This window comes from Enterococcus sp. AZ079 (assembly GCF_050547255.1).
Classification (GTDB): domain Bacteria; phylum Bacillota; class Bacilli; order Lactobacillales; family Enterococcaceae; genus Enterococcus_D; species Enterococcus_D casseliflavus.
Map to the genome: position 1 here is coordinate 1165990 of NZ_CP172955.1, position 324011 is coordinate 1490000.

286 protein-coding genes, 1 tRNA gene, 2 rRNA genes, 2 pseudogenes, 4 riboswitches and 3 other annotated features (2 of these 298 only partly in view) are annotated in these 324011 nt (G+C 42.5%); of the genes and pseudogenes, 213 read left to right on the plus strand and 78 right to left on the minus strand.

Translation table 11 applies throughout. The features are described from left to right. The 6 genes from IGJ15_RS05730 to efp all read left to right on the plus strand — a co-directional run. On the plus strand, positions 1-357 hold the end of the coding sequence (locus IGJ15_RS05730) for a glycogen/starch/alpha-glucan phosphorylase (protein WP_430599339.1). Its footprint begins 2097 nt before the window's first position; the window shows 357 of its 2454 coding nt (coding positions 2098-2454); its start codon lies off the left edge, out of view; it ends in the stop codon at positions 355-357. Positions 358-438: 81 nt separating this feature from the next. Further along, positions 439-1200 (plus strand): hypothetical protein, encoded by a 762-nt coding sequence (locus IGJ15_RS05735; RefSeq protein WP_231434817.1) that lies wholly within the window; start codon positions 439-441, stop codon positions 1198-1200. Between the two features lie 424 nt (positions 1201-1624). After that, positions 1625-4633 carry a WxL domain-containing protein gene (locus tag IGJ15_RS05740; protein WP_231434816.1) on the plus strand — a complete coding sequence of 1003 codons (3009 nt, stop codon included), beginning with the start codon at positions 1625-1627 and terminating at the stop codon, positions 4631-4633. Positions 4634-4995: 362 nt separating this feature from the next. Next, on the plus strand, positions 4996-5565 hold the full coding sequence (locus IGJ15_RS05745; RefSeq protein ID WP_430599340.1) for a DUF2179 domain-containing protein: 570 nt from the start codon (positions 4996-4998) through the stop codon (positions 5563-5565). Between the two features lie 103 nt (positions 5566-5668). Then, entirely contained in the window at positions 5669-6607 is a 939-nt protein-coding gene (locus IGJ15_RS05750; protein ID WP_233784951.1) for a cation diffusion facilitator family transporter, read from the plus strand. 74 nt (positions 6608-6681) lie between these two features. Next, positions 6682-7242, plus strand: a complete 561-nt coding sequence (efp, locus tag IGJ15_RS05755; protein WP_005229668.1) for an elongation factor P — start codon at positions 6682-6684, stop codon at positions 7240-7242. A 59-nt stretch (positions 7243-7301) separates the two neighbouring features. Here the strand turns inward: efp and IGJ15_RS05760 are convergent, their stop codons facing one another. Next, the gene (locus tag IGJ15_RS05760; protein ID WP_121260985.1) at positions 7302-8513 is read right to left on the minus strand and encodes a chloride channel protein; all 1212 of its coding nucleotides are present in this window, start codon (positions 8511-8513) and stop codon (positions 7302-7304) included. 92 nt (positions 8514-8605) lie between these two features. Then, positions 8606-8678, minus strand: a riboswitch (Fluoride riboswitch). Between the two features lie 231 nt (positions 8679-8909). On the opposite strand from IGJ15_RS05760, the gene IGJ15_RS05765 reads away from it, so the two are divergent. Further along, entirely contained in the window at positions 8910-9602 is a 693-nt protein-coding gene (locus IGJ15_RS05765) for a hypothetical protein (protein WP_005229673.1), read from the plus strand. 86 nt (positions 9603-9688) lie between these two features. Here the strand turns inward: IGJ15_RS05765 and IGJ15_RS05770 are convergent, their stop codons facing one another. Together IGJ15_RS05770 and IGJ15_RS05775 are read right to left on the minus strand one after the other, a co-directional pair. Then, positions 9689-9967 carry a GIY-YIG nuclease family protein gene (locus tag IGJ15_RS05770; RefSeq protein WP_005229675.1) on the minus strand — a complete coding sequence of 93 codons (279 nt, stop codon included), beginning with the start codon at positions 9965-9967 and terminating at the stop codon, positions 9689-9691. Then, positions 9957-10691, minus strand: a complete 735-nt coding sequence (locus IGJ15_RS05775) for a tRNA1(Val) (adenine(37)-N6)-methyltransferase (RefSeq protein WP_005229677.1) — start codon at positions 10689-10691, stop codon at positions 9957-9959. Before IGJ15_RS05775 ends, IGJ15_RS05770 begins: the two co-directional genes overlap by 11 nt. A gap of 137 nt (positions 10692-10828) precedes the next feature. On the opposite strand from IGJ15_RS05775, the gene IGJ15_RS05780 reads away from it, so the two are divergent. Further along, entirely contained in the window at positions 10829-11464 is a 636-nt protein-coding gene (locus tag IGJ15_RS05780) for a lysophospholipid acyltransferase family protein (RefSeq protein WP_005229679.1), read from the plus strand. A 53-nt stretch (positions 11465-11517) separates the two neighbouring features. Here IGJ15_RS05780 and IGJ15_RS05785 read toward each other — a convergent pair whose 3' ends face one another. The 3 genes from IGJ15_RS05785 to anmK all read right to left on the minus strand — a co-directional run bounded on the left by IGJ15_RS05785 (position 11518) and on the right by anmK (position 15204). Beyond that, positions 11518-12609 carry a DUF871 domain-containing protein gene (locus tag IGJ15_RS05785; RefSeq protein ID WP_231434813.1) on the minus strand — a complete coding sequence of 364 codons (1092 nt, stop codon included), beginning with the start codon at positions 12607-12609 and terminating at the stop codon, positions 11518-11520. A gap of 117 nt (positions 12610-12726) precedes the next feature. After that, positions 12727-14022 carry a PTS sugar transporter subunit IIC gene (locus IGJ15_RS05790; RefSeq protein WP_231434812.1) on the minus strand — a complete coding sequence of 432 codons (1296 nt, stop codon included), beginning with the start codon at positions 14020-14022 and terminating at the stop codon, positions 12727-12729. Positions 14023-14043: 21 nt separating this feature from the next. Beyond that, a complete protein-coding gene (gene anmK / locus IGJ15_RS05795) occupies positions 14044-15204 on the minus strand; it encodes an anhydro-N-acetylmuramic acid kinase AnmK (RefSeq protein ID WP_231434811.1) in 1161 nt (386 codons plus the stop codon). Between the two features lie 254 nt (positions 15205-15458). Between anmK and IGJ15_RS05800 the strand changes: the two genes are divergently transcribed. Genes IGJ15_RS05800 through IGJ15_RS05810 form a run of 3 tightly spaced genes read left to right on the plus strand, consistent with a single transcriptional unit; the run spans position 15459 to position 22892 of the window. After that, on the plus strand, positions 15459-16580 hold the full coding sequence (locus IGJ15_RS05800; RefSeq protein WP_231434810.1) for an exonuclease SbcCD subunit D: 1122 nt from the start codon (positions 15459-15461) through the stop codon (positions 16578-16580). A 2-nt stretch (positions 16581-16582) separates the two neighbouring features. Then, complete coding sequence (locus IGJ15_RS05805) at positions 16583-19711, plus strand: AAA family ATPase (RefSeq protein WP_231434809.1); 3129 nt, start codon at positions 16583-16585, stop codon at positions 19709-19711. Positions 19712-19727: 16 nt separating this feature from the next. Beyond that, positions 19728-22892, plus strand: coding sequence for a DEAD/DEAH box helicase (locus IGJ15_RS05810; protein WP_121261001.1), 3165 nt, complete (start codon positions 19728-19730; stop codon positions 22890-22892). A gap of 47 nt (positions 22893-22939) precedes the next feature. On the opposite strand, the gene IGJ15_RS05815 is transcribed toward IGJ15_RS05810, so the two are convergent. Continuing rightward, entirely contained in the window at positions 22940-23674 is a 735-nt protein-coding gene (locus tag IGJ15_RS05815) for an HAD family hydrolase (RefSeq protein ID WP_231434807.1), read from the minus strand. 244 nt (positions 23675-23918) lie between these two features. Here IGJ15_RS05815 and IGJ15_RS05820 point away from each other — a divergent pair, with 244 nt between their 5' ends. The 5 genes from IGJ15_RS05820 (at position 23919) to pepF (ending at position 30542) form a co-directional block, all read left to right on the plus strand. Next, a complete protein-coding gene (locus tag IGJ15_RS05820) occupies positions 23919-25655 on the plus strand; it encodes an ABC transporter ATP-binding protein (protein ID WP_142968251.1) in 1737 nt (578 codons plus the stop codon). A 709-nt stretch (positions 25656-26364) separates the two neighbouring features. After that, the gene (spxA, locus tag IGJ15_RS05825; RefSeq protein WP_003127030.1) at positions 26365-26763 is read left to right on the plus strand and encodes a transcriptional regulator SpxA; all 399 of its coding nucleotides are present in this window, start codon (positions 26365-26367) and stop codon (positions 26761-26763) included. Between the two features lie 152 nt (positions 26764-26915). After that, a complete protein-coding gene (locus IGJ15_RS05830) occupies positions 26916-27566 on the plus strand; it encodes an adaptor protein MecA (RefSeq protein ID WP_430599341.1) in 651 nt (216 codons plus the stop codon). 100 nt (positions 27567-27666) lie between these two features. Then, entirely contained in the window at positions 27667-28656 is a 990-nt protein-coding gene (locus IGJ15_RS05835) for a competence protein CoiA (protein ID WP_231434805.1), read from the plus strand. A gap of 68 nt (positions 28657-28724) precedes the next feature. After that, positions 28725-30542 carry an oligoendopeptidase F gene (gene pepF, locus IGJ15_RS05840; RefSeq protein WP_430599342.1) on the plus strand — a complete coding sequence of 606 codons (1818 nt, stop codon included), beginning with the start codon at positions 28725-28727 and terminating at the stop codon, positions 30540-30542. 130 nt (positions 30543-30672) lie between these two features. On the opposite strand, the gene IGJ15_RS05845 is transcribed toward pepF, so the two are convergent. Next, the gene (locus IGJ15_RS05845; RefSeq protein ID WP_005229705.1) at positions 30673-31329 is read right to left on the minus strand and encodes a ClpXP adapter SpxH family protein; all 657 of its coding nucleotides are present in this window, start codon (positions 31327-31329) and stop codon (positions 30673-30675) included. Positions 31330-31437: 108 nt separating this feature from the next. Next, complete coding sequence (locus IGJ15_RS05850) at positions 31438-32013, minus strand: CYTH domain-containing protein (protein WP_016610835.1); 576 nt, start codon at positions 32011-32013, stop codon at positions 31438-31440. 196 nt (positions 32014-32209) lie between these two features. Between IGJ15_RS05850 and IGJ15_RS05855 the strand changes: the two genes are divergently transcribed. The 4 genes from IGJ15_RS05855 to mgtE are packed head-to-tail and all read left to right on the plus strand — an operon-like array spanning position 32210 to position 35967. Continuing rightward, complete coding sequence (locus IGJ15_RS05855) at positions 32210-32878, plus strand: GTP pyrophosphokinase (protein WP_005229708.1); 669 nt, start codon at positions 32210-32212, stop codon at positions 32876-32878. A 5-nt stretch (positions 32879-32883) separates the two neighbouring features. Further along, positions 32884-33681 (plus strand): NAD kinase, encoded by a 798-nt coding sequence (locus IGJ15_RS05860; protein ID WP_026008090.1) that lies wholly within the window; start codon positions 32884-32886, stop codon positions 33679-33681. 4 nt (positions 33682-33685) lie between these two features. After that, positions 33686-34585 (plus strand): RluA family pseudouridine synthase, encoded by a 900-nt coding sequence (locus tag IGJ15_RS05865; protein WP_034858411.1) that lies wholly within the window; start codon positions 33686-33688, stop codon positions 34583-34585. A gap of 17 nt (positions 34586-34602) precedes the next feature. Then, positions 34603-35967: a magnesium transporter gene (gene mgtE / locus IGJ15_RS05870; RefSeq protein ID WP_010749430.1), complete on the plus strand. Its 1365-nt coding sequence runs from the start codon at positions 34603-34605 to the stop codon at positions 35965-35967. 56 nt (positions 35968-36023) lie between these two features. On the opposite strand, the gene IGJ15_RS05875 is transcribed toward mgtE, so the two are convergent. After that, positions 36024-36860 (minus strand): AraC family transcriptional regulator, encoded by an 837-nt coding sequence (locus IGJ15_RS05875; RefSeq protein WP_010749431.1) that lies wholly within the window; start codon positions 36858-36860, stop codon positions 36024-36026. A gap of 144 nt (positions 36861-37004) precedes the next feature. On the opposite strand from IGJ15_RS05875, the gene IGJ15_RS05880 reads away from it, so the two are divergent. Next, a complete protein-coding gene (locus IGJ15_RS05880; RefSeq protein ID WP_010749432.1) occupies positions 37005-38756 on the plus strand; it encodes an ABC transporter ATP-binding protein in 1752 nt (583 codons plus the stop codon). Further along, a complete protein-coding gene (locus tag IGJ15_RS05885; protein WP_060792246.1) occupies positions 38743-40524 on the plus strand; it encodes an ABC transporter ATP-binding protein in 1782 nt (593 codons plus the stop codon). The genes IGJ15_RS05880 and IGJ15_RS05885 overlap by 14 nt, the downstream gene beginning before the upstream one ends. A 61-nt stretch (positions 40525-40585) precedes the next feature. On the opposite strand, the gene IGJ15_RS05890 is transcribed toward IGJ15_RS05885, so the two are convergent. Continuing rightward, entirely contained in the window at positions 40586-41227 is a 642-nt protein-coding gene (locus tag IGJ15_RS05890) for a copper homeostasis protein CutC (RefSeq protein ID WP_015509972.1), read from the minus strand. A 102-nt stretch (positions 41228-41329) separates the two neighbouring features. On the opposite strand from IGJ15_RS05890, the gene IGJ15_RS05895 reads away from it, so the two are divergent. The 5 genes from IGJ15_RS05895 to IGJ15_RS05915 all read left to right on the plus strand — a co-directional run bounded on the left by IGJ15_RS05895 (position 41330) and on the right by IGJ15_RS05915 (position 46704). Further along, entirely contained in the window at positions 41330-42172 is an 843-nt protein-coding gene (locus IGJ15_RS05895; protein ID WP_231434804.1) for a methyltransferase domain-containing protein, read from the plus strand. A gap of 353 nt (positions 42173-42525) precedes the next feature. Then, positions 42526-43029 carry a tRNA (uridine(34)/cytosine(34)/5-carboxymethylaminomethyluridine(34)-2'-O)-methyltransferase TrmL gene (gene trmL, locus IGJ15_RS05900; RefSeq protein ID WP_015509970.1) on the plus strand — a complete coding sequence of 168 codons (504 nt, stop codon included), beginning with the start codon at positions 42526-42528 and terminating at the stop codon, positions 43027-43029. A gap of 17 nt (positions 43030-43046) precedes the next feature. Next, positions 43047-43700, plus strand: coding sequence for a histidine phosphatase family protein (locus IGJ15_RS05905; protein ID WP_015509969.1), 654 nt, complete (start codon positions 43047-43049; stop codon positions 43698-43700). 20 nt (positions 43701-43720) lie between these two features. Next, positions 43721-46375 (plus strand): SF1B family DNA helicase RecD2, encoded by a 2655-nt coding sequence (gene recD2, locus IGJ15_RS05910; protein ID WP_231434803.1) that lies wholly within the window; start codon positions 43721-43723, stop codon positions 46373-46375. A 101-nt stretch (positions 46376-46476) separates the two neighbouring features. Beyond that, complete coding sequence (locus IGJ15_RS05915) at positions 46477-46704, plus strand: hypothetical protein (RefSeq protein WP_005229738.1); 228 nt, start codon at positions 46477-46479, stop codon at positions 46702-46704. A 103-nt stretch (positions 46705-46807) separates the two neighbouring features. Here IGJ15_RS05915 and IGJ15_RS05920 read toward each other — a convergent pair whose 3' ends face one another. Together IGJ15_RS05920 and IGJ15_RS05925 are read right to left on the minus strand one after the other, a co-directional pair. After that, positions 46808-47431: a response regulator transcription factor gene (locus IGJ15_RS05920; RefSeq protein WP_010749438.1), complete on the minus strand. Its 624-nt coding sequence runs from the start codon at positions 47429-47431 to the stop codon at positions 46808-46810. Further along, on the minus strand, positions 47428-48537 hold the full coding sequence (locus tag IGJ15_RS05925; RefSeq protein WP_375354794.1) for a sensor histidine kinase: 1110 nt from the start codon (positions 48535-48537) through the stop codon (positions 47428-47430). The genes IGJ15_RS05920 and IGJ15_RS05925 overlap by 4 nt, the downstream gene beginning before the upstream one ends. Before the next feature lie 86 nt (positions 48538-48623). Here IGJ15_RS05925 and IGJ15_RS05930 point away from each other — a divergent pair, with 86 nt between their 5' ends. From IGJ15_RS05930 to IGJ15_RS05940, 3 genes are read left to right on the plus strand one after another with little or no spacing between them, the layout of a single operon-like run. Continuing rightward, positions 48624-49556 (plus strand): ABC transporter ATP-binding protein, encoded by a 933-nt coding sequence (locus tag IGJ15_RS05930; RefSeq protein WP_015509966.1) that lies wholly within the window; start codon positions 48624-48626, stop codon positions 49554-49556. A gap of 14 nt (positions 49557-49570) precedes the next feature. After that, positions 49571-50716 carry an ABC transporter permease gene (locus tag IGJ15_RS05935; protein WP_231435424.1) on the plus strand — a complete coding sequence of 382 codons (1146 nt, stop codon included), beginning with the start codon at positions 49571-49573 and terminating at the stop codon, positions 50714-50716. After that, on the plus strand, positions 50703-51875 hold the full coding sequence (locus IGJ15_RS05940; RefSeq protein WP_231435426.1) for an ABC transporter permease: 1173 nt from the start codon (positions 50703-50705) through the stop codon (positions 51873-51875). Before IGJ15_RS05935 ends, IGJ15_RS05940 begins: the two co-directional genes overlap by 14 nt. 54 nt (positions 51876-51929) lie before the next feature. On the opposite strand, the gene IGJ15_RS05945 is transcribed toward IGJ15_RS05940, so the two are convergent. The 3 genes from IGJ15_RS05945 to IGJ15_RS05955 form a co-directional block, all read right to left on the minus strand. Then, positions 51930-52901 (minus strand): diacylglycerol/lipid kinase family protein, encoded by a 972-nt coding sequence (locus IGJ15_RS05945; protein WP_153883785.1) that lies wholly within the window; start codon positions 52899-52901, stop codon positions 51930-51932. A gap of 472 nt (positions 52902-53373) precedes the next feature. Continuing rightward, on the minus strand, positions 53374-53619 hold the full coding sequence (locus IGJ15_RS05950; protein ID WP_074932921.1) for a spermidine/putrescine ABC transporter permease: 246 nt from the start codon (positions 53617-53619) through the stop codon (positions 53374-53376). A gap of 16 nt (positions 53620-53635) precedes the next feature. Further along, a complete protein-coding gene (locus IGJ15_RS05955; protein WP_153883784.1) occupies positions 53636-54157 on the minus strand; it encodes a hypothetical protein in 522 nt (173 codons plus the stop codon). Positions 54158-54546: 389 nt separating this feature from the next. On the opposite strand from IGJ15_RS05955, the gene bsh reads away from it, so the two are divergent. Continuing rightward, the gene (gene bsh, locus IGJ15_RS05960; RefSeq protein WP_153883783.1) at positions 54547-55521 is read left to right on the plus strand and encodes a choloylglycine hydrolase; all 975 of its coding nucleotides are present in this window, start codon (positions 54547-54549) and stop codon (positions 55519-55521) included. Positions 55522-55581: 60 nt separating this feature from the next. Here bsh and IGJ15_RS05965 read toward each other — a convergent pair whose 3' ends face one another. Further along, complete coding sequence (locus IGJ15_RS05965) at positions 55582-56109, minus strand: FUSC family protein (RefSeq protein ID WP_034858419.1); 528 nt, start codon at positions 56107-56109, stop codon at positions 55582-55584. Between the two features lie 390 nt (positions 56110-56499). On the opposite strand from IGJ15_RS05965, the gene IGJ15_RS05970 reads away from it, so the two are divergent. Next, the gene (locus tag IGJ15_RS05970; RefSeq protein ID WP_118215482.1) at positions 56500-57198 is read left to right on the plus strand and encodes an Ig domain-containing protein; all 699 of its coding nucleotides are present in this window, start codon (positions 56500-56502) and stop codon (positions 57196-57198) included. A 174-nt stretch (positions 57199-57372) separates the two neighbouring features. Here the strand turns inward: IGJ15_RS05970 and IGJ15_RS05975 are convergent, their stop codons facing one another. Continuing rightward, the gene (locus IGJ15_RS05975; protein WP_231435428.1) at positions 57373-57825 is read right to left on the minus strand and encodes a hypothetical protein; all 453 of its coding nucleotides are present in this window, start codon (positions 57823-57825) and stop codon (positions 57373-57375) included. A gap of 505 nt (positions 57826-58330) precedes the next feature. Between IGJ15_RS05975 and IGJ15_RS05980 the strand changes: the two genes are divergently transcribed. Next, positions 58331-58840: a QueT transporter family protein gene (locus tag IGJ15_RS05980; protein WP_231435430.1), complete on the plus strand. Its 510-nt coding sequence runs from the start codon at positions 58331-58333 to the stop codon at positions 58838-58840. Positions 58841-58924: 84 nt separating this feature from the next. On the opposite strand, the gene cbpA is transcribed toward IGJ15_RS05980, so the two are convergent. Continuing rightward, positions 58925-59563, minus strand: coding sequence for a cyclic di-AMP binding protein CbpA (gene cbpA, locus IGJ15_RS05985; RefSeq protein WP_005229762.1), 639 nt, complete (start codon positions 59561-59563; stop codon positions 58925-58927). Between the two features lie 155 nt (positions 59564-59718). On the opposite strand from cbpA, the gene rpmG reads away from it, so the two are divergent. The 4 genes from rpmG to IGJ15_RS06005 all read left to right on the plus strand — a co-directional run bounded on the left by rpmG (position 59719) and on the right by IGJ15_RS06005 (position 62334). Continuing rightward, a complete protein-coding gene (gene rpmG, locus IGJ15_RS05990) occupies positions 59719-59871 on the plus strand; it encodes a 50S ribosomal protein L33 (protein WP_005229764.1) in 153 nt (50 codons plus the stop codon). Positions 59872-59883: 12 nt separating this feature from the next. Beyond that, complete coding sequence (gene secE, locus IGJ15_RS05995; protein ID WP_005229766.1) at positions 59884-60054, plus strand: preprotein translocase subunit SecE; 171 nt, start codon at positions 59884-59886, stop codon at positions 60052-60054. Between the two features lie 118 nt (positions 60055-60172). Next, positions 60173-60715 carry a transcription termination/antitermination protein NusG gene (nusG, locus tag IGJ15_RS06000; RefSeq protein WP_005229769.1) on the plus strand — a complete coding sequence of 181 codons (543 nt, stop codon included), beginning with the start codon at positions 60173-60175 and terminating at the stop codon, positions 60713-60715. Between the two features lie 128 nt (positions 60716-60843). Then, the gene (locus IGJ15_RS06005; protein WP_430599345.1) at positions 60844-62334 is read left to right on the plus strand and encodes a DUF1576 domain-containing protein; all 1491 of its coding nucleotides are present in this window, start codon (positions 60844-60846) and stop codon (positions 62332-62334) included. Between the two features lie 152 nt (positions 62335-62486). Here the strand turns inward: IGJ15_RS06005 and sdaAA are convergent, their stop codons facing one another. After that, on the minus strand, positions 62487-63359 hold the full coding sequence (gene sdaAA / locus IGJ15_RS06010) for an L-serine ammonia-lyase, iron-sulfur-dependent, subunit alpha (RefSeq protein ID WP_081118463.1): 873 nt from the start codon (positions 63357-63359) through the stop codon (positions 62487-62489). 14 nt (positions 63360-63373) lie between these two features. Continuing rightward, a complete protein-coding gene (gene sdaAB, locus IGJ15_RS06015; RefSeq protein ID WP_201705083.1) occupies positions 63374-64039 on the minus strand; it encodes an L-serine ammonia-lyase, iron-sulfur-dependent subunit beta in 666 nt (221 codons plus the stop codon). Between the two features lie 317 nt (positions 64040-64356). On the opposite strand from sdaAB, the gene rplK reads away from it, so the two are divergent. From rplK to rplL, 4 genes are all read left to right on the plus strand, one after another. Further along, entirely contained in the window at positions 64357-64779 is a 423-nt protein-coding gene (rplK, locus tag IGJ15_RS06020) for a 50S ribosomal protein L11 (RefSeq protein WP_005229787.1), read from the plus strand. Positions 64780-64879: 100 nt separating this feature from the next. After that, a complete protein-coding gene (gene rplA, locus IGJ15_RS06025) occupies positions 64880-65569 on the plus strand; it encodes a 50S ribosomal protein L1 (RefSeq protein WP_005229790.1) in 690 nt (229 codons plus the stop codon). A 63-nt stretch (positions 65570-65632) separates the two neighbouring features. Next, positions 65633-65759: a sequence feature (ribosomal protein L10 leader region), on the plus strand. Positions 65760-65824: 65 nt separating this feature from the next. Beyond that, positions 65825-66325 (plus strand): 50S ribosomal protein L10, encoded by a 501-nt coding sequence (gene rplJ / locus IGJ15_RS06030; protein WP_016610861.1) that lies wholly within the window; start codon positions 65825-65827, stop codon positions 66323-66325. 61 nt (positions 66326-66386) lie between these two features. After that, complete coding sequence (rplL, locus tag IGJ15_RS06035) at positions 66387-66758, plus strand: 50S ribosomal protein L7/L12 (RefSeq protein ID WP_003127081.1); 372 nt, start codon at positions 66387-66389, stop codon at positions 66756-66758. Between the two features lie 116 nt (positions 66759-66874). Here the strand turns inward: rplL and IGJ15_RS06040 are convergent, their stop codons facing one another. Together IGJ15_RS06040 and IGJ15_RS06045 are read right to left on the minus strand one after the other, a co-directional pair. Then, complete coding sequence (locus IGJ15_RS06040) at positions 66875-67048, minus strand: hypothetical protein (protein WP_005231922.1); 174 nt, start codon at positions 67046-67048, stop codon at positions 66875-66877. Positions 67049-67196: 148 nt separating this feature from the next. Beyond that, positions 67197-68216, minus strand: coding sequence for a branched-chain amino acid aminotransferase (locus IGJ15_RS06045; RefSeq protein ID WP_311902337.1), 1020 nt, complete (start codon positions 68214-68216; stop codon positions 67197-67199). A gap of 210 nt (positions 68217-68426) precedes the next feature. Between IGJ15_RS06045 and IGJ15_RS06050 the strand changes: the two genes are divergently transcribed. Next, the gene (locus IGJ15_RS06050) at positions 68427-69395 is read left to right on the plus strand and encodes a pyridoxal-phosphate dependent enzyme (protein WP_175496481.1); all 969 of its coding nucleotides are present in this window, start codon (positions 68427-68429) and stop codon (positions 69393-69395) included. A 199-nt stretch (positions 69396-69594) separates the two neighbouring features. On the opposite strand, the gene IGJ15_RS06055 is transcribed toward IGJ15_RS06050, so the two are convergent. The 3 genes from IGJ15_RS06055 to IGJ15_RS06065 are packed head-to-tail and all read right to left on the minus strand — an operon-like array spanning position 69595 to position 72783. Then, the gene (locus tag IGJ15_RS06055; protein ID WP_121261039.1) at positions 69595-70419 is read right to left on the minus strand and encodes a TPM domain-containing protein; all 825 of its coding nucleotides are present in this window, start codon (positions 70417-70419) and stop codon (positions 69595-69597) included. Further along, complete coding sequence (locus tag IGJ15_RS06060; protein ID WP_311902342.1) at positions 70416-71537, minus strand: TFIIB-type zinc ribbon-containing protein; 1122 nt, start codon at positions 71535-71537, stop codon at positions 70416-70418. The genes IGJ15_RS06055 and IGJ15_RS06060 overlap by 4 nt, the downstream gene beginning before the upstream one ends. A gap of 16 nt (positions 71538-71553) precedes the next feature. Continuing rightward, a complete protein-coding gene (locus IGJ15_RS06065) occupies positions 71554-72783 on the minus strand; it encodes an SPFH domain-containing protein (protein WP_010749514.1) in 1230 nt (409 codons plus the stop codon). 283 nt (positions 72784-73066) lie between these two features. Here IGJ15_RS06065 and dnaX point away from each other — a divergent pair, with 283 nt between their 5' ends. The 13 genes from dnaX (at position 73067) to IGJ15_RS06130 (ending at position 83537) form a co-directional block, all read left to right on the plus strand. Next, positions 73067-74788 (plus strand): DNA polymerase III subunit gamma/tau, encoded by a 1722-nt coding sequence (dnaX, locus tag IGJ15_RS06070; RefSeq protein ID WP_015509951.1) that lies wholly within the window; start codon positions 73067-73069, stop codon positions 74786-74788. 20 nt (positions 74789-74808) lie between these two features. Next, a complete protein-coding gene (locus IGJ15_RS06075) occupies positions 74809-75123 on the plus strand; it encodes a YbaB/EbfC family nucleoid-associated protein (RefSeq protein WP_005229811.1) in 315 nt (104 codons plus the stop codon). A gap of 14 nt (positions 75124-75137) precedes the next feature. Beyond that, positions 75138-75734: a recombination mediator RecR gene (gene recR / locus IGJ15_RS06080; RefSeq protein WP_005229813.1), complete on the plus strand. Its 597-nt coding sequence runs from the start codon at positions 75138-75140 to the stop codon at positions 75732-75734. 20 nt (positions 75735-75754) lie between these two features. Further along, positions 75755-76402 (plus strand): dTMP kinase, encoded by a 648-nt coding sequence (gene tmk / locus IGJ15_RS06085; RefSeq protein ID WP_005229815.1) that lies wholly within the window; start codon positions 75755-75757, stop codon positions 76400-76402. A 32-nt stretch (positions 76403-76434) separates the two neighbouring features. Then, positions 76435-76764, plus strand: a complete 330-nt coding sequence (locus IGJ15_RS06090; protein WP_005229817.1) for a cyclic-di-AMP receptor — start codon at positions 76435-76437, stop codon at positions 76762-76764. 14 nt (positions 76765-76778) lie between these two features. Beyond that, positions 76779-77711, plus strand: coding sequence for a DNA polymerase III subunit delta' (gene holB / locus IGJ15_RS06095; RefSeq protein WP_015509950.1), 933 nt, complete (start codon positions 76779-76781; stop codon positions 77709-77711). Between the two features lie 29 nt (positions 77712-77740). Then, the gene (locus IGJ15_RS06100; RefSeq protein ID WP_005229821.1) at positions 77741-78541 is read left to right on the plus strand and encodes a PSP1 domain-containing protein; all 801 of its coding nucleotides are present in this window, start codon (positions 77741-77743) and stop codon (positions 78539-78541) included. Positions 78542-78560: 19 nt separating this feature from the next. Then, complete coding sequence (locus IGJ15_RS06105; protein WP_026008088.1) at positions 78561-78908, plus strand: DNA replication initiation control protein YabA; 348 nt, start codon at positions 78561-78563, stop codon at positions 78906-78908. 70 nt (positions 78909-78978) lie between these two features. Further along, entirely contained in the window at positions 78979-79839 is an 861-nt protein-coding gene (rsmI, locus tag IGJ15_RS06110; protein WP_015509949.1) for a 16S rRNA (cytidine(1402)-2'-O)-methyltransferase, read from the plus strand. Positions 79840-80010: 171 nt separating this feature from the next. Beyond that, positions 80011-81228, plus strand: coding sequence for an ammonium transporter (locus IGJ15_RS06115; protein WP_430599347.1), 1218 nt, complete (start codon positions 80011-80013; stop codon positions 81226-81228). 16 nt (positions 81229-81244) lie between these two features. Then, positions 81245-81586: a P-II family nitrogen regulator gene (locus tag IGJ15_RS06120; protein ID WP_005229830.1), complete on the plus strand. Its 342-nt coding sequence runs from the start codon at positions 81245-81247 to the stop codon at positions 81584-81586. Between the two features lie 150 nt (positions 81587-81736). Next, positions 81737-82861, plus strand: a complete 1125-nt coding sequence (gene dinB / locus IGJ15_RS06125) for a DNA polymerase IV (protein ID WP_005229832.1) — start codon at positions 81737-81739, stop codon at positions 82859-82861. 19 nt (positions 82862-82880) lie between these two features. Beyond that, the gene (locus tag IGJ15_RS06130; protein ID WP_016610941.1) at positions 82881-83537 is read left to right on the plus strand and encodes a DNA alkylation repair protein; all 657 of its coding nucleotides are present in this window, start codon (positions 82881-82883) and stop codon (positions 83535-83537) included. Between the two features lie 137 nt (positions 83538-83674). Here IGJ15_RS06130 and nrdG read toward each other — a convergent pair whose 3' ends face one another. Further along, complete coding sequence (nrdG, locus tag IGJ15_RS06135; RefSeq protein ID WP_005229836.1) at positions 83675-84271, minus strand: anaerobic ribonucleoside-triphosphate reductase activating protein; 597 nt, start codon at positions 84269-84271, stop codon at positions 83675-83677. A gap of 83 nt (positions 84272-84354) precedes the next feature. Next, the gene (nrdD, locus tag IGJ15_RS06140; protein WP_034869343.1) at positions 84355-86550 is read right to left on the minus strand and encodes an anaerobic ribonucleoside-triphosphate reductase; all 2196 of its coding nucleotides are present in this window, start codon (positions 86548-86550) and stop codon (positions 84355-84357) included. 287 nt (positions 86551-86837) lie between these two features. On the opposite strand from nrdD, the gene IGJ15_RS06145 reads away from it, so the two are divergent. The 6 genes from IGJ15_RS06145 (at position 86838) to IGJ15_RS06170 (ending at position 93682) form a co-directional block, all read left to right on the plus strand. Continuing rightward, positions 86838-87602: an ABC transporter ATP-binding protein gene (locus tag IGJ15_RS06145; protein WP_005229848.1), complete on the plus strand. Its 765-nt coding sequence runs from the start codon at positions 86838-86840 to the stop codon at positions 87600-87602. After that, positions 87592-89646 (plus strand): ABC transporter permease, encoded by a 2055-nt coding sequence (locus tag IGJ15_RS06150; protein WP_311902353.1) that lies wholly within the window; start codon positions 87592-87594, stop codon positions 89644-89646. The genes IGJ15_RS06145 and IGJ15_RS06150 overlap by 11 nt, the downstream gene beginning before the upstream one ends. A 188-nt stretch (positions 89647-89834) precedes the next feature. Further along, positions 89835-90917, plus strand: a complete 1083-nt coding sequence (locus IGJ15_RS06155) for a M42 family metallopeptidase (RefSeq protein ID WP_005229852.1) — start codon at positions 89835-89837, stop codon at positions 90915-90917. Positions 90918-90926: 9 nt separating this feature from the next. After that, complete coding sequence (locus IGJ15_RS06160) at positions 90927-91712, plus strand: DUF975 family protein (RefSeq protein ID WP_311902356.1); 786 nt, start codon at positions 90927-90929, stop codon at positions 91710-91712. A gap of 206 nt (positions 91713-91918) precedes the next feature. Further along, a complete protein-coding gene (locus IGJ15_RS06165) occupies positions 91919-92659 on the plus strand; it encodes an MBL fold metallo-hydrolase (protein WP_016610950.1) in 741 nt (246 codons plus the stop codon). Positions 92660-92677: 18 nt separating this feature from the next. Then, on the plus strand, positions 92678-93682 hold the full coding sequence (locus IGJ15_RS06170) for a lipoate--protein ligase (RefSeq protein ID WP_311902359.1): 1005 nt from the start codon (positions 92678-92680) through the stop codon (positions 93680-93682). A gap of 45 nt (positions 93683-93727) precedes the next feature. On the opposite strand, the gene proS is transcribed toward IGJ15_RS06170, so the two are convergent. Both proS and IGJ15_RS06180 read right to left on the minus strand, forming a co-directional pair. Then, on the minus strand, positions 93728-95161 hold the full coding sequence (gene proS / locus IGJ15_RS06175; protein WP_015509942.1) for a proline--tRNA ligase: 1434 nt from the start codon (positions 95159-95161) through the stop codon (positions 93728-93730). Positions 95162-95201: 40 nt separating this feature from the next. Next, positions 95202-95406, minus strand: a binding site (T-box leader). 96 nt (positions 95407-95502) lie between these two features. Continuing rightward, complete coding sequence (locus tag IGJ15_RS06180; RefSeq protein WP_430599348.1) at positions 95503-97344, minus strand: hypothetical protein; 1842 nt, start codon at positions 97342-97344, stop codon at positions 95503-95505. A 178-nt stretch (positions 97345-97522) separates the two neighbouring features. Here IGJ15_RS06180 and IGJ15_RS06185 point away from each other — a divergent pair, with 178 nt between their 5' ends. Next, positions 97523-98041: a S24/S26 family peptidase gene (locus IGJ15_RS06185; RefSeq protein ID WP_016610953.1), complete on the plus strand. Its 519-nt coding sequence runs from the start codon at positions 97523-97525 to the stop codon at positions 98039-98041. A 62-nt stretch (positions 98042-98103) separates the two neighbouring features. On the opposite strand, the gene IGJ15_RS06190 is transcribed toward IGJ15_RS06185, so the two are convergent. Genes IGJ15_RS06190 through IGJ15_RS06205 form a run of 4 tightly spaced genes read right to left on the minus strand, consistent with a single transcriptional unit; the run spans position 98104 to position 101338 of the window. Further along, positions 98104-98784, minus strand: coding sequence for an energy-coupling factor transporter transmembrane component T (locus IGJ15_RS06190; protein WP_142974132.1), 681 nt, complete (start codon positions 98782-98784; stop codon positions 98104-98106). Next, positions 98711-100123 carry an ABC transporter ATP-binding protein gene (locus tag IGJ15_RS06195; protein ID WP_311902366.1) on the minus strand — a complete coding sequence of 471 codons (1413 nt, stop codon included), beginning with the start codon at positions 100121-100123 and terminating at the stop codon, positions 98711-98713. The genes IGJ15_RS06190 and IGJ15_RS06195 overlap by 74 nt, the downstream gene beginning before the upstream one ends. Further along, on the minus strand, positions 100120-100722 hold the full coding sequence (locus IGJ15_RS06200) for an ECF transporter S component (RefSeq protein ID WP_010749530.1): 603 nt from the start codon (positions 100720-100722) through the stop codon (positions 100120-100122). Before IGJ15_RS06200 ends, IGJ15_RS06195 begins: the two co-directional genes overlap by 4 nt. Next, complete coding sequence (locus tag IGJ15_RS06205; RefSeq protein WP_128489234.1) at positions 100715-101338, minus strand: YkoF family thiamine/hydroxymethylpyrimidine-binding protein; 624 nt, start codon at positions 101336-101338, stop codon at positions 100715-100717. The genes IGJ15_RS06200 and IGJ15_RS06205 overlap by 8 nt, the downstream gene beginning before the upstream one ends. A 93-nt stretch (positions 101339-101431) precedes the next feature. Beyond that, positions 101432-101531: riboswitch (TPP riboswitch) on the minus strand. 321 nt (positions 101532-101852) lie between these two features. Here IGJ15_RS06205 and IGJ15_RS06210 point away from each other — a divergent pair. Continuing rightward, positions 101853-103391, plus strand: coding sequence for a zinc ABC transporter substrate-binding protein AdcA (locus IGJ15_RS06210; protein WP_270290214.1), 1539 nt, complete (start codon positions 101853-101855; stop codon positions 103389-103391). 66 nt (positions 103392-103457) lie between these two features. Further along, complete coding sequence (locus IGJ15_RS06215; protein WP_311902374.1) at positions 103458-104468, plus strand: plasmid pRiA4b ORF-3 family protein; 1011 nt, start codon at positions 103458-103460, stop codon at positions 104466-104468. A 90-nt stretch (positions 104469-104558) separates the two neighbouring features. Here the strand turns inward: IGJ15_RS06215 and IGJ15_RS06220 are convergent, their stop codons facing one another. Continuing rightward, positions 104559-105674, minus strand: coding sequence for an NAD(P)/FAD-dependent oxidoreductase (locus tag IGJ15_RS06220; protein WP_333719307.1), 1116 nt, complete (start codon positions 105672-105674; stop codon positions 104559-104561). Between the two features lie 118 nt (positions 105675-105792). Here IGJ15_RS06220 and recQ point away from each other — a divergent pair, with 118 nt between their 5' ends. The 15 genes and pseudogenes from recQ to IGJ15_RS06295 all read left to right on the plus strand — a co-directional run bounded on the left by recQ (position 105793) and on the right by IGJ15_RS06295 (position 125589). Beyond that, complete coding sequence (recQ, locus tag IGJ15_RS06225; RefSeq protein ID WP_010749536.1) at positions 105793-107559, plus strand: DNA helicase RecQ; 1767 nt, start codon at positions 105793-105795, stop codon at positions 107557-107559. A 56-nt stretch (positions 107560-107615) separates the two neighbouring features. Beyond that, complete coding sequence (locus IGJ15_RS06230) at positions 107616-108035, plus strand: GNAT family N-acetyltransferase (protein WP_060793049.1); 420 nt, start codon at positions 107616-107618, stop codon at positions 108033-108035. Positions 108036-108092: 57 nt separating this feature from the next. Beyond that, entirely contained in the window at positions 108093-108836 is a 744-nt protein-coding gene (locus IGJ15_RS06235; protein WP_430599350.1) for a MurR/RpiR family transcriptional regulator, read from the plus strand. A gap of 542 nt (positions 108837-109378) precedes the next feature. Further along, positions 109379-109744, plus strand: a complete 366-nt coding sequence (locus tag IGJ15_RS06240) for a hypothetical protein (RefSeq protein ID WP_016610961.1) — start codon at positions 109379-109381, stop codon at positions 109742-109744. Positions 109745-109788: 44 nt separating this feature from the next. Next, positions 109789-112121 (plus strand): annotated as a pseudogene (locus IGJ15_RS06245) (WxL domain-containing protein). 302 nt (positions 112122-112423) lie between these two features. Next, positions 112424-114569: pseudogene (locus tag IGJ15_RS06250) on the plus strand (glycoside hydrolase family 3 N-terminal domain-containing protein). Positions 114570-114791: 222 nt separating this feature from the next. After that, complete coding sequence (locus tag IGJ15_RS06255) at positions 114792-115793, plus strand: LacI family DNA-binding transcriptional regulator (RefSeq protein WP_311902386.1); 1002 nt, start codon at positions 114792-114794, stop codon at positions 115791-115793. Between the two features lie 13 nt (positions 115794-115806). After that, positions 115807-116733, plus strand: coding sequence for an ROK family protein (locus tag IGJ15_RS06260; RefSeq protein ID WP_430599352.1), 927 nt, complete (start codon positions 115807-115809; stop codon positions 116731-116733). Between the two features lie 48 nt (positions 116734-116781). Next, entirely contained in the window at positions 116782-117729 is a 948-nt protein-coding gene (locus tag IGJ15_RS06265) for an ABC transporter permease (protein ID WP_016610970.1), read from the plus strand. Positions 117730-117741: 12 nt separating this feature from the next. Further along, the gene (locus IGJ15_RS06270; protein ID WP_005236529.1) at positions 117742-118617 is read left to right on the plus strand and encodes a carbohydrate ABC transporter permease; all 876 of its coding nucleotides are present in this window, start codon (positions 117742-117744) and stop codon (positions 118615-118617) included. Positions 118618-118635: 18 nt separating this feature from the next. Beyond that, entirely contained in the window at positions 118636-120279 is a 1644-nt protein-coding gene (locus tag IGJ15_RS06275; protein WP_311902390.1) for an ABC transporter, read from the plus strand. A 13-nt stretch (positions 120280-120292) separates the two neighbouring features. Beyond that, on the plus strand, positions 120293-120871 hold the full coding sequence (locus IGJ15_RS06280) for a hypothetical protein (protein ID WP_311902392.1): 579 nt from the start codon (positions 120293-120295) through the stop codon (positions 120869-120871). A gap of 164 nt (positions 120872-121035) precedes the next feature. Continuing rightward, positions 121036-122664: a PTS transporter subunit EIIC gene (locus tag IGJ15_RS06285; protein ID WP_142974124.1), complete on the plus strand. Its 1629-nt coding sequence runs from the start codon at positions 121036-121038 to the stop codon at positions 122662-122664. After that, entirely contained in the window at positions 122664-123995 is a 1332-nt protein-coding gene (locus tag IGJ15_RS06290) for a 6-phospho-alpha-glucosidase (protein ID WP_034858513.1), read from the plus strand. Before IGJ15_RS06285 ends, IGJ15_RS06290 begins: the two co-directional genes overlap by 1 nt. Before the next feature lie 220 nt (positions 123996-124215). Next, entirely contained in the window at positions 124216-125589 is a 1374-nt protein-coding gene (locus tag IGJ15_RS06295) for a gluconokinase (protein WP_311902395.1), read from the plus strand. Positions 125590-125607: 18 nt separating this feature from the next. Here IGJ15_RS06295 and IGJ15_RS06300 read toward each other — a convergent pair whose 3' ends face one another. Next, positions 125608-126348 carry a MurR/RpiR family transcriptional regulator gene (locus tag IGJ15_RS06300; RefSeq protein WP_167822031.1) on the minus strand — a complete coding sequence of 247 codons (741 nt, stop codon included), beginning with the start codon at positions 126346-126348 and terminating at the stop codon, positions 125608-125610. A gap of 150 nt (positions 126349-126498) precedes the next feature. On the opposite strand from IGJ15_RS06300, the gene IGJ15_RS06305 reads away from it, so the two are divergent. The 5 genes from IGJ15_RS06305 to IGJ15_RS06325 all read left to right on the plus strand — a co-directional run bounded on the left by IGJ15_RS06305 (position 126499) and on the right by IGJ15_RS06325 (position 130693). Further along, complete coding sequence (locus IGJ15_RS06305) at positions 126499-127251, plus strand: IclR family transcriptional regulator (RefSeq protein ID WP_026008086.1); 753 nt, start codon at positions 126499-126501, stop codon at positions 127249-127251. A 110-nt stretch (positions 127252-127361) separates the two neighbouring features. Further along, a complete protein-coding gene (locus IGJ15_RS06310; RefSeq protein ID WP_005229908.1) occupies positions 127362-128009 on the plus strand; it encodes a bifunctional 4-hydroxy-2-oxoglutarate aldolase/2-dehydro-3-deoxy-phosphogluconate aldolase in 648 nt (215 codons plus the stop codon). 1 nt (position 128010) lies between these two features. Next, the gene (locus IGJ15_RS06315; protein ID WP_430599355.1) at positions 128011-129009 is read left to right on the plus strand and encodes a PfkB family carbohydrate kinase; all 999 of its coding nucleotides are present in this window, start codon (positions 128011-128013) and stop codon (positions 129007-129009) included. A gap of 12 nt (positions 129010-129021) precedes the next feature. Beyond that, entirely contained in the window at positions 129022-129864 is an 843-nt protein-coding gene (gene kduI, locus IGJ15_RS06320) for a 5-dehydro-4-deoxy-D-glucuronate isomerase (protein ID WP_005229915.1), read from the plus strand. A gap of 22 nt (positions 129865-129886) precedes the next feature. Beyond that, the gene (locus IGJ15_RS06325; protein ID WP_005229917.1) at positions 129887-130693 is read left to right on the plus strand and encodes a gluconate 5-dehydrogenase; all 807 of its coding nucleotides are present in this window, start codon (positions 129887-129889) and stop codon (positions 130691-130693) included. Positions 130694-130950: 257 nt separating this feature from the next. Here the strand turns inward: IGJ15_RS06325 and IGJ15_RS06330 are convergent, their stop codons facing one another. From IGJ15_RS06330 to IGJ15_RS06350, 5 genes are all read right to left on the minus strand, one after another. Beyond that, on the minus strand, positions 130951-131622 hold the full coding sequence (locus IGJ15_RS06330; RefSeq protein ID WP_016621185.1) for a rhamnogalacturonan acetylesterase: 672 nt from the start codon (positions 131620-131622) through the stop codon (positions 130951-130953). Between the two features lie 10 nt (positions 131623-131632). Beyond that, positions 131633-133021 (minus strand): glucuronate isomerase, encoded by a 1389-nt coding sequence (gene uxaC, locus IGJ15_RS06335; protein WP_086295511.1) that lies wholly within the window; start codon positions 133019-133021, stop codon positions 131633-131635. A gap of 20 nt (positions 133022-133041) precedes the next feature. Further along, on the minus strand, positions 133042-134553 hold the full coding sequence (locus IGJ15_RS06340) for a UxaA family hydrolase (protein ID WP_142964784.1): 1512 nt from the start codon (positions 134551-134553) through the stop codon (positions 133042-133044). A 12-nt stretch (positions 134554-134565) separates the two neighbouring features. Beyond that, a complete protein-coding gene (locus IGJ15_RS06345; RefSeq protein WP_311902411.1) occupies positions 134566-135969 on the minus strand; it encodes a tagaturonate reductase in 1404 nt (467 codons plus the stop codon). A gap of 73 nt (positions 135970-136042) precedes the next feature. Beyond that, positions 136043-137023, minus strand: a complete 981-nt coding sequence (locus tag IGJ15_RS06350; RefSeq protein WP_430599357.1) for a LacI family DNA-binding transcriptional regulator — start codon at positions 137021-137023, stop codon at positions 136043-136045. A 162-nt stretch (positions 137024-137185) separates the two neighbouring features. Between IGJ15_RS06350 and IGJ15_RS06355 the strand changes: the two genes are divergently transcribed. After that, positions 137186-139399, plus strand: coding sequence for an AraC family transcriptional regulator (locus IGJ15_RS06355; protein WP_430599358.1), 2214 nt, complete (start codon positions 137186-137188; stop codon positions 139397-139399). Between the two features lie 59 nt (positions 139400-139458). On the opposite strand, the gene IGJ15_RS06360 is transcribed toward IGJ15_RS06355, so the two are convergent. Continuing rightward, the gene (locus IGJ15_RS06360) at positions 139459-140346 is read right to left on the minus strand and encodes a carbohydrate ABC transporter permease (RefSeq protein ID WP_311902415.1); all 888 of its coding nucleotides are present in this window, start codon (positions 140344-140346) and stop codon (positions 139459-139461) included. Between the two features lie 259 nt (positions 140347-140605). Between IGJ15_RS06360 and IGJ15_RS06365 the strand changes: the two genes are divergently transcribed. The 12 genes from IGJ15_RS06365 (at position 140606) to IGJ15_RS06420 (ending at position 152474) form a co-directional block, all read left to right on the plus strand. Beyond that, positions 140606-141574, plus strand: a complete 969-nt coding sequence (locus IGJ15_RS06365; protein ID WP_005229934.1) for an ABC transporter permease — start codon at positions 140606-140608, stop codon at positions 141572-141574. Positions 141575-141589: 15 nt separating this feature from the next. Beyond that, the gene (locus tag IGJ15_RS06370) at positions 141590-142267 is read left to right on the plus strand and encodes a YesL family protein (RefSeq protein WP_311902416.1); all 678 of its coding nucleotides are present in this window, start codon (positions 141590-141592) and stop codon (positions 142265-142267) included. Positions 142268-142432: 165 nt separating this feature from the next. Further along, positions 142433-143554 carry a glycoside hydrolase family 88/105 protein gene (locus tag IGJ15_RS06375; RefSeq protein ID WP_412045790.1) on the plus strand — a complete coding sequence of 374 codons (1122 nt, stop codon included), beginning with the start codon at positions 142433-142435 and terminating at the stop codon, positions 143552-143554. Then, the gene (locus IGJ15_RS06380) at positions 143551-144867 is read left to right on the plus strand and encodes a glycoside hydrolase family 28 protein (protein WP_005229941.1); all 1317 of its coding nucleotides are present in this window, start codon (positions 143551-143553) and stop codon (positions 144865-144867) included. Before IGJ15_RS06375 ends, IGJ15_RS06380 begins: the two co-directional genes overlap by 4 nt. Then, entirely contained in the window at positions 144864-145754 is an 891-nt protein-coding gene (locus IGJ15_RS06385; RefSeq protein ID WP_311902418.1) for a dienelactone hydrolase family protein, read from the plus strand. The genes IGJ15_RS06380 and IGJ15_RS06385 overlap by 4 nt, the downstream gene beginning before the upstream one ends. Next, positions 145715-146632: a pectinesterase family protein gene (locus IGJ15_RS06390; protein WP_221693409.1), complete on the plus strand. Its 918-nt coding sequence runs from the start codon at positions 145715-145717 to the stop codon at positions 146630-146632. Before IGJ15_RS06385 ends, IGJ15_RS06390 begins: the two co-directional genes overlap by 40 nt. Then, complete coding sequence (locus IGJ15_RS06395; RefSeq protein WP_311902419.1) at positions 146629-147075, plus strand: DUF4064 domain-containing protein; 447 nt, start codon at positions 146629-146631, stop codon at positions 147073-147075. Before IGJ15_RS06390 ends, IGJ15_RS06395 begins: the two co-directional genes overlap by 4 nt. Continuing rightward, entirely contained in the window at positions 147072-148664 is a 1593-nt protein-coding gene (locus IGJ15_RS06400) for a glycoside hydrolase family 43 protein (protein WP_311902420.1), read from the plus strand. Before IGJ15_RS06395 ends, IGJ15_RS06400 begins: the two co-directional genes overlap by 4 nt. Positions 148665-148667: 3 nt before the next feature. Then, the gene (locus IGJ15_RS06405) at positions 148668-150161 is read left to right on the plus strand and encodes an extracellular solute-binding protein (RefSeq protein WP_015509909.1); all 1494 of its coding nucleotides are present in this window, start codon (positions 148668-148670) and stop codon (positions 150159-150161) included. A gap of 149 nt (positions 150162-150310) precedes the next feature. Next, a complete protein-coding gene (locus IGJ15_RS06410) occupies positions 150311-151144 on the plus strand; it encodes a sugar phosphate isomerase/epimerase family protein (RefSeq protein ID WP_156235906.1) in 834 nt (277 codons plus the stop codon). Between the two features lie 165 nt (positions 151145-151309). Then, a complete protein-coding gene (locus IGJ15_RS06415; protein WP_194193763.1) occupies positions 151310-152182 on the plus strand; it encodes a VOC family protein in 873 nt (290 codons plus the stop codon). A gap of 64 nt (positions 152183-152246) precedes the next feature. After that, positions 152247-152474, plus strand: coding sequence for a hypothetical protein (locus tag IGJ15_RS06420; protein WP_005229963.1), 228 nt, complete (start codon positions 152247-152249; stop codon positions 152472-152474). A 92-nt stretch (positions 152475-152566) separates the two neighbouring features. On the opposite strand, the gene IGJ15_RS06425 is transcribed toward IGJ15_RS06420, so the two are convergent. The 3 genes from IGJ15_RS06425 to IGJ15_RS06435 all read right to left on the minus strand — a co-directional run bounded on the left by IGJ15_RS06425 (position 152567) and on the right by IGJ15_RS06435 (position 155749). Further along, a complete protein-coding gene (locus tag IGJ15_RS06425; RefSeq protein WP_311902421.1) occupies positions 152567-153838 on the minus strand; it encodes a hypothetical protein in 1272 nt (423 codons plus the stop codon). Between the two features lie 196 nt (positions 153839-154034). Then, the gene (locus IGJ15_RS06430) at positions 154035-155261 is read right to left on the minus strand and encodes an Ltp family lipoprotein (RefSeq protein ID WP_333719295.1); all 1227 of its coding nucleotides are present in this window, start codon (positions 155259-155261) and stop codon (positions 154035-154037) included. A 405-nt stretch (positions 155262-155666) separates the two neighbouring features. After that, a tRNA-Leu gene (locus IGJ15_RS06435) sits at positions 155667-155749 on the minus strand. 195 nt (positions 155750-155944) lie between these two features. Here IGJ15_RS06435 and IGJ15_RS06440 point away from each other — a divergent pair. The 4 genes from IGJ15_RS06440 to IGJ15_RS06455 all read left to right on the plus strand — a co-directional run bounded on the left by IGJ15_RS06440 (position 155945) and on the right by IGJ15_RS06455 (position 160539). Next, a complete protein-coding gene (locus tag IGJ15_RS06440; protein WP_311902423.1) occupies positions 155945-157057 on the plus strand; it encodes a hypothetical protein in 1113 nt (370 codons plus the stop codon). Beyond that, positions 157054-158268 carry an ABC transporter permease gene (locus IGJ15_RS06445; protein WP_333719294.1) on the plus strand — a complete coding sequence of 405 codons (1215 nt, stop codon included), beginning with the start codon at positions 157054-157056 and terminating at the stop codon, positions 158266-158268. Before IGJ15_RS06440 ends, IGJ15_RS06445 begins: the two co-directional genes overlap by 4 nt. 10 nt (positions 158269-158278) lie before the next feature. Beyond that, a complete protein-coding gene (locus IGJ15_RS06450) occupies positions 158279-159154 on the plus strand; it encodes an ABC transporter ATP-binding protein (protein ID WP_074535217.1) in 876 nt (291 codons plus the stop codon). 167 nt (positions 159155-159321) lie between these two features. Continuing rightward, positions 159322-160539 (plus strand): pyridoxal phosphate-dependent aminotransferase, encoded by a 1218-nt coding sequence (locus tag IGJ15_RS06455; protein WP_005229975.1) that lies wholly within the window; start codon positions 159322-159324, stop codon positions 160537-160539. A gap of 55 nt (positions 160540-160594) precedes the next feature. On the opposite strand, the gene IGJ15_RS06460 is transcribed toward IGJ15_RS06455, so the two are convergent. Beyond that, positions 160595-160774: a hypothetical protein gene (locus IGJ15_RS06460; RefSeq protein WP_005229977.1), complete on the minus strand. Its 180-nt coding sequence runs from the start codon at positions 160772-160774 to the stop codon at positions 160595-160597. 159 nt (positions 160775-160933) lie between these two features. On the opposite strand from IGJ15_RS06460, the gene IGJ15_RS06465 reads away from it, so the two are divergent. The 5 genes from IGJ15_RS06465 to IGJ15_RS06485 all read left to right on the plus strand — a co-directional run bounded on the left by IGJ15_RS06465 (position 160934) and on the right by IGJ15_RS06485 (position 168276). Then, positions 160934-161779: a helix-turn-helix domain-containing protein gene (locus tag IGJ15_RS06465; protein WP_015509901.1), complete on the plus strand. Its 846-nt coding sequence runs from the start codon at positions 160934-160936 to the stop codon at positions 161777-161779. Between the two features lie 68 nt (positions 161780-161847). Further along, a complete protein-coding gene (gene nagA / locus IGJ15_RS06470; RefSeq protein WP_194193768.1) occupies positions 161848-162993 on the plus strand; it encodes an N-acetylglucosamine-6-phosphate deacetylase in 1146 nt (381 codons plus the stop codon). A gap of 123 nt (positions 162994-163116) precedes the next feature. Further along, on the plus strand, positions 163117-163956 hold the full coding sequence (locus tag IGJ15_RS06475; RefSeq protein ID WP_311902425.1) for an SDR family oxidoreductase: 840 nt from the start codon (positions 163117-163119) through the stop codon (positions 163954-163956). Between the two features lie 195 nt (positions 163957-164151). Beyond that, positions 164152-164853, plus strand: coding sequence for an ABC transporter ATP-binding protein (locus tag IGJ15_RS06480; RefSeq protein WP_430599359.1), 702 nt, complete (start codon positions 164152-164154; stop codon positions 164851-164853). Beyond that, on the plus strand, positions 164854-168276 hold the full coding sequence (locus tag IGJ15_RS06485) for an FtsX-like permease family protein (RefSeq protein WP_311902426.1): 3423 nt from the start codon (positions 164854-164856) through the stop codon (positions 168274-168276). A gap of 44 nt (positions 168277-168320) precedes the next feature. On the opposite strand, the gene IGJ15_RS06490 is transcribed toward IGJ15_RS06485, so the two are convergent. After that, a complete protein-coding gene (locus IGJ15_RS06490) occupies positions 168321-168920 on the minus strand; it encodes an FUSC family protein (RefSeq protein ID WP_005231932.1) in 600 nt (199 codons plus the stop codon). A 98-nt stretch (positions 168921-169018) separates the two neighbouring features. Between IGJ15_RS06490 and IGJ15_RS06495 the strand changes: the two genes are divergently transcribed. Then, positions 169019-169981 (plus strand): aromatic acid exporter family protein, encoded by a 963-nt coding sequence (locus IGJ15_RS06495; protein ID WP_311902427.1) that lies wholly within the window; start codon positions 169019-169021, stop codon positions 169979-169981. Positions 169982-170013: 32 nt separating this feature from the next. On the opposite strand, the gene IGJ15_RS06500 is transcribed toward IGJ15_RS06495, so the two are convergent. After that, positions 170014-170970 (minus strand): Gfo/Idh/MocA family protein, encoded by a 957-nt coding sequence (locus IGJ15_RS06500; RefSeq protein WP_311902428.1) that lies wholly within the window; start codon positions 170968-170970, stop codon positions 170014-170016. Positions 170971-171093: 123 nt separating this feature from the next. Here IGJ15_RS06500 and IGJ15_RS06505 point away from each other — a divergent pair, with 123 nt between their 5' ends. The 12 genes from IGJ15_RS06505 (at position 171094) to IGJ15_RS06560 (ending at position 180988) form a co-directional block, all read left to right on the plus strand. Further along, positions 171094-171597, plus strand: a complete 504-nt coding sequence (locus IGJ15_RS06505) for a hypothetical protein (RefSeq protein WP_005229993.1) — start codon at positions 171094-171096, stop codon at positions 171595-171597. A 32-nt stretch (positions 171598-171629) separates the two neighbouring features. After that, entirely contained in the window at positions 171630-172640 is a 1011-nt protein-coding gene (locus IGJ15_RS06510; RefSeq protein ID WP_311902438.1) for a M15 family metallopeptidase, read from the plus strand. Beyond that, on the plus strand, positions 172637-173242 hold the full coding sequence (locus tag IGJ15_RS06515; RefSeq protein WP_311902429.1) for a glycoside hydrolase family 73 protein: 606 nt from the start codon (positions 172637-172639) through the stop codon (positions 173240-173242). The genes IGJ15_RS06510 and IGJ15_RS06515 overlap by 4 nt, the downstream gene beginning before the upstream one ends. 20 nt (positions 173243-173262) lie before the next feature. After that, complete coding sequence (locus IGJ15_RS06520) at positions 173263-173940, plus strand: hypothetical protein (RefSeq protein WP_010749577.1); 678 nt, start codon at positions 173263-173265, stop codon at positions 173938-173940. An 82-nt stretch (positions 173941-174022) separates the two neighbouring features. Beyond that, a riboswitch (purine riboswitch) is annotated at positions 174023-174120 on the plus strand. A 76-nt stretch (positions 174121-174196) separates the two neighbouring features. After that, positions 174197-174778: a xanthine phosphoribosyltransferase gene (locus IGJ15_RS06525; protein WP_010749578.1), complete on the plus strand. Its 582-nt coding sequence runs from the start codon at positions 174197-174199 to the stop codon at positions 174776-174778. Continuing rightward, positions 174778-176082: a nucleobase:cation symporter-2 family protein gene (locus tag IGJ15_RS06530; RefSeq protein WP_010749579.1), complete on the plus strand. Its 1305-nt coding sequence runs from the start codon at positions 174778-174780 to the stop codon at positions 176080-176082. Before IGJ15_RS06525 ends, IGJ15_RS06530 begins: the two co-directional genes overlap by 1 nt. Before the next feature lie 328 nt (positions 176083-176410). Further along, the gene (gene purE / locus IGJ15_RS06535; RefSeq protein ID WP_077453801.1) at positions 176411-176899 is read left to right on the plus strand and encodes a 5-(carboxyamino)imidazole ribonucleotide mutase; all 489 of its coding nucleotides are present in this window, start codon (positions 176411-176413) and stop codon (positions 176897-176899) included. Further along, a complete protein-coding gene (gene purK / locus IGJ15_RS06540; RefSeq protein ID WP_015509893.1) occupies positions 176883-178010 on the plus strand; it encodes a 5-(carboxyamino)imidazole ribonucleotide synthase in 1128 nt (375 codons plus the stop codon). The genes purE and purK overlap by 17 nt, the downstream gene beginning before the upstream one ends. 13 nt (positions 178011-178023) lie before the next feature. Continuing rightward, positions 178024-179322 (plus strand): adenylosuccinate lyase, encoded by a 1299-nt coding sequence (gene purB, locus IGJ15_RS06545; protein WP_005231933.1) that lies wholly within the window; start codon positions 178024-178026, stop codon positions 179320-179322. A gap of 82 nt (positions 179323-179404) precedes the next feature. Further along, complete coding sequence (locus tag IGJ15_RS06550) at positions 179405-180097, plus strand: helix-turn-helix domain-containing protein (RefSeq protein WP_010748054.1); 693 nt, start codon at positions 179405-179407, stop codon at positions 180095-180097. 35 nt (positions 180098-180132) lie between these two features. Continuing rightward, on the plus strand, positions 180133-180867 hold the full coding sequence (locus tag IGJ15_RS06555; RefSeq protein ID WP_311902439.1) for an IS3 family transposase: 735 nt from the start codon (positions 180133-180135) through the stop codon (positions 180865-180867). A 16-nt stretch (positions 180868-180883) separates the two neighbouring features. Beyond that, positions 180884-180988 (plus strand): IS3 family transposase, encoded by a 105-nt coding sequence (locus tag IGJ15_RS06560; RefSeq protein ID WP_311902430.1) that lies wholly within the window; start codon positions 180884-180886, stop codon positions 180986-180988. A 208-nt stretch (positions 180989-181196) separates the two neighbouring features. Here the strand turns inward: IGJ15_RS06560 and IGJ15_RS06565 are convergent, their stop codons facing one another. The 3 genes from IGJ15_RS06565 to IGJ15_RS06575 form a co-directional block, all read right to left on the minus strand. Next, entirely contained in the window at positions 181197-183245 is a 2049-nt protein-coding gene (locus IGJ15_RS06565) for a penicillin-binding transpeptidase domain-containing protein (protein WP_311902431.1), read from the minus strand. Between the two features lies 1 nt (position 183246). Further along, on the minus strand, positions 183247-183852 hold the full coding sequence (locus IGJ15_RS06570; protein ID WP_074932671.1) for a DUF1054 domain-containing protein: 606 nt from the start codon (positions 183850-183852) through the stop codon (positions 183247-183249). Between the two features lie 100 nt (positions 183853-183952). Continuing rightward, on the minus strand, positions 183953-184387 hold the full coding sequence (locus IGJ15_RS06575; RefSeq protein ID WP_016611022.1) for a hypothetical protein: 435 nt from the start codon (positions 184385-184387) through the stop codon (positions 183953-183955). A gap of 214 nt (positions 184388-184601) precedes the next feature. On the opposite strand from IGJ15_RS06575, the gene purC reads away from it, so the two are divergent. The 19 genes from purC (at position 184602) to IGJ15_RS06670 (ending at position 209961) form a co-directional block, all read left to right on the plus strand. After that, entirely contained in the window at positions 184602-185327 is a 726-nt protein-coding gene (gene purC, locus IGJ15_RS06580) for a phosphoribosylaminoimidazolesuccinocarboxamide synthase (RefSeq protein WP_081116641.1), read from the plus strand. After that, positions 185318-185590: a phosphoribosylformylglycinamidine synthase subunit PurS gene (purS, locus tag IGJ15_RS06585; protein ID WP_010749587.1), complete on the plus strand. Its 273-nt coding sequence runs from the start codon at positions 185318-185320 to the stop codon at positions 185588-185590. The genes purC and purS overlap by 10 nt, the downstream gene beginning before the upstream one ends. Beyond that, positions 185587-186264, plus strand: coding sequence for a phosphoribosylformylglycinamidine synthase subunit PurQ (purQ, locus tag IGJ15_RS06590; RefSeq protein WP_010749588.1), 678 nt, complete (start codon positions 185587-185589; stop codon positions 186262-186264). The genes purS and purQ overlap by 4 nt, the downstream gene beginning before the upstream one ends. Further along, positions 186257-188485 carry a phosphoribosylformylglycinamidine synthase subunit PurL gene (gene purL / locus IGJ15_RS06595; RefSeq protein ID WP_270275789.1) on the plus strand — a complete coding sequence of 743 codons (2229 nt, stop codon included), beginning with the start codon at positions 186257-186259 and terminating at the stop codon, positions 188483-188485. The genes purQ and purL overlap by 8 nt, the downstream gene beginning before the upstream one ends. Then, complete coding sequence (gene purF / locus IGJ15_RS06600; RefSeq protein ID WP_016611027.1) at positions 188470-189894, plus strand: amidophosphoribosyltransferase; 1425 nt, start codon at positions 188470-188472, stop codon at positions 189892-189894. Before purL ends, purF begins: the two co-directional genes overlap by 16 nt. A gap of 115 nt (positions 189895-190009) precedes the next feature. Next, entirely contained in the window at positions 190010-191056 is a 1047-nt protein-coding gene (purM, locus tag IGJ15_RS06605) for a phosphoribosylformylglycinamidine cyclo-ligase (protein WP_010749591.1), read from the plus strand. Continuing rightward, complete coding sequence (purN, locus tag IGJ15_RS06610; protein ID WP_016611029.1) at positions 191053-191637, plus strand: phosphoribosylglycinamide formyltransferase; 585 nt, start codon at positions 191053-191055, stop codon at positions 191635-191637. Before purM ends, purN begins: the two co-directional genes overlap by 4 nt. Then, entirely contained in the window at positions 191630-193165 is a 1536-nt protein-coding gene (gene purH / locus IGJ15_RS06615) for a bifunctional phosphoribosylaminoimidazolecarboxamide formyltransferase/IMP cyclohydrolase (protein WP_074932659.1), read from the plus strand. Before purN ends, purH begins: the two co-directional genes overlap by 8 nt. A gap of 16 nt (positions 193166-193181) precedes the next feature. Then, positions 193182-194468: a phosphoribosylamine--glycine ligase gene (purD, locus tag IGJ15_RS06620; RefSeq protein ID WP_311902434.1), complete on the plus strand. Its 1287-nt coding sequence runs from the start codon at positions 193182-193184 to the stop codon at positions 194466-194468. Positions 194469-194637: 169 nt separating this feature from the next. Further along, positions 194638-195552 carry an aldo/keto reductase gene (locus tag IGJ15_RS06625; protein ID WP_213336599.1) on the plus strand — a complete coding sequence of 305 codons (915 nt, stop codon included), beginning with the start codon at positions 194638-194640 and terminating at the stop codon, positions 195550-195552. Between the two features lie 210 nt (positions 195553-195762). Next, positions 195763-196740, plus strand: coding sequence for a GMP reductase (guaC, locus tag IGJ15_RS06630; protein WP_005230038.1), 978 nt, complete (start codon positions 195763-195765; stop codon positions 196738-196740). A 121-nt stretch (positions 196741-196861) separates the two neighbouring features. Further along, the gene (gene wecB, locus IGJ15_RS06635; protein ID WP_010749597.1) at positions 196862-197962 is read left to right on the plus strand and encodes a non-hydrolyzing UDP-N-acetylglucosamine 2-epimerase; all 1101 of its coding nucleotides are present in this window, start codon (positions 196862-196864) and stop codon (positions 197960-197962) included. A 390-nt stretch (positions 197963-198352) separates the two neighbouring features. Beyond that, positions 198353-198524: riboswitch (M-box (ykoK) riboswitch) on the plus strand. Positions 198525-198711: 187 nt separating this feature from the next. Next, the gene (mgtA, locus tag IGJ15_RS06640; RefSeq protein ID WP_010749598.1) at positions 198712-201303 is read left to right on the plus strand and encodes a magnesium-translocating P-type ATPase; all 2592 of its coding nucleotides are present in this window, start codon (positions 198712-198714) and stop codon (positions 201301-201303) included. Positions 201304-201737: 434 nt separating this feature from the next. Further along, positions 201738-202847 (plus strand): pyruvate dehydrogenase (acetyl-transferring) E1 component subunit alpha, encoded by a 1110-nt coding sequence (gene pdhA, locus IGJ15_RS06645; protein WP_005231936.1) that lies wholly within the window; start codon positions 201738-201740, stop codon positions 202845-202847. 2 nt (positions 202848-202849) lie between these two features. Then, positions 202850-203827: an alpha-ketoacid dehydrogenase subunit beta gene (locus IGJ15_RS06650; RefSeq protein ID WP_005230047.1), complete on the plus strand. Its 978-nt coding sequence runs from the start codon at positions 202850-202852 to the stop codon at positions 203825-203827. A gap of 25 nt (positions 203828-203852) precedes the next feature. Beyond that, positions 203853-205499, plus strand: a complete 1647-nt coding sequence (locus IGJ15_RS06655; RefSeq protein ID WP_142974095.1) for a dihydrolipoyllysine-residue acetyltransferase — start codon at positions 203853-203855, stop codon at positions 205497-205499. A gap of 7 nt (positions 205500-205506) precedes the next feature. Beyond that, entirely contained in the window at positions 205507-206913 is a 1407-nt protein-coding gene (lpdA, locus tag IGJ15_RS06660; RefSeq protein ID WP_005230052.1) for a dihydrolipoyl dehydrogenase, read from the plus strand. A 110-nt stretch (positions 206914-207023) separates the two neighbouring features. Beyond that, positions 207024-207277, plus strand: a binding site (T-box leader). Between the two features lie 50 nt (positions 207278-207327). After that, the gene (locus tag IGJ15_RS06665) at positions 207328-208599 is read left to right on the plus strand and encodes an O-acetylhomoserine aminocarboxypropyltransferase/cysteine synthase family protein (RefSeq protein ID WP_333719247.1); all 1272 of its coding nucleotides are present in this window, start codon (positions 207328-207330) and stop codon (positions 208597-208599) included. A 162-nt stretch (positions 208600-208761) separates the two neighbouring features. Beyond that, a complete protein-coding gene (locus tag IGJ15_RS06670) occupies positions 208762-209961 on the plus strand; it encodes an MFS transporter (protein WP_325843841.1) in 1200 nt (399 codons plus the stop codon). A gap of 72 nt (positions 209962-210033) precedes the next feature. On the opposite strand, the gene IGJ15_RS06675 is transcribed toward IGJ15_RS06670, so the two are convergent. Then, positions 210034-210558: a type 1 glutamine amidotransferase domain-containing protein gene (locus IGJ15_RS06675; protein WP_201689339.1), complete on the minus strand. Its 525-nt coding sequence runs from the start codon at positions 210556-210558 to the stop codon at positions 210034-210036. Positions 210559-210746: 188 nt separating this feature from the next. Between IGJ15_RS06675 and IGJ15_RS06680 the strand changes: the two genes are divergently transcribed. From IGJ15_RS06680 to IGJ15_RS06690, 3 genes are all read left to right on the plus strand, one after another. Continuing rightward, positions 210747-211652 carry a hypothetical protein gene (locus IGJ15_RS06680; RefSeq protein ID WP_430599370.1) on the plus strand — a complete coding sequence of 302 codons (906 nt, stop codon included), beginning with the start codon at positions 210747-210749 and terminating at the stop codon, positions 211650-211652. A 207-nt stretch (positions 211653-211859) separates the two neighbouring features. Further along, positions 211860-212132 carry a UPF0223 family protein gene (locus tag IGJ15_RS06685; protein ID WP_140966325.1) on the plus strand — a complete coding sequence of 91 codons (273 nt, stop codon included), beginning with the start codon at positions 211860-211862 and terminating at the stop codon, positions 212130-212132. A gap of 8 nt (positions 212133-212140) precedes the next feature. Next, positions 212141-212908, plus strand: coding sequence for an inositol monophosphatase family protein (locus tag IGJ15_RS06690; RefSeq protein ID WP_430599371.1), 768 nt, complete (start codon positions 212141-212143; stop codon positions 212906-212908). Positions 212909-213043: 135 nt separating this feature from the next. On the opposite strand, the gene glf is transcribed toward IGJ15_RS06690, so the two are convergent. Further along, positions 213044-214171 carry a UDP-galactopyranose mutase gene (gene glf / locus IGJ15_RS06695; RefSeq protein WP_430599372.1) on the minus strand — a complete coding sequence of 376 codons (1128 nt, stop codon included), beginning with the start codon at positions 214169-214171 and terminating at the stop codon, positions 213044-213046. A gap of 234 nt (positions 214172-214405) precedes the next feature. Here glf and IGJ15_RS06700 point away from each other — a divergent pair, with 234 nt between their 5' ends. The 26 genes from IGJ15_RS06700 (at position 214406) to IGJ15_RS06825 (ending at position 248162) form a co-directional block, all read left to right on the plus strand. After that, complete coding sequence (locus IGJ15_RS06700; protein WP_430599374.1) at positions 214406-216838, plus strand: glycoside hydrolase family 3 C-terminal domain-containing protein; 2433 nt, start codon at positions 214406-214408, stop codon at positions 216836-216838. A 91-nt stretch (positions 216839-216929) separates the two neighbouring features. After that, positions 216930-217940 carry a glycosyltransferase family 2 protein gene (locus tag IGJ15_RS06705; protein WP_333719242.1) on the plus strand — a complete coding sequence of 337 codons (1011 nt, stop codon included), beginning with the start codon at positions 216930-216932 and terminating at the stop codon, positions 217938-217940. A 193-nt stretch (positions 217941-218133) separates the two neighbouring features. After that, complete coding sequence (locus IGJ15_RS06710) at positions 218134-220518, plus strand: glycoside hydrolase family 2 TIM barrel-domain containing protein (RefSeq protein WP_430599376.1); 2385 nt, start codon at positions 218134-218136, stop codon at positions 220516-220518. 10 nt (positions 220519-220528) lie between these two features. After that, a complete protein-coding gene (locus IGJ15_RS06715; protein WP_430599378.1) occupies positions 220529-223090 on the plus strand; it encodes a family 78 glycoside hydrolase catalytic domain in 2562 nt (853 codons plus the stop codon). Further along, positions 223087-224661, plus strand: a complete 1575-nt coding sequence (locus IGJ15_RS06720; RefSeq protein ID WP_430599380.1) for an MFS transporter — start codon at positions 223087-223089, stop codon at positions 224659-224661. Before IGJ15_RS06715 ends, IGJ15_RS06720 begins: the two co-directional genes overlap by 4 nt. An 81-nt stretch (positions 224662-224742) precedes the next feature. Next, positions 224743-227814 (plus strand): glycoside hydrolase family 3 C-terminal domain-containing protein, encoded by a 3072-nt coding sequence (locus tag IGJ15_RS06725; RefSeq protein ID WP_430599382.1) that lies wholly within the window; start codon positions 224743-224745, stop codon positions 227812-227814. Further along, positions 227811-228272: a hypothetical protein gene (locus IGJ15_RS06730; RefSeq protein ID WP_430599384.1), complete on the plus strand. Its 462-nt coding sequence runs from the start codon at positions 227811-227813 to the stop codon at positions 228270-228272. Before IGJ15_RS06725 ends, IGJ15_RS06730 begins: the two co-directional genes overlap by 4 nt. Positions 228273-228468: 196 nt before the next feature. Beyond that, positions 228469-229170: a LytR/AlgR family response regulator transcription factor gene (locus IGJ15_RS06735; RefSeq protein WP_087627605.1), complete on the plus strand. Its 702-nt coding sequence runs from the start codon at positions 228469-228471 to the stop codon at positions 229168-229170. Between the two features lie 27 nt (positions 229171-229197). Then, positions 229198-230535, plus strand: a complete 1338-nt coding sequence (locus tag IGJ15_RS06740) for a sensor histidine kinase (RefSeq protein ID WP_087627604.1) — start codon at positions 229198-229200, stop codon at positions 230533-230535. A 127-nt stretch (positions 230536-230662) separates the two neighbouring features. Beyond that, positions 230663-232501 carry a translational GTPase TypA gene (gene typA, locus IGJ15_RS06745; protein WP_005230064.1) on the plus strand — a complete coding sequence of 613 codons (1839 nt, stop codon included), beginning with the start codon at positions 230663-230665 and terminating at the stop codon, positions 232499-232501. Between the two features lie 240 nt (positions 232502-232741). Continuing rightward, on the plus strand, positions 232742-234109 hold the full coding sequence (rlmD, locus tag IGJ15_RS06750; RefSeq protein WP_115232445.1) for a 23S rRNA (uracil(1939)-C(5))-methyltransferase RlmD: 1368 nt from the start codon (positions 232742-232744) through the stop codon (positions 234107-234109). Positions 234110-234533: 424 nt separating this feature from the next. Then, a complete protein-coding gene (locus IGJ15_RS06755) occupies positions 234534-236195 on the plus strand; it encodes a phosphoenolpyruvate carboxykinase (ATP) (protein WP_430599387.1) in 1662 nt (553 codons plus the stop codon). 73 nt (positions 236196-236268) lie between these two features. Beyond that, entirely contained in the window at positions 236269-236697 is a 429-nt protein-coding gene (locus IGJ15_RS06760; protein WP_074932636.1) for a VOC family protein, read from the plus strand. Between the two features lie 335 nt (positions 236698-237032). After that, complete coding sequence (locus tag IGJ15_RS06765) at positions 237033-237863, plus strand: prenyltransferase (protein WP_333719236.1); 831 nt, start codon at positions 237033-237035, stop codon at positions 237861-237863. 107 nt (positions 237864-237970) lie between these two features. Continuing rightward, the gene (locus tag IGJ15_RS06770; RefSeq protein ID WP_010749609.1) at positions 237971-238663 is read left to right on the plus strand and encodes a response regulator transcription factor; all 693 of its coding nucleotides are present in this window, start codon (positions 237971-237973) and stop codon (positions 238661-238663) included. Next, positions 238656-239639 (plus strand): sensor histidine kinase, encoded by a 984-nt coding sequence (locus tag IGJ15_RS06775; RefSeq protein WP_142974086.1) that lies wholly within the window; start codon positions 238656-238658, stop codon positions 239637-239639. Before IGJ15_RS06770 ends, IGJ15_RS06775 begins: the two co-directional genes overlap by 8 nt. A 93-nt stretch (positions 239640-239732) precedes the next feature. Next, positions 239733-240491: an ABC transporter ATP-binding protein gene (locus IGJ15_RS06780; RefSeq protein ID WP_010749611.1), complete on the plus strand. Its 759-nt coding sequence runs from the start codon at positions 239733-239735 to the stop codon at positions 240489-240491. 3 nt (positions 240492-240494) lie between these two features. Further along, a complete protein-coding gene (locus IGJ15_RS06785; RefSeq protein WP_333719235.1) occupies positions 240495-242468 on the plus strand; it encodes an ABC transporter permease in 1974 nt (657 codons plus the stop codon). A 323-nt stretch (positions 242469-242791) separates the two neighbouring features. After that, positions 242792-243484 carry a M23 family metallopeptidase gene (locus IGJ15_RS06790; protein ID WP_333719234.1) on the plus strand — a complete coding sequence of 231 codons (693 nt, stop codon included), beginning with the start codon at positions 242792-242794 and terminating at the stop codon, positions 243482-243484. A 128-nt stretch (positions 243485-243612) separates the two neighbouring features. Further along, on the plus strand, positions 243613-244164 hold the full coding sequence (locus tag IGJ15_RS06795) for a CDP-alcohol phosphatidyltransferase family protein (protein ID WP_430599389.1): 552 nt from the start codon (positions 243613-243615) through the stop codon (positions 244162-244164). 141 nt (positions 244165-244305) lie between these two features. Next, positions 244306-245289, plus strand: a complete 984-nt coding sequence (locus IGJ15_RS06800) for a serine hydrolase domain-containing protein (RefSeq protein WP_430599391.1) — start codon at positions 244306-244308, stop codon at positions 245287-245289. A 288-nt stretch (positions 245290-245577) separates the two neighbouring features. Then, positions 245578-245727 carry a hypothetical protein gene (locus IGJ15_RS06805; protein ID WP_430599392.1) on the plus strand — a complete coding sequence of 50 codons (150 nt, stop codon included), beginning with the start codon at positions 245578-245580 and terminating at the stop codon, positions 245725-245727. 371 nt (positions 245728-246098) lie between these two features. Next, complete coding sequence (locus tag IGJ15_RS06810; protein WP_333719231.1) at positions 246099-246401, plus strand: antibiotic biosynthesis monooxygenase family protein; 303 nt, start codon at positions 246099-246101, stop codon at positions 246399-246401. A 59-nt stretch (positions 246402-246460) separates the two neighbouring features. Continuing rightward, on the plus strand, positions 246461-246925 hold the full coding sequence (locus IGJ15_RS06815; protein WP_333719230.1) for a hypothetical protein: 465 nt from the start codon (positions 246461-246463) through the stop codon (positions 246923-246925). A gap of 48 nt (positions 246926-246973) precedes the next feature. Next, positions 246974-247432 (plus strand): DUF3788 domain-containing protein, encoded by a 459-nt coding sequence (locus IGJ15_RS06820; protein WP_333719229.1) that lies wholly within the window; start codon positions 246974-246976, stop codon positions 247430-247432. Between the two features lie 316 nt (positions 247433-247748). Next, entirely contained in the window at positions 247749-248162 is a 414-nt protein-coding gene (locus IGJ15_RS06825; protein WP_034858575.1) for a VOC family protein, read from the plus strand. 88 nt (positions 248163-248250) lie between these two features. Here IGJ15_RS06825 and IGJ15_RS06830 read toward each other — a convergent pair whose 3' ends face one another. Continuing rightward, positions 248251-249135, minus strand: coding sequence for a LysR family transcriptional regulator (locus IGJ15_RS06830; RefSeq protein ID WP_015509864.1), 885 nt, complete (start codon positions 249133-249135; stop codon positions 248251-248253). Between the two features lie 211 nt (positions 249136-249346). On the opposite strand from IGJ15_RS06830, the gene IGJ15_RS06835 reads away from it, so the two are divergent. The 3 genes from IGJ15_RS06835 to IGJ15_RS06845 all read left to right on the plus strand — a co-directional run bounded on the left by IGJ15_RS06835 (position 249347) and on the right by IGJ15_RS06845 (position 251671). Then, positions 249347-250444: an alpha/beta hydrolase gene (locus tag IGJ15_RS06835; RefSeq protein WP_074535249.1), complete on the plus strand. Its 1098-nt coding sequence runs from the start codon at positions 249347-249349 to the stop codon at positions 250442-250444. A gap of 122 nt (positions 250445-250566) precedes the next feature. Beyond that, positions 250567-251079 carry a cyclophilin-like fold protein gene (locus tag IGJ15_RS06840; protein WP_333719228.1) on the plus strand — a complete coding sequence of 171 codons (513 nt, stop codon included), beginning with the start codon at positions 250567-250569 and terminating at the stop codon, positions 251077-251079. A 22-nt stretch (positions 251080-251101) separates the two neighbouring features. Next, positions 251102-251671 (plus strand): sugar O-acetyltransferase, encoded by a 570-nt coding sequence (locus IGJ15_RS06845; protein ID WP_153884054.1) that lies wholly within the window; start codon positions 251102-251104, stop codon positions 251669-251671. A 78-nt stretch (positions 251672-251749) separates the two neighbouring features. On the opposite strand, the gene IGJ15_RS06850 is transcribed toward IGJ15_RS06845, so the two are convergent. Continuing rightward, complete coding sequence (locus IGJ15_RS06850; RefSeq protein WP_005230116.1) at positions 251750-253204, minus strand: flotillin family protein; 1455 nt, start codon at positions 253202-253204, stop codon at positions 251750-251752. Positions 253205-253229: 25 nt separating this feature from the next. Beyond that, complete coding sequence (locus tag IGJ15_RS06855; RefSeq protein WP_428208048.1) at positions 253230-253775, minus strand: NfeD family protein; 546 nt, start codon at positions 253773-253775, stop codon at positions 253230-253232. Positions 253776-254077: 302 nt separating this feature from the next. Here IGJ15_RS06855 and IGJ15_RS06860 point away from each other — a divergent pair, with 302 nt between their 5' ends. Continuing rightward, positions 254078-255265, plus strand: a complete 1188-nt coding sequence (locus IGJ15_RS06860) for an IS110 family transposase (RefSeq protein WP_010748508.1) — start codon at positions 254078-254080, stop codon at positions 255263-255265. Positions 255266-255803: 538 nt separating this feature from the next. Continuing rightward, positions 255804-255932: a hypothetical protein gene (locus tag IGJ15_RS06865; RefSeq protein ID WP_005236316.1), complete on the plus strand. Its 129-nt coding sequence runs from the start codon at positions 255804-255806 to the stop codon at positions 255930-255932. 78 nt (positions 255933-256010) lie between these two features. Here the strand turns inward: IGJ15_RS06865 and spxB are convergent, their stop codons facing one another. The 3 genes from spxB to IGJ15_RS06880 form a co-directional block, all read right to left on the minus strand. Beyond that, entirely contained in the window at positions 256011-257744 is a 1734-nt protein-coding gene (gene spxB, locus IGJ15_RS06870) for a pyruvate oxidase (protein WP_333719227.1), read from the minus strand. A gap of 127 nt (positions 257745-257871) precedes the next feature. Further along, the gene (locus IGJ15_RS06875) at positions 257872-258564 is read right to left on the minus strand and encodes an N-acetylmannosamine-6-phosphate 2-epimerase (protein WP_010749630.1); all 693 of its coding nucleotides are present in this window, start codon (positions 258562-258564) and stop codon (positions 257872-257874) included. A gap of 180 nt (positions 258565-258744) precedes the next feature. Further along, positions 258745-259230: a MerR family transcriptional regulator gene (locus IGJ15_RS06880; protein ID WP_005230125.1), complete on the minus strand. Its 486-nt coding sequence runs from the start codon at positions 259228-259230 to the stop codon at positions 258745-258747. Positions 259231-259367: 137 nt separating this feature from the next. Between IGJ15_RS06880 and IGJ15_RS06885 the strand changes: the two genes are divergently transcribed. Both IGJ15_RS06885 and IGJ15_RS06890 read left to right on the plus strand, forming a co-directional pair. After that, the gene (locus IGJ15_RS06885) at positions 259368-260846 is read left to right on the plus strand and encodes an MDR family MFS transporter (RefSeq protein ID WP_010749631.1); all 1479 of its coding nucleotides are present in this window, start codon (positions 259368-259370) and stop codon (positions 260844-260846) included. Then, positions 260843-261550 carry a DUF4811 domain-containing protein gene (locus tag IGJ15_RS06890; protein WP_005230129.1) on the plus strand — a complete coding sequence of 236 codons (708 nt, stop codon included), beginning with the start codon at positions 260843-260845 and terminating at the stop codon, positions 261548-261550. Before IGJ15_RS06885 ends, IGJ15_RS06890 begins: the two co-directional genes overlap by 4 nt. Before the next feature lie 134 nt (positions 261551-261684). Here the strand turns inward: IGJ15_RS06890 and IGJ15_RS06895 are convergent, their stop codons facing one another. From IGJ15_RS06895 to IGJ15_RS06905, 3 genes are read right to left on the minus strand one after another with little or no spacing between them, the layout of a single operon-like run. Next, positions 261685-262839 carry a pyridoxal phosphate-dependent aminotransferase gene (locus IGJ15_RS06895; protein WP_115232426.1) on the minus strand — a complete coding sequence of 385 codons (1155 nt, stop codon included), beginning with the start codon at positions 262837-262839 and terminating at the stop codon, positions 261685-261687. Positions 262840-262856: 17 nt separating this feature from the next. Beyond that, positions 262857-263579, minus strand: a complete 723-nt coding sequence (locus tag IGJ15_RS06900; RefSeq protein ID WP_005230134.1) for an amino acid ABC transporter ATP-binding protein — start codon at positions 263577-263579, stop codon at positions 262857-262859. After that, a complete protein-coding gene (locus IGJ15_RS06905; protein ID WP_123833723.1) occupies positions 263572-265053 on the minus strand; it encodes an ABC transporter permease subunit in 1482 nt (493 codons plus the stop codon). Before IGJ15_RS06905 ends, IGJ15_RS06900 begins: the two co-directional genes overlap by 8 nt. Before the next feature lie 415 nt (positions 265054-265468). On the opposite strand from IGJ15_RS06905, the gene IGJ15_RS06910 reads away from it, so the two are divergent. From IGJ15_RS06910 to IGJ15_RS06930, 5 genes are all read left to right on the plus strand, one after another. Continuing rightward, positions 265469-266131, plus strand: coding sequence for a 2,3-bisphosphoglycerate-dependent phosphoglycerate mutase (locus IGJ15_RS06910; protein ID WP_123833724.1), 663 nt, complete (start codon positions 265469-265471; stop codon positions 266129-266131). A gap of 103 nt (positions 266132-266234) precedes the next feature. Then, the gene (locus IGJ15_RS06915) at positions 266235-266501 is read left to right on the plus strand and encodes an ACT domain-containing protein (RefSeq protein WP_005230142.1); all 267 of its coding nucleotides are present in this window, start codon (positions 266235-266237) and stop codon (positions 266499-266501) included. Between the two features lie 8 nt (positions 266502-266509). Next, on the plus strand, positions 266510-267859 hold the full coding sequence (locus IGJ15_RS06920) for a PFL family protein (RefSeq protein WP_005230144.1): 1350 nt from the start codon (positions 266510-266512) through the stop codon (positions 267857-267859). A 140-nt stretch (positions 267860-267999) separates the two neighbouring features. Next, complete coding sequence (locus IGJ15_RS06925) at positions 268000-269592, plus strand: TPM domain-containing protein (protein ID WP_333719321.1); 1593 nt, start codon at positions 268000-268002, stop codon at positions 269590-269592. 216 nt (positions 269593-269808) lie between these two features. Then, positions 269809-270426, plus strand: coding sequence for an HAD-IA family hydrolase (locus tag IGJ15_RS06930; RefSeq protein ID WP_005230151.1), 618 nt, complete (start codon positions 269809-269811; stop codon positions 270424-270426). 62 nt (positions 270427-270488) lie between these two features. Here the strand turns inward: IGJ15_RS06930 and IGJ15_RS06935 are convergent, their stop codons facing one another. Then, the gene (locus tag IGJ15_RS06935) at positions 270489-271370 is read right to left on the minus strand and encodes a helix-turn-helix domain-containing protein (protein WP_142973289.1); all 882 of its coding nucleotides are present in this window, start codon (positions 271368-271370) and stop codon (positions 270489-270491) included. Between the two features lie 246 nt (positions 271371-271616). Between IGJ15_RS06935 and IGJ15_RS06940 the strand changes: the two genes are divergently transcribed. Genes IGJ15_RS06940 through IGJ15_RS06955 form a run of 4 tightly spaced genes read left to right on the plus strand, consistent with a single transcriptional unit; the run spans position 271617 to position 276229 of the window. Then, complete coding sequence (locus IGJ15_RS06940; RefSeq protein ID WP_142973290.1) at positions 271617-273158, plus strand: sugar ABC transporter ATP-binding protein; 1542 nt, start codon at positions 271617-271619, stop codon at positions 273156-273158. After that, positions 273158-274183 (plus strand): ABC transporter permease, encoded by a 1026-nt coding sequence (locus IGJ15_RS06945; protein WP_430599395.1) that lies wholly within the window; start codon positions 273158-273160, stop codon positions 274181-274183. Before IGJ15_RS06940 ends, IGJ15_RS06945 begins: the two co-directional genes overlap by 1 nt. Continuing rightward, a complete protein-coding gene (locus IGJ15_RS06950; RefSeq protein ID WP_333719223.1) occupies positions 274183-275205 on the plus strand; it encodes an ABC transporter permease in 1023 nt (340 codons plus the stop codon). Before IGJ15_RS06945 ends, IGJ15_RS06950 begins: the two co-directional genes overlap by 1 nt. Continuing rightward, positions 275192-276229: a rhamnose ABC transporter substrate-binding protein gene (locus tag IGJ15_RS06955; protein WP_333719222.1), complete on the plus strand. Its 1038-nt coding sequence runs from the start codon at positions 275192-275194 to the stop codon at positions 276227-276229. Before IGJ15_RS06950 ends, IGJ15_RS06955 begins: the two co-directional genes overlap by 14 nt. Before the next feature lie 49 nt (positions 276230-276278). On the opposite strand, the gene IGJ15_RS06960 is transcribed toward IGJ15_RS06955, so the two are convergent. Next, entirely contained in the window at positions 276279-277136 is an 858-nt protein-coding gene (locus IGJ15_RS06960; protein WP_333719221.1) for an AraC family transcriptional regulator, read from the minus strand. A 153-nt stretch (positions 277137-277289) separates the two neighbouring features. Between IGJ15_RS06960 and rhaM the strand changes: the two genes are divergently transcribed. Next, positions 277290-277622, plus strand: a complete 333-nt coding sequence (gene rhaM / locus IGJ15_RS06965; protein ID WP_074535264.1) for an L-rhamnose mutarotase — start codon at positions 277290-277292, stop codon at positions 277620-277622. A gap of 191 nt (positions 277623-277813) precedes the next feature. Here the strand turns inward: rhaM and IGJ15_RS06970 are convergent, their stop codons facing one another. Together IGJ15_RS06970 and IGJ15_RS06975 are read right to left on the minus strand one after the other, a co-directional pair. Beyond that, the gene (locus IGJ15_RS06970) at positions 277814-279265 is read right to left on the minus strand and encodes an ATP-binding protein (RefSeq protein ID WP_430599458.1); all 1452 of its coding nucleotides are present in this window, start codon (positions 279263-279265) and stop codon (positions 277814-277816) included. Beyond that, positions 279255-279923 (minus strand): response regulator transcription factor, encoded by a 669-nt coding sequence (locus IGJ15_RS06975; protein ID WP_430599396.1) that lies wholly within the window; start codon positions 279921-279923, stop codon positions 279255-279257. Before IGJ15_RS06975 ends, IGJ15_RS06970 begins: the two co-directional genes overlap by 11 nt. A gap of 170 nt (positions 279924-280093) precedes the next feature. Here IGJ15_RS06975 and IGJ15_RS06980 point away from each other — a divergent pair, with 170 nt between their 5' ends. Together IGJ15_RS06980 and IGJ15_RS06985 are read left to right on the plus strand one after the other, a co-directional pair. Then, positions 280094-281893 carry a penicillin-binding transpeptidase domain-containing protein gene (locus IGJ15_RS06980; RefSeq protein ID WP_333719220.1) on the plus strand — a complete coding sequence of 600 codons (1800 nt, stop codon included), beginning with the start codon at positions 280094-280096 and terminating at the stop codon, positions 281891-281893. Positions 281894-282091: 198 nt separating this feature from the next. After that, complete coding sequence (locus IGJ15_RS06985; RefSeq protein ID WP_311957269.1) at positions 282092-283132, plus strand: CAP domain-containing protein; 1041 nt, start codon at positions 282092-282094, stop codon at positions 283130-283132. 118 nt (positions 283133-283250) lie between these two features. Here IGJ15_RS06985 and IGJ15_RS06990 read toward each other — a convergent pair whose 3' ends face one another. Next, complete coding sequence (locus IGJ15_RS06990) at positions 283251-284276, minus strand: AraC family transcriptional regulator (RefSeq protein ID WP_185933025.1); 1026 nt, start codon at positions 284274-284276, stop codon at positions 283251-283253. Positions 284277-284443: 167 nt separating this feature from the next. On the opposite strand from IGJ15_RS06990, the gene IGJ15_RS06995 reads away from it, so the two are divergent. From IGJ15_RS06995 to IGJ15_RS07005, 3 genes are all read left to right on the plus strand, one after another. Beyond that, positions 284444-285382 (plus strand): PTS transporter subunit EIIC, encoded by a 939-nt coding sequence (locus IGJ15_RS06995; protein WP_430599398.1) that lies wholly within the window; start codon positions 284444-284446, stop codon positions 285380-285382. A gap of 78 nt (positions 285383-285460) precedes the next feature. Further along, positions 285461-285733 carry a hypothetical protein gene (locus IGJ15_RS07000; RefSeq protein WP_430599400.1) on the plus strand — a complete coding sequence of 91 codons (273 nt, stop codon included), beginning with the start codon at positions 285461-285463 and terminating at the stop codon, positions 285731-285733. Positions 285734-285752: 19 nt separating this feature from the next. Beyond that, positions 285753-288344, plus strand: coding sequence for a family 78 glycoside hydrolase catalytic domain (locus IGJ15_RS07005; protein WP_430599401.1), 2592 nt, complete (start codon positions 285753-285755; stop codon positions 288342-288344). Positions 288345-288468: 124 nt separating this feature from the next. Here IGJ15_RS07005 and IGJ15_RS07010 read toward each other — a convergent pair whose 3' ends face one another. The 6 genes from IGJ15_RS07010 to IGJ15_RS07035 form a co-directional block, all read right to left on the minus strand. Beyond that, entirely contained in the window at positions 288469-288843 is a 375-nt protein-coding gene (locus tag IGJ15_RS07010; RefSeq protein WP_050790971.1) for a hypothetical protein, read from the minus strand. A gap of 54 nt (positions 288844-288897) precedes the next feature. Further along, positions 288898-289062, minus strand: coding sequence for a hypothetical protein (locus IGJ15_RS07015; protein ID WP_005236285.1), 165 nt, complete (start codon positions 289060-289062; stop codon positions 288898-288900). A gap of 447 nt (positions 289063-289509) precedes the next feature. Beyond that, positions 289510-291789, minus strand: a complete 2280-nt coding sequence (locus tag IGJ15_RS07020; protein WP_430599402.1) for an ABC transporter permease — start codon at positions 291787-291789, stop codon at positions 289510-289512. 1 nt (position 291790) lies between these two features. Next, positions 291791-292483, minus strand: a complete 693-nt coding sequence (locus tag IGJ15_RS07025; RefSeq protein WP_430599403.1) for an ABC transporter ATP-binding protein — start codon at positions 292481-292483, stop codon at positions 291791-291793. 97 nt (positions 292484-292580) lie between these two features. Continuing rightward, positions 292581-293189, minus strand: a complete 609-nt coding sequence (locus tag IGJ15_RS07030; RefSeq protein ID WP_005236276.1) for a response regulator transcription factor — start codon at positions 293187-293189, stop codon at positions 292581-292583. Further along, positions 293179-294951: a sensor histidine kinase gene (locus tag IGJ15_RS07035; RefSeq protein ID WP_430599404.1), complete on the minus strand. Its 1773-nt coding sequence runs from the start codon at positions 294949-294951 to the stop codon at positions 293179-293181. Before IGJ15_RS07035 ends, IGJ15_RS07030 begins: the two co-directional genes overlap by 11 nt. A 371-nt stretch (positions 294952-295322) precedes the next feature. On the opposite strand from IGJ15_RS07035, the gene IGJ15_RS07040 reads away from it, so the two are divergent. The 4 genes from IGJ15_RS07040 to holA all read left to right on the plus strand — a co-directional run bounded on the left by IGJ15_RS07040 (position 295323) and on the right by holA (position 299821). Further along, positions 295323-295964 carry a helix-hairpin-helix domain-containing protein gene (locus tag IGJ15_RS07040; RefSeq protein ID WP_333719215.1) on the plus strand — a complete coding sequence of 214 codons (642 nt, stop codon included), beginning with the start codon at positions 295323-295325 and terminating at the stop codon, positions 295962-295964. 93 nt (positions 295965-296057) lie between these two features. Continuing rightward, complete coding sequence (locus tag IGJ15_RS07045) at positions 296058-296555, plus strand: ComE operon protein 2 (protein WP_005236270.1); 498 nt, start codon at positions 296058-296060, stop codon at positions 296553-296555. Then, on the plus strand, positions 296527-298770 hold the full coding sequence (locus IGJ15_RS07050; RefSeq protein WP_430599405.1) for a DNA internalization-related competence protein ComEC/Rec2: 2244 nt from the start codon (positions 296527-296529) through the stop codon (positions 298768-298770). Before IGJ15_RS07045 ends, IGJ15_RS07050 begins: the two co-directional genes overlap by 29 nt. A 31-nt stretch (positions 298771-298801) precedes the next feature. Continuing rightward, on the plus strand, positions 298802-299821 hold the full coding sequence (gene holA, locus IGJ15_RS07055) for a DNA polymerase III subunit delta (protein ID WP_333719213.1): 1020 nt from the start codon (positions 298802-298804) through the stop codon (positions 299819-299821). Between the two features lie 52 nt (positions 299822-299873). On the opposite strand, the gene rpsT is transcribed toward holA, so the two are convergent. Beyond that, the gene (gene rpsT / locus IGJ15_RS07060; protein ID WP_005230162.1) at positions 299874-300128 is read right to left on the minus strand and encodes a 30S ribosomal protein S20; all 255 of its coding nucleotides are present in this window, start codon (positions 300126-300128) and stop codon (positions 299874-299876) included. A 236-nt stretch (positions 300129-300364) separates the two neighbouring features. Between rpsT and IGJ15_RS07065 the strand changes: the two genes are divergently transcribed. Together IGJ15_RS07065 and IGJ15_RS07070 are read left to right on the plus strand one after the other, a co-directional pair. Next, positions 300365-301420, plus strand: coding sequence for an inorganic phosphate transporter (locus IGJ15_RS07065; protein WP_005236263.1), 1056 nt, complete (start codon positions 300365-300367; stop codon positions 301418-301420). A gap of 12 nt (positions 301421-301432) precedes the next feature. Then, positions 301433-302056, plus strand: coding sequence for a DUF47 domain-containing protein (locus tag IGJ15_RS07070; RefSeq protein ID WP_430599407.1), 624 nt, complete (start codon positions 301433-301435; stop codon positions 302054-302056). A 76-nt stretch (positions 302057-302132) separates the two neighbouring features. Here the strand turns inward: IGJ15_RS07070 and IGJ15_RS07075 are convergent, their stop codons facing one another. The 3 genes from IGJ15_RS07075 to IGJ15_RS07085 all read right to left on the minus strand — a co-directional run bounded on the left by IGJ15_RS07075 (position 302133) and on the right by IGJ15_RS07085 (position 304473). Then, the gene (locus IGJ15_RS07075) at positions 302133-302966 is read right to left on the minus strand and encodes an undecaprenyl-diphosphate phosphatase (RefSeq protein WP_005230172.1); all 834 of its coding nucleotides are present in this window, start codon (positions 302964-302966) and stop codon (positions 302133-302135) included. Positions 302967-303114: 148 nt separating this feature from the next. Continuing rightward, a complete protein-coding gene (locus IGJ15_RS07080) occupies positions 303115-303819 on the minus strand; it encodes a histidine phosphatase family protein (protein ID WP_005230175.1) in 705 nt (234 codons plus the stop codon). Positions 303820-303852: 33 nt separating this feature from the next. Continuing rightward, positions 303853-304473 (minus strand): MBL fold metallo-hydrolase, encoded by a 621-nt coding sequence (locus IGJ15_RS07085; protein WP_005230178.1) that lies wholly within the window; start codon positions 304471-304473, stop codon positions 303853-303855. 98 nt (positions 304474-304571) lie between these two features. Here IGJ15_RS07085 and IGJ15_RS07090 point away from each other — a divergent pair, with 98 nt between their 5' ends. From IGJ15_RS07090 to IGJ15_RS07100, 3 genes are all read left to right on the plus strand, one after another. Continuing rightward, complete coding sequence (locus IGJ15_RS07090) at positions 304572-304985, plus strand: GNAT family N-acetyltransferase (protein WP_333719212.1); 414 nt, start codon at positions 304572-304574, stop codon at positions 304983-304985. Positions 304986-305265: 280 nt separating this feature from the next. Continuing rightward, on the plus strand, positions 305266-305802 hold the full coding sequence (locus tag IGJ15_RS07095) for a hypothetical protein (RefSeq protein WP_016611127.1): 537 nt from the start codon (positions 305266-305268) through the stop codon (positions 305800-305802). Positions 305803-306059: 257 nt separating this feature from the next. Then, on the plus strand, positions 306060-308552 hold the full coding sequence (locus tag IGJ15_RS07100) for an ATP-dependent DNA helicase (protein ID WP_333719211.1): 2493 nt from the start codon (positions 306060-306062) through the stop codon (positions 308550-308552). 91 nt (positions 308553-308643) lie between these two features. Here IGJ15_RS07100 and IGJ15_RS07105 read toward each other — a convergent pair whose 3' ends face one another. Continuing rightward, positions 308644-309135, minus strand: coding sequence for a YajQ family cyclic di-GMP-binding protein (locus IGJ15_RS07105; RefSeq protein ID WP_005230187.1), 492 nt, complete (start codon positions 309133-309135; stop codon positions 308644-308646). 153 nt (positions 309136-309288) lie between these two features. On the opposite strand from IGJ15_RS07105, the gene IGJ15_RS07110 reads away from it, so the two are divergent. The 15 genes from IGJ15_RS07110 to IGJ15_RS07180 all read left to right on the plus strand — a co-directional run. Next, positions 309289-310224 carry a YitT family protein gene (locus tag IGJ15_RS07110; protein WP_005230189.1) on the plus strand — a complete coding sequence of 312 codons (936 nt, stop codon included), beginning with the start codon at positions 309289-309291 and terminating at the stop codon, positions 310222-310224. Positions 310225-310298: 74 nt separating this feature from the next. Further along, on the plus strand, positions 310299-310628 hold the full coding sequence (locus IGJ15_RS07115; RefSeq protein WP_005231940.1) for a metal-sulfur cluster assembly factor: 330 nt from the start codon (positions 310299-310301) through the stop codon (positions 310626-310628). Between the two features lie 756 nt (positions 310629-311384). Further along, a complete protein-coding gene (locus IGJ15_RS07120; protein ID WP_081117258.1) occupies positions 311385-311702 on the plus strand; it encodes a DUF2500 domain-containing protein in 318 nt (105 codons plus the stop codon). A gap of 540 nt (positions 311703-312242) precedes the next feature. Continuing rightward, positions 312243-313316 (plus strand): alcohol dehydrogenase catalytic domain-containing protein, encoded by a 1074-nt coding sequence (locus tag IGJ15_RS07125; RefSeq protein WP_430599459.1) that lies wholly within the window; start codon positions 312243-312245, stop codon positions 313314-313316. Positions 313317-313340: 24 nt separating this feature from the next. Then, a complete protein-coding gene (locus tag IGJ15_RS07130; protein WP_015509814.1) occupies positions 313341-313643 on the plus strand; it encodes a PTS sugar transporter subunit IIB in 303 nt (100 codons plus the stop codon). 2 nt (positions 313644-313645) lie between these two features. Then, positions 313646-314902, plus strand: coding sequence for a PTS transporter subunit IIC (locus tag IGJ15_RS07135; protein WP_005236230.1), 1257 nt, complete (start codon positions 313646-313648; stop codon positions 314900-314902). A gap of 62 nt (positions 314903-314964) precedes the next feature. Further along, the gene (locus IGJ15_RS07140) at positions 314965-315405 is read left to right on the plus strand and encodes a PTS sugar transporter subunit IIA (RefSeq protein WP_081117255.1); all 441 of its coding nucleotides are present in this window, start codon (positions 314965-314967) and stop codon (positions 315403-315405) included. 164 nt (positions 315406-315569) lie between these two features. Next, complete coding sequence (locus tag IGJ15_RS07145) at positions 315570-317339, plus strand: PTS sugar transporter subunit IIA (protein ID WP_430599460.1); 1770 nt, start codon at positions 315570-315572, stop codon at positions 317337-317339. Next, positions 317305-317856 carry a class II aldolase/adducin family protein gene (locus IGJ15_RS07150; RefSeq protein ID WP_333719207.1) on the plus strand — a complete coding sequence of 184 codons (552 nt, stop codon included), beginning with the start codon at positions 317305-317307 and terminating at the stop codon, positions 317854-317856. Before IGJ15_RS07145 ends, IGJ15_RS07150 begins: the two co-directional genes overlap by 35 nt. Positions 317857-317981: 125 nt before the next feature. Further along, the gene (locus IGJ15_RS07155) at positions 317982-319022 is read left to right on the plus strand and encodes a galactitol-1-phosphate 5-dehydrogenase (protein WP_333719206.1); all 1041 of its coding nucleotides are present in this window, start codon (positions 317982-317984) and stop codon (positions 319020-319022) included. 209 nt (positions 319023-319231) lie between these two features. Next, positions 319232-320170 carry a dihydroorotate oxidase gene (locus IGJ15_RS07160; protein ID WP_333719205.1) on the plus strand — a complete coding sequence of 313 codons (939 nt, stop codon included), beginning with the start codon at positions 319232-319234 and terminating at the stop codon, positions 320168-320170. Positions 320171-320235: 65 nt separating this feature from the next. Next, on the plus strand, positions 320236-320757 hold the full coding sequence (locus IGJ15_RS07165; protein WP_430599408.1) for a GNAT family N-acetyltransferase: 522 nt from the start codon (positions 320236-320238) through the stop codon (positions 320755-320757). Positions 320758-320896: 139 nt separating this feature from the next. Beyond that, positions 320897-321082, plus strand: coding sequence for a hypothetical protein (locus IGJ15_RS07170; protein WP_005230211.1), 186 nt, complete (start codon positions 320897-320899; stop codon positions 321080-321082). Positions 321083-321622: 540 nt separating this feature from the next. Continuing rightward, positions 321623-323182, plus strand: a 16S ribosomal RNA gene (locus tag IGJ15_RS07175). 229 nt (positions 323183-323411) lie between these two features. After that, a 23S ribosomal RNA gene (locus IGJ15_RS07180) occupies positions 323412-324011 on the plus strand (it continues 2315 nt past the right edge of the window). The 16S and 23S rRNA genes sit together here, the layout of an rRNA operon.

The following is a 324011-nucleotide window of genomic DNA, read 5'->3' on the forward strand; positions in this document are numbered from 1 at the left end:
GATCCAGTCTTGCAACGGGTGGTCAATGCCTTTATTGATGGGACGATCCCGAATATTCAAGTTGAAGGTCGGGAAATCTTTGATTCCCTTTTGAAATACAATGATGAATACTTTTTATTAAAGGATTTTCATGCCTATTGTGACGCGCAGCATCGGGTAGATAGTGCCTATCAGGATACGCAACGTTGGCGTAAAGTCAGCCTAATGAATATTGCGAATGCAGGCAAATTTTCGGCAGATGAAACGGTGCGAAATTATGCTGCAGATATTTGGCAGATCGATCCATTATTTGCCCATGTCAAAGAACCGAATGCAGCAAGCTTGACTGAGACGGTGCCTCCAGCCGAATTTAGCTGAAGTGTCCTCATCTGAAATGGTGTAGTCTTTCGTGAAATTCTCCTTAATTTATGGTATGATGAAAAAAATGCATGTAAGAGGATGAGTACAGTGGCAAATTATTTAGATGTGAAACGAAAACACTTCCGTTTTCCTGCTTATGATGATACAGATGGTGTGAAGCTGCAATCCGAGCATCGCCCCGCATTCAGTAAAGCAGATGATTGGATTTTAACCGAAATCAAAGATTCCGTGAGTCATTCTCACAAGGAAGAAAATCAATCTTTGCAGCGTAAAGTGCAGTCCAGCCAACGCGATCGGGGGCACAATGTTCGTCAAAAAGAAGAGCTTGCCAATCACCGTGCCAACTTGCCTCAGTACGGAAAACGTCCAGTGAAAGAGCAGATGCCAACAGGAAAAACCAACTTTTTTGGCAAAGAGGCGAACCATTCTTCTTATCAAGTGACCAGTAAGAAGGAAAAAGCTGAGGTTCCTGTTTCTTCGAAAAAAGAATATTCGGGGCGCTCTTATTTCGTGCCTAAATATATTCCTGCATCGATTATTCCAGATGAGCAAAAACCTGAAATTACGCCGAACGATTTGATGGATGCAATGGCAAAAAAACAAGAAAGTTATTTGTTGTTTGATACTGAACCAGCAGCTTATCAAGTCAAAGAAGAAAATGATCCGACCGTCAAAAAATTCAATCGCCACCCCTCTGTTGGGATGACACGCAGTGAGTTTCGAGCCAGCAATAAAAAAAATGGTGAGAAAAAACGTTCCGTTTTAGATCGATCATTAAAAGGAATGATTGAAGACGATCAACAAGAAGAATCTTCAAATGGCTATTTTCGTTCTAAATAGCAGTGACAGTTACTCTTAATAGAAGTGGTCCTTTGAGCATAACGATGAATGATTTCAGCTAGATGGCTAACATCTAGCTGTTTTTTTTGTGTGCCGAAACTATCGATTTCACAAAGTGATTAGTTGAAATACATTTTTCACCGCCTGAGGAATATTCTGATTTTACTAAGCAATAGCGTGGGCTATAGAATAAAGTGAAACGATCAAAACCATCGTTATTTATAATGTTTGTTATTTTAATTGGCGATTTTTTTTGTCATTTAAAATCGATGGCAAGTCAAACGGTGGCAGGACAGTGGTTTTCTGATCAGCTGCAATTGAAAAAGGGAAGCAAGCGTCCTGATGGCTAAAGCTGCTCTTTGGGAAGGCCTGATCCTTGATCGATTTCAAGGGAAAGATACGCTGAAAGGTGGGGCATCAACAAATGAACAAGAAAAAGAGAAAGGTATATTTCACCATCATTATTGGCTTACTTGGAGGACTCTACTTTTTTTCAACCATGAGTGTGTTTTCTTCAAACGTTTTCTTTGCTGCGCAGCTGGAGGAAAAAACGGTTGCGAGTGAATCATTCGATCTGATACGAGAGCAAGAGGCTGAGGAAAGAGTTGCCATTTATTTTGATGAATCAACGAAATCCGGGACTGTAGGAGACCTGTTACTGGTTGCGTTTCATACGGACCGTCCCATTAGTGAAATAGCGATCCGATTGCCGAAAGCTGCGGTTATTGCTGAAGAGGAGTTGCCAAAGGGAGTCAAGATCACGCCACTCACTGAAGAGAACGGTTGGAAACTAATGATCGATACTCCTAGAAGTGATTTTTTGGTTCCATTGATAGTTGATGCAGCAGGATCGTTTCCATTTGAAGCAGCAGATTCAATGATAATGCTTGAAATAAAAGAAGCACGGGAGACAAACCCTACGGACACACAAGAGGATGAGCAAACTGATTCGAGTGACTCCACTGGTCAATTGGATCATTTGGATCAAGAGGATCGAGAAGATCAAGTAGCAGAAGAGAAGGAAATAGAAAGCCAGCTTCCTGAGGCATCAGCATCTGATCCTGGCAATCTTTATCTTTTAGGCGACGACGTAAAAAAAAGAGGAGTTGCCAATTGGGTCGAATTTATGGCTGCAATGGTCGATCCGACGGTCAATTATATTTATTTGACAGCCAGTTTTCAAACGAACGATAATCCTCGTTTGGGCATTACGGGAATTGACGGCTGGAGCAGCAGCGTCAATCCTAATGGCGGATTAGCCTATGTTTATATCAATGCCAGGGAAGTCTCAAGAACGTTAATCATCGATGGCCTCGACAAATATCAGATGGATCTTAGAGCCGTAGCGATCTGTTTTCGCGATTCCAGTGTCAATCCAGACTCCCCGTGGGACATTACTTTGCAAAATTTGAAACTCTACCATGGAAACTTTTGGGGGGCAATTGAATACCATGATTTGAATATGTCAAATCAGCAGCGTTCAATCATTCGGTACCACAATCTTAACCATACGGGCAATCAGTTGTTTTACGGGTTGCACTCTCGAGCCAGCTTTTCTGGACATTCGGTTTCACACCAAACGCCTAGATATACCTCAGACTTCAATGCTTCTTGGACGATTCACACAAATACTCAGGCGAATTTTGAAATCAACCAAATAGAGCTTCGTGAGGGAGCAAACGTCGAAATGTCGACGATCAGCTCAGGAAATCTTGATTTTTATAATACAAATGCGCGTCTCGTATTAGGGGATAATGCCCGACTATCATTAAATGCCAACGGTTCAGCTGGTGAAGCAGGCGGTGCTAATATTCGCTTTGTCGCTGGCAATGGACGCATTGAGTTAGGAAAAGGCGCGGAATTGGCACTAAATACACAAAACAACAGCCCAGCAGTCATCACATCAGGCACGCCCCATGATATTCGCTTAATGGAAAAAAGTCGCTTGTCGGTTGCTGCTGCAAACCGAACGTTGTACAGTCATATTTTCTGGTTAAGTGCCAATACGCATGTCACCTTAGAAGACAGCAGCACCTTAGAGGTTGAAGCAACAAATCAAAATACAACCGCAAATATCTTCCACTTCTCTGGCACGACTGGCAATCTCAACGTAGGCAAAGATGCTACCTTAGATATTCGTTCGGACAGCCCACAGGCTGTCCAACGGCTACTTTTCTTTACCGGTGCCAACAATCCCGCAAGATTGACGATCGACGATGCCAAGCGTGTCAATTTGCAAAGAACCCGCGCCATAACGACCACCACAAATGGTCTAATTGAAGGGGGAGGAATCACTGCAAAGAATCAGGCGATTCGCCAGTGGCGGCATGGAAATACAGGAGAGACAGTTGATTTTCAGTGGCAACCGATTCTGTCCATGACTGCGGCGATTTCAGGAACCAATACCAATGTGACCAACGTATCTTCGCTAAATGAGGAAACAAGTCGAGGGTTTGCCGCGCAGTTTGCTTCTCGTTCGCAACGGTTATTGTTTGAGAACATACCAGACGTCACGGTGACCATCGATCCTTTGACAGAAGATAGAACCTTACCTAATGCCTATACGATTTCGGGAACCGCCAATCCTGGTAGCTACCTTCGATTCCAAAGAGAGGGACTGATGCCAGAACCGACGCTTGAAACGACAGTCGATAATGCTGGCAATAGCACGTATTTTCACAGCCAAGCGGATGAAAACGGGCATTATTTACTTGATCTATCTGATTTAGAACCTTTCCAGTATTTTACTCAAGGTGAGGTGGTCACCGCTCAGGCATTTCTTGATGGCAAATGGGCAGAAGCATCAACCACTGTGGAACCCATTGGTGACGTAGACCCAAAAGATCCCCTTGATCCTGATCAACCGATTCTACCTGAAAATCCACCCTTGATACCAGAAAATCGCGGGTTTATCAGTATAGACTTTGTTTCACAATTCGATTTTGGTACAGTACCGATTCGCTCGTCGACAAGCCGCTATCCGGCGCTTCCGCAACGAATTTCTTTAGTGGATGATCATGAATCAACCGAACGACCAAACTACATTCAGGTTTCCGATCGTCGATTTCTTCAAAAGGGCTGGACCTTGAGTGCCCGATTATCAGAGGAAGGGTTCGTTAGCACGGATGCGTTTAAGCACCACTTAAAAGGAGCGAGTGTGCATTTGACGAATATTGAAATGGTTACCTCTAGAGAAAATCCCTCTGAAGCACCAGACTACTTTGATGCAATCGAGCTGGGACCGCAGAACCAAGTGATTGCACGTGCCAATGAAAAGCAAGGGGCGGGAACTTGGATTCAACGCTATGGAAACGAGGATACCATGCAAAAAAGTGTCGAGCTGGAAATCCCTATTGGCGCGAGGCCGCAAGCAACAAGTTATCAAGGAACCATCCATTGGGAGCTGAGTTTCGTACCTGGTGCTGACGAATAACCCCTTGGAAAACAAGTAAGTATGTTCTGCAATCGTGAATATGATCGAACACTGTAAAAGTTGATCAGACAAAAAGAAGTCCATTTGCCATTGGACTTCTTTTTTGTCTGAAACAAACGAGTAGTGGTTTACACTACTTTTCCCACTTTGGTAGATACGCTTTTCAATCAATAGAAGTGAGTGAAACCACAGGTAGTGTATCGATGAGCAAAATCATAACATGGTAGCCATCAACAAAATCACCTAAGCACTGTGTCTTCTCCAGCATAAATTTTATTTAGCTATTTTAGTAATTAAATCCTGCTCAAATATTTTAATTTTCGCTTGCCTTTTGATATGCTAAGAACAAGGGGGAATCAAAGATGGAAGTTGATCTACAAATGCTGGCGATGATTTTCTTTATCAATCTCGCCTATGTCACATTGAACACACTGCGATTTTTATTGACAATGAAAGGGTATCGCGTGATTGCCTCATTAGTGAGTATGATCGAAATCACGATCTATATTTTAGGCTTATCTATGGTATTGGATCGTTTGGATAACCCGCTGAATCTCTTGTTCTATGCACTAGGCTATGCTGCAGGAGTCAGTATCGGGATCAAAATCGAAGATAAGCTGGCTCTGGGCTATACAATGGTCACAGTGATCCTACCTAGTAATACGGATGAAGAAAAGAGTTTGCCGAAGATTTTGCGACAAGAGGGTTATGGTGTGACACAAAGCTTTGGTGAAGGATTGGAAGGCCCGCGACTGATTTTAGAGATTCTTTCCCAAAGAAAAAGTGAGAAAAAGCTCTATCAAACGATCAAAGCGGTGGAAGAGCGAGCGTTTATCATCAGCTATGAACCCAAGTATATTTCGGGCGGTTTTTGGACCAAAAAAATCAGCCGTAGAGAGGCGAAGTTGAAAAAGCAAGCACCTGTTGATTGAGGAACTAGAGGCAGCTTGATCCATTCGTGAAGAATAGTTGCATAATAAGCAGGGAGTTTATTGATGAGAGGAAGCGTTAGGTGTGGAAAAGAAAGCAAATGGCATGATGGCGGTCATCGCTGCACTGATCTCAAACATTTTGGTAGCGATCAGTAAGTTTGTCGGTTATGCCTTGAGCGGTAGTGCGGCCATGCTGAATGAAAGCATTCATAGTGTCGTGGATTGCAGCAATCAGATCTTTTTATTGATCGGTGATAAACGGGCAACAAAGGGACAAAGTGAACTGCATCAGTTTGGTGAAGGTCGGGCGAAATATTTTTTCAGCACGATCGTTGCGATGATGCTCTTCTTTGGTGGGGGCGCATTAGGCGTGATGGAAGCAGTGGAAAAGCTGCTGCATCCCGCCCATGAAGTCGGCAATACTTGGTTAGTGATCGCTATCTTGATCTTCGGGATGATCGTTGAAGGAAGTTCGTTGTGGATCGCAATCAAGGAGATCCGCGAGCTAAACGTCGAACGTCAACCAATCTATCGTTTTTTGAAAGAAAGTCGGCATAGTGAGATTTTGATCATTTTCACAGAAGACTTTTGTGCGGTGATCGGTCTGATGATCGCACTGATCGGAACGGTTTTAACAATGATTACCGGGAACGCATTTTTTGATGCCTTCAGCGGCTTATTGATTGGTCTTTTATTGATGGTAGCAGCGATCTTCTTAGCCCGCGAATTTTACAGTCTACTGATTGGGGAAAGTGTTACTAAACGTGATTTAGCGGTGATCAAACAAGCGTTTGAACGTCCCGATGTTGATCGCTTGATCGATGTGAAAACAGTCCATTTAGGGCCAGCAGAAATTTTGATTGCAGCGAAAGTCGATATTGCCGCAAAACAAGAAGAGGTCGGCTATGAGATCGTTAATGAGATCGAAGCCGAGATTCGACATCAAATGGCAGATAAAAAAGTCTATATTTATATTGAAACGGATGAGTACGATCCTCACTACATGGAAAAGCGGCGCAAACTTGTGCGACCTTCCCACTGATTTAGCTAGAATAAAGCTGTTTTTTTTGATACAATAGACAAGGATTATCACATAGTGAAGGAGATTTCAAAATTATGATCAATGCAAGTGACTTAAGAGCTGGAATGACGTTTGTTCAAGACGGCAAACTTATCAAAGTATTAGATGCCAGCCACCACAAACCAGGTAAAGGAAATACGGTTATGCGTATGAAATTACGTGACGTTCGGACTGGTTCTACTTACGATACAACCTTCCGTCCAGAAGAAAAATTTGAAAAAGCGCATATCGATACGAAAGCTGTACAATACCTATATACAATGGACGATACCGCATTCTTTATGGATCTGGAAACCTATGAACAATATGAAATTCCAGTTGAAGTGGTTGAAGAAGAAATGAAGTTCATTCTAGAAAACATGGAAGTAAAAATTCAATTCTTCGGCAGCGAAGTAATCGGCGTGCAATTACCTTCAAGTGTAATCTTGAAAGTTGTTGAAACACAGCCATCAATCAAAGGGGCAACTGTGACTGGTTCAGGAAAGCCAGCAACGATGGAAACGGGCTTAGTTGTCAATGTTCCTGACTTTGTTGAAGAAGGCGAAATGCTAGAAATCAATACAGCTGAAGGTACTTATTTAAAACGTGCAAAATAGCAAAAAAACCGCGACTTGTTCGCGGTTTTTTCTTTGCTCAAGTTGTGTTTAGAAGTGGCTCATTGTCCTTTTGCCGATCTTTTTTGTAAAGGATAGATACTATAAGGTTTACTGATAAAGTAGGCGACGGAGCAGACGATCACAAAGAAGGGTAGATTTTGAAAGCCAAAGACTTCTCCACCAATAAAGATCGGTGCAAATAAGGTGCTAGTGGCGCTGCCAAAAACACTGGCATAGCCTAGTGCTGCTACCAGTTCGATAGGCAGTCCGAACAGTGGCGCCAACACGACCCCCAAAGAAGAGCCAATCGCAAACAAAGGGGTGACTTCTCCACCCAAAAAACCAATGCTGATGGTTAATACGGTCAACACCAACTTAAGCAGCCAATCATAAGAATAGATCGGTTGCTTCGTGAAACTCGCGCTGATCAAATTTGTTCCTAAGCCTGAATAACGCCCTTGATACAACAAAACAAAAAGCAAGACTAACGCCAATGCGCCAATCCCAATACGCCACAGTGGATTCGGGAAGCGCCGCTTCATGATGCGTTTCATCGTTTCTAAACATCCCGCAAAGCTGCCGCCAACCATACCAAAAATCAACCCAATCACAAGTAATTTCAGAAAAACAGGTATCGTCAAATCGACGGATTGAGGCAACATAAGACTAAATTTTTCTAAGCCTAACCATTGAGAAGTCGTACTAGCAGTGAAAGCAGCCAGCAAAGCAGGTAAGAGGGCATGATGACTGAATTTACCGATGACAAGCACTTCCAATGCAAAGAACGTCGCAGCGATGGGGGTTTCAAATAAACCAGCAAATCCCGCAGCCATCCCAATCATGATCAGGGTGCTGGCGTACTTTTCTAGTCGCACCCAATTTCCTAAACGATTGGCGATGGTGGCACCTAACTGAACCGCAACTCCTTCTCTGCCTGCGCTTCCTCCAAATAAATGCGTCAGCCAGGTTCCCACCATTACAAAAGGAATCAAACGCAGCGGAATATCTTTTTCTTCTTCCTGCCCGACTAAAAACACTAAGTTCATTCCTTGAGGACTCCGATCGCCATACTTTTGGAAAAGGTAAGTAAAGCAAATACCGATAATTGGTAAGAAGAGAATCAATGGCAAAAAATGACTTTCACGGAAGGCACTTAAGAACAGTAAAATTTTGCCAAAGAAAGTGTCAACAGCTCCAGCAAGCACCCCAATCACCAGACTGAGCAAACCTAATGCAGTCAGTTCAAAATACGTTGTTTCTTGTTTCTTCATTTCTATCACGATCCTTTAAAAAAGATAGGAATAATGCTCTTGCAACTATGACGAACGAGTGAAAATAAAAAATGACTACTACACACTAAAAAAAAGTGGTAGAAGTCATTAGCAAAATTGCGGTTTCAGTAAGAACTGAGGGAGACATTCATTCCCTATTAGCATCAATATTATCTGATAAAACCCTCGTTTTGTCAATGGATGCTGGTCGTGAAAAGCAATCCAACGAATACTTATCTTTTATACATACTTATGGTAAAATTAATTTCATAAGAATTTACATGTGAATTGAGCGTCGGAAGAGTCAATGGCAAGAAAAGGGATGAAAGGACGATCCTTCTACTGGTTGACCAAGGGGAAAACAGTGGGTAGTGAGGAATCGAAGGGGAAAAAAGAATGATTGCATTTATGACGATCGAAAAATGGCTGCAAAGTGAGCGTTTTTACTATGTGATCCTACCAATTCTCATGGTGGTTGGTCTGATCGCATTATTAGGGTTCCTGATGGTTCTGCTTTATCGAGAAAACCGTAACCCGAAAGTGACGCTATTGCTTGGCGGCATAGTCGTTGCGTGTCTGCTAGGCTTTTTTATTGGAGATCAAGTGTATGGTGAATTCAAAACGTATAATGCGCTGATCACACCGAATATCCGAGACCGCGAAAAAATGTTTTTAGGCTATAAATATTACGAATCTGATACTACAGCAGTTTATCAGCGCATCCAAAGCAATAAAGCGATTGAAACTTTAGGGATCTATCAAGCAGTACCAGTGGAACGGGCGATTGAATTTCTTGGATCTGCTCATAACTCCGTATATTTTAAAATGGGCGCCCAGGTTTATTATGCTCGCTATCAACCGACATTTGTGGAAGAGGAAACAACGGCTAAGCTGCAGGGGGTTCAATACCATTTGACTGATCCTTCCTTTGAAACGATCGGCTTCTATTCCGAAACCAACAACTATTTGACGGCAATTACGATTCCAAAGTCTCAAGAAACCCTCGAATATCAATCCGTCGATTCTGTGATCCCGAAAGAATTTGGGAAAAGTCAAACCCAATGGGCGTTACCAAATAGGAATGAATAACCATAAAAGAAAACTACCTAAGTCACGAAAGAAAGCTCCTTCAAGCAGGAATCTTCCGTGCGCAGGTAGTTTTTTTGTATGCTTGCTCAGATAACATTACTCTCGCTATGGCTGCTCAGGTAGTCCTCTTTCTTTTTGCGAGACAATTTTTTGAAGGCGGCTTCTGCTTGAGTGGCTTCACTGCGAGTGGAAAAGCTTTCCGCATGGATCATTTGTAATGGTCTGCGACTAGCAGGACGGGTATATTTTGCTCCGATCCCTTTGTTGTGCTCTAATAAGCGGCGGCTCAAATCAGTGGTATAACCACCGTAGAAGGATTGATCGTTGCAACGCAACACATAAAAATAATGATTCTCAGCAGCCATAGAGCATCGCCTTCACTTCGGGACTATAGGCACCCGTTTCATCATAGGTAATGAGAGGGGAATCAATTTTAAAGCCATCCGCCTTGCCATCCTTGATTCCTTCAATCAATAAAATATTGGCCTCTTTGCCTACTTTCGGATAGACGAAGCGGACGCGCTTTGGTGCGATTCGATGGGCGCGCATATGGTCCAAAATATCGAGAAAGCGATCCGGGCGATGAACCATCGCAAACCGTCCGTTCATTTTTAACGCTTTGCTAGCGGTTTGGATCACTTCATCTAAAGTTGTGGTGATCTCGTGCCGAGCGATCGCTAAATAGGGATTCGGGTTTTTGATCGCCGTCGGTACATTTTTAAAATAAGGGGGATTGCAGACCAATAGATCGACGGAATCAGGCTTGATTTTTTGAAAGAGGTTCTTCAAGTCCAAAGGATAGACCGTCAGCTGGTCTTGCAAGTCGTTTAATTCGATACTGCGCTGCGCCATATCCGCTAAGCGTTCTTGCAATTCGATTTGATAAATATGAGCGGTCGTTTTTTTGCTGATAAATAAACCGACTGCGCCATTCCCTGCACAAAGGTCAACGATTACGCCTCTTTTTGGCACTCTAGCGTAATTTGCTAATAACACAGCATCTAATGAAAAAGAAAAAACTTCGGAACTTTGAATGATCTTGATGTCATCGGCATACAATTGGTCGATGCGTTCGTTCGGTTGCAACATGAAGCATACTCCTGTTCTAAATTCATTTCAATGTATTATACTACGATTAAGAATAATGGGAAACGCTAAAAAATGCTTGTCATTTAAACCGTTTTTTTGCATACTTGAATAGGAGAGAAATAGAAAGGAAAATGAGTATGTTTTTTCGCTTTATGCGCGGTGTGGTTCGCGTAGTATTATTTTTGATCAACGGCAATGCTCGTTATCAAAACAAAGAGGTTTTACCTAAAAATGAAAACTACATTTTAGTGGCTCCTCACCGAACCTGGTGGGATCCATTGTACCTAGCAGTGGCTGCTCGACCAAAGAAATTTAGTTTTATGGCGAAAGAAGAGCTGTTCAAAAACCCGATTTTACGGTTCATTTTGATCCATGCCAATGCTTTTCCAGTTAAACGAGACAAACCGGGACCGAGCGCGGTAAAGACGCCAGTCAAAATTTTGAAGGAAACGGATCTTAGCTTGATCATGTTTCCAAGTGGTACGAGACACGCAACGGCTTTAAAAGGCGGCATGGCGTTGATCGCAAAAATGGCTAAGGTCAAGATCGTTCCCTCTGTTTATCAAGGACCGCTGACGTTAAAAGATCTTTTTAAACGCAAGCGAGTAACCGTCCGCTTTGGGGAGCCCATTGACATCAGTGACATCAAAAAGATGGACAAAGAGGGCTTGGCGGAAGTCGAACGGCGCATCCAGGGTGCATTTGACACACTGGATCAAGCGATTGATCCGTCATTTGTTTATCAAATCGATGAGTCCAAAAGAGAAGATTAATACCTAAGAAAAGCCGCTGATCCTTTTGTGATCAGCGGCTTTTTTCTAAAGAGTTAATCCAATAATTCGAAAGCAAATTTGGTCCACGGTTTTAAATATTCCAACAAAGGCAGCTCGTCACTTGAAATGGCGCCGACTTTGTTTTTCCGTGTGTCTTGGTGAGGGGTCAAAACGATCTGCAATTCGTTTTTGTATTGGCCAAAGGTATCATTGCCGATAACGATGTCCCCATAGGCAAAAGGTTCTTGGTTTGTATGAGGGAGGTTTTCGATGGGACGGTACTTCACCCGTGATTGTGTGGAACGAGCGACTAACGCATTACTGTCACCACGCCGAAAATGATTGGTTTCGGCTAATATTCTTCGTTCGATTTCGCTGGCCTCTGCTTCTACGAGAACGCCAAAGGTCAGCTTGTAACGATCGATCGCCGCCAGAGCTTTCAGCTCTGCATCCGACGCATAAGCATTGCCGATAATCACGGTATCGATCAACCCAGAAGCAAAAAGCAGCTTCCCTTGCAGCGCCAATGGTAAATCTCGACAAGATTCTAAGGTCGGTAAGCCATCATTGACTTCCCAAGGGCCGATTTTGGCTGATTGACTAGTGATGAAGGCGGCTGTTTTCAACCCATATTTTTTAAAACGTTGACTGCAGCTGCGGAAAAAAGCATCCGTTAAGCCTGTGCCTCGTTGGGGGTAAAAATTGTGGCAGCCATATAAAAAAGGTTCATTGGCTTGATAAGAAAGGATATTTTCTAAATAGTTCACATCATTACTCATATTCAATTCAATCACCAAGCCAAATGGATTAAAGGTCAGCTGGGCTTCTTTACTGCCATCAAACCCTTGATCCAAGCGGATACCGTCCGCGCCTAATTCTGCAAAGAAGCTAAGATCGTCATAAGAGATCGCCAGATCACTAAAAACAGCAGGCGAAATATCTAATATCGTTTCAAAGCCAAGGTTCTTGGCAAAGCCGATAATCGAAGAGAATTTTTTTCTGACGGTCTCTTTGCCTTCACTGACTTCTAGCATACTCATAAATAAGCGAGAGTAACCAAGGGCAGCAGCTTTTTTTAAATAGTCTTGATCCAGTAAAGGATCACTATGGTCGGGGTAAATCGAAAGGCCAATTTCTCGTTTCAATGGTTTTCCTTCTTTCTAAAAAACCGCACGAAACACCTCTTGGCATTGGAAAAAGCTGGTGAGGAAGGCTTCTTCTGTTTGTCTTGGTGGGTGCTTCGTACGACCTTTATTTACACATTATTGTGCGACTGGTTGATTTTCTTTTTCCAATTCGTTTTTGTCGTAGATTTTTACGAATGGGTAATAGATCAGGATCGATAAAAGAATCAAAAGAACATTCAGCACGATCGCACGCCAATCGCCGCCAGTCGCTAAGAAAGCGCCAATTGGTCCAGGCAATGTCCAAGGGGCATTGACCGTAACTGCATTGACTAAACCAGCTGAGGTAGCGACCCACGCAATGACGCCATTGATCAGTGGTGCAATGATGAAAGGTGGGATCAAGATTGGGTTCAAAACGATCGGTGTACCGAAAATCAGTGGTTCGTTGATGTTGAAAATAGCTGGAATCAAGGCTGTTTTTCCTAGTTTTGAACCGAATTCCGATTTGGTGCGAAACGCTAACAAGATAGCCAAACCAATCGTTGAACCAGCCCCACCGATCCAGATGAACCATTGATAAAATGGTTCGGCTGCGATATTGGGAATCATATCTCCTGAAGCAAGCGCAGTCGTATTTCCTTCCAATAACTGCAACCATAATGGACGAGCCAGTGAACCAACGATAGAAGCACCATGGATCCCGAATGACCAGAAGAAGGTCGTCAAGAAGGTGATCAAAAGCACACTTGGCAAGGTGTCTGCGGCACTGACTAAAGGATCAACGACTTTTGCCACGATCGTGTGCCAGTCAAAGCCGATATAGTAAGTGATCGCACCCATTCCTAAAATAATGACTAAGGTAGGGGTCAAGGCTTCGAAAGAACGAGCGACTGCAGGTGGGACTTGTTCTGGCATCGTGATTTTAAATTTCGATTTGTCCGTTAACCGATAGATTTCAACGGCAAGAATCGAGGTGATGATCGCCACGAACATACCAGCACTCCCTAAATTGGCCATTGGCAAGACAAAGCCGACCGTTCCAGCAGCATCCAAGGCTTCTGCTGGGATATTGACAGGGGTGAAGGTCAGTAAGAAGGCGGTCGTAGCTAGGATCCCGCCAGAAAGACCATCAAGCTTATAAGAGCGAGAAAGACTGTATCCGATCCCGAATGCCGCATACAAGCTCATAATGTACATCGTCATTCGATAAGGCAATAAGATCGTTGAGGCATTGCTAGACAAGAATTGATAGATGCCCCAACTTTGAGGCAGCGGTGGAAAGGCTAAAATCATAAAGAACGAACTGACGATGATCAATGGCAAGGTTGAAACGATCCCGTCACGAACCGCCCGCAAGTGACGCTGGCTGCCAAGTTTTTCCATCGGTCCTGCCAAATGGCGCTCGATGAATTGAGTGAATTTATCTAACATGGTTTATCCTCCTAAGGTGTTTTACATTTTTGCTTCCCATGGATTCGGAATGATTTTCCCTAAAATCACGCCTTGGGCTGCCCCGGTTGCTGCAGGGGCATTATTGACACGGCTGTGAAGGGTTTCATTTCCTAAGATGGCAAAAGCCACCGCTTCTTTGGCATCGTTGGAACCGCCAATGTCATCTTGTGTTCCAACGGCTACTGATTCTGGTAAATAGCCTTGGATCAGTTCAATCAGCAGATGATTGTGGGCACCACCGCCCGAGAGAATCACTTCCAGATCGTTTGTTCCCAACTGAGGAAAAATGAACCGTTGGTAACTGTCAGCGATGGAAAAAGCGGTGAAATCGGTTAAAGTCCTCACCAAGTCTTCAGGGGCTGCTTCGGGATACTTGGTCAATAACTGCTGCACAAAATGTTTTCCAAAAAGCTCACGCCCGGTGCTTTTCGGCGGTTGCTGGGACAAATAAAAATGAGTTCTTAATTCCTTTTGCAAGGTGGGTATAATTGCTCCCGCACGGGCTGTTTCACCAAACGCATCATAAGGCTGACCGAATAGCTGAACCATTAATTCATCGATGACCATGTTTCCTGGACCTGTATCAAAGGCATACAGCTCGTTTAAGCTGCCACTTTTTGGTAGTACAGTAACATTGCCGATGCCGCCAATATTTTGCAGCAAACGATTTTTGGTGTCTGATTGATAGAGCAGATAGTCTGTATAAGGAACAAGAGGGGCGCCTTGACCACCAGCAGCCATATCCATCACTCGAAAATCGGCGACGACTTTCGTTTGTAAGCCATAAGCGATAATTGAAGGTTCGCCAATTTGCAAGGTGCTGTTTTTCGCTGGGTCAGCATCGGGGGAGTGCCAGATCGTTTGTCCGTGGCTGGCAACAAAATCAATGCTTTTTTCTTCAATACCAGCTTTTTGGCAGAGGATTTGACACGCTTTCAAAAATTCATACCCTAATTCAGTATTTAATTGGCAGATGAGGGGAACATTTGATTCCACCGGATCACAAGCGGTTTTTATTCGCTCCTTCAATTCTTCACCAATGGGCAGCGTGATCATTTCCATCAGCTTTACGTCAGTTTCGGTGCCGCTGCCATTGATTTTTACTAAAGCAGCGTCGATCCCATCCAAACTGGTTCCTGACATGAGTCCTATTGCAAGCATAGCGTTTCTCCTTTCTTTTAGAATAGTGATGAAAGCGATTGTTGAATTCGATTTCACACTCATTGTAAATGAAGTGTAATTATATTTCAAGATATAAATTTATAATTGAAAAAACATTTCAACATAATGATGTCAGGTGTTCGCTCTTTTTATCAAAAATGAGTGGTAAGTGAAATTTCGCTGGCAGAGAGATGTCTAACGATCAGGGAAAGTGGTATAATGGTTGGAAGGATATTTTTTAAGAAGGTGAAGAAATGCGCTTTATACATACAGCTGATTGGCACATCGGAAAAAAACTACATGGCTATGATTTGCTGGAGGACCAGCGAGCAATTATCGATCAAATCATTGCGATCGCTTTAGAAGAAAAAGTCGCTGCCATCGTCATTGCAGGTGATCTGTATGATCGTTCCGTTCCCGCTGTCGATGCAGTCAAATTATTGAATGAAAAAATCGCAGAAATCAATCTAACGAATGAACTGCCTTTATTGGCTATCTCAGGAAACCATGATAGCCCAACGCGGCTAGAAACCGGTAGTCAGTGGTTTCAACAAACACGCTTTTACCTGTCCACCAGCATCGAACAAAGTTTGCACCCGGTTGAGTTTGACGATACACAGTTCTTTTTACTGCCTTATTTTGAACCGATCGAGGCGCGCTTGTTTTTTGATGAACCATTAATGAAGATTTCTGATAGTGTCCAAAGAGTCATTGAGGAGATGACCAAGCACTTTGACTCGTCCAAAAAGCAAGTGCTAGTGACCCATTTTTTTGTGGCGGGTTCTAGCCAAACAGATTCAGAAACAAAAATTCAAGTTGGCGGATTGGACAGCGTACCGACCACCGCTTTTGCGCCATTTGATCGAGTCGTTTTGGGGCATTTACATGCCAATACCGCCCTGAAACATCCGAAAATCGGGTACAGTGGCTCTCCGCTGAAATTTTCCCTTTCTGAACGGACGAACCAAAAAGGGGTCTATCTTGTGGATACTGTAAAAGACACCAATGAATTTATTCCCCTCACACCAAAAAGGGATATCCAGCAACTGACGGCTTCCTTTGAGGAGTTGATCGATCCGGTTTTTTACCGTGATCTAAATCGTGAGGCGTTTTGGCATTTTCTGCTGACGGATCGTGCTGTGATTCCAAATATGATGAATCAGTTGCGAAAAATCTATCCATTTATTTTGTCTGTCGAACGGTTGAATGGACGAGAACAGACGAAAAAAAGACAGCTAACCACACGAGAAACCGACCCGCAGACCTTGATCAGTCATTTTTTTCAAGAAATGACGGGAGATTCATTGCTCGATGCACAAACCAAATGGATCGAACAAGGATTAAATGAAGCATTTGTCGTGGAAAAGAGGGAATAGTCATGCAACCGAAGTCTTTACAAATGAAAAATTTTGGTCCATTTATTGATGAAAAATTGGATTTTAGTCAGCTGCAAGCTGGCGGTTTGTTTTTGATCAGCGGCAAAACGGGTGCAGGAAAAACGACGATTTTCGATGGCATGACGTTTGCCTTGTTCGGTGAAACATCGGGGAATCTGCGCTCAGGAAAAGAAATGCGCTCGATGTTTGCTTCACCAACCGAAGAGACCAGCGTCACGTTTACTTTTGAACATCAGCGTTTTACCTACCAGATCCAACGGAAACCGGAACAGACGTTAGCAAAAAAACGTGGTGACGGGGTCACCAACCAAACGGCAAAAGTCCAGTTGACGATTTTTGACGCCGAGGGCAAAGAGAAAAAGCAAATCAGTAAACGGACAGAAGTTGATGCGTTTATCAAGGATCTGCTGCAGCTGGATGCCAAACAGTTTTTTCAAATCATGATGTTGCCGCAAGGAGAATTTCGTAATTTTTTGATTGCCAGCAGCAATGAGAAAGAACGCGTTTTACGGAATTTATTTGGCACGGAAATGTATCAACAATTTAATGAATGGTTGAAAGAGCAAGTCAAAGCACAAAGTAAAAAGCTTGAGCATCAGCAGCTGGTCGCCTCACAAATCATGGAGCGCTTTGAATGGGAAGAAGCGCAGGAGGTTTTAACGGTTGCGGAAGGTCTGACTTTGTGGGCGCAGGATTTAGAAAAACAACAAGCGCAGCTTCAGCAATTATTGCACAAAAAAGACCAAGCGATCCAAGAAATGAAAGCTGCGCAAGATGCTTTTTACCGTGCAAAAGAAATTGAAAATGCACGGATCGAATGGCAAGGTCTACAAGAAAAAGCCCGAGAGCTGCATGCTAAAAAAACCGAGATTGCTCAGAAAAAAGCACAGTTGAACCAGTTGGTGTGGGCGCTTGAACATCAAGAAATCATGCAGCAAAAAGAAGAACGAGTGAAAGAAGCACAGCAAGCTGCTCAGCAAATCAACGAAACAAAGCAGCAGTTGCAAGAAATTCAGCAGCAACAAGTAAGCTGGCAAGACCAACGAGCGTTGATTGACGGCATCAAGAAAAAACAGGAAGCTGCTAGTCAAAAAGTTCAACGAATCCAGCAGCAGATCCCGCTAGCACAGCGTACACAAGCGCAGCAAGAAGAAGTGGCGCAACTTGAAAAAGCCGCACAACAACAGACCACCGAATTAACGAAGATAAACCAAGCGCAAGCAAGTGCCAAAGCGCAAGCGCAGCATCTGGTAGAAGAAATCGAAACCTTGCGAGGGTTTCAAACAGAAGCGGTGAAATTGGTAGAAACGCAGGCTCTGGTCGAAAAATGGCAGCAAGCAAAAGCGCAGTTTCGTGAAGCCGAGCAAAAAGCAGGGGAACAGCAACAAATTCATTCGGAGTTAGTTCTTGAACAACAGCAATTAGCAGCATCCTTGCTGGAGCTGCAAAAAACGTTAAAACAAGAAACCAGTCAAAATGCTCGAATGCAAATTGCTCGGCTTCGTCTATTACTGGAAGAAAATGAACCCTGTCCGGTTTGCGGATCATTGGATCATCCGAATACACAGGAGCACACGACCTATCGCATCGAAGACATCATTGCCAGTGAACAAAGACTTGAGCAAACACAAGAAAAATTGACGAAGATCCAGCAGCAAGTATCGGCAAATCAAACGCTGCAGGAGCAAGCCACATTGCGAATCAGCGAATGGCAAGCCACCAGTGTTGCTGCGCAGAAGCAAGTGGAATTCGCTTGGACTGCAGTTCAACAGGCATTTGCTACCTTGCAGCCGTTAGAACACCAAGAGGCGATTACCGAGGAAACGACGGTAGCGGAACTAAAGAAACGGCAATCTTTCAATCAACAAAAAGCCGCTTCTTATGAAGACGCACAGAAGAAACATCAGGCAGTAAATGAGAAATTAGCAACGTTAAATGAGTCCTTTCAGCAAGTCAGTGAGCAAGCGAAAAAAGCCCAAGAAGCGCGTCAGCTTGCGGAGGGGAAATTGGCTTCTTTACAGGAACAACTTGCAGGCGCAACGTATGAACAATTACAAGCAGATTTAACAAAAACCAATGGTTTACTGAGGGAATATACGCAACAAATTGAGGCTGATGCCCGACAAGAAGCGCAGCTAAACGAGCAGCAAGCGATTCTTTCAGAGAAGCTGAAAAATCTGCAGCAATTTTTTGAAGAAAAGCAAGCGGCTAAGACAAAAGCAGAACAAAGACTGACGCAGCGACTCCAAGAAGCTGGTATGACGGAGGAAACGATGCGGGAATTGATTGCCCAAGCCGCTCAAACAACCGTTCTCTCAGAAGAAATCAAAACCTATGAGCAAGAAACGGTGTTTGTTCAGCAACGGCTAGCATTGTTAGATGCACAGTTAAAAGAGCAAGCTGCGATAGATTTAAACCAATTGGAAGCTGACTACCTTCAGTTGCAGACCGTGATGGAGGAACTACAGCAAGAAACAGTTCGCAAACAGGAGAAAGTCAACGTCAATCAACGGTTGTTTGACGAGCTGCAGGTCATTTATCAGCAAAATGTCGAAGAACTGGCCCAATTAGGCCAACTTCAGCAGTTGGCAGAAACCATCAACGGCGAAAACGTCAAAAAAACCAGCTTGGAACGGTATGTACTGCAGCAATTTCTGACAGAGATCTTAGAAGTCGCCAATGAACGCTTGGCTCGGTTGACTCGTGGCCGCTATCAATTTGAATTAGCGGATAAAGTCGGGAGCTATCGAAGCTCAACAGGCTTAGAAATTGACATATATGACGATAATGCGGGACAAGTCAGAAGAGCTCATACACTTTCAGGCGGCGAAAGCTTTATTGCTGCCTTAGCGTTGGCGATCTCTTTGGCGGATGTGATCCAGCAACGAGCTGGTGGGATCGAGATCGAAGCCCTCTTTATTGATGAGGGCTTTGGATCGCTTGATGAAGAATCATTGGAAATGGCGATGGAAGCATTAGAAATGATCGAAAATGAAGGGCGCATGATTGGGATCATCAGTCATGTTCGAGAACTGCGGGCAAGAATCCTGCAGCAAGTTTTCGTAGAAACTAACGGCAGCGGGCAAAGCCGGATCCGAATAAAAGAATAAGGAGAGGAGGGCTATTATGAAGTGGAGTATTCCAGAAAAAGTAATTGAGCGTGGCAGAACGTATGTCAACGAAGATCGCGTCTTATCTGTCACACCAGACAAAGAAAAAAATGTGTGGCACGCAGAAGTATTGGGGACAGAATTGTATTTAGTGACCTTAGATGCTACAGCCAAAGAGGTAGATTATTGCCAATGTCCGTACTGGGAAGAGCATCATTATTGCAAACACACGGTGGCAGTCGAACTTTATCTACGCAAACAAGGGAAAACACGAAAAATCAATGAGCAAACCCCCATCAAAAAAGCCTTTTCTGCTTCAGAGATGTTTTCCAACGGCTTTGCCCGCTTAGGGAGCGAAAAAGAAACGAGCCAACCCTTACAGGTTGAATTTCGGATAGATACCATCGCCACCAATCCTTACCATCAAGAAATGGATATCTTAGGGATTTCCCTCAAAGTCGGCCATCGTGGCACCGCACGGACCTATGTCGTTAAAAACATTTATAAATTTTTGCAGATGTACCAAGAAAACAAGCAGTACGCAGCGAATAAGCAGCAGACCTTCTTTCTATCTGCGGATGCCTTTGATGAGAAAAATCGAGCCTTGTTGAATCGATTGGCAGGAATCGCGCAAACGCAACAGTTAATCGGGCAAGCAGGTATTCAGATCAGTGGTAAACTTGACAAAAAGTATTTGCTGCTACCAGTTGAGTTCGGCAAAGAATTGTTGTTACAGTTAAACGAAGTCTATACGCAAATAACCATTGGTGAAACAAAAGTCAATGAAGCCGATTTTCAAATCGGTGAACCTTTGTCGTTTTCAGTCACAAAACAGGAGGATCATTTTCCGCTGGAATTCGTGAAAGATTTTGACCATTTACTTAGCTATTATAATTGGGGTCTGCTGGATGGAACCTTTTATGAACTGACTGTCGAACAAAAGGAAATCTATGTCACGATGCAACAGTTGTTTAAACGATTTGAACAGCCAGTCATCGACTATCCGAAAGAAGAACTAGCGAATCTTTTTATGAAAGTATTGCCTTATTTGCGAAAAATCGGGCGTGTCCAAGTAGCACCTGAAGTTCAAAATGAAATCGAAGAGTCTGAATTGAAAGCTGTCTTTTCGTTACGGAAAATCAAAGGACAAGTCGATTTACAAGTAGACTTCACTTATGGAGAAGTCGTTTTTTCAAGTGATGAAAAACATCACTATATGCCAGAAAATCATCCCGAGATTTTACGTGATTTTCAACAAGAAGCACGAATTGAAGCGATTATTGAAACCTTTGGCTATCAAGCGAGCACTAAAAATTGGCAAAAAAGCTTACCTGCGGGGGAACAACTTTATACCTTTTTTACAAGGGAGATCCCTGTTTTAAGGCAATTAGGTGAAGTCCGTATCGGCAAGAAGCTGCGGGAACTTTACCTTGACGCCCAACACCATCGACCAGAAATCGTTATCGAAGAAAATGGTTCTTGGTTGGATATCAAGTTTGATGTCAGCGGCATTCAAGAGTCAGAGATCAATGAGGTCTTGCGCAGCCTGTTACAGTCTGCACAATTTTATACCACAGAAAATGGGCAAGTCCTTTCATTGGAATCGGAAGAGTTTCAAGAAGCAAGTGCTGCCCTGAAAAAATTGCGTCTTTCACTAGAAGCGAAGGATGGGGCGATCCAAGTTCCTTTGAATCAAGGGCTGCTCCTGCAAGAGCAGTTTGCTGATCAAGCCAGCTTTAGCGCCGGTTTTCAGCAAATGACGGAAGACTTGATCCACCCAGAAAACTTTGAGGCGCAGCTGCCAGAAAACTTGCATGCTGAGTTGCGGCAATACCAAGAAGTTGGCTTCCGTTGGCTAAAAATGTTGAGCCACTATCAATTTGGCGGTATCCTTGCCGATGAGATGGGGTTAGGGAAGACCGTTCAGACGATTAGCTACTTACTTTCAGAAAAACAAGAGAAACAAAAATTAAATGCGCTGATCGTGGCACCTGCCAGTCTAACATTCAATTGGCAGCAAGAAATCAAACGGTTTGCGCCGACGATTTCCGCGTCTGTCATCAGCGGAACGAAAGAAGAGCGCGAAGGGCAGATGGCGCAGCCAGCGGACGTCCGCATCACTTCTTATGCAAGTTTGCGGCAAGACATTGATGCCTATCAAGCATTAGATCTGACTTGTTTGATTTTAGATGAAGCGCAAATGGTCAAAAACAGTGCGACCAAAACGGCACAGGCCTTGCGCTCCTTGGAAGTTCCACAGCGGTTCGCCCTCAGTGGCACACCGATCGAGAACAATTTAGAAGAATTGTGGTCCTTGTTCCAAATGATCATGCCAGGCTTTTTCCCGAACAAGCAAAAATTTAAAGAACTTTCCACGCAAGAAATTGCGAAAATGATCAAACCCTTTATTTTGCGAAGAGACAAAAAATCCGTGCTGCATGATTTGCCGCAAAAATTGGAAACAAATTATTACAGTGTTTTAACAGAAGAACAAAAGAAAATCTATTTGGCGTACTTGCGGCAAATGCGGGAAGAAATCGCGCAAATGGATTCTACGTCTTTTCGTAAAAATCGAATCAGTATCTTAGCTGGTTTGACTCGACTGCGGCAAATCTGTTGTGACCCACGATTATTCGTGGAGGATTATGAAGGGTCTTCTGGGAAACTTGAACAGGTCAAAGATTTACTCTTAGCAGCCAAAGAAAATGGACGTCGTGTGCTGCTATTTTCTCAGTTTACTAGCATGCTTTCGATCATTGAAGAAGAGCTAGCACAAGAAGGGTTTGAGTCCTTTTACTTGCGAGGCAGCACACCGCCGCAAGATCGTTTGACGATGGTCGATGCCTTCAATAGTGGAGAAAAGGACGTCTTCTTGATCTCGTTAAAAGCAGGAGGAACAGGACTGAATCTGACCGGCGCAGACACCGTGATCTTATACGATTTGTGGTGGAACCCGGCGGTGGAAGAACAAGCCGCTGGACGAGCCCATCGGATCGGTCAAAAAAATGTTGTCGAAGTCTGGCGAATGATTGCTGAAGGAACCATTGAAGAACGAATGGATGCGTTGCAACAAGAAAAACGTGAGCTTTTCCAAAAAGTGATCCAAGGCAATGAAACACAGCTTCAACAAATGACAGAAGAAGATATTCGCTTGATATTGAGTATCGGCGAAGAAAGTTAGCCAATCAAAAAGATGGACCTGCCGCAGGAGCGAAGGTCCATCTTTTTTTAGTTATACATGTAAGCAGGTACTTGCATCAGTGTGTCAATACTGTCTTGCAGCTGTGAAAAAGCGGTGATCGACACATCTGGCAATTCTTCCAATCCATTAGGGGCCTGACGGAGACGATGATTGAACCACAAGGCTTGCCAACCGGCTTTCTTACAGCCCACTACGTCATTATCAAAATTATCACCAACGTACAGTGTCGTTTCTGGATCAAGAGCAAAGTCGGTTTCTGCCAATTGGAAAATTTCAAGTTGGGGCTTTTGATAACCAGTTGCTTGTGAAATGATCATATGCTCTGGTTTGATCCATCGAGTCAGTTGCAACTGATCCAATTTTTTTTGCTGGTGGTCAGTGGGACCATTGGTAATAATTCCTAGTTTGACTGGCAATGTGGACAAATAGTTCAAAGTTGACTCAACTTCAGGATGCAGCGTGATGGCATCTAGTTCATGTTCATAACACAGCTGAAATTTACAGCTTTCTTCCATTGTAATAGGTAAGTACCCTAAATCCGTTAATGAATGGGTCAGTCGAAAATAACGAAAATGATCTAGCGTCCATTCATTTGCCAATACCCGTCCAAACTGCTCATCACTGTGCACCCGAAACCGTAAGTAAAGAGCAGTTAAATCTTTGTGGGCTATTTGTGGGAAACATGAGGTTACGGCATTACGAAATGGTTGTTGCTGGTCATATAAGGTATCATCGACATCAAAAAGAATACTAGTGATCAAAAAAGACACGCCTTTCAGAGTTAGTGAAAATTTTCAGTTTGTTTTCGAATCAATCATAAGCCATTATTTCTGTAAAAAAAAGAGGAAAATCCCTGCAAAATAAAGGTTTTATTTACTGTTTTTAGAAATCCGCGTCTTCATAGGTTTTCAAAATTATAGTGAATTTTACCCATTTTCACATGTTTCTCATTTTGCATTTCTACTGAGAGTTGCTTATAATGAAAGCTATTGAGGAGGGGGAAATGTGTTAAAAAGGTTTTTTCGTTATTATCGACCGTATCGGTCACTATTTATACTCGACTTTACTTGTGCGGTATTTGCTGGTTTATTGGAACTAGCCTTTCCAGTTGCCGTCAACCAAGTAATCGATAAGATCATGCCTCAGAACAACTTTCGCCTAATACTGTTGGCATGCTTAGGCTTGTTCTTGTTTTATGTGATCAATACTGTGTTGCAATATATCGTGGTTTTTTATGGTCATAAACTTGGGGTCAATATTGAAACTGATATGCGTCAAGAGTTATTTCGACATCTGCAAACGCAATCTTTTGAATATTATGATAATCAAAAGACTGGCAAGCTGATCAGTCGATTGACTACGGATCTCTTTGAGATTTCTGAAGTCGCTCACCATGGTCCAGAGGATGTTTTTATTACCATTATGACTTTGGTCGGTTCATTCCTATTGATGTTAAATATGCATGTTCAATTAGCTGTGGCAACATTTGCGTTGATTCCCTTGATTACGATCGCCTTGGTTTTTTTCAATAAGAAAATGACCAAAGTCAACACACAGATCTATGATAATCTCGGTGAGTTCAACGCCGGAGTGGAAGCATCTGTCAGTGGCATTCGAGTGACACAATCATTTGCCAATGAAACGTTTGAACATAAACGTTTTGACGGGTTAAGTGAGATTTATCGGCAGTCTAAAATCCTTTTTTATAAGGTAATGGCAATCAGTTCAGCGTACAATTATTTCTTGATTCGGTTGATCAACTTGTTTGCTCTGATCTTTGGTGCCTACTACGTGATTCGTGGCGAACTGACGAACGGTCAGTTCGTAGGGTTTATTTTATTGTCAAATGTCTTTGTTAGACCAATCGAGAAGGTTAATACGATGATCGAAAGCTATCCGAAAGGAATCGCTGGCTTCAAACGCTTGACCGAAGAGTTGGATAAAGAACCGACGATCAAAGACAAGCCAGGCGCACGGGCAGTAACTTCCTTAAAGGGAGACATCGTCTACCATGATGTTTCTTTTTCCTATGCGGATGCGACGAAAGTCTTGAATCACATCGACTTGTCGATCAAAGCGGGTGAGACGATCGCCTTCGTTGGACAAAGTGGTTCGGGGAAAACAACGTTATGCAACTTGTTGCCGCGATTTTATGAAGTCACGGAAGGCGCCATTACGATCGATGGCATCAATATTCAGGAGATGACCTTGGCATCTTTACGTCAGCAGATTGGTACGGTGCAACAAGATGTTTTTCTTTTCCCAGGAACGATTCGAGAAAATATTGCTTATGGCAAACTTGATGCAACAGAAGAGGAGATTTTAAAGGCTGTCAAATTGGCACACTTAGAAAAAGTCATTGATCAAATGACGGATGGCTTGGATACGGTCATCGGTGAACGAGGCGTCAAATTATCCGGTGGCCAAAAGCAGCGAGTAGCGATTGCTCGGATGTTCTTGAAAAACCCGCCGATTTTGATTCTAGATGAAGCAACTTCAGCGTTAGATACCGAAACGGAACAAGTGATCCAAGAATCATTGAATTCTTTGGCAGATGGGCGTACAACCTTGATCATTGCCCATCGCCTCGCAACGATCAAACATGCGACACGAATCATTGTCGTTAGTGAGAAGGGGATCTTAGAAGAAGGAACCCATGAAGAGTTGATGGCGAGAAAAGGGCATTATCGTGCATTGCATGATGCTCAATTCGCTCGTGACCGAGACCCAGCACTTGCTTAGAAGAAAGACATAGTAAACGATCAGTTCAAGAATAGTACAGTCTATTATGCTTTGTCAGTGACCAAGCAACAAATTGGCTGGCTTCTTGGATTGATCGTTTTTTACTGAGTTTTTTGTGAGAAACCCTTTTCATTTATAAGCAGATGTTCATTTCTGCTGCTGTTTTATAGCAGATTATGACAGAAATGCTTCTATGGTTTTCTGATTAAAAAGGAATGTGATACAATAAAACCAAGAAGAAAGAGAGTGGTTGCGATTACTCGTACAAAAAAATAACATCCATTTTCCTTGTAGCGCGATCGTTTCTCGGCAAAGGAAGGATAGTGAAAAAGTTCTTTTGAAAACGATTGAGCGATGGCCTTGGTTTTTCTCTCATTTTTTGATTACATCTGTAATTGTCGAAGGGAAATAAAAAAACGTTGCCTTCTGTTAAAAGAATATTTTAATATTCTGACATCTTTTTGATACACCTTTGACACACTGTTGTATAAAAGGAGTAATATTAAAAAAAAATTTGAGTTTTCTCATTTAAAAATAAACTTTTTGAAGGAAACCTTTTGCCTTAAAGGTTTCGCTTTTAATATAACTTTCGAGTTTTATTAAAAAATATGAGATTTAGACTAGATTTTTTTTAGTTAAACCTGTATAATTGAAATCAAGCGAGGGAACAGGACTTGCTTGATTGAAAATTAAAAAGGAGAGATGCACGTTGTTGACACTATACACTTCCCCAAGTTGCACATCTTGTCGCAAAGCTCGTGCGTGGTTACAAGAGCACGAAATCCCTTTTGTTGAAAGAAATATTTTTTCAGAACCGTTAAATATTTCTGAGCTTAAGGCAATTCTACAAATGACAGAAGATGGCACAGAAGAAATTATTTCCACCAGATCCAAAGTATTCCAAAAGTTGAATATGGATCTAGATGACCTGCCCCTAAAAGATTTATTGACACTTGTTCAAGAAAACCCAGGATTATTGCGTCGTCCGATCATGATTGATGAAAAACGATTGCAAGTTGGGTTCAACGAAGATGAAATTCGTCGGTTCTTACCTAGGGATGTTCGCCAACTGGAATTAAGACAAGCGCAATTAATGGCAGGATTATAAATTTGACTTCATCGACTCGCTTTCTCTTTGAAAGTGAGTCTTTTTTTGAGTTTTTATGTTTTTCTTAAGAGGATATTCGTTTTCTCTTTACTTTTTATCAGGTTTCGATACAATGAACCTATAGTGAGTAGCAAAAGTGAGGTGTAGCTAATATGGAAATGGAACATATCAATGAGAACACCATTCGTGTATTGATCAAAAGTGAAGACTTAGCTGCGAGAGGCATCACTTTTCTTGACCTTCTAGGAAATCACAATGAAATTGAAAACTTCTTTTACAGTATTCTTGAAGAAGTTGATATTGACGAAGAATTTAAGGGCAGTGAAGCTGTAACTTTCCAAGTCTTGCCTAAAGGCGATGGGTTAGAATTGTTTATTAGCAAAAATCTTCCACCAGAAGGAATGAAAAATTTTGATGAGATGAATGATGAAGCGAATGAAGACATTACCGACATGTTGAAAAAGCATGTGGCGGCTCAATTACAAGAGTCGGAGCAAGCAGAAGACATCGGCAATCGTTTTGTATTCGAGTTGTTGCGATTCGAAGATATGATTCAATTGGCATCCGAAGTATATTTGGATTCCGTTGCAACCAATCTTTACCAAATGGGTAACCATTATTATATTGAAATTCGATTCATGGATGTAGAGGTTACTGATATTGAAGTGGAGAACGCACTTTCTTATTTGATGGAATTTGCCCAACGGACATCAGTGACGCCAGAGGTTTTATCTGAATATGGTCAGTTGATCATGGAAAACGATGCACTTGAATTGACTCGTTTCTACTTCAAAAATGATTAATGAATGAAATTCATTTCCAGCCAAGAACATGTTGCTAATGTTCTTGGCTTTTTCAATTGTGTTTGATGAAAATGGCGTATCTTTTATTGAGGTGAGTTAGATGCTGAAAGCATTGAACCAAGGAAAAGAAGTCATTGCAGCGAAAGGGAGAAAGAAAGCATCAGGTCCTTTTTATTGCCCAGGGTGTCACCAAGAAGTGACTTTGCGGCAAGGAACCAAACGACAGCCCCACTTTGCCCATCAAGCAACTGCTGATTGTCAGACTTACAGCGAAGGGGAGACGAAGGAACACTTGGAAGCCAAACAACTATTGTTTGAATGGTTTCAAGATACAGGGATTGAGATCGAAGCTTTTTTGCCTAAACTCCAACAGCGTCCTGACCTTTGTTATAAGAATATCGCCATTGAAGTACAGTGTTCTTCCCTCAAGTTTTCACGATTTCTTGAAAGAACCAGCACGTATTTAGCAAACGGCTATCGACCATGGTGGATCTTAGGGGAGAAATTGCATCCGAAACGCCAATGGTCACTTTTGGCAAAAGCCTGCTGTAGTTATCAGGCAACTGGTTTTTGTTTGTGGCTGATTGATACGCAAAATCAATCCTTAATGAAGTTAGAACAAATCAACTGGCACTATCAAGAAGGAGTCAGCAGTCAACAAAGCGATGCTCGAAAAGGGGCGCCTTACCATAAAGAAACACTTCGCCCTTTGTGCAAAGGACAAAGATCAAACCATCACCGTCCTCCTGAGTGGCTTGCTGCAGACTATCAGGTGTGGTTGATACAAAAACTGCGAAAGAACCTGCCAAAAATCCGTATGATCCAAGAAATATTGTATCCGTTAAAAGGCAATGTCTCCCAGCTGCCTATGTGGTGCTATTGTGCAAGCAGCTTTGGCATTTTATTTGAGCATCGAATATTGGTTTTTCGCTTTCTTTATTTAAGTGACTGTCCACTTCGTTTTGATCAATGGGTGGCACGGCTGCGGCAGCTGGATTGGCAATGGCAATTCCCGTTACTGGATCAACGGGAAATTTTGCGTGGACTCTTTCAAGAATGCCAATATTTAGAAAATTCGGTTTCTTTTTAAGCCAATGATTTGGTTTCACTGAAAAGTATGATAAGATATTTTTAACCAATGAACAAGGAGTGAAGGGAATGTCAGAAACAAAACAATTACCAGCACGTGAATCGATTCCAGTCGAAAAAACGTGGGACTTAACGAAAATCTATGCCGATGATGCGGCTTTTGACATAGAATTTCAAGAGATCCAAGCACAAGTCAAAGAAGCAAGTCGTTACCAAGGCACTTTAGCCGATGGGCCGCAAGCCTTCTTATCCGCATTAGAATTTGTTTTAGCGCTTTCTCGTCGTTTAGAGAAACTCTATGTATACAGTCATTTGAAAAACGATCAAGATACTGCCAATACGACGTATCAAGGCTTGTATGCAAAAGCAAGTAACTTAGTTGCGCAAGTAAGTGAAGCCGTTGCTTGGTTTGATCCTGAGCTATTGACAATGTCTGATGAAACGATTTGGGGCTATTTCGATCAAGAGCCGAAACTAGCTGTTTATCGTCATATGATCGAAAAAACCATCAACGAACGTCCACATGTCTTGCCAGCGGAGCAAGAAGAGTTATTAGCTGGTGCTGGCGAAATTTTTGGGGCACCTGGCAACATTTTTTCTGTTTTAAACAATGCTGATTTGGATTTTCCAGTAGTTGAAGACGAAAACGGGGAAAAAGTGCAGTTATCTCATGGTGTATACGGTGAGTTGATGGAAAGCACGGATCGGTCTGTCCGTGAAGCAGCCTTTAAAGGTCTTTATGGTGTCTATGAGCAATTCCGCAATACCTTTGCCCAAACATTAAGCACCAATATCAAAGCCCATAACTTTAAAGCAAAAGCCCGCAAATTTGATTCGGCACGGCAAGCCGCTTTGAGTGCCAACCACATTCCTGAAAGTGTCTACGATACATTAGTGGATGTCGTCAATCAGCACCTGCCATTGTTGCATCGTTATATGGCATTAAGAAAACGCCTGTTGGCTGTCGATACGTTGCATATGTATGATGTTTATACGCCGATTTTAGGGGAAGCACCCATTCGATATACCTATGAAGAAGCGGTCGAAAAAGCGAAAGAAGCGTTAAAACCATTAGGTGAAGAATACCTTGCGGTGGTTGAAGAAGCCTTCAGCAATCGGTGGATCGATGTCGTTGAAAACAAAGGCAAACGTAGTGGCGCGTATTCTTCTGGTGCCTATGACACGCTGCCATATATCCTGATGAACTGGAATGATCGATTGGATCAACTCTTTACTCTTGTTCATGAAATGGGACACAGTGTGCATAGTTACTTTACACGTAATAACCAGCCTTATGCCTATGGCGATTATTCGATCTTTTTAGCGGAAATCGCTTCAACCACCAATGAAAATATTTTGACAGAGTATATGCTGCAGACTGAAACAGATCCACGGGTCAAAGCTTATGTCTTGAATCATTTTCTCGATGGCTTCAAAGGAACGATTTTCCGTCAAACGCAATTTGCCGAGTTTGAACACTTCATGCACGTGGAAGATGCGAAAGGAACACCGTTGACCAGTGAGTTCTTAAGCGAGAACTATGCCGAGTTAAATGCAAAATACTACGGACCTTCTGTTGAAAAAGATCCTGAGATTCGTCTTGAGTGGTCACGCATTCCGCATTTCTATTACAATTACTATGTTTACCAGTATTCAACCGGATTTTCGGCAGCTTCTGCTTTAGCGAAGAAAATCTTAGCAGGTGAACCAGATGCCTTAACCAACTATTTGAACTATTTGAAAGCTGGACGCAGTGATTATCCAATCGAAGTCATGAAAAAAGCGGGCGTCGATATGACAAAAGCAGATTATATTGAAGACGCGATGAAAGTATTTGAGCAACGCTTGAATGAATTGGAAGAACTCGTCAAAGAAATTGAAGCATAATTGAAAAGCGAACCAATCCGTGAAGGATTGGTTTGTTTTTTTGTTTGTCCACAATAAAAAACGCTCCGCAGCGAGCCAAATACAAGATCATCGTTTGGCTCGCTGCGCAGCGTCGCTATTGAATAGGGTTTCATAAAAGAATCAACCCGCGATCAATTTCATGAATAGTGGAAAGTTTTGGTGCTTTCAAAGACTGAGCTTTTTGTAAAAATGTATCGAGTTCTGTTGCTGTACCACAGACGAGCGGAAGACTTCTCAGTTCCTCTGATCCTTCTAAAAGGACCCCATATTCTTCTTCACTTGAAAAATCATACACCACAGCAGAGGGTGTGATCGTGATGCCCATATCTTTGGCTACACGCTGATCGGTGGCAAAGTTCTTTTTCACTAGCTCAGAGGATCGATCTTCTAGGAACATCTCTAAATCACCATTCGTTTCAGAAAATAATTCTTTCACTAAGGCATCGCTATATTCTTGTCTTTCGATCCCTATCCGTTGTTGCAGTTTCAACAAGAAATCCCGCGCAATTTTTTTTCCTTGCAACTGAGCTGCCTTATAGTCCAGTGATGCAGCATAGATTTGGTTGGTCTGTTCATTTCGCAAGACCAAATCCGTCTTATTCATGGACAAATAGTCCATTGAGACACCTACGGAAAACAAGTTAACGAAAGGTAGGATCTGCAAATGGATTTTTTTGCGGCTGGTGTTTAATTTATTGAGAATCTCTTTTTCGATATCATAACAAATAGGCCCAATCGGATTAATAAATAAAAACAGTTCGATCATTTGAATCTCTCCCCAATTAAGATTCTTTTGTACCTTGAAAAACAAAATAAGTATGTTTTATTAAATATAGCAAAAAAACGCGAAAAAAGTAAGCAAAAGGACAGCTTACTATGATTTTTCTTCAACGGCTCGGATGATCTTGTTTTTCGCTGGTCGGTAAGGAACGCCAAAGAGACGTAACAAGGAGTGAAAGGCATCTTTCCCTTTAATCGGTTCGTTGACTTCTAACTCCAACTCATAATCATGCTGTTGACCATACCAGCTTTCATCTAACGCGAGCAATCCTTCTTCAATCGGAAATTCCGCCCGTTTCGTTTTTAATGCTGCGATCATACGTAACGTGTCAGGCTCGATACCTGCCGCTCTTAGGCGCTGAGCAACGATACCCGTAGGTAGAATTTTTTCTGAAGCAATCAATGAAGCTGCGGACGTTTTCGTTAAAGGATCAGTCGTCTCTAATAACCCGTGCTCAATGGGGGTTTTTAGCGTTAATTCCGCATTGGTAGCAGTCGTGCGAATACGCAAGCCGAATTGCTTTTCCCGCAGCTTATGATCTGCCGTATCAAAATAGTAGTTGGTTTGTATCTTAAATGCTTCTTCTGACAAATTGTAATAAGCAAGCAACTGGTGGTATTCTTTTTCCGTCAACATCGTTTTATATTCGATCTCTATTTGTTCGCCCATCGTTTCTCACTCTCTTTCTGTTGCAACCATAGTGTACGCTGTTTCAGCTATTCCGTCAAAGAAACCAAACAAAGAAAAGCTGAGACGTTGGGGGAGAGACAAAAAATCTTTTGTTTCTGCTCTTCTGTTCATTCAGTTTTATTCCAAGAGTATGGTAGAATAAGAGGTATGTTATGAACAGAATCGAGGGAGAAGAATGATTCGAGATTGGGAAGAATTCTTAGCGCCTTATGAACAGGCGGTTTCAGAATTAAAAGTAAAATTAAGAGGCATACGAAAACAATATAGGGAACAAAACAAGCATGTTCCCATTGAATTTGTCACTGGGCGGGTCAAGCCAGTGGATAGCATTTTAACGAAAAGTAAATTACGTGGGATTGCTTTGGATCGGCTTGAAGAAGAGATGTCTGATATCGCTGGATTACGAATCATGTGTCAATTTGTGGAAGACATTCACCAAGTCGTTGAACTCTTACGAACACGCAAAGACATGAAAGTGATCATTGAACGGGACTATATCACCAATAAAAAAGCCAGTGGCTACCGTTCGTATCATCTAGTGATCGAATATCCCGTTCAACTGATCGACGGGGAAAAAATTATTTTAGCTGAGATTCAAATTCGGACACTAGCGATGAATTTTTGGGCAACGATCGAACATTCACTAAACTACAAATACCAAGGGGAATTTCCCGCTGAAATCAGTGAACGGCTGCGTCGGTCGGCAGAAGCCGCCTATCAGCTAGATGAAGAAATGTCCAATATCCGTGAAGAGATCCAAGAGGCACAACGGTTATTTTCACATGGGAAAGGCAAGCGAGGCGGACATGATCAGAACCCGTTGCCAAAGGGGGAAACGGAATGAAAGGTATCCGCGTGGCAATCGTCCATAATCAAGAAAGCAAGTCGGTAGAAGTGACAAAGCGTTTAACTACGCTTTTAGAACAATCTGAAAATAAGATCGATCAAGACAATCCTGAATTAGTGATTTCTGTTGGGGGAGATGGCACGCTCCTTTCTGCTTTTCACTTGTACAATCATAAGTTGGACCAAGTGCAGTTTTTAGGCGTCCATACGGGTCATCTCGGCTTTTACACGGACTGGCGAGATTATGAATTGGAAGAACTAGTCGAGTCATTATGCAATGACCATCAAAAAAGCGTCAGCTATCCGTTATTAGATGTTCGTATCACGTATGCGAATGGAAAATCAGACAAGCATTTCCTTGCATTGAATGAATCAACGATCAAGCGCGGCAATCGCACGATGGTTGCCGATATTTCTATTAAAGAAGACCTCTTTGAAAAATTTCGCGGCGATGGCTTATCGATTTCAACGCCCACCGGCTCCACTGCTTATAACAAGAGTGTTGGTGGGGCAGTCTTACACCCAAGTATCAATGCCTTTCAATTGGCAGAGATTGCTTCGTTGAACAATCGTGTCTTTCGGACCCTTGGTTCGCCGATCGTCGTGGGTCACCATGAATGGGTCAAAGTACAACTGCAGCAAAGCACCGACTATTTAGTAACGATCGATCAGTTTACCATCGAACAAGAAGAAATCGATGCTATCTATTACCGTATTGCCGATGAACGGATTCATTTTGCGTCTTATCGGCATATGCATTTTTGGAATCGGGTCAAAGATTCCTTTATTGGAGAAGAATAAACCCATGGAATTTACGTATTACTATACTGGACAAGGACAGCAAGTCAAATATTTTTTGAAGGAACAAGGGGTGTCCAAAGGACTGTTAGCAAAAATCAAATTTCAAGGCGGAAAGATATTTGTCAACGATCACGAGCAAAACGTCTTGTTTTCTTTGGCGCAAAATGATAGGGTAACTATTGTAATTCCTCCTGAAGGAGAACATGAGACGATGCTGGCTGACCCGACACCGATTGAGATCGTGTATGAAGATGCCCATCTGTTAGTCGTGAATAAACCGGCTGGCATCTCATCAATTCCTGCGCAATATCATCCGACTGGCACGATGGCCAATCGCGTTAAGGCCTACTATCAAGCGCAGCACTATGAAGATCAAGTGATTCATGTTGTCACGCGGTTAGACCGTGACACATCAGGATTGATGCTTTTTGCAAAACATGGGTTTGCCCATGCGAAGCTGGATAGCCAGTTGCGAAAGAAGCAGGTCGTAAAAAAATATCAAGCCCTCGTTGCTGGTGAACTGCCCGCACTTTCTGCCCATGGTGAGATTGAGCTGCCGATTGCTAGGGACCTGACTTCACTATTGAAACGCAAGGTCAGTGACGAAGGAAAAGAAGCACGGACGGAGTATTGGCTAAAACAACGCAATTCAGATTGCGCTTTAGTTGATATTCAGTTACACACAGGCAGGACACATCAAATAAGGGTCCATTTTTCTGCGATCGGTTGTCCCTTATTAGGAGACGAGATGTATGGCGGTACAATGGCTCTTGGGATCAAACGACAAGCATTACACTGCTGTCAGCTGCAATTTCAGCATCCCTTTACGAATGAACCGTTGGCTTTTAAGCTGCCCTTACCAGCAGACATGGCCGCTGTTTGCTCAGCCATGGATAGGCAATAACAAATGAGGTGAAGAGATTGGATGAAAATCAAGAATTAACCGAACGGTTTGATCAACTGAATCAAGCATTAAAAGACAATGATATCCAGGGATTTCGTGAGGCATTCTTGGATCTGCATATCTACGAGCAGGGGCAATTCTACCAATCTCTAGAAGCAGCCGATCGACAAATCGTCTATACGTATCTATCGCCGAAAGAATTAGCAGACATGTTTGACGTCATTGAAGAAGATGATGAACACATGGTGGACTATCTTTCAGAGATGCGCCCCGCCTATGCGGCTGATATGTTGGCGCAAATGTATACCGATAATGCGGTTGACCTGCTGAATACTCTGGATAAAAAACAAACAGCGAAATATTTGAGTTTGATGACCGCTGAAGCTGCTAGCGAAATCAAAGAGCTGCTGCACTATGAAGATGAAACTGCTGGATCGCTGATGACTACCGAGTTTGTTTCCATTGTTGCCAACCAAACGGTTCGTTCAGCGATGTATGTCTTAAAAAATGCCGCAGATGTTGCCGAGACGATTTACTATATTTACGTCGTGGATACTGATAATAAGCTTGTGGGCGTTATTTCTTTAAGAGACTTGATCATCAATGATGAAGATACCATGATCGCTGATATTTTGAACGAGCGGGTGATGTCGGTCCATGTTGGAGATGACCAAGAGGATGTCGCTCAGACCTTCCGAGATTATGACTTTCTTGCATTGCCAGTCACTGATTATGACGATCACCTATTAGGGATCGTGACCGTCGATGATATCATCGACGTTATCGATGATGAAGCAGCCAGTGACTACTCTGGATTGGCAGGGGTCAATGTGGAAGAAGTCAGTGAGAACCCGATCAAAGCGTCTTCGAGACGCTTGCCTTGGCTTATCACCTTACTCTTTCTCGGAATGGCCACCGCCAGTCTGATCAGTCATTATGAAGAGTTGGTCAGCGAAGCAAGTATTCTCGCTGTCTTTATCTCACTGATCACTGGGACCGCCGGTAATGCTGGTACCCAATCCTTAGCCGTAGCCGTTCGTCGTCTGGCGATCAATGACGACAAAGAAAACAGCTTTATGAAGACGGTAGTTGGTGAAGTGCTGACAGGACTGTTCACAGGTGCCATCACGGGGTTGACGATTTTTGCTATCGTAGCTGTCTGGAAACAAAATCCGATTCTAGGGTTTGTGATTGGGATGGCGATGATGTGTGCCATCACAGTAGCCAACTTAGCGGGAAGTTTGATCCCGATGCTGATGGACAAGCTGGGGTTTGATCCAGCAGTGGCAAGTGGTCCGTTTATCACGACCCTTAGCGATTTGACCAGTGTTTTGATCTATTTCAACATTGCCAGTCTTTTTATGAACTATTTTATTCAATGAACAAAAAAGAGCAAGCCGATGATTCTTCATTCGAAGGAAGGTCATCGGCTTGCTCTTTAATTTTTTGGTTTTGGCAATACCCCAGAAGGAGAGACACCATAAAGTTTTTTAAAAGACTTGCTAAAGTGATAAGCATCCTGATAGCCCACAGCAGAGGCGACTTCTTTGATCGTGAGGTTTTCATTTTTTAACATGTCTTTGGCACGCTTTAAGCGAATCTCAATCAAGTAGTTGATGGGACTGACACCCGTCGCCTCTTTAAAAATCTTTGAAAGGTACGTCGGGCTGAGAAATTGATCCTGTGCGAGCTTCTCTAACGTGATTTCTTCTTTGTAATGATTTTCCAAGTAATAGACCGTATAGTTGACGATCTGTTGTTGTCGTCGTTGGCTTTTGGAAAGGTAAGGCACGACATTGATATGGTCTTCATTTAGTCCACGTAAAATGTAGACGAGCATCTCCATCAAAACAGCCTTTTGCATCAATTGAAACTCATCCCGCTCTTCACTGCTTTCTCTCACCAACTGCCAGGCTTTTTCCAAAACTTGATGATGGTATTTGCCTAGCTCCAACAAGGGGTGTTTGTTCGGGAAAAAATTCCGTTTAAACCCTTCCAAAGAAATATTTTTCAAACCAATATGCAGCTGATGGGAGCGAGTGCCCTTTGGCTGCAATTCGCAGTGATCGACGCCAGGATTGAAAAGCATGACGCTGCCAGCACGGATTTTTTTCGCTGGTTCTTTTTCAAAATAATAGGTACTTTCTCCTTCTAATAAGACGCTGATTTCTAAAAAGTCATGATGGTGCATTTCTCCATGACTTTCTGATTGCGTCCATGGGTCAAAGAGATAGATGATTTCTGGATTAAACGTGCGAGGGTTAACTAAATTCATGGCTGATTCACTCCAATTGGGTGCTTATTTCCTGTAAAAAAAGGGAATGGTGCTTCTTACTAATATTTTACATCAAAATGAGTAAGAAAAACCATTCAAATCGCTTTTCAAAACGCTAAGCTTAACAACGAGAGGGGGAATTAGATGAGTAATACACAATGGATCTGGCGCTATGCCAAAAAGAACCGGGGAAAAATCATATTGGCAGTCCTGTTTTTAGTGATCAATGCAGCGCTGATCATTGTTAATCCGTACTTGGGAGGAATGGTGATCGATGATGTCATCAATCAGCAAAAAACGCACTTATTGATTCCATTATTGTTGATCATGATCGCAACGACCGTCATTCGTACCATTGTCCGCTACAGTTATCAAATTTTATTTGAACGGGTCGGGCAAAATACGCTATACGATTTACGGGAAGATTTGTATCAGAAGCTGCAAGAATTGGATTTCGACTTTTTCAATCACACTCGTGTGGGAGATATTATGGCACGGATGACTGGTGATACCGATGCCATTCGCCACTTTGTTTCTTGGGTGACCTACAATATCGCTGAATGTATCTTGTGGTTCTTTTCAGCGGTGGTGGTTATGAGCTTCATTGATTGGAAATTGATGTTGGCGCTGGTGGCTGTCACACCGATCATATTTCTGTTGACCAATCGCATGTCTAAGAAAGCACACCCGTTGTTTTTTGACATTCGTGAGAGCTTTTCGCGCTTGAATTCAATGGTGGAAGAAAATATCGGCGGCAATCGAGTGGTGAAAGCTTTTGCTCGTGAAAATTTTGAGATTGAAAAATTTCGCTCTTACAACGAAGATTTTAAGACCCGCAATATGGCATCTGCCAAAGTATCCCGTACCTATCTGCCATGGCTTGATGGCTTAGCAGGAAGTTTGTCAGTCATTGCCTTGATTTTGGGTGGGATCTTCGTTATCAACGGCGAGATGACATTAGGGGATCTTGTTGCGTTTAATGGCTATCTTTGGATGTTGAATAATCCTATGCGCATGAGTGGTTGGTTGATCAACGATGTTCAGCGATTTTCTGCAGCCTGTATCAAAATTCGGCAAATGTTGGCGCAAGAATCGAAAATTCCTGTTCATCAACAAGAAAAATTAGAGCCAATCAAAGGATTTGTAGAGTTTAAAGATGTTTCCTTCCACTTTTCGGATGATCCGAATCAAAATGTGTTGGAAAACATCAACTTCAAAATTGGCCCTGGCCAAACGTTAGGGATCTTAGGGGAAACTGGGTCAGGGAAAACGACGTTAGTGAATTTGGTTGGACGCTTTTATGATCCCACTGAAGGGGAAGTATTGATTGATGGAAAAAACGCCAAAGAGTATCCCGTGCGCCAAATGCGGGAAAACATTTCAATGGTGATGCAAGATGTTTTCTTGTTTTCCAATACCATCTCCGACAACATTGCTTTTGGAAATCCTTTAGCTGATGAAGGCTTTATTCGGCAAATGGCGGTAGTCGCTGATGCAGATACCTTTATTTCTCGGATGCCTCAAGGCTATGAAACGATCGTGGGCGAGCGAGGTGTGGGGCTTTCTGGCGGACAAAAACAACGGATCTCCCTAGCACGGGCCTTAGCCAAAGATCCATCGATCTTGATTTTGGATGATACGACGTCTGCCGTCGATATGGAGACAGAATCGAAGATCCAACAGGAGCTGACAAAATTAACAGGAGAGAAAACGACGTTTATCATTGCGCATCGAATTTCCTCTGTTCGAGAAGCCGATCAGATTCTGATGATGGAAAAAGGACGAGTCGTTGAACAAGGGACCCATGAAGAACTTGTCAGTCTGCGGGGCAAATACTACGAAGTGTATCAAAAACAATTAGGCTTGTCAGGAGGTGAAGACGATGGCGAGAAATAAATTTGATGTGGATGAGGAATTAGACCAGGAGTTTAGTTGGAAGGATTTCAAACGCTTGTCACAATATGTCGTTCCTTATAAAAGAAGTATTGCCAAAGTCCTATTTACGATCATTCTGGCAAACTTAGCAGGAATGTTGGCGCCCGTTTTCACAAAGATCGCGATCGATTCATCGATTCCTGAGAAAAATGTCAACCAATTGCTGCTTCTAGGAGCTGCCTTTCTAGTGACCTTGATCGTTATCGGCGTCTGCATGCGTTACCGTATCTACCATATCACGAATATTGGTCAAGACGTATTGAAGGATATGCGCTTTGATATTTTTGAACATCTGCAGCGACTGCCTTTTTCTTATTTTGATACAAGGCCCCACGGCAAGATCTTGATTCGCATCGTAAACTATATCAATACACTGAGTGACCTATTGAGCAACGGCCTGATCAATTTGATCTCGGATGTTTTCAACGTCATCATCACCTTGATCTTTATGTTTGCGATCGACTTCAAATTGACCTTGTATTCCCTTGCGTTGCTGCCAATTTTGTTCATCATGGTGATGGTGATCAAGAATAACCAGCGCAAAGCCTATCAGGTGTTGAGTAATAAACAATCCAATCTAAATGCTTACATTCATGAAAGTATTGCTGGTATCAAGATTACTCAATCCTTTGCGCGAGAAGAAGAAAATGCTGAGATCTTCCAAGAAGTCAGCAATGATTACCGGACTTCATGGATGAAAGCTGTCAAAATTCAGTTTCTGATGTGGCCAGGGGTGCAAAACATTTCAGTCATTACGACTTGTTTGATTTATTTTGTCGGCATTCGTCAGATCGGTGTCGATGTCAGCACAGGTACTCTGATCGCTTTTATCAGTTATATCAATAATTTCTGGAATCCAGTCATCAATATCGGGAATTTTTATAATTCTTTGATTACAGCAACAGCCTATCTTGAACGGATTTTTGAAACGATGGATGAAGTCCCAGATATCGAAGACAAACCTGATGCAAACGTATTGCCGACGATGAAAGGGACCGTTGATTTTGAACACGTGACCTTCCGATACGAAGAAGGCAAAAACATTCTTTCTGATGTTAACTTCCACATTGAACCTGGGGAAAGTATTGCTTTGGTTGGTCCTACTGGTGCAGGGAAAACCACGATCATCAACTTGCTGAGCCGCTTTTATGATGTCAATGAAGGCAGTGTTAAAGTGGATGGGATGGACGTTCGTGACGTGACGCTGGAATCGCTGCGCTCACAAATGGGGGTCATGCTGCAAGATACCTTTATTTTCTCAGGAACGATCATAGAGAATATTCGCTATGGAAAATTAGATGCGACAGAAGAAGAGATCATCGAAGCAGCGAAGATCGTCCGTGCCCACGACTTTATCACGGAGTTGAAAGACGGCTATCAAACCGTCGTCGAAGAACGAGGAAGTACTTTATCTGCAGGGCAACGGCAACTGATTTCCTTTGCCCGAGCGTTGTTGGCTGATCCAAAAATTTTGATCTTAGATGAAGCGACCTCAAGTATCGATACGAAGACAGAAGAATTGCTGCAAGAAGGATTGTTGAAGCTGTTAGAAGGCAGAACCTCATTTATCATCGCTCACCGATTATCCACGATCAAAAATTCTGATCGAATCTTTTACGTGGCAGGGGGGACGATCGCTGAATCGGGTAACCATGATCAGCTAATGGCACAAAAAGGCTTGTATCACCATTTGTATCAATCACAATACGACTTATTGCAAGCCATCTAAAAGAATCCCTACAAACGATAGAAGCGCATCGTTTGTGGGGATTTCTTTGTGTCCTTCAAGCTCAATCGTTAAGGTCAACGATTCTGGTTCCATGAACTTCTTTTACACCTAGTGTATCGGCAACTTCTTGGGCATTTTCAAAGGAAATGCCACCGCCAGGTAAAATCGTTAAACGCTCACCAGCATAGGCGATCAATTCTTTCAGACGATCGAAATTTGCTTCGATTGGAGTGCCTGCAGCACCACCATGGGTCAAAATCCGCTGTACCCCATGCTCAGCTAACCAATCGATCGCCTTGAATTGGCGCGCTGCAGGAATCGCGTCGAACGCCATGTGAAAAGTAACCTGCAAGCCTTCTGCGGTTTCTAACAGTAGCTCCAATGCTTCTTCGTCCAACCAGCCGCTAGGTGTTAAGCAACCTAGAACAACGCCGTCTGTTCCTAATTTTTTTGCTTCGATCAAGTCGGTATGCATGATTTTCAGTTCTGTATCATTGTAAACAAAATCACCACCCCGAGGTCGAATGATCGTCATAACGGGTATTCCTTTTTCGCCAGCATATTGCAGAACTTCTTCTTGCACGCCGGTACTTGGTGTTGTTCCGCCGACTGCTAAATTATCACAGAGTTCGATGCGCTTTGCACCTCGGGCGATCGCTAAGGGAATATTGGTATAGTTTTCTGCACAAAATTCTTTTAACATGATTTACCTCCATTAGATGGGTGTTCAATTGATTTGTTATTCTATCCACTAGCATTCTACCACAAGAATATGCTAAAGTAGAGCAGAGATGAGGGAAGTTGAATGTTAAAAAAAATCGATCGCGGGCGCCTTTTTTTAAACGCCCATTATCACTTGTTTGAATGTCCATTGTGCCGCCAAGCATTTTTCCCGACCGAAAATGGCTTGGTTTGTCCAAATCGTCATCGATTTGACTTATCAAAGAAAGGCACACTTTTCTTTTTGGATCATCAAGTCAAAGCAGATTATGATCAAGCACTGTTTTTGCCGCGTCAACGAATGATCGCTAGCGGCATGTATGCACCAGTCATTGAATGCATCAAAGCAGCTTTAGGGGATGCTAAGCATCTTTTAGATGTTGGCTGCGGGGAAGGCAGTTTTCTGGCTCAGCTGGTCAATGAAAAGACTCAGGCGGCTGTCGGCTTTGATATTGCCAAGGACGGAGTCTATCTAGCAACCAATCAAAACGTACCAGCTTTTTGGTGTGTAGCGGATCTGACCAACCTGCCGTTTGCTGAAGCGAGCTTTGATACGATTTTCAATCTATTTTCGCCGTCAAATTATGGGGAGTTTAACCGCATTTTAAGAAAAGGCGGACAGCTGATCAAAGTGGTCCCTGCGGCGGATTATTTAAAAGAACTACGAGCCGCTTTTTATCCTGACGATGAAACAAAACAACAGTATTCGAATGAACGGGTCGTTAGCAAATTTTTTGAACACTATCCCAACGCATCCCGTCAAAGAGTGACGCATGTTTTTGCGATCCCTGAAGAAAATCGTCAAGATTTACTTGCCATGTCCCCGTTAGAGTGGGGGGCTTCGGAGGAACGCAAAGAAAAGCTGCGACAAACCCCTTTGACACAGATTACGGTTGATGTTGAGGTGTTGATTGCGAAAATTTCCTGAAAATATTTTGAACTTTTTTGTTATTTACTCTTGCAATCATGCCATGGGAGTGATATATTGTTCTCAAGTCATTTTTCATTGGTTTTTATCAGGTTCCTGTTCTGATAAAAGTTAGTGAAAAGAGCTTCACTAACGTAACGACTCGCAGTGATCGACACCGAGTTGGTACGTTTTTTTTATGCCCAAAAAAGCGCCCAAAAAATGTTGTTTCTAGAAAAACAAGCGTGCCAAAATATGGTACTATAGAAGTTATTGAAGTAGTTATTGAGCATGTAATGGAAAACGTAACGTTTAACGACACAAATCAATGCGAGAACCGATCGGCAGTATCCGATCGAAAGGAGTTTTTATCTATGAATCACATCGTTCTTTTTGAACCTCAGATCCCAGCCAATACGGGGAATATTGCACGGACGTGTGCAGCAACAAATACTCATTTACACTTAATCGAGCCTTTAGGCTTTTCAACGGATGACAAGCAATTGAAGCGTGCTGGGCTTGATTATTGGCACGATGTCAATATTACCTATCATAAAGATTTAGCTGCTTTTATGGACTTTTTAGGAGCGCGTCCGTTGTACCTGATCTCGAAATTTGCCAATCGCGTGTATTCTGATGTCGATTACACCGCCGATGACGATCAGTTCTTCATTTTTGGGAAAGAAACGACGGGGCTTCCAGAAAGCTTTATGCGTGAGCATGCCGAAAAATGCTTGCGGATCCCTATGAATGATGAGCACGTTCGTTCCCTAAATCTATCAAATACGGCGGCCTTGATCATTTATGAAGTTTTGCGGCAGCAAGGATTTCCGCAGTTGGAATTGACGCATCATTACGAGAACGACAAATTAGACTAAGAAGCGAGGCTTTTTCGATGCAATTATACTTTACCCGTCACGGAAAAACAGAGTGGAACCAAGCACGCCGCTTTCAAGGAATGCTGGGGGATTCGCCGTTATTGCCAGAAAGTTATGACGAGATCAAATTACTCGGTGATTATCTGGCAGCTATTCCTTTTGAGAAGATTTACTCAAGTACATCTTTGCGAGCAAAAGTGACTGCCCAAGAGATCCAAGCAAGACTCCAACACCCTGTTGAAATCATTTATAATGAGAACCTGCGAGAAATCGGACTCGGTGAATTGGAAGGTCGGTCCATCGATGAAATGCATGAGAAGTATCCCCAGCAACTGACTGATTTGCGTAATCACCTGGATCGATACGATCCCAGTGCCTTTAAAGGTGAGCCGATCCAAGAAACATTGAGCCGAATCGAGACCGTCGTCATGGATGCGGTGATGCAGCATGAAGGCCCATTATTGTTCGTCGGTCATGGAGCATCCTTTACGGCTGCTATACAGTGGCTTGCAGGCAAACCATTAGCCGAATTAAGAGAGCAAGGTGGATTAGTCAATAACAGCGTTAGCTTATTAGAGACGAATGAACAAAAAGTATTGCCTTTTGAACTAAAAGTTTGGAATGAAGCAAGCTTTTTAAGCAATCAGGCAGGATTAGACGCTTTATTGTAAACCATGAAAGGAGCGGCACCATGATTCCAGAAAGAACGTTTTTTGTCGGCCATGTTGCCGCCATCTTTTTCCAGAATCCCAGCAATTTTTATAAAGTACTATTAGTTAAAGTCACTGAGAATAATGCCGACTACAAAGACTCGGAGATCGTCGTTACTGGTAGTTTCGGCGAAATCCAAGAAGAGGAAAAGTATCGGTTTTTTGGTGAGCTGGTCAATCATCCCAAGTATGGCGTCCAGTTGAAGGCCGAAAGCTACCAACAAGAACAACCAACCTCTGAACAAGGGTTGATCGCCTATCTTTCAGGAGAAAAATTTCCTGGGATCGGCAAGAAGACCGCTGAAAAAATCGTTGATCTTTTAGGAGAAGAAGCGATCGACCGGATGCTGGAAGAACCAACATTGTTGGAGCAGATTCCAGGATTGAATGAAAGTAAGCAGAAAATGATTTTAGATACCGTTCGGCAAAATCATGGGATGGATCAAGTGATCGTTGGCTTGAGCCGTTATGGTTTTGGTAGTCAGATTTCTTTTGCAATCTACCAAGCCTACAAAAATGAAGCATTAGCAATTATCGAAGAAAATCCTTACCAGCTGGTGGAAGACATTGAAGGCATTGGCTTTAAACGCGCAGATGGCATCGCTGAGCAGCTAGGGATCGAAGCTTCGTCACCGCAACGGTTTCGAGCCGCAGTCTTGCATCAGATCTTTGCCCAATCCTTGCAGACGGGTAATACCTTTATCCACGCCCAGGACTTGTTAGAGCAGACACTGCGTTTATTAGAGACGAGTCGACCTATTGAGATCGCGCCAGACGACCTGGCCTCAACGATCATTCAGTTAGTGGAAGAAGGAAAAATCCAGCAAGAAGAAACTCGTTTATATGAAAACAGTTTGTACTTTTCTGAGTGGGGAATCGCTAGTTCCATCGAACGCTTGCTTTCCCGCAAAAAAGAGATCGTGTATCCTGAGAAAAAAATCAGCAAAACGCTGCGAAAAATTGAGAAGCATCTAGGCATCACCTATGGTTCTTCGCAAGAAGAAGCAATCAAAGAAGCCATCCGTTCGCCATTGTTTATTTTGACAGGAGGACCTGGTACTGGGAAAACGACGGTGATCAATGGGATCGTACAATTGTTTGCTGAATTGAACGATTTGGACTTAGAACCATCAAAATACAGCGACGAAACCTTTCCGATTCTCTTGGCAGCACCGACTGGTCGAGCCGCCAAACGAATGAACGAAACGACTGGCTTGCCAAGTGGTACGATCCATCGTTTGTTAGGCTTGAACGGACGTGAAAAAGCGCCATCGATCAGTCCAAAAGAATTAGAAGGCGGCTTACTGATCGTCGATGAGATGTCTATGGTGGATACATGGCTGGCGAATACCCTCTTTAAGTCGATTCCTACGAATATGCAAGTGATTTTTGTGGGGGATAAAGATCAGCTTCCTTCTGTGGGACCAGGGCAAGTCCTTCATGACTTGCTAGCGATCGCTGCGATCCCGAAACAAGAATTGACGGAAATCTATCGTCAAGGCGATGGGTCAAGTATTATTCCACTCGCCCATGCCATAAAAAACGGGCAGCTGCCTGCTGATTTTACACAAAACCAAAAAGATCGTTCTTTCTTTGCGTGTGATGCTTACAAAATCGAACCGTTGATCGCTCAAATCGTGAAACGGGCAAAAGACAAAGGCTATACGCCGCAAGATATTCAAGTGTTGGCACCGATGTATCGTGGGGCAGCGGGTATCGATGCCCTTAATAAAATGATGCAAGAGATTTTTAACCCCAATGATGGGACCAAAAAAGAGGTGACCTTCAATGATACGGTGTATCGTATCGGCGATAAGGTCTTGCAGTTGGTAAACTCTCCTGAAGATAACGTGTTTAATGGCGATATGGGTCAAATCGTTGGGATCACTCTAGCCAAACAGTCGGAAGACAAGATCGACGAGCTGGTCATTCAATTTGATGCCAACGAAGTGACCTATAAGCGGAATGAATGGAACAAGATCACGTTATCCTACTGTTGTTCGATCCATAAATCTCAAGGCAGTGAATTTCAAATGGTTATTTTGCCGATGGTTCATCAATACCAACGTATGCTGCAGCGCAATTTGCTATATACTGCTGTGACCCGCAGCAAAGAGATGCTGATTTTACTTGGTGAACCACAAGCGTACCAAACTTGTGTCAACCACGAATCTGCGACTCGTTTAACGACGCTGAAAGAACGCATCAATGGCACAGAAAAAATGACGCCGTTGCAACGAGCAAAATTGGCCCAATTTGAAGAAGCCGATGATCCATTTTATGATGATTCCTCTGTTGACACGAAAGTAAAAACGTCTTCGACGAAGATAAAGGAGCAATCCAGCACTGAAGTTACTGCTAACAAGCAAGCGGTAGAAAAGACCTCAGATAGTGGGCTTGATTTGTTTGCTTTTGCCGAGACGGAGCCGTCAGCATCAAATCAGACAGAAACGGCAAAGCCTCTGTCAGGGGATAAGGTTCTAAGTGAAGGGACTACGGGGGAAGAAGCACTCATCGAAGAAACGCCGAACGATGGTGTATTGACTTTAACGATGGTCAAAAAGCATTTAGTGGATCCAATGATTGGCATGAAGGATTGTTCTCCATACGACTTTATGCCCACAAAAAATGGTTGATTCAAAGATGAGAAAATACTAAAAAAGGGTCGTTAGTGAGCGCTTTCTTTTGGTTTTTTAGCTTCTTATGCTAAGCTAAAATCAAAAGGAGGCGTTACGTTATGGCGAAAGAAACCGAAGATAAATTAGCAAAATTAGCAAAAGAATCTGGCAACGACTTTAAAAAGTTAGATGAGATGGAAAAAGAATTCAAATTGGATGAAAGTCCTGAGTCAGAACGAGGCGATCGGGAAGAATCTGGCTTAGAAAAAACGTTAGATAAGGCACCGATTTTTCCGCCTAACACACCGAATAATCCAACGAATCCTGGCAGTCCTGGAAATCCATAGCTTGTCCACCAAAAAACTACGACAGTCGGATATTCGAATAGAAAACAAAAAGCCTGAAGAATGCAGCTTCGCATTCTTCAGGCTTTTTTGCAATCGATGAGGTTTACTTTAAATGCTGATAATAATAGATCGCTAATTGCGTGCGATCCCGCAACTCCAGCTTTTCTAGTAATTGACTGATGTAATTACGAATGGTTCCATCACTTAGATACAAGGCATCGGCGATTTCTTTATTATTTTTACCCGCTGCTACTTCTTTGATGATCGCAAGTTCACGTTCGCTAAAAGATGCTTGATTATCTATCGCTGGTTGGTTCTTCATCATTTGCGTGAAGGTCTCGACGATCTCATTCCCAAACACGACTTGCCCATTGTATGCGGCTTTGACAGAAGGGATGATCGCTTGCAGGTTCTGTTTGATCAAATATCCTTTGACACCGATAGAAAAGGCTTCACGAATGTATTCTTGATCTTTGAAGGTGGTCAAAAGCAAGAGGATCGCTTGCGGAAATTTAGCCAGTATTTCTTTGGCAGCAGCGATCCCAGTTTGTTCCGGCATACGGATGTCGGTCAACAAAACATCCGGACGATGGGCTTCGTAAAGAGCAATGGCGTCTTTGGCACAATGACCGATACCCAGCACCTGAATCTCTTCTGTACTTTCAAGAATGGTTTGTAACGAGGTCGTCACAAACGGGTCATCATCAATAATGACTACAGTAATCATTGGTGTTCCTCCTTTGGTAAAATGATCGTCAACTGAAAGCGTTGGTTTTCTTGTAAAATATGAACTTGACCTTGCAGCTCCTGGACCCGTTGACGCATCGTCTTCAGACCGATTCCGCTGTTTGCAGTTTGGGGTGAATTGACGTCCTCGTTGGTGATTTGCAAACGGTAAAAGGCGGGCAGCGTGCGAAAATGCACGACAACGGTTTTGGCATGACTGTGTTTGATGCTGTTGGTCAAGGCTTCTTTGATGACCATTAAGAAACAGTTTTGCTGTGCTTCGCTCAATCCTTCAAACAAGTTTCCTTCAATCGTTATGGAAGAGGGGAAATCAGCAATCAGAAACTCTATGGCTTGCGGAAAAGAAATCGATTTTTCATGGAGATCATGAACGCTTTGCCGAATGCGATCCATCCCAGTGTGAACCGTTGCACTCAAATTTGCTAACGGCACATTTAATTTCGGCTCTTGATTGATCATTTCAAGCGCACCAATTTGTAAAATGGCACTCGAAAGTAGATGGCCGACATTGTCATGGATATCTCGCGCGATTCGATTTCGTTCTTCCGCGATTTGTAAGGCTAATTTTGTCTCTTGTGAGAGGGCTAATGCTTTGTTTTGTTCCGATAACTGCTGCTGCTTTTCCCAATGGGTATCTTTTGAAGCAATATATTTTTTCTCAAGATCGATCATTCGCTGCTCTTTTTTTCGTAAATAAAAAGCGAAAAGCAGTAGCAGGATGATAAAGGCGAGCTCAGTGGGTGAATGGTTGCCAACCGTCGAAATCAACAAGAAACCTAATAGGAATAAACCATCATCTTGTCTTTCTTTTGGAGCGATCACCCGCATCATTGCGGGCAAAAAGAGGGCAAGCGCTGGCCAAAAGGCACATAGCAGCAACAGAATAACTTGAAAAAACCAGCTTGGTTTCTTAGGCAGCAAATAACTGACGCCAGTAAATAAAACAGCGATCAGCAGATAGATGACTTGCACAGCAACAAATCCTTGGTTTACCAATAAGAACAATGAGATAGCGAGGAAAAAGCCCGCTTCGGTGAGTGGTCGATAGTTCGTCATAGGAGACTCCTTCATTGTGACAAATGTCATGGTTGGTTTAGCCAATCGTCACTAGTTACTTTCCTTGAACTTTATTATAGTCAGATTAACAAGAAATTTGGAAGGAGTTTTTCATCATGATTATCGAAATTGATAAATTAGTAAAACGCTATGGTGATTTTGTGGCATTGAACCATTTTGATCTGCAAGTTCAAGAAGGAGAAGTTTTAGGATTATTGGGACCAAACGGGAGCGGAAAATCCACCGCCATCAACTGTATGCTCTCTTTGTTAAATTATGACAAAGGGACCATTAAACTGTTTGGATCAATCATGACGCCGGAAAATTATGCCGTCAAGGCAATGATTGGCGTCGTTCCTCAAGATGTTGCCGTCTTTGAAGAACTTAGTGTGCAAGAAAATATCGATTACTTTTGCGGTTTATATGTTGCTGACAAACAGAAACGCCAAGCCTTGATCGAAGAAGTGATTCAATTAGTGGGATTGGAAAATTTTGTGACGTTTCACCCAGGCGAGCTCAGCGGTGGGTTGAAGCGACGATTGAATATCGCCTGCGGGATCGCTCATAAGCCGCGCTTGATCTTTTTAGATGAACCCACGGTAGCGGTCGATCCTCAAAGTCGGAACAAAATTTTGGAAAGTATCAAAGAACTGAATCGTCAAGGAGCGACGATTGTTTATACGACCCATTACATGGAAGAGGTGGAGATTCTTTGTGACCAGATCGTGATTATGGATCAAGGACAGGTGATTGCTAAAGGAACCAAGGAATCTCTAAAAGATATGGTACGGACAGCGGATCGTTTGACCATCGATATCCCTTTACTACCTGAGCCTGTATTGACAACGATTCAGCAAACCATTGCTTCTGATGGGATCGCCTATAAAAACGGTCAGCTTGAAGTAACAACGACGGAGCTGAATACAGTTTTATTACCGATTCTGACACTCTTACAAGCAGAGCATATCACTTATGGAAAAATTGCAACCAAAGAAGCCACTTTGAATGATGTCTTTTTAGAGATTACGGGCAAGGAATTGAGAGACTAAAGGAGGGAATCACAATGTTTTGGCATTTTTATAAATACCGCACAAAAGTGCTGCTGCGAAATAAATCCATGCTGTTTTGGACGTTGGCGTTTCCTATCCTCTTAGGTCTAATGTTTATGGCTGCCTTCGGGGAGATCGATCAAGCGGGCAATCTAGAAACGATCACAACGGGGATCGTAAAGACTGGAGATCAAACAGCGCTTTCGGAAAATTTTTCCACCGTCCTTGAACAAGTAAAAATCAATGAAAAACCATTATTTGAACTCGAGGAATTACAAGAGACAGAGGCAGCTGAGAAGTTGACTGCTGGTGATTTAGCTGGGTATTATTTGATTGATGATGAAACCATTTCTCTGCATGTGGGCCAAGCGGGCATGAGCCAGTCGTTGATGAAAAACGTAATGGATCAATTTTTACAACGCACAGCGATCATTGCTAGTAAAGCGGCAGAACTTGAGAGCCTTGATCTGGCGCCAATTCTATCGGCTTTTGAGCAGGAAGCGACTTTTCAAGAAGTGAATGCTGATCGTGACATGAGTTTCAAAAGTTTCTATTTCTTTACGTTGATCGGGATGGCGATCCTCTACGGGACGATGTGGGGTGTCCGCAATGTCCAGGATCAGCAAGCCAATCAATCTGCGAATGGTATTCGGCTTTCCTTGATACCAAGGAAACGGACATTGGTTTCAAGTGCGAATTTAGCGGCAAGTTTTACGATTGTGTTAGTCGAAATCTATCTTATCTTAGCCGTCTTTCGTTTTGTCTATCAAGTAGATTTCGGACAACGTTGGCAGTGGTTACTGCTGGTTGCCGCATTAGGATCATTGTGTGCGATTTTGCTAGGGACATTGATTGGGAATTTGACACCAAAAATGAATTTGGTGCAAAAGGACGGAATTTTGATTTCCGTGACGATGGCGATGAGCTTTTTTGCCGGGATGATGGGCTCGGAACAGATCAAGTATTGGCTCGATCTGCATGTGCCACTGTTGGGGCAAGTGAATCTCGTCAATTTGATCAGTGAAAGCCTGTATCAATTGTACTACTATACAGATTTGACTAGCTTTTATACCAATCTTCTATGGCTGACTGGCTTTATCGTCCTATTTGCCATCGGGAATGCTTGGATCGAAAGAGGGGTACGCTATGACGCTTTATAAAACGATTTGGACTTTGCTTAAAGCAAATAAGTCGAACTTACTGATTGGGGTATTGATCACTGTTGTTGTCACATTCTTTTATGCACAAAGCATCGATGTCGAAAACACCTCTTTGCAAGAGGCAAAAATTGCTTTGATCAGTGAGGAGGAGTCGCCTGTCGTGGATGGTCTCCGAGCCTATTTAAAAGAAAAGCAAACCTTGGTCACGTTGGATGGCACCTCGCAAAAAGAAATTGATGATGCGCTTTATTTTAATCGTGTAAACATCGTCATGCATGTGCCAGCAGATTTCACTCATCAAGTTGAGGCAGGCAAGATGCCGACGATCGAGATTCAAAGTCGACCAGATGCCTTTTCTAAAACAGTCGTCACTCAGCAAGTGAACACTTTTTTACAAACAGTCCTTTTGTTTCAGGAGGAAGGTAAAACCGTCGCAGCGGCGATAGAACAAGCGCAATCTGCATTGGCGGTCACAGGGGATGTGAAGCTGAGTGCAGAGTATGGGCAGCGAATGAAAAAGCTATTGACTGGCATGACCTTTAACTTATTGTCTTATGGGCTCTTTCTCTCGGTATTTAGCGGGTTTGGCGTGATCAATTTGGCATTCAATCGCAAAGAAATCAGCAAGCGAAACCAGAGTGCACCACTTCCGAAGCGTGTATTGCAGCGGAAAATCCTTCTAAGTTTGATCAGCTACTCGCTACTTTTGACCTTCGGCTTTCTACTACTGATGGTGTTATTAGTGATTCGCACGTCTTGGGATACAGCAGCCTGGTACCACATTTTGAATACGTTCTTGTTTTTATTGCCAGTTATCAGCTTTTCAGCTTGTGTCACTTCCCTGGTGAAAAACTCAGAAGCGATCGGTGGGATCAGCAATATCTTCATAACAGGAAGTTGTTTTGTCGGTGGCGTCTTTGTATCCGCGAATTTCCTGCCAGATATCGTCAATAAAATTGCAGCGTTTACGCCAACCTACTGGTTTGTACAAAATAATACATTGATCAGTGAAACCCTCACTTATAATCAAGCGTTCACGGAATCCTTTTGGTTCAATGGCTTCGTATTAATTGCTTTTGCTGCCGTGTTTTCAATGCTCCAATTTATTTTGGGAAGAGAAGGAAGCCGTCGTTGGCAATACCACTCGGCGAAAAATTGATGATCGAACGTATAGAAAAACGATACAAATCAGCAGCGATTTGTATCGTTTTTTTTATGGGCACCAGAATAGTTGTGAAGCCGTGGTAAAGGTAATATCAAAGGGGCGTTGCCCCATTTCCTCGCCATCTTCTTGTCCATGTTGAGGAACGGTGGAGATGATTCTCAGCTTCGAAGTGGAAAGATGGTGAAAGTAACGTGAATTCATGTGTTTCTTTCGCATCAGTAAGCCGATCAGCCAAAAAATCTTAAAAAGCGACACACGTTCGACAAGAACGAAATCAAACTTTTTCTCTTTGACTGAAGCAGTTGGGGCAATCGCCACACCGCCGCCAAAGTAAGGATGATTGGTCGTGGTACATAAAAAAGCTTTTTTGTAACTGAACTGCTGCCCATTGCACTCAACTAAGATCGGGAAGCCTTTTTGGCGAAACAAAACCCGAATAATCGCAGCGATATAGGAAAAGGAGCCAAGATTAAACTTATTTAGATTGCTTTTTGCCACAGAGTGATTGGTGGTATAGACGATTGCCGCATCAAGACCAATACCGACATTGTTAAGGGCAATGCCATTTTCTTCTTGGATCTGCTCCTCATAACGGATAATGGTCAATTCTTGAGGTTTAGTAGTACCAGCAATTTTCCAAAATGCTTTTTCTGGTTCCCGCGGCAACTCGATACTCCGAGCAAAATCATTTCCTGAACCAGCAGGGATATAGGCAACGGGGATTTGTTGTTGTTCAAGTTGTAACTCTGATACTACTTGGTGCAACGTTCCATCACCGCCGATAACCACCAATAATGGATAAAGCATCTCGCCATTTTCTAAATAGACCTCATCCCAAGGAATGAGTCGTTCTTTTAAGAGTTTTCGTGTGATCGTTCGTTCATCACCTGGAGACTTTGTTAAATAGACTTGATGGGGGAAACGATGTTTTTTTACAATTTTTTGCACACGTTCCACCGCTTTTTTTCCTCGTCCACTGCCTGAGGCAGGGTTCACGAGGAAGTGATAATAATAGTTCATTTTATGAATAGCTCCATATCGTTTTTTCGTTCAATGCGATTAATTATAGCATGTTTCGACAGAAGGAGGGGGGACGATGCCTGAAAAAAAGAGCAAAAAAATAGATTCGACGATTGTGCTTTCTAGGTTCTCAAAGGTTCTTATGTCCACTTTGATCCTCAGGTAACGATGCCCATCGCCGAATCCTATTCAATTAGTAAGGAGTAACTCAAATTCCCACATCCTTTGTCTTTTATTCTAAGTTGACAACAATTCTTTTCTTGCAGAACCTGCTTCGTCTGCTTTACTGGGAATCCTTGCTCCTTACACTTACAGTATAGCAGGTTTTCCTATTTTAGCAATCGCTTACAATGTTTACTTTGTGCTTTTTAAAGAATTTTAAACTTTCTAAATGAAAGGTAAAGAAAAAAAGCAAAATCGATGGACAAACGATTTTGCTTTTAAAGTTTACGGCTCGAGGAGCCACGAAAGATTATTTTTTGGGATTTTTCACGAAAGTTAAAAGTAAAATTGGAATCACCAAAAATATAATCGCATTATTGATTATCAGCACATCTGAATTATTAAAATTTAATGGATTATTTTGCCAAGTTTGAATCATAAATCCCAGTAAATTATGAGTGTGAGCAATATAAAACAGAGCAGAAGTGCCTATCACATTTAAAATAATCGCGATAATGCTTAAGATTCGTACCAGTTTAATTAGTACTTTTTTCATCGCATTTCTCCTTTAATTATGGCTGCATTTCTGGTAAATTACCGAAAGCTTCTGTTAGTTTTACAGAGTCCTCCAAAATATCCATATAGATATCGTGATAGGCCCAGCCGTCACCTAAATCAGCAGCTTCAATTGCTTCTGTAGTCGTTTGTAATTCTCTCATCAAATCAGTATAATTGCGCATGATAGAGGTGTAGGCTGTTAAGTGATACGTGTCAGGATTCGCAATATAACCCTCCACTTCTGCAATCATTTCAGCGTACGTATCGGATAATTTTTCAAGTTGTACTTCTAAATCGTCAGCAGACACTTGATTCGCTTCGCTGTCAGTTTCTTCTTCAGAACTTTCACTGATGTCGGCATCAGAATCATCAGTTTCGTCTGAATCATCTATCTCTTCATCATCTTCAGATGGCGCCGTCGTGGTTTCTGTTGTTTGTTGTGAGGATTCGACAGTATCACTTTCCGCGTCTTCACTCGAGCAGCCAGCCATAAATAAGGCCGTTACCAACACAAATCCAAATAGAGTCTTTTTCATTTGTTTATCCCCTTTGTTCAAAGAAAACTATAATTTCTTTTTATAATTTTCGATGAATTAGTATTTTTGTATTGTAAAAAAAGAACGGTTACCATTCTTTCCTAATACTCTATCTATTTTACATTTAAGCACTTCTTAAATAAAGAATTATTCCGATTTTTAATCATTATTTAACAATGTATACGTGATAATGTTGTTAAATTTGAATAAATTTGCGCTTTCATCGGTGGGAGGACTTTCAAGGTAGCTGATTTTTGTTGTTTTGTAGTATTAAAACAATCATAATATATCTAACTATTTTTTTATTAATATTTCTTCCGTTTTACTTGTTAAAAAAATGCGATAGGAGTAAATTAAAGGTGTAAAAACTTATTTTAGGAGGAATTAGGATGTGTACTGCGCTAACGTATGTAACGAAGGATCATTATTTTGGCAGAAATTTTGATTACGATGTTTCTTATAAAGAAGTGGTGACCATTACTCCGAGAAATTACCAATTGAATTTTCGCAAAGTAAGTGAAATAGATCACCATTATGCGATGATCGGGATTGCTGCTGGAGTCGCTGAATACCCACTCTATTATGATGCGGTCAACGAAAAAGGCTTAGGTATCGCTGGTTTGAATTTTCCAGAAAATGCTGTATACAATGAGTTTCAAGAGGGGAAAGAAAACGTCACGCCTTTTGAATTCATCCCATGGTTACTAGGACAATGCGCTACCGTGGAAGAGGCAAAAGCCCTGTTGGCGAAGGTTAATCTGGTAAAGATCAATTTTAGTGAAGAACTACCATTATCGCCATTGCATTGGATGATTGCTGATAAAAAAAGTGCCATCGTTGTTGAGAGTATGAGTGATGGTCTTCATATTCATGAAAATCCGGTCGGGGTCTTAACGAATAATCCACCATTTGACTACCAGTTATTCAATTTGAATAACTACCGTGTGTTATCATCGAAAACACCAGAAACGCATTTTTCTGACAAGCTGGATTTTGATGAGTACAGTCGTGGAATGGGGGCCTTAGGTCTGCCAGGAGATCTTTCTTCGATGTCTCGTTTTGTCAAAGCGGCATTTACCCGATTGAATTCCGTTTCTGGAGAATCTGAATCCGAAAGCATTAGTCAGTTTTTCCATATTCTAGGTTCTGTCGAACAGCAAAAAGGACTATGTGATACTGGAAATGAAAACTATGAATACACGATTTATACTTCTTGCTGCAATACAGACAAAGGGATCTATTACTATCGTACGTATGAAAATAGTCAAATCGTTGCAGTTGATATGAATAAAGAAGATTTGGAAGGCAATGTACCGATTTCTTATCCATTAGTTGAAGACCAACAAGTATTTTTCAGTAACTGATCCATTTTTAAAACCCCATCTCAATGCCGTTTTGAGATGGGGTTCTTTTTCTGCTTTGTTTCAAACCGAATCGCTCTGACTCGGTGTTGTCTTCGTTTGTGCAGTGCGTTTATTGGGAAATGGGAAAAAGCGATTCACCAGTATGGCGATCGTCATGCCTATAAAGCTGTCAATAATCCGATTAAAGGCATACAAGTATGATTCAGTTTGAGGAATCATGAATAAAATCGTCAATAGTGTGGCACAAGCACCAACTGTTCCCTCGGAGTAATCAAATTTGACCAATAAAGCGATCATCAACATGATCACTAAAGGGATCGCAATGATTTGTATAACGGACGAATGTCCGAAAAAGTTAAATATCGCAATACAAAACACAGAAGCGATTGCACCGAAGCTGTTGCCGGCAATCCGATGTTTCCCGTATTTGACGGTGTTTTCATGGTCTTCTCGTAATGTGAAAACAGCTGTGATCGTCGATACAACATACGTTTCACGATTCAGAAGAAAACTAATCAAAATACAAAGAAATACACTAATGCCAGTTTTTACATTTCTTAAGCCAAAGGTCAATCCAAATAATTTCAATCATGCCATCCTCTCAAAACAATTTCAACGAAATAGATTATACCATATCGCAAGCACTCATATTTTAGATTTTCAGAAAAATGAACAACGATTCTTTCATCGTGCGTTGAGAGGTAAATTCTACCAGTAGTCGAAAAGCTAGTTTTATCCTATGCACTTATCAACTTTGAGTATTGAAAGGAATACAATAAGTAAACCTAACTTAAAATGAATTGATTTTCGCATTCCTCGTTTAAAGCTCCTTTCCATTTCCATGAGTGATCCTTCTTTTGATTATTCAGTCCTGTTATCATTTATATAAGTTGTTTTGATAAAAAACTACTTATTGTTTATAAAAAGTTTGTTTTTTAGATATTATATTGAGATAATCAAAAATAAGGAGGGGATAAAATGAAAAAAGTTTCTGTATTACTTGTTTTCTTACTTGGTTTTGTTGTTTTTCCAGTGACAGTTTTCGCTGCTTCTTCACCGAGCGTGAGCTATCAAACGAATGTCCAGTCTCAAGGGTGGCAATCATGGAAAACAAACGCTCAGACGTCAGGGACTACAGGAAAAGGGAAGCGACTTGAAGCAATCAAAATAAAAATTACAAACGAAAAATATAAAGGAAGTATTGAATATAAAACATCCATTCAGAAACAAGGATGGGAAAAATCTTTTAGAAAAAATGGTGCCCTATCTGGTACAAGCGGTAAGGGGCAGCGTTTGGAAGCGATCCAAATCAAACTTACCGGTGAGATCGCTAAGTATTATGATGTCTATTATCGAGTCAATGCACAACAATTTGGCTGGATGGGCTGGGCAAAAAACGGGCAGTCCTCAGGAACTTCTGGCTTTGGTTTTCAATTGGAAGCAATTCAGATCAAGCTGGTAAAAAAAGGTGGGAAAGCACCTGGAACGACGAATAATGGCTTTCGAGATGGACTGAAAAAATATGTAGATAAACGGGGCAAAGGGTTGATCAAAGGGTCAAAACAAAAGATTTATCACCTACCGGGCAGTCAATACTATAAGAAAACGACCAGTCCGATTCGTATGTTCAAGACAGAGGTGGAAGCTTACAAAGCGGGCTTTCGACCTGCTAAATAGAGAAGGACTCAGTCAATGTGTACACAATCGGGCACTTGAAACTGGTTCGATCACTATAAATAATTCCTTCCCCTCAGCGGGAAAGGAGTTTTTTATTCCATAGTATTTTTTGCTAGATATGAGGATTCACAAAGTAAGTTTACTGGCTGCCCGCTTTATAGGCTGATCCTTTTTTTAGCGAGGTGTCAGCACAAAGCTACCATCTTCATCGTTCATTCCTTCAATAAATGTAAAAATAATATTTTTACCATCTCTTTCAAGGAAGAAGTAGGACATCTCAGTTTCATATTCTGGATCTTGCATCACTAGCTGATTGTCTTCAAGGGTATAGTTGTAGGTATACTCGAATTCTTCCCAGACTACCCCATCAAAAACTACTCCAAGCTCTTCCAGTTCATCATCTTCTTCTGATTGTAGCGAGCTATTATCAGTACCAATAGTAAGATTCGTTTCACTAAATGTGGCTGTCATCACTGCATACTCACCATCATCATCATCTATCTCAATAAGCCAGTCATTTTTTTGTAAGTCTTCTTTTGTGATATTTTCATTACCATTACCATTTCCACAACCAACAGCTATGACCATCAGAAGGAGAGTTGTTAAGTTTATCGTTATTTTTTTCATTATTACACCTTTTATTCCGTTTATTTTTGTTTATATGAGTATATTGTAACATATTTATTGCGTACCTCGTTAAAGTAAAAAAATATGATTATCCATCACGTGATTTGCGACATCGATTACAAGTGCTTCTCTCCCTTCTTTTTTTAGTTTTGCTATCTGAAAGATCAGCATGACTAGCGGTACTTTTTTATTAGTAAGCGTAGGCTTTGCAAGAGTATTTCTCATTGAGTTTGCTTTCCAAAAGTATGCTTTTATTGGAAGCCAAAAAGAAAAGCTACCCCATGAGCCGTGACTAGCTTGTGTAAGTAGAATAAAGAAGCACTGAATGAATGGCAATCGGTGAGAAACTTGACTTAGAAAAAGCTTTTAAGGTGATTTAGAAAAGGATTTGGCTGGTTTAACATTGATATATGGCTATTAATGTGTATAATAAGTACTTGTGCGAAGCGCACCGCGGTTCATCAACCATCCCGCGTAATCAAAACTCGGAGAAAGTAGGGATCAAATGGAAAAATCAACAAATCTAACCAATCAACGTTTGCGTGTCGTCGCAGCCAATGGGATCATTATGGCACTTTATGTTGCTGTAACGGTTCTGGTCGCACCAGTCGCCTCAGGAGCGATTCAATTCAGAATATCTGAAGGGTTGAATCACTTAGTCGTTTTCAACAGAAAATTGATGTGGGGTGTCGTCGGTGGGGTCGTTGTGTATAACTTGTTCTTTGGAATGGGGATCTTGGATGTCGTATTCGGCGGTTTCGGAAGCTTTTTAGCCTTAGGAGCAACTGCCTTGGTACATAAGAAGATTCCAAATGTTTTCTTAAGACTCGCATTTAATACAATTGTTTTTTCATTAAGCATGTTCCTGATTGCGATTATGCTAAACATCACCTTAGCATTACCTTTCTGGCCAACCTTTGCAACAACGGCATTGAGTGAATTTATCGTGATGACGATCACTGCACCTGTGATGTATATCACCAATCGTGCCGTTCGTTTCGATAAGCGCGTTTAAAAAAAATCTTGTTTTTTGCTTTGATGGTTCTCAAAAAACAAGAAAAAAGATCATTCCTTTCTTTTTTAGGAATGATCTTTTGTTTTATTCTGCTTTTAGGTCTTCGATCTCCACAACTTTGAAATTTTTTGCTTCCAGTTGAGAAACGATCTTGTCGCATAATTCTTTTGATGTGTTCGCTGGTAAAGTGATCATCGTACGACGGATAAATTCATCTTTACCGATATCCAGTGTGATACAGCTGGCAATACTGCTGTATTTTGCGATTATTTTTGCGATGACTGCTAAGTCGCCTTGTTGACCAGTTGATGCGATCGTCAACACATAGCTTCCTTGCTCAACACTCCATGACTGTGACAACATGTTCAACAAAGAACTGTGTGTCAAGATGCCATAAAATTGATTGTTTTCATCTAATACAGCAATATAAGGCAATTCTTTGATCGTAAAGAAAACGTTAAAGAAAGAAGAATTGACATAAATAAATTTGGTCGCATTTTTTAGTAGATAAGTGACTGGCAAAGTCATGTCGCCGCCGTTTGCTTTGTGGCGATAAATGTGCATTTTATAAATATTTCCTCTGAAAATCTTGCCTGATTCATCTAGGATAGGCACACAACGATAACCAGATTCTTCCAAAATTGCCAGCGCTTCTTCTAAAGTAGCTGTTTCTTTTACCGTTGTTAAATCGCGTTTTTTGTAAACCATTGTTTTTAATAACATAATTTTCCCTCCCAAATACCCATTTAACACCATTATCATACCACAAAATTAGAAGAAACTATATTTTTACGACAGAAAATCAAAAATTGACACATTCTTAAATAAATGGTATTTTTAGTGTTGGAAAACTTTATAAAAAGGGGGAGGACACTAAGATGGCAACAAAAAAAGCTGCTTTGGCTTGTTCTGTCTGCGGATCCCGCAACTATTCAAAATCAGTCAGTGAAGGTAAAAAAGGCGAACGCCTTGAAATCAACAAATTTTGCAAGTATTGTAATCAATATACGTTGCATCGTGAAACGAAGTAAGGAGGGAATCAAATGAAATTTTTGAAAAATGTTGTTGAAGAAATGAAAAACGTTTCTTGGCCATCGAAAAAGCAATTACGTAAAGATACCTTTGTGGTGATTCAAACAACCATTATTTTTGCATTGATGTTCTTTGTGATGGACACACTGATTCAAACAGTCTTCAATTGGATCCTAAAGTAAGACTTCTTACTGATAGCGCTAGTCATTTATCGCAAATCATGCTATAATCGCTTTGAGGAAAAACTTCGGTGCAGCTGAGGTTTTTTTATTTTACAAAAAGATGGGGAGTCCGAAAAAAATGGAATCTTTTGAAAAAAATTGGTATGTACTGCATACGTATTCTGGCTATGAAAACAAAGTAAAAGCGAACCTAGAGTCACGTGCACAAAGCATGGGTATGGGTGATTATATTTTCCGTGTCGTCGTTCCCGAAGAAGTAGAAACAGAAGAAAAAAACGGCAAAACCAAAGAAATCGTTCATAAAACATTTCCTGGCTATGTATTAGTTGAAATGGTCATGACGGATGAATCTTGGTACGTTGTACGTAATACTCCTGGGGTAACAGGTTTCGTTGGTTCCCATGGTGCAGGAAGCAAGCCAGCGCCTTTATTACAAGAAGAAATCAATTCAATTTTACGTTCGATCGGTATGAGCACTCGGACAGTTGAACTGGAAGTAGAAATTGGCGAAACCGTCAAAATCATCGAAGGTGCGTTTTCTGGTCTAGAAGGACAAGTAGCAGAAATCGATGAAGAAAAACAAAAACTAAAAGTGAACATCGATATGTTCGGTCGTGAAACGAGTACAGAACTTGATTTTGAGCAAGTAGATAAGATTTAACTACTGGATTCACTAGCAAGAATGACTCTTTTACGGTAAAATAACAGTAATGAGAATAAAGTGGACCAATTCGTTGGCCCACTTTTTTTCTCAAAATCAGTAAGCGCTTTATAAGAGGAAGGGGTCCTATGTCAAAACTAGTCACTTTTTTTAGAGTAAAGTTTCACAATGATTTTCATCCCCATGGTAAAGGGATGATCTCTGTACATAATGGATATAGCTTGTTATTTCTTTTCAATTTGCTGCTATTTTTCTTTGCTATGTTGTTTTTTGATCCAATGGTGGCAATCGAAGAGCTCAAGTTGATTTTGTTTTCGGAAAGTCATTTAGTCACCGATTATATTGCCATTACCTCGGTAGGGACGGCTTTGTTAAATAGCAGTCTGATGACCTTTGTAGCGATCTCGATTTGCTATCACTATCGGGTACCGATCACGGGCGGTGCAGTCTCTGCGATCTTCATGGTGACTGGCTATGGCTTTTTTGGAAAAAATCTCCTGAATTTTATCCCAATATTTTTAGGCGTCCGCCTGTATTCGTATTTTATGAACGAACCACTGAAAAAATTTCTGTTGATCGCCCTCTATGGGTCATCGGTTTCCCCAATCGTCAGCTATTTTGCTTTCAATGATTCCTTACCACCATACTTTAGTCTAGTGATGGGGTATGGCATTGGGATCTTCACCGGTTTTTTGATGGTTCCTATGGCCTTATACTTTCAAGCGCTGTTTCAAAGCGTCAGTCTATACAGTGCGGGATTTACTTCAGGGATGCTATGTACACTGGTCGCTGCCATCTGCCGAATGTTTGGCCTAACGATCGAGCTGCGAACAATGGTGTCACAAGAACAGCAACCGCGTTTGATTTTCATGATGCTGGTTTTAGGAAGTATGCTCGTAGGCTATGGTTCGCTGATGGCGATCAAGAAAAAACGATTGAATATGCGAGCGATTTGGTCGCATAGTGGCAAAATCGAACGCGATATTTTACGTGATACCGGCGTCTACAATACCATGATCAATATGGGGTTAATGACATTCTTACTAGTGGCTTACGTTGTCAGTATTGGTGCGGTTTTAAATGGACCTGTCATCGGTGCGATCTTTTGTGTCATCGGCTTTTCTGCTTGTGGCTCTCATGTCTTTAACTCACTCCCTTTATTGGCAGGAGTGACGATCGCCAACCTATTGAGTGTGTATACTATCAACGAGACGGTCACAGTCACATCAGCGATTTTTGGGATGATGCTCTGTGCAGTAACGAATGCCTATGGCTGGAAAGGGGGCTTGGTGGTTGGCTTTGTGCACGCCTCTATGGTACTGAATATTGATTTCTTACATGGTGGCTTGAACTTGTATAACAACGGTTTTTCTGGCGGGTTAGTCGCCATGATGATCATTCCCTTGTTGGATCTCAGCAAACAGCTCTGGCAAAAATCAGCCGATCAGGCACAAGCTACCCAGGAAGAAAAACCACAAATGGACTTGAAAGCACAAGAAAGCGAGCAGCCATTGGTCACGTTGGATCAAACAGAAGGGAAACCTAAATTTTCCGAGCCTGTGAAGGTATTAAAACCCGTTGCCCCAAAGAAACACTATAGGGTCGGCGAGTGGGAGTAGAAAAACCGCCAATGTCATTTGTTACTTGTTTAACAAACGGGGGTTACTTGTCTTTTCGTCGCTGGAAATTATGGGAAAATGAAAACCAACCAAAAACAAGCAACGATTGGTTGTTCTTGGTTGGTTTTTATTCGTGTTCGTTTCTAAAAAAATCAACGATTGGCTTCTAAGATTTCTGCCTGCAAGCGTTGAGCAGTCGGTGTCATGGCTAGACCGCCTTCAGCCGTTTCCTTGAAAATGCTAGGCATTTGGCGACCGACTTGATACATCGCTAAGACCACTTCATCAGGTGGGATAACACTTTCGATTCCTGCCAGTGCCATGTCGGCAGAGATAAAGGCTTGGGAAGATCCCAGGGCATTGCGCTTCACGCATGGGACTTCGACTAAGCCCGCGACAGGGTCACAAATCAAGCCCATCATATTTTTGAGGGTGATCGCCACCGCTTGAGCCGCTTGGTGAGGGGTGCCACCTTTTGCACAAACCAAAGCCGCCGCAGCCATTGCGCTAGCAGAACCGATCTCCGCTTGACAACCGCCTTCGGCACCGGAAATCGAGGCATTGTTGGCAATCACCAGACCAAAGGCGCCGGCTGTAAACAAAAAGTCGACTTGTTGCGCTCGAGTCAGTGCCAAACGTTCACGCACGGCCATCAATACACCAGAAACAACACCCGCACTACCGGCAGTCGGAGTGGCGCAAATCAAGCCCATTTTCGCGTTGACTTCATTGACTGCAATGGCATTTTGGACCGCTTGTAGAATGGTTTCTCCGCTTAAAAAATCACCGGCAGCAAGGTAGTCGTTCATCCGTGTCGCATCGCCACCGGTCAATCCCGTCACCGATTTAACACCAGAGACACCTTCAGCGACTGATTGTTCCATAACAACTAAATTCTTTTCCATGATTGCAAGGATCTGTTCGCGACTTCGGCCAGTATTTTCTGCTTCGATCGCAATCATCATCTCTGCAACGGACGGATAATTTTTACTCTCTGTTACTAATTCTTCTATTGTATAGAACATGTGCCTTTTCTCCTTTAATCAAAATACGCAGCGCTGTAAACGTGTGGCAAAACTTTGATTTGTTGCGCCAGCTGATCATTGCGCTGATCGACTTCGATGATCATGATTGCTTTATCACCGACAGCTTCTCTTGTAACGGTCATCGTACCGATATTGATTTGAGCCTCTGATAGTAAATTGGTTACTTTCGCAATCATTCCTGGAACATCTTGATGGACGATCACATAAGTTGGCGTACCCAGCGTCAGAGAAATTTTGAAGCCGTTAAGCTCTGAGATTTGAATATTACCACCACCAATCGAGATACCAGTGACGGATAGTCTGTGGCTACCTTTTGTCAAAATCATCTTGACCATATTTGGATGTTCCGCTTTTTCTTTTTTAGGAACGAATAGGACTTCGATCCCTTTCTCATAAGCGATTTTTAAAGAGTCTGCTAGGCGAGCGTCATCTGGCTCCATGCCTAAGAGACCGCCAACTAACGCAATATCGGTTCCATGACCGCGATAGGTTTTGGCAAACGATTCATACAACAGGATATCTACACTGTCTGGCTGTTCGCCAAAAATACTGCGAACGATTTTTCCAATCCGGGCAGCACCGGCTGTATGAGAACTGCTGGGACCCACCATGATGGGTCCGATTATATCAAATACACTGCGGTATTTTAATTGTTCCATTTTTTTCACCTCGATAGTAGTAAACGAATAGGGAAGAATTCCAGTAGTAGTGTAGCATAAAAAATGAGAGAATGAAAAAAGCAGACCAAAAGCAAGGGATTTTTATTTATTTTTTTAGCGAAGGAATAACGAAAAGCGCTGGTGAGTATTTTTTCGAAAAAAACAGCTGAAAAACCTTGAATTATTCCTTAAAGATGCTATAATATTCCAGTGTGCTTTCGTCACACGTTTTTTGTGTGTGCACATGAATCACCAAAGTGGGAGGAGAAATTTGGATCTCCAATTAACCACATCACGGACTCAAGGAGGTATGTCTCGTGGCAAAAAAAGTAGAAAAAATCGTTAAATTGCAAATTCCTGCAGGTAAAGCAACACCAGCTCCGCCGGTAGGTCCTGCGCTAGGTCAAGCGGGTATCAACATCATGGGATTCACTAAAGAATTCAATGCTCGTACAGCTGATCAAGCAGGTTTGATCATTCCAGTAGTGATCTCTGTATACGAAGACCGCTCATTTACTTTCGTTACAAAAACACCACCAGCAGCAGTATTGTTGAAAAAAGCAGCAAACGTTGAAAAAGGTTCAGGCGAACCAAACAAAACAAAAGTTGCAAAAGTTTCACGCGATCAAGTAAAAGAAATCGCTGAATTGAAAATGGAAGACCTAAACGCAGCTGACGTTGAAGCAGCAATGCGCATGGTTGAAGGAACTGCACGAAGCATGGGGATCACTGTAGAATAATTACAGCCCTAAGGAAGTAGCTTCTCAGTCGGCTTCATATTGAAAAATATGGGACACGTGGGAGGTTCTACCGTTATAACCACATCAAGGAGGAAACAAAATGGCTAAAAAAAGCAAAAAAATGCAAGAAGCATTGAAAAAAGTTGATGCTACAAAAGCTTATTCAGTTGAAGAAGCAGTAGCTTTGGCAAAAGAAACAAATATTGCAAAATTCGACGCAACGGTTGAAGTTGCTTACAAATTAAACGTAGACCCTAAAAAAGCGGATCAACAAATCCGTGGCGCGGTTGTATTACCAAACGGTACTGGTAAAACACAAACAGTTTTAGTTTTTGCTAAAGGCGATAAAGCCAAAGAAGCAGAAGCAGCTGGTGCTGATTTCGTTGGTGACGACGATATGGTTCAAAAAATCCAAGGTGGCTGGTTCGACTTTGACGTTGTTGTTGCAACGCCTGACATGATGGCTACTGTTGGTAAATTAGGTCGTGTATTAGGCCCTAAAGGTTTGATGCCTAACCCTAAAACTGGTACAGTAACAATGGACGTAACAAAAGCAGTTAACGAAGTAAAAGCTGGTAAAGTTACTTACCGTGTTGACAAAGCTGGAAACATCCACGTACCAATCGGAAAAGTTTCTTTTGAAGATGACAAATTGATCGAAAACTTCAAAACGATCCATGAAACATTGTTGAAAGCTAAACCTTCAGCAGCAAAAGGTCAATACATGAAAAATATCTCAGTTACAACAACATTTGGACCTGGGATCCATGTAGAACAAGCTTCTTTCTAATTTATTACAAAAATTTAAAACTTTTATTGACTTGACTGCCTTATCTATGGTAAGGTAGTCAAGGTTAAAAGTTTAACTGTACCGAAGACAGTAGGTGGCATTTGCCTTAATTTCCTACCGAGGACGTTTATTGAGAACCTTCAATAGTCCCTCTATGTCTACGGTGGCATAGAGTTTTTTATTGTCTTTTTTTAAGACAAAGGAACCGTTCGTTTCGAAGAAACTCTTCCATCAAAATCAGGAGGTGAAATATAAATGAGTGAAGCAGCTATCGCTAAAAAATCCGCGATCGTTGATGAAGTGAGTGAAAAATTCTCTGCAGCCGCATCTGTAGTCGTTGTTGACTACCGTGGACTAACTGTTGATGAAGTAACTCGCTTACGTAAACAGTTGCGTGATGCAAACGTTGAGATGAAAGTTATCAAAAACTCAATTCTTTCTCGTGCTGCTGAAAAAGCTGGTCTAGAAGGTTTAGGTGAAGTATTCACTGGTCCTACTGCCGTAGCATTCAGTAACGAAGACGTTGTTGCACCTGCAAAAATCATTAACGATTTCGCAAAAGACGCAAAAGCTTTAGAAATCAAAGGCGGTATCATCGAAGGCAAAGTTTCTTCATTGGAAGAAATTACTGCATTGGCGAAATTGCCAAACCGCGAAGGACTTCTTTCTATGTTGCTATCTGTGCTACAAGCACCTATCCGCAACGTGGCTTACGCTGTCAAAGCAGTGGCAGAAAAAGAAGAAGATGCAGCATAATTGCCGCATGATTTTTCAGTATTAAAAAACTAAACTACTTACTTAAATGGAGGAAAACAAAATGGCATTGAACATTGAAAACATTGTCGAAGAGCTAAAAGGCGCGACAATCTTAGAATTAAACGATTTAATTAAAGCTATCGAAGAAGAATTTGGCGTATCTGCTGCAGCTCCTGTAGCTGTAGCTGGTGGAGCTGGCGATGCTGGTGCTGCTGAAGAACAAACTGAATTCACTGTAGAATTGACTGCAGCTGGCGATCAAAAAGTTAAAGTTATCAAAGCAGTTCGTGAAGCAACTGGCTTAGGTTTGAAAGAAGCGAAAGCAGTCGTTGACGGAGCTCCTTCAGCAGTTAAAGAAGGTATCTCTAAAGACGAAGCTGAAGCATTGAAAGCAGCTTTAGAAGAAGTTGGCGCTTCAGTAACAGTTAAATAATTTTTCTTAGTGTCAAATCCATTCGTATGAAGGGGTTTGGCGCTTTTTTTAATAAATGAAATCCCTGCAAAAGGAATAAGCAGCGATCCCCGTTTCTTACTAGCGAGGATCACTGCTTATTTTTTTCTAAATTGTTGGAATAAGAACACAAAAATAAAAAAGAAAAATGCTTCCCACAATGTTGTGGTCCAGCTAAAACTGCGGTTGATACCAAAAACGAGATTACCGATATTGGAAACCACCAAATACAATGCTGTTGCTAGCAAAGAATAGCCGAGTCGTTTGCCCATCATTACGCCTCCCTTTGCTATGATTGTAACAAGTCAAAAGAGTTGTGGCAATCAATTCTAATGTAGTGATGATAAATTGATCGATAGAAAGAGAAAAACCGAACGATCACAACGGATCGTTCAGCTGAAGAGGATATACACGGTTCGCTTAACCCAATGGGACGTCAAAGATCCAACCAGTTGGTGCGGCAATGTCTCCGAATTGAATGCCGGTCAATTGGTCATACAATGCTTTGGTTTGTGGACCAACTTCCGTTTCGCTATAGAACACATGGAAATCCTCACCGTTTTGGATCCCGCCGATCGGAGAAATAACAGCAGCTGTTCCGCAGGCACCCGCTTCGACAAAACGATCCAGCTCATTGAGATAAACATCACCTTCAACCGGGGTCAATCCTAATGAATGTTGCGCTAGATGCAGCAATGAATATTTTGTGATACTTGGCAAAATAGAAGGAGATTTTGGTGTCACAAATTCATTGTCAGCCGTGATCCCGAAAAAGTTGGCAGAACCGACTTCTTCGATTTTGGTATGTGTTTCTGGATCAAGATAGATGCAGTCGGAAAATTTCCGTTGATGGGCTTCGTATCCAGGCAATAAACTCGCCGCATAATTTCCGCCGACTTTGGCTGCACCAGTACCATTTGGTGCCGCGCGATCATAATCAGAAACAATGAAATTGGTCGGTGTCAATCCGCCCTTAAAGTAAGGTCCGACAGGCATACAAAAAACCGTAAAAATGTACTCTGGTGCTGGACTGACACCGATGTTTTCTCCGACGCCAATCAATAGCGGACGAATATACAAGGTGGCGCCGCTGCCATAAGGCGGAACATATTCCTGATTTGCTTTTACAACTTGTTTTACCGCATCTAAGAAGAAGTCCTTAGGAACCTCTGGCATGCGCAGACGATAGGCACTGCGGTTCATCCGTTTGCTATTTTCGTCTGGACGGAATAAATTGATGCCGCCATCTTTTCTTCGGTAGGCTTTTAGTCCTTCAAAACATTGCTGTCCATAATGAAGAGCGGTTGAGCCCTCGTGGATATGCAGATAATTATCCTCGGTAAGTTTGCCTTCATTCCAAGAACCGTCTTTCCATGTTGCCAAAAAACGCCATGGCGTTTTGATATAAGAAAACCCTAAATTTGACCAATCGATTGTCATTCGTTCACACCCTTTTTTAATTTTTCTAAGTATAGCACTTCAGAAAAGAAATGTCATTATTTTCTGAAAATTCTTCTGTAAGAATATTTGGTGACATTAACGTGTAAAGAAAGGGGAAGTGATCTTTGCTTGTACGAGTTCCCCAGTTTGTTTTTCTACAAGTTCTGTGCTTCAATGAGAGTATAAAAAAACAAAAAAGGGGGAACGTTTGTGATTGAGGAAGTGTTGACGGACAGTCAGGGGATCGCTGCTGCGTATCGACGATTGAAACCAATCATGATCCATACACCACTTGCACCAAGTAATATTTTAGGCAAAGAAAAAGAGGGCACGATATTTTTGAAATTAGAAAATCTACAGCGTACCGGCTCCTTTAAAGCGCGGGGGGCGTATAACAAGCTCGCTTCATTGACTGATGCAGAAAAACTTCGCGGTGTCATCGCCTGTTCTGCAGGAAATCATGCGCAAGGTGTTGCTCTCGCAGGATCGTTACTGGGGATCAATGTCCGAATCTTTATGCCATTAACGGCTGCTAAAACAAAAATAGAGGCGACAAGAAGCTATGGCGCACAAGTCGTTTTAGCAGGAGAGACGTTTGATGAAACCAAGCAACTGACAGTAGACGCCATGAAAGACAGTGGCGAAGTTTTTGTCTCTCCCTTTGATGATCGGGCAGTAATGGAGGGGCAAGGAACGATTGCGATCGAACTGTTGGAGGATCTTCCAGATGTTGATAATGTCATTATTCCCATCGGCGGTGGTGGGTTGATCGCTGGGATGGCTTTAGCCTTAAAAGAACTTCGTCCAGAAGTCAAAATCATCGGCGTTCAATCCTATGGCGTTTATGGTATGATCGCCTCGATCTGGCAGCAAAAGCTGGTAGCCAATCGCCGCAGTAGAACGATCGCCGATGGCTGTGATGTTGCTTTAGCAGGGGAGCTGACCTATGATGTTTTAAAGACCCGTATCGATGAAACGGTCTTAGTTGAAGAATCCGACATCGAACAAGCGATCCATTACTTGGCTTTGAAGGAAAAAGTCATTGCAGAAGGTGCTGGTGCATTAAGTACAGCGGCGATTTTAAGCGGACAAATCGATCATTTACTTCGAGGAAAGAAAACTGTGGCATTGGTCTCCGGCGGCAATATTGATTTCTCTGTGTTTAAGGAAATGATTTGAATAAAAAGCATACTCAAGTAAAATCGATGAGGTACATTTGAAATTATCAAAAGGATCTCTATATCTTTACCGGCGATAGGGTCAAAATCATTGTGACGATAGCTAAAGGATCTTGTCGATTCATGGTATGAATAGCAGCAAAAAAAAGAGTTCCCGTTTGAAGGAACTCTTTTTTACATTCAAAAGAACTATTTAACGATTAGAAACTGCGTCCGCCGCCGCCGAAAGTACCGCCGCCAGAAGAGTGGGTCGTACTGCCGCCTCCGCCGCCAGAAAAACCGCCACCACCGCCGCCTCCGCCATTATTCGAAGGACGGGGGATGCGTCTGGTTGTGACAAAGGAGTTGACTAAGCGATCTTCTTTTTGGGTCAGATCAATACTTGATTTTTCTAGATAGTTAAATTTGTAGCCGCCCATTTTTAATTGGTAACGGGATTTAACAATGATGAAAAAGGCGATACTGATCACTGCTGCGATTGCTAAGCAAATAGCAATTTCTAGTGGCGTCATCACTTTGTAATAAGTAATTTTTCCAGTATCACGATCGATACGATAGTGATCGGCAGGAACACCTGCTTCCACAAAACCAGCTGCTTTTTGCAGATAGACCAATGCCGCTTGGTAATAATTTCCCTCTGCCATCTGGTCAAATACCGCATCAAGAAGATTGTCTAGACGTGAATCGGTGAGGTAATCGATCATATTTCCAGAAGTCGAAACGTGAAATTTACGTTGCGACATATCGATCACCAAAGCGGATCCATTGTTGTCGTTGCCGATCCGTCTTGAAAGATATCGATTAGTATACAACTCGATATCTCCCGTGTTGCTGTTCGTTGTTTGAATAAACACTTCGCCTTTGATTTTCGCATTCAGCGCTTCTGCTTCTTCATTCAACTTCTGGATTTCTTGTTCGGTAAAAAGTCCAGCGTGGTCTGCGACTGTCTCTTCGGCTGCGAAGGCGGGCAGGGTGGTGAAGAAAAAGCCAACCAGCAGAAGCAACAAATAGGATAGTTTTTTCATAAGAAATACGCTCCAATCAATGCGAGGATGGTCGTTGCCGCGAAAATTGCGCCACTGACGATTCCCAAGCGTTTGTAACTGATTGGTAAAACACCGCTAACTTTTCCTGTTTGCCCATTCATCGCATAATAAAAGGCACTCTTGCTTTCATCATCGGCTCGATAGGTCACTAGCCATACAGGAAGCAAAACGTAATTGTTTTCTTCTTTTGTTAGATTGATGGATCGATTGTTGCGTTTAAAACTAGTATAGCCATTGACGGTACCTGCTAACAGGTTTTCAGCATACCCCGATAATTCGTTTTTGACTTCGTCGGAAAGATCAATGTATTCAATGTCTCTTTTTTCTGCTTGGAAGCCGGCTAAATACTGACTGCGAAAATTAACAGCTTTTTCAAGGGGAAACGGCTGAACGCCAGTTACCATTTTTTGTTGGACGTTTTTTGACAGCGCATGCTTGAGCAATTCATTCACCTTGATTTTTCCTCGTCGCAAGACATCGTATTGTTTGTGTTCAGTATATTCAATATCACCAACGCGCCAAATACGCAAGGAGGTACCCATTCCTGAAAGGGAGCCGTTCATCTCGGCATCGACGACCCAATAAGGGAAGTATACGCCAGTCAATTTCTCTACTTGTGCTTGGTCGAAGAAATCCCGTGGGACGAATTTTTTCTTTTGCGCCCATTCTAAAAACTTTTGCGTTGCTTCTTCTTTTTCGATCGCAAAGGGAAGGACTTTGTTTGGCAAAAATTCTCCCGAAAGCCGTCCAGATAAAACGACCGGGTTATGGCAAAAGTAGCAATAGGTTGCAGCTGTAGTCGCATCCGTCACGATTTCAGCACCGCAGCTGGGGCAGGTGAAAAGGTCCATCTGTCCCGCTTGTGCATTGGCTTGTTGCTGCACTTCTTCTTCAAGGCTCGGCTCCGTCACTGAGGCAGCCGTGGCATCTACAGAAGAATCAGCGGCCATTTGCGCTTCTTTTTGCTTTTCTTCAAAGGCAGTGACTTCGTCTTCAGTAAAAATACTCAGACAAAATGGACAATGAAATTTTTGATCGCCAGGATCAAAGGTTAAAGCGCCCCCGCAATTGGGGCACTTATGTGTGATAACATCCATCAGCAATCCTCCTCAATTAGTCTACTGGGACACCTTTGAAAGGTTTGCCGCAATTCGGACAGAATTTTGGAATGCCGTTGGCTAAATCGATCACTTCACCACAATCGCTGCATTTCATTTTCAGACTTGGTCCATCGCTCGTTGGTTTAGGCGTGCCGCAATTGCTGCAGAATTTACCAGTATTAGATGTGCCGCATTGTGGGCAGTCCCAATGATCTGCGTTGCTTTGTGCAGGTGCTTGTTGCTGCTGCATCTGCTGTTGGTTGTTTTGTGACGCTTGGTTCAAATAACCGCCACCAGCGTTCATCCCCATGCCCATGCCAACAAACCCAGTCGTAGCGCCAGCGGCATTGCTACCGGCAGATTCCATACCACGAGCTACCGAACCTTGAACATAGCCTTCACGAATCGAAGGGTCACCTAACATTGCCCCTTGGTTCCGCATGTTGATCAATTTTACGGAATCATCCGTATAAGAGATGCTTGCGACGGCAACCGAAACGATTTCCATTCCTCGGAGTTCTCGCCAGCTGTCATCAAGAACTGTTCCCATATATTTGCTTAATTCCATGCTCTTAGATGGAACGTAAGAAATTCGTTCGCCATCAGCGGACATTTTGTTGATCGCTGTTTGTAGGGCGGTCAAAAATTCAGCTAAGTACTGCTCGTTGATGTCGTTGATATCGACTTGACTTTTGTTTTTTGGGATCGCATTCGTATAGAACAAAATTGGATCGGTAATTCGTAAGGAATAGTTTCCGTGCGCCCGCAAGAAAAGTTCTGCGTTGTAAAAGTTGTCAAAATAATTCAAAGGCGAGGAAGTACCGAAGCGAATCCCTTTGATTTCTTGTAGATTGATATAAAAAACTTGTTGTTTTTGCGGTGTAACGCCACCAAACTTAAAGCGGTCAAACGTTTCAGAAATCGCATCTTTCAATGAACCGTTTAACATTGAAGGCGCTAATTCGTTTTTCACTGTATAGTAGCCTTCTTCGGCGGTATAATCGATGATTCGCCCGCCATCAACCAATAACATCATCATATTCGGATAGACATGGATCACTGAGCCATCAGTGATGACATCTTCTGTGCCTTTTCTGTTGGAACCGCGTTTGTCATTACGCCGCACTTTGACACCTTTTGTCATTACTGTCGAATCGCTCATATTGTCAGGCTCGATCACCTCTAGCCATTGATCTGCTAATCCGCCGCCAATTGCGCTTGTTGCCGCTTTGATAATACCCATTTTCAGTCCTCCTTTAAATTGTTTTCATCACAATAGATGAACATAGATTCATTATACCATAGGAGGTGAGATTTACGTTATCAGTCTAAAGTTGGAGAGGAGTTTTTCGCAAAATCCATCAATAAACGGTTCGTTCGCAGGTGGATTTGAATAAAAGAGACAAATTGGAGATTGCGGATTAAATTTCCATTTCTTTTGAGATTCCCCCACGCAAACGGTGGTTTTTTTTGCTGATATTACGTATAATAGAAGGTAGCGAATTTTGAAATGAGTGTGGAAAACTATGGCTTATCAAGCATTATATCGTGTTTGGCGTTCTCAGCGTTTTGATGATGTTGTCGGACAAAAAGCAATTACCCAAACCTTAAAAAATGCAATCGATCAAAACCAGATCTCGCATGCCTATTTATTTACGGGTCCTCGAGGAACCGGGAAAACAAGTGCAGCGAAAATTTTTGCCAAAGCCATCAATTGTCCGAACCAGGTCAACGGTGAGCCTTGCAATGAGTGCGATATGTGTCGCTCAATCACAGCAGGGACGCAAGAAGACGTGATCGAAATCGATGCGGCAAGCAACAACGGTGTAGAAGAAATTCGCTTTATTCGTGATCGTGCGAACTATGCACCGACCCAAGCTGAATACAAAGTTTATATCATTGATGAAGTGCACATGCTGTCAACAGGCGCATTCAACGCTTTACTAAAAACATTGGAAGAACCACGGAAAAATGTTGTCTTTATTTTGGCAACAACAGAGCCCCATAAGATTCCAGCAACGATCATTTCTCGAACCCAACGTTTTGATTTCAAACGGATCAATACGCAAGATATCGTGGGTCATTTAGAAACGGTCCTTACTACTAGTGAGATCAATTACGAAGCAGAAGCTTTACAGATCATTGCGCGAGCCGCAGAAGGCGGTATGCGGGATGCCTTGAGTATCACCGACCAGGCGATCGCTTTTAGTGATGGAACCGTAACGACCCAAGATGCTCTTGAAGTGACGGGCAGCTTGTCCTATGAAATGATGGACCGTCTGATGCAAGCTTGCGGGGAAAAAGAAGTTGCCGATGCGTTAGCGACCTTGCGGGAGTTATTAGCCTCTGGTAAAGAAGCCCGACGTTTATTGGAAAACTTGTTGGTTTATTGTCGAGACTTGCTGATGTATCAACAAGCGCCGCAGCTGCTATCTGAAAAGTCGCTGCAATTGACTGAAGCGTTTCAAACACTGGCAAAAAATACCCCGCCAGCAAAAATCTATCACTGGATCACGGTCTTAAACGATACGCAAAATGAAGTACGATTTACGAACAATCCTACGATCTATCTGGAAGTGGCTGTGGTCAAATTAGCCAATGATCCAGAAAGTGCTGCTGTTGCTAGCAATTCAGCTGATAATAGTCAAGAAGTGGCGCAGTTACGGCAAGCATTGCAAAAACTTCAGGCAGAGGTGCAACGACTGCAGGAGAATCGACCGGCAGGTGCCGTTGCGGAAACCACTGCGCCAGTGAAGAAAGCCAAGGCGACCACTACGTTCCGTTTACCAAAGGAACGCGTGTTCCAAGTACTGAAAAGTGCAACGAAGAAAGACTTGGCAAACGTTCGCAATGTTTGGGACGATCTTTTGATGTCTCTTTCCGTGACGCAAAGAGCGATGCTGCATTCCAGTGAAGCAAAAGCTGCCAGCGAATCGGGCGTCGTGATCGCTTTTGACTATGAGATCTTATGCCAGCGAGCAAGTAACGACCAAGAGTTTCAATTGATGATCCATAATCAATTGTCTCGCATGATCAAAGACTACGCCCCACAGGCTGTCTTTATCACAAAAGAAAGTTGGCCAGCACTACGGCAAGAGTTTTTGGCCGGCGGTCAAGCAACGGCAGATTCGGAAATTGAAGTAGACCAAGAAGAGACCGAAGCCGCTCCTGTCGAACCTGAAAATGACGACTTAGTAACAAAAGCGCAAGAGTTATTTGGTGAATTAACCAGCATTGAAGAAAATTAATGAAAATGGAGTGATTGATAATGATGCGAGGCATGGGAAATATGCAAGGCATGATGAAACAAATGCAAAAAATGCAAAAAGAAATGATGAAAGAACAAGAAGCGCTGAACAGCAAACAATTTATCGGCGAATCGACAAATGGCTATGTCAAAGCGACCTTTACTGGCGATAAGACGTTACAAGACATTACTATCAATGAAGCGATCGTTGATGCTGACGATGTGGAAATGCTGCAAGATATGATCATTTTAGCTGTCAATGACGGATTGAAGAAAATTGAAAAAGAATCGGAACAAACGATGGGCAAATACACAAGAAACATTCCGGGTCTATAAAAGGAGAAATGACGGTGCAATATCCTGAACCGATCGCCCGATTGATCGACAGTTACATGAAACTGCCGGGAATCGGACAAAAAACCGCGACACGTTTGGCATTTTATACGATCGATATGAAAGAAGAAGTCGTCAATGAGTTTGCCAAATCGTTGCTTAGTGTCAAACGAGATTTGCACTTTTGCAGTATTTGCGGAAATATAACTGAAGAAGATCCTTGTGAGATCTGTAGTGATCCAACAAGAGACAAAGAAACGATTTTAGTGGTTGAAGAGCCTAAAGATGTCATGGCACTAGAAAAAGTCCGGGAGTATCATGGACTTTATCATGTGCTGCATGGCGTGTTATCCCCGATGGAAGGGACAGGTCCAGAAGATATCAACATTGCATCGCTGATACAGCGGCTGCATGATGATCAGGTCAAAGAAGTGATTATTGCGACCAATGCGACCACGGAAGGTGAAGCAACGGCGATGTATATGTCACGTTTGATCAAGCCTGCTGGTATTAAAGTCACGCGTTTGGCTCATGGCTTATCTGTGGGCAGCGATATTGAATACGCGGATGAAGTGACCTTGCTAAAAGCAGTAGAAGGTCGCCGAGAATTATAAAGATATTGGAGGCAATTAGGGTGAATGGATTGTTTATAACCATCGAAGGACCGGATGGTGCTGGAAAAACCAGTGTGATCGAAGAGTTGTATCCTCGGTTACAGCTTGAAGCAACAAGAAAAATCGTGAAAACAAGAGAACCTGGCGGAGTTAAAATCGCTGAAAAGATTCGTAAAATTATTTTAGATCCGCGAAATGAAGAAATGGATGAGCGGACGGAAGCCTTACTTTATGCAGCGGCCCGCCGCCAACACTTGATTGAGGTTGTCCTGCCGGCATTAAATGCTGGACACATCGTGATCTGTGACCGCTTTGTTGACAGTTCGCTTGCCTATCAAGGAGCTGGACGCCGCATCGGGATTCCTGAGATCGCACGGATCAACGAGTTTGCGACGGAAGGAACGACGCCTGATTTTACCTTGTATCTAGATGTTGACTCTGATACTGGCTTGCGTCGCATCCAAGAAAACCGCGCACATCAATATGACCGCTTAGATTCGGAAGGATTGGAGTTTCATCAACGGGTTCGTCATGCGTATCTTAAGCTGGCGGAAGAAAATCCTGTACGCATTCATAAGATTGATGCTAGAATGGGGTTACAAGAAGTTGTTGAATCCAGCTATTCAGCAATCGTTGAATCGTATCCTGCTTACTTCAAGTCAATCTAGAGTAGGTTGGATAACACAAAGGAGATGGTCCCATGAAATTAATTATGGCAATCGTACAAGACAAAGACAGTAATCGTTTGGCAAATGAGTTTATTGATGCCAATATCCGTGCTACAAAATTATCCTCAACGGGTGGGTTTTTAAAGGCTGGCAACAGTACGTTTATCATTGGTATTGAAGACGATCGGGTACAAGATGCATTAGAATTGATCAAAAAAACCTGTCAATCAAGAAAACAATATGTCTCGACACCGATGTCTTTAGACATTTCCTTAGACGGTCAAGTTCCTTATCCAGTCGAAGTCGAAGTCGGCGGAGCAACTGTGTTCGTGCTACCGGTTGACGGATTCCATCAATATTAAAAAAGGAGCTTTTCATGGAGGAGTTATTTCTACAAGAATATCAGCCTCTTGTTTTTGCCCAACTAAAAAAAAGTATCAAGCATGGGCGCATTGCTCATGCTTATCTTTTTGAAGGGGACAAGGGGACTGGCAAGCACGAATTAAGTCTGTGGCTCGCAAAACGCCTTTTTTGTACCAATGTGCAAGAAGAAGCCCCGTGCGGCACTTGCAGCAATTGTCTGCGGATCGCCCAAGGAGAGCATCCTGACGTCATCCAAATCGAGCCGGATGGGCAGATGATCAAAGTCGACCAGATTCGGCAGCTGCAAGAGGAGTTCTCAAAAAGCGGCTTTGAAAGTCGTCTGAAAATCTTTATTTTGTCTCAAGCTGACAAAATGAACAACAGCGCTGCCAACAGCCTATTAAAGTTTTTGGAAGAACCGGTGGGAAACTTTTTGGCGATTTTAGAAACTGAGAGTTTAGGACGTATTTTGCCGACGATTCAGTCTCGCTGTCAGATCATTCATTTTTCGCAGCTGTCAAAAGAAAAACTACAGGAGAAGCTCCAAGAAGAAGGACTTTCCAAAGAGACGAGTCGACTTCTGAGCCACTTGACGAATAGTTATCATAAAGCAGTTGAAATCTCGCAGAATGAATGGTTTAATGAAACTAAGGATGCTGTTAAGCGTTGGGTGAATTACCTTTTGAAGAAAGACCCGCAAGCATTTATTTTTGTTCAGAAAAAATTATTGGGTCTAGCAAAAGAAAAAAATCAGCAATCAGAAATCTTTTTGCTCTTGTTATTTTACTTTCAAGAGGAACGAGATCGATTGTTGGCACAAGGTTTATGGGGAAAAGAGATCAATCGTGCCATTGAAGCCGCATTGCAAGCACAAAAAAAATTGCAAGCCAATGTGTCTTTCCAAGGAGTGGCAGAACAATTTTCCGTGAAAATCATCTATGGATAAAACGCAGCAGCCGGAAAAGGAGACCAGAGATGATCGAAGTTGTCGGAGTGCGTTATCATGACGTGGGCCAGATTTATTTTTACACACCAAAAAAACAGACCTATACCATAAATGAACAAGTCATCGTGGAATCACAAGATGCCAAATGTCTTGCCACGGTGGTTACAAAAAGCAGAAAAATGAATGAGAGCGATTTGCCTCAAGCAGTCAAACCGATCCTGCGTCGAGCGACGAAAAAAGATTTGGAGCAAGCTGCCGCCAATCAAAAAGCAGCAGACGAAGCGTTGAAAATCGGGAAAGAAAAAATCCGAGCACACCAGCTGCCAATGAAGCTGATTCGGGTGGCATATACCTTTGAGCGCACAAAACTGATTTTTTCGTTCACGGCAGAAAGCCGCGTTGATTTTCGTGAGTTGGTCAAAGACTTGGCAAGTGAATTTCATACACGGATCGAACTGCGGCAAATTGGTGTCAGGGATGAAGCAAAGGCGCTAGGCGGAGTTGGACCCTGCGGTCGCAAACTATGCTGTGCGACGTTTTTAGGCGATTTTATCCCAGTGTCCATCAAGATGGCTAAGGATCAAGGACTCTCCTTGAATCCTGCAAAAATTTCAGGGTTATGTGGTCGTTTGATGTGTTGTCTTAAGTACGAAAGTGAAGAGTATGAGCGTGCAAAAAAAGAATTGCCGGATCGCGGCAAGGAAGTTGAAACGCCAGATGGCAAAGGGCGTGTGGTCGGGCTGGATCTGTTGAGCCGAGTGATCAAAGTCCGTTTGCATGATCGGCAAACACCAATCGAGTATGATTATGAAGAACTAGTGACAAAATAAGTAGGTGACCATAATGAGCATGGACAAACGATCAATATATGACGGATTGAATCAGTTAGAAGTGGAGTTGCAAAATTCCTTGAATAATCTAGCGGAAATGAAGCAGTCTTTGCAAGAAATCGTCGAAAAAAATACGACATTAGAATTGGAAAATCAACGCTTACGTGAACACATTCGTGAGTTGAACCAAGTGGCAGATGCACCCGCTGAATCGGTCAAACAAGAGCTTTCTAAATCACGGATGAATTTAGAAAAGATTTACGAAGAAGGATTTCATGTTTGTTATGACTTATACGGTTCTCGCAGAGAACATGACGAACCTTGTGCGTTTTGTCTAGAAGTGATCTATCGTGAAAGCGGCAAATAGCTGACAGACGAAGCGGTTCGTTAGAAAAAAGATCAGTTTCTGCTGGTCTTTTTTTCGAAAGGAGCAGTACATGCAAAAGCAGCAAAGTTATAAACAAGACACTGGGAAACTGTATCTTGTTCCAACACCGATCGGTAACTTGGAAGATATGACGTTCCGATGTGTCAAAATTTTAAAAGAAGCGGACCTGATCGCAAGTGAAGATACTCGAAATACCCAGAAATTGTTGAATCATTTTGAGATTGCGACACCGCAAAAAAGCTTACATGAACACAATTATAAAGAACGGGTGCCACAGCTGATAGAACAGCTGCAAATGGGCAAGACTATTGCCCAATGCAGTGATGCTGGTATGCCCTCCATTAGTGATCCAGGTCATGAATTAGTCAAGGCGTGCTTGGTCGAAGGAATCGCAGTGATTGCGCTCCCAGGACCTACGGCTGGTTTGACCGCGCTGATCGCTTCTGGCTTATCACCGCAGCCGAATCTTTTTTATGGTTTTTTACCTCGTAAGAAAAAAGAACAAAAGCAAGCGTTAAGTGAATTGGCAAGCCAAAAAGCTACGATGATTTTTTATGAGTCACCGTATCGAATCGCAGCGACGATCGAAACGATGAAAGAGGTATTGGGAGAACGTCAAGCAGTTATCTGCCGTGAATTGACAAAAATCCACGAAGAATATTTGCGAGGGACCTTTTCAGAATTGATTGAATACCTCGACCAACAACCAATCAAAGGGGAATGCTGTCTATTAGTGGAAGGCGCTTCTGAAATCCCTGAAGTCGTTTATGAAGGAAGCTATGCTGAACAGGTGGCAGCCTTGATGGAAGAGGCAGACTTGTCTTCGAAAGAAGCCATCAAAGAAGTGGCTAAACGCAATCAAGTGAAGAAACAGCTTGTTTATCAAGCCTACCATCAATTAGAAACGTAATCATACCGAGAATTCTCTCGGTATTTTTTTGTCTTTTTTCGGACTTGTGTTAAATTATCTGACATCAATAGTTAGCTATTTTCAGAAAATTCACGGTTTTCTCAGAAAAATCTAGATTATTTGAAAATATGATGTTAGGATAGCTAACATAAAGAAAAGGAGGCGTCAAAAATGAACACAGGGAATATTGCATTTATTTTAATTTGTAGCGGCATGGTTTTTCTTATGACTCCAGCATTGGCATTTTTTTACGGAGGATTGGAACGTCGCAAAAACATCCTCAATACCATGATGATGGTGATTTGTACGATGGGCTTGGCGTCTGTGCTATGGGTCGCTTTAGGGTATACCTTATCTTTTAGCGGCACAGGCTCATTTATTGGGAATTTAGATAAAGTCTTTTTCAATCATGTCTCGATGACAGAAGGAGAAGGGATTCCTGAAGGGTTATTTGCGGCCTTTCAAATGATGTTTGCCTTGATCACAACGGCGATCATTACTGGATCTGTCGTGGGCAGAATGCGTTTCTCAGCTATTTTCCTATTTATCGGCTTCTGGCTAGTTCTCGTGTATTTTCCAATGGCACATATGGTATGGGGCGGCGGTTTCTTAGATGCGATCGGCTCGATCGATTTTGCAGGAGGCAATGTCGTTCATATCAGTTCGGGTATCAGTGGGTTAGTCTTAGCGGTCGTTGTCGGTAAGCGGCGAGAATTTCATCAAACCGAATATCGTCCTCATAATATTCCCTTTGTTGTACTAGGTGCTGGCCTTTTATGGTTTGGCTGGTTTGGCTTTAATGCTGGCTCTGCGTTAGCAGCTGATGGTCTAGCGATCCACGCCCTAATGACCACGAATACGGCAGCAGCCAGTGCGATGCTTTCTTGGATGCTGATCGAAAAAATCGTGTTGGGCAAACCGACGATCGTTGGTGCGTGTACTGGAGCCGTCGTGGGCTTAGTTGCCATCACACCAGGTGCGGGATTTGTCTCGCTTTGGTCTTCCTTTATCATTGGCGCTTTAGTCAGTCCGTTTTGCTACTTCTTTATTTCTGTCATCAAACATCGTCTAGGATTAGATGATGCGCTGGATGCCTTTGGCTGCCATGGCGTAGGCGGGATCTTTGGCGGTTTGATGACGGGGATCTTTGCGGATCCAGCAGTGGGGGGACGGTCAGGATTGCTCTATGGCGGCGTTGATCTTTTTCTCGCACAAGCCGAAAGTATCATATTTACGATTCTATTCGCAGGTATCTTATCCTTTGTCATTATCACTTTGATCAAATGGGTAATGCCGATTCGCGTATCGCAACAAGAAGAAGCAGTGGGGATGGATCGGATCGAACATGACGAAACGGCCTATCCTACCTTTATGGGGTTAGACTCTTAAGAGTGGAGGAGCAGTCATGAAAAAAGTTGAAGCGATTATTCGCCAAGAAAAATTAGAAGAACTAAAGGCCGCTTTGGATCAGTCTGATTTGATCAGCGGCATGACAGTCAGTCAAGTGCTGGGCTGTGGCAATCAAAAAGGCCTCAAAGAGTTTATTCGTGGCCAAGAAGTGATCACAACTCTTTTACCAAAAGTAAATGTCCGTTTTGTTTTAGCAGATGAAAAAGTCGATGCGGTGATTGAGCTGATTGTATCGATCTGTCGGACAGATGAAGTCGGTGACGGCAAAATATTCGTCTACCCGTTGGAAGAAGCGATTCGGATTCGCACTAATGAACGAGGGGAAGCTGCCTTATAGTAGAACTTCTTGGACCATGAAGAGGGCCGCAAAAGCAGTGAATGTAGAAGGAAGGACCAATGAAGATTGGTCCTTTTTGCGTGCTTCCCTCGATTCCTTGCTTGATAGGGAACCTCTGTTCGTTTATAATAAGAAGTGAGGTGAACAACGATGTCGGAACTGCAATTTCCCTTAAAAAATGATACGAGCCGCAAAATTATTCATATTGATATGGATGCTTTTTTTGCTTCGGTGGAAGAAAGGGATGATCCAGAGCTTGCCAAGCATCCCCTCGTCATTGCCCGTCACCCAAGTGATACTGGCGGACGAGGAGTGGTCACGACCGCCAATTATCTGGCACGACAATATGGCATCCACTCGGCAATGAGTGCGCAAAAAGCTTATGAGCTTTGTCCGCAAGCGATTTTTAAACCGGGAAATCATCAAAAGTATCGTGAAGTGTCCCAGCAAGTCAGAGAAATTTTTCATCGATACACCGACATCATCGAACCAGTTTCTATTGATGAAGCGTATCTAGATGTCACAGTCAACAAGATCAATTGTCCTTCAGCAATTAAGATCGCTCGTTTGATTCAACGAGACATCTGGCAAGAGACTCATCTGACCTGTTCGGCAGGAGTCAGTTACAACAAATTCTTGGCAAAACTGTCTTCGGATTATCATAAACCACGAGGATTGACGGTGGTGATGCCAGATGAGGCAGTGGCATTTTTGCAACAATTACCCATTGATAAATTTCACGGGATCGGGAAGAAAACTGTTCCGCGGATGCATGAGTTAGGTATTTTTACAGGAGCTGATCTGTATGGCTGGAGTGAGATGGCGCTGATTCGTGAATTTGGCAAAATGGGGTATTCCTTGTATCGGAAAGTTAGAGGGATCCATGATTCCCCAGTTAGTGTGACGAGAGAACGGAAATCAGTTGGAAAAGAGCATACATACGGCAATCCATTAACCAGTGAAGAACAAGTATTGAGCCAGTTACGGGCTATCGCAGAAGAAGTCGAAAGATCACTGAAGCGCACACAAAAACATGGCAAGACGGTCGTGTTGAAAGTTCGTTACAGTGATTACTCTACGATCACCAAGCGAGTGACCTTGCCAACCTATGTTCATAAAAAAGAACAGCTATTTTCCGAAGCAAGTCTGATTTGGGAAGAAATTTTAGGTCTGGAAAAAGGCATCCGTCTTTTGGGGATCACCGTCACAAATCTTGATCCACTGACCTATGAAAATATCGTACTGCCCTTATGGCAACTATCTGACGAGCAGTAGGCTGAAGAGGAGGAGCAAAATGACACTCTATCAAGTATATGACACGATGACAGGATTGGCTAATCAGGAGCGAAGTGAAAAAATGGCCGCCTACATGCGGCATCAGTTTGATTTTTTAGGCATTCCTACGCCGTTGCGCCGCCAGCAGGAGAAAGCGACCTTCAAAGCTGCAAAACAAACGAAAACGGTTGATTGGGACTTTATCGATCATTGTTGGCAAAGCAGCTATCGGGAACACCAATACCTTGCGATTGATTATTTAGTGGTGATGGAGCCGTTTCTAGCGGCCATCGATCTGGCAAAAATTGAACAGCTAGTCATAACAAAAGCTTGGTGGGATAGCGTGGACGCCCTAAGTGAGGTTGTCAGAAAACTAGTTCGCCGACTGCCAGCGTTAAAAGCTGAAATGCTTCGCTGGAGTCTTGAGGAAAATCTTTGGCTGCGGCGAGTGGCAATACTCCATCAACTGCTGCAAAAAGAACAGATGGATCAACCACTGCTTGAAGAGGTCCTCGTCAATAATTTGGGGAGTTCTGAATTCTTTATCAACAAAGCCATTGGTTGGAGCTTACGAGATTATGCCAAGACGAATCCTCAGTGGGTCCAAGACTTTCTGCTTCGCTATCAAACAAGTCTGGCGCCTTTGACGATTCGTGAAGCAAGTAAGTACCTGTAAAAAGCTTGGTCACTGAGTTGATATAACATAAAAAAACACCGTGCATCATCTTTGAAGGAAGAGGAGGTGACCGCCAAAAGTTCGATTTTTTGGTCTAACTTTTGGGGTCACCTCAAGATGCACGGTGTTTTTAGTTTTTAAATTTGTTTTTTGATTTGTTCGTAGCTTGCTTCAGCATCTTTGCACTTTGCCCAGATAACCGCTTTTCCTTGTTCCCGAGATGCAGCAAGATCAATGATTCGTTGATTGCTGCTGCCGCGAAACTGCAAGTTTAAATTTCGTTTGCTCAGTTCAAAACGACCGTCGACTAAAATATCGATTTTGGATAAAAGTTCCAATTTATCGGGTGTTTCCAAAAGCAATTCTTCATAGGTGTAGCCTGACCAGCTCCAAATATCTTTGCTGTGCCCAAATTCAGCACGAACCCGATCAACGACTTTCAGACAGACTGTTGTGTTCAAGAAAGGTTCGCCGCCTAGGAGGGTCAGCCCTTGGACATAATCATGCCGCAGATCTTCGATGATTCGATCCTCTAGTTCTTGCGTAAAAGGTGTACCATAGCGAAAGTTTTGGACCGCTTTGTTAAAACATCCTTCACAAGCAAAGAGACAGCCGCTCACGTATAAACTATTTCGAATGCCTTCACCATCAACAAAGTTGAAGGCTTTGTAATCAGCAATATAATTTTGGCTATATTCTTTGGCTTGCCATTCTTTAGGTTTCGGATTTCTCATAAGAAAACTTCTTTCTATCATGAATTACAGGGATTGGTCTTCAAGAAAAGGAGTGTAGAAGAAATCTAGCACTCCTTTTTCGTTTATTCTTGCAAATGTTTGACCCGGGCAGAAATTTCTTTGTGCCGTCCATTGACCATTGGACGAGCTTGAGGATTTCCAAGATACCCACAGGTTCTTTTGACGACGTCACAACTTTTTGGGTCATGATTGCCGCATTGCGGGCATTCGAAGCCCCGTTCGGTTGGATTGAAATCTCCTTCATACCCACACTCATAACAGTGATCGATAGGGGTATTTGTTCCAAGATAGGCGACCCGATCATAAGCGTAATCCCAAACCGCTTCTAACGCTTTTGGATTTTGCTGCAAGACTGGGTATTCACAGTAATGAATAAACCCGCCAGAACAGTATTTTGGATATTCTTTTTCAAAATCAAGTTTTTCAAATGGTGTCGGATTTTTCCGCACATCATAGTGGAAGCTGTTGGTGTAGTATTCTTTGTCGGTAATGTTTTCAACTTCACCGAATTTTTCGGTATCCAAGCGGCAGAAACGATCAGTCAGGCTTTCACTAGGCGTCGAATACACGCTGAAATGATAGCCGTATTCATCGCCCCAAGCATCTGCATGAGCTTTCAATTCTTTCACGATCGCTAGGGTAAAGGCTTTTGCTTCTGGATCTTGTTCCCATGTTCCACCATAAAAAGCCGAAGCAGCTTCATACAAACCGATATATCCAAGAGAAACAGTAGCACGTTTGTTTTTGAATAGTTCATTCACATTGTCTTTGCGATCCAAACGTTCACCGAAAGCCCCATACATATAAAGGATCGGCGCATTCGCAGGGCTGGCTTCTTTACAGCGCTCCACCCGATAGACAAGAGCATCCTTGACGATTTGCAGACGGTCTTCCAGCAGCGTCCAGAATTTTTCTTGATCACCATTTGCTTCTAAGGCGATCCGAGGAATATTCAATGTTACGACGCCTAGATTCATCCGACCGACATTGACTTCTTCGCCACGTTCGTTTTTCCAGCCTTGCAAGAAAGAACGACAGCCCATCGGCACTTTAAAGCTGCCGGTCAATTCAACCAATTTATCATAATTCAAAATATCAGGATACATCCGTTTGGTGGCACACTCTAAAGCCAGTTCTTTAATATCATAGTTCGGATCGGTAGGGGCCAAGTTGACGCCACGGCGAATACTAAAGATCAATTTTGGAAAAATAGCGGTACGCTTCTCACTGCCTAACCCGTTGATGCGAATTTGGAGAATCGCTCGTTGGATCTCCCGTTCGAACCAGTTGGTTCCTAAACCAAACCCAAGGGAAGTAAACGGCGTTTGTCCGTTTGAGGTGAATAACGTATTGATTTCGTATTCTAGACTTTGCATTGCATCGTAGATATCTTTGCGCGTTTTGCTCTTCGCATAAGCTTCCCGACGTTCAGGCGACTCGATCCATTCTTCGGCATCTTTTAGATGCTTTTGATAATTCAACTCAGCAAAAGGAGCCAATAATTCATCTGTTCGATCAGCAGAACAGCCGCCATATTGACTCGATGCTACGTTTGCAATGATTTGTGAGATTTGAGCGGTGGCCGTTTGGATCGATTTTGGCGATTCCACTTCGGCGTTCCCAATTTTAAACCCATTATTCAGCATGCCTTTAAAATCGATCAAGCAGCAGTTGGTCATTGGGGTGTAAGGATGATAATCCAAGTCATGGTAATGAATGTCGCCTTTTTGGTGAGCATTTGCCACGTGAGGAGGGAGCATTTTCAAACCGATCGATTTTCCTACGATCCCAGCGGTCAAATCACGTTGTGTATTGAACACATTGCTATCTTTATTGGCATTCTCATTGACGACCGATTGATCTTTATTCATCAATTTGTTGATCGTAAAGTTGATGTCTGTGGCTTTGCTGCGCTCGAAATCACGATGGGTCCGATAGTTGATATATTCTTCAGCCAAGGCATACTCGTTTTTTGCTAATAAGATATGCTCGACGATATTTTGGATCTCATAGATTTTTACATTCGTACGAAAACGTTCCGCGATCTCGTGATCGACACTGTCAACGATCTCGGTGATTTTTTCGTGGTCGATGGGAGAAAGCTCGCCGTTGATTTTTCTTAGGGCTTTCACTAACGCATCGTAAATTTTTTGATCATCAAAATCGACAAGCCGTCCATCACGTTTTACGATTTTTAACTGACGCAAAGCGGACTGTCTTTCCAACCCTTGCTCAGGATTTCTCTTAATGTTCATCATTTCTACCACTCCTTATCTTCCTCAATATAATAAAACAAATTGTAGAAATGAGCAACTATATATAGTGGTGAATAAGGGTTGGTAAATTGGATATACACAATATATGGTGTATATTCATTGGAGTGTTTTCTGAGAAAACTGATAAGATTAAGGATTTGGTTGTTCCATGTTTCACATAATGAATAAAAAACTTTTTTAAATTTATTTTTTCTCTGTTTTGAAGCAGAAGTATTCAATGAAAAAGTATGCTACCATAAGGAGAGAATTTTATTAAAGGAGGGTTCTATGTGAAAAATATGATTGATGTGAAGCATCTGACCAAAAGTTACGGCACTCGTTTCAATCAAACCAAAGTATTAGATAACCTTTCTTTTGCAGTGGATCAAGGAGAATTTGTCGGGGTCATGGGGCCCAGCGGCGCTGGGAAAACGACCTTGATGAATCTGTTGTCTTCAATCATGCGACCTAGCTTAGGCTCGATCTATATCGATGGCAAAGACATTACCCGAATGTCGGAAAAAGCCCTCAGTGATTTTCGTCGTCAGCAGATCGGTTTTATCTTTCAAGACTTTAATCTTTTAGAGACGTTGACTGCCAGAGACAATATCTTGCTTCCCCTTGCCATTGATCGCTTGCCCGTAAGTGAAACCCAAGAGCGCATTGAACAAACGGCCAATTTGTTAGGAATCGAGCACTTGTTAGATCGCTACCCAGAAGAATTGTCTGTAGGGCAAAAACAGCGGGTCGCTGCTGCTCGAGCAATCATTAGTCGTCCGGCGGTCCTTTTTGCTGATGAACCCACTGGCGCCCTTGATTCAAAAGCGGCGACAGAATTGTTACGGTATTTAGCGCAAATCAATCAACAAGAGAAAACAACGATCTTGATGGTCACCCATGATCCTTTCACCGCCAGCTACTGCAACCGAATTTTATTCATCCGAGACGGTGTCTTCTTTGCAGAAGTCGTCAAAAAAGGCGGGCGTCAGGAATTTTTCGAAAAAATCATCGATATGCAGGCAACGATTGGAGGCGGTCCGCGCCATGTTGTTTAAAATCGGCTGGCGGAGTTTCTTGCGGCAGTTTCGCAACTATATGGTGTATTTTATTTGTATGATGACCGCCGTGATGATTTTTTATTCCTTTAACGCCTTGATGAATGATCGTCTGCTGAATCAACGGGTCCAGCAAGATATCCGCATTGAAGGGGTTTTAGGATTCGGCAGCAGTGTGGTTGCCTTTGTCGTTTTGTTTTTTATGCTGAGTGCCAATCATTTTTTTCTTAGTCAGCGGCAAAAAGAAATCAGTGTTTACCAGCTTTTGGGGCTGCGGCAAGGTCGTCTGGCTTGGCTGTTGCTGCGGGAAACGTTTCTATTGAACTTTTTCTCTTTAGTGACCGGCATCTTTATGGGGATTATTTTTTCGAAATTTTTTTCTATGATTTTGATTCGAGCGATGGGCTTGAATTTAACGAGTCATTTCTTTAATTCGCCCCAATCGATTTTTTCAACGGTTTTTGTCTTTATCGCGGCGATGATTATTTTGAGTATTCAAGTGATCCTTTTTGTATGGCGTACCCCAATGAGTGAGCTGATCAAGACTGAATACCGCTTACCGATCAAGAAAATGAAAATGACCCCGTTTCGTTCATTAATGGGGGTTCTAGGTCTGATTCTACTGGGGGTAGGCTACTATTTGTCTTTGACCCTGCGGGAAACTTGGACCAACTATATCACGTACACACAAGATTTTTCAGCAATTTTATGGATTCCTTTATTGATTCTGTTTTGTTGTGTGACGGCAACCTATCTTTTTTTTGATTGCTCGTTGCCGGCATTGTTATATTTTTTGAGTAAGCCGAAAAAACGTCTTATCAAAGGGGCGAAACTGATTGCTTACAATAACGTGCGGGCTTACTTGCAAAGAACGTGGAAAAGCTATGCGCTTTTGACGATCATCACAGCGATCGCAATCTCCCTGATCGGGGGAACGATGGGGGTCATCTCATTAAACTATCAAGCAACGAACCGCATTTATCCAACGTCCTTTCAAGTGTCAGAAGAGCAGGCAGATACCTTGCGGGACCTTTTAGAAAAAGCCGATACACCGATTATTGCCGAACAATCGATTCCCTATAAAATGACCAATATGACGGTTCAAACCCGTTACCTTGGAGAGTTGCAAGACGAAAATATTGAAAATATCATGGTGAATCTGGTCGCTTTTTCTGATTATCAGCGTCTGCGAAAACTGGTTCCCGATGCCCCGGAGATTCAACTGAGTACTGATAAACAAGCGGTGCTTTTTGACAGTCAATACGATGTGACTCGTTCGTTTATCACCTATCGCGATGAGGTCAAAATCGGCAATCAACATACGTTCAAACTCATTCAAGCAGAACAGGATTATTTTGGGGATTCTGCCTTGCGCTATTCCTTGCCGAATGTCCTTGTCATCCAAGATTATGCGTACCAGCAAGTTGAGGGCTTCACCTATAGCGTTGCTTATTTACAAACAGACAAGGTGCAAACGGAGAGCTTGACTCAGCTGCTAGATGAAGAGCTGCCGATCGAGTGGACGCATCCTTTGACCTATGAGTTTAGCGATGACCAAAAAAGCGTGCGTTTTTATCCAGAGACTGCCCGAGATTCCACCAGTGAGAATAACCAGATGACCGCATATCGACTGACCTTAGCGAATCGTTTTACAACGATGCGCGGCGTGCGGCGGCAAGCAGGAATCGTTTTGTTTGTGTCATTATTTGTAGGTGTGATCGTTTTGATCACGACATCCAGCAGTTTGATCGTTCGGCAATTTTCAAATACCGAGCGGGAGAAACACAATTACCGATTATTGACCAAACTAGGTTACACCCGAAAAGAAGTACGTAAACTCGTTTACTGGCAAAACATCTGGATTTTTATGCCAGGTACGTTACTGGCGATCTTGCATGCCGTCTTTGCCATTAATACCTTCACCCAAATCATCGACAGTCCTGGGTATTGGGTGGCTCATTTGTTTGCGGCAGTTGCAGCAGTCGTCTATCTATTTGCCTATTTGATTACCGTCAAGCTGTGTCTGCGAATAATTGAAACTTGATTGAATTCTTGATAAAACGATCCTTAGAATTGAAGCGAACCTTGCAAGTTAGACCAAAAAATCTAACCTTGAGGATCACTACAAAACGAGGATCGTTTTTTCATTTAACCAATCTTTTTGTATTTCCCTCTGGCACCAGATTAAGAGAATGGTATAATCATAATCAATGAGACAAAGGAGGAAGCAAGATGGAGAAAAAAGAAGAACAGCTTTTAATAGACCTAACGACTGCACGTGGGGTTCCTGGGAATGAGGAGGAAGTGCGTGAAGTCTTTAAAGAATATGCCAAAGACTTTGCTGAAGATATCTTTTTTGATGGTTTAGGAAGTGTCATTGCCAAACATGTTGGTGATGGCGGTGGACCGAAAATTTTTATATCGGGACATATGGATGAAGTCGGCTTTATGGTAACTAAAATCACAGAAAAAGGCTTTATTGAATTCCAGACCCTTGGTGGTTGGTGGGGGCAAGTGATGCTGGCACAGCAAGTCGAGATCAAAACCAATGAAGGCAAATTGATCCACGGTGTCGTCGGTTCAAAACCACCCCATGTCTTGAGTCCAGAGACTCGAAATAAACCGTATGATATCAAAGATATGTTCATTGATATCGGCGCTTCAAGTGAAGAAGAAGCCAAAGGCTGGGGGATCCGTCCGGGAGATATGATCACCCCTTATATCCAATACAAACGGATGAACGACAGCAAATTTTTGCTAGCCAAAGCATGGGACAATCGAATCGGTACGGCGGTATCACTGCGGGTATTAGAAACCTTGGCATCCGAAGGACATCCCAACTGCTTGTTTGCCGGCAGCGACGTGATGGAAGAAGTTGGCCTAAGAGGGGCGCGAACAAGCACTCACTTAGTGAATCCCGATATCGCGATCGCACTAGATACTGGTACCGCTGGGGACACACCTGGAATGACACCAAAAGAAGCGGATTCTGTGTTAGGCAAAGGCCCACAAGTCTTGATTTTCGATGCTTCCATGATTCCTCACAAGAAATTATTGAATTTTGTGATCGATGTCGCCGAAGAGATGGAAATTCCTTTCCAATATACCGTGATCACTGGTGGAGGAACCGATGCTGGTCAAATGCATTTGACTCGTGATGGGGTTCCTTCGATCGCTATTACCGTGCCAGTTCGTTACCTGCATTCTCATACTTCTGTCATTCATGAGGATGACTACTTCAATACAGTCAAGCTTGTAACGGAAGTGGTTCGCCGCTTAGACGATAAGACCGTTAAAGCATTGCGCAGTTACTAAGGTGAGTCTATGAGATCAAATACAATGATTCGAGAGACCGCCAAAAACTCCTTGCGCGGATTCTGGGGAACGTTCGTCTTAAGTATTTTAGCGACGGTTGCGGTACAAGCGGTGGTCAGCTCGCTTTTTAGTAGTATTGGGACTTCTTTTGGTGCAAACAATGCAGGGAGCTGGATCGATCTGATCTTGGACAATTTTGTCTTCTTTGCGTTTTCGGTAGCGTTGAGTATCATGGCACTCTATCTGGTTCGTGGCAGAGGAATCAAGGTGGCGGATATTTTTCTAGTCTTTGATAAACGTCTGTATGTACCGTTTTTGCTACTAAATTTAGTGAGCGCGCTTTTAAATTATCTTTTGAGTTTTGCGATTTTCTTGCCGCAGTTTGTCTTATCAGGACTCAATCAATATTTGGACTTGGTATTCAATTTTAATCGGGGAATCTCTATTGATGTGGCGATGTTTAATGGCTCCCTGGCTTTTGTGATTGGGACCTTTCTCTCCATCATTTTGTTCTTCTTTTTGTCACAAGTCGTTACTGGTGTGATTCAATTAGCGATCTATCTGCGCTATGATCAACCGGAATTAGGGGTTCTTCAGTCAATTAAAGTGGCCTTTGCGCTCTTGCGTCCACATCTGGGTCAATACATTTGGCTACAGTTATCATTGATTGGCTGGTTTATTCTCGGCTTTTTGGCACTGATGATCGGGATGCTATGGGCAAACGCCTACGCCTATGCAGTCAATGCAGTATTTTATGAGGAATTGATCAATGAACAACGAGCGATGATCAGATAAACAAAAAAGACGACGGCCCATTGGTCTGGCTCCCTGCAGATAGAGTAAAAAACTCATTCATAGGGTTCTACCAATAGACGTCGTCTTTTTCTCGTTTTCTCGATCTTTTTTTGCAAAAAAATGGTCGGATTTTAGTCAAATCAGCTGAGATGTGATAGCATAAAAGAAGTAGAAAACCAGCTTGAGCCAAAGAGGAGGAAACACAAGTGAAAATAACTGTCTTAGGTTGTTTAGGTGCCTATCCGTATAATGGTGAAGGGACTACTGGCTATTTAGTTGAGTCGGAAGGCTTTCATTTGCTGCTTGATGCGGGAAGCACCACCTTGGTCCAACTAGAAAAAATCCTTGATCCTTTAGACTTAGATGCAGTGATTCTGACGCATTACCATCACGATCATATTGCGGATCTAGGGGTATTGCAATACTATTGGCAATTATATCCAGGAAACGAAGAACGCCAGGTTTTGCCAATCTACGGACATGGGGAGGATGCGGTTCATTTTGAAAGCCTGACGATGCCTGGAGTGACTCAAGGAATTGATTACCTCCAAACGGAGTCATTGGAATTGGGCCCGTTTACCATTACCTTTATGAAAACGATCCATCCAGTCACTTGCTATGCCATGCGATTTGTTGAGAAAAGCACAGGCAAGGTTTTTGTTTTTACAGGCGATTCTGGCTACTTAGAATCTTTTGTTCCGTTTGCACAAGGAGCTGACCTGTTTTTGGCAGATACCTATCTTTTTGCAGGCAATGAGCGGCACAAGGCTCATTTTACGTCAAAAGAAGCAGGGGAGATCGCCCATGCGGCGCAGGTAAAAAAATTAATGTTGACGCATTTGCCGCAACACGGTGACTTAGAACAGTTACGAGAAGAGGCTGCACTAGCTGCCAATGGGATCCCCGTTGAATTGGCGGCTGTTCAAAAAATTATTGAAATCATCTAATTAGGAGGAACGAATAGTATGCTTTTTGTACCGAACGAACTGAATGACCCACGCATCAATTTAGCCATCGAGATTTTTCTTCTTCAAGAAATGAAAGTGGATGAACCCATCTTACTTTTTTACATTAATGAACCATCGATTATCATTGGACGCAATCAAAATACGATCGAAGAGATCAATAAGGAGTATGTGGATGAACATGGGATCCATGTCGTTCGTCGGTTCAGCGGCGGCGGTGCAGTCTATCATGATTTCGGGAACTTGAATTTCAGCTTTATTATGCCTGACGATGGGAATTCTTTCAGAGATTTTGAAAAACTGACCAAACCAATCGTCCAAGCTTTGCATGAGATGGGGGTTGAAGGGGCGCAACTAAAAGGCCGCAACGACCTTGTGATCAATGACATGAAGTTTTCTGGTAATGCGATGTACGCAACAAATGGTCGGATGTTTGCTCATGGCACGATCATGTTTGACAGTGATATCAATGAAGTAGTTAACGCCTTGAAAGTCCGTAAAGACAAAATCGAATCAAAAGGCATCAAATCGATCCGATCAAGAGTGACCAACATCAAACCATTCTTGCCAAAAGAGAAGCAAGACATGACGACTGAAGAGTTCCGTCAAGAAATCTTATTGAAGATTTTTGGTGTCGATTCCGTGGAAGACGTCAAAACCTATGAACTAACAGAAGAGGATTGGGTCAAGATCAATGAGATTTCCGATAAGTATTATCGTAACTGGGATTGGAATTACGGCAAATCACCAGCCTTTGATATCGAACGTCGTCATCGATTTCCGATCGGCTCCATCGAAGTTCGTTTAAATGTGGCAGAAGGAAAAATCACAGACGCCAAAATCTTTGGCGACTTTTTCGGTCTAGGGGACATTGCAGATGTAGAACAAGCACTGATCGGTACTCGTTATGCCAAAGAAGATTTGGCACAAGTCATTGCCAACATTGATATCAAAAAATATTTTGGCAACATCACGCCTGAAGATTTTCTTTCATTGATCTATTAATCAAAAAACGAAGCAGCCTTTTCCATCTGGCTGCTTCGTTTTTTATTAGTATGCGCGGGCGATCCAAACGGTGTGTTTGGCAGGTTTGCCGCTGACAATATCGACTGTTTTTTCCATTGGTGCTTCAAACGGAATGTTTCGGGTAGTAAAGCCAGTTTCTTCTTTGATTTTGGCCTCGGTTTCTTCCGAGCCATCCCAACCGATCAAAACAAAACCAGTCACTTTGTCTTCTTGTTTGCACATTTCGATATGGGCTTTTAGTTCATCCAATGTATCGATGTTGGTGTACTCATTATCTTTGTTTCGTTCCTTCGCAGCTGCTAATAAACGTGGAGTCATTGCTTGTAATTCTTGGTCAACAAACGCTTCTAATTCCTCAAGCGCCACCGTTTGCTTGTCAGCTAGGTCACGGACTTTGACCATGACTTTGCCAGCTTCTAAATCTCTTGGGCCACATTCGATTCGCAAGCAAGCGCCTTTTAGTTCCCATTCATTGAACTTATAGCCAGGTGAGTTATCAGAATCATCCAAACGAACACGAATGCCCTTGGCTTTAAAGTTGGCATACAGTTCTTCTAATTTTTCTAAGATGGCTGGATTCTTTTTCCAAGGACCGACTGGTAACAACACAACTTGGGTTGGTGCAATGGTTGGTGGGAAAACTAAACCATTTTCATCGCCATGGGTCATGATCAAGGCACCTAACAAGCGGGTAGAGACACCCCAAGAGGTTGTGTGGGCATGGGTATGCTTGTTTTCTTTCGTTAAATACGTAATATCAAATGCTTCAGCAAATTTTGTCCCCATGTAGTGGCTGGTTCCTGCTTGGACTGCTTTGCCGTCTTTCATCATCGCTTCGATCGAATAAGTATCTACTGCCCCCGCAAAGCGCTCAGATGGGGTTTTTTGTCCACGATAAACAGGGATCGCTAGGAATTCTTCGCAAAGGCGGGCATATTCATCTAAGACTTTCATGGTGCGTTGACGAGCATCTTCTTCATTTTCATGAGCGGTATGACCTTCTTGCCATAAAAACTCTGAGGTACGCAAGAAAGGCAATGTTTTCTTTTCCCAACGAAAGACGTTTGCCCATTGATTGATTTCATAAGGCAGGTCACGGTAGGAGTTGATCCAATCAGAAAAGGCAGAGCCGATCATGGTTTCTGAGGTTGGACGCAATGCCAAAGGTTCTTCCAGTTTTTCGTTGCCGACTTCTGTGACCCAAGGTAATTCAGGGGCAAAGCCTTCGATATGATCCGCTTCCTTCATAAAGAAATTTTGCGGAATCAGCATTGGGAAGTATGCATTGCGAATGCCTTCTTTTTTCAAGAAACGATTGAACTCCTCTTGAATATGCTCCCAAAGTTCGAAGCCGTCAGGACGGAAAATAATGGAACCTTTCACTGGGGAGTAAGCCATCAATTCGGCTTTTTGGATCGTTTGGATATACCATTCTGTAAAATCATTTTTTTGTGTCATTGTTTTTCCTCCTTAAAAAAATAAAAAAGCATCTCGTCCTAAAAAGGACGAAATGCTTGGATTTCGCGGTACCACCTTTGTTGATTATCGATCGGGATAATCCAACTCGTAAAGGATAAGGCCTTTCCACCGACCGTTTTGCGGTCATTGCCATTGGGTAGGTTCATTTTATCAGCGGGTGTCGATTTTTCAGCTGCCATCGACTCTCTAAGACCATCATAAAATTACTATTCCAATGCTTGTTGCTGTTCTTTATCATGCTAAAGCGAAAAAGCGAAAAAAGCAAGAGTTTTTTCGCTTTTTCTTAAAATAGACCGTTTAACGTATCGGAGAAAAGGCAGTCAGTCAAAAGACAGCAGATCCGCTTTAGCGGCAAGTGTTAAACGCAAAAAATGAAAACCATCTGAATCCTCGATACGCATACTTCCTTGATAGACAAGACAAATTTGTTCCAGCATTTGCACATCGGTATGGATCGCCTGTCGTTTTGCTTCATCAGTTTGCAGTTTTTCTGCCTCATCCTCTGTTAAAAGCGGCATTTGACAGTCGATATGCAGCTGTTCTTTTGTGTCAGTCACTTTCAACGAAAGCTTGCGATTTTGAGGATCTGTGACCGAACAGGTGTAGCGGATGGCGTACTCTAAGCAATGGGCGATCAAGGACAGACGATCATTTTCGTCCAATCGTTCCAGTGGTTCCGTGAGGTCATCGCAGGTAAGGGTAATCCTTTTTTGAGCGGCGGTGTGTTGATAATCAGCAAGCAGCATCGTCGTGATCGATTCTTTTTCAACCGCAGGGATCGTTAGCTGCTGCTTGATTTCTTCTTCAATCTCGCAAAGACCTTCGTACGCAGCCGCTAGTTGTTCGTCTTCTAACATGTTTTTAATGGTATGGGTTCTCTTTTTGATGGTTTGTAAAACTTGCTGCCATTGTGCCGTTTGATCTGGACCGATCGCCTGCTGATTTTCATACAATCGCACTTTGATGTCTGCTGTGTCGATCTGCTTATTTTTGCCTTCACTGGCAAAAAAGAGTTCGAGGAACCCATAACAAGTAAAAATAAGTATCAGTAAGAAAAAGATGATCGAGCGCCAATTGATGTCAGATTGCGGGAGGACTAAAATATCCTGGATATACAAGAACCCATGACCGATTGCCGCGACAACGATCCAAGGTGCACAAAGGACATAAAATTGATTCTTTTTTAACGCCTCATAAATCGCCGCAAACGAAGTCACAAAGGTGCTGGTGATATTTAATAAAAACAGATAGTTCATGACGACTGGCAAACTTTGTTTTTGAAAAAGTGCCAAAAACATGGCAGAGATTCCGAAGGAGTAGTGAACAAACAACCATTTCTGATAATACTTACGTACGAAGTGCATGTTTGTGTAGTAAAACCCAATCAAAAACATGGGCGTAATAATCGAAAGAAAATTTAACATAAATGAATTCACGAGGGGAGAAAAAAGCAGTCCGCCCAGCAGATCCCCGAAGCCGGCTTCTAAACCTGCACTTAAAGCAAAGGCGCTGAATAAGATGGAAGATACTTTCAGCTTTCTTTGGTTGATAAAAGAAACGAAGAGATAAAATAAGTTAAGAATACAAATAAATCCGGTAAATAGGAGGATATAGATATTCAAAATTGAAAGACTAAAAACATAACCGATCAATGCATTGGCAGGGCCGAAAAAGACCTCGGCTGGAAAGCCAGAATAAGTGTCGAAAGGACTAGTCACGTAGATCTTCAACGTCTTTCCAACGTAATCCTCTGGCAATGTGATAAAAGATAAGGTTTTGCCAGGATGGTTGAAGGTCAATGAATGTTCGGCAGCTTCATTGGTATAAATTTCTTGATCATCCAGATAGACGGTCATGTGTTGATGATCGCCAATCAGTAGCATCGTTGGATATTTGTATTCATTGGTCATTTTTCGCTGCATGACAAATCGATCATTGGCTTTTACGCTAGGTAAATATTTCACATAACGGCTAATAAAAGTAGAATCAGGATTGTCTTCCGCATAAAAAATCCAATCTTCCTTCTTCTCCACGGTATGGTTATCAGAAGTAGGAGATAAGAAGAGTATAAGAAAAAAACCGATGCTTCCTAGCAAAAATAGAACGAGTAGGATAAAGGGAATCCAACGTTTAAAAAAGAACTTGTTATTTAAAAAAAGCATACTTTTTCTCCTATGTTTTTTAATCGCCTTTAGCATAATATAAATAGTAAAATAAAGTCAAATAATAATCAGAAAAAATACGCATAAAAATTCAATGAATCGTTTTTAAATATTTGAAAAAAATTTAATTATGTTATAGAATCGAAAAAGAAACTGAGCCTTAGAAGGAGAAAAGAAAATGAAACTTTTGCCAAAACAAAGTATCATGCTCTCGCTTTTTGTATTGTTGTTTATGCTGATTTCTGTTTTAGCGGTCGTGATTCCTCATGCGTTTGGTTTCACAATGGCCATTGTTAACAGCGATGCAATGGAACCTACATATTCCGAAGGGACATTACTTTTTGTTAAAAAGGCTTCAGAAGACAATTTGGTCGTTGGTAATGAAGTGACCTATTATGTTGATCACGGCAGACAGATGCGCACACGGCGAATCGTTGCAGTGGGAGAAAACCAATCGGTGCTTTATACGATCGGTGATAACCAAAGCCAGATGGAACCAAAAGAAATCCAAAAAAGCCAATTGATTGGGCAACCCATTTTTTATATCCCTAAAGTAGGGGCTTGGCTCAATCAAACGACGATCCAGCTTTTTAAAAACATGTATTTCCTTTTCGCAATGTATATTTTAGTGACCACCTTGTTTGTAACGCTCTATCAAATCAAATCTGGATCCATAAAAAAATCAATCATCTCTTAGCCATAAGAAGAAAAAAGCCAAAGAAACGGCAGTGTTTCTTTGGTTTTTTCTCTTTTTCCCCTTTATAAGAGCAGTGTTCCAGCGAGGCCGATTATCAGACAAAATGATAGAAAGAGCATATCGGCGAAAGTGATGCGAAATGACTTGGCGTAGGTTCGCTTTGCCTCGCTGTCAAATCCTCTTGAAAGCATCGCAGTCGCCAAGAGCTCAGACCAACGAATCGATTTGACCAGTAAAGGGATCATCATCTTGAATGAAAATGGATTGACGGGGATTCCTCTAGAACGCATGCTATTACGGATATTCTGGTACTCGGCTGGAATGATGGGCGCAATTTGAAACGCAGCGAGCAGACCATAGGCAAAAACGGCGGGGAGTCGCAGCTGTTGCTGCAGCGAATAAATCAGCTCATTGATCGTGGTCGATACACTGAAAGAACTGCCCAACATACCAAAGCAATAGATACGGCTTGCCATGTCAAGTCCATAGCGCATAGCTGCTGCTGAGGAGGAGCCACCTTGGTTGTCCTGGTAGTAAAGGAGTCCGGTGAAAAAGACCCCCACAGCTGCCAAGGTCAATGTAGAAACAAGCAAAAGGCTTTTTTTCAAAGAGCGTTCGTTTACAGAAACAGCAAAGAACAGGACACAGAGTAGCAGATTCAATCTGAAATTATTTTGAAAAGAAACCAGTAAGGCGAGTCCTAAAATGGCGAATAACTTGACTGTCGGGTTGAGGGTGCGCATCTATGTCCTCCTTTTCATAATGATTAAAATCAATGATTTGTGAACAAAATGCTTCCAATAATAAGACATCGTGACTAACGATCAAAACCAAGGTGCCGCTTGCGGCTTTTTCGGCTAACAGCTGCATGACCTGCCAAGCTTGCTTGACATCTTGGCCATAGGTCGGTTCATCCACCAACAGTAATTTGACTGGTCGCTGCAATAAAGCTGCTACTGCCAAGCGTCTTTGCTGGCCTTGGCTGAGTAGAAAAGGGGACTGAGTGCTCTTGTTTTGTAGTCGCAATTTTTCCAGCAGTTTGTCACTCTCGGTTGCTGCACGTCCTTGGCTAAGCTCCTGTGCCACTGTAGCAGCCAAAAACTGGTCCTGCGGATTTTGCATGATCCAGCTGATGGACCGAAAAGGGGAGGGATGCTTCTTGATTGGATCCCCGCACAGGCGAATGGTCCCTGAGTACGTCTGCTGCTGCAAGATCGCTTTTAAAAACGAAGATTTGCCGCTGCCGCTACGTCCGGTGAGCCCAATCATTGTCCCACTATCAAAGGTAAGATTTGGAAAAACAATCGCTTGGTTACGGATCGGCAGGCGAAAATCTTGAAAAGATAGCCGCTCTTTTGCAGAAAGTTTCTTAATCTCAACAGGCGGTAGTGACCTGCGCAGCTCCTGATCGAGTGCGCGCATCTTTTCTTGATCGACGGATCTGAATCCTTCTTCAATCAGCAGCCACTCAGCTACCCAGTCAGCAGTATCTTTGATTTGATGGTCGATCAGTAAGATGCCAATGGCATGTTGCTTTTGGAGCTGTCGCAGTTTTCGAATGATTTTTTGACTTGTGTCAGCGTCCAAATTGGCAAATGGTTCATCCAAAAGTAAGTAGCGACTCTTTAAAATCAGACAACAAGCCAATGCTACTAACTGTTTCTCACCGCCAGACAAGGTCGTAAAGGGCTGATCGGCAAGATGGCTGATCTCGCAAAACGTCAAGGCTTCCGCTACTTTTTTTGGCATGTCGGCTTGGGGAAGACATTGATTTTCAAGACAAAACAGTAGTTCTTCTCGAGGCGTGGCCATACAAAATTGCATATCTGGATTTTGAAACAGTAAGCTGATCGACGTGCTTCTTTCTCGAATGGAAAGCTGGTTTAGCGTTCGGTCATCGATCGTATAGGTTCCTTTTTCAAACCCTTTCTCGTTAAGCCCCGCTAAGAGGTGGAAAAGAGTGCTTTTTCCTGTTCCTGAAGCACCATAGATTCCTTTTGTTTCTCCGGGGGCTAAAGACAGTGTCAGATCAAGCCGTTTTTGATCCACGAAAAAGCAGCCGTTTTTCACGAGCAGGCTCATGCCGCTTCTCGTTTGGCGCTAATGGTTTGGTCTTCAGCAATCGGATAACTGTTGAGAACGCCCATGCGTGTCAGATGATCACAGACGATCTTCACCAAAAAGGCGGAAAAGAATAAAGAAGAAAGCAAGCGAATAATAAAAATCACCACCAACAACTGCCATTGCAAGTCAACGAAATTTGACCGAATGATCCCCCAAAGAAAACTCGTGATCGTGGCGCCAATGGCACCAGTGATCAAAGGGAACCAGCCATAGCGACGGTAGCCACCTAATGCAAAGCCAGCTTCTGTTCCAATCCCTTGTACAAACCCGCTGATAAAAATAATCGGTCCATAAAAATTCCCCATAAACACTTCTAAAAGTGCGGCGATCATCTCAGTGATCGTCGCTGCGCCCGGTTTGCGCAGCACATAGCCAGCAAAAGCCGCTGCCATGAACCAAACCCCGAAAATAAACTCATTCGCTAAAACAGACAAACCAAAGGGTGTTAAAAGCGTACCTAACAACAGCCCAAAATGAACAGCGCCCAAATAGATCACGCCAAAAATCAACGAAGCGATCCCCACCATAATGACATCTTTTAAGACCCATTTAGTCATGCGACACCGCCTTCTTTTTGGAAGGACTGTTGACTGAGACCGTTGCTTCTAACACATAATGGGGAAGATGGTCATGAGCATACGCTAATGCCGCTTCAAAATACCCAAAGAGTTGGTTGGCCGTTCCCGTCAGCATCGTCACATAATGGGCGGAGCGAGGCGCCAAACCATAGGTTTCTGCCAGTTGGACGATGGTGGCGATCTCTTCCATATAATTGTTTTCCCCAAATACATAAAACGAGTATTTACAATCCACGTCAAACGTACCATTCAAAAGATTGCTTGCTTTATTGGGTTGTGCCTGTTCTCCATTCAAAAACGCGTCACCTGCAGAATCGCCAGGACAGCCCTTAGAAAAAGTAAACTCACCCACGAGGTGTGTCTTGGATTCGTAAGCGTTGATAAATAGCCCAGCTGCCGCATCGACAACACTTGGGGCTTCCCCTCGAAAAAGGGTGCTGAACAGATCGGTTTGCTGCCAAACAGCTGTTGTATCCGTCCGCTCAATGCTCGCGACGATTTGTTGCGCAAAGTGGTCTTTCATGGGGTACAAACTTACTCGGCACCCAGTGATATCGATCCCGCCTACGGCACAGGCGATTGGTTCATTTGTCATTTTCTCTTCTCCTCTCGATGGTTTTTCTGTCTACAAAAAAAGCGTTCCTCCTTTTTCTATCCACACGTAGACAGAAAAAATGGGAACGCGAAAAATCATGCGCTGCCACTTCCCTACGTTGGTACTAACCAAATCAGGTTCTAAGGGACCAGACTTACGTCTATCTCAGCATAAAGCGCCCCTAGTGGATAATCTTCTATTCAATTACCCCTAGAGTGTAGCACAGGACCCAGCAAAGGACAATAAAAAGAGATGTTCAACGATTGAAAAAAATCAGCAGAGCAAGTCTTTCAAGGAAATTTCTTCACTGATATCTGTGGTGGTACATATGAAGGTTTTTACATATAAAAAAACAAGTGAAAAAGCGGTTGACAGGTTGCAAATAGTTGTGTAAAGTATAAAACCGATGGTAAAACGTAAACGTTACGTTTTGTTTTTATAAATCGTAATTGATTTATCAGTATTTTACCAAGGGAAAGAAAAAGAGGAAAAATAAAAGGAGTGTAGTTAGAAAATGAAGAAGTTTTTTAAAATAACGATGTTATCAGCAGTAGCCCTCGCATTGGCTGCCTGTGGTCAAGGTGGTTCTGACGCTACGGAGCAGTCAGGAAACGCCTCTTCTGAGAATGAACAAATTCAGGTCATGGCCACGTTTTATCCGATGTATGATTTTACACGCCAAGTCGTAGGGGAGGAAGGGCAGGTCGAATTATTGATGCCCGCAGGCACTGATTCCCACGACTACGAACCTTCTGCAAAGGATATGGCAAAGATCCAAGATGCGGATGTCTTTGTCTACAACAATGAAAACATGGAAATGTGGGTTCCTTCGATTGAAGCTACGTTAAATGATGGCGATGTGACAGTGGTCAAAGCCACAGAAGGAATGGTCTTACTTCCAGGAGACGAGGATCATGATCATGACCACGATCATGGCGATGATGGTCATTCCCATGAATTGGATCCCCATGTTTGGTTAGCACCAAGCTTAGCCATGAAACAAGTAGAGGCGATCCGTGACCAACTAAGTGAGGCTTATCCAGAGAAAGCGACAGCCTTTGCAGAAAATGCTGCGAATTATTTAGCGAAGTTACAAGAGCTTCATGCGTCTTATGAAGAAGCGTTTAGCAATCCAGCGCAAAATCACTTCGTGACCCAGCACGCAGCTTTTGGTTATTTGGCATTGGAATACGGGTTGACCCAAGTACCGATCTCTGGTCTTTCACCAAGCGAGGAACCTTCCGCTTCACGAATCGCAGAACTAAAAGAGTTCGTTCAAGAAACAGGTATCCAAACGATTTACTTTGAAGAAAATGCCAAAGACAGCATTGCACGAACGTTAGCTTCAGAAGCAGGTGTCGAACTGGCTGTCTTGAATCCATTAGAAGGGTTGACCCAAGAACAAATGGATAACGGGGAAGACTATATTTCGATCATGGAACAAAACCGTGATGCCTTGAGAAAAACGACCGATGTAGCAAATGACAAAGAAATAGCGGAAGCCGAAAAAGAAAAAACGGTTTATAACGGCTATTTCGAGGATGCAGATGTTCAAGATCGTCCCTTATCTGATTGGGCAGGAGAATGGCAATCCGTGTATCCATTTTTACAAGACGGAACATTAGACCAAGTGTTTGATTATAAAGCAAAAATGGACAAGAAAATGACGGCTGACGAATACAAAGAGTATTATACGACCGGTTATCAAACAGATGTTGCTCAGATCAAGATCACAGACAATACAATGACGTTTATCTTCGATGATGGTACGAAGAAAGAAGCAAATTATGTGTATACTGGCAAAGAGATTTTGAACTATTCCGCTGGTAATCGTGGCGTACGTTTCTTGTTTGAAAGCACTGACGAAGATGCGGCATTCAAATACATCCAATTCAGCGACCATATGATCGCACCAAGTGCGTCCCATCATTTCCATATCTACTTCGGCAATGATAGTCATGAAGCCTTATTAGAAGAAATGGATCATTGGCCAACCTATTATCCAACTGGGATGAGCGGATTAGAAATTGCACAGGAAATGCTTTCCCATTAAAAAAAAGATTGACAATCCTCGCTCTTTTCGTCAAAGTAAACTTGATAGGAAGGAGCGAGAATTTTTTTGGAAAAAACATTGAAGAAATTAGCGAAAGTGATTGATCGTATGATGGATCACGTTGATTTGTATGGCGGACCAAGTGTGGTTAGTGACGACGATCTTGAACACTACTTAGATCCTGTTTTTTACTTGATCTTTTGCGCGGAAACAGATGGTGGCATGACTAAATTAAAAGACAAAGTCTTTGTCGAATCGGTGTACACCGAAATGCTGCCTCAAGAAGTACCGTACAGTTTAAATTTTCTTCCGTTTGCCAAAACAGCCATTGAAGACTTTTATTACTGCATGTATAAAGAAAAGCATATCACCAAATCACAATACCAAGAAATCGCCTTTGTATTGGCTGAAAAACAACCTATCTTTTTCGCACGGATGTCCAAACCCCAGTTTTGGTCAGCTGAAAAGAAAGAAGCGATGTTAGCGATGATTCAAGACACCGATCCTGAAGAACATGAACTATTGCCTGTTGATGACCCGCGTATTGCTGCAATCTCGCCAAAAATCGTCCCATTTCCAACGAAACATACGGCCTTTGATGAAGCGGCGAATACACCAGTCGCCTATCAGATCCGTATTGATTTAGAAGGATACCGTCCGCCAATTTGGCGTCGTTTGATCATTCCTGCTGGGCTGACCTATGAGCAGCTGCATATGTTGATCCAGATTGCCTTTGAGTGGATGAATCAACATTTGTACTTGTTTATTGCCGGTTCGAAATCGATCGGCTTAGGCAATTCCGTACCAACGGATGCTTCCGGTATTGACGAAGATTTTCAGTATTGCAAGTCCATGACCTACATTTATGATATGGGGGCAGATTGGACGCATAAGATCAAAATTGAAAAAGTGTTGACCGCAGAAGATCACCCAGATCCCGTCGTTCCAGTTTGTATCAAAGCTGTTGGCGATGTTCCGATCGAAGATGCCTTTGATGATGATTTCCGAGAACCACTGGATCGTGAGATCATCAATGAAGTGTTACTCGATTATTGGGAAACAGGAGAATATGTTTAGCGATCAGCTAGATGACTGTACCGTAATTTTGCAAGACTAACAGTGACAACCACCAGACCCTAGCGGTTCTGGTGGTTTTTTAATCTTCTGTCAAAGACGCTTTTTGATATATTCTGTCATCGGTTTTGTGTAGCTCGAGAAGTTTTTGGGTTGAGATCGTCCATCATTGATCCGATTGGCTAGGAGATAACCGATATAAGGCCCGGTCGTTAACCCAGAAGAACCAAGTCCACTGGCGGCGAACAAATTCGTTTCATCAGGCACTTCCCCAAAGAACGGCGCAAAATCAGAAGTATAGGCACGTGTGCCAACGCGCATGGTCATAGGCGTGGCAAAGAGTGCTTCGGGGTCTTCAAGAAAAGTACCGATTCCTGTCATCAATTGCTGCTTGGCAGCTTCCGTAGGCGTCAGATCCCAACCAGCATCATTTTCATGCGTAGCGCCTAATAAAATTTGACCATTTGAGAAGGGGATCAAGTCACCTTCACCCTCTAACATGGCGACTGGCCAATTATCTGTCGGTAAGTTGGCAGCAAAGGAAAGCAATTGGCCTTTTTGCGGACGAATATCAACGTGATACCCCAAAGGTGATAACAAGTCTAACAATCCAGGTCCAGCTGTCAGACAAAGAACCTCTGCCTCAAGGAGTTGATCCTTTACTTTGATTTGCCAATGGCTGTCCTTTCTTAAAATCTCGGCTTTTTCTTCGATAAAAGTGACTTGATGCTGTAAGGCAACTCCTTTTACGTGCGCAAGATAAGCACGACCATCTAAACGACCACCCCCTGAGATCCGTAATGAGGACATTTCCTTTAATAATGGCAGTGCCTCTTTGGTTTGTGGCCCTGTCAGCAAATCGATCTCGCCGATTTCTGGGGCTTCTTTGCGGCGACTTACAGCCAGATCTGCTAGCTCCTGAAGCGCGTTTTCGGGACGCACCACCAACGTGCCACAGGGGGCATAGATGGAATCATCTAATGCAAAATCCCGCACCAATTGTGGGAAAAACGCGGCACCGTCTTGTGCAAGCTGGTACCATTTTTTATTGCGGCGTTTGGAGAGCCAAGGGGAGATGATGCCAGCACTAGCAGACGTTGCTTGCCCGATAAGGGAATCAACGACAGTCACGTCAAATTTGGTTTTATCAAGATAATTGGCGAGGGTCAATCCAATGATCCCACCGCCGATAATCACAACTTTTTTCATAGTAGAAGACTCCTTTGGTTGATTTCAATGAAAAGCGAATAAAAAGCGAAAGTTCTCTTAATGCCGTTTTCTTTGCGTACTTAATTGCGTATAATAAGGAAATGGAAAAGAGGGTATTATGCAAACTATTCAAACAGTCTTAAAAGAACATTTTGGCTATTCACAGTTTCGTGAAGGTCAAGAGACGATTATTCAATCTATTTTAACACAACAAAATGTTTTGGGAATCATGCCTACTGGTGGCGGGAAATCGATTTGTTATCAGTTGCCAGCGCTCTTGCTGGATGGGGTCACCTTGGTCATTTCACCTTTGATTTCTTTAATGAAAGATCAAGTAGACAGCCTCGTTGATATGGGGATCCCCGCTGCTTACATCAATTCTTCCTTGACAGGAGCACAGATCAATCAACGCTTGCAAGAAGCTCGCCAAGGACGAATCAAGCTGCTGTACGTTTCTCCAGAACGTCTGGACTCAGAAGCTTTTCGCTATTCGCTGCGGCAGATGCCGATCGCTTTGTTAGCCGTTGATGAGGCCCACTGTATTTCCCAATGGGGCCACGATTTTCGCCCGAGCTATCTGCGGCTCGCCGAAACGATCGACAATTGGGAACAAAAGCCCACGATCGTAGCCCTTACCGCAACAGCTACGCCCAAAGTTGCCGAAGATATCGAAAACTTACTTTCGATTCCAGCTGAAAATCAAGTCAAGACCGGCTTTGCGCGGGAAAATTTGGCTTTTCAAGTCGTCAAGGATCAAAAAGATACCTACATAACGACGTATTTGAAAATGAACCAAGGACAATCAGGTATTATTTACGCCAGCACCCGCAAAGAAGTGGAACGAATCTATCACCTGTTGAAGCATGAACACGTGTCAGTCGGGTATTACCATGGCGGGCTTTCAGAAGAAGAGCGCTCCTTTTTCCAAGAAGAATTTCTCTATGACCGCCTACAAGTGATGGTAGCCACCAATGCATTCGGAATGGGAATCAACAAAAGCAACGTCCGCTTCGTGATCCATGCCCAGATACCAGGTAATTTGGAGTCTTATTATCAAGAAGCAGGGCGTGCTGGACGAGATGGGGAACCCAGTGATGCGATCTTGCTTTATGCGCCGCAAGACATGCAGATCCAGCAATTCTTTATCGATCAATCCGAATCAGACATTCTTTATCGCCAAAACGAATACTTGAAGTTGCGGGAGATGAGCCAATACGGACATACCCAATTGTGTTTGCAGCGCTATATTTTGCGTTATTTCGGAGAAGATGGTCCCGATTGCGGTCGTTGCAGCAATTGTCTTGATGAAAGAGAACAAGTGGATATCACAGTGGATACACAAAAAGTGTTGTCATGTGTGAAACGAATGGGCGAACGCTTTGGGAAAGCCCTGGTGGGGAAAGTGCTAACTGGCTCAGGCGATCAAAAAGTCAAACAGTGGGGCTTTGAAAAATTACCGACTTATGGATTAATGAAAGATTGGTCCCAAAAGGAAGTCAATCAGCTGATCGATTATTTAACAGCATCAGGGTATCTTTTGCCGTCTGAAGGGCAATACCCGTTGTTAAGTGTGACCAATGCGGGGATTGATGTGTTGCTTGGAAAAGCAAAAGTTTATCGAAAACAAACCAAAGTCAAACAGTTAGTGGTGGATGACGAGCTATTCGATCAACTGCGCACCTTACGATTGAATCTCGCACAAGAACAAAATTTGCCGCCATATGTGGTTTTTTCTGATAAAACACTACGAGAATTGGCGGAAGTTCAGCCAAAAACGCCGATCGAGTTTTTACAGATCAAAGGAGTTGGCCAAAACAAGTTGGATAAGTATGGTGACGCCTTTTTAGCATTGCTTTCTGAATACGAAAAGACGGAAAGTGACTAAAATAGACATTTTTCTAAGATAAGACAAAAAAGACAGCAGGAAGGGACGAAACATCAATGATTACGATTCGACCGGCAGTAGCTGCAGATCAAGCATTTTGGTTTTCTTTGGATACTCACTTACCAACGGAAGTCTTCGCCAAAAAGATAATGGAAAAAACTGCTTATGTTGTAGTTGCAGACGACCAGCCAGTAGGGTTGCTGCGCTACAATTTTTTCTGGGACACGATTCCTTTTTGTACCATGTTAGTGATCGCAAAAGCGCATCAAGGCAAGGGAATCGGGAAACGGTTGGTTACTTATTGGGAACAACAGCAAAAAGCAGCTGGCCATGCGCTTTGCTTGACTTCCACACAAGTCGACGAGCAGGCACAGCATTTCTATCGTAAACTCGGTTACCAAGATGCCGGTGGGTTACTTTTGACAAGTCCTGGATTTGAACAGCCGATGGAATTGTTTCTTGTCAAACAGTTGTGATGTTTCTGCCAGCTTATGGTACATTGATAGGAGAACAAAAAAATAGGAGCGTTTAAGATGTCTTTTTTTGGAAAAATCGATTTCAATGAGTTATCAGAGACCGATCGTGCAATCTATCATTACATGTCCAGCCAAAGTGATAAAATTCCTTACATGCGTGTCCGTGAGATCGCGCTTGAATCCCACACTTCAGCTTCTTCGGTCATGCGCTTTATCCGTAAATTAGGGTACAAAAGCTTTACGGAGTTTCGCACCCAATTTAAAGTCCCTGAATTAGATGCCGTTAGTTTTTATAGCAGCATGAATGTCCTGAATGCTGAACATTTTCCGCGAGATATTGAAGGAAAGATTCGTCGGATCGCAGAAAGAATGTTGGAATGCGACAACATCATTTTTTATGGCATCGGTGCCTCTGGTTCCATGTGTGAATACGCTGCCCGCCGTTTTGCTACGATTGGATTTAATAGCTATGCATTAGTGGATAATACGTACCCCATTTTTGCTAAGTTGAAGCATACTTCGGATAATATGATCGTCGTCTTGTCCATCACGGGAACGACTACCGAGATTATTGAAGTCGTCAATGGGTTTCGTAACAATCCAGACTTCACTACGGTAGCGATCACCAGTGACGCCAATAGCACTCTGGGACGAATGTCCGATTATGTCTTGGACTATTCAGTTGATGTAAAACGCATCAACAAGTATGAAGATTTGACGACGCAAATTCCTTGTCTTTTCTTAGTGGAAGCTTTATCAGAGACGGTTCGTCAGTTTTCGTTAACAGCAGAAGAATTGTAAACGGATTTTTCTCTTTATTCACACGTAAATTAACAAACAGCTTCATTCCATCAAAAGGGATTCCTTTGATGGAATGATTTGGCTGTTTGTTTTTTTATTGTGAAAAAAATAGGTGTAGGTATCGATGGGAATCGACTTGAAAAGTTTGCTGTTTTTAAAAAAAGTAAAGCGACTAGCAAGAGGAACTGAGGGGCGAGACAATGTGTGCAGCAAGAATGACCTGAATTCGTGTCGTTTTCAATAGATTTTTATAGAATGACGCGTATTTTGGAAGAAATGAGCCATGAAAGATAACGGAGATTCACAATATTCACCATTTGATGAAGAATGTGAATTTTATCAAAAGTCAATCAACGATATAATAAATAGAACATGTTTGAAAACCATCGTTTTTGAGATATGTTATTTTATTTTGAGTGATATTTTTAATAAGGCTGATAAACCATGCTTTAAAATGGTTTTCTTCCACATTTCTTGCAAATCCTTTTATAATCTCAAAAACGATGGTTTTTGAAGTGAATTCTATAAAAGGAGGAGGGAGAATGAACATCAAAGGTGCGCGTTTTTTAGCAAAACTTCTAAAAGGCTGTCTCGCCTTATGGGTCGCTTGCAGTTTTCCAATAACAAGCTTCAGCGATGAGCTGCGATCAACCGAAACAGATGGAACCGTGCAGTTTACAGGAGTATATGAACCGCTAGATCCTCCAGAACCATCACCGCCAACAGGACCAGTCCTACGCCCGCCGCAAGACACGGTGAAGCCGGGGGGAGAACTGCCTCAGACTAACACCGTTCAGCGATTGGATTGGGTGATTCTAGGCTGTCTTTTGATAATTATCGCGCTTGACTTATATGTACTAAAACAAATCATTCGAAAAGGAAAAGCTACTTCCCCAAAGTGGGAATAGCGTCCATTTAACAAACAAGAGAATGACATTTAGGAGTGAATGGGATGAACTCATTTTTTCGTAAAAAAAATAAAGAATTACTGGTTTTGCTTATCTTACTCCCTCTGATTATGACGTTCACGATCATGAATGCCGAGACGATTTATTCGTGGACCCCAGAGAATGAGCAAGAGGAGAAATCAGCTGAAGAAGTAATCGGAGAAATCTTCTTTCCAGAAGAATTGATCCAAGGAGAAGTCGATTATGTACTAGATTTTATCTTTTACTCAGAAGATGCCCTTGAAACGGTGGACCTCGCTTTGCCTGAACAAGTAATCATCGATCAGGAAGCATTGATGGAGGGGCTAACTGCTGTAAAAACAGAAAACGAAGGGGTGTGGCAGCTGATCAGCGAGGTCCCACAAACCACCTTTGTCTTACCGATTATTGTGGATACGATCGGAGAATATGAGCTCATCGTTGCCGAGTCTGCGTCACAACGGCTTCTGATAGTGGAAAACACGGTGATCGAAGATACTGATCAAGACGAAGATGAAAATGATTCTGCGGAAGCTGCACAAGAGGAAGAAGGAGACGAGGCTTCGGATGCGGCAGCGAAAGAGGCGGAAGTGGATGATAGAAGTGAGCAGATGGTCGAAGTGACGATTGACAAAAACAATTTTAGAGAACACTTTGATGTCCAAGGCACTGCTACTTACAATGAAGAAACGGGTCTATTAGTCTTGACAGAAGATATCACTTGGTCAGTCGGTTATGTTACCTTAAAAGACAGAATTAGTCTGGATCAGCCATTTACGCTTAAAGGTAGAGCCAATATAGGGTCTAAACCACGTGGTGCTGATGGGATGGCATTTGGCTTTCATAATTCTGAGACTCACATAAGAGGTCATGAGGGCAATGCATTTGGGATCGGTGGACTGAGAGATGCCTTCGCTTTTAAACTAGATAATAATTATAATGATACTCGAGGTCTTTTTGATAGTAATAGGTTTACCGTTGAAAGGGATCCAATACAAGTCGGCGATGCACCCTTTGCTGGCTTTATCTATCATAGGACACCAGTATTACTGGAAACATATATGGGAAATGATGCTCCAGCAGCAAGAACGGGTGCCAGAAATGGGGCAGATGATCCGATCTTGATTGAATATCAGCCAAATAATGAAGGTCGCTGGTTTCAAGTTACGTATAGAGATCGGATTTGGCGACGTGATATCAGTGATTGGCAGCCCGCTGATGTTTCTGCAATGGCATTTATTATAGCCGGCAGTACGGGAGCGAGAAGTGATCGCCATACCTTTTATTTTGAAGAAATGAACTACTACATTGGTACCGGAACCGTCCATGTAAACTATCTGGATCGAGAGACAGGAGAGCCTATTCTTCCTGCGGATACACTGGATCTGCCGTTACGTTTTCTTCATACACTGGACCCCAAGAACCGAGAGAGCGATGAACCCTATCAGTTAGGGTATGACTATTATGGTGTTGAGTATGAAGCAGAACACTTTGACCCAGATACATTTGACATTATGCCGCAGCCGTTCCATCAGGAGGTGACTTTTTTATTTGATCGCGTGCCATCGAACATCAAGATCAATCACATAGATGAAGAAGGGGTAACACTGAGGGAACCAACCTATCAAGGAGAATTCGTAAATGAATCGGTCGATATCCTGCCTGTGGAGATTCCTTATTATCAATATCTTTACGAGCGGGACGGTCAGCCGCTGGAAACAAGAGTCACCCGAGATGAACAAGAATACTGGCTGGTTTATGGTTTAGAAAGTACTCCGCAACCAGTAGATCCTCTTGACCCGGATACGCAAGTAAACCCTGAGAATCCGCCTGAGATTGATGAAGAACAAGGGTTTGTCAGCTTGGATTTTGTTTCCCAATTCCAGTTTGGACAGTGGGCATTCGGTCAGAAACGACGACCTATGATGCCTTACCGCAAAAACTGCTTCATTCGGCTTATCCAAATGATAATCTACGCCCTAATTATGTGCAAGTTTCGGATCGGAGGCGGGAAAATTCTGGTTGGACCCTCCGTGCAACCTTACGAACCCCTTTTGAAAGTGATGAAGGGCATCAACTGAATGGTGCTAGAATTTTGTTAAACAATATCGATGTAGCAACGACTCGAGAGAATGTGTCTGATCCCCCTACGTTTAAACCGCAAGCAACCCTGACTGTTGGACAGGCTGAAGTGATTGCGCAAGCAAATGCCAACGAAGGTAGAGGCACTTGGGTCCAGCGCTTTGGCGATCGAGAAACAATGGATCAAAGTGTGAAACTTGAGGTGCCAGTGAGTGCAGCACCTCAAGCCACGCGATATACAGCAACGATCCTCTGGGAACTTTCCTTTGTTCCTTAAGAATAAAGTAAAAAGAAGCTGCAGCTAGTTGCAGCTTCTTTTTATTAGAATCATGGAAGAGACAATGTCGGATGTATCAGGGGATTCGGTGCGATCCATTTTTTGTGGTACACCTTGTACCATGATGAAGATTTTTCCTTTTTCCCATGAGTTGATCCAAAGTAGGAACACTATCTTTTTTTGAAAACGTTTTTAATTATACTAGATGAAAGGAATAGATACTTTTTTGCTTCTGCTAAGAAGGCGCAAATAGGGCTTTTTTTAAGCAAAAGAAGAGAACCGAATGATTGGAGAGAATAATAGTGGAGACCGTAAAACTAAAAGAACTGATTGACCAAATGACCGTAGCTGAAAAAGTGGGCCAGTTAGTCCAACTGACGCCAGATTTTTTTGCACAAGGAGGAGAAATCACGGGTCCGATGCAGCAATGGCAAATGAGTGAAGACCAATTATTTACGATTGGTTCTGTGTTGGGCGCTCATACTGCTGAACAAGTATATGCCATCCAAACGTCTTATCTTGAGAAAAGTCGTTTAAAGATTCCCCTTGTTTTTATGGCAGATGTTATCCATGGGTATGAAACGATTTTCCCAATTCCGCTTGCCTTAGCCTCTTCCTTTGATGCGCAGTTAGTGGAAGAGGTTGCTAAAGCTTCAGCGAAAGAAGCGGCAGAAGCTGGTGTCCATGTCACGTTTTCACCGATGGCGGATCATGTCAAAGACGCGCGCTGGGGAAGGGTCTTGGAAAGTAATGGGGAAGATCCCACCTTATCTTCTGTATTGACGGCTGCTTATGTACGAGGGTATCAAGGAACTGCTTCCCTTGCAGAAAATAAACAGCGAATTGCCGCTTGTGTCAAACACTTTATCGGCTATGGCGCTGCAGAAGGTGGACGGGACTACCATACCGTTGATTTGTCCGATCTGGAGCTCTATCAGAATTATTTGCCCGCGTTTCAGGCTGCGATTGAAGCAGGGGCACAATTAGTAATGACCTCCTTTAATACGATCCACGGTGTTCCTGCCACCGCAAATCAACCCTTATTGCAGGAAGTATTACGACAAAAGCTGGGATTCGACGGCTTGATCATCTCAGATTGGGCAGCGGTAGCGGAATTGATGGCGCATCGTGTAGCTGCTGATCGAAAGGAAGCCGCAAAGAAAGCTTTTACTGCTGGCGTGGAAATGGATATGATGAGCGATTGCTATCTGAATGCATTGGAACAAATCATTCATGCAGAACCTGAAATGAACGAGCAGCTAAATAAGGCTGTCTTTCATGTGTTAAGCTTAAAAAATAAGTTGGGTCTTTTTGAAGACCCTTTTAGAGGATTAGTGCAGGGCAACTTAGCACCAAAATTAGTGCAGGAAACACGCCACCTTTCACGAGAAGCAGCAAAGAAAACAACGGTTCTTCTGAAAAACCAAGCACTGTTGCCGTTACAGAAAAAACAAAAGGTCGCATTGATCGGCCCCAAAGCAGCTTCGAAGGATCTTTTGGGGGCTTGGTCGTGGATCGGCAAACCGGAGGCTGCGGTCTCCTTAGCGGAGGGTCTTTCTCAAAAAGAAATTGACTTAACTGTCTTATCGTATCCTGATGGGGAAATGCTGACGAGTACCTTTATTGATGAGGCGTGTAAAGTTGCTAAAGAAGCTGAGGTTGTTTTATTGGCTCTGGGGGAAACTAGCGAGGAAGCGGGAGAAGCGGCAAGTCTGACCAAACTTTCTTTATCAAGAAAGCAAGAAGCATTGATTGAAGCAGTAAGTCAGGTCAATCCTAGGATCGCAACGATTCTTTTCTGTGGCAGACCACTAGTTTTGACCGCCATCGAGCCTCTTTGCCAAGCCATCATGATTGCTTGGTTCCCTGGATCAGAAGGAGGCAATGCGTTGGCAGATTTGTTGATGGGCGAGTCTGAACCGCAAGGACGTTTAGCTATGAGTTTTCCTCGAGCAGAAGGCCAATTACCGATGACCTATGCTCAACTCTCTACAGGGCGTCCACTGACTGAAGAGAATAGTGATCAAAAATATATTTCGCGTTATATGGATGAAAAAAAATGAGCCATTGTTTTCTTTTGGCTCGGGGATGGGCTATGGTCGATGCACGATCACCCACACCCAAATCATTAATCCTCAGGAAAAGGATGCACCATTTGAGATCAGCTGCACGCTGAAAAATGAGGGAGATGTGCCGCATACGACGACACTGCAACTCTATAGCAGAGACGATGTTACAGAAGTAGCGCGACCGATGCGGGAATTAAAACAATGGCAAAAAATCCATCTTGCTGCAGGCGAAGAAAGGCAGCATACATTCTATGTTACACCAGAGGATTTTGCTTACGTTCATTCCGATTTCTCGACAAAAAGTGATCCTGGTACGATTTCTTTATACCTTGGCTTTGCTGCTGCCTCAGCGAAGTTGATTGGTACGCTCACGATTTAAAAGCCTTTCGAGGCTTTTTTTTGTAGGTACAACTTGTACCATGATGGCACAGGTTTCAAGTTGCTGGTACAAACGCCAATCAGCCCTAGAATCATTGTGGATGAAAACGTTTTTATATATAGTTGGATTATCAGATGACCAGTGAGGTAACGGTCGTTCATTTTTCCGATAAAATAAAAACGTTTTTATTTTTGCGGGATCAGTTTAGGAGGTGAGGGTCATTTGGCAAATCGAATCACGATCCGAGAAGTAGCGAAAGAAGCAAATGTGTCGATTGCGACGGTTTCCAAAGCACTCAACGGTGTCGATGTTGTTCGCCCAGCTACGAAAGAACGTGTGGTGGCGGCAGCACAACGTTTGCATTATGTTCCCAATTTAATGGGCAAACAATTGAAAAACACGAAAACGAAAATGCTCGGTTTCTACACTACCAGCATGAAAGGGCCTTACTTTAGCGTATTAGTTGAAGCGATTGCCAGAGAGGCAGAAAAACATGGTTATGCGGTCAATGTCTTCTTATCCACGGATAAACGAGTGGTTCTCAATAGTATATTAGGCGGTGTTGTTGATGGCATTATTGGCTTTGAAGATTTTTTAACAAAGCAGGATTTGGCTGCGATGGAACGAGAACAAATCAAAGCCGTCTTTATCGATCGAAACATTCAAGAGAAGAACTTCGGCAGTGTAGTCTTTGATTCTTTCGAAAAAGGAAAAGCAGTCACCGAGTATCTTTTGTCTCTTGGCCACAAAAAAATTGCCTTTATCAGTGGTATCACTGGTGTTTATGATAGTGATGAGCGCTTAAGAGGGTATTTAGAAGCATTAAACGAGGCAGGGGTTTCTAAAAGGTCGGACTATCAATTACAGGGGTTCTTTGAAGAAGAACGAACGAGAGTCCGTGTGCAACAGTTTTTGTTAGAGCAGAAAGATTTACCCACAGCGTTTCTGGCGGGAAATGATCTTAGTGCGATCGGAACGGTCAAGGCGATCCATGAGACCAAGTGGCGGGTGCCAGATGATTTCAGCGTAATTGGTTTTGATGGCATCGATCTTTTGGACTATTTCATGCCTCGGTTGACGACTGTGAAAAATCCAATCCAATTGCAAGGGGTCACGGCAGTCAAACACTTGATCGAAATGATTGAGGAAAATGCCATTGGGATCTCCTACGTTTTACCAGGGGAATTGTGCATCAATCAATCGACAAAACAAGTAAATGAATAATGAGGGTGAAGCAATGTTTATTGGAATCGATGTTGGAGGAACCACCATCAAATATGGTGTGATCTTGAAAAACGGTGAAATTGTCAAAAAAGGACAGATGCCGACGATCCATGAAAAGGAGGGATTTTTGCAATCCATCACAGCATTGATCAAATCATTGCAGCAAGAAGCAATAGTCGATGGTGTCGGGATTAGCGCACCGGGCATCATCCAAAAAGATGGCACGATGATTACAGCAGGATCAATCAAATCCCTTTATGGAATCAATTTAAAGCAAGAAATAGAAGAACGTGTCAAGCTACCGGTCATGGTTGAAAATGATGCCAATGCAGCGGCGATCGCTGAAAAATGGCTTGGGCACGCACAGAACTGTGAGAACTATCTATGCCTTGTCGTCGGTACAGGCATTGGCGGTGGGATCATTGTTAATGATCAGCTCTATCGCGGCAGCCATGGCATGGCAGGTGAATTCGGATGGATGCTGATCGATAGCTTACCTGACCAAGGAAATTTAGAAACTGTTTCCTTGAACCAAAGAGCTGCTGTCGTGGGGGGGCTTTGCCACCAGTACCAGTTGGCACTTCAACAGCTTGGTCGGAGTGATTTCCCTCAAGATGCGGTGGAGATCTTTCAGCGAGGAGCGCAAGGAGAAGTGGTAGCGAACCAAGTGCTTGCACAGTTTTTTCAAGATTTATCGGTGGGCTTGCTCAATTTGATCAGTACATTTGATCCCGAGCTGATTTTGATTGGTGGTGGGATCAGTGAAAATGATGAGTTTATGGCAAGGCTTGAAGAGAACCTCTGTCAGCTAAAAGCTCGCCATGAAAGTATTGGTTACTTAGAAGGACGCACGATTGCACCGATTCGACGTGCAAAATTAAAAAATGATGCAGGTATGATTGGTGCGGTCTATCAGTTGATAAACCAACGAATGAAGTAACTCATTTCCTTCAGATGAAAAAGTAAGCGTTTTAGAAAGGGTGGAACAATGGAATCTAAAGGAGTCGTACTTAAAGCAACCCCAAAGAAAAGAACCTTTTTGCAGAAACTAAAAGGCCAAAGTTTTTATCAAGCAATGGTTTGGCCTGGGATTATCCTGATGATTATTTTTAATTTTATCCCACTATACGGGATCGTCATCGCATTTAAAGATTACTCAGTGCTTGATTCGATCGCGAATGCAGAGTGGGTCGGTACCCAATATTTCCAAGAATTTTTTAGTGATTCAATGTTTTGGACGGTGATGAGTAATACGTTAGGCATCAGCTTTTTTAAACTACTGATTGGTTTTCCAGCAGCGATTGGCTTAGCGGTATTGATCAATGAAATCGTTCATGTGCGCTTGAAGAAGGTTGTTCAAACGGTGTCTTATTTGCCACATTTTCTTTCTTGGGTCATCTTAGGAGGCATGTTTATTACGTGGTTGTCTGATACCGGTTTGGTCAATAATTTACTGTTAGGTGTTGGGTTGATCGATGAACCGATCCGCTTCTTGACTGATCCCGAAAAATATTGGGCGATTGCAGTCATTTCCGATATTTGGAAAGAAGTTGGATGGAATACGATTTTATACATCGCTGCTATGACAGGGATCAATCCAGCTCTTTATGAAGCAGCGAGAATGGATGGCGCCACGAAGTTTCAGCAGATTACTCGGATCACGATCCCTTCGATCCGTCATATTATCGCCTTGACATTTGTTTTGTCAGTCGGTGGGTTATTGGGTTCGAACCTCGATCAAACACTCGTCTTACAAAACCCTGTCAATTATCAGTCCAGTGAAGTCATTAATTCATTCGTCTATAAAATGGGGATTCAACAAGGAGACTTCTCCTATGCGACCGCCGTTGGTCTATTTGTGTCGGTTGTTTCATTGATCCTTGTGGTCGGTAGTCATCTTTTGACAAAAAAAATCAGTGATGAATCAGTCTTTTAGAGGAGGGAAAGTATGAAACAAACATTTTCAAAAGATGAGAAGATCTTCAATACTGCCAATGTGATTTTCATGGTGTTCTTCTTAGCCATCATTGCGTTGCCACTATGGAATATCGTCGCCTTGTCTTTCAATGATGCAACCGATGCCGCAAGAGGGGGGATCTATTTCTGGCCACGGGAATTTTCACTAGAAAGTTACTACACCGTTTTTGAAGATTCTGCGATCTATAAAGCCTTTGTCATCTCAGTTGCAAAAACAGTGATTGGTGTTGTTTTGCATACGGCATTGACGGCGATGGTTGCTTACGGGATGAGTCGTAGAAACTTAATGGGGCGGAAAATCTACATGAACATGGGGATTTTAACGATGTTCGTTTCTGGAGGGATGATTCCTACCTTTCTCTTATTTAAAGAACTCGGCTTGTTAAATAATTTTTGGGTTTACATCATACCTGTTTTATTTTCTTTTTACGACATGGTGATTTTGATGAATTTTTTTCGGAGCATTCCATTTTCGCTGGAAGAATCTGCCATGATGGATGGCGCCAATCCTTTTATTATTTTCGTAAAAATCATTTTGCCATTGTCCCTTCCAGTTTTGGCAACCATCGCATTATTCCACGGCGTCTTTCAGTGGAACGACTACATGACCGCCAATATCTATGTTGATGATCGTAGTTTATATCCTTTACAAATGCTACTATTTCGGATCGTTTCGGAAAATCTATCGCCTGCAGTAGCAACAGGCACCAATGTGGTCAGAAATACGACTTCTCAGTCACTGCAATTAGCAACTATGGTGGTAACGACGGTTCCTGTCGTCGTGATCTATCCATTTTTACAAAAGTACTTTATTCAAGGGATGACTCTTGGATCAGTAAAAGAATAGACAAAAGGAGAGAAAAAAATGAAAGCAAGCAAATTATTTTTAGGGATCGGTCTCGTATGTACATCAGTCATGGTATTAGGTGCCTGTGGTAATTCCAGCAGCGAGTCAAAAGGAGCTGCTGAGGTAGAAGATCTGCCAGAAGCTCGCTTTGAAGCAGACAAAGATACCCCAAGCTGGCAAAAAGACACTGACCATGAAGCGACCTTGAAGTGGTATGTCAACTTTGATTGGTATGCTCAGCCAGGTTGGGGAAAAGATACTGTGACGCGAAAAATCAAAGAAGACATGAATATCAATGTCGAATTTATTTCAGGGAATGATGAGAACCTTAACACGATGTTAGCTGGAGGCGATCTGCCAGATATCATGACCTTCGATAAAAATCTATCTGCTGCCAACGAAGCGACGAAATTTGCTTTACCACTGAGTCTTTTGGCAGAAAAATACGATCCTTATTTCCTAGAACATGCAGCGAAGCCTGAATCTGTTCAATGGTTTACTTTAGAAGATGGCAATATCTATGGATACCCAAGCTTTTCAACGACTGCGCAAGATTATGAGGACGGCAATGTAGTGGGAGATCAAGTCTTCATTGTCCGCAAAGATATTTACGAAGCATTGGGTGAACCTGATATGTCGACGCCCGAAGGATTTTTAGATGCGTTAAAACGGGCAAAAGAAGCATTTCCGACAGCAGATGATGGTGCTGCATTAGTCCCATTTGCTTCGACTGCATTAGATATTTCCAATGGCGGGGATGGCGCTTATGGTGGTACTTTGCAAGATTTTCTAAGCATTGCACCAAGTGTTGATGGGCAATTCAATGATCGAGACGCTGATGAGGAGTATATCACGTGGATCGAGACTTTTAGAAAAGGTTACAATGAAGGATACATCACCAACGACCAATTTTCAGACAATGACAACACGATGAAAGAAAAACTAGGGCAGGGCCGTTACTTTGCTTACTTGCATACAAACACGAAAGGACTCAATGAGTTCATGTCAGACAATAATGCCCGTAATCCTGAACAAACCTATATTGCCGTCGATGGGCCGAAGAATTCGAATGGCGATGATTCCACTTTTACTGGCGGAAATATTGGTGGATGGACACAAACCTTTATCACGACGTCGACAAAAGAACCCCAAAAAGCCATGGAGCTTTTGACCTATTTGGCAAGTGAATATGGCACGATGGTCACGACCTTTGGGATTGAAGGGGAAACATACAACCTCGTAGATGGCGTGGTTGAATACTCAGAGGAAACAGAGGCCTTACGAAATTCGGACATAGCTCGTTTTGACAAGGAAGTTGGGCTAGGTTCTTATTGGTTTGTTGGGAATGACAATTATGCTATCCAAATGGGACAAAAACCAGCTACATCGATTCGTCAGATGGTGGAATGGTCTCAAGATAAGTTAGCACCACGTTTTGAGATCGAAGACATTGATCCTCGCACCGGTTCTGAAGCAAGAAACCTCACTTCCATCAACACAGCAAGAGTGCAAGCGTTGGTCAACTTTATTCAAGCAGACTCTGAAGAAGCGGGACGTCAGATTTGGGAAGACTACTTACAAGAACGAGAAAACAATGGGTGGTCAGCAATCGTTGATTACCGAAATGAGAAAATCGCTGAAAATATTGAAAAACTAAACTAAAGGTGTGTGTGTGATGTTTGCTTTAGAGAGTCGTTTTTATCGTCTTTGCGAAGTTATTTTTCGTATGCTGGTTTTGAATCTCTTGTTTTTGGTGGTGTCGTTTCCGATCATCACGTTTCCTGCAGCTATGCGAGCGGTCGTAGATGCTTATGAACATCCTGAAGCAAAACTGCTACCCCCCTTCTTGAAAAACAGCAAAAACGCATTGTTGAAGACCCTACCATTAGGGGTCTTCAATCTCTTCTCATTTTTATGCGGACTCAGCTTGTGGCGTTCTGCTGCTTTGACGAATTCATTGTTTTTCTCTTTTTTGACCATCATTTTTCTTACATTTTTGTTGTCCTACAACATTAACCTGTATGTGATGCAATCAAAATTGCAAGATCGGCAAAACCTGTTTGACCTTTTTCGTAGTAGTTTTTTCTTTACAATGATGCACTACCATAAAGGGATCGGAATTTTAGTCCTAGCAGCGATCGGCTATTTCTTCACATGGCACTCAGCACCAAGTATCTTCTATCTGTTTTGTCTGTCTGGGCCCTTGTATTTTTATCAAAAAGTGTTGCATCTAAACAGAGTGGATCAATCTTGATTCACTCTTTTTTTGTTGCTTGTATTCGCCACTAGCAAGGAAGTAGATAGGATGAAACATGTTCCAATCTTTGAAACGCATTGAATTGAAAACGTTTGCTATTCTATTAGTAACAAATGTTTCCTATAATGAACCTACAAATCAACTACAAAGGAGTTTCCTCAATGAAAGAAAAAGTGATGGATGCGATGCAGAAATTCTCCAAGGCAATGTTTGTGCCTGTTTTGATTTTGCCGATCGCAGGGATATTGATTGCCGTTGGGAATGTGTTTACAAATGTCCGCTTGCTTGAGCAGTTTCCTTTTTTGGATAATCCGATAACCACCGGTTTTGGTAGTATCTTATCCGCTTCCTTATTACCGATTTTAACCAATTTAGGCATTATTTTTTGTGTTGGGATCGCTCTAGGGTTGGCCAATAAGAAAAAGGCTGAAGCGGGATTTACCGCGTTGTTGGGATATTTCGTCTTCTTAAATGCCATGAACAAATTCATGGAGCTTCGGGGGATGTTGGTTCCAGCCGATGCGCTTCAAGGTTCAGGGCAAGCGATCGTTTTAGGGATCCAAGTGCTGGATATGGGGGTCTTTCTTGGCATCATTTTAGGGATCGTCGTAGCATTGATCCATAATCGTTTTATCGATACGACCTTTAACAACGCCTTTCAAGTTTATGGCGGCGCGCGCTTCGTCTTTATTGTCTTGATTCCGGTCGTCGTGTTATTAGCCATCGTTTCCACGTTTGTATGGCCAGTAATACAAACTGGCATCGACGGTTTAGGCGGCATCATTCAACAAACGGGCAACTTTGGTATCTTCTTGTACGGTACGCTAGAACGCTTATTGATTCCAACTGGCTTGCATCACTTGATCTACACGCCGTTTTTGTATACTTCATTAGGCGGTGTCGCAGAAGTTGGCGGTCAAGTCTTTGAAGGGGCACGAAACATTTATTTTGCGGAAATTGCTGACCCAGCAGTCCGCGTATTATCGCAAAGTGTCATTTGGGACGCTCGTGGGATTTCAAAAATGTTTGGACTGATCGGTGCCTGTTTGGCGATGTATCAAACGGCAAAACCAGAAAATAAAGTCAAAGTCAAAGCCATTTTGATTCCAGCAGTTGTGACTTCCTTTATTGCAGGTGTGACTGAACCAATCGAATTTTCTTTTATGTTCGTGGCACCTGTTTTGTTCGTCATTCATTCTGCCCTTAGCGGCTTGAGCATGGTGGCGTTAAATCTCTTTGGTTCTCGCGCCATCGGACCGAATGGCTTCATCGACTTTCTTTTGTACAACTTGCCCTTAGGGATCGAGAAAACTCGCTGGCCAGTGTACTTGATCGTCGGGGTCGTCTTCTTCTTTCTTTATTACTTCTTGTTCCGTTTTTTGATCACGAAACTGAATTTGAAAACGGTCGGTCGTGAAGAAGATGGGACAGAGACCAAACTGTATTCGAAGAAAGAGTACAAAGAAAAACAACTTGCTGGAGCAGGTGTCGGGGTCATGGCGAGTGACCAAGCCGCCCCTAGTCCAACTAGTGAAACAAGTATCTCAGCAATTATCACCAAAGCGCTAGGTGGCGATGACAATATCAAAACCATCGACAACTGCTATACCCGCTTACGTTTAAAACTAAAGGATCCTGAACTCGTGGATGAAGCACTGCTAAAAGACGAAACACAAGCCAAAGGCGTGATCAAAAATGGTGAAAATGTCCATGTCGTCTATGGGTTGACCGTGCCGAAAGTGCGGGAAGAGTTAGAAAATTATCTGGGAAGAGAAGGAGAGATTGAATGATGAAAAATTTTTCAGTAGTGATCGCAGGGGGCGGCAGTACTTTTACCCCGGGAATCGTTATGATGCTGCTTGACAATCAAGAACGCTTTCCTTTAAGAAAGCTGAAACTATACGACAATGATGAAGCACGCCAAGCGATCCTTGGTGAAGCCCTAGCGATTTTATTAAAAGAACAAGCACCGCAAATCGAATTTTCGTTTACGACGGATCCTGAAGAAGCCTTCAGCGATGTCGATTTCTGTATGGCGCATATCCGAGTAGGAAAGTATGACATGCGGGAAAAAGATGAAAAAGTCCCTTTGCGCCATGGCGTCTTTGGCCAAGAAACCTGTGGACCAGGAGGGATCGCTTATGGGATGCGCAGCATCACTGGTATGCTGGAGATCATTGATTACATGGAAAAATATTCCCCCGATTGTTGGATGCTGAATTATTCCAATCCGGCTGCAATCGTAGCTGAAGCGTGTCGGGTCTTGCGTCCGAAATCAAAGGTTCTGAATATCTGTGACATGCCCGTGGGCACGTTGCGTCGCATGTCGCAAATCATCGGCAAGCAGCCAGAGGAACTAGAAGTTCGCTACTTTGGCTTGAATCATTTTGGCTGGTGGACCAGCGTCAAAGACAAAGAAGGCACGGAGTACATTCAAACCATTCGTGACTACGTTGCAGAACATGGCTATTTGACGCAGATCGAAGTGGATACCCAACATACTGACCCAAGTTGGCAAGACACCCACAAAAAAGCCAAAGACCTCTTGGCGCTCACACCAGAATATCTGCCAAATACGTACTTGAAGTATTATTTATACCCAGATTACGTCTACGAACACATGAAAGAACATCCAGAGTATACGCGTTCCAATGAAGTGATGGAAGGACGGGAAAAACGAGTGTTCGATCATGCCAAAAAGATCACTGCCCAAGGCTCTGCTGAAGGGATCGCCTTTGAGATTGATGCCCATGCAACCTTTATCGTTGATTTGGCACGCGCCATCGCTTTTAATACGCATGAGCGAATGGTCATGATTGTGGAAAACAACGGCGCGATTGCGAACTTCCCAGATGATGCCATGGTGGAAGTGCCATGTATCGTCGGTTCTGATGGACCAGAAGCCCTCGCTCAAGGAAAAATTCCTGCCTTCCAACAAGCGCTCATGTTTCAGCAGGTGACTGTGGAAAAATTAGTGGTCGAAGCATATGTGGAAAAGAGCTATCAAAAAATGTGGCAAGCGTTAAGCCTTTCCAAAACGATTCCTAGCGCAAAAGTAGCCAAAGAGTTGCTCGATGATTTGGTTTCGGAAAATGGTGATTACTGGCCAGGATTGTCTTGATTTGTTTCACATTTGCGAAACATTTGCTGTTTGGATAACTGAAAGAGGAAGATTCTCCAAGAATCTTTCTCTTTTTTGATTTTTGTTGTGGAAGGATAATTCTCTGAAGAAAATCACCACGAAACGTCTTATCAACAAAACGATCAGACAGGTATACTAGAATATGCCACTAACTATGGTAGAATAAAGCTAATTGAATCAGATGAGAGGGAGCAATGCGATGTTTTTAGGGATTGATATCGGCACGACAGCCATAAAATTTGGGGTCATTGAAGATCGGAAAATCATTTACTCACAGTCATTACCAATCAAAACCCATAGCCACGGGTTAAAACAGACCCAATCAGCGACCCAGATCAGTAGCCAATTGATCAGTGGTGTCACAACGATTCCCGCTCAATTAAAAGCGGCAATCACAGTGATCGGGTTCAGTACCGCCATGCACAGTTTGATGCCAGTGGCTGGTGAGACCGCAGAAGAGATTTACATTTGGTCAGACAATCAAGCGAGTCAAACGATGACGGCCTTTCGTCAAACGGATCTGGCGGCAACGTTTTATGAAGAGACAGGGACCCCGATCCATGCGATGTCTCCCTTTGCGAAACTGGCTTATTTTCAAACAAATGGTTCATATTCCAAAGAGACGAAATGGTTTGGCTTAAAAGAACTAGCAATGGCGTTGTTTACCGGACAAGCACGGATCGATTATAGTACCGCATCAGCGACCGGTCTTTTTTCTTTGAAAGAAAAGCAATGGAGTCAAAAGATTCTCAATTATTTATCCCTTTCAAAAGCCCAGTTAGCGCCTTTATGTGCACCGACTGATCGTTTTTTGATTACCGAGGAGATGGCGCAGCGGTGTGGCTTGAAGCCTGAGGTAGAAGTGATGTGTGGGGCTAGCGATGGGTGTTTAGCAGCATATGCTGGCTATATTTCTACAGGGATCCGCAACAGCTTGACGATCGGAACCAGTGCGGCGGTTCGTAAAGTAAGTGAGACCACCGTCTTTGATTGCCAAAAACAAAATTTTTGCTACTATCTGCAAGATGACCTCTATGTCGTAGGGGCACCTTCAAACAATGGTGGCTGTGTCCTTGCTTGGGCAAAAGAGACCTTATCAGAAGATCCTGATGCATTTTATCATTATCTGCCTCAAGTCATGGAGGAGTCGCCGATCGGCAGTAACGGCTTACGTTTTTTCCCCTATTTAAACGGGGAGCGGGCACCTTTTTGGACAAATGAGATCACAGGCGGCTTTTCTGGCTTGACCCTGAAACACAATCGCTCAGACATGTTGCGGGCAGTCATCGAAGGCATGCTGATGAACATCGATTTATTAAAGCAAATGGCGCAGTTGGAAGGGGCAGTCACTGTAAGTGGTGGTTTCTTTCAAACAAAACTTTTAGGTCAAATGACCGCGGATGTGTTGGGGCTGACCTGTTATCTTTCCGATGAAAACGAACCGATATTCGGCTTGTATGATTTATACAAAAGCTCTGTTGTGCGGCAAGATCAGCCAGATGAAAAATTTGTTCCTGATCCGCAGAACCAAGCGCTCTATCAAGAATTGGCAAAAACCTATTTTCAAGCATAAGCAAAAACCAGCAATCCACTAGGGTTGCTGGTTTTCTTTTTCAACATGGGTAAAAGCGTCGACGATATATTCCATCAATAAGAGCAGTTTACCAAAGAAGCTAGTGTACTGGATGTTTTGGGTGTCGTAGGGACGTTCATCGGTCACTTCAAAGGAAAAGGTCGCTAGTTGATTGGCGCGATGATCACCGTTCCCGCAAAACAAAACAGTTGGTATGTGATGTTCATTGGCTAATGCCATCTTTTCCAGCACTTTTTGTGTTTCGCCAGATTTAGAGATGGTGATCAGCATACTGATGTTCTCGATGTTGTTACTAATGATCCCACCTGAGTCAGAAGCACTGACTAATAAGGTTTTGATGCCGTTGACCAGCATTTTTTTGTGGAGGTATTCTGCCACGATCCCAGAAAAACCTGTTGCATAAATCGTAATAAACTTGTCCTTGTTTCGTTCATAGATTTCTTTGATCGCGTCGATCGTATCTGCAATACTGGCAGCGTCAATTTGGTAATCGATGGCGGCTTCAGTGATCGTCTGATTTTTCAAGCGATTCTTTAAGAAGTAAAGTAGCTCTAGATAGCCAGAAAAACCTAATTTTTGCGCAAGCCGCACGATGGTTGCGGGAGAAGTGTAGATTGCTTTAGCGATTTCTCTTAAGGGCAGTCCATCGATCGCAGCGGTATTTGCAAGCAAATAATCAAGAATTTGCAGCTCATTGTCAGTCAATTTTTTTCCTTTGATCAATACATTTAAGTCCATTGTTCGGCACTCCTTTGTCTTGTCTTCATCATACAATGAATAACGACAGAAAGTAAAATGGGAATCGCGTCATGCTGATATATAGGAAAAAGATTGTGCATTTCCTAAAAAGATATTATAATTTCTTATATAGAAAATAAAGGTGGAGAAATGATGACGCAAAAACCATATGGAACCGTACTACTAAAAGCAGCAACCATTTTAGATTATCTCGCAGAAGCGCCAAGTAAACCATTGCAAGAAATTTCAGAAGCAACGAAACTGACCCCATCCACAGCTTTGAAAATATTAGAAACGCTGCAAATGATCGGCTATGTCAAACGCGACAAAGAGAAGAATTATCGCTTAGGGTCTAAGCTGATCAAGTATGCCAATCAAAACATTCAAGAGCTTGATTTAGTGGAAATCAGCTTGCCTTACTTGGAAGCATTGCAGAAAACGGCGGATGAAACGATCCACTTAGGGGTCTTGACTGCCAATGAGATTCTTTATGTCAATAAATTGGAGCCCCACAATCAAACGATCCGCATGTCTTCAAAAGTAGGGATCACAAGACCGTTGTATAGCTCTGCCATGGGGAAAGCCGTTTTAGCGGAGTTTGATGCCCCTCAAGTGGAAGAATATTTGGCAGCAACGCCTTTAACCGCTTATACGGAAAACACCATTACGAATCAGTTGAAGTTGAAGAAAGAATTGGAACAGGCAAAAGAAAACCAAGTAGCGTTTGATGATGAAGAAATGGAACAAGAAATCTATTGCATCGGCGCCTCACTGATAAAGGATCAGGAGATCGTTGGGGCGTTTTCTATCAGCCTACCGAAATACCGCTTGACCCCAGAATACAAATCGACATTGATCGATGCGATTATTGCGACAAAACAGCAAATTGAACAAGCATTATAAACTTTTTAGTGGAAAGCCCTTGCAAATAAAAACGAGAACGGTATAATAAACGTATAAGTTTCTTTATAATAAATACCATTTTCCAAATAGGAAATAAATGGAGGGTCTCAATGAAAAAAGTAGCGAATTTAATGAAACTAAAAGAAAGCGGCGTGATCGCTGTTGTGCGTGGCGCTTCTAAAGAAGAAGCACTACAAGCAAGTAAAGCGATCGTTGCAGGGGGGATCACTGGCATTGAGTTGACTTTTACAGTGCCTCAAGCGGCGGATGTAATCGCTGAATTAGTAGCAACCTTCAAAGATAATCCAGAGGTAGTCGTTGGTGCGGGGACCGTTCTTGATGCAGTGACTGCTCGCTTAGCGATCATGGCAGGAGCACAATATGTGGTAAGCCCAACCTTTGATCAAGAAACGGCTGAATTATGTAATTTATATCAAATCCCGTATCTGCCTGGTTGCATGACCATTTCAGAAATGAAGGACGCCTTAAAAGCAGGCGCAGATATCATTAAACTATTCCCGGGTAGTGCGTATGGACCAAGTATCATCTCGGCCTTCAAAGCGCCATTGCCACAATTAAACATTATGCCGACCGGTGGTGTCAGCTTAGACAACATGCAAGAATGGTTTGCGGCGGGTGTCGTAGCCGTTGGTGTAGGGGGGAATTTGTTAGCGCCAGCAGCAAGTGGGGATTTTGACAAAGTAACAGAAGTAGCGAAACAATATGCGGCAAAATTAAAAGAGATTCGAGGAAAGTAAGATGGCAAACATTCTGACACTAGGAGAAATCATGTTGCGTCTATCGACAACGTTAGGCGACCGAATCGCCCATAGTTCGATGTTTGCTGCCCATTATGGCGGTGGAGAAGCCAATGTTGCGATCTCCTTAGCGAATTTTGGTCATCGCGTTTCTTTTGCTAGTAAAGTGCCTGAGAATACTTTAGGAGATGCCGTTTTTCATCATTTACGAAGCTATGGCGTCGATTGTCGCCACTTGCTTCGTGGCGGTTCCCGACTAGGTACTTACTATATTGAAACCGGTATCGGGGAACGAGCAGCGCGAGTGGTTTATGATCGCGCAGGCTCAAGCTTTGCGCAAATGAAAGAAAATGAGTGGCAATCTGACCTTTTTGATGGGGTTGACATTGTTCACCTTTCAGGGATCACGCCCGCTCTTTCAACGACTTGGCAGACACTTTTACTGACGTTGATCAAAGAAGCGAAAGCAGCTGGTTGTAAAATCAGTTTCGATATCAATTATCGTGGAAAGCTGTGGACGACAGATGAAGCACGCGTCTTTTTGCAAGAAGTACTCCCTTATGTTGATTATTGCTCGGCAGGACAGTTAGATGCCCAAGTCTTTATGGATGTATCAGCTCCAACAGAGGAAGTCGAAGATGACTACTATTATCAAGAAATGCATCGGAAATACCCAAATATCCAGCTCTTTTATTCAACTAGTCGTCAGGTGCTCTCAGCAAGTCACAATCAATTGACAGGAAGCCTATGGCACAACGGCAATTATGTCGTTTCTGCTACCCATGAGATCAATCCAATCGTTGATCGCGTCGGAGGCGGCGATGCCTTTTCAGCTGGTGTCCTACATGGTCTTGTCACGAAGAAACAAGACCAAGAAATCATTGATTTTGCAACTGCAGCATCTGCTTTGAAACATACGATCCATGGCGACTGTAATCAGTTTAGCGCCAATGAGATACAAGAATTTATTGCAACAGGTTCAGGAAAAATTATCCGATAGGAGGAATAAAACATGCAACACATGGAAACACGCTATACCCATAGTCCACTTGATATTCGTCACTATAGTACCGAGGAATTACGCAGAGAATTTTTGGTAGAGAAAATTTTCACACCAGGACAAATCATGCTGACCTATACCCACAATGATCGGATGATCTTTGGCGGAGTGACACCGACAGAAGAAGCGTTAGAAGTGCAATTAAGCAGCGAATTAGGGGTGGAATACTTCTTAGAACGTCGCGAATTAGGCGTCATCAATATTGGAGGACCTGGTGCGATCACGATCGATGGCCAAAAAGAACCAATGAAAAAACAAGACGGCTACTATATCGGCAAGGAAACAAAACAAGTCTTGTTCCACTCAGATGATCCAGCAAATCCAGCGAAATTCTATCTATCTTGCGTGCCAGCACATAAGAAATACCCAAATGTAAAAATCAGTATCGATCAAGTCACACCAATGGAGACAGGCGAGGGCTTGACATTAAATGAACGGAAAATTTATCAATACATTCACCCAAATGTTTGTGAAAGCTGTCAATTACAAATGGGGTACACGATCTTAGAACCAGGCAGTGCTTGGAATACGATGCCAAGTCATACACATGAACGTCGGATGGAAGCATATGTGTATTTTGATTTTGCCAACGAAGACACAAAAGTGTTCCATATGATGGGCAAACCAGATGAAACGAAGCATTTAGTCGTTAGTGAAGAACAAGCAGTTATTTCTCCAAGCTGGTCGATCCATTCGGGTGTTGGAACCAGTAACTACTCATTTATCTGGGCAATGTGTGGCGAAAATATCACCTATACCGACATGGATATGGTGGCAATGGACGACTTAAAATAAAAAGAAAGAGGGTTTATCAATTATGGATTTTTCAATGGATCAATTTCGTTTAGATGGTAAGATCGCATTAGTGACAGGAGCTGTCTATGGGATCGGTTTTACGATCGCTCGTTCATTAGCAGCAGCAGGAGCAACGATCGTTTTTAACAACTTGGATCAAGAATCAGTGGATAAAGGATTAGCAAACTATCGTGAAGCAGGGATCGAAGCCCACGGCTATGTCTGTGATGTAACGGATGAAAAAGCAGTCAACGAAATGGTCAAGCAGATCGAAGAAGAAGTTGGCGTGATCGATATCTTAGTCAATAATGCTGGGATCATCAAACGAATTCCGATGTTGGAGATGTCTGCTGAAGACTTCCGCCAAGTCGTTGACGTGGACTTGAACGCTCCATTTATCGTTTCAAAAGCAGTCTTACCGTCAATGATCAAAAAAGGACATGGAAAAATCATCAACATTTGCTCAATGATGAGTGAATTGGGAAGAGAAACGGTGGCTGGTTACGCAGCGGCTAAAGGCGGCTTGAAAATGTTGACGAAAAACATTTGTGCTGAATTTGGTTCAGCTAACATTCAATGTAATGGGATCGGACCTGGTTATATTGCAACACCGCAAACCGCACCATTACGAGAGATCCAACCAGACGGTTCTCGTCACCCATTTGATCAATTTATCGTAGCGAAAACACCTGCTGCCCGTTGGGGTGAGCCAGAAGATTTAGCAGGACCAACTGTTTTCTTAGCTTCTGAGGCATCAAACTTTGTCAATGGCCATGTCTTATATGTAGACGGCGGTATCTTGGCGTATATCGGGAAACAACCTGAATAAAACAATCAGTAGTAAGGATGGGGACGATTGCAATCGTTCCCTTTTTTATGGTGCAACACCTAAGAAATGCAAGGCTTTAAAAGGTAGCTTGGCGATAAATGGGTTGAAGCAAAGGAATGGCAAACAAATCTTTTAGAAAGAGTGAAAAGCAAAACGCTGTGAAGGAAAATGTTCTTCGCAGCGTTTTGCTTGAGTAGCTCTTTTCAAATCAGGTAGCGTATTTATGTTAGGGGAAGATTCAACACGAACAATGAGTTTCAATCTAAAAGAACTTGTTGTGCAAGCGGTAATGGAGCATTTGTCAAACATTTGGCAACTAATTTGGCGACGGCTGTAGCACCTTGGTTATTCAAATGCGTGTTATCCGTAATGCCGGCTGGATAATTAGGGTGCTGGTTTTTTTCTAAATGAAGAAAATAGGTTTTCGCCTGTTGTGGTTCCAGTGCTGAAAAGAACCGTTGTGTTGCGGCAAAAAGATCCAGACAGACCACATCCAAGGAGGTAGCCAAAGCACGCATTGCTTCTGGGTAAGGACCGACTGCCAAAGGATCAAGTTGCTGTTGGTCCACGTAATGCAAACGAGTGATCGAGGTCAATAGGATCGGTGTCGCTTGCTGCTGGCGTGCCGTTTGCACGAAGGTTGCTAAATTATGCTGATATTCTACAGGTGTCGTACCACGACTATCTGTTTTTTGATCGTTGTGTCCAAATTGAATCAAGAGATAATCACCAGCATATAGTTCTTTTTTTGCCTGCAACAAGCGTCCTTCTTCAATGAAGCTTTTGGAGGAACGCCCATTTTTTGCCAAGTTGACGATTTGATGCTGGGGGAGATAGCGTGAGATCTTTTCACCCCAGCCCGTTTCTGGACGAGCGCTAGGCTCTTTGATCGATGCGGTGGAATCACCGACGATGACGATTTTTTCCATTGTCTTTCTCCTAAAATTTGAAGTAGTTGTTGGCGTTTTGATAACAGACATTTTCTACTAATGGTTTTAGCTGACGAAGATCAGCAGGTGCTTCACCACGTACAACGATCTCAGCAAGCCATTCACAAAAGACGCGTCGGAAATATTCATGACGGGTGTAAGACAAAAAGCTTCTTGAATCCGTCAGCATGCCGACAAAGTTAAAGATCACACTGCCGTCTGCGAATTTCGTCAATTGGTGACGCATGCCTGCGCGGGTGTCGTTATACCACCAGCCAGATCCTAACTGCAATTTATTATTGCCTTCTTGCTGGAAGCACCCCATCAAAGCGACGAGTGCATCATAGTCATTGGGATTTAAGGAGTAGAGAATCGTTTGAGGCAAATGGTCCTGCGCATCAGCAGCGTTCAATAATTTCTGCAAGCTTTGAGTCAGTGGTTGATCATTGATGCCATCGTAGCCCGTATCTGGTCCCAAGCGCTCAAACATTCGTTGATTGCAGTTACGGTACGCATGGACATGCAGTTGCATCGTCCAACCATGTTCGTGATACAGCTTCATCAGTTCAACTAGAACATTGGTTTTGAAGAACGAAACTTCGTTTTCCTCCAAAGATTCTCCAGCTAATGCTTTGGCAAAAATTGCTTCAAGGGATAACTGTTCGTCTGCAGCATACACTAAAGTATCCAGTGCATGGTCAGACAAGCGGCAGTGATGCTGGTGAAAGTAGGTTACACGGTCCCGCAAGGCTCTCAAGAAAGCATCGTAGGTAGTGATCGCGTTTTCGACACTCTTTTCGAGTTTGGTAACATAGGTAAGAAAATTCGGATGGTCGATTTGTAACGCTTTGTCAGGTCGAAAGGTCGGCAAGACCCGAAAACGTTGTTCTGTTTGGCTTAATTGGTGATGATAGTGAAGATCATCGACTGGATCATCTGTGGTGCAAACGATCTCGACGTTACTGCGAGCAATCAAAGCTCTTCGGGTAAAGTCTTTTTGCTGCAATTTTTCGTTGCATAGCCTCCACAAAGTTTCGGCGTTTTCTTCAGTAACGGGAAGATCGATCTCAAAAAATCGCTTTAATTCTAAATGGGTCCAACTGTAAAGGGGATTTCCCACCAATTTTGGCACTGTTTGACACCATGCCAAAAATTTTTCATAATCACTGGCATTGCCCGTAATCGCTTCTTCGGGTACGCCACAAGCGCGCATCAATCGCCATTTGTAATGATCACCACTTAGCCATGCCTCGGTGATAGTTTTAAACGGCCGATCCTCATAGATTTCTTTCGGGTCTAGGTGGCAGTGGTAATCAATGATCGGCAGCTCTTTGGCATAGTCATGGTATAGTGTTTGAGCAATTTCATTTGGCAATAAATAGTTTTCATTTAAAAACATGTCGGACCTCTTTTCTTTGATTATAGTGTCACGCCATTTTTAAAGATGGCGATCTCACGAACGTTGTTGGCTTCATTACGCGTCGGTTTTCCACTGGCAGTATCGATGATCGCTTGAATAAAATCTTCCAGCACGACCTCCATCGGCTCTTCCAACAAGCGACCAGCGTTGAAATCCATCCAGTGGGGTTTCTTATGATAAATCTCTTGATTCGTGGCAACTTTCATGGTCGGCACATAGGCACCAAATGGCGTGCCGCGGCCAGTGGTAAATAAGACGAGTTGACAATCGGCAGAAGCCAGTGCAGAAGCGGCAACAAGGTCGTTTCCTGGACCTTCCAGCAGGCTCAAGCCTGGCTTACGGAGTTTTTCCCCATATTTTAAGACATCGACGACAGCGGAAGTCCCAGATTTTTGGGTACAGCCTAATGACTTATCTTCTAGCGTAGTGATACCGCCTGCCTTATTGCCAGGAGAAGGATTTTCATAGACCGGTTCACCGTATGCAAGGAAATAATCTTTAAAGTCGTTGATTAGATGGAGAATTTTTTCAAAGGTGGCTTCATCTTGTGCACGCGCCATCAAGACTTGTTCAGCGCCAAACATTTCGGGTACTTCCGTCAAGACTGTACTGCCACCTTGAGAAACTAAAAAGTCAGAAAATGCCCCCAACAAAGGGTTGGCGGTGATCCCAGAAAACCCGTCGGAACCCCCACATTTTAACCCGATCTTTAGCTCACTCAAGGGAACGGCTTCTCGTTGATCCTCTTTTGCTGCTTCCAGTAATTCTTCTAATAAGCTTTCGCCGACCGCAATTTCATCGTCGCTTTCCTGTGCCACCATAAATTTGACGCGCTTTGGATCGTAGTCACCCAGGTTTTTCTTAAACTCGGGAACGGTGTTGTTCTCACAACCTAAGCCAAAGACCAAGACGCCACCGGCATTTGGATGATGCACCGCATCAATTAAAATTTGACGGGTGTTTTGATGATCTTGGCCTAACTGGGAGCAGCCGTAGGGATGTTTAAGGATCGTAATATGATCAAAAGTGCCAAGATCTGGATGATTCTTCTTGAAGTTTTCAACAATGATCTCTGCGATGCCATTGATACAACCAACTGTTGGCACGATCAGTAAATCATTACGAATTCCAACTTTGCCGTTTGCTCGACGGTACCCTTGGAACGTCGCAGCCCTTTTTGGATAACGGACGGGATGCAAATCGGGGGCATAGGTGTATGCTAAGGTACCAGAAAGGTTGGTTTTGACATTGTGGGTATGCAACCATTGGCCAGTTTTCACGTCAGCTAAGAGATGTCCAATGGGATAGCCATATTTGATCACGTCTTGTGATTGTGCTAGATCTTTGAGGGCGATTTTGTGTCCTTGTGGAATATCCTCAAAAAGGGTGATCGTTTGGCCTTCAAATGCAAGGGTCGTTTTAGCAGCTAGTGGTTTTAATGCGACTGCGACATTGTCTTTAGGGTGCAATTTCAATAGTTGCGCGGGTGTTTCTGTTAATGTGTTGGACATAAAGATTCTCCTTTATTTCAAACTTGGCTCAGGGGTGTCAATCGACGCAAGTAACTGGCGGGGTCCGTCTTGTTTTAGACATGCGCACATTTCATTGATTGTCTCTGTCATAAAGCTCAGGTCTGCATGCCAAAGTTGCTCATTTTTTAATAGAGCTGCGATCTGTTCTTCTGCTGGTAATTGTTTCACTTGCTGAAATATGGTTGTCACTAGCTCATCATCTTGAAAGGGTCGTGTGAGATAGAAAGTCAGCAATCCTGCCAGTGCGGCAGTGATTCGTTTTGGTACCTGCTGGTTTTGTTGGACATAACGACTTAAGACTGGTTGAAGACGCGCACGGAATTTTGAGACGCTGTTTAAAGCGATCGATTGCAGCTGATGCTTCACATAAGGATTTCTGAAGCGCTCTTTGATTTGGTCCGGATAAGCTGCAAGCTGCGCTTTAGGCAAATCAAGCATTGGAATCAACTCTTCCTGAAAAAGACCATCTAAAAAGGCTGCAAATTCACGGTCGTTCATTACTTCTTCAACGGTTTCTAAACCCGCTAAAAGACCGAGGGGAACCATCGCCGTATGAGGACCATTTAATAAATGTACTTTTTGTTCACGGTAAGGAGTCATATCTTCTGTCACGATCACATTCAACCCAGCTTCTTGCAAAGGGAGCTTTTCGGCTACGCCGTTTCCTTCGATCACCCATAGCATAAAGGGTTCCGCAGTGACCATTACGGCATCCTCATAGCCAAGAACCTCTTGGTATTGTGCCACTTTGTCGCGAGGATATCCTGGAACGATCCGATCGACTAAGCTGCAGCAGAAGGTGTTTTCTTTTTCTAACCAGTTGACGAAGTCTGATTCCAAAGACCATAATGCGGCATATTGTAAGACGATCTCTTTTAGTTTTTCCCCATTCCGATCGATCAATTCACAAGGAATGATCAAAAATCCCTTTTTTCGTAGTTGAAAACGACGATACAAAAGAGCGGTCAGTTTTGCGGGAAAACTTTGGGGAGGGGTATCGTGTAAGGTATCCTCTGGGTGAAACGCAATACCTGCTTCCGTCGTATTAGAAACGATGATCTCAAGTTGCTCGTCTTCGGCTAATGCAAGATAGTCTTCCCATTGCTGATAAGGATTCAGCACTTGATCGATGGTGGAGACGACTTCAAATGTTTGAGATAAAGCGCCATCGACAAGTCCTTCTAAGATAACGGTGTAGAGATTTTCTTGTTGTGCCAACAGCTCTTTCAAGCCGTGATCAATCGGCTGTACCACAACGGCACTGCCGTTAAAAAGACCTTGCTTGTTCATTTGCTGCAGCTGCCAGTTAAAAAAGCCCCGCATAAAATTGCCTTCCCCGAATTGAATCACTCGGGCTGGATAGGTTTGATGGGGTTGTTCGGTAATTTTTTTCATAGAATCCTCCTTAAAAAAATATATATATGCACACGTTAACATTTTTGCGTAAGCGCTCTTGAAAACAAGAGGCTTACAGCGATTGACGAATGATTAACGAGGTATCAAAGAAATGTTGTTTCTCAACTACTTGATTGGCAAATGCCTGCAACAGCAGGGTTGCTGCCAATTGACTCATTTCATAGACTGGTTTGCGGATCGTTGTTAATGGGGGATACGTATAGGGAGAAAAAGAACTATCATCAAAACCGATGATGCCTATCTCCTCTGGGATCTTTCGTCCTGCTTGATGACAGGCATTGATCGCACCGATCGCCATATCATCATTGGCGCAAAAAATCACTTCAGGTGGTTCAGGTAAAGCGAGTAGTTGCTGGGCACCCAGCTGACCGCTTTCCAACGAGTAGTCGCCAGCTACGAAGTATTCTTTCGGGCAGACAAGCTGCTTTTCTTGAATCGCTTTCATAAATCCTTTGCGGCGCTCTCTAGCGGAACCAAAGGAAGCGATCCCTTCGATCATGGCGATCTTTCGAAAGCCTTGTTCAAGCACATAGGTGATCATTTGATAGACCCCTTGGGCATCATTACTAGTGACATTCATCAAGGTTGCATCCTGCAATTGACGATTCAAAACGACGATGGGAATGTTTTTCTTTGAAAGAGCAGCGATAAAACCGTCATCACGATCGCTTTGACTGATCACGATCGCTCCATCGAGGCGATTCGGCTCTTCATCAAATGTATCGGATTGCAATAATTCATGAACCGCCAAAGTATATTCGGATGGTAGGGTATCACTGATTCCTTTGATCACTTCGACTAAAAAGCTATCGGAAGTACCAATGGATAGATGAGAAAAATAAAGACCAATGATATAGGATTTTTGATTCACTAGACTTTTGGCATTGACATTGGGCACATAGTGTAAAGATTCAGCGATGGCTGCGATCTTCTTTTTTGTTTCTGGCTTAATTAATGGGCTATCGTTTAGCGCACGAGAAACAGTTGTATGTGAAACACCAGCGACTTTGGCGATATCTTTGATCGTAACCATAGAAAACCTTCTTCCTTTTTGCTTGATTCAAGCATAGCTTGTTCCCACGAGAATGTCAATACACCAAGGATGCACACGTGAAACATTTTTCAAAATAACATAGGAACTTTTTCTGGGATGTGCTAGTATAAAAGAAGATAGTCAGGTAATGGGAGGGAGTCTATGAAATTCTTTTTAAGCTATCATCAAACGTCCAACTTGTTTTATAAAATATTTATTTTGATTTTTCTAATTGGTAGCGCTTTAATAATTGGGTTTAGTGGGGTCATTTATCATCGAACGTATCAAAACATTCAAGAAACATTTTTGCAAAGTCAACATAATTTGGTCAACCAAGTCAAAGAAAATCTGGATCAAAAAATTCAGATGGTGGAGTATGCCTTTTCTACATACAGTAGCACACAAAGCTTTTCCGATACGATGGAACAGCCGTTTTCTGTGACGAATTATCGACAAGTACGAGAGATCAATTCACAACTGGCTTACATTGGTGTGATGGGGATCGAAAACGCCAGTTACCAATTGGTGAATTTGAACCAGCATTGGAAAATCGAAGAAGGCTCCTTAAAACAAATCGATGATACTGAATTCGCTGCTTTTCAAGCGTTGATCGACAACCAACGCTACTTGTATTGGTTGCCAGAAGATGGCTATTTAAAAATGGTGATGACGCTGCCTGTGTTTCGACAGGAAACCACTGCTTTGGGGATCGCTGAAATCCAAGACCATACCATTGCGCAGTTGGTGGCAGATCATGACGATTCCTTTTTGAATATTTTTCATGCAGACGGACAACTGCTTTTCGATAATGGTGAAGTGATCGATTCTGCCTTACAAGAAACAATGATTGCAGCTGCCCACGGCGATGGCATCTTCACTGACAAAGAAAACAATAAGTATGTGGTCACACAATCGGATTACAATCAGTGGTATCATGTGATCCGCCTGGCGCCTGCTAGCGTTTCACAAGCAATCCGTGAATTAAGAAGCGGTTTGATCGTGATTGGCAGTCTTTTGATCATCCTCTTTTTATTAGTATCCTATCGCATTGCGATCGTGGCTACCTCACCCATCAATCGGATCGGTGAGCTTTTAAAGCCCAAAAAACAAGGTCAGAAATTAGAAGTCAATCAGTTGATTTCCGATATCGACCAGGTCTTACATCAAAACCACGATCTCGCCGTCAAAGTCGAGCATCAAAAGCCCGAATTAGAATCCTTGTTTCTATTAAACTTGTTTCGCGGCTGTATCTCAGAAGAAGATATTCACTTAAAACTGTCACAATTTGGGTATGAAGTATCCAAAACAGAACACTTTGCCGTATTACTGATTCAAATCGATGATTTGTGTGGACGAGAAACAGCGACTATTGATATTTTCTTGCTTGCCATCGAGAATCTCGTTTCTGAGATCATTCCAGCAAATTTTCGTTTTCAACCAATCATCTCCAGTCAAGAAACCCAAGGAACGATTTTAAAGCTTCCTGAATCAGTTGACCAAAAACAAGTATTGACCTATTGTCAAAAGATCCATCAAGCGGCAAAAGATTACTTGAAAATCAAAATAAGTTGTGGGGTCTCACAATCCTACGACCGCCTCGTAGAAACCAAATTAGCGGTTGATAACGCCAAAGAAGCCTTGCACTATCGAATGAATTTAGGGGAAGAAGTCATTATCTTTTTTGACGACATTGCAGCACAATTAGACAATAATGCGATCGTTCAATACCCTAGAGAAGCAGAAAGCACCTTTTTGGATGCGATGCGTAGTGGGGAACTAGCGACCATCAAAGCGAGTTACACGGAAGTCGTACGGGAAATCATTCATGAAAACAAAAATCCGTTGACGATTGAAAGTGCCTTGTTTAAGTTGATCAACAGTATCGTTCAGCTAGGGCAACTTTTAGGAGCGGATCATACCAGCTTGCAGAATAGTCGTAAAGTTTATCAATCCGTGCTCAACCAAACTATTTTGTTCAAAGTTGAGCAAATCATCTATCATGAGTTAGTTTTACCTATCGTTGAAACGACACAAGCCAAAACAGATCGAGAAATTCGCTCCTTGTCTGAAAAGATGGTCTTGATCGTACACCAACAATACGATCAAGATCTCTCCTTAGATAGCATTGCTGAACAGCTACATTATAATGCCAATTACTTAAGTAATGTGTTTAAAAAGGAATTATCCATCAATTTTGCCGATTACTTACAAAACTATCGGTTGCAAATCGCCAAAAAATGGTTGCGGGAAACGGATATGACGATCAAGGAAATCGCAGCCAACCTTCAATATACCAACTCTCAAAACTTCATCCGCTTTTTCAAAAAGAAAGAACAGATGACCCCTGGAGAGTATCGCAAACGATCCAAAGACTAAAAGAAAAAAGCGCTTTTTGATCGTTGATCAAAAGCGCTTTTTTCTTTGCTGCCTGTTGGTTACCCTTTGACGGAACCAACCATTGCACCTTTCACGAAATACTTCTGGACAAATGGATAGGCGATCAACATTGGCAGAGTCGCAACGATGATCACGGCCATTTTTACGGATTGTGCTGGGGGGACAACATCGACACTAGCGGCATCAGCGTTCATCCCGCTGGAGACGATCACGATTTGTCGAAGGAGCACTTGGATCGGCCATTTCGCTGAATCATTGATGTACAAGATCGCTGATTGATAAGTATTCCAATAACTAACAGCGTAGAACAAAGAGATCGTCGCAATCGATGGTAAGGAAAGGGGTAAGATGATACGGAAAAAGACGCCCCAATCAGAGCAACCATCCATTTTTGCGGATTCCTCTAAACTATCAGGAATCCCTTGGAAAAAGTTTCTCATAATGATCATATTATATGCACTGATGGCGCTCGGTAAGATCAATGCCCAGAGAGAATCGATCAAGCCGAGGCTTTGTACCAAAATAAAACTTGGGATCATCCCACCGCTAAACAACATGGTAAATACGACAATAAAGTTGAAGATGCCGCGTCCATGCAAATATTTTCTCGAAAGAGCATAGGCCATAAAAGAGGTCAAGATCATTGAAAGAACCGTTCCGACGATGGTCACGAAAAGGGAAACACCAATACTCGTAAAAATCGTGGGTGTCGAGAGAATATACCGGTAAGCATTTAAGCTAAATTCACGTGGGAGAATGATAAATGTTCGTGTCGCGATCTCAGAAGAAGAAGCAAAGGAGCTTCCGAGAATGTTTAGAAAAGGTAAGAGACACGTTAAGGTGAAGAGTAGTAGAAAGCCAATAATAAATCCTTGAACGACCCGTTCACTTTTCGGGCGGTTCGTTTTTTTCAGGGTTTGTTGCATAGAAAAAACCTCCATCTTTTTTTACTTAAATAGGTACTTCCAACGTATCATGAGGCGGGGACAACGTATATAATCACTTTTACATGTTAAAAAATTCACAATAGCGATAAACGTTGATAAATCAAGGATTTTCCAATTCGATTGAGAAATAATCCTAAAAAATGTATGCCTTTTCAAAGCTGAGAAAATGATTATATACGTTATCTTTTTTTCACGCTTCCATGGGACTATCAAATCAAAAAAATTCGGAGGAACAAGTATGGAAACAAAAGTTGATAATTACTTCTCACCACTTAATGAAGAAGAACAGCGGCTGCGGCTGAAAAAGAAAAAATGGGCGCAAATCAGAAAAAATCGTGCCCTCTATATTATGGTATTGCCGGGGATTTTATATTTTCTTATTTTCCGTTACATACCGATGGGCGGTTTGGTCATCGCTTTTCAAGACTACCAACCATTCTTGGGGATCCTAGGAAGCCCCTTTGTTGGCTTCACTCATTTTATTCGGCTCTTTACTGAAGATACCTTCGTGATGTTGATGCGCAATACACTGATCATGTTTTTCTTAAATATCACGATTTCTTTCCCTTTTCCTATATTATTGGCACTTATGCTAAATGAAGTAAACAATCGCCGTTTGAAAAAAGGGATTCAAACCATCATTTATTTGCCTCATTTTATGTCGTGGGTCATCGTTGTTTCCATCTTCTATGTTTTATTAACGACAGAAGGTGGTGTAATCAATAACATGATCGAAAGTCTTGGTGGCGAACGTATCCCGTTTCTAACAAGCCGCACGTGGTTGCGTCCAATGTACATTTTCCAAGATCTTTGGAAAGGTGCCGGTTGGGGGACGATCGTCTATCTAGCCGCTATTACCAATGTTGATGAACAGCTTTATGAAGCTGCGGATATGGATGGGGCTGGCAAGCTACGAAAAATGTGGCATATCACATTGCCTTGTATTCGTCCAACGATCGTAACCTTATTGATTTTAAAGATCGGTTCGATCTTAGATATGGGCTTTGAGCATATGTTCTTGTTGATGAACTCAATGAACCGTGAAGTTGCCCAAATCTTTGATACCTTTGTCTATACCGCCGGGATTCAAAATGGTCAATTGAGTTACTCGACAGCTGTTGGGCTGTTTAAAGGACTTGTTGGCTTGATCCTCGTTATCTTTGCGAATCGTTTGGCGAAAAAAATTGGCGAAGACGGGATTTATTAAGAAAGAAGGGATCACATGACGATCGAAAAGATCACGAAAATCAACGAAGGATTACTCGCATTTTTGACGCTGATCGCACTTCACTTTCTTTGGCTCAGTGTGACTCTCCTGGGAGGGGTCCTCTTTGGCATTGGCCCTGCGTCGTATGCCATGATGAAATATTATGATCGCTGGCTTCGTCTTCATGAACGACCACCTTTGATCAAAAGTTTTTTCTACTATAGTAAAGAACGGTTCCGACAATCGGTGCTGATCAGTTGGTTGTTTCTGATCATTGCAGCGATCGTGATCACCAACATATTTGCGCCATTTCCATGGTTTATCCAAGTAGCGAATGTCCTCTTTTTGATTGCGTTTCTCTTTTTATTCATGCACGTGTATACCGTCATGGCAGCCACCAACTTTGTGACCGTGTTTGAGATCCTGCGGGGGAGTGTGTTGTTAGGTTTAGGCTATCTGCATTATTCGATCATAAGTTGGACGATTTTGATCGTTGGCTATTTAGTCCTGGGTAGTTATTTCTTGATCGGCCTCTTTCTGATGGGTAGCAGCTTAGTTGGTGGTGTTTTTGCCATTGCTGGTAAAAAAATTCTTCAAGATATCCACCCAATTGAAACAGATCAGGTGGTTTCAAAAACGGCATCGACTACGGAGCAAACCGTTGCCAGCAAAGGAGATGAGGTCATTATCTAAAGAAAACGGCTCAAAGACTTTTACTGGTCCGCAAACAAAACGGTCACTAGAGAACACCTGAAAATAGCAAGACAAGCTGAACCCTCATGAAATATAGCCGGTAAAACGGATTCATTCAAATAGCTCTATGAATTGAGGAGACTACAATAAAAGGAAGTATCGTACATGAAGAACTATTCGGAAATTGCTTTGAACACATTATTTGAGCGCTATGACTACTTATGCAAAGAAAAAATTTATCACGGAAAATGGTCCTATGACATCGGGGTCGTTTTACAAGGCGTGAAAGAAGCCTATGAGCAAACTGGTGACAAACGCTATTTCGACTATATCCAAAACACGATGGATTTTTATATTGACGAAGACGGTTGTATCAAAAACTATCAGATGGATGCGATGAATATCGATTACATCAATAATGGCAAATGTTTATTCTTACTATACAAAGAAACAGGTGCTTCAAAATACAAGATCGCCTTGGACACGCTGTATCAACAATTACAGCAGATGCCAAGAACAAGCGAAGGCGGGTTCTGGCATAAAAAAATCTATCCTTATCAAATGTGGTTAGATGGCTTATATATGGGGGCCCCATTTCTAACAGAATACGCACTGACATTTGAGAAAGAAGAAGCATTGGAAGATGTAATCAAGCAATTCACCTTATGCTTTACTCATACCCTAGATCCAAAAACGGGTCTTTTGTATCACGCGTGGGATGAACAAAAAGTCCAGCCGTGGGCAGATCCTGAGACCGGTTGTTCAAAAAATTTCTGGGGACGATCAATGGGATGGTTCATGATGGCTCTCGCAGATACGATGGTGCTATTAGGGGAATCAGAGCAGAAGAATCCATTAGAAAAAATGTTTGTCTCCTGTCTAGAAGCTCTTGCTAAAGTAAGAGATCCCCAGAAAAAAGTGTGGTATCAAGTCTTAGATAAAGGCAGTGAGCGTGGGAATTATTTAGAAGCATCCGCTTCTTCAATGATTTGTTACGCAACAGCGAAAGCAGTCAAAGCAGGGATCATCGATCAAAAATGGCAAGTGTTTGCCCAAGAGACCTATCAAGGATTGCTTGATGAGTTTGTCTTTTTAACAAAAGAAGGCTGGTTGAATCTGATCAGAAACTGTGAAGTTGCTGGTCTTGGTGGACCAGATGATCGGGATGGTACGTTTGTTTACTATATCAGTGAACCCGTTATCACAAATGATTTCAAAGGATACGGTGTCTTTTTACAAGCGAGTTTACTGCTGCAACCACTAATGGAGGAAGGAAGCAAGAAATGAATATCCAATTGACTACAGCTGATTTACAAGAAAAAGAAGGTCTGTTGACAGAAGCGATTCAAGAAAAAATTGATGAATTGCATCAACAAGGAGGAGGCAGAATCACTTTTTCCGCAGGACGCTATCCGACAGGTGCGCTCTTTTTAAAAAGTAACATTGAACTGCACTTACTATTGGGGGCGACCCTAGTATTTTCTGATGATCCCAAAGACTATCCCGTCGTTGTGTCTCGCTGGGAAGGGGTCAAACGGGAAGTTTATGCCTCTTGTTTATATGCCGAGAATGCGGAAAATATCGCTGTCACAGGACTAGGAATGCTTGATGGACAAGGGCAAAGATGGTGGAAGACCTTTCGGGAAAACCGTGAACAGCTTGCTTATCCACGACCAAAATTAATCAGTTTTGACTCTTGCCAGCAAATTACGTTGAAAGATATCCGTCTTGTCGATTCACCAAGTTGGACCGTCAATCCGATTCTTTGCCAAGATCTAACGATCGATAATCTTCGCATCAAAAATCCAGCGGATTCGCCAAATACGGATGGGATCGATCCTGAATCTTGTAAAAATGTCCGCATCAGTAACTGTCATATCGATGTTGGTGATGATTGTATCGCCATCAAATCAGGAACGGAGGACACCAAAGAACGGGTCGCTTGTGAGAATATCACGATCGTAAATTGCCATATGCTTCATGGGCATGGGGCAGTCGTTCTAGGTAGTGAGATGAGCGGCGATATTCGTAATGTCACCATCAGTAACTGTATTTTTCAAGATACCGATCGTGGGATTCGGTTGAAATCCCGTCGGGGACGTGGCGGAACGATCGAAGATATTCGAGTGAATAACATAGTGATGGATAATGTTATCTGTCCATTCACTTTAAATCTTTACTATTTCTGTGGACCGAAAGGCAAAGAAAAGTATGTTTGGGATAAAAATCCGTACCCGATCACCGAGGAAACCCCTCATTTTCGGAGAATCCATTTTGCAAATATCTCGGCTCGGAATGTTCATGCGGCCGCTGGGTTTGTTTATGGCTTGGCTGAACAATTTATTTCAGATATCACTTTCCAAGATATTGCTGTCTCTATGGCTGAACACCCAATTCCAGGAAAGCCTGCAATGATGACAGGTATCGAAGAGATGACAAAACAAGGCTTTTATATTGGCTGTGGACGGAATATTCAGTTTGATCGTATCAATTTGGAAGGCGTAACTGAAGCGTTCCATATCGAGAATAGTCGGGAAATCACCGTCACACAATCATTTGAGAATCGTCAGCCTCTGGCATTTCAAGGAGATTTTTTGTGAGGGATCCTCAGTTACTACAGCTGCTAGGTCCTGATATGAAAGTTGCACCACAAGTGGTTCAGCAAACAAAAGAGCAAGTGCAAAATTATACCTTGGAACATTTACTTCTACGATTAAATCAAGAAGAGGATGTCCCTGCATACTTTGCTTATCCTAGCTCTCAGCAACCTGTTCCACTCGTTTTGTTCAATCATTCTCATGGCGGCGACTTCACGATGGGGAAAGAAGAACTACGACAAAGTCCGTGTTATATGCAAAAAGAAAGCCTATTCGCGACATTTATGAAGTTGGGCGTCGCCGTTGGGGTGATCGACATGTGGGGCTTTGTCGAACGAAAAAACGGTGAGAATGATAGCTACAAGCGGTTTCTGTTGCATGGCAAAACATTATGGGGACAACGAATCTATGACAATCAACAGTTTTTGACCTATCTTGCTTCCCGCAAAGAAGTGAAACAGTCCGCTATCGCCACATTGGGACTTTCTATGGGCGGTTTGATGAGCTGGTGGTTGGCAGCGCTTGATGAACGGATATCAGTGGTGGTGGACATGGCAGCAGAAGTGGACTATCAAGCATTGATCGAAGAGGACTGTCTAAGCAAACATGGGTTTTACTATTATGTTCCTAATGTGTTGAAAGACTTTACGACTGCGGCCATCCAAAAACAGATCGCACCACGCCCGCGTTTGAGTTTGGTTGGCAAAGAGGATCGTGGCTGCCCCTCAAGCGGCGTCGCTCGTTTGGATCAGCAGCTCGGACAGCATTATGAAGCAATAGGCTATAAGGAGCATTGGCAGGCGTGTTGCTTGCCAGGCGGTCATGAAGAAACCAAGGAGATGAGAGCGCAGTGGATCGAATTTCTAAAACAGCACCTCCTATCAAGCTAAAGGTTAGTAAAGAGCCGCAAAAGGGTGATTTTACGAGTATCCAAGCAGCCGTGCTGGCTGCTGAAGCCTTAAAAGCACCTTGTGAAATCACGATCGCCTCTGGAGTGTATCAAGAACAGGTGAAAATTTATAAAAACCAGCTTACGTTGATCGCGGAACCTAACACGTTCTTATGCTACCACTTGGCTGCCGAGCAAACCGATGAAAAAGGGCAAAAAAGAGGAACGTTTCAAACAGCGACGCTCTTTATCAATAGCCGAGAAGTCTTTGTAAAAAACCTGACCATCATCAATGACGCAGGGTATGGGCAAGCAGTCGGGCAAGCAGTTGCCGTCTATATCGAAGGGGATGACATTCGCTTCGAACGCTGTCATCTCGATGCTTTTCAAGATACCTTGTGCCTGGGTCCATTGCCAAAATATACCAAAGAAGGCGAACCAATGATCAGTCCTTGGCGAAAGACAGTCTTTGACCAACAACAGAGTTTGTTTTTGCATTGCAGAATCAGTGGAACAGTCGATTTTATTTTTGGCGGTGGTTCCGCCACCTTTGAAGAGTGTCGCTTGCATTGTAAAAATACACCACAAACGAACTACGTTACTGCTGCCTCAACCAGCAAACAAGCAAGCGGGTTAACCTTCGATCGGTGCCGAGTGACAGGGGACAAAGCCTATTATTTAGGCCGTCCTTGGCGTAATGACGCCAAAGTCACCTTTTTATCCTGCTGCTTTGATCAACAGCTCGCCCCTTGCGGATGGTCTGATTGGGGAAAAACAGCAAGCCACCAAACGGTCACATTCACGGAGCGAATGTGTTGTTACCAAAGAAGTCCCCAACGTCCTGAATGGGTGACTCTTGAAGGAGTGATAGAAAAATGAGCAAGGCAAAATGGTCTGGCTGGATCGGGATGGTTCTCGCTCTGGTGTTTATGGGCGGCTTTTCCTTGGCGATCAATCAAATGACTGCCCAGCAGTTCGAAGAGATCTTTCAACGTGCGTTTCCCACTATACTGAATCAAATGACGGCAGAAGCAGCATTGGCGCAATTTCAAACACTCGGCGCTTGGTTTGGCTTCACGCTGTTGGCACTCCTGATATTGGTTTCAGTGGCGACGATGCTTGTTCGCTATCGTAATTATCGAAAGCAATCTTGTGCTATTTATTTTTTGACTGGTGTCGTGACATTGATTGGTAGTCAAATGATCGCTTTTCCGATTGCCTTTTGTTTCTTTTTAGCGGCGGGTTTTTGTTTTCTCCATCGCGATGACGGACACAAGAAAAAAACAACGGACGCAGTCAGCAAACAAGGAGGGGTTGCATGAAGGCAATAATTAATAATCCGATTTTAAGAGGGTTTCATCCTGATCCGAGTATTTTAAAAGTCGAGGATACTTATTATTTAGCGGTTTCTTCCTTTGAGTGGTTGCCAGGAATTCAGGTCTACTGTTCTCAAGATCTAGTCAATTGGTCCCATGAAACAGATATTCTGACCAATCAAGTGGATTTATTAGGCAACGCAGCAAATTGCAGCATTTGGGCACCGCAAATCAGTTACGCAAACGGACAATACTATTGTGTCTATACAAATGTTCGCAACACGACACGCCCCTTCAAAGACTGTCGAAACTATCTCATCACGGCTCCTACCATTCATGGGCCATGGAGTGAGCCCATTTACTTAAATGGTAGTGGCTTTGATCCGTCCTTGTTTCATGATCAAGAGGGGCGTATCTGGTTATTGAATGCGCTTTGGGATTATCGTAAGGATACACCAAATAAATCGGTGGGGATCGTGCTCCAAGAATACTCTGAAGCACAAGGCCGCTTGATCGGTGACAGAGTGCCAATTTTTTCTGGAACCCAGCTGGCGAAGACTGAAGCACCGCATCTTTATTACCACAATGAGTGTTATTACTTACTAACGGCAGAAGGAGGAACGGGTGCAGGTCATGCGGTAACAGTTTGTCGTAGTAAAACCATCGCTGGACCTTATGAAGTAGATCCGCATTTTCCCATGATACGTGCCTATCAGCGCGAAGATTCCCCTTTTCAATGTACAGGTCATGGCAGTTTGACGATTGCGCCATCAGGAGAATGGGTCATGAGCTATTTGATGACTCGGCCAGTAGAAGGGGCAGCGATCCTTGGACGAGAGACAGCACTCCAAACTGTCTATTGGGATCACGAAGGATGGCTGCGTCTTAGCAATAACGATACGATCCCAGATCAAACCATCAGGCTCGCTAGCGACGCTCAGAAGCAAAGGGCATCACCTGCTGTTTTTATTGATGACTTTAAAGGATCGTTGCAAAAAGCATGGAACGGTAGACGATTGCTGCCCAATGAAGAGTGGTGCAATCTGAGTGAGCGACCAGGGTATTTGCGATTGATCGGCGGAGAATCGATGCAATCGAACTTTCATAAGCACTTATTGGCGATTCGTCAACAAGACTTTTGTTTTGAAGCTGAAACAGTGATGGAATACCACCCCCAATCGTTCAATCAGATGGCTGGATTGTCGCTTTTCTTAAATGAAGAAAACTATTTGTTTTTCTACGTAACCTATGATGAAAAAGAAGACAAGGTCCTTCGGTTGCTGCGGTGTTGTGAAGGAGAATTTCACTTGTTCCCAGATAAATTGCCCCTCGCTGCTGCAAGTGAGCCGATTGGATTGAAAGTAGTCGGTTCTTATCTAGAAGCCCAATGGTTCTATCGGCAATCACAAACGTGGCATCCCTTTAAAAAGCAAAACATCCAGTTCTTGTCTGGTGGTTTTACGGGGAATTTCATTGGAATCAGTGCCCATGATTTAGATCACTTTGGCAAAAGCTATGCCGATTTTGAATATTTTACGTATCAAGGGAAAGATCCGCTCGATGATGGCTCCCTAAAAATAGAGAAAGAAGGTTAACAAATGAAAAAATTGAAAGTTGCAAGTTTATTATTATGTGCTGGACTGTTTTTAGCAGGCTGCGGCGATGGTGGAGGTTCACCTGAAGGACCAGAAAGCGAAGGGAAATCAAGTATTTCTTGGATGGCGATGCTACATACTGCTTCCCCACCATCTGGAGATGTCACGCAAAAGCTAGAAGAATACACAGGGGTCGAGATCGACTTTACGTGGGTGCCAGATGCTTCAAAAACAGAGCGCTTGAATGCAGCATTGGCGTCGAATTCTTTAGCAGATATCGTTAGTCTGACAGAAATCAATAACACAACCGTCCGCAGCTCACTCGCATCTGGAATGTTCTGGGATGTGGAACCCTATTTAGAAGAGTTCCCGAATTTGGCAGAAATTTCCGAAGATCGGTTAGAGTCTTCTCGAATTGATGGTCGAATCTATGGTGTTCCGTTTTTAAAACCGATCGCTCGTTATGGCGTCCTTGTCAGAAAAGATTGGTTGGATAATTTAGGCTTGGACGTGCCATCGACATTAGAAGAATTAGCTGCTGTCGCCCAAGCCTTTACGGAAGATGATCCAGATGGAAACGGTGCGGATGATACGGTTGGTTTCGTAGAGCGTGATGAGTCCTTTAACGTTGGGTTCCGTTCGCTTTCAGGTTACTTTGGTGCAGACAATTGGTTTACGATCACGGATGATGATGAAGTGATGCCATCCTTTATGCAACCAGAATACAAAGAAGCAATGGAATGGTTCCGTAATATCTATGATAACGGCTGGATGAATTCTGATTTTGCGGTAATGGCGAAAAATGATCAGAAGAACTATATCGTTCAAGGTCGTGGTGGGATCGTATTGAGTGGTTTGCAAGAAGTACGTAACTACATTGATGATGCAGCTGGTACTGATGAAGAGCATATGGAATGGGTCTTGATCAATGATATCGTCCATGAAAATGTGGAACGTCGTATCCTTTCTGATACCAATGGTGGAATGGGCGGCTGGTTAGCCATTCCGAAAAACAATGTTGAAACCGAAGAAGACTTACGTGTTGTTTTGAAATTTATCAATGATTTGATGGACGAAGAGCCGTTTACGTTGATGACGCAAGGGATCGAAGGGGTTCATTATGAAATTGATGATGAGGGTGTCTATGTCCGTTTAGATGATACGAAGTGGCAACAAGAAGTACAACCATTTTCTTCGTCTCGTCCATCAGAATTAGTAACAGTTTTCCCTTCAAGCAACCCATATGTCAACTTAGCCAATGAAAAGATTCGCGAAAATGAAGAGTTTGCGGTGATCAATCCTGCACAATCGCTGACCTCTGAAACCTATGATCGTTCATGGTCAAGCTTGATTGAAGGAATCTCAGACGCTTACTACCAATATATGACTGGGGAAATCGAGATCGATGGGTTTGATACAGCAATCGAAACCTTCTTAAGAAATGGTGGACAGCAAATCATTGACGAGTTCACGGAAGACTATCGTTCACAACAATAAAGGTCACAAAAGGTTCTGATCATCTATTGAGAAGAAATAGATGAAGTGAGGAGCCGCTACTGCTGAATGATTTGAAGACCAAGACCAGTTGAAGTGATTCGCTGCTTGGTCTTCTTTTTGCTTCAAAAGCAGTGAAGAAAGGAGAAGCTATGTTTCAACTAACTGTTCGGGGGCATGATTTAAAGAATTATGGGTCCCCAGAAGAATTAGCGCAAAAAATTGCCGCCCAAAACATTCATAACATTCAATTTGCATTAAATAAATCCTTCCCACAATGGGCAGAGCCAGAGCAATTAAGCCCTGGTTTAGGCCGCTTTTTCAAACGAGTTTTTGGTCAATCTCACGTTCAGGTCGCTTTATTAAGTTGTTATTGTAATCTGATCCATCCTGATCTGGAAAAACGGGAAGCGATTTTATCCAGATTCGAGACCTATCTCGCACATGCCAAATATTTTGATGCAGCTATGGTCGCAAGTGAAACTGGTTCGGTTTTGCCAAATATGGGGTATACCGAGGAAAATTTTAGTGACGTCGTTTTCGATGATTTGGTTCAGGTGATCAAGCGTTTGGTCCAAGTGGCTAAGAGACATCAAGTGATGCTAGGAATTGAAGCGGGCTTGAATCATCCACTATCATCGATCGACCGAATCCAAGAATTGCTGGAACGGGTACCCTCTGACTATTTAGGGATCATCTTTGATCCAACCAATCTGATTACTGCGAAGAACTATCAAGAGCAAGTCGCTTTGACAAGGGAAGCTTTTTCCCGCTTTGGCGATGCCATCGTTTGCTTGCACTTGAAAGACTATCAAGTAATCGATGGGAAAATCAAGGTAGTCCCATTGGGAGAAGGAATGATTGATTATCAACAACTATTGGCCATCACCGCTGAATACAAGCCATATTGTTATGTTGTGTTAGAAGGGACGACCGAAGAAGCGATGCAGCCAGCCATTTCACTGATTGAAGCACTGAAAAAGTGAGCGAGTTGTCTTTGATTGTGACTGATGAGGAAATGCTTTGTTTCTAGGAATCACGGAAGATCACGGAGTCCTTTCCTCAACAAGCAGATTTATTTACTTACTAAAAGTTAGTGTTATACTTAAAGGTACAAGTGAATGTAACTGTTTAGAAAAGAGGAAATAGCGATGAAAATGATTCAATCAACCTATCAAATCGATGCAGCAGCCGCAATTGGCAAAGTCGTTTTAAAAGTAGCAAACATAGAAAAAATGAGCCAGTTTTATTCGGACGTGATCGGCCTGACTTTATTGGAGCAAAGTGTAGATCACGCGCGATTAGGCGTGGGAGCGCAAGAGCTTTTAGTTCTAGAGAAGGTGAGTGATCCGTTGCCTTTGACACGGAAAACAGGCCTTTTCCATACGGCGTTTCTTTTGCCTAGCCGTAAAGACCTAGGAAATATGCTGATTCATTATTTGGAAGTCAAAGCTCCCCTCGATGGGGCCAGCGATCATGGATATAGTGAAGCGTTATACCTGACCGACCCAGAAGGAAACGGGATCGAAGTGTATCGTGACAAACCGATGAGTGAATGGGATATTCGAGCAGATGGTGAGATCGTAGGCGTTACTATCGAAATGGACGCGCAAGGCGTGCTGGGAGCCGCTGACCGATCTCAAACGACCTTTCCAGTTGGCACCACGGTGGGGCATGTCCATTTGAAAGTGGCGGACTTGGCAAAAACAGAAGAATTCTACACCGAAGTTTTAGGCATGCGTTTGACCTCAGATTTTGGTAGCCAAGCAAAGTTTTTTGCTGCTGGTTCGTATCATCACCATATCGGATCGAATATTTGGATGGGAAGAAATGTTCCAGCTATGGAAGAACAAGATCTAGGCTTAGCGTACTTTACGATCGTTTTGCCAGCTTTGGCTTTTTCTACGTTACGAAGTCATCTCAAGGCAAGAGGCGTTTCGTATGAGTTAGAAACAGACAGCCGCTTGCATTTGACTGATCCGAATGGGATCAATCTGATCATCGAAAGAAAGAATCAGCCTTAAGATGGAGGTTTTTTCATTCATGAAATGAGAGAATAACCTATAATCAAGTAAAAGGAGAGCAAGCATGAAAAAAAACGGGGCGGGACAATCACTATTTCTAGCATTATTGATCAGCATGGGCTTATTTTTCTTTGTCCAAGGGAAACAATTAATAGAAAGTGGGGCGTCTCCTGTGATTTTTATTGCTTTTTCGGCTTTTGCAGGAATTATCGGAGTTGGTGTCTATGGTCTTCAAGCAATAATGAAGCAGCATCGGCGCAAAGCCATGGTACCAATCAAAACCAAAAAATAAAGAAACCGGCCAATCTTAAACAGGAAGATTGGTCGGTTTTTTGTTTACGCTAAGAAAAAATGGGAAATTTGGTCTGTCTCGTCCACTACATACTAATTTTCCATGTTTTCAATCGCAAATTCGATCTCATCAGGTAAGAAGCCGTTCCCTTCAAGATGAGCAGCCATATTTCTTTGACGGATCCCTAACACCCGGCGGGATTGATTGGCGCGCCCTAAAGCATGGCGATACCAATCTACGTCAAGGGTCTCTAGTGCCCATTGTGTTTCCTCCGCAGTGAAACCTTCTGTTTCTAACAGTTCTGCCATCTCTTGTTTTGAATAAAAGCGACGATTTCCTTGAGCTCTAACGAGGAAAAAAGCTTCACGTTCTCGTTCTGTCGCATTGTTTTCGCGCTCATAGCGTGCTGCTACAGTCGGGGCGAGATGAAACCCTGCTAAAATCGTTTCCTCGGTCAATTCGTTATCAAACACGTAGGTTCTAAATTGAAAACGATTGTCGTTTTCCAGTTCAAGCCATAGTGATTCAACCAGAAATCGATAACCGACTGGAATCGTTTCATAAACTGCATCGGCAATTTCGTAAAAATAAGCGGAAACGGCTTCGTAAGGAGTCATTATCTCGGGAACGATTTCCGTCGTTTGCCCATTAAACAAAGTGATTGCGGCAGGGTATTTTTCGCCAGCATTCGTAAATGTGAGAATCTCCACTGGCTCATGTTTTGTTGAAAAGACATTCATGGTCACACCGTTCGCCAAATCAATAGCACTCTGCCACTCGATTTCTTGGTCATCGCTTTGTTGGTGTAAGTGTTCAAGTGTATCAGGTGTCAAACCAAGCTTTTCTCGTGTATCTTCATTAATTCCTTCTTCATCGGCAAGAGGACTGTTTGCTCCAGCGGTCACTAGTGCTAAATCCTCTTCGTATTCGTTGAATAATTCTTGCAATTTTGCTCGTCTACTGACGATGATCGGGCTCTCTTCATGGATGGCAAGTAAGGCTTCGATACGGCCATTGCGAGCGGCAACCCAACTGGGCATATCCAGATAGCGAGCTTCGATCGCTTCTTGAGCGAGTGCGATCATTTTTTCCGTGTTTTCAATGAATGCCGCCTTGTGTTTTGAGTTGCTATTGACCTGGTCTAGAAAGGCCAATTCTGCTTCTTTGCCTCGAATCATCAGTTCGAGATTTTCAATACTTAAATCATAAGTAAGATTTTCTGCATGATAGGTATGTTCCCAACCAGCATCTAAAGCTGCCCCGATGCGCTCAGAAAGTTCCTCAGGACTTGCTGAATTTATCGTCCCACATCCTGAAATCAGGGACAGTATTAGTAATAAAGGCAACAAAACTTGTTTTTTCATTTTTCTCCTCCTCGTGAGACTCTAGTAAACCTCGCCAATTTGTACGAATGAACGCATCAGAGCACTTTCTTGGGTATAAACATAGCCACAATATAAGGGACATCAACTGACCCCCAAAGTTAGACCCAAAAACCTAACTTTTTGGGGTCACTACAACAGCATATGGGCATCGTGATGCCCTTTTCTTCGCTAGCTTTTAGTTACCTATGTTTGTCATCGCGTAGTCGATTTGTTCTTCTGAAAAGTCTTCAAAAGTCAATAACCGGCGAATGTTCTCAGGAGGAAGACTCATCAAGGAATGGTAACTATTTGCTTTCTTCAACGCCTGCTCGTTCCAATCAATCGTGAGCTGATCGACTGCCCATTGTGCATCATTATGGGTAAACCCTTCAAATTCTAATTGTTGTATCAATCGTGCACGTGAGAAAGCCATGAGGTTCGTATAGGATTCGGCACGAGCGATCGCTCGTCTTTGTTCTGAAGATCCTTCATTCTCGGTCTGAGTTTGTTCGTCCTTGTTTTGCTCTTGCTGCAAAGCCGTAGCTGCTTCTTGTTTGGCGTTTGCTTCTTGAAGCTGTTGATACACGGTAGTGACCATGTCTTGATCAATGTCATGATCAAAGCCATAGGTCATCACCGCCAGCTGATGTTCATCAGAAGATTGATCGAATCGATTCATAAACATCATTGATTCACGAGGAATATTTACGGCGAGCGCTCGTAAAATCGTTTCATAGAAAGCAGCTTTTTGCTCGTCGGCAGTTTCCCGATTCAGAACAGTAAACCCAGATGCGTACTCCTCATCGGGCATCGCAAAAACGAAGACGTCAACATTCGTTTCGCTTGTGTGGTAAACGGTGGCAGTGAGTCCATCGTCAAGTTTGATTGTGCGATGAAGAGTAAGCGCATCTTCTGTGAGCTGCTGAAGCTGCTCGATATCGTCTGCCAAAAGCCCCAGCTTTTCCCGCGGGTCGGCTTCAGGAATCGTTTCGTTTGCTACCTCTAGTAGACTGTTGAGGTTGTCTTGATTACTGAGAATGATAGGGCTCCGTTCATGAATCGCAGCCAGAGCTTGGCTATAACCAATGCGGGCAGCAAACCAAGCAGGGACATCGATCCGACGCTCCACTAACGCTCGTTCAGCGGTTGCCATCAAATCAATCGTGTGGCTGATCAATTGCTGAAGGTCTTCGTCGGAAGAATCAAGTTCTTCCAAAATAGCCAGTTCGGCTTGGCTGCCTGCAATCAGCAATTCTAAGGTCGCTGGTTGATAATAGGCCCAACCCGTTCCAGACTGGTTTGTATATTCCAGTCGTGCGTCGATGCCAAGCGCAACGGTCTCTGACAGTTCTTCATCTGCCTTCGTGCAGCCGATAAGCAAAATAACGAATGACAATAGGGTGATCAGTATTCTTTTTTTCATTAGACTCCTTCTTTCTATCGAAAGTAACTGAGAAAACGGTCGGCAGAGGTTGGTTCATCTGGGGGAAGGAGGAGGGCAGGTGAATGGAAAAAATGTTGAAAAGATTTCCATCACAAGTTCATTCAAGCAATTGTTTCTGATACGCTAATAAGAAAAAACGGAACATCGAACTAAATTTTATGAATAGTCGTTGTATTATTCATTTTATATGAAAAATAGCGTGTAATGCAACGGAAAAAGAATTTTTATCGGTTTTTTATAATTAGGGAAAGGAAGCTTACTATCAACTTTTGAGGAGTAGGCGCTCAAGATCAAAGCGATCGAAGGAATTCATTGAAGGATCGCCAGGGGGGATCTTTTGTGTAAACAAAAAAACAGCTTCCCACAATGGGGAAGCTGTAAGGATGCGGAAAATGGGATTTGAACCCACACGAGCGATTGCTCACAAGACCCTCAATCTTGCACGTCTGCCATTCCGTCATTTCCGCAAATACTATAGAAGGAAACGCAGGCTAAGGTAGTTCTGTCACGCCGCGTCTAGAAAATATCTTACCTGATTTTCAGCAGGTTTGTCAATAACTTTTCCTCATGCTATTTGAAAGAATTTTCAGACTTTAGATTGCATTTTTTTCCATAAAAGGTATGCTAAAAGAATGAATAATTATTTTTTGAGAGGAGAGCAAATGAACTATTTTAAAAACCAACTGGCAAAAGCTGTTAAGCAGAAAACATTCATCTTCCTACTCATTGGTGCCTTTAGTTTGGGCTGCTGTTTTTCCATTTATTTGAAACTGATGGAACCTGTCAACTTGCCCGCTACCATTACCGCCGAAAAAGCGGAGGCTTCACGGCTTGTTGATCGCTACCAAGCCAATCAGTCGGGCTCGCCTGACCAGCAAGAGGTATATCAACTTTTGCTTGAAAATAATACACTGACCTCACGGCAGTTATCCAACTTGATTATGGAGGAATATGAACGATTTAATCAAACGAGTATTCAAATTGCGGAGCTAAAAAAGCAGATTTGGGCGTCTGAAGTTGATGACAAAGCCTTTTTACCGCCGATGTGGACGATCGAACAAGAGCAAACGGTCTATCAAGCCTTAGCCGAGCAAGAAAAAGATCCGGTTCTCACGGCTGCTAATACCCAGACGGCTGTCGCTTTGGCAATAACGTTTTTACTGAATTTTGGGTTCTTCTTCTGGGCTTTTTTTGCTAGTGACAATTTATTAGAAGAAAGAGAACACTTCTCCTTGATCCGCTCATACCCGCAGATTTTCCCAATTCGGATGGTCAGTAAGGTTTTTGTCAAAACGATCACCAATTTAGGAATCTTGCTCGTGTTTTTCTTAGGCGTCTTTCTTTCAATGAGCCTTCTGGGGGAGTTCGGGGATTGGCAGTATCCAGTAGCCGTCTATCTCAGTGGGGATTGGGTAGCCTTACCTTTTTGGCAGAGCGTTTTATATAGTATGGCTTCTTTTGCCTTGCTGATTGGTTTGATCGAATGCTTAGGTTTTGTCATGAACATGGTCGCAGCCAATCGATACGTCTCTTTCTTTTTACTGGTGCTTTTTTATGGATTCGGCTTGATTCCGATGCTGCAAAAGATCCCTATATTACCAGTTCATCTAGCTGCTATGGATAAATTTTATTCGGGTGCCTTTGCTTTGGGCTCTGGCACTTCTTGGGGCGTCTATGCCAGTTGGCTGCTGACGCTAGTGTGGATCTTCCTTTGTTTAAGCATCATGCTCGTTGCGGATAAACAGAATCGCTTGTTGAGAGGAGGCAAAGGATGAAAGACTATTTTTTCTTTGAATTACGCCAGTTGTTAAAAAGCAAGAAAACCATTGGCCTTTTTTGCTTGCTGCTGATCTACAGCGGCGTTTACAGTTTTTGGCAAAGAGACTTTCGCCCGATTGAACGAGTAGATAAAACAGAAATGCAACAACGCTATACTGTGCGACAAGATTTTCTTGATCAACAAGCAGCCAATCCCTCTGACCATTGGTCGGCATTCATGGCAGTCGAAATGTTTACCCCATGGAATGAAGCAGAAAAACAACGGCTCGACGCGCTAGCCGAGAAAGACTGGCAAGCATACGCACAAAGCACAAGTACTTGGTACCATCTCGCTTTGCAATTTACCGATGAACGAAATATATTTTATACCCCTGATTATTACACGTTTCGAAATTACTATGCTGGGTATGACGGGCGCTTCGGCTATGCATCAACCGCAAAACTGATGGAGGCTTTTAGCCAGCTGCCCAATAGCAAACTCTCTCAAGCAGTCATGGAGCAAAAAACGGGGGTGCAAGCATTACAGCGAAGCTTCACTGAATATTTACCGATTCTATTAATTGCTGTTTCTTTATTTTTGGCGATCGATTGCTTACCAAAAGAACGAAGACATAAATCCCTGTTTCTTTCACTGCCATTATCGGCAGAAGAGATCCTTTGGAGCAAAACGGCAGCATTGATGGTTGGTTCTGCAATCGCAACGCTAGGAACCATGTTCTTTATCTGGTTTGGCTCTGGAATTCAATTCGGCTTTGGTTCCTTGGAACTGCCAGTCACGATTTTATCATCGACCTTTGATGCCCGCTACCCGATCACAGATTTCAATGCTTTTGAGACCCAATCCATCGGTCTTTTTCTAAGTCAATGTTTTCTTGCGACGCTTTTCTTGCAGTTTATCTATTGTCGTGGCATCTTGCTGTTCAGTGCCCTGTTTCGCTCAGAGCTGATTAATCTGCTTGTGGCTGGTTTTTGTTTGCTTTCGCCCTTTCTTTTCCAACGGCGCTGGTTTAGTGCCTACCTTGATAAAACGCTGTATGTCTATCTGTATCAAAATGTGGGACAAGTCCTTTCAGGCTGGACACGCTTTTACTTTGGTTCTGCAGGATTTACGATTGAGAAAGGCTTACTTTTATTAGGCGGGGTTTGGCTTCTGATCGAAATGTGTTTCTTTTTGACGATCCAACGCAAAAAATTTCATTTAGCATAGGAGGAACGATATGTTAGAACTGAAAAATGTGACCGTCACGTATACGAGAAAAGTATTGGATCAACTTTCCGTTGCTTTTTCTCCCGGGGAGATCGTCGGGTTAGTCGCCCCTAACGGCACTGGGAAATCCACACTATTGAATGTGGTGATGAATTTCATCCAGCCGAATGAAGGCGCAGTATTTTTAAACGGCAGTCAAGTATATGTGACCAAAAAATCAGAAGTGGCAGCGCATCAACAAATTTCATTTTTTCCTGACCAAAATGATTTGTACAATGATTTAAGCGGACTCGAGCATTTGAAACTGTATCAGCGAATGTGGCGTTCAGAGGAACGCTTGGTGGAAGAAACGATTGCTCGTTTGCGAATGAGTGATTACATCAAACGCCCAGTGGGAACCTATTCGCTGGGGATGCGGCAACGTCTGTGCTTTGCGATGCAGATCGTGACAGATACGCCATACATGTTGATGGATGAGGTGATGAATGGCTTAGATCCGACAAATGTCGAATTGATCTCCAACGTGTTGAAAGCCTTGCGGGAGCAAAAGAAAGCAATCGTGATCGCTTCGCATATTTTGACGAATTTAGATTCTTACGCGGATCGGGTCTTGTTTTTAAAAGACGGTAAGATCATTCACGAATACCTTGGCCGCAAGTCGTTAGTCAATGAACCGTTGTATGTAAAGACGGATTCGGCGGATTTCTTGGTGGCTTTTCCAGAGTTAACGACAGTGACTATCGATCTGCAAGGGCGGATCTATCTAGTAGAAATCAGCGATCCGCAGTTGCCGCAACGTTTTATCGCAGCAGGAATCACTGATTTTTCGGTGGGGCATTTGGCGTTAAATGAATTGTACTTGAAGTATTTTCCTGAAAATTCCTGAATGAACCAAATTCAGTGGATGAACGCAGGGCAAGCGCTCTCGACCCAGAGGTGAAAAATTTTCGCCACAGTTAAAATTTTTTTGCTATAATAGGTTCAATCTGAAAAGAGATCAACGACGAGAACCAATAACCTGACGTTGACCTATGGTTAAAGGAGAAATGGAATATGAAGAAATTTTCAAAGTCGTCAAAACTTGAAGGGGTCAGTTATGATGTACGCGGCCCTGTTTTAGAAGAAGCTGATCGGATGCAAGAAGAAGGCATCAGTATCTTAAAATTAAATACTGGGAATCCCGCGCCCTTTGGCTTTGAAGCCCCAAATGAAATCGTTAGAGATTTAATCATGAATGTGCGAGAGTCGGAAGGCTATTCTGATTCAAAAGGGATTTTCTCGGCACGTAAAGCGATCGAGCAATATTATCAATTACAAAAATTTCCTGATGTGACCATCAATGATATTTACACAGGTAATGGTGTTTCCGAGCTGATCACGATGTGTATGCAAGGGTTATGTAACAATGGGGACGAAGTGCTCGTGCCGATGCCAGACTATCCCTTGTGGACTGCTTCGATCTCATTAGCTGGCGGAAAACCCGTCCATTATATTTGTGATGAACAAGCAGATTGGAATCCTGATATCGAGGATATCAAAGCCAAAGTAACCAGCAAGACGAAGGCCATCGTCATTATTAATCCAAATAATCCCACCGGCGCCGTTTATCCGAAAGAAGTTTTACAACAAATCGTCGAGGTTGCTCGTGAGCATGACTTGATCATTTTCTCCGATGAGATCTATGACCGTTTAGTCATGGATGATTATGTCCATGTACCGATTGCTACACTAGCACCAGATCGCTTCGTTGTGACGCTAGGCGGTTTGTCTAAGTCTCACCGAGTGGCAGGCTTCCGCGTTGGCTGGATGGTTCTCAGCGGGGATAAGTCCAATGTCAAAGACTATATCGAAGGCTTGAATATGTTGTCTTCGATGCGGCTGTGTTCCAATGTTTTATCGCAACAAATCGTCCAGACTGCATTAGGCGGCTATCAAAGCTCCGATGAGCTGCTGCTGCCAGGTGGTCGAATCTATGAACAAAGAGAGTTTATCTACAAGGCGATCAATGATATTCCTGGATTGTCAGCAGTGAAACCGAAAGCAGCCTTTTATATTTTTCCTAAAATTGATATTCAGCGCTTTAACATTACCAATGATGAACAATTTGTTCTCGACTTTTTACATGAACACCATATCTTGTTGGTGCACGGCGGTGGGTTCAATTGGCAACAGCCCGATCATTTCCGTATCGTCTACCTTCCTAATATGGAAGATTTAAAAACGACTGCTGAAAAAATGACAGAATTCTTGGCAGCGTATCGCCAGAAGTAAGTACATGAAAAAGCACCGCTCCTTCAGCAATCGTGAGGGAGCGGTGCTTATGTTTTTATTCGGTAACTGGTTGACAAATTTTTTTGCTGACAATCATCCGATTGGTAAACTTATCCAGCATTTCAGCACTAGGATCGGTCACTTGAACGAGGACCGAATTTTCATATTCCCGTTCGATGATCCCTTGGTATTTTTTGCCTTCCCATGTAAAAAAGATCGTACTGTCGATCGTCATCTTAACACCTCATTTGAAATTGTGGAAAAATAACAAGACATTCTTGAAATTGCTTTCCTTTTTGTCATTATGTGCTAAAATAAAGAAAATTAAAAATGCGAATTCGCATTTTTGACAAGAAACGTTCGATTTTTTTAGAATTCCCCCTGGAGGACGATTATGAAAAAAAGAGATGAATCTTTTGGTCAAAATATCCGTTCAATTCGGTTGAAACGAAAGATGACCCAGAAGATGTTAGCGGAAGATATTTGTTCGCAAAGTGTGTTAAGTCGTATCGAAAACAACGAAGAGCTGCCCAATGTCTGGGTGATGTATCAAATCTGCCAACGCTTAGGCGTCACCTTAGATCAAGTAATGATGCTTCATTCGGAAGAGATCAACAAAACCAATCAAATCTTTGCCGAGATCGAATCACATTTTGTCCATAAACAATTTCAAGAAATGCGGGAAAAAATGGAAGACAAGGCGATCAAGGATTATTTGTATCTGGATTCAGATATGCAAATGTATTACTACTATCTAGGAAGCTGTGATTATTTCCTCGATCAAAACTATGATGCCGCCCTTGAGGCGCTGAAAAAAGGACTGGCCTATTCCTATCAACAGGATAAGACCAATGTTTCGGTGATGGAAATTCGTATCCTGAGCTGCATGGGTCGTGTCTATAGTGATTTGCTGCAACTGGGTGAGGCGCGTTTTTATTTAGAAAAAGCCTACGATGCCATGCATGCCTTGCCGCCGGAGCGACTGTCCACAGCGCTGACGAAAATTTATTACAACTATGCGGTCTTTTTAAAGGAGCAACAAGAAGACTGTCGCGCGCTAAAAGTAACCAACGAAGGCATTGCCCTAGCAAGAGAGAAAAATAGCTTGTATTTTCTTGAAGAATTGTTTGAACTAAAAGGACAATTGCTTCAAAGACTAAAAGAAGAAAAAGCAGCTGAAAAAAGTTTTCAACTGTATCGTGCCGTCATGGATATTCGCCAATCTGACAAAGTGGTGTAGACCTTTCTTGACTTCTGCTACAAATAAGAGTACTTTTAAGGAAGAAAAGAAATAGAGGAGCGATCAAGATGAATAAATATATTTACGCAGACAAATTCTTTCTGAAATCAGCGGTTCATGGCCCTGGTTACTTGGAGGTCAAGGAGGGAAAATTTGGCGCGATCGTCGATGAAGTCCCTGCTGGTGCAGACGTAGAAGATTATTCAGGCAAATGGGTAGCACCGGGTCTTGTGGATACTCATATCCACGGGTTTATGAACCATGATGTGATGGATAACGATGCAGAAGGCATCAAAGCCATGTCAGAAGGTCTTTTGTCTTGTGGTGTGACATCGTTCTTACCGACAACCTTAACATCCAGCAAAGAACGGTTGCGGGATGTTGCTGAAACCGTTGGGAAAGTCAAAGACGAAGTTACAGGAGCGAAGATCCAAGGCATCTACTTTGAAGGTCCGTTCTTTACTGAAGAACATAAAGGGGCGCAAAATCCAATCTACTTTGGTGATCCTGATATTGATACCTTCCATGAATGGCAAGAAGCTTCTGGTGGAATTATCAAGAAAATCGCCTTGGCTCCTGAGCGCGAAGGTGTGAGTGAATTTGTTTCGCAAGTGACGGAAGAAGGCGTAGTGGTTGCACTAGGGCATAGTAACGGAACGTTACAAGAAGCGCAAACAGCAGTAGAAGCTGGTGCCAGTGTCTTTGTTCATGCCTTCAACGGAATGCGCGGATTAAACCATCGTGAACCTGGAATGGTTGGTGCATTACTTTCATTAAAAGAAGTTTTTTCTGAGTTGATTTGTGATGGCCACCATGTACATCCTCAAGCAGCTGAGATTTTGATGGAAAAAGCTGGTCACGACCATGTGGCCTTGATCACCGACTGTATGATGGCTGGCGGTATGCCAGACGGTGATTACATTTTAGGTGAATTTCCAGTAGTGGTAAAAGATGGCACGGCTCGGATGGAAACAGGCAATCTTGCTGGCAGCATCTTGAAACTAAAAGAAGCCGTGAAAAATGTTGTAGACTGGGGAATCGCTACCCCCCAAGAAGCGGTCATGATGGCCAGCTTGATCCCAGCGATCAGCTGTAACATCGACCACGCTTGCGGCATGATCAAACAAGGTCGTCCAGCAGACTTCATTGTTTTGGATCAAAAAATGAATTTAGCAGCCACTTATTTAGATGGTGTTTGCCGTTACCAAGCATAAAATGAAACAATCTGCTTCAAGAAACAAGAAGAGAGCTTCTCTTGATCTGTTTTTTGAGCAGATTTTTTTGTTTTCAGTTATGATGAAAGAAAAAGGGGATTCTTAGAAGGGGAAGGTGGTAAATTGAAGACGATTTTAGTTACGGGTGCCAACGCTGGCATGGGCTTTGCAACAGCCAAACAATTGGCAGAAATGAGGATGCATGTGATTTTGTATTGCCGTTCTGCCGAACGAGGACAGGCAGCACAGCAACGTTTGAAGGAAGAGACTGGCAATCCAAGCATTGATCTAGTGATCGGTGATTTGGGGTCATTGGCTAGCGTGCGCAAGTCAGCCGCCGAAATCAACGCCCGCTTTGAGAAATTGGATGTACTGATCAATAATGCGGGCATCGTCAATTTAAAAAAAGAGCGAACAGCCGATGGATTTGAACAAATGCTGGGCGTAAACTACGTGGGGCATTTTGAACTGACCCGTCAGTTATTGCCGCTAATAAAACGTGCGGATGCTGGTAGGATCGTTAATGTTGCTTCTGGTGCTTACAAATTTGTAAAGAAAAAGGATCAGCGCTTTTTCGATGTACCGGATTTTTTACCTTGGCGGGAATATGGCCGCTCAAAAAAAGCCCTGATTTTATTTACGGATGCACTTGCCTTTCAATTGCGCAATACGACCGTTACTGCGAATGCCTTGCATCCGGGAGCTGTGGCGACCAGCTTAGGCGTCAGCCGACAAACAGGATTTGGTCAATCTGTCTACAAAATGCTCACGCCTTTTTTCAAAACACCAGAGGAAGGGTCTGATACAGCGATATATTTGGCACTAAGCCCCGAGGTGGCTGGCACTAGCGGGCGCTACTTTGTCGACCGTCAGGCAGTGCCGACGGAGATCCTTGATGAGCGGCAGCAAGCGCAAAAACTTTGGGAAGAAACCCAGCGAAGAATTGCCGACCAAGCACAATGATTGGTTTTTGTTCTTTGTCAATCAAATTAGATGGAAGTGTAAAATCGATTCTGGGACAGAATGAGCATCATTTTGTCTCAGATTTTTTAATTTGATAAAATGAGCTGCTTTTTTGCTGTTTCTTTCGCAGGAATAAGTATGATACACTATTAAGCGAGAAAGCGCATGCGGCGCTGGAATTCTTGGAGGAACATAATGAGTTATATCGAAGTTGTGAAAGAAGTGAAGAAATACACAATGGGCGACACGGTCATTGCTGCTAATGATGGTGTTTCGTTTTCTGTAGAAAAAGGAGAGATCGCACTGATCCTTGGTCCAAGTGGCGCTGGTAAGTCCACCGTTTTGAACATATTAGGCGGAATGGATCAATGTGATAGTGGCAAAGTGATCGTTGATGGAACAGGTATTGCTGGCTTTGATGCCAAACAATTGACGACCTATCGCCGCAAAGATGTCGGTTTTGTCTTTCAGTTTTATAATTTGGTCCCTAATCTGACAGCCAGAGAAAACGTTGAACTCTCAGCACAAATCGTGCCAGAGGCACTTGATGCTGCTGAGATCTTGACCCAAGTTGGGCTTGGTGATCGCTTGGATCACTTTCCAGCGCAATTGTCTGGTGGCGAGCAGCAGCGAGTCACGATCGCTCGTGCTATTGCGAAGAAGCCCAAATTGCTGCTTTGTGATGAACCAACTGGGGCACTTGACTATGAAACGGGGAAACAGATTTTAGCAATTCTAGAAAAAACGGCTCGCGAGACTGGGACGACCGTTTTGATCATTACACATAACAGCGCATTGGCTCCCATGGCTGATCGTGTGATCCATATCAATGATGCAAAGGTCCGCAAGATGGAAAAAAATACTCATCCGATTCCAATTGCCTCTATTTCTTGGTAAATGCCTATGAAAAAAACATTATTACGTTCCAGTTTACGTGAAATTAGGCAAGCACCCGGGCGGTTTTTGTCCATATTAGGCATTATCTTCTTAGGGGTCGCTTTTTTTGTGGGGATCAGTGCAACAGGTCCGAATATGGAACAAGCAGCTGAAGATTACTTTGCTCGCCAGAAATTAGCGGACTTTACGATTGCGTCAACTTTAGGGTTGTCGACTGCCGATCGGGAAATCATTGAAGAAATGCCTGGTGTCACGTCTGTTGAAGCAGAGCAGATCGCCGATATCAATGCCGAAAATCACCGTGCCGTGATCCGTGTCTTTTCCCTTTCGAAGGAGCGGCAAGTCAATCAATATCAGGTGACTTCTGGTCGATTGCCGCAAAAGTCAGGGGAAATTGCTTTGGATCAAGCGGCACAAAGCAGCGGTGGGTTTGCACTAGATGAAACTTTTGAACTGCCAGAAAGCGGTGAAAACCAGCTAGAAACGCACACTTACACGATCGTTGGCTTTGTCAATAGTCCCGAATTTATTGAGAATTTTCATCGAGGCAATAGTACCGTTGGGAATGGGACGGTCGATTACTTTGCAGTAATTCCAGAAGAAGATTTTAAAGAAACTGCGTATGCTAGATTGTTAGTTCGTTTTGATGAGCTATCGCAAGTGGCTAGCTATTCAGAAGCATATCAGACAAAAAGGGATCAAGTAAGTGATGAAGTAGAAGAACAGTTGGCTCCGCGGGCACAAGGACGGCGGCAGGAGTTGATCGATGAAGCCCAACCAGCCATTGATGAGGCCAAAGAACAGATCCGTGATGGCGAAGAAGCATTGCAGCAAGCGCAAGCGGAACTTGACGACGCAACAGAGAAATTGGCGCAGGCGCATCAGGAGTTGACGGAACAAGAAGCAGCTTTTCAGACAGAGATTCAAACTGCCCAAGAGCAATTGAATGGAGAAGCGCAAAAATTAGCTGAGGGGAAACAGGCATTGATCGAAAATCAACGCCTGCTAGATCAAAATGAACAAGCATTGATTCAGCAAGAAGCCCAAGTACAGTCAGCCCAAGCTCAGTTGGCACCCGTTTTGGCACAAAGACCTGAACTGCAAAGGGGCATCCAGCAGGTAGAGGAGCAACTGGCGCTGGCATACCAAGGCATGGATCAAATCAGAAGTGTGGGTCAACTTTCTGCAGAGGAGCAAATGGCCCAGCTGCCTACCGTCTATGCACAAGTAACCGCCGCTCTGGCACAGTTGAACCTGCCGACAGATGTCCTTGGTCCGATTCCTGATCTGGAGGAAATCGATGAAACGATGATTGCTACTATGCTGACGGCAGCTGAAGATACATTGCGTCCACTCATTGCCAAAGGTGAGCAACAACGTGCGCAATTACTTGGGCAAATGGCTGCGATCAATGACCAAGAAGCGCAACTTCAGCAGGCACAACAGCAAGTCAATGCTGGCTGGAGCCAAATCAGAGCTGGGCGCCAAGAATTGGCACAAGCGCAGACCCAGATCACCCAAGGAGAGACGCAGCTGAGCGACGCTCGTGAGACCTTAGCTTCTGAAAAAGCCAAGGGTCAGTCTTTATTAGCTGCTGGTTGGCAAGAATATCGAGAAAACGAAGCAACCCTTCAAGAAAAGCTTGACGAATTTAAAGAAAGAGCACCAAAAGAACGCGAAAAACTTGAAGATGCCAAAAAAGAAGTTGCTGAAAAAGAGCAGGAATTGTTGGATCTAAAACCGGCAGTTTATCGTGTCGCAAACCGCGATGCGAATCCTGGTTATTCAGAGTACCAAGACAATGCGGAACGGGTTTCTTCGTTAGCGACGATTTTCCCAGTTATCTTCTTTTTGATTGCAGCGTTAGTCAGTCTAACCACCATGACGCGGATGATCGATGAAAAACGTAGTGAGATCGGTACATTGAAAGCATTAGGCTATCGTAACTGGGAGATTGGACAGAAATTTTTGCTTTATTCCTCTGCAGCAGGCATCACAGGTGCTGTATTGGGTCTAGCAGTCGGCTTTTCCTTTTTTCCAGCAATCATCATTCAAGCTTATGGACCGCTTTACAATCTCACGGAGTATGAAACCCCATGGTATTTGCGGCTTTCATTGATTGCTGTGGGAGTCAGCTTGCTTTGCACCATCGGTATCGCGTTGCTGGTTTTACGATTTGATTTAAGACAGTCATCGGCTTCATTGTTACGACCAAAGGCACCCAAAACAGGAAAACGAATTCTCTTAGAAAGAATCACCGTTATATGGCGGCACTTAAGTTTTATTCAAAAAGTTACAATGCGAAACCTGTTTCGCTACAAGTCAAGAATGCTCATGACCATCTTAGGGATCGCCGGATGTACGTCCATGATCTTGACTGGATTTGGCCTGAGAGATTCCATCAGCAATATCATTCCTTTACAGTTTGAGAAAATCTGGCAATATCAGGCGGTGATCACCTTTGATGATGAGGATTCGGAAGCAATGAGTGAAACAAAAGCCGCCGCAGAAGATATTGAAGGCTTTGAAGCAGGGTTATTCTTGCATACGGAAAGTCTGACGTTGGCTCAATCGGGGGTCACGCAGCAAGAAGTAACCGTCACCGTGCCAGAAGATCCTGCGGCTTTATCGAGATTTGTCCACTTGAATGATCGGGTTTCAGGAGAAGCTTACGAGCTAGAAGGAGAGGGTGCCATCATCAATGAAAAGCTTGCTAAGTTGTTTGGATTATCGGTGGGTGATACGATAACGTTGACGAATGAAAGCGGCGAAGCATTTGAACTGAATGTGGCTGCAATCGCAGAAAACTACACAGGGCATTTTGCTTATTTGACCCCAGATGCGTATCAAAAGATCTTTCAGGCCGCCCCTTCTTACAACAGTGAGTTATTGAAATTCAGTCAGCGTTTGACGAAATCGGAGGAAGAAGCGATCGCGGCTGATTTGATGGCACAAGACAATGTCATCAATGTTTCCTTCCTCTCAGCTTCAGCGGATGCCTTAGATGACACGACAGCAACCTTGAACATCGTCATCTGGATCTTGATCTCGTCTGCGGGGGCATTAGCCTTTATCGTGTTGTACAACTTGAACAACATCAATATAGCGGAACGCATTCGCGAGTTGTCGACCATCAAAGTATTGGGCTTTTATGATCGAGAAGTGACCATGTACGTCTTTCGTGAAAATATCTTTCTGACGATCTTCGGCATTGCATTTGGTTTATTATTAGGGGTGCTTCAGCATCAATTTGTCTTACAGACCATCGAAGTCGATATCGCCATGTTTTCACCGACAGTCGAACCAATGAGCTATGTGTATGCCGCTGGATTGACCTGCTTATTTTCAAGCGTGGTAGGGATCGCAATGTATTTCAAACTGAAACATGTCAATATGATCGATGCACTGAAAGCCAATGAGTAACAAAAACAGCCTTTTCTCAGAATGATTCTGGAAAAAGGCTGTTTTTATTTTTCTTGTTTTTCTTGTTCGGAAATCTCACCTTGGACTTCTTCTAGCATGGCTTTTAGTTCAAGCTCTTTTTGCCTCAGCACCACCAGATCTTCTTGGATCTCATCCTTTTTCTCTTCCTCAGGTGGTCGAATGACGAAATTGATCGATAGGGCAACTAACGTGCCGATAAAGGTGTCCAATACACGGTCTAAGGCGAAGATGATCGATTCCCCTTGAGGGACACTGGAAGTGATCAAAAGCATCGTCGCAATAGCAGAGATAATGCCAGAATTGTTATTGATGCCATCTGAAAAAACGATGACAAAAATGACTAGCGCTGGCAAGACAAACAATTCGATCAGAAAGTCATTTTGAAAATATTGCTTCGTCAAAAAGTAAAAAATGGCTGTACCGCCGCCGATCGTATTTCCTAATACCCGTGACTTACCAAAAGAGATCGTTGTGGTCAGGTCTTGTCGCAAAGAAAAGACAGCCGACAAGGCAGCAATCAATGGTTGGCCACGATCAAGAAAATGAAAGAGCAGAATACAAAGCATGACAGCAATGGCTGTTTTTATCGTTCGCATACCTAAGCGAAAACGCCCCAGTTTCATGGTCAAATGCCCCCTTTACTTAATCATACCCAAAGCAGTTGAGAAATTCTAGTCTTATTCCTCACAATTTAGTATACTTTTCACAGGAGGTGACAAAAATGAAAATCGGAATGAGGACCGTGAAAACGGCGATTGCTGCTGGTTTATCAATGTTTCTGGCACAACAGATCGGTCTTTTGTATGCGCCAGCCGCAGGGATCATCGCCATTTTAAGCGTCGGTAATACAAAGAAAACGTCACTTTTTACGGGAATCGGGCGTTTGATCTCTTTGGCGATCGCAACGCTCTTAGCTTTTGTCAGCTTCCATTTATTAGGCTTTGGGCCGATAGGATTTGTTCTTTTTCTCTTTCTCTTTATCCCAACCGCTGTCTATTTCAATTTGACCGATGGGATCGTCGTCAATTCTGTCTTGGTGACCCATTATATGATGGAACGTTCGTTTGCTTGGCCACTGATTGGGAATGCTTTTTTATTGATGAGTATTGGCATTGGCTTTGCACTTTTGTTCAATTTATATATGCCAGATGGCGAACGAGCATTGAAAGAAAGACAGCAATTAGTGGAAGAAACGTTTAAAAATCTTTTAAAAGACATGTCGATTGCCTTAACTAAAAAAGAAAAGGCGACGCTTCCCCAGGTCTGCCAAACGCTTTTGGGGGATATCAAGCAAGGCAAACAACAAGCAATGGTGCATAGTGAAAATCAATGGCGAGGAGAAGCCTCCTATTATGAAGAGTACTTTACCATGCGCCAAAGTCAGGCACGCTTACTCTTAGAAATGGTTGACTTATTGCAGTTGTTTTGGGTAGAAGAAGCCTATACAAATGCGTTTCAAGAGTTGCTATCCTTTACTGCCGAGTCCTTTCACGAAAATAACGATGGGAAAGAGATATTGGCAAAAATTGCTGCGCTTTATGAAGATTATCGACAAAAGCCATTGCCCAAAACAAGAGCAGAGTTTGAAAATCGCGCTCAGCTGTTTCAGTTTCTGCAAACCTTTAAAAGTTTTATTGAAATCAAAGCCGACTTTTCTAATCAAATGCAAACAATGGCACGCTAAAAAAAGACTCCTAAAAAGGAGTCTTTTTCATTTTACTGCTGTTCCCAAAAAGCTTGCATTTGATCAAGAACGTCAATGACATCGGTGGTCAAATGGATCGATCCTTCGATCTCGCCATCGATGGCTTTGATCATATTGGCAATTTCATAATTAAGGGCTTGACTGCTTTCGCCAGCTTCAATCACTTCATTTGTTCCATCTCGGAAATGGATCACGGCTTTGTCCGCACGAGGGTATTCATCTACGGTAATGTATCCTTCTTCGAAAGCGACGATACCGGTTTTAGGCATTTTCGCTTGAAAAGTCAGCGTGACACTAGCCATTTCATCGGCTGGATTTTGTAGGATCGTGACTGATTGTTCATCCACACCTGTAGAGAAGGGCTTCATGCTGCTAAACGTCACTTCTGGTGTATCCGTCATGAAAAAGCGGGCAAATGAAACAGCATACGTACCGATATCCAATAAAGCACCGCCGCCTAAATCTGGATTGAAGAAACGATTGCTTGGGTCTGGATCTTTGTAGCTGCCAAATGGTGCTTGGATCATTTTTAATTTTCCTAAGCGTCCGGCATCGATCTCTTCTTTCAACCGAGCATAAACCGGCATATTGAAAATCGTCATTGCTTCTTCTAAGATTAGGTTTTTTTCTTTGGCTAAGGCTAGTTCTTCCGCTAGCTCATCGGCACTGGTGGTGATGGCTTTTTCGCAGAGGACATGTTTTCCTGCCATCAGAGCTTTCATAATAAATTCATGATGAAGATCATTAGGTACTGCAATATAAACAATATCGATTTGCGGATCTTCTAACATGGCATCTGTGCTTTCATAGGCATGGGGAATAGAGTGTTTCTCAGCAAATGCTTGGACTTTAGGGAAACTCCGGGCACTGACCCCATATAGTTCACTTGCTTCATTAGAAAAGCCAGCAGCAAATTGCGTTGCGATATCTCCGAGGCCAATCATTCCCCAACGGTATTTTTTCATCATTGATCATCTCCTTCGTATTTAGTATAACAAAAGAAATCAATTCTTTAAAATAATCAAAAACAATCGCAAAAAGTTTCCATTACGGCTGACTTTCAGTAAAATATAGAAGAGGAGGGATAACATATGCATAATGTATCAATTGCAATTATTTTAAATACCATCATCGAGCAATACGCATCAGAAAAACAGTTTTATGAAACACAATTAGGCATCACCGAGGAGCAATGGGAGGCATGGAAAAATGGCACAATGAGTCTGTCACCTGCTGAAAATCAGAAAGTGAAGCTGCTGTTTTCAGATTATGAATGGATGTTGATCCAAAAAATCATTCGGCAAACCGTCATTTATCCAGAAAAACGCAATCAAGCGGTCGTCGAGTTCAAAAAAATGAAGACTCAAATCGCCAGAACGTGGTTAGCAAGCGATTTAGCGAAAGTCGAATTGTTAACAGAATCTGAAGAAACAGCCCAATACCTTGATTTGAGAGTCAGTATTACGTATGATGAGTGGGGTTATGATGATATACTAAACTTCCGATTGCCCGCTTTTGTTCAGCAGCAAATTCGCAATGAAAAAATCGAACTGTTGGAGTGGGTCAAAGAAAATCTGGAAGAAACTTACAACTAAAGGTAGGATATTTTTTGAAAAAGTATTATGGAATGGCTGCGGCGGCGGGCTTCTTGTTTCTGGTTCTTTTAACCATTCAAGTGAACCGAGTGACCGCAGTCACCCCAACAAAGAGTGCAAGTATCGCTCGTTCAACAGATCAAGCATCAACGGGTGAAACAACAGAAACAAATGAAAAAGAGCCAAATGGGAACACGCAAGAGTCACAAGAACAAGCAAGTGCTAGTGATGAAGTGAACGAAGAGGATTTTCCAACTGTTTCATTGGATGATTGGTCATTGGTTTTGGTAGGCCCAAACAATAAAATCAAAAGCGAAATTGCCCAAAAAGATTTAGGGAAATTGTCGAATGGCTATCTCGTCGATCAACGCATCGTTTCAGCTTATGAAAAGCTGGCAGATGCCGCAAAAGCTGCAGGACATCCTTTGGTGATGGTCTCTGCCTACCGTTCAGTAGCGTATCAAGAGGAGATATTCAATGCCAATGTCAACACCCTGATGAGTCAAGGTCATACAAAAGAAGAAGCAATTCGTATCACGAAACTGACCTTTACTGAGCCTGGCTATAGCGAACACCATACTGGGCTTGCTGTTGATGTTGTGGATCAGGATTGGTATCAAAATCATACAGGAGAACTGCTCAATGAGGGGTTCGGTGATACTGAGGGTGGAAAATGGCTACAAGCTCATGCAAGGGAGTATGGGTTTATCATCCGTTACCCGAAAGGAAAACATGCTATTACGCAAATCGATTATGAGCCTTGGCATCTACGATATGTAGGGGTCGAAGTGGCAATCTACATTGAGGAGCAGGAGTTGACCTTTGAAGAGTTTCTGGAAGAAGCAAAAGAACACATCGCTCGAAAAGAAGCAGAACTGTCCTCTCACGAATGGGAAGATCCTCTGGCAGAGGACTGGATCTATGAGGGTTCTCTTGCTAAAAGTCAAGAAAGCAGTGAGCTTACACAAGATGAGTTGTTGCTGAATGGAGGCAATTTGTTTTCTGAAAATGTGTTTAGTCAGACAAAGGAAGTGAAAAAATGAGCGCAAGACGAAAAAAACAGAAGACTCGTTTCCCATTAGTCTTTCTAGGGTTATTCTTGATTGGGATTGCTTTTATTTTTTCCTTAAATAGTTTGGCAGCCCCCCTTCCCAAAGAGGAAGAAACAAACACGGAAGCCATCTCCCATGAAGAATTTATTGATCGCATCGCTCCTTACGCACAAGAACTGCAAAAGGGCTACGGGATTTTACCAAGTATCATTATTGGACAGGCAATCCTTGAATCAGATTGGGGTCAAAGTTCTCTAGCCAGTGAATACAATAATTTATTTGGAATTAAGTCGTTTGGCCATTCAAAAAAGGTGACATTAGATACCCAAGAGTTTTATAATGGAGAATGGGTCACGATTCAAGGAGATTTTCGTGTCTATGATACTTGGGAAGAATCAATGGATGATCATACGATGTTGTTTGTAAATGGTGTGGATTGGAATCCTGCACTTTATGTAAATGTCTTGACAGCAAACGACTACCGCAGTGCCGCACAAGCATTACAAGATGCAGGGTATGCAACGGATCCGGATTATGCCAGCAAAATCATTCAAGTAATTGAAACCTACCAATTGAATCGATTTGATCAATAAGAAAAGAGAGTTGGCTGCTTATGGAAGAAAAATATATGCCAAAAATCACCACCGATTTGCGCAAAGATATCGTGAAAGTGCCTAAAGTTATTCGAGAGGCTAGCGGTATTCAAATATTTGGAAAACAAATCCGCTCCATTATTTTCACAACGGATATTGCGATCATCCGCAATACAAATGCGGATGCTGTGATTGCGGTCTATCCCTTTACACCACACCCAGCAATTACGAAAGCAATCATCGAAGCAGCGGACATTCCAGTGTTTTCTGGTGTCGGCGGGGGCTTGACCCAAGGATTTCGCTCGTCTTATATGAGCATGTTTGCTGAAGCCCAAGGGTCGATCGGGGTCGTCTTAAACGGACCAACGCCACTGAAAACTGTAGAGCAGGTCTGTAAAGTTGTAGATATTCCCGTTATCAGTACCGTAACGAGTAAGTATACCGAAATTGATGCCAAGCTTGAAGCTGGTGTGAAAGTCATCAATATCAGTGCTGGCAAGGACACAGCAGATACCGTGGCTTTCTTCCGTAAAAAATATCCGAAGCTGCCGATCATCGCAACCGGTGGACCAACCGATGAAAGCATCTTAGAAACGATTGAAGCAGGCGCTAATGCCATCACCTACACGCCGCCGTCCAATGGGGAGCTTTTCAGTAAAAAGATGGAACACTATCGCGATATGGAGAAGCCAGAGTAGGAAATGATCCACAAATGAGAATATTTTTATTTATAAAGGGCATTCCATGCTTGTGTTTTTAATCAAAGACAGGCATAATCGAATCTATCATTTAAAAATTACTTGTATATCGTCGAAATATGGTCGACAGTCTCTACCCGATACCGTAAATATCGGACTATAAGTAAAAATCGTGCCTGTTAGACACTTTTTTTGCTTTGGCAAAAAGAGTGTCTTTTTTTTCAGGATGGAATAGAAAGGAACGAGGAGAGCTAGGATGGAAAAATTAGTTGAGCGTATCAAAACACACGGAAATGTGCTGGGCGAAGGGGTTCTTAAAGTGGACCAATTTTTGACCCACCAAGTGGATTATGAGTTGATGAAAGAAATCGGTGCAGTCTTCGCGGAACGGTTTCAAGGAAGCGGCATCACAAAAGTAGTGACCATCGAAGCTTCAGGGATCGCACCAGCCCTTTATACTGCAGAACAGTTACAAGTACCAATGATCTTTGCCCGTAAAGCAAAGAGTTTGACGATGGATGAAGAGCTGCTGACTGCATCTGTCTATTCCTTTACCAAGCAAGTGACCAGCCAAGTATCGATTTCCAAGAAATTTTTGTCTTCAGAGGATACAGTCTTGATTATTGATGATTTTTTAGCAAACGGACAAGCAGCAAAAGGGTTGATCGAACTGTGTCAACAAGCAGGAGCCAACGTCGTCGGTATCGGTATCGTGATTGAAAAATCATTCCAAAGTGGTCGACAATTACTTGAAGAAATGGGGATTCCTGTTGTTTCACTAGCACGGATCGCCTCATTGTCTGAGGGACAAGTCAGCTTTTTAGAAGGAGATGCCTAATGAAAGAAACGAATAGCCGTTCAGCAGTTTTAGGCTTGCAACATTTGCTAGCGATGTATGCAGGAGCTGTTGCCGTTCCTTTGCTGATTGGAACAGGCCTCGGCTTTAATGAAGCGCAGATGACGTATTTGATATCGATCGATATTTTCATGTGCGGAATCGCTACGCTTTTGCAATTAGTCGTCACCCGCTTTTTTGGGATCGGCCTACCAGTCGTTTTAGGCTGTGCCATCCAAGCTGTCTCCCCATTGATTTTGATCGGCACCAAATCGGGAATCAGTGCGATTTACGGAGCGATCATCGCCGCCGGGATTTTCATTGTTCTGATCGCCGGCATTTTTTCGAAAATCAAAGTTTTGTTTCCACCATTGGTGACGGGAACGGTGATTACCGTCATCGGTTTGACCTTGATTCCAGTCGCCATCACTAAAATCGGTGGAGGGGATGCCGCAGCTGCTAACTTTGGTGATCCAACGAATTTATTGTTAGGTTTTGTAACGATTGCCTTGATCATTGGGGTGCAGGTGTTTGGGAAAGGCTTTATTCGCTCGATTGCCGTTTTGATCGGTTTGATCGGTGGGACTATTTTAGCAGCATTATTAGGCTTGGTGGATCTTTCTGCCATCGCCCATGCGCCTGTGTTTCATTTGCCTCAGCCTTTTTATTTCGGCTTACCAACCTTTGATTTGTGGTCGATCGTTTTGATGATCATTATTTCCATCGTGAGTCTAGTAGAGTCCACTGGCGTTTATTTTGCACTTGGAGATATTACTGAAAAACCGATTACAGGCAATGACTTAAAGCGCGGCTATCGTGCGGAAGGCTTGGCGGTGATCCTTGGTGGGATCTTCAATACATTTCCTTATACTGGATTTTCACAAAACGTAGGTTTGGTTCAACTTTCAGGCATTAAGACTCGTCGCCCGATTTTCTTTTCAGCAATCTTTTTGATCGTATTAGGGCTGTTTCCAAAAGTTGGTGCCATCGCACAGATCATTCCAGAAGCAGTACTGGGAGGCGGCATGTTAGTGATGTTTGGCATGGTCGCTGTTCAAGGGATGCGAATGCTGAGCAAAGTTGATTTTATGAATGACAAGAACTTGTTAGTGATTGCGGTATCGATTGGTTTTGGTTTAGGATTCAATATGATGCCAACCTTATTCAGTCAGATGCCTGAAACCGTTCAAATGTTTACAGGCAATGGGATCGTCATGAGTAGTTTGACAGCCATTGTTTTGAATCTGTTCTTCAATGGATTGCCGAAAGAAACAGACGAAGTGACGGAATTGAGCTTGCAACAGTAAGTTGATTTGATCCAGACGAGGATTCGTCTGGATTTTTTGTATTGTTCCTTTATTTGTCTTATTATCGGCTATCTCACGTGTTGAATACATAACTTTGAGAGAAAAACGAACAATGGTAAGTAAATTTTGTTAATAGTTCGAAAATATTTTGACATTGCTCGGGCAACTCGTTACTATTTAGAGGTGAAAGTGAATGTTAGCAGAGCCGTGTGACTTCGGGATATCTCAGACGCCGCAACGAACTGCTGCTAACAAACTAATTTCGTGAAAAATACTTCTGAGCTTGTTTCAGAAGAAACTAGTAAAAAATCGTTGGAGGGAAAATCAAATGAAACCAGCAGTTGCAGTGATTATGGGGAGCAAGTCAGATTGGGAAACAATGAAGGAGTGCTGCTTGATTTTAGATGAGTTAGCGATACCTTATCAGAAAAAAGTCGTTTCGGCACATCGTACACCAGATTTGATGTTCGAATTTGCCGAAACTGCTCGTGCAGAAGGAATCAAAGTCATTGTCGCAGGAGCAGGAGGAGCAGCTCATTTGCCAGGAATGGTAGCAGCGAAAACAACGTTGCCCGTCATTGGTGTACCTGTACAATCTCGCGCATTAAACGGGTTGGATTCCCTTTTATCGATCGTGCAAATGCCGGGTGGTGTACCAGTAGCAACAACGGCGATCGGAAAAGCTGGCGCAACTAACGCAGGACTACTTGCAGCCCAGATGCTTTCCATGTATGATTTAGAGATAGCGGAGAAATTAGACGCACGAAGAAATACATTAAAAGAAATCGTATTGGAAAGTAGTGATCAACTTGATTAAACCTTTAATGCCCAACGCAACGATCGGAATCGTTGGCGGAGGACAGCTAGGTCGTATGATGGCAATGAGTGCCAAAGAAATGGGCTTTCGGGTTGGCGTTTTAGACCCTACTGCCAATTGTCCAACAGCCCAAGTCGCTGATTGGCATATTGTTGCTGCCTATGATGATGTGTTTGCTTTAGAAGAAATGGCTCGACGTGCCGATGTAATCACCTATGAATTTGAAAATGTCAGTGTTGAAGCATTGAACTCTATTTTGCCTTACTCCCATATCCCTCAAGGCACCGATTTGTTAGCAATCACTCAAGATCGTTTATTAGAGAAGTCATTTTTAGAGGCAAACAATATCGTGATTGCACCTTATGCCACGATCATCAGCCCGACAGACATCCAAGATGCCATCGACAGCATTGGTTACCCTTGTGTATTAAAAACCACTAGAGGCGGCTATGACGGAAAAGGACAGCACGTGCTTTACAGTACGGCTGATTTGGCGCCTTCCATGAATTTACTTCGCGAAGGAACTTGCGAATTAGAAGCATGGATTCCTTTTGAAAAAGAATTATCGATTTTAGTTGCCGGCAATGGAGAAACCTTTACCACTTTCCCAGTGGTAGAAAACATCCACCGCAACAATATTTTGCATCAAACGATTGCTCCTGCGCGCATTGATCCAGAAGTTGCCGAAGAAGCCAAACGGATCGCTCATATTATTGCGAAGGCCTTGGATCTGCAAGGCGTTTTAGCCATCGAAATGTTCTTGACTAAAAGCGGCGGCTTGTATGTCAATGAGTTGGCACCGCGACCGCATAATTCTGGTCACTATTCGATCGAAGCTTGTTCCATGAGTCAGTTTGATGCCCATATCCGGGGGATCTGTGGCTGGCCATTACCAGAAGTGTCATTGCTTTCACCAGCAGTCATGGTCAATGTCTTAGGCGATGAATTGACAGAAACCTATGAGTTGATTGCCACAAAACCTGCTTGGCAATTTCATTACTATGGCAAAGAAGAAGCAAAAACCGGTCGCAAAATGGGGCATATCACTGTTTTGACGGAAGATATTGCAGAAACCACTGAAGAAATCTATCAAACCAATATTTGGGATTAAAGGAGATAAAAACATGTTAGAGCGTTATACAAGACCAGAAATGGGTGCTATTTGGACCGATCAAAATCGCTACCAAGCGTGGCTAGAAGTAGAGATTTTAGCTGATGAAGCTTGGGCGGAATTAGGTGAGATACCAAAAGAGGATGTTGCTTTGATTCGTGAAAAAGCAACCTTCGATATCGACCGTATCTTAGAGATCGAAGCGCAAACGCGACATGATGTGGTTGCTTTTACCCGAGCAGTCTCTGAATCTTTGGGTGATGAAAGTAAATGGGTCCACTACGGCTTGACGTCGACGGATGTTGTTGATACGGCGTATGGCTACTTGATGAAGCAAGCCAACGATTTGATTCGGGAAGATTTAAATCGTTTTGTGACGATCATTGGTGAAAAAGCCAAAGAATACAAACATACCGTGATGATGGGACGTACCCATGGTGTTCATGCGGAACCAACGACCTTTGGCTTGAAATTAGCCTTATGGTATGCGGAAATGAAACGCAATGTCGAACGTTTTGAGCGGGCAGCAAAAGGGGTCGAAGCAGGAAAGATCAGCGGAGCAGTTGGAACCTTTGCAAATATTCCACCGTTTGTCGAAGAGTATGTCTGTGAAAAATTAGGGATTCGTGCACAAGATATTTCCACACAAGTGCTACCTCGTGACCTACATGCAGAGTATTTCTCTGCAATGGCGTTGATCGCAACGAGCATTGAGAAATTTGCCACCGAAATCCGGGGCTTACAAAAATCAGAAACCCGAGAAGTTGAAGAATTCTTCGCCAAAGGACAAAAAGGTTCTTCTGCCATGCCCCATAAGCGTAACCCAATCGGTTCTGAAAATATGGCGGGACTTGCACGAGTCGTTCGCGGCCATATGGTGACAGCTTATGAAAATGTCTCACTGTGGCATGAACGGGATATCTCACATTCATCGGCAGAACGGATCATTATTCCAGATACGACGATTTTGATCGATTATATGTTGAATCGCTTTGGGAATATCGTCAAAAATCTGACTGTTTTCCCAGAGAATATGAAGCGCAATATGAATGCGACCTTTGGATTGATCTACAGCCAACGAGTGATGTTGAAATTGATCGATCACGGTATGACAAGAGAGCAAGCCTATGACTTGGTTCAGCCAAAAACAGCGCAAGCTTGGGATGAGCAAACGGATTTCCGTCCACTATTAGAAGCTGATCCAGCCATTACGGATGTGTTGTCCAAAGCAGACTTAGACGATGCGTTTGATTACAACCATCATTTAAAACAAGTCGACACGATCTTTGAACGTGTCGGTTTAGCCGAATAAGAAAAAAGCCGCAACCTTCAGTGATATGCTCCCCCTATATAGGACACTGAAATATAAAGTGGCTTATATAGGGGGAGTTTGTATGTCTAGAGGAAAAATGAAATTAAGTTCAGAAGAACGGCTAGCTTTTGTAGAAAGAGCTTTAAAAAATGAAGCTAGCATAAACAGCCTGGCCAAAGAAGCACAAGTAAGTTTCAGTACGATAGAAAGGTGGATCACTCTTTATGAGAATGAAGGACCCACAGGTTTACTCCCTACAAAAAGGAATCAATCATACTCAACAGAGTTGAAACTGAATGCGGTCCATGATTATTTAGCTGGAACATATGGTAGCTTAAGAGCTGTCGCCAAGAAATACGGGCTTCGTAACAAAAAACAATTAGAAGACTGGTTAAAGATATATAATACTCATAGAAACTTCAAATCAGAAAGTGGTGGAAGTAGAATGAGTAAATCCAGAAAAACAACATTGAATGAACGAATTAAAATTGTGCATGACTGTATTATCAACGGTCGAGACTATGGGAAAACCGCGATTCAGTACCAAGTCTCTTACCAACAAGTTCGGAACTGGGTGTTGAAATACGACGAGATGGGAGAAAAAGGCTTAGAAGACCGTCGAGGGCAACGAGCGGGAAGTAAACCAGCCAGAACACCCGAAGAAGAAATGCGCGATAAACTGGCTCAACAAGAACGACGGATCAAGTTGCTTGAAATGGAAAATGACCTGTTAAAAAAAGTCAGCGAGTTAGAAAGGAGGCGGGATTTGAATTAGTTCGTCATACGTTTGAATACCAATCGATCAAAGAGCTGCACGAGACAAAAAGCTATCCAATTAACACCATGTGTACCCTGCTCCATGTCACAAGATCGGCCTATTATCGTTGGTTAAAAAATCCCAAACTGCCTGAAGTGGTATTGAATGAACAGTTGGCAGACCTTGTTCGTTATATTTATGAAGCAGACAACGATAAAGGATATCGCAGAATCTGTGAAGATCTCGTGAATGATTATGGCTTTCAAGTGAATGACAAGCGTATTCTTCGAATCTGTCGCAAACTTCAAATCCAATCAACCATCAAGCATTCAGGCAATAGTATCACTAAGGCATCCAAGACTCCGTATCATATTGCGAAAAATTATTTGAATCGAAAGTTCTATGCGGATCAACCGAATCAAAAATGGCTAACAGATGTGAGTGAATTCAAGTATTATGAAGGGGCCGAAGTGAAGAAAATCTATTTGAGCGCTATTCTCGATCTCGCCGATCGTCGCATTGTTTCATTTGTCATCAGCGACAAAAATGATAATAAATTAGTCTTTGATACCTTCGATCAAGCAGTCGCCGCCGAACCAACCGCTCATCCGCTATTTCATAGCGATCGCGGATTTCAATATACAAGTAAAGTTTTTTGCACAAAGCTAAAGAAAGCGAAAATGAAGCAGAGTATGTCTCGTGTCGCCCGTTGTACCGATAATGGTCCAATGGAAGGCTTCTGGGGAATGCTTAAGCGAAAAATATTATCGGCGAAAGTTTATCAGTAGAGAAAGTCTCGTTGAAATGATCGAGAAATACATGAACTATTACAACAATGGTCGCTATCAACGATGTTTGAAGAGCAAAACACCGAGCCAAGTTCATCAAGAATTATTAATGGCAGCTTAATCACTCCCCCTCTTGGACAAGCGAATAGAATAAATCCGCTTAACCAAGAAGGAGGCCAGTCGAGCAAAGTTGAGGTTAAACAAAGTAAAAAACATAAAAACTGCCTACCGAATTTCGGTAGACAGTCGTCAAAATAATTTTATTCTATTTCATTGTCCACTTGACGGGGAGCCCAGCACAGATCCTTGTCTGAAGGTTGCGGCTTTTTTTAATAATGTTCAGCTAAGTAGGTCAATAGCTCAGGTGCTAAACCAGTTGCTGATTGGTTTTCTTGACGATCTTCTAGCATGGAGACCATCAGAAATCCTTGGTCTTGCGAATCAAAGGCAAATAAGAAGCTGTTTTCCTGGCCTTTTTCATCTTGCTTTTCTTTGATTTCAGCTGTTCCTGTCTTAGCAGCTAATGGCATGTTTAATGCTGCCAAGGAATGTGCAGTTCCGTTTGGATCGGAAACAACGGCGGTCAAATCTTGATTGATTTGATCGATCGTTTCTGCTTTAAAGACTTCTTTGTCTTTTTGCTCTGCCTCTTTCACTAAACGGGGATAGACCAGCTTCCCTTGATTCGCAAAGACGGAGTAAATAGCCGCTTGCTGGATTGGATTCAATAGCAATTCTCCTTGGCCATAGCCGGTATCTGCCAGTAAAATGTCCGAATTGAAGGAGTCTTCATTTGAAATTTGAGCAGGATTCATCGCAATCGGTAAATCCAGTGTTTCACCAAAAATCAACTTCGACAAGCCGTCACGAAAGGCATCTTCGCCCATAGATAAGGTTTGCTGCGCCATATAAATGTTATCAGAGTATACCAGTGCATCCTTGAGATTCACAGAAGCTACATCAGTAACTCTCGTCACAAAGTAGTCGCCCCATGAGCTATCTTTTTGCCATTTCAATCCATCGATCGCGATAGTCTGCGTAGGATCGATCGTGCCATTTTCCAAGCCGATCGCACCAGTGATGGCCTTAAAGGTCGAACCAGGTGCATAGGCCGTAGCAAAGCGGCTGATGAAAGGCAGGTCTTCATTTTGTTCATACGCATCATAATCTTCTTGTGAGATCCCTTGGGTCATTTTATTGGGATCATAACTTGGCGAGCTGGCAAGTACCAACAGATCGCCAGTTTTGGGTTCGGTAACGACCGTTGCTCCTGCTTGGTTTTGTAAGGAGTCAAACGCCGTCTTTTGGGCTTGGGAATCAATAGTCAATTGGATATCCTTGCCATCTGCGCGTTCTTTTTCTAACAGGACGGCTTTCTCAGCACCATCTTCATCTGTGATGGCGATTTTTCCGCCGTTTTCTCCTCGCAACTCTTTATCGAAGGCAGCTTCCAGACCACTACGACCAATTTGTCCGTTGCTTGCTAGTGTTTCATCTTTTTCGATATCTTCCGCTGTTACATTTCCTAAGTAACCAATCAGTTGGGCGGCAGCTTCCCCAAGTGGGTAAGTGCGTCCAGTCGTTTCTTTTAAACTTGTTCCAGTTGGCATTTCATCCGTTGGTTCGATGATCTTCAAGGGGACGAACAACTCATCTTGAACCCAAGATTGCCCCAACGCTTGATTGATGGCTTCTTCTGTCAGGTCGAAACGTTCCGCGATCGCTTTGATATTGGCGTTTTTTTCGTCTCCCGTGCCCAGTTGCCCCGGAACGACGCCTAACTGATAAAGCGTGCCATTTTCTGCTAGTGGTTCGTTGTTTCGGTCGAGAATCTCACCGCGAGTGGCATTATCTACGGAAATACTGACTTTGTCTTGTCCCTCCATTCCTGGAAAGATCAACTGAGGGGACCAATCGATCTTGGCTTCGTTATCAGCTACAGTGATCGTGCCACTATAAGAAAGCTCGGTTAATTCACCTAACGAGGTGGTCAAGGAACCGTTGTATTGGAAATTGAATTGATCGGAATCCTTGTCATTAGGAGTTACCTCAATCCCAGAGGCTTTAAATGATTCGGCACCGATACCAGTGAAGATCGCTTCGTATTTTGCAGAGACTTCGTCTGCGGTAAAGCCGGTTGATGCTAAACTGTCTTCAGACACGAAGGCAGGCAAGTCACTGTACTTCTGATCGGCCAAAGCGTCGATAAAGGAAGTGAGGGCTTTTTTAGCAGCGGCTTCTTCTTGCCGATCCTGATAGACGGTATAACCATAATAGCCGCCGCCTAGTACCAATAAGGCGGCAGGAAGTGCCAACCAGACGAAGCGCTTGGGCTTTTTCGCTGGCTTTTCGTTGCGAGAGCGCCGATTTTCTGACATATTATTGTTCCTCCTTCAAAGCCGTCATACGGGCATGATAAAGCGGCAACAGCGTTTGATAAACTGCTAAAATATCCGCCATCTCAACGTCTTCGATCATTTCTTTCGGAAAAATCTTTCCAATTTGAAGCTCGCTTTTTTTGACTTTCTTCAATCGTTCCAGATAGGTTGGCCACATGGCGATAGGGTGGTGGTCGTATTTTGTGTGATCAGGAGAAAGTGTAAAGTCAGCTGGTAATTGATCGAATAATTCTTTTTGGGCCAACCAAGATTCAGCGATCGTTGCCTGATTTTTCGGTTGGTCGATCACGCTGAGCCAAACAAAGACATACGCTTGATTGATCCCAATTTGAAAGTGGGCATCCATTTTATAGCCTCGTTTGTTCGGACCGATCCCTGCCCAGGTTTCGGCAGGAGGGTAGACGGTTCTGCGTCGGTGCTGAGCAATATGCAAATAAAAAGGCTCTTGGCAGCTTTCTTCAATTAATGGGATCGCTGTCTCACCGATCGTTTGAAAAATCGGCTGAATCTCGGCACGGATTTTTTCCATTCGTTCGTCTAATGTTTCTAAAGAAAAAGCATCAAATGATTGTTTCGTAAATAGCATAATCGTATCCTTTCTGTTGTCTGAAAATAGTATAACAAAAAAAGCCCGATAAATTACGGGCTTTTGTTTATTTTACCTTTTTTTATCGAAGGATACTCAGTCAATTTGCCGCTGGACTCAATTTAAACGTTGGTGTCTGGCTTTGTTCCTTCAAAAGATGCAAAAGATCATCCAAGAAAGAAAAGTCCATTTCTTCTAAATTAAAATAAATCCGAAAAGAATACGTATGTTTAAATAAGCTTTGGCGATGGATTTGATGAATGATCAATTCGTCATTGCGCTCATTTTGAAATTGTAGAACACGCTTTTGTTCTTCGGCATAATGAGGGCGCGCCCCTTTTTTGAAGGGACTGAATAAATAGAAACTTGTTTGTTGGTTGATGGAAAGGATTTGCTGCACGGCCAATAATTCGTTATGGAGCTGTTGTTTTTCTTTGTCTGATAAATGAGCTAAAAAAAGTTCAGCACGATTCTTTAGCGACCACATATAGTACTCCTCCTTGAATGTAGCTACAATACGACCTAAATATAGCATGAAAAAAGAACATTGTAAACGCTTTATAAATCCTTCACTGCTTCTAAAGAGGAATCTGCTTTCAACCAACTAGGTAAAAAGCGAACATTCGTGTTTATTAATATGTAAATGTACAGATAATCGTTGACCCGCTTTTTCTGCGTTGTTAGAATAATAAGCAAATAAAGATGTGTGTCATCGCTATGTGAAAAATATTACTTAACTGAGGTGGATTATGGAATCAGAAGTGCTTCTTTATGAAGGAAAAGCCAAAAAATTGTTTAAAACCAACGAAGAGGATGTATTGAGAGTCGTTTATTTGGATCAAGCTACTGCATTGAATGGTCAAAAGAAAGATGCCGTTGTAGGAAAGGGTGCCTTGAACAATCAGATCACTGCGCATCTTTTTCAGCGGCTAGCCGACAAAAACGTCCCAAGTCACTTTCTTCAATTAGTGTCTAAACACGAACAATTAATTCGAGCTGTCACCATGATTCCTTTAGAAGTCGTTGTTCGCAACACGGCTGCTGGTAGTTTTTCAAAGCGCTTGGGCATCGAAGAAGGAACCAAACTGCCAAAGCCGATCGTAGAGTTTTACTACAAAGAAGATCGCTTGGATGATCCGTTTATCAATGATGATCATGTGTTTTATCTGGGGCTTGCCTCAGAAGAGGAGCTGGACCAGATCAAAACATTGGCGCTGCAAGTCAACGCTGCGTTACTGGAAATCTTTGCGAACATCAACATTCGCTTGATCGATTTTAAAATCGAGATCGGCAAAACCAAAAAGGGCGAGTTGCTTCTGGCTGATGAGATTTCACCAGATACTTGTCGTTTATGGGATATGGGGACAAATGAGCATCTTGATAAAGATGTTTATCGACGTGATTTAGGGGACATCGTTCCTGTTTATGAAGAAGTCTTAAATCGTTTAGAAAAGGAGAATTCAGCATGTATTTAGTCAAAGTTTATGTAACCTATAAGGAATCTGTTTTAGACCCTCAAGGAGAAGCTGTGAAAGGAGCGGTTCATCGCTTGGGGTATCAAGATGTCAGTGATATTCGGATCGGGAAATACTTTGAAATCAAAGTGACACCTTCAAACAATCAAACACAAGCAGCTGTAGCAGAAGAAATCGAAGCGATCTGCGACAAGCTTTTGGCAAATGTCAATATGGAAACCTACCGTTATGAAATGGTTCAAATGGAGGAAGCGGCCCTATGAAATTTGCAGTGATCGTTTTTCCTGGATCAAATTGTGATGTTGATTTGATGTGGGCAATCAAAGATATCATGGGGGCAGAAGCAGAATATGTGCGCCATGATGCAGACAGTTTAGCTGGTTTTGACGGTGTTTTGCTTCCAGGAGGATTTTCTTATGGTGATTACTTAAGATGCGGAGCGATTGCCCGTTTTTCTACGATCATGTCAGAGGTCATTCGTTTGGCAAATGAAGGCAAACCTGTCTTTGGTACCTGCAATGGGTTTCAAATTTTAACGGAAGCGGGCTTGTTACCAGGGGTTTTACAAAGAAATGAATCACTCCATTTTATTTGCAAACCGGTCCGTCTGCAAGTGAATAATCAAACAGCTTTTACTTCTGAGTATGAAACGGATCAAGTCATTACGCTTCCTGTCGCTCATGGTGAGGGCAATTATTATTGTGATGAAACGACTTATCAGGAATTGGTTGCCAACAATCAAATCGTTTTCCGTTATGAAGATAACGTCAACGGCAGCCTACACAACATCGCTGGTATCTGTAATAAAGCTGGCAATGTTCTAGGCATGATGCCTCATCCAGAACGAGCGATGGAAAGCTTATTGGGCTCAGAAGATGGCAAGAAGTTTTTTGCTTCATTATTGAAAAATTTTGGGAAGGTGCCGGTAAATGGATAAAATGATCGTAAAAGAACCTACACCACAAGAAATCAAAGACACGAAATTATACGAGCAATGGGGATTGACCCAAGAAGAATATCGGATGATCTCAGAAGATATTTTGGGACGTTTACCGAACTATACCGAAACTGGACTCTTTTCAGTGATGTGGAGTGAACATTGTTCTTACAAAAATTCCAAACCTGTTTTGCGGAAATTCCCGACAGAAGGGCCGCAAGTACTGCAAGGGCCTGGAGAAGGTGCGGGTATCGTGGATATCGGCGATGATCTAGCCGTCGTTTTTAAAGCGGAAAGCCATAATCATCCTTCTGCGGTGGAACCTTATGAAGGAGCAGCAACTGGTGTTGGTGGGATCATCCGCGACATCTTCAGTATGGGAGCAAGACCGATTGCTGTTTTAGACTCCTTACGATTTGGTGAGTTAGATAATCCAAGAACGAAATATCTTTTGGAAGAAGTCGTTGCTGGAATCAGTGGCTATGGCAACTGTATTGGGATTCCGACCGTCGGTGGTGAAGTGGCATTTGATCCTTGTTATGAAGGCAATCCATTAGTCAATGCGATGTGTGTAGGGATCATTGCCCACAAGGATATTCAAAAAGGGCAGGCCAAAGGTGTTGGAAACACCATCATGTATGTCGGCGCAAAAACAGGACGCGACGGGATACATGGGGCGACTTTTGCATCGGAAGAATTTGTCGAAGGGGAAGAACAACAACGTTCCGCCGTACAAGTCGGTGATCCTTTTATGGAAAAACTTTTGTTGGAAGCTTGTTTGGAATTGATCGTGGATCATTCGGACATTTTAGTCGGAATTCAAGATATGGGTGCTGCTGGATTGGTTTCTTCTAGTGCCGAGATGGCATCAAAAGCCGGATCAGGGTTGCGTTTAACGTTAGATGATGTTCCACAACGAGAAACCAATATGACGCCTTATGAAATGATGTTGTCAGAATCTCAAGAGCGGATGCTGATCTGTGTCAAAAAAGGACATGAAACTGAAGTGGAAGCACTCTTTAAGAAATACGATCTAGAAGCCGTCGTGATCGGTGAAGTAACAGATGATGGCAACTATCGTTTGTTCCATCACGGACAGGAAGTCGCTAATTTGCCAGTAGATGCTTTAGCTGAAGATGCGCCGACTTACTACAAAGAGATGGCAGAACCGAAACGGATCAAAGTGTTTAAGGAAACACCAGACTTTGTTCCAGTGATTCATTCAGCAACGTCTGTATTTGCCGATCTACTGCAGCAGCCGACGATCGCTTCAAAACGCTCGATTTTTGAAACCTACGACTCGCAAGTTCGTACCAATACCGTGGTAGGACCCGGCAGTGATGCCGCTGTTTTACGAATCAAGGGAACCAATAAAGCCTTGGCGATGACGACTGACTGTAATGCTCGTTACCTGTACTTAGATCCAGAAGTCGGCGGACAGATCGCAGTTGCAGAAGCTGCTCGAAATATCGTCGCTTCCGGTGGGCGTCCATTGGCGATCACTGACTGCCTTAACTTCGGCTCGCCAGATAAACCAGAAGGATTCTGGGAGTTATCCACGGCTGCTGACGGGATCTCAGAAGCTTGTCGTGTGCTAGAGACACCAGTCATTTCTGGGAACGTCTCCTTATACAACGAAACGGACGGACAATCGGTCTATCCAACGCCTGTAATTGGGATGGTCGGATTGATCGAAGAGCTGGCGCATATCACGACGCAGCATTTCCAAGCAGCAGGGGATGTGATCTATGTCCTAGGGGAAACCCATGCTGACTTCAATGGATCTGAATTGCAAAAACTGCAGACAGGAAAGATCGCTGGGCGTTTAATGTCCTTTGACCTTGAAACAGAAAAAATGAACCAACAATTGGTTACCGCAGCGATTCAAGCAGGTCTTGTTCAAAGTGCCCACGACTGTGCCGAAGGTGGTTTAGCGATCGCTTTAGCCGAATCCGCTTTTGACAAGGGCTTTGGTCTAAATGTGACCGTGTCATTGCCAGCAGCACAATTGTTTTCAGAAACCCAATCCCGTTTTGTGCTTTCAGTCGCACCTGATAAGCAAGCAGCTTTTGAAGCACTGGTAGGCGCTGCTGCAACAGCGATCGGGGAAGTGACTGCTGATGGCCAGATTCGCATGCAAGCACAAGATGATACGATCGAGATGCCCCTTGCTGAGGCGAAATTGAAATGGGAGGAAGCCATTCCATGTTTAATGAAGTAAAGAGCCTCAACGAGGAATGTGGGGTTTTTGGTGTTTGGGGTCATCCAGATGCCGCTCGTGTCACCTATTTCGGACTACACAGTTTGCAACATCGCGGCCAAGAAGGTGCTGGGATCGTCACGAATGATGCGGGAAAACTCAATGGTCACCGTGATTTAGGGTTGCTAGCGGAAGTGTTTTCGGATGAACGTGTCCTCCAGCGTCTGACAGGAGAGGCTGCCATCGGTCACGTTCGCTACGCAACTGCTGGTAATGGCAGCGTTGATAATATTCAACCATTTTTATTCAAATTTTTTGATCAGCAGATTGGCTTAGCTCATAACGGCAACTTGACGAATGCGAAAAGTCTACGGAAATCCTTAGAAAAGGCTGGTGCGATTTTCCACTCGAATTCCGATACAGAGATTCTCATGCACTTGATCCGTCGCAGCGAAGAACCGCTTTTTATGGATCGGGTCAAGGAGGCATTAAATCAAGTTAAAGGTGGATTTGCGTACCTTTTACTGACCGAAAATGCCATGATCGCAGCACTAGACCCCAATGGCTTTCGGCCATTGTCAATCGGGAAAATGGTCAATGGTGCTTATGTGGTGGCTTCAGAAACCTGTGCGTTGGAAGTCATCGGTGCGGAATTTATTCGTGATGTCCGACCAGGCGAAGTCGTGATCATTGATGATGCAGGCATTCAAATTGAACAGTATACCCAAGAAGTACAACCTGCGATATGTTCGATGGAGTTTATCTATTTTGCCCGTCCTGATTCCAACATCGCTGGGGTCAACGTCCATCGTGCCCGTAAAAATATGGGCCGTCGCTTAGCACAAGAGGCGCCGATCGAAGCGGATATGGTCATTGGTGTACCGAATTCATCCTTATCTGCTGCCAGCGGGTACGCAGAAGCATCAGGTATTCCCTATGAATTAGGCTTAGTAAAAAATCAATACATCGCACGAACGTTTATTCAACCGACGCAGGAGTTAAGGGAACAAGGTGTACGGATGAAGCTCTCAGCTGTTCGTGGCGTAGTCGAAGGCAAACGAGTGATTCTAGTCGACGATTCGATCGTCCGAGGAACCACCAGCCGCCGTATCGTGCAACTGCTAAAAGAAGCAGGTGCCAAAGAAGTTCATGTACGTATCGGTTCGCCGCCTTTGCGCTATCCGTGTTTTTACGGGATCGACATTCAAACAAGAAAAGAATTGATCGCAGCCAAATATACGGAAGCTGAAATTTGTGAAAAAATCGAAGCAGATTCTTTGGCCTTTTTAAGTGAAGACGGGTTGATCGAAGCGATCGGTTTAGATTTTGACGCACCTTACTCAGGCTTATGTATGGCCTATTTCAATGGCGATTATCCAACCCCTTTGTATGATTATGAAGAAAACTATCTCGCGTCTTTAGCTGAATAAATTGTAGGCAAAAATGGTTTTTCAAACGAAGCAGTGAAGGATCGCTGGTTTACTTGCGTTAACGACGAATGAGCTGAATGAAGAAAAGCGGATGAATGATTGAGGAGGAACGAACGTGGCAAATGCATATGCAAAAGCCGGTGTCGATGTCGAAGCCGGTTATGAAGTAGTCGAACGGATCAAAAAGCATGTGAAACGAACAGAACGTCTAGGCGTGATGGGGGCAATCGGGGGCTTTGGTGGCTGTTTTGATTTATCATCATACCAATTGAAAGAACCAGTACTCGTTTCTGGGACAGATGGTGTAGGAACTAAGCTTTTATTGGCGATCCAGCAAGAACAGCATACAACGATCGGCATTGATTGCGTCGCAATGTGCGTGAATGATATCGTCGCTCAAGGGGCAGAACCTATCTACTTCCTTGACTATGTTGCAGTCGGTAAAAACGATCCTGCAAAGATCGAACAAATCATTGCTGGTGTCGCAGAGGGCTGTGTGCAAGCGGGTGCTGCCCTGATTGGTGGGGAAACCGCTGAAATGCCGGGAATGTACCAACCAGAAGAATATGATCTTGCTGGCTTTGCCGTAGGAATCGTCGAAAAAAGTCGCTTGATCACTGGAGAAACCATCAAAGAAGGCGATGAGCTGATTGGTTTGCCTTCATCAGGCATTCACTCGAATGGGTACTCTTTAGTCAGAAAAGTCTTTTTTGAACAGCATGGCTATACAGGAGCAGAAACATTTGCAGAACTTGACAACCAAACACTTGCAGAAAGTTTATTGACGCCAACGAGAATTTACGTGGATGCATTGAAGCCTTTATTGACAGAAGGATTGCTAGCTGGAATTTCTCATATCACTGGTGGCGGATTTGTTGAAAATATCCCGCGGATGCTGCCTGAAGGTCTGGCGGCAGAAATCTCCTTAGACACTTGGCCGCAGTTGCCGATATTTGATCTGATCGCTGCTCATGGCGCGATTCCTCACCAAGAAATGTTCGAGATTTTCAACATGGGGATCGGTATGGTCTTAGCCGTTGCGCCAGAAAATGTTGCGGCAGTAATGGCGCTTCTATCCGCCAATGAAGAACCAGCGTATCGGATCGGTAAAGTGACGAAACGTGACAACGAAGCTGTCTGCTTTAAAGAGGCAGTCCGATGAGGATCGCCGTCTTTGCTTCTGGAACGGGCAGCAATTTTACAGCGATCGCCGATGCGATCCAGGCTAATGAAATCAAAGGGGCGCAGATCGGATTGGTCTTTTCCGATAAACCTGCAGCGCCAGTGATAGAAAAAGCCCGCGCAAGAGACTATGAAACGCTTGTCTTGGAGCCAGCGGCTTTTGCGTCAAAAGCAGCCTTTGAAAGGAAATTGATCGAAGAATTGCAGGATCATGCCATCGATTTTATTGTTTTAGCTGGGTATATGCGGATCATCGGGAACACCCTATTATCCGCTTATGAAGGCAGAGTCATCAATATCCATCCCTCGTTGTTGCCGAGCTTCCCAGGCAAATCTGGGATTGCCGATGCCTTCGCTTATGGCGTGAAAGTGACGGGGGTTACGGTTCATTATGTCGATGCTGGCATTGATACAGGGCCAATCATTGCCCAAGAAATCGTTCGGATTGACACCGACGATACGTTAACAAGTGTGACAGAGAAAATTCATCAAGTGGAACACCAAATCTATCCAGCTGTTTTAGCTGAAATTGTGGAAAAGGGGCTATCAAATCGTGAATAAACGTGCATTAATCAGTGTGTCTGACAAAGAAGGACTGGTACCATTTGTCCAAGAATTGACCAATTTAGGATTTGAGATCATTTCAACTGGCGGGACCAAAACCGTATTGGAGGAAGCAGGGCTTCAACCGATCGGCATCGAAGCGATCACAGAATTTCCTGAAATGATGGACGGTAGGGTAAAAACGTTACATCCGCGGGTGCATGGTGGTCTGTTAGGGCGACGTGATCTGCCTTCTCATATGGAGGCAATGGCTGAGCACGGTATTTTACCGATCGACCTCGTTGTCGTCAATCTTTATCCATTTAAAGAAACGATCAGCAAGCCTGATGTCACAGAAGCCGACGCAATCGAAAATATCGACATCGGCGGACCAAGCATGCTGCGTTCTGCGGCGAAAAACCATGCCTCAGTAACTGTTGTCGTTGATCCCAAGGATTACGACTGGGTCTTAACTGAGCTGAAGGAAGGCAATACGACGTTGGCATCAAGAAAGAAATTAGCTGCCAAAGTCTTCCGCCATACCGCAGCTTACGATGCCTTGATTGGTGAATACTTGACCAAAGCGGTGGCTGAAACAGAAACGGAGAACTTGACGAAAACCTATGTTTTGAAACAAACATTGCGTTATGGTGAAAATAGTCATCAGAAAGCTTCCTTCTATCAAGACGCATTAGCCGTGCCCTATTCGATTGCCAGCGCAAAACAAATCCACGGCAAAGAATTGTCTTACAACAACATTAAAGATGCTGACGCTGCCTTACGGATCGCAGAAGAATTTACAGAGCCAACTGCGGTAGCCCTAAAGCACATGAATCCATGTGGAATCGGAAGTGGAGAAACGATTGCTGAAGCTTTCCAAGAAGCTTACGAAGCAGACCCAGTGTCGATTTTTGGCGGGATTATCGTCTTAAATCGTCCAGTTGATGTGGCAACTGCGCAGCAGCTGCAGCGGATTTTTCTTGAGATCATTATTGCACCTGCATTTGAAGAAGAAGCACTTGAAATCCTAACGAAGAAAAAAAATCTGCGCTTGCTGGTGGTTGATTTCGAAAAAGCAGCCAAACAGCCAGAAGTTGTCTCTGTCCTTGGGGGCTTATTGGTGCAAGAACCAGACGATCAAATGGAGTCACCAGCAGATTGGACCGTGGTGACCAAAAGACAGCCGACACCAGAAGAAATCGCAGCCTTGGCATTTGCTTGGAAAGCGGTGAAACACGTGAAGTCCAATGCGATCGTTTTAGCCAATCAACAGCAAACCGTCGGGATCGGTGCTGGTCAGATGAACCGCGTTGGTTCAGTGAAAATCGCTGTGGAACAAGCCCGTGAAAACAATAAATTGGCTGGTTCAGTGCTGGCAAGCGATGCCTTTTTCCCGATGGATGACAGTGTCGAATATGCAGCACAACAAGGAATCAAAGCGATTATTCAACCTGGTGGTAGTATCAAAGATCAAGAATCGATCGACATGGCAGATAAGTACGGTGTGGCGATGGTCTTTACTGGTGTTCGTCATTTTAAACACTAAGAAATAGGAGAAGACGATGAAAATACTTGTTATTGGTAGTGGTGGCAGAGAACATGCCGTCGCAAAAAAGTTTCTGCAAGACCCTCACGTTGAAACAGTCTTTTGTGCAAAGGGCAATCCTGGAATGCGAAAAGACGGGATCGTGACAGTCGCAATTGAAGAGTCCGATCATGAAGGTTTGATTGCTTTTGCTCAAGAGCAGGAGGTTGATTGGACCTTCGTTGGTCCAGAAGTTCCATTACTAAATGGCATCGTAGATGATTTTCAGGCGGCGGGCTTGGAAATTTTTGGTCCCAATCGACAAGCAGCGATGATCGAAGGATCAAAAGAGTTTGCCAAAGAATTGATGCGTGCCAATCACATTCCAACAGCTGACTATCAAAGCTTTACAGATAGTGCGCAAGCAAAAGCATATATCCAACTTAAAGGTGCACCAATCGTTATCAAAGCGGATGGCTTAGCGGCAGGCAAAGGCGTAGTTGTTGCTGAAACCGTTGATGAGGCGAATGCAGCTGTTGAAGCGATGCTGGAGCAAAATGCTTTTGGTGAAAGTGGTGCAAAAGTGGTGATCGAAGAGTTTTTGGCTGGCGAAGAGTTTTCGCTCTTGGCGTTTGTTAAGGACGAAGCCGTCTATCCAATGGTCATTGCCCAAGACCATAAACGTGCGTTTGATGGCGATTTAGGGCCGAATACAGGAGGTATGGGGGCGTACACACCAGTACCGCAGATTCCGCAAGAAATGGTCGATCAAGCGGTCAAAGAAGTTTTACTTCCTGCAGCAAAAGGGATGATTCGTAATAAGACACCATTTACTGGTATTCTTTATGCAGGTCTGATTGCTACTAATGATGGACCGAAAGTCATTGAATTTAATGCTCGTTTTGGTGATCCAGAAACGCAAGTCGTGTTAAGTCGTTTAGATAGTAGCCTGGCACAGATCATTGATGATCTCTTGCAGGATCGAGAGCCCGCGATACGCTGGAATCAAGCGGCTTCGATCGGTGTCGTGATTGCATCGCAAGGATATCCTGGCAAGTATCAGCAAGGAATACCTGTTCCATCTCCTCAAGGAGAAGGAACACAATTCTTTTATGCAGGAGTGGAGGAGACTGCTGATCAAGGCGATTTGACGGCAGCTGGTGGTCGTGTTTTTCTTGTGGAAGCTTCAGCTGAGGATTTAGCTACTGCACAAAAGAACGTCTATGAAGCAATCAATAAATTGCCTTTGTCGGGTTTGTTTTATCGAAATGACATTGGTGACAAAGCCTTACACTATAGCAACTCATCAAAGGCGATGAAGTAAAGAACGTTTCAATGCGTAATGCAAATTGAAAGTAAAGGATGACTGCCAGTAGAACCAATCGGTTGTGCTGGTGGTTTTCATTTTATAGGAGGTTTTTTTGACGTTGGTGTAGCGTTTTCATCTTGTTGTGCTAAAATAAAAATGTAGTTTAAATAAGGAGGAACTTTACGTGAAAAAAATTAAATTCGGTCCCACTGATTTAGAAGTATCTAGCGTGATTTTAGGTTTGATGCGAATCAACAATGCCAAAGACCCAGTGAAAGTATTGACGACAGCGATTGAAAATGACGTTACCTTTTTTGACCATGCCGATATCTATGGGCGCGGGGAGTGTGAAACGATTTTTGCGGAAGCGTTAGCAAAAACGGATGCCAAAAGAGAAGAGTTGTTCATTCAATCAAAATGTGGCATCGTTCCAGGTGAAATGTTTGATTTTTCGAAAGAGCATATCATTTCTTCCGTGGAAGGTAGTTTACAGCGTTTGAAAACCGATCATTTGGATGCGCTACTATTGCATCGCCCTGATACTTTGTTTGAACCAGAAGAAGTGGCAGCTGCCTTTGATCAATTAGAAAAAGACGGCAAAGTGAAATACTTCGGTGTCAGCAATCAAAAACCTGGTCAAATCGAATTGTTGAAAAAATATGTTTCTCAACCTTTAGTAGCGAATCAGCTGCAATTCGGGATCATGCATACGGGAATGATCGATCAAGGAATTCATGTCAACATGACGGATGCTGGTAGTGTCGATCATGATGGAGAAATTCTTGAATATTCTCGCTTACATGAGATGACGATCCAAGCTTGGTCTCCGTATCAGTATGGTTTCTTCGAAGGTGTCTTTATCGGTAATGAGAAATTCCCAGAGTTGAACGAAAAATTGACTGAACTAGCGGACAAGTATCAAACGACACCGACAGGTATTGCTTCTGCGTGGATCTTACGTCATCCTGCAAACATGCAAGTGATTGCTGGAACGATGACCCCGCATCGGATCGAAGAAATCGCGCAAGCATCTTCGATCGTATTGACTCGCCATGAATGGTATGAGGTGTATAAAGCAGCAGGGAACATCTTGCCGTAATTTATTAGTAAATCCCGTTTTTTTCAGTACTTATAAGGATGAATGTTCGTAAAAGACGAACATTCATCCTTTTTTTTCAAAAAGTATTTCTAAAAAGCTTGTATTTCACTTCTAGGTGGTTTAAATTGTTGTGGGCGTTAAAAATAGGCTGAGGCCATTTGATGCTTGCTTCACTCTTAGTAAGATTTGGAGGATATTTTTATGTTTGACATGAAAGTTTTTGATTACGAAGATATACAACTGATTCCTAACAAGTGTATCGTGAACAGTCGTTCAGAATGTGATACCACGGTGACATTAGGCGGACACTCTTTTAAGATGCCTGTCGTTCCTGCAAATATGCAAACGATTATTGATGATTCGATCGCAGAATTTTTAGCTGAAAATGGCTATTTTTATATTATGCACCGCTTTGATGAAGAAGCGCGGATTCCATTTATCAAAAAAATGAAAAGCCGTGGCTTGATTGCTTCTATCAGCGTAGGTGTCAAAGAAAATGAATATGCCTTTGTGGAAGAACTAGCTGACAAAGAGCTTGTTCCTGATTTTATTACGATCGATATTGCTCATGGCCACTCAAACGCCGTGATCAATATGATCCAACACATCAAGAAGCATTTGCCAGCAACGTTTGTGATCGCTGGAAATGTTGGAACACCAGAAGCAGTTCGTGAATTGGAAAACGCTGGTGCAGATGCAACGAAAGTCGGCATTGGACCTGGGAAAGTGTGTATCACAAAAATCAAAACTGGTTTCGGAACTGGCGGCTGGCAGTTAGCAGCACTACGCTGGTGTGCCAAAGCTGCTCGCAAACCAATCATTGCAGATGGAGGCATTCGGACACACGGCGATATCGCTAAATCTGTCCGTTTCGGTGCAACAATGGTCATGATCGGTTCATTGTTTGCAGGTCATGAAGAATCACCAGGGGAAACCAAGGTAGAAAACGGCGTTGTGATGAAAGAATACTTTGGTTCTGCATCAGAATTTCAAAAAGGTGAAAAGAAAAACGTGGAAGGAAAGAAAATTTGGATTCAATACAAAGGTTCTTTGAAAGACACGTTAGTTGAAATGCAGCAAGACTTGCAGTCATCGATCTCTTATGCAGGTGGAAAAGATTTAGAATCGATTCGTAAAGTGGATTACGTAATCGTGAAAAATTCGATTTTCAATGGAGATACGATCTAAACAGGATACTAAAGAAGCGACCTTCTATTGGTCGTTTCTTTTTTTGTAAGAAGAACCATTTTGTTTTTCTGTTTTCTTCGTTATAATAGAAGCAATGAAGAGTAGAGGAGCGGGTGACCAAATGACAATCAAAGTGATGTCAGTGTTCGGTACCAGACCGGAAGCCATCAAAATGGCGCCACTAGTAAAGGAATTGGAAAACGACCCGCGTTTTGAATCGATCGTTGTGGTGACGGCGCAGCATCGAGAAATGTTGGATCAAGTATTAACGGTTTTTGAGATTACACCAGACTATGATCTGGATATTATGACTTTAGGGCAAACCTTGACAGGGATCACCACCAAAGTTTTGCTGGATCTAGAACCGATCCTGCAAAAAGAAACTCCTGATATCGTGCTGGTTCATGGGGATACGACCACCGCTTATGCAGCCGCGACGGCCGCCTTTTATCAGCAAATTCCTGTGGGTCATGTGGAAGCCGGTTTGCGCACATGGAACAAAAAATCTCCTTATCCAGAAGAAGCCAATCGTCAGTTAATCGATGTCTTAGCTGATTTTTATTTTGCGCCAACTTCCCAAAGCAAAAAAAATCTGCTGGCTGAAAACCGCAATGAGGCTGCGATTTATGTAACAGGTAATACCGCCATTGATGCGATGCGTTATACGATCTCGGAGGAATACCAGCATCCAGAACTTTCCGCAGCAGATCAAACCATGATTCTATTAACAATGCATCGTCGAGAAAACTTAGGTGCTCCGATGCAGCAGGTCTTTCGTGCTTTAGCGCAGATCGCAAAGGAGAAGCCAACGATCAAAGTGGTTTTCCCTATGCACAAGAATCCCCAAGTCCGAGGGATTGCTCAGGAGATTCTTGGGGAACTAGCAAATGTTACGTTGATTGAGCCTTTAGATGTCATTGATTTTCATAACGTTGCGAATCAAAGTACCTTGATTTTGACGGATTCCGGTGGTGTCCAAGAAGAAGCGCCGTCATTAGGCGTTCCTGTTTTGGTCTTGCGAGATACAACAGAGCGTCCAGAAGGCATTGCTGCAGGTACGCTAAAACTGATCGGTACGTCTGAAGCTGCGGTTTATCAGGAAACAAAGCGACTGCTAGAAGATCCAGAAGCTTACAATGCCATGGCACATGCAGAGAATCCATACGGCGATGGGAAAGCAAGCCAGCGAATCCTGCAAATTTTAGCCGATCATTTTTCGTGAGAGCTAGAGTGAATAATAATTCTCCCAGTATAGGTGAACATAGAGAAAGAGGCAGCTGTTTGTTAAATGGCTGTCTTTTTATATACATGAAACCTGCGTGAACGCCGTTTCCATTTTTTCGTTGATTGTGACAAACGAAGAAGCTTGATTAAGTGTGAGTTTCGCTTTGAAAGGATTTCTGTTCATCTGCTCGTATATAAAGGTTTATCAAGTATAAAATCACATCAGTTCTTTAACGTTGTTATTTTATTGTAAGACCTTTCATTTGAAAACCTATGGAAAACTTTGAAAAAAGGGTACTTTTTTCCTTAGATGCTGTTGACATTGGTTAGGATAGCAGTTATTATGTGGGTAGTTGGAAGAAAGACTTCCGACGAACTGACATTTTATACAAATAATTGTTAGGTGAGGCTCCTATATGGACACAAGCTGCTGCCGCAAAAGCATCGAGAGATGCTTAGTTGGTAGGACAGGTCTAATCGTGAAGGTTAAACCCAAAGCAGCTGATAGCAAATTTGCTATCTACGCCCTATAGTGCTAAAGCTCTACAATGATCATGAGTTTTTTACGCATGCTTATTGGGAGCGTGCGTTTTTTTGTGTCTTTTGCGCGCGTTCCACAGTGACTTACCTAATAAAAAGAAAGGAAGATTCACATGGAATACCCCAGTCCCCAGATGAAACAGCGGAGTAGTTATCGAATCGCTAGGGGTGGCGTAAGCAACTCCTAAGTGCTAGGAGGAAAAAAAGATGTTAAAAAAACTATCGAAAGATCAAGAACTAAAATTACTTGCAAAATTGACCGAAAGAGAATTATTGATGGAGATGCGGACCTCCTTTCAAGGGTTATCGGAAGAAGATGCTGCAGAGCGTTTAGCAGAGTATGGTCCAAACAAAGTCGACGCACAAAAACCAACACCCGCTTGGTTGATGATCTTAGGCGCTTTTAAAGATCCCTTTGTGTTAGTTTTAGCCCTATTAATGATTATTTCTTTTGTAACAGGCGATATTGAAGCAGTGATCGTGATGGGAATCATGATTTTAGCCAGTGTCATGATTACTTTCGTCCAAGAATACCGTTCCCAAAAAGCAAGCTTAGCGTTAAAAGAACTTATTGAAAATACTTGTTCCGTAACCAGAGATGGAATCACGAGAGAAATTCCAATGGATGAAGTCGTTCCTGGAGACATCGTCACCTTAGCAACTGGCGACATGATCCCTGCGGATGCGATCTTGATTTGGACCAAAGATTTATTTATCAATCAATCTTCATTAACAGGCGAATCAATGCCCGTTGAAAAATTTGTCGATGCTGGGATCAAAGAAAGCGATGAACAAATTTCTGCACTAGATATGCAAGATCTTGTTTTCATGGGTACCGATGTCTTAAGTGGTCAAGGAAAAGCCATTATTTTGAAAACCGGTCAAAGTACATTCTTTGGCGATATTGCTAAAAATGCGACCACGAAACGCGGCAAAACAACCTTTGAAGATGGCTTAACGAAAGTCAGCAAACTATTGTTGCGAATGGTCATGGTTCTTTTCCCAATCGTTTTATTGATCAATGGATTAACCAAGGGTGATTGGGGCGAAGCGTTGTTCTTCGCGATTGCAGTAGCAGTTGGTTTGACGCCAGAAATGCTACCAATGATCGTTACCAGTAACTTAGCCAAAGGGGCGATCTCTTTGTCAAAAGAAAAAGTGATCGTCAAAGAATTGCCTTCGATTCAAAACTTAGGTGCAATGGATGTCCTATGTACCGATAAAACGGGTACGATCACCGAAGATCGTGTCGTGCTGGTACAACATTTAAACCCGTTTGGCGTAGAAGATAAACAAGTTCTTGATATGACCTATTTAAATTCTTACTATCAAACAGGGTGGAAAAACCTGATGGATATCGCAGTGCTAAACTACTATGAAGAAGAAGGTTTGGCAGCGCCATTTAACGATGTGACAAAAATCGATGAGATTCCTTTTGACTTTTCACGTCGTCGCTTGACGGTTGTTGTCAATGCGGATGGTCATCAACTGATGGTCACAAAAGGTGCAGCTGAAGAAATGGAACAAGTCTGCAAATACGTAGAAGTTGATGGCAAAGTGATGGAATTGACTCCTCAATTGAGAGAGCAATTACGTCAAGTGAACCTGCGCTTGAATAAACAAGGAATGCGCGTGTTGACAGTTGCCGTAAAACGCGATGCTCACGCAGATGCCGTTTATTCTGTAGCAGACGAACAAGACATGATCATGATTGGCTTTATGGGCTTCTTAGATCCAGCAAAAGAAACAGCCAAAACAGCGATTGCTTCTTTACACGGTCATGGCATTAATGTCAAAGTGTTGACTGGAGATAATGCGATAGTTGCGCAAAAAGTTTGCCGAGATGTTGGTATCGATGCAGATGAATACTTATTGGGAACCGATATTGATCATCTGTCAGATGAAGAGTTAGCAGCGAAAGCTGCAAAAACCAATCTGTTTGCAAAATTAAACCCAATGCAAAAATCACGAATCATTGAAACCATTCAAGCAGCAGGCCATACAGTCGGCTTTATGGGAGATGGCATCAACGATGCGCCTGCTTTACGCACGGCAGATGTTGGCATCTCGGTTGATACAGCAGCGGATATCACCAAAGATGCCAGCTCGATCATTTTATTAGAAAAAAGTTTAAATGTCCTTGATAAAGGGGTCATCGAAGGGCGCAAAGTATTTACCAATATGATGAAGTACATCAAAATGACGTTGAGTTCGAACTTCGGGAATGTCTTCTCGATCTTAGTTGCTAGTGCCTTTTTACCTTTCTTACCAATGTTGTCCATTCAATTGTTGGTTCAAAACTTGGTGTACGATATGGCACAATTGACGATTCCATGGGACAACGTAGACAAAGCAGAGTTAGAAAAACCAGTCAAATGGCAAGTAGGCGGACTATTGAAGTTTACCGTCGGCATTGGACCGGTCAGCAGCATCTTTGATATTTTGACCTTCTTTGTGATGTGGCATGTCTTTAGTGCAAATACGATCCAAGAGCAAGCCTTGTTCCAAGCAGGATGGTTTATGATCGGCTTAACGACACAAACCTTAGTCGTTCACATGATCCGAACAAGAAAATTACCATTTATCAATAGTATTGCTTCACCGGCAGTCCTGATCTCCAGCGTCCTAGCAATTGCAGTTGGCTTCTTAGTTATCTTGACGCCATTGCACACAGTCTTCGATTTTGCGGCGCTGCCATCAAGCTACTGGCCATGGTTTATTGGTATCAATTTCGCTTATTTAGTAACAGTTGAATTTGCCAAACGCATTTACATTCATGTAACGAAAGAATGGATTTAAAAAAACAGGTCGGCGTTCTTCCTATGGAGGGGAGAATTGCCGATCTGTTTCTTTTTATCCGATCTCTGTATTATTTTTTTCTCATCTTAAGAAAATTCTTTTTGATTCAAGTCGAATCCTTCACAAGTAATAAAAGGAGGTTAATGGTAAATCTGTTTAGCCAAATGATGATTGCTGTACTATTCTTAAATAAAAAAAAGAATCTGAAAAGAAAAAATTGAAGAAAGCGATTGCTTTAATGTGATTAATTTCACTAATGTTTTCTTAAGAGTTGCTACAGTGGGAATTGTTTTATTAAAAAAAATACCCTTTTCACTTGTCATTTTCGAAGTTAAATGATAATTTATAAGAGTAAATGAAATTTCGATAGTACAGATTTAAACCCTGTTACATACGAAAGTGAATTTTTATATCAGAGAGGAAAGTGTGTCAAGATGGCAAAAAAACAAAAAGCACTTGATTTCCAAGCGATTTTGGAGCAAGTCAATGCGGATTTTCCAACTTACCAAGCTTTGGACAAAGACGGGAAAATTGTAAATCAAGAGTTAGTACCAGATTTAAGTGACGACGAATTAGTTGAATTGATGACTCGTATGGTATGGTCTCGTGTATTAGACCAACGCTCAACTGCGTTAAACCGTCAAGGTCGTCTAGGTTTCTTCGCGCCAACTGCTGGACAAGAAGCAAGCCAATTAGCAAGTCAATTTGCTTTTGAAAAAGAAGACGTTCTATTACCTGGTTACCGTGATGTACCACAATTGATCCAACACGGTCTGCCATTGAAAGAAGCTTTCTTATGGTCACGTGGTCACGTTGCTGGGAACCTTTACCCAGAAGATTTAAAAGCATTGCCACCACAAATCATCATCGGTGCACAATACGTCCAAGCAGCCGGCGTTGCTTTAGGATTGAAAAAACGCAATAAGAAAAATGTTGTATTCACTTATACAGGTGATGGCGGTTCTTCACAAGGGGACTTCTATGAAGCAATCAACTTTGCAGGGGCATACCATGCAAACGCTGTATTCTACATCCAAAACAATGGTTTTGCGATCTCTACACCTCGTGAAGTACAAAGTGCGGCACCAACATTGGCACAAAAAGCAGCAGCAGCTGGGATCCCTGGTATCCAAGTTGACGGTATGGATCCATTGGCAGTGTACTATGTTTCTAAAGCAGCTCGTGAATGGGCAGCAAACGGCAACGGTCCTGTATTGATTGAAACCTTGACTTACCGTTACGGTCCACATACATTGTCTGGTGATGATCCAACCCGTTACCGTTCAAAAGACATGGACAGCGAATGGCAACAAAAAGATCCATTGGTACGTTTCCGTACTTACCTAACTGAAAAAGGACTTTGGTCTGAAGAAAAAGAAGAACAAGTCATTGAACAAACAAAAGAAGAAATCAAAGCAGCGATCGCTGAAGCTGACCGCGTGCCAAAACAAAAAGTTTCAGATTTCTTGAAAAACATGTTTGAAGTTCAACCACAAAACATTAAAGAACAAATTGCAACTTACGAAGCGAAGGAGTCGAAATAGTCATGGCACAAAAAACAATGATTCAAGCAATTACAGATGCCTTAGCTGTTGAAATGGAAAATGACAAAGAGATTTTAGTCTTTGGTGAAGATGTCGGTAAAAACGGCGGGGTTTTCCGTGCAACAGAAGGTTTACAAGAAAAATTCGGCGAAGATCGTGTCTTCGATACCCCTCTTGCTGAATCTGGTATCGGCGGCTTGGCTTTCGGTTTAGCATTAGAAGGTTTCCGTCCAGTTCCAGAAATCCAATTCTTTGGTTTCGTATTTGAAACCTTTGACGAAATCGTTGGTCAAATGGCGCGTACTCGTTACCGTATGGGTGGTACACGTAATTTACCAATCACTATTCGTTCACCATTTGGTGGCGGTGTGCACACACCAGAATTGCACTCAGATAACTTGGAAGGATTGATCGCTCAATCACCTGGTATCCGTGTCGTTATTCCATCAAACCCATATGATGCAAAAGGATTATTGATTGCTTCTATCCGCAGCAATGACCCAGTTGTTTTCTTAGAGCACATGAAACTTTACCGTTCATTCCGTGAAGAAGTGCCAGAAGAAGCATACGAAGTTCCTTTAGACAAAGCAGCAGTAACTCGTGAAGGTTCTGATGTTTCCATCATCACTTATGGTGCGATGGTTCGTGAAGCAATCAAAGCTGCTGATAACTTAGCGAAAGAAAACATCAACGCTGAAATCATCGACTTGCGTACAGTTGCTCCTCTTGATGTTGAAACGATCATCAAATCAGTTGAAAAAACTGGTCGTGTGGTTGTCGTTCAAGAAGCACAAAAACAAGCAGGTGTTGGCGCTCAAGTCGTTTCTGAAATTTCTGAACGTGCGGTTCTATCACTAGAAGCTCCAATCGGACGCGTGTCTGCACCAGATACGATCTTCCCATTCGGTCAAGCTGAAAACATTTGGTTGCCAAATGCAAAAGACATCGAAGACAAAGTGAAAGAAATCGTGAACTTTTAATAGTTGAAGAAGGGAAGAATAGAAAATGGCATTTCAATTTAAATTACCGGATATCGGTGAAGGAATTGCAGAAGGCGAAATCGTAAAATGGTTCGTCAAAGCAGGGGATACCATCAATGAAGATGATACCTTACTAGAAGTTCAAAATGATAAATCAGTGGAAGAAATTCCATCTCCAGTAACAGGAACAGTGAAAAACATCGTTGTCCCTGAAGGTACAGTCGCAAACGTTGGGGATGTCCTTGTTGAGATCGATGCACCAGGACATGAAGACAACGAAGGCGATGAAGGTGTAGCAGCAGAGTCTCAAACACCAGCAAAACCAGCGGCAGAACCTACAACGGAAACGGCTGAAGCATCAGCTGGTTCTTCTGAAGGCGCAGGCGTTTTCCAATTCAAATTACCAGATATCGGTGAAGGTATTGCAGAAGGTGAAATCGTAAAATGGTTCGTTAAAGCAGGAGATACCATCAATGAAGATGATACGTTGCTTGAAGTTCAAAACGACAAATCAGTGGAAGAAATTCCATCTCCAGTAACAGGAACAGTGAAAAACATCGTTGTTGCTGAAGGAACAGTCGCAAATGTTGGGGATGTTTTAGTTGAAATCGACGCACCTGGTCACAACAGTGCGCCTGCTTCATCAAGCACATCTGCAGCAGCACCAAAAGAAAAAGTGGAAACTTCTGGTTCAGCAAGTGTTGTTGAAGCAGCAGATCCTAACAAACGCGTCTTGGCTATGCCTTCTGTACGTCAATTTGCTCGTGAAAAAGATGTTGATATTTCTCAAGTATCAGCAACAGGTAAAGGCGGCCGTGTAACAAAAGAAGACATCGAAAACTTCCTATCAGGTGGCGGACAAGCTGCAAAAGCTGAAACTCAAGCTCCTGCGAAAGAAGAAACAAAAGCTGCAGCAACTGAAAGCAAACCAGCAGCTCCAGCAAAAGCCTTCAAATCAAACTTAGGTGATTTAGAAGAACGTGTGGCCTTAACACCTACACGTAAAGCAATCGCTAAAGCGATGGTAAACAGCAAACAAACAGCACCTCATGTAACCTTGCATGATGAAGTTGAAGTAACAAACCTATGGGATAACCGTAAGAAATTCAAAGAAGTTGCTGCTGCAAACGGCACAAAACTTACTTTCTTACCATATGTTGTGAAAGCATTGACTGCAACAGTGAAAAAATTCCCTATCTTGAATGCGTCGATCGATGATGCAAAACAAGAGATCGTATACAAAAACTATTACAACATCGGTATCGCAACAGATACTGACCATGGTTTGTATGTACCAAACGTAAAAGATGCAGATCGTAAAGGCATGTTTGCTATCGCTGATGAAATCAACGAAAAAGCAAAACTTGCTCATGACGGCAAATTAGCTGCAGATGATATGCGTAACGGTACCATCACGATCAGTAACATCGGTTCAGTTGGTGGCGGCTGGTTCACACCAGTAATCAACTACCCTGAAGTAGCTATTTTGGGTGTAGGTACGATCGCGCAACAACCAATCGTAAACGCTGAAGGCGAAATCGTTGTCGGACGTGTGATGAAACTTTCATTAAGCTTCGACCACCGTATCGTTGATGGCGCAACAGCGCAACAAGCAATGAATAATATCAAACGTCTATTAGCTGATCCAGAGCTATTAATGATGGAAGGATGATTAACAAATGGTAGTTGGAGATTTTGCTGTTGAATTAGATACAGTTGTAATCGGTGCGGGACCTGGCGGCTATGTAGCTGCCATCCGCGCTGCTGAAATGGGACAAAAAGTAGCAATCATTGAAAGAGAATACATCGGCGGCGTTTGTTTAAACGTTGGTTGTATCCCTTCAAAAGCTTTGATCGCTGCAGGTCATCATTACCAAGAATCTTTGGATTCAACAATGTTTGGTGTAACAAGTGAAAATGTTTCCCTTGATTTTACCAAAACACAAGAATGGAAAGACAACAAAGTCGTTAAAACGTTAACTTCTGGTGTTGGTTTCCTATTGAAAAAACATAAAGTTGAAACAATTGAAGGAGAAGCTTTCTTCGTTGATGATCACACATTGCGTGTCATCCACCCAGATTCAGCACAAACTTACTCTTTCAACAATGCAATCATCGCAACAGGTTCTCGTCCAATTGAAATCCCTGGTTTCAAATTCGGCGGACGTGTCCTTGATTCAACTGGCGGATTGGCATTAAAAGAAGTTCCTAAAAAATTCGTTGTTATCGGTGGCGGTGTCATCGGTTCTGAACTAGGTGCAGCGTATGCAAACCTAGGTGCAGAAGTAACAATCCTTGAAGGTTCTCCTCAAATCTTGCCAACCTATGAAAAAGACATGGTCAAATTGGTTGAAGAAGACTTTGCGAAAAAAGGTGTAACAGTCGTTACCAACGCAATGGCGAAAGAAGCAATTGACAATGGCGATAGCGTAACTGTGAAATATGCCGTAGATGGTAAAGAAGAATCAGTTACTGCTGATTACGTGATGGTTACTGTTGGCCGTCGTCCAAATACTGATGACATGGGCTTGGAACAAGCAGGTGTTGAAGTAGGCGAACGCGGATTGATCACGGTTGACAAACAAGGCCGTACCAACGTATCAAACATCTACGCAATTGGTGATATCGTTCCTGGTGCTGCATTAGCACATAAAGCCAGCTACGAAGCAAAAATCGCTGCTGAAGCAATCTCTGGCAAAAAAGTTGCTGTTGATTACAAAGCGATGCCTGCAGTTGCCTTTACTGACCCAGAATTGGCTTCTGTCGGTATGACGATCAAAGATGCCAAGGATGCTGGAATTGAAGCAAAAGCATTCAAATTCCCATTCTCAGGTAACGGTCGTGCGTTATCTCTAGGAAAAACCGAAGGATTCATTCGCTTAGTAACAACGGTTGAAGACAATGTGATCATCGGTGCGCAAATTGCTGGTTTAGGAGCAAGCGATATGGTTTCAGAACTTGCTCTTGCTATTGAATCTGGCATGAACGCAGAAGATATCGCGTTAACCATCCATCCACATCCATCTCTAGGTGAGATCACAATGGATGCTGCTGAGTTAGCTCTAGGTTTACCAATCCACATTTAAGCTTTTTGAAACTCGTTCATCATTTGGTGAACGAGTTTTTTTATCACCAAAAATAAAGCGATCATAAGCTATTGACAGAATCTTCTGTAAATGATACGATGCTCTTAATATTTCAACCGTTGATGAGGAAAGTACATTGATTTGGCAAGCCTAGAGAGTCTTCGTAGGGTGCAAGAAGAACTTGTAGAATCAATCGAAAATGGCCTCAGAGGTGATCTTCTGAACTTGTACGAAAGATAAGAAGATCCGGGTGCGCCCGCTATCGCGTCAGAGTATAACGACGTTAATTTGTCGCGTACTTGCTGAGAAGCATGCTGGAAAGTCTGCTTGAATAAAGGTGGTAACACGTAAACACGTCCTTTGATATCTCGATATCAGAGGGCTTTTTTATTTGTATTATTAAGGAGGAATAGTATGACAGAAAGATTTGAGACGATTCAATTACACGGAGGACAAACACCAGATCCTACCACAGGGAGTCGCGCCGTACCCATTTATCAAACCACATCGTATGTGTTTGAGGACGCAGATCAAGCGGCAGCGAGATTTAGTCTTAGTGAGAATGGCAATATCTATACCCGTATTACCAATCCGACAACGGCTGTTCTAGAAGAACGATTAGCCCTCTTAGAAGGCGGTGTCGGTGCGTTAGCAACGGCTTCTGGCTCAGCAGCGATCACCTATGCGATTTTAAATCTTGCACAAGCAGGAGATCATATCGTTTCTGCTGCTTCAATTTATGGGGGGACCTATAATTTATTCGCTCATACGTTGCCAGATTTTGGCATCACTACAAGCTTTGTTGATAGTGAAGATCTGGCAGCACTAAAAGCAGCCATCCAAGAAAATACTAAAGCAGTTTTTCTAGAGTCTTTAGGCAATCCAGATATTGATATAGCCGACTTTAAAAAGATTGCAGCGATCGCTCATGAAGCAGGGATTCCCCTCATCATTGACAATACCTTTGCGACTCCCTATCTGTTTCGAGGATTTGAGCATGGGGCGGACATCGTCGTTTATTCCACGACAAAATACCTCGGTGGTCACGGTGCTGCTTTGGGAGGGGCCATTATCGACAGCGGCAACTTTGATTGGACAAATGGCAAATTTCCCAAGCTGGTCGATCCCGATCATAGCTACCATGGAATCTCATGGGTAGAAGCCGCTGGTAACGCTTCCTATATCACTCGGGCACGAACGATTCTTTTACGAGATACAGGCGCTGCGATTTCTCCCTTCAATTCATGGGTGTTGCTGCTAGGCATCGAGACGCTTTCGTTGCGGATGGAACGTCATGTAGAAAATGCGCAACAAGTTGCTGAATTTTTAGCCAAGCACTCGGAAGTCTCTTGGGTTCATTTCCCAACACTGCTGGACAGCCCCTATTTTGAACGGGCGCAGGAGTATTTCCCCAAAGGGACCAGTTCCGTCTTTTCCTTTGGATTAAAGGGTGGAGCAGAAGCAAGCAAAACCTTTTGTGGCGCAACCAAGCTCTTCTCTTTGCTGGCAAATGTCGGGGATGCAAAGTCCTTGATCATCCATCCAGCTTCGACGACCCATTCCCAGCTTAGCGTAGAAGAACTTGCAGCAGCCAAAATTCGTCCAGAGACGATTCGCCTATCCATTGGATTGGAAAACATCAACGATCTATTGGAAGATCTCACGCAAGCCTTCCAACAGCTCTAAATAGTTGAAGCAGTAGGAAAAGCGCAGGATACTATGCTGCGCTTTTTTGTTGTCGGTTAGTGTTTCAAATAAAACTGCGGTTTCTGTTGTTAGAAGGATAGTAAATCCATCGGTTCTATGCTATATTTAGTTGCTAAGGAATATGGATAAGGTGGGAGATGTATGCGTAATCATGCAAGTGACAAGAGGATTCGATTTTACTACACAAGTTTGCAATTTCTTTATTGGATGATGTTTTGCTCAATCTATGGCTTTGCGACCCTTTTTTTGATTTATTTCAAGGTCGATCCAGCAAAAATTGGCGGTATTTTAGCCTTAGTCAATATTGCGTCTACGATTTTGCAGCCCTTCATCAGTCAAGTCATTATCAAAAAAAGTAAAGTACCGCTGATCGTTGTCTTGAAAACGATGACAATCGGCGTGGTCGCGGTGCTCTTAGCAGGTGTGATTTTCCCTGCATTATCAATACTGACCTATGTTTTAGGAGGGATTTTGCTCGTTTCCATGCAGTCCTTTCTCAACGCCTTGGCGTTTGAATACACGAATAGCGGCAACAAAATCAATTTTGGCTTTTCTCGTGCGGGTGGGTCACTAGGATTTGCGGGGACCTCCTTTTTACTGGGGCAGCTCTTGGAGGAGTTTTCGGCAGCCCTTTTGCCAATGATCGCTATCGGGCAGGCCGTTTTGTTTCTCATTATTTTGCTTTTGCTGCCAGCGATCAAGAAGCCAGAAATGCCCGTGATGCTGACAGAACAAAGTCATTCAGGTGCCTTTTTGAAGAAATATCCTTTTCTACTCTTTCTCTTTGTCGGGTTTAGCTTTCTTTTCAGCTTCCACACGATGATCAACAGCTTTTTGGCACAAATTTTTGCCGATATTGGCGGTGGCAGTAAGGAAGTTGGCATCGCCCTGATGGTTGCGGCGTTATGCGAATTGCCAGGCATGATTTTCTTTGAACAGTTAGTGAGGATACGGTCTAGCCGTTTTTGGCTGTTGTTTTCCAGTGTTGCCTTTGCCATTCGTGGGGTGCTGATGCTGTTGATCAGCTCCATTATCTTGATGGAATTGAGCCATTTGATGCAAGGGGTTAGTTTTGCTTTGTTTATTCCAGCTTCGGCTTATTTGTTCAACCATAGTTTGGCAGATGAAGATCGGGTTTTTGGACAAACGATTATTATCATTGCTACCACGATCGGTGGCGTGATTGGCAATCTTTTGGGCGGGATGCTGATCCAAAGCTTCGGTGTTTGGGAAATGCTTTTGATTGGGACTGGGTTTGCCGTTCTAGGTGCTGCATTGACCTTTATCGGTGTGAAAAAAATCCCTAAAAGTAACAAGAAACTAGCGATCCTAAGCGAATGATCGATAGGTAGAAAAAAGAGTTGCGGCCGTATTTGCTTCGGTCGCAACTCTTTTGAATCTGATTAACGGGTACTATTTCTTTTCTAATACAGCGATAAATTCCCGCATATAGTCTGGTAGATCTGGAGGACGGCGGCTGGAAACGATATGTCCATCCGTAACCACAGGTGTATCTACCCATGTGGCTCCAGCATTTGTCATATCATCTTTGATGCCTGGTGTACTGGTGACCGTCTTGTCTTGCAAGATATTCGCAGAAATCAAGACCCAGCCTGCATGACAGATTTGACCAATGACTTTTTCGTCTTTGTCCATCGTTTGCACGAAAGAGATGACCTCTGGGAAACGTCGTAATTTATCAGGCGCCCAACCACCTGGAACTAAGATGGCATCGTAGTCATCGGCATGAATATCAGAAAAAGCATAGGCTGATTCTGCGGGTACACCGTATTTGCCAATATACGTTTTATGCGCTTCTTCACCGACTAAATCGACTTGCGCGCCTTCTTCCCGTAACCGATGGACCGGGTACCACAGTTCTAAATCTTCGAAATCATTGTCGACTAAGGCAATGATTTTTTTGTTTTCTAAACGCAAGAGAATTCCTCCTTTTTCTTGTTATTCTTACTGTAACATCATGCAAAGAGAAACACCAAAAGTATGCTTCTTAAAAAATGCCAAGAAGCTATTTTGAGAATGGTCATTCAGAGAAATGGTATTGATGTAAGCGTTGTAATCATTAGGAAAGTAAGAGATAATGAAAGAAAGCCAAAGGAGGCGAAGATGTGGAAGCATTCGTAAATGCTCGAAAATTTATTTACAAAAACGCGCGCCCTTTAGACCTTGCTCGTTGGCAGTATCATTTTGAAAATGGATCTCGCGAGGCTGTATTACAGGCGTTACAATTCTACCAAAATGAAGATGGTGGGTATGGGCATGGTTTGGAACCTGATCATTGGAATCCCAACAGTACACCGATTGCAGTGTGGGAGGCATGTCGAATTTTAAAAGAGCTTGAATGCCTTCATTCGACAAATCCACAAGTCCAAGGGATTTTAAGGTATTTAGCTAGTGGAAAAGAGTTTTCTGAAGGGAAATGGTTCAACCAAGTGCCGTCAACGGTATCCTATCCGCATGCGATTTGGTGGGAGAGTCCTGTAGGCGTGCCAGCAGACAACCCAACAGTAAGTCTAGCTGGTATGATCTTAAAAACAGGGGAAACTACCCTCTATCAAAAAGCACAAGAAATCGTCGAAACAGCAGTTGCAAGTTTCCTTAAGGAACCAACCAGTGAAATGCACACATTAGTCGTCTATCTAGAATTATTACAAGACTGTGAAGAAATCCAGTATCAGCCTGTTTTAGCAAATGAACGCTTTCGCGAGATCTTATTCCAGCAAATTCGCCATACTGTCTCAAACGAGCCAGAAGAGTGGTTCACGTCTTATGTCAGCAAACCTTCAAATTTTTTCTTTACAAGAGAGCAGCTGCTTGGGATCTTTAGTGAAGAATTATGTAAAAAAGAAGCCCAAGAAATTTTAAAATACCAACAAGAAGATGGATCATTTGTCATTCCATGGCAATGGGGAACGGATTACCCAGAGTTTTTCATAAGTAAACAGTGGCGGAAATCAATTACTATCATTAAAAATTTTTTGTTTTTGCAGGCTTTTCTAGACGAATCATTTTGAAATCGGTCATTTTCTAATAAGCAATCTCGTTGAAAGAACAAAGGAATTTCCTTCTTATTTGAGATTCATGGGTTTCAGCTTCTAAAAATCTCAATAGTTTGTATACAAGAGGTACATTCATTGCTAGGATGTACCTTTTTTGCAGCGGAGGCTCTGACCTATTTTTAATTTTGTGGTACACTGAATAAGATGAATAGGAGTGGTAATATGCGGGATTATCAATATCCTCTTGACTTAGATTGGTCGACAGATGAAATGGTCGTCGTCATGAAGATGTGGGAACGACTAGAACAAGCCTATGAAAAAGGCCTTCCTAGCAGCACGTTTCTTGAGGCGTATCAAGCCTTTAAGAAAGTCGTTCCTAGCATTGGCGAGGAACGTCGTTTAGGCAGAGAATTTGAAGAACTATCAGGCTATTCGCTATACCATACTGTGCAGGCAGCGAAAAAGACTGAGGGAAAACTAAAAATGAAAGGGTAGATCAACGAATGCATGAAATCGTTAATGAAGTTCGCCAGTGGATGATCGCTGCAGGTGAAACGATCAAAGACAATTTAAATAAAGAAAACTTAGTGGTCGAGACAAAATCAGGACGGAAAGATTTAGTGACAGAATTGGATAAAGCCACGCAAGATTTTCTGATTGGTAAGATCCAATCCTATGATCCGGATGCCAAAATTTTAGGTGAAGAAAACGGACTGGACACACTTGCCGACATGAGTGGACGGGTCTTCATCATTGATCCGATCGATGGAACGATGAATTTCGTGTTAGAAAAAGAAAACTTTTGTATCATGATCGCGATTTATGAAGAGGGCAAAGGGCGCTTTGGCTTTGTCTATAATGTCATGAAAGATGAATTCTTATGGGGTGGCCCAGAGATTGGTGTTTATAACAATGGCAAGAAGATTGAACCGCCGAAAGATATTGCCTTATCCGAGGGTCTCGTTGGCTTGAATTCACCCATGTTGATCCATAACCGCCACCACGAAACCGAGGTCAGTGACAAAGCATTAGGCATTCGTATGACTGGATGTGCTGGGGTAGAGTTGATCGCCCTCGCTAAAGGACAAAGAGCAGGCTATCTTTCTCATCTTGCACCATGGGATTATGCGCCAGGGGGCGTTTTGTTAGAAACTCTTGGATTAAAGATGGCAAACATCAAAGGAGAGCCGCTATCCTTGAATGGACGGGAATTGTTTATCGGCGGTACACCGAAAGCTTTTGAAGAATTATTGGCGATCGTCAATCAATAAGAAAGCTTGCGTACTATCTGATAATCGATGAACTGATACGCATAGAAAAAAAGGCTGGAAACTCCGTTTCCCACTCGTTGGACCTGGTGGGAGTCAACGCTGTCCTTAAGTAGCGAAAACGGTAGCCCAGCCTTTTTAGTTCGCAGTAAGTTCTTTTTGTACCAGCTTTAATGCTTCACTGACGATTTGATCCATATCTAAATACCGATAGGAGCCGAGACGTCCCCCGAATAAGACTTGCGACTGTTTCGCTGCCAGCTGTTTGTATTTTTTATACAGCTGGTTATTTTTTTCGTCATTGATTGGATAGTAGGGCTCAGCATCCGTCGTGAATGGCGCTGGATATTCCTTGGTCAGAATGGATGTGTCAGGATCACCTTGCTTATCGAAGTGTTTCCATTCCATGCTGCGCGTATAGGGAATCCGTTCATCCGTGTAATTGATCACGGGATTTCCTTGAAGGTTTGGTGATGGATGTTTGGTTGTTTCAAAACGTAACGAACGATATTCTAGAGGACCGTATCTTTGGTCAAAAAAGGCATCGATCAGCCTTGTATAGATTATTTTAGGAAAACGTGCTAAATAGGCTGCTTTTTCAGCTTCAAAGTCCGTTTTCAAACAAACATCGATCCGATCATCATCTAATAATTTCTGAAAAATCGGCGTATAGCCGCCTTCGGGAATCCCTTGAAACCGATGATTGAAATAATTGTTATCATAGGTGAAACGAATCGGCAGTCGACGAATGATAAAGCTCGGCAGCTCGCGAGGGGGCTTTCCCCATTGCTTCTGAGTATAGCCGGCAATCAGCTTACGATAAATATCGGTTCCCACTAATTGGATCGCCTGTTCTTCAAGATTTTTAGGCTTTCCTTTCACTCCAGCACTTTCAATCTGTTGAGCGATCATCGCTTGTGCCTCTGTCGGTGTTCGTACCCCCCAGAGTTGATAAAAGGTGTTCATATTAAAAGGCAAATTATAAAATTGATCTTGATAGTTCGCTAAGACTTGATTGGTAAAAGGAATGAAGTCAGCAAAGCGATGCATGTATGCCCAAATATGTTTACTATCCGTGTGGAAAATATGGGCGCCGTATTGATGAACGGTGATGCCGTCTTCTTGATAAGTATATAAGTTGCCTCCGATGTGGTCACGCTTATCGATCACTAGACAACGATGCCCTTTTCTGGCTGCTTCATGAGCAAAGATCGACCCGAATAAGCCCGCACCAACGATCAAGTACTGGTAGTTGCCAGTCTTCATGTGTTCGCTCCTCTCAGCTTTTGTTTAAGATATACAAATTCTAAGATAAAGGCTGCCACCGATCAAAGCAAGCGTTTTCTAAAAGAGTCAAAGAATCTTTATAATTGGCTGGTTATTCATGAGCAAAAAGCGACCGTTCATGAAAGGGCGCTCATTGCTTGGCGTTTCCATGATAAACTACTGCTAGTAGATTTATAGACGTATGATTTATACATAGCAGAAAGTTGGGTTTAGATGAATAGCCAAGAAAAAATCGCAGAATTAACACGTTTACAAAAGGCATTGTTTGTTTCAGGAAAAAATACTTGGGAGACACATGAGCTACCAGCGATCTGTCCATCGATTTTTATGGCAGATGGTCCGCACGGTATTCGTAAACAAATGGGAGAAGCAGATCACCTGGGGCTGAATGAAAGCGTTCCAGCAACTTGTTTTCCGCCGGCGGCAACAATTGCAAACAGCTGGGACTGTGAACTTGCTGCGAAGGTTGGTGAATGTATTGGATCAGAAGCAAAAGCGTTAGAGGTTGATGTCGTTTTGGGTCCAGGTCTGAACATCAAGCGAAATCCTAAAGGCGGGCGCAATTTTGAGTATTTCAGTGAGGACCCTTATTTGGCAGGGAAAATGGCGGCTGCAAATATCAGAGGTATTCAAGAAAACGGGACGATTGCCTGCCCGAAGCATTTTGCTGTCAATAGTCAAGAAACGAGACGAATGGCATCGGATTCCATCGTTGATGAGCGGACATTACGAGAAATGTATTTAACAAATTTTGAAATCGCCGTCACTGAAGGAAAACCTAAAAGTATCATGAGCGCCTATAATATGATCAATGGCATTTACGCCAATGAAAACAAACGCTTATTACAAGAGATTCTCCGAGATGAATGGGGATTTGCTGGCTTTGTTGTCTCCGACTGGGGCGGGGATAATGACCATGTCGAAGGGATCAGAAATGGCTGTCATTTGGCGATGCCAGGGCAAGGGATCGCTGGCGCACAAGAAATTATTGAAGCAATTGAAAGGAATCGTTTGGCTGAGTCGGAGCTTGATGTACGGGTTGCTGAACTAGCAGCGGTCTTCTCAGAGACGAAGAAGCAATCTGGAACAGATGCGATCGATTGGGCACAGCATCATACAGTCGCAAGAGAAGCAGCCAGAAGCAGCGTGGTTCTGCTTAAAAATGATGACAACTGCTTGCCTTTAAATCCTAAGCAAAAGGTTGGAATTATTGGCGATTTTGCTCAAACACCTCGGTACCAAGGTGCGGGGTCTTCGATGGTAAATGCGAAACAAGTCGAGTCGATTTTAGAAAAGATTGGCGATTATACTCCTGAAATGGCAGGTTATGCACAAGGCTATGTCCGAAAAAGTAGTAGTAAAACAGCAACAGAACAAGCAGCATTGATCGAAGAAGCTGTTTCTTTAGCAGATGACTGTGAGGTGGTGCTGGTCTTTGCCGGACTTGATGAGAGCTATGAAAGTGAAGGGATCGATCGTGAGACGTTGGCGATGCCCGCAAATCAAAATCAGTTGATTGAAAAACTTTGTCAGACGACTGCAAAAGTAATCGTTGTTTTATCGGCGGGAGGGGTTGTTGAAATGCCCTGGCTGGATAAAGCTGCTGGTGTGCTTCATGGCTACTTAGGTGGACAAGCAGGCGCTTCTGCGATGCTGGATGTGATCTTCGGTCGATATAATCCGAGCGGAAAACTAGCAGAAAGTTATCCATATTCCTATGACGACGTTTTGTTCGGTCAAGAATTCCCAGCAACAAGCCGCTTTGCCTATTACAAAGAGCGACTGTTTGTTGGCTATCGCTATTATGACACGTTTAAAAAACCAATTTTGTTTCCGTTTGGCTACGGTCTAAGTTATACGGAATTTGCTTATAGTGGTTTAATCATTGAAGAAAATCAGGTAAAATTTACAATTGAAAATGTTGGAGACAGAGATGGTGAAGAAGTAGTCCAATTGTATGTTGGTTTGAAAGAAAGTCAACTGATGCGACCGAAAAAAGAATTAAAAGGATTCAAAAAAGTAGCCTTAGCCAGTGGTGAAAAACGCACGGTCACATTGCCTTTTGATGATAAGACCTTTCGTGTTTATGACAGCCAACAAAATTGCTGGGCAGTTGAGGCAGGAGAATATACCCTATTTATTGGTGGGAATTGTGAAGAGAGCCAACTTCAAGGCACGCTTTTGATCGATCAGAAAGCCGCCACTTTACGACAAAGAACGGTGAACGAACAAGCTATTTATCCTGAGCGGATCGAACAAGCAACGCTACATGATTTTGCACAGTTTTTGAACCAACCATTACCGCAAGAATCAAGCGATCAGCCATTAGCCAAAAACAGTACTATTGCAGAGTTGCAGCAGGCAAAAAGTCCTCTAGGTCGTTTGGTTTTTCTTGTCTTGAATACCATGAGGAAGCGCAACGAAAAAAAAGGAAAATTGGATCTAAACTTATTGTTCATTTGGAACATGCCGTTTCGTGGCATCGCCAAAATGACCAATGGGATGGTCAGCATGGCAATGATCGACCAATTGTTGATTATATGCAACGGGCACTTCTTCAAAGGAAGCTTCGGGCTTTGTCGGGCATTTATCCGCAACAAAAAGCTACAAAGAAAGTATAAGAAACAACTATCGCAGCTTCACTGATGGTTTCATGTTTTTCAAAAGACAAAAATAAATCTGCTGCAACACTTTGGGGAAAGAAGCAAAAAAGTTAAATGTGGGGAAGGGATCAAGCGTGAAAACTTTAAGTATAATTGTTCCATGCTATAATTCGCAAGATTATATGGAACGCTGTATTGATTCATTATTAGTAGGAGGGGAAACCGTTGAGATCATTATTGTAAATGACGGGTCCCATGATCAAACCGGAGCGATCGCTGAACGCTATCAGCGTTCTTACCCAAAGCAAATCAAAGCAGTCCATCAAGAAAACGGCGGACATGGTCAAGCGATCAATACGGGCTTAGAAGTTGCTAGTGGCACCTTTATCAAAATCGTAGATAGCGACGATTGGGTAGATGAAGAGGCGTATCGACAAATTTTGACCTTTTTGACAAGCGATTCACAGGCAAATTCGATCGATATGGTTATCAGTAATTACGTCTATGAAACCCAGTGGAAGAAAAACAAGCGTTGCATCCATTATCAGCGCTTCTTGACAGAAAATGAACCATTCGGCTGGGCGGACGTGCGTTTTCCGTTCAGTAAGTACCTATTGATGCACTCAGTGATCTATCGCAAAAGCGTATTAGAAAAAGCAAACCTACAGTTGCCCAAACATACCTTTTATGTAGATAATCTGTATGTCTATGAACCATTGCCGTACGTCAAAAAAATGGTCTACTTAAATGTCGATTTTTATCGCTATTATATTGGTCGATCGGATCAGTCCGTCAATGAAAAAGTGATGATCAGTCGTATCGACCAGCAATTGAAAGTCAATCGGACAATGATCGATTACTATCTTTCACTGGATCAAGCTGGCAAAGAAGTCACTCGTTATATGCGACGATATTTAGAAGCAATCACAACTGTTTCAACGATTTTGTTGATCAAAGAAGGGTCGAAAGAAAGTTTGCTAAAGAAAAAGGATCTTTGGAAGTTGATTCGCTCTCGAGATCAGCTGTTGTATTTTCGTTTACGGTTCGGTCTCTTAGGACACGGCGTCCATTTTCCAGGAGCCATCGGGCGAAAAGCTTCCTTAGGCTTTTACCACCTTGCTCAAAAATTTTATGGCTTTAATTGATGCAACTTATATTAGATGAGATCGTTTCAATACTATGGACAAACCTTACGGATAAATGAGGTTTGTCCTTTTTATTTTTAGAATCATAACCGTTCGTGCAAAAAAGTCGACCATTCGTGAGAAAGCGTTTTTTCGCTTGTTGTGCACGCTATAATTGGTTTCGTAAAGAATTGAGGAAGAAAGAGGGATTCTTTTGGAGATCATAAATTTTAATGAAGGTTGGGTCTGTGGTGTTTTAGGCACAAACAATCAGAAACCTGTTTCCATCCCACATGATGCAATGCGCGAAGAGCCACGAAGCGAATCGAGTTTAGGCGCTGCCAACATCGGCTGGTATGAAGGGCTTGATTACCTCTATAAGAAAACATTTTTCGTGCCTGAGGACTACCAAGAAAAAAAAGTCGTTTTTGAATTTGAAGGAGTCTATCGCAACGCCGAAGTGATCATCAACGGAAAAAAGGCTGGTTTTCGTCCATACGGATACACCAACTTTTATGTTGAAGCGGATGCGTTTTTGCATTTTGGATCGGAAAATACTATAGAGGTCATTGCTCGAAATTCCGATCAGCCAAATAGTCACTGGTATACGGGTACAGGGATTTACCGTCCCGTCAATCTACTCGTTTTACCGAAAAAGCATCTTTTGCTAAATGGCATAAAAATCACTACTGTATCAACAAAACCACCAGTCATTTCATTGACTTTAAAATCCAACAGTAAAGGCGAAGCGCTGGTCTCGATTATCGATGGGGAGGAAGTGATTGCAAGGTCAAATGTCTCGATCGACAGATCAGCACAGATCAACCTACCGCTGCCCAATGCAAAGGCATGGTCACCAGAAGAGCCGAACTTATACCAGTGTCAAATTGAGTATGAAGGCAGTCAGTATCAAACTCGATTCGGCTTACGAACGCTGACATGGGATTCGGAAGCGGGGCTTTTGATTAATGGGGTTCGTCGCATTTTAAAAGGTGCCTGTATACATCATGACAACGGTTTGTTAGGCGCCGCTGCTTTTCCAGATGCCGAAAGACGAAAAGTCAAACTCTTGCAAGAAGCTGGCTATAATGCGATTCGTTCAGCTCATAATCCTTGCTCAAAAGCACTACTTGATGCTTGTGACGAGTTGGGAATGCTGGTCATGGATGAATATGTCGATATGTGGTACACCCATAAAACCCGTTACGATTATGCCAATGATTTTAGTGATTGGTGGCGTCAGGATCTTGCTGATATGGTGGACAAAGATTTTAATCATCCTAGCGTGATCCTCTATTCGACGGGGAATGAAGTCTCGGAAACAGCCGAGCCACGGGGAATCGAGCTGACGAAAGAGTTAACGGAACATTTGCATGGGTTGGACCCAACGCGACCGGTAACATGTGGTGTCAACATCTTTTTCAATTATCTAAGCTCACTAGGCTTTGGGGTCTATACTGATGAAAAAGCCCAAAAAGAAAAGAAAAAAGCTGTCGGAAGTGAGTTTTATAATAAGCTGGCTGGTTTGTTGGGCGATAAGACCATGAAGTTGGGGGCAACCCTCAGAGGAAGTGACCGTACGACCTATGAATCATTTGCCAATATGGACATAGCCGGCTACAATTACGGCATTTTACGCTATAAAAAAGACTTGAAAAAATATCCGAAGCGGCTGATTTTAGGGACAGAAACTTTCTGTAAGGATGCTTTTTATTTCTTGGAACTGGCAAAAAAACACCCTCGAATTATTGGAGATTTCGTGTGGGCAGGCATGGACTATATCGGTGAAGCCGGTATTGGTTCGTGGGTTTATGAAGATGCCTATCCTAAAAATGCCAGTCCAGCTGGTTGGTTGACCGCTGGAAGCGGTCGCTTGGATATCACTGGTGCAGCAGGTGGCGAAACCCTTTACACAAAAGTGGCATTCGAAAAAACCACAACGCCCCTTTTAGCGGTGAAGCCTGTTTATCAAAAAGGCAAACATTCACCATCCGCATGGAAATTGACGGATGCGATGCCTTCTTGGACTTGGCCGGGCTGCGAAGGTCAGAAAGCCGAAGTCGAAGTCTATGCTCGAGCGGCTCAAATCGCTCTTTATTTGAATGATCAGCTTGTCGTTAAGAAAAAAATGAAAAATGATTGTCGAACCGTCGTCAAGACCACTTATCAAAGTGGCACATTGACCGTTGTTGCTTATGACGAAAATGAGCAAGAAATTGGCCGTAGTTCTTTAGTGACCGCACAAAAAGAAACTCAGTTAACGCTTGAACCTGAAAGTAGTACTGTTTCTCCTCGAGGGTTGGCCTTTATTCGTTTGCGGTATACCGATCGCAACGGCATTTTAAAGCCGATGGAAAACCATGAAGTCGCGGTTTCGGTCAAAGGCGGTAAGCTATTAGGGTTAGGTCATGCTTGTCCTTACAACCCAGAAGGCTATACTGGTTCGAAAACGAAAACCTATTATGGCGAAGCACTAGCGATCGTGCAAGCTGATTCTGAAGCAAACGAAATCGAACTGATGGTAGCTGACGGAAGTAGGTCTGAGCGTACAGCCATTCAGATAAACGAAGTAGTGAAAAAAAGCAATGACACGAAATAAAGGAGGATGTATGCTAGAGATTACGCGTTTTACTGTTGAAGATTTAGAAAAAGAATGCGTCACTGATAAGTCCAATCCTTGTTTTTCCTATACCGTTGCCAGTCAAAGACAAAATACAACGATCAAAAAAGCAGTCTTAACGCTGGGGGAATGGACGTGTGATGCGACCAGTGGGAATCATCATTATTACGATGGTCCGCCATTGAAGCCTTTCTCCACCTATACCGTACATTTGACAGTAGAAGATGATCAAGGAAATCAAGCAGCAGCCAGTTGCGATTTTGAGACGGGGAAGATGGACGGTTCATTTGCAGCATCATGGATCACCAATGGAAGTTATCGTTTTACGGAGAAGAAAACATCACCAAAACCGATGTACTTCAAACATACCTTTACCTGTGAAAAGTCAGTTGTCAAGGCACGGATTTATGCCACAGCGTTAGGGATCTATGAGATGACCCTTAATGGAGAAAAAATTGGTCACGACTATTTTGCTCCAGGTTTCACCTCTTATAAACATCAGTTGCAGTATCAAACGTATGACATCACAAAACAGTTGGCAAAGAGCAACGAAATGGAAGTTGTCGTGGCAGGAGGATGGGCTTCTGGTGCGTTTACCTACGCACGACGCAACCGCGTCTATGCCAAAAGACAAGCCTTTTTAGCGGAGGTTCACATTGAATACAGTGATGGGTCTTTTGAGAAGATCGTTACTGATACAAACTGGCAAACAGCAATGGAGGGTCCGTTAAAAGAGGCGGAATTTTACAACGGCGAAATTTACGATGCACGGTTCCATGAAACGCAACGCTCGTGGCAACCAGCTTCCCTTGAAACAGTCAAAATCAAGCCGCGGATCATTGCCCAAATTGGTGTACCTGTGCGAGAGCATGAGGTTTTTGAGCCGAAGTCAATTACACGATCACCGAGTGGAAAATGGCTCTATGACATGGGGCAAAACTTTGCCGGTATTGTCAAGCTGACCATTCAAGGAAATGAAGGTCAGAAACTAACGATCAGACATGCTGAGATTTTGATGGATGGCGAACTGTTTACCGAACCGCTCAGGACTGCGAAGCAAGCAATTATTTACACCTGCAAGGAGGGAAAGCAAGTCTATCAGCCACGGTTGACCTACATGGGCTTTCGCTATCTGAGTGTCGAAGGAATCGATCCAGAAGCAATCACCATTGAAGGAATCGCTTTGTATTCTGACGTAAGGGAAACCGGCTCTTTTACTTGTTCTAATCCTCAGTTGAATCAGCTGCAAAGTAACATTTTGTGGGGAGCAAAATCTAATTTTGTCGATATTCCCACCGATTGCCCCCAACGGGATGAACGAATGGGCTGGACCGGGGATATTGCTTTGTTTGCTCGAACGGCTTCTACTAACTTTGATATGCGTCGTTTTTATGAGAAGTGGCTTCAAGATGTCCGTTCAGAACAAAGAAAAAGTGGCGGAATTCCAGTAACCGTACCGCTGGTGGTCGTGCCTTTTCAATGGGAGATCATGATCCCAATGGCCGTTGATCACTGGGGAGATGCCGTGATTTTGGTTCCATGGGCGGAGTACTTAAGTAGTGGTGATCCAGAAATCCTGCGCACCACATACCATGCGATGAAGAAATACCACAAAGCGTGTCTGTTTTGGGCACAACTGTTTTCCTTTGGCAAGCACCGACGAATTTGGCGTTTGCTGCATCATTATGGCGATTGGGTCGCCCCTGAAGGCAAACTTTGGACGTGGATGCTGCGGGGCAAATGGACAGGCACGGCTAGCCTTGCCAATACCAGCAATCTTTTAGCACAGATTGCAACGATCTTGGGCTATTCTGAAGATAGCACGTACTATCAGAAAATTTTTCATGAAACATCCACTGCTTATCGCCAATTACTGATGGACAAAGATGCCCGTGTGAAAAAAGAATTTCAAACTGCGTACGTCTTACCGCTGTATTACCAAATGCTTTCAGAGACAGATGCGAAAAAAGCGGCAGCCAACCTGGCACGTTTGGTACGAGAAAACGAATATCATATCGGCACCGGTTTTCCTGGTACCCCGTACATTTTGTTTGCATTGGCAGATAATGGGTATGTAGAAGAAGCCTATCGAATGCTTTTAACAGATACCTGCCCATCTTGGCTTTTTCAAGTAAAAGCTGGCGGCACAACGATTTGGGAACGCTGGGATGCCTTGAGAGAAGACGGTACTAGTAATACGGGTGCCGATGATGGAACCAATGGAATGGTTTCCTTCAATCATTATGCCAGCGGGGCAGTCGGTGACTTTTTCTATCGGCGGATCGCCGGGATCGAACCGATCAAAGGCGGCTATCAAGCGTTCACTGTGCGACCGATCATTGGTGGTGATCTGACCTTTGCTAAGACGAAAGTAAGGTGTAGTTATGGCGAAATTATCAGCAATTGGCAGATCGCTGATGGTTACTTTTCGATTGAAGTGCAGGTACCTATCGGGACGACCGCTTATTTACAAATGCCTAGTGGTCAGCGCCATCAGTTGACCAACGGACAGTATCATTTTTCAGAAGCAATAGGAGGAAGCAGCGCATGAAAGTCAAAACACTCTTTGAAGCGCCCGCCTTCAAGACCAAAATCACCACCGCAAAAGTCGAAAAGAAAGAAGTTTTTCTAGGATATTTTATTGGGCCTTTTTTGGCATTGCTTTCCAATGCGATCTTCGGTGCCTATTTGAACCGTTATTATTCAGATGTGATTGGTTGGACAGATACAAATCAGTTCGGGCATTTTTCAGCCTTATTACCATTAATCTCAGTGGTCTTTGTCATTTTGGGTAACTTATTCGTTGGTCGATTGATCGATAATACGCGAACCAGCCAGGGAAAAGCTCGACCGTATATGTTGATTTCTGCACCGTTATTGGTGATAGCGATCGTATTTCTATTCATTACACCAACGAACGCATCCCCGACGTTACAGATGATCTGGCTGGCGTTTTCCTATAATTTTTATTACGCCGTAGCCTATCCATTCTTTTACACAGCACATAGTTCCATGGTCGCCTTATCCACACGAGATAGTAATCAGCGCGGCAAATTAGCGACATTTTCTAATGCCTCGGGTGTAGCGGCTGTCGGGTTAGGCGGAAGTATCTTAGTGCCGATCTTGTTACAAAGCTATCTTTTCGTTTCGACGGAGGGTGTGATCGATCGAGCAGCTAGCTATAACAACTGGCGCGTGATGATGATCTTTTTATGTGTCACGACGTTTCTAGCCATTTTCTTAGAGTATTACTTTACCCGAGAACGAATCACTGAAGAAAACGCCAAACTAGCGATCAAAGAAGAGAAGATTTCTTTGGAAAAGCAGTTCTCCGCCTGTATTTCGGATAAGTATTGGTGGTTGATCATCTCTTATTTCTTCTTGTTCCAGTTCGGTGGGCTCGTAAAAAACGGATCGATGGGGTATTACGCTCGCTGGATGTTTAGTTCCGTGGTCGACGAAGCCTCTGCCGGTGTCGCAATGGGCTCACTAGGTTTGATCGCTGGTTTACCGACCGCAATTGGGATGTTGGTGGCATGGCCGCTGGCAAACAAACTGGGTAAACGCAATTCCGTTTTGCTAGGGATCGTTTTTGCTGTGGTAGGTGGCCTGATCAGTTTTATCGATGTCCATGATTTCACAACGGTTGCCATCGGTTTAGTTTTAAAAGGGATCGGTGCTGTGCCTGCGATGTTTGTGACACTAGCGCTACTTTCAGATGTGCTGGATCACTTAGAAGCCAAAAATGGCTTTCGTAGCGATGGGTTTACGATGTCTGTTTACGGTTCGATCATGGTAGGTCTGACAGGGGTTGGGAATGCCTTAGTCAACAGTTTGCTGACGCTCAGCGGCTATGACCCGACTGCTATCACCCAAAACGCACAAGTTTCGTCCGTTCTTGTTTGGGCATTTTTAGGGTTTGAGTTGATTTGTTATGCGGGTATTGCGATCTTGCTCCTTTTTCTAACCGTAGAAAAGCACACGAAAGAAGATCAGGCGCTGATCTTAGCTAGTCAGAAGGAAAAGGTTCTCCAATCTGGCGGAGAATGGATCGATCCCCAAGAACGATTGATTTTAGAAGAACAACGGGCAAAACAATCGCAAGAAGCGATGAAAACCTAAAGGAGGGAGTAGATAAGAAAATACCATTCAAGAAACGTATCCAAAGGGAAAACATGAGTTGAAAAAAGGGAGGAAATCTACATGAATCAAAATCTATCACGACTATGCAGAGGGATGACTGCACTGTCATTATCGATGTCAGGTGCTTTGATGGGCTTGACCGGCGTTGCGGATCAGTGGCGCCCGATCATTGATGGTGCCCTTGGGACTTCAAGTACCAAAATCATCAATGATGACAAATTCACTTCTGATTACGAAACTAGTGCGGAGCTGATCCAAGCACATCGTGACCTGGGTGAACGAATGTCAGCAGAAGGGACCGTTTTATTAAAAAATCAAAATCAAGCGTTGCCCCTAGCGGAAACAGAGAATCGGGTCACCTTGTTGGGGATGGGGAGTGCTTATCCATTTTTAGGTGGGCCAATGGGGAGTACCGTTGTTGGCGATTCCCAAATCAATCTGCAAGAAGCTTTAGAAGAACGGGGATTTGAATTAAATCCTACGATGACGGAGATCTACAATGGTCTGGGGGAGATCCAGACCGGCTCTTTTGAGCGTTTTGGGAATACCGTTCCGATCTACGGGCATCGTCCAGCTAATTTTTCAACCCCTTATGAACCATCTGAACCAGCAACAGATCTTTATGAGACGGCGCAAAATGATGATTCCGACTTTACAGAAAGCTTTGCTGAGTATAATGATGCCGCCATTGTGGTGATTTCACGACCAGGCTCTGAGGGCAGTGATTACTATCCTGGAGAAAAAGGCATCGATCAAGAAGTTTATGGTACGGATACGCCGCTAGGTCTAGTTGAAAACGAGAAAGCCTTGATTGAGCTTGCGAAAGAAAACTTCGATCGCGTGATCGTTATGATCAACAGCAGTTCGACGATGGAAATCGACGAGCTGGAAAAAGACGATGCCATCGATGCTATTTTGTACGTTGGGTTCCCTGGTGCTTATGGCTTCTTAGGTGTTGCCGATATTTTGACGGGAGCAGTCAATCCTTCAGGACGTTTGACGGACACCTATGCTGTTGCAACTGCGAATTCCCCTGCGATGCAGAATTTTGGTAAAATTGAGTTGGATGATCTATCTCAAATTCGTTTTGAGGAATCCTTGATGGGGGAACTGTCAGCAACTTCTCCTTTAGGAAGCTTTGGTGGGGATGCGTCATTAGCTGCCGACCACTACTTGATCCAAGCCGAAGGAATTTATACCGGTTATAAATATTATGAAACCCGCTATTATGATACAGTGGTCGGTGCTGGACAAGCCGATAGCAACGTCGGTGCGATCGATGGGGCAGATGTTTGGGATTATGCCAATGAAGTGACCTATGATTTTGGGTTTGGTCTTTCTTATACGACCTTTGACCAGCGTTTAGATGCGATCGATATCGACGAAGAAAACAATAAAGTAACTGCGACAGTGACTGTTACCAATACAGGAAATGTAAGCGGTAAATTTGCTAGCCAGCTATACTTTAATGCGCCATACACGGACTATAATCGTGAGCAAAACATCGAAAAGGCAGCTGTCAATCTCATCGGATTTGAGAAAACAGAGCTATTAGAGCCTTCTGAATCACAAACAGTTACGATCGAAGTTGACATGAAATATATGGCTAGCTGGGATTCGACAGCGAAAGACGGATTAGGCGGGTATATTTTAGATGGCGGCGATTATTATTTTGCTGTTGGTGATGGAGCACACGAAGCCGTCAATGCAGTATTGGCAGCTAAAGGGCATGATACCGATGGAAATGAAGCTCAGGTAGTGAGTGTGGCGATCGGTGAAGAAGGAACCGTTGACGAAGAAACATTTGCTTATTCTGAAAATGGCACAGCGATCGTGAATCAGCTGGAAGATGCCGACATCAACTACTACAAACCAGACTATGCCACCTATCTTACTCGACAAGATTGGGCAGGAACTTTTCCTCGAACCTATGACGATTTGACGATCGACGGTGACAAAGTGGAAGAATGGGTCCAAAACCTTGCGAATGAAAACTATCAATTTACGGAAAATGGGGAAGCCAATGTAGATGGAATCGAAGACCCATTGATGTTTTCTGATATGGCAGGGGTTACTGACATTGATGATATTCGTTGGGATCAGCTAGTTAATCAGATTCCTTTAGACATCTTGATACCGCGAATCGCTAAAGGTGGAAGTACGAGTGATGTCATTGAAGAAATCAATTCGCCACTCGTTTATCAAAATGACGGTCCGAATGGTTTCGGCACAACGCTAAGTGGTCGAGGGTTAAATGAAGAGGATGAAAATGCAGATTACCATCTAGGAACGATGGCAAATGCTACGATCATCGGCAGCACCTTTAGTCATGAGCTGGCAGAAGAATGGGGCAACTTACTTGGTAATGACGGTCTATGGAGTGGAAATTACTTGATTTGGGGCACAGCAGCTAATATTCATCGGACCCCTTACAATGGAAGAAACCATGAATACTATTCTGAAGACCCAATGTTGTCTAATTATATGTCGGCAAATACAGTCAAAGGTGCCTTGGACTACGGAATCATTATTGGTCCAAAACATCTGGCATTTAATGATCAAGAAACACAACGAAGTGGCATCGCGCCTTATATGACGGAGCAAAAAGCCCGTGAAGGTGATTTACGTGCCTTCCAAGGATCATTTGAAGATGCCGGCGCGTTAGGCGCAATGGTGACCTTCAGCCGGATCGGTGCAACGAACGGGAATAATTCTGTCCCAATGTTGATCAATATTTTACGAGAAGAGTGGGGCTTCAATGGCTTACTGACGACAGATATGGTCAACAACAACGGCTACTTCCGTCCAGAATCCATTATTATGGCAGGCGTTACGATGATGGCAGATTTTGCCTCAAATGAGACGATGGCGAATGTCTTAGAGGCTTGGCCTTATCTGACCGTTGATTTGGCAGCCCAAGATGCGCAATTTGTTGAACAAGCGAGAGAAAACATGAAGTATCAATTATATGCCTATGCCCAAAGTGCCGCCCAAAATGTTCAGACGATCCGAATTACGCCATGGTGGGAGACAGCCATGACCGTCGGAATCTATGGCGGCCTTGCAGTAGCAGTTATTAGCTTTGGTGGCTATGTCTTTATTTCAATGAAGAAGAAGGGAGCGGAACAATGATGACAATGTTAAAGAAACAAAAAATCAGTTTGTATATCTATCTGCTGGTTTTCGTCGTCACGACGAGTTTGGTCTTCTTGTATATCTCCAACGTTAATAAAGCGTATTATCAAGACATGCAAGTCAATGTTCTGTATTTGTTAGCAGCAGCGCTAGTATTCCTGCTTTTGACGATTGGGCTATCCTTTTATGCAAAAACCAAATCACTGTTAATGGCAGCTGATATCAGCCGTATCGTAGCTAGTTTATTGATTATCTTAGGTGGTGTGCGCTTCATCAGCATGCGACTTGAATCCTTTGGCTATATTTTCGGTTCTAACCTTGAAATGAACAATGAAGCGGCGTTCGATGCTGGCTCTCAAGCCATCATGATCATTGTTATCTTCGTAGCCACTTGGTTGATCTCTGTCATCGCAGCCTTTTTCGATGTTGGACAGAAGAAAACAGTTACCGAGTAAAGCGATAAAAATAAAGCATAGAGAAGACGTGAAAGCGCTCGTTCTCTATGCTTTTCCTGCGTAAAAATAATCGCTTCATAAATAACAAATTATGTTAAAATAAAATAAGAAAAACGACGAAAAAAACGCTTTACTTTTTTAAAGAAGGGAGATTAAACACTATGACTATAAAAAAACGCAGCGGGCTGGTGAGCGCATGATCCGTGTTGGAATCGTGGAAGATCAAGAAGAATATCGGCAACAGCTCTTGTCATATTTACAGACATTTCAAGAAAAAGAAGGAGTCGTTTTTCAAGTAGAAACCTTTCATGATGGGTATGATTTCGTAGAACGTTATGACTCGGAATTTGATTTGCTGCTGATGGATATCCATCTACCATTGATCGATGGAATGTCAGCGATCGAGGAAATTCGCAAGCGGGATTCTGATGTCTTCGTCATTTTTATTACCAGTACGGCGCAATATGCAGTCAAAGGCTATGATGTCAATGCAATTGGCTATATCCTTAAACCCTTTAATTATTATTCGTTGTCGGAGTATTTAAAAAAAACAATCAAGCGACTGAAGATGAAAGAAGACAGTTTTCTGCGTATCAAAGCCGGACAGAATTATTATCGCGTCAATCAAGATGCGATTCAGTACGTGGAAAGCCAAGGACATAAATTGATTTTTAAATTAACTGATCAAGAATTGGAATCGATCGGTGTCATGCGGGAATTGGAGCAGCAGTTACAACCGGATCGTTTTTTGAGAATCCATCGCGGGTTTATTGTCAATCTGAGGCATATCACGGGTATTAATCATTCGACTGTGATCGTTGGAGAAGCAGAGTTGCCTATCAGCCGAGGAAAACGCAAATTGATCATGGATACACTGGCGAAACAATGGCATGTCTAAATGACTATTAGATGAGGTGAAGCAATTTTGTCCCCGTATCAACTATCAGAAACTCCAGGTATTTTTTATGCGATCGCTTATTGGATGAGTACCTTACTTTTCGTATTACTGACGAAAACAGAGAAGCTAACCAAGAAAAAAATTGGACGGGTTTTTGTATTCCTTTTGATCTTGTATCTGCATATGGAAATCATTAATTCCGATGTCTCACAAGTCTATTTTATTCCGATCATTATCATTTCAGCACTTATAATGTTTCTATTTCTTTTTACCACTGCTGAGATTCCGTGGAAAAATGCCTTGTATTTCACTGCACGGGCATTTATCGTAGGTGAATTTGCTGCATCACTCACGTATCAAATCTACTATTTTCTTGTATTGGATTTCAAAGTTTCCTTCGATTATATCGGAACCTATGCGTTTATTTTTTTGGGATGCAGTATGCTGTTAGGCCTTTTGTACAAATTGGAAAAACGATTTGTGATCGAAAGTGCCGAACAAGTAATCACCTATCGAGAAATCGCTTCGGTGATGATTATCGTGATCGTGGTATTCACCATGAGCAATATCAGCTATGTGTATCAAAATACGCCTTTTAGTGGGAGTATGGCTAGAGATATTTTTAATATTCGAACGATGGTGGATTTTGGGGGAGTGGCGCTGCTATTTGCCTACCACGTTCAATTGAATGAAATGAAACAAAAGTTTGAAGTACAGAAGTTAGAAAGCTTGCTAAAAAATCAAATGATCAATTATCAAACCTCGGAAAGAAGCATTGAGATCATCAATCAAAAGTATCACGACCTGAAACATTTGATCAATGTTTTGAAAAATGATCCTCTCTCACAGGAGACACAGGATTATTTGGCTGTCATGGAAAAAGAAATCAACTCGTACGACTTAAGGATGGATACCGGCAATAGTGTGTTAGATATTGTTTTGACAGGAAAACAAATCTTTTGTCAGAAAGAAAAAATTACCTTCACCGTGATTGCAGATGGGGCAAGCCTTTCTTTTATGAATTCAGTGGATATCAGTACGCTTTTCGGTAATATTATCGATAACGCCATTGAAAGTGTCCGCAAAATTACCAAAGAAGATAATCGCTTGATTCAATTGAAAATCAGCCGTAAAGGGGAGATGCTTTTGATCTGCCTAGAAAATCGCTACGAAGAACCCTTGACGTTTGAAAACGGCTTGCCGATCACCACCAAGAAAGACAAACATTTTCATGGGTATGGGTTAAAAAGTGTCCGCGAAACGGTGAATAAATACAAAGGAACGATGGTGATCCAAACAGAAGATGGCTGGTTTGAACTGAAATTGCTGTTTCCCGTTAAGCATTCTATGCCAAAACGAGGATGAATTGGAGCAGATATCGACAAGATGTCTGCTTTTTCTGTAAAAATGAAAACTTTGCACTATATTTCAGAAAGAAATTCTGGTATAATGGCTTGTCGAGTGCAATGTCACCAAAAAAGGAGTTTATAAATTGAATATTAGAAATGATATCCGCAACGTCGCTATTATTGCCCACGTTGACCACGGAAAAACTACATTAGTTGATGAATTATTGAAACAATCCCAAACGTTAGATAGCCATACCCAATTACAAGAACGGGCGATGGATTCAAATGCGATCGAAAAAGAACGTGGTATCACGATCTTAGCGAAAAATACAGCGGTTGAATACAACGGAACCAAAATCAATATCATGGATACCCCAGGACACGCGGACTTCGGTGGTGAAGTAGAGCGGATCATGAAAATGGTCGATGGTGTTGTTTTAGTTGTTGATGCTTATGAAGGAACGATGCCTCAAACACGTTTCGTATTGAAAAAAGCGTTGGAACAACATTTAGTACCAATCGTTGTTGTTAACAAAATCGACAAACCATCTGCTCGTCCTGAGCACGTGGTAGATGAAGTATTAGAACTATTTATCGAATTAGGTGCAGACGATGACCAATTGGACTTCCCAGTGATCTACGCTTCAGCGATCAACGGAACCTCAAGTGAATCAGATGATCCTGCCGATCAACAAAAAACGATGGCACCATTGTTTGATACGATCGTAAAACATATTCCAGCGCCAATCGACAACAGCGATGAGCCATTGCAATTCCAAGTATCGTTGCTTGATTATAATGACTACGTTGGACGTATCGGAATCGGACGTGTCTTCCGTGGAACGATCAAAGTTGGTGACCAAGTTGCTTTGATGAAACTTGATGGCCAAGTGAAGAAATTCCGTGTCACAAAATTATTCGGTTTCTTCGGTTTGAAACGTTTAGAGATCCAAGAAGCGAAAGCTGGCGATTTGATCGCTGTTTCTGGGATGGAAGACATCTTCGTTGGTGAAACAGTCACACCGATCGATCACCAAGACTCGTTACCTGTTTTACACATTGATGAGCCAACGTTACAAATGACCTTTGTAGTGAACAATTCACCATTTGCAGGTCGTGAAGGGAAATTCGTAACCGCTCGTAAAATTGAAGAACGCTTGATGGCGCAACTACAAACAGACGTGTCTCTACGTGTTGAACCAATCGGACCAGATTCTTGGACTGTTTCAGGACGTGGCGAACTTCATTTGTCGATCTTGATCGAAAACATGCGTCGTGAAGGTTTTGAATTGCAAGTTTCTCGTCCAGAAGTTATCGAACGCGAAATTGATGGCGTGAAATGCGAACCATTTGAACGAGTGCAAATCGACACACCAGAAGAATACATGGGTTCAGTGATTGAATCACTAGGGATTCGTAAAGCAGAAATGCAAGATATGATCAATACAGGAAATGGACAAGTACGAATCATTTTCTTAGCACCAGCTCGTGGCTTGATTGGCTATACGACAGAATTCTTATCAATGACTCGCGGCTACGGTATCATGCACCACACCTTCGACCAATACTTGCCAATGATCCAAGGGCAAATCGGCGGACGCCACCACGGCGCACTTGTATCGATCGATACAGGAAAAGCAACGACTTACTCAATCATGAGTATTGAAGAACGTGGAACGGTCTTCGTTGAACCAGGTACTGAAGTATATGAAGGAATGATCGTCGGCGAAAACTCTCGTGACAATGACTTAACGGTCAATATTACGAAGGCAAAACAAATGACTAACGTCCGTTCAGCGACGAAAGACCAAACATCTGTCATCAAGAAACCAAGAATCCTTTCACTAGAAGAATCATTGGAGTTCTTGAACGATGACGAATACTGTGAAGTAACACCAGAAAGCATTCGTTTGAGAAAACAAATCTTAAACAAGAGCGAACGGGAAAAATCACAGAAAAAGAAAAAAACAGCTGACAAATAAACAATGATCGAGGTTTTTACCAACTTCTGATCTGTTCGATTTTCCGAAGGATGGAAAAGGGATTGCTCCTGTGGTGCAGCGGCTCTTCGCCGCAACCCCTAGAAAAGCAATCAGCCGATTTCCCTCCTTCGGTTCTTTTTTGCACGTCTACCCGATCTGTTGAACCGTTAAAATAAGCACCGCTTGCAATTTCGACCATTCCTTTTTAAAATGGAGAAAGTAAGCACAAAGGAGAAATCTATGAAAAATTATCCTGTTAAAAAGAATCAGGAACTTGAAGTCGATATTTTGGACCTTTCCCATGAAGGAAATGGGATCGCCAAAGTCGATGGGTACTTATTATTTATTGAAAACACCCTGCCAAATGAACGTGCCTTAGTCAAAGTGTTGAAAGTCGGCAACAAATTTGGTTTTGCCAAAGTGATGAAACTGTTGCAAGCAAGTCCTGATCGACAAGAATTACCGAATGAAGCATTGTTGCGCACCGGGATCGCCCCATTGAGTCATTTGAGCTATGACAAACAATTAGCCTTCAAACAGCAGCAAGTAGAGAATGTTTTGGCTAAAATCGCCAAACTGCCTGAAATCAAGGTCAAGGCACCAATCGGAATGGAAAAACCATTTGGTTACCGCAACAAAGCGCAAATCCCTGTGCAAAAGATTCATGGAAAATTAACGACTGGATTTTACCGCAAAAACAGCCATACTCTGGTACCGATCGAAGACTTTTATATTCAAGATCCAAACATCGATCAAGCAATCATCAAAGTCAGAGATATTTTGCAGCGCTTCAATGTCAAAGCCTACAATGAAGAAGCCCATGAAGGGTTCTTACGCCACATTGTCGTTCGTCGTGGGCATCACTCAGGTGAAATGATGGTCGTATTAGTGACACGTAAACCGAAATTCTTCAAGGGAGAAGAGATCGCGGAAGTGATCCACGAAGAGATTCCAGAAGTTGTTTCTGTCATTCAAAACATCAATGAAGAAAAAACCAATGTGATCATGGGCGAGTTCGAGCGTGTCTTGTATGGCAAGTCATCGATCGATGATCAATTATTAGGCAAAACCTTCCAAATCTCAGCGAAATCTTTCTACCAAGTCAACACAGCGCAAACAGAAGTCTTGTACCAAACCGCCTTCGAGATGGCACAACTGTCTGAAAATGATGTCGTTGTGGATGCCTATGCAGGAATCGGAACGATCGGGATCAGTTTGGCTGATCGCGTGAAAGAAGTGTTAGGGATGGAAGTCATTCCTGAAGCAGTGAACGATGCCAAAGCCAATGCCAAAAGAAATGGTGTCGAAAACGTGCATTACTTTATCGGTAAAGCCGAAAAAATCATGCCGCAATGGCTACGTGAAGGCATTCAACCGACAGTCGTCTTCGTTGATCCACCTCGCAAAGGTTTAGATGCCAGCTTTATTGAAACGACCGCTGCAGTTAAACCAGAGCGCATCGTTTACATTTCCTGCAATCCAGCAACCTTGGCTCGTGACCTCGCGTTGTTTGAAGAAGAAGGGTATGTGACAAAAGAAGTCCAACCTGTTGATTTGTTCCCACAAACGACCCATGTGGAGTGTGTCGTGTTGTTAGAACGTCGTTAAGAAAAAACGAGTTCTTTTCAGTGATTTTGACCGTGAATTCTTTTTATGGTAATTGTCATAAAATCTTACGATAACAAAGTTACTAGAGAAGGCGAATCAATTGAGAAATAAGCAACTATAACCCATCTGTCTATCTAATTACGTCGATTGTGACGTTTGGAATGGATGAAATATAAAACCAGAAACTGGAACAGAAAGACATTCTTTTTTGTTCCAGTTTTTTTGTTCTTTCTCACTAATGATGAGCGGGGACAAAATCAATGCAAAAAGCAGGGAAGCTACAAATATGCAGACAGCCAAATCCTTTAACAAAATGTTTTGTCGGCAATTTATAGTTAATGTGTATAAAAATATGGCGTGTGGTGATTAGAAAGTATTATAATAAACGTAGTGAATAGAAAATTTTTGTTAGGAGGGATTGCACATGGCAACGATTCGTGCATTTTCACACAAAGAAATTACACCGCAAAATACGCATTTGTCGAGTTTTAAAGTGTTGATAGAGTCAGCTTTTTATGGGAACAATGTCACTTGGATTGATGATCTAGCCACTGCCTATCACTTAGCAAAAGAATCTTCTGGCGCTATTCTTACGGATATGTCGGTCACACACACCAAAGAGTTAGGACTACCAGAGGATGCAAAAGTCATCGTGTTTAATGACGGAAAAGTAGTTGGACGGACAGCGGCAGCTCGACGCATCATCGGGCATCCTGGAATCCAGCGAGAATTATATGAAGACATTTTGCGAGATGCCTTATACCAAGGAACCCGCAAGCAATTTTATGGTGGTGAAGTTGTTGTAGGATTAGATGAAGCGTTTATGGTCAAAGCTCACCTGTTGATACCAGAGCACTATGAAACCAACTTTTACTCTTATTTGTTGAATTTTCAATTGATGACGAAATCATGGGAAGAAAGGTACCAACGTTCCAAAGAATATCCAGAGACGGACATTTTTTTGTACGCTGATCCAGATTGGTCTCATCCTGATTTTCCTTATGGACTGTCTCTTTTTGATCCTGAACACAATGTTGCGGCAGTCTTAGGTTTAAACTATTTTGGTGAATTGAAAAAAGCGACATTAACTTTGGCTTGGGCTACCGCGCATCGCCATGGCTTTGTGGCGTGTCATGGGGGAATGAAGCAGTATCAGTTACCGAATCGAACATTTACGATGGCTGCTTTTGGTCTTTCAGGATCAGGAAAATCGACTATCACATTGGCAGAACATGATGGCAGATATGAGATCAAGGTTCTGCATGACGATGCGTTTGTGATTAATCAAACAAATGGTGCATCTACTGCTCTGGAGCCTTCTTATTTTGATAAAACGCAAGACTATCCATTAACCAACCCAAATGTCCGCTACTTTATCACCTGTCAAAATGTTGGGGTTACTTTAGACGAGAAAGGAAAAAAGGTCCTCGTGACCCAAGATATTCGTAATGGGAATGGTCGAACCGTCAAATCACGATATGTCACACCTAATCGGGTGGACCATTTAGATTCGCCGATCGATGCCGTATGTTGGATCATGAAAGATGACACGCTGCCTCCGGTAGTAAAAATTGACGATCCGATTTTAGCCGCTGTTTTTGGTTTGACCTTAGCTACGAAGCGCACGACAGCTGAACATATTGTCGAGACCACGGATATAGATAAACTGGTCATCGAACCTTATGCCAATCCATTTAGAGTCTATCCTTTAGGGGAAGATTTTGCCCATTTCATGCACTTGTTTAAAGAAAACCAAACGGCTTGTTATATTCTAAATACAGGCTTTTACAAAGGCAAGAAAGTCACGCCTGAAGTCACACTAACATCGATTGAAAAAATTTTGGAAGGCGAGGCTGAATTTAAAAATTTCGGTGGGATCACCGAAATGAGTTTCCTGCCAGTAACAGGCTTTAAAGTCGATTTTCAAGATGCCTCCTATGTTGCTCATTTAAGAGAGCGGATGCAAGGTCGGCTGGACTTTATTTTGGCTCAAGAGACAGAAAATGATGGCTATAATAAGTTGCCTAAAGAAGTAGCAACGGCAATGGAAAAGGTGATTTCTACATTAAGTGAGCTTCCTAGCTAATTTAGTTGAATCAAACTTCCGCAAGCGGCTTTTTTCCTGAAACACTTATTTTGTTAGCCAGAAAGGAGCGAATATGAACATTCAGTTTCACCATATCCAAATTACAGTCAATGATGTAAAAAAAGCAGAAGGCTTTTATGATCAATTATTTGCAGTATTAGGTTTTGACCTTCAGAAGAAATATTCTGGGTACTTAGAACATGCCGATATGGAAGTAGTAGAATATATAGGCGATTCATTTGATTTCGGCATTTGTTCCCCGCGAAAAGAATGGAAGAACGAGAAAATCGATTCAAGAAAACCGGGCTCTGTTCAACACATAGCATTTAAGGCGGAAAGCCGCGAAGTCGTAGATGCGATCTTTGCCAAAATAAAAGCTTTAGGGGTAAAGATCCTTCACGATCGACCAATGGAATACAAAGAGCGCATCGCCCCTAACTACTATGCCTTATTCTTTGAAAGCCCAGAAGGCATTCGTTTTGAACTATTTCATTATGCCTGATTCCTTAAACTAAAAGAGCGTGGCATGAACTTGTTGCGTGAGCGTGTTCCTATTCAGGTGATCTTTCATTATGGGGTTCGGATGATCATGCGATTTCAGAGACAAACTTTTTTAAAACCTGTCATCAGGAAAACTAGAACATTCTTTTTAAAAGTACGTCCGTCGGGAAAAAACTATTTGATTTCTAAAATTCATTTGGACAATTCAAAAACAAAAACTTAACTCATGTGTTAAAAAACGTTCGAATTTTTATCATTCTAGAAGCGAGTGCACCGTGGGTCAATGAGGATTATTGGGTTGATTGCACGACACTTAAGAGATGGAGGAAGATCAATATGGATCAGAGGGTTCAGCAAGACATCGAAGCAATCATTTCCCATCAATATGATCATGGCGCCGATTTATGGTCGACGCCAGACCATAAATTACTAAAAGGAGCACCCTTTACGACCTTAGAAAGTCCTCTTTATTTACTTGAACTTGGCATGTCACGTGAGGAGAACTTATTAAAAGAGACAGCCGCATTGATCTTTCAAGGATGGAGAGAAGACGGCAGATTTAAAATTTCTCCGTCAGGGGGGATCTATCCATGTCATACGGCGTTGGCTTTGCGAACGCTGTGTGCTCTTGGTTACACAAGGGACCAGCGGCTGCAACAGACCTTTCACTATTTTCTTGCTACTCAGGAAGCAGATGGCGGCTGGAAGTGCAATAAGTATAGTTTTGGTCGCGGCCCTGAGACCCACTTTTCCACGCCAATGACGACGTTAACGGTCCTTGATGCTTTTCGCTATACTCATGATCGTGAAAAAATGGAAACGCTTAAGCAAGCAAGCGAATTTTTGCTTGCTCATTGGGAGATCCGTCAGCCAATCAGTCCCTGTCAGTATGGGATGGGTACATTATTTATGCAGACAGAATACCCCTTTAGAGGATACAATCTTTTTTATTATCTGTATGTCTTGTCTTTTTATCCTTCTGCCAGAAAAGACGCACGATTTTTGGAGGCTTTGCAGCAGTTTGAATCGAAAGTTCAAAATGGCAATGTCATCGTAGAACGGGTCGTACCCAAACTGGGGAAACTGAATTTTTGCCAAAAAGGGCATATCAGTCCCTTTGCCACACAGCGTTACCAAGAAATTCTTGCTCGATTGGCAGAGGATTGAGGAAAAACAGCCCTTTGAAAGGTTCCCCCCATCTAGACGATTCTTTTTCTTTTCTGGTACACTGTCTGTAAAGAAGCAAGTGATTAATCAACAGAGAGGAGAAAGACATGCAAAAAATATATCTTGTTGAAGATGATGCAACGATCGTCTCTGTTCTAGCAGAATATTTACAGCAATGGGGGTACGAATGTGTTTCCGCGAAGAATTTTGCTAGCATCTTGCAAGAGTTTCATGAGATCAAACCGGATCTCGTTCTTTTAGATATTTCGCTGCCTTATTACAACGGGTATCATTGGTGCCAAGAAATTCGCAAGAAGTCAGAAGTGCCGATCATTTTCCTTTCGTCGATGGATCAACAGATGAATCAGATCATGGCGATGAACATGGGAGCAGATGATTATTTAACAAAACCCTTTGATTTAGCCTTCGTTTTGGCAAAAATCCAAGCATTGCTGCGGCGGAGCTATCAGTATAGCCACCAACAAGCGCTGACCTTTGAGATAGGGCAAGTAACCTTTTATCCCACAGAAAATGTATTAAAAAAACAGGGGGAACAGTTGCCACTGTCTCCAAATGAAGCTCGGATTCTTTCCTTGCTTTTGCAGCATCGAGGGAAGATCGTAGCCAAAGAGACCATCATTGAAATGCTCTGGAATAGTGAAGAATTCATCGATAATAACACATTAGCGGTCAATATGACCCGCTTGCGAAAAAAATTAAGCCAGATCGAACTATCCGATTTGATCCAGACGGTAAAGAATAAAGGGTATTTGATAGAAAAGGAACACGCCTATGACTAACGTGAAAGAATATTTCGTTCTTTATGGAAAGTTTTATCTCGTTTACCTGCTGTTTAGTGCGGGCCTATTTGGGCTATTCTTTCTCCACAGCCTTTCGTTGGAGCCCTTCATTGACTATGTGGTCTTTTCAGGGGTGATCTTAGGGGGACTTTCCCTTTTTCATTATTTTCGTTACGCACAAAAAAGAAAGCAGCTGCAGCATTTATTAAGAAAAGAACGTATGACGGAAGCGGCGTTGGCGTTCTTGCCTGCCACTCGAAATCGTTTAGAAGACGAATACCAAGCCCTTCTTAAACAATTGGCAAGAGAAAAAACCACTTCTGATTACAAGGCAGCGTTAAAAAATGAAGAAATTTATGAAGATTTCGGCCTATGGCTTCATCAAATCAAAACGCCTCTAGCTGCGCTAGATCTTTTGGTCCAAAGCGATTCGTTGTCACCGACGGAGGTCAAAGCGGAATTATTTAAGGTGAATGATTACTTGCAAATGATGTTGAATTATTTACGACAAAATTTAGCGAATGAAGATTTTGTCTTTGAGTCGATTGCTTTAGCGCCCCTCGTTCGTCAAACGATCAAAAAGTATGCCTTGTTTTTCTCGAAAAAGAATCTGCAACTGGACATGGCGGTGGATTTGACGGTGACATCCGATCGAAAGTGGCTCGTTTTTATTTTTGAACAGGTTCTTTTCAACAGCTTGAAGTATACCGAAACTGGTGGCATCAACGTTTTCACTAAAGACAATGCCTTAGTGATTCAAGATAGCGGCATTGGTATTCGTAAGGAAGACTTGCCAAGGGTGTTTGAGAAAGGATATACGGGACAAAATGGTCGCTTTCAGCAACGAGCGAGCGGCCTAGGCTTATATATGAGTCAACAAGCGGCTGAAAAAATCGGCTGCCGTTTAGCGATTGATTCTGAAGTAGGACAGGGAACCATCGTCACACTTCATTTTCCCACCACAAATAACGGATAGCCGCAAACTTTCAACACTGTAAGTTTGCGGTTTTTATTGTAAGTCGCTTTTTTCTGCCAGTCAGCTTATTCTAAAAAGGAAGGAGGGAACAAGATGACACTTTTAAACATTCAACAAGTAAAAAAAATCTATCAAAGCCAGCTGAACGGACAACCCGTTGAAGCGTTGAAAAATATTACCTTTATGGTAGAAGAAGGGGAATATGTCGCTATCATGGGGGAATCAGGTTCGGGAAAGAGTACGTTGCTGAACTTGATGGCGACGTTAGACCAACCAACAGCGGGTGAAATGCAGCTGAATGGCATCGATCTGACCACGATCAAAGAAAAAGACGCAGCGAGTTTTCGACGGGATCACTTAGGCTTTGTTTTTCAAGACTTTAATTTATTGGACACCTTTTCGGTAAAAGACAATATTTTATTGCCATTAGTTTTATCAAAAGTTTCCGTCAAACAAATGGAAAAGCAGCTTCAGCCTATCGTACAAACTTTAGGGATCGCCGATTTATTGCAGCACTATCCGTATGAATTGTCTGGCGGACAAAAACAACGAGTTGCTGTCGCACGAGCAATCATCACAAAACCGGAACTGCTATTAGCAGATGAGCCAACCGGAGCGCTGGATTCGAAAACCTCTGATCAATTACTGACATTATTTCAACAGATCAATCAAAATGGACAGACGATCGTGATGGTCACTCACAGTTCGATCGCAGCCAGTCGCGCACAACGCGTCTTGTTTATCAAAGACGGGTATGTGTTTCACCAGCTGTATCGAGGGGATCGCAGCAATACCGCTTTTCTAGAAGCAATAGCCGAAACAATGACTGCTGTCTTTGCAAAGGAGGAGTAACCAATGTTCTTTCAAAAAATCGCCTTCTCCAATTTGCGTAAAAATGCCAAAGCTTACACACCCTTTTTATTATCTATGAGTTTCTTGGTGGCTGTTTTGATGATGACGCAAATCATCGTGAACAATCCAGGAATGAAGGAACTTCCTAGTAGTCAAAGCGCCATCTTCATGTTTCGTTTAGGAAATATCATCCTCATGATTTTTGCGGCGATCTTTTCCTTTTACACCAATAACTTTTTGATCAAGCAGCGAAAAAAAGAATTTGGTCTCTACAATGTTTTAGGACTAGGAAAACGTGAGATCGCCTTCGTGGTCTTTTGGGAACTCTTTTACAGTTTTCTCATTAGCCTTGCCGCCGGACTGATCAGTGGCTTATTGTTTGCACGATTAGGATTTTTGATACTGAAGAAAATCTTAGCCGTAGGCGAGTTCTTTGTCTTCAAACTGTCATTTGAGAGCATTGGCTTGGTGATCCTGTATTTTATGTTCGTCTTTGGTTGTTTATTTTTATTTGACATACTGCAAGTCCGCAAAACCAATCCACTTCAATTACTGCAGGGAAGCAAGCGAAATGAAAAAGAACCACGAGCAAAAGGTATTTTGGCAGTATTAGGTGTCCTATGCTTAGTGGCAGGCTATACGATCTCTGTGACGATCAAGTCGCCCATCAGTGCATTAGGCCTGTTCTTTGTCGCCGTCGTCCTCGTAATCTTGGCTACCTATTTGTTGTTTATTGCGGGCAGTATCAAAGCTTTGCAGTTTTTAAGAAAACGAACGACCTATTATTATCAAACGACCCATTTTATCAATGTCTCTACCATGTTGTATCGGATGAAGCAAAATGCGGCTGGTTTAGCAAGTATTTGTATTTTATCAACGATGGTGTTAGTGACCGTTGCTACGACCGCCAGTCTTTATTTTGGACAAAAGAATGTGATCGAAACCCGTTTTCCTTACGATGTTCAAATTGAGTCAGCGGCTGATTCCCTGCAAATCAACACAGCAATTGATGGACTTGAAGATAAGCTAACGATCAAAGAGCGCCAACAAGTCACTACAACAAGACCGTTGCTTTTTACCTTTGAGGAACCAAATTTTGTTCCCTCAACCACTTTTGAAGAAAATAGCGGTAGTTTAGATAAAGCCGTGTATCTTATTTTTCTTACCAGTTCTGAATACCATGAAATCACCGGGAAAACAGGACCCGCTGACGACGAACTATTCGTTTTTCCCGCCACCTGGACGCATCAAGCATTACCAGAAAAGACGACGATCGATGATCGTCAATTTCGCTTGCGGGAATTGAAAGAACTGCCAACATTCACGAAAGTAGAAAACCCCGTTCAGCATCTTGTTCTCGTGGCGGATGATCAGTGGCTTGCCGAAAAGCTAAGCGCTTGGTATCAAAACGAAGAGTTTCAACTTTACCAGCAACCAGTGACAACAACAGTCTTTAATTTTCAAACAGAAGAAGCAAGCGATCGCGAAGCCATCGCAAAAGAGATTCGCAGCGAACTTCTGGCAGCAGATGCTCAGGCGAGCGTTGAATCAAAAGATCTTTTTGAAGTTGAGACAAAAACCTTTACCGGCGGCTTCTTCTTCTTAGGCTTGATTTTTGGTGTGATCTTTATTTTAGCTGCTGCATTGATCATTTATTATAAACAAGTTTCCGAAGGGATGGAGGATAAAGAACGTTTCGAGATCTTGCAAAAAGTTGGGTTAAGCCATAAGGAAGTCAAGCAAGTGATCCAGCAGCAAGTTTTGATGATCTTCTCATTTCCTTTGGTGGCAGCGATCATCCATTTGGCGTTTGCTTTACCAATGATTCGAAAATTACTGATTCTTTTTGGTCTGACGGATCGTAACTTATTGATCACGGTAACGATTATTTCTGTCCTGTTGTTTACAATGATTTATCTGCTGGTGTATTTCATCACCGCAAGAGTCTACTATCGATTGGTGGAGCGCAAACAGTAGCGGGGGGACAAATGTTATTTTGTCAGACGATAGCTAGATGGATTAGTCGTCACCGCCAAGAGCTACAAAAAAATAAAATGTAAGAACACCTCATCCATGAAGCGATGCTCAAAAGTTAGAATTTTTGGTCTAACAGTTTGGAATCACTACATGATTGAGGTGTTTTTTTGATAGGCACGCCCGCTAGCCCACTTTTTTAGAGTTGAAAAAAAGCCTTAGGTGACCTATAGTGAAAAGGAGTAAAGCACGGGTATAGAGTGCCGCGCGATTGATAGTCATTTCAAAATAAAAGAGATCATGTGATCCAAAAAGGAGAAAGCCTTATGAAAGAGCAGCCGATAACCATTGGATTCCCCTTAAGAGGTGAGTGGCTTGCGCCGACTACACCAGCCGAGAAGATTCCTAGCCATGGTACCGATCGAATGGGGTTGTGTTATGCCTTTGATTTTTTACAAGTTAATTTTGAGGGGAAAACCAAAGCTTTTCATAGTCGAAGCTTTCTGAGCTATTTCTTCTTAGGGGTTCCGCTGGAGAGCTGTTATTGTTGGGGCGAAAAAATCTATGCGCCTTGTGATGGCGAAGTAATTGTTGCAAGAGATGGCTATCGGGAACGGAAAATCGTTCACTGGATCAGAGATTTTTCGATCGCTGTAAAAAATGGTTTGTTTTTTAATGAACACAAAGATGATTATCAACAAATAGCTGGCAACTACATTGTGATAAAAGCTTCTGAGGGCGTTTATATGGCATTTGTCCATCTGCAAAAAGGATCTGTCACTGTCTCCGTAGGACAAAACATCACCAAAGGGATGGTGATCGGAAACGTTGGCCATTCAGGAAATTCGACTTCGCCTCATCTGCATTTTCAAGTGATGGACACAAGTGATATCGCTCATGCGAAAGGTCTTCCTTGCCGCTTTGAAGAATATGAAGTGTACCAAGCAGGGGGATGGACAAAGGTGCAGAATCGGATACCAGGTAGTACGGATCGGATACGATTGTTGAAGGAAGACTAAGGACCAGATTTGAAACATTCGCATCAGGACTTGTAGGTCGCTCAAAAGAAAAAACGTTTAAAAGTCTTTGGACTTCTTTTAAGTACGTGAAATAATCTTAGGTTTTCAAAATTTGTGAAGAAAATGAAATGCAGGGAGAACAAATGAATCATTTACCCAATATCCTTACCACTTCTCGACTGATTCTCGCACCACTTTTACTATTCCTTCAGCCAATGTCTGGCTGGTTTTGGCTGCTCTATTCCTATTGTTTTTTAAGCGACCTCGTCGATGGGCTGCTTGCAAGAAGGATGAATCTTACGAGTGAGGTGGGTGCCTTACTAGATAGTTTCGCAGATGTAAGCTTTTTTCTCGCAGTTTTTCTTTCTTTTCTACCACAGCTGTTGGCGGTACATACGCTTTGGGTCTGGCTACTAGTGATTACTATGATTCGTTTTGTCAGTTATCTGATTGGCTATGTAAAATATCGGTCTTTTAGTAGTCTGCATACATGGCTCAACAAAGCAGTCGGTTTTCTTTTAGGTATTTACCCATTGCTGCTCATGGTGAGTCCTGCAAAAATTGTTGTCTTAATTTTGGGGACCATCGCCACTGTTTCCGCATTAGAAGAATTGCTGATAACGATCCTCTCAAAAAATCTGGATAGAAATCAAAAATCGATATTCGAAAGTTTTAAGTAAGGCGCCTCTATCATTGAGGGCTTTTTTTTGCGTATTCATCGCTAATAGACTTTTAAAAGACCCTTCAAAAACAATTTTAAAAATAACATTGAAAACAATTTTTAATGGTATTATGCTTATCTTTGAAGGGAGGCTTCACAAATGAATAGACAAGAACTGCATGCATGTATCAGTAAAAACCAGCCTAATATTTGCCAAATTGCTGCCTACCAAAATGGAAAGGAAGTTTACTCGAATGAATGGCATGAGTATAAGCCAGAGGATACTTGCCACCTTATGTCCGCTACGAAAAGTATCGTTTCTCTACTAGTTGGGATAGCGATCGATCAAGGCCTCATCAGGAATGTCAATGACAAAGTCCTCGATTATTTTCCAGACTATCAAGTAAAACGGGGCGAAAAAACGATTCAGGATATTACGATCAAACACCTATTAACGATGCGAGCCCCGTATAAATGCAAAGGTGATCCATGGACAAAGGTTTGTTCGAGTGACGACTGGACCAGCGCCTCGCTTGATTTATTGGGAGGAAGAAAAGGAGTGACAAATGAATTCAATTATCAAACCGTTTGTCTGCAGATCCTCACTGGTTTGTTAGCGAAAGCTTCTGGAATGACGACCGTTGATTATGCGAACCATTATTTATTTCGACCTCTTGGTGTAGCCGAACTGACCAATTATTATGCGGAAACGGCACAAGAGCATAAGCACTTTACGATGAGCAAGGTACCAAAAAAACCGGTTTGGTTTTGCGATCCTTTAAATATTGGCACTGCAGGTTACGGGCTTTGTCTTTCAGCAAAAGATTTAGCCAAAATCGGTGAGCTATGCTTGAACCAAGGCATCCATCAAGGACAACAAGTGATTTCTTCACAATGGCTCACTGAAATGGTCAATCCGCTAGAGACAAACATAGAGAAATTTCATAATATGAGTTATGGGTATTTATGGTGGATCTTGGATGCTGAGAAAAGCACCTATGCCGCCATCGGCAATAGTGGAAATGTCCTTTATATTGATCCCGAATCAGAGACTGTTATCGCCATTACGGCGTATTTTAAGCCAACTGTCTTTGATCGCATCGACTTTATCGAGACAGAGCTAAAACCGTTCCTTTTGCACTAATGAGCGTTAAGAAAAAGCAGTCTGCTGTCAAAAGTTGATTGCTTTTTTTGTAGTCGAAAGCTTAATGATCCCTTTTGTGACTATGGCAGGCAGGTGACCTACTGATAAAGCTCGGCTGCTAGCCTTTTTATGAAATTATAATTTAGCAATTTGATCCCGCAGGTAGGAGGCTAAATCAATAATAAACGGAAGATAAATGAGAAATGAATAAAATGACCAAACTATCAACGACGTAAACTTGGTATACTATAATTGAGAAGAAAATCACAAGTGAAAGGAGCGGTCGGGGTGTTTTCAGAAATCAGTATCTATCAAGTGAAACCCAGTAGTGTTGAGACCTTTGAAGCAGTCATGCAGGAAGCAACAGAGGCAATGAAGGCCATGGAGGGAGCTTTGTTCTTTCGATTAATGAACGAACCCATTACATCAAAGAAATGAGGACCATCAAGGAAGGTCGCCTGCCAGATCCATTGACGAGAGTCATAAAATGTGTGAAATATGCTCACTATTGGGAGTTTGATAGCGAAGAAAATTATGGCAAAGCTCAAAAAAAGTTGTATGAAAGTTACTGGAAAGCAATGGAGAAATGTTTGATCGTTCCCCACGACAAGCTAATGGGGAAAGTTCTTGAGTGCTCGCTTTAGTACCAAATGCTCTCCTGCTGAACGGACTTTTTGTTGCAACTGTTAAGAAAGGACAGGGTAGAAATACAACGGACGTTAAAAAGTCATTTGAACGGTTGAATGGAGAACTGTTAGTTTTTTTTAAACGCTCTATTACTTGATGGAATCTAAAAGGAGGAAGCCCCGATGGCACATGTTGCTTTTCATAATTCGTACAAATTAAAAAAAGGCGTTTCAACAGCGGAATTTGTTCGTGTCGTTGAACAATTAAACCGAGAATACATTTCCAAACAAAGAGGATACCTTTCTTTTGAATTATTAGTAGATGGAGAAACTTGGGCGGACATCACCAAGTTCGAAACGAAAGAAGATGCGGAAACATTTGCCCGATGCGGCACGCCTAATGCCTTTGCACAAAAGTTTTATTCATTCATCAATCTAAACAGTTGCAGCTCTCACCTATACACCATTGAAAAAACGTTCCCATAACTTAGCCACCATGGAATGAACAACGCAAAAAACAATTTATATGAAAAGAGGAACTTCTTATGACAAAACCAGCAGAATGGTATCAAGGAAAAACCGGTCGGGCAGAACATTTGGTCTATTTAAATAAAGAAGCCAAAGAGCTTGAGAAACTGATTCAAGGTGACAAAACAATGATCATCCGAGGGGCTGCCGGCAGAAAATCACCTTTAGGAGGAAGAGCCAAAATCAACGATCTTGTTTATTTTGTGGAGACCGGCGGCGATTTGACCATCACTCATCGGGGCATCATTGCCAACGTGATTGAATCTGAAAAGATGACGAAAGAAGAATCCATAGATTTTGTAAAACGCTATGAAAAAGAGTTGAATTTATCGAAAAAACAAGTCGATCGATGGGCAGGGAAAAAGTATCTAGCGGTCTATGAAATCGCTGAATTAGAAGAAATAACACCATTTCAGTACAATCGTGAAAAAAATATGGATGATTGGGTCATCACAGATGATATCAACAAAATCAAATTGTAACGTAGCGAAAACCTTAAAAAACGAAGCGCAAAGGAGTTGAGTGGAAGGATGGAAGGCAAAAAGCAATTGTTTCGAGACAAAAACGTGAAACCAACAGAGCAGCTGATTGCAGAATCTCTGGGTGAAGGATATGTCATTTATCAACGTTTTATCGAAACCCTTGAAAACGAGGGCATCTCTCTTATGGATTGGCGCTATTACCAAGATGGAAAAGCGTGGTTGTCAAAAGGCGAAAACAAATGGACAACGACTCGTGGAACGAATAAAGTGAAACCAATTTTTTGGCTCTCGATGTGGGAGGGCTTCTTCAAAGTCTCCTTTCACTTTAGCGAGAAAGTCCGAACACAGTTATTGTCTTTACCAGTCAGCGATGAGACAAAGGAAACCATTCTTAAGGCGCCAACTAATGGCACGAAAATGAAGTTTTTTTCTGTGATTTTTGATGTCGCTAATCCATCACTCTTTGAAGATATCACCGAATTGATCGTGTTCAAAAAAAGTAAATAAAGTAAGAGTATGATTTATTTAACTTGGATAGTCTGATTTTATTACATCTATCAAAAAGGAATCTTCGTTATAGTTTACCCATTTTTTAGGTTAAGAAAAGTAAAAGTCAATCAGAAGACTCTAAGTTTATCGCCTTTCCTCTGATTGGGTTTTAATATAAGTAACTCTTGGGAAAACCAACGCTAATTTTGATTAGATTATCGGATAAAATTCACAATGAAATAAATTTTACTCGCTAAATATGCTATTATGGGTAAAATATGCTTTAATTACTTTTGAATTGATGGAAGACACATTGGAAAAGGAGAAAAGACAAATGACTATTCAACGAATCACAGCTTGCGTTCAAGTCAAAGGAGACTATCAGAAGTGTTATCATTTTTATACGGAAAAAGTTGGTTTGGTACCAACTTATGGCGATGAGTCAGGTCCTTATACAAGCTTTGCATCGAAGAAAGAGGAGGCGCCTTTTTTTGGTATGTTTCAAGTGGATGCCGTGATCGATCAAATGGAGGGCTATCCGATTTCGGATAATCGGATTTCATCTGATACGCTTTCGGCAACGTTTCACACCACGGATTTTGAAGAAGATTATACGAGAATGAACAATGCTGGTGTAGTGTTTGAAGTGAGTAAAACCGTTTTGGGGGAAGGGGACCAAGCTTTTCATATTGCCTATTTCCGCGATCCAGAAGGAAATTTGCTAAGCTTGGAGGATGGTGGTGTCTAAAGAGTTCACATTCAAAAAGAATCAGAAAAAAACGTAAAGAAAGATTTATCTCATAATTGTTTTGAGATAAATCTTTTTTTATTTGAAATCATTCCTCTATAAAGCGTTCCTTCATCCGCTCCAAGAAAAGTCCAGAGGCTTTTGAAAAAACTTGGGTGTTCTTCCAAATGACTGCAAGATCTGATTCAAGAGTGGGACTCAATTTTCTAAAGCATAAAGGACTGTCAGGGGTGAAGTTGATTAATTTGTCGAGGGTCAATGCATAGCCGACGCCTTCTTCAACCAACTTTGACGCATTGTACACGAGATTATACGTGGCAACGACAGTCAATTTGTTCATGTCTTTTTTCAACCATTTAGAAAGCTCACTGCTGACCAGACTTTGTCGTGAAGTAATCAAGGGAACCTCCCAGAGATCCTTTGGTGTGATGACTTCGTTACTAGCAAGGGGACTGTCTTTTCGCATCAAGACGCCCCAGGTGTCTCTGGCAGGTAAGCGCAAGGAATGGTATTTTTTGACGTCGACGGGGCTGATCACGACGCCAAAATCCAACAATCCTTTGTCCAACCGTTCTTTGACCTCGTCAGCATTGCCGCTAAACAAATGAAATTTGATGTTAGGGTACTCAACTTGAATCTCCTTGATGATTTTTCCCAACAGCTGGATCACGTAGGTTTCTCCAGCACCGATCGACACGTTACCGGCAATCGTATCTCGAGGCGACAAAAATTCAGAACGGGTCTTTTCTAACAATTCTACAATTTCTTCCGCCCGCTTACGAAACAAGAGGCCATCTTCCGTCAGCGTGATTTTGCGATTGCCTCTGGTGAACAGCGTGACACCTAATTCTTTTTCTAACTCCATTAACTGTCGTGACAGGGATGGTTGCGAGAGATGCAGATGTTTTGCCGCAGCTGAAATCGTTTCTTTTTCTGCAACTGTTAGAAAGGTGGTTAAACTTTTTAATTCCATAGGTCTATACTCCTTTTTCTATGCTATATATGAATAGTTGGGTATTTGATATTAGTATTTTACATAGAAAGATGCTGCAAGTACAATAGGTTTATCTAAAAATAGCTCAAGCGATCAAGAAAAAACGATCATCCAGACCTTGATCATTTGAGAAACATTGGAGAATCGCCCTAAGGTACAGGATAGTTGACCGAGAAAGAAGGCGAATGAAATGAAAAAATGGCAAAAGAAGGCCCTTGTGTCTTTAGTTGTGCTGGCACCGTTGGTTTTAGGTGCTTGTAGCAGCAATAATGAGGAGACGAATGAAGAGCCGCAAGCCAGCTCAGGAGGAGAAACGATGACAGAAAATGTTTCATTGACAGATGAATGGGATAAAGTTTTCCCGGAAAGTGACACGGTGAATCACCGAAAAGTGACTTTCCAGAATCGTTACGGGATCACTTTAGTTGCTGATCTTTATGAACCAATTGATGCGCAAGGACCACTTCCAGCAATCGCCGTTAGCGGACCTTTTGGAGCAGTCAAAGAGCAGACATCTGGTCTATATGCGCAAACGATGGCAGAGCGTGGTTTTGTTACGATCGCTTTTGATCCGTCCTATACAGGTGAAAGCGGTGGCGAACCACGCTATGTGGCTTCCCCAGACATTAATACAGAAGATTTTCAAGCAGCAGTCGATTTTCTATCTGTCCAAGAAAACGTAGATGAAGAAAGAATCGGTTTGATTGGGATTTGTGGCTGGGGTGGTCTAGCTTTGAATGCCGCAGCTATCGATACCCGTGTGAAAGCGACTGTTTCTGCCACCATGTATGACATGTCGAGAGTCAATGCTCAAGGGTATTTTGATGAAATGGGGGCTGAAGGACGCCATGAATTGCGCCAGCAGCTAAACGCCCAACGTACAGTTGATTTTGCCAATGGCAGCTACGAACGAGCAGGTGGGGTACCAGATACACTGCCAGAAGATGCGCCTGTCTTTATGCAGGATTATTTTGATTATTACAAAACAGAACGAGGCTACCACGAACGTTCCTTGAACTCTAATGATGGTTGGAATGTCACGTCTTCGCTGTCATTCTTAAATATGCCACTTTTGTCTTACATTGATGAGATCCAAAGCGCCGTTTTATTGCTTCATGGAGAAGAAGCCCACTCACTTTACTTCAGTCAAGACGCCTTTGAGCAATTGCAAGGCGATAACAAAGAGCTGACAGTCATTCCTAATGCTTCGCATGTTGATCTATACGACCAAACAGAGGTGATTCCTTTTGACCAAATGACCGAATTCTTCCAAGAGCATTTGAATTAAACCGCAACAACCAGCTGCACGACTGTTCAGTCCCATATCTTCTGCTGAGCATTCGTGTTTTAGAAAATAAGCATTCCGTTGCCCGCCGCTACATCGAATCATCAGCAGAAAGGAGCGAAGCCATGTTGATAAAACTCATCCCTGCTGTCTTGCTGTTCCTACTAAGTGCCTGTGGGACAAGTGGAACAGAGGAGAGGCATGCGCTGTCTGCCAGCGAAACTTCCTCTGAGGCAAGTCAGGATCATGATCAACCGACGATTGAATCAGCAACAGATGTGGTCATTACGGTTGGTCAACAGGATTTTATAGCGAAGTTTTATGAAAATGAGGCGTCTGAATACCTAATGAATCAAATGCCCTTCACGTTGACAATGAGTGACTTGAACAACCACGAGAAATATTATCGTTTTTCTGAGAATTTGCCAGAAATGACTACAGAACGGCCGGAGATCATTCACGAAGGAGAAATCATGAGCTGGAATAGTCATACATTGGTGCTGTTTTATCAGACCTTTACCAATTCTTATGGTGGCTATAGTCGTATCGGCGTTATTGAAGATCCAGCAGGATTAAGAGAAGCGTTGGGGGGAGAAGACGTGGAGGTTGTCTTTTCGCTAGAAAATACTCGTGAGTAACGAATGATTAGGAGAAAAACAAATGACGATCGATCAATTAAACAAAATTATGGCAAGTGGTGAACCCTTACTTGCCGGTTCGCAAGCTTCAAAACAAATGATGGCTTTGAGTGCTGAGGCGAGAAAATTGACCATGAAAATCAATACGGTTTATCATGAACCTCATGAATTACAAGAACTTTTTGCTCAATTGACTGGGAAAGCAGTTGAACCGACATTTTCGCTTTTTCCGCCTTTTTATACAGATTACGGCAAAAACATCCGCATTGGTAAAGGGGTGTTTCTTAACGCCGGTTGTCATTTTCAAGACCAAGGAGGGATCACGATCGGTGATGGTACCCTAATAGGGCACAACGTAGTTCTAGCTACCTTGAATCATGGCCTTCACCCTGAAGATCGTAGTACGCTTTATCCAGCACCCATTACGATTGGGAAGAATGTCTGGATTGGCTCAAATGCAACGATCGTGGCTGGTGTGAACATCGGTGACCATGCAATCATTGCTGCTGGGGCAGTGGTGACCAAAGATGTCGCTGAGCGCACGATCGTGGCTGGTGTACCTGCAAACTATGTCAAAGAGGTCACTGAGTAAGCACAATAGCAATGAGTAAGAAAAAAACTGCTGTTCGCCTTGTCGCTTTTGAAGCGATGAAGACGAACAGCGGTTTTCTTATTCTTGAGGCGGCTCGCTCGTATTGGAACCGGCGAAGTTTTCGATCAACGATTTCACATCCAGACCGAGGGTTTCTTTCAATGTTTCTTGTGTGGTCGACAAAAGATTGGTGGCGTAATTGGTGACACGATTGGCACCGCCGCCTTCACCTGATCCTGTATCAACGACTGAAATTTTATCGATATTGCCTAATGGGGCGGCAGCCTCTTTGACTAATTGCGGCATGATCTCAACGATCATGCTAAGGATCGCTGCTTCATCATATTTCTTGAAGGCTTCAGCGATTTTTTCCTTCGTTTCAGCTTCCGCCGTTCCTTTCGCCAAGGTCGTCTCGGCTTCTGCCAAACCAATCAGACGAATCTTATCGGCTTCAGCTTTTGCCAACGACTCTGTTCGAAACTGCTCAGCTTCAGTGGTTGCTAACGCAGACGCTTTTTTCGCTAATGCTTCTTGTTCAAGCGCATAACGATCGGCATCGGCTTTTTTCTTGATCTCAGAATCAAATTGGCGTTCACGACGCAAGATTTCTTTTTCTTCCAATTCGATTTGTTTTTGTCGTTCAACGACTTCGACTTCAATCTCTTGTTCTCGGACTTTTTGTTTCATGATGGCACTTTGCAGATGATAGGCTTGATCGGCATCGGCTTTGGCGATGTCTTGTTCTTTCTTATATAGCGCCAACTTCAATTCTTTTTCCTTCAATGCTTCAGCGATTTCGGTCATGCGTTTTGATTCCGCTGTTTGCGATTCTTGTTCCGATTGGGCTTTTTTGATGCGGGTTTCTTTCAGCGCTTCAGCTTCCGCAATTTCAGCATCCCGTTTGACTTGGGCGATTCTAGGTTTTCCAAGAGAATCTAAATAGCCATTTTTGTCTCGTACTTCTTTGATCGTAAAGGAGACAATGATCAAGCCCATTTTCGCTAGATCGACAGAGGCCACTTCTTGCACGCTTTGGCTGAATTTGTCGCGATTTTGATAGATTTCTTCGACGGTCATCGAACCAAGGATCGAACGCAGGTGACCTTCCAAGACTTCTCGTGCCTCATTTTCTAATTCTTCACGGGTTTTTCCTAGAAACTGTTCCGCTGCCGTTGCGATTTCTTCCACGGATGAGCCGATCTTGATAATGGAAGTTCCATCACACATAACGGGAACTCCTTGTTCCGTATACACTTCTGGTGTTGAAACATCTAGCTTGCTTGAAAGCAAGCTGATTCGGTTTGATCGTTGGAACACTGGCAAAACAAAGGCTCCGCCACCACGCACGATTTTGATTTTGTTATTGCTCTCATCCGCATGAACATTTTTGTTGCCAAGGTAACTTCCGCTAATAATCAACGCTTCATCGGGCTTGGCTGTTTGATATTTCGTGACAAAGATGATCAAAAGCATCAGTAAAATGAACGCCACGATTGCGATCGGAAAGACAATTGGTGATAAGAAAATATCCATAGATGCACCTCTTTAGTGATTTATTTTAGTTGTCCAAAAATTTTTCTGTATAGGGAACGACGTAGCAAATACGCTCTTTGACTTCAATAATCAACACTTTTGATCCTGCTGCTAATGGTTCATCGATAGGTTGAAAAGCCGAGGCTGGACGATTACTTGAACCAGTGACACTTGTGAGTTGAATTTCACCCATTCCTTCACAAGGAATCGGCGTCAGCACCGTTGCGATTCGACCTTCAAAGTCTTTCTCGGAACTCGAAAGCGTCGCTTCAGCATTCCTCATGGGAATCAGCACGTAAAAATTCAAGAGAAAAACGAGCCCTGTAGAAAGACAAGCGCTACCAATGAAAAGCATCATCGAATAGCCTGGGAAAATAGTTTCCCCTAAGTAACCGAAAAGACTCGTAAAGGCAAACCAGGGGATGATCAACATCGGATCAATTGGACCATCAAAATCGAAGATATCGCCAAACAGAAGCAGCAAAAAGGCTAAAATGGCACAGCCAATCAATACATACAAATAAATCTGATCAGGTGCATAAGTGTGCAGCACGTATCCACCTCCTTGTATATTAGAGTTAGGGTTTTAACCTTCCGGTTTTGATTGGATAACCCTATGAACCATCGTTATTTTAATTTGGTATTAACTCATTCATTTTGAGATAATATATTTATTGGATTGAGAGGCTATGCCGTTGCCTCCTTGAGTTTTGAAGCTCGTAATCGAAAGACTGGCACCTCTCTCTGATAAGTGGATTACGTATGAGTTAGATGTTGAAAGTTTTTGCTTTACTCCGTATCTCGTACAAGGTAGTGACGCTTTTCAGTTGAGCGGGTTTCAATCCAAAATATTTTTTTAGAAAGGTCAAATGTATGTACTTCTTAGGAATTGATATCGGCAAGCGAACTCACGTGGCTTCTTTAATGAGTGAAGAAGGTAAAGTGATCCTAAAAGGTTTTTCTTTCCCTAACACTACTGAAGGAGCTGATTCCCTGATTGAGCGGCTTTCAAAATATTCAGAGACTCCCGCTGACTTTATTGTCGGAATGGAAGCTACGGGTCATTATTGGCTCTCCATCTTTTCATACCTCCACGAATCAGACTTTTTGATTCACGTTGTGAATCCTCTTCAAACCGATGGCTGGCGCAAAGGAACAGAAATCAGAAAACGAAAAAATGATATTATTGATTCTGTTTTGATTGCTGACTTGATGCGTTATGGTTCCTTTGTAGAAACAGTATTGTCTGATGAAAATGTTTTTTCGTTAAAACAACTTTCACGTTACCGAACCTATTTAGTAGGTACCGCAAGCGACTTCAAACGAAAAATCATAGCTGTACTAGATCAAGTGTTTCCTGAATATGCATCAATTTTTTCTAAACAAGGTATTTTCGGAAAAGCGTCTAAAGAGTTATTGCTTGAGTTTAGTTCTCCTATAGAGCTAGAAGAAATTTCGGCAGAAACGTTGGCTCAATACTTAGCTGAGTTAAGCAGGAACCGAATAAAGCCAGAGAAAGCAGATCAATTGAAGCAAGCAGCTTCTAACTCCTTTGGAGTGAAATTTGCTCAAGAAGCTTTTACATTTCAATTACGCTCCATGATTGAACAATTGAAATTCATCGAAAGCCAAGTAAAAGAAACTGAAAAAGAAATTAAGCGCATAATGAGTAATTTAGACTCTGTTATTCTCACAATCCCTGGAATCGGCCCTATAAATGGCGCGACAATTCTTGGTGAAATTGGAGACATTCGCAAATTTTCTAATCCGAAAAAACTGGTTGCTTATGCTGGCATAGACGCGTCTGTGTCCCAATCTGGGCAATACGAAGCAACACATAATGTTATGAGCAAGCGTGGATCTCCATACTTACGAAAAGCCTTGTTTTCAGCTGCTCTAGTTGCTTCTCAATGTGATCCTGTTTTTCGCGCGTTTTATCAGAAAAAAATTTCTGAGGGAAAGCATCATCTGACGGCCTTAGGTGCTGTTTCTCGTAAGCTTTGTTATGTGATTCATGCTATTTTAACTAAAAATGAACCTTATAAGATTGTTTCCGATTAGCTATTGAACAATCAAAAAAATCTAATAGTGAAAGGTCTATTTGTTGTACTCATTTTTTGGACTTAACTGTTATAAAATATTTTTTTGATTTAGCTAATTTTCACTTGACTCTATATAGTTAGTCTTTCAAATAGAGTGATTTGTAAGAACAATGAAAGCTAAGAAACAATCGAAAGAAGAACGAGGGAAGGAAAAGAACGGAATAGGTGTTCTGTTATAATTATACCAATAAATAATAAAAAAAATTAAATAAAATAGTAAATTTGAATAAATAGTACAACAAAGGGAGGTTTATTTTTCTTGAAAGAGCCGATCAAAAATCAGCTTTTTTTCACCAGCCATTGACAAACCAGGAAAATCCAAGTAGATTAAATCAGGGTACTAGAAAAAGGCAAAATCAGCTGCAGATGATTTGAATCGTAAGAGGCAGCTTTTATTTTCTATTACCATAGATCGAAGTAGTTGTTCGCAAACATAAAAGAAGTCAGGAACACTTCTTTTCAACCGACAGTATTGCTAAGAAATAGAGGTGGAATCGATGGATCAAAAAGAAAAAATGTTAGAGCTAATCAAGAAAAAACAAGGCGGCGGCCGTTCAAAAAAAATGGAATCCCCAAAAAACGATCGAAAAAACATGCGTAAAGGCCCGAAAATTTATAATAAGTAAGGCAATGCATTAGAAACATGAAATGGTTGATGAAAAAAAGAGAGAAGGACAGGATTTCTGTCTTTCTCTCTTTTTTATTTACTCTTGAGAATCCACGTACAACTCACTCAAAGCTGGCAGATCATGAACTTGGTATTTTGCTTTAAAAGCTGCGATTTCTTCAGCGCTGAAGCGGTTCGGATCAAGTTTCAGTTCTTCGACAGGAAGAGGTCGTTCGTTAGCGATCTTGACATCGATCACCACAGGTCCGTTGATTTCTTTAGCTTGTGTAAAGACGGATGCTAATTCTTCTTCCTTCGTTACCGTGAAGCCTTTCGCACCTAATGCTTCCCCAACTTTACCAAAATCAGCACCGGCTAGTTGGACACCGAACTTGGTTTGCTCGGTATCTTCTTGCTCCGCTTCGATGAAGCCGAATGAGTCATTGGAAAAGACCACGTTGATGATTGGCAAATCATATTTCACTTGGGTGATGATGTCTTGCATTTGCATCGCAAAACCGCCATCCCCACTAAAGGTAAATACTTGGCGATTCGGATAGCTCAATTGAGCTGCGATCCCACCAGGTACACCATTACCCATTGTCGCAAACCAGCCAGACGTTGTAAAACGCTGTTCACCCGTCATTTCTAAATGACGGATACTGTGGATCGTCACATTACCGACATCCGTGACAAACAGAGCATCAGGAGCTGCAATCCGGTTGATTTCTCGATAGACAGGTTCAGGACGCAAAGTCTCTTGCGAATCATGGTAAAAACGATGGCGCCATTCATGCCAATTGCGACAGTTTTCTTGATTGGCTTTTAACCAAGCATCTGCAGGACGAGGGGCTGCCATCTCTGTCCATTTTCTAAGAGCGGTCGCACCATCTCCTAAAACGGAGACATCCGTCTGATGACGACGACCAAATTTCGAGGCGTCGATATCAACTTGGACAAAGTTGGCACCAGGATTGAAAAAGCGGCGGCCAAAAGGGAAGTCACTGCCGACAAAAACGATGAGATCGGCTTCTGCCAAAGCTTCATTGGCAGGTTTTGTCGCAACCCGTCCAGCAAATCCAAGAAAGTTTTCATAAAGATCAGGCACGATGCCTTTGGCTAAGACAGAAGCTGCGATAGGCATCGAGAAATGCTTAGAAAAAGCATCGATGGCATCAAAATGACCAAAGAGACCTTGTCCGATATAAAGGACGGGTTTTTTTGCTTGTTCAAAATAAGGAAGGGCAGCATGTAAATCCTCTTCATCAGGCTGGAGAACACCTGTCTTATGATTTTTTGCGGTTGCAATCTCCTGTTCGTCGATTTCTGCAAACCCGTAATCGACCGGGATCGTTACCACAGCGACTCCTTTAAATTTGTAGGCTGCTTTAATGGCTTCATCCACCACGTGGGGCAAACTTTCAGGGGACATGACCGTGCGATTGTAGATACTGACATCAGCGAACATCGGATTTTCATTCATTTCTTGAAAATCATTGTAGTTCATTGAGCTCGAAGCTACTTGTCCTAACAAGGCAACGACGGGCACGTTATCCATTTGAGCATCATATAAGCCATTGATCAAATGGGTGGCACCCGGACCAGCAGAACCAAAAACCGCACCGACTTTTCCCGTTAGCTTGGCATCAGCCGCTGCTGCCAGCGCACCTGCTTCTTCATGACGTACTTGAACATATTTGACCGATTGCCGTTCATGGTACAAAGCATCCATCGTTGAGTTGAAAGATCCACCGGGGATTCCATAGATATGGTCGATGCCCCAAGCTTCAAAAACCTTGATCATTGCTGTACCAGCATTGATTTTTGTCATTTTCTTCACTCGCTTTCTCTGTTGTCATTCGTTCTCTTTTAAGTATAAACGTTTCTCAAAAAGACAACAAAGAATGCGCCTTCTGTCACAAGGCGCAGTGAAAGACTTATTTTAGGAAATGAACGACTCAGTTGCGCAGCTCTTGCACGAATCGGCTGGCGATCTCTTTTGGTCGGGTGATGGCACCACCAACCACGATACCCGTCACACCCATATCTTGGATTTTCTTTGCTTGTTTCGGGGTGTGGATCTTGCCTTCGGCTATCACTGGAACCTTTGCCGCAACCAATTGCTGGATCAATTGATAATCTGGTTCGTCAATGGTGGGACTATTCGCCGTATAGCCGGACAAAGTTGTACCTACAAAATCGACACCCGCTTCAAAGGCATTGATGCCTTCCTCATAGGTGGCGATATCTGCCATGAGTAGTTGATTGGGATAAAGAGTTTTGATTTGTTTGATAAAGGCATTGACCGTCAAGCCATCGTGACGTTTGCGCAAGGTGCAGTCCAAAGCGATCACCGCAATCTGTAAAGCTGCTAATTCGTGCACCTCTTTGATGGTCGCTGTGATAAATGGTTCTTCAGGTGGATAGTCTTTTTTGATGATTCCGATGATCGGCAGATCAACAGCGGCTTGGATTTCGCGAATATCGCGAACGGAATTGGCACGGATGCCAACAGCTCCAGCTTCTTGAGCTGCTTTTGCCAATAGGGGCATGACACCGCCGTTTTCGGTATACAAGGGTTCTCCAGGCAATGCTTGACAAGAAACAATCAACCCGCCCTTGATTTGTTGGGTAAAGACTTCTTTTTCCATTTATATGACACTTCCCATTCTACTAAAGGTTCGTTTCTCCCTTCGACTATATCATGAGGTTTTTTGCTTGTAAATGAATCAACACCTCTTTGAATCAAAGGCAAGACATTCAAAAAACGTGCAGCAAGCATCATTGTCATGGATACTTGCTGCACGTAACGAATAGGCTAGGCAGATTTTTTATTCTGCTTGTTTTGACGTGCATTGCTTGAACTTTTCAAAATCGATCGTTTGATTAGCAGGCAGCACTTCGTATTGCAATCGTTCTGTTTCTTCATCGTGAATGATATGGAGGATTTTTCCTTCGTCATCTACTGGTCCCAGACTGATGATCGTAAAGCGTTCATTGATGACTTCTAAATTTTGTAAAACCCCAGAAAACACTTTGCGAATATGATGGGCGGTTTTGATTTTTTTGTCCGCTTTTTCAACAGCCTTGGCCAACGTAAAGCCTTCATCTAAAAACGTTTTGATCATTTCCACTTTGACGACCGTGGGCAGTCGGTATTTTCGTGGGGCATTTTCTTCTTGTGGGACCGATTGAATAAATCCTTTTTGTTCCCAATAACGCAATTGGCGAGGGGAGATATCACACATTTGGCTAAGTTCGCTGATGCCGACCAACAAGTTTTCATTATCAACGAGTTTTCGAAAAAGATGAGACATACGGACTCCATTCTTGTAAAGGTATTTGTTAATATTGTAACTTGTTTTACTTTTATGTCAAGTAGGTTGACAAATTTCAGGGAAAGATTTAAAGTAAAGAAGGTTTTATGAAAAATATACTGAAAAGAGTGTGAAATATGTCAACGAGTCGTCCTTTAGATATCTACGGCAAACCTTACAACCGTTCCTTACTGGTCATGGTTTTGCTGATCGGTACGTTTTGTACTGTTTTGAACCAAACATTGTTAACAACGGCTTTTCCAACTTTGATGGATGCCTTTGACATCTCAGCATCTGATGTTCAATGGCTGACCACTGGTTTCTTGCTGGTCAATGGGATCATGATCCCGATCACCGCATGGCTGATCAACAAGTTCAGCTCGAGAAGTCTTTACTTAACGGCAATGAGCATCTTCCTTGCAGGAACGATCGCTTGTTTTGCTGCACCGAACTTTTCTACATTATTGATTGGCCGCTTAGTGCAAGCTGCCGGTGTAGGGATCTCGATGCCGCTTTTGCAAAATATCATGTTGTCGATCTTCCCACCAGAAAAACGCGGTTCAGCCATGGGCATGTCAGGAATCGTTATTGGGTTAGCACCAGCCTTAGGCCCAACGTTATCTGGTTGGATCATTGATCATTATGACTGGCGCTATTTGTTCGGAATGGTCATCCCAATCGTCGTTTTAGTCTTAGTCTTAGCGCTCTTTCTAATGAAGAGTGTGATTGAATTGTCGCATCCGAAAATCGATCTGTTCTCAGCGATTTTATCAACCCTTGGTTTTGGTACATTGCTCTATGGCTTTTCAAGCGTCGGCGACAAAGGGTGGGGCAGTATGGAAGTAATCGGTTTTCTAGCAGCCGGTGTCTTTTTCATTGCTTTCTTTGCATGGCGTCAATTGCACATTGAGCATCCGTTCTTAGAGTTGCGCGTGTTCAAATCAACGACCTTTACCTTGGCGTCGATCCTTTCAGGGGTCACGAATATGGCGATGATCGGTGCTGAAATGGTTCTCCCATTGTATATCCAAAACATTCGTGGTGAGTCAGCGTTTCATTCAGGATTGATGTTATTGCCAGGTGCGTTGATCATGGGGATCATGATGCCGATCACTGGTGCGATCTTTGATAAGTATGGTGCAAAACGTTTAGCTATCACCGGGATGTTTATCTTGACTGCCGCAACCTTACCATTTGCTTTCTTAACAAAAGATACACCGATTTTGCATATCATCATTCTTTATGGGATTCGGATGTTCGGGATCTCAATGGTGATGATGCCAGTAACGACTTCAGGAATGAATGCCTTACCTGGTCATTTGATCAGTCACGGTACCGCGGTAAACAATACGTTCCGTCAAGTAGCCAGCTCAATTGGTACGGCTATCTTGATCAGTGTCTTGACAAACGTCACCAAGGGCAACTTGCCAAGTGATTCTTTGCTGGATGCAACGCCTTTGGCATACAAAGAAAAAGCAATCGAAGCGACTTTATCTGGCTACCATGCCGCCTTTTATGTGGCAGCGGTCTTTAGCTTCTTAGGATTCTTGATCGCCTTCTCCTTAAAGAAAAAAGAACCACGATTGACGGTTCTTGAAGGAGGTGCGGACAAATGATCTTGCTTTTGATCGTTCTTAGCGTGTTAGGGTTTGCGGTACTGAATGTCTTTGCCAAAAATAAGCTGCAAACAGGTTTATCATTGGTCTTAGGTCTAGTCTTCGTGGCAAGTGTCGTCGCATTGATGGCCAATTTGACTTATCATTTTGGAATGGAAAAAGAAACGACTGCTAAAACAACCCCACTGGTTTCTAGTGCCGATAACGAGAATTTTGATTTGCTATTGTATCAGCCATTAGGAGATGGTACGGAAAAAATCTACCTATATAAAACGGATGCTGATCAAGAGGAACCAAAACAAACCGGTACTGATAAAGTGACCAATGTCGTGGAAACAGGGGCTGATTCAGCTCAATTAGAAACAAAAACGACGCGCTGGGTTTATAAAAGTGACCTATCACGCTTCTTGTTCGGGATCGCTGATAACGATGGCCAATATGTCAGCCGTACCAATACGTTCTCATTGCCAGATTCATGGGAAGTCTTGAGTGTGGATCAAGCAAAAAAACTGGCTTCTTTAGCGAAAGAACAAGCGGACACCATGAAAACACAAGGACAAGCGTATGTCCAAGAAAAAATGCAAGCTGCATTAATGGCTGATCCAACTATGGATGAGGCAGCCCAAAAAGCAAAAATCGCTGAATTGACAGAAGCTTATCAAAAAGAAGCGATGGCAAAACTGCTGGAAGAAGCAAAAAAGTAAAAACGAGCAGATAGTCAGGGGACGGAAGAATCCAATCGGATTCTTCTGTCCCTTTTTTATATGGAACGTGATACTTTTGAAAAACGGCTGCCACTAAAAAAAATCCCACACACTAGAAGTGAGTGGGATTTTCTTTAGTCAAATGAGCACGCGGCAATCCGATCGAAAGCTTCTTTCAACAAGTCCAACGATTGGGTGGCAGCTAAGCGAACATAGCCATCGCCGGTTGTTTCTCCAAAGGCTTTCCCAGGGATCATCAGCACACTGGTTTCTTTTAATAATTTCTCGACAAAGCTGACAGAGTCCAACCCCGTTTGTTCAATGTTGATGAAGGCATACATGCTTCCTTTGACAGGGGATAAGGAAAGGAAGGGGATCTCAGCAACCCGTTGTTCAATGTAAGTCAGTCGTTCCTTGAAGACAGCAACCACTTGCGGCACGAGGGTATCATAGTGATTCAATGCGTAAATACCTGCCCGTTGTGAAGGAGTTGGTGCCGAATAGGCGATCGCCTCATTGATCAGTTTTGCCGTAAGATTGATCGATTCAGGTGCGATCATGTAACCGATTCGCCAGCCTGTCATGGCAAAGGCTTTTGAGAAACTGCTGAATGTGATGGTGTTCTCAGGTGCGAAGGCTGCCATCGGTACAAAGGTGTCATCAAAGCAAAAGGCTTCATAGACTTCATCTGAGAGGATTAGTAAGTCATGGTCAATGGCAACTGCTGCGATTTTTTCAAAAGTTTCTGGAGAAAAAACAGCACCAGTAGGATTGTTGGGTGAATTGATAATGATTGCACGGGTTTTCTCAGTGATAGCGGCCTTTAAAACCTCGACGTCGATTTGAAAGCCATCTTTTTCAAAGGTCGGAATAAAGACTGGCACACCACCGACTAGTTCGACTTGTTGTTTGTAAGGCGAAAAGTACGGTTCGTGAATAATCACTTCATCACCGGGATCAATGATGGCAGCCAAAGCTAAGTACATGCCATGCAATGCACCGACAGTTCCTCGTACTTGGCTAGGAGAAAAAGTAAGCTGGTATTGCTTTTGATAAAAATCAACGACGGTTTGGATAAAATCAGCACTACCGTCTGAAGCGGTGTATTTTGTATGACCCGCTTTGACGTCAGCAAAAGCTGCATCAATGATTGTCGCATCTGTAATCAAATCAGGATCACCAATCGACAAATCAATCAAATTCGGGGTTTTCTTCGCAAGAGTGGCGATCTCCATTAAAAGATTTTCTTCTGGTTGTAAAAAACGTTCTGCAATCAACGGACGGTTCATTTTGTCATCTCCAATTTCTATAAAACTTTGCTTAAAAAATCCTGTGTCCGCGCATTTTGCGGATGCTCAAAGATTTGTTCTGGTGTTCCTTGTTCTTGAATGATACCGTCAGCCATAAAGATGACACGATCGGCGACTTCTTTTGCGAAGCCCATTTCGTGGGTAACGACGACCATCGTCATGCCTTTTTCTGCCAAAGCTTGCATGACTGTCAACACTTCTCCAACCATTTCTGGGTCCAATGCTGAGGTTGGTTCGTCAAAGAGCATTACATCAGGATCCATTGCCAACGCTCTAGCAATAGCCACCCGTTGCTGCTGCCCGCCAGAAAGGCTAGAGGGGTAACTATCCGCTTTTTCAGCTAAGCCAACTTGCTCCAGCAATCCTTTCGCTGTCTCTTCGGCAGCAGCTTGCTCTTGCTGTTTGACTTTGATCGGGCTGATAGTCAGATTTTCTAACACCGTTTTATGAGGGAATAAATTGAAGCTTTGAAAGACCATTCCCATTTTTTGACGAATCTGATCGATTTTCACCCCTTTTGCCAATAAATCATTGCCTTCGAAGGTGATTTTCCCGCCAGTCGGCTGTTCAAGAAGATTCAAGCAGCGTAAGAAAGTACTTTTCCCACTTCCTGAGGGTCCGATGATCACAACGACTTCACCAGGTGTCACTTCAAGATCGATTTCTTTTAAGACGGTATTCTCGCCAAATGTTTTCACTAATTTTTCAACTTTAATCACTAGTTTTCATTCTCCTTTCAGCAACACCCAATAGACGTGAGAGGGCGAAGGTCAATACAAAGTAGATCAATGATACGATAACGTATGGTAAAAATGGTTTGAAGCTGGCCCCTTGAACGACGCCTGTTTGGAAAATCAGTTCAGACACACCGATCACCGATACGACCGAAGACTCTTTGATGACCGTGACAAATTCATTTCCTAAAGCAGGCAAGATGTTTTTGATGGCTTGCGGGAAAATGATGAAGCGCATCGCTTGGATCTGATTCATGCCTAATGAACGAGCGGCTTCCAGCTGTCCTTTATTGACGGCATTGATCCCAGCACGAATGATTTCTGCCACATAGGCGGCACTGTTTAGTGCTAAGGCAATACAGCCAGCAGCTAACTTCGAAAGCTCTAAGCCTAACACGCCTGTTCCAAAGTATACAATAAATATTTGTACTAACAAAGGTGTTCCCCGAACATATTCAATATAGACAGCGGCAATGACTTTCAATGCTTTTGACTTAGAAAGCTTCATAAAGGCTAACAAGCTGCCACCGATAGAGCCGAATAATACCCCAACCAAGGCTAGGAAGATCGTATAGCCAGTTCCAGTGATGTAAAAAGGCAGATATTTTTCCCAAAAGCTTTGCTCTTCATCGATCGTGCCTTCTTCGGTAAACATCAATCGATAGGCATCTTCTTTGTATTGGCTTAAAAGATCATTACTAATGATAGTTTCAATGGAGGAATTGAGTTTTTCCAGTAAAACTGGCGCTTCTTTCGAGATGGCGATCGCGGTCTCCTTCACGCCGTTTTCAAACGTGACATTTTCGGCTAATGCCAAGGTATCATTCGCCGTCACATAAGCTTCAGCGACGGGACCTTCCATCACGATCGCATCGATCTTGCGTGATTTTAGATTGGTGATCAAATCAGGCACCCTTTGCAAAGAGGTGACGGTCGAGCCAGTCAATTCTGTATTTGCCAGCTCTTCTTGTGTGGTTTGTCGTTGTGCACCGACAGCTACACCATCAAAATCAGCCGTCGATTGGAAACGATCCGCATCTTCTGCTCGAACCAGGACGGTCTGTTGGACTTCCATATAGGTGTCAGTGAAATTGACTTCTTTACGGCGCTCATCCGTAGCAGCCATCCCAGAGATGACGACATCGATTTTACCCGTTTTTAGAGCCCCTAACAGCGCGTCGAACCCAAGCTCCTCAATCTTCAGGTCGACCCCTAAGTCATCTGCAATTTTTTGGGCAATCGAGATATCGATCCCCACGATTTCATTTTTTCCGTCAACATTGGCACGGAATTCATATGGTGCATAATCGGCAGATAAACCCACGACCAATACGCCATTTTCTTTGACTTTTTCATAGATGGGATCGGTTTCTTCTGCATGTGCTTGTCCGACAAAGAAAAACGGCAGCAACGCTGTGATGATCCCTAATACAACAGTACCCTTACTAAACCTTTTCATGTAAACGCCCCTTTAACTTTTTCTGCGCATCTATTAAAAATGCAAATAATAACTAATAAATGTATAAAAATACATATAAGTGATAGAAACTATCATAGCATAACATCAGTTGAAGTCAATAAGTCAGAGAAAAAAAGTCAAAAATTGTTGTAGAGCGTAAAACCATTTATTCAAATTATTTGCAATCCAAGGAAGAAGAAAGTGGAAAAGGCGCAGCAGCCATTTTCTATACACATCTGTTTGAAAGGATGCTTAGAAAATAACGGATAGTGAAGAAAGAAAGCAGCTTCGCTTAAACGAGAAACAGGATCTGTAATGACAAAATTAAAAGTGGTTTTAAACAAAGCGGCAAAAACGAAACATAAGACATTTTTTGGATTTCTTGCGATAATAAAAGAGAAGAGGAGGCGATAGAATGAAGGTCGTATTGATTCGACATGGTGAAAGTGAAGCAAATTTTGAAAATTACTGGACAGGGTGGCTAGATGTTTCTCTGACCGAAAAAGGCCGACAACAAGCTTGGGCTGCGGGGGAACAGATCAAAGCATTGGGGATTTCCTTTGATTTTGCCTTTGCATCTGTGCTGCAGCGAACGATCATCACTTGCGATGCCGTTCTGGAAGCCAGCGATCAGCTTTGGGTCCCTGTGAAAAAAACATGGCGCCTAAATGAACGTCATTATGGCCAATTAGTAGGGGTCAATAAAGATGAGATGGTGGCAAAGTATGGAAAAGAACAGGTGCAAAAATGGCGACGTGGATATGATGAACCGCCTTTATATGTGGAGGAAAATGATTTAGACCGCCGCTATGATTCTTTAGACCCCCGCTTGATACCTAAGGGCGAAAATCTGGGGATGGTGGTGGCGCGAGTAGTCCCATTTTGGCAAGACCAGGTGGTTCCGTTACTTAAAGATCATAAGAATATTCTCATTACTGGTCATGGGAACAGCTTGCGGGCGTTAGTCAAATATTTGGAAGACGTGCCAAAAGATGCCATGGATACGATCGATGTTCCTAACGCACAGCCGATCATTTATGAGTTTGATAGCCAAGCAAACTTGATTGAACGGGCGTAATAACGAACATTTAAAGAATAAACCGCATTTTCGTTTGATGTTACATCGAAAATGTGGTTTTGTTGTGCTATAATAAGAAAAATTTTATGAAAGGCGGGAGGATATGAAAGCCGTATTAACCGTTATTGGAAAAGACAAGGTTGGGATCATTGCTGGTGTTAGCCAGAAATTAGCAGAATTAGAAATCAATATTTTAGATGTGTCCCAAACGATCATGGAAGATTACTTCACGATGATGATGCTTTTAAACATGGATGCCAATCAGGATTTTGATGGTGTTCGTGAGGAGCTTCACCAAATTGGTCGTACATTAGGTGTAAAAATCAGCATTCAAAATCAAGAGATTTTTGATACCATGCACAAATTATAGGAGGCACTATGGAGACAAATCAAATACTTGAAACCATTCGCATGGTGGAAGAAGAAAACTTAGATATTCGTACCATCACAATGGGGATCTCATTATTGGATTGTATTGACGCCGACATTGATCGTACTTGTGAGAAAATTTTTCAAAAAATTACAACAAAAGCGAAAGATCTTGTCAAAGTCGGCGAAGAGATCGAAAGTGAATATGGCATTCCGATTATTAACAAGCGGATTTCGGTTACCCCTGTAGCGATCGTAGTGGCAGCTTGCCAGCCGACACCCGCAGACTGTATCAAAGTTGCGAAGACCTTGGATCGAGCGGCGCAAGAAGTTGGAGTCAATTTCATCGGCGGCTATAGCGCACTAGTAGAAAAAGGCTATCAAGGCGGCGACCTTGCATTGATCGAATCGATTCCAGAAGCCTTGGCTCAAACCAATTTTGTCTGTTCGTCGGTCAATATTGGATCAACGAAAGCTGGGATCAACATGGATGCAGTACGTCTGATGGGAGAAACAGTCAAGAAAACGGCTGAGGCATCAGATATGGGCTGTGCGAAGCTCGTCGTCTTTGCCAATGCAGTGGAAGACAATCCCTTTATGGCAGGGGCTTTTCATGGGGTCGGTGAAGCTGATGTGGAAATCAACGTTGGTGTCAGCGGACCTGGTGTCGTCAAACGTGCCTTGGAAAAAGTCAAAGGCGAGTCCTTTGATGTTGTGGCGGAAACAGTCAAAAAAACAGCTTTCAAGATCACGCGGATGGGGCAATTGGTCGGGCGCGTGGCTTCAGAGCGCTTGGGCGTTCCATTCGGGATCGTCGATCTTTCGCTGGCGCCAACTCCTGCAGTCGGCGATAGTGTGGCATTGATTTTAGAAGAAATGGGTCTAGAATCTGTCGGTACCCACGGAACGACAGCGGCTTTGGCCTTGTTAAATGATGCAGTAAAAAAAGGCGGCGTAATGGCATGTAACCATGTTGGAGGTCTGTCGGGTGCCTTTATCCCCGTTTCTGAAGATGCAGGGATGATCAAAGCAGTAGAAGCTGGTTTATTGAATTTAGAAAAACTTGAAGCCATGACGGCGATCTGTTCTGTCGGTTTGGATATGATTGCGATTCCAGGAGATACTTCTGCTGAGACGATCGCCGCAATGATTGCGGATGAAGCAGCGATCGGTGTCATCAACCACAAGACGACAGCTGTCCGAATCATTCCAGCGAAAGACAAAAAAATCGGCGACCGCATTGAATTTGGTGGATTATTAGGAACGGCGCCAGTGATGAAAACCAATCCTGCGCAGTCTACTGATTTCATTTTACGTGGGGGACGTATTCCTGCTCCGATCCATTCATTCAAAAATTAATTTGTACTCCTTTACTAGGAAAATATGATAAAATGACCTTTAAAAGACCGACCAAAATGCTGTCTTTTAAAGGTTTTTTAGTCATCTAACTATTTTTTTCATGCTTAAGGCGGATGTTTTATCATTTGAAATCGAATACAATGAAAGATAACACGATGAAAAGGGGTGGTAAAATGAAGAAAATCTTCCAACTTGGGATGTTGGTTTTTGTTGGTTTGATGGGATTTTTTGTCCTTCAACCATCAATTGCCTTTGGACAGACATTTGTTCGTGATGATGCCGGGGTCCTTTCACAAGAGACGATCAAACAGATCGATGCTTTGAATAAAGAGGGCTTCCAATCATTGACTGGAGCGCCAGAATATGCTGTGATCACGATCCCTTCTTTAGATGGGCAATCGATTGAAGAGCGTAATTTGGAACTGTTCAATGAGTATGGTTTAGGAAATCCAGAGGACAATAATGGACTATTGTTTCTCTTTGCCATTGACGATCGTGAATTTCGTCTAGGTTATGGCGATGGACTATCCTATGTCTTCAGTGAGCTATCGGAAGATGATTTAGTGGATGAAGATGCCAAAGACGCATTACGAGATGAAGATTATGATACAGCGATATTGGCAGCTTCTAATGAAGTCTATCAGCGAATGAAAGAAGCGGATGAAACGATTGGTTTAGGGACGATCTATCAAGATGGCAAGCAAATGTTAGCAGAAAAACAGGCACAAGAAGCAGAAGCCACTAAGCAGATGTGGTTCACTATTGGTAAAATCGTCAGTGGAGTCGTAGCGGCAGCAGCTGCAGGCCTTGTCGGGTTCATCAGTTTTCGCCATCTTAAAACCAAACGGCGTTTTGAAGAGCACCTGCCATTGCCGAAACATCTGTTAGAAGATAGTCACTTCCAACAGAAAGATTTCTTGAAATGGGCTAGCAATAGAAAGAACTATCAGCGTTACCATCAGTATCAGACAGCAAAAGATTGTCAACAAGCATTTACGCAGTATGTGACGAGTACTTACGTGCCAGCGAAATTGAGCTCGATCACCGGATTGTCGACTGCGGATAAACGAGTTTTCCAACATGCCTTGACGAATCCAGCAATTGGATCTTATTTTTCAAACTTGCTGATGAAGAAACAAACCACGGTCAAACATTTCGGTCAGGTGATCCTTACACAACATGACACCTTAAAAACCTATGAAGCCCAATTAGGCAGGGAAGTGACTGAACGGATGGCAGACTACGATTTGACTGATGCGGTGTTACCCGAAAATCTGCCTTTAGCAGATGCTTATCGAGCAGAAATAGCCAAGCAAGCCAAAGAAGAGATCAGAAGACGCAATGAGCAAGGGCGATACTTAGCTCAACTTGTGACGGAAAAAGCGACCTATCCTGAGATGGTACAAGCCATTCCAAAAGAAGTTTCTGATGTTCTAGCGGAAGTGAAAACAGATGCCTTGTTCCAAGTTGACTTGAAACAGGTTTATCAAAATCACCCAGATTTAGCGAACAAATTATCCTCATTTGATGCTTCTGATCGAGCAGCCGTTTTGAATAATGCTCGCCAAGAGTATGACCCCCATGGTATGAATATGGCGTTGTTCTTTGTGATGATGAATAATCATGTGACCCATCAAGAACAAGTCATTGCCGATACGCAAAGTTCTTCGAATGATTTTGGCGGCTTTAGCGGAGGAAGCAGCAGCGGTGGCGGTGTTTCTGGTAGCTGGTAATTTTTCGTAGTGAGGAACGTTCATTGTTCTGCAATGCATTCGCTTGCATGTTGGTTTGTGCAAGCGGAAGGATTGTATGGTCAATGGCGTTTTTTCTTGTAGAGGAAATCCCTTGATAAATAAGACAAACCAAACAAAGTGTGGTAAACTTTTTAGAGTTACTGAAAATGAATGGAACTTTCATTCATTTGAAAAAGGGAGAAAACGAGGGATATCATGTACCAATCTTACATATGGGATTTTGACGGAACACTTTACGACAGCTACCCAATCATGTTAAAAGCTTTTATCAAGACATTGAAGGAGTATGGCTTTGATCCAGATCCAGCGGAGATTTATTATATACTGAAAGATTCATCTTCCAAAAAAGTTGCTGAAAAATACAACTTAGATTTTCAAGAGTTCACTAAAGCATTCAAAGCAAATGAAGCGCTGGATGATCGTTTGCCGCTTTCCTTTGCAGGAACCAAAGAAACATTAGAAGCCGTGGTTGCTGCTGGTGGCAAGAACTACATTTTGACCCACCGCGATGTCGTCTCAACGAAAGAGTTGTTAGAAAAAGAACAGATGGCAGACCTGATCGTTGAGATCGTTGGCCCAGAAAACAACTTCCCCCGCAAACCGGATCCAACTTCCCTGATTTATCTTGTTGAAAAGTATCAACTAGACAAAGATCAGACTGTCATGATCGGTGATCGCACGATGGATGTTTTTGCAGGACAAGGAGCAGGTGTCAAGACGATATTTTATGATATAGAAGGTCTCTTAAAAGATGTATCTGCCGACCATACCGTCCAATCAATGGCTGAAATACAAGAAATCATTAAGTCTTGAGAAATCAAGGCTTTTTTTGTGGTGAAAATGTTCTTTCCTGTCCATTGATAACGATCATGAAATTACTTGTCACAAAAGGTATGAGAACGTCGACTTTTTTTAAAATCGCTGGGTGAAATACCATAATAGGCTTTAAAGACTTGAAAGAATTGACTGCGATCAGAGTAACCTAACAAGATAGCAATTTGATCGATCGAATGATCGGTATGCAACAAGTATTCCTTAGCTTTTTCCATTTTTTGCATCTTGACATAATCAGAAAATTTCATGGATGTATTCTTTTTGAAAAAAGTGGATAGATAAGTGGGATTGTAATGAAAATGACGTGCCAATTTTTTTAGTGTGATCGAATTTAAGTGCAGTTCAATATAATCAATGATTCCTTGAATATCCACCGATTCTTTTTTGAAAAGATTGCAGGAGGTAATCATCTCGTAGGACTGGCTGATGTCTTCAATCATGATTGCCAAAAACAAAGTAATGATTCGAGGGTTTTTGTCTTTTTTTTGCCACTCGTAGTAAAAATTGTTGAAAGAGTTTAACGGTGAGGTGTCTCGGCTTTTAAAATATATGTAAGGTGTTTTCATTGGTGTCTCGTAAACGAATGGAAAGAAAAAAGGACTTACTTGTTCGTTATTTTTTAAGGCTGGAAAAAGATCTTTTTTAATAAATTTAGGTGGTGCTTGAATAATCATGATCACATCATTGTCTGACTGATCGATATGAAAAGGAACGGAAGGCGAGATCATTACGAAGTCATACCGATTGATTTTAATACAAGTATTTTCAATAAATAACGAACCCTGACCACTTCTTACATAAATAAAAATGGCCTCCTCGTAGTATTTTCTTTGAATCACTGTAGGGGAACCCTTCAATTTAGTCATTTTAAAGGACTGTTCGCCTTTAAGGGTTTGTGGCTGATTTTTTTTCTCCTCGTTCATTATATGCACCCCTTTGCTAATCTCTCCCACTCAGTACAGGTGAAATTATAGCAAATTTTAGAAAGGATAATTTTTGTTGAAATCGCTTTGACAATATTGGAACATATGATGCCAAGAAAGTGTCATTTATGCTGATTTTTCGAAAAAAAACACTCACTGAACCAAAGAATTCCCCTCGTTTCCTCACCATATACGGGCTATACTTTTCGTTATAGAAAACGATTTCAAAGGAGGTCATGAAAGAAGATGTCAGAAACGGTTTTAGAGCTTAAAGGTATCACTAAGACATTCCCTGGGGTCAAGGCACTTGATAATGTCCATTTCAAATTAGGCAAAGGCGAGATTCATGCACTGATGGGAGAAAATGGTGCAGGAAAATCAACCTTTATCAAAGTAATTACTGGCGTCCACCAGCCGGATGAAGGTGATATCTATCTTAAAGGCAAGAAAGTATGTTTTAAAAATACCACCGAGTCAAGAGAAGCGGGAATTGCTGCCATTTACCAACACATCGTCGCATATCCTGATTTGACTGCTGCAGAAAATATTTTCTTGGGGCATGAGGTGACGAACGGTTTACTAAAAACACTTAACTGGAAGGCAATGAATGAGCAGGCGGACCGTCTTCTCAAAAGACTGAAAGCTAATTTTTCTGCAAAAGATCGGATGGGAGAGCTCTCAATCGCCCAGCAGCAGATCGTTGAAATAGCAAAAGCGCTCTCGCAGAAGGCCAATATCATTATCATGGATGAGCCTACTGCAGCTTTGACTGCTTCTGAAAGTGAAGAGCTTTATCAATTGGCGGAACGCTTGCGAGATGAAGGTAAGTCGATCATTTTTATCTCTCATCGTTTTGAAGACATGTATCGCCTTGCTTCAAAAGTCACCGTTTTTCGGGATTCACAATATATTGGATGTTGGGATGTGAACGGAATCGCCAACCATGATTTAATCGTGGCGATGGTTGGCAGAGAAATCAACCAACTCTTTCCAAAACAAACGCTGACTCCCAAAGAAGAAGTACTTCGTGTGGAGCAACTGTCGAAGATAGGCTATTACAAAAATATTAATCTCAGTGTTCGAGCAGGAGAAATCGTAGCTCTGACCGGTTTAGTAGGAGCTGGAAGAACTGAAGTAGTGGAATCGATTGTTGGAATCAGCCAAGCGGATCAGGGAACGATTTATCTGGATGGGGAAAAATTCGTTCCGAAAAACCCAAACCATGCGCTCTCTCATGGAATCGGTCTGCTACCGGAAGACCGTCAAAAAGAAGGGCTGATTTTAGATTTTTCGATCGGTGATAATATTACTCTTTCCAACATGCGAAAAATTAGCAATTCAATTTGGCTAGCGCCCAAAAAAGAAAATCAGTTGGCTCAGGAGTTATCGAATAAGCTGGGAATTAAGTGTCGAAGTATCTCAGATAAAGCTTCCACGTTGTCAGGAGGGAATCAGCAGAAAATCGTTGTTGCAAAAATGCTTACCTCTTCTTTGAAGCTGATCATTCTCGATGAACCGACGAAAGGAGTAGATGTCGGAGCTAAAGCGGCTATCTATGAAATTGTCAGCGATCTTGCTTCTAAAGGTTATGCAGTTCTAATGATCTCTTCGGAGATGCCTGAAGTTTTGGGCATGGCTGATCGTATCTATGTCATGAAGGAAGGGAAAATCACTGGCGAGATGTCAGTGGAAGAAGCCACACAGGAACGTATTCTGGCCCTTGCGATGATCGCCCAGGATGTTGAGAAGGTATCCAGCAACTCTGAAAAAGTAAAGGAGGTTTTGTAATGGAACTTAATGAGTTGCAAAAGCAAAACGGATTTGGTATCAAGCGATTAAAAGATAAACTTCCTAATTCACGGGAACTTGGATTGATCTTATTTATTTTAGTAGCATCAGTATTTATCCAAACTCAAAACAGCAGTTTTCTGACAATGGTCAATTTGACCGATATGTTGACCAACACTTCTATTTTAGCTATTTTGGCTGTGGGAATGATGATGGTTTTGATCACAGGCGGAATCGATCTTTCTGTGGGGGCAGTTGTTGCTTTATCTGGGATGTCCTCAGCGGTTTTTATCCGAGATTTTCCGAACATCCCGGTTATAGTTGCCGTGCTCGTGGGGCTTTTCGTGGGGCTTTTCTCAGGACTGGTCTTAGGCCTTTTGATTGCCAAAGGAAGGATCCTGCCGATTATTACCTCACTGGGGATGATGAATGTCTATCGCGGTTTAACCTACATCGTTGGTGATAATCAATGGGTCAGTGCTTTTCAAATGACTGATGCTTTTAAAGAGATCGCAACAGGTTCATTTTTAGGTATAAATCATTTGATTTGGGCAGCTTTCATCGTTCTGGCAGTCTTCTATTATATTTTGAATTTTACTAGAAGTGGTCGTCGCATGTATGCTGTGGGATCCAATGAAGAGGCTACGGCGATCACAGGGATCAGTAAAGAAAGAACGTTGATTCTTGTATACATGCTCAATGGTTTGCTTGCTGGCTTAGCGGGTGTTTTATGGGTCAGTAAGTTTGCTTCTGCACAAGGAGATACTGCTTCTGGGTATGAATTAAACGTGATTGCAGCTTGCGTATTAGGGGGTGTTAGTGTTAATGGAGGCGTAGGGAAAATTTCTGGCTTGATTACGGGGGCATTACTTTTCGGTATCTTGAATAATGCTTTGCCGTTGTTAAATGCGTCAACCTTTTGGGAGGATGCGATTCAAGGGGTGGTCATCGTTGCTGCTATTGTAATGAATGTATTAATGAAACGTCGGTCGGATGCTGCCGCACTGAAAAGGAGAGAATTGTAATGGCTAAAAGAAAAGAGACCGTTCCAGATTATGAAAAATCCCCATGGATGAGATTTCTTTTTTCTTGGGAATTTATTCTGCTTTTGATACTGGTGGGAATCCAGATAATGAACAGTATGATTTCACCAAATTATTTAAACGCAGGTTCCATAAGTACAGCGATGATGAATTTCCTTGATAAATCTTTTATGATTTTTCCTATGACGATGATTTTACTTCTGGGGGAGATCGATATCTCTATCGGTTCAACCGTTGCTTTATCAGCGGTCGGCATGGGACTCGTTTATCAGCAGACCGGATCTATGGTAATAGCCATCGTTGCCTGTCTTATACTGGCATCTGTCTGTGGTTTGCTTAACGGGATCCTCGTCAATTTATTTCCTGAGTTGCCAACGATGATCATCACTTTGGCAACGCTAACGATTTACCGAGGGCTTGCTTATATATTATTGGAGAATCAGTCGATCTCAGGCTTTCCGGATTGGTTCCAACAATTGGGATGGGGAAAATTAGGGGAGATACCGCTGATTGCTCTTGCCTTTGGTTTTACAGCAATTGTTTTTTGTTTGATTATGACGAAGACAGCTTTTGGAAGAGAACTATATGCGATGGGAAGCAACAAAAAAGCAAGTTTGTTTTCAGGAATCAAAACGAAAAAGAATTTTTTAATCGTCTATACACTAATGGGGGCTATGGCTGGAATCACCGCTTTGTTTTTGTCTTCAAGAATGTCTAGCGTTCGGGCAGATATTGCCTCTGGTTACGAGTTGGAAGTGATTTCCATGTGTGTCCTTGGCGGAATCAGTACTAGTGGAGGCAAAGGAAAAGTTTTTGGTCCGATTTTAGGAACCTTTATCATTGGTTTCTTAAGGTATGGTTTGGGAATCATCAATCTGCGAGCGCAGACGATTACGATGATTTTAGGTGTATTGCTGATTATCAGCGTTTTAATTACTAGATTTGATCTATCAAAAATCTCAACTAAATGGATGAAAAGAGGGACAATCAATGAAACTAAGTAAATGGATCGGTTTATCAATCGCCACAGCTGTCATGTTTTTAGCTGCTTGCGGCGATGGGCAGGAAAGTGCTGGAAATGTAGAGAATTCATCAGGAACTTACGCAATCGTGGCTAAAAGTGCTGGCAACCCGTTTAATGAGAAACAGATTGAGGGCTTCAAGAAGGCGATTGAAGAGCAAGGGTATCAAGTCATTGAAAAAACACCAGATCAGCCCACGGCAGAGCAGCAGATCAATATAATTCAAGAGTTGATCACACAAGGCGTGGATGGAATCGCCATCGCAGCAAACGATGAGAACGCATTGCAGCCTGCATTAAAGCAAGCAATGGATCAAGGCATTGCTGTCACGAGCTTTGACTCTGCAGTCAACCAAGAATCAAGACAGGCTCATGTAAATCAAGCCGACCCGAAAGCGATTGCTGTTGCAATGATGGATGCTGTCTTAGATCTGGCAGGAGGAGAGGGACAATTTGCAATTCTTTCCGCCACCAGTACTGCCACGAATCAAAATACTTGGATTGCTGGGATGGAAGAACTGATGGCAGAAGATGAAAAATATGCCGGACTTGAGCTTGTAAAAATTGCTTATGGAGATGACCTGAGAGATAAATCTACTTCTGAAACAGAGGCATTATTGCAATCTTTTCCTGATTTAAGGGTGATCATGTCACCTTCTACCGTCGGTATCGCAGCTGCCGCTAAAGTTGTTCAAGACAAAGGCGTTTCGGACAATATTAAAGTCACAGGACTGGGGCTTCCTTCTGAAATGGCAGCATACATTGACAATGATGTCTGCCCATATATGTATCTTTGGAATCCTATCGATATTGGCTATATGACCGGTTATTTGTTGACCGCATTGGCACAAGAAGACATTAGCGGTTCCGTAGGGGAAACATTTGAAGCAGGAGATTTAGGAACGAAAGAAATCACCGAAGCACCTGATGGCGGCACAGAGTCCTTCCTAGGAGAGCCGTTCCGATTTGATAGCAGCAACATCGACGAATGGAAAGAAGTCTATTAAAAAAAATGGCAAAAAGAGTGCTTGAGGGAAACAAGCACCTTTTTGCATCTTAATCTGATTTACGGTAGTTTAATGGAGTCATACCAGTTCTTTTTTTGAAGAGACGACTGAAGTAAGATGAGTTTTTGATGCCGATTACCTCACTGATTTCTTTCATACTGAGTGAGGTAAATCGCAGCAGTTCTTTTGCATAAGATATTTTAGCTAAGAGATGGTATTCGATTGGCGGTACTCCTTGAAATTTCGTAAATTCTTTGCTGAGATGGAATTTATCACGATTGAAAGCTGTGGCTAGTTCGTCAAGGGTAACGGTTCTAGTGAGATTTGCTTCTAAATATGCACGAATCTCTTTTATATGGTAGGGAATGTCATCCTCAAAATCATTGGAATAATACTTGTTGAGGATAACCTCATTTAAGAGTTCGTGGATCAACAAAGATACTTTGAATTCGCTCTTACCACTTTTTTGTAAGAGCTGGTTTTGTATTTTTTGGATGATGGCTGGAATTTTTGAATTTGCAGACTGACATTTATTTGATCCTGATCGAAGAAAATAGTTGTAAAAAGTTTCTGTACCAAGACCATAAAAGTGAATCCAATCCATCTCCCATGGCTCATTACTGGAGGTGAAATAATGCTGGTATCTTTTGCAATCGATCAAAAAGAAACTATTTTTTTCAAGAGTATAGGTACTTCCTTCATAAAAAAGCGTTCCTTGCCCACTATGGGTAAATTTCAATAGGTAGGAAGGGTAATTTTCTCTTTCAGTAAAATAAGGTTTAGACGCCTTGAAATGACCAGTTTCTTGAACGTAGAAAAGCAGTTCTTTACACATCTGGCTAGGTGTTTCTATTAAATAAAGCGAATCTGGTGACCAATTTCGGTGATCATTTTGCCAGTAGGACATAAGTTTCCTCCTAATTTTTTCTATTTTAAGAGTAAACGGATAATGTAAGGGTTGTCAAGAGACTAAAATCCCCCCAAAAGAAGTATGGTCGAAAAGAATATGAGAATCATATATTATAAAATTGACAGGTAATAGTGAAGGAGTGAAGATGTGATGATCAAAAAAGCGATCCGAATGAAATTGCTTGATGGGTATCAAGAACTTTATAAAAAACGTCATGACGAGTTATGGCCTGAAATGGTAGATATGCTTTCCCAGCATGGTGTTCAAAGCTATGAAATCTACTTAGATCCTAAGACAAATGATTTGTTTGGTATTTTAGAAATAACTGATGAGAAGCTTTGGGCACAAGCATCAAGGACGAAGGTCAATCAAAAATGGTGGGCATTTATGGAGGATATCATGGAAACAAATCCTGATTCTTCTCCCGTTTCTGTGTCATTGTTGAATGTCTTTCGTCTGGAAGAACATAGAAAAAATAAGTAATCAAAAAATCTGTTTAAAAAATTCCAAGAGTTCTGGGAAGCGTTGGATGTCTTTTAATTCTTAACTCTGACCTCTTATTCATGGTTAGGTCCTTGAAACTCAGTGAAAATCAGCGAATCATAAAAACCTCTTACAGGAAATGAGTTGTAAGAGGTTTTTAGATGTGCCTGAAAATATAAGAGCTGCATTTATTAAAGAACTGCATGATCTTCTAGTCTCGGCACAACAAACCAAAAACAAGTCACGCCATTTTTCGACTCAGCGCCATATTCGAAGGCATGAGAAGTCAAAATGGTTTTTACGATCGCTAAGCCGATGCCGGTTCCTTCTTTATGTCCTGCTTGATGTTGGACGCGTTGGTATCTTTCCCAAATAAGTTCGAGTTGTTCTGGAGGGATATCTTTTCCAGGATTGATGACAGCAACTTTTGTTCCTGCAGATGTATTCGTTAATTTGATTAAGAGTCGTTCATTTTTAGGTGTATGGTTGATGCCATTGTTTATTAAATTACGCAAAACCTGTTCCATTTTGATGCGATCAAAAACAGCATTTCCATCCGTACGATCTGCTTCAAAATCGACAGTGATGTCATATTGATTGGCGATCCCTCTTGCGTAAGCAACGACGGAGGAAACCACCTCGTATGTATTCCAGATTTCATTTTTAAGTTGTGTGTAGCCAGCTTGCATGATAGAGAAATCCATGATGTCATCGACCATAGCACTCATGCGGTGGGCTTCGCTGATAATTAGGTCCATATGTTCTTTTCGAAGGCGTTCGTCGTTTCCAGATACATCACGTACCATCTCCCCATAGCCAGTGATCAACGCGAGGGGGGAGCGTAGTTCATGAGAAACATTGGCAATGACTTCTTTTCGCAAGACGTCTACTCGCTGAAGTTCTGTGCTTAAGTCCGCAACCGATTCAGAAAGTGTACCTAATTCATCACTACGCTTAAGTTTGGGTACGGAATAAAGCTCGCCGTTGGTTAAGCGGATGATGGCTTCTTTGATGGTTTTGATCGGGCGAATAAAATGCTGTGCTAAAAAAAAGGAGATCGTTGACGCAAAAATAGTTAATATGATGGTGAATAGAAAGAGTTGCTGTCGATTCAAGCTTTGAAGCGCTTCGATTTGAGTGATCGTATTGGAGAGCAAAAGGGCAGCTGGGCGTTGGAAAAGAGTGGTAGGAACGCCAATAAGAATGGCAGAAGACTTTTCAAAGTCTTCTACAGCACTCAGGCTCTCACCATCAAGGACAGTTGGTGCGTGAGATAACAACCAGTTGTATTCGTTGCTCAACCCATCTATGTTTAATTGCTGTCCATTGTTAAATGCCGCCAGAATTTCGCCATCCGCGTCGACTAAGAAAAGAGTCCCAACGATCGTTTTACTGAGGAAAAGTAATGGCTCTTCTGTTAAGTCATCTGGATCTACTGCCATTTCTTCAATAGCGGCAGCTGTTTCCTGAACTGTTTCTAAAAGTGATTCTTTCGTTACATTGATATAATTTGGTTCAAATAGCAAAATTTGAACAGTCCACAAAAAAGCGATGCCAATGATGACCAGCAGCATATTGGCGGACCAAAGCCGCACGAGTAATTTACTTTTGATGTAAGTAAAACCTAACCGACTAGTCTTCATAATCAAATTTATACCCATCTCCCCAAACCGTTTGGATCAACTCTCGGTAATCCCCTAGACGCTCTCGCAAGGACTTGATGTGTGTATCCACTGTTCTGGTATCTCCGAAATAATCAAAGCCCCAGACACCTTCTAAAATTGATTCTCGGCTCAAAGCGATATGATTATTTTTCGTCAAATAGACCAGCAGATCGAATTCTTTTGGTGTAAGCGGCAGAGGTTTCCCTTTGATCGTTACAGTATGAGAAAAAACATTGACTTCGAGATCACCAAAAACGATCTTTTCGAACTGAAACTGACTGCTTCGTTTCAACACAGCTTTGATGCGAGCCATCAGCTCTTTAGGGCTAAATGGCTTGGCAATATAATCATCGGCACCGAGATTGAAGCCAAAGAGTTTGTCATACTCTTCCTTTCGAGCGGTAATCATAATGACTGGCGTGTTACAGCTGCCTCTGATTTCCGAAAGCGTCTGAAAGCCATCTTTTCCCGGCATCATGACATCTAGGAGGATCAAATCGAATGAATGATTGGTTAATTTTTCCAAAGTTTCTTTTCCATCCGCTGCCTCAAAACATAGATACCCTTCGATCTCCGCATAAGTTTTCACTAAGGCACGCATATGAGTATCATCATCAACGATCAATATTTTTTGCAAATTTATTCACATCCTTAAAAATAATTTATATTTTTTAAAGTATATCACAGCATAATCGCTGATTTAATAGGAAAATGACTCTTTGAAAAATAATTGTTCTTTCCCTCACAAGATCATCACAAATACCCAATACTATAGAGGTATATTCAATCGAAAGGAGCGCTTTGGCAATGTATGACTATCATATGGTCAGAAAGAAAAAAGCAAAGAAAAATCGTAAGCTAGTCGGTCATTGGTTATACATAATCAGTCTTGCGCTTTTTATGGGGTTTTCTGCACGTTTGATTTACATTGTTCAAGTCGGCGTGATTGCTGGCGTCTCTTTGTCTGAAAGAATAGAAAATTTGTATTATAGTTCAAGATCGATCGAAACAAGTCGAGGGGCGATTTTTGATCGGCAGGGGACAGTGATCGCACAAGATATTCTTTCCTATACTGTTCGAGCGGTTCTTTCTGAAGATTACATTGATAATGGACGACCCATGTATCTAGACAGAGCGCGCTTTGAAGAGACCGCAGCGATTCTTTCGGAGTATTTACCTATTTCTAACGAGCAAGTTTTGTCAATCTTGTCAGATGGTGCGAATCAAACAGATCCGCCTGTCTTTCAAGTGGAATTTGGCAATGTTGGCAGTGGTCTAAGTGTGACTACTCGAAATCAAATCGAAGCGGCGTTTGATGCAGCTGGAATCAATGGTATCTATTTCGATGCTCGTTCAAGTCGCAGTTATCCGAATGGTATCTTTTCTTCACATTTGATAGGGACAACGTCAGATGATGAAGAGATCCGAGTCGGAGTTTCTGGATTAGAATATGTACTCAACGACTTTTTGAAGAATCAAAATGGGCGAGAGTCCTTTCAAGTCAATGCTTCAGGGAATCCTGTTCCCGCAACCAATCAAACCGTAGAAGAAGGAGTAGATGGGAATGATGTTTGGACGACATTAGATGCTCATCTGCAGTTATTCACTGAATCAGTGATGGATGAAGTTATGGAACAAACACGACCAGAAAATCTAACGGCTTTATTGATGGATGCGAAAACTGGGGAGATTTTAACGATGGCTCAAAGACCTAGTTTTCATCCAGAGACCCAAGAAGGAATTGCGGATGAACACTTTATTTGGCGTAATCTTTTTACGGAAGAGATGTATGAGCCTGGTTCGACCTTGAAGCTGGCAACCGTTGCGGCAGCTATTGATGAAGGTGTTTTTGATCCGACGGAACGCTACAATCCTGTGAGTATGCAGATTGAAGATCGAGTCATTAATGACCACGACTCAGGAGCAAATGGTGAGTTGACGATGCGGCAAGCGTTAGCTTGGTCAAGCAACACTGGGATGGTTCGACTTCAGCAACGGATCGGTTTTGATAATTGGACACAGTATTTAACTGATTTTGGACTAGGGAAAGTTACAGGAAGTGAGCTTCCTGGGGAAGTGCCTGGGATCTTACCTTCAAGAAATCGGGTGGATTATGCCATGAGTTCCTATGGCCATGCGATCGGCGTCAATCAGATGCAGATGATGCAGCTATTTAGTGCATTTGCCAATGGTGGCGAGATGATACGTCCGCAGTTGATTCGGCGAGTAGGGGAAGAGACCCAAGTTTTTCCAGAAGTCGTTTCCCAGCCTATTTCACAAGCAGCAGCTGATGCTGTATTGGAATACATGACCGATGTAGTGACGGATGAACGTTATGGCACCGCTTATGATGTATACCAACTGACGAACCATGAGATTTCTGTCAAAACTGGGACTGCTCAGATCGCCAATGAGAATGGTCAAGGCTACATGACGGGAGAGTTTGATTATATTTATTCGGCGGTCTCCATCTACCCAACGGATGATCCACAGTTTATTCTTTACCTCACTATCAAGCGACCAGAAGAATACGATCGACATACATTAGCTAAAATCGCCAATCCCTTGATGGAGCGTTCGATGGCGCTGCAAAGTTTTCGTGAGTAAAAAAAGTTTCTTAACAGGAGCTTAAAAAGACCTAGATCATCTAAGAAATTTCATGATGCAGCTGGTCAACTTCCCACAGGAATGATAGTCTTTAGAAAAGACAGGAAGGGTGCATCAGCGATCCAATCTAGGGATGAATGAATGGATAAACGATCGCGCTAAAGCTAACACATAAAGATTCATTGACGGAGGTGTCATATGAAAAAAATAAAATTCTTGATCAAAAGCATTTTTCTCATCGGGCTTCTTTATTTTGCAAGCCAGATGATCACATGGCAAGACGGGCGCTTGGCATTTCGTGATGCCCGACTCAACGAGATCACTCAATCTCTCTCGTCCCAATTTTCTCTTTCACAAGACACTTCAGCAAGGCCAGCGGCAGAAACGCCTGCCCAGACATATTTATATAATGAATCACGACAAGTGATCGAAGAAACCTTTGGGGAAGCGATCAATGAATCAGCGAATCGGTATGGACTGAACTGGACTTCCTATCACGATGATTTTCGTAACTTCATGATGGTGATGTACGATGAACATGATATTGCGCAAGGGATCTATACGAATCAAGATACGATTCTTATCGATGACACGCTAGGTATCGGATCTTCAAAAGCAAGCGTTCGTAATCAGATGGGGACGCGTCAAGAAAGTCTACAACGAGGATCACGACGGTATCGCATCGATTCGGATGCCGACTATGATCTGTTCTTGCAAGACGATCAATTGATTACTTTTTTCTATGATGTTCATGCCGAAGATACAGTGACTGCGATCCAAATCATCAATCGCTCCCTAGAAACACGCCATGCGAATGATTTTCGCCAAAATCAAGCCGCCATTTTAAGCGGTTTACGAACACAGTTATTTGAATTAACGAATGCCACCCGAGTGAAATTTGGTTTGTCACCCCTTGGTTTCAGCGAAGCAACCAGTGAGACTGCCGTGAAGCATAGCCAAGATATGGCAGAACATCGATACTTTGACCATATCGGATTAGATGGATCAACTCCATTTGATCGGATGCAAGAAGACGGGATCAGCTTCACTTCTGCAGGGGAAAATTTGGCATTTGGCCAAGCCAGCAGTATTTACGCCCATCAAGGTTTAATGAATTCAGAGGGACATCGGGCAACGATTCTAAATGATGAGTATCAATTTCTCGGGATCGGTATTGCGATCGATACCAGCGAACAGCCATATTATACAACGTTGTATCACCGAGGATCGGCGTCGTAAATTCCTGAATTGCTTGAAACTGATTAGTTAAAAAACACTGCTCATTTGAGATTGCTGCGTTAGCAGCATCAAGTGAGCAGTGTTTTTTTGTCGATAAAATGGTGTGCAGCAGTATTGTTTAGTTTTGACGGTAGGCATGAGGAGAGCACTGATACTTCTTTTGAAACAGCTTATAGAAGAATGAGACATTTTTATAGCCGACTTGGTGTGCGATTTGTTCCACAGGTAGGGAAGAGTTTCTCAACAATAAACTGGCTTGATTGAGTTTTAATTCTTGAAGGATCGTCACAAAGGATCCACCAAGCTGCTGACTGATACGGCGACTCAAATAGCTCGGGTTGTATCCAAATGCCTCCGCAACCGAAGCTAGTGTGCAAGTAGCGAAATGTTTCTCCAGATAGTCCAACACTTCTCCGAGGTACAGTTGGTCACTTTTTTGCGACTCGATCCGTTGTTTTTCTTGGAAATTACGAACGAGTTCGGAAAAAATAATGATCATATAGGAATGGATGACCTCATGAGAACCAAAGGAGGGGTTGAAGAACTGGGCCAAGACCCCGAAAATCGCATCAATCAAATAGTCGTTGTTACTCGTTTCAAACACTAGATATTGATTGTGCTTTTGGCTTTCAGATAACGCATTGATGGCAAAATCGGCGATCATGCTATTGGAGGCCAACCGACTGAGCATCTGCGTGGAAAAGTACTCTTTGCTGATCAAAAAGTTAATAACAATGTCGTCTTGATTTGTTTCGATAATTTGGTGGATCACCCCAGTATCTAGTAAGCAAAAGTCACCTGCCTTTAGGATCACTTTTTTCTCATTGATCATGATCGTGACTGTTCCAGAAAAAACATAATTCATTTCGATAAAATCATGCTGATGTAGTGGTGTAGAAGAAAAGCGTGCATGTTTTAAAATCAAGAGCTGGCTTGTCTTAAGAAATCCGCTATCCTGCGGTCGTTTCCGTATGAGACGAGAAAGGTGTTTTTCGAAGGTATATTGGTAAATTGGCTCATTTTTCTCAGTGTAGACTTTCTTGAAATCCTCATAATTGTATGGAAGGGTTTGCGTCTTTTTAAGGGCTATTTCTTCAGTAGTCGTCAATTGTTGTAACTGCTGCAGAATGTTTTGTTTATCCATCGCTTTCTCCTTAGGTAAAAAATAGTCAATGAAATAGTAGAGTATCGTCATTGAAGACAGGTAGAGATAGTATATAATACTTGTATGGTAGCGTTATCAATTATCATAATCCGGATGATAATAATAGTCAATAGTACCAGCAAATTCGAAAGAAATGGGGAATCACCATGAACCACGACAAACCATCATTAGGGGATAAGATCCAAAGTACCCTTGGTCCATTTGCAAGTAAAGTCAATGGGAATATTTATATTACTTCAGTTAGGGATGCAATGTTAGCTTACATGCCATTCACCTTTATTGCGTCGATTTTTTTAATTATTGCTTTTTTTCCGATCCAACAAGTGACCGATTTTATTACTATGGTGTTGCGAACAGAAGATGCTAGTGTCTGGCAAGAGAAATTGCTCTATGTCAACAATGCCACACTCGCAATCGGTGGTTTGCTAGTTGTTATTTCCCTCGCAAAATCACTGGCAGAAAAACTTGAAACAAATGTTTTGCAATGTGTCTTAACTGCTTTTGTTTCCTTTTTACTATTAACACCGTTGGATGCAATGGAAGCAGGGACTTTTTTAGATATCACCCGCGTTAGCGCGCAATCGATGTTTTTAGCGATTATTGTCGGTATTTTTAGTACAGTTCTTTATAAAAAAATTGAGGGCAAAGGAATCAAAATCAAAATGCCAGCAGCGGTACCACCAGCTGTTTCTGGTCCATTCGAATCGGTGATTCCATCTTTTCTTGTGATCATGACGATTTGGGTCATCCGAATCATCATCGAAGCCTTATTTAACAGTGATGCCATGACGTTGATCAATGGGACCCTTGGGATTCCATTAACTATGTTAGGTGGCTCCCTAGTTGGAATGGTCGTTGTGAAAATTTTCGAGCAATTCTTGTGGTTTTTTGGCCTTCATGGAACTTCGATCATTCAAGCAGTGATGGACCCAATCCATCAAGTCCTTGAAGATCAAAATCGTGTGGCATCAGTGGCGGGAGAGATTCCAACGAATATTATCAGTATGAGCTTTCGGAATCATTTTGCCTCGATTGGGGTCGTCGGTGCGATCATTGCTATTTTGATCGTAGCAAAAAGCAAATAGTACAAAGAGGTTGGAAAAATTGCTAGTGTTCCTTATATTTTCAATATCGGTGAACCAGCGTTGTTCGGGATACCGTTAATGTTGAATTTCAGTTTTCTCATTCCCTTTGTTTTTGCGAATGCCGTCACAACGATCGTCGCTTACTTTGCCTTTTATTTCGGGTTAGTCCCGATCCCAACAGGGCTTGCACAAATTCCTTGGACGACTCCGCCGATCATTAGCGGCTATTTTGTCACTGGTAGTATCATGGGCGCATTGCTACAAATCGTCTTGATCGTGATCGCAACGCTGATTTGGTTGCCATTTATCAAAGTTGCTGATAAGCAGATCTGTATTGAAGAAGCACAATAACCCACGAAAGGAGCAGCTTATGAAAGAAACGATAACCATCAACGGGAAGACAAAGCCATTAACAGTGGATTTAAATGATCCGATCCTTATTGAATGGTCAATGACCAATCACCAAGGCTATCGATTGCAACTCTTCAATGAACAGCAGCAAGCAGTGTATGACGTTTCCAACATAGCCGCTTCTGAGAATAAAATGGCGGTCCATTTACCACAGCATCCACAGCGAAAAAAATATCAAGTCAAATTGACAGCAGGAGCAGGCAACGATGTCACCATTTACAGCAGTGTGTTTTTCACGATAGAAAAGCGTGAGCAACCTAAAGAAACCATGGGCAAGTGGATCACTCGCTTAGATGATCCAATTAAAAAAGAACGGTTTTATTTTTCAGAAGAGAAAAATAGCTGCTTGTCCCGCTCCTTCACACTGGAAAAGTGTCCTTCCTATGCAGTGATCGATTGCTGCGGGCTTGGTTTTTATCGCTTGTCTGTTAATGGAAAAACGGTATCAGATGTTTATTTAAACAGTGATGTAACGAACTATGATCGAGTCGTCTACTATGATACTTATGAGTTAACTGATTTTTTACAGGAGGGAGACAATCGGATCGAAGTTGAACTTGCGAATGGCTGGTACAACCCTGCTCCGATTGAGATTTTAGGTCGGTATAACATCCGCAAACAACTAGCGATCGGTAAACCCTGTTTCTGGGGGGAGCTTCAGTTAAATGACGGAGGAAAGAATCGCTACATTTACTCAGACAATCAGTGGCAAAGTAGTTTTGGGCCTTATTTGCAAAACAATCTTTATATAGGAGAAATCGTTACCGATGTACCTGATCCTCGTCCAGAAGGAAAAACGGTACAAATTGCTGGTCCCGCGGGACGTTTTAAGCCAAGCTTTATTCCTAAAATCAAGCGCACACAATCGATCGTTCCCCAAAAAATGACCGAAACTGCAGCGGGACTGCTTATTGACTTCGGTCAAATCATCAGCGGTCAATTTGCTTGTACACTTGAGAAAGATTTCATTGGTCAGATCAGAATCAGCTATGCAGAAACATTAGATGAGCAAGGCAACCCAGATTATACGTCTACGATCAGTGGAACTTATGGCATATACGATCCCTTTGAAGGGAAGCAGCCAGATGATCCCATCGTTCAACGAGACATCATTGAGAAAACGGCAGCGAGGACGTTCGTTTTTGAAAACCGCTACACGTATCATTCCTTTCGCTATGCGTTGATCGAGACGAAACCTGCTAACAACCTTCAAGCGAATGTAGGCGCAATCAAAGCCTATCGCCTGCATACGGATGTGAAATCGTTGGTAACCCTTGAAACCTCCGATCCCTTCTTAAATGAGTTATGGGCGGTTGGCCAAGCCACGCGGTTGAACAACATCCACTCGTATTTTGAGGACTGCACCCGTGAGCGGTTCGGATATGGCGGAGACATCGTCGCTTTATTGCCAACACAGATGGCAGATCTGGCGATTGAGCCGTTGTTGGAAAAAGTGTTGTGGGATTTTGCCAACGACCAACGACCGGATGGTGCAATGACTGCAACTGCGCCATTTGTAGGAATCATGACAAATGGTCCATCAAATGGTGGTGGTGCGTTAGGGTGGCAATTGGTAGTTCCAGAGCTTGCTTTGGCATTGGTTAAGACCTATGGGAAACAAGCAGCGGTTGCCAAGCTGCGTCCACAGTTGGAACGGCATCTCAACTATTTACTCGCTTTTGATTTTGATTATATCGCCCAGTGCTGCCTCGGTGATTGGGGAGCAATTGATGAAACTCAGCAAAACGGGGTCATTACTTCGCCAGATCAGTCCTTTTGCTCTGCCTGCATGTATCTGCATTTACTACAGCGTTACCAAGAATTGATCGACTTGAGGATCATTGGTAACGAGGACTATTGTCAGCGAGTGACAGCAGCGATCCAGTACACGACACAGCAAATCAAACAGCAGTTTTCTAAAGGAAATGAGCAATACGGTGCGGGCACCTTGTCTAGCATGATCTTTGCAATGAAAACAGGACTCAGTGAAAAAAAACAAATCTTGCCAAAATTAGTACAACGGATCAAGCAGCAAGAGGGGATTTTCTCTTTCGGCATCTTCGGGATGGCATGGAGTTATCAGTTGCTGGCTGAAGCTGGCTATAATGATATTATTTTTAATTGGTTAACGAGGAAATCTGCACCTAGTTATGCAGCAATGCTGGCAAGCGGAAACGGCACTTTGATGGAACATTTTCCAACGCCGCAACATTCAGCCACTTACGAGGGTTCGTTGAATCATGCCATGTTTGCTTCTTATGGGTATTGGTTTGTCCGTCATTTATTAGGCATTCAGATGACAAGCGCTGGGATACTGATACAACCAGCCTTCGATGTACCTGTAGCCCATGTCAAAGGCTCCTTACAAAGTACGTTTGGATTAGTAACTTTAAGCTGGGAAAAGACTGATCGTACCGTTCGCTTAACGGTGGAGTTGCCACGAACATGTGGCTATGAAATCAGTCAGATGAAAGGTTTTAGAATAGTCAGTGAGAAAATAGAGGATGAGGGGGGGCATCAGCGGATCTGCTGTTTGTTTGAAAAAGAATAGACAACTAAAAGCAACCAGACAATCTTTATGAAAGTTTGTCTGGTTGCTTTATACACTTTTTTTAATCAAAAGTGACGTTGATTGTGACGATCTCACTGGTTGTACCTAGTCTTAGAAGCGGTCCCTAGGTACCAACACCAGAAGAGACGATGATTTGTTCACCGGATGCTGCTTGTAAGTGACCATAATCGATCTCGTAAAAAGCCTTGGTCACTAAATTAAAAGGGAATAGCTGTCCATGATGTGTATGTCTAGATAAGATGAGATCCACATCTTGATAGTCAGACAGAGGCGAAGGTTGATGATCCGTGAGGATCCCAGGATAGGAAGTCATCTCTGGTGCGACTAAAGCTGACAAGTCTGCTCTTAGCATCGTTCCTTGATAACCAATAGGTGAAAGATCTTTGCGACCAATAAGATAGAAGGCTTCGTCGAGCAAAATTGCTTCATCAGAGAGTATTTCGATTCCTGCTTCCTGGATAAACGATAGCATTTGCAAGAAAGTGGCTCCAGCATCATGATTCCCCAAAATCAAGCAATTGCCATAAGTTGATCATAATTGTTGAAGTGATTCGATGAGTTGATTTGGGTTTGAAATTGCCTGAAGATTGCCATCGGAAAAGTCACCAACAACTAATACGATATCGGGATGAAGCTGGTTGATTCGAGCAACTCTTTCTTGACCATTCACATATCCTAAGTGTAAATCGCTAAACATCACGATCTTTAGTGATTCTAAAGGACTTTTTTGTCAATCTTTACTTTATACGTCGTATGGACAATACGATTTGTCGACGCAATCCCATAAATCAAGCAGCTTATGATTAAAACGATCGACCCTATACCAATCAGCAGCTTTCCTTTTTCAGAAATGTTGATCGTTCCTATATTCCCAGATATCCGAATGAGACTGTCAATGACGAAAAAAATTAGTGATGAGTCACAAATTAGTCCGAGCCTGTACATACCGAAAGTACCAAAGAGACCCCAATTCACTTTTTCGATTAAAAAAGCAGCAATCGTGGTCAATGAACAGAGAAGAAAAAAGAGATGCAGAAAACTGAAGTGCTATAAATACCGATACCTCCAAAAAAAAGTTTAAATAGGTTAGAAAGACGGTGTAATCGTAGAAACCAATCATAGATGTGCCCCCTTTTGCAGAGAATCAATCAACATTTTTCAATGCAGAAACCAAGTCTAGTTTTTTAAGCCGTTGGCTGACAAGAAATGTTGTACTTAACGAACTAAGCCAAACAATCATAGAGGCGATTGCGACATTAATCCAGGTGAAGTGGGCGGTGTATTCAATCGTAATGGTTGAAAAGGTGCTTACATACTGTGAAAGGAACCAACTTCCTGCAGGAATTCCAATCAGCCAGCCAACCATCGTTGTTGCAGCATTTTCAATCATGGTGATTCGGCGAAGTTCTTTTTTTCTAAAGCCAAGGACGCTTAATGTCGTATAGTCACGAGTTCGTTCAACAAAATTTAGCGTCCCTAAATTGTATAGGACAACGATGACTAACAAAACTGCAAAAGCAATGATCATTGTAAAGATCCCTCCTAGACTATCAACAAATTCATACGCATTGTCCATTTGATCTTGTCGCGCAATCGTTGATGTGATTGCAGGATTGCCGGACAATGCTTCAGCAGTTTCCTCGTCTACTAAAAGCGTCTGAGGCAGAAAAGTCCCACCAGCTTCCAGCCAAGTTTTTTTTAACAAATAAGCACCTTGGTTCGTTTCACTAGTTATGATCCCAGATACTTCAAAGCGAAATGAGCTTTCATGAAATGCAGGAAAGACTTCTATTTGATCGCCTTTTTGAATGCCCGCTCTGTTAGCAAAACCTTCTGTTAGATAAATACCGCCAGGAGTGATCAACTCATTGTCAGTTGTTTTCATATGAACAAAATCCCCTTGATCAATGATCATCAGTAAGCGATTGTAGCCGTCATCAGGTGCAAAACGGGTAGGCAAAATTTGCACCTCTTGTCCAAAGGATTCTTCCAAAAATGCTGAATCACTAGTATTTATTCGTTGATGATAAGTAAAATCCTCTGTATAAGCTTTGTTAACTAAGTGGTTGATGGATTGGGGCATGCCTAGTCCGGCTGTGATCAGCATCATACCACCAGCAACTCCGATGATCCCCATTAAAACTCTCATTTTGTTATAAGCAGCATCGCGAAACCCCCATTTGGCTTCATAACTTAACGGGTTCCAGAAGAACGAAAGCTTTTCTAGTAACAAATGGGCACTCTTGCCTTTTGTATTCCCTCTAAGGAAGTCCGCTGGCAGGCCAGTACATGCTTGATCAGAAGCAAAATAAGCAGAAGCCATACAAATGATTAACACGAGCAGACAAATGATTAATGAAAGGGAATTGTAAGAAACTGTCCAGTGTGGGAGAGATAGAATATTCTTTTGCGTTTCTAAAACAAAATGCGAAAGCAAGGGCGCTGCTGCCAAGCCAGCGGCGATGCCAAAGCTGCCGATGATCAAGCCGAAGCTAGTGAAATGAAACCCGATTGTTCTATTTGAAAACCCCAATGCTTGAAGGACTGCGATTTCTTTTGTTTGGGTATCAATCAACCGTTTGATCGTTGTATACATTGCAAGAATTGCTAGTAAGATAAACAAGAACGAAAACATAAAGGATAGATTTCGAATTTGAGTGACGCGGCCCAAGGCTTCAGAAACTTCCGTCAAGGTTACTTGATCATAGTACGCAATATGGCGTTCCCCCATAATCGATTCAATTTCGGTTCTTAAGCGAGAGTTAGTCCCAGAGACTTCGACGACGTTAGGTAAAACGGATGTCTCCAGCATCATTTCTAAAGTCGCTTCTGATAAAATCCCGTAGCCATAGCGTTTCGGGTCGGGGGCAATATACTCTTGTGTACCAGTGAAGAAAAGCTTGTCAGTTGTTAAAATCATCCCTGCTATGGTCAATTCAATTTCGCGACCGTCAACCATAATCCTCAGTGATTGATTTAAGGTAAGATCATTCGCCTGTGCGTAGTCGTGATTGATCCAAACAAAGCCAGGGGATTCATGGAATGTAGTACCTTGAACGAAATAAGGCTCTGCGATAGGTTTTCCAAGTGGTGCACTAAGAGTCAAAGTGCGTTCTGATGATGAGGAAGGCGCTTGATTAGTCAAATCAGAAACTGTAAATTCGTACTGAGAGAATGTCTTTTCTATCCCATCTAGTGCTTGGATTGATTGGATATCGTTTTCAGTAAAGCCAGTACCATAAACCCAAGCATCTGCCAGACCATTTGCATCAATAAAGTTGTCCAGGCTTTTTTTCAAACCGCCCCAAACACCTTGTAACCCAACAAATACAAGGACACTTAGAAACGCCATTAAGAAGACGGAGAAGAATTGCGTCCAATTTCTTCTAAGATCTCTAACCAGTTTTATAGACAGAAATTTCATATCAAGACTCCTTTGTTTTTGCCTTCAGAGGCTTATTTTGTTCAATCGACTTGATTTTTCCGTCATGCAAATGAATAATTTTATCCGCATATTGAGCGAACTCTGCATTATGTGTGACCATCACCACAGCAGTATCCACATTCACCGCAGCTTTTTTTAATAAAAATAATATTTTTTTCCCTGTATGTGAATCTAAAGCGCCAGTTGGTTCGTCGCAAAGTAAGAGTTTTGGGGCTTTTGCCAAAGCACGTGCAATCGATACTCGCTGCATTTCTCCGCCAGATAATTGGTTAGGGAAGTTATTTTTTCTATGGGATAACCCTACAGATTCAAGGTAGTGAGAGGCTGGTTCATTATTTGTACTCAGTTGTTGTGCAATGCCGACATTTTCTAAAGCGGTTAAGCTAGGAATTAAGTTGTAGAACTGGAAGACAAAACCGACGACGTCACGCCGATAATCTGAAAGCTGTTCATCAGAAAGATGAGAGATTTCTTTTTCTCCCATGCGAAACTCTCCTTGGCTTGGACGATCCATACCGCCTAATAGGTTTAAAAGAGTGCTTTTTCCTGAGCCTGATGGCCCTAAAATGATGGTGAATTCACTCTTATTGATCGTGAGGCTCACATCATTTAATGCAATGATTTTACGATTATTTTCACCATAAAATTTATTGATATGTTTCAATTCGATCATTTTGATCCTCCTAAAGTTTTCTTGTATGTACTGTTATCTTAATAAAGCAAAAACAAAAAAACATCCGTATTATCCGAATGTTTTTTTGCGGAGTTCATCATTTGATTAAATTCAGTTTGATTCCTTCTCGAACAGCACCGATCCTTGTTTGTACGTTCAACTTATTGCAGATAGATGAAACGTGGTTTTCGACGGTTCTGCGACTGATAAATAGTTTTTTTGCGATTTTTTCATTGGTTTGTTCCTGCGAAATCAATTCTAATACTTGCCGTTCTATCTCACTTAAGAGACGCATGTCTTTTTCAAGAAAAAGGTGTTCAGGGGAAACTTTATTGCCATGGTAGACCGTTTTTATCGTTGTGATCAATTCATCATACGAAGCTTCTTTTCTCAAAAAAGCCCATATACCAAGTTCAAAGGCACGCTTATGAAGAAGTGGTTCATAAAAACCCGACAGCATAATTATTTTTGGCAAAGTATCATCAGTTAAGGTATGAATACGAGGAATCAGCTCAAAGGCATGCGTGCCCTTTAGCATCATATCGAGGAGGACAATATCAATTGACTGGTTTGCCATAGCTTGAAAAAAATCTGTTGGTTTTGTAAATGCGCCTATAATCGAAAATGAGGGCTCTTTTTGCAGCGTATTTTTGATTCCTTCAAGGACGAGTTCGTGGTCGTCTAACAATGCAAGTTTAATCGGCATAGTTTGCTCCTTCGAAAATATTTTTTGGAATTCTAAGCTGAATGGTTGTAGGTGAGTAGTGAATGACAAATCTACCCGACAATAACGAAAGCTTTTCTTTAATTACATTTAATCCGAAATGAGGACCTTTACTAAGAGAGTCTTGTCCAAAAGTTCCGTTATCACTAATTTCGAATACTACTGTATCATCCTCAACTGCATTTGTGATTATCAGTTCTGTTGCATGTCCATGCAAAATACTGTTATTGAGCAATTCTTTGACTGAGCGCAAGATGAAGTTGTTGATTTCAGGTGAATCTGAATGGATGGTTCGGTCATAGGCAAAATGTATGAGCACAGGGTGGTTTTGCTGTATTTGAACGAAAAGAGAAGCCAATGTTTTTTCTAATCCTATTTCTTGCAGAAGCAGAGGATATATATCTGAGCAAAGTTCTCTTAAATCATAAATCAATTCATCAAGCTGCTGGATGATTTTTTCTTTTGGCACTGTTTGTCTATCATTTTCAATTTGACGTAACAAGTGGATGATCTCTTGAATGATCCCATCGTGAATATAGCTTGAAATTGTCTCTCGTTCTTTTTCAACTGCTAAAAATACATCTAGTGAATTCATTGGTTCATTATGGCGACTTGCTAAATAGAATAATTCTTGTAGAAGCGGCAAAAGAGTATATATTAAAAGGAAGAGATAAAGAATAATTAGTAGATTAGGAACGTAAGCGTTAAGTTGGCTGATAAAAATGACGATTACCGTTAAAAATAGTGAGAGTATCAGATAGATCGATCTGGTTGTGATACGGTACCGAAATTTCAAGACGCGATCAATTGCTAAGCGATGGAAAATTCCTATAAAAGGCAGAAAGATAAAAAATACCAGCATATAGTAAGGTGCACTCCATCCAATAGGGAATGCATATAAATAAAGAAAAGGGGCAATACTTACAAATAGAATTACTGGAAGGTTGACTTTGGTAGCTGTTCTATGTTTTTTGTGACTTTTATTAAAAAAAGAGAAGCAATATTCGCCAAGCATCAGTAGCATCAAGCTGTAAACAAAACCGACTGCTAAATATTCAGCGAGTACATAGCCAATCTGAAAAAAAGCGGCATAACAGGTTGCTGCTAGATTTAATAGGAGGAGCAGTGCTGGAAAGATTCCTATATTGCTTATTTTATATGAGCTGTTGATCTTCAAAAATGAATTCAAGAAAAATGGAAAAGTGGATAAGGAGATAATCAAAATCACTCTACCTAACGTATTCCCAATACTTGAAGGAAACGCCGCTAAAAAAATAAACGCAAATACAAAGAGCCATAAATGAAAAAGCCGTGATCTTTTTGAAAGAAGCTGTTTTCGATAAAAAAAGAGCAAGAATAAAACTAACGATCCACTAAAAGTTAAAAGTGTAAAAAATATCGGCAGAAATGTTTTGGGCGAATCAAAGCGATAAGTGATTCGTTGCTGCTCTCTTTGGATCGTGAGTGAATTGATTTGCTCGACAACTAGCCAATTTGTTAATTGTTTATTCTCTTTTGGCAAATTTCCATCGAGCTCTACTAGCTGATCATTGATTTGCAGCGAAGTATCCGCTCCCAGACCACCATCATAAATACGTTTTATAAACCATTCGTCATTTATTTGGTAAGCCCGAATGCCTAAATATGTAGTTTGATAAATAGTGTGAGTGAAATAAATCATCAAGATTAGGTAGAAACTCCCCAGTAAGATATGCATCATTTGCCATCTATACGATTTAATCAAGTCGGCCTCCTTTTTTTTGTGAAAAATTTCAAATGAAATGTTCAATTTATCACAAGGGTGATTATCATTGGCAGCATTCTTATCCATGGACTTTGAGACGCTGGGTTACTTTAGACATCCAACATTTCCCTGTGATTTTTTATCAAATAGTGTATCAATAGTTTCAATCTGATTCAAGCGCTTTTTGAAGATTTTCCTTAACAGCACCCTAATTCTGCAATACATTGTCATTTTGTCTAAGAATTTGCATTCTATTAAAATGGCACTATGATTGGTTCCGTCATTTTTTTGCTGCAAAAAGATCGTCTTTATTTTTCCGTTTTCCAAATAATACTGAATTATCTGCGTATTTCATCTATGAGGTGGTGAAAATGGATCGATGGAAGCTGTTCAAAGACTATTGGCGATTTGCAGTTGGTGGTGCTGTTTTGATGGTGTTGCTGATCATCTGGTTTGTACCGTTCTCGCAAAAAAAAGAAACAAACTGGCATTCAATGGCAGATGCAGCAGGTCAATCGTCTGAAATGGGGAAAGGTGGAGCCCTTCAAGAAGATAGTCTTCACGATGAAGAGTATGAGATCGTTATAGATGTCAAAGGGGAAGTGCACCAACCGGGAATTTATCGCTTGAAATCAGGTGCGCGGATGTATGAATTGATCGAACAAGCAGGTGGTCTGACAGAAGAGGCGTTAGAAACAGCCATAAACTTAGCACAAGTGCTGCAAGATCAACAGATGGTGATCGTCCCTCATAAAGAGGATCAAGCGTTTATGGAGATGAATGCTTCAGGAGTAGGTGGCAGCCAAACAGCAGTGACACAAATCAATCTGAATCAAGCCAATGCGCAGCAACTGCAAGAACTGCCAGGTGTGGGTGCCAAAAAAGCAGAAGCAATCATCGCTTACCGAGAAGAATATGGCTTTTTTAAACAGATTGATGACCTAAAAAAGATCACAGGCATCGGAGAGAAGACCTTTGAGTCCTTGAAAGAGATGATTACAGTGGCGGACTGAACCAAATAAATGTAAGAAATACTAAGAAATGACGGTTGAAAATTCAAGAAATTCGATTAGAATAGAACTAATCAATGACAAAGGAGCAAACGAATGAGCAATACGAGAATTCCATGGGACCAGTATTTTATGGCACAAGCTGTATTACTGTCTTTACGCAGTACGTGTTCCCGACTTGAAGTCGGCGCTACATTAGTCAAAGATCGCCGAATCATCGCTGGAGGCTACAACGGGTCCGTCAGTGGCGATGTACACTGCATTGACGATGGCTGTTATGTTGTCGATGACCATTGTATTCGGACGATTCATGCAGAAATGAATGCCTTATTGCAATGTGCAAAATTAGGGGTGTCAACAGACAATGCGGAAATCTATGTGACGCATTTTCCCTGTCTTCCCTGTACGAAAGCAATTTTGCAAGCAGGGGTCAAAAAGATCCATTATTTGAATGACTATCGCAACAATCAGTATGCAATGGAACTGATTCAACAAGTAGGTGCTTCCGTCCACCAAGTTGAACTCGATCCGGTGTATTTTGAAAAACTTTCGTTTGGTGTGCTGAATGATGCACAACCAACAAAAAAGAACTGATTCATTTTTATTTCTTAGTATTATTTTTGCTTGTTCGGTGACTGCTTACTATCGGCAGTCCATCTTACTGGGACTCATTGCACTTTATTATTTCGGGATGCTTGTCTTAAAACGACAAGCATTTTTGTGCATGATTTGTTTTGTCGGACTGTTGCTGTTAAGTGTCCGCGTTTCTCTTTCTCGGACTGGGAACATACAAGAAGGTGAGTATCAAGGGGTAGTCAATGTGCTGCCAGACACGATCAAAATCAATGGCGATCTACTTACATTTGAAGCAAAATCCTCTGCAGGTAAAGTGATTGGCCGTTACACAATTTCTTCAGAGACTGAAAAACAGCAATGGCAGGATCGATCCGATTGGGGGAGAAAGCTGCTGGTGAAAGGATTTTTTTCTCTTCCTGAAAAACCACGAAACCGCCATGGATTTGACTATTCTGCCTATCTGGCTAGTCGATCAATTATTGGCACAGTCCATATCGAGCAAATGGTAGGTATGGAAGAAGCAGATGCAGGCTTTTCACTTGCAAAAGTTCGAGCAGATGTTATTTCTTCTGTTCAACGAATCTTTCCTGAACGCTCAGCTGCCTATATCAATGCATTGCTCTTTGGTTTTAAAGACCATGGCTTTCAAGAAGTACGTCAAATGTATCATGCTAGTGGCTTATTGCATTTCTTTACGATCTCAGGAATGCATGTCGTCTTATTTTTCAAATGGTTTCGCGGATGCTTCTGCCGATTGGGGTTTACGCAAAAAGAGATGCTGTTGCCAATGGGGGTCTTTTTCTTAGCCGTAATTGGTCTTTGTGGCGGCGGCACTAGTGTCTGGCGTGCTGTCTTGGCATTATCGGTTACTCAAGTAACAACTCTTTATCAACAACGGCTATCGGCAAGTGATCATTATGGGATCGTCTTAACGACTCTTTTATTCGTTGATCCCAAAGTATTGCTTCAAACATCGGGGCAACTAAGTCTTTTGATGACCTTCCTGATAGTAATGCAGCAACCGATCAAATTGACGTGGTTTTGGCGTAGTCAGTTCCTCACGGTGCTGGCTGCGCCTGTCATTGCCTCGATCTTTTATGAATTCCCATTATTTGGGGGCTTTTTGACGTTTGTCTTTTTACCATTTTTTCAAATGGTTTTGCTGCCAGCCTGTTTCGTAATTTTCATTGCTGGGACACTTTTCCCAACCATCAGTGGGCTGATTGCCCTTTTTGAAGGGCTTTTGCTGCTTATGGAAGTTGTCGTGGGCGCTGTAGGAGGCGTGTCGATAACGGTGGGTGCCGTTCCTGCAGGATTGGCTGCTAGTTGTTGTTTGCTCAGCTTGCTCTGTTACCAAAAGAAACGGTGGCTGCTGGTGATCTGTTTTTCGCTTGTTGTACCAATCGTCTTTCAGAAGAATCGCGTTTTACCCACCATTAGTTATGTCGACGTTGGTCAAGGCGATAGTATCGTTTTACAGGCAGAAAAAAATCGCGAAGTTTATGTGATCGATACTGGAGGTTCTCTGTCTTTTCCGAAAGAAAACTGGCAAGAGCGCAAACGACAAGCTGCCGCGGAATCTACATTGATTCCTTTTTTGAAAGGGGAGGGAGTCAGGAAGATTACTGGTTTGTTTCTAACTCATGGGGACACGGACCATATGGGGGACGCACTAGCCTTGATGAAGGTGATCCCCGTTGAAACGTTATATCTCGTACCAGGAAGTGAACAAGATCACCGCATCGCCAAGCTATTAAACGAACTGCCTAAGCAGACAAACGTTGTTTGGACGACGATTGACCAAGTGGTGGGGGATTCCCTTCAGTTGCAAGTATTGGCACCAGAATCAGGTGCAGGACAAAACGAAGATTCGATGGTGATTAAAACCAAGGTAGGGGATAAAACATTTTTGTTTACTGGCGATCTCGAACAAGCAGGGGAAAAAAAGTTGATTCATGATTATCCGAATCTTAAAGTTGATGTATTGAAACTAGGGCATCATGGCAGTCGAACCTCGACGGCACCTGAGTTTGTTGCGGCAATCGATCCCCAATTCGGGATCGTTTCAAGTGGACGGAACAATCGGTACGGGCATCCTCATGAAGAGGTGCTTGAAACGTTGGTAAATCAGACCGTTTTGCGAACGGATCAGCAGGGCATGATCCAATTTATTTGGTCTGAAAAACAACAAACATTTTTGATAAAAACGCTGCTAGACTATCCGATAGACTAATGGTAGGATAAGAATGAAAGCGGGGGGGACGATGGAATTACAAAAAGCGTTGCAATCAATTCGAACCAAGGAGCTGCAATCGATTTATCTAGTCATCGGTAGTGAAATGTTTTTACAAGAGCAAGTTCGTGCGGCCTTTTTAGAACGGTTTTCTGTTGGGAAAGATGACCTGAATTTTGCTTCCTTTGATATGGAGAAAGATCCCCTTGATATGGTGATCCAAGAAGCCCAATCGTTGCCTTTTTTTGGCGATCAGCGATTACTTTTCGTTGAGCGGCCATTTTTCTTAACGGCTGAAAAAAAGAGCAATGTACCTGAGCATGACCTAGATGATTTTTTGACTTATATTAAAGACCCATTGGAATCATCGGTAATGGTGATTTTTGCAGATGTCGATAAATTAGATGAACGGAAAAAAATTACTAAGCAGCTGAAGAAAGCCGCAGTTGTGATTGATGTCGCACCTATGAAAGAAGCCGACGTGCGTCAGTATCTCCAACAGTCGTTGGCAAATGATGGCATCGAAATGAGCCGAGAGGCGTTTGATTTGTTTTTACGGTTAACGGATCTGCAACTATCAAAAGCGATGCAGGAGTTACAGAAACTACGGCTGTATGCAGGAAATGGCAATAAAATTACGAAAGAGATCGTCTTGCAGTTGATCCCTAAGACGTTGGAACACAATGTCTTTGAATTAACCAGCGATGTCTTAAAGGGGAACGTATCGGATGCGTTGCGCTTGTATGACGATCTATTATTGCAAGGGGAAGAGACGATCAAGATCAATGCTATCTTGATCAGCCAAGTCCGTCTGCTGTTACAGGCGGCGATTTTGATGAAAATTGGCTACCAGCAAGCCAATATCGCAGAAACGTTGGGGATTCATCCGTACCGAGTGAAGTTAGCGATGCAGCAAGCTCGGGGGTTTGGAGAAAAGCAATTAGCGGCACTATATAGTGAATTGATCGAAAATGATTACTTAGTGAAAAGTGGTCAGATGGACAAAGAGTATTTGTTCCAGCTATTTGTTTTAAAACATGGCAAACAGTAAGTCAAAAAGAAAGGCGCAGCAATCATCGATTGCTGCGCCTTTCTTAATTTGCTTATTTTGCAATTTTTTTACTTAAACGAGATTTGTCGCGACTAGCTTTGTTCTTGTGGATCAATCCTTTAGTCTCAGCCATATCGATTGCTTTAACAGCATCTTTATATAACGCATCTACGTTATCAGCACCAGCTTCAACAGCTTGATCAAATTTTTTGATTGCTGTACGCATTGTGCTTACTTGAGATGAATTCTTAGCATTAGCCGCTTCGCTTGTGCGAACACGTTTGATTGCAGATTCAATGTTTGGCATGTATTTCACCTCCGAAAAAAAAGTTCAATTACGTTTAGAAAACGTATAAATCAACACTAGTCATTATACCTAATGCCAAGAGTGATTGCAATAAAAGTTGTAAAGAAATTTTACTTAACACAAAAATTTGTTTTTTGACCGTGCTATTTTTTGCTTTATGGTTTTGAAAAATGCTTCTTTACACATTTTTTACTGAATAGTTATAAAAAGTTTACACAGAAAGAGCTTTCTATGCTATGATTACTTCGGAATTTTTAAATGGGGGAATCTATGTGAATATCGCTTTGTTTCTAACGATTGTCTTGTCATTAGGGGTGATTTTCGTCAACGGGTGGACGGATGCGCCGAATGCTATTGCAACCGCTGTCTCCACGAGAGTCTTACGCCCGAATATCGCCATTGGCATGGCAGTCGTCATGAATTTCTTAGGTGTGCTGGTGATGACGTATTTTAATGCGCAAGTTGCAGAAACCATCAGTAATATTGTGACTTTTGACTCAGGCGGGAGTTTTCGGGTCTCACAGATCGCATTAGCCGCTGCCTTGTTTTCAATTGTTGTTTGGACGGTCGCAGCTTGGTATTTTGGGATCCCAACCAGTGAATCTCACGCATTGATTGCGGGATTGACAGGGGCTGCCATGGCTCTGGGTGGTTTACATGCAGTCAACGGTGAAGAATGGATGAAAGTCTTAATCGGTCTCGTTGTGTCTACGTTAATGGGGTTTATTGGTGGATTTTTGATCACGAAACTGATCGTATGGCTCTTTCGCGATACCCAACGGCGAAAAGCCAACAAAATTTTTACGGTTGGTCAAGCCATCGCGGCTGGTGCCAATGCCTTCTTGCATGGTGCCCAAGATGGACAAAAATTCATGGGTGTGTTCATGTTAGGCCTTTTTTACAACAATCTTGCTGAAAAGACCGGCAATGGCTTTGCCATCCCACTGTGGGTGATGGTTCTTTGTTCCTTGACCATGGGGATCGGTACATCGGTCGGTGGGATGAAGATCATTAAATCAGTGGGGATGGATATGGTAAAACTGGAAAAATACCAAGGCTTTTCTGCAGATGTTACTGCAGCAATCTGTTTGTTCTTGTCTTCCGTATTTGGTATCCCAGTTTCAACAACGCACACGAAAACGACCGCTATCATGGGCGTTGGAGCGTCTCGGCGTTTTTCTAGCGTTGATTGGCGCATTGTAAAAGAAATGATCTATGCTTGGATTTTAACCTTTCCTGGCTGTGGATTGATTGCGTTTCTAATGGTCAAATTTTTATTGCTAATTTTGTGAGGAGAGAAAGTAATGGAACGAAAAAAAGGATTCGATTATTTTGCAGCAATGGAGCAGTTGGCGACGAACGGCCATTTAGCTGCCAAACGTTTTTCGCTTTTGATCAACGATTATTCTGAACGAGCATTGACCGAAGCAGCAGCTGAGATTCATGCTTTGGAAAAAGAAGGGGATAAAGTGATCGCTGAGCTAACCAATGAGTTATATGATTCATTTATCACCCCTATCGATCGCGAGGACATCCTAGTCATTTCAGAGCGTCTAGATGATATTTTGGATGGCATTATGGGACTGACTTATTTATTTGAGAATTTGGTCATTACGAAGATCCGCCCTGAAACCAACTTATTTGCTGGAATGATCGTTCAAGCGACACAAGGCGTTGAAACGGCCTTAAAAGAATTTCCTAAGTTCAAAAATTCAAAAACATTGCGTCAAATGATTAATGATGTGAATACGATTGAATCAGAAGCAGACCGTTTGTATTCAAAAATGAAAAAAGCGTTATTCACAGACGAAACGGACGTTCTTGAAATCATTAAATGGAAAGATGTTTATGATCGTTTTGAATCAATTATCAACGACACCGAAAGTGCGGTGGATATTATTGACGGTATGGTAATCAAAAACACGTGAGGAACTAGAGAGCATTCAAACGAAAAAAAAGAGCAACTATTGCGGCAGTTACCTGCCCAAGAGTTGCTCTTTTTGCTTATAATTGGATCAGCCAATAGCCGATCAAAATGATTCCTAAAACGATACGATACCATCCAAATACGGTAAAATCGTTACGCTTGATGTAGTTCATCAAGAAACGGATCGCGATGATCGAAACGATGAATGAGACGATGGTTCCTGTTAATAAGATGACGGTTCCTTGGAAATCAAAGGCATTGCCATCTTTCAAAAACTTGAAGATTTTCAAGGCACTGGCACCAAACATGGTGGGAATACCTAAGAAAAATGAAAATTCAGCAGCAACATAACGAGAAGCGCCGATCATGATAGCACCTAAGATAGTAGCACCAGAACGAGAAGTTCCTGGGATCAATGCCAATACCTGGAACATGCCGACAATCAAGGCCGCTTTGTAGGTGAATTTGTTCAAATCGGTACATTTCGGTGCTTTATTCTTGTTTCGTTTTTCAACTACGATAAAGCCGATCCCATAAACGATCAAGACGATCGAAACGGAGAAAAAGTTGTAGAAGTGCGCATCTAACCAATCATCTAACGGTAATCCGATAATAACCGATGGCAAGACCGCCACGACGACTTTAAACCATAACGTCCATGTATCTTTTTTCTCTAACTCATTTTTCTGCGGTGAAAAAGGGTTTAGTTTATGGAAATATAAGTAGACGACTGCTAAAATCGCACCCAGTTGTATGACAACATTGAACATCGTCATAAACTCGGGAGTTACATTCAATCCGATAAATTCGTCGGCTAGAATCAAGTGACCCGTGCTGCTGATTGGCAGCCATTCCGTGATCCCTTCAATGATCCCAAATAAAATCGCTTTTATGAAATTTGTAAAAAACATTGGTTCAGTCCTTTCTATGACAAAATACAACTCTTAGTATACCGTTTCCTGATTCGAATACCAATCTTTTTCCTAAAAAAAGGGGGCAGTTTTTAAAACAAAAACTGCTCCTTTCTTAAAGAAATTGATCAACTGCCAAAGGTTTCTCTTAGGATAAAAGTTCTTGAGAGAGTGCTAAGCCTTTTTTGATGTAATCGGTATTGCCCACTTCAGCAATCGTAAAGCTGCCATCTTCGTAGATCAGTCGAGTGACCGAGCCATTTTCAATATCCATGCGAACATTGTTCTCATCATTGATCAGATGCAAAAGAAAAGCGATCGTTAAGCCGTGAGACACAACTAGCGCATTGCCGCCGCCTTTTTTCTCAACGCGGTAGGCGATATCTTCAAACCCTGTTTTGACACGTTCGGTCAAAACATCAAAGGTTTCCGCCCAATTGGCTGTATCTGCGTGGTAGATCGCATTGGCGATCGCCTCAAACGAGACATGATTGGCAATCATATCATCGTAATCAGGAAAGTCAAGAATCCGTGGCAGAACGCCCCACATTTCTGCATCATAGGCACCTTCAAGTGAGCCAAAGCACCATTCACGAATCCGTTTGTCGATATGATAAGGGATCTCTGGTCCTCTGACATGTTCACCCAGTATCAGACGCATCGTTTCGATCGCGCGGCCGCTGTCACTGGATACTGCTTCCACAAAATCCACATCTCGTAACCCGAGTCCTAAATAATGGATGCCTTGTTCACCAGTACGAGTCAATGGGGTGTCGCACCAGCCTTGCACACGCTGCAATGTGTTGAACATGGTTTTCCCGTGACGCACGACATACAATTCCGTTTTTGCCATAAGTAGTAATTCCTCCTTTGGTTCGTAATTCGTTTATGCGTTAAAAAACGGATTGGTCCGTTTCTCAATCTCGATTGTTGTTGGTTCCCCGTGGCCAGGATAAACGGCCATCTGATTCGGTAAAACAAAAAGTTGCGTTTGGATGCTGGTCAGCAATTGCTCAAGGTTGCCAGTTGGTAGATCGGTCCGACCGATGCTGCCTTTAAATAAGGCGTCTCCAGAAACGACAAACTTGTCAAAAATAAAACTGACGCTGCCGATGGAATGACCTGGGGTTGCAACAACCTTAAAGGACATGCCAGCTATCTCGTACTCTTTCAATTCTAGCTCGAATTCTGCTGGACGTGCGGTGATGGTTCCTAATTCAGGATGACGACCAGAAAGGTTTTTCATAGGATCACTTAGCCATTCTTGCTCAAGTGGACTAACGTAAACGGGGATCTGATAATAATCCCGCAAATGGTCAACTGCGCCGATATGGTCATAATGAGTGTGGGTCAATAAAATCGCTGCTGGTTTTGCGCCTGTTTTTTCGATCTCAGCGATCAATCTCGCTGCTTCTGCTCCAGGATCAATAATCAACAAAAAATCTTCTTTCCAAATAAGGTAACAATTTTCTTGAACGGGTCCTGTCACTAAACCAATGATTTTCATGCTAAAACCTCCTAGGATCACAAATACTTGTGTCTGACTATAAGTATAGCTTAAAGTATAAGAGGAAACAAAGAAAGGTTTTTAGGAGTGAAAAATTAATGATAAAAACGATGAACACAGAAGACAATCGTCAGGCGATCTGTCAATGGCTCAATTATTCAACGAAAAAAACAGAGGCAGTGAGTGCCTTTTCCGATCAAGAGCAGCTTTCATTTGCATTTTTTGACAATCACGATCAACTTGGTGGGTTGATTGGGAAACGGACAGGTAATACGATTCATATTCAATTGTTTGCAGTTGATCCAAACCATCAGAATCAAGGGGTGGGGAAACAATTGATGGAAGCACTTTTCGATCACGGTAAAAAAGCGGGGTGTCGTTCCGTGACAGTTACCACCCAAGACTACCAAGCGCCACAGTTCTATCAAGCAGTCGGCTTCGAACAATTTGCTGTGCTTTCTGACACACCTGTACTTGGCACGGATAGGCTTTATTTCGTGAAGATGCTGTGACCACCCTATGGCAGGCAGGTGATAAGGCTAACCAATAGTTTGATGAGAGAAAAGCTCAGAATTATTGTGGGAATTCGAAAATTTTTCTAAGAAACCGCATTAGCAAAAAACTGCTGTTATACTAATTAAAATAAGAAAGCGCGTGTTTCGTTTGAAACTGGTCTAATTTTTTCCTGCAGCAGAAACATTCGTCGTGACTAAGTTCGGGGAAAGTAAGTGTTCAGGACCTTGTGTTCGTTTTGATTGGTCTACATCAACTTTTTGTAAGAAGGTGTTTTTTATGAAAAAATCGCTCCAATTCTTTTTCACTGTATGCTTTGCTGTGCTTCTTTTAGCGAGCTGTGGTGAGGAAGAGCTATCCATCGATGATTCGAAAGAAGTTTCTGAAACCGTTACTTCCGCCTCCAAAGCAGTTGAAAATGGCGACCTTGATTTGATGTTGATCCAAGATGAGAGTGTCATCTTTCCGCAAAGCCAAGGGGTTTATGATTTCCATGAGAATGAGTTGACGATCGTTAAGCAGTATTTGCCGATGGCAGACTTAGAAGATAGTTCAGCCAGCTCTAGTGATGTTGCCTTGTATAAAGGACAAATCGAAAGTGATTTTCAGCGTCATTTTTCCCATTCAGAGGTACAGTTGTCCAACGATCCTTATCAAATTTATGAGATCACCTATCAAGATGCCTCATACATCGTCGAAGGAAAACGTTTGACGATCATGGCAGATGGGCGAACCTTTGAGTTCACCTTAGATCCCAATAATCAGAAGGCCTATGATCAAAATGGCGTTAGCTATGACATTCAGGTCGATCAATAAATTTTCTTAAAAAAATATTCCTGCTTTACTTGCTTAGGTGAGTAGAGTAGGTTTTTTTGGTGACCTTTCGTCAAACCCATTTTCTGGAAGTGGAAATGGCGTTGATTACCTGATGAGAAGGCATTTTGCCGCAAGTGATTTTTTTAGAGATCAAACCTGTTTGGATAGGATACTCTCCGCAGAGGATGAAAAGCTGTTTCTGTTCGCTTTTCCAAAAGTGATCTATCCGCTATAATGGCAAACGAGAAGGTGAACACGTGTATAAAGGAAAAGTTGCGGTTAGAAAAATCGTAGAATTTATTTTGCGCAGAGGCGATATTGATAGCCGCAAAGTCAGTAATCATACCGCACAAGAAGGCGCCCGTATCCATCGCCAACTACAAAAAGAGGCTGGGGATGCGTATCAAAAAGAAGTCTTTTTCAAACGAGAAAGCCAAATTGAGAAAGATTCGATCACTGTCGAAGGACGTGCCGATGGTCTCTTTTTTGATGCAGCTGTTAATTCTTGGGTGATCGATGAGATCAAAACTTCAGAACCAGCTTTCGAAGATATCCCTGAAGATCAAATCGATTTGTTTTTTGCCCAGGGAATGGTTTATGCTTATTTGTTTTTACTACAAGAAAATGAACAAGCAGCGCTTAATGACAGTGAAAAACAAGAGAAACCAGAAGCAGAAGCTACTGCTGATGGAGAAAATGATCCGAGGAGACCCATCGATCGGATCGCCGTACAATTGACTTATTATCAAACCACTGAAAAGCTGACCACCCGTACGAGAAGAACATTTCAGTTCTCAGAATTAGCTGTTTTTTATGAAGAATTACTTCAGGAATATCATAAATGGTTAGTTTTTCAAGAGAATTGGCGCCGTGTCCGCAATACGTCTTTGCAGCTGCTGTCTTTTCCCTTTGAAACCTTTCGCAAAGGGCAGCGAGAGTTAGCAGCAGCGGCGTATAAAACACTAAAAAATGACAAGCGACTTTTTGCGGAAGCGCCAACGGGAACTGGAAAAACCATGTCAACGCTGTTTCCCGCATTAAAAGTTCTCGGGGAAGAAGGGGCAGATCGGGTCTTTTATCTGACGGCGAAGACGATCACCAGACAAGTGGCTGAAGATGCGTTGAGCAAGTTAGCAGACAACGGTAGTGAAACCAAGAGTGTCACGATCACTGCCAAAGATAAAATTTGCTTTCTGGATGAACGAAATTGTACGCCAGAGCATTGTCCTTATGCACAAGGTTATTACAATCGAATCAACGAAGCATTGTGGGATCTGTTGCATCACGAAAACCAAATAACCCGAGAAGTGATCGAGACTTATGGAATGAAGCATACGGTTTGTCCCTTTGAGCTTTCACTGGATGTCAGTGTCTTTTGCGATGTCATTATTGGTGATTATAATTATTTGTTTGATCCAACCGTTTATTTACGGAGATTTTTTGAAGAGCCAGACGAAGAGTATTTCTTTTTAGTGGATGAAGCCCATAACTTAGTTAATCGTTCGAAAGAAATGTATTCCGCAACGATCTTACGACAGCCATTTAAGGAATTAAAGAAGAAGCTGCCGAAGGATCAACAGAAATTAAAACGCGCACTAAACAGAGTTGATAAAGAATTTGCGGCTTTAGCCCAATTAGCAAAAGAGGAAGGATGGTCATACCACCATCAAGCAGCTCCCCATGAAACAATGGTCAATCAGCTATACAAATTAGCTGAATTGATGAAGGAATGGTTGCCGGCAAATCCTGAGCATGAATTGCAAGAAGAAGTGCTGCAAGTGTATTTTGAAGCTAACCATTATTTGAAGATCAGTGAATTTTATGATGATCACTACGAAACGACGGTGGAGATCGACCGCTATGATATCAAACTACGGCAATTTTGCATCGAACCAGCGCCGTTTTTGGAATCTGTGTTAGATAAGGGCAAGGCCAGCCTGTTGTTTTCTGCGAGCTTTACCCCTTTGTCGTATTATCAAGAAGTATTAGGTGGCGGCGATGAAGCTTTGCGCTATCGCTTGCCAAGTCCTTTTGATCCGAAAAATCAGGGGATTTTTATTGCGGACTATATCCAAACGACATATCGCCAACGTGAAGCCAGCATTCCTGCGATCGTTGATGCGATCCAGCAAATGACGGCAGCGAAAGCGGGAAACTATATGGTCTTTTTCCCATCTTATCGTTATTTGGATGAGGTGGCGGCAGCATTTTCTCAACAGGCGCCAGAGGTGGAGGTCTTGATTCAGGGGACTGCTATGAACGAAGCAGAGCGCGAGGCGTTTCTTGCGCAGTTTCAATCTTTTGACTCGCAACAATCATCCTTGCTGGATAAAAGTCAAGACGAACCAAAGAGTCAACCAAAAACTTTGGTGGCATTTTGTGTCCTTGGAGGAATTTTTTCTGAAGGGATCGACCTAAAAGGCGATCGCTTGATCGGTGCCGCAGTGGTAGGAGTCGGACTGCCGCAAATCAATCACGAGCAAGAATTGATTCGGGAATATTACGATGAGAAAAAGGCAGCTGGCTTTGCGTATGCCTATCAGCTGCCAGGGATGAATAAAGTCCTGCAAGCAGCCGGTCGAGTGATTCGGGATGTCAGCGATCGTGGCGTGGTGTTATTGCTGGATCAGCGCTTTCGGACACCGCGTTACCAAGAACTTTTCCCACTGCATTGGCAGCATGCCTTGCAGATTCGTCGGCCGCAAGAGTTATCAAAGGCATTGACTCATTTTTGGCAAGAAAAAAACTAGAAGCAGAGCTTTCAAGAGCGGTTGCGCAAAATCAGTAGATAAAGCTGATTTTGCCTAACCATCACGTTAGGCTCTGTTCTAGTTTTTTTGATTAGCGATAATTTGTAAATTGTAAATCGATCGTCAGGGGCAGTTTACGCAACAATTGGATCACCTCTTGCAGATCGTCACGACTTTTGCCTGTTACCCGAATTTGATTGTCTTGAATTTGGGTTTTAACTTTTAGCTTGGCGTTTTTGATCGCTGTCGTTATTTTTTTGGCGTTTTCTTTATCGATGCCATTGATCAATTCTGCCGTTTGACGAGCTTTTGCCCCCAAGGCATGCTCCGTTTCGCCAAATTGAATATTTTTCGTTGGTACATTCCGTTTGATCAGCTTCGCAAAGAGCACATCTTTGATTTGCTCCAACTTAAATTCGTCATCTCCAACGATCGTCAGTTTGCCCTCAGTCATCTTGATTTCTACCGTGGAGCCTTTAAAATCAAATCGGTTTTTCAATTCTTTTTCCGCCTGTTGAATGGCGTTTTTCACTTCTTCTGTGTTGATCTCAGATACGACATCAAAACTTGCTTCTTTTGCCAAAATCAATCACTCCTCTCATCTCTTACCTATGATTTTAACATGGAGGCGAACGATGCGGGAATGAAAAGTAAATTTTTGCAAATAATTGTTTCATTTTTTCACACAAACTGCTATTCTTTGGAAGGAGATTTTTAGTGAAGGAGCTAGATCATTGTGAGTAAGTTATTAACGAAGCACGAACAATCAGAACGATTGAAAAAAATAGGGGTTATTTTGCTGTCAGGTATCACTGCAGCCATTGCTTTAAATTTCTTTTTGATTCCCGCAAACGTTCTTTCTGCTGGGATGAACGGGGTCGCCCAATTGATCGTGGCACTTGCCTTGGAACATTTTGGCGTTCACCTTAGTACAGGGCTGTTTATTTTCCTCTTAAACTTGCCTATCTTTGTTCTCGGGTTCATCAAACTCGGGAAATCATCGACACTATTGAGCTTTATCAATGTCGTTGTCGTTTCCGTCTTAACGATGATCCTTCCGCAAGGAGCGATCACTGACAATATTTTGGTTAACGCTTTGCTAGGTGGCGTACTGTTGGGCGTCGGCGTTGCGTTTTCACTGAAAATGGGTTTTACCACCGGCGGAATGGATATCCTTTCGTTGATATTATCAAAAACGACTGGAAAAACAGTCGGTAAATATATGTTTATTTTAAACGGCATCATTGTCATGGTCTCAGGTTTCGTCTTTTCTTGGGAAAGTGCGCTGTACACGATCATTTCGATTTTCGCAATGAGCTACGTTGTGGACATGCTGCACACAAGTCATCAAAAGGTAACGGCAATGATTATTACGACCAATGCGGAAGCTGTTGGGAAAAATATTTCTAAGCATGTGTTTCGCGGCATGACTTTGTTCCCCTCAGTCGGAGGGTATTCAGGCGTACCTGGTAATATGATCATGATGGTCGTGACCCGCTACGAGATCTACGATTTAGAACAAGCCGTTTTAGAAGCTGACGGCAATGCGTTTATTAATTTTGTGCCGACCCAATCGATTACAGGCCGTTTTGCGACAGATGATGAACAACGGACCTTTAAAACGACAGGGGTCTTCCCAGAACTGAAAATACACAAGAAAAGCCGGCCATAATCAAGGATCGTCCATTTACAAATCTTGCAAAAGAAGGTATTATTTGAAACAAGAATTAAAGGAGGTCTTCAACCGTGGCATATACTGAAGTAGAAGCAGAAGCAATCAAAGAGCGTGTCTTGGCTGCCTTGGAAACCGTGATTGACCCTGAGTTGGGGATTGATATAGTGAATCTAGGCTTAGTTTATGAAGTCGAATTTGATGCAGAAACAGGCAATACCGTAATCAAAATGACCTTAACAACAATGGGCTGTCCCTTAGCCGACGTATTGACTGAATCGATACACGAAGCACTAAGCGATATTCCAGAAGTCAAAAATCCAGAGGTGAAATTAGTCTGGTATCCCGCTTGGACGACCGATAAAATGAGTCGTTATGCAAGGATTGCTTTGGGGATTCGTTAAGGATTTTCAATCATAGAAAGTTGTTTCATATTTGTTAACTAGATGGAACAAGCTGTTTTCTTAGGTGTCGGACAGTTGGCAAAATGAGGATATAAACACAGAACTCTTTTATTAACTTTGAAAAAGTTGGTAGAAGAGTTTTTTTATAGAATACTTTCTTAAATAAACAGTTACTTGGTGAAAAAGTTATGCTTTTTTACTAAAAGCATTAAAGAAAATCATATATTTTAAAACTTGAAAGCTCAACGTATTTTCCATTCATATAACAACTCAAAGTGAGTTAGTATTTAACTTTGCCGAAATAGTAATACTTTCTATAAACCTTCGATCACTTTGACAAAAAGAGAGCATAGATTAAATTCTTATTCATCCACATTGATAACCTTAAGGTGCATCCCAGAAAACATGTCTAAATAAAAGTTACTGAATTTAGTCAGAGATTTTGGGATACGATGAATTTTCCTTAAGGAGTCAATGTAGAATGAAGAAGGATGATTCTAGGAATGCTTTTTCAAAGGTCATGTGATTTCATCCTATCAACTGACTCTTGGTTAACAAATATACAAATGTGTTCTATGCAACCATACATATAGGAAAACGATAGCCAAACTACAGTTTCGGTCAATCATTTAGCGAGTTACATATTTTTATTAGAGATTCGAGATTAATTAATTGTATTAATGTATAATTATAGTTAAGTTGTAAAAATGATTTGGTTGATTCCCTTGATCATAAAAACAAAAAGGAGTGTGTTTTGTGGATTTTCTATTTACTTTATTTGCTTTTATTTTCGTCGCAGTTATCTTATATCATATTGTCGAATTCTTAAAGGATCAATCTACGCCAGAAGTGGCAGTACTTGCCACGCTAGTAGACAAACGAATGACTAGTAGCACGAATATTGCTGCAAACGGCTTTACGAATCAATCCATTACCTATTATCTTTTATTTGAAATCGCAAGTGGCGAAAGATTAGAATTTAAAGTAGGGTATGGAAAATACAAATTATACGTCATCGGAGATAATGGAGTGTTGAGGTATCAAAGAAAAAGGTTTAATTCACTTGATAGGTAAAAAATTTGTATGTATATAGTATGTGTTTATTCGTTTTCAATTTAAAAAAAAGTTGAACAGTCAATTAAAAAACTCCTATTCAAGTGTCTTATCATTTGAAATGATTTGAATTGTACGCTTTCGATGGAAAACGCAAGTATTATCGAGTAACACTTGAGAATTTCTACTTATGAGGTCGCATAAATAAAACCAAAACCGAAGGAAATTTCCTGCGACGAATGGCTTAATTTAGTTTACCCATCCGTTTTATTGGCGGAAGTGATGAGCTACAGATAGTTTTTAAATACTCATAAATAGAATAGATTGCTTCACCAAAACCTCGTGACTCATTGTTACGAGGTTTTTTGTTTTTTACGTGACTTCAGAAATAATTGCAAAAAGGAAAAATCGTTCTTGGTTTTTCACAAACATTTTCTCTTTCAAGTAACAAATATGGAACTTGAAATACTAAAAGTGTTACTTGTGAGGTACATCCGACGCACCTTACAATGAACATGTAAAATAAGAAAGAATGAATGGAGTTGAACGTTTGTGAAAAAAATGAAGGCTGCGTTGATGTATGGACCAGGAGATATTCGCTATGAACAAGTAGAGCGACCCTGCTGTCCAGAAGGAGGTTTTCTATTGAAGGTTAAGGCAGTTGGTCTGTGCGGATCTGATATTCGCAATTTGCTGACTGATTCAAAAGCGGGGCGCTACCCTCATATTTATGGACACGAAATCGTTGGTGAGATCGTCGAAATTGATGAAAATGTGACGAAGTATCAAAGAGGGCAGATGGTTTATGTATACCCTATGGCTCATTGCCTACGTTGCGAAAATTGTCGTAATGGGAAGCACGAATGTTGTACGGAAGCTGAAAGTTACACCGATCTTCAAGGCGGTTTTGCAGAGTATATAGCATATAGTGCTACAAGAGTAGAACGAGGAGCGATTTTTGAAGTGCCAGAAGGACGAGAGCCTATCGCGGCAACATTAGCTGAACCCTTATCCTCCACTTATGCATGCATGGAGAATATTCAGGTTTCGTTAGGTGATTCGGTCGTCATTATTGGTGCAGGTCCAATTGGGGTCTTTTTAGCGATTCTAGCAAGGATTCGTGGAGCAAGCAAGGTGATCGTGATTGATAAAAATGCTGACAGACTAGCTCTTATGGAAGCGTTTGATGTAGATCATAGGATCGATTCTTCAAAAGAAAATCCTGTTGAAAAGGTGAAAGAGTATACGAATGGACATGGCGCACATAAAGTGATTTCAGCCAATCCATCAATAGAAGCACAGCAACAAAGTATTTTTATGGCTAGAAAATGTGGGACTGTCGTCTTTTTTGGTGGTGTAGCAAAGAATCAACTAACGCCTATAGATACGAATGCAGTTCATTATAACAATCTCTGGATTTATGGTCATTATGGTGCAAATAGTATTCAAGTCGAAAAAGCTTTCCATTTATCCTTATCAGATCAGTTGCCTGCTGAAAAAATTATCTCTCATGTGTTGCCTTTAACTGACATCAATCAGGCCATCGAATTGACAAGAGAAGGGAAGGCGTTAAAAGTCGTTTTACTACCAGAAGAAGAGTATAAAATTCATTCTATATTGAAATCTCAAAAATAGAGTAAGGAAAGGAGGAGAAAGAAAATGAATAAAAAAATTGAGATCTATATTGCCTGTGGTAGTGGGATCGCCACGTCCACAGTTGTTCAAGAGAAAGTCAAACAAATCTTGGCTCAGAGCAACATTCAGGCTTCCATCACCAAAGGGAATATTAGTCAAATTCCCTCAAAAGCAGAAACGGTGGATTTAATCTTGGTGACTACTCGATATGTCAAGCCAGTAAAAGTACCGATTCTTCCTGTTTTCAGTTTGATCTCTGGAATCAACGAAGAGCAGACCGCGCAGAAAATCGTTGAAGAGTGCCATCGAATTATTAAAGGGGGATAAAAATGGAAGCTGTATTATCAGTTATTCAGAACATCATGGATATGGGGGCATCGGTTATGCTACCCGTTGTCATTTTTATTTTGAGCTGTGTCTTTAGGATGAAAATTGGCAAAGCGCTAAAAACAGGGCTTTTAGTCGGCATCGGCTTTCAAGGGTTGGGACTTGTTGTAGGACTCCTTGGTACTTCCTTGCAACCAGCCATCGATTATTATCAGGAAATGGGATCAGGATATACCACGATGGATGTTGGCTGGGCTGCTGTTGGAGCGGCTTCGTGGTCAGTACCTTTTGCAGCGATTGCTATTTTGATGATCGTGGGGTTGAATGTATTGTTTATTCTTTTGAAATGGACAACGGTCATGAATGTCGACATTTGGAACTATATTCATTTTTTGATTCCTGGAGCATTAGCGTATGCCTTGTTTGATAGTTTTTGGCTAGGTTTGACTGTTACGGTTGGCTTATCAATTGTCACTTTATTCGTGGCTCAGTGGTTTGCTCCTAGATGGGAGGCGTATTACGGACTGGAAGGCACGACTTGTACGACATTTTCATTTATTACATTCGCTTATCCTTTTGGACTATTAGTAAATAAACTGATCGATCTGATTCCTGGTCTTAACAAAATCGATATCAGTTTGGAAAAAGTGGAAAGTAAAATTGGTTTTTTTGGAGATCCAGCAGTTATCGGTTTGTTGGTGGGAACTTTTCTAGGCGTATTGACACGCCAAGAATTTACGGTAGCGATTTCTATGGGGGTTGGAGTTTCGGCGGTGCTAGTACTGATACCCAAAATGGTCTCTGTTATGATGGAAGGCTTGACTGCGATCGGAGAAGCTGCCAAAGAATTTATGAAGAAACATATTGGCGAAGGGAAAAAATTATATATCGGAATGGACATTGCTCTTGGTCTTGGAGATCCGACAGCGATCACAACGACAGTGATTCTGATTCCGATAGCAATATTCTTAGCATTTATTATCCCTGGTATGCATTATTTTCCAGTAGGTGTTTTAACAGTAATCGTATATATGATTCCACTGCTAGCATTAGCATCAAATGGCAATCTTTTTCGAACACTCGTCACTGGCTTTTTCTTCTTAGTCATCGTTCTAATTGGAACAAACACCTTTGCACCTGAAGCAACCGAAATGATGAATGCGACCGGTGTGCCTGTGGAAGGTGTTGTGACAGATAGTTTCTGGGGCTACAATTTAGCAAATATTATAATCAGCTTATTTCATCGAATCGTTGGGTAATTGACCGAATGAATAAACGAATTATTGACAAAATAAATGGCTTAGTGGGAGAGAAATAGTGTATGAAATTTAAAGCAATCGAATTGAATGAGCGCTCAAATATAGAAGTGATTAAACAATGCGGACTTGAGCTGCTTAACGAAGGGATCGTCGGGAATAGTTTTATTGAGTCTTGTATCGAACGCGAACATCATTTTCCTACTGGTTTGCCAGTTGACCCGCCAGTTGCGATTCCGCATACCTTTGATCCCTCTGTGAAAGAATCTTCTGTTTGTTATGCAAGACTAAAAAAGCCTGTGACTTTTAAACAGATGGATACTCAAGTAGACGACTTAGCAGTCGAACATGTATTTTGCATGGCACTAAAAGATGAGCATACCTATATTGATTTTCTTCAAAAATTGATTTTAAGCATCCAGTCTCAAAATTTTATTGTTCAATTAAGCAAGTGTGAACCTGAAAACCTTGTTGATTTTTTAAGAGAGAATTTGTCTATTCATTAAGGAGGAGTGCTGTGAGGAAAATTACTGCTGAAATCATCTATCTCCTACTATATAACAAAATAACGAAAATTAGATTGGAGCAACTTTATAAAAACTTGAATCTCTCGCCAAAGAAATTCACGAGTGAAATCAAAGTCATGAACTCGTTTCTAAATACTCACGATATGCCGCAAGTGAAAATTGAAAGCGGATACTTACGGGTTCCTGATGAACTAGATTTGTCAGAAGCTTATCAGCTTGTTTTAGAATTGTCCCCTTACGACTATTCCTTGAATCCTGATGAAAGACGCACATTACTTCTGATCAATTTATTGATAACAGAAGATGTTCTTACGATGGATCATTTTGCTGATTTGTTTTACGTCAGTCGATTAACAATCATCCGCGATATCAATACGTTGAAAAAACAAGAAGTGATCATGAGTAAATATATCGAAACGCTTAGGGGTGAAGGGGTTATCCTTAAGATGAATCAATCGGAGAAAAGAGAGTATTTGTTTACATTGTTTTTAGAAAATATAGACGCAAAAGGATACATCAATTATGTCGGAATGCAAATCCTTCGGGCATTTGACGGGTCAATGGAGTATTTAGACTTTTTGGGATTCATTTTTAACGAGTTAAAGTATGCAGAAAAGTATCAGCAGTTTGATCTTTTCGTCTATATTTTTATCGTTATCAATATGCCTCGCAAAGAACAAGGTGAATCTCCCAAATTTGTCGTTATGTCGGAAAACCTGAGCATACTCATCGATCAAATTGAAAAAAGATTTGATCGAACGATCTCTTTCGAAGACAAACAGGCAATAGCAGAATTTTGTCATTTGAAAAAGCGAAAAAATGCGAAGGATGCTGAATTGTATAATTTGGTCATCTATTTTCTGAATAAAATTGATGAAGATTTAAGGACGACTCTAAAGTACGAATTTGACTTAATTTCTGATCTATACAATCACTTACAAATTATTGAAGAAGAGAACATTATTTTGGATATTGAAAATATCGGTCTTTTGCGGCATCAGTTTATGGATATTATCGTAGCTGTAAGGGCTAATAGTGGTGTCAGTGAAAACTACCTGTCCCGATCCTTCAATGAATCATTTATTACTACGATCGCTATTCATATCGCAACTGCCTTAACCCGACAAGAATATAAGATGAGCAAAATCGATATCTGGATCGTGTGTGAAAATTTATCGATAGCGAAAATGATTGCTATGAAAATTAGTCGATACAAGCAGTTCAAAATTATGGATGTGCTAACATTTGGTACTTATCGTAAGATGTGCTTCCGTCAAAAAGCCAATCGTTTAATCTTAACTGCTGATTCTTTGCCTTTTTTGGAAGAGGATGTTTTAAGAATAACACCTTTTGTGACCCAAGAAGATATCCAAAAAATAGTAAAGATGGTTGACCGTTTGTTTACGATTAATGAAGAAGAGACTGAAGAAAAATTTGTTCAATTTGTCCAACAACCACAAAGGAGATTGCATGATTACTTGTTAAATTCGCATGTTATCAGAATCGACCAAAAATGTTCTTGGGAGCGTTCTTTACGCTTAGCAGGGGAAGTATTGACACAAAATGAGTGTATCGAGCAGAGCTATGTAGAAGAAGTCGTTGAAAACGTGAAACAAAATGGACCTTATATCGTAATAAGTGAAGGTGTTGCTTTAGCTCATGCGAACAATCGGGGAAATGTCCACCGTAGCACGATTAGCCTTTTGACGAATAAACAAAAAATCTCTTACGGATCTGAGGATTATTTTCAAGTGACTTATGTTTTCTTCGTCGCTCTTGTAAGAAGTGAAGAATACTTAGAAATTGTTGAAGATATAATGTTTCTTGGGAAATATGGATTAATTGAAAAATATTTACGTTTTAGACAGGAGGAAGCCGATGGATTATTTAGAAGAACGGAAATTCATATGTAAGATCGCCAAATCTTTATTTGACAGGAAGCTAACGGATGCTGCTGGTGGCAATATCTCTATAAAAGTTTCAGAAGATCATTTCTTGATGACGCCTACTTTGGCATCTGTTCAGTATCTTTGGGAATTAGAGGCAGCGCAAATTATTTTGGTAGATAAGAAACTATCCCTCATCGAAGGTACTGGTCGCTTGACCAGGGAAATCAATATGCATATGAGTTTTTATCACTCAGATCCACGGATAAAAGCAGTGATTCATGCTCATCCATTAAATTTGATGGTTTACAGTTGTATAGGGACTGATATGCCCATCGTCTGTGAAAACCTTCGTTTCGGACCGGATGCGATCCGTTGTTTGGATTATGCACCTGCAACAACTGAAAAGTTAGCAAACTTTGTTGGTGACTACTCTCAAAACATGGTGACAAATAAAGAAAGACTACCATATGGAATGTTACTGCGAGAACATGGGGTAATTGTTGGAGCCACTAATTTGGCTTTTGCAAATGATTATCTGTAGAGACTAGAAACAAATGCTTATGTGCATTTACATTCGCAAGCGCTTCTCCAGCAGGGCTATGAATATTATACTGATAAAACAAACGTTACCTATGAATCCCATGAATGAAGATTGGAGGAGAGTAGATGAGGGCTGGTTTCTTAATTGGACTGAATGAATTTGAGATTCGAGAAATGGATGTTCCACAATGCCATCAGAATGAAGTGATTGTAAAAGTTGAAGCTTCAGGAATCTGTGGGTCAGATATCCACAAAATGAGTAAAGGTTGGAAATACCAGTTACCTATGATCATGGGGCACGAGATGGCTGGGACTATTGTAAAAGTTGGTCGTTCTGTTCATCATTTAAAAAAAGACGATCGAGTTGCTGTTGTCCCATTTATTCCTTGTCATAACTGTGCATATTGTGCTATCGGGAAGTATCAATTATGCACGGACTATATCATGATGGGCTCGCAACGGTTTGGAGGATTTGCTGAATACGTCTCCGTGCCAGCGAGCAATATCGTGAAAATAGGAACTAAGTTGACGTTTGAAGAAGCGTCCATGATTGAGCCTCTTGCTGTCTCAGCGCATGGTGTTTATGGAATCGAACCTAGAGTGGGCGATGTCGTTGCCGTTTTTGGGTTAGGAACGATTGGGTTGCTGACGATCCAATGGTTAAAAATTGCGGGTGTGAAAACGATCATTGGCATTGATATTCAATCAGAGAAACTGGAACAAGCATTAGATTTAGGTGTCACCGATACGATCGATCCTAGTGTTCAAGACCTTGAAAAAGAGATTTCTCGGATAACGGATGGTTTAGGCGTAGATATTGCAATGGAATGTGCAGGTACTAAAATAACTGAAGAACAATGTCTCTTAGTGACAAAAAAAGGCGGGAAAATTGGATTTCAAGGGATCGCTTATTCTGATGTTTTGATTAAGCAACGGGCATTTGAAAAAATCTTTCGCAGTGAATTAACCATTAAGGGTTTTTGGAATAGCTATTCTGCACCTTTCCCAGGTAAAGAATGGTTTGATTCGATCACCTTTTTAGAAAGCGGACGCTTAAGTGTCAGTCATATGATTTCCCATCGCTTTCCGTTAGAGGATCTTCAAAGAGCATTTGATTTAGCGGTAAATAGAAGTGAAAGCTTTAATAAAATCATGATCATGCTCTAAAAAACCAACATATGATTACAGAACAAACAGATTGTTTTCAAAAACCATATTTATTCAGCAAGCTTTAATAAGCTGTATGGATATGGTTTTTTTATTTGCTACAGTGATTAAAGAGGTTGCTCCTTCTAAAACCTGTCCCACTCAAAGACACCGTTGCATTTTCAGAAATGAAACGGTAAACTAGTTGAAAAGATTGGAGGAATGAATCAATGTTAGCTACGAATTTTGGGAAATATACATACGAAAATCCGTTTATGAACGCCTCAGGAGTCCATTGTATGACGATCGAGGAATTAGATGAATTAGCGGTATCAGCAGCTGGATCATTTGTCACAAAGAGTGCAACGCTAGAAGCACGTGCCGGAAATCCAGAACCACGTTATACCGATTTACCGTTAGGAAGCATCAATTCGATGGGATTACCAAATCTAGGGGTGGACTACTACTTAGATTATGCCATCAAAAAACAGCAGGAAATGAATCAGCAAGCGCCTTTCTTTTTCTCTGTCGCTGGTATGAGCATGGCTGAAAACATTGAGTTATTGAAGAAGATCCAAGAAAGTGATTTTGAAGGAATCACTGAGTTGAATCTTTCTTGTCCAAACGTGCCAGGAAAACCACAAGTTGCCTATGATTTTCCTTTGACCGATCAAATTCTTGAAACAGTCTTTGGTTTTTTCACAAAACCTTTAGGTGTCAAATTGCCGCCATACTTTGATTTGGCTCACTTTGATGAGATGGCTAAGATATTAAACAAGTATCCGTTAACCTACATCAATTCAATCAATAGTATTGGGAATGCTTTATTCATCGATCCTGCTACTGACTCGGTAGTTATCAAACCAAAAGGTGGTTTTGGTGGTCTCGGAGGCGAATATGTGAAACCAACGGCATTAGCCAATGTGCGGGCTTTCTATACACGTCTCAAGCCAGAAATCAAAATTATTGGTACAGGTGGGATTCGTAATGGTCAAGACGCGTATGAGCATTTGTTGTGTGGTGCCTCTATGTTGCAGATCGGCACAGAGTTGCAAAAAGAAGGGCCGGCGATCTTTGAACGATTGACGAAAGAATTAGAAACGATCATGAAAGAAAAAGGATATCAATCAATCAGTGAATTTCAAGGCAAACTAAAAACGATTGATTAAAACGACTTTCTATCATCCTCTGTTTCTTTTTATAGAAGAAAGTCATAGAAGAAAGGTGGGGTTAAATGGAGAAATTTCGTAAAACAACTGAGGGCGATTTAACGGAGTTAATGGCGCTGATTGAGGAAGGAATTGCTTTTTTAAAAGCTCAAGGATCACCACAATGGCAAAATGGCTATGGCCCAAAAGAAACTCAAATCAAAGAAGATATTGCAAAAGGCGAAAGCTATGTGTTAGTGAAAGATGGGAAAATCTCAGCGTCTGCGGCACTGGTTTCTGGTGATGATCCTGTCTACAACGCAATTACCGGCGCAGGGTGGGATGGGAACGGTCCGTATCTATCCATTCATCGCGTCGTTGTCAGTTCTCATTTTAAAGGGCAAAAGTTAAGTGCCAAATTGCTGCAAGCTCTTGAAGTGGTTGCATTAGAGCAAGGAATCGTTGATATGCGTATCGATACGTATAAAGCCAATATTGGGATGCAAAAGAATATCCAAGCAGCTGGCTATCAATATAAAGGAGAGGTAACATTTCCTTTTCCGAATGGAGAGCGATTGGCTTTTCAAAAACGTTTGATCACAAACTAAACATTCTTTTTCCATTCTTGTCACTTGGCTGAAAGAATGGAAAAGTTGTGTCAAAGTGAATTTTTGGTATGAAAATGCGGATAATGGTTGTCAGAATCCTTTCGGCTTGCTAAGATAAGCACGTAAAGGACGGTGCCAAATGAAGAAAAGAATCAAAAAGAAAAAAGCTTATAAAAAATACATCCATGATATTTTTGCAGGGTATGAAGAAATGCTTGAAAATCCAGCGATCGATGAGAAGAAGTTCTCTTATTTGAAAGAAGAAACAACCTTAAAACGAGACGATCAAAATCAAATCCGTTTCCGTACGATCGATATTGATTAAACTACCTTTTGGTAGTTTTTTTCTTTATTTTTGTTAATTGGAAAAATTTCAGAAAAAAAGCTTGCTCTTTCATTCATAGAATGATAAAGTATTCAACGTTGGCAATTGAGCCAGCGGGTCAAAACAACAGTTGAAAAAACTTCAAAAAAAGACTTGACCAAAAATAAAACAGATGATATTATAACGAAGTCGCAATAATAAAACAGTTAATCAATGTTGATACATCAACAAAATTCATTGAAAAAAGTTGTTGACAAATAACAAATCATTTGTTATTCTAATTAAGTCGCTGAGACAGCCGCTACGAAGTTGAAAAACAACGAGCGAAAAAAACTTTTAAAAAAGAGTTGACAATCGAATGTCGCTCTGATATGATATAAAAGTTGCTAACACAGCATGGTAGACCTTTGAAAACTGAACAAAGCAAGCAAACGAACCAATGTGTAGGACGTTTCAATTTATTGAAACAAATACATGCAAGCAATAGCTAGCAAAGTTAATTTTTATGAGCTTAATGACCGTATGGTCATTCAAACAAATCATTATGAGAGTTTGATCCTGGCTCAGGACGAACGCTGGCGGCGTGCCTAATACATGCAAGTCGAACGCTTTTTCTTTCACCGGAGCTTGCTCCACTGAAAGAAAAAGAGTGGCGAACGGGTGAGTAACACGTGGGTAACCTGCCCATCAGAAGGGGATAACACTTGGAAACAGGTGCTAATACCGTATAACACTATTTTCCGCATGGAAGAAAGTTGAAAGGCGCTTTTGCGTCACTGATGGATGGACCCGCGGTGCATTAGCTAGTTGGTGAGGTAACGGCTCACCAAGGCAACGATGCATAGCCGACCTGAGAGGGTGATCGGCCACACTGGGACTGAGACACGGCCCAGACTCCTACGGGAGGCAGCAGTAGGGAATCTTCGGCAATGGACGAAAGTCTGACCGAGCAACGCCGCGTGAGTGAAGAAGGTTTTCGGATCGTAAAACTCTGTTGTTAGAGAAGAACAAGGATGAGAGTAAAATGTTCATCCCTTGACGGTATCTAACCAGAAAGCCACGGCTAACTACGTGCCAGCAGCCGCGGTAATACGTAGGTGGCAAGCGTTGTCCGGATTTATTGGGCGTAAAGCGAGCGCAGGCGGTTTCTTAAGTCTGATGTGAAAGCCCCCGGCTCAACCGGGGAGGGTCATTGGAAACTGGGAGACTTGAGTGCAGAAGAGGAGAGTGGAATTCCATGTGTAGCGGTGAAATGCGTAGATATATGGAGGAACACCAGTGGCGAAGGCGGCTCTCTGGTCTGTAACTGACGCTGAGGCTCGAAAGCGTGGGGAGCGAACAGGATTAGATACCCTGGTAGTCCACGCCGTAAACGATGAGTGCTAAGTGTTGGAGGGTTTCCGCCCTTCAGTGCTGCAGCAAACGCATTAAGCACTCCGCCTGGGGAGTACGACCGCAAGGTTGAAACTCAAAGGAATTGACGGGGGCCCGCACAAGCGGTGGAGCATGTGGTTTAATTCGAAGCAACGCGAAGAACCTTACCAGGTCTTGACATCCTTTGACCACTCTAGAGATAGAGCTTCCCCTTCGGGGGCAAAGTGACAGGTGGTGCATGGTTGTCGTCAGCTCGTGTCGTGAGATGTTGGGTTAAGTCCCGCAACGAGCGCAACCCTTATTGTTAGTTGCCATCATTTAGTTGGGCACTCTAGCGAGACTGCCGGTGACAAACCGGAGGAAGGTGGGGATGACGTCAAATCATCATGCCCCTTATGACCTGGGCTACACACGTGCTACAATGGGAAGTACAACGAGTTGCGAAGTCGCGAGGCTAAGCTAATCTCTTAAAGCTTCTCTCAGTTCGGATTGTAGGCTGCAACTCGCCTACATGAAGCCGGAATCGCTAGTAATCGCGGATCAGCACGCCGCGGTGAATACGTTCCCGGGCCTTGTACACACCGCCCGTCACACCACGAGAGTTTGTAACACCCGAAGTCGGTGAGGTAACCTTTTTGGAGCCAGCCGCCTAAGGTGGGATAGATGATTGGGGTGAAGTCGTAACAAGGTAGCCGTATCGGAAGGTGCGGCTGGATCACCTCCTTTCTAAGGAATATTTCGGAAGACTACACATCGTTTGCCTTTGTTCAGTTTTGAGAGGTTTACTCTCAAACAAAATTTGTTCATTGAAAACTGGATATCGAAGAAATAATCAAAACAAGTAACACACACCGAGTTGAAATGTTAAAAGAGTTTTTTAATAAGTTCAACGCTTATTTTCTTGAGCAACCTTCTATCGCTAGAAGAAGTACTCAAAACCGACCGTAAGGTCAAAGGTTAAGTGAATAAGGGCGCACGGTGGATGCCTTGGCACTAGGAGCCGATGAAGGACGGGACTAACACCGATATGCTTTGGGGAGCTGTAAGTAAGCTATGATCCAGAGATTTCCGAATGGGGGAACCCAGCATCTTTTATAGGATGTTACGTCTGCGTGAATACATAGCGCAGTCGAGGTAGACGCAGAGAACTGAAACATCTAAGTACCTGCAGGAAGAGAAAGAAAATTCGATTCCCTGAGTAGCGGCGAGCGAAACGGGAAAAGCCCAAACCAACAAGCTTGCTTGTTGGGGTTGTAGGACTCCGATATGGTAGTCTATTCAGATAGTCGAAATACTTGGAAAAGTATGTCAAAGAGGGTAAAAACCCCGTAGGCGAAATTTGGATAACACCTAGGAGGATCCTGAGTACGGCGGAACACGAGGAATTCCGTCGGAATCCGGGAGGACCATCTCCCAAGGCTAAATACTCCCTAGTGACCGATAGTGAACCAGTACCGTGAGGGAAAGGTGAAAAGCACCCCGGAAGGGGAGTGAAATAGATCCTGAAACCGTGTGCCTACAACAAGTTAGAGCCCGTTAATGGGTGATAGCGTGC

Bases quoted from the DNA above. Each gene is read 5' to 3' on its own strand.
- IGJ15_RS06360 (WP_311902415.1), bottom strand. From the start codon at position 140,346: ATGCAACAAACCCTGAAAAAAACGAACCGCCCGAAAAGTGAACGGGTC.
- IGJ15_RS06065 (WP_010749514.1), bottom strand. From the start codon at position 72,783: ATGGGTATTATCAAAGCGGCAACAAGCGCAATTGGCGGCGGATTAGCA.
- IGJ15_RS06845 (WP_153884054.1), top strand. From the start codon at position 251,102: ATGACGATCGATCAATTAAACAAAATTATGGCAAGTGGTGAACCCTTA.
- IGJ15_RS06115 (WP_430599347.1), top strand. From the start codon at position 80,011: ATGAACACAGGGAATATTGCATTTATTTTAATTTGTAGCGGCATGGTT.
- purN (WP_016611029.1), top strand. From the start codon at position 191,053: ATGAGGATCGCCGTCTTTGCTTCTGGAACGGGCAGCAATTTTACAGCG.
- IGJ15_RS07070 (WP_430599407.1), top strand. From the start codon at position 301,433: ATGGAACGAAAAAAAGGATTCGATTATTTTGCAGCAATGGAGCAGTTG.
- IGJ15_RS06895 (WP_115232426.1), bottom strand. From the start codon at position 262,839: ATGAACCGTCCGTTGATTGCAGAACGTTTTTTACAACCAGAAGAAAAT.
- IGJ15_RS06330 (WP_016621185.1), bottom strand. From the start codon at position 131,622: ATGGAAAAAATCGTCATCGTCGGTGATTCCACCGCATCGATCAAAGAG.
- IGJ15_RS05880 (WP_010749432.1), top strand. From the start codon at position 37,005: ATGAGTAATACACAATGGATCTGGCGCTATGCCAAAAAGAACCGGGGA.
- recQ (WP_010749536.1), top strand. From the start codon at position 105,793: ATGCAAACTATTCAAACAGTCTTAAAAGAACATTTTGGCTATTCACAG.
- IGJ15_RS06655 (WP_142974095.1), top strand. From the start codon at position 203,853: ATGGCATTTCAATTTAAATTACCGGATATCGGTGAAGGAATTGCAGAA.
- IGJ15_RS06725 (WP_430599382.1), top strand. From the start codon at position 224,743: ATGAATCAAAATCTATCACGACTATGCAGAGGGATGACTGCACTGTCA.
- IGJ15_RS06370 (WP_311902416.1), top strand. From the start codon at position 141,590: ATGACGATCGAAAAGATCACGAAAATCAACGAAGGATTACTCGCATTT.
- IGJ15_RS06690 (WP_430599371.1), top strand. From the start codon at position 212,141: ATGCATGAAATCGTTAATGAAGTTCGCCAGTGGATGATCGCTGCAGGT.
- IGJ15_RS06550 (WP_010748054.1), top strand. From the start codon at position 179,405: ATGTCTAGAGGAAAAATGAAATTAAGTTCAGAAGAACGGCTAGCTTTT.
- IGJ15_RS07140 (WP_081117255.1), top strand. From the start codon at position 314,965: ATGAAATTTAAAGCAATCGAATTGAATGAGCGCTCAAATATAGAAGTG.
- IGJ15_RS06525 (WP_010749578.1), top strand. From the start codon at position 174,197: ATGGAAAAATTAGTTGAGCGTATCAAAACACACGGAAATGTGCTGGGC.
- IGJ15_RS07075 (WP_005230172.1), bottom strand. From the start codon at position 302,966: ATGTTTTTTACAAATTTCATAAAAGCGATTTTATTTGGGATCATTGAA.
- IGJ15_RS06930 (WP_005230151.1), top strand. From the start codon at position 269,809: ATGTACCAATCTTACATATGGGATTTTGACGGAACACTTTACGACAGC.
- trmL (WP_015509970.1), top strand. From the start codon at position 42,526: ATGAATCACATCGTTCTTTTTGAACCTCAGATCCCAGCCAATACGGGG.
- IGJ15_RS06290 (WP_034858513.1), top strand. From the start codon at position 122,664: ATGAAAAATTTTTCAGTAGTGATCGCAGGGGGCGGCAGTACTTTTACC.
- IGJ15_RS05775 (WP_005229677.1), bottom strand. From the start codon at position 10,691: ATGTTGCAACCGAACGAACGCATCGACCAATTGTATGCCGATGACATC.
- pepF (WP_430599342.1), top strand. From the start codon at position 28,725: ATGTCAGAAACAAAACAATTACCAGCACGTGAATCGATTCCAGTCGAA.
- IGJ15_RS06830 (WP_015509864.1), bottom strand. From the start codon at position 249,135: ATGGAATTAAAAAGTTTAACCACCTTTCTAACAGTTGCAGAAAAAGAA.
- IGJ15_RS05890 (WP_015509972.1), bottom strand. From the start codon at position 41,227: ATGTTAAAAGAATTTTGTGCAGAAAACTATACCAATATTCCCTTAGCG.
- IGJ15_RS06865 (WP_005236316.1), top strand. From the start codon at position 255,804: ATGGATCAAAAAGAAAAAATGTTAGAGCTAATCAAGAAAAAACAAGGC.
- IGJ15_RS05950 (WP_074932921.1), bottom strand. From the start codon at position 53,619: ATGAAAAAAGTACTAATTAAACTGGTACGAATCTTAAGCATTATCGCG.
- IGJ15_RS05760 (WP_121260985.1), bottom strand. From the start codon at position 8,513: ATGAAGAAACAAGAAACAACGTATTTTGAACTGACTGCATTAGGTTTG.
- IGJ15_RS06890 (WP_005230129.1), top strand. From the start codon at position 260,843: ATGATCTTGCTTTTGATCGTTCTTAGCGTGTTAGGGTTTGCGGTACTG.
- IGJ15_RS05750 (WP_233784951.1), top strand. From the start codon at position 5,669: ATGATGGCGGTCATCGCTGCACTGATCTCAAACATTTTGGTAGCGATC.
- rpsT (WP_005230162.1), bottom strand. From the start codon at position 300,128: ATGCCAAACATTGAATCTGCAATCAAACGTGTTCGCACAAGCGAAGCG.
- IGJ15_RS07065 (WP_005236263.1), top strand. From the start codon at position 300,365: ATGATTACTTCGGAATTTTTAAATGGGGGAATCTATGTGAATATCGCT.
- IGJ15_RS06780 (WP_010749611.1), top strand. From the start codon at position 239,733: ATGACACTTTTAAACATTCAACAAGTAAAAAAAATCTATCAAAGCCAG.
- IGJ15_RS06075 (WP_005229811.1), top strand. From the start codon at position 74,809: ATGATGCGAGGCATGGGAAATATGCAAGGCATGATGAAACAAATGCAA.
- IGJ15_RS06445 (WP_333719294.1), top strand. From the start codon at position 157,054: ATGAAAGACTATTTTTTCTTTGAATTACGCCAGTTGTTAAAAAGCAAG.
- IGJ15_RS06560 (WP_311902430.1), top strand. From the start codon at position 180,884: ATGATCGAGAAATACATGAACTATTACAACAATGGTCGCTATCAACGA.
- IGJ15_RS05875 (WP_010749431.1), bottom strand. From the start codon at position 36,860: ATGAATTTAGTTAACCCTCGCACGTTTAATCCAGAAATCATCTATCTC.
- rhaM (WP_074535264.1), top strand. From the start codon at position 277,290: ATGATCAAAAAAGCGATCCGAATGAAATTGCTTGATGGGTATCAAGAA.
- IGJ15_RS05905 (WP_015509969.1), top strand. From the start codon at position 43,047: ATGCAATTATACTTTACCCGTCACGGAAAAACAGAGTGGAACCAAGCA.
- IGJ15_RS07130 (WP_015509814.1), top strand. From the start codon at position 313,341: ATGAATAAAAAAATTGAGATCTATATTGCCTGTGGTAGTGGGATCGCC.
- IGJ15_RS06345 (WP_311902411.1), bottom strand. From the start codon at position 135,969: ATGAAAAAAATTACCGAACAACCCCATCAAACCTATCCAGCCCGAGTG.
- spxB (WP_333719227.1), bottom strand. From the start codon at position 257,744: ATGACAAAAATCAATGCTGGTACAGCAATGATCAAGGTTTTTGAAGCT.
- rsmI (WP_015509949.1), top strand. From the start codon at position 78,979: ATGCAAAAGCAGCAAAGTTATAAACAAGACACTGGGAAACTGTATCTT.
- IGJ15_RS05850 (WP_016610835.1), bottom strand. From the start codon at position 32,013: ATGGGCGAACAAATAGAGATCGAATATAAAACGATGTTGACGGAAAAA.
- IGJ15_RS06685 (WP_140966325.1), top strand. From the start codon at position 211,860: ATGCGGGATTATCAATATCCTCTTGACTTAGATTGGTCGACAGATGAA.
- IGJ15_RS06775 (WP_142974086.1), top strand. From the start codon at position 238,656: ATGACTAACGTGAAAGAATATTTCGTTCTTTATGGAAAGTTTTATCTC.
- IGJ15_RS06530 (WP_010749579.1), top strand. From the start codon at position 174,778: ATGAAAGAAACGAATAGCCGTTCAGCAGTTTTAGGCTTGCAACATTTG.
- IGJ15_RS06440 (WP_311902423.1), top strand. From the start codon at position 155,945: ATGAACTATTTTAAAAACCAACTGGCAAAAGCTGTTAAGCAGAAAACA.
- secE (WP_005229766.1), top strand. From the start codon at position 59,884: ATGAAATTTTTGAAAAATGTTGTTGAAGAAATGAAAAACGTTTCTTGG.
- IGJ15_RS07025 (WP_430599403.1), bottom strand. From the start codon at position 292,483: ATGATCGAATTGAAACATATCAATAAATTTTATGGTGAAAATAATCGT.
- IGJ15_RS07020 (WP_430599402.1), bottom strand. From the start codon at position 291,789: ATGAAATTTCTGTCTATAAAACTGGTTAGAGATCTTAGAAGAAATTGG.
- IGJ15_RS06785 (WP_333719235.1), top strand. From the start codon at position 240,495: ATGTTCTTTCAAAAAATCGCCTTCTCCAATTTGCGTAAAAATGCCAAA.
- IGJ15_RS06880 (WP_005230125.1), bottom strand. From the start codon at position 259,230: ATGTCTCATCTTTTTCGAAAACTCGTTGATAATGAAAACTTGTTGGTC.
- IGJ15_RS05780 (WP_005229679.1), top strand. From the start codon at position 10,829: ATGTTTTTTCGCTTTATGCGCGGTGTGGTTCGCGTAGTATTATTTTTG.
- purB (WP_005231933.1), top strand. From the start codon at position 178,024: ATGTTAGAGCGTTATACAAGACCAGAAATGGGTGCTATTTGGACCGAT.
- IGJ15_RS07095 (WP_016611127.1), top strand. From the start codon at position 305,266: ATGAAAAAATCGCTCCAATTCTTTTTCACTGTATGCTTTGCTGTGCTT.
- IGJ15_RS06160 (WP_311902356.1), top strand. From the start codon at position 90,927: ATGAGATCAAATACAATGATTCGAGAGACCGCCAAAAACTCCTTGCGC.
- rplA (WP_005229790.1), top strand. From the start codon at position 64,880: ATGGCTAAAAAAAGCAAAAAAATGCAAGAAGCATTGAAAAAAGTTGAT.
- IGJ15_RS07050 (WP_430599405.1), top strand. From the start codon at position 296,527: ATGATGCACAACCAACAAAAAAGAACTGATTCATTTTTATTTCTTAGT.
- IGJ15_RS06570 (WP_074932671.1), bottom strand. From the start codon at position 183,852: ATGCTATTTACGAAACAATCATTTGATGCTTTTTCTTTAGAAACATTA.
- IGJ15_RS07040 (WP_333719215.1), top strand. From the start codon at position 295,323: ATGGATCGATGGAAGCTGTTCAAAGACTATTGGCGATTTGCAGTTGGT.
- nusG (WP_005229769.1), top strand. From the start codon at position 60,173: ATGGAATCTTTTGAAAAAAATTGGTATGTACTGCATACGTATTCTGGC.
- dinB (WP_005229832.1), top strand. From the start codon at position 81,737: ATGTCGGAACTGCAATTTCCCTTAAAAAATGATACGAGCCGCAAAATT.
- lpdA (WP_005230052.1), top strand. From the start codon at position 205,507: ATGGTAGTTGGAGATTTTGCTGTTGAATTAGATACAGTTGTAATCGGT.
- IGJ15_RS06960 (WP_333719221.1), bottom strand. From the start codon at position 277,136: ATGTCCTACTGGCAAAATGATCACCGAAATTGGTCACCAGATTCGCTT.
- purC (WP_081116641.1), top strand. From the start codon at position 184,602: ATGGAATCAGAAGTGCTTCTTTATGAAGGAAAAGCCAAAAAATTGTTT.
- sdaAB (WP_201705083.1), bottom strand. From the start codon at position 64,039: ATGGAACAATTAAAATACCGCAGTGTATTTGATATAATCGGACCCATC.
- IGJ15_RS06195 (WP_311902366.1), bottom strand. From the start codon at position 100,123: ATGAGCCTGCTCGTGAAAAACGGCTGCTTTTTCGTGGATCAAAAACGG.
- IGJ15_RS06415 (WP_194193763.1), top strand. From the start codon at position 151,310: ATGAAAATGATTCAATCAACCTATCAAATCGATGCAGCAGCCGCAATT.
- IGJ15_RS06995 (WP_430599398.1), top strand. From the start codon at position 284,444: ATGAACCACGACAAACCATCATTAGGGGATAAGATCCAAAGTACCCTT.
- IGJ15_RS05885 (WP_060792246.1), top strand. From the start codon at position 38,743: ATGGCGAGAAATAAATTTGATGTGGATGAGGAATTAGACCAGGAGTTT.
- IGJ15_RS06325 (WP_005229917.1), top strand. From the start codon at position 129,887: ATGGATTTTTCAATGGATCAATTTCGTTTAGATGGTAAGATCGCATTA.
- IGJ15_RS06355 (WP_430599358.1), top strand. From the start codon at position 137,186: ATGAAATTCTTTTTAAGCTATCATCAAACGTCCAACTTGTTTTATAAA.
- IGJ15_RS05945 (WP_153883785.1), bottom strand. From the start codon at position 52,901: ATGAACTATTATTATCACTTCCTCGTGAACCCTGCCTCAGGCAGTGGA.
- purF (WP_016611027.1), top strand. From the start codon at position 188,470: ATGTTTAATGAAGTAAAGAGCCTCAACGAGGAATGTGGGGTTTTTGGT.
- IGJ15_RS05855 (WP_005229708.1), top strand. From the start codon at position 32,210: ATGATTCGAGATTGGGAAGAATTCTTAGCGCCTTATGAACAGGCGGTT.
- IGJ15_RS06905 (WP_123833723.1), bottom strand. From the start codon at position 265,053: ATGAAAAGGTTTAGTAAGGGTACTGTTGTATTAGGGATCATCACAGCG.
- IGJ15_RS06105 (WP_026008088.1), top strand. From the start codon at position 78,561: ATGGACAAACGATCAATATATGACGGATTGAATCAGTTAGAAGTGGAG.
- IGJ15_RS06455 (WP_005229975.1), top strand. From the start codon at position 159,322: ATGAAGAAATTTTCAAAGTCGTCAAAACTTGAAGGGGTCAGTTATGAT.
- IGJ15_RS06450 (WP_074535217.1), top strand. From the start codon at position 158,279: ATGTTAGAACTGAAAAATGTGACCGTCACGTATACGAGAAAAGTATTG.
- IGJ15_RS05915 (WP_005229738.1), top strand. From the start codon at position 46,477: ATGGCGAAAGAAACCGAAGATAAATTAGCAAAATTAGCAAAAGAATCT.
- IGJ15_RS05845 (WP_005229705.1), bottom strand. From the start codon at position 31,329: ATGATCGAACTGTTTTTATTTATTAATCCGATTGGGCCTATTTGTTAT.
- purD (WP_311902434.1), top strand. From the start codon at position 193,182: ATGAAAATACTTGTTATTGGTAGTGGTGGCAGAGAACATGCCGTCGCA.
- IGJ15_RS06395 (WP_311902419.1), top strand. From the start codon at position 146,629: ATGAGCAAGGCAAAATGGTCTGGCTGGATCGGGATGGTTCTCGCTCTG.
- IGJ15_RS06795 (WP_430599389.1), top strand. From the start codon at position 243,613: ATGCAGGGAGAACAAATGAATCATTTACCCAATATCCTTACCACTTCT.
- IGJ15_RS06810 (WP_333719231.1), top strand. From the start codon at position 246,099: ATGGCACATGTTGCTTTTCATAATTCGTACAAATTAAAAAAAGGCGTT.
- bsh (WP_153883783.1), top strand. From the start codon at position 54,547: ATGTGTACTGCGCTAACGTATGTAACGAAGGATCATTATTTTGGCAGA.
- holB (WP_015509950.1), top strand. From the start codon at position 76,779: ATGGAGGAGTTATTTCTACAAGAATATCAGCCTCTTGTTTTTGCCCAA.
- IGJ15_RS06120 (WP_005229830.1), top strand. From the start codon at position 81,245: ATGAAAAAAGTTGAAGCGATTATTCGCCAAGAAAAATTAGAAGAACTA.
- IGJ15_RS06980 (WP_333719220.1), top strand. From the start codon at position 280,094: ATGTATGACTATCATATGGTCAGAAAGAAAAAAGCAAAGAAAAATCGT.
- rplJ (WP_016610861.1), top strand. From the start codon at position 65,825: ATGAGTGAAGCAGCTATCGCTAAAAAATCCGCGATCGTTGATGAAGTG.
- IGJ15_RS06375 (WP_412045790.1), top strand. From the start codon at position 142,433: ATGAAGAACTATTCGGAAATTGCTTTGAACACATTATTTGAGCGCTAT.
- IGJ15_RS06485 (WP_311902426.1), top strand. From the start codon at position 164,854: ATGCCTATGAAAAAAACATTATTACGTTCCAGTTTACGTGAAATTAGG.
- IGJ15_RS06405 (WP_015509909.1), top strand. From the start codon at position 148,668: ATGAAAAAATTGAAAGTTGCAAGTTTATTATTATGTGCTGGACTGTTT.
- IGJ15_RS06310 (WP_005229908.1), top strand. From the start codon at position 127,362: ATGAAAAAAGTAGCGAATTTAATGAAACTAAAAGAAAGCGGCGTGATC.
- IGJ15_RS06410 (WP_156235906.1), top strand. From the start codon at position 150,311: ATGTTTCAACTAACTGTTCGGGGGCATGATTTAAAGAATTATGGGTCC.
- IGJ15_RS06700 (WP_430599374.1), top strand. From the start codon at position 214,406: ATGAATAGCCAAGAAAAAATCGCAGAATTAACACGTTTACAAAAGGCA.
- IGJ15_RS06650 (WP_005230047.1), top strand. From the start codon at position 202,850: ATGGCACAAAAAACAATGATTCAAGCAATTACAGATGCCTTAGCTGTT.
- IGJ15_RS07080 (WP_005230175.1), bottom strand. From the start codon at position 303,819: ATGGCAAAAACGGAATTGTATGTCGTGCGTCACGGGAAAACCATGTTC.
- IGJ15_RS06950 (WP_333719223.1), top strand. From the start codon at position 274,183: ATGGCTAAAAGAAAAGAGACCGTTCCAGATTATGAAAAATCCCCATGG.
- IGJ15_RS06340 (WP_142964784.1), bottom strand. From the start codon at position 134,553: ATGTCCAACACATTAACAGAAACACCCGCGCAACTATTGAAATTGCAC.
- IGJ15_RS05865 (WP_034858411.1), top strand. From the start codon at position 33,686: ATGGAATTTACGTATTACTATACTGGACAAGGACAGCAAGTCAAATAT.
- IGJ15_RS06280 (WP_311902392.1), top strand. From the start codon at position 120,293: ATGTTTGCTTTAGAGAGTCGTTTTTATCGTCTTTGCGAAGTTATTTTT.
- uxaC (WP_086295511.1), bottom strand. From the start codon at position 133,021: ATGTTTTTAAATGAAAACTATTTATTGCCAAATGAAATTGCTCAAACA.
- IGJ15_RS05980 (WP_231435430.1), top strand. From the start codon at position 58,331: ATGGAAAAATCAACAAATCTAACCAATCAACGTTTGCGTGTCGTCGCA.
- IGJ15_RS05745 (WP_430599340.1), top strand. From the start codon at position 4,996: ATGGAAGTTGATCTACAAATGCTGGCGATGATTTTCTTTATCAATCTC.
- nrdD (WP_034869343.1), bottom strand. From the start codon at position 86,550: ATGATGAACATTAAGAGAAATCCTGAGCAAGGGTTGGAAAGACAGTCC.
- proS (WP_015509942.1), bottom strand. From the start codon at position 95,161: ATGACACAAAAAAATGATTTTACAGAATGGTATATCCAAACGATCCAA.
- IGJ15_RS06815 (WP_333719230.1), top strand. From the start codon at position 246,461: ATGACAAAACCAGCAGAATGGTATCAAGGAAAAACCGGTCGGGCAGAA.
- purL (WP_270275789.1), top strand. From the start codon at position 186,257: ATGGATAAAATGATCGTAAAAGAACCTACACCACAAGAAATCAAAGAC.
- purQ (WP_010749588.1), top strand. From the start codon at position 185,587: ATGAAATTTGCAGTGATCGTTTTTCCTGGATCAAATTGTGATGTTGAT.
- IGJ15_RS06170 (WP_311902359.1), top strand. From the start codon at position 92,678: ATGCTTTTTGTACCGAACGAACTGAATGACCCACGCATCAATTTAGCC.
- IGJ15_RS06240 (WP_016610961.1), top strand. From the start codon at position 109,379: ATGAACATCAAAGGTGCGCGTTTTTTAGCAAAACTTCTAAAAGGCTGT.
- IGJ15_RS07045 (WP_005236270.1), top strand. From the start codon at position 296,058: ATGAGCAATACGAGAATTCCATGGGACCAGTATTTTATGGCACAAGCT.
- IGJ15_RS06100 (WP_005229821.1), top strand. From the start codon at position 77,741: ATGATCGAAGTTGTCGGAGTGCGTTATCATGACGTGGGCCAGATTTAT.
- IGJ15_RS06400 (WP_311902420.1), top strand. From the start codon at position 147,072: ATGAAGGCAATAATTAATAATCCGATTTTAAGAGGGTTTCATCCTGAT.
- IGJ15_RS05765 (WP_005229673.1), top strand. From the start codon at position 8,910: ATGATTGCATTTATGACGATCGAAAAATGGCTGCAAAGTGAGCGTTTT.
- IGJ15_RS07145 (WP_430599460.1), top strand. From the start codon at position 315,570: ATGCCGCAAGTGAAAATTGAAAGCGGATACTTACGGGTTCCTGATGAA.
- nagA (WP_194193768.1), top strand. From the start codon at position 161,848: ATGAATAAATATATTTACGCAGACAAATTCTTTCTGAAATCAGCGGTT.
- IGJ15_RS06005 (WP_430599345.1), top strand. From the start codon at position 60,844: ATGTCAAAACTAGTCACTTTTTTTAGAGTAAAGTTTCACAATGATTTT.
- IGJ15_RS06755 (WP_430599387.1), top strand. From the start codon at position 234,534: ATGGCAACGATTCGTGCATTTTCACACAAAGAAATTACACCGCAAAAT.
- IGJ15_RS05935 (WP_231435424.1), top strand. From the start codon at position 49,571: ATGTTTTGGCATTTTTATAAATACCGCACAAAAGTGCTGCTGCGAAAT.
- IGJ15_RS07165 (WP_430599408.1), top strand. From the start codon at position 320,236: ATGGAGAAATTTCGTAAAACAACTGAGGGCGATTTAACGGAGTTAATG.
- IGJ15_RS06510 (WP_311902438.1), top strand. From the start codon at position 171,630: ATGGCTGCGGCGGCGGGCTTCTTGTTTCTGGTTCTTTTAACCATTCAA.
- IGJ15_RS06220 (WP_333719307.1), bottom strand. From the start codon at position 105,674: ATGAAAAAAGTTGTGATTATCGGCGGTGGGATCATTGGATTGACCCTC.
- IGJ15_RS05790 (WP_231434812.1), bottom strand. From the start codon at position 14,022: ATGTTAGATAAATTCACTCAATTCATCGAGCGCCATTTGGCAGGACCG.
- IGJ15_RS06230 (WP_060793049.1), top strand. From the start codon at position 107,616: ATGATTACGATTCGACCGGCAGTAGCTGCAGATCAAGCATTTTGGTTT.
- IGJ15_RS06500 (WP_311902428.1), bottom strand. From the start codon at position 170,970: ATGATGAAAAAATACCGTTGGGGAATGATTGGCCTCGGAGATATCGCA.
- IGJ15_RS06915 (WP_005230142.1), top strand. From the start codon at position 266,235: ATGAAAGCCGTATTAACCGTTATTGGAAAAGACAAGGTTGGGATCATT.
- purE (WP_077453801.1), top strand. From the start codon at position 176,411: ATGAAACCAGCAGTTGCAGTGATTATGGGGAGCAAGTCAGATTGGGAA.
- IGJ15_RS06735 (WP_087627605.1), top strand. From the start codon at position 228,469: ATGATCCGTGTTGGAATCGTGGAAGATCAAGAAGAATATCGGCAACAG.
- IGJ15_RS06885 (WP_010749631.1), top strand. From the start codon at position 259,368: ATGTCAACGAGTCGTCCTTTAGATATCTACGGCAAACCTTACAACCGT.
- IGJ15_RS06465 (WP_015509901.1), top strand. From the start codon at position 160,934: ATGAAAAAAAGAGATGAATCTTTTGGTCAAAATATCCGTTCAATTCGG.
- IGJ15_RS06945 (WP_430599395.1), top strand. From the start codon at position 273,158: ATGGAACTTAATGAGTTGCAAAAGCAAAACGGATTTGGTATCAAGCGA.
- IGJ15_RS06235 (WP_430599350.1), top strand. From the start codon at position 108,093: ATGTCTTTTTTTGGAAAAATCGATTTCAATGAGTTATCAGAGACCGAT.
- guaC (WP_005230038.1), top strand. From the start codon at position 195,763: ATGAAAGTTTTTGATTACGAAGATATACAACTGATTCCTAACAAGTGT.
- IGJ15_RS06825 (WP_034858575.1), top strand. From the start codon at position 247,749: ATGACTATTCAACGAATCACAGCTTGCGTTCAAGTCAAAGGAGACTAT.
- IGJ15_RS07160 (WP_333719205.1), top strand. From the start codon at position 319,232: ATGTTAGCTACGAATTTTGGGAAATATACATACGAAAATCCGTTTATG.
- anmK (WP_231434811.1), bottom strand. From the start codon at position 15,204: ATGCTTGCAATAGGACTCATGTCAGGAACCAGTTTGGATGGGATCGAC.
- wecB (WP_010749597.1), top strand. From the start codon at position 196,862: ATGACAATCAAAGTGATGTCAGTGTTCGGTACCAGACCGGAAGCCATC.
- IGJ15_RS06730 (WP_430599384.1), top strand. From the start codon at position 227,811: ATGATGACAATGTTAAAGAAACAAAAAATCAGTTTGTATATCTATCTG.
- IGJ15_RS06180 (WP_430599348.1), bottom strand. From the start codon at position 97,344: ATGCTTTTTTTAAATAACAAGTTCTTTTTTAAACGTTGGATTCCCTTT.
- IGJ15_RS06260 (WP_430599352.1), top strand. From the start codon at position 115,807: ATGTTTATTGGAATCGATGTTGGAGGAACCACCATCAAATATGGTGTG.
- IGJ15_RS05830 (WP_430599341.1), top strand. From the start codon at position 26,916: ATGGAAATGGAACATATCAATGAGAACACCATTCGTGTATTGATCAAA.
- IGJ15_RS05805 (WP_231434809.1), top strand. From the start codon at position 16,583: ATGCAACCGAAGTCTTTACAAATGAAAAATTTTGGTCCATTTATTGAT.
- IGJ15_RS06720 (WP_430599380.1), top strand. From the start codon at position 223,087: ATGAAAGTCAAAACACTCTTTGAAGCGCCCGCCTTCAAGACCAAAATC.
- IGJ15_RS06925 (WP_333719321.1), top strand. From the start codon at position 268,000: ATGAAAGATAACACGATGAAAAGGGGTGGTAAAATGAAGAAAATCTTC.
- IGJ15_RS07030 (WP_005236276.1), bottom strand. From the start codon at position 293,189: ATGCCGATTAAACTTGCATTGTTAGACGACCACGAACTCGTCCTTGAA.
- IGJ15_RS06910 (WP_123833724.1), top strand. From the start codon at position 265,469: ATGAAGGTCGTATTGATTCGACATGGTGAAAGTGAAGCAAATTTTGAA.
- IGJ15_RS06490 (WP_005231932.1), bottom strand. From the start codon at position 168,920: ATGAAACTGGGGCGTTTTCGCTTAGGTATGCGAACGATAAAAACAGCC.
- IGJ15_RS05895 (WP_231434804.1), top strand. From the start codon at position 41,330: ATGTTAAAAAAAATCGATCGCGGGCGCCTTTTTTTAAACGCCCATTAT.
- IGJ15_RS05835 (WP_231434805.1), top strand. From the start codon at position 27,667: ATGCTGAAAGCATTGAACCAAGGAAAAGAAGTCATTGCAGCGAAAGGG.
- IGJ15_RS05800 (WP_231434810.1), top strand. From the start codon at position 15,459: ATGCGCTTTATACATACAGCTGATTGGCACATCGGAAAAAAACTACAT.
- IGJ15_RS06875 (WP_010749630.1), bottom strand. From the start codon at position 258,564: ATGGAAAAAGAAGTCTTTACCCAACAAATCAAGGGCGGGTTGATTGTT.
- IGJ15_RS06285 (WP_142974124.1), top strand. From the start codon at position 121,036: ATGAAAGAAAAAGTGATGGATGCGATGCAGAAATTCTCCAAGGCAATG.
- IGJ15_RS06990 (WP_185933025.1), bottom strand. From the start codon at position 284,276: ATGGATAAACAAAACATTCTGCAGCAGTTACAACAATTGACGACTACT.
- IGJ15_RS07155 (WP_333719206.1), top strand. From the start codon at position 317,982: ATGAGGGCTGGTTTCTTAATTGGACTGAATGAATTTGAGATTCGAGAA.
- IGJ15_RS06575 (WP_016611022.1), bottom strand. From the start codon at position 184,387: ATGCTATATTTAGGTCGTATTGTAGCTACATTCAAGGAGGAGTACTAT.
- IGJ15_RS06665 (WP_333719247.1), top strand. From the start codon at position 207,328: ATGACAGAAAGATTTGAGACGATTCAATTACACGGAGGACAAACACCA.
- IGJ15_RS06270 (WP_005236529.1), top strand. From the start codon at position 117,742: ATGAAACAAACATTTTCAAAAGATGAGAAGATCTTCAATACTGCCAAT.
- IGJ15_RS06420 (WP_005229963.1), top strand. From the start codon at position 152,247: ATGAAAAAAAACGGGGCGGGACAATCACTATTTCTAGCATTATTGATC.
- IGJ15_RS06430 (WP_333719295.1), bottom strand. From the start codon at position 155,261: ATGAAAAAAAGAATACTGATCACCCTATTGTCATTCGTTATTTTGCTT.
- IGJ15_RS06765 (WP_333719236.1), top strand. From the start codon at position 237,033: ATGGATCAGAGGGTTCAGCAAGACATCGAAGCAATCATTTCCCATCAA.
- IGJ15_RS07150 (WP_333719207.1), top strand. From the start codon at position 317,305: ATGGATTATTTAGAAGAACGGAAATTCATATGTAAGATCGCCAAATCT.
- IGJ15_RS06850 (WP_005230116.1), bottom strand. From the start codon at position 253,204: ATGGATATTTTCTTATCACCAATTGTCTTTCCGATCGCAATCGTGGCG.
- IGJ15_RS06425 (WP_311902421.1), bottom strand. From the start codon at position 153,838: ATGAAAAAACAAGTTTTGTTGCCTTTATTACTAATACTGTCCCTGATT.
- IGJ15_RS06505 (WP_005229993.1), top strand. From the start codon at position 171,094: ATGCATAATGTATCAATTGCAATTATTTTAAATACCATCATCGAGCAA.
- mgtA (WP_010749598.1), top strand. From the start codon at position 198,712: ATGTTAAAAAAACTATCGAAAGATCAAGAACTAAAATTACTTGCAAAA.
- IGJ15_RS06275 (WP_311902390.1), top strand. From the start codon at position 118,636: ATGAAAGCAAGCAAATTATTTTTAGGGATCGGTCTCGTATGTACATCA.
- IGJ15_RS06460 (WP_005229977.1), bottom strand. From the start codon at position 160,774: ATGACGATCGACAGTACGATCTTTTTTACATGGGAAGGCAAAAAATAC.
- kduI (WP_005229915.1), top strand. From the start codon at position 129,022: ATGCAACACATGGAAACACGCTATACCCATAGTCCACTTGATATTCGT.
- recD2 (WP_231434803.1), top strand. From the start codon at position 43,721: ATGATTCCAGAAAGAACGTTTTTTGTCGGCCATGTTGCCGCCATCTTT.
- IGJ15_RS06200 (WP_010749530.1), bottom strand. From the start codon at position 100,722: ATGACTAAATGGGTCTTAAAAGATGTCATTATGGTGGGGATCGCTTCG.
- IGJ15_RS06365 (WP_005229934.1), top strand. From the start codon at position 140,606: ATGGAAACAAAAGTTGATAATTACTTCTCACCACTTAATGAAGAAGAA.
- IGJ15_RS05940 (WP_231435426.1), top strand. From the start codon at position 50,703: ATGACGCTTTATAAAACGATTTGGACTTTGCTTAAAGCAAATAAGTCG.
- IGJ15_RS06920 (WP_005230144.1), top strand. From the start codon at position 266,510: ATGGAGACAAATCAAATACTTGAAACCATTCGCATGGTGGAAGAAGAA.
- nrdG (WP_005229836.1), bottom strand. From the start codon at position 84,271: ATGAGAAATCCGAAACCTAAAGAATGGCAAGCCAAAGAATATAGCCAA.
- IGJ15_RS06520 (WP_010749577.1), top strand. From the start codon at position 173,263: ATGGAAGAAAAATATATGCCAAAAATCACCACCGATTTGCGCAAAGAT.
- IGJ15_RS06060 (WP_311902342.1), bottom strand. From the start codon at position 71,537: ATGGATGTTATCACACATAAGTGCCCCAATTGCGGGGGCGCTTTAACC.
- cbpA (WP_005229762.1), bottom strand. From the start codon at position 59,563: ATGTTATTAAAAACAATGGTTTACAAAAAACGCGATTTAACAACGGTA.
- IGJ15_RS06565 (WP_311902431.1), bottom strand. From the start codon at position 183,245: ATGTCAGAAAATCGGCGCTCTCGCAACGAAAAGCCAGCGAAAAAGCCC.
- IGJ15_RS06185 (WP_016610953.1), top strand. From the start codon at position 97,523: ATGAAACTTTTGCCAAAACAAAGTATCATGCTCTCGCTTTTTGTATTG.
- IGJ15_RS05975 (WP_231435428.1), bottom strand. From the start codon at position 57,825: ATGAAAAAAATAACGATAAACTTAACAACTCTCCTTCTGATGGTCATA.
- IGJ15_RS06495 (WP_311902427.1), top strand. From the start codon at position 169,019: ATGAAAATCGGAATGAGGACCGTGAAAACGGCGATTGCTGCTGGTTTA.
- IGJ15_RS05955 (WP_153883784.1), bottom strand. From the start codon at position 54,157: ATGAAAAAGACTCTATTTGGATTTGTGTTGGTAACGGCCTTATTTATG.
- IGJ15_RS06055 (WP_121261039.1), bottom strand. From the start codon at position 70,419: ATGAAAAAACTATCCTATTTGTTGCTTCTGCTGGTTGGCTTTTTCTTC.
- IGJ15_RS06800 (WP_430599391.1), top strand. From the start codon at position 244,306: ATGAATAGACAAGAACTGCATGCATGTATCAGTAAAAACCAGCCTAAT.
- IGJ15_RS06935 (WP_142973289.1), bottom strand. From the start codon at position 271,370: ATGAACGAGGAGAAAAAAAATCAGCCACAAACCCTTAAAGGCGAACAG.
- IGJ15_RS07125 (WP_430599459.1), top strand. From the start codon at position 312,243: ATGAAGGCTGCGTTGATGTATGGACCAGGAGATATTCGCTATGAACAA.
- IGJ15_RS05740 (WP_231434816.1), top strand. From the start codon at position 1,625: ATGAACAAGAAAAAGAGAAAGGTATATTTCACCATCATTATTGGCTTA.
- pdhA (WP_005231936.1), top strand. From the start codon at position 201,738: ATGGCAAAAAAACAAAAAGCACTTGATTTCCAAGCGATTTTGGAGCAA.
- IGJ15_RS05770 (WP_005229675.1), bottom strand. From the start codon at position 9,967: ATGGCTGCTGAGAATCATTATTTTTATGTGTTGCGTTGCAACGATCAA.
- IGJ15_RS06205 (WP_128489234.1), bottom strand. From the start codon at position 101,338: ATGACAAATGAACCAATCGCCTGTGCCGTAGGCGGGATCGATATCACT.
- IGJ15_RS07015 (WP_005236285.1), bottom strand. From the start codon at position 289,062: ATGTTTAGCGATTTACACTTAGGATATGTGAATGGTCAAGAAAGAGTT.
- holA (WP_333719213.1), top strand. From the start codon at position 298,802: ATGGAATTACAAAAAGCGTTGCAATCAATTCGAACCAAGGAGCTGCAA.
- IGJ15_RS06265 (WP_016610970.1), top strand. From the start codon at position 116,782: ATGGAATCTAAAGGAGTCGTACTTAAAGCAACCCCAAAGAAAAGAACC.
- IGJ15_RS06515 (WP_311902429.1), top strand. From the start codon at position 172,637: ATGAGCGCAAGACGAAAAAAACAGAAGACTCGTTTCCCATTAGTCTTT.
- IGJ15_RS06295 (WP_311902395.1), top strand. From the start codon at position 124,216: ATGTTTTTAGGGATTGATATCGGCACGACAGCCATAAAATTTGGGGTC.
- rplL (WP_003127081.1), top strand. From the start codon at position 66,387: ATGGCATTGAACATTGAAAACATTGTCGAAGAGCTAAAAGGCGCGACA.
- IGJ15_RS06840 (WP_333719228.1), top strand. From the start codon at position 250,567: ATGTTGATAAAACTCATCCCTGCTGTCTTGCTGTTCCTACTAAGTGCC.
- IGJ15_RS06970 (WP_430599458.1), bottom strand. From the start codon at position 279,265: ATGAAGACTAGTCGGTTAGGTTTTACTTACATCAAAAGTAAATTACTC.
- IGJ15_RS06190 (WP_142974132.1), bottom strand. From the start codon at position 98,784: ATGCGCACCCTCAACCCGACAGTCAAGTTATTCGCCATTTTAGGACTC.
- IGJ15_RS06150 (WP_311902353.1), top strand. From the start codon at position 87,592: ATGTTGTTTAAAATCGGCTGGCGGAGTTTCTTGCGGCAGTTTCGCAAC.
- IGJ15_RS06210 (WP_270290214.1), top strand. From the start codon at position 101,853: ATGAAGAAGTTTTTTAAAATAACGATGTTATCAGCAGTAGCCCTCGCA.
- IGJ15_RS06380 (WP_005229941.1), top strand. From the start codon at position 143,551: ATGAATATCCAATTGACTACAGCTGATTTACAAGAAAAAGAAGGTCTG.
- IGJ15_RS06955 (WP_333719222.1), top strand. From the start codon at position 275,192: ATGAAACTAAGTAAATGGATCGGTTTATCAATCGCCACAGCTGTCATG.
- IGJ15_RS05920 (WP_010749438.1), bottom strand. From the start codon at position 47,431: ATGATTACTGTAGTCATTATTGATGATGACCCGTTTGTGACGACCTCG.
- IGJ15_RS07170 (WP_005230211.1), top strand. From the start codon at position 320,897: ATGAAGAAAAGAATCAAAAAGAAAAAAGCTTATAAAAAATACATCCAT.
- IGJ15_RS06790 (WP_333719234.1), top strand. From the start codon at position 242,792: ATGAAAGAGCAGCCGATAACCATTGGATTCCCCTTAAGAGGTGAGTGG.
- rpmG (WP_005229764.1), top strand. From the start codon at position 59,719: ATGGCAACAAAAAAAGCTGCTTTGGCTTGTTCTGTCTGCGGATCCCGC.
- IGJ15_RS05735 (WP_231434817.1), top strand. From the start codon at position 439: ATGAGTACAGTGGCAAATTATTTAGATGTGAAACGAAAACACTTCCGT.
- IGJ15_RS06045 (WP_311902337.1), bottom strand. From the start codon at position 68,216: ATGACAATCGATTGGTCAAATTTAGGGTTTTCTTATATCAAAACGCCA.
- sdaAA (WP_081118463.1), bottom strand. From the start codon at position 63,359: ATGTTCTATACAATAGAAGAATTAGTAACAGAGAGTAAAAATTATCCG.
- purS (WP_010749587.1), top strand. From the start codon at position 185,318: ATGTATTTAGTCAAAGTTTATGTAACCTATAAGGAATCTGTTTTAGAC.
- IGJ15_RS07135 (WP_005236230.1), top strand. From the start codon at position 313,646: ATGGAAGCTGTATTATCAGTTATTCAGAACATCATGGATATGGGGGCA.
- IGJ15_RS06715 (WP_430599378.1), top strand. From the start codon at position 220,529: ATGCTAGAGATTACGCGTTTTACTGTTGAAGATTTAGAAAAAGAATGC.
- IGJ15_RS06155 (WP_005229852.1), top strand. From the start codon at position 89,835: ATGGAGAAAAAAGAAGAACAGCTTTTAATAGACCTAACGACTGCACGT.
- IGJ15_RS06985 (WP_311957269.1), top strand. From the start codon at position 282,092: ATGAAAAAAATAAAATTCTTGATCAAAAGCATTTTTCTCATCGGGCTT.
- IGJ15_RS05930 (WP_015509966.1), top strand. From the start codon at position 48,624: ATGATTATCGAAATTGATAAATTAGTAAAACGCTATGGTGATTTTGTG.
- IGJ15_RS06040 (WP_005231922.1), bottom strand. From the start codon at position 67,048: ATGGGCAAACGACTCGGCTATTCTTTGCTAGCAACAGCATTGTATTTG.
- IGJ15_RS06670 (WP_325843841.1), top strand. From the start codon at position 208,762: ATGCGTAATCATGCAAGTGACAAGAGGATTCGATTTTACTACACAAGT.
- IGJ15_RS05970 (WP_118215482.1), top strand. From the start codon at position 56,500: ATGAAAAAAGTTTCTGTATTACTTGTTTTCTTACTTGGTTTTGTTGTT.
- IGJ15_RS06350 (WP_430599357.1), bottom strand. From the start codon at position 137,023: ATGGTTACGATCAAAGATATCGCCAAAGTCGCTGGTGTTTCACATACA.
- IGJ15_RS06130 (WP_016610941.1), top strand. From the start codon at position 82,881: ATGACACTCTATCAAGTATATGACACGATGACAGGATTGGCTAATCAG.
- IGJ15_RS06090 (WP_005229817.1), top strand. From the start codon at position 76,435: ATGAAATTAATTATGGCAATCGTACAAGACAAAGACAGTAATCGTTTG.
- IGJ15_RS06770 (WP_010749609.1), top strand. From the start codon at position 237,971: ATGCAAAAAATATATCTTGTTGAAGATGATGCAACGATCGTCTCTGTT.
- IGJ15_RS07000 (WP_430599400.1), top strand. From the start codon at position 285,461: ATGTTGAATTTCAGTTTTCTCATTCCCTTTGTTTTTGCGAATGCCGTC.
- IGJ15_RS06760 (WP_074932636.1), top strand. From the start codon at position 236,269: ATGAACATTCAGTTTCACCATATCCAAATTACAGTCAATGATGTAAAA.
- IGJ15_RS05925 (WP_375354794.1), bottom strand. From the start codon at position 48,537: ATGACATTTGTCACAATGAAGGAGTCTCCTATGACGAACTATCGACCA.
- IGJ15_RS06835 (WP_074535249.1), top strand. From the start codon at position 249,347: ATGAAAAAATGGCAAAAGAAGGCCCTTGTGTCTTTAGTTGTGCTGGCA.
- IGJ15_RS06940 (WP_142973290.1), top strand. From the start codon at position 271,617: ATGTCAGAAACGGTTTTAGAGCTTAAAGGTATCACTAAGACATTCCCT.
- dnaX (WP_015509951.1), top strand. From the start codon at position 73,067: ATGGCTTATCAAGCATTATATCGTGTTTGGCGTTCTCAGCGTTTTGAT.
- IGJ15_RS07085 (WP_005230178.1), bottom strand. From the start codon at position 304,473: ATGAAAATCATTGGTTTAGTGACAGGACCCGTTCAAGAAAATTGTTAC.
- IGJ15_RS06300 (WP_167822031.1), bottom strand. From the start codon at position 126,348: ATGGACTTAAATGTATTGATCAAAGGAAAAAAATTGACTGACAATGAG.
- glf (WP_430599372.1), bottom strand. From the start codon at position 214,171: ATGAAGACTGGCAACTACCAGTACTTGATCGTTGGTGCGGGCTTATTC.
- IGJ15_RS07090 (WP_333719212.1), top strand. From the start codon at position 304,572: ATGATAAAAACGATGAACACAGAAGACAATCGTCAGGCGATCTGTCAA.
- IGJ15_RS06820 (WP_333719229.1), top strand. From the start codon at position 246,974: ATGGAAGGCAAAAAGCAATTGTTTCGAGACAAAAACGTGAAACCAACA.
- IGJ15_RS06480 (WP_430599359.1), top strand. From the start codon at position 164,152: ATGAGTTATATCGAAGTTGTGAAAGAAGTGAAGAAATACACAATGGGC.
- IGJ15_RS05810 (WP_121261001.1), top strand. From the start codon at position 19,728: ATGAAGTGGAGTATTCCAGAAAAAGTAATTGAGCGTGGCAGAACGTAT.
- IGJ15_RS07005 (WP_430599401.1), top strand. From the start codon at position 285,753: ATGAAAGAAACGATAACCATCAACGGGAAGACAAAGCCATTAACAGTG.
- efp (WP_005229668.1), top strand. From the start codon at position 6,682: ATGATCAATGCAAGTGACTTAAGAGCTGGAATGACGTTTGTTCAAGAC.
- IGJ15_RS06305 (WP_026008086.1), top strand. From the start codon at position 126,499: ATGATGACGCAAAAACCATATGGAACCGTACTACTAAAAGCAGCAACC.
- IGJ15_RS06315 (WP_430599355.1), top strand. From the start codon at position 128,011: ATGGCAAACATTCTGACACTAGGAGAAATCATGTTGCGTCTATCGACA.
- IGJ15_RS06860 (WP_010748508.1), top strand. From the start codon at position 254,078: ATGTACTTCTTAGGAATTGATATCGGCAAGCGAACTCACGTGGCTTCT.
- rlmD (WP_115232445.1), top strand. From the start codon at position 232,742: ATGAAAAATTATCCTGTTAAAAAGAATCAGGAACTTGAAGTCGATATT.